This is a genomic window from Nannocystis pusilla (genome assembly GCF_020073745.1).
GTDB lineage: Bacteria > Myxococcota_A > Polyangia > Nannocystales > Nannocystaceae > Nannocystis > Nannocystis radixulma.
The window spans coordinates 114,526-464,062 of the sequence record NZ_JAIRAU010000047.1; the positions used below are offsets into that span (position 1 = coordinate 114,526).

Annotated in this window: 284 protein-coding genes, 3 tRNA genes and 1 pseudogene; 125 read left to right on the top strand and 163 right to left on the bottom strand. The window is 72.1% G+C overall.

The window, feature by feature from the left end:
- The first annotated feature begins 22 nt into the window (after positions 1–22).
- Together K7C98_RS33600 and K7C98_RS33605 are read left to right on the top strand one after the other, a co-directional pair.
- Positions 23–583 carry a hypothetical protein gene (locus K7C98_RS33600; RefSeq protein ID WP_224195929.1) on the top strand — a complete coding sequence of 187 codons (561 nt, stop codon included), beginning with the start codon at positions 23–25 and terminating at the stop codon, positions 581–583.
- Entirely contained in the window at positions 573–1,598 is a 1,026-nt protein-coding gene (locus tag K7C98_RS33605) for an amidohydrolase family protein (protein WP_224195930.1), read from the top strand. The genes K7C98_RS33600 and K7C98_RS33605 overlap by 11 nt, the downstream gene beginning before the upstream one ends.
- A 3-nt stretch (positions 1,599–1,601) precedes the next feature.
- Here K7C98_RS33605 and K7C98_RS33610 read toward each other — a convergent pair whose 3' ends face one another.
- The gene (locus tag K7C98_RS33610; protein WP_224195931.1) at positions 1,602–2,879 is read right to left on the bottom strand and encodes an endonuclease/exonuclease/phosphatase family protein; all 1,278 of its coding nucleotides are present in this window, start codon (positions 2,877–2,879) and stop codon (positions 1,602–1,604) included.
- Positions 2,880–3,034: 155 nt separating this feature from the next.
- On the opposite strand from K7C98_RS33610, the gene K7C98_RS33615 reads away from it, so the two are divergent.
- Positions 3,035–3,949 carry a S1 family peptidase gene (locus K7C98_RS33615; protein WP_224195932.1) on the top strand — a complete coding sequence of 305 codons (915 nt, stop codon included), beginning with the start codon at positions 3,035–3,037 and terminating at the stop codon, positions 3,947–3,949.
- Here K7C98_RS33615 and K7C98_RS33620 read toward each other — a convergent pair.
- Positions 3,906–4,628 carry a hypothetical protein gene (locus tag K7C98_RS33620; RefSeq protein WP_224195933.1) on the bottom strand — a complete coding sequence of 241 codons (723 nt, stop codon included), beginning with the start codon at positions 4,626–4,628 and terminating at the stop codon, positions 3,906–3,908. The two genes, K7C98_RS33615 and K7C98_RS33620, sit on opposite strands and share 44 nt — an antisense overlap.
- A gap of 193 nt (positions 4,629–4,821) precedes the next feature.
- Positions 4,822–6,762, bottom strand: coding sequence for a YgiQ family radical SAM protein (locus tag K7C98_RS33625; RefSeq protein ID WP_224195934.1), 1,941 nt, complete (start codon positions 6,760–6,762; stop codon positions 4,822–4,824).
- A gap of 108 nt (positions 6,763–6,870) precedes the next feature.
- Here K7C98_RS33625 and K7C98_RS33630 point away from each other — a divergent pair, with 108 nt between their 5' ends.
- The 4 genes from K7C98_RS33630 (at position 6,871) to K7C98_RS33645 (ending at position 11,641) form a co-directional block, all read left to right on the top strand.
- Entirely contained in the window at positions 6,871–7,638 is a 768-nt protein-coding gene (locus tag K7C98_RS33630; protein WP_224195935.1) for an ABC transporter ATP-binding protein, read from the top strand.
- 234 nt (positions 7,639–7,872) lie between these two features.
- Positions 7,873–9,759, top strand: a complete 1,887-nt coding sequence (locus tag K7C98_RS33635) for a lysyl oxidase family protein (protein WP_224195936.1) — start codon at positions 7,873–7,875, stop codon at positions 9,757–9,759.
- A 53-nt stretch (positions 9,760–9,812) separates the two neighbouring features.
- Positions 9,813–10,928: a hypothetical protein gene (locus K7C98_RS33640; protein WP_224195937.1), complete on the top strand. Its 1,116-nt coding sequence runs from the start codon at positions 9,813–9,815 to the stop codon at positions 10,926–10,928.
- A gap of 38 nt (positions 10,929–10,966) precedes the next feature.
- Positions 10,967–11,641, top strand: a complete 675-nt coding sequence (locus tag K7C98_RS33645) for a hypothetical protein (RefSeq protein ID WP_224195938.1) — start codon at positions 10,967–10,969, stop codon at positions 11,639–11,641.
- A gap of 195 nt (positions 11,642–11,836) precedes the next feature.
- Here the strand turns inward: K7C98_RS33645 and K7C98_RS33650 are convergent, their stop codons facing one another.
- Both K7C98_RS33650 and mqnB read right to left on the bottom strand, forming a co-directional pair.
- Entirely contained in the window at positions 11,837–12,661 is an 825-nt protein-coding gene (locus K7C98_RS33650; protein ID WP_224195939.1) for a 1,4-dihydroxy-6-naphthoate synthase, read from the bottom strand.
- 1 nt (position 12,662) lies between these two features.
- Positions 12,663–13,289 carry a futalosine hydrolase gene (mqnB, locus tag K7C98_RS33655; protein ID WP_224195940.1) on the bottom strand — a complete coding sequence of 209 codons (627 nt, stop codon included), beginning with the start codon at positions 13,287–13,289 and terminating at the stop codon, positions 12,663–12,665.
- Between the two features lie 315 nt (positions 13,290–13,604).
- Here mqnB and K7C98_RS33660 point away from each other — a divergent pair, with 315 nt between their 5' ends.
- The 11 genes from K7C98_RS33660 (at position 13,605) to K7C98_RS33710 (ending at position 27,387) form a co-directional block, all read left to right on the top strand.
- On the top strand, positions 13,605–14,282 hold the full coding sequence (locus tag K7C98_RS33660) for an HAD family hydrolase (protein ID WP_224195941.1): 678 nt from the start codon (positions 13,605–13,607) through the stop codon (positions 14,280–14,282).
- Between the two features lie 28 nt (positions 14,283–14,310).
- Entirely contained in the window at positions 14,311–15,996 is a 1,686-nt protein-coding gene (locus K7C98_RS33665; protein ID WP_224195942.1) for an SDR family oxidoreductase, read from the top strand.
- Positions 15,997–16,000: 4 nt separating this feature from the next.
- The gene (locus K7C98_RS33670) at positions 16,001–17,146 is read left to right on the top strand and encodes an SDR family oxidoreductase (RefSeq protein ID WP_224195943.1); all 1,146 of its coding nucleotides are present in this window, start codon (positions 16,001–16,003) and stop codon (positions 17,144–17,146) included.
- Positions 17,147–17,156: 10 nt separating this feature from the next.
- Positions 17,157–18,638 (top strand): polysaccharide pyruvyl transferase family protein, encoded by a 1,482-nt coding sequence (locus K7C98_RS33675; protein WP_224195944.1) that lies wholly within the window; start codon positions 17,157–17,159, stop codon positions 18,636–18,638.
- The gene (locus K7C98_RS33680; protein WP_224195945.1) at positions 18,635–20,269 is read left to right on the top strand and encodes an AMP-dependent synthetase/ligase; all 1,635 of its coding nucleotides are present in this window, start codon (positions 18,635–18,637) and stop codon (positions 20,267–20,269) included. The genes K7C98_RS33675 and K7C98_RS33680 overlap by 4 nt, the downstream gene beginning before the upstream one ends.
- Positions 20,266–21,039, top strand: a complete 774-nt coding sequence (locus K7C98_RS33685; RefSeq protein ID WP_224195946.1) for an enoyl-CoA hydratase/isomerase family protein — start codon at positions 20,266–20,268, stop codon at positions 21,037–21,039. The genes K7C98_RS33680 and K7C98_RS33685 overlap by 4 nt, the downstream gene beginning before the upstream one ends.
- Before the next feature lie 1,329 nt (positions 21,040–22,368).
- Complete coding sequence (locus K7C98_RS33690; RefSeq protein ID WP_224195947.1) at positions 22,369–22,602, top strand: acyl carrier protein; 234 nt, start codon at positions 22,369–22,371, stop codon at positions 22,600–22,602.
- Entirely contained in the window at positions 22,602–24,317 is a 1,716-nt protein-coding gene (locus tag K7C98_RS33695; RefSeq protein WP_224195948.1) for an AMP-binding protein, read from the top strand. Before K7C98_RS33690 ends, K7C98_RS33695 begins: the two co-directional genes overlap by 1 nt.
- A 30-nt stretch (positions 24,318–24,347) precedes the next feature.
- Positions 24,348–25,256 carry a diacylglycerol/lipid kinase family protein gene (locus tag K7C98_RS33700; protein WP_224195949.1) on the top strand — a complete coding sequence of 303 codons (909 nt, stop codon included), beginning with the start codon at positions 24,348–24,350 and terminating at the stop codon, positions 25,254–25,256.
- A gap of 5 nt (positions 25,257–25,261) precedes the next feature.
- Entirely contained in the window at positions 25,262–26,056 is a 795-nt protein-coding gene (locus K7C98_RS33705) for a lysophospholipid acyltransferase family protein (protein WP_224195950.1), read from the top strand.
- A gap of 314 nt (positions 26,057–26,370) precedes the next feature.
- Positions 26,371–27,387, top strand: coding sequence for an ADYC domain-containing protein (locus tag K7C98_RS33710; protein ID WP_224195951.1), 1,017 nt, complete (start codon positions 26,371–26,373; stop codon positions 27,385–27,387).
- Here the strand turns inward: K7C98_RS33710 and K7C98_RS33715 are convergent.
- From K7C98_RS33715 to K7C98_RS33725, 3 genes are all read right to left on the bottom strand, one after another.
- Positions 27,384–28,205: an alpha/beta fold hydrolase gene (locus K7C98_RS33715; RefSeq protein ID WP_224195952.1), complete on the bottom strand. Its 822-nt coding sequence runs from the start codon at positions 28,203–28,205 to the stop codon at positions 27,384–27,386. The two genes, K7C98_RS33710 and K7C98_RS33715, sit on opposite strands and share 4 nt — an antisense overlap.
- Positions 28,206–28,403: 198 nt before the next feature.
- Positions 28,404–28,994, bottom strand: coding sequence for a hypothetical protein (locus K7C98_RS33720; RefSeq protein ID WP_224195953.1), 591 nt, complete (start codon positions 28,992–28,994; stop codon positions 28,404–28,406).
- Positions 28,991–29,704, bottom strand: a complete 714-nt coding sequence (locus tag K7C98_RS33725) for a hypothetical protein (RefSeq protein WP_224195954.1) — start codon at positions 29,702–29,704, stop codon at positions 28,991–28,993. The genes K7C98_RS33720 and K7C98_RS33725 overlap by 4 nt, the downstream gene beginning before the upstream one ends.
- 599 nt (positions 29,705–30,303) lie before the next feature.
- Here K7C98_RS33725 and K7C98_RS33730 point away from each other — a divergent pair.
- Positions 30,304–32,748 (top strand): ABC transporter permease, encoded by a 2,445-nt coding sequence (locus tag K7C98_RS33730; protein ID WP_224195955.1) that lies wholly within the window; start codon positions 30,304–30,306, stop codon positions 32,746–32,748.
- A 116-nt stretch (positions 32,749–32,864) separates the two neighbouring features.
- Here the strand turns inward: K7C98_RS33730 and K7C98_RS33735 are convergent, their stop codons facing one another.
- From K7C98_RS33735 to K7C98_RS33760, 6 genes are all read right to left on the bottom strand, one after another.
- Positions 32,865–34,409 carry an RICIN domain-containing protein gene (locus K7C98_RS33735; RefSeq protein ID WP_224196206.1) on the bottom strand — a complete coding sequence of 515 codons (1,545 nt, stop codon included), beginning with the start codon at positions 34,407–34,409 and terminating at the stop codon, positions 32,865–32,867.
- Positions 34,410–34,653: 244 nt separating this feature from the next.
- Complete coding sequence (locus K7C98_RS33740; RefSeq protein ID WP_224195956.1) at positions 34,654–35,946, bottom strand: DUF4388 domain-containing protein; 1,293 nt, start codon at positions 35,944–35,946, stop codon at positions 34,654–34,656.
- Between the two features lie 314 nt (positions 35,947–36,260).
- The gene (locus K7C98_RS33745; RefSeq protein ID WP_224195957.1) at positions 36,261–37,712 is read right to left on the bottom strand and encodes an SGNH/GDSL hydrolase family protein; all 1,452 of its coding nucleotides are present in this window, start codon (positions 37,710–37,712) and stop codon (positions 36,261–36,263) included.
- A gap of 486 nt (positions 37,713–38,198) precedes the next feature.
- Positions 38,199–39,566: a hypothetical protein gene (locus K7C98_RS33750; protein WP_224195958.1), complete on the bottom strand. Its 1,368-nt coding sequence runs from the start codon at positions 39,564–39,566 to the stop codon at positions 38,199–38,201.
- A gap of 7 nt (positions 39,567–39,573) precedes the next feature.
- Positions 39,574–40,554 (bottom strand): hypothetical protein, encoded by a 981-nt coding sequence (locus tag K7C98_RS33755; protein ID WP_224195959.1) that lies wholly within the window; start codon positions 40,552–40,554, stop codon positions 39,574–39,576.
- Positions 40,555–40,605: 51 nt separating this feature from the next.
- Positions 40,606–41,718: a substrate-binding domain-containing protein gene (locus tag K7C98_RS33760; protein WP_224195960.1), complete on the bottom strand. Its 1,113-nt coding sequence runs from the start codon at positions 41,716–41,718 to the stop codon at positions 40,606–40,608.
- A gap of 119 nt (positions 41,719–41,837) precedes the next feature.
- On the opposite strand from K7C98_RS33760, the gene K7C98_RS33765 reads away from it, so the two are divergent.
- On the top strand, positions 41,838–42,584 hold the full coding sequence (locus K7C98_RS33765; RefSeq protein ID WP_224195961.1) for a YqjF family protein: 747 nt from the start codon (positions 41,838–41,840) through the stop codon (positions 42,582–42,584).
- A gap of 43 nt (positions 42,585–42,627) precedes the next feature.
- Here K7C98_RS33765 and K7C98_RS33770 read toward each other — a convergent pair whose 3' ends face one another.
- Complete coding sequence (locus K7C98_RS33770) at positions 42,628–42,915, bottom strand: YciI-like protein (RefSeq protein WP_224195962.1); 288 nt, start codon at positions 42,913–42,915, stop codon at positions 42,628–42,630.
- Between the two features lie 676 nt (positions 42,916–43,591).
- On the opposite strand from K7C98_RS33770, the gene K7C98_RS33775 reads away from it, so the two are divergent.
- Both K7C98_RS33775 and K7C98_RS33780 read left to right on the top strand, forming a co-directional pair.
- Positions 43,592–43,987, top strand: coding sequence for a Rid family hydrolase (locus K7C98_RS33775; RefSeq protein ID WP_224195963.1), 396 nt, complete (start codon positions 43,592–43,594; stop codon positions 43,985–43,987).
- A gap of 274 nt (positions 43,988–44,261) precedes the next feature.
- Positions 44,262–46,367 (top strand): hypothetical protein, encoded by a 2,106-nt coding sequence (locus tag K7C98_RS33780; RefSeq protein ID WP_224195964.1) that lies wholly within the window; start codon positions 44,262–44,264, stop codon positions 46,365–46,367.
- Positions 46,368–46,443: 76 nt separating this feature from the next.
- Here K7C98_RS33780 and K7C98_RS33785 read toward each other — a convergent pair whose 3' ends face one another.
- Positions 46,444–47,955, bottom strand: coding sequence for a hypothetical protein (locus K7C98_RS33785; RefSeq protein WP_224195965.1), 1,512 nt, complete (start codon positions 47,953–47,955; stop codon positions 46,444–46,446).
- A gap of 433 nt (positions 47,956–48,388) precedes the next feature.
- On the opposite strand from K7C98_RS33785, the gene K7C98_RS33790 reads away from it, so the two are divergent.
- Positions 48,389–49,267: a DUF1554 domain-containing protein gene (locus tag K7C98_RS33790; RefSeq protein WP_224195966.1), complete on the top strand. Its 879-nt coding sequence runs from the start codon at positions 48,389–48,391 to the stop codon at positions 49,265–49,267.
- Between the two features lie 57 nt (positions 49,268–49,324).
- Here K7C98_RS33790 and K7C98_RS33795 read toward each other — a convergent pair whose 3' ends face one another.
- On the bottom strand, positions 49,325–50,191 hold the full coding sequence (locus K7C98_RS33795) for an SDR family NAD(P)-dependent oxidoreductase (RefSeq protein ID WP_224195967.1): 867 nt from the start codon (positions 50,189–50,191) through the stop codon (positions 49,325–49,327).
- 94 nt (positions 50,192–50,285) lie between these two features.
- Between K7C98_RS33795 and K7C98_RS33800 the strand changes: the two genes are divergently transcribed.
- From K7C98_RS33800 to K7C98_RS33815, 4 genes are all read left to right on the top strand, one after another.
- Entirely contained in the window at positions 50,286–51,188 is a 903-nt protein-coding gene (locus tag K7C98_RS33800) for a LysR family transcriptional regulator (RefSeq protein ID WP_224195968.1), read from the top strand.
- 336 nt (positions 51,189–51,524) lie between these two features.
- Positions 51,525–51,884 carry an ArsR/SmtB family transcription factor gene (locus K7C98_RS33805; RefSeq protein ID WP_224195969.1) on the top strand — a complete coding sequence of 120 codons (360 nt, stop codon included), beginning with the start codon at positions 51,525–51,527 and terminating at the stop codon, positions 51,882–51,884.
- Positions 51,881–52,513 (top strand): SRPBCC family protein, encoded by a 633-nt coding sequence (locus K7C98_RS33810; protein ID WP_224195970.1) that lies wholly within the window; start codon positions 51,881–51,883, stop codon positions 52,511–52,513. Before K7C98_RS33805 ends, K7C98_RS33810 begins: the two co-directional genes overlap by 4 nt.
- A gap of 79 nt (positions 52,514–52,592) precedes the next feature.
- A complete protein-coding gene (locus K7C98_RS33815) occupies positions 52,593–53,180 on the top strand; it encodes a DUF4291 domain-containing protein (protein WP_224195971.1) in 588 nt (195 codons plus the stop codon).
- 45 nt (positions 53,181–53,225) lie between these two features.
- Here the strand turns inward: K7C98_RS33815 and K7C98_RS33820 are convergent, their stop codons facing one another.
- Together K7C98_RS33820 and K7C98_RS33825 are read right to left on the bottom strand one after the other, a co-directional pair.
- Complete coding sequence (locus K7C98_RS33820) at positions 53,226–53,819, bottom strand: DJ-1 family glyoxalase III (RefSeq protein WP_224195972.1); 594 nt, start codon at positions 53,817–53,819, stop codon at positions 53,226–53,228.
- A gap of 155 nt (positions 53,820–53,974) precedes the next feature.
- Positions 53,975–54,691 (bottom strand): CoA transferase subunit A, encoded by a 717-nt coding sequence (locus K7C98_RS33825; protein ID WP_224195973.1) that lies wholly within the window; start codon positions 54,689–54,691, stop codon positions 53,975–53,977.
- A 138-nt stretch (positions 54,692–54,829) separates the two neighbouring features.
- Here K7C98_RS33825 and K7C98_RS33830 point away from each other — a divergent pair, with 138 nt between their 5' ends.
- Together K7C98_RS33830 and K7C98_RS33835 are read left to right on the top strand one after the other, a co-directional pair.
- On the top strand, positions 54,830–56,275 hold the full coding sequence (locus K7C98_RS33830; RefSeq protein ID WP_224195974.1) for a lipase family alpha/beta hydrolase: 1,446 nt from the start codon (positions 54,830–54,832) through the stop codon (positions 56,273–56,275).
- Between the two features lies 1 nt (position 56,276).
- Positions 56,277–58,106 (top strand): hypothetical protein, encoded by a 1,830-nt coding sequence (locus K7C98_RS33835; protein ID WP_224195975.1) that lies wholly within the window; start codon positions 56,277–56,279, stop codon positions 58,104–58,106.
- Between the two features lie 39 nt (positions 58,107–58,145).
- Here K7C98_RS33835 and K7C98_RS33840 read toward each other — a convergent pair whose 3' ends face one another.
- A complete protein-coding gene (locus tag K7C98_RS33840; RefSeq protein ID WP_224195976.1) occupies positions 58,146–58,406 on the bottom strand; it encodes a GlsB/YeaQ/YmgE family stress response membrane protein in 261 nt (86 codons plus the stop codon).
- A gap of 42 nt (positions 58,407–58,448) precedes the next feature.
- Here K7C98_RS33840 and K7C98_RS33845 point away from each other — a divergent pair, with 42 nt between their 5' ends.
- Positions 58,449–59,408 carry a hypothetical protein gene (locus K7C98_RS33845; protein WP_224195977.1) on the top strand — a complete coding sequence of 320 codons (960 nt, stop codon included), beginning with the start codon at positions 58,449–58,451 and terminating at the stop codon, positions 59,406–59,408.
- Between the two features lie 375 nt (positions 59,409–59,783).
- Positions 59,784–61,616, top strand: a complete 1,833-nt coding sequence (locus tag K7C98_RS33850; RefSeq protein ID WP_224195978.1) for a hypothetical protein — start codon at positions 59,784–59,786, stop codon at positions 61,614–61,616.
- A 231-nt stretch (positions 61,617–61,847) separates the two neighbouring features.
- Here the strand turns inward: K7C98_RS33850 and K7C98_RS33855 are convergent, their stop codons facing one another.
- Complete coding sequence (locus tag K7C98_RS33855; RefSeq protein ID WP_224195979.1) at positions 61,848–63,017, bottom strand: hypothetical protein; 1,170 nt, start codon at positions 63,015–63,017, stop codon at positions 61,848–61,850.
- 460 nt (positions 63,018–63,477) lie between these two features.
- Here K7C98_RS33855 and K7C98_RS33860 point away from each other — a divergent pair, with 460 nt between their 5' ends.
- The 4 genes from K7C98_RS33860 (at position 63,478) to K7C98_RS33875 (ending at position 67,545) form a co-directional block, all read left to right on the top strand.
- The gene (locus K7C98_RS33860) at positions 63,478–64,368 is read left to right on the top strand and encodes a DUF4062 domain-containing protein (protein ID WP_224195980.1); all 891 of its coding nucleotides are present in this window, start codon (positions 63,478–63,480) and stop codon (positions 64,366–64,368) included.
- A gap of 542 nt (positions 64,369–64,910) precedes the next feature.
- A complete protein-coding gene (locus tag K7C98_RS33865; protein ID WP_224195981.1) occupies positions 64,911–65,918 on the top strand; it encodes a hypothetical protein in 1,008 nt (335 codons plus the stop codon).
- Between the two features lie 581 nt (positions 65,919–66,499).
- A complete protein-coding gene (locus K7C98_RS33870; RefSeq protein ID WP_224195982.1) occupies positions 66,500–67,237 on the top strand; it encodes a hypothetical protein in 738 nt (245 codons plus the stop codon).
- A 47-nt stretch (positions 67,238–67,284) separates the two neighbouring features.
- Complete coding sequence (locus K7C98_RS33875; RefSeq protein ID WP_224196213.1) at positions 67,285–67,545, top strand: hypothetical protein; 261 nt, start codon at positions 67,285–67,287, stop codon at positions 67,543–67,545.
- A gap of 152 nt (positions 67,546–67,697) precedes the next feature.
- Here the strand turns inward: K7C98_RS33875 and K7C98_RS33880 are convergent, their stop codons facing one another.
- Together K7C98_RS33880 and K7C98_RS33885 are read right to left on the bottom strand one after the other, a co-directional pair.
- Positions 67,698–69,308, bottom strand: coding sequence for a GMC family oxidoreductase (locus tag K7C98_RS33880; RefSeq protein ID WP_224195983.1), 1,611 nt, complete (start codon positions 69,306–69,308; stop codon positions 67,698–67,700).
- A 92-nt stretch (positions 69,309–69,400) separates the two neighbouring features.
- The gene (locus K7C98_RS33885; protein ID WP_224195984.1) at positions 69,401–69,913 is read right to left on the bottom strand and encodes a DUF1993 domain-containing protein; all 513 of its coding nucleotides are present in this window, start codon (positions 69,911–69,913) and stop codon (positions 69,401–69,403) included.
- 181 nt (positions 69,914–70,094) lie between these two features.
- On the opposite strand from K7C98_RS33885, the gene K7C98_RS33890 reads away from it, so the two are divergent.
- Positions 70,095–70,565, top strand: coding sequence for a hypothetical protein (locus K7C98_RS33890; RefSeq protein ID WP_224195985.1), 471 nt, complete (start codon positions 70,095–70,097; stop codon positions 70,563–70,565).
- Between the two features lie 88 nt (positions 70,566–70,653).
- On the opposite strand, the gene K7C98_RS33895 is transcribed toward K7C98_RS33890, so the two are convergent.
- The gene (locus K7C98_RS33895; RefSeq protein ID WP_224195986.1) at positions 70,654–70,917 is read right to left on the bottom strand and encodes a hypothetical protein; all 264 of its coding nucleotides are present in this window, start codon (positions 70,915–70,917) and stop codon (positions 70,654–70,656) included.
- 706 nt (positions 70,918–71,623) lie between these two features.
- On the opposite strand from K7C98_RS33895, the gene K7C98_RS33900 reads away from it, so the two are divergent.
- Positions 71,624–71,920 carry a hypothetical protein gene (locus tag K7C98_RS33900; protein ID WP_224195987.1) on the top strand — a complete coding sequence of 99 codons (297 nt, stop codon included), beginning with the start codon at positions 71,624–71,626 and terminating at the stop codon, positions 71,918–71,920.
- A gap of 112 nt (positions 71,921–72,032) precedes the next feature.
- Here K7C98_RS33900 and K7C98_RS33905 read toward each other — a convergent pair whose 3' ends face one another.
- Complete coding sequence (locus K7C98_RS33905) at positions 72,033–73,190, bottom strand: serine/threonine-protein kinase (RefSeq protein ID WP_224195988.1); 1,158 nt, start codon at positions 73,188–73,190, stop codon at positions 72,033–72,035.
- Between the two features lie 198 nt (positions 73,191–73,388).
- On the opposite strand from K7C98_RS33905, the gene nth reads away from it, so the two are divergent.
- The 5 genes from nth (at position 73,389) to K7C98_RS33930 (ending at position 78,115) form a co-directional block, all read left to right on the top strand.
- A complete protein-coding gene (nth, locus tag K7C98_RS33910) occupies positions 73,389–74,027 on the top strand; it encodes an endonuclease III (RefSeq protein ID WP_224195989.1) in 639 nt (212 codons plus the stop codon).
- Positions 74,028–74,170: 143 nt separating this feature from the next.
- On the top strand, positions 74,171–76,891 hold the full coding sequence (locus tag K7C98_RS33915) for a hypothetical protein (RefSeq protein WP_224195990.1): 2,721 nt from the start codon (positions 74,171–74,173) through the stop codon (positions 76,889–76,891).
- Positions 76,892–76,970: 79 nt separating this feature from the next.
- Positions 76,971–77,038: transfer RNA gene (locus tag K7C98_RS33920), tRNA-Asp, on the top strand.
- A 301-nt stretch (positions 77,039–77,339) separates the two neighbouring features.
- Positions 77,340–77,783: a hypothetical protein gene (locus K7C98_RS33925; RefSeq protein WP_224195991.1), complete on the top strand. Its 444-nt coding sequence runs from the start codon at positions 77,340–77,342 to the stop codon at positions 77,781–77,783.
- Positions 77,784–77,809: 26 nt separating this feature from the next.
- Positions 77,810–78,115 (top strand): hypothetical protein, encoded by a 306-nt coding sequence (locus K7C98_RS33930; RefSeq protein WP_224195992.1) that lies wholly within the window; start codon positions 77,810–77,812, stop codon positions 78,113–78,115.
- A 9-nt stretch (positions 78,116–78,124) separates the two neighbouring features.
- On the opposite strand, the gene K7C98_RS33935 is transcribed toward K7C98_RS33930, so the two are convergent.
- Positions 78,125–79,210, bottom strand: a complete 1,086-nt coding sequence (locus K7C98_RS33935; RefSeq protein WP_224195993.1) for a fibrinogen-like YCDxxxxGGGW domain-containing protein — start codon at positions 79,208–79,210, stop codon at positions 78,125–78,127.
- 176 nt (positions 79,211–79,386) lie between these two features.
- Here K7C98_RS33935 and K7C98_RS33940 point away from each other — a divergent pair.
- Positions 79,387–79,457: transfer RNA gene (locus tag K7C98_RS33940), tRNA-Phe, on the top strand.
- 56 nt (positions 79,458–79,513) lie between these two features.
- Here the strand turns inward: K7C98_RS33940 and K7C98_RS33945 are convergent.
- The gene (locus K7C98_RS33945; RefSeq protein WP_224195994.1) at positions 79,514–80,650 is read right to left on the bottom strand and encodes a fibrinogen-like YCDxxxxGGGW domain-containing protein; all 1,137 of its coding nucleotides are present in this window, start codon (positions 80,648–80,650) and stop codon (positions 79,514–79,516) included.
- A gap of 194 nt (positions 80,651–80,844) precedes the next feature.
- Here K7C98_RS33945 and K7C98_RS33950 point away from each other — a divergent pair, with 194 nt between their 5' ends.
- The 3 genes from K7C98_RS33950 to K7C98_RS33960 all read left to right on the top strand — a co-directional run bounded on the left by K7C98_RS33950 (position 80,845) and on the right by K7C98_RS33960 (position 85,096).
- Entirely contained in the window at positions 80,845–83,124 is a 2,280-nt protein-coding gene (locus tag K7C98_RS33950; protein WP_224195995.1) for a protein kinase domain-containing protein, read from the top strand.
- 130 nt (positions 83,125–83,254) lie between these two features.
- Positions 83,255–84,256, top strand: a complete 1,002-nt coding sequence (locus K7C98_RS33955; protein ID WP_224195996.1) for a PEGA domain-containing protein — start codon at positions 83,255–83,257, stop codon at positions 84,254–84,256.
- Positions 84,257–84,502: 246 nt separating this feature from the next.
- A complete protein-coding gene (locus tag K7C98_RS33960) occupies positions 84,503–85,096 on the top strand; it encodes a hypothetical protein (protein ID WP_224195997.1) in 594 nt (197 codons plus the stop codon).
- A 90-nt stretch (positions 85,097–85,186) separates the two neighbouring features.
- Here the strand turns inward: K7C98_RS33960 and K7C98_RS33965 are convergent, their stop codons facing one another.
- Positions 85,187–86,479: a hypothetical protein gene (locus K7C98_RS33965; RefSeq protein WP_224195998.1), complete on the bottom strand. Its 1,293-nt coding sequence runs from the start codon at positions 86,477–86,479 to the stop codon at positions 85,187–85,189.
- Positions 86,480–86,885: 406 nt separating this feature from the next.
- On the opposite strand from K7C98_RS33965, the gene K7C98_RS33970 reads away from it, so the two are divergent.
- Entirely contained in the window at positions 86,886–88,007 is a 1,122-nt protein-coding gene (locus K7C98_RS33970; protein WP_224195999.1) for a WD40/YVTN/BNR-like repeat-containing protein, read from the top strand.
- Between the two features lie 214 nt (positions 88,008–88,221).
- Positions 88,222–88,929, top strand: coding sequence for a hypothetical protein (locus K7C98_RS33975; protein ID WP_224196000.1), 708 nt, complete (start codon positions 88,222–88,224; stop codon positions 88,927–88,929).
- 141 nt (positions 88,930–89,070) lie between these two features.
- Here K7C98_RS33975 and K7C98_RS33980 read toward each other — a convergent pair whose 3' ends face one another.
- Positions 89,071–90,558 carry a S1 family peptidase gene (locus K7C98_RS33980; RefSeq protein WP_224196001.1) on the bottom strand — a complete coding sequence of 496 codons (1,488 nt, stop codon included), beginning with the start codon at positions 90,556–90,558 and terminating at the stop codon, positions 89,071–89,073.
- A 230-nt stretch (positions 90,559–90,788) separates the two neighbouring features.
- Here K7C98_RS33980 and K7C98_RS33985 point away from each other — a divergent pair, with 230 nt between their 5' ends.
- Positions 90,789–92,042 (top strand): pectinacetylesterase family protein, encoded by a 1,254-nt coding sequence (locus K7C98_RS33985; protein ID WP_224196002.1) that lies wholly within the window; start codon positions 90,789–90,791, stop codon positions 92,040–92,042.
- A 91-nt stretch (positions 92,043–92,133) separates the two neighbouring features.
- A complete protein-coding gene (locus K7C98_RS33990) occupies positions 92,134–92,466 on the top strand; it encodes a hypothetical protein (RefSeq protein WP_224196003.1) in 333 nt (110 codons plus the stop codon).
- 94 nt (positions 92,467–92,560) lie between these two features.
- On the opposite strand, the gene K7C98_RS33995 is transcribed toward K7C98_RS33990, so the two are convergent.
- Together K7C98_RS33995 and K7C98_RS34000 are read right to left on the bottom strand one after the other, a co-directional pair.
- The gene (locus tag K7C98_RS33995; protein WP_224196004.1) at positions 92,561–94,825 is read right to left on the bottom strand and encodes a DUF4215 domain-containing protein; all 2,265 of its coding nucleotides are present in this window, start codon (positions 94,823–94,825) and stop codon (positions 92,561–92,563) included.
- Positions 94,826–95,408: 583 nt separating this feature from the next.
- On the bottom strand, positions 95,409–97,028 hold the full coding sequence (locus K7C98_RS34000) for a HEAT repeat domain-containing protein (protein WP_224196005.1): 1,620 nt from the start codon (positions 97,026–97,028) through the stop codon (positions 95,409–95,411).
- Between the two features lie 187 nt (positions 97,029–97,215).
- Between K7C98_RS34000 and K7C98_RS34005 the strand changes: the two genes are divergently transcribed.
- Genes K7C98_RS34005 through K7C98_RS34015 form a run of 3 tightly spaced genes read left to right on the top strand, consistent with a single transcriptional unit; the run spans position 97,216 to position 98,416 of the window.
- Positions 97,216–97,878 (top strand): hypothetical protein, encoded by a 663-nt coding sequence (locus tag K7C98_RS34005; protein WP_224196006.1) that lies wholly within the window; start codon positions 97,216–97,218, stop codon positions 97,876–97,878.
- A 39-nt stretch (positions 97,879–97,917) separates the two neighbouring features.
- The gene (locus tag K7C98_RS34010) at positions 97,918–98,079 is read left to right on the top strand and encodes a hypothetical protein (protein ID WP_224196007.1); all 162 of its coding nucleotides are present in this window, start codon (positions 97,918–97,920) and stop codon (positions 98,077–98,079) included.
- The gene (locus K7C98_RS34015) at positions 98,051–98,416 is read left to right on the top strand and encodes a hypothetical protein (protein ID WP_224196008.1); all 366 of its coding nucleotides are present in this window, start codon (positions 98,051–98,053) and stop codon (positions 98,414–98,416) included. The genes K7C98_RS34010 and K7C98_RS34015 overlap by 29 nt, the downstream gene beginning before the upstream one ends.
- A gap of 88 nt (positions 98,417–98,504) precedes the next feature.
- Here K7C98_RS34015 and K7C98_RS34020 read toward each other — a convergent pair whose 3' ends face one another.
- The 8 genes and pseudogenes from K7C98_RS34020 to K7C98_RS34055 form a co-directional block, all read right to left on the bottom strand.
- Positions 98,505–99,485 carry a sensor histidine kinase gene (locus tag K7C98_RS34020; protein WP_224196009.1) on the bottom strand — a complete coding sequence of 327 codons (981 nt, stop codon included), beginning with the start codon at positions 99,483–99,485 and terminating at the stop codon, positions 98,505–98,507.
- Between the two features lie 398 nt (positions 99,486–99,883).
- Positions 99,884–101,113, bottom strand: coding sequence for a T6SS phospholipase effector Tle1-like catalytic domain-containing protein (locus K7C98_RS34025; RefSeq protein WP_224196010.1), 1,230 nt, complete (start codon positions 101,111–101,113; stop codon positions 99,884–99,886).
- A 72-nt stretch (positions 101,114–101,185) separates the two neighbouring features.
- On the bottom strand, positions 101,186–101,590 hold the full coding sequence (locus K7C98_RS34030; RefSeq protein ID WP_224196011.1) for a hypothetical protein: 405 nt from the start codon (positions 101,588–101,590) through the stop codon (positions 101,186–101,188).
- A gap of 6 nt (positions 101,591–101,596) precedes the next feature.
- Positions 101,597–102,502 carry a DUF4123 domain-containing protein gene (locus tag K7C98_RS34035; RefSeq protein WP_224196012.1) on the bottom strand — a complete coding sequence of 302 codons (906 nt, stop codon included), beginning with the start codon at positions 102,500–102,502 and terminating at the stop codon, positions 101,597–101,599.
- A complete protein-coding gene (locus K7C98_RS34040) occupies positions 102,499–103,407 on the bottom strand; it encodes an Imm72 family immunity protein (RefSeq protein WP_224196013.1) in 909 nt (302 codons plus the stop codon). Before K7C98_RS34040 ends, K7C98_RS34035 begins: the two co-directional genes overlap by 4 nt.
- A complete protein-coding gene (locus tag K7C98_RS34045) occupies positions 103,404–104,822 on the bottom strand; it encodes a hypothetical protein (RefSeq protein WP_224196014.1) in 1,419 nt (472 codons plus the stop codon). The genes K7C98_RS34040 and K7C98_RS34045 overlap by 4 nt, the downstream gene beginning before the upstream one ends.
- Before the next feature lie 347 nt (positions 104,823–105,169).
- Positions 105,170–105,439 (bottom strand): annotated as a pseudogene (locus K7C98_RS45175) (PAAR domain-containing protein); the annotation flags it as partial.
- 15 nt (positions 105,440–105,454) lie between these two features.
- Positions 105,455–107,572 (bottom strand): type VI secretion system Vgr family protein, encoded by a 2,118-nt coding sequence (locus K7C98_RS34055; RefSeq protein ID WP_224196016.1) that lies wholly within the window; start codon positions 107,570–107,572, stop codon positions 105,455–105,457.
- Positions 107,573–108,032: 460 nt separating this feature from the next.
- Between K7C98_RS34055 and K7C98_RS45180 the strand changes: the two genes are divergently transcribed.
- Positions 108,033–108,557: an ATP-grasp domain-containing protein gene (locus K7C98_RS45180; protein ID WP_224196017.1), complete on the top strand. Its 525-nt coding sequence runs from the start codon at positions 108,033–108,035 to the stop codon at positions 108,555–108,557.
- Positions 108,558–108,670: 113 nt separating this feature from the next.
- On the opposite strand, the gene K7C98_RS34065 is transcribed toward K7C98_RS45180, so the two are convergent.
- A complete protein-coding gene (locus K7C98_RS34065) occupies positions 108,671–109,180 on the bottom strand; it encodes a hypothetical protein (RefSeq protein WP_224196018.1) in 510 nt (169 codons plus the stop codon).
- A gap of 587 nt (positions 109,181–109,767) precedes the next feature.
- Between K7C98_RS34065 and K7C98_RS34070 the strand changes: the two genes are divergently transcribed.
- Positions 109,768–110,883: a hypothetical protein gene (locus tag K7C98_RS34070; protein ID WP_224196019.1), complete on the top strand. Its 1,116-nt coding sequence runs from the start codon at positions 109,768–109,770 to the stop codon at positions 110,881–110,883.
- Positions 110,884–110,983: 100 nt separating this feature from the next.
- On the opposite strand, the gene K7C98_RS34075 is transcribed toward K7C98_RS34070, so the two are convergent.
- Together K7C98_RS34075 and K7C98_RS34080 are read right to left on the bottom strand one after the other, a co-directional pair.
- Positions 110,984–113,374: a hypothetical protein gene (locus K7C98_RS34075; protein ID WP_224196020.1), complete on the bottom strand. Its 2,391-nt coding sequence runs from the start codon at positions 113,372–113,374 to the stop codon at positions 110,984–110,986.
- Positions 113,375–113,503: 129 nt separating this feature from the next.
- Positions 113,504–115,306 (bottom strand): serine/threonine-protein kinase, encoded by a 1,803-nt coding sequence (locus K7C98_RS34080; protein ID WP_224196021.1) that lies wholly within the window; start codon positions 115,304–115,306, stop codon positions 113,504–113,506.
- Between the two features lie 170 nt (positions 115,307–115,476).
- On the opposite strand from K7C98_RS34080, the gene K7C98_RS34085 reads away from it, so the two are divergent.
- Positions 115,477–115,920, top strand: a complete 444-nt coding sequence (locus K7C98_RS34085) for a GNAT family N-acetyltransferase (protein WP_224196022.1) — start codon at positions 115,477–115,479, stop codon at positions 115,918–115,920.
- Positions 115,921–116,027: 107 nt separating this feature from the next.
- On the opposite strand, the gene K7C98_RS34090 is transcribed toward K7C98_RS34085, so the two are convergent.
- The 6 genes from K7C98_RS34090 to K7C98_RS34115 all read right to left on the bottom strand — a co-directional run bounded on the left by K7C98_RS34090 (position 116,028) and on the right by K7C98_RS34115 (position 122,201).
- On the bottom strand, positions 116,028–117,563 hold the full coding sequence (locus tag K7C98_RS34090; RefSeq protein ID WP_224196023.1) for a hypothetical protein: 1,536 nt from the start codon (positions 117,561–117,563) through the stop codon (positions 116,028–116,030).
- Positions 117,560–117,928 (bottom strand): hypothetical protein, encoded by a 369-nt coding sequence (locus K7C98_RS34095; RefSeq protein ID WP_224196024.1) that lies wholly within the window; start codon positions 117,926–117,928, stop codon positions 117,560–117,562. Before K7C98_RS34095 ends, K7C98_RS34090 begins: the two co-directional genes overlap by 4 nt.
- Positions 117,929–117,971: 43 nt before the next feature.
- Positions 117,972–120,431, bottom strand: a complete 2,460-nt coding sequence (locus K7C98_RS34100) for an Hsp70 family protein (RefSeq protein ID WP_224196025.1) — start codon at positions 120,429–120,431, stop codon at positions 117,972–117,974.
- 25 nt (positions 120,432–120,456) lie between these two features.
- Complete coding sequence (locus K7C98_RS34105; RefSeq protein ID WP_224196026.1) at positions 120,457–120,945, bottom strand: hypothetical protein; 489 nt, start codon at positions 120,943–120,945, stop codon at positions 120,457–120,459.
- A 172-nt stretch (positions 120,946–121,117) separates the two neighbouring features.
- A complete protein-coding gene (locus tag K7C98_RS34110; protein WP_224196027.1) occupies positions 121,118–121,852 on the bottom strand; it encodes a sigma-70 family RNA polymerase sigma factor in 735 nt (244 codons plus the stop codon).
- Positions 121,853–121,880: 28 nt separating this feature from the next.
- On the bottom strand, positions 121,881–122,201 hold the full coding sequence (locus K7C98_RS34115) for a PilZ domain-containing protein (RefSeq protein ID WP_224196028.1): 321 nt from the start codon (positions 122,199–122,201) through the stop codon (positions 121,881–121,883).
- Positions 122,202–122,407: 206 nt separating this feature from the next.
- Here K7C98_RS34115 and K7C98_RS34120 point away from each other — a divergent pair, with 206 nt between their 5' ends.
- The gene (locus K7C98_RS34120) at positions 122,408–122,917 is read left to right on the top strand and encodes a hypothetical protein (RefSeq protein ID WP_224196029.1); all 510 of its coding nucleotides are present in this window, start codon (positions 122,408–122,410) and stop codon (positions 122,915–122,917) included.
- 95 nt (positions 122,918–123,012) lie between these two features.
- Here the strand turns inward: K7C98_RS34120 and K7C98_RS34125 are convergent, their stop codons facing one another.
- The 10 genes from K7C98_RS34125 to K7C98_RS34170 all read right to left on the bottom strand — a co-directional run bounded on the left by K7C98_RS34125 (position 123,013) and on the right by K7C98_RS34170 (position 132,730).
- Entirely contained in the window at positions 123,013–123,582 is a 570-nt protein-coding gene (locus K7C98_RS34125; RefSeq protein ID WP_224196030.1) for a hypothetical protein, read from the bottom strand.
- A gap of 99 nt (positions 123,583–123,681) precedes the next feature.
- Entirely contained in the window at positions 123,682–124,758 is a 1,077-nt protein-coding gene (gene holA / locus K7C98_RS34130; RefSeq protein ID WP_224196031.1) for a DNA polymerase III subunit delta, read from the bottom strand.
- On the bottom strand, positions 124,755–126,122 hold the full coding sequence (locus tag K7C98_RS34135; protein ID WP_224196032.1) for a class I SAM-dependent RNA methyltransferase: 1,368 nt from the start codon (positions 126,120–126,122) through the stop codon (positions 124,755–124,757). Before K7C98_RS34135 ends, holA begins: the two co-directional genes overlap by 4 nt.
- Positions 126,122–126,721 (bottom strand): hypothetical protein, encoded by a 600-nt coding sequence (locus tag K7C98_RS34140; RefSeq protein ID WP_224196033.1) that lies wholly within the window; start codon positions 126,719–126,721, stop codon positions 126,122–126,124. The genes K7C98_RS34135 and K7C98_RS34140 overlap by 1 nt, the downstream gene beginning before the upstream one ends.
- A gap of 68 nt (positions 126,722–126,789) precedes the next feature.
- Positions 126,790–127,953 (bottom strand): acyl-CoA dehydrogenase family protein, encoded by a 1,164-nt coding sequence (locus K7C98_RS34145; protein WP_263430059.1) that lies wholly within the window; start codon positions 127,951–127,953, stop codon positions 126,790–126,792.
- An 81-nt stretch (positions 127,954–128,034) separates the two neighbouring features.
- Positions 128,035–128,580: a hypothetical protein gene (locus K7C98_RS34150; RefSeq protein ID WP_224196034.1), complete on the bottom strand. Its 546-nt coding sequence runs from the start codon at positions 128,578–128,580 to the stop codon at positions 128,035–128,037.
- Between the two features lie 70 nt (positions 128,581–128,650).
- Positions 128,651–129,796 carry an acyl-CoA dehydrogenase family protein gene (locus K7C98_RS34155; protein ID WP_224196035.1) on the bottom strand — a complete coding sequence of 382 codons (1,146 nt, stop codon included), beginning with the start codon at positions 129,794–129,796 and terminating at the stop codon, positions 128,651–128,653.
- Between the two features lie 19 nt (positions 129,797–129,815).
- The gene (locus K7C98_RS34160) at positions 129,816–130,610 is read right to left on the bottom strand and encodes an enoyl-CoA hydratase/isomerase family protein (protein WP_224196036.1); all 795 of its coding nucleotides are present in this window, start codon (positions 130,608–130,610) and stop codon (positions 129,816–129,818) included.
- A gap of 6 nt (positions 130,611–130,616) precedes the next feature.
- Positions 130,617–131,513, bottom strand: coding sequence for a 3-hydroxybutyryl-CoA dehydrogenase (locus K7C98_RS34165; protein WP_224196037.1), 897 nt, complete (start codon positions 131,511–131,513; stop codon positions 130,617–130,619).
- Positions 131,514–131,551: 38 nt separating this feature from the next.
- The gene (locus K7C98_RS34170) at positions 131,552–132,730 is read right to left on the bottom strand and encodes a thiolase family protein (RefSeq protein ID WP_224196038.1); all 1,179 of its coding nucleotides are present in this window, start codon (positions 132,728–132,730) and stop codon (positions 131,552–131,554) included.
- A 278-nt stretch (positions 132,731–133,008) separates the two neighbouring features.
- On the opposite strand from K7C98_RS34170, the gene K7C98_RS34175 reads away from it, so the two are divergent.
- A tRNA-Met gene (locus K7C98_RS34175) sits at positions 133,009–133,085 on the top strand.
- Between the two features lie 211 nt (positions 133,086–133,296).
- Here the strand turns inward: K7C98_RS34175 and K7C98_RS44125 are convergent.
- A complete protein-coding gene (locus tag K7C98_RS44125; RefSeq protein ID WP_263430060.1) occupies positions 133,297–136,956 on the bottom strand; it encodes a serine/threonine-protein kinase in 3,660 nt (1,219 codons plus the stop codon).
- A gap of 294 nt (positions 136,957–137,250) precedes the next feature.
- Between K7C98_RS44125 and K7C98_RS34185 the strand changes: the two genes are divergently transcribed.
- On the top strand, positions 137,251–138,204 hold the full coding sequence (locus K7C98_RS34185; protein WP_224196039.1) for a serine/threonine-protein kinase: 954 nt from the start codon (positions 137,251–137,253) through the stop codon (positions 138,202–138,204).
- Between the two features lie 132 nt (positions 138,205–138,336).
- Positions 138,337–140,292, top strand: a complete 1,956-nt coding sequence (locus tag K7C98_RS34190) for an ATP-binding protein (protein WP_224196040.1) — start codon at positions 138,337–138,339, stop codon at positions 140,290–140,292.
- Between the two features lie 85 nt (positions 140,293–140,377).
- On the opposite strand, the gene K7C98_RS34195 is transcribed toward K7C98_RS34190, so the two are convergent.
- The 3 genes from K7C98_RS34195 to K7C98_RS45185 all read right to left on the bottom strand — a co-directional run bounded on the left by K7C98_RS34195 (position 140,378) and on the right by K7C98_RS45185 (position 146,153).
- Positions 140,378–141,202 (bottom strand): pirin family protein, encoded by an 825-nt coding sequence (locus K7C98_RS34195; protein WP_346660325.1) that lies wholly within the window; start codon positions 141,200–141,202, stop codon positions 140,378–140,380.
- Positions 141,203–141,715: 513 nt separating this feature from the next.
- Complete coding sequence (locus K7C98_RS34200; RefSeq protein WP_224196042.1) at positions 141,716–144,607, bottom strand: AMP-binding protein; 2,892 nt, start codon at positions 144,605–144,607, stop codon at positions 141,716–141,718.
- Between the two features lie 79 nt (positions 144,608–144,686).
- Positions 144,687–146,153, bottom strand: a complete 1,467-nt coding sequence (locus tag K7C98_RS45185; protein ID WP_224196043.1) for an OmpA family protein — start codon at positions 146,151–146,153, stop codon at positions 144,687–144,689.
- A 214-nt stretch (positions 146,154–146,367) separates the two neighbouring features.
- Between K7C98_RS45185 and K7C98_RS34210 the strand changes: the two genes are divergently transcribed.
- Both K7C98_RS34210 and K7C98_RS34215 read left to right on the top strand, forming a co-directional pair.
- On the top strand, positions 146,368–146,724 hold the full coding sequence (locus K7C98_RS34210; RefSeq protein ID WP_224196044.1) for a Spx/MgsR family RNA polymerase-binding regulatory protein: 357 nt from the start codon (positions 146,368–146,370) through the stop codon (positions 146,722–146,724).
- Positions 146,725–146,887: 163 nt separating this feature from the next.
- On the top strand, positions 146,888–147,478 hold the full coding sequence (locus K7C98_RS34215; protein WP_224196045.1) for a hypothetical protein: 591 nt from the start codon (positions 146,888–146,890) through the stop codon (positions 147,476–147,478).
- A 149-nt stretch (positions 147,479–147,627) separates the two neighbouring features.
- Here K7C98_RS34215 and K7C98_RS34220 read toward each other — a convergent pair whose 3' ends face one another.
- The 8 genes from K7C98_RS34220 to K7C98_RS34255 all read right to left on the bottom strand — a co-directional run bounded on the left by K7C98_RS34220 (position 147,628) and on the right by K7C98_RS34255 (position 157,064).
- Positions 147,628–148,878: an aminotransferase class V-fold PLP-dependent enzyme gene (locus tag K7C98_RS34220; protein WP_224196046.1), complete on the bottom strand. Its 1,251-nt coding sequence runs from the start codon at positions 148,876–148,878 to the stop codon at positions 147,628–147,630.
- Between the two features lie 218 nt (positions 148,879–149,096).
- Entirely contained in the window at positions 149,097–149,729 is a 633-nt protein-coding gene (locus tag K7C98_RS34225; protein WP_224196047.1) for a hypothetical protein, read from the bottom strand.
- Positions 149,730–149,965: 236 nt separating this feature from the next.
- A complete protein-coding gene (locus tag K7C98_RS34230) occupies positions 149,966–150,805 on the bottom strand; it encodes a hypothetical protein (RefSeq protein ID WP_224196048.1) in 840 nt (279 codons plus the stop codon).
- Positions 150,806–150,924: 119 nt separating this feature from the next.
- A complete protein-coding gene (locus K7C98_RS34235; protein ID WP_224196049.1) occupies positions 150,925–151,947 on the bottom strand; it encodes a hypothetical protein in 1,023 nt (340 codons plus the stop codon).
- A gap of 25 nt (positions 151,948–151,972) precedes the next feature.
- The gene (locus K7C98_RS34240) at positions 151,973–152,893 is read right to left on the bottom strand and encodes a methyltransferase domain-containing protein (protein WP_224196050.1); all 921 of its coding nucleotides are present in this window, start codon (positions 152,891–152,893) and stop codon (positions 151,973–151,975) included.
- 15 nt (positions 152,894–152,908) lie between these two features.
- Entirely contained in the window at positions 152,909–153,391 is a 483-nt protein-coding gene (locus tag K7C98_RS34245; protein WP_224196051.1) for a PepSY domain-containing protein, read from the bottom strand.
- A 40-nt stretch (positions 153,392–153,431) separates the two neighbouring features.
- Complete coding sequence (locus K7C98_RS34250) at positions 153,432–155,885, bottom strand: TonB-dependent receptor family protein (RefSeq protein WP_224196052.1); 2,454 nt, start codon at positions 155,883–155,885, stop codon at positions 153,432–153,434.
- A 6-nt stretch (positions 155,886–155,891) separates the two neighbouring features.
- Complete coding sequence (locus K7C98_RS34255) at positions 155,892–157,064, bottom strand: hypothetical protein (protein ID WP_224196053.1); 1,173 nt, start codon at positions 157,062–157,064, stop codon at positions 155,892–155,894.
- A gap of 145 nt (positions 157,065–157,209) precedes the next feature.
- Here K7C98_RS34255 and K7C98_RS34260 point away from each other — a divergent pair, with 145 nt between their 5' ends.
- From K7C98_RS34260 to K7C98_RS34280, 5 genes are all read left to right on the top strand, one after another.
- Positions 157,210–158,484 (top strand): hypothetical protein, encoded by a 1,275-nt coding sequence (locus K7C98_RS34260; RefSeq protein WP_224196214.1) that lies wholly within the window; start codon positions 157,210–157,212, stop codon positions 158,482–158,484.
- 27 nt (positions 158,485–158,511) lie between these two features.
- Positions 158,512–158,928: a hypothetical protein gene (locus K7C98_RS34265; protein ID WP_224196054.1), complete on the top strand. Its 417-nt coding sequence runs from the start codon at positions 158,512–158,514 to the stop codon at positions 158,926–158,928.
- Positions 158,929–159,065: 137 nt separating this feature from the next.
- The gene (locus K7C98_RS34270; RefSeq protein ID WP_224196055.1) at positions 159,066–159,380 is read left to right on the top strand and encodes a YfhL family 4Fe-4S dicluster ferredoxin; all 315 of its coding nucleotides are present in this window, start codon (positions 159,066–159,068) and stop codon (positions 159,378–159,380) included.
- 259 nt (positions 159,381–159,639) lie between these two features.
- A complete protein-coding gene (locus tag K7C98_RS34275; RefSeq protein ID WP_224196056.1) occupies positions 159,640–160,686 on the top strand; it encodes a lysylphosphatidylglycerol synthase domain-containing protein in 1,047 nt (348 codons plus the stop codon).
- Between the two features lie 120 nt (positions 160,687–160,806).
- Positions 160,807–161,793 (top strand): lysylphosphatidylglycerol synthase domain-containing protein, encoded by a 987-nt coding sequence (locus K7C98_RS34280; protein WP_224196057.1) that lies wholly within the window; start codon positions 160,807–160,809, stop codon positions 161,791–161,793.
- 43 nt (positions 161,794–161,836) lie between these two features.
- Here K7C98_RS34280 and K7C98_RS34285 read toward each other — a convergent pair whose 3' ends face one another.
- The 3 genes from K7C98_RS34285 to K7C98_RS34295 all read right to left on the bottom strand — a co-directional run bounded on the left by K7C98_RS34285 (position 161,837) and on the right by K7C98_RS34295 (position 167,599).
- Positions 161,837–163,837: an alkyl/aryl-sulfatase gene (locus K7C98_RS34285; protein ID WP_224196058.1), complete on the bottom strand. Its 2,001-nt coding sequence runs from the start codon at positions 163,835–163,837 to the stop codon at positions 161,837–161,839.
- A gap of 274 nt (positions 163,838–164,111) precedes the next feature.
- Positions 164,112–166,148, bottom strand: a complete 2,037-nt coding sequence (locus K7C98_RS34290) for an alpha-amylase family glycosyl hydrolase (RefSeq protein WP_224196059.1) — start codon at positions 166,146–166,148, stop codon at positions 164,112–164,114.
- A 533-nt stretch (positions 166,149–166,681) separates the two neighbouring features.
- The gene (locus K7C98_RS34295) at positions 166,682–167,599 is read right to left on the bottom strand and encodes an NAD-dependent epimerase/dehydratase family protein (protein ID WP_224196060.1); all 918 of its coding nucleotides are present in this window, start codon (positions 167,597–167,599) and stop codon (positions 166,682–166,684) included.
- 92 nt (positions 167,600–167,691) lie between these two features.
- On the opposite strand from K7C98_RS34295, the gene K7C98_RS34300 reads away from it, so the two are divergent.
- Together K7C98_RS34300 and K7C98_RS34305 are read left to right on the top strand one after the other, a co-directional pair.
- The gene (locus K7C98_RS34300) at positions 167,692–168,579 is read left to right on the top strand and encodes a LysR family transcriptional regulator (RefSeq protein WP_224196061.1); all 888 of its coding nucleotides are present in this window, start codon (positions 167,692–167,694) and stop codon (positions 168,577–168,579) included.
- 165 nt (positions 168,580–168,744) lie between these two features.
- A complete protein-coding gene (locus tag K7C98_RS34305; RefSeq protein WP_224196062.1) occupies positions 168,745–169,350 on the top strand; it encodes a hypothetical protein in 606 nt (201 codons plus the stop codon).
- A 36-nt stretch (positions 169,351–169,386) separates the two neighbouring features.
- Here K7C98_RS34305 and K7C98_RS34310 read toward each other — a convergent pair whose 3' ends face one another.
- Together K7C98_RS34310 and K7C98_RS34315 are read right to left on the bottom strand one after the other, a co-directional pair.
- Positions 169,387–169,641 (bottom strand): hypothetical protein, encoded by a 255-nt coding sequence (locus tag K7C98_RS34310; protein ID WP_224196063.1) that lies wholly within the window; start codon positions 169,639–169,641, stop codon positions 169,387–169,389.
- 59 nt (positions 169,642–169,700) lie between these two features.
- Positions 169,701–170,336, bottom strand: coding sequence for a hypothetical protein (locus tag K7C98_RS34315; RefSeq protein WP_224196064.1), 636 nt, complete (start codon positions 170,334–170,336; stop codon positions 169,701–169,703).
- A gap of 77 nt (positions 170,337–170,413) precedes the next feature.
- Here K7C98_RS34315 and K7C98_RS34320 point away from each other — a divergent pair, with 77 nt between their 5' ends.
- Positions 170,414–171,028, top strand: coding sequence for an MYXO-CTERM sorting domain-containing protein (locus K7C98_RS34320; protein ID WP_224196065.1), 615 nt, complete (start codon positions 170,414–170,416; stop codon positions 171,026–171,028).
- Positions 171,029–171,527: 499 nt separating this feature from the next.
- On the opposite strand, the gene K7C98_RS34325 is transcribed toward K7C98_RS34320, so the two are convergent.
- From K7C98_RS34325 to K7C98_RS34335, 3 genes are all read right to left on the bottom strand, one after another.
- Positions 171,528–172,262, bottom strand: a complete 735-nt coding sequence (locus tag K7C98_RS34325) for a TetR/AcrR family transcriptional regulator (RefSeq protein WP_224196066.1) — start codon at positions 172,260–172,262, stop codon at positions 171,528–171,530.
- A 33-nt stretch (positions 172,263–172,295) separates the two neighbouring features.
- On the bottom strand, positions 172,296–173,678 hold the full coding sequence (locus tag K7C98_RS34330) for a cytochrome P450 (RefSeq protein ID WP_224196067.1): 1,383 nt from the start codon (positions 173,676–173,678) through the stop codon (positions 172,296–172,298).
- A gap of 261 nt (positions 173,679–173,939) precedes the next feature.
- Positions 173,940–176,048 (bottom strand): alpha-amylase family glycosyl hydrolase, encoded by a 2,109-nt coding sequence (locus tag K7C98_RS34335; protein ID WP_224196068.1) that lies wholly within the window; start codon positions 176,046–176,048, stop codon positions 173,940–173,942.
- A 126-nt stretch (positions 176,049–176,174) separates the two neighbouring features.
- Here K7C98_RS34335 and K7C98_RS34340 point away from each other — a divergent pair, with 126 nt between their 5' ends.
- The 10 genes from K7C98_RS34340 to K7C98_RS34385 all read left to right on the top strand — a co-directional run bounded on the left by K7C98_RS34340 (position 176,175) and on the right by K7C98_RS34385 (position 190,951).
- The gene (locus tag K7C98_RS34340; protein ID WP_224196069.1) at positions 176,175–176,483 is read left to right on the top strand and encodes a hypothetical protein; all 309 of its coding nucleotides are present in this window, start codon (positions 176,175–176,177) and stop codon (positions 176,481–176,483) included.
- Positions 176,484–176,540: 57 nt separating this feature from the next.
- The gene (locus tag K7C98_RS34345) at positions 176,541–178,184 is read left to right on the top strand and encodes a carbohydrate porin (RefSeq protein ID WP_224196070.1); all 1,644 of its coding nucleotides are present in this window, start codon (positions 176,541–176,543) and stop codon (positions 178,182–178,184) included.
- A gap of 28 nt (positions 178,185–178,212) precedes the next feature.
- Positions 178,213–180,171, top strand: coding sequence for an alpha-amylase family glycosyl hydrolase (locus tag K7C98_RS34350; protein ID WP_224196071.1), 1,959 nt, complete (start codon positions 178,213–178,215; stop codon positions 180,169–180,171).
- Positions 180,172–180,177: 6 nt separating this feature from the next.
- Positions 180,178–181,251: an ABC transporter ATP-binding protein gene (locus K7C98_RS34355; RefSeq protein WP_224196072.1), complete on the top strand. Its 1,074-nt coding sequence runs from the start codon at positions 180,178–180,180 to the stop codon at positions 181,249–181,251.
- Between the two features lie 44 nt (positions 181,252–181,295).
- A complete protein-coding gene (locus K7C98_RS34360; protein ID WP_224196073.1) occupies positions 181,296–183,491 on the top strand; it encodes an extracellular solute-binding protein in 2,196 nt (731 codons plus the stop codon).
- Between the two features lie 136 nt (positions 183,492–183,627).
- On the top strand, positions 183,628–184,506 hold the full coding sequence (locus K7C98_RS34365) for a sugar ABC transporter permease (RefSeq protein WP_224196074.1): 879 nt from the start codon (positions 183,628–183,630) through the stop codon (positions 184,504–184,506).
- Positions 184,507–184,720: 214 nt separating this feature from the next.
- Positions 184,721–186,808: a S9 family peptidase gene (locus K7C98_RS34370; RefSeq protein ID WP_224196075.1), complete on the top strand. Its 2,088-nt coding sequence runs from the start codon at positions 184,721–184,723 to the stop codon at positions 186,806–186,808.
- Between the two features lie 350 nt (positions 186,809–187,158).
- A complete protein-coding gene (locus tag K7C98_RS34375) occupies positions 187,159–189,408 on the top strand; it encodes a chloride channel protein (protein ID WP_224196076.1) in 2,250 nt (749 codons plus the stop codon).
- A 382-nt stretch (positions 189,409–189,790) separates the two neighbouring features.
- Positions 189,791–190,270, top strand: coding sequence for a cupin domain-containing protein (locus K7C98_RS34380; RefSeq protein ID WP_224196077.1), 480 nt, complete (start codon positions 189,791–189,793; stop codon positions 190,268–190,270).
- 168 nt (positions 190,271–190,438) lie between these two features.
- Positions 190,439–190,951 carry a biopolymer transporter ExbD gene (locus tag K7C98_RS34385; RefSeq protein WP_224196078.1) on the top strand — a complete coding sequence of 171 codons (513 nt, stop codon included), beginning with the start codon at positions 190,439–190,441 and terminating at the stop codon, positions 190,949–190,951.
- Positions 190,952–191,322: 371 nt separating this feature from the next.
- Here K7C98_RS34385 and K7C98_RS34390 read toward each other — a convergent pair whose 3' ends face one another.
- On the bottom strand, positions 191,323–191,658 hold the full coding sequence (locus tag K7C98_RS34390; RefSeq protein WP_224196079.1) for a (2Fe-2S) ferredoxin domain-containing protein: 336 nt from the start codon (positions 191,656–191,658) through the stop codon (positions 191,323–191,325).
- Positions 191,659–191,756: 98 nt separating this feature from the next.
- On the opposite strand from K7C98_RS34390, the gene K7C98_RS34395 reads away from it, so the two are divergent.
- The 5 genes from K7C98_RS34395 (at position 191,757) to K7C98_RS34415 (ending at position 199,285) form a co-directional block, all read left to right on the top strand.
- On the top strand, positions 191,757–194,285 hold the full coding sequence (locus K7C98_RS34395; protein ID WP_224196080.1) for an AAA family ATPase: 2,529 nt from the start codon (positions 191,757–191,759) through the stop codon (positions 194,283–194,285).
- Positions 194,286–194,319: 34 nt separating this feature from the next.
- A complete protein-coding gene (locus K7C98_RS34400; protein WP_224196081.1) occupies positions 194,320–194,697 on the top strand; it encodes a response regulator in 378 nt (125 codons plus the stop codon).
- 157 nt (positions 194,698–194,854) lie between these two features.
- A complete protein-coding gene (locus K7C98_RS34405) occupies positions 194,855–196,633 on the top strand; it encodes a response regulator (RefSeq protein ID WP_224196082.1) in 1,779 nt (592 codons plus the stop codon).
- Between the two features lie 34 nt (positions 196,634–196,667).
- On the top strand, positions 196,668–198,410 hold the full coding sequence (gene hflX, locus K7C98_RS34410) for a GTPase HflX (protein WP_224196083.1): 1,743 nt from the start codon (positions 196,668–196,670) through the stop codon (positions 198,408–198,410).
- Entirely contained in the window at positions 198,410–199,285 is an 876-nt protein-coding gene (locus tag K7C98_RS34415; RefSeq protein WP_224196084.1) for an undecaprenyl-diphosphate phosphatase, read from the top strand. Before hflX ends, K7C98_RS34415 begins: the two co-directional genes overlap by 1 nt.
- Positions 199,286–199,709: 424 nt before the next feature.
- Here the strand turns inward: K7C98_RS34415 and queA are convergent, their stop codons facing one another.
- Positions 199,710–200,741 (bottom strand): tRNA preQ1(34) S-adenosylmethionine ribosyltransferase-isomerase QueA, encoded by a 1,032-nt coding sequence (gene queA / locus K7C98_RS34420; RefSeq protein ID WP_224196085.1) that lies wholly within the window; start codon positions 200,739–200,741, stop codon positions 199,710–199,712.
- Positions 200,742–200,821: 80 nt separating this feature from the next.
- Between queA and K7C98_RS34425 the strand changes: the two genes are divergently transcribed.
- Genes K7C98_RS34425 through amrB form a run of 3 tightly spaced genes read left to right on the top strand, consistent with a single transcriptional unit; the run spans position 200,822 to position 205,192 of the window.
- Entirely contained in the window at positions 200,822–202,186 is a 1,365-nt protein-coding gene (locus K7C98_RS34425; RefSeq protein WP_224196086.1) for a hypothetical protein, read from the top strand.
- A gap of 28 nt (positions 202,187–202,214) precedes the next feature.
- Positions 202,215–203,909 carry a hypothetical protein gene (locus K7C98_RS34430; RefSeq protein ID WP_224196087.1) on the top strand — a complete coding sequence of 565 codons (1,695 nt, stop codon included), beginning with the start codon at positions 202,215–202,217 and terminating at the stop codon, positions 203,907–203,909.
- A 2-nt stretch (positions 203,910–203,911) separates the two neighbouring features.
- On the top strand, positions 203,912–205,192 hold the full coding sequence (gene amrB, locus K7C98_RS34435) for an AmmeMemoRadiSam system protein B (RefSeq protein ID WP_224196088.1): 1,281 nt from the start codon (positions 203,912–203,914) through the stop codon (positions 205,190–205,192).
- Here amrB and K7C98_RS34440 read toward each other — a convergent pair.
- Positions 205,164–205,757, bottom strand: coding sequence for a TetR/AcrR family transcriptional regulator (locus K7C98_RS34440; RefSeq protein ID WP_224196089.1), 594 nt, complete (start codon positions 205,755–205,757; stop codon positions 205,164–205,166). The two genes, amrB and K7C98_RS34440, sit on opposite strands and share 29 nt — an antisense overlap.
- A 324-nt stretch (positions 205,758–206,081) precedes the next feature.
- Between K7C98_RS34440 and K7C98_RS34445 the strand changes: the two genes are divergently transcribed.
- The gene (locus K7C98_RS34445) at positions 206,082–206,642 is read left to right on the top strand and encodes a hypothetical protein (RefSeq protein WP_224196090.1); all 561 of its coding nucleotides are present in this window, start codon (positions 206,082–206,084) and stop codon (positions 206,640–206,642) included.
- A gap of 120 nt (positions 206,643–206,762) precedes the next feature.
- On the opposite strand, the gene K7C98_RS34450 is transcribed toward K7C98_RS34445, so the two are convergent.
- The 15 genes from K7C98_RS34450 to K7C98_RS34520 form a co-directional block, all read right to left on the bottom strand.
- Positions 206,763–207,404, bottom strand: coding sequence for an HU family DNA-binding protein (locus tag K7C98_RS34450; protein ID WP_224196091.1), 642 nt, complete (start codon positions 207,402–207,404; stop codon positions 206,763–206,765).
- A gap of 216 nt (positions 207,405–207,620) precedes the next feature.
- Positions 207,621–208,145 (bottom strand): uracil-DNA glycosylase, encoded by a 525-nt coding sequence (locus K7C98_RS34455; RefSeq protein WP_224196208.1) that lies wholly within the window; start codon positions 208,143–208,145, stop codon positions 207,621–207,623.
- 1,121 nt (positions 208,146–209,266) lie between these two features.
- On the bottom strand, positions 209,267–210,556 hold the full coding sequence (gene coaBC / locus K7C98_RS34460) for a bifunctional phosphopantothenoylcysteine decarboxylase/phosphopantothenate--cysteine ligase CoaBC (RefSeq protein ID WP_224196092.1): 1,290 nt from the start codon (positions 210,554–210,556) through the stop codon (positions 209,267–209,269).
- 16 nt (positions 210,557–210,572) lie between these two features.
- Positions 210,573–211,733, bottom strand: a complete 1,161-nt coding sequence (gene ribB, locus K7C98_RS34465; RefSeq protein WP_224196093.1) for a 3,4-dihydroxy-2-butanone-4-phosphate synthase — start codon at positions 211,731–211,733, stop codon at positions 210,573–210,575.
- A gap of 4 nt (positions 211,734–211,737) precedes the next feature.
- Positions 211,738–212,493, bottom strand: coding sequence for a riboflavin synthase (locus K7C98_RS34470; protein WP_224196094.1), 756 nt, complete (start codon positions 212,491–212,493; stop codon positions 211,738–211,740).
- 60 nt (positions 212,494–212,553) lie between these two features.
- A complete protein-coding gene (gene ribD / locus K7C98_RS34475) occupies positions 212,554–213,789 on the bottom strand; it encodes a bifunctional diaminohydroxyphosphoribosylaminopyrimidine deaminase/5-amino-6-(5-phosphoribosylamino)uracil reductase RibD (RefSeq protein ID WP_224196095.1) in 1,236 nt (411 codons plus the stop codon).
- Positions 213,786–214,403, bottom strand: a complete 618-nt coding sequence (gene nrdR, locus K7C98_RS34480; protein ID WP_224196096.1) for a transcriptional regulator NrdR — start codon at positions 214,401–214,403, stop codon at positions 213,786–213,788. The genes ribD and nrdR overlap by 4 nt, the downstream gene beginning before the upstream one ends.
- A 1-nt stretch (position 214,404) precedes the next feature.
- Positions 214,405–214,845: a ribose 5-phosphate isomerase B gene (rpiB, locus tag K7C98_RS34485; protein WP_224196097.1), complete on the bottom strand. Its 441-nt coding sequence runs from the start codon at positions 214,843–214,845 to the stop codon at positions 214,405–214,407.
- Positions 214,846–214,848: 3 nt separating this feature from the next.
- Positions 214,849–216,087, bottom strand: coding sequence for a beta-ketoacyl-ACP synthase II (fabF, locus tag K7C98_RS34490; RefSeq protein ID WP_224196098.1), 1,239 nt, complete (start codon positions 216,085–216,087; stop codon positions 214,849–214,851).
- Between the two features lie 9 nt (positions 216,088–216,096).
- A complete protein-coding gene (gene acpP / locus K7C98_RS34495; RefSeq protein ID WP_224196099.1) occupies positions 216,097–216,342 on the bottom strand; it encodes an acyl carrier protein in 246 nt (81 codons plus the stop codon).
- Positions 216,343–216,396: 54 nt separating this feature from the next.
- Positions 216,397–217,194 (bottom strand): 3-oxoacyl-ACP reductase family protein, encoded by a 798-nt coding sequence (locus K7C98_RS34500; protein ID WP_224196100.1) that lies wholly within the window; start codon positions 217,192–217,194, stop codon positions 216,397–216,399.
- The gene (fabD, locus tag K7C98_RS34505) at positions 217,194–218,177 is read right to left on the bottom strand and encodes an ACP S-malonyltransferase (protein ID WP_224196101.1); all 984 of its coding nucleotides are present in this window, start codon (positions 218,175–218,177) and stop codon (positions 217,194–217,196) included. The genes K7C98_RS34500 and fabD overlap by 1 nt, the downstream gene beginning before the upstream one ends.
- Positions 218,174–219,235: a phosphate acyltransferase PlsX gene (gene plsX, locus K7C98_RS34510; protein WP_224196102.1), complete on the bottom strand. Its 1,062-nt coding sequence runs from the start codon at positions 219,233–219,235 to the stop codon at positions 218,174–218,176. The genes fabD and plsX overlap by 4 nt, the downstream gene beginning before the upstream one ends.
- Positions 219,236–219,242: 7 nt before the next feature.
- Positions 219,243–219,428 (bottom strand): 50S ribosomal protein L32, encoded by a 186-nt coding sequence (rpmF, locus tag K7C98_RS34515; RefSeq protein ID WP_096325866.1) that lies wholly within the window; start codon positions 219,426–219,428, stop codon positions 219,243–219,245.
- A 121-nt stretch (positions 219,429–219,549) separates the two neighbouring features.
- Positions 219,550–220,467 carry a YceD family protein gene (locus K7C98_RS34520; RefSeq protein WP_224196103.1) on the bottom strand — a complete coding sequence of 306 codons (918 nt, stop codon included), beginning with the start codon at positions 220,465–220,467 and terminating at the stop codon, positions 219,550–219,552.
- A gap of 133 nt (positions 220,468–220,600) precedes the next feature.
- On the opposite strand from K7C98_RS34520, the gene K7C98_RS34525 reads away from it, so the two are divergent.
- The gene (locus K7C98_RS34525; protein ID WP_224196104.1) at positions 220,601–224,707 is read left to right on the top strand and encodes a hypothetical protein; all 4,107 of its coding nucleotides are present in this window, start codon (positions 220,601–220,603) and stop codon (positions 224,705–224,707) included.
- Between the two features lie 162 nt (positions 224,708–224,869).
- Here K7C98_RS34525 and K7C98_RS34530 read toward each other — a convergent pair whose 3' ends face one another.
- Together K7C98_RS34530 and K7C98_RS34535 are read right to left on the bottom strand one after the other, a co-directional pair.
- Positions 224,870–226,600 (bottom strand): DUF4215 domain-containing protein, encoded by a 1,731-nt coding sequence (locus K7C98_RS34530; RefSeq protein WP_224196105.1) that lies wholly within the window; start codon positions 226,598–226,600, stop codon positions 224,870–224,872.
- Between the two features lie 204 nt (positions 226,601–226,804).
- On the bottom strand, positions 226,805–228,550 hold the full coding sequence (locus K7C98_RS34535) for a choice-of-anchor L domain-containing protein (protein WP_224196106.1): 1,746 nt from the start codon (positions 228,548–228,550) through the stop codon (positions 226,805–226,807).
- A gap of 78 nt (positions 228,551–228,628) precedes the next feature.
- On the opposite strand from K7C98_RS34535, the gene K7C98_RS34540 reads away from it, so the two are divergent.
- Positions 228,629–228,793 carry a hypothetical protein gene (locus K7C98_RS34540; RefSeq protein ID WP_224196107.1) on the top strand — a complete coding sequence of 55 codons (165 nt, stop codon included), beginning with the start codon at positions 228,629–228,631 and terminating at the stop codon, positions 228,791–228,793.
- Positions 228,794–228,917: 124 nt separating this feature from the next.
- Here K7C98_RS34540 and K7C98_RS34545 read toward each other — a convergent pair whose 3' ends face one another.
- From K7C98_RS34545 to K7C98_RS34565, 5 genes are all read right to left on the bottom strand, one after another.
- A complete protein-coding gene (locus tag K7C98_RS34545; RefSeq protein ID WP_224196108.1) occupies positions 228,918–230,531 on the bottom strand; it encodes a DUF4215 domain-containing protein in 1,614 nt (537 codons plus the stop codon).
- 436 nt (positions 230,532–230,967) lie between these two features.
- Entirely contained in the window at positions 230,968–231,492 is a 525-nt protein-coding gene (locus tag K7C98_RS34550) for a ComEA family DNA-binding protein (protein ID WP_224196109.1), read from the bottom strand.
- Positions 231,493–231,506: 14 nt separating this feature from the next.
- On the bottom strand, positions 231,507–232,802 hold the full coding sequence (locus tag K7C98_RS34555; RefSeq protein WP_224196110.1) for an aspartate kinase: 1,296 nt from the start codon (positions 232,800–232,802) through the stop codon (positions 231,507–231,509).
- Between the two features lie 64 nt (positions 232,803–232,866).
- Positions 232,867–233,112, bottom strand: a complete 246-nt coding sequence (locus K7C98_RS34560; protein ID WP_224196111.1) for a (2Fe-2S)-binding protein — start codon at positions 233,110–233,112, stop codon at positions 232,867–232,869.
- Between the two features lie 118 nt (positions 233,113–233,230).
- Positions 233,231–233,965, bottom strand: coding sequence for a pyridoxine 5'-phosphate synthase (locus tag K7C98_RS34565; RefSeq protein WP_224196112.1), 735 nt, complete (start codon positions 233,963–233,965; stop codon positions 233,231–233,233).
- 484 nt (positions 233,966–234,449) lie between these two features.
- On the opposite strand from K7C98_RS34565, the gene K7C98_RS34570 reads away from it, so the two are divergent.
- Positions 234,450–235,757, top strand: a complete 1,308-nt coding sequence (locus K7C98_RS34570; protein WP_346660326.1) for an IS630 family transposase — start codon at positions 234,450–234,452, stop codon at positions 235,755–235,757.
- Positions 235,758–235,799: 42 nt separating this feature from the next.
- A complete protein-coding gene (locus K7C98_RS34575; RefSeq protein WP_224196113.1) occupies positions 235,800–237,152 on the top strand; it encodes an FAD/NAD(P)-binding protein in 1,353 nt (450 codons plus the stop codon).
- A 226-nt stretch (positions 237,153–237,378) separates the two neighbouring features.
- Here the strand turns inward: K7C98_RS34575 and K7C98_RS34580 are convergent, their stop codons facing one another.
- Positions 237,379–238,665 (bottom strand): replication-associated recombination protein A, encoded by a 1,287-nt coding sequence (locus tag K7C98_RS34580; protein ID WP_263430106.1) that lies wholly within the window; start codon positions 238,663–238,665, stop codon positions 237,379–237,381.
- 100 nt (positions 238,666–238,765) lie between these two features.
- Here K7C98_RS34580 and K7C98_RS34585 point away from each other — a divergent pair, with 100 nt between their 5' ends.
- Together K7C98_RS34585 and K7C98_RS34590 are read left to right on the top strand one after the other, a co-directional pair.
- A complete protein-coding gene (locus K7C98_RS34585; protein WP_224196115.1) occupies positions 238,766–239,314 on the top strand; it encodes a hypothetical protein in 549 nt (182 codons plus the stop codon).
- Complete coding sequence (locus K7C98_RS34590) at positions 239,311–239,706, top strand: DUF423 domain-containing protein (RefSeq protein ID WP_224196116.1); 396 nt, start codon at positions 239,311–239,313, stop codon at positions 239,704–239,706. The genes K7C98_RS34585 and K7C98_RS34590 overlap by 4 nt, the downstream gene beginning before the upstream one ends.
- A gap of 461 nt (positions 239,707–240,167) precedes the next feature.
- Here K7C98_RS34590 and K7C98_RS34595 read toward each other — a convergent pair whose 3' ends face one another.
- Complete coding sequence (locus tag K7C98_RS34595) at positions 240,168–241,169, bottom strand: DUF4215 domain-containing protein (protein WP_224196117.1); 1,002 nt, start codon at positions 241,167–241,169, stop codon at positions 240,168–240,170.
- Positions 241,170–241,360: 191 nt separating this feature from the next.
- On the opposite strand from K7C98_RS34595, the gene K7C98_RS34600 reads away from it, so the two are divergent.
- Complete coding sequence (locus K7C98_RS34600) at positions 241,361–243,493, top strand: DUF1592 domain-containing protein (RefSeq protein ID WP_224196118.1); 2,133 nt, start codon at positions 241,361–241,363, stop codon at positions 243,491–243,493.
- Positions 243,494–243,643: 150 nt separating this feature from the next.
- Positions 243,644–244,882, top strand: coding sequence for a DUF1552 domain-containing protein (locus tag K7C98_RS34605; protein ID WP_224196119.1), 1,239 nt, complete (start codon positions 243,644–243,646; stop codon positions 244,880–244,882).
- A gap of 83 nt (positions 244,883–244,965) precedes the next feature.
- Here K7C98_RS34605 and glmM read toward each other — a convergent pair whose 3' ends face one another.
- The 28 genes from glmM to rimP form a co-directional block, all read right to left on the bottom strand.
- A complete protein-coding gene (glmM, locus tag K7C98_RS34610) occupies positions 244,966–246,321 on the bottom strand; it encodes a phosphoglucosamine mutase (protein WP_224196120.1) in 1,356 nt (451 codons plus the stop codon).
- A gap of 9 nt (positions 246,322–246,330) precedes the next feature.
- Positions 246,331–247,329, bottom strand: a complete 999-nt coding sequence (locus K7C98_RS34615; RefSeq protein WP_224196121.1) for a CdaR family protein — start codon at positions 247,327–247,329, stop codon at positions 246,331–246,333.
- Positions 247,326–248,333 (bottom strand): diadenylate cyclase, encoded by a 1,008-nt coding sequence (locus K7C98_RS34620; protein ID WP_224196122.1) that lies wholly within the window; start codon positions 248,331–248,333, stop codon positions 247,326–247,328. The genes K7C98_RS34615 and K7C98_RS34620 overlap by 4 nt, the downstream gene beginning before the upstream one ends.
- Positions 248,327–249,307, bottom strand: coding sequence for a dihydropteroate synthase (gene folP, locus K7C98_RS34625; protein ID WP_224196123.1), 981 nt, complete (start codon positions 249,305–249,307; stop codon positions 248,327–248,329). The genes K7C98_RS34620 and folP overlap by 7 nt, the downstream gene beginning before the upstream one ends.
- Before the next feature lie 21 nt (positions 249,308–249,328).
- Positions 249,329–250,717, bottom strand: coding sequence for a sigma 54-interacting transcriptional regulator (locus tag K7C98_RS34630; protein ID WP_224196124.1), 1,389 nt, complete (start codon positions 250,715–250,717; stop codon positions 249,329–249,331).
- A gap of 159 nt (positions 250,718–250,876) precedes the next feature.
- A complete protein-coding gene (locus tag K7C98_RS34635; protein ID WP_224196125.1) occupies positions 250,877–251,056 on the bottom strand; it encodes a hypothetical protein in 180 nt (59 codons plus the stop codon).
- Between the two features lie 365 nt (positions 251,057–251,421).
- Positions 251,422–252,060 (bottom strand): hypothetical protein, encoded by a 639-nt coding sequence (locus K7C98_RS34640; RefSeq protein ID WP_224196126.1) that lies wholly within the window; start codon positions 252,058–252,060, stop codon positions 251,422–251,424.
- Positions 252,057–252,515, bottom strand: a complete 459-nt coding sequence (gene fabZ / locus K7C98_RS34645; RefSeq protein WP_224196127.1) for a 3-hydroxyacyl-ACP dehydratase FabZ — start codon at positions 252,513–252,515, stop codon at positions 252,057–252,059. The genes K7C98_RS34640 and fabZ overlap by 4 nt, the downstream gene beginning before the upstream one ends.
- Positions 252,516–252,651: 136 nt before the next feature.
- Positions 252,652–253,215: an OmpH family outer membrane protein gene (locus K7C98_RS34650; protein ID WP_224196128.1), complete on the bottom strand. Its 564-nt coding sequence runs from the start codon at positions 253,213–253,215 to the stop codon at positions 252,652–252,654.
- Between the two features lie 23 nt (positions 253,216–253,238).
- Positions 253,239–253,751: an OmpH family outer membrane protein gene (locus K7C98_RS34655; protein WP_224196129.1), complete on the bottom strand. Its 513-nt coding sequence runs from the start codon at positions 253,749–253,751 to the stop codon at positions 253,239–253,241.
- Positions 253,752–253,961: 210 nt separating this feature from the next.
- Positions 253,962–256,583 carry an outer membrane protein assembly factor BamA gene (gene bamA, locus K7C98_RS34660; protein ID WP_224196130.1) on the bottom strand — a complete coding sequence of 874 codons (2,622 nt, stop codon included), beginning with the start codon at positions 256,581–256,583 and terminating at the stop codon, positions 253,962–253,964.
- A gap of 44 nt (positions 256,584–256,627) precedes the next feature.
- Positions 256,628–257,329 carry an ABC transporter ATP-binding protein gene (locus K7C98_RS34665; RefSeq protein ID WP_224196210.1) on the bottom strand — a complete coding sequence of 234 codons (702 nt, stop codon included), beginning with the start codon at positions 257,327–257,329 and terminating at the stop codon, positions 256,628–256,630.
- Positions 257,330–257,492: 163 nt separating this feature from the next.
- Positions 257,493–259,349, bottom strand: a complete 1,857-nt coding sequence (locus tag K7C98_RS34670) for an ABC transporter permease (protein WP_224196131.1) — start codon at positions 259,347–259,349, stop codon at positions 257,493–257,495.
- The gene (locus K7C98_RS45190; RefSeq protein WP_224196132.1) at positions 259,346–261,400 is read right to left on the bottom strand and encodes an FtsX-like permease family protein; all 2,055 of its coding nucleotides are present in this window, start codon (positions 261,398–261,400) and stop codon (positions 259,346–259,348) included. Before K7C98_RS45190 ends, K7C98_RS34670 begins: the two co-directional genes overlap by 4 nt.
- Positions 261,397–262,546, bottom strand: a protein-coding gene (gene prfB / locus K7C98_RS34680; protein WP_224196133.1) for a peptide chain release factor 2 whose coding sequence is annotated in 2 segments (ribosomal slippage) — positions 261,397–262,458 and positions 262,460–262,546 — 1,149 coding nt in all. Because the reading frame shifts where the segments join, the coding sequence is not laid out codon by codon here. The genes K7C98_RS45190 and prfB overlap by 4 nt, the downstream gene beginning before the upstream one ends.
- 16 nt (positions 262,547–262,562) lie before the next feature.
- Complete coding sequence (purF, locus tag K7C98_RS34685; protein ID WP_224196134.1) at positions 262,563–263,951, bottom strand: amidophosphoribosyltransferase; 1,389 nt, start codon at positions 263,949–263,951, stop codon at positions 262,563–262,565.
- Positions 263,952–264,037: 86 nt separating this feature from the next.
- Complete coding sequence (locus K7C98_RS34690; protein WP_224196135.1) at positions 264,038–264,439, bottom strand: phage holin family protein; 402 nt, start codon at positions 264,437–264,439, stop codon at positions 264,038–264,040.
- 11 nt (positions 264,440–264,450) lie between these two features.
- Positions 264,451–265,443, bottom strand: a complete 993-nt coding sequence (locus tag K7C98_RS34695; protein WP_224196136.1) for a phosphoribosylaminoimidazolesuccinocarboxamide synthase — start codon at positions 265,441–265,443, stop codon at positions 264,451–264,453.
- A gap of 43 nt (positions 265,444–265,486) precedes the next feature.
- Positions 265,487–267,040 carry a protein kinase gene (locus K7C98_RS34700; RefSeq protein WP_224196137.1) on the bottom strand — a complete coding sequence of 518 codons (1,554 nt, stop codon included), beginning with the start codon at positions 267,038–267,040 and terminating at the stop codon, positions 265,487–265,489.
- Between the two features lie 15 nt (positions 267,041–267,055).
- The gene (gene dut, locus K7C98_RS34705; RefSeq protein ID WP_224196138.1) at positions 267,056–267,508 is read right to left on the bottom strand and encodes a dUTP diphosphatase; all 453 of its coding nucleotides are present in this window, start codon (positions 267,506–267,508) and stop codon (positions 267,056–267,058) included.
- 4 nt (positions 267,509–267,512) lie between these two features.
- A complete protein-coding gene (gene pnp / locus K7C98_RS34710) occupies positions 267,513–269,618 on the bottom strand; it encodes a polyribonucleotide nucleotidyltransferase (protein WP_224196139.1) in 2,106 nt (701 codons plus the stop codon).
- 178 nt (positions 269,619–269,796) lie between these two features.
- Positions 269,797–270,066, bottom strand: a complete 270-nt coding sequence (gene rpsO, locus K7C98_RS34715; protein ID WP_096325896.1) for a 30S ribosomal protein S15 — start codon at positions 270,064–270,066, stop codon at positions 269,797–269,799.
- 133 nt (positions 270,067–270,199) lie between these two features.
- Positions 270,200–271,222 carry a tRNA pseudouridine(55) synthase TruB gene (gene truB / locus K7C98_RS34720; protein ID WP_224196140.1) on the bottom strand — a complete coding sequence of 341 codons (1,023 nt, stop codon included), beginning with the start codon at positions 271,220–271,222 and terminating at the stop codon, positions 270,200–270,202.
- Positions 271,206–271,619 carry a 30S ribosome-binding factor RbfA gene (gene rbfA / locus K7C98_RS34725; protein WP_224196141.1) on the bottom strand — a complete coding sequence of 138 codons (414 nt, stop codon included), beginning with the start codon at positions 271,617–271,619 and terminating at the stop codon, positions 271,206–271,208. Before rbfA ends, truB begins: the two co-directional genes overlap by 17 nt.
- A gap of 27 nt (positions 271,620–271,646) precedes the next feature.
- The gene (gene infB, locus K7C98_RS34730) at positions 271,647–275,045 is read right to left on the bottom strand and encodes a translation initiation factor IF-2 (RefSeq protein ID WP_224196142.1); all 3,399 of its coding nucleotides are present in this window, start codon (positions 275,043–275,045) and stop codon (positions 271,647–271,649) included.
- A gap of 3 nt (positions 275,046–275,048) precedes the next feature.
- Complete coding sequence (locus K7C98_RS34735; protein WP_224196143.1) at positions 275,049–275,504, bottom strand: YlxR family protein; 456 nt, start codon at positions 275,502–275,504, stop codon at positions 275,049–275,051.
- Positions 275,476–276,888, bottom strand: coding sequence for a transcription termination factor NusA (nusA, locus tag K7C98_RS34740; RefSeq protein WP_224196144.1), 1,413 nt, complete (start codon positions 276,886–276,888; stop codon positions 275,476–275,478). The genes K7C98_RS34735 and nusA overlap by 29 nt, the downstream gene beginning before the upstream one ends.
- 21 nt (positions 276,889–276,909) lie before the next feature.
- Positions 276,910–277,524 (bottom strand): ribosome maturation factor RimP, encoded by a 615-nt coding sequence (gene rimP, locus K7C98_RS34745; RefSeq protein WP_224196145.1) that lies wholly within the window; start codon positions 277,522–277,524, stop codon positions 276,910–276,912.
- Between the two features lie 259 nt (positions 277,525–277,783).
- On the opposite strand from rimP, the gene K7C98_RS34750 reads away from it, so the two are divergent.
- The 4 genes from K7C98_RS34750 (at position 277,784) to K7C98_RS34765 (ending at position 281,197) form a co-directional block, all read left to right on the top strand.
- Positions 277,784–278,689, top strand: coding sequence for a carbon-nitrogen hydrolase family protein (locus tag K7C98_RS34750; protein WP_224196146.1), 906 nt, complete (start codon positions 277,784–277,786; stop codon positions 278,687–278,689).
- Positions 278,686–279,351: an RNA polymerase sigma factor gene (locus K7C98_RS34755; protein WP_224196147.1), complete on the top strand. Its 666-nt coding sequence runs from the start codon at positions 278,686–278,688 to the stop codon at positions 279,349–279,351. The genes K7C98_RS34750 and K7C98_RS34755 overlap by 4 nt, the downstream gene beginning before the upstream one ends.
- Positions 279,352–279,451: 100 nt before the next feature.
- Positions 279,452–280,090, top strand: a complete 639-nt coding sequence (locus K7C98_RS34760; RefSeq protein ID WP_224196148.1) for a hypothetical protein — start codon at positions 279,452–279,454, stop codon at positions 280,088–280,090.
- Positions 280,091–280,141: 51 nt separating this feature from the next.
- On the top strand, positions 280,142–281,197 hold the full coding sequence (locus K7C98_RS34765; RefSeq protein ID WP_224196149.1) for a hypothetical protein: 1,056 nt from the start codon (positions 280,142–280,144) through the stop codon (positions 281,195–281,197).
- 108 nt (positions 281,198–281,305) lie between these two features.
- Here K7C98_RS34765 and K7C98_RS34770 read toward each other — a convergent pair whose 3' ends face one another.
- From K7C98_RS34770 to K7C98_RS34785, 4 genes are read right to left on the bottom strand one after another with little or no spacing between them, the layout of a single operon-like run.
- Positions 281,306–282,289 carry an NAD-dependent epimerase/dehydratase family protein gene (locus K7C98_RS34770; RefSeq protein WP_224196150.1) on the bottom strand — a complete coding sequence of 328 codons (984 nt, stop codon included), beginning with the start codon at positions 282,287–282,289 and terminating at the stop codon, positions 281,306–281,308.
- Positions 282,290–282,299: 10 nt separating this feature from the next.
- Positions 282,300–282,758, bottom strand: coding sequence for a nucleoside deaminase (locus tag K7C98_RS34775; RefSeq protein WP_224196151.1), 459 nt, complete (start codon positions 282,756–282,758; stop codon positions 282,300–282,302).
- 23 nt (positions 282,759–282,781) lie between these two features.
- Positions 282,782–283,636 carry a PP2C family protein-serine/threonine phosphatase gene (locus tag K7C98_RS34780; RefSeq protein WP_224196152.1) on the bottom strand — a complete coding sequence of 285 codons (855 nt, stop codon included), beginning with the start codon at positions 283,634–283,636 and terminating at the stop codon, positions 282,782–282,784.
- 1 nt (position 283,637) lies between these two features.
- Positions 283,638–284,990 carry an FHA domain-containing protein gene (locus K7C98_RS34785; RefSeq protein WP_346660323.1) on the bottom strand — a complete coding sequence of 451 codons (1,353 nt, stop codon included), beginning with the start codon at positions 284,988–284,990 and terminating at the stop codon, positions 283,638–283,640.
- 413 nt (positions 284,991–285,403) lie between these two features.
- On the opposite strand from K7C98_RS34785, the gene K7C98_RS34790 reads away from it, so the two are divergent.
- The 3 genes from K7C98_RS34790 (at position 285,404) to K7C98_RS34800 (ending at position 290,365) form a co-directional block, all read left to right on the top strand.
- Entirely contained in the window at positions 285,404–286,663 is a 1,260-nt protein-coding gene (locus K7C98_RS34790; protein ID WP_224196153.1) for a carboxypeptidase-like regulatory domain-containing protein, read from the top strand.
- Positions 286,660–288,789, top strand: coding sequence for a hypothetical protein (locus tag K7C98_RS34795; RefSeq protein ID WP_224196154.1), 2,130 nt, complete (start codon positions 286,660–286,662; stop codon positions 288,787–288,789). Before K7C98_RS34790 ends, K7C98_RS34795 begins: the two co-directional genes overlap by 4 nt.
- A 271-nt stretch (positions 288,790–289,060) precedes the next feature.
- Complete coding sequence (locus K7C98_RS34800; RefSeq protein ID WP_224196155.1) at positions 289,061–290,365, top strand: zinc ribbon domain-containing protein; 1,305 nt, start codon at positions 289,061–289,063, stop codon at positions 290,363–290,365.
- A gap of 25 nt (positions 290,366–290,390) precedes the next feature.
- Here the strand turns inward: K7C98_RS34800 and K7C98_RS34805 are convergent, their stop codons facing one another.
- The 5 genes from K7C98_RS34805 to K7C98_RS34825 form a co-directional block, all read right to left on the bottom strand.
- Positions 290,391–291,212, bottom strand: coding sequence for a hypothetical protein (locus tag K7C98_RS34805; RefSeq protein WP_224196156.1), 822 nt, complete (start codon positions 291,210–291,212; stop codon positions 290,391–290,393).
- A 3-nt stretch (positions 291,213–291,215) separates the two neighbouring features.
- Positions 291,216–292,541, bottom strand: a complete 1,326-nt coding sequence (locus K7C98_RS34810; RefSeq protein ID WP_224196157.1) for an AAA family ATPase — start codon at positions 292,539–292,541, stop codon at positions 291,216–291,218.
- A 35-nt stretch (positions 292,542–292,576) separates the two neighbouring features.
- Complete coding sequence (locus K7C98_RS34815) at positions 292,577–293,596, bottom strand: HTTM domain-containing protein (protein WP_224196158.1); 1,020 nt, start codon at positions 293,594–293,596, stop codon at positions 292,577–292,579.
- Positions 293,597–293,675: 79 nt separating this feature from the next.
- Positions 293,676–294,263, bottom strand: a complete 588-nt coding sequence (locus tag K7C98_RS34820) for a hypothetical protein (protein ID WP_224196159.1) — start codon at positions 294,261–294,263, stop codon at positions 293,676–293,678.
- Between the two features lie 4 nt (positions 294,264–294,267).
- Positions 294,268–296,478 (bottom strand): MYXO-CTERM sorting domain-containing protein, encoded by a 2,211-nt coding sequence (locus tag K7C98_RS34825; protein ID WP_224196160.1) that lies wholly within the window; start codon positions 296,476–296,478, stop codon positions 294,268–294,270.
- Positions 296,479–296,631: 153 nt separating this feature from the next.
- Here K7C98_RS34825 and dacB point away from each other — a divergent pair, with 153 nt between their 5' ends.
- The 7 genes from dacB to K7C98_RS34860 all read left to right on the top strand — a co-directional run bounded on the left by dacB (position 296,632) and on the right by K7C98_RS34860 (position 305,903).
- Positions 296,632–298,122: a D-alanyl-D-alanine carboxypeptidase/D-alanyl-D-alanine endopeptidase gene (gene dacB, locus K7C98_RS34830; protein WP_224196161.1), complete on the top strand. Its 1,491-nt coding sequence runs from the start codon at positions 296,632–296,634 to the stop codon at positions 298,120–298,122.
- Between the two features lie 39 nt (positions 298,123–298,161).
- Positions 298,162–299,205, top strand: coding sequence for a DUF2167 domain-containing protein (locus tag K7C98_RS34835; protein WP_224196162.1), 1,044 nt, complete (start codon positions 298,162–298,164; stop codon positions 299,203–299,205).
- 1,005 nt (positions 299,206–300,210) lie between these two features.
- On the top strand, positions 300,211–301,302 hold the full coding sequence (locus K7C98_RS34840; RefSeq protein ID WP_224196163.1) for a diacylglycerol/lipid kinase family protein: 1,092 nt from the start codon (positions 300,211–300,213) through the stop codon (positions 301,300–301,302).
- 261 nt (positions 301,303–301,563) lie between these two features.
- Positions 301,564–302,259, top strand: coding sequence for a response regulator transcription factor (locus K7C98_RS34845; protein ID WP_224196164.1), 696 nt, complete (start codon positions 301,564–301,566; stop codon positions 302,257–302,259).
- Positions 302,256–304,160 carry a sensor histidine kinase gene (locus K7C98_RS34850; RefSeq protein ID WP_224196165.1) on the top strand — a complete coding sequence of 635 codons (1,905 nt, stop codon included), beginning with the start codon at positions 302,256–302,258 and terminating at the stop codon, positions 304,158–304,160. The genes K7C98_RS34845 and K7C98_RS34850 overlap by 4 nt, the downstream gene beginning before the upstream one ends.
- Before the next feature lie 200 nt (positions 304,161–304,360).
- Positions 304,361–305,080, top strand: a complete 720-nt coding sequence (locus K7C98_RS34855) for a hypothetical protein (RefSeq protein WP_224196166.1) — start codon at positions 304,361–304,363, stop codon at positions 305,078–305,080.
- 58 nt (positions 305,081–305,138) lie between these two features.
- On the top strand, positions 305,139–305,903 hold the full coding sequence (locus K7C98_RS34860) for a hypothetical protein (protein WP_224196167.1): 765 nt from the start codon (positions 305,139–305,141) through the stop codon (positions 305,901–305,903).
- Between the two features lie 57 nt (positions 305,904–305,960).
- On the opposite strand, the gene K7C98_RS34865 is transcribed toward K7C98_RS34860, so the two are convergent.
- A complete protein-coding gene (locus tag K7C98_RS34865; RefSeq protein ID WP_224196168.1) occupies positions 305,961–307,049 on the bottom strand; it encodes a PAS domain-containing protein in 1,089 nt (362 codons plus the stop codon).
- A gap of 346 nt (positions 307,050–307,395) precedes the next feature.
- Positions 307,396–308,784, bottom strand: a complete 1,389-nt coding sequence (locus tag K7C98_RS45195; RefSeq protein ID WP_224196169.1) for a BamA/TamA family outer membrane protein — start codon at positions 308,782–308,784, stop codon at positions 307,396–307,398.
- 34 nt (positions 308,785–308,818) lie between these two features.
- Here K7C98_RS45195 and K7C98_RS34875 point away from each other — a divergent pair, with 34 nt between their 5' ends.
- From K7C98_RS34875 to ruvA, 7 genes are all read left to right on the top strand, one after another.
- Positions 308,819–309,778 (top strand): ATP-grasp domain-containing protein, encoded by a 960-nt coding sequence (locus tag K7C98_RS34875; protein ID WP_224196170.1) that lies wholly within the window; start codon positions 308,819–308,821, stop codon positions 309,776–309,778.
- A gap of 40 nt (positions 309,779–309,818) precedes the next feature.
- Positions 309,819–310,838 carry an LLM class flavin-dependent oxidoreductase gene (locus K7C98_RS34880; protein ID WP_224196171.1) on the top strand — a complete coding sequence of 340 codons (1,020 nt, stop codon included), beginning with the start codon at positions 309,819–309,821 and terminating at the stop codon, positions 310,836–310,838.
- Between the two features lie 221 nt (positions 310,839–311,059).
- Positions 311,060–312,718, top strand: a complete 1,659-nt coding sequence (locus tag K7C98_RS34885) for a hypothetical protein (protein ID WP_224196172.1) — start codon at positions 311,060–311,062, stop codon at positions 312,716–312,718.
- A gap of 42 nt (positions 312,719–312,760) precedes the next feature.
- A complete protein-coding gene (gene recD2 / locus K7C98_RS34890) occupies positions 312,761–315,013 on the top strand; it encodes an SF1B family DNA helicase RecD2 (protein ID WP_224196173.1) in 2,253 nt (750 codons plus the stop codon).
- Positions 315,014–315,611: 598 nt separating this feature from the next.
- A complete protein-coding gene (locus tag K7C98_RS34895) occupies positions 315,612–316,358 on the top strand; it encodes a YebC/PmpR family DNA-binding transcriptional regulator (protein WP_224196174.1) in 747 nt (248 codons plus the stop codon).
- Positions 316,359–316,371: 13 nt separating this feature from the next.
- Complete coding sequence (gene ruvC / locus K7C98_RS34900) at positions 316,372–316,875, top strand: crossover junction endodeoxyribonuclease RuvC (protein WP_224196175.1); 504 nt, start codon at positions 316,372–316,374, stop codon at positions 316,873–316,875.
- Entirely contained in the window at positions 316,872–317,498 is a 627-nt protein-coding gene (gene ruvA / locus K7C98_RS34905) for a Holliday junction branch migration protein RuvA (RefSeq protein WP_224196176.1), read from the top strand. Before ruvC ends, ruvA begins: the two co-directional genes overlap by 4 nt.
- Positions 317,499–317,615: 117 nt before the next feature.
- Here the strand turns inward: ruvA and K7C98_RS34910 are convergent, their stop codons facing one another.
- Positions 317,616–319,022: a S1C family serine protease gene (locus K7C98_RS34910; RefSeq protein WP_224196177.1), complete on the bottom strand. Its 1,407-nt coding sequence runs from the start codon at positions 319,020–319,022 to the stop codon at positions 317,616–317,618.
- A 450-nt stretch (positions 319,023–319,472) separates the two neighbouring features.
- Here K7C98_RS34910 and K7C98_RS34915 point away from each other — a divergent pair, with 450 nt between their 5' ends.
- Both K7C98_RS34915 and K7C98_RS34920 read left to right on the top strand, forming a co-directional pair.
- Positions 319,473–320,918 (top strand): MYXO-CTERM sorting domain-containing protein, encoded by a 1,446-nt coding sequence (locus tag K7C98_RS34915; protein WP_224196178.1) that lies wholly within the window; start codon positions 319,473–319,475, stop codon positions 320,916–320,918.
- Positions 320,919–320,927: 9 nt separating this feature from the next.
- Positions 320,928–321,794 (top strand): Smr/MutS family protein, encoded by an 867-nt coding sequence (locus K7C98_RS34920; protein WP_224196179.1) that lies wholly within the window; start codon positions 320,928–320,930, stop codon positions 321,792–321,794.
- A 64-nt stretch (positions 321,795–321,858) separates the two neighbouring features.
- Here K7C98_RS34920 and K7C98_RS34925 read toward each other — a convergent pair whose 3' ends face one another.
- The 13 genes from K7C98_RS34925 to K7C98_RS34985 all read right to left on the bottom strand — a co-directional run bounded on the left by K7C98_RS34925 (position 321,859) and on the right by K7C98_RS34985 (position 335,428).
- On the bottom strand, positions 321,859–323,148 hold the full coding sequence (locus K7C98_RS34925; protein ID WP_224196180.1) for a hemolysin family protein: 1,290 nt from the start codon (positions 323,146–323,148) through the stop codon (positions 321,859–321,861).
- A 52-nt stretch (positions 323,149–323,200) separates the two neighbouring features.
- Positions 323,201–324,415, bottom strand: coding sequence for a M20/M25/M40 family metallo-hydrolase (locus tag K7C98_RS34930; protein ID WP_224196181.1), 1,215 nt, complete (start codon positions 324,413–324,415; stop codon positions 323,201–323,203).
- Positions 324,416–324,435: 20 nt separating this feature from the next.
- On the bottom strand, positions 324,436–325,269 hold the full coding sequence (gene argB / locus K7C98_RS34935) for an acetylglutamate kinase (RefSeq protein ID WP_224196182.1): 834 nt from the start codon (positions 325,267–325,269) through the stop codon (positions 324,436–324,438).
- The gene (gene argC, locus K7C98_RS34940; protein ID WP_346660324.1) at positions 325,266–326,312 is read right to left on the bottom strand and encodes an N-acetyl-gamma-glutamyl-phosphate reductase; all 1,047 of its coding nucleotides are present in this window, start codon (positions 326,310–326,312) and stop codon (positions 325,266–325,268) included. Before argC ends, argB begins: the two co-directional genes overlap by 4 nt.
- Positions 326,313–326,821: 509 nt before the next feature.
- Positions 326,822–327,742, bottom strand: coding sequence for a hypothetical protein (locus K7C98_RS34945; protein WP_224196184.1), 921 nt, complete (start codon positions 327,740–327,742; stop codon positions 326,822–326,824).
- A 9-nt stretch (positions 327,743–327,751) separates the two neighbouring features.
- Positions 327,752–327,997: a hypothetical protein gene (locus tag K7C98_RS34950; RefSeq protein WP_224196185.1), complete on the bottom strand. Its 246-nt coding sequence runs from the start codon at positions 327,995–327,997 to the stop codon at positions 327,752–327,754.
- Between the two features lie 9 nt (positions 327,998–328,006).
- Positions 328,007–328,393, bottom strand: a complete 387-nt coding sequence (locus tag K7C98_RS34955) for an acyl-CoA thioesterase (protein ID WP_224196186.1) — start codon at positions 328,391–328,393, stop codon at positions 328,007–328,009.
- A 32-nt stretch (positions 328,394–328,425) separates the two neighbouring features.
- A complete protein-coding gene (locus K7C98_RS34960) occupies positions 328,426–328,893 on the bottom strand; it encodes a hypothetical protein (protein ID WP_224196187.1) in 468 nt (155 codons plus the stop codon).
- Positions 328,890–331,820, bottom strand: coding sequence for a tetratricopeptide repeat protein (locus tag K7C98_RS34965; RefSeq protein WP_224196188.1), 2,931 nt, complete (start codon positions 331,818–331,820; stop codon positions 328,890–328,892). Before K7C98_RS34965 ends, K7C98_RS34960 begins: the two co-directional genes overlap by 4 nt.
- Positions 331,821–331,950: 130 nt before the next feature.
- A complete protein-coding gene (locus K7C98_RS34970; protein ID WP_224196189.1) occupies positions 331,951–333,654 on the bottom strand; it encodes a sigma-54-dependent transcriptional regulator in 1,704 nt (567 codons plus the stop codon).
- A 3-nt stretch (positions 333,655–333,657) separates the two neighbouring features.
- Positions 333,658–334,089 (bottom strand): hypothetical protein, encoded by a 432-nt coding sequence (locus tag K7C98_RS34975; protein WP_224196190.1) that lies wholly within the window; start codon positions 334,087–334,089, stop codon positions 333,658–333,660.
- A 24-nt stretch (positions 334,090–334,113) separates the two neighbouring features.
- Complete coding sequence (locus K7C98_RS34980) at positions 334,114–334,587, bottom strand: hypothetical protein (protein ID WP_224196191.1); 474 nt, start codon at positions 334,585–334,587, stop codon at positions 334,114–334,116.
- A gap of 112 nt (positions 334,588–334,699) precedes the next feature.
- A complete protein-coding gene (locus K7C98_RS34985; protein WP_224196192.1) occupies positions 334,700–335,428 on the bottom strand; it encodes a hypothetical protein in 729 nt (242 codons plus the stop codon).
- A gap of 196 nt (positions 335,429–335,624) precedes the next feature.
- On the opposite strand from K7C98_RS34985, the gene bioA reads away from it, so the two are divergent.
- Positions 335,625–336,956: an adenosylmethionine--8-amino-7-oxononanoate transaminase gene (gene bioA / locus K7C98_RS34990; protein WP_224196193.1), complete on the top strand. Its 1,332-nt coding sequence runs from the start codon at positions 335,625–335,627 to the stop codon at positions 336,954–336,956.
- Positions 336,957–337,026: 70 nt separating this feature from the next.
- On the top strand, positions 337,027–338,310 hold the full coding sequence (locus K7C98_RS34995; RefSeq protein WP_224196194.1) for a hypothetical protein: 1,284 nt from the start codon (positions 337,027–337,029) through the stop codon (positions 338,308–338,310).
- 35 nt (positions 338,311–338,345) lie between these two features.
- On the opposite strand, the gene K7C98_RS35000 is transcribed toward K7C98_RS34995, so the two are convergent.
- Complete coding sequence (locus tag K7C98_RS35000) at positions 338,346–339,164, bottom strand: hypothetical protein (RefSeq protein WP_224196195.1); 819 nt, start codon at positions 339,162–339,164, stop codon at positions 338,346–338,348.
- Positions 339,165–339,471: 307 nt separating this feature from the next.
- Here K7C98_RS35000 and rseP point away from each other — a divergent pair, with 307 nt between their 5' ends.
- Positions 339,472–341,103: an RIP metalloprotease RseP gene (rseP, locus tag K7C98_RS35005; RefSeq protein WP_224196196.1), complete on the top strand. Its 1,632-nt coding sequence runs from the start codon at positions 339,472–339,474 to the stop codon at positions 341,101–341,103.
- Positions 341,103–341,837: a tRNA (adenosine(37)-N6)-threonylcarbamoyltransferase complex dimerization subunit type 1 TsaB gene (gene tsaB / locus K7C98_RS35010; RefSeq protein WP_224196197.1), complete on the top strand. Its 735-nt coding sequence runs from the start codon at positions 341,103–341,105 to the stop codon at positions 341,835–341,837. Before rseP ends, tsaB begins: the two co-directional genes overlap by 1 nt.
- A gap of 130 nt (positions 341,838–341,967) precedes the next feature.
- On the opposite strand, the gene K7C98_RS35015 is transcribed toward tsaB, so the two are convergent.
- Both K7C98_RS35015 and K7C98_RS35020 read right to left on the bottom strand, forming a co-directional pair.
- The gene (locus tag K7C98_RS35015) at positions 341,968–342,813 is read right to left on the bottom strand and encodes a hypothetical protein (protein WP_224196198.1); all 846 of its coding nucleotides are present in this window, start codon (positions 342,811–342,813) and stop codon (positions 341,968–341,970) included.
- Between the two features lie 409 nt (positions 342,814–343,222).
- Entirely contained in the window at positions 343,223–344,458 is a 1,236-nt protein-coding gene (locus K7C98_RS35020; protein ID WP_224196199.1) for a CCA tRNA nucleotidyltransferase, read from the bottom strand.
- A 64-nt stretch (positions 344,459–344,522) separates the two neighbouring features.
- Here K7C98_RS35020 and K7C98_RS35025 point away from each other — a divergent pair, with 64 nt between their 5' ends.
- Complete coding sequence (locus tag K7C98_RS35025) at positions 344,523–344,912, top strand: hypothetical protein (RefSeq protein ID WP_224196200.1); 390 nt, start codon at positions 344,523–344,525, stop codon at positions 344,910–344,912.
- Between the two features lie 9 nt (positions 344,913–344,921).
- Here the strand turns inward: K7C98_RS35025 and polA are convergent, their stop codons facing one another.
- Both polA and K7C98_RS35035 read right to left on the bottom strand, forming a co-directional pair.
- The gene (gene polA, locus K7C98_RS35030) at positions 344,922–347,702 is read right to left on the bottom strand and encodes a DNA polymerase I (RefSeq protein ID WP_224196201.1); all 2,781 of its coding nucleotides are present in this window, start codon (positions 347,700–347,702) and stop codon (positions 344,922–344,924) included.
- Between the two features lie 191 nt (positions 347,703–347,893).
- Positions 347,894–349,537: SUMF1/EgtB/PvdO family nonheme iron enzyme (locus K7C98_RS35035; protein ID WP_224196202.1), on the bottom strand; the 1,644-nt coding region annotated here is incomplete at its 5' end.

A 349,537-nucleotide genomic window follows, 5' to 3' on the forward strand; every position in this document is an offset into this window, starting at 1 on the left:
GACGCCGCGCTGGACCTGTCTCTTGCGACAGGCCATTGTCGCGCTGTCGATGGCCGCCTGCGACCTCTCGTCCGGCGACGACGACGCCGACACCCGTGAGTCTGTCGCCTGCCCCCTCAACGACCGGTGGGAGCCGAACGACGACCCCGACGATCCGACCGACATCACCTGGGACTCGGCCGACGAGGCGTCGGTCTGGCACGAGGTCGACGGCGCCTACCTGTGCCCCGGCGAGGACGACTGGTACCGCTTCAAGGTCGCCGGCCTCGACTACGACGCGCACTACCTCCTCGTCCGCGCGCTGGTGAAGGACGCCGGCCTGTGCGGCGCCGCCTGCGGGGAGCCGGTGATCGCTGCCGGCCCCGAGCACGCCATGACGATCGAGGTCTACCGCGCCGACACCCGCGAGCCGCTGATCGCCCACACCGCCGACGGCGGCGTGCTCGCGCTCGCCGGCTCCGGCGATGAATACGCCGATGGCTTGCTCCTCCGCGTCCACAGCGACACGCCGACCGCCGAGTACCCGTACCGGCTGAGCGTCTCCGTGCGCAACTACGAAGGCGAGGACGAGTGTGAGTGCTGAGCCCGCACCGTGGCGCGCCGCGATCGTGGCCCTCACCGGCCTCGCGCTGACCTGCGGCGCGCCGACGCCCACCGAGCCGACCGCCACCGTCGACGAGGTCATTCGCGATCGCGTCGACGTCCACGTCCACCTCGTCGGCGGCGCCGTCGACGAGCTGCTCGCCGCGCTCGACCGCCAGGCGATCGCCGCCGCCGTCGTCATCGCCTCGCCGCACCTCGATCCCGCCCTCGGCCTCGATCCGGGCCGCGACGCCCGCCTGCGCGGCTGGCGGGAGGCCAACGAGGCCCTGCTCGCCGCCACCGCCGACCACCGCGATCGCCTGTTCCCCTTCATCACCGTCGAGCCGGCCGAGGTCGGCATCGCCGAGCTCGAGCGCTGGTTTCAGCGCGGCGCTCGGGGGGTCAAGCTCTACGCCGGCCACCAGGAGCTGCACGCGCGCCCGCTCGACGACCCGGCCCACGCCTCGCTGTTCGAGTGGCTCGAGCATCACTCCGTCCCCGTGCTCGCCCACGTCAACACCGTCCGCTACCGCGACGAGCTGGCCCGGCTCCTGCGCGCCCACCCGCGGCTCGAGCTGGTGTGCGCCCACCTGTGCGGCAGCCGGACCGACCTCGATCGCCTGGCCGGCCTCCTGCGCGAGTTCCCGCGGCTGCGCGTCGACACCAGCCACGGCGCCGGCCTGCCCGGCGTCGACGGCTTCACCGCGATCGAGACCGACCGCGATCGCCTGCGCGCCCTCATCGAGGTCCAGCCCGAGCGCTTCCTGTTCGGCTCCGACCTCGTCACCGCCCGGGCGGCGGGCCGCGACGCCGGCGCCGCGCGCGAGTGGGACCTGCAGCTGTCCGCCAACCTCGGGTTACTCGAGCGCGAGCGCTTCGAGTTTTGGCGCCACAGCGCCCGGATCGGCGCGTTCACCCCCGGCGTCTACCACGGCCTCGCGCTCGCCGACCCCGCGGTCTCGCGCGTCCTCGGCGGCAACGCCCGCGCCTGGCTCGGCGCCTACCGCCGCGAGTGACGCCTACTCATCGGACTCTTCGGACATGTCCGATTCGCCATCCGGGCCGAGCTCGAGGTCGATCACGATCGGGTTGTGATCCGACACCAGCTTGCCCTCGGCGACCGGCCGCTCGATGACCTGCGGCGCGCGCGGGCGCAGCCCCTTGCCGGCGAACCAGTCGACGCGCAGCGGCACCCGCCCGCCCCACGGCGCCAGCCGGCGCTCGAGGTACGTCCACATCACCCGGCGCATCGCCTTCGGCATGTAGTCGAGCGCCTTGCGGAAGATCTCGGGGTCGTAGATGTCGTAGTAGATGGTCCCGCGGGTGAAGTCGTTGAAGCCGTCGATCTCGAACCCGCCCTCGCGCATCGCCGCGAACACCGCCCGCTCGAAGTGCTCCTCCGGCTTCATGTACTGGGCCGCCATGCCCTCGATGCCGAAGCGTGTCAGCTTGTAGAAGAAGTTGTAGGCCAGGCCGCGGCCGCTGCTCAGGTCGTACGTGTTGGTGTTGAGGTCGCCGCCGAGGAGCATGCGCTCGCCGCCGAACTCGCGCAGGCGCGCCACGATCTCGCGGATGTGGCGGGCCCGGTCGCGCGGGCCGGCGAACGGGTCGAGGTGGACCAGCGCGACCGTCAGCGGCCCGTCGGGCAGCAGCAGCTCGCACAGCAGCGCGCGCTTGTTGCCGATCCGCTTCTCCGTCGCGTGGAACTTGTCGCGCCGCTCGTGCAGCTCAACCGCCTCGAAGCGCAGCACCGGGAAGCGGGTCAGCAGGGCGCAGCCGTGCATCGCCTTGGTGTTCGGCACCCCGTGGCCACGCTCGCCGCGGTCGCCCTCGACCAGCACGATGTGATAGTTGGCGAACACGTAGCCCATGCCGAGCGCGTGGGCCAGCTCCTTGGGCACGTTGCGGTTGCCCGAGCGGCCCATGCCGATGTCGACCTCGGTCAGCAGCAGCAGATCGGCCGCGCTCAGCTCGGGGTCGGAGGTCAGGAGCGTGTGGAGGCCCTCGAAGCGCTTCCCGCGCTCCACGTTCCAGGCGACCGCGCGGACGGTCCCCGGCCGCCGCGGCGTCAGCGAGTGGCCGAGCGTCGGCTCCAGATCCCACTCGAAGCCGCGGAGGACCCGCTCCAGCTGCGGGCGGATCGTGCGGAACACCGGGTCTCGCTCCAGGCGCCGGCGCGTGCGGATCCGGGCGATGTGGGCCAGCGCGTCGGTGAAGTCGTGGTCGAGCTGCGAGCGGAGCGGGAGGGGACCTGGCTCGGAGACCAGGTTAGGATAGGCGAAGAGATTCGTCGGCACGCGCCTCCCCGGGTCGGACAGATCGGTACCAGATCGCCGGGGCGCTGTCCTGGTCTGCCCCCGCGCGCCTCGGGCAATTTCGATCTCGCTCACGGCCGCGCGGTACGCGGGGCGGAGACCCGTGGATCGCCCGCGACCCGGGTTATTCTTGTCGCATGCTGCAGTTCGGCCTCGTCGCCATCCTCGCCTCGCCGCTCCCCTGGACCGCGCCTGGGCCCGCGCCCAGTCCGATCTACGGCGGCGACCTCGTCGAGCCGGGCTCGTGGCCGAGCGTCGTGGCGATCCTCATGGGCGACGTGCTGTGCACCGGCACCCTCGTCAGCGACACCGTCGTCCTCACCGCCGCGCACTGCCTCGACAGCAACCCCTCGCCGTCGCTCATGCACGTGGTCGTCGGCGAGGACGTGTTTTCCCAGTACGACGAGGTCGTCGGGGTCGTCGAGCACGGCTCGCACCCCGACTTCTGCGGCACCGACCCCGACGTGTGCAAGGTCGACATCTGGGACTACGGCTACGTCGTGCTCGATCGGCCGATCACCAGCGTCGAGCCGACGCGGCCGATCGCCAGCCAGGCCGAGTGGGACGAGTCGATGTACGTCGGCGCCCCGATCACCGTGGTCGGCTTCGGCGACGACGAGAAGGACCTCAAGGGCTTCAAGCGCCAGGTCGACGTCGAGATCGTCCGCTTCAGCACCACCGGCCTCGAGTTCCAGGCCGGCGGCATGGGCTTCGACTCGTGCCAGGGCGACTCGGGCGGCCCCGCGTTCGTCACGCTCGCCTCCGGCGAGCTCGCGCTCGCGGGCGTCGTCTCGCGCGGCTACACCTGCGGCAAGGGCGGCTTCTACGGCATCCCTTACGCCGCGCTGTGCTGGCTGAACCAGGAGACAGGCGTCGACCTGCGCACCGACGCGTGCGAGGCCTGCGACTGCCTCGACATCTCGCCGAAGTCGGACGAAGGCTGCGGCTGCCGCAGCGGCGACGCCGGCGGCTCGTTCGGGCTCGCCGTGTTGCTCGCGCTCGTCGGCCTCAGAAGATCTGGGGCCCGACGACGACGTACGTCTCGGCCTTGAGCACCTCGAGCAGCCCGGCCTCGATCGCCGCCTTGTCGTAGCTGGCGAAGTCGAGGCCGCGGAAGAACGCGTCGTAGGTCTTGGCGACCGTCAGCGCCTTGCCGCCCGGCTCCTTGCCGGTGATCACGAGCGGGCGGCCCTCCACGGAGGTGCTCAGGTCGAGCTCGACGATCGCCGTCTGATTGGTCTTGAAGCCGAAGTTGGCGCCCTCGCTCCCGTTCGCCAGGTCTCGCGCCGTGCCGGCGAGGTAGACCGTGATCCCCTCGATCGGCGCGTGGCCCTTGACCGTGTACGGCGTGTCGAACGCCTGCTCGGCCAGCGACGACTGGTAGCGGCCGTACTCGACGCGCAGCTTGCAATATGACCCTTCGGGCAGGTCGACCATGGCGAAGTCGACGAGGTCCTGATCCTGCGCCAGCTGGTACTCGGGGAACGGACCGTAGGGCAGCTCGAAGTCGAAGCTCTCGCCGGCGCACGACTCGATCTGCGCCGCGGTCATCACGATCACGCCCTCGGCCAACGAGATTTCCCAGCCCTTGTCGTTGACGAACACGCGGGCAGCGTCGGGCTCGCCGAAATCCGGCAGAACCCCGTTCGCGTCGCGCGTACCGTGGTGCGAGATGGCCAGCGAAACCTTCGTCGTCGGGTTCAACAGCGACTCGCAAGCTGCCAGGCTCATCGTCGCCAGGGTCGCCAACACAACGCGTCGCGTGCTCCGCATCATCGTCATAAGTTGGGGCATCTTAGCCATGAACCCCTGTGACCCGGAACTACTCTTTCGCCAAAGCGCGTGCGCTAGCGAGGTCACGCGGGCGAACCTGCTCCGGCGAATCCGGCGCAGGACCCGACGGCGGACCGGCGCGGCCCCCGAGTCACGGTCCCGCGGGCCTGAGCCCGCGCCGCGGCCGCCTGCCGCCTGCGACGTGCGACACGCTCGATGTACGCGACGCTCCTCCCTCCGGCGGCACCAGACAAGAAGGTCCGTGACCGATGAGAGCAGCGCGACCGGCTCGCCGCAGCGCCTCGCGGGCGAGGTGATGCTGCGACTCGTCCCAATAAAGAAGTAGCGACTTCTGCAGCTTCTTCTCGCGCAGCTCTTTCGCCGTGTAGACCGGCGCGCGCGTGAAGGGATCGCGACCCGTGTAGTACATGCAGGTCGCCATGCTCATCGGCGTGGGAATGAAGTCCTGCACCTGTCGCGGCCGGACGCCCCGCGCCTTGAGCCATAGCGCGAGATCGACCATGTCGTCGAGCGTGCTGCCGGGGTGCCCCGAAATGAAGTACGGCACCAAATGCTGATCTTTGCCGGCGGCCTCGCTCGCGCACGCGAACTGCTCGGCGAAGCGCTCGTAGCTGGCGACGCCCGGCTTCTTCATCCGCGCGAGCACCTCGTCCTTCACGTGCTCCGGCGCCACGGACAATTGTCCGCCGGTATGGTGTGTGGCGAGCTCGCGGATGAACGCCGGAGATCGTTCTGCCAGGTCGTAGCGGACACCCGACGCGATGAACACGCGGCGCACGCCCTCGGACTGGCGCACCTTCTTCAGCAGGTCGACCAGCGGCGCGTGGTCGGTGTCGAGGTTCTCGCACACTCCCGGGTGCACGCACGACAGCTTCCGACACGCGCGCTCGATCTCCTCGCTCTTGCAGCGCATGCGATACATGTTGGCCGTCGGCCCGCCGACGTCGGAGATCACCCCGCGGAAGTCGCCCATGCGACGCAGCGCCCGGATCTCGCGCAGCACGCTCTCGGCCGAGCGCGACTGAATGATGCGGCCCTCGTGCTCGGTGATCGAGCAGAACGTGCAGCCGCCGAAGCAGCCGCGCATCGTCACGATCGAGTGCTTGACCGTCTCGAACGCCGGGATCTTGCTGCCCTCGTACGTCCAGTGCGGGCGGCGCACGAACGGCAGGTCGTAGAGCTGATCCATGTCGCGCATGTCGAGCGGCAGCGCCGGCGGGTTGCAGTAGAGCGCCCGGTCGCCGTGCGGCTGGATCAGCGGGCGCCCGTTGCCCGGGTTGGTCTCGTGCTGGAACGCCCGCGACATCTCGAGGAACGCGTCCTTGTCGGCGCTCACCGCCTCGAAGCTCGGCAGGTGCAGCGGCAGCCCGTCGCGCACGTAGCGGCTCTTCGGCAGGTGCTCCCACTGCCCCTTGGGCAGCATCACCGCGGTGCCGCGGACGTCGCGGATCGTGCCGATGTCTTCGCCCGCCTTGAGGCGGCGCGCGAGCTCCCACACCGGCCGCTCGCCCATGCCGAAGATCAGCAGGTCGGCCTTGCTGTCGACCAGCACCGAGCGGCGCACCTGGTCGCTCCAGTAGTCGTAGTGGGCGATTCGCCGCAGGCTCGCCTCGATGCCGCCGAGCACCACCGGCAGCCCCGGGAACGCCTGCCGGGCCAGGTTCGCGTAGACGATGCTGGCGCGGTTCGGCCGCTGCTCGAGCGCGCCGTCGGGCGAGTACTGGTCCTCGCCGCGGACCTTCTTCTGCGCCGTCAGCTTGTTGAGCATCGAGTCGAGGTTGCCCGCCGTGATGCCGACGAACAGCCGCGGCCGGCCCAGGCGTGAGATGTCCTTCGGGTCATCCCAGCGCGGCTGCGCGATCATCCCGACCCGCAGCCCGCGGCCCTCGAGGAACCGGCCGATCAGCGCCCCGCCGAACGCCGGGTGGTCGACGTACGCGTCGCCGTTGATGATGAGGACGTCGAGCTCGTCCCACCCGCGCGCGTCCATCTCCTCGCGGGTCATCGGCAGGAACGCCCGCAGGTCGCGCGGCGGCGCCGTCTTGCTGGCCCTGAGCTGGACGAGCGACATGCGGCGAACACTAGTCGATCCGGCGCCGGCGCGCCCGCGCCCGCGCGTGCGCCACCTCTTGCCGCGGGCTCGCCCGGACCCCCCGGCTTCCTCCTATTAATGCCTCGCATGACCGACGCGCCCGCCCTCGCCGCTCGCGGCCTGTCGCACCGGCTCGCCGATCGGGTCCTCTACGACGGCCTCGACCTCGACCTCCGCCGCGGCCGGATCTGCGTGGTCGCCGGCCCCAACGGCGCCGGCAAGTCGACCCTCCTGCGCGCCCTCGCCGGCCTCGACCGCCCCCAGGCCGGCCGCATCGAGCTGCTCGGCGACTCGCTCGCCGCCCTCTCGCCTGCCGCGCGCGCCCGCCGGCTGGCCTATTTGCCGCAGCACTGCCCGGCCGAGCCCGACCTCCTGGTCCGCGAGGTCGTCCTCCTCGGCCGCCTGCCCAACCTGCCGCGCTTCGGCCCGCCGCGCGACGTCGACGCCGCCGCCGCCGCCGCTGCTCTCGCGCGGCTCGGCCTCGGCGCCTTCGCCGACAGGCCTGTCGGCCAGCTCAGCGGCGGCGAGCGCCAGCGCGTCATGCTCGCGCGCATGCTCGCCGCCGAGGCCGCCGTCGTCATCCTCGACGAGCCGGCGGCCGGCCTCGACATCGGCCACGCGCTCGGCCTCTACCGCCACTTGCGGGCGCTCGCAGGCGAGGGCGTCGCCGTCCTCGTCGCCGAGCACGACCTCGACCTCGCCCGCCGCCACGCCGACGACGCCGTGCTCCTGGCCGCCGGCCGCGCCCGCGTCGGTCCCTGCAGCGCCGTCTTCAGCCCCGAGCACCTCGGCGCCGCGTTCGGCGTGGTCGCCCGCGAGCGAGACGGCCGCCTGTGGTTCGAGGCGTCCACCTAGGGGACGTCGAGCCGCGCCGAACATCGATCCATTCGCACGCGGTGACAGGCCCGCGAGCCGCGACGAAGCGGCGGCGGCCGACATCGTTCGCCGCGACAGGCGAGGGAGGGTCGACATGCCTCGCTCGCGACCCGCTCGTGGGCTCGACCGACGACAGTCGCGCGAACGAAGTCAACCACGCAATTGTTCAGCGTCCCGCTGTCACTTTCTCCTGTCGCCCTCAAGGAGCCGCCGATGTCCGCGCGAACCGAGCCGATTCACGCCCGCTCACTGCTCGTCGACTGCATGACCGTCTCGCTCGCCGCGCTGGTCCTCGCGTGCGAGCCCGCCGACGCCCCCGGCGATCCGGGAGCCCTCATCGACGTCGTCATGACCAGCCGCGTCGGCGTCGTCCTCGACGAGTTCCCCGCGGGCACGCGCGACCGCGCCGCCGAGCTGTTCCTCGCCAAGCCGCTCGCGTTTTGGGAGGCCCGCGCGCGCCGGCAGACGCGCATGACCAACTACCGCCTCGCCTTCCGTCAGTTCTTCCACGACGACAAGTTGCAGCTCCCGCTCCCGCCCGACGCCGGCCTTCACTACGAGTTCGCCGCGGGCGGCGCCCGTCGCGACAGCGTCGACGGCCACGACGTCGTCGTCATCGACTACACCCTCACCGGCACCCTCCTCGGCGACGTCGCCTCGATCCCCGCCTCCGAGCCCGCGCTCGTCGACGTCGGCGGCACCTGGGAGGAGCCCTTCGTCCTCCCGCTCGACCCCGAGTACCTGCGCCAGCGCACCGGCTACGCCTGCGTCGACGAGGAGGACTTCCCGCCCGACTCCTCCGACGAGGAGAACATCGCCGAATTCTTCGATCACGAGTGCGACGTCGAGGTCGCGCCCGACTACGCCTGTCACCTCAGCGAGCCGCGGCCGACCGAGTCGTGCGTCGACGCGCTGCACCACCACGTCGGCGCCGTCGACACCGTCGTCCGCTTCGAGCGGCGCGCCTGGGACCCGCAGCGCGCCGACGAGGTGCGGCTCGGCGAGGTCACCACCCCCGACGCGCCCGACCTCGCCGTCGTCGGCGACGTCATCGGCAGCTCCGCCCGCCTCGTCTACCGCTACATCGCCCCCGACAGCTGCACCATGCGCGAGGGCTGCGTCGGCGGGTCCGGCTGGCGCCGCCTGCTGCAGTTCGACGCCAGCGTGCAGAACGTCGGCGGCGCCGACCTCCACCTCGGCGAGGTCGACTACTACGGCGACGGCCTCGACAGCGAGCTCGCCGCCCGCAACATCTACGAGTACAGCGACTGCCACCGGCACTATCACTTCCGCTTCTACGGCGACTTCATGTACGCCAGCGACGAGCACGCCGAGGGCTTCAAGCAGTCGTTCTGCCTGCAGACCACCTCGCGCGCCGGCAACCACGAGAAGAGCCCGCTCAACACCCCCTACGGCAGCTGCGACTACCAGGGCATCGCCGCCGGCTGGGGCGACGACTACATCGCCGGCCTCGACTGTCAGTGGGTCGACGTCACCGACGTCGCCGTCCCGGGCCCCGCCGTCACCGCGCCCCTGGTCTTCACCTCCAACCCCGATCGTTTCCTCTGCGAGGGCGCGCCCGTGCTCGACGACGCCGGCGCCCTCCGCTACGAGCCCACCGACCTCCGGACCGAGACCGGCGCCGCCATCGAGCGGCCCATGTGCGAGTTCAGCAGCGGCTGGGACGGCAACAACGTCGGCGAGCGCCCGGTCGAGCTCCCCGCCGTCGGCAGCTACGTCACCGCCGCCTGCGACCGCGAGCAGGAGGGCCCGCTGCGCAACTGCGGCTTCGCCGAGCAGACCGCCGCCATCACCTGCAACGCCGGCGAGACCGTCGAGCTCGGGTGCACGATCCCCGCCGGCGCCGCGCCCATGGCCGTGCGCGTGTGCCCCGTCAGCGCCGTCCTCGGCGTCCCGCTCGCGTGCACCTACGTCCACGCGCTCGGCAACGGCGTCGTCGCCGACGGCGCCATGGCCACCGTCCGCTTCACCTGCCCCGCCCCGCTCGCCGCCGACGAGCCCGGCGGCGAGGTCTCCCTGTTCACCGCCCCGCTCCTGCGCAGCGACCCGGGCGTCGAGGTCGCGTGCATGCCGCTGTGACGTATCACTCAGGACATGTTCACAAGACCATGTCTCGAAGGACAGCACATCCCATGCCCCGCCGCGAGCAACTCGCCTCCCCGCCCCTCGCGCCCCTCGCCCTCCTGTTCACGGCCCTGGTCGCCGACCCCGCGCGCGCCGGCAACCCCGTCCGTCCGCGCACCCCCGTCGTCCACCTCGACGAGACCTGCCTCGTCACCCTCGATCGCGCCGTCACGCCCACCGCCGCGCTCGCGTACACGATCCCGCACGAGGACACCTGCGACCTCCCCCACGGCGCGCCGACCCACCAGTTCTTCGCCCTCTGCCGCGCGCTCGCCCCCGGCGAGTCGCTCCCGCAGTGGCTGTCCGAGCTCGACCTGCACGCCGCCCTCGCCACCGGCGTCCTCCTCCCGCCCGTCGGCCCCGCCGACATCGTCGCCCTCGCCCCCGAGTGGTCGGGCTGCATCACCCCGATCGCAGCCCCGCGCCCGATCGACTGCGAGGCCGCGCGCGAGCCCGTCCTCTGGGAGCTTCACGACATGTCCCCCGGGACATACGCGGTCGCGGCCTACACCTTCCACCCGCCCGCCAACCTGTGGACCCCGCGCCGCGGCCTGTTCCGGATCGTCGACAGCGCCGCCGGCGAGCTGCCCCCCGCCGCCGCGTTCGCCAACCGCGAGACCTTCGTGTACGACGGCGAGGCCCTCGACCTCCAGGTCTGCGTCGGCGCCGAGCCGGGCGCCACCGTCGACCTCGCCTACGCCCTGCACGCCGCCCCGGACACCTGGTTCCCGATCGCCGCCGACCTGCCGATCGCCGGCGATCGCCTGCACGTCCCCTGGGACCCGCCCCCCGAGCTCGCGGCCACCGAGCTGCGCCTGCGCGTCGACATCCGCGACCCCTCCGGGCGCACCGCCACCGCCGTCGCCCCGGAGCTCGTCCACGTCCTCGCCGTCCCCGGCGAGAGCGCCGAGCCGACCGTCCCCGACCCCGACCCCGGCATCTGCCACGCCCCCGGCCCGGAGCTGCCCGCCGTCGACTGCGAGGAACGCTCCGGCGCAAAAGGACAGGTCTCTGAAGACATATCCCTCAGGACATCCTGCCATCTCGCCGCGGCCTGCCCGCCCCCGCTGCTGGCCCTGCTCCTGCTCGTCCGCCGCCGGCGCGCCGGCGCGCCACGAAAATAGTTCGACGGCACCCGCCGGTGCCGGGGACTTCACAGGTCATGACCGCCTCGCGCCCCGCATTGCTCGCCCTATCCCTCCTCCTCGTCACCACGGCCCCCGCCTGCGTGCTCACCCCCGAGCTCATCGGCGAGACGCTCACCGAGGGCGGGGACTCCGCCGCGACCATCTCCGCCAGCACCGAGTTGACCGTCACGACCCTCACCGGCGCCACGGACATCGGCGCCACCACGGAATCCATCGCCAACCCGAACCCGCTGCTCTACGGCCAGCCGTGCGAGCTCATCGCCGAGGCGTGGGAGGAGACCGCCGACCCGCCCGACGGGGACGAAGTCCTCCAACCGCAGGCCACCGCGCTCTCCTCGAGCGAGCGATGCGCGTCCGGCATGTGCCTCCTGACCTACGACGACCCGCTGCCGGTCGATTGCGAGACCCACGCCGACTGTGGCAAGCCCGAAGCCGTCTGCTCCGACGCCGGCCAGTGCATGCTCGCGCCCGCGTACGTCGCCGACCACACCCGCTGCACGCAGGCCTGCGAGACCGCGGCCGACTGCCCAGACATCCCGGGTTGCCAGACGGGCGTCTCCTGCGCGATCGCCAGCCGCCTCGGCGAAAATTGCTGCCAACCCGTGTGCGCGTGCAACGACCACCTCAGCGTCAGCCGCAGCGAGGAGCTCGCCGCCATCTGCGCGGCCAATCCGCCCGGGTGCGACTGACGAGCGCCACCCAGCAGGCAGCCGAGGACCGCGTGCCGCCGCCGCTCGACCTGCACTCCCGGACATGTCCCCGACGACATGCCATGCCCTCACGCGGCACGAGCGCGCGACCCACATGCACTCCTGGACATGTCCCCGACGACATGTCCCCTCGCGCCGCTCGCCCGCGAACCCCCCAGCCCCCGGCCCCGCGCCTCAGCGCGGCAGGAGCCCGGCCGCTCGCCCGCGCGCGCGCAGCTCGGCCAGCGCCGCCGCGCCCTCGGCCCCCATGTCGCGGGAGAACTGATTGACGTAGAGGGCGATGTGCTGCCGGCACACCTCGTCGCTCAGCTCCTGCGCGTGCGCCTTGACGAACGGCCACGCCGCGGCCGGGTCGGCCTCCGCCGCCGCGATCGAGCGGGCGATCCCCTCCTCGACCGCGCGCACCTGCCAGGCCGGCAGCGAGCGGTGGGCCGCGATCACCCCGAGCGGCAGCGGCAGCCCGGTGGCCGCCTCCCACACCTCGCCGAGGTCCGCCACCTGCACCAGCCCGTGGTCGCGGAACACGAACCGCGCCTCGTGGATCACCAGCCCCGCGTCGACCTCGCCGGCCGCGACCGCCGGCATGATGCGATCGAAGCGCATCGGCACCACCGTCGCCGACGCCGGGGCGAAGCAGCGCAGCAGCAGGTGCGCGGTCGTGTAGGCGCCCGGGATGGCGATCTTGCGCCCCGCCAGTTCGCCGAGCTCGCCCGCCGCGCGCGCGACCACCAGCGGCCCGCAGCCGCGGCCCAGCGCCGCACCTGTCCGCAAGACCATGTAGTTGTGCTCGACCCAGAACAGCCCGTGCGCGCTCAGCTTCGTCACCGGCAGCGGCTCCTCGCCGGCCAGCGCGCGCTCGTTGAGCGCCTCGATGTCGGCCAGCCACGGCAGCGGTCGCAGCCCCGGCACGAACTCCGGCACGCGCACCAGCGCGTCGAACATCCACGTGTCGTTCGGACACGGCGAGAACCCGATCGCCAGCGGCTCGCTCGCGCTCATCTCACATCCCCCAATTCGCGGCCTCCAGCCGCCTCAGCGCCTCTTGCACCCCGGTCACCGCGCGCGGCAGATCCCAGCCGCCCGCGGCCCGTCGTCCGGTCCGGTTGCTGACGCAGCGCAGCTGGACCCACGGCACGCCCGCGCGCCCGCACGCCCACGCCACCGCCGCGCCCTCCATCGTCTCGACCGTCGCCCCCGTCAGGGTCGCCAGCTCGCGCGAGCGCGGGTCCGTCCCGCTGCACGCGCTGACCGTCGCCCCGCGCACGATCGGCGCCGCGAGCACCCGGGCCGCCGCCGCCGAGCGCTCCGCGTCGGCGTGAAACGGCCCGTTCGACCCCAGCCCCAGCCGCGACAGCGGCAGAAACCCCTCGTCGGTCGCCACCCCTTCGTCGGCGAGCCACTCGTCGCCGACCAGGCACACGTCGCCGACGTCCAGCCTGCTCCCCGGGCCATGTCCCTCGGGATAGGCGCCGCAGACCCCGAACAGCAGCACCCACGCCGGCCGGCGCCTGTGCAGCGCCTCGCTCATGGCCACCGCCGCGGCCACCTTGCCGACGCCGAGGCGCAGCGCCGAGGGCAGCCCGCGGCCCTCGACCTCGGCGGCGCAGACGAGCAGCGGCGGGGTCACGACCACACGATAGCGCACCTCGACGCGCGACCCACCGGTGACGCCCCGACCGCCGCGATTCGGGGAGCAATTTCTTAAACGCACGGTCAAACGTCCGCGGCAACTACTTACTCGCGCGAGTAAACATCTCGGGCCTTCGCGAGCCTCGCCGCCAAAGCCCACCGAAGACCCCCGAGGCCTCGTCGCCGCCGATCCTGCGCACTTCGGTGCACGCGTAAAACGGCGTGCGCAGCGGCCTTCGCAGGCATCTCCGTCAGCTTGGGAATGCTTGTAACGCTGGCCTCGGGTGCGCTAACTAGGCCGCGAGTCTGGTCGATGACACAAACCAACACGGCAGCATTCGTCCGCGTCGAAGGCATCCTGCTCGCCCGCGGCGTGCTCAGCGCGGCGGCCTACCTGGCCGGCAACGCCAAGAAGTTCGGCGAGCGGGCGCTGCGCCTCGGCCTCGTCGGTCTGGCCGCCCCGGTCCACCGCCTGCTCGGCCAGACCGACCGCGCGCTGGCCCACCGTCTGGCCCACCTCGCCATCCGCGGCATGAGCCGCGACCGCGTCGAGGTCCTGTGCGAGGAGTACGCCGAGGATGTCCTGAAGGACACCATCCTCGATCAGGGCCTCGAGCTGCTCAAGCGGCTGCAGGCCGAGGGGCGGCGGGTCGTGCTGCTGTCCGACAGCATCGAGCCGATCATGAAGCCGCTCGCGCGGCACCTCAAGCACTACGACGAGCTCGCCTACAACCACATCGAGTTCGAGGACGACGAGGCCACCGGCAGGCTGCTCGATCCGGTCATCGGCTCCAACGTCGGCGGCCGCTGGCTCGACGACTACGCCGCGGCGCACAAGCTCGAGCTCGCCCGCTGCTCCGCCTACGGCGCCCACGGGCCCGACATGCTGCTGCTCTCGCGCGTCGGCAAGCCGTGCGCCGTCAACCCCGACTTCGTCCTGCGCCGCAGCGCCAAGGACGCCGACTGGCCGATCATCGACTATCGCGACTGACCTTACGGACAGGAACCGGAGGACACCCGTGAACACGCCGCTCTCGATCAAGCACTGCTACGCCGGCCGCCACGTCTTGCTGACCGGCGTCACCGGCTTCCTCGGCAAGGTGTGGCTGGCGATGGTGCTGCAGCACGTGCCCGAGATCGGCAAGATCTACGTGCTCACCCGCAAGAAGGCGCTGCGCCCGGCGGCCGACCGGTTCGAGCGCCAGGTCCAGACCTCGCCGTGCTTCCGCCCGCTGCACGAGAAGTACGGCGCCGACATGAGCCGCTTCGTCAGCGAGCGGGTCGAGGTCGTCTCCGGCGACGTCTCGCTGCCCGACATGGGCGTCGAGGATCCCGAGGTGCTCGCCCGCCTGCGCCGCGACATCGACCTCGTGGTCAACTGCGCCGGCCTCGTCGACTTCGACCCCGACCTGCGCGACGCCATGACGACCAACGTCGACGGCGCCCGCAACGCCGCCAACTTCGTCGCCGCCTGCGACAAGGCCGTCCTCCTCCACATCTCGACCTGCTACGTCACCGGCAAGAAGAACGGCAAGATCGCCGAGGACATCCGCCCCGACCTCGCGCCCAGCGGCGACGCCTTCGACGTCGAGGCCGAGAGCGCCGACATCCAGGCCAGCATCGACGCCATCCTCGCCGACCACGAGTCGGCCGAGATGGAGCGCCGCGCCCACGACGACGCGATCAAGCAGATCCGGGACAAGGGCGGCGACGAGAACAACGCGATGCTGGTGCGCAACACGGCGCGCCGGATCAAGCGCAACCTGCTCAAGGACGCGATGGTCGCCGAGGGCCAGCGCCGCGCCGCCCGCTGGGGCTTCACCAACATCTACACCTTCACCAAGAACATGGCCGAGGCGTGGATCGCCCGCCGCCTCGATCCTGGTCGCTGGGCCATGTTCCGCCCGGCCATCGTCGAGAGCTCGATGAGCTACCCGTTCCCCGGGTGGAACCAGGGCTTCAACACCTGCGGCCCGCTGAGCTACGCGCTCGGCAGCTGGTTCCGCCACCTCCCGTGCAAGAAGGGCAACCCCTTCGACATCATCCCCGTCGACTACGTCTGCCGCGGCATGACCGTCGCCGGCGCCGCCCTCATGCGGGGCGAGCACGCGCCCGTGTACCAGTGCGGCAGCTCCGACCTCAACCTGCTGACCATCGACCGCGCCGTCGAGCTGGTCGCGCTGGCCCACCGCAAGCACCTGCGCACCCGCGGCGACACCACCCTCGACCGCGTCCTCAAGTCGCGCTGGGACGCCATCGCCGTCACGCCCGACCACCCGATGCGGATCGAGAACGTGCGCAAGATGACCGAGTCGGTCGACGAGTGGCTGCGCGACCCGCCGAAGGACTGGCCGGAGTTCATCCGCCGCCGGCTCACCGACTTCGCCGAGCACACCGAGGACGCCCTCGAGGCGATCGACAAGATCGAGCGCATGTGCGAGCTGTACATGCCGTTCATCCACGACAACCACTTCGCGTTCTACACGCGCAACCTGCTGCGCCACCCCGTCGTCGAGCCCGAGTGGGACTGCGACCCGCGCAGCATCGACTGGCGCCACTACTGGATCGACGTGCACATCCCCGGGCTGCGCAAGTGGTGCTTCCCGCTGTTCGAGAACAAGACCCCCGAGAGCTACGCCCCGCGCCACCCCTTCCGCCTGCGCTCGCCCGAGGCCGCGCCCGCGCCCCACGCCGAGGTCGTCTGACACCATGGCCATCTTCCTCACCGGAGCCACCGGATACATCGGCTCGTACGTCGCCGCCGGCCTGCTCGACGAGCACCCGAACGAGCGGCTCGCCCTGCTCGTGCGCGCCAAGGATCCCGCCGAGGCCGAGCAGCGGCTGTGGAAGTCCATGCAGCTGCACATGGACTTCCCGCGCTTCCTCGACCTCGTCCGCACCCGCTGCGACCTCTACCTCGGCGACCTGACCTTCCCCGGCCTCGGCCTCGAGGCCGGCGCGCGCGAGAAGCTGGTCCGCACCATGGACTCGGTCATCCACTGCGCCGCGTCGCTCAACCGCAAGTCGTCGAAGTCCTGCTTCAACGTCAACCTGCGCGGCACCCTGAGCGTCCTCAAGCTCGCGCGCGACGCCCAGGACCAGCACGGCCTGCGCCGCTTCACCGACATCAGCACGGTCGCGGTCTCCGGCGAGCGCAAGAGCGAGGTCGTCACCGAGGACAACACCGTCGACTGGGACAAGTCCGACTACGACCCGTACGCGCGGACCAAGAAGTTCTGCGAGCACATGCTGCACGAGCTCCTGCCCGACGTCCCGGGGCTCGTGCTGCGGCCCTCGATCGTCCTCGGCGACAGCCGCTTCCCCGAGACCACCCAGTTCGACATGGTGCGGGCGTTCGTCATGCTCGCCAAGCTGCCGGTCTTGCCGTTCCACCCCGACTGGCGGCTCGACATCGTCCCGGTCGACTACGTCGCCAAGGCGATCGTCACCCTGCACCAGCGCGACAAGCTGGCGCACGACGCCTACAACCTCAGCTCCGGCACCGCCTCGCTCACCTACCGCCAGGTCGTCGACGCCATGCGGCGCGCCGGCCACCCGGTCAAGCACCGCTTCGTCCCCGGCCTCAACGGCGCGTTCAACCGCGTGGTCGAGACCGCCTCCAACACCCCGCGCAACTGGGGCGTCTCGCTCCCGGCCTCGCTGCTCAAGGTGTTCCTGCCCTACCTCACCTTCGACACCGTGTTCGACAACCGCCGGGTCGTCGACGCCCTCGGCGAGGCGCCCGCCTCGTTCGATCGCTACGCCTACGGGCTCTACCGCTTCGCGGTCGACCACAACTTCAGCTACCCGTACAAGCCCTGGCCCGGCGGCGCGCAGGTGCGGCAGGTGGCCTAGCCCTTCGAACATGTCCAAGAGCGCACCCGTCAAGAAGACCACCAGCAAGATCTGGGACAAGGTCAAGGAGGTCGTCGACCCCGACCGCGCCCTCCAGGCCACCGTCGCCGCCGCGATCGAGGGCGTCGCCGTGCGCCACGTGCTCGGCATGTCGCCGGAGACGTGGGAGCCGGGCAAGCCGCTCAAGCTGCTGCTGGCCGGCTACGTCGGCACGCGCAACACCGGCGCCGACGTCCGCGTCGAGGAGATGATCCGCCAGCTGCGCCACGTCGTCGGCGACGACGACCTCGAGCTGACGATCATGACCGTCGATCCCAAGCTGACGCGCGGCTACTTCCGCGCCGTCCACCAGATCGAGCTGCCGGCGGTGTTCCCCAAGTTCATCGCCCAGGAGTGCCCCAAGCACCACGGCGTCATCGCCTGCGAGGGCTCGATGTTCAAGTCGAAGTTCTCGAGCGCGCTGACCTGCTTCATGGCCGGCTCGCTCGGCCTCGCCAACGCCGAGAACAAGATCAGCGTCGGCTACGGCGCCGAGGCCGGCAGCATGACCCCGGGGCTGCGCGACTTCGTGCGCGACGCCTGCAAGAAGTCGCTGGTCATCTGCCGCAACGAGCCCTCGCGTCAGGTCCTGGGCGAGCTCGGGATCCGCACCACCTCCGGGGCCGACACCGCCTGGACCTTCGACCCGGCGCCGCTGTCGCGCGGCGCTCAGCTGCTGCGCGACGCCGGCTGGGACGGCCGCCAGAAGGTCCTCGTCGTCTGCCCGATCAACCCGTTCTGGTGGCCGGTCAAGCCCGACCTGCTCAAGTACGCCGCCTACAAGCTCGGCGGCCAGTACAAGCACGAGCACTACAGCGCCTTCTACTTCCACCACCACAGCGAGGCGGCGGAGAAGAAGTACAACAACTACATCCAGGCCCTGGCCGACGGCGTCAACGCCTTCGCGCAGGAGCGCGAGTTCTTCACCATCCTCGTCGGCATGGAGCAGCTCGACCGCCACGCCTGCGAGGACCTGCTGCCGCGGCTCGACCGCGGCGGGTCGCTGTTCGTCAGCGACGAGCACGACATGTTCGACCTCGTCAGCGTGCTGCGCAATTGCAGCATGATGATCAGCTCTCGCTTCCACGCGATCGTCACCTCGATGCCGGGCCTCGTGCCCTCGGCCGGCGTCACGATGGACGAGCGGATCCGCAACCTCATGAACGATCGCGGCCACCCGGACATGTTCTTCGAGGTCGACGAGGACGACCTCGGCGAGAAGCTGCTGCACACCCTGCGCCGGCTGTGGCGCGACGCCGACGCCATCAGCGCCGACATCGCCCGCGCCGTCCCGGCCCAGCTCAAGCTCATGGGCCAGATGGGCATCGACTTCATGGACGAGGTCGTGCGCGTCTACCCGCAGTTCCCGCGGCGCGACCTCCCGCGCACCTGGGACGCCCACCTGCCGCCGCTGCCGCCGGGCGTGCAGCGCCTGCTGGAGCGCCACGCATGAGCGACAACTTCCTCGACGTCATCCACGCCGCGGTCCAGAAGACCCGCGAGGAGCACCTGCTCATCGAGCTCCACGGCAAGGAGCGGCGCCCGACCTCGGCCGCGCAGCTGCTGCACCTCGTCGCCCACGCGCGCGGCTCCCTCCGCCGCGCCGGCGTCAAGCCCGGCGACCGCGTCGCCCTGCTCGCCCCCAACTCCGCGCGGTGGGTCGCGGCGGACCTCTCGATCCTGTTCGAAGGTGCGATCGTCGTCCCGCTCTACAGCCGCCAGGACCCGCGCGAGCTGGCCGTCATGGTCAAGGACTGCAGCCCGGTGCTCGTCATCGCCGACGGCCCCGAGCTCGCCGCCGGCCTGCGCGGCGCCTGGCCCGAGCACTGCCCGATCGAGGACCTGCGCGACGTCCTCCGCGGCGACCCGGTGCACGAGCCGCCGCGCCCGGTCGCGCCCGCCGATCCGGTCACCATCATCTACACCTCCGGCACCAGCGGCGAGCCCAAGGGCGTCGTCCTCACCCGCGCCAACGTCGACTACATGCTGCCGCAGACCCGCAGCAGCGTCGACCGGATCACCGGCGGGCAGCGGGCCGACAAGGTGTTCCACTTCCTGCCGTTCTGCTTCGCCGGCTCGCGCGTCATGTTGTGGACGCAGCTGTACCGCGGCAACCCGCTGCTGCTGTCGACCGACCTGCAGAACCTCGTCGCCGAGATGGGCGCCGCCGATCCGCACTATTACCTCAACGTCCCCGCCGTGCTCGAGCGGATCAAGAACGGCGTCGGCAAGAAGATCGCGGAGCGCGGCGGCGTCGCCCTCGCCCTCTACCAGCGCGGCCAGGCCGCCTTCCGCCGCCGGCGCGAGGGCAAAGCTGGCCTTGGGGACAGGCTCACCCTCGCCCTCGCCAAGAAGCTCGTCTTCAGCAAGATCAAGCAGCAGGTCGGCCCCAGCCTCGAGTTCCTGATCTGCGGCTCGGCCGCGCTCGCCGAAGAGACCCAGTGGTGGTTCGAGCTGGTCGGCGTGCAGGTCTACCAGGTCTACGGCCTGACCGAGACCACCGCCATCGTCACCATGGACACCCCGGGCGGCGTGCGCCCCGGCTACGTCGGCCACGCCATCGGCGGCTGCGAGCTCAAGCTCAGCGACGAGGGCGAGCTGCTGGTCCGCGGCCCTGGCATCTTCGCCGGCTACTGGGGGCGCGAGCAGGCCACCGCCGAGGCCATCCGCGACGGCTGGTTCCACACCGGCGACCAGTGCGAGCTCGACCACACCGGCAACCTGCGGATCATCGGCCGCGTCAAGAACATCCTCGTCCCCGAGTCGGGCCACAACATCGCCCCCGAGCCGATCGAGGAGAAGTTCATGACCGCCTGTCCGCGCGCCGAGCAGTGCATGCTCATCGGCCACGCGCGCCCCTTCCTCGGCATCATCGTCCCCGGCGACGTCCCGAAGGAGGACATCGACGCCGCGCTCGAGGTCGTCAACGCCAGCGTCCCGCACTACAAGAAGATCCGCGCCTTCATCCGCGTCGCCGACCCGTTCACCATCGAGAACGGCCTCCTCACCGCCAACCAGAAGCTGCGGCGCCGCGCCGTCGAGCAGCGCTACCGCGCCGAGATCGACAGGGCTTACGCGTCATGATCGACTGGACCTACGACAGCGGCGTCTACGAGCTCACCCTCGCCACGCCGCCCTGCAACGAGATCGGCACGGCGATGCTCGCCGATCTGCGCCGCTTCATCGACCAGATCGATCGCGACGCCCACACCCTCATCCTCCGCAGCGGCCTGCGCCAGGGCTTCTGCGCCGGCGCCGACCTGCGCGAGCTCTACCGCGGCCTGAGCGACGTCCCGGCCGAGCAGCACGCCCCGCTGCTGCGCAAGTTCATCGACGAGATCCACGGCGTCATGGACGACCTCGACATGCTGCCGCTGACCACCGTCGGCGTCGTCCACGGCGTCTGCTTCGGCGGCGGCTTCGAGCTCGCGCTCACCTGCGACGTCCTCATCGCCGAGAAGTCGGCCCGCTTCTGCTTCCCCGAGCTGCGCCTCGGCATCATCCCCGGCTTCGGCGGCATCCCTCGTCTGCGCCGCGACGTCGGCAACGGCCTCATCCGCGACCTCCTGCTCAGCGGCCGCAGCATCAACGCCAAGAAGGCCCAGGCCGCCGGCCTCGTCAGCCAGGTCGTCGCCGGCGGCGAGGGCATCACCGCCGCGCGCGCCCTCGCGGCCCAGACCGCCAAGTTCGATCCGACGGCGCGCAAGGCCGCCAAGGCCTTCATCAAGAAGCTCCCGACCGACGAGCTCCTCGCCGAGCGCGAGCTGTTCGTCCGCCTCGCCCAGGGACCCGCGCTGCTGGCCGCCCTCAAGCGCTTCGTCGAATCCACCGACCTGCGGCCCTACCTGCCATGAGCCTCCTTGTTCCACATCGGCGCGGAGCCTCGAGCTGCGGCTTGTCTCCGCGCAGTCGCGGGGCTTCGAGCTGCGGCTCGTCTCTTGTTCCGCGCCGGCTTGGGGTCTCGAGCTGCTCCTCTCTTGTTCCGCGCGGGCTTGGGGTCGCGAGCTGCAGCTCCTCTCTTGTTCCGCGCCGGCTTGGGGTCTCGAGCTGCGGCTCCTCTCTTGTTCCGCGCCGGCTTGGGGTCTCGAGCTGCTCATCTCTTGTTCCGCGCCGGCTTGGGGTCTCGAGCTGCGGCTCGCCTCTTGTTCCGCGCCAGCGCGGGGCCACGGAGACCCGGGTGGGTCGGCCCGGGCGCGGCGGAGCGGGTCCCTCGCGACGCGAGACCTGCCATGCCAGGTGCTCGCCGGCGATATCTTGCTCTCCGCTTTCCGAAGGTTCTCTCGCCGTCTGCGCGCCAGGCATGGGGCCCCTCGCTGCGTCCCACTCCGCCGCGCCCGGGCCGACCCAGACGATCGTCGAGCGGCCCCGCTCATCACCGCTCGCCTGTCCCTTCGGTCCTGCTTCCAGGAACCTGTCTGAACGAGCAGGAGCGACCATCTCCGCCTCACGACAAGCGGGACCCGCCACGACCTCTGCTCTCTCGCTCGACGCGACCATCTCCGCCTCACGACAAGCGGGGCCCGCCACGCCCTCCGTTCCCTCGCTCGACGCGACCATCTCCGCCTCCCGACAAGCGGGGCCCACCACCGCCTTCGCTCTCTCGTTTGAAGCGACCGCCTCCGCCTCACGACAAGCGGGGCCCACCACCGCCTCCGCTCTCTCGTTTCAAGCGACCACCTCCGCCTCACGACAAGCGGGGCCCCCTACAACCTCCGCTCTCTCGCTCGAAGCGATCATCTCCCCCTCACGACAAGCGGGGCCCACCACAATCTTCTGGGGCGGCCTCGCGGCGGCGGAGTGGGACGCAGCGAGGGGCCCCATGCCTCACGCGCAGACGCGGGATCAATCATCGGACATGCCCCATCGGCCGTCCGCGTCGAGCATGTGGCATGGCAGGTCTCGCGTCGCGAGGGACCCGCTCCGCCGCCGCGAGGCCGCCCCTCCCCGCTCCCCGCGGCCCCGCGTCTCCGCGCACGCGACTCCCGATGCCTCTCGCCCGAGCCGCTCACCACGGCCCCGCGTCCCCGCGCACGCGAGCCGCTCCCCACGGCCCCGCGTCCCCGCGCACGCGATTCCCGATGCCTCTCGCCTGAGCTGCTCCCTACGGCCCCGGGTCTCCCCACACGGCGCCTGATCTCCGCGTCCCGACAGCAGAAGCCCGCAGAACACTGAGAGCACATCCGATGAGCGACACTCTCGACACACTCATCCGTCTCGCCGCCAAGCGCTTCGGCGCCGACCCGGCCAAGCTCCGCGCCGAGGACGACCTGTTCGAGCGCCTGGGCATCGACAGTTTTCAGGCCGTCGAGCTCATCTCGGACGTCGAGGACGAGTTCGACGTCGAGCTGCCCGACTACGAGCTTCAGGCGATCAAGACCTTCGCTGCTCTGGCGCAGAAGATCGACGCGAGGCGCTGATGCTCGACCTGGGAAAGCTGTCCTGCCTGGGCGAGGCGCTGCGTGACGCCACCATCACGTACAAGAGCCGCGTCGCGCTGATCGAGGCCGATCGGCACCGCGAGAATTCGCGCCACACCTTCGCCGAGCTGCGGACGCAGGCCGAGCGGTTCGGGGCTGGTTTGCAGGTCCACGGGTTCGGGCCTGGCGATCGTTGTGCGATCGTCATGCAGAACCAGTCGAAGTGGCTCATCGGCGCCACCGGGGCCTTGTGGGCCGGCGCCGTCCTCGTCCCCATCGACTACAAGTTGACCGCTCCCGAGCAGCACGCCTTGCTCGCGCACTGTCGGCCGCGGGTCGTGCTCGCCGAGTGGCCGGCGTGGGACAAGCTGCAGCGCGAGGATCCCTCGATCTTCGAGCGCACCCTCGTCATCGTCACCGAGGCGCCGGAGGGCGCCAACGTCGGTCGGGCGCTGCGCTGGGAGGACCTGCCCCAGGGGTCAGGTTTCACCTTTCACGCGCGGGCGCGCGAGGACGTCGCCTGCATCGTCTACTCCTCGGGCACCGGCGGGGCGGCCAAGGGCTGTCAGCTGTCGCACCGCAACTATTTGGCGCAGGCCGAGACGCTCGGCAACCTCTACCCGCTGAGCGAGGGTGATCGTTACTTCTCGATCCTCCCGACCAACCACGCCATCGACTTCATGTGCGGCTTTTTGCTCGCGCTGATGATGGGCGGCGCCGTCGTCCACCAGCGGACCTTGAGGCCGGCCTATCTGGCAAGCACCATGAAGAGATACGGCATCACGCACATGGCGCTGGTGCCGACGATCCTCAAGACCCTCGAGAAGAAGATCAAGGACAAGATCGCCGAGCTGCCGAGTTGGCAGCGGCTCGTGCTCGACGGCCTCATGGACATCAACGAGTACGCCACGCGGCAGGCGCCGAACCACGGGCTGAGCAAGACCTTGCTGGCCCCGATCCACGAGTACTTCGGCGGCAAGCTGCGGCTCATGTTCTGCGGCGGCGCCTTCGTCGACCGGCAGAGCGCCGAGTACTTCAACCGGCTCGGGTTGCCGGTCGTCATCGGCTACGGCCTCACCGAGGCCGGCACCGTCCTCACCGTCAACGACCTCAAGCCGTTCCGCGGCGACAGCGTCGGCAAGGCGGTCGAGGGCACCGAGATCGAGCTGCGGGACGTCAACGAGAGCGGCGTCGGCGAGGTGTGGGTGCGCGGCCCCACCGTCATGTTGGGTTATCTGGACGCGCCCGAGCTGACGCGGGAAGCGCTCGTCGATGGTTGGCTGCGGACCGGCGACCTCGGCACGATGGACGCTGCCGGGCACCTCAAGCTGCTCGGTCGCAGCAAGAACATGATCGTCACGGAGGGCGGCAAGAACGTCTATCCGGAGGACATCGAGGCCGCCTTCGGCGACATCGACGACTGCGAGGAGTTCTGCGTGTTCGCGGCCAACTACATCTGGCCGACCGGCAAGATGACCGACGAGCAGCTGATCGTCGTCGTGCGGCCCAAGGCCGGGCTCGACGAGGCCGCGCGGGCCGACGTCATCGACGCCTTCCGCAAGCGCAACCGCCAGCTCGCCGACTACAAGCGGATCTCCGCCTACGTCTTGTGGGAGCGCGAGTTCCCGCGCACTGCCTCGCAGAAGATCAAGCGCGACCCTCTCGCCCGCGAGCTCAAGCCGCTCGGCCGCGCCCTCGCCCTGCGCGACCTGTAATCGGCCTCCGGGGCCTGATAGGCTGCACCCATGCACGATCCGGCCGCACTCCTCGCAGTCGTCAATCCTGCCGCCGGCGGCGGCGTGTGCGGCAAGCGGGCCCCGGCGGCCGTCGAGCGGCTGCGGCAGTCGGGCGTCAAGGTCGACGTCGTCGAGACCAGGGCGCCCGGCCAGGCCACCGACGTCGCGCGCGAGGCGGTCGCCGCCGGGCGGCGCCACTTCATCGCCGTCGGCGGCGACGGCACCAGCTACGAGCTCATCAACGGCATCTTCTCCGGCGCCTTGCCCGCGGGTGAGCGGCCCTCGCTCGGCATGCTGCCTCTCGGGACAGGCAACTCCTTCCTGCGGGACTTCACCGACCAGGGCGCCGAGTACGCGATCGAGGCCATCATCGCCGGCAAGACGCGCCCGTGCGACCTCATCCGCTGCACCCACACGCGCGGCGCCCTGCACTTCATCAACATCTTCAGCATCGGCTTCGTCGCCGACGTCGGGGCCACCCGCAACCGCAGCTTCTCGAGCCTGGGCGAGTTCGGCTACACCCTGAGCACCGTGCTGCGGGTGGCCGCGCTGCGGCCGTACACCTTCCCGATGCAGATCGATGGCCAGCCCGAGGATCGGGAGCCGCTGACCTTCCTCTCGTTCAACAACAGCCGCTTCACCGGCGGCAAGATGATGATGGCGCCCGACGCCAACACGCGCGACGGTCTGCTCGACATCATCCGCGTCGGCCGCCTGGGCCGCGTCGGGCTCCTGCGCACCTTCCCGAAGATCTTCAGCGGCACCCACGTGCAGCACCCGGCCGTGCGCTGCTACCAGGCGCCTGGCCTCGACCTCCGCCTCGCCGGCGACATCGACGTGATGGTCGACGGCGAGATGATCAAGATCAACCCGCGGCGGCTGGAGGTCGTCCCGGCCGCGCTCGATGTCCGGACGTGATCGTCATGGTGTTCAAGTTCATCAAGAAGGCAGCTCAGGTCGTCTACTCCGCCGTCGTCTGGACGGTCTCGTTCGCGTGGATGGGCGCCGTCGCCGTCACGTGGGCCGCCGTGTCCACCGTCGTGCCCTCGCGCAAGACCCACAACTACATCGGCGGCCCCGGCATGGGTGCCGTCCTCAAGATCACGCTGAGCCGCGTCGAGATCATCTACGACCCCGAATTCGACCCCGAGCGACGCGGCGTGTTCATGCAGAATCACGTCAACCTGCTCGACGCGCACGCCGCCTGCGCCTCGATCCCGCACGCCTTCTGCGGGCTGATGAACGCCTGGCAGTTCAAGATCCCGATGTACGGCTGGATCATGAAGCTCGCCGACGGCATCCCGGTGCCGAACGGCTCCAACCGCTACCGTGCGATCGCCGAGGCCGCGCGCGACCGGGCCAAGAAGGGCATCTCGATCCTCGCCTTCCCCGAGGCTCACCGCACGCTCGACGGCAAGGTCGCCGAGTTCAAGCGCGGCGTGTTCTGGATGGCCCGGATCGCCGGCCTGCCGGTCATCCCGCTGGCCACGCACGGCATGTACGATCTGATGCAGAAGGGCTCGTACTTGCTGACGCCGACGAAGATCACGATCTACGTCGGCGCGCCGATCGAGACCCGGGGCCTGTCCGACGCCGAGCTCGCGCAGGTCATGGAGCGGACCCACAAGATCATCGCCGACTTCGCCGAGCGCGGCATCGTGCCCGGGCGCACGGCCCCGATCCCCTCCGACGTGACGCCGATCGCCTCCGGCGCGTGATCGTCAGCGGTCGGCCCCCGTCGTCGATCGGGGTCGGTCGATCCTCCGTCTGCATCTCGCGGCGGCGAGCATGTGGGCTTGGGTGTCATCGCTGCCGCGGCGCTCGTCATTCGCGAGCGACCGCGGCAAGATCGTTGCGAGTTTCTTTGCAGGTGCACGCCGCGTCGATCCTGGTGTGTGTCACGGACGCACGAATGCGAGCGCGTACGTGACCGGACAGTGGTGCGCCGGACACTTGCGTCCGGATCGCGACCTCCTCGCTTGCGCTCCACATTGACCTCGATCATGCAGTTCGGACAGGAGATGATGAGCTCATGACTCGTGGGATCTGCCTTTTGCTCATCGGTTCGGTGGTGGCGTGTGATGTCGTGGGGAGCGCCGACGGAACAGCGATTTCGGCGCGCAACGACGCCGACAACGGCATCGCGTTGAATACCGCGCAGCTCAACGGCTGGAACCTCAACGGCATGCGCGTGAACGGCACCGCCCTCAACGGCATGCGCGTGAACGGGTGGAACCTCAACGGGTGGAACCTCAACGGCATCAGCCTGGTCGGCAGCAGCTTCTCTGCCACGCATGACGTCGACGGCACACCCGTGCCCGTCAGCGGCGACGATCTGATCGGTTCGGTGCTCACGCTCGAGGGCGGCGACACCACCTTCGTCCTGCGCTTCGACGACATCTATCTCGACCCGGCCGACCCGAACGGCGACGTGTGGTTCTACGACATCTCGGTCCAGGACAACGAGACCAGCCAGTGGTCGAGCCTCTGCAACGACCACAACGGTCAGCCGACCCAGGCGATCGCGATCGCCAACTGGTGGAACCCCACCACCGGCGCCCGGGTCGACGATCCCACGGCGGTGACGTTCGCCTGCCGCGACGCCGTGCTGGCCAAGTGTGTCGAGTGGGGCTACCGCCCGTGGGCGACCGTCGGCGGCGTCGGGCTCGCCGATCACCACCAGGCGTGCACGCGACTGGCCCGCGCCGACTACTGCGGCGACGGCACCCCGCACACCTTCACCGGCACGCCGATCGACGTGTTCGACGCGCTCACTCCGGCGATCCAGAGCCCGGCCACCCTCGATCGTCAGAGCTGGGGCATCGAGGCCGAGTGGGGCCCGAACGGCGCCGTGTGCATCGGCGACCAGCTGCGCCTCAAGATGTACGACGACAACGGCGTGCCCTACGACTTCCCGGGCTGCTTCGACGCCCTCGACGACATCAGCGGCTGCGGCGACTTCGACAGCAGCCGCGGCGCCCTCCTCGCCGACCGCTACTGCGACGTGTGGGAGAGCGACCCGGGCGCCTGCGCGGCCGCCACGTACTAACCTCTGGCGAACGCCAGCAGGTCGGCGTTCAGCTGGTGCTGGTGCGTCTGCGCCAGCCCGTGCGACCCGCCGGCGTACACCTTCAGCGTCGCGCCCTTCACCAGCTTGCTCGACAGCGCGGCCGAGCCGGCGAAGGGCACCATCTGGTCGTCGTCGCCGTGGATGATCAGCGTCGGCACCGCGAAGCGCTTGAGGTCCTCGGTGAAGTCGGTCTGCGAGAACGCCTTGATGCAGTCGTACTGGCCCTTCAGCCCGCCCATCATGCCCTGCAGCCAGAAGCTGTCGCGCATGCCCTGCGACACCTGCGAGTCGGGGCGGTTGGCGCCGAAGAACGGTCCCGACAGGTCGCGGTAGAACTGCGAACGGTCGGCGGTCACCCCGCGACGAATGTCGTCGAAGGCCGTCAGCGGCAGGCCGTTCGGGTGCGTCGGCGACTGCACCATCACCGGCGGCACCGCGCCGACCAGCACCGCCTTCGCCACGCGTTCCTGGCCGTGACGGCCGATGAAGCGCGCCACCTCACCGCCGCCGGTCGAGTGCCCGACCAGGATCGCCTGCTTCAGGTCGAGCGCCGCGAACAGCTCGGCGAGGTCGTCGGCGTACTGGTCCATGTCGTTGCCCTGCCACGGCTGACTGGATCGCCCGTGACCACGGCGGTCGTGGGCGATCGCGCGGAAGCCATGGTCGGCCAGGTACATCATCTGGGCGTCCCAGGCGTCCGCCGTCAGCGGCCAGCCGTGACTGAAGACCACCGGCTGCCCCGTGCCCCAGTCCTTGAAGTAGATCGTCGTCCCGTCCCTGGTCGTGATGTGCGGCATCGGCCTCGTCTCCCCGCGCACACTGTAGTGCAGGGTCGCGCCGCGCGAGCCAGGACGCGCGCCCGCGTCACCGCGGACCTGCATCACGACGGGGGTCGTCGACCCACAGCCGGCTCTGCGCGTGCCCCGCGATCGCGTGACGATCGAAACTGACCTGTCCCTTCAGACACATGCGAAGAATGCGAGCGCCGAGCACTCTCACCAGCGGTCGTCGCGATAGGAGCTCAGCCCCAGGTCCTCGATCCTGCGGATCGGCGGCGCCGGCTCTTCGGGCGGAGGCGGCGCATCGAGCCGCGAGAGACGCAGCCCCCTGTAGGTCCACTCGATTCGCCACCCACGCGCGGCGAACACCGCGGCCTCGTCGGCGCTCCGGGCCCCGTCGACGAACCTGCCCGCGACGTACCACGACGGCGTGGGGACGCCCTGCTCCGGAACGACGGCGAACGCGTCCTCCTTGAGCCACCGGCACGCCAGCGCTGCGGGGAGCCAGCGCACCCCCCAGCTCTCCACGGCGAGGATCTCCAGCGCCGCGGCGCACACGATCGGCGCCTCGGCGTCGGGTCCGTTGGCCGGGACCGGCACGATGAACGCCGCCAGCCGAGGATCGCCGCGGACGTGCTCGAGCGCGGACCGGCTCGTCTTGCACGCGTCGGACGAGAACATCGCGATCTTGTCGGGGCCGATCACGCGCCACGGCGACAGGAACCCGCGCAGCACCGGCGCCAGGGCCACCGCGACCATGCAGCCGAGCAGCCAGGCGCCGAGGTGAAACAACCACGCGCGACTCATCGTCGCTGCCCTCGCTGCTGCAACACCGCCAGCAGCCGCGCCTTCCGCTCGCGGAAGAACCTGTGCAGGCGCTGCGCCTCGGCGGGCATCGAGAGGAGGTCCGGCGGATCCGGGGCCGCGAGGAGGTCCGTCAGCTCCGCACGCTCGCGCGCCTCGTCCTCCGCGCTGGGCCGACGCGTCGCGTGCGTCACCTTGTCGGTGATCCGCAGGCCGGACGGGTGCGCGAGAAAGACGTCCCCGGGCACCTCGAGCTGCGCGCTCGCCAGCCCCGGCAGGCGACACTCGACGTACGCCCGACACGGCGATGCCTCGCCCGCGAGCACGAGCGCCTCGATCCCGAGCACCCGCCCGCGTCGATCGGGGTCGAGCCACAGCGAGTACTCGACCCGGCAATTCGCGTCCTCCGGCAGCTCGTGCAAGCGCGAGATGCACGCCCGCTTGTCGGCGGCGAGCAGCTCCGGATCGTGGAGCTGCAGCAGCAGGGGCAGCCATTGCGTCTCGCCGTGGAGCACGTAGCGATCGAGCGGGAAGACCACGTCGGCGGCGCGGAACTCTGGCGCGTCGGTGCCCAGGCTCACCGTCGTCGGCTCGGGGGTCTCGGACGCGGGCGGCGTGCGCGGCTGCGAGTTTGCCACGGCGATCCCCAGCATCAGCCCCGAGGTCAGCGCGGCCCCGGCCAGCCCCGTGAGAACCGGCTGCCACCAGCGCATCAGCGCGCTTCCCTGGCGGCCCGGCTATTCCGCCGCCAGCGGCGCGCCGGTGTCGTCGTCGCGGGCGGGAGGGCGATTGGTGGCACTGTCGGCACGGACCGTCCCCAACGACGGTCGCGCGACGAGACGTGAATTGCAAGGCGAATCTCCCGGGGCGAGGGCGACCCGCCCCGATGGACCCCCTGGTGATGTCCCTGACCACAGGTCGATGTGGCTTTACCGTCCTGTCCCAAGAGACATGTGATGGACAGGTTGGCGCCCGCGAGCTCCGTCGCACAGCAGGCCGATGCGAGCAGTACGACCTCGCCGGCCGCGCAGGCGGGTGTCCGGAAATGGGACGGCCGGTGCCGGAACCGGACACGCCGCCGGGCACGCCCGGGCCAAGGCTACGAGATCATTGACGGCACGGCGATTGCCAGACGATGTCCGGGGGCCGGGCGAGCACGTGTCTGACCTGACTCAAGGGACACACCCGGGCCTGCGCCGGCGCGAACAGCGAGAGGACCGCGAAATGCCCGTCAACATGGAGAGCGCACCGAGCCCCGGCTTCGCCGGCCGCATGCATTCGTTCGTGGGTCGCGTGACGACGGAGGACCGCCATGTCCGCGCTGCTTAGGGACCTGCGCTTCGCGCTGCGCACGCTGGGCAAGAGCCCGGGCTACGCGTGCGTGGCGATCATCACCCTCGCGGTGGCGATCGGCGCCAACACGGCGATCTTCAGCGCCGTCAATCGCGTGCTCCTCAAGCCGCTGCCATTCGCCGACCCCGAGCGGCTGCTGTACATCTACGAGAGCCGCCCGGAGCTCGGCATGGTGACGCCGTCGTACCCCAACTACATCGATTACCGGGACGGCAACGCCTCGTTCGACGCCGTCGGGGCGGTCACCATGTCGAACATGACGGCGACCGGACGCGGCGAGCCCGAGCGGTTGAACGTGGAGTGGTACTCGCAGAACTTGCTGCCGATTCTGGGCGTCGAGCCCGCGCTCGGCCGCAACTTCCTGCCCGAGGAGGACGTGCCGAACGGCAAGAAGGCGGTCCTGCTGTCGCACAGCTTCTGGACGCGGCGCTTCGCCGCCGATCCCGAGGTCATCGGCAGTCCGATCACCCTCGACGGCAGCGACTGGACGATCGTCGGCGTCATGCCGCCCGGGTTCCAGTTCGCCTTCCATGTCGACAAGCACATCATCGCCCCGCTCGGCACGCGGGCCGAGGAGGAGGCCTTCCGCCACCGCGCCGCGGTCCTGGCCCTGTTCACGGTCGCGCGCCTGAAGGACGGCGTGACCCTCGCCCAGGCCACGGAGGACATGAACGCGCTGGGCGACGGCCTGGCGCGCAGATTCCCCGGCGAATACGGGCAGGCGAGGCCGGTTCTCGCCGACCTGCAGGCGGAGGTCACCCAGGAGCACCGCGGCTGGCTGATGATGATGATGTGCGCGGTGGTCTTCGTGCTGCTGATCGCGATCGCCAACGTCGCCAACCTGATGCTCGAGCGGGCGATGCGGCGCCAGAAGGAGATGAGCGTGCGCGCGGCCCTGGGCGCGGGGCGCTGGCGGTTGATCCGCCAATTGCTGGTCGAGAGCTCGCTCGTCGCGCTGCTCAGCGGCGGGCTCGGGCTCCTGCTGGCGCTGTGGGGCGTCGACCTGCTGACCGCGGCGCTGCCGCAGAGGCTCGGGCTTGCGATCTTCGGGCCGATCGCGATCGACCGCACGGTGTTGATATTCACACTGCTGGTGGCGAGCGGCACCGGACTGTTGTTCGGGCTGGTGCCGGCGGTCTACGCCTCGCGCCAGGACCTCGCGCAGGCGATCAAAGAGGGCGACCAGCGCGCGACCTCCGGGTCCCGGCACCTGCGCGCGCGCAGCTTGCTGGTCGTCGGCGAAGTGGCGCTGGCGCTGATGCTGCTGGTCGCCGCCGGGCTGACGATGCGCGGCCTGGCCCGCCTGCAGTCGGTCGACCTCGGCTTCGATGCGACCCATGTGCTGACCGCCGCCGTCCCGGTGACACCCGAGCACAACGCGACGGCGGCCCAGCTGCGCATGTTCGTCGGCGAGCTCCAGCGCCGCGTCGCCGCGCTCCCCGGCGTCACCGCGGTGAGCCTGCAGGCGGGCGCGCCGTTCATCGGCGCCCACCACGACAACTTCCTGCCGCTCGACGATCCGCGCCCGATCCTCAGCGGTCCGGTGTCGGTGGTGTACTTCGTCGACGTCGGCGGCATCGAGATGCTGCGGAACCGGCTGCTGGCGGGCCGCACGTTCGGCGCCGAGGACACGCCCGAGGCGCCGCCGAAGGTCATCATCGACAAGGTGCTCGCCGACAAGTTCTTCCCCGGCCAGGACCCGGTCGGACAGCGGCTGCGCGACCGACTCAGCGAGCAGCCGAGCGTCGAGATCGTCGGCGTCGTCGACCACGTGAAGCACTACTCGCTCGACGACTGGGAGGTCGCGCCGTACCAGATGTACTACCTCTATTCGCAGGTGCCCGACAAGCTGCGGCAGGGGATCTCGGGGTTGACCCTGCTGGTGCGCACGCAGGGCGAGCCGGGCGAGCTCGCCCCGCAGGTCCGCTCGGCCGTCGCCGAGCTCGACCCGAAGCTGGCCGTCCACAGCATCGACACCTACGAGAAGATCATCGGCACGACGCTCGAGTCGCCGCGGTTCGTCCTCCGCCTGCTGACGATCTTCGCCGGGCTCGCGCTGCTGCTGGCCGCGGTCGGACTCTACGCGGTGATGTCGAACGCCGTGGCCCAGCGGACGCACGAGCTCGGCGTGCGCCTGGCCCTGGGCGCGCAGCCGCAGGCGGTGGTCGCCCTCGTCGTCCGCCAGAGCGCGCGGCTGATCGCCATCGGCCTCGTCGTCGGTACCGCCGGCGCGCTGGCGCTGTCACGGGTGCTGGCCTCGACGCTGCCCGACCTCGGCAACGCCGACCCGCTGACCTTCACCGCGGTGGCGCTGATCCTCGTGGTCGTCGGGTTGACGGCGACCTACGTCCCTGCGCGCCGCGCCACCCGCATCGATCCGATGGTGGTGCTGCGCCACGAATGAGCGCGCTCGGGTGAGCGCGAGACCGCGTGATCCGCCGGCCTTGAAGAGCATGTCCTGGACGACATGCTCGATCGGTCCTCGCCGCCGCCGGCTTCGACTCCGGCGCGCCGCCGGGCTCACAGCGAGCTGCAGTGCCAGGCGGGGTAGCCCCGGTTGCCGCGATCGAAGACGTAGAAGTAGCGCAGGAATCCGTCGGCCCCGGTGAAGAACACCTCGCTGTGGTTGCGCGGAGGCGAGAACACCATCGCCACGTCCTTGACCGGGCCGGCGGCGGCGAACGTGACGTCGTCGCGCTTCCACGCGCCGCCGTCGACGTAGGCGTAGACCGGGCGCCCGTCGTCGCGGACGAACACCAGCTCGCTGTGGCGGGCCGGCGAGCAGGTCGCGGCGAGTTGCCCGCGGGTGCTGCCGAAGCTGCTGCTGTCGTGGTGCCACGCGCCGCCCTCGACGTAGAAGTAATGCACCTTGCCGTCGGCGCCCGCGGCGAACACCTCGCTGTGGTTGCGCGCCGTCGAGAACACCGCCGACACTGCGCCGACCTGGCCTGCGGCCGCCAGCGAGTCGGCGTCGTGGTGCCACGCGCCGCCGGTGACGTACGAATAGATCAGGCGGCCGTCGGCGCGGACCCAGAACACCTCGGAGTGGTTACGGGCCGGCGAGAACACCGCCGATACCGCCCCGCCGACCGCGCCGAAGCCCTCGCGGTGGTGATGCCACGCGCCGCCTTCGACGTACGCATAATTGAGCTGGCCGCCGGTGCCGGCGAAGAACACCTCCGTGTGGTTGCGGGCCGGCGAGAACACCGCCGACACCGCGCCCGTCGCCGGGCCGAGCGTGTTGGCGTCGACCGTCCAGCCGCCGCCATGGACGTAGAAGTAGCGCAGGCGACCGTCGCTGCCGCGGGCGATGGCCGCCGCGTGGCCGCGGTTCGGCTCGTAGACCGCGCTCACCGGGCCCGAGAAGGGCGCGCCGTCGCCGAGGTGCGTGGTGTCGAAGCGCCAGGCGCCCCCGTGGACGTAGGCGTAGCGCAGGCGGCCGTTGACGCCGACGTGGAGCCCCTCGGCGTGGCCCCGCGCGCTCGAGTAGACCGCCGCGATCGCGCCGACGTCGCCGACCGTCCTGGGCCGCTCCGGGGCCGTCGCCGGGATGAATTGCCACTTCTGGTTCTCGCCATGGTGTGGGGTCCACAGCTGCACGGCGACCCCGTCCTGGCCGATCGTCTCGGTCGGCGCGTCGAGGCTGCGGCAGGCGATCGCGACCACGAGATCGATCGGGTTGGCGATCTGGTACTTGCGTTCGTCGACGCGGTTGATGTGCCACAGCTGCTGCGCGTTCGGGAACGGCGTGATGATGTTCTTCGGCTGCGCCTCGCGGTCCCACACCAGCACCGGGTAGCCGTTGAGGCCGCGGCGGTTGCCGTCGGCGTCGAGGTAGAGGCCCGTGCGCGCGTGGCGGATCCGGAACACGTTGGGGTGGAGCGGCGTCCGGTCGCACTCGCTCGGCAGGACATCCTCGAGCACCCAGATCTGGTCGATCGAGGCGTCGACCGGGAGCTGCTTGACCTGCGCTCCACTGTCGCCCTCGCCTGGGCTGAGGCTCAGCGCGCGCCCGCTCTGCGCGTTGACGATCCGGTAGGCCCCCACCACGTACTTGTCGCCCACCTTCGGCAAATCGATCGGTTGATCACCCGACATATCCCCGCTGTCTCCTTTGCATCGGACGCGCCGCCGCCTGAGGCGCGGTCTGCGTCGCGGTGCATCGTCCGCCGCGACGCCGACGAACGCCATCCGCGATGGCTCGTAGGACACCTCTGACGATCCTCGTATCCATGGCCGCGCGGCGCGGATCCGTGCTCGATGCGCGACCTACACGCTGCAATCGACGCCGAAGCCCGCGAGCGCGGCCTCAGGTCGGCGTGAGGCGGAACATGCCCGACTGGCTGGCCGGCCGCAGCTTGGCCAGCAGCGGCTCGACCTCGCGGCTCAGCGCCTGCTCGTCGGCCTTGCCGATCGAGGCGCCGCACGACAGCAGCGCGAACGCGACGTAGTCGTACATCATCTCGCGCACCAGCACCTCGGGCTCGCCGCCGAGGGTCCGGCAGGTGTTGGTCGCGTTGCGGTCGATCATCTGCCCGTTGAACCCGCCGTGCTCGAACGGACCTGCCCCGCGGAACAGGTCGTCGTAGGACCCGCGGGCGAACCCCGCCATCGCGTTGCGGAACACGGTGCCGCGGCCGGCCATGTCGGCGCGCTGGTGGATCGCCCGCAGCGCCGTGTTGGCCAGCTCGACCGCCTCGGCCGCCCCGCCGCGCAGCCGCGGCGGCAGGATGATCACGTGCTGCGACTGCGTCAGCTGGAACAGCATCTCGGTGACCTGGAACTCGCCGAGCCCGGTCGAGCGGCCCAGCTGCTCGACGCTCTGCACCCCGTCGAGCGCGTTCCACAGCGGCAGCAGCTCGGTCCCCGGGGCCACCGCGCCGGGCCGCTTCTTCGGGATGTACTGCGACGACGGGATCCACGGGCGGAAGTAGCGGATCCCGTCGAGCCGCACGATCAGGTGCATCAGCAGCGACGTCGCGCTGTGGACCTGGCGGAACGGCAGGCGCGACTCCTCGTAGCCGTCGAGGAACGCGTACAGCCCGTCGTCGGCCATCAGCACCGCGAACACGACCTCCTCGACCTGGCGCCCGAGCAGGCTCAGCACCTGCTCCTCGGTCAGCGCCCCCATCGCCACCGCGGCCACGCCGAAGCGCTCGCCGGTCTTGCGCGCGCGCACCAGCACGTCGCCCAGGACGTCCTCGTGGACCGCGCCGAAGCGGTAGGCGATGTTGCCGAGCAGCTCGTCGCCGGCGTCGGACTGCACGCCGACGATCGACCCGTGCTCGAAGAACAGGCTGCGCGAGTGCTCCGAGTCCTGCACCACCAGCTCGCCGCGCCAGCCGACCTGCGCGAGCAGGGCGATCACGTCGGCCATCGCGCCTGGCCCCGTGATCTCGCCGGCGATCCGGACCACCGCGCCGTCCTCGCGATCGCGGCGACCGTCGGCGCCGACGTAGCGCATGAACACGAGGTGGCGCGGGGACGGCATGATGCGGAACGCGCCCTCACGGGTGCGCATCCGCTGCGTCGCCACCTCGCCCAAAGGATGCGCCGCGCCCGTCCCGTCGATCCAGACCAGCTCGTCCTGCGCGTGCTTCATGCTCGGGGCCGCACTGTAACACCTGTCCGTTCGGTTCTCACCCCGCCGTACGCGGCCCGCGGTCCGCTGACCCCGCCCGATGATGACCGCGAAGCCTGCTCTTTCGGTCAGCCGGTCCGGTCCTGCACTAGCGCATATCCGCCGCATCGGGACGAACCGGCGCGGCGGAAAACAGGCGCGGGAGCTCGAAATGCCGTCGCGGCACGGGTGCCGCGACCGCGTCCTCGCCGGTCCTCCGCGACGGCGTCACACCGCGGCCGCGGGCCACACGAGCGCCCGAAGGGCCCAGCGCGGGCGTTCGGGCGGGATCGCGCTCAGCCCTCGGGCAGCACCACGAACGCGAACTCGCCGGGGGTCGCGGTCCCGAGCGTGTCGACGGACAGGAAGTAGGTGCCCGGCTGCAGCGGCCCCTCGAGCTCGCGGTCGCCCCGTTTCACGCACGTGCCGGCGTCGGTCAGCGTCATCAAGTGGAGGTCGACGTCGACGTTGCCCTGGTCGAACACCAGCGCCCGGATCGTCGTCGGCGCGTCGATCGTCAGCTCGTACACGAACTCGGGCCCGTCCGCGCCCATCGCCATGCACGCGCCCTGGTAGGCGTCGATCGCGTCGCTGGGGCTGTCGGCGGTGCTGCGCATGTCGGCGAACGGCAGGCCCGGGATCACGATCGGCTCCTCGAGCGTGCCGGCGCCCAGCAGCGTCGGCGCGGTCGCGTCGGGCGGCGGACCGCCGTCCACGATCACCGTCTTGCCGCGGGCGAGCGCCTCGAGCGTCACGAGGTTGCGGCGGTTGTAGCCGCTGGTGATGCCGCTGAAGCCGAACGCGCACGGGGTCGGCGTCGCCATGTCGTCCGCGAGCGCGACGCTGAGGTCGATGCCGTCGGCCGCGAGCCCGGCGTTGGGCAGGCCCGCGAGCGCGAGGTTGAGGTCGATCAGCGGGATCTTGCGGCCCTGCGCGAGGGCGCGGATGAACGCGTTGTAGCGCGGCACGTAGACATCGATCCCGGCCGGCATCGTGCGCGCCGGGATGGTCGACAGGATCGGCACCGTGCCGCCGGCGATCAGCGCGTCGACCACGGCGACGAGGTTGTCGGCGAACGTGAACACGCCCTCGGGCGGCGGCACCTCGAGCTCGGTGGTGCCGAGCAGCACGACCGCGAAGCGCGGGCTGATCTCGGTCACCTCGTTGGCCAGCGGCGACGGGGCGCCGGCCAGGATGTCGGCCCCGGTCCAGCCCGGCATCGCCGCCAGGCTGACGCGGCTGAACGACGTCGCCCCCATCCCGGCCGCGCTGGCGTTGAAGAAGTCGACCGCGGGCTGCAGCGCCGGCGGCAGCTCGACGATCTGCACCGCGTCGGCCAGGCAGTTCAAGAAATTGCTGCTGGCGGTGTGCGTCCCGCCGACCTTGGCGAACACGCCGTCGGTCTTGACCCCGTTGGCCGCGATCGCGGTCATCGCCGCCGCCACGTCGGCCGTGATCGGCGAGTGCACCTCGGTGAACGGGTAGTACTCGCCGAGCACCGTCGGCTCGCCCGTCGTCGTCGTCTCGGTCTCACCTGTCTCCGAGGTCAGGTTCTCGCCCGTCGTCGTCGTCGTCGTCGTCTCGCTCGTGTCGGTCGCCGGCTCCGGCCCGGTGGTCGGGTCGGTCGACGTCGGCATCGCCGTCGCCGAGGTCGTGGCGAGCGTCCCGCTGGTCTCGCCGTCGAGCGGCGCTCCCCCTGCGCACCCGACCGCCAGCGCGGCCATCGGTCCGATAATCCATCGCGTCATGGCCCGGCAGGGTACACCATGTCGGCCGCCGCACCGCAGCGCCCGAGAGCGCGCCCGCGACGGCCCGAGGCGCCCGGCGAACGCGGGCCTGCCCCGCCCCGCCGCTCCGCGCGCGCCGGCTTTCACGCCGCACAGCCCGCTTTTTGGGCGTCCGCGCGCGTCTTCGCAACCGTGGCACAACCTGTCCTCGCGGACATCCACCTGCTGAATCGGGGCCGCACGGACGCCGCGCATGCAGGCGGACCTGCGCCCGCGATCTCAGCACCCGAGGCGCGACAATTGGCGCGCCTACCTGGCCTGAGAGACATGTCCACGTCGACCGCGCCCGAGGCGCGACAATTGTCGCGCCTGCCTGACCCGAGAGACATGTCCAGGTCGAGCGCCGAGCGCATGTCCGTCGAGACACCCATGCCCCGCGCCGGAGCCGCGCAGAATGACATGTCCATGAAGACATGTCCATGAAGCCATCTCGGCGATGCCAGGCGCTCAATCGCCGCGGCCGGCGCGGCCGAGGAAGAAGCCGGCGAGCCCGCCGGTCACGCCCCACGACGTCCCGCGCGGGATCTCCGGCACCGCCGTCTCGAGCCGCTGCCAGTTGACGGCCGCGAACACCCGCAGGTGCTGCAGGAGCACCCAGTTGAGGCCCGCGGACGCGGTCGTGACCCCGTTGCCGGCCAGGTCGCGGGCGCCGACGCGGAAGCGCTCGAAGCGGGCCGACAGCTCGACCGCGCTGTCGCGGACCCGCCGGCTCGCCAGCCGCGGCAGCAGCGTCGCCGGGTCCTTCTCCTGCCCCGTCACCACCGCCCCGAGCTGCGCGTAGCCGCCGGCGCCGATGAGCTGCGGCAGCGGATCGCCGGGCGTGAACGGGTCGCCGTCGGTGTCGCGCTCGCGCGAGTCGTACGTGTAGAAGAACTCGCCGCGGGCCGACAGGAAGCGCCAGAACAGCCCGCCGCCGGCCGTGAAGCGCCGCGACGCCCCGCTGCTCGGCAGCCCGTGGAAGAAGTCGAAGCCGAACGCCGTCGTCACCGTCGGCGTGAAGCCGTTGGTCTTGTGGTACGCGAACACCGACGCCACCAGGATCAGCTTCGGCGCGCGCCGCAGCCCCGCCAGCGGGCTCAGTTGCACCTTGCCGGCGAACGCGATCTTCGTGTTGTTGGCCTCGCGGTTCTGGCCGATGCCGGAGAACACCGCCGCCGTCACCTCGGCCCAGCGCCAGAAGTCGTACGCCACCTCGAGCCCGACCTGCCGCCCCGGCGTGGCCGCCAGCAGCGACAGCGGCGCCCGCGGCAGCTCGTCGACCAGGTCGGGCGCGTTGAAGCGGAGCCCGAACGGCGCCTTGAACTGGCCCACGCGCAGCCGCAGCCGCGGCGCCGCCGCCCACGCCACGAACGCGTCGAACAGCTGCGGCCCCTTGGCCTGCGCCGCCTCGATCGTCACGAACGCCGTCACCGGCCCGACGTTCACCCCGCCGCCGATCCGCGCCCCCGCCAGGCTGATGTTGCTGTAGCCCTCGCGCGGCGCCGAGTACCAGGTCGCGTCGGTGCGGATCCACCCGTACGGGAACAGCTCGAAGCGCTCTCGCAGCGGTCGCTTCGCGGATGGCTGATCGGCCATGCTCTTCGGGACATCCGTACCGGACGTGTCTGTTCGGACATGCTCGTCCGGGCCTCCGGCCTCGTCGCCGCCCGGGCTCGACGCATCAATGTCCGTGCGGAGAGGTTCATTGGCACCTGTCTCGGCGGACATGTCTCCACCGCCCTGCCCCGCCGGCCGCTCGGGCACCGGCACGCTGGTCACCTCCTCGGCCGGCGCCGTCGCCAGCGCCGCCCCCATGACGATCGTCGTCGACAGCACGGGGCGCTCAACAGGCCGGCATGACCACGATCTGCTGGGTGTCGCGGGCCGACACGAAGATCCGGCTGACGCCGTCGAACGCGATCCCGCGCGGCTCCCAGTCGCCCTGGGCGACCGTCGTGATCGCGCCCTCGGCGGTCACGCGGTAGACGTGGCCGGCGCTGTTGGCGGTGTCGTACGACAAGACCAGCAGCGCCCCGTCGGGCGTCGTCTCCATCAGGTCGAGCGACTCGAACTCGTCCGACACCAGCGTCAGCGCCGGCGTGGCGGCCGTGAGGTCGACCTTGAACACCTGCCGCTGCGCCTGGTCGCCGACGAACAGCGTGTCGCCGAGCACCGCGATGCCCACCGGCTTGCTGAGCCCTCCGAGCAGCATCGTCTCGACGCCGGCGACCGGGTCGACGCCGGCGATCCAGCCGGTGTACACGTCGTCGGCGTCGCGCGAGTACGTGGACACCCACAGCAGCCCGCGCGCGTCGTCGTAATCGAGCCCGACCCGCCGCCACTCGTCGTTCACGCCCGCGATCGCCTCCGGCGCGCCGCCGGGCGCGACCTGGAAGATCGCCCCGAGCCCCGGCATGCCGAACCCGAAGCGCGGCACGAACAGCGTGCCGTCGGCCGCGAAGTCGAGGTCGCCGAGGCCGTCCGAGCCGGGGTCGTTCGAGGGGTTGGCGATCTCCGCGAACACCGCGATCGTCCCGTCCTCGTCGCGCACCAGCACGCGGTTGTTGTCGTCGTCGGCGATGTACAGCCGCTGCTCGTCGGCGCGGTAGTGGAGCCCGTTGGGCTCGGCCTGCACGTCGATGCGGTACTGCGCGAACGTCTCGCACTGCGCCGGCTCCCCGGTCGTCGGCGCGTCGCCGGTCGTGGCCGTGCCCGGGTCCGTCGCGGCCTCGGTCGTCGCCGTCTCGCTCTCGCTCTCCGTCGCCAGCTCCGGCACACAGCCGGCGGCCAGCGCCAGCAGGGCAAAATTCACGCGTCTCGTCATGGCTGCTCCAAAGGTCAGATCGCCGTCGTCACTCATCGCCTGCCTCGCAGGTCATGCGGCCGCGAGCTCGGCGACGCGGTCGCCGCAGCCGCGCACGTCGTAGCCGAGCGACGACAGCTCGCGCCGGAACGCCGCCGAGGTCATCGCATCGAGGAAGCGCAGCACCCGGGGGTCCGCCAGCAGCGCCCGCGGGATCGCCAGGTCGTAGCGCTCCTCGGCCAGCGGCACGAACTCGAGCCCGAACGCGAGCGCCGCGTCGCGCGTGGCCACCCCGACCTCGCCCGCCCCGCTGGCGATCGCCTGCGCGACCTCGAGGTGCCCGCTCGCCCGCACCGGCGCCGCGTCGGCCAGCGTCGCCGGCAGACCGGCGCGCTGCAGCTCGCGCTCGAGCAGCCGCCGCGCGCCCGAACCGGCCTCGCGCGCGACCAGCCGCAGCCCGCGGCGCCCGAGGTCGCCGGCGCCGCGGACCTTCCGCGGATTGCCCGGCGCGAGCAGGAGCCCCGCCTCCCACCGCGCCAGCGTGATCAGCACCAGCGCCGCGCCGGTGTGCTTGCGGACGTCGGGCACGTTGGCCTCGCCGGTGCGCCCGTCGACCAGGTGCACCCCCGCCACGTGCGTGTGCTCGGCGGCCAGCGCCGCCAGTGCCTGCGTGCTCGAGCGCGGCAGCCACACGCAGCGCCCGGCCCCGGCGGCGCGGATGCTCAGCCGATCGGCGAGCACCCCGAGGGCGGCAGCGCAGCCCATTACCACCAAGTTGCCCTGCGCCTCGACCCGCGGTCGCACCAGCTCGACCTCGACCGGTCCGCGCCGCCCGGGCGCCCGCGCCACGATCGCGTCGGCCGCCAGCCGCATCGCCTCGCCGGTCAGCGGATACGCCACCCAGCGCCCGCCGACGTGGGCCAGGGCCACCCGCCCCGCCGGCACCGCCGACGCCGGCTCGGCCTCGATCCGCAGCTCGCCGGTCGGGACCGCGAACAGATCCTCGACGCGACAGTCCAGCGCCCGCGCCAGCCGCAGCGCCACGTCGACCGCCGGCGTCGCCCGCCCGGCCTCGATCGCCCCCACGCTCTGGCGCGACAGGTTCGCCGCCTCCGCCAGCTCGACCTGCGACATCCCGCAGGCCTCTCGCGCCGCCCGCACCCGGTTGGGCTCGTTTTCGATCATGACGCGCATTCTTTCCCAGATGAAAAGCAAACTTGTCAAGCGGCTTCGCCAAACCTCGCCCTGCGCCCGTTCAGCGGCGCCGGCTGCCCCGGTCCGGCGATGCGCGTAGGCTCGCGCGCATGTCCGACGCCGAGTTCCTCACCGCCGAGTGGCGCGACCTCGTCATGCTGAACTTCGCCGTCGACCCGGCCGTGCTCGCCCCCCACGTCCCGCCCGGCACCGAGCTCGATCTGTTCGACGGCGTCGCCTGCGTCAGCCTGGTCGGCTTCATGTTCCTGCGCACGCGGTTGCTCGGCTGCCCGGTCCCGTGGCACCGCGACTTCGAGGAGCTCAACCTGCGCTTCTACGTCCGCCGGCCCGGGCGGCCCGACGAGCCCCACGTCGGCGCCGACGGCCACAAGCGCGGGGTCGCCTTCTTCAAGGAGATCGTCCCGCGCGCCGCGGTCGCCATGGTCGCGCGCCGGCTCTACGGCGAGCGCTACGAGGCATGGCCGATGAGACATGTTCGAAAGAACACCTCCCAGGGCGCCGGCGAGGTCGCCTACGGGGCCCGCGTCGGCGGGCGCTGGCACGAGCTCGGCCTGGCCTTCCGCGGCGAGCCGGCCGCGCCTGCCCCTGGCAGCGAGGCCGAATTCATCGCCGAGCACTATTGGGGCTACGTCGCCGGCCCCGGCGGTCCGACCACCGAGTACCGCGTCGAGCACCCGCCCTGGCGGGTCTGGACCGGCGTCGATCCGCGGCTGCGCCTCGACGCCGCGGCCCTCTACGGCCCGGACCTCGCCCCCGCGCTCGCCGGCCCGCCGCGCTCGGCGTTCCTCGCCGAGGGCTCCGCGGTCACCGTCTACCGCGGTCGCCGCCTGACCTGAAGGCCAGGTCCCCTCGAGCCGAGGTGTTCACCGTCAACGAGCGCTAGCCCTCGAAGTCGGCGCCGATCACCACCGTCCACTTCCGCACGGTCCAGCGCCGCACCAGCCCCTCGCGGACGTACGGGTCGGCGCGCGCGAACGCCTCCGCCGCGGCGCCGTCGGGGCCGCGGAACACCAGCAGCGCCTCGTCGGCCGGCTCGGCCAGCGCGCCGCCGAGGCGCAGCTCGCCGCGCTCCACGGCGGCGCGGGCCAGGGCCAGGTGTTCCGGCCGCAGCGGCGTGCGGCGCTCGAGGTAGTCGTCGACGAGTTCGTAGCGGAGCACGAAGTACATCGCGCGCGAGCATACGCCGGACGCGGGCGTCCGGGATGTCCGCGAGCCATGTCCCTCGGATCCCCGCTCCACAAACGCGCCGTCTCTTCCCGGCCCCGGACAGATGACCGCAGCGCCGGGGTCGTCGGCCACCGCCGACTGTCACGACCCTCGATCGCCCGGTCCCCAAATGACATTTGCGGCGCCCCGGATCCGTCGGCGAGCATTGTCCACTATATACATTATGAGAGCGCAGCCGCGCCCGATATGCACGCCGCCGCGCCCGCGGACAGGCGGGGCCCGAGAGCGTCGCGCGCGGACGACATCGCCGCACCCGGCCGAGCAATCATCATGGGTTCAATGATCCGAATCGCCGGAACTTGCCCCATGAGATCAACGCGCTCACGGCAACCACCTGTCAGCGGCCGTGGGTGAAGTGAAGCAAGGTGCGCCGCGCTGCGCCAAAGTTGGTGCATCGGCATCGATACTCGTTGACACCCGGTTCGCCGCCCCCGTAACGTGGCAGGGTTGGAGGTGTGGGATGCAGCGGCCTGTTTTCATTTCGACGATTCTCCTCGCGCTCTCGATGTCTATCGCGGTGCCCCAAGTCGTATCGGGTAACGGTAACGGTAAAGGCAATGGTAACGGTAACGGTAACGGTAACGGTAACGGTAACGGCCACTTCAAGAAGATCGCGGTGCCCAACCCAGAGGCGCCCGACTTCGGCGCGATCTTCAATTGGGGCCTGAAGCTGCGCAACATCGACGAGCTGTTCCTGATCGCCGGGCACGGCGCCCACGACTCGACCGGGCAGATCCAGTTCCCCGGCGACGCGATCGGGCAGACGCAGTACATCCTCGACCACTTCGACGAATATCTCGACGACGCCGGCTACGATCGCAAGGACATCGTCCGCATCGAATTCACGATGACCACCGACGTCACCGACGGCGAGTTCAACGCGATCCTCGGCCTGTTCGCCGACTACTTCGCCCCGGTGAACATCAAGCCGGCCGCCGGCACCCTGCGGATCGTCGACGCCCTGGCGATCCCGGGCATGATGGTCGAGTACGAGATCTGGTGCGCCAAGTAGTCCGCCCGCCCTGCCGCGGCCGTGTTCGCGTCCGCGCGGGGCAGCGGTGATTGGCGGGAGCGCCCCCGCGTCCGCGCCGTCGGACGGATCGACGCCGGAGCGCCGCTGCGGGCGCTCCGGTCGCGTTCCCGGTCGTCACGACCCCGGCCGCGCCGGCGCACGGCGTTCGCTACACGGCTCGATTTCGCGGCCCCGGTCCGCCCGCGGTGTAGACAATCGCCAGGCCGCACGATGAGGGCTGTTTGACCCGTCGCGGTCGGCGTATCCTCGCGCGATGCCTCACGCCCTCGCGCGTCCTCGCCTCGGCCTCGGTCTCGCCGCGGTCCTCGCCCTCGCCTGCGGCCGCGGCGGCGCCGGCGGCGGCGCCGACGACCCCTCCGATCCCGCCCTCAAGGCGATCCACGCCCGCATGCCGCCGCTCGCGCGGCCGACCGTGAGCCAGGCGCCCGGGTTCGTCGAGGGCGGCTTCGTCTACATGGCCTTGCGGCCAGGTGCGATCCAGAAGTACCTGCAATCGCTGCCGCTCGACCCCGACACCGCCCGCGACGTCGCCCGCGCCGGCGTCGATCTCGGCTTCGATCCGCGCGTCGACGACATCAGCGCCCGCCTCGGCCTCGATCCCGAGGCCTTCGTCACTGTCACGATCGCCCGCCCGATCGCCGCCACCATGCCCGGCGTGCGCGAGGCCCTGCAGCGGGCCGGGAGCGCGCCCGGCCTGCCGAACCCGTTCCCCGGCGCCGCCACCACGCCGGCCGACGTCGCCCCCTGGCCCGGCCCGCGGCCCAAGCCGCCCCCGCCGCCCGAGCCCCCGCCGCCGAGCCCGCCGCAGCCGTACCAGGACTCGGTGCCGGTCCAGCCGGTGCAGCCGGTCCCGCCGGCCGAGCCGTGGAAGCCGCCGCCGCCGCCCGGTCCGTCACCTGACCAGGAGGCCATGGCCCGAGGGGCAGGTAGTCTGGCGATCCACACCCGCGTCCACGCGCCGGCCGCGGATCCCGCGGCCCTGCCCGGCCTGCTGACTCGCATGGTTCAGAAGGAGCGGCCGCCCGAGATCGCGACCCTGTGCGGCCAGATCGGCCCCAGCGAGTTCTGCTTCGGCGACGCCAGGGCGCTGCTGGTGGTGCGCAAGGAGCAGGCGGCCGTGGTCCTCGACCTGTTCATGTTCCCCGCCGGCACCGGCGCGGCGTGGGACCCCGACCGCGTCCCCGCCATCACCTCGGGCCTCGCCGCCGCCCCGGCGACCCTGCCGGTGCTCTCGACCCTGCGCGGCGACTTCGCGGCCTTCGCCGACGCGGCCGCCGTGCCCGCGCTGGCCGAGGTCGTCGAGATCGCCGACGCCGTCGGCGACCTGCGCTGGTACGAGCCGTCGCAGCGGTCCGAGCGGGTCGCCCGCGCGTTGAACCAGCGCGCCGCGCTCGAGCAGCTGCGCGAGACCCGGCGCTTGTTCGCCGGGGTGCGCCTCGAGGCCTCGGTCGACCCCGAGACTGTCCAGATGACCATGTCCTGGGAGCCAGTCGACGGCGCGGCCGCCGACCTGGCCGAAAAGACATTCTCGCGCGCCCAGGCCGGCGTCGGCGTGCCCACGCTGGCCGGCCTGTGCGACGGCGCCCTGGCGTGCTGGCGCAGCTCCGGCCTGCCCGCGTTCGCCGGGCTCGGCGAGCTCGCCATCGGCCTCTACGGCCGCGACGAGCGGGCCTTCAAGGACGCGATCGACAGCGCCGGCGACTTCGGCCCGGTCGTCCTCATGCTCGAGACCTGGCCGAGCGCGCTCGGCATGGTCGAGCGGTGGGGCCGCGAGCAGAAGGGCATGGAGGCCGGCATCATCCGCACGGTGCTCGACATCGTCGGCCGCGTCGAGGGCACCGCCGGCAGCCTGCGCAGCTTGCAATTCGCCGACCGCAACGTGCGGACCGACTACGTCGCCTACTCGCGGGTGCAGGGCCAGGATCTGGCGCTGTTCCGCTCGCTCGTCGGCCTGTCCTCGCTGCGCTTCTCGCCGGCCACCGTCCCCGGCGTCGACGCCAGGGTCGAATCGGCCGGCCTCCCCGGCGCCGACGCCCCGGCGCAGTTCTTCCTCGTCACCGATCCGGGCACCGTGCGCCTCGCCGACAAGGACGTCGAGTTCGGCTGGATCGTCGTCGCCGACGGCCAGGACCGCCTGAAGTGGATGCTCGCCGACCTCGAGCGCGACAACGAGACGAACCCCGCCTTCTACGGCGAGCTGCCCGACCTGTGGCGCCTGGTCGCGAGCTTCGAGGGCGGACCGCGCGAGGCCGGATTCCTGCAGTCGTGGCTGACCGGCCGCGGCTTCCGCCTGGCCGCCGACGTCGTCGGCGGCCGCGTCCGCCTCGACGCCGAGTTCGCGCGCCGACCCGCGAAATGATGATTTCACCGCATCGACGCGCGAGGGCGCAGCCACGCGGCCGCGCCCTCACGTCATTCACGCGCGCGACACGGGCTCAGCCGCACAGGCCGTAGCACTCGTCGACGCAGGCCGTCTCGCACGTGCAGAAGATCTGCTCGTTGTAGAGGTCGATGACCGCGGCGTCGACGTTCTCGGCGCACATGTAGAAGCACTCCTGCGTGTCGCACCCCTCGATGCAGGTCTCGAGCGCCTTGCAGGCGGCGTTGGCGGCGCAGGCGTCGTTCTGCGGCTTGCAGACGCCGGCCTCGTTGTCCGCCGCGCACGCGTTGCAGGCCTCCACGCCGTTGCAGGTGCCCTCGAGGCACGAGTCCTCGCCGAGGCAGGCCTTGCCGCAGCCGCCGCAATTGGCGGGGTCGTACTGCACGTCGACGCATTCGTCGTCGCACACCGCCTCGCCCGGGTTGCAGCCCTGGAACGAGTGGAACTCCGTCGAGCTGGTGACGATGTGCAGGAAGCCGACCGGCTGCACGGTGACGCCGGTGAGCTGGCCCTTGGTCGTCAGGTCCTTGTACACGTCGACGCGCTGGCGCTGGATCGACACCGTGATGTTCGCCGCCGGGTCGCCGTCGACGGCCGCCGCGAGCGCCGCGCGCGGGATGTCGAAGTTGCCGCTCGAGTCGTCGGCCTTGCAGGTGATCGTGCCAGTGGCGAAGTTGCTGCTGGTGACCGTCGCGGTGATCGTGACCTCGCCGTCGCCCGGGGTCCAGCGCACGGGCAGCGGGCCGGAGCCGAACACCTCGGCGAAGCCGAGCGTGTCGAGCTTCGGGCTGGTCTGGATGAACTGCGTCCCCGTGAATTCCTTCTCGAACGCCTCGAAGCCGGCGTTGCTGGCGCCCGACGCCTGCACCGAGGCGGTCCCGCCGGGGGCGAAGGGCGACGCGCTGTCGTTGCTCATGAACGCGTAGGGCGGGAACAGGGTGATCGGGATCGGCGTATTGAGGAAGGTCAGCGCGCCGGCGTCGAACGACTCGATCTTCTTGCAACCCGGCGTGCCCGGGGCCGGGAAGTAACACACCTCGTCGGGCGCGCACTGGGCGTCGCAGATCGGCTGGCACTTCGCGCTGCACCCGTCGTCGAAGCCGCAGTACTCGTCGACGTCGCAGCCGGAGCCGCAGTCGGGCACCAGCGCCAGCTCGCACCCGGCGACGTTCTCCGTGCAGCCCTTGAACCCGCCGGCGTCGGCGTCGGGGATGAAGCTCGCGTACACCGTCGGCGTGGTCGCGCCCCCGGCCGAGGGGTGGCTCTCGCCGAGGAGGATCGTGCCGAGCGCGTGAGGACCGTCCTGCGGCCCGCCTGTCGGGTCATCGGTGTCGGTCCCACCTTCCGTGGGATCGCCGGTCGGGTCACCGGACGGATCGCCGGACGGGTCGCCGGACGGATCGCCGGACGGGTTGCCGGACGGATTGTTGGTGGTCGGGCCCGCGGTGATCGTCGCGGTCGCCGACAGCAGCGGATCGCTGTCGTCCCCGCACGCGGGGAGCGAGAGGAGACCAAGGCCGGCCACGACGAGCGCGGCCGCGTGAGAGACAGAGAGGGGGTGCTTCAAGGAGTCGTCCATCCTGGGGTCCACCGTCGACACGGCGGGGGCCCGCACGACGCAGCGCCGGAGCGCGTATTGCCGCGAGGTCGCGATTGTTCGCGTGAGCTTCTTCATCAGGGCCCGCCCTTCGTGACGCCCGCTCCAGCTCGACGCCACGGCCCGACGCGCGACGGTGTTGACGAGCGCCTCGCGATCTGTCTGGGCGCGTCGAGTCCGCGCGCGCGGCGGGCTCGCGACGCGCTCGATCAACCTGTCCCGAAGTTCATGTGCTCGGACCACCGATCGCTCGAGTCCGGTGGTTGCCGACGCGCGATGCGCCGCGCCTCTCCGGCGCAGGCCGCTCGTGTCCGAGCGCGACGGAACCCCGGGTGGGCGAGCCCCTGCTGGACTCCCCCGCCGCTCCGCGGCATCGTGCCTGCCCTTACCACCGGAGAGCTCCATGAACACGACTCGCAATCCCGGCATGCATCGTCTCGGCGCCGTCATGGGTCTCGGCCTCTCGCTCGCCATGTTCGCCTGCGGCGGGGGCGGCGGCGGCAGCACCGACACCACGGGCACGGCCGGCACCACGACCGGCAGCACGGGCACCACGACCGCGCCGACGACCGGCACGACCACCGACGACACCACGACCTCGTCGACGCCCCCGACCACCACGACCGGCGACGGCACCACGTCCACCAGCAACACGACCACCGACGCGACGACGACCTCGTCGACCTCCACCGGCGACGAGGCCGAGCCGTCGCTCAGCTTCTTCGTGTCGAGCACCGGGAGCCCCACCGCCAACCTCGGCGGGCTCGAGGGCGCCGACCAGCGCTGCCAGGACCTCGCCGAGGCCGTCGGCGCCGGCGCCAAGACCTGGCACGCCTACCTCAGCGTCGAGAACGGCCCGAACGACCAGCCCGTCCACGCCAGGGACCGGATCGGCGCGGGGCCCTGGTACAACGCCGACCTCGTGATGGTCGCCGCCGACCTGGCCGACCTGCACACCAAGGACGGGGACGCCGCCATCTTCCTCGACGAGAACGGCGACATGGTGCCGGGGCAGTGGGATGGTTCGCCCGCGCCGAACCAGCACGACATCCTCACCGGCACGAACAAGGACGGCACCGTCACCCCCGGGAAGACGTGCGCCGACTGGACCTCGGAGGATCCGGCCCTGTTCGCCCAGGTCGGCCACTCCGACGGCCTCGGGCCGATGGGCAGCGACGCCGAGCAGTACAGGTCGTGGAACTCCGTGCACGAGAGCGGCGGATGCAACGACACCGCCCCGAAGGGCGGCGCCGGCCGGATCTACTGCTTCGCCAGCGATTGATGGCCGCTCCGGATCGATCGACTCGCGCGCGCGCGCGTCGCCACGAGCTGGATCGCCTCACGCCTCGGCGTCGAAGCCGGTCGCGCGCGCCAGCGCCTCGGACCTGTCGACGTCCGCGGCGATGAGCGCCAGCTTGGCGCGTATCTGGTCGACCGCGTCGCCGCCGAGCGGGATCCGCAGCGGGACCTCGGGGCGCGCGACGACATCGGCGATCACACGCGCAGCCCTGGCCGGATCGCCGCCCTGCTCGCCGTTCGTCTGCCGCACCCACGCTCGCATCGCCCCGACCGTCTCGGCGTAGGCGTCGAGCGCGGGCATGTCGCGGAACGCCGCGCCGAACAGGGCCGTGCGGAACGCCCCCGGCTCGACCACCAGCACGCGCACGCCGTGCGGCTTGACCTCCGCCGCCAGGCTCTCGGACAGCGCCTCGAGCGCGTGTTTGGCTGCGCAGTAGGGCCCGAACCCGGGCGCCGTGGTGATGCCGCCGACGCTGGTGATCTGCACGATCGTCCCGCTCCGGCGCGCGCGCATGTGCGGCAGGACCTCGCGGGTGGTCGCGACCGCGGCGAAGAACATCAGCTCCATCGTCGCCCGCAGCGCCGCCTCGTCGGTCTCCTCGACCGCGCCGAGGATGCTAAAGCCGGCGTTGTTGACGAGCACGTCGATGCGGCCGAATCGGGCCAGCGCGGCGGCCATCGCGGCGCGCACCTGCTCGGGGCGGGTGACGTCGAGCTCGGCGAGCTGCACGTGATCGGGGGCCTTCGCGGCGAGGTCGGCGAGGGCCTCGGGCCGGCGCGCGGTGGCCACGACGCAGTCGCCGCGGGCGACGACCTCCTCGACGATCGCGCGGCCGAACCCGGAGGACGAGCCGGTGACGAACCAGACTCTGGACGTTGCAGGGGTGCTGTCGGTGTGGGTGCTCATGGCGGTCTCCTGCGTGCAAAGCTAGGCGGCCGCCCCGCGGCAGAGAAGCCCGCGAAATTGCCGCTCGCTCTTTAGTTCTGCTAATCAATCGCGCGTGCACGACCTCTCGGGCCTGACGGCGCTCCTGGTGGTGGCCGACAAGCGCAGCTTCACGGCCGCAGCGGCGGAGCTGCGCGTCACGCCCTCGGCGGTGAGCCAGACCGTCCGCGCGCTCGAGGAGCGCCTCGGCGTGCGGCTGCTGCAGCGCACCACGCGGAGCGTCGGTCTCACCGAGGCCGGCGCGCGCTTCGTCGCCCAGCTCCGGCCGGCGATGGCGGGCGTCCAGGCGGCCTATGAGGCGCTCGACGAGGTGCGCGGGCGGCCGGCGGGGACGCTGCGCCTCAACGTCCCGCGGGTCGCCAGCCGCTGGGTGCTGGAGCCGATCCTGGCCGCGTTCTTGGCCGCGTACCCCGAGATCCGCCTCGAGATCACGACCGACGACGGCTTCACCGACATCGTCGCGCAGGGTTTCGACGCCGGCATCCGGATCGGCGAGATGCTCGACAAGGACGTCGTCGCGGTACGGCTGTCCGACGACATGCGCAGCGCGGTGGTCGGCTCGCCGGCGTACTTCGCCGCCCGCGGCAAGCCGAAGCACCCGCGCGAGCTGCTCGCGCACGAATGCATCAACTACCGCCGGGTCAGCAGCGGCGCCGTCTATCGCTGGGAGTTCACCAACAAGGGTCGAGACATCAGCCTCGCCGTCGACGGCCGGCTCGTCACCAACGAGTACGACGTCATGGTGCGCGCCGCCCTCGACGGGGTCGGCCTCGCGTACCTGCTCGAGCACTCGGTCACCGAGGCGCTGGCCGACAAGCGCCTCGTCCGCGTCCTCACCCCTTACTGCCCGCCCTTCCCCGGCCTCTTCCTCTACTATCCGAGCCGCACGCAGGTGCCGCCCAAGCTGCGCGCGCTGGTCGAGTTCCTGCGGGCCCGCCGGCGCGCCGCGGCGCGATGAGCACCGCGACCGTCACCAACAACACGGTCAGGGGCCACTGCGAGCCGCCGGTGACGTGCGGCCCGTGCCCCGGCAACGACGACTGCCACTGCGGCGAGGGCTGCATCCCGCGCAATCCGCTGACCGCTGAGGCGCGACCTCGGCGAATGTCACGACTGCGCCGGCGATCGCCGGCGCATTCGTGCGTGCCACGATCGTGCGGGCTGTCGCACTCGTTCGGCGCGAAGTCGCGCCGCTCGATTTCACGCATCGTCATTTTCGCCGTCAATTCTGGCCTCTGAGCCCGATCAAACTTCATCGTTGACTTATATAAGCCGTTCCTGATAGTCCTCCTCCGTGCACGCGTTCGACATCCTGGGCGACCCGGTGCGGCGCCGGATCCTCGAGTTGCTGGCCGACGGCGAGCAATCTTCGGGCGCCCTCACCACGGTGATTCAGGATGAATTCGGGATCTCCCAGCCGGCGGTCTCGCAGCACCTGCGGGTCTTGCGGGACCACGGATTCGCCACGGTGCGGCCCGAGGGCACCCGTCGTCTCTATGCAGTCAGCGCCGAGCGGCTGCAGGAGGTCGACGAGTGGCTCGAGCGGTTCCGTCGCTTCTGGGACCAGCGCCTGGACGCGCTGGCCACCGAGATCGCGCGCGGGAAACGCGAACGACGAATCAAGGCCGACGCCACGGAGAAGGAAGACCCATGATCGACATCATCCGACAGATCAGCGCAATTCATCGCGAAGTCGCCCGTCGCACCGCCGTCACCGGCGGTCCCGGCATCTCGGTGTCGCTCCAGCGCACCTACGACGCCCCGCCGGCCGACGTGTGGGACGCGATCACCAACCCCGAGCGGATCAAGCGGTGGTTCGTGCCGGTCAGCGGTGACCTGCGCCAGGGCGGCAAGTTTCAGCTGCAGGGCAACGCCGGCGGCGACATCCTCCGCTGCGAGCCGCCGCGGCTGTTGCGGCTGACCTTCGGCGGCGAGACCAGCATCGTCGAGATTCGGCTGTTCGCGACCGACGGCGACACCACCCGGCTCGAGCTCGAGCACAACGTCCCCACCGACACCGCAGGCAGCGGCGCCGGCTCGCTGTTCGTCGGCCCCGGCTGGGACGGCGGCTTGCTCGGCCTCGATCTGTTCCTCCGCGGCCAGGCCCCCGAGGATCCGGTCAAGGCCGCCAGCTCGCCGGAGGTGCAGGAGTTCTCACGCCGGTCGGCCCACGCCTGGGCCGAGGCTGTCGCCGCCTCCGGCACCGCCACCGCCGACGAGATCGCCGGGGCGCTGCAGGCCTCGCTCGCACACTTCGCCCCCGACCTGCCCTCGGCCTCCTGATCGGCCACATCACCGGGCCGCGCACACGCGCGCGGCCCGCTGGCTCCGCCGCGTCCGACGTGCGACCCTCGCCGGTCCCATGAACCAGATCCGCGCCGAATTCGACGCGCGCACGATCGTCGTCTACCAGGCGTACGGCCCCGCGATCGCCCGGCCGGCGATCGCCGCGCGCCGGTTCGTGCCGCCGTTTTCGCGGACGCGCATGACGTGGATCAAGCCCTCGTTCCTGTGGCTGATGGAGCGCAGCAATTGGGGCCAGAAGTCGGGCCAGGAGCACGTCCTCGCCGTCCGGATCTCGCGGGCCGGCTGGGAGGAGGCGCTGGCCGCCGCGGTGCTCACGAGCCACGACCCGCGGGTCTATCGCGACCACGACGACTGGCGCGCCCGCTTCGACGCCGCCGCCGTGCACGTGCAATGGGACCCCGAGCGCTCGCTCCGCGGCGCCGGTCTCAATCACAACAGCATCCAGGTCGGCCTGTCGCGCCACGTCATCGAGCGCTACGTCGACACCTGGACCGTCGACATCACCGACCTCACCCCGCTCGTGCGCAAGATCCACGAGCACCTCAAGGCCGGCCGCGAGCCGCGGGCGAAGGCCCTGCTGCCGCCCGAGCGGCCCTACCCGCTGTCGCCCGCGCTCGCCCGCACGATCGGCGCGAGCGCGTGAAGCAGGCCGCGAGCGCGCGCTCGCGGCCGCCAGGCTTCGACCGCGTCAGCGCGGCAGCGTGAGCCCGCGCTCGACGTCGGCCGCGCGCACGTCGCCCATGATCCTGCGGACCAGCGTCAGCCCGAACAGGATCGCCGTCCCGAGGCCCTGGCTGGTCACCAGGTGGCCGTCCTCGACGACTGGCTTTTGGACCAGATTGCCGTACATCGCGATCCGCGAGGCCACGCTGGGGTGGCAGGTCATCGACTTGCCGGCGAACACGTGGTGGGCCTGCAGGGCCAGCGGGGCGGCGCAGAGCGCCCCGACGACGAGGCCGTCGGTGACCGCGTGGCGCAGGCGCTCGCCGACCGCCTCCGAGCTGGCCAGGCGGCGCGCCCCCTCGGCGCCGCCGGGCAGCACGATGGCCTGGAAGTGCCCCGTCACGGCCGACAGCGCGACGTCGGGGACCAGCTTCATCTTCCGGCTGCACAGCACCGGGCCGTCGCCGTTCAGGCCGGCGAACACCACATCGATCCCGCCGCGGCGCAGGATGTCGACCACGATCACGGCCTCGGCCTCTTCTGCCCCTTCGGCCAGGATCACCAGGGCCCGCGGGATGGTCGACTCGACCTCGATGTCCTCGATCATGTCCTCCGTCATGTGCCCTCGCCTATCCTTCCGGCCCGGTGAGGCTAGCCGCGATCCCGCGAAATTGACAAAAACCGGCGAACGCGCGTCGCTGCCCCGCCGGGGCCGGTTTACGCGGCCGTGGAGGCCTCTGGCGCGGTCCTGGGGCCAGCGCCGCGGGCGCCGGGTCAGCCGGCGCGCGGGCGCGTCGTGCGGAACTCGATCACGTTCGCGTGCCGGGGCACGTGGATGACCCGCTGAACGAAGATTCCGGGCAGGTGGACATCGTCCGGGTCGAGCTCGCCGACGTCGACGAGGCGGTCGACCTCGGCGATCGTCACCCGCGCCGCCATCGCCGCCAGCGGGTTGAAGTTGCGGGCCGTGCGGTAGAAGCGGAGGTTGCCGAGCGGGTCGCCGACGGCCGCGCGGACGATGGCGAAGTCGGGCGCGAGCGCCGTCTCGAGCACGCACGGACGGCCGGCGAACTCGCGGACCTCCTTGCCCTCGGCCACCACCGTGCCGGCCCCGGTCGGCGTGAAGAACGCCGGGATCCCGGAGCCGCCGGCCCGCAGCCGTTCGGCCAGCGTCCCCTGCGGGTTGAGCTCGACCTGCACCTGGCCCGCGAGCATCTGCTGCTCCAGATCCGGGTTGCCGCCGACGAAGCTGCAGATCACCCGCGCCACCAGGCGGCGTTGCAGCAGCACGGCCAGGCCCTGGCCCTGATTGCCGCAGTTGTTCGACACGATCACGAGGTCTTTCGCCCCCGAGGCCGCCAGCGCCTGGATGCACGCCTCCGGGTTGCCGCACAGGCCGAACCCGCCGACGGCCACCTGGGCCCCGTCGCGCACGTCGTGGAGCGCCTCCGCGGCGCTGGAGAACAGCTTGGAGCGGCTCGTCGCGTCCATGCGGCGGCTATAGCCCAGGCGCCGCGCCCGGCAAAGCCCCGCAGCAACCCCCGCATGGGCGGGCGCCCGGCCGGGTCCTCGCGCACAATGCGGCCCGTCGCACTCCCGGAGCCGCGGCCGTCGCTGTAAAGTCGCGGCGTGCTGCCCGCTCGCTCGCCCGCGCTCACCGCCGCGCTCGCGGTCTCGCTCGTGACCCTCGCCTGCGGCGACTCGCAGGGCGCCGGCGACGACGCCGGCATGACCGAAGGGACAGGTAGCACCGGCACCGCCGGGGCCGATCCCACGGGCGACGCCCCGGTCGTCCCGACCACCACCGGCGAGGACGACGACGGCGGCACCGGCACCATGGGCCAGGGCGAGACCACCGGCGAGGCCACCGGCGCGCCCGCCTGCGACGCGGCCGACCTCGCCCTGATCGAGCGCGACTACCTCGGCGTCGGCGAGGACGTGCTCGGCGAGGCGCTGCCGGCCTGCAGCGAGCACCGCTGGTACGTCGCCTTCCCCGACGAGAGCTCGTGGCAGATCCGCCTCACCCGCACCGACGGCGCCGGCCCGCTGCGGGCCACCGTCGCCTACCCCGACGAGCCGGCCGCGCTGGTGTGGCAGACCGGGCTGGCGCCCCCGCTGGTCAGCGGCGAGCAGCCGGCCGAGGCGATCTTCGCCGTCCCCCGCTCCGGCGAATTCGCGATCCATGTCCGCTCGGACAGCCCCGACCAGGCCAGCGACTACAACCTCGAATTCGTGTGCTCGATCGGCTGCGGGCGCGAGACCACCCGCTTCCCGATCGTGCTCGTCCACGGCTGGACCGGCTTCCAGGCGATCGGGCCGATCACCTACTTCTACAACGTGTTCGACGAGCTCACCGGGCTCGGCTACCCCGTCGAGGTCGCCGTCCTCGATCCGTACAACAGCAGCACCGTGCGCTCGGGTCAGCTGGCCGAGCAGGTCGACGAGTTCCTGGTCGCCCAGCGCGCGCGCAAGGTCGACCTCCTCGGCCACAGCCAGGGCGGCATCGACTCGCGCGCCGTCGTCGCCACCCACGGCTACGGCGACCGCGTCTCGGCGCTCGTCACCATCGCCAGCCCGCACCGCGGCACCTACATCACCGATCTGGCCCTCGGCCTCGCGCCCGGCTCGGTCGAGGCCGCGCTCGGCTTCCTCCTCAACTTCGTCGGCGCCGTCTCGGCCCAGCAGAAGTCCGACGCCGAGGCCTCGTTCTACTCGCTCAGCGAGCACTACATGCAGGACGAGTTCAACCCCACCAACCCCGACGACCCGCGCGTCAAGTACATCAGCTACACCGGCCGCACCTGCGACGCCGCCGCCTTCCTCATCCCCGGCAACGATTGTCACGACCTGGTCGACCCGCTGATCGGCTGGGGCTACGCGCTGCTGCAGCTGGCGCGCGGCGACAACGACGGCCTGGTCACCGTCGACAGCGCCAGGTGGGGCGAGTACCGCGGCGAGATGATCGCCGACCACATCGACGAGGTCGGCCAGCTGCTCGGCGTCACCGACCTCGACTTCGACCACCTCGTGTTCTACACCGACCTCGTGCGCGACCTCGCCGCGGAGGAGCACTGATTTGGCGGCCGTCCCGGCCCCGCCCGAGCCGCTGACCGCCGACGAGCAGCGCATGCTCGCCCAGGGCAAGCACGAGGCCCTGGCGCAGCTGCTGGCGCAGTCGGGCCGCCACGCCGTGGCCGGCTGGGTGCTCGAGCAGATCTGGGAGTTCGCCGGCGCCTGCGAGCACTACGCCCGCGCCGGCCGCCCGCTCGACGCCCTGCGCGCGGCGATCGAGCTCGGCCGGTCCGACGTCCTCGATCGCATCATCGCCGTGTTCACCGCCGCCGACGCCGACACGCGCCAGCAGGCCGCCGCGCTGCTGCAGCGCAAGGGTCGCCACGCCGACGCCGCCCGCGTCCTGGCCCTCGGCGACCACGACCCCGAGGCCCGCGCGCGCGCCCTCGTGCGCGCCGGCGATCGTCTCGGGGCCGCGCGCGTGCTCGCCGAGGCCGACCGCGTGCGCGAGGCCCTGGCGGTGTTGGAGCCGCTGCCCGAGCGCCACGGCCCGACGCTGCAGCTCGCCGCCGAGCTGTCGTGGGAGCTCGGCGACGCCGAGGCGGCGGTGCGGCGGGCCCAGGCGGCCATCCGCGCCGGCGGGATCGATCGCGCCGCGCTCGGCCGTCTGCTCGCACGCGGGCTCGGGGCATTGGGCCACGACCTCGCGGCCCAGATCGTCCTGCAAGCGCACGGCCCCGCCAACGGCCGCGGCGAGGCTCCTCCGACCGCCCCGGTGCCGGCGCGCTTCCAGGTCCGCGCCTCGCTGCCGGCCAGCTTCTCCGGCGCCGCCTACGAGGGCATCGATCGCGTCACCCTGGCCGAGGTCGAGATCCACCTCCTGCTCGCCGAGCTGCAGGAGGGCGGCGCGGCCGACCCCGCGGTCCAGGACGCGCTCGAGGCGTTCCACCGCCGTGCCCTCGCCGCCGCCGCGCTCGAGCACCCGGCGATCCGCGGCGTCGTCCAGTTCGACGCCCGCGCCGGCATCCTGATCTTGCCGCGCGAGGCCGGCAGCAACCTGCGGGCGCTGATCCGTCCGCCGGGCATGCCGCTGGCCCGCGCCCGCGCCCTGGTCGCGTTCCTGCTCGAGGGCCTGGCCGCCGCCCACCTGCGCGGCCTCGTCCACGGCTCGCTGCTGCCGGCCCAATTGGTGTGCGACGCCGCCGGCCGGCCCCTGCTCGGACCGTTCGGCGCCGACGCGATCGCCGGCCTCATCGCCACCCGCACCGGCGCGCTCGAGGAGCTGCTGACGATCACCGCCCCCGAGGTCCGGGCCGGCGCCGCGCCCACCGCCGCGAGCGACATCTACTCCGTCGCCGCCCTGCTGGTCGCCCTCGTCGCCGGCAACCTCGGCGGCGCCGCGCCCGAGGCCCGCGCGCTGGTCGAGGACGCCCTCGCCGACGACCCCGCCAGCCGCCCCGACGCGGCCGCCCTGCTGGCGCGCATGCGCCGGCGCGTGGCTGACCTTCGAGACCTGTCCATGAGCACAGAGCCCTTACGACAGGACCCGGCGGTCATGTCCGATGATTCAGGCCTGCCCGCGCACGGCGTGGTGGTCGAGGCCGCCCCGGGCTGGGACGACGTCGCCCTCGACGCGCTGCTCGCGGCCGATGTCCCGGCGCTGCAGCCCGTCCTCGACCGACAGGGTCGACGGGTCGCTCTGGCCGCCTGGCCAGAGGGCTGTCGTCGGCTGGCCGACGATGTCCCGTTCGTTCAGCTCGCCCCGATGGCGATCGTCGACGCCCTGCCGGTCGAGGCCGCGGCAGCCGTGCGCGCGCGGCTGACCGCCGGCGCGTGGGTGGTGACGCCCGCCGGCGAGTGGATGCTGGCCCTCGATGAACTACTCACGCGGTGAGGGCCGCGCGTCCGCCCGCCGGCGGCGAAGTCGGGGCCGCTAGGCGCGCATGCTGCGGCCGACGGCCAGGCGGTAGATGCCGAGCAGGATCAACGCGCCGACGATCGAGGCGATGATGCCCGGCCCCTCGTTGACGTGCGAGTACCAGCCCAGCGCGCGGCCGAGGAACGCGGCGACGAACGAACCGGCGACGCCGAGGAGCATGGTGGCGATGATACCGCCCGAATCCTTGCCCGGCATGACCATTTTGGCGAGTGCGCCGGCGATCAGGCCGACGATCAGCGTCCAGATGAACTCCATGGTTTTCTCCTCCGCAGGACAGGCCGAGCGTAGCGCGATCCCTTGCCCCTGCAACGATTGCCCGCGTATTGCGAATCATCGCACCAGGACCGGCGAGAATCGTCGATCGAGGCGGTCGAGTCTGCCACCGTCGCGGCCGAGTTCGTCGCCGCCTGCGGGCCCGCCGCGAGTCCGCCCATTCGCCACAAGGCCTCGATCGCCGGCCCCGCGGCCGCCTTGTCGACCGTCGCGTCCGCCTGCACCCTCGGCGGCATCATGCGGAGGCTGCTCGAGCGGGCGCGCGAGTTCGGGGTGGCCACCGCGGCCGCGGCCGCCCTGCTCGGCCTCGGGACGCTGGTGACGTACCTGTCCGGCTCGCTCCTCGCCGGCGGGTTCACCACGCTCGTGCTCGGCGTCCCGCGGGTCCTCACCGGCGTGTGGGGCTGCGTCGGCCTCGTCGTCGCGGCGACGCTCGCGTTCCTCGGCGGCGTGCCGCTCGGCGAATACGGCGGCGTCGCCCGCGGCGAGCAGGGCGCGCTGTCGTTGCCCGAGGCCGCGCGGCACCCCGAGCTCGTGCGCCTCGCGGTCGGCGACGCCCGCGTCGACGCCTCGCGCCTGGCCAAGGCGTATCACCAGCACGGCAGCGGCAAGTCGTTCTCCTCCCATCAGCCCGCGATCGCGCCGATCGTGCCGTCGTCGTGGCGGCCCGACGATCCGGTCCACGTCTACGCCGCCTGCCACGACCTCTCGTTCGACGACCGCGGCTGCCGCGACGCCTGGGCCGCGGCCACCGACACGCTCGTGCGCGTGCCCGCCGACGACAAGCCGTGCTACCGCGAGCTCGTGCCGCCAGGCGCAAACCTCGACGAGCTCGCGTTCGTCTACTGGGACCGCCCCGAGCGCTACCTCGGCGTGCTGTGGACCGAGTGGGCCACGGCGCTGCGCGTCACCGCGATCGCGTGGCTGGCGATCGGCGCGCTCGCCCTCGTCGGCCAGGCCGTGGCAGCGCGCGGCAAGAGCTGACCTCCTGCGCGGATCGGTCGTGAACTCGGGCCGCTACGCCCCGGGCGCCCCGTCCTCACAATTCGCCGGCCGGTCGTCGGTCTGTCGCCTCTCGGCCGACCGTCCGCGGCCCGCGAGCGCGGCCCGATTGTACGCACACCACCGTTACAAGTGACGAGATCCAGCAGCGAGCTCCCAACGCCACCGCCATCGGTTGCGGCTGTACCGATACGAAGTGAGCGCGTCTCGCAGCACCGCGACGCACTCATTCGTCGCAGCGACCAGACCGCCCGCCGGGCGTCAAGGCCAGAGCCGCATCGCGACGCGAGACGGCCCGCGAGCGCGGCCTGCACGAGCGCCCCCACGAGTGATTCATTTTTTGGCATCCTCGCCAGGATGCTCGCTCGCCCTGGTCGTCTCGCCGCGCTCGCCCTCGTGCTCGCGTGCACGCCTGTCAGTCCACCGACGCCCGAGCCGACGCCGACGCCGGCGGATCGACCGGCACCGGCGGCCATCGTGGCGCCGGGCCACATCGACGGCGGCCTGCTCTACCTCGACCTGCGCGCGCGCGCACTGCCGGCGCTGTGGCGTTCACCGGCGCTGCGCATGGCGGCGGGCGGGTTCATCGGCGAGCTGAGCGCGGCCGTCGGCGTCGACCTGCGCGAGGCGGATCCGGTCACCGCGCTCGGCCTCGATCCGGATGGCACGATCACGGCCACCCTCATGCGGCCGATCGGCCCCCTCGCCGCCGTCCGCACCGGCGTCCAGAAACTCGCCGTGCCCGACCCCGCCGGCGATCTCGATTTCGTCGCCACCCCATTCGGTGGCCCCCCGCCGCCGCCGCTGCCCGACGACCTGGTCCGAGAGGCAGGTTCGCTGTACGTCCACGTCCGCGTCCACTTCCCCGCGCGGGAGCCCGAGAAGCTGCTCCACACGTTCCGCGCCCCGCACGACGCCACCGGCCTGTGCGCCCTGTTACCGCCGCAGGACGTCTGCTCCGCCGCGAACGCCGGCATCGGTCTGCTGCGCCGCCAGGGCGACGGCGTCGTCGCCGACCTGTTCATCTCGGCGTACCCCGAACTCGGCGCACCCACCGACCCGACGCGCGTCGCCGCGATCACCTCCGCCCTTGCGACCACGCCCGCCGAGCTCCCCGGCGACAGCGCGGGTGCAGGCGACCTCGCGCTGTACCTCCACGGGCCGGCCGTGCCGGCGCTCGTCGACTTCGGCATGCACGCATTCCTGGTGAACCGCCTGCGCGAGACTCACCCCGCCGCGCGCCTGCGCCAGATCCAGCACTCGCTCGGCATGCGCGACGCGGCGCTCCGGCTCCGCGACACCCGCCGGCTGTTCTCCGGCCTGCGCGTGACGGTCGCGCTCGAACCGGATGCCCGTATCGACCTGTCCTGGGAGCCAGTCGACGACGAGGCCGCGCGCACGGTCGAGGGGCTGTTCGCCCGCCCGCCCGTCGCAGGTCTGTCGGCGCCGCCCGTGGCCGCCCTGTGCCACGAGGCGCTCGCCTGCGGCCGCCTGGCCCGGCTGCCCGCGCTCGCCGGCTTCGGTCCGCTCGCGGTCGGCGAATACACCGACCAGGGCGCCCTCGACCGCCTCACCGTCGACGCCGGCTATCCACTGGCCGCGCTCGTGTTCGTCCTCGAGACCTGGCCCAACCTGATCGCGTCCCTGTCTCGCTGGCACGAGCGGCCCGACGCGGGGCCCGACGCTGTGGCGATCCACGACTTCCTGGGCCTGGCGGAGCGCATCGACAGCGCAGGGTTCCGCCTGTCTCGCGCAGGCGACCCGAGCCTCGCCTACGCGCGCCTCGGGGCCGACGAGCTCGCGCTCGCCCGCGCGCTCGCGCCGCTCAACGGCCTCGCCCTCGCCGATTCGCCGATCGCCGGGCTGCCGCACGCGGTCTCCGCCGGATCGATCGCGGGTGTCACCGCGTCCCTCGCCAACGACCCCGACGCGCAAACAGGCTGGCTCGTCGTCGCCCCCGACGGCGCACCCGTGCGCTGGCTGCTCGCCGACGTCGCGCACGAGCCCGTCTCCGGGCCGACGCTACACCTCGCCAGCGACGACCTCGGGCAGCTGGCGGGCGCCCTGGGGCTGTCGGGCCTGGAATTCTTGCAGCCCTTGCTGGCGGGGCGCAGCCTTCGTCTCCAGACCGACATCACCGCCGGTCGCCCGCGCCTCGAGCTCTCGCTCGGACCCCGCGTCGGCGATTGAGAAAGCGTCGATCCGGCCGATGAGCTCGCGCGGCTCCGCAACGGATATTCTACGGGACAGGTTGCGATCGCGCCGACGCAGGGCATCGATCTGGTCGGCGAGCTCCTCGGTGAGCCCATGGCACTCGGTCATCACGCGCTCGAGCTCCTCGGCCACCGCCGAGCTCGACCTCAATCATTCCGCTCTCAGCCACCACCTGCCGCGCCCCCGAGCCCGCGCCGCGTCGCCCGCTCAAGGGCCCGCTCGACGCGTTCCTCTGCGGCCGAGCGATGCGGACGCAGCGGAGGTGCCGATCAGCGCCGGGATTTGGAGGCCACCGAAGAAGGCGCGGGGCTGCTTGCCGTGGGAGACCTTGGTTCGGTGGACAATCACGTCGGCGACCCCGCGCATGTCTTCCTTCATCGCTTCGCACCAGGTCGCTACGCGGGGCCAGTCCTCGGCGAGTGCGCGCCACCGGGCGCAGGTGATCCCGTCGCCGCGGGGTCGAAGCTTCGGATCGGCGGCACACTTCGCCTGCACTTCAGGCCAGGTCACGGCGAGCACAGGCATTTCGACGCACCAAGGGTCGGGCCCTCGCATCGGATCCGCGATCCCGCCGTCGCGGATCACCAGAATCACCCTGGCGTCGACGCCGTGGGCTCGAATCTCGGCGTGGCAGCCGTCGGCCCAAGCATAGAAACCAGCGTCGAGGAAGAGATAGTCGCTCACCAACTCGGTGCCCGAACGGGCGATGTTCCGGAGGGCGATCCCGCCGGCGCTGTGGCCCTCGGCGAGGACCCGCGCCGGGAGCTTGGTTGGGTGGACGCCGAGGCGCTCCGTGAGGATCTGGACGACCTCGCTATGGAGGACGGCGAAGTCGTCGGTGAAGGTCGGTGGCGCCGGGTGCATCCACATTCTGTCGTAGACCTTGTTGCTCCACCCCTGCCACTCGGGCTCCATCCGTTTGCCGGCGCTGAAGGGATAGACGAGGGCAACGTTGTCGGCGACCGCGAGCTGGAGCGCCTGGGCGCCATCGAGAGTCTGGGTGAGGCGATCCCAACCGACCCAGGCTTCCTTGGCAGCCCCCGGAGCGCGGCGCTCGATGTGCTGGCTGTTGGTGCCGTGGAAGTGAAAGACGAGGCGGAACGCGGCGTCGTCGTCGGCACCAGGCGGGATGTAGATCAGGACGTCGCGTCCGCCGTTGCCGGCGAGCTGGCCGGCCCAAACGTTGCCCTCGCCGGGGAGCTCACCGACGAACTCGCGGAGCCCGGCCTGGACGTCGGGACTGACTATACTGCGGTGCACCCCCAGATCGGACGAGCCGATGGGGGTCCGTGCCGACACATCGACGTGCGCGCGGGGCCCTCCGCTCGCAGTTGCCACGATCCGCTCGCTCGCCTCGATCACCGGATCGGTCGGCACGTCGGCCTGGCCAGCAGCTGCGGCTGAAAAGGACGCCGGCGGAGCCACGTCCCTTGCTCGCGTGGGCGCGCCTCTACAGGCCGTCGCCAGGCTGAAGGTGACCAACGTCGCTACGCCAAGGACGCCGCAGAGAAGCCCCCGATCGGCGCTCCAAGCTCTCTCGCAGGGTTCTGCACTCTGCACTCGCCTCACGATGCTTCGCTACATCCTCTACACGTCTATCGAGAGACGGGCAAGTGGGCATCACGTGGTCGGCCATCGAGCGCACGATCCCATGGCCGATGCGTCATCCACCCGGAGGCCAAGTCCCCCATGGAGCGCTCGCCTTGCACGGCAGCAAGAACATCGCTCAGTTTCGCTGAGTAACGACGTTCTCTTCGTTGCGCCTCCGAGTCTGGACAACTCCAAGGCGCAACGATAGCCTCACCTCCGCACGGGGATACCCGGCCCGGGGGAGGCAATGGATCAGCGCGTCAAATACCAGATCTTCATCTCGTCGACTTACAGAGACCTTCATGAGGCTCGTCGGGAAGTTTCGTGGACTGTTCTCGGGCTCGATCATATCCCCGCGGGAATGGAAGCTTTTCCAGCCACAGATGATCGGGGATGGGGTATTATCAAACGGACGATCCAGGACTCGGACTTCTATATTCTCCTAATCGCGGGACTCTACGGATCCATAGATCAAGAAACCGGACTGTCCTGGACCGAGAAGGAGTACGATTTTGCAAAATCACTCAACCTTCCCGTGCTCGCCTTCGTTCAGCGGAGGAGCGCAACGCCCGGCGACATGGTCGAGGCGAACGCTAAGCAGAAGAAACTGCTCAACCGTTTCATATCACGAATTCGAGAATCTCACTATTACAAAGAATGGAGCGAAGACAAGGAACTCAGCGGCCTGGTCAGCCTCGCGCTCACCCGTGAGATCCAAATCGCTAACGAGAGCCGCTTCCGCCCCCGAGGCTGGACCCGCGGTCCGGACGCGGCGGCAGCCTACACAAGGACCCTCGCCTTGGCCCAAGATCGCAAGAGCATATTGATAGAACCCCTCACCATTGATGGCCATCAGGCCCTTGCAGTCACCCATTCCTTCGCCCGATTGAGGGACCATGACTATGCCACGCTCACCGTGGAGATGCCTTCAGTGCCTTACGGTCGGATTACGATGGGGTCAGATGGAGTGCCTCAGCATGAGCTTCGCGGTCATACCCCACCAGCGACCACTGCCCAGATTCCCTGGACTGCGGTGACGAGCGCACGCCCGGACGACAGCCTACCACACCTCTTCCATCTACATCTCCGGCAACCGCTCACATTTCGGTCGTCGAGTCGTGTCTGGGAGATTATCTAGCCATGGATGCACTTGTGAGCATCTGCATCTTTATGGGCATCTTCGCTGGTGTTGCGCTGGTCGTACAACGACTAGGGCGTCCCCCGGAACGTGCGCACTTGCTCAGCACGCGGAGAGAGGGCAGCGTCGACGCGAACCGCTACACACCGCCGCTGACCCAGCCGATGCCGCGCACCGTGCCAAGTCCGACAGGAGTGCAAGCCTCGCACGCTCCCGATATTGAGAGCATCTTTCTTAGGTTCGAATCCGTACATGAACAGGCGCTCCTGATGAGTAAGGGACTAGACGGCATCGACGCGCCGGACGCACCGCCGACCCCGCGCACGGCGTTGACCGATCTCATACACTATCTCTGTTGTGTCCGGAGGCTTGTCAAGCCCTTCACGCTCCACATTGGAATCCAACTCCGTCAGCAACCCGGAAGCCCAAGCTTCGCCGAGCCGATCGAATTTCCCGGCCTCCCGGGCAATGGGCGGGCGGACTTGATTCAAGAACAACTGGCCTCCAGTTTCAGAAGGCACCTGGAGAGATTGGGTGCGTAGATGACGGCGACCTCAACGACGCGACGCCGACGCCTCATCGCGCTGCTGGCCCTCCAGGCAGGGACGTTCTTCGTCACCATTCTCGCCTTGATGTTCGCTCACCCCCCCGAGGCATTCGTACCAGCGATCCAGGCCCTCTCGCTCGTGGTGGTACTGCTCGGCGCGCTGACCGGACGGGTCCTCTTCTCCCCACCGAAGCCTTGGCTTGACGCTGTCGCCGAGACAGGCCAGGGACGTGAGACGCCCGAGTGCCGCGTTCTCTTGATCGGTCTCGGCCGCTCGGGCAAGACTAGCCTCATCCGTCAAGTCTTGACGGGAACGACTCGCGCCGAGCAGTCCACAAAAACATTCAACGTCTATCGCGCTCCACGCGTGACCGATCTCGGCGGAGCCCGCTTCGACATCGTCCTCGCGGATTATCAAGGGCAAAAGCTCTCGCAGCTCGTTATTGACCCTCCGATTAGTTTCTTCGGCCCACCCGGCGATCGGCGGATCAACGCGATAATATTCGTGGTGGATTTGTTCAGGGAGCGTCGCGATGCGGTCGGAAACCCAGTATGCGACGCAGTGCTGCTCGAACAGTACTCGCACGACACAGGGGCGCAGATCCAAGAGCGCGTGGATGAGCAGTGCAAATATATCAGCGAGTTTACGATCGAGATCATACTCGAGACGACTTTCAATCGACGACAGGTCTGCTCAATTATCCTGGTCGTCAACAAGATCGACCTGCTCCGGATTCTTGTCGAACGAGGGTGCCTTGAGGGGGTCTCCTCTTCAAATATGGAGCACTACGTGAGCAACCTTTATGCACCGCTCCTAAATCTACTGAGGGAGGCGGCACGAGCAAACGAGGTTGAGGGACTTTTCGGAGCGTACCTCGTCAGCGCAAGGACGGGCGAGAACGTCGCCGTTGCGTTCTCGGAGATCCTTCGGCGGTTTCAGTTGCTGCATTGGAGGGGCTCCACAGATGCACGAGAGTTCGTGCAGGAGATGGCGCATGGATAGACCTCAGGCGCACCAAGGACTCGAGCAAGAGCGACAGGTCCGATCGCTGACGATGTACACAGCGATTGTCGTAATCGCCACGGCGCTCTCACTGGTCGCCCTGCTTCTGCCCCGAATCTCCGAGCCGGGAGAAAACCTGGGCATCGCGCTGGCCGGGGGGGCGCAGGAGGGTAGCGACAGTAGCGGCAATGGGAGTGAAGACAATCGCTACGAATTGAGGCGCAAGCTATCGGAGGTCGAGGCCGCTCGAGATCTCGGTGAGATGTGCTTGGGCAAGTGCAATTGTCTTTGCTACAGCAGGCGTGTCGGTAACACAATCGAGCCGCTCACCGTGTGTAGGCTGAATCAGGACGCGTGCTTAGCGCTCGAAAGCAAGGTGCGGGGCAAGAGCCCAGGCTCATCATCGGGCCGCGCGGTGGGGAATTCTGTCAGCGTCTCCTGTCGCCAAGTCGATCTGAGGGAGATCGACCGAATTAACGGGGTCAATCGACACGAATGGTCTCCTAGCATACGCAATGGCGGAGAACTGTTCGGTATCTTTTATGCCGGGAAATGTCTCCTGGACTAAGGGCAGCAGACGAATGAGCACGATTGACGAGCAGTCGGCAGCAGCCTCGAACACGGAAACACCCACTCGTCGGGAAGAGACAGATTCCTCAACCCGTGTTCCGGGAGGAGAGGAGAACGTGTTCGCGGCGACAGGTAGACGTGGAGACGAAGCCCGCGGCCGAGATGGGCTAGGCCTCGTACCCTATGCGGAATTGGACAACGTGGACTTCAGGGTCAGCGAGAGAGCGGTTTCAAATGCCGTCTCTGCAGGGAGTAAAGAGGCCGTCGACCCCCGCGCTTGGTCGCCACTGGTGTCCGGAACATGGTTACTCGCGGTGTTCACCCTCGTCTCGGTCCTGAGCCTCTCGATCTACGCATTTCGCCTCTCGAACCGCGTCTCGGAGCTCGAGCGGGTGTTCGCCTCGAGTCCTCGCGGTGGCGCTAGCAGCTCGGTCGACAAGGCATACGACATGAACGGACAGCCCGATGTCGAGGAGGCGCCACACGCGAAAACCGAGCGAAAGCGAAGAGACGCTAGATCGGAGAGCGTCGCCCCTGAAGCCCCAGAAGTCGCGGAATCCGCCGCGGTGGTCGGCAGCGAGGCTTCGACCGGAGATGCTGAGCCCTCCGCAGTCCTTCCGGAGACTGACGACAGAGTAGCTCCGCGGGAGCCGAGCGCCCGCGCGCCGAAGGAGAAGAAGGGAACGGCCAAGAAGGGTACCAAGAAGCCGAGTGGGGGCGACGAGGAGTCACAGGGAACACCCAAGTAGGCGACTATGTACGGAAATGCTGCCCATCCTGATCGCCCAAATCGGCCATGGTGCTCGCGGAGCATCCGAAGCACCGGCTTGACGGTACGCCCAGCAAGAAGGCGCAGCGCAACTTCACCGACCCGAGAGCAACTGATGATGACCTGGACGGCTTCGTTTCACTCGGCAAGCGACCCGGAACGAGGGCCTACGCGATACGACTCAGGCTCGCTCGCGCTGGCTTGGGCAGCCGCTATCGCCTGCCCAAGCAAGTCGTCGAACCCGTCACCGGACAGGACAAAGCAGCGCTCGGCTCACACGATTTCTAAGCCGTGAGTGACCAACCGCCGTCGTCGGCTCGGCGTGGAATGCCCTATGGCGAGGGGCCGTGAGCGCCTGCTCGACGGCCAGGGACCGGCCCCCGAACAGACGCTTTCTCGCGTCAATTACGGCGAGTCGATGACGGCATCGCGCCATCCGGTCAGCCGGCCGCCGCGGCGCGCAGCAGGTCGGCCGCGCGCCAGCCGATCATCATGCTCGGGGCGTTGAGCGCCGACACCGGCACCTCGGGGATGACCGACGCGTCGGCGACCCGCAGGTTGTCGATCCCGCGCACGCGCAGCTGCGGGTCGACCACGCTCCCTGGGACCTGTCCCATGCGACATGTCCCGGCGAAGTGGTAGGTCGTCATCGCCATGCGGCGCACGAACGCCGCGATCGCCGCGTCCGAGCGGACGAACGAGCCGGGCAGCACCTCCGGGCCGCCCCACGGCCGCAGCCCCTGGCCGGCGGCGATCTGGCGGGCCAGGCGGACGCCGGCGATCATCACCCGCATGTCCTCGGGGTCGGCGAAGTAGGCCGGGTCGATGGCCGCGTGCGCGCGCGGGTCGGCGGCCGCCAGGCGCACCGTGCCGCGGCTCTTCGGCTTGCCGAGGATGACCACCACCCCGTAGACCCGCTCGACCGCGCGGCGGACGAAACCTGGCCGAAAGGCCATGCCCACCCCGGCCTTGACCACGCGCGGCAGCGAGGTCCGCTGGTACAGCGCCGGCGGCACCGTCAGCGCCGGGACCATGCGCATCGTCGCCTCGCGGAACGACGAGCGCGCCGGGTAGAACACATAGCAGGTGTCGGCCTGGTCGGGCGGAAGGTCGCTGTCGGGCAGCGCGCGGTGGAACCCGTACAGCTGCGGGTAGTTGCAGTCGACCGCGCGCTTGCCGAAGTAGAACAGCTGGACGTTCGGGTGGTCGTGCAGGTTCTCGCCGACGCCCGGCAGGTCGAACAGCGGCTCGACCCCGTGCTGGCGCAGCACGTCGCGCGGGCCGACCCCGGACAGCATCAGCAGCTTCGGCGACTCGAGCGCCCCGGCGCACAGCACCGCCTCGCGCCGGACCCGGGCCGTGCGCCGCTGCCCGCCCTCCTCGTACTCGACCGCGACCACGCGGCGGCGGTCGTCGAGCACCAGCCGGTGCGCGTGCGCACCTGTCCGTACGACCAGGTTGATGCGCTCGAGGTGCGGCTGCACGAACGCCACGTAGGCGCTGCGCCGCTGCTCGCCGCGGTAGTTCATCGCCTCGTAGCCGAGCGCCCCGAGCAGCGCCCCGTTGTCGAGGTCGCGCTCGCGGTGGAAGCCCGCCTCCTCGGCGCTGGCGATGCACCCCTCGGTGAACGCCGTCGGCTCGCGCGGGCGCACGTCGAGCACGCGCTCGAGCTGCTCGTAGACCGGCACGACGTCGGACCAGCCCCAGCCCGGCACGTCCCACGCGCGGAAGTCGGCCTCGGACCCGCGCAGGTACACCATGGCGTTGATCGAGCCGCTGCCGCCCATCCCGCGGCCCGAGCCGAGCCACAGCGGGCGGCCGCCGCAGCCCGGCTGCTTCACGCTGAAGCGGTGGTGCAGCAGCGCGTCGTTGACGAACGCGTCCTTGTAGCCGTCGGCCCGCAGCGTCTCGGGGTGTCGCTCGGCCCGGTCGCCGGTCTCGAGCAGCAGCACCCGCACCGAAGGATCTTCGGTCAGCCGCCCGGCCAGCACGCAGCCGGCCGAGCCGCCGCCGAGGATGACGTAGTCGAACGCGTCGGGATCGAAGGTCATGCGCGCGCGGACTCTATCACGCGCCCACGCCGGCCCTGCAGCGTCCGCGGCGGACGTTGCGCCGCGTCACAGCCCGCAGCGCGCGCGCGATCTCAGAGATCGCGGAACGACAGCGGCGCGATGAAGTCGGGCTTGCCGACCTCGACCCCGTGGTGGCGCAGGATCGAGTACGCCGTGACCGCGTGGAAGTAGAAGTTCGGCAGCGCGAACTGCTGCACGAAGTCGGGCGCCGCCAGGCCCTTGCCCGGCATGAACGGCAGCGGGATCACCCGCTCCGCCGCGTCGGCGAACTCGGACGAGCGCAGCGGGGCCAGCCGCTCGCGCGTCGACTGCACCGCCGCACGGATCGCCGCGACACTCGGCTCGATCTCGGCGATGTCCGGCGGCGCCTGCCCGCGCAGCAGGCTGGCCAGCCGCAGCGGCGTCGCCACGATCTGCTGGACCTGCCGCGTGAAGTGCCACTGGTCGGGCGCCAGGCGGGCCGTGAGCAGCACGCTTACGTCGAACTTGCGCGCGTCGGCGTGCGCCTGGGCCCTGTCGAGCCACACGAGGACCTGCCCCGCGCTGCGGCTCATGTGCGGGATGGAGATGTCGAAGAGGTTCATCCGGGTGCTCCGGCCGCGGATGGTACCCCCGTTCATCGCGCATGGCGACGCGCGGGCCGCTGCACGCTGGACGTCTGCGCGCGCAGCCGCGTCGCCCGCGTCCCCCTGCCCCGATCGAACGGCGCGCTGAGCAGCCCCCGGTGCCCCGGCGCCGGCCCCCGCGTGATAGGCTCGCCGCGCCATGAGCACGGCGATTGCGGGCGCGGTGCCGATCGCCGTCCACGTCCTCGGCGGCGGCGTGTGGATCGGCGCGATGGTCTTCAGCGTGTTCATCCTTCACCCGCGCGCCGAGCGGTTCTTCACCCGCGCCGCCGAGTTCGAGGACTTCATCTTCAGCGTCGTCCACGGCGCCCGCTACAAGGTCCTCGCCGGCATCGCCGCCATCGTCGCCAGCGGCGTCGCCCTCGCCCTCGCCCACCGGGCCACCCCCGCCCCGTGGTCGTGGCTCGTCGCCGTCAAGGTCGCGCTGCTGCTGATCTCGCTGGCCCTGTTCCTCCACGTCAGCTTCACGCTGTGGCCGCGCCGCGTGTTCGCCCGCGAGGACGAGCTGCCCGCCGTGCGCCGGCGGTTCTGGTGGATCGGCGTCGTCATGATCGTCTGCAACGCCGCCAACATGGGCCTCGGCGTGCTCGCCCGCGTCCTGCGCGGCTAGAATCCCACGCCGGAATTGCCGGTGGTCGTCACCCACCACCTCGTCGCCTCACCCGCGACGCCGGACGTGCCGCATGCGCGTCGCGCCCCTATCGTCGCGTCCCCAGCTCGCACCGGAGTCGACGGGCAGTCATCGCGCCGCACATCGTCGCGTCACCAGCGAGCAGGGTGCTCGTCGACCCGCCCATCATCGCCTCCCCAGCGAGCAGGAAGCGCGTCGCCCCGCACATCGCCGCGTCACCAGCGAGCACGGGAGCCGCACCGTCCTCAACAGCGAGCGCGGTGCCCATCGCCCAGCCCATCGCCGCCTCCCCAGCCACCACGGGGTTCACCACCAGGTCGTCGCCCAGCACATCGTCGCCGCACGATCGAGCGCCGGATAGGACCCCCAGAGGTCCGTCCGAGGGATGGCCGGCCCCGGCCGTCCCTCGGGCGGAACGCACCTGCGCGAAGAGACAGCCCGTATCGAAGCCCGCGACCGGCGCTTCGGGCCACCCACGAGTGGGCCGTGCCAGCGGTCGGGGATGCGGTCCTCCGACCATCCGCAGAGAGATGGGCCCGACGAAGGAGGGTCCATCCGCGAGGACTGGGCGGAGGACCGCATCCCCGACCGCTGGCACGGCGCATTCGGCAGTTAGCGAAGCAAGCACGCCATGCCCCCCGCATCGAATCGGCCTCGAGGCCCTGTTCCCGCCGAGCTCTACCGGACGAGCCTACGTATTGATGAGTCCGCCAACTCGCCCACGTGCATTCGACCGCCCGTGCATCGCCCCGCAAACCGCGATTGCCCCATGGGGGCCACCCCGGACCGCCCCTCCTCCATCAGCCATCACACGAGCTCACGGCGACCCCCGTACCTCGATTTCCACGAAATGCGATTCACGGCGGACGACGCGCAGCCCAACTATCAGGGTTTTGCGAAATCAGCGCACATGCGATTCCTGCCCTTCGGCGCTCTCATTGTCGCCCTCGGCCCCCAATCGTCGAATATGCGATGATTTTGCTTTACCTCGAGTCAGAGGAAGGGTTACCTCATTGCAACCTCCCCGAAAGGACAACATGCGCATTTCGAAGCACAACATCGTCGCTGCGATCACGACGCTGATCATGGCCGTCTCGGGATCCTCGCTGATGAGCGGCTGCAACAAGCAGCAGACCGACACCGCCAACCCCGAGCCCGTCGCGGCCGAGCCGTCCGAGCCCGCCCCGGTCGACCCCGTCGCCGAGAACCCGCCCGACGAGCCCGCCGCCGAGACCCCGGCCGATCCGGCCGCGGCCGCTGCCCCGCCGGCCGAGGGCGAGGCGCCGGCCGAAGCTCCGGCCAGCACCACGCCGGCGCCGCCCGCTCCCAACTGAGCGGGCGCGGCGCGAGGGCCTGTCGCTTGCGACATGTCCTTCGCGCCATGCCTACATTCCACCCTGGCTGAATGGACGGATGCAGGGACATGGCCTTCGGGCCATGTCCCTTTTACGTGCGACGATCGCCCTCGGGCAGCGCCGGGCGGTCGCGCGGGTCGGTGTTGGTGGCGATCGCCTGCAGGCGCCGGCGGATCCGCTGCACCGAGCTGAGCGCGTCGGCCTCGCGGGCGCGCAGGCGCTTGAGGCGGTGGGCCTTCTTCTTGTAGCGGCGGCCCGACGCCTGCAGCGCGAACACCGTCGGCACGAACACGAACTCGATCAGGAAGAACAGCCCGGTCGCCATCCACGCCCACAGCCACACGAACACGCGCAGGAACTTCGGCAGGCTGCGCAGCGCCGGGTAGTCGGGCGCCGGCGCCGGCTCGAGCGCCTCCGACGACGATGCCGGCGCAGCCCGCCGCGACGGCTGCGGCGGCGGGCGGACCGACGCGCCCAGGGCCGCGCGCACGGCCGCCGCGCCGGCGAGCCGGCGCGTCGGGTCGGGCTCCAACATGGCCGAAAGGACATCTCGCAGCCGCCCCGGCGCCAGGCTGCGCTCGAGGTCGATCTGCAGGCCCTTGCGCGGCAGTTGGTCGGCCGGCACCCCGGCGGCCAGGGCCGCGATCGTGGCCCCGAGCGCGTAGATGTCGGTGGCCGGGGTCGCCTCGCCGTGCAGCTGCTCCGGCGCCATGTAGCCGAACGTGCCGATCATCGTCGAGCCGCCGTCTGGCCGCAGGGCCAGGCGCACCCCGCCGAAGTCGATCAGGCACAGGCGCCCGTCGGGCCGCAGCATCAGGTTGGACGGCTTGAGGTCGCGGTGGATCACCGGCGGCTGGCGGCCGTGCAGGTACTCGAGGATGTCGAGCGCCGCCGTCAGCCAGCGCAGCAGCTCGGCCGGATCGCCGGGGCGGCCGAGGCGCTGCGACAGGGGTGTCCCTTCGACCAGCTCCATCACCAGGAAGAAGTCGCCCGACGTCTCGCTGGTGAAGCGGTCGATGTAGCGCGGGATGCCCGGGTGCGACAGCGACTCGAGCGCCTGGCACTCGCGCTCGAACAGGTCGAACGGCTTCCAGTCGCCGCCGAGCGAGCGCAGGTGCAGCACCTTGACCGCCACCGCGGCCCCGGTCTCGCGGTCGATCGCGCGGAACGTGCGTCCCTGCGCCCCGGCGCCGAGGGGCTCCATGATCTGGTAGCGCTGCAGCCCCTGGGGCGGTCCGGTCTCGGGCATCGGCGCGCGAGTCTAGTGCTTCGGCCGCGGTATTTCGACCCTGCCGCGCGCCCGCCGGCTGCGAGCCTCGCCGCCATCGCGCTCGCTCTGCGCGCGCCGGGCCCGGCAGCGCCCCGCGTGATCCGGCCCGGACAAGCCGGCGAGCGGGCGCCCGCCGGGCGCGCCCGCGCGGCGCCGTCGCGGCATAATGCTCCCGCCATGCCGCGCCCCGACATCGACGTGCTCCTCGACCGCCTGCGCCAGAGCTACCCCCACGCCCGCTACGAGCTCGACTGGGACACCCCGGTGCACATGTTGGTCGCCACGATCCTCGCCGCCCAGTGCACCGACGAGCGCGTCAACGCGGTCACGAAGACCCTGTTCCCGCGCTACCCCGACGCCCAGGCGTTCGCCGACGCCGACCTCGCCGAGCTCGAGGAGGCGGTGCGTCCGACCGGCACCTTCCGCCAGAAGGCCAAGGCGATCAAGGGCGCCTGTCGCATGCTCGTCGACGAGTACGGCGGCGAGGTCCCGCAGTCGATCGAGGCCCTGGTGCGCCTGCCGGGCGTCGCCCGCAAGACCGCCAACGTGGTCCTTGCGACATGTTTCAACATACCTTCGGGCGTCATCGTCGACACCCACGTGATCCGCCTGTCCGGGCGCATGGGCCTGTCCGAGCAGCGCGACCCCGGCGACATCGAGCGCGATCTGATGCGCCTCGTCCCCCAGGACGACTGGACCTTCTTCGGCCCGGCGATGATCCTGCTCGGCCGCTACGTGTGCACCGCCAAGAAGCCGGACTGCCCCAATTGCGTGATGCGGGACATCTGCCCCAAGATCGGCGTCAAGGCGGCGTGAGCCGGCGTTCGTGACGACCGCGTGAACTCGACCCGCGCGGCCCCGCGCAAGCGGCCTGCGTCCGCGCGCGCGGCCGTCCCCGGGTCCCCGCTTCCCGTCGTCATGCCAGCGGACTATCCTGCCGGCCCTCAGCGAGATCGAAGATGGCCATCGAGAACCGGCAGAAGATCCCAGTCCCGCGTCGCTCCTTTCTGTGGTCGCTCAACGAGACGTCGGGCGAGATCCTCACCCACATCGGCCCGACCGAGTTCACGCCCAGCGCCAACGACAGGATCGTGCGCTCGAACGGGCGCGGCGGCTACGAGCCGGCGCCGATGGAGGCGCGGCCCTTCATCATCGCCCGCGACGGCGAGTACGTCCTGCTCGAGAACCCCGTCGCCGCCGATCACCCCGAGGGCCCGAACGGCTCCTACGTGCCCGGCGGCAACAAGGAGAAGGAGCTGCGGCTCGGGACCAAAAAGATCATCCCGGGCCCCTGCGCCTTCGCCCTGTGGCCCGGTCAGTCGGCCGAGGTCCGGCCGGCGCACAAGCTCAACGCCAATCAATACCTGCTGGTCGAGGTCGTCGGTCCGCTCGACGAGACCGCGCCGTACTTCCGCCTCGTGATCGAGTCGGCCGGCCTCTCGAGCGTCGTCATCGACGGCGCCGACGACGACACCTTCCGGCGCAGCCAGCCCGAGCCGGCCACCAAGGCCCACCCCACGCAGCTGCGAATCGGCCAGCGCATCGTCATCCAGGGCCGCCACACCCAGTTCTTCATCCCGCCGACCGGCATCGAGGTCGTGCCCGCGCTCGAGGAGACCGAGGCGCGCGGCCGCGAGGACGACGGCGTGACGACCCTGCCCGTGGCCGCGCAGGAGGAGCTGGCCAAGCTGCTGTCGCAGGTCGGCGAGGGCATGTCGGTCAAGCAGTTCAGCGTGGTGAAGAACGAGATCCGCCACCGCCAGGACCTCACCAGCGGCGAGCGCGGCGTGATCCTCGCGACCCTCGACGAGGCGTGGAACGACCGCGCCTCGCAGAGGCGCCAGCGCACCGCCGACGGCGGGCGCGGCGTCGCGGCCGACCCGTACGCGCGGCGGGCTGTCGTGCTCGGGCCGAAGAACTTCTGCTTCCTGTTCGACGCCGACGGCAACCCGCGGATCGTCCGCGGCCCCGCGCGCGTGTTCCCCGGCCCGCACGACACCTTCCTGCAGCGCGGCTCGCGGCGGCGGGTCTACGACGCCTACGAGCTCGGCGAGCACCAGGCGCTGTACCTCCGCATCATCACCCCGATCGTGCGCGACGAGCTGGCCAAGCGGCTCCCGCCCGGCACCCCGACAGGCCGCGACCACTACGAGGCCGGCGCCGAGCTGCTGGTGCGCGGCCTGCCGAGCGTGTTCTTCCCGTTCATCGAGGCCGAGGTGTTGAACCCGGTCACGCGCGAGCCGCACGTCGGCAACGACCACGACGCCGTCGTCATCGACGCCATCGGCATCGACCAGAAGTCGGGCGTGTACGTCCGCGACCAGCGGACCGGCATGGTCAAGATGGTCCGCGGCGAGACCTCGTACCTCGTCGATCCGCGCGGCGAGGAGCACGTGCAGCGGCGGATCCCCCACGACAAGTGGAACCTGTGGATCGGCCACGCCGAGCCGCACAAGCTGACCACCGCCGAGGTCGTCACCCCGTGGGCGCTGTCGGTGATCGTGCCCAACAACGAGGCCGTGCTGATCACCTCGCGGCACGGCCGGCGCGTCGTCGTCGGCCCGCGCACCGAGCTGCTCGAGTACGAGGAGCAGCTGACCGCGCTCAAGCTGTCGAAGGGCAAGACCAAGGACGGCCACACCACCGTCACGACCTGCTTCCTGCGGGTGCAGGGCGGGCGCGTCGCCGACAACTTCGAGATCGAGTCGGCCGACTTCGTCCGCTTCAAGGTCAAGCTCGGGCTGGCCGGTCACTTCGAGGGCGAGCCCGAGAAGTGGTTCCACGTCGAGGACCCGGTCAAGCTGCTGGCCGACACCGTGCGCGCGCGCGTGCGCGAGGCGGCGCGCGTGCTGTCGGCCACGCAATTGCTGATCGAGTTCCCCGCGGTCGTGCGCCAGACCCTGCTCGGCGGCGACGACGGCGTGCTGCGCTTCGCCGACAACGGCATGGTCCTGAGCGGCGTCGACGTGCTCGGCTTCCAGGTCGCCGACCCCGCCCTCGCCGAGCTGTTCGCCAACGTCCAGCGCGAGGCCGTGTCCTTGCAGCTGCAAGACCAGCAGTCGCGCCGCCGCCTCGACTCGACCCGCCTGCGCGACGCGCTCGACGCCGACGAGCACGCCCTGCAGCGCGGCGCCAGCCAGCGCATGGCCGAGACCAACAAGCTCGAGGCCCAGGACGAGCACGTGGTCGTCGCGCTCAAGCAGCAGCTGGCCGCCGCCCGCGACGCCGACGCCCTGCGCAGCAAGCAGCAGCTCGATCGCCTCGCCTTCGAGGCCACGCGCGACCGCGAGCGCGAGCAGGGCGAGCTCGGCGCCGCCGCGCGGGTGCTCGCCGCCGAGGCCGAGGCCAAGGCCCGCGCGCTCGTCGACCGCGCCGCCGAGGCCCACGCCCGCGCCCTCGCCGACGTCGAGCAGGCCCGCGCGGCCGCGCTCGCCCAGGCTGACGCCGTCCGCCTCGGCGCGCTGCAGCACGAGCTGGTCGGCGCGCTGCAGGCCGCCGCCGACAGCGAGGTGCTCAAGGCCGCCGCCAGCAACATGAACCTCGTCGCCCTCCTCGGCGGCAAGAGCCCCGCCGAGCTGCTGTCGCAGCTGGTCCGCGGCACCCCGCTCTCGCGCACCACCGACGGCATGCGGGCGCGCGAGACGTCCGGCAAGGACGGCCGCCCCGGCCGGTCCGAATGAGCTGATTCAGCGCTTGACGCCAGCCCCTCGCCCCGGCGATCCTCGCCGGCGAGGGGCTGCCACGTGGGCGGGAACACCAACATTAGTGAAATTGGTCATCACGTCAGTCTGTCACACTGAAGGTCGCGGGTTCGATCCCCGTATGTAACAGGTGCCCGTCGGGCGGCCCCTCGCTTCACGCCCGTCCTCGTCGATCTCCGCCGCCGTCCGCCCGCCCGTGGGGCGAGCGCCGCCGGCGATCCTGCGCGCATTCGCGTGCCTCTCGACAATGGCATCAGGCGCGGCCGGCGAGTGTGACGCGGCGCGCTCACCACCTCGCTACGAGCGCGAATCGCAGCAATGTCGAGTGGCGTGAATCGCCTTGAAATCTCGGCTCGTTCGGCTCGTTGTAACTTCGGCCACTCGGCGCCCATGTGTTCCGCGGTCATGTTGCGACCGAGGTGATGCCATGAACGACCCCAGATCCGCGCGAAATGGCTCGTCCGAGCCCGACGGCGCCGATCGTGCCTGTCGCGTCGAGTTCGTCAACGATTGCCCGCGCGAGCACGAGTACCCGGCCATGATCCACGTCTCCGCCCAATTCTATTACAAGGGCGGCGAGACCTCCGAGGTCGTCGAGGACGTGCGGGTGATCCCCGGCGAGGCTCACACCCTCTACTCGCGGGCGAGCGAGGACCCAGCCGAATGCGTCAAGCGGGTCGACACCGTCATGCAGTGGATGTTCGCCGACGGGCGCACCGGCAAGCGGAGCGCGCGGTTCGACGCCCTGCAGGGCAAGTGCCTCGTGCGCGCCAGGGTCGCGCTGAAGCTCAAGGGGCGCGAGGCCCCGGCGCAATTGCTGATCGGCATGGAGTCCGGCGCCGAGCCGGCCCTGCGCGCCCCGGCGGCGTGAGCACCACGACGAATGAGGTGACCGCCATGCATCCCTGGATCCTCGCGCTCTTCACCGCCTTCGCCGCGCCCGGGCCCGGCCTCGCCGTCGACGATCTCACGGCGCCCCCCGACCTCGCGGCCTTCGCGTGCGACCCCGCGCCCCAGCCGGGCGATCCGCCGTCCTACTGCCTCGCGCTGTGCCACGGCATCCCGGTGCCGCTGCTCGCCTCGCCCGAGCTCAGCGTCGATCACGACGACCTCTGGTGTGCCAGCAATGCCGCGCTGCTGTGTCAGAGCTACGGCACCGAGTACGCCGATCATTGCTGGGGCTGGCCCGAGTACGGCGAATGACCCTCGGCGTCAGCGCAGCATCACCACCCGCACCGCGCCGTCCTGGTGGCAATCGTGGCCCTGCGGCCCGGCGTCGAGCGTGAGCGCGTCGACGGCGAACGTGTCGGCCGACTCGTGGGCCACCGGGACCATGAATTCCCACGGGTACGGCTCCAGCTGGCACAGGTACTGCGTGGTCTCGTCGATGTACCACGCGCCCTCGCAGCCGTCCTCGGCGCCGAGGAAGCCGGTGCACAGCAGCGCGTCGGTCTTCATGTGGCCCTTGAGGCTGGCCTCCTTGTACATGATCGGGGCGGCGTTCTCGCAGGACGGCCCGCCCTGCTCGCCCGTGAAGATCGCCGGCGCAGCGGTCAGCAGATAGTCCGCCCCGCCGCAATCGATGCGCATCTCCGTCGTGTTCTTGAGCATGAGCTCGATCGCCGGCCGGCCCAGGCGGAACGGCGCCTCGCCCGGCTGGTCGAGGTTGACCGGGTGGTCCTTGAACAGCGCGACCCCGATCGGGTCATTCAGCGCGCTGCGCTCGATCACCGCCCAGCCGCCGCCCGTCGTGTTCATGTCGCAGTACACCGCCACCGACGGCGCCGGGTCGGGCCCGTCGAGGTCGAGCACGTACGCGCCCGACGCCGCGTTCGCGTCGAGCGACTGGATCTCCGCGCAGGTCCGCGGCACCTGGCAGGCCACGCAGCCGTCGTCGGACGTCGTGTTGCCGTCGTCGCACGCCTCGCCCGCCTGCAGCAGCCCGTCGCCGCACGCCGGGAACTTGCACGCCGGCGTGCACGCGCCGTCGTCGGCGTTGTCCGCCCCCTCGTCGCACTCCTCGCCGCCTTCGGGGATCCCGTCGCCGCACACCGGCATCACGCCGGTCATGCTCGTCGTCAGCGAGCCCGTCGTGTCGGTCGTCTCGGTGTCGTCCCCGTCGGTGGTCGAACCCGAGGTCGTGGTCGCCGGCGGCGACACGGTGGTGGTCGCGCCGACCATCGTCGTGCCCGCGCCCGACTCGCTCCCCGTCGGCTCCTCGAACCACGGGTTGTCTTCGAGGCACGCCGTCGTCATCACCGCCGCGGACACCGCCACCCGACCCAGGCCCGTACGCATCCTCTCCGGTGTAGACGAGCCCGCGGTCGCCAGCAACGCCGCCGCTCGCGCGGACGCGCCCGCCTGCGCCCGGGCCCGCGCTGGCGCCCTCGACGCGGCTTTGGCGGGGCTTGACGGCGGTCCCGCGCGGCCGTCATCCTCCTCACGAGGGGTCGCCACGTGGGCGCGCGTCATTCATCTTTGGCGAAACTGGTAAACGCGTCGGTCTGAAGAACCGAATATGCGGGTTCGATTCCTGCATGATCCCTGGCACGCGTCGGGCGGCCCCTCACTCGTCGATTCAGCGCAGTCCGCGTCGGCGGCTCAGCGCAGGAGGATCGCCCGGACCGCGCCGTCCTGGTGACACTGGTGCTTGTCCGGATCGCTGATCTGCGGGTCGACGGCGAAGATATCGGCCTGGAACGTGTACGGCTCGTCGTTCCACGGCACCATCGACAGCCCGCAGTTCATCTGCTCGGACTCGTCGACGCGCCACGCGCCGGGGCACTCGCCGTCATTCACGCCGTGGAAGCCGGTGCACAGCTCGACGTCGTCGATCTGCAGCGGCCCCAGCCTGGCCTCCTTGTAATGCACCAGGGCGGTCTCGTAGCACTCGCCCGGCGCGTCCTCGCCGAGGAACAGCGCGGTCGCCGGGTCGGCCCACAGGTGATCGCTCCCGCCGCAGTCGATCCAGATCTCCTCCGAGTGCTGGACCACGCGTTCCATCGCCGCGCGCGGCATGCGATAGCGCTCGTTCTCGGGATCGTCGTAGTTGACCTCCGCGTCGACGTACAGCGCGTGCCCGATCGGGTCGGCCAGCGGGCTGCGCTCGACGCGGGTCCAGCCGCCGCCCTGCAGCTCCATGTCGCAGTACGCCGGCACGAACTCGCCGATCCCCTCCGGGTCGAGCAAATAGAGCCCGCTCGGCAGGTTGGGCGGCCCGAACGCCATGATCTCCTCGCACGCGTGCGGCACGAAGCAGCCGACGCAGCCATCGGCCGGATCGTCGTTGGCGTCGTCGCAGTACTCCGCGTTGGGCATGGCGCCGGGGTACACGAGGCCGTCGCCGCAGAAGGCCAGCTTGCACGTGCCCGTGCACGCCGCCTCGTCGCCGTTGTTCGGGCCGTCGTCGCACTCCTCGGGCGGCTCCACCATCCCGTCGCCGCAGCCGACCGGCGCCCCGGTGGTCGTCGTCAGCGTGTCGCTCGTCGTCAGCGTCGCGCTCGTCGTCGTCGTCACGCCGCCGGAGCCGTCCGAGTCGGTCGTCAGCGGACCGGTGGTCCCCTGCGACGTCGGCGGCGCGTCGGTCGGATCTGCCGCGGTGCTGCTCGCGCCGAGCGAGTCGCTGGCCGTCGGCAGCGTCGGCTCGACGAACTCCGGATTACGGTCGAGACAGCCCGCCGTCGCGAGGGCCGCGACGATCCCCGCACACCTCTCGAGCCCCCGTCTGCAAGTCGCCATCCTCTCCGGTGTAGTCGAGGCGTCCGCCGCCAGCAATCGGGGCCTTCCGCGCGGAATTGCGCCGCCCATCGCTCGTCAGGGCGTACTCGCCACTTTCATGCCCGTGGCGTTCGGGGCTAGCCTTGAGCGATGAGAGGGCCGAGGGCCGCCGGTCGCAGCTTGCCGTGAATCATCAGCCTCCGACCCGTGAAACGTTGCGCGACGCCGACGGCACCGACTCGACCCTCGTCGCCGTCACCCCGGGGCAGATGATCGGTCAGCGCCAGCGCCCGCAAGAGGAGCTGTACGAGACGCTCGAGCGGCCGCTCGAGGACTCGCTCGCGCAGGCGGCCGCCCCTCCCGACACGACGCTCGCGCTCGATCAGACCCAGGCCTCGCGCCCGGGCGCGCTCGTCGGGCCGGGGGTCGCCCCGCCCCGCTTCGGCCGCTTCGCCGTGCTGCGCACCCTCGGCGAGGGCGGCATGGGCGTCGTCTACGCCGCCTACGACGAGGAGCTCGACCGCCGGATCGCCATCAAGGTCCTGCGCGACGCGACGCCCGACCCCAACGCCCGCGATCGCATGGTCCGCGAGGCCCAGGCGATGGCCCGCCTGTCGCACCCCAACGTGGTCCAGGTCCACGAGATCGGCCAGCAGGGCGGCCAGATCTACGTCGCCATGGAGTTCGTCAAGGGCCTGACTCTTCGGACATGGCTCTCCGAGCAGGCCCGACCGTGGCGCGAGATCCGGGACATGTTGGTGCAGGCCGGGCGCGGGCTGGCGGCGGCGCACGCCGAGGGCCTCGTGCACCGCGACTTCAAGCCGGAGAACGTCCTCATCGGCGGCGACGGCCGGGCCCGCGTCGCCGACTTCGGCCTCGCCGGGGCCGCGGGCACGCCGGCCGCGCTCGAGAACGGGCCCGACAGCGTCGCGCTGCGGCTCGGGCGGCACAACGCCTTCAGCACCTCGCTGACGCTCGACGGCACGATCATGGGCACGCCGGCGTACATGTCGCCGGAGCAGCACCGCGGCCTCCCCACCGACGCGGGCACCGACCAGTTCAGCTTCTGCGTCGCGCTGTGGGGCGCGCTGTACCGCCAGCCGCCGTTCGCCGGCAACAACCTGCTCGACCTGGCCGACTCGGTGTGCACCGGCGCGCTCGTCAAGCCGCCGCCGAGCGAGGTGCCGGCGTTCATCCACGACGCCCTGGTGCGCGGCCTCGCGGTCGAGCCGGCCCGGCGCCACGCGTCGATGGACGCGCTGCTCGCGGAGCTCACCCGCGACCTCGCCGTCGCGGCGCCGAGCCGCTGGCGCGCCGTCGGTTTCGCCGTCGCCGCCGCCGCCGTCGCCGCCGTCGCCGTGCTATTCGCCACCCGCGAGCGTCCGCCGACCCCCGAGGAGCTGGCCCACATCGCCCAGCTGGCCGTCGACGCCCGCGCCGCCGGCTCCGCGGCCCACTGGGTGTACCCGCCCGCGGCTGACCCGAAGGACACGTCGATCCTCCGCGTCGTCGCCCTCGACCGCACCGAGGGCCCGGCCGAACGCCCCGCGCGCGACCAGGCCCAGGAGCTGCGCAAGGAGTTCGCCGACGCGCTGGCCGACCTCGGCGACAACTACTGGGACACCGACGCCGGCCGCCCCTTCGCCCGCGACTTCTACTCGCAGGCGCTGGTGTTCCAGCCCGACCACCCGCGGGCCCGCGAGCGCGGGCTGTACACGCCGGGGCAGATGGCCGAGCTGCTGGCCAAGGCCGAGCGCGGCGAGTTCACCGCCCAGGACCTCGCCGCCGCCGAGCTGCTCGAGATCCTCGCCGAGGGCGACCGCGAGCGCCGCGACGCCCGCCTGCGCAAGTTCGTGCGCGAGCGCGGCGCCGCGGTGCAGACCGAATTGCTGGCCGCGCTGCTCGGCCCCGACGCCGTTCTGGATGTCCCCAAGGACATGCCCGAAAAGGCAGCCGAACCGCCCCCCGCCGTCGAGCCTCCGCCGGTGGTCGCCGTGGCCGAGCCCCCACCCGAGCCCGAGCCGGCCGCGCCGACCCGCCCGCGCCCGGGCAAGCCCGAGGCCAAGCAAGCCCCGACGCCCACGCCCGCCCCCGCCGCCGAGCCCGAGGAGCAGCTGGCGCAGGCGGCCCAGGACCGCGCCCGCTCCGACGAGCTGACGAAGCAGGGCGAGGCGGCGCGCCGCAGCGGCGACTTCGCGGGCGCCGAGCGCCTGTTCAACCAGGCGCTGGCCGCCTACAACCGCAACGGCGCGGCGCTGATGGGCCTCTCGGACGTCGAGTTCGACCGCGGCCACTTCGAGCAGGCGGTGGTGTTCGCCGAGCGCGCGGTCAAGGCCGAGCCGAAGAAGGGCGACTTCCGGATCCGCCTCGGCGACGCCTACTTCAAGGTCCTGCGCTACCCCGACGCCAAGGCCCAGTACGACAAGGCGGCCGAGCTCGGCCACGCCAAGGCGGCCGGCCGGCTCGACAAGGTCAAGGAGAAGATCGGTGGCTGACGCCCTGTTCTCGCGGACATGTTCTGAGATGCATGCCCCATCGGACATGTCTCCCACCGACCGGCCGCCGCGCCCGCTCTCGCCCTCCATGCGCTCACGGACATGTCCCGCTATTCATGTACTTTTGGCCATGTCGCTGATCACCGCCCCGGTGTCCGCGCAGCCGGCCGCATCCGCTCCCGCGGCGTCCGCCTCTGCGCCGGCCGCTGACGCGCCGAAGCTGGCGATCGCCCCGATCACCATCAGCGGCGCCGACGATCCGCTGCTCGCCTCGCAGCTCGAGCAGGACCTGCGCGGCGGGCTCGCGCGCGGCAGCCTGCAGCTGCTCGACAGCGAGGCCGTGGCGGGCGTGGCCGGCGGCCCGTGCAGCGACGACGCCTGCCTGGAGCGCCTGCGCGACCAGCTGGGCGCCGCGTTCGTACTCAGGGCCCAGGTGACGGTCAGCGATCGGGACTACACCCTGCGGCTCGAGCTGGTCGCCACCCGCGACCTCGGGCGCGCGGCCGAGAGCGAGCGCGGCTGCGAGCTGTGCGGCCTCGCCGAGCTGCGGGCGCTCACCGCCGATCAGGCCGCGCGCCTGCTGGCCAAGCTCGACGCCCTGGCCAAGCCGCCGCCGGCCTTCGAGGTCGCGACCACGCCGCCGGGCGCGCTGGTGTTCATCGACGATCAGCTGGTCGGCGCCGCGCCGGTCGAGCGCACCGTGCTCGAGGGCAAACATGTCGTTCGGGTCATGTCCGAAGGGTACGTCCCGGAGGAGCGCGAGCTGGTCGCGGTGGCCGGCCTGCGCGAGAGCCTGCAGATCGACCTGCGGCGCACCCCCGAGTCGCTCAAGCTGCGCGGGGCCGGCTGGGGCCTGCTGTTCAGCGGCATCCCGCTGCTGGCCGCCGGCGTGGCCCTGCTGGCGATCGACGGCTACGAGTACCGGGGCCGCTGCAGCGGCCCCGACGTCGACCTCGAGGGCCGCTGCCGCTTCGTGTACAACACCGACTGGGGCGGCGGCGGATTGCTGGCCGCGGGGGCGCTGCTCGGCACCGCGGGGACCATGCTGCTGTTGCGCACCCGCGACCGCGGCAAGACCAAGCTGCGCGCACGTCTCGGGCCCACCTACATCGGCCTCAGCGGCGCATTCTGAGTCGATCGGGCGTAATCGCCGACACTGCCGAATTGTCGCACCCGCGGCGCCGACAGCTGTCCGATCGACGCTTGCGGCCCGACGGCGCGTCGCCGCGGTCGAATCACGGCCGCGTCGCGGCGCGCGAGGTGCCCGTGGCGCACGTCATGGTCGATGCATTGCCGCCACCCTGCATCCGCCCAGACTTGAGGTCGAGTTCAACGACCGCCTGTTCGCACGACATGACGCGCGACGAAAGTACGACCCATGCTGTCCCATTGCCCGCCCCGCCACGCCCGCCTCGCGCTCGTCGCCCCGCTCGCGGTCGCGTGCACCTGCGGCCCGGAGTTCGGCCGGCACACCCGGGCGGTGCGCGAGCTCCCGTACTTGACCAGCGTGACGTTCTACGAGTCGAGCGGCGCGGTCGTCCCGCTGAAATTCGACCCATTCGGCCCCGAGCTCAACGCTCGCCTGCCCGACCCGCTCGGCCCCGGCAACTGTGACGTCGCCTTCGAGCCGATCGGCGAATACTACGACTTCTATTACTCCGACCGCGCCGGCAACTTCGACGCCGGCGGCAGCTACATCACCATCAGCGCCGTCTACCCCGTCGCCGCCCCCGAGCGCGGCGGCCTCAACGTCGCCGAGGTCGAGCTGCGCTACCTCGACCTCGTGTACGAGCGCGCCGACACCCTCGGCAGCTTCGCCGGCCTCGGCGACAACTTCCTGCTGTTCTCGGTCGACAACGCCGTCGACGACGACCTGGCGACCACCACCACCATGGGCAACACCACCGGCGATCCGGGCGAGCGCCTGCGGATCACCGTCGGCTTCGAATCGTCGCTCGACGCGCCCATGTGACGAGTTTGGGAGCCGCCGATGCCGCCGCTGCGTGTGTCGGGCTGACGCGCAGCGGCGCATCGGCGGCGACCAAAATGACCGCAGAGCCGGTCACGCCGGGCGCTGCTGCAAATCGGCGATCGGCTCGAGGCTCAGCGCCGCCGCGCGATAGGCCCGCAATTCGTCGATGCGCGGGTCGTTCGCCAGCCGCTCGAACAGCTGGCGGGCGTGCGTCGCGCTGGCGAAATTGAGGCTGACCACGACCTGCTGCTGCACCTCGGCCGGCATGGTGTCGAACTGGCGACCGAGGCGCTGGGTGTCGATCGCCCCGCGGATCTGGAGCTGCTCGCGCAGCGCCTTGGCCCGGCTCTCGCCGACGTACACGAACATCAGGGCCTGGTCCTGCCAGTCGCAGATCCGCTGCAGATTGAGCGACGAATTGAAGAACAGCCGCGGCGCCGGCACGAACGCCAGCGCGTGCACCGAGCCGATGTTCTCCTCCTGCAGCCGCTGGCTGTCCTCGGCGCCGACGCCCTCGATCACGCGCAGGCCGATCCCCGAGTCGGCGACCTCGATCTCGGCGCCGAGCATCGCCGCCGCGCGGTTCGACACGGCGATGAACGCCCGGTCGCCGAGCAGGCCGACGGCGATGCCCATGGCGATGCTCGCCTGCGCCGACTTCGGGTCGGTGCTCGACACCGTGAGGCACGCCAGCAGCCCGCCGCTCACCACGCACAGGCCGAACGAGCGGGCCGCGTCGGCGAAGGTGCGGGTGGTCGCGTCGTAGCCGGCGATCCGCACCAGGATCCGGCCGACCGACAGCATGAACGAGGTCGTCGCGGTGCTCAGCACCGTCCACGCCACCCACACGTGCCAGGTCGGCGGCGCCTCGCCGATGTTGGGGAACAGCTGCGCCGGCGGCAGGTGGATGCCCAGCACGCAGAACGCCAGCATCGCCGAGGCCAGCAGCCCGAACACGCCGACCTGCGGCAAGAGCCCCGACTCGTAGCGCATCTGCGCCCGCCCGCGCTCGTACGCCCACGTCGCCTCGCAGCGCGCCTTCGTCTCGGCCGAGAGCGGGTGCTCGTGCGGGTCGTCGCGGCACTGCAGGTTGAAGTTCCGGCGCGAGAAGCGGAACAGGATCATGCGCGCGACGATGTGCAGCATCACGTTCGGCAGCGCGACCAGCACCGCCAGCAGCAGCGGCACCGTCTTCAGCGTGACGAACCCGAGCGGCGAGACCGTGCCGTCGCCGATGACCCCGGCGAGCGAGGCGTACGTCGACACCAGCAGCGCGAACCAGGCCATGAACGCCATCAGCCGCGCCCACCCGTACGTCATCGCCACCGAGAGCAGGCGGTAGAACCCGTCGCGCGCCCGATTCTTGTCGTCGGAGGCCGTCACCCCGGCATTGTCCGCCGTTTCTCCGCCCGAGGAAACGCGCACGGCCGCGCAGCCGCGGGCGCGCCCGCGCGCGACGGATCCGCGCAGCGGCCCGCTCGCCGGCAAATCGCAGGTGACCGGCTCGCCCTTCGGCAATCAAATGACATGTCTCAAAGACCATATCATTACATAACCCCGGACCTCGTCGTCGAGCCCACCGTTCGAGGTACATGTCCGCGAGGACATCTCGTCCGTGAGACTCGCGGCGGCACCTGCAGGCGTCTCCGCGGAGCGCTCCCAGCACGACGAAGCGGCTTTCGGTCTCCCGCGTCGGGGCGGCCGCCCCCACGCTCGCTCGCGCCGACGGCTCCGCGCGAGGAAGGCACGATTGACAGGCGCGTGACGATCGACGATTGGAACCGGCATCATGGCTTCCTCGCATAAGTCTTCTCGCCTGCTCCTGGTCTCGACGCTCCTCCTCGCCTGCGGCGGGTCCGGCGGCGACACCGAGGGTTCGTCGTCCTCGTCGTCCTCGTCGTCGACGGCCACGCCCGACCCCACGCTCACCGAGGGCGCGTCGTCCTCGTCGTCGACGACCACGCCCAACCCCACGGTCACCGAGGGCTCGACCCCCGACTGCGAGATGTTCACCTACGATCTGCACGTCACCGCCCTGAGCGCGGCCGAGGCCGTCGATTTCGTGTCCGTCGCCGGCCTCAATTCCCACGCCGCCCTGGCGCTCGCCGCCGACGGCCGGCTGTTTCGCGCCGACGACTCCGGGGTGTTCCACGCGCTGGCCATGCCGGCCGACCCGGCGCTGGGGCGGGTCGAGATGGCCGACGCGGACACGTGGATGGCGATCGGCGCCGGCGGGCTCGCGCAGCGCAGCGTCGACGGCGGCGACAGCTGGTCGCCCGTCGACGTCGGCACCGAGGCGGCCCTGCGCGACGTGGCGTTCTTCAACTTCGCCGATCCGCCGTCGAACCAGCAGACGCTGCACGGCGTCATCGTCGGCGACGGGGTGGTCCTGCGCTCCGACGACGCCGGCGCGACCTGGTCGCCCGTCGCGCTCGCGCCGGAGCTCGCGGGCTCGCTGCGCGCCGTCGACGGCTCGGACCGCCTCATCGCCGTGGGCGACGCGGGTCTGGTGATCCACAGCCTCGACGGCGGCGTGACGTGGGAGCAGGTCGACAGCGGCACCGACGCCGACCTCCTCAAGGTCGCCTTCGTCTACGACGACGCCGCGATCGTCGCCGCGACCGGCGAGGTCCTCGATCGGTCCGGGGACGGGTTCGCCCCCAACACCTTGACCGTCCCGGCCGTCGACGTCGGCCGCGTCGACGACGTGCTCGCGGTGCTCCACGGCGACGGCACGATCTCCGGCTGGCCCGCGAGCGAGATGGTGGCCGAGCCGGTGCTCGTCGGCGCCGGCGCCCGCGTGCTGTCCCGCGGCAACGCCTCGGGCGCGCTGGCGGTCGGCGACGCCGGCCTCGCCGCCTTCGTGATGCGCACGATCAACGAGCCCTGCGAGCTCCCCGACGAGTTCTGAGCGCGCGGAGCTCCGCGCTCGCCGACATGTCCCGAGGGACAGTTCAAACCGTCGCGTCCGGCGGGCAGGCGCAGCGCGTGCCGTTCGTCCGTCCGCTCGCCGGCCGTCGCGCCCGCGGCGGTCCTGCGACCCGGCGCACACCGGAGCGGCGACGAGCGTCCGTCGCTCGCCGCGAGCGGTGGCCGGCGCGGGCGACCGCGTCCACCTTGCGGCGATGTCGCCTGCGGTCGCCCTGCTCGTGTCGCTCGCCGTCGCCCAGCCGTCCGCGCCGCCGCGCGAGCTCCCGCCGGCGCTGCCGCTGTCGGGCGCCGGCCTGCTGGTCGGCGCCGGCGTCACGGGTGCCCTCGGTTTGACCGCGCACATCTGGCGGATCGGCATCCTCCGCAACGGCTGCAACGGCCAGCTCGTGTTCCCCGAGCTGCACGTCACGGTCACCAGCTGCATCGACGACACGTTGCGCTACCTCGGCCTGTCGACCGTGGCCCCGCTGCTCAACTTCGCCGCCGTCGGGCTCGCGGCCGGCGGCGGCACCGTGCGCGGGCGGTTCGCCTCGTGGAACCGCACCCGCCACGATCGCCGCAAGCGGATCGCCCCCGCTTACATGGGCGCCGGCGCCGGCGTGCTCGCGCTCGGCCTCGCCATGTACATCGGCTCGCGCGTGGCCCTCGTGCGCGACGCCTTCGGGGTCGACGCCTGCAGGCGCGAGGCCGACCTGACCATGGACTGCGTGCGCAACACCTGGAGCGCCTGGCTCGTGCTCACCGCCGCCGGTCAGTCCTTGACCGTCGCCGGCGCCGGCCTGCTCGCCTACGGCGTGTCGTACGCGCGCGGCGCCCGGCTCGCCCGCGGCCTCGCCCGCGTGCGCGTGCAGCCGACCATGGCCGGCCGCTTCGTCGGCCTCGCCGTCACCGGGCGGTTCTAGGGACATGGCGAAGAGAGCATGTCCATGAGAACATTGTCGATACGACATGTCCCCGTGAACATGCCCTGAGAGGCACCTTCTCAGGGCGCGAGAAAGCGGCCCGGACCGCCGGTCCGGGCCGCGAAGGTCCGAGCCGACCGCTCAGTACCGGCGCCGGCGCCGGCCGAGCAGGCCCAGGCCGAGCAGCATCAGCGCCCCGCCGGTCGCCTCGCCGCCGCCGGCCGCGCAGGCGCAGCCCTCGTTGTCGTCGTCGAGCCCGCTGGTGACGCCGCCCGTGCCGGTCGCGCTGGTGACGGGGCCGGGGCTGGTGGCGCTGCCGGTGGTCGGGTCCTCGCTGCCGGTGGTCGGCGCCGACCCGGTGGAGTCCTCGCCGGTGCCGGACAGGCTGTCGCCCTCGCTGTCGTCGCCGGTGCTGGTCGTGCCGACGGGAGGCTCCTGATTGATGCACAGCGTCACGGGCTCGGCCTGGCCCTCGTTGCCGACCCAGTCGATCGCCTTGGCCCCGACCTCCCAGCAGCCGGTCGGGAACGCCACGTTGACGAACTCGAACGGGTCGGAGATGTCGACGCCGCCGACCTCGTTGCCGTTGATCAGGAGGTGGACCTCCTTCACGCCGCAGCCGCCGGCGTTGTCGGTCGCGCCGACGGCGATGTTGGTCGACACGTTCGCCACCATGTCGGGGGCCATCAGCACGGTCCCGTCGGTCGGCGTGGTCACGTTGACCGTCGGACCCTGCTTGTCGGCCGCCTCGTCGCAGGCCGCCGCGCCGCAGGTGACGCTCTGGCCGCCGACCGGGCCGCCGTTGCAGCCGCTGCCCCAGTCGCCGTTGCCGGCGCCCGGATCGAGCGGGAAGCCCTTGCACGCCGGCGTCGGGGCCCACGTGCCGTCGACGTTGTGGCACGGCGTCAGGTCGATGCCCGACTCCTTCTCGAACCACTCGATGCCGTTGTGCATCATCGAGTACATGCCGCCGCCACCGCACGCGCCGCCGTACGACGTGATGCCGAAGACGCGCCACGACCCGTCGGCCAGCTGCACGAACACCGGCCCGCCCGAGTCGCCCTGACAGCTGTCCTTGCCGCCGCCGCCGATGTCGGCCTCGCCGTTGCCGGTGATGCCGTTGATCGTCGTGACGACCTCGCGCTTGACCCCGTACGGACCGGTGTCGGCGTTGCCGAACCCGACGATCGTCACCTGCTGTCCCTGCTTCAGGATGTCCGTCTCGCAGCCCATCAGGATCGGCACGATGGGGATGTCGAGCTGCGGCTGCGACAGCTTGCAAAACGCGAAATCCTGGCCGTTCCCGGGCTGGCCGCCGGGGAAGGTTCGGCAGAATTCGGTCGGCACCTGGCGCTTCGGCCCGTTGATCGTCTCGCCGAGCATCACGGCGTTGTAGCCCGAGCCACAGTGCGCCGCGAAGATGACCACCTCCGGGTGGACCAGCGTTCCGGTGCACTGACCGAGCATCGACACCGTCGTCGGCCATCCGCAGGCGACCGTATCCTCGCCGCCGTAGATCTCGGTCGGCTCGACCGGGAACGCGAGCTCGTCGGGCGGCTCGTCGGCGGCGGCCGGGGTGGCGAACGAGAGGGCGACGAAGGCGGCTGAGATGTGCGCTGGGGGCCTCATCGCCCTACCATGGCACTACGGCCAGCGCCCGACCAAGGGGTACGCCCCTGTGGGTGTGATCGGGCGGTTTCGCGCGAGGGGTCCCTACCGGCCGTGGAAACGCACGCATTACGCTGTTTACCCCCGCTCACGGTTTGCAGGTGAGTTTTGCTACCGTGGATGACCCGAGGAGTGGTGGCATGAACTTCGAGCAAGGAATTTTCGGACAGACTCTCGCGTTTGCGGGCGTTTTGGCCCTTTTCGCGGGCTGTGGTGACGACGGCGGCGGCAGCAGCGGGACGGCGGTGATCCCGGACACGGACACCTCGACCGGAGCGACGGGGACGACCGCCGAGCCGACCAGCGGGACCACCGGCGTGAGCACGGACGCGCCGACGTCCACCACCTCCGACGACACCACCGACACGACGAGCGGCGGCCCGATCGAGCCGCCTGCCTACGACCAGTGGCTGACGATCCCGCTCCCAGGGGCGGTGTGCGGCAACAACAGCCAGTACAAGATCTTCGTCAACTTCCACGAGGGCGCGAAGGATCTGATCGTCATGCTCGAGCCGGGCGGCGCGTGTTGGGACTTCGACACCTGCTCCGGCAAGGCCGACCTCGGCGCCGCTCACCCCGACGGCATCCCCGACGACCTCCTCTACGACCCGCTGACGAAGAACCTGTCCCCGCTGATGCGCCGCGACGTCGAGGGCCTCACGAAGGACTGGAACATGGTGTTCATCCCGTACTGCACCGGCGACGTGCACACGGGCAACAACGTGATCACCTACAAAGATCCCGAGGGCGTCGAGCCCGACCTCGAGTTCCACCACAACGGCCACAACAACGTGATCGCCGCGACCGAGTGGATGGCCAACCAGTTCCCGGGCACCGACCGCCTGTTCGTCACCGGCTGCAGCGCGGGCGGGGCCGGCTCGCTCATCAACTACCACTTCTTCCGCTCGCGCATCGACGCCCAGCGCGGCTACCTCATGGACGACTCGGGCCCGATCTTCCCGAGCACCGGCTGGTCCGGCCCGCTGCACGAGAAGATCCGCTCGTCGTGGGACATCGACTCGGTGCTGACCGAGCTGCCGCCCGGCTACGAGGTCGAGGACGACTTCGGCGTGCTCAACACCCACATCGCCGATCTGTACCCCGAGGACCGCCTCAGCACCGTGTTCTTCCAGCGCGACTACAACTACTCGCGCTACTCGTACGAGCGCTTCTACCCCGACATGACGAAGGAGAAGATCCACGAGTACTGGGCCGAGGACACCGACCTGATGACGGCGCTGTACGACCCGTACCCGAACATGGCCTATTACCTGCCCTACTGGCGCGGCCTCAACGACAGCCACTGCGTCTCGATCATCTCCTACCTCGACACGGAGATCGAGGAGCAGGGCATCGACCTCGGCGACTTCATCGCCGACCTCCTCGACGACGACAAGCCGCTCACCAGCTACCGCGAGAGCGTCCAGCCCGACGAAGACAACTAGGCCCACGACGGCCGCCGCGCGCGCTGGCGAACGCGCGGGCGGCCATTGACGGACGCGGGCGGGAGCCCTACGGTCGGGCCTCGGGAGCCGTATGGACCTCAGCGGACGTTGGGAATTCAGCTTCGACCGGACCCTCAACGGGCAGCTCGCCCCCACCACCGTGCCCTCCGAGCTGATCATCATCCAGCTCGACGCCGACCACTTCGTCGGCCGCTACGTGTTCCCGGGCGACGACCCCAGCCGCTTCGAGGGCACGCTCTACACCAGCGAGCGCGGCACCCTGTTCTCGATCCGCCAGACCAACGAGCGCACCGGCTACCACGCGCTCTACGTCGGCAAGGTCGAGAACGCGACCAGCCTGTCCGGCATCTTCACCGATGTCGCCGGGCCGGCCGGCGACGTCCGCCTGCGCAAGATCCCGTGAACGAGCGCCGCTCGCCCGCCGTGACCGGCGAGCGAGCGACGTGTCGCGAACGAGCGCTCCGGCGCGCCGCGCGGGCGGCCGGAGGCGCGGGTGCTCACGGCTTGCGGATCGTGGCGGCCAGTCGGTAGATGAACTGGGAGTTCGGGACGTTCTGGACCGCGTCGGAGGCCTTGACCTGCACGTAGTAGGTGCCGGCGGCGAGGCCGTGCGCGCCGGTGTCGAGCGGCGAGGAGCCGGTGCCGTCGATCAGCGAGCAGAAGCCGCGGCCGTCGTCGTCGTCGTTGGCGATCTCGACGCCCTGGGCGTTGAACAGGGTCAGCTCCGAGTCGATGCCGTTCGACTCGCAGGTCTCGACGGTGCGGTCGCCCTCGATGACCTCGAGGCGCAGCGAGCTGCCGCTGACCGGCACGTCGATCCGGTAGTAGTCCGAGTCGGACCCGGTCGAGTGGTCGCCGAACACGAACACGTCGGAGCCGTCCTGGATGTTGAGGCTCGCGGCGGCGCTGGTCTCGTTCGGCTCGGTCTCCGTGCCGGCGTCGGCGAGGACGACCGACTCGAGCAGGTAGTCGGCGATCGCCGCGTTGTTGCCGGTCTCCCCGAGCTGCACGTAGGTCGTGCCGGCCGGGAGCGGGAACACCACGGCGCTGCAGCTGCCGATGCCGGACGTGGTGTCGGAGATGATCTGCGTGTTGTTGCTGTTGAACAGGGTCAGCGTCGTCGTGACGGCGGCGTTGCAGTCGTACTTCGCGGTGAAGCTCTCGACGCGGACGAACGACGCGGCGGCGAGGTCGACACGGTAGCGATCGAGGTCGCCGTTGGGCGTGATGCTGCCGGTGTAGAGCGAGGTCCCGTTCGACACCAGGCCGGTGGCGTCGGCCTCGGCGTTGGTGTTGTTCGGCTCGATCTCGGCCGTCGCGTCGTCGACCTGGCACGTGGCGCTGCAGCCGTCGCCGTCGGCCGCGTTGCCGTCGTCGCACTGCTCGCCCGGCTCGAGCTCGCCGTCGCCGCAGGCGACCTCGTTGAGCCTGATGTCGAGGAAGTACTTGGCGATCGCGCCGTTGTCCTGCCAGTCGATGACGCGCACGTACAGGGTCTCGCCCGGCGGCACCACGAAGTTGGTGATCAGCGAGCAGCTGTTGATGCCGTCCTGGTCGTCGTCCTCGAGGAGCTGGTTGGCGGCGTTGCGGACCTCGATGACCGTGTCGATGGTCTGGCAGGTCCCCGGGCCCCCGGCCCCGAAGGTCTCGAGCCGCATCACGACGGGGTTGGCCCCGGTGTTCTGGACGGCGTAGATGTCGTCGTCGCCGGCCGGCTGGATGGCGGCCTCGATCAGGGCGTCGCCCGTGAAGGGCCCCTGGGCGTTGACGGTGCTGAAGTCGTTCACCCCGATCGCTACCATCGCGTCGTCGTTGGGCTCCACCTCGTCGATCGCGGTGACGCAGCCCGAGAGGTCGAAGCCGCACTCCGCCGTGCAACCGAGCGTGCCGAAGTCGGCGCCCTGCGTGGCGCAGGTCTGGTCGCCGAGCGCGGCGCCGTCACACTGCTCGTCGCCGCCGAGGACGCCGTCGCCGCAGGTGGCGCACATGCTGGTGTCGAGCGCGGCGCAGTCGGCCGCGCACCCGAGCGTGCCGCTCTCGAAGCCCTCGGACACGCAGTCCTTGCCGGCGAGGTCGGTGCCGTCGCACACCTCGTCGCCCTGGATCGCGTTGTCACCGCAGGCGAAGCAGGCCGACGTGTCGAACACGCAGGAGTCGGGCGTACAGGCCAGCTCGCCGCCGCTGAAGCCCTGCGAGACGCAGTCCTCGCCGCCGAGCTCGGCGCCGTCACACTGCTCGGCGCCCTCGATCGTCTCGTCGCCGCACGTGGCCAGCACACACTGCGAGACGTCGAACTCGCTGCAGTCGGCCGCGCACCCCAGGGTGCCGTCGTCGAAGCCCTGCATCGCGCAGTCCTGCCCGCCGAGCTCGGCCCCGTCGCACACCTCGCCGTCGTCGAGCACGCCGTTGCCGCAGTCGAGCGGCGCGGTGGTGTTCGTCGTGTCGGTGTCGGTGTCGGTATCGGTGTCGGTGGTCGTCTCGGTCGTGGCCGTCGTGTCGGTCGTCGGGTCCGTGGTCGTGGTCGTCGTCTCCGTCGCCGTGACGGGCGTCGTGTCGGTGTCCTCGGTCGTGCCGGTCGTCGTCGTCGTCGACGGGTCGGTCGTCGTGGGCACGCCGGTGGTCGGGTCCGGCGACGTCGTCGAGGCGTCGGTGGTCGTCGACGTGTCGGGCGTCGTGTCCGTGGTGGCGGTGCCGTCGTCGCCGCACGCGCTCAGGGTCGCGATCGCAGCAAAGAGTGAAGTGGATAGAGCATTCCTGCGCATGAACCCGGGATGCTATGCAGTGCCGACCGACGAAGAAAGTGCGGCGAGCGGTGCACACCCCCTCCGCATCGACCTGCATCCGCAGGAACCGCGGAGCGAGCGCCAGGGCTTTGCCTGATGCGCAACCTCCCGCACGCATTGCCCGCGCTCGGCGGAGATGTCCGCGATGACATGCCGCTCACCTGTCGCAGCCAGACCGCACGGGCGCGGCGACGCGGCCCTATCGCGACCCCGCGGGGCAAATTCCAAACATGACTTTCAAGACAGGTGCGAACCGGCCGCCGGCCCGCGCCGAGGATCGATCCCGACATGGCTCTCGGGACACCCAGGAATCCGCGGGGACCCCCGGGCGAGCGACCCGAACATGACCTCGCGACAGCTGCGAATCCGCCGCCGACGCGACCTCGACCTGGCCTTCGAGACACGCCCGAGCCGACCCCCGGCCCGGCGACCTCGACCTGACCTTCGAGACACGTGAGAGTCCCGCCCGCGCGCCAGCCCGCGCAGCCGGCGGCGAGGCCGCCGCCCCGTTGCAACATGGCGCAAAAGACATGTCCCGTGAGACATACCCGGCCCGACCCGCTCAGGCGCTGCCGGCCGCGCGGCCGAGGCGGGCGCGCTGGGCCCGGCCCGTCTCCAGCAGCACCTCGGGCGCGGCGCCGATCAGGTCGATCGCCAGGGCGGTGAAGTCGGTCGGGGTGACGCGGTCCTGGTGGCGGACGATCGCGGCGAGCACCGCATCGAGGCAGCCGTCGTCGACGCGGATCCGCAGGGCGACCTGGTCGTCGGAGTCCTTGCGGCCGACGGCCAGGCGGATGTGCTCCAGCGGCACGCAGGTCCCGAGCGAGCGCGACAGCTCGCGGTCGTAGAGCCAGTAGCCGGCCTCGAGGTTGGCGTGGGCGCCGAAGTAGCGGCCGATCGCCGGCGGCTCGACCCGGGCGACCCCCCGCATCTGTTCATAGAAGGCGAACCACTGCCGGGCCTCGCGCCAATCCTGTCCATCGAGACAGGCGACGAAGCGGCCGATCCGGTCGAGCTCGTCGAGGTCCGGCTCGGGCGCCTCGACGTCGACCCCGTCGTCGTCGCCGTCGTCATCGTCGCCCCCGCCCTCGCCCTCCTCGTCGTCCTCGTCCTCGGCCAGCTCGGCCGCGTCGACGCCCAGCCACCCGGCCAGCGCGGCGCGCTCGGTCAGCGCCGGCGCGAGGCCGATGTCCCGCAGCGCCACGCCGATGTTGGCGTAGCGCCAGGCCGCCGGCGCGCGCACGAGGCTCGCCAGCGTGGCGCGCTGGACGTCGCCCAGACCGGCCGCGGTCGCGTCCGCGGGCACGGCCCCGTCGGCGAACACGAGGCCGAGCAGCGCGGTCGCCAGCCCGAGCGCGTCGCGGCCGCGGACCGCCTCCAGCGCGCGTCCCAGCGCGGGCGCGAGGCGCAGGCGCGCGTCCGCGGGCAGTCGCAGCAGGCCGTCGGCGAGCGGTCCGTAGCTCATGCGGGCGGCGTTGTCGTGCAGCTCGTCGAGCTGGCCGAACAGGTCGACGTCTTCGACCAATTCGGCCAGCGCGTCGAGGTGCGGACCGGTCAGCGGCGCGCCGCCGCGCGCCAGTCCGAGCCCGGCATAGAGGCGCACGGCCGGGTGCTCGCTGCGGTCGACCAGCAGCTCGCGCAGCTCGTCGGCGCGGGCCGGGTCGGCGACGCACGCGAGGGCGAACGCCGCCACGGCGCGCACCGCCGGCTCGCTGTCGTCCTCCACCACCGCGCGCAGCGGCGCCCTGACCTCGTCGACCGCGAACAGCCCGAGCAAGTAGGCCGCCGCCACCCGCACCGCCGGCTCCGGGTGACCCAGCCGCCGCACGTAGACCGGCAGCCCGCGCGCCACCGCCTCGCGCGCGGCCGTGGCGACGTTGCTCGGCGCGTCCTCGTCCTCGTCGGGCGTGCCGGTGGCGAGGTGCGCCAGCAGCTCGAGGATCGCCGGCAGATCCTCCTGCGCGTCGGCCTCGAGCAGCTCGACCAGGAACGGCACCGCGGCCGGGCTCGCCGAGTACACGGTGCCCTGATGCCAGATCGTCGAGAACAGCGCGTCGAGTGCGCCCTCTCGCTTGCCCGGGTGATCGCTGACGAGCGCCCGGATCAGCTTGGGCACGTCGCTCGCCTCGCCGTAGGCGTGCCGCAAGGACTTCCAGTCGATCGCGTCGAGGTTGCCGAGCACCTCGCCGACCATACCCCTGCCCGACCCCCGTTGTCTGCAGCGCGCAGGGGCCGGCACGAGGCTCTGGCGGTCGTTTGAACGCCGTCAACCGCAACCGCGTTCGCCTGCGCTCCCGGCGCTGGAGCCGGCTCCGGCTCCAGCGACACGCGTCGCCCGGCCCGCCACGCGGTGCTACTGTGGCCCCGCCATGCAGCACCGCGCCCGCCCCTCGCTCCTCGCCTGCGGCCTCCTCTCGGCCGCGCTGACCGCAGGCGCCTGCGCCTCGTCGCCCGACATCATCTCGTTCCCGCTGGTCTATTCGCCCAGCGACAAGGCCGACCCGTCCAAGGTCGCCGGGCTCGTGCCGGTCCCGCCCGGCACCCTCATCTTCATCGCCCAGATCGTCGACAAGCGGCAGGTCCAGGACCCGCACCTCCTCGGGATCAGCGAGGACGCCAACCCCGACGTCCCCGTCTACAACGCCGCCGGCGGCCAGGTCCCGACCGAGTACGTGCGCAACGTGTTCGCCAAGGAGCTCGCCGGGCTCGGCTTCCCGGTCACCGCCGACCCGCTGGCCGCGACGCACACGTTGCAGCTGCAACTCGACCAGTTCTGGATCGTCGAGGGCAACACCTACCAGGCCACGCTGATGGCCCAGGGCTGGCTCATCGACCGCAACAGCACCACCCTGTGGCAGGGCCCGATCGCCGGCAAGAGCAGCCGCTGGGGCCGCAGCCAGGAGGAGAGCAACTTCCTGCAGGCCTTCGGCGACGCCACCCTCGACGGCTCGGTCAAGCTGGCCCAGACCCCCGAGTTCCGCAACGCGCTCGCGGCGGGCGGCGCCGCCCCGGCCCCCGTCGCCGGTCCGTGAGCCGGCGGGCTCCGCCGGGCCTGGCAGCTCCACGGCGCCGTGCTCGCGGCGCTCGTGATCTTCTACGTGGCGATCTTCTGGGACTACTACACCGGTCCCCCGCCCGGCGGCCTCGACCTCGAGGGCTTCGGCGCCTCGATCCTCCTCGGCTACGCGTCGACCGCTGCCTCCGGTGCGCGCGCTCCGGGTCCGCGCCGGTGAGCCCCTGAGGGCCGCGATCGAGCTGTACAACGATTGCGAGGCAGCAGTGACGGTCGACGAGATCGGCCTGCTCGGCTTCCCGCCCCGCGGCGAGCGGACCCGCTTCGCCGAGTCGTGGCGCGAGGCGACCACCCTGCGACCGGGCCGCGGGGCCACCTTCGTGGTCGAGCCGGAGCCGCCCGTCGACCCGGTCGAGCCCGACGACCGCTGGGCCTGGCTCGTCCACGCGGCGATCTCCACGCCCGCCCGCGGCTCCCCGTGCTTCGCCCCCCGCGCGCCCCGGGAGCGCCGGCCTGCCGCCCGCTCGACCGGGTCCTCGTGCGCCGCTGAGGCGTGACGAACGCCGCGACGGACACGCTCGAACATCCATGTCCTCTCGACCATATCCTTGAGAACATGCCTGAAAGAGCATGTCCTGAGGCGCATCACGGGGCCGGGCGCCGGCGGCCGCGCAGCTCGACGACCAGGCCGCCGTAGGGTCCGCGGGCCAGCTCGAGCACGAAGCCGTGGATCCCGGCGACGCGGGCGACGATGTAGAGCCCGAGCCCGCGCCCGCCCGGCCGGACCTGCTCGCCGTGGGCGCCGCGGAAGTGGCGCTCGGTGAGGCGCGGCAGCTCGTCCATGCGCACGCCGGGCCCGTCGTCCTCGATGCGCAGGGCGAACCCCTCGCCGCCGCGGCGGATCAGCACCGCCGCCACGTGGCCGCCGCGGTGGTTGTAGGCGACCGCGTTGTCGATCACGTTGGCCAGCGCCTGCTCGACGAGCAGCGCGTCGCCGTCGATCCACACCGTCGTCTCGGGCACCGCCGAGACCAGCTCGACCCCGGCCAGCCGCGCCTGCGCCGACGCGCGGATGACCACCCGCAGCAGCACGGCGTTGAGGTCGAGCGCCGCGCGCACCGGCGCCACCGCGGTCTCGAGCGCCGCCGCGGCCGCGAGGTTGCGCAGGAGCCCGGCGATGTGCTGCACCTCGGCGACGGCCGCGCCGGGCCCGAGCTCGGCGAGGTGCCCGTGCAGCGCGTTCAGCGGCAGCAGCACGTCGTGCGTGGCGTCGACGACGATGTCGCGCAGCGCCGCGTTGCGCCGCTCGCTCTCGGCGACCTGGTCGCGCACAGCCCGGCCGGCGGCGTTGAGGCTGTGCGCCAGGTCGGCGATCTCGTCGTCGCCGCGGACCTCGATCTCGCGGTGATGCCCGTCCTCGGCCGCGCCGCGGGCGGCCTCGGCGAGCCGGCGCACCCGCCCGACCAGCGACCCCGAGACCGCCAGCGCCGCGGCGATCCCGAGGCCGAAGCCGAGGCTCAGCGCCGCCGTGCGACCGAGCAGCGGCTCGGGCAGCGCGCTGACGCCGATCAGCGCCGGCGCGGCGACGACGAACAGCACCGCGGCCGTGCGCGTGCGCAGCTTCATCGCCCGCCCTCCCGCGCGCCGGCGCGGCGATGACCTGTCTCTTCGGCCAGGTCCTCCCTCGCTCGTCCTCCGTCACGCCGGCTGCGCTGGGCGCCGGTTGCATGCGGCCCGGGCGGCGCCGTCCTCGCGCCTGGTGAGGGCGCGTCGCGCCGCCCCGGTCGCGGCGCGGGCTCTCGGGCGCCGTCTCGCGCGGCCGCGGCCCCCCGCGCCGGGGGGCGGTCCCGGTCGTGGGCGGAGGAGAGCGCGCGCTCGGCTGTCGGCCGCGGGTCGGTCACGCCGCGGCAAGCGTAGCGCCGGGTCGCTACGGCGCCGCCGCGCCCCCGGGCCGGACGCCTCGGACCGGCCCCGATTCGTAACTGCGCAGGCGAACGCGCGTCGCCCGGCGGGTGCGAGGCGCGTCACTCCCAGTCGAAGTCGGGCGGCTGGCCCTTGAGCCGGAACCGCCGCGGCGTGAACTTGCGCCGCGCGCCGGTCGAGTCCGGCTTGTGCGGGTTGAGCAGCACGTAGGCCGAGCCGAGGGGCCCGGCAGCGTGCCACCAGTTGCTGCGGCGGACCGCCGACTCGTGCACGTAGCGCTCGAAGAACTCGGCCTGCTCGCCCAGCCACGGGCTGCCGGGCGCGGTGAGGTTCTGCCCGCCGCCGGCGTAGATGTTGGAGCGCCGGCGCAGGTCCTCGACGTCGACGCCGCCGGTGACCTGCGGCTCCCACGGGTCCATCACCACCCCGCAGCGCACGCTGTCGCGGTGCATGTCCTTGAAGGTGACGAACGAGAGGTGGTTGAACTTGCCGTCCTCGTCGGGCTCGCTGCCGGGCGCGCCCTCGTAGCCGCCGCCGACGTCGGAGTGCACGCCGGGGTACTCGACGTCGACCCCGGTGACGACCGTGAGCGGGAAGTTCTGCCGCACCTCGTGGCGCGCGACGAAGTGGCTGATCCCGCGGGCGTCGGTGGCGTCGATGTACATGTTCTGGCCGGGGTCGGAGTCGTCGCCGGCCATGCCGAACGACCCGACGGTGTCGTAGACGCCGACGAAGCGCACGCTGATCGTCGGGATCTGCTGGCGCATCGCCATGTTGACCAGGTTGACGAAGGTGCGGGCCAGCGCCGCCCCGCGCGAGAAGCCGTAGACGTCGACGGTCTTCGTGCCCGGGCCCGGCACCTCGCCGCAGCGGTCCTTGAGCCAGAAGAACGCGCGGTTGAGCCGCTCCTTGCCGCCGAGCCCGCCCATCATGCCGCCGACGTCGTGGCCGAGGTCGCCGATCAGTCGCCCGCCGCTGACCGCCCCCGAGACCACCGCCGACAGCGGGTTCCACCACACCGTCCCGCGCGCCGTCTCGCTCCCGGCCTGCCGCACCCGCGCCCCGACGTCCATCGAGCCGACGCCGTCGACGTACATCTTCTTGAGGAGCGCGTCGGCGCTGCTGCCCTCGCGCCACACCGTCCACAGCCGGACCACGTTGGTGTGCTTGCCCTTGGGCTTGTCGCGGTCGCGGTTGTTGTTGGTGCCGTCGAAGAACACCCCGGCGTGCAGCTTGCGGTGCGGGTTCTGGCACGGGCACGTGGCCCCCGGCGGCTGGGCCGGGAACGCCTGCGCCTCCCCGCGGACTCCGTTGGCGACCGCGCGCGACATCTACTACACACCCTTTCGGACATGCCTGAAAGGACATGTCTGCAAGCTCGAATCAAACAGGTGGGTCATCGCCTAGGCCCTCCCCCGCGCCTGCGCCAGCACGTCGTCCCAGTAGGCCACCTTGTCGGTGATCTCGCCGGCCTCGTCCCACGACGCGTCGTCGACGTCGTCGACGATCCGGTCGAGCCGGTCCTCCTCGCCCGCGCGCGTGTCGGCGAGGATCGCCTGGATCTTCGGCTGCAGGTGGAAGCACGGCCCGACCGCGAGCATGTCGATCACGAAGGTGAACAGCGCCCGCTCGGTGTAAAACCCGTACGAGCGCGCGACCCCGAAGCAGTGCACGATCATCGCCCGCAGGTCCTCCGGCGCGATCGCGGCGACCCGCGCCGGGTGACGCGTGCGCAGCCAGGCCTCGATCCTGCGGATGAGGTCGTCTTCGGCGAGCGCGTCGGCCTGGTCTGGGCGGATCTTGAACATCTCAGGTCATGTCCGAAAGGTCAGGAGTCCTCGAGGACAGGTGATGTGCCAGGCCAGGTCGGCCAGGAGCTCGCGCCGCTCGGCCGGCGTGCAGGTCGGCACGAAGGTCCGCAGCACCCGCGGGTCGTAGAAGCGGAAGTAGACCCTCTCGCGCCCGAGCTCGACCATGAGGAACTTGCGCAGGTGGCGGCGCACGGCCTCGAACTCGCGCCCGTCCGGCGCCGACAGGAAGATCGCCCAGCCGCCGTCGCCGTCGCGCCGCTCGGCCTCGGTGTGCCAGCTTTCGAGCACCAGGTCGTCGACCAGCTCGGGGTGCGGCGCCGCCCCGAGCTCGACCAGGTACGGCGCCCCCTCGGCCAGCGCGTCGCCCTGCCAGCCGTCGAACAGCGAGCGGTGGCGGGCCGGCGACTCGCGCAGGAGCACGCGCGCCCGCTCGTCGCGCGAGGCGTCGACGACGGCGAACAGCCGGCCCGGCTGCCCGCGCAGCGCCGCGATCGCCGGCGCCGCCGCGGCCACGACCTCGGGCGTGGGCGGCGTCTCGGGCGCCGTGTGGCGCTCGATCGCCAGCGCCAGGTCGGACGCGCCGGCCCGGATCCACCCGCCGTGGCCGCTCTGGCCCTCGCGCACCGGCTGTCCGTCGAGACATGTCGGATCGGTCACCGCCGCGCGCAGCGTCGCGACCTCGCCGTCCCACGCCAGCGAGAAGTGGATCGGCGCCAGCGCGTCGTCGTGGGCGAGGCGCAGCCCGGCGCGCTCGCCCGAGCCGACGGTGATCACCCCGCCCGGCTCGAGCACGGCCTTCCTGCCCTGCTCCGGGCCCCACAGCACCTCGACGACGAGCCGGGGCCCGGCCGCCTCGTCGAGGCGCGGCGGCCCGTCCTGCGCGAGCGTGACGCGGTCGGTGGCCATCATGACGGCAGCGGGTGGACCGGGCGCCACGGCGGCAAGGCGTCGTCCTCGTCGAGGAACTCGGACTCGTCGGGCTCGACCCCGGCGCGGTAGCGGATGTCCTCCCAGGCCAGGCGCCAGCTGGTCGGGCGGGTGGCGTACACGTACTCGACGGTGGCCGGGCGCGCCGGCTCCTCGGGGCTGCCCGGCCACGCGGGCGTGTCGACGCGCTGGGCCTCGACCGTCAGCTCTGGCGCGCGGTTGCTGGCGACGAGGAAGTTGGGGCAGCCGTTCTGCACGTCGATCGGCACCCACACCCCGGTGATCGGCACGACCTCGCCGGTCGCGATCGTCGGCCCGTGCGGCGCGGGCAGCGGCTCGAGCTGCGGCGGGAAGCGGCGCGGGCGGAACGCCTCGGGTGGCCCTTCGGACAGGATACGCGTGTAGGTCCACTCGGCCCGCACCGTGAAGCGGATCCGCGTCGCCATGTCGACCGCGCGCTCGGCCCACGCGTAGAGCCCCGTCGACGGCCGCAGCCGGCCGCCGTAGCCGAACTCGAACCACGGGCCGCCGCCCTCGAACGCCGGGCCCTCGATCTCGCACAGGAACGCCGCCCGCTCGAGCGCGTCGTAACCGCGGCTGGCCCGGTCGCCGAGCAGCTCGCCCGGCACCTCCTCGAACGCCGCGAGGTACGCGTACATGGTCTTCAGGACCTGTCTTGCGAAACCTGTCCTCGAGGGCGGCGCCTGGCGGGCCCACGCCTCGAACCCGCCGAGGAAGCCGCGCAGCAGCTCGGCGGCCCGGTTGGCGTAGGCCAGCGACGAGTAGCGGCGCAGGCACCAGAACACCTCGGCGCGCGTGGCGTCGGTGACGATCAGCTCGTCCGGATCGCACGGGCGCACGAGCGGCGCCGGGTAGTTCTCGGTCATTGTCGCGGCTGCTCCTCCTGGCGGTTCGCGCGCGCCGTGGCCGCGGTGACGCGGGTGACGGCGGTGATGCTGCCGGTCTTCTCGGCGCGCTCGGCCTCCTCGAGCAGGATGGCACGGTGCTCGGGCGTCGGCATGTTGACGCCGCGGTGATCGGTCCAGCCGGTCTGTTCGACCGGCGCTCGGCTGGCGTGCGGAGCGACCAGCGCGTTGTGCGGGTGGCGGAAGTCGATGAACAGCTGCTGCGCCCCGCCGTTGAGCACCTGGCCGAAGTCGGACCGCGACGCGTCGCGCTGGACCTGGCTGGCGACCGTGCCCTCCCACGCGCGCAGGGTCATCACGCTGCCGTCGGGGTTGTGCGGGATCGTGAACACGATGATCTCGCCGTTGTCGTTCCACGACTCGAGCACGGCGTAGTCCTCGCGCCACCGGCGGCCGCTGGTCGGCCGCGTGCGCGTCCAGCAGTCGCCGGTCATCGTGAACGGGCGATTGGCGCTGTCGTTGACGACGCGGTAGATCGTGTCGCCCGACTTGAGCTCGACCGGCCGCAGCGCGCCGCTGAAGGTCGAGATCGACTGATAGCGGCCGCCGGCCGTGTGTCGTCCGCGGCGCAGGTCGGGCCAGCCCGCGCGGTGGCGGTAGTCGGCGATCGTCGACGAGCGGTGCGGCAGCTCGTTGTCCAGCGGCAGCCGGCGGACGCTGACCAGCCCCGCCTCGGCCTCGCGCGTGCTGGCCCGCAGGCTCGACGGGATCGCGTTCCAGTCGCCCTGATAGAGGTGGCGCTGGATCAGCTTGAGGCGGTCGTTGAGGTCGCGGACCGCCCGCGGGATCATGCTGTCGGCGATCGCCAGCAGCTCGTTCATCCTGGTCTTGAGCTCGTCGAGGCGCCGCTTCATCGCGTCGGGCATGACCCACCGCGTGCGCTGCTTGACCCGGTCGATGACCGCGCCGACGCGGCGCACGAGCTCGCGGAAGTGGGCCTGCAGGTTCGGGGTGTACTGCAGGAGATCGAGCTCGCGCATGAAGCGGACCGCGTCGCCGGCCCCGACCCGGTTCAGCAGCTGGATCGCCTCGCGGAGGATCCCCGGGTGCTGCGCCGCCTCCCTGCCGACCCGCATCAGCAGCTTGCCGACGCCCTTGATCGCCCCGCCCGCGACCGGGATCAGCGCGAGCAGGCCGATCACCAGCTCGACCCACTGCATCGGGTCCTCGCGCTTCTCGGGCTGGTCGGCCAGGCGGATCGTCACCGCCAGCAGGTCGCGCACGGCGGTGACGTCGCCGACGACCGGGATCATGCCGATGATCGCGTCGACGACGATCTGGCTGACCGTCTGCTGCTCGTTGAAGCCGCCGATCACCAGGCCCCAGATCCAGTCACCGGCGTCGGTGACGAGGCGCATGTACTCGCCGCCGCTCATCGCGTCCCACCCATCACGGCGTCGATCAGCGCGTCGGCGTCCTCGCTCGAGAACGACTCCTTGAACTGCGGGTTGGGCGTCTGCTCCTTGCGCTCCCATTTGCGCGGATCGGGGCCGTAGCGCACGCGGGCGCGCTCGGGCGGCACGCCCTCGATGCGGGCCTTGCCCTCGGCGTCGAGCTTGCCCTTGATGATCGTCCCGTCGCGCAGCTCCACCTCGTACTCGGCGTTCTGCACCGGCTCGTCGTCGTGGTACCTGTGCTCGAGCAGCAGCACGGTGTTGCGGGCCTTCTCGCACTCCTCGCAGAACGGCTTGTCGGTGCGCAGCGCCTCGACCTGGGCCGTCGAGCCGATGAGCACCGTCGGGCAGCCGACGACGATCGTGCCGCCGTGGGTGGTCGGGTCGCCGAGGCGCGCCGCCGGCTTGTTGCCGATGAGCACCGTCGGCTCGCCGCGGGCGACGCTGTCGGGGCCGGTGGCGCACACCAGCTTGTCGCCCTCGCGCGCGGCCGGCATCATGCCGATGATCACGGAGGTCTCGCCGACGGCCACCGGACCGCCGACGTGGGTCGGCACCGGGCACACGTGCATGTCTGTGATGCGGGCTGCGGGCGGCATGACATGTCCCTCGGGTCAGATACCGCCGCTGTCGGCCGGGTCGGGCCTGGTCGGGTCGATCGGCTTGGCCTCGTCGGGGTCCTGCGGGCCGGCCGGGGTGCCGGTGAGCGCCCGCCCGCCGCTGTTGATCTTCACCAGCGTGCCGACGATGTCGATGCCGCCGGCGTGGATCGTGATGAACCCGCCCGGGCCGCGGATGGTCAGGCCCTGCGACGCCTCGACCACGACCTTGGCCGACTTGTAGTGGACCTCCTGCAGCGCCTCGACCGACAGCAGGCCGGTGACCTTGCGGTGGACGTCGCCGAGGACCTGCTCGTGGTGGCCGCCGCCGACCTTGATCTTGAGGTCGCCCTTGATCTCGAGGCTCTGGCTCTGCATCACCAGCTCGCGGCGGTTGCCCTCGATGATGGTGTCGACGTGGCCGACGCCGTCGATGCCGCCGACGCGGACCCGCAGGTCGGCGCCGACGTGCTCGTTGCGGTTGCGATCGATGCGCCAGTGGTGGTCGCGCCAGATGTTCTCGAAGTAGTCGCCGATCTTCGACCCGCCGTCGTTGCTGCCGACGGTCAGGTGGCGGTTGTGCAGCACGCTCTCCATCCGGTCGTGCAGGACGCGGATGTCGAGGTTGCGCTGCGCGTGCATGAAGACCTGCTCGATCCCCTTCTGGTCCTCGAAGCGCAGCTCGTTGTAGCCGGCTCCCTGGTAGGTGTCGGACTTGATGGTGCTCTTGGTCTTCTGCTCCGGCAGCGGGTACGGCGGCAGGTTGAGGCCGTGGTAGATCCGGCCGACGATCACCGGGCGGTCGGGGTCGCCCTCGATGAAGTCGACCAGCACCTCGTGGCCGATCCGCGGGATGAACATCGCCCCCCACGAGTTCCCGGCCCACAGCTGGCTGACGCGGACCCAGCACGACGAGTCCTCGCTGAACTGGTCGCTGCGGTCCCAGTGGAACTGCACCTTCACCCGCGCGTGCTCGTCGACGTAGATCTCCTCGTTCGGCGGCCCGACCACCGTCGCCGTCTGCACGCCCTTCACCGTCGGCCGCGGCGTCACGCGCGGCGGTCGATACGGCGTCTTCGCCTCGATGCACACGAAGCTGTTGTTGTAGAAGAACGCGGAGCTCGCGTCCTGCTCGAGCACCTGCGACTGCTCGCCCCGGTGTTCGACGCGCAGCAGCTTGTAGTCGCCGTCGAGGTCGCCGCGCTGGTGGCCGGCCTGCGTGAACGCGTAGCCGGGCGCGAGGCGCGGGCAGTCGCTCTCGCCGAGGCCGCGCCGGCGATCGTGCTGCATCGCCTCGAGGCGGATCTTCGCCAGCCCGGGGCCCTGGTCCGGGGTGCGGCCGCTGGTGTCCTGATACTCGCCGGGGAAATCGTAGACCTCGAGGTCGGTCGCCAGCGCGGCCGTCTCGGAGGCGTCCATCTGCGCGTCGGGTCTGTGCAGGTTGTGGTCGCGCAGCGAGGACTTGCCGGTGCGCACGCCCTCGACCAGACGAAAGCGGGTGATGTGCTCCTGGTCGCGCACGAACCCGTGCGGCGGCGCCCACCACACCTCCGTCTTGCCGGCGATCTTCGGCGCCGCCGGCTTGTCGCTCATCACCAGCACGTGCTTCTCGGCGGTGTGCTCGAAGTAATAGTAGATGCCGTCCTCCTCGAGCAGCCGGCTGACGAAATCCCAGTCCGACTCGCGGTACTGCACGCAGTAGTCGCGCGGGTTGTACGAGGAGAACAGGTCGAAGCGGAACCAGTCGCGCGGGATCCCGGCCTTCTCGAGCACCTCGCCGATGATCGTCTGCGTCGTCTTGCGCTGGAAGATCCGGCTGTCCTGGCGCCGCGTCAGCCGCCACACCCGCGGCACCAGCGTCACCTCGTACACGTGGTGCTGGCGCAGCTCGCCGTGGTACTCCGCGCCGCACACCAGACCGTGGATGTGCCGCGGCGAATCGATGCCGCCGATCATCAGCATCGCCGGCTTGTCGACCAGCGCCGCCAGATCGAGCTCGCCGCCGGCGAGTTCGATGCGCAGCTCGAACAGCGAGGACACCGCCTCGAAGCCGGCGAAGCGGACCACATCGAGCTCCCCCGCGTCGGCCGTGAACGTGAACAGCGCCGCGTTACCGGTCAGCGCCGAGATCAAGTTGGCGATCAACCCCTACCACCCCCCGGAAGGAGGCATCGTAACAGAGGGTCGAGCGGGCGCTGCCGGCCGATGTCGCGCACGCTCGCGCTGCGAGGGTGCGCAGCGGCGCGCGTGCGCGCTCGCCATGATGTCCGCATGCGCGTCCTCTTCCGCACCGATCCACGCGTCGGGTCGCGTCCCGATCGCGCGTCCGCGCCCGAGGTCGCGGCCGCGGACCCGGTCGGGCTCGCGTGGTCGTGCGTCGATTTCGCAGCGCTTCGTCGAGTTCGGCCCGGCGAGGCCGCGGAGGTCGTCGTGTACCGCGGCTGGCTGTTGCGGGTCGAACACTACGACGCGCGGTACACCGGCCCCCTCGCGCGTAGCCTGCAATTGGTCAACGACCCGGCCGCGTATCGCAGCGCGCACCTGCTGCCGCCGCGCTGCCCTTCCTCGCCGACGACACGCCCGACAGCGTCGTGTGCAGCGCGAGGCCGGCCTCGAGTGGCCGCGCATCGACGCCGCGCTGGTGCGGTCCGGCGGGCGTGCGCTCGTCATCGAGGATTACGGCCAATCGCGCAAGCACGAGGACGACGACGACCACGCCGAGGTGCGGCGCGTGGTCGACGACTTCCTCGAGCGTCAGGGTGGCGAGCTCGTCGGCGGGCTGATCTTCCGCGCCTACGAACCCCTGGTACCGCTCGGGATCCACCCGAGGAGCGGGATGCCGCTCCCTCGCGAGCGGCGGCGCCTCGTCGTCGGTCGCCTGGTCGTCGAGGCGCCCGCGTGGGAGATCGCCGACACGATCGCTGCGCCCGCATTCGCTGAGCTCGCGCGCCGCCTCCCGAGCCGCTTCTTCAGCCTCGATCTAGCCGAGCGCCAGGCCGGCGGCTGGACCGCGATCGAGCTCGGCGAGGGCATCGACGGCCTTCACATCGCCGTCTGTCGGCTACGCCTTCACGAGGCGCCGACCGATCTCCCTCGCCCCCCGGGGGACATGCCCTGAAGGAAATGTCCTATCGAGCATGTCGCTTCGGGCATAAGAAAACGGCCATGTCCTCATGGACATGGCCGTGTGAGCGAGATCGGCGCGCGCCTCGGCGCCGCGCTCGCTCGACCTCATTGCCGGCTCGGCGGGACGGTGCCGGCCCATGTGATCGCCGGCTGCTTCGCCGGCTTCTTCAGCTTCGCCGGCACCTTCCCCGCCCACTCGATCGCGGGCTTCTTCGCCCTCTTCGGCACCTCCCCGACCCATTCGATCGCCGGCTTCTTCACCCTCTTCGGCACCTCCCCGACCCACTCGATCGCCGGCTTCTTCACCCTCTTCGGCACCTCACCGGCCCACTCGATCGCCGGCTGCTTCATCTTCTTCGGCACCTCCCCGGCCCACTCGATCGCCGGCTTCTTCGCCTTCTTCGGCGCCTTCGCCGGCCGCTCGGCGTCGACGCGCCGGGCCGGCTTGCCGAAGCCGTGGCGTGCCGAGTCGCCGCTGAACGACGCCCCGTGGCCCCGGCTGGCCACGAGCGGCGCGGGGCCGTCCGCCCCCCACCCGCGGGACGACGAGAGCGTGAAGCTGCAGCCGGTCACGCCGAAGAGGAGCGCCAACAGGGTCACGATGAGCTTGTGCATTGTTCTTTTAAAACCTCGATGCGCACGGACGCGCGTCGACTCCGCCTATTCAGGCGATCGCCGATCGCCGCAGATCGGCCTCTGCTCACGGCGTCGCGGCCGCCGGCGCGTGGTGCGGTGATTCGCTGCCAATGTCATGACATGACCTGAGAGACATATCTTCCGCGCATCGCGCCAGCGACCTCGACGGGGTGCGACCGCAGGCTGGGGCCTCCGCGACCCCTTGCGCTCGCGCCGGCCTCGGGCTCGTCATGCGCGCCGCATGCACCATCCGCGCACCTCCGCCACCTCACGGCCGTGGTCCTCGCGCGGAGCGCCTGCGGCGACGACGGCGCCTCGCCCCTCGCGGCCGCCGTCACGGCGGCGAGCAGTTCGCCCACCGGGGCCGGCAGGCGCGTCGTCATGGGGCCGGACAGCGTCGCCGTCGGAGGATCTCCGGCGGCGACGTCGTCGTCGCGCTCGAGACGATCGGCGCCGGCGAAGTGCTGGCCGTCGCCGACTCGTCGATGCTCGGCTGCGTGCCGGGCGAGGCCGACAATTCGCGGTTCGTGGAGAACTTCGCCCTGCACTGATATCCTCGCGGCTCCGTGCCTCGCGCCTCGCTCCTCTGCGCGCTCCTGCTCGCCTGCGCGCACCAGGCCGCGCCGGCCGACTCGGCGCCCCCGACCGCGCCCGCGCCCGCGGAGGTCGATCCGTGCGCCGCGGCACCTGTCCCCGGGGACAGCACCAAGGCGCTCGCGCGGGCCGACGTGCTGCTCCGCTGCGGCGACGACGCCGGCGCGCTGGCCGTCCGCTTCGCCCTGCTGCGGCGCGACTACGGCTCGACCGCGCGCGCCTACGCGCTCGCCATGCTGGCCCACGAGTCCGGGCAGGGCCCCGAGTTCGACGCCACCGTCGCCGACCTGCCGCTGACCGCCGCCGCGCGGGCCGTCTACCGCCTGGCCCGCGACGTCTCGAACTACCTCGACGCCGTCGCCAGGCTGTCCGAAGAGGCAGGCAAGCCGGGCGAGGCCGGCGTCGACGGCAGCATCCTGGCGCGCGACGTCGCCGCCGCGCTGGCGGTCGCCGGCGAAGATCCCTACGCGCTGAGCCTCGCGCTGCGCTTCACCGCCGTGCACGACAACGACCCGCGCGAGCGCGCCGCCCCGATCTGCCGCGACCGCGCCGACCCGCTGCTCTCGCGCCTGCGCGACCGCGAGGGCGCCGCCGTGCTGGCCGGGGCCTGCGGCCGGATCGCCTTCCACTCGGGCGAGCCGATCGACGGCCGGCGCCGGTTCGCCCGCGCGCTCGAGCTCTCGCCGCGGGACCACGCCGCCGCGATCGCCTGGGCCGCCGCCGAGCTCGCGGCCGGCAACCTCCGCGAGGCGCTGCGGCTGTACGAGCTGGCCGCCGGGGCCCCGTCGCCGCGGCTGCGCTACGCCGCCTTCCTCGGGCTCGGGGTGACGCACGCCCGCCGCCACGAGCGCGACGCCGCCGAGGCCGCCTACCGCAGCGCCGCCGCCGTCCGCGGCCTCGACACCGCCGCGCCCGACCGGCTGCCGCCCGAGCTGTCGTTCAACCTCGGCGCCCTGCTCGCCGACACCAACGACCCGGCCGCGCGGACCGAGGCGCGCGGGCTGCTGCGGGCCTACGTGGCCGACCCCCGCGCCGACGACCGCCGCCGCCTGCGCGCGCGGATCTTGCTGCGCGAGCTCGGCGACTGACCCACCTCGCCGGGCTCGGCGACATGCTCCTGGAGACATGTTCGATTGGGCATGCCCTCATGGACATGCTCGAGGCGACATGTCGCATCGGACACAGCGCTCAGCGCGACGGCAGCACCGGCACGGCGGTCTGGCTGCGGCCGGTGCCGCCGCCGCCGACGAGGACGCGGCCGTCGACGTCGGGGGCGTACTCGAGCGGCTCCTCGTAGCGACCGACCAGGCGGCCGAGGCCGGCGCGGCACAGGGCGCTCTGGCTGGAGGGGTCGTGGCCCCACGCTGCCACGTGGTCGAGGCAGCGGGCGTACGCGGTGAACACCGCCTCGCGGCGCTGGGCGGCCAGGTCGCGCATCTGCTGGGCCAGGCCGATGTCGCCGGCCTGCTCGACCGCGGCGGCGACCTCGTCGAGCAGCGCCAGGTCGGACTCGTAGACCTGGGCCTTGCGGGTCTCGATCAGCGCCGCGGCCTGGTCGCGCCCGCCGGCCGCGCCCGCGGTGGCCCCCTCGTAGACCGCGCTCATGCGCTCGACCTCGTCCTTGCGCACGTCGAGCCACGCGCGCGAGCGGGTCGGGTCGAGGCTCTTGGGCGGCTGGCTGGTGAGCGCCGACTCGGCCTTGAGGTCGCCGAGCAGCAGCGCGACCTGGCGGCTGGCCGCGCGCGCCTCGTCGACGTCGACCGCGAGCGGCGCCTCGAGCTTGTCGGGCTCGCCGGCGCTGACCTCGGGCAGCAGCTTCTCCGCGCGGTCGAGGTGCTCGCGGGCCTTCGCCAGCGGCTTGGCGAGGCGCGGGACCACGCGGGCCGGCGTGCGGTCGCGGCCGAACTCGACGCACAGGCCCTCGGCGCCGTGGACCGGGCACGACGCCCGCAGATACGCCTCGGCCGCCCGCGCGTACGCGATCGCCAGGCGCCGCGGCCCGCCCTCCTTGCCGAACCGTTCGATGTACTTCTCCGCCGCCTCGGGCGCGACGCCGGGGCGGATCACCGCGCGGAACTGGATCGCCGCCGCCAGCGTGCGCTCCTCCGGGCGGCCGCGGATCAGCGCCTCGAGCTGTCCTTCGGGCAATGTCCCGGCGCGCAGGCTCAAGATCAGCGAGCGGCGCCGGGCCGTGGCCGCCGCGCGGTGTCGCGGCGCGCGGGCGACGAGGTCGAGGTAGCGGTCGCGCGCCTGCTCGTCGTTCAAGATCCGCTCGTGCAGCCGCGCCAGCTGCAGCACCGCGTCGGGCGCCCGCGCGTCCTCGCGGTGGACGTCGGCCATGCGTTCGAGCCAGTCGATCGCCTTCTGCGTCATGCCGGCGCGCTCGTAGCAGCGGCCGGCCCCGTCGGCCGCCTCGGCCGCGGCGTCGACGTCGGCCCCGAGGTCGGCGTACAGCGCCTCGAAGGCGGCGCCGCAGCCCACGTCGTCGCCGGCCGCCTCCGACTCCTCGGCCTGGGCCCACAGCGCCGCCCGCCGCAGCGCCGCGATCTGGGTCGCCTGCGTCGCGCCCGCGGCCTCGACCTCGGCGGCGGCGGTGATCAGCGCCACGCGGGCCGCCGAGCGCTCGCCGGCGCCGGCCGACTCCATCCAGCGCGCCAGCAGCAGGCCGACCAGCAGCACCCGGGCCTGCTCGCGCGCCGACCCGGTGACCGCGCGCAGGCCCGCCTCGGCCTCGTCCCAGCGGCGGTACAGCATCAGCAGCTCGGCCCGCTCGACCGTCACCTGCCCGTGATCGCTCGCGCCCTGCAGGCCCGGTTCGGCCAGGAACGCGTCGTAGGCGGCCAACCACTCGCGGTCGGCCGCCGTCAGCTCGCCCGGCGCGACGCGCGGGACCGGGTCGGTGCAGCGGCCGCGAGGATCCGGGAGACATGTCTGTTCGGACATGACCCATCGGCGCGGCGGGCCGTCGTACACGCGGCGGACCGCGTCGAGCTGCGCGCGCGCCGAGCGGGCCGCCTGATCGGGCGGCAGCCCGCCGGCGAGGGCGGCGCGGTGGTGGGCGTGGGCCTCGCGCAGCGCGTCGTCGGTCAGCGTGCGCTCGCCGATCTCGAGCGTCAGCTTCTCGGCGCGGGCCCACTCGAGCCGGCCCATCGCGTGGTGCATCTGCGGCGTGTCGGCGGCCGCCGGGAAGTGCCGGCGCAGCGCCGCGTAGGCCTGCCGGGCCAGCGTGTGGCTCTGCGCCCCGCCCGACTCGGCCCCCTGCTCGGCCCAGCGCAGCGTCACCGTCGTCAGCGCCTCGCGCGTGGCCTCGGCGCAGGGCTGGCCCGCGCTCGCGCCCGCGGCCTCGTAGGCCCGCACGAGCTTGTCGATCTCCTCCCACAGGTAGCGATCGGCCAGCCGCACCAGCCCGTCCTGGACCGCGCTCGCCTGCTCCTCGCAGCCCGCCAAACTCGGCCCGGCGGACGGCGCGGCGGACGTGTTTAACGGCGCACGCGCCGTCGCCGTCGTCGGCGCCCGCGGGGAGCAGCCGGCCAGCAGCAGCGCCGCGACCGCCCAGCCGAAGCCGCGCCTTCGGGTCACCGCCGCCCCTCCGTACGGGATGTCCGCATGGACATGTCCCTTCGAGCAGCGAACCCCGGCGCGCGACGAGCCGCCGCCGCCACGCATGGCTTCACAGACATGTCCCGAAGTACACGCGCCTCGCCCCGCTCACACGCGGCCATAGCAGTACTTCCGCTTGGCCCGGCCGCGCTTGGCCGCCTCGGCCGCCTCGGCGCCCTCCTCCCACGAGATCGCGTTGTACTCGCAGTCGCGCAGGGTCTTCTCGCACTCGGTCTTCTTGAGGCTGGGGTTGTTGTAGCACCACTCCTTGAACTGCTGCGCCTCGGCGCCGCCGGAGCGCAGCCAGCGGGTGACGCTCTCCTGGGCCTTGAACGGCGCGCGCACCAGCAGGACCCCCAGCGCCGGCGAGGCCAGGGTCGCCTCGACGTCGTCGAGCGCCGCGACCGCGGCCTGCTTGCGGTCGACGCCCTCGAGCCCGACCTCGTACGCGGCCCACAGCCCGTTCGGCGCGCTGACGCGGACCAGCTCGCCGATGCTCCGCCGCTGCGAGTCGATCGCCTGCGCCAGCTGGTCGAGCGGCTCCTTCCACGCGTTCGCGGCCGGCCCGGTCAGGCCGAGGCCCTCCGAGCCGAGCTCGAGCGTGGCCGCCTCGGCCGGGATCACCGGCGCCAGCAGCTCGTGCAGCGCGCCGAGGTCGACGTGCTGCGTGCGCATCAGCGCGACGCCGGCCTGGCCGACGGCGGGCGGGCCCGGCAGCGTCGGCGTCGGCGTCGGCGCGGCCTCGGGCGGATCGGCCTTCACCCCGGCGCCCGGCGGCCGCGGCAGGTCGCCGGGGTCCGGATCGTCGGATGTCATTCCGGACATGTACAAAAGACCAGCCACGAGCGGCGCCGCCAGGCCGACGGCGTAGAGGCCGTAGCGCGGGCGGTCGCCGGCCGCCCGCATCGCCGCCTCGAGCTCGGCGAGCAGCTGCGACAGCGCCGGGTAGCGGGCGTCGGGGTCGGGTTGCAGGCCGCGGCGCAGCGCGTGCCACACCGCCGGCGGCACCGGCGAGCGGCGCGGCGGAGCCACCACGCGGCCGTCGATCACCGCCATCGACAGCTCGCTGTAGCTCTCGCCCTTGAACGGGCGCTGGCCGTAGAGCGCCTCGTAGGTGGCGACGCAGAACGAGAACTGGTCCGAGCGGGCCGAGCTCGGGCGCGCCAGGTGCTGCTCCGGGGCCATGTAGGCCGGCGTCCCGACGGTCATGCCGGTGAGCGTGAGCGACTGCAGCAGCGCCTCGCCGGCCGGCTTGAGCGCCGGCGACGGCGCCGGCGAGGTCGGCAGCGACGCGGCGTCGAGGGCCGGGCGCGCGAGGCCGAAGTCGAGCACGTGCGCGCGGCCCTCGGTGCCGACCAGCACGTTGTCGGGCTTGAAGTCGCGGTGGACCAGCCCGGCCGAGTGCGCGGCCTTCAGGCCCTCGCCGGCCATCAACATGATCGACAGGACCTCGCGCCACGACCGGCCCTGCCGCAACCACGCCTTCAGCGTCGAGCCGGAGATCAGCTCCATGGCGATGAACACGCGGCCGTTGACCTCGCCGGCGTCGAACACCGTGACGACGTTCGGGTGGCGGATCTTGGCCGCCGCCTGGGCCTCGCGCAGCATCCGGCTCCTGCCCTCGGACCCGCCCTCCGCGCCCGCGAGCAGCAGCTTGAGCGCGATCTCGCGGTCGAGCTGCGGATCGTAGGCGCGGTAGACCACCCCCATGCCGCCGGCGCCGATCCGGCCGGTGATCTTGTAGCGACCGACCTCGGCGCCGATCGGCAGCTCGGGCGCGTCCGGCTGCGGCCGCGGCGTCGCGTCGCCGAGCAGCGTCGGGGCGTTGGCGAGCGATGTCCCGGGCCGCGGCGTCCGCTGGCGCGTCGCCGTGTCTTCGAGCGCGCTCGCCTGAATCTCGCGTCCTTCCACGCCCCAGCAATGGTGCCGGCAACGCCGGCCGGCGACAACGCCCGCGCACGCGCCTGCGCGCCGCCGCCCTCCGCGCACGGATCTTCGTGTGTTGGGCCCCGGGGGCCCGCAACGCCGCGAACCCGACCCGAGCGCGCAAGGTCCGCGGTGGGACCTATAGTCCCCCCACGATGCACTTTCGCCCGGCCACGAGCTCCGACGTCCCCGCGATCCTCGACATGATGGAGGACTTCAACCGCCTGGAGCACATCCCGTGGCAGCGCGGCCCGGGCGAGGCGCCCCTGCGCACGCTGATCGGCTCGCCCGGGCTCGGCACCGTCGGCCTCGCCGTCGAGGGCGACGCTGCGCTCGGCTACTACATCCTCACGTGGGGCTTCGACCTCGAGTGGGGCGGCCGCGACGCCTTCCTGACCGAGCTGTACCTCCGCCCCGAATTCCGCGGCGGCGGCCGCGGCCGCCTGGTCCTCGACGCCGCCCTGGCGACCGCCCGGGCCCACGACGCCCGCGCGATCCACCTCATGGTCCGCACCGACAACACCCCCGCCCTCCAGCTCTACCGCAGCGCCGGCTTCTCCGCCCCGCCGCGCGTGCTGATGACCCGCCCGCTCGATTGAGGGCCCACGGCCATGTGCCTCATGCGACATGCTCGATTGCGCATGTCCTCATCACCATGCCCATTCGCGCATGCCCTCTCGAGCATGTGCGAACGAACATGCCCGCCTCACCGCTTCGCGCCGACGTTCTTGCGCTGGAGCTCGATCGCCTCGACGTCGCCGACCGCCTCCGCCTCGGCCAGCAGCCAGCGGAACATCGGGCCCGACAGGCCGTACTCCTTGCGGTCGTTCCACAGCCACACCGCGTAGCCGCACACGTCGCGGTGGACCTGCGGGAACAGCAGGTAGCGCAGCGGCATCCCGCCGAGCAGGACCGCCTCCTCGTAGCGGCGGCGGAACTGGTTCCACGCCCGCGACTCCTCGGCCGGCGGCAGGCGGCGGTCGGCGGCCGTGCGCGCGCGCAGCTCCTCGGAGCCGGTCTCGACCCCGGTCAGCAGCTCGGCGCGCAGCTCCTCGGCCGCCAGCGCGGCCGTCGGCAGCACCTCGACCTCGAACGTGGCCAGCGGCAGCCTGGCCGCGCGCGCCAGCTCGGCCAGCTCGCGCGCGACGGCGCGGCGGATGCCCGCGAGCGCCTCCTCGGCGCGCGTCTGCGTCGTCAGCACGGCGACCCGCTGCCGCATGCGCCGCTCGGCGTGCGGCCACGCCTCCTCCCACGCGCGGCAGAGCTCCTGCATGCGCGTGGCCGACAGCCGCTGCTCGAGCTCCGTGCCGGCCTGCCCGGGCGTCTTCGGCCGCAGCGCCAGCCACGTCGCGTGCAGCGCCTGCGCGTGGGCCACCGGGTCGTCGGCGTGGGCCGCGGGGTCGACCAGCGGCACCGTCATGGCCGGCTGCGGCGGCGGCGGCTTGCGCTGGTGCAGCACCCGCGGGGCCGCGCGCGCCTCGACGAGCAGCGGGCGCATGACCTTTCGGCCAGGTGCCAGCAGCCAGGAGATCCACAGCCCGAAGTCGGTCGGGTTGGGCTCGCCTGGCAGCGCCTCGCCGCGGATCCGCGCGGCGGCACGGGCGAGGAAGCGGGTGTACGCGGTCGCCTGGCCCGGCAGCACGCCGCGGCGGATCACCGTGATCCAGTCGCCGCGGCTGGCCGCGTCGGCCACCAGCCAGTCGTTGGCGGCCCGGCGCGCGGCCGCGGGCGCGAAGTCGGGGTCGAACGCGTCAGCGCCGGCGAGGATGTCGCGCGCCCCGTCGCTATCGCCGCGGCTGGCCGCCAGCAGCCCGGTCGCCACGATCCCCCCGAGCCCGGTCTTCGCGTTCGCGTGGATCTTGCCTTCGAGCCAGGTCGCGAGCGCCGCGTCGTGCGGGCGGTGCAGCAGCGCCAGCGCGGCCGCCACGAGCTTGCCGCCCTCGCGGTCGCGCTCCCAGCTCGCGCGGGCCAGCAGCGACAGCCAGTAGCTGGCGCGCACCAGGCCGGCGGCGATCACCGTGCGGCGCAGCACCGGCCACACGATCCCGCCGATCAGGTCGAGCAGCGCCACCAGCCAGCCGCCGAGCGCGACCAGCAGGATGAGGTAGGCGAGCGCGCTGGCGACCGCGTACGTCGGCTCGACGGCGAGGACGCGCACCGCGAAGGCGGCCGCCACGAGCGCTGCCACCTTCGACAGCGCCCGCCGGGCCAGCACGAGCGCGGCGTCGATCCGCGAACTCACGACCGCCTCCATCCCAGCGCCGCGAACGCCTCGGCCAGCGGCGCCGGCCCGGGACCCCTCGTCTCGGGGGCCGGCGGCGGCTTCGGCGGCGTCGCGGGCGGCGGCAGGCTGGCCCAAAATTCATGGCCCAGGCGCTTCTCGTGGTCGCGCAGGGCCGCCATCGCCGCGCGCACCTTGTCCTCGGTGCGGGCGCGCGGCCCGAGCGGGCTCATATAGGTCGCGGCCGACTTGAGCTTGAGCCCGAGCATGCCGAGCAGCTTCTGGCCCTCGCGCTCGACGTCGACCCGGGTGCAGTCGGGCCGCAGCCCGAGCACGTGGAACGGGTTGTCGCCCAGCGGCTCGAATTCGTCTGACTTTTGCGACATGGCGTTCCCGACAGGTTCTTTACCACATGGTCGAACAGACAGCTCAGCGCACCCCCGACTCGTGGCCCTTGCGCCGGTCCTCCGGCGCGCTCGGCAGCAGCTGCCACAGCTTCTGCGTGACCCGCCGCAGCGCCTCGTTGTCGCCCTTGGCCAGCGCCTCGCGGCCCTCCTTGACCAGCGCCTGGGCGCGGGCGACGTCGGTCGCGTTGCCGACGTCGGCCGCGGCGTCCTCGAAGCGGTGCTTCCACGCCTCCGGGTGGCGGCCGTAGGCCGACGAGCCGAGCCGGCGCAGCAGCCGCAGCTGGCGCTGCAGCTCGAGCGGATCGCGGCCCTGGCGGGCCTTCTCGACCGCCTTCGCCGTCTCCTGGTAGAGCGTCTGCTCGTGTGGCTGGCCGTAGTCCTGGACCCATCCGGTGGTCCAGATCAGGGCCTCGCGGGCCTCGCGGTCGAGCTCGGGCCAGCGGCGGTCGAGCTCGACCCCCTCGATCAGCGCGTCGACCTCGATCAGCGCGCGCCGGGCCTTCTGCGCCGCGTCGGCGTCGCCGCCGCGGGCCGCCGCGATGTCGCGGCCGACGTCGTCGAGCGCGCTCTCCACCTGCGTCAGGCGCTCGATCGAGTCGCGGGCCTGGCGGCGGAACGCGTCGGTGCGCAGCTCGCCGAGGCGCCCGCGCGTGGCCGTCACCGTCGACTCGAGCACCTCGGGGTCGGCCTCGGGCACCAGCAGGTGCGCCACGCTCTCGAACACCTGGCCGATCGCGGGGATCAGCGCGCGCGCCGACATCCGCCCGCCGCGGTCGAGCTCGATCGTCAGCTCGACCTCGGCGCCGGACGCCAGCGTCTGCTTGAGCTCCTTGCCGCCGATCTCGAGCGCGCCGACCAGGCGGCACAGGTGGGCCTGCTCGTACTCGCCCTGCACGATCGGGATCTTGATCACCGCCTTCTCGGCCCCGCGGGCCACGCTGTCGACCGTGTGCAGCGTGAACGTGCGCCGGGCCGGCAGCGGCGCCCCGCGCTCGAAGTAGACCCGGACGTCGTTGCTCGCCAGCGCCACGCCGATGGTCCGCGACAGCGGCGGGTCGCTGATCGTCAGGCCCTGCACGATCGTCAGCGTCGGCGGGTCGAGCGCCACCGCGTTGCCCTGGATGTTCTTGCCGGCCAGGCGGAACACGTTGGGCTTGCGCGGCACCAGCGAGACCGGCAGCACGAACGCCCCCTCCTCGTCGAGCGGCGTCCACGGGCTGTCCCAAAGGCCATCCGAGCGCCCGAGCTGGACCTCGGTCGGCACCGAGTTGACCGGACCTGTCCGTTCGACCAGGCGACCGACCACGTGCGGCGTCAGGTCCGACGACATCGCCGGGTACTGCAGCCACACCTTGGCCCCGCGGACCGGCTCGATCGCGGCCGGCCGCGCCTCGAGCCCCGCGGTCGCGGCGAAGATCGCCGCGCCCTGGGCGACCAGCGTCATCGGGTCGAGGCCCTCCGCCGGCGGCACCGAGAGCTGCTCGCTGACCAGCCGGCGCACCACCGGCATCACCGACGGCCCGCCGACCAGCACCACGCGCGTGAGCCCGCCCTCGGCCACGCCGTGGGCCTGCAGCAGGCGCCGGCACACCGCGATCGAGCGGTCGATCGCCGGCGCGCACAGCCGCTCGAGCGTCTCGCGGTCGAGCGTGACGTCGAGGTCGTAGTCGGTCCCGCCGACGGTGAGGCCCGGCGCCGTGATGCTGGCCGACTCGGCGCGCGAAAGCTCGATCTTCGCCTCCTCGGCCGCGAGCTTGATCTTGCGCACCGCCGCCGCGTGGGCCGGATCGGCGCGGGTGATGACGACGCCGTCGCGGGCCGCCTGGGCGATCGCCCAGTCGACGATCGCCCAGTCGAAGTCGCGCCCGCCGAGGAAGTTGTCGCCGTCGTGACCGACCACGCGCAGCAGGCCGTCGCGGGTCTCGAGCAGCGAGACGTCGAAGGTCCCGCCGCCGAGGTCGTAGACCAGCCACGCGCCGCCCTGGTCCTCGACCGTCCAGCCGGCCGCCAGCGCCGAGGCGATCGGCTCCTGCAGCAGCTCGACGCGCTCGAACCCGGCCAGGCGCGCCGCCTCCGACGTCGCGCTGGTCTGCGGCAGCTCGAACAGCGCCGGCACCGAGATCACCGCGCGCGCCGGCAGCACCCCGATCTGGTCGCGCACGTCGGCCCGCAGCGAGCGCAGCACCTCGGCCGCCAGCTCCTCCGGCCGGCGCTCCACGCCCGCCGCCGCGAACCGGATCGCCTGCGCCGTGCCCATCAGGCGCTTGAACTCGCTGCGCGTGTTGTCGGCGTCGCTGTCGAGGAAGCGGCGCGCGCGGGCGCCGACGGACACGTTGCCGCGGGCGTCGATGCGGACCACCGACGGCGTGATCGGCGAACCCTGGGCGTTGCGGACCAGCGCGACCTTCTCGCCGTCGAACACGGCCGCGGTGGAGTTCGTGGTCCCGAGATCGATCCCGACGTACAGGGGCGCGCTGGTCATGGCGGGCAAGTGTACCCGGGCGCCCTCAGCCACGCAGCGCGGAGCGAGCGCGCCGGCGCAGAAGTCGGTCGATCGTCACCCCGGCCGCGGCGCCCAGGCCGACGAGCGCGCACAACAGCGGCAGATCGCCCGCGCGCTCCGGCGGCCCGGCCGGGGCCGCTGCGCGCCAGGCCACGCGCACCACCCCCGCGCTCCACGGCCCGCACAGCTCGCCGACCAGCGACGCCGCCGCGGCCTCGTCCCACCCGGGCGGCCCCAGCCCCGTCACCACCACCGCGCCCGGGTCGCCCGCGTCCGGCAAGCGCACCTCGACCGCCAGCGCCTCGGCCCCGAGCCCGCGCAGGGCCGCCGCCACCGCGTCCGCCAGGGCCAGCTCGTCGCGCGCGCGCTCGCCCGCGCGCGTCGGCACCAGCGCGGGATCGCCGAACAGCTCGCGCTTGCCGCGGACCCCGCGGGCCTCGGGCGGGCGCGGCCGGTCGCACGCGCCCGCCGCCAGGGCTGTCCCCAGGAACATGCACCATGCGACATGTCCGAAGATCCTCGTGGCCCTCAGGTCATGTCTCATACGCCATGTCCCGAGATATTATTCGGCCGCGCCTCGGCCGCGCCCACGCGCCCACGCGCGCCGCTCCCCGCTCGCGCGCCGGGGGCCCCCGTCGTGCTCGGCGGGCCGCCGCGCCGGGCGTTCACGGCCCGACCTCGGGCGGGCTCGCGCCGCCGCCGAGCAGGTCGGCGAGGCGCCGCAGCAGCCGCTGGTGGCGGCGCGAGATCGTGCTGACGCTGATCGCCAGGTCGGCCGCGACCTCGGTCATCGTCAGCCCGCGCACGTACACCGCGTCGATCAGGGCCCGCTCGTCGGCGTCGCAGCGCTCGACCAGCGCGCGCAGCGACAGCCGGACCTCGGGGCCGAACGCGTCGTCGTCGTCGCTGGCGAACAGGCGCGACAGCACCGCCGCCGCGGTGACCTCGCGGACCAGCTCGGCCGCGTCGCCGAAGCGCTCGCCGATCCGGCGCGGGTCGTCGCCCGGGCGCAGCCGGATCTCCGCCAGCTCCTGCGTCACCTCGAGCGTGTTGAGCAGCCGGCGCGCGCGCTTGTGGTCGGGGAAGGCGTTGCGGGCGGCGTCGATCATCGCCCCGCGCACCCGGTAGAACGCGTAGGCCGCGAACGGCACCCCGGCGGCCGGGTCGTAGCGCAGGGCCGCGCGCGCCAGCGCCTCGTAGCCGGCGCTCTCGCACTCGTCGGGCGCGATCCCGACGACGCGCCGCAGGCTGCGCGCGATGCCCGGCACCCGCGGCGCGAACGCCTCGACGCGCGCGCGCTGCTCCGGCGACAGACCCGGCCCGCGCGCCGGCGCGGGGTCGGGCGCGAAGGAGGCGTCCTCTTCGACGCCGCGGACGACCTCGTCGTGAGGCTGACTCATAGGACATGTCCTCGCAGACAGCAGCGGCTCAGGCGCCCGCGGCCTCCTGGCTGTCGAGGATGTGCTTGCGCAGCGCGCTCTTCTGCTCGTCGGTGATGTGGACGAAGCGGATCGCCATGTCGCTGTCGCCGCCGCGGACGACCGTCCCGGACAGCGGCAGGCTGGCCGACAGGGCCGGGAAGCTGAGCACGAGCGCGACCTGCTGCCCCGCCTCCTCCCACGCCGGGCCGCCGAACTTGCAGCCGCCGAGGCTGAGGTCGTCGAGGGCGCGGGCCAGGACCACCTCGGAGCCGATGATGTCGGCGTGGGCGTGGATCCGCAGGCGAGGATGGAAGCGGGCGTCCGTCACCGCGCGATGATAGCCGCCCGGACGCGTCGACGACCTGTCGTCGCGAAGGGACGCGCTGGCACACCGGCCGTGCCCCCCGTGCCAAATTGGCACGCAGAGCTCCCTGGCCGCGCTCCCAAGCCGTGCGCTAAGTCCTTGTTTCAAGAAGCGACTTTGAAGGCTGGCGCGCCTGGCCGCGTGATTGCACAATCCGCCTCGCTCGACCCATGCCCGGACGCTCTCTCGCCCTCGCACTCGCCACGGTGCTCGCCGCGCCCGCCGCCCTCGGCTGCAAGAACACCACGATCATCCCGGGGACCGAGATCCCCGACACGCCCGACAACCGCGAGATCCTGCAGGTCGTCGAGCGCTTCCGGACCAGCTTCGTGCGCCAGGATCCGGCCGGCATCCTCGCCACCGCTCACCCGACCTACTACGACGAGTCGGGCACCGACGACCCCAGCGACGACATCGTCTACGAGGAGCTCGGCCCGATCCTGCGCCGCCGGATCGCCCAGCTCGAGTCGGTCCGCTTCACCATCGAGTACCTCGACATCTACATGCGCCGCGACCGCGCCACCGTGAACGTGTGGATCGACGCGACCTTCCGCCTCAAGCCGATCCTCGGCGACGACGGCCTGCCCCGCTTCCCGCCGCGCGTGGTGCCCAAGCAGGACTACGCCAAGTTCGAGCTGATCCGCGAGGGCGACTCCTGGCTGATCACCAAGGGCATCTGAGCCGCACCTGAGCGAACGGGCAGGTCCTCCGGAACCTGTCCGTTCGTGCATGTCCGTTCGGGCCTGTCGCCGAGGACATGTCGCTGCGGACAGCGTCAGCCGCTGCAGGCCCCGCCCGAGCAGGTCTTCTTGCACTTCGCGCCGTCGCAGCTGCGCGAGCAGGTCCCGCCCGAGCAGGTCAGGTCGCAGTCGGAGCCGGCCTTGCACGTCTGGCTGCAGGTCCCGCCGCCGCAGGTGAACCTGCAGGTCGCGCCGGCCTCGCAGGTCTGCGTGCACGAGCCGCCGGCGCAGGTGTGCTCGCAGGCGCCGCCGCTGCACGTCTGCACGCAGGCGCCGTCGGGGCAGTCCTTGCCGCTCGCCGGCTTGGCCTCGTCGCCGCCCTCGGCGGGCGCGCCGAGATGCACGACCTCGCCCGGCAGCTTGATCGTGCCGTCGGCCCCGACCTCGACCTCGCCGGCCTTGACGCCCTTCGCGGTGACCGTGACGTCGCCGACCTCGGTGCTGCCGATCTCGACATTGACCTCGCCCGGCTCGACCGGCACCGCCGTCGCCGGCGCGCTCACGGCCGGCGCGGCGGCCTTCTGCTCCGCCTCCGCGGCGGGCTTCGAGCCGCAGGCGATGAACGACGCCGCCGCGATCGCGGCGAGGAACGAGAACGTGCGCATCACGAGCACTCCTTGGTTGCGGCACGACGCTAGCACGCCGGCCGATCGCCCACGGGTCTCGTGCTCCCTGTCCGTGGAGACAGGTTCGAGATCACGCGCTCACGTGCGCGCGTCGACGCCCGGCAGAGCCCGGCAGGTGTCGAGGATCCACCGCTGCAGCGCCATGTACGGCGAGGCGTAGGCGACGTGCGAGCCGCCCTTGAGGTCCTGGTCGAGCCGGACCAGCGCGGCGTAGGCCGAGCGCAGGCGCGGCTCGCTGAACCCGCGCGCCTGGGCCTCGAGCCCGCGCACCAGAAACGGCGGCAGCCGGGTCGCGTCCGCCACCCGGCCCGGGTTGACCTTGGCGGTGAAGATCAGGCGGATCTGCCGCGTGAGCATCGCCAGCACCTGCATCGACACGCCGGCGTCCTTCTCGCCGGCGGCGAACATGCGCGCCAGCACGGCCAGGGCCGCGCTGGCCTCGCCGCGGCCGACGGCGTCGGTGAGGTCGAAGATCCGCGCCTCGCGGGTGTGGGCCACGATCGCCTCGACGTCGGCGAGCCCGACCGGGCCGTCGCCGGCGTGCAGCAGCGCCTGCTCGAGCGCCCCCAGCAATTCGCTGCGCCCGGTGCCCACGGAGGCCACCAGCGCCGCCGCGGCGTCGCGGCTGATCTTGCGGCCCTGCGCCTGCGCCTCGCCGACGACGAACCCCACCGCCTCGTCGTCGCGCTTGTAGGCCTCGAACTTGTGGGCCCACCCGTTCGCCTTGCACGCGCTCACCAGCTTCGAGCGGCCGTCGATGCCGCCGCCGCTGATCACCAGCACCGAGGTCGGGCTCGGCGCCTTGATGTAGGCCGCGAGCGCGTCCATCGCCGCCGCCGCGGTGCTCTCGGCCTCGGGGCCCTTGCCGAGGTCGTCGGGGTTGGCGAGCTCGACCAGCCGCCACTTGCTCATCATCGGGATCTGCGCGCAGGCCGCCAGCACCGGCCCGGCCCCGCTGAGGTCGACGCCGTCGAAGCGCTCGTGGTTGAAGGCCGCCATCGCCTGCGCGGTCGGGTCGTCGGGCGGGACCACGACCTTGCGCAGCGCCGTGATGACCGCCCGGATCGCCGCCGGCTCGTCGCCGTAGAGCACGTACACGGGGTCGAGCTTGCCGGCGGCGATCGCCCGCTCGAGCGCGCGCACGTCGTCGCTCATGACCTGTCCCTCGGGGCATCCAGGGCCACGATCACCTCGACCTCCGGCGTCATCGGCATCATGTCGATCGCCAGCGCCGCGCTGGCGCGGTGGCCCGCCTCCAGCAGCGGCTCGAGGTCGCGCGCCAGCGTGGCCGGGTCGCAGGCGACGAACACCGTGCGCCCGCGGGCCACCTGGGCCAGCGCCCGCGCCCCCTGCAGGCCGAGGCCGGCGCGCGGCGGGTCGAGCACCACGCGGTCGAAGCCGCGGCCCTCGGCGGCGTAGCGGAGCAGCGCCCGCGTGGCGTCGAGCCGGCGCACCTCGACCTTCGCCTGCCGGCCGGCGCCTGCCTTTTTGGCCAGGCGGAGCAGCGCCGCCGCCGAGCCGCGGTCGTCCTCGACCGCGACCACCTCGGCGGCCTCGCGGGCCAGCGCGCGCGTGAAGTTGCCGCCGCCGGCGAACAGCTCGAGCACCTGGCCGCCGCGCGCGTCGGCCAGCGCGACCACCCGCTCGACCAGGGCCCGGTTCTGCGCCGCCTGGGCCTGCGCGAACTCGAAGGGACCTGTCGGAATGGCCATGTCCTCGGGGCCAGCATCTGCCAGCGCCAGGCGCCCGCGCCCGACCACCAGCTCGCGCCGCCCGCCGCGGGCGACCACGCCGACGACCACGTTGTCGAGCGCCTCGCCCAGCGCGGCCCGCAGGCCCGCCTCGCCGGCGTCGCCCTCGCGCGGCGCGAGGCCGGGGATCCCCACCACCACCGCGGCGCCGTCGGACAGCAGGTGCAGCTCGCCGCGCCGCAACGACCGCAGCACCTGCGCGAACGCCCCGCCCGCGCCGGCCAGCGCGTGCAGGCGCGCCAGCGCGTGGTTGAGCGGGGCGTCGAACACGGGGCAGTGCGCGAGGTCGAGGACCTCGTGCGACTGCCGGCGGTGCAGGCCGAGCCGCAGCGCCTCGCCGACGCGCTCGACGTGCAGGCGGGCGCGCCGGCGGTAGCCGAGCGCCCGCGGGCTCGCCAGCGCGTGCGGGACCGCGATCCCGAGCCGGCGCAGCGCGCCCTCGGCGATCTGCCGCTTGAGCTCGGCCTGCGCGGCCGCCCGCGCGTGCTGCAGGCCGCAGCCGCCGCACACGCCCTCGACCGGGCACGGGGGCGCCGCGCGGTCGGGGCTGGCCGTCAGCACCTGCAAGGTGCGCCCGCGGATCATCCGCCGGCGCTCCTCCGACCTGACCGCAAGGACCTGTTCTCCGGGCAATGCCCCTTCGACCAGCCACGTGCGCGTGTCGGCGCCCTCGCCCGCCGCCCGGCCGACGCCCTCGCCGCCGTGGGCGATCCCGCGGACCTCGACGCGCTCGCCGGCCGCGGCCTCCATGGCCTCGGTCGTCTTCATCACTTCTTCTTCTTGGTCTCTTCGGCGTTGACGTCGATGACCCGCTCGCGCGCCGGCCGCTGCTTGCCGTCGCCCATCTGCGCGAACGGGAAGCTGCCGAAGCCCGCCCCGCCGCCGCCCCCGGCCGGCCCGCCGGGGCCGCCGCGGCCCTGCTGCTGGGCCTGTTGCTGGGCCTGCTGCATCGCCTGCATCGCCGCCTGCAGGTTGGCCAGCGGGCCGGTGGCCTTGGGCTTGGGCGCGAACTGGGCCAGCAGCGCGAAGCCGAGGGCCCCGAGCCCGAGGATGTAGACCGTCGGGTCGGACCCGCGCGACACGCCGCAGGCGACCGCGCCGAGCCAGAAGAAGAACAGCACGATGGCGAAGCAGCCGGCCCCGCGGGCCAGGCCGAACAGGCCGAGGATCGCCAGCGCGCCGCCGCCGACCATCACCACCGTGGGCAGGTAGACCGGCGGCCCGTTGAGGAACAGGCCGACGATGACGACCACGGCGCCGACGAGGAACAGCGAGAAGCGCCGCTGCATCTCCTTCTTCATCAGGCTCATCGCGTCGGGCGGGAGCTTGCTGAGGTCGAAGGGCATCTGGGGCGGGACTTGGGCCATGGTGCTCTCGTGGTGCTGCTGCGTCGCGTCGCGTGCGTCCTCAGGCGTGCGTCCTCAGGGTAGCAGCGCTAGCCGGCGACGCGAGCGAAGCGGCGGGCGATCTCGCGACTGATGACGATGCGCTGGATCTCGCTGGTGCCCTCGAAGATGCGGGTCACGCGGACGTCGCGGAGGTAGCGCTCGACCGGGAATTCACGGGTATAGCCGAAGCCGCCGAGGATCTGCACGGCCCGGTCGCAGGCGGCCCAGCCGCGCTCGCTGGCCGCCAGCTTGGCCATCGACGCCTCCTGCGTGAACGTGCGGCCCTGTTCTTTGAGCCAGGCGGCGCGCAGCGTGAGCAAACGGGCCGCCTCGAGCTCGGTGGCGCTGTCGGCGAGCATCCACTGGATCGCCTGGTAGTCGGCGATCGGGCTGCCGAACTGCTGCCGCTCGAGCGCGTAGCCGCGGGCGAATTCGGTGGCGGCCAGGCCGCAGCCGAGCGCCAGCCCGGCGATGCCGATCCGCCCGCCGTCGAGCGCCATCATCGCCACGCGGAAGCCCTTGCCGACCTCGCCGAGCAGCGCCTCGGGCCCGAGCTCGACGTCGTTGAACTCGAGCGGCGTGGTGGTGCTCGCGTGCTGCCCGGTCTTGTGCTCCGGCTTGCCGCGGACCAGGCCCGGGGCGTCGCCGCGGACCAGGAAGGCGCTGATGCCCTGCGAGCCGGGGGCGTCGCTGGTGCGCGCCCACACCACGAACAGCCCGGCGTCCGTGCCGCTCGTGATCCACAGCTTCTGCCCGCTCAGCACCCAGCCGCGGCCGTTCGCGGTCGCCCGCGTGCGCATGCCGGCCGGATCGCTGCCGGCGCCGGCTTCCGACAGGGCGAACCCGCCGACCACGTACTCGCCCGAGCACAGCCGCGGCACGTGCTCCTCTTGCTGCTCCGGCGTGCCGAACTTGGTGACGACCTCGGCCACCATGTTGCTGACCGTCATCGCCACCGTGGTGCCGGCGCACGCGCGCGCCAGCTCCACGACCGCCAGGGCGTAGGCGACCGCCCCGGCCTCGACCCCGCCGAGCCGCTCCGGCACGTTGATGCCGAGCAGCCCGAGCTGCGCCGCCTCGGCCAGGCTCGCGCGCGGGAACCCGCCGGTGACGTCGAGCTCGGCCGCCCGCGGCGCCAGCGTGCGCTGGGCGAACTGCCGCGCGGTGGCGACGATGAGCTCCTGGCTCTCGGTCGGGGTGAAGTCGATCATCGTGGTGTCTCGAAGGGCATGTCCTGGACGACATGCCCGAAAGGGAATGGCCCGAAGGACATGCTCCTTCGGGCAGGCGGCTCAGTAGGCCTCGCCGACCTTGCCGGTGTACGTGTAGACGTACTCGACCTCGGGCGCCGGGTCGAACTCCCACTTGAAGGCCGACTCCTCGACGCAGGAGGCGAACAGCTTGGCCTCGCGCGGCTGGAACTTGTCCTTCGGCACGCCCTTGGGCGGCCGGCGCTCCTTGATGTCCAGGGCCGGGATGTTGACCTTGGTGACCTTGCCGCTGGTGGCGATGGTGACCTCGACCGAGAAGGTGCCGGCGATCCAGCGGTTCTCGTAGGCCTCCATGTCGCGCTGCAGGCAGCGGCCGAAGTCGCGCTCGTACACGCTCTCCATGGTGTCCTGGATCGACGCCAGGGTCTTCGGCGAGACGGAGGCCTGCGTGTTGCGGTCGTACTCGTCGAGGCCCTCCTCGGACTTCACCATGTCCTTGTCGTACTCCGTCTTGGTGTACTCGGCGTACATGGCGTCCTCGTTGTTGTCCATCTTGTTGAGGTGGCGCTTGGCGCACCCCGGGCCGGCGAGGGCGGCGGCGAGCAGGATCACGGTCGTGGTTCGCATGGTGGTTCCTCGAGAGGCTCGTGGGGGAGCCGGGCGATCCGGGGCATGATAGCGCGCCCGAGCCCGGCGGTCACTTGCGGCGAAGGAGGCCGGCGGAGATGACGACGCGCTGGATCTCGCTCGTCCCCTCGTAAATCTCGGTGATCTTGGCGTCCCGGAAGTGGCGCTCGACCGGGTACTCGGTGACGTAGCCGTTGCCGCCGAACACCTGGATCGCGTCCTTGGCGACCTTGTTGGCCGTCTCGGAGGCGAACAGCTTGGCCATCGAGCTCTCGACCGAGTGCCGCTGCTTCCGCGCCTTGAGGCTCGCGGCCCGGTAGGTCAGCAGGCGGGCGGCGTCGATGCCGACCTGCATGTCCGCGAGCATGAACGCGATCGCCTGGTGGTCGATGATCCGGCGGCCGAAGGTCTTGCGGTCGAGCGCGTACTCGGCCGCGGCCTCGAAGGCGGCGCGGGCGATCCCGAGAGCCTGGGCGGCGATGCCGATCCGCCCGCAGTCGAGGGTGGCCATCGCGACTTTGAAGCCGCCGCCGACCTGGCCCAAAATCTGGTCGTCCGACACGCGGTGGTCGGTGAAGAAGATCTGGCACGAGTGGCTGGCCCGGATCCCCAGCTTGTCGTCCTTCGGCCCGCGCGACACGCCCTCGCCGTGCATGTCGACGACGAACGCGGTGATGCCCGAGTTGCCGCGCTCGGGGTCGGTCATGGTGAACAGGATCCCGGTGTCCGCCTGCGGGCCGTTGGTGATCCAGTTCTTGACGCCGTTGATGACCCAGCCGTCGCCGTCGCGCACCGCCGTGGTCTTCTGCGCCGCCGCGTCGCTGCCGGCGTTGGGCTCGCTCAGCATGAAGCAGCCGAGCTTGTCGCCGCGGGCCAGCGGCGCCAGCCACTGCTGCTTCTGCGCCTCGGTCGCGAACTTCAGCAGCGGGTCGCACACGAGCGAGTTGTTGACGCTCATGATGACGCCCGTCGAGGCGCACGCGGCCGAGACCTCCTCCATGGCGATGACGTACGAGATCGGGTCGAGGCCCGAACCGCCGTAGGCCTCGGGGACCTCGATGCCGAGCAGCCCGAGCTCGGCCATGCGCTTCACCAGCTCGCGCGGGAACCGGGCCTCGCGATCGAGCTCGGCCGCCAGCGGCTTGACCTCGCGGGCCGCGAACTCGCGGACCATGTTCTGCAGCGCTTCTTGCTCTTCGGTCAACGACAGGTCCATCGCGCTCTCGCTCCCTCTCTCACCGGCCCTTGAACTCGGGCTTGCGCTTGCCGAGGAAGGCCGCCATGCCCTCCTTCTGATCGGCGGTGTCGAACAGCCCGGCGAACGCCTCGACCTCGAGCGCGTTGGCCTGCGAAAGCGGCAGGCCGGCGCCGGCGTACAGCACCCGCTTGGCCTCGGCGACGGCCACTGGGCCCATCTCGGCGATCTTGCGGGCGGTGGCGATCGTCGCCGGCAGCAGCTCGGCCGCCGGCAGCACGCGGTTGACCAGGCCGATCCGCGCCGCCTCGGCGGCGTCGATGGTGTCGCCGGCGAGGCACAGCTCGATCGCGCGGGCCAGGCCGACGCGGCGGGCCAGCCGCTGGGTCCCGCCGAAGCCGGGGATCACGCCGAGCTTGACCTCGGGCTGGCCGAACTTGGCGTTCTCCGCCGCGTAGATGAAGTCGCAGGCCAGCGCCAGCTCGCAGCCGCCGCCGAGCGCGAAGCCGTTGACGGCGGCGATCGTCGGGATCGGCAGCGAGGCCAGCGCGTCGCCGACGGCGTGGCCGCTGCGGGCGAACTCGCGGGCTGTCCCGACGGACATGTCGGCCATCGCCGCGATGTCGGCCCCGGCGACGAACGCCTTCTCGCCGGCGCCGGTCAGCACCAGCGCGCGCGCCCGGCCGGCGCGGGCGGCCTCGGCCGCCTCGTCGAGCACGTGCTGCAGGCCGGCGATCACCGCCTGGTTGAGGGCGTTCAGCGCCTTGGGCCGGTTGATGGTGACGACGAGGACGCCGGCGTCGTCGTCGACGAGGAGCGTGTCGGTGCCGAGCATGGCCGCCTACTTGCCCCTGTTCGAGTAGTCGTAGAAGCCGCGCCCGGTCTTGCGCCCGTGCCAGCCGGCGGCCACGTGCATGCGCAGGATGTTGGCCGCGCGGTACTTGTCGTCGCCGAGCTCGCGGTGGAGCACGTCGGCGATGGCGAGGCAGGTGTCGAGGCCGATGAGGTCGGCCAGCTCGAGCGGGCCCATGGGGTGGTTGAGGCCGAGCTTGGCGCCGGTGTCGATGTCCTCCGGCGTGCCGAGGCCCTCCTGCAGCGCGAAGCAGGCCTCGTTGATCAGCGGGATGAGCACGCGGTTGACGAGGAAGCCCGGGCAGTCCTTGCTGGTGATCGTCGTCTTGCCGAGCTTCTGCGACAGCGCCACCGTCGCGCCGTAGACGGCGTCGGCGGTCTGCAGGCCGCGGATGATCTCGACCAGCTTCATCAGCGGGACCGGGTTCATGAAGTGCATGCCGACCACGCGGTCGGGCCGCTTGGTCTGGGCCGCCAGCAGGGTGATGCTGATCGAGCTGGTGTTGGTCGCCAGCACCGCGCCGGGGCCGAGCACCGCGTCGAGCTCGCGGAACAGCTTCTTCTTGAGCTCGATGTTCTCGGTGGCCGCCTCGACCGCGAACTCGGCCGGGGCCAGGCCCGCCGCGCCGACCACCGCCGTGATCCGCTCGACGATCGCGGCCCGCTCGCTCTCGGCCAGCTTGCCCTTCTCGACCAGGCGCCCGAGCTGCTTGGCGATCCCGGCCTTGCCGGCGTCGGCGCGGGCCTGGTCGACGTCGGCCAGGAGCACCCGGTAGCCGGCCTGCGCCGCCACCTGGGCGATCCCGGCGCCCATCTGCCCCGCGCCCAGCACGCCGATGGTGCGGACGCTTGCGAGGATCTCGTCTGCGCTAGTCCCTTGGGTCATGTCCGATCTCCGGTGTCCTAGAGGTCATGCTCGAAAGTTCAGGCGCGCTCGACCATCAGCGCCACGGCCTCGCCGCCGCCGAGGCACAGCGACGCGACGCCGCGGCGCTTGCCCTCCTGCTTGAGCGCGTGGACCAGCGTGACGAGCACGCGGGCGCCGGAGCAGCCGATCGGGTGGCCGAGGGCGATCGCGCCGCCGCGCACGTTGAGGCGCTCGTGGGCGATCTTGAGGCGGTCGGCGTTGGCCAGGGCGACCACCGCGAAGGCCTCGTTGATCTCCCACAGGTCGACCTCCTCGACCGTCTTGCCGGTCTTGGCCAGCAGCCGCTCGATCGCGCCGGTCGGGGCCGTGGTGAACCACTCGGGCGCCTGGGCGAAGCCGGCGTCGCCGACGATGGTGGCGAGCGGGGTGATGCCGCGCTTGTCGGCCTCGGCGCGCGACATGACGACCAGCGCGGCTGCGCCGTCGTTGATCGTCGAGGCGTTGCCGGCGGTGATCGTGCCGCTCTTGTCGAACGCGGGGCGCAGGCTCGACAGCTTGTCGATGTCGCCCTTGAACGGCTGCTCGTCGTCGGTGACGGTGGTCGCGCCCTTCTTGCCGGGCACCTCGACCGGCGCGATCTCCTCGCGGAACAGGCCGGCCTTCACGGCCGCCTGGGCCCGACGGAAGCTCTCGGCCGCGTAGCTGTCCTGGCGCTCGCGCGGGATCTGGCACTCGCGGGCGCACAGCTCGCCGGCCATCCCCATGTGGAAGTTCTTGTACGGGTCCCACAGGCCGTCGTGGATCATCCCGTCGACGAGCGTGCCGTTGCCGAGGCGGTAGCCGGCGCGCGCCTGCGGCAGCAGGTACGGCACGTTCGACATGCTCTCGATGCCGCCCGCGACCACGATCTCGGCGTCCCCGGCGCGGATGGCCTGGGCCGCGAGCATCACGGCCTTGAGGCCGGAGCCGCAGACCTTGTTGATGGTGACGGCGCCGACGTGGTCGGGCACGCCGGCGCCGCGGCTGGCCTGGCGAGCGGGCGCCTGGCCCTGCCCGGCCGGCAGCACGCAGCCGAGGATCACGTCCTCGACATCCTTGCCGTCGACGCCGGCCCGCTGGAGCGCGGCGCGGACGGCGATGCTGCCGAGCTGGTGGGCGGCGAGCGGCGCGAGCGCCCCTTGGAACGCGCCGATGGGGGTACGAGCAGCGCTGGCGATCACGACTTCCCGGGCCATCACGAAACTCCTTTTGCGCAGCCTGTTGTGCGGCCGGCGGTGCGCGCGGCGACGCGGCGTCGTCACGGCTGCCGGAAGGCTCGCAAGTTCGCTTAGCACGCGGAGATGCAAGATCTGAAGCCCTGGAGCCGGTCGCGCCCGCGGCGCGACCTTTGCGCTGACTCACTGCGCTGGCGCATCCGCATGACTTCGGGGAAATAACGTCATGCCCACCCGACCCTCGAGCTTTGCGGTTGACGATCGCCGCACAGATCGGGTACGAGCGTGGCCCCTTCTTCGCCGGGGTAGCTCAGATGGTTAGAGCGAGGGATTCATAACCCCTAGGTCGGCGGTTCGATTCCGCCCTTCGGCACCAGCCCGCCCCGTCAGGGAGCGGGCTTTTCTCTTTTCGCGGGCCGACGACGCGTCTCCTCGGGCTGCACTTCGGGACAGGTCGACGCTCCCAGTGCGCCCAGGATCCCCGAGCGACCTGTCGCCTCGGACAGGTTGACGGCGGGATCTCGCCCGTGCGGGAGTCGCTGCCTGCCTGGCGCTTCGGACAGGTCGGCCTCGGTCGATCGCGCCGGTCAGGCCTTCTTGTCGGTCGGATCGCTGCTCGTCGGCTGGGCGGCGTCGTTCGGCTCCGACGCGGGGCGCTTCGCGCCCGGGGGGCGCGGCAGCAGGCCGCCCCCGCCCGGTCCGGGGATGTCGAACAGCGCCGACTTGGCCCGGGGGCGTGGACTGGTACCGATCGGTCCCAGCGGCTCGAAGGTCGGCTTCGGCGCCGGGGCCGGGGCCGGCTCGGCGGCGGCAGCGGGAGGCACCTCCGCAGGAGCCGCCGGGGGCTCGGGCGCCGGAGCGGTCGCGGCTGCCGGGGTCGTCGCGCTCACCGGCGTGGCAGCAGCGGGCGCCGCGGCCGGCCTGGGACCGCCGGTCGCGGCGGCCGCGGGCGTCGCCTTGCTGCCTGCTCCCAAGGACATGCCCGAAAGACCAGGTCCGGAGAGACCCCGGGCGGGCTCGGCCGCCTTTGCGGTCGCACCGCCTGGCGTCGCGCTCGTCGGCGCGGACTTCGTCGCGCCCGGGCCCGCCGCGGTGCTCGTCTTCGCCGGGGTGCTGCCCGGACCTGCTGCGGGCGTCTTCGACGCGCCCGTGCCCGTGGCTGGCGTCTCCGGCTTCGCCGCGCTCGCCGGTCCGCTCAACGCCGGGCGGTTCAGACCCGGGGCCGGCGTCGCCTTCGCGCCCGTCGCTCCGCTGGCAGCGGCCGGCCTCCCTGCCGGCTTCGTGCCGGCGGGCGCACCGGGCCCAGCTGTCCCCGGGGACCTGTCCGTCAGGCCAGCGCCCGGAGCCCTCGCCGGGGCTGTCCCCGCGGCCTTCGCCGGCCCGCTCAGAGACGGAACTCCGACGCCCGCCGCCGTCGTCGGCCCGCTCGCCGAGGGAGGCGCCGAAGCCTGTCCGATCCCCGCGCTCGCAGCCTTCGCCGGCCCGCTCGCGGCCTTCGCCGGCCCGCTCGCCGGACGCGCCGAAGCCTGCCCGATCGAACCGCTCGACGCAGCTCTACTGGGCTCGCTGCGCCCCCGTGCGCTCGCGGCGAGCGGCGCGTCGCCGGCCGCGGGCACCGGCCCCGAGCCGCTGCGCCCGGCCGCGGTCGAGATCGTCGTGCCCGCGCCGAGCGGCGGACGACCTGCAGCGGGGCTGCTCCAGCGGGGCGCCTCACCCGGCTTGCCTGCCCCGCTCGGCTCGGCCGCGGCGCGCGTCGGCAGCGAGCCGCCTGGCGGCAAGAACGTGCGTCCTGTCGCCGGCGTGCCCTGTCCCGCGACCGACCCGCCGCGCGGTGCCGCGGGCGAACCACTCCCAGGCGCGCTCGTGCCCGGTGGGACATGTTCGGAAGTACCTGTCCTACCAGACAGCCCAGGCGTCATCGCCGGTTGCCCGTGCGCCGGCGTCGTCGGCCGCGCGCCTGGCGTGGCTCCGACAGCAGGCTGCCCCTGCGCCGGCGTGGCAGGCCGCGCTCCCGGACCTGGGAGCCCCACGACCGGCTGCCCCTGCGCCGGCGTCGCCGGCCGCGCCGGACCCGGCGCACCCACGACAGGCTGCGCCGGCGCGGCGGGTCGCGCGCCCAGACCCGGGAGCCCCACGGCAGGCTGCCCCTGCGCCGGCGTCGCTGGCCGCGCACCCGGCAGCGGGCCCGAAACGCCCAGGCCCGGCGGCCGGCTGGCCGTGGGGACAGGTCCCGAAAGACCTGTCCCGAGCGGCGGCCGCGGCGCCGTCGGCACGGGCCCGGACGCGCCACGCGCGAGGCCGGGCGTCGCCGTCCCGAGCCCGGCCCGCGGGGCGGGCCCCGAGATCCCGGGCGGCAGCGGGGCCGGTCCGACCACCGTCTGCCCCGCCGGTCGCGCCGCCACCGGGAGCGGCCCCGACGCGGGGGGCGGCGGTCCGGGCCGCATGACCCCCGGGACAGGCCCCAAGGGACCTGCACCGTGCGACATGTCCGTTCCGACATGTCCGGACGTACCTGCCGCTTGCGCCGCCCGCACGCTCTCCGGCACCGGCAGCTCGGCGGGCATCGTCATCTGGACGGTGTCCTCGTTGGGGTCGGGTTCGCCGTCCGCGAGCTCGTCGACCTCGGCCTCGTCGAATTCCTCGACCTCCTCCGCGTACCCGCCCTCGTCGGCCTCGGCCTCGTCGCCCTCACCGGCCTCCATGCCCTCGCCGGGATACGACCCGCTCTCGGCCAGCGGCTCCTCGTCCTCGGCCGCGGCCGCCGCGATCGTCTCCGCGGCGGCGGCGTCCTGATCGATCTCCGGCTCCTCGGGCTCGCTCACCGGCGCCGGCTCCGGCGCGGGCGCAGGCGCGGGCGCGGACGCAGCGACAGCCGCGGCGCGCAGGCGCTCCCACTCGAGCTCCTCGGCGATCTCCTCCTCGGACTTCACCGGCTCGGCGGCCTTGACCGGCTTCGACTCCGGCCGGTCTGCGGGCCGCTCGGGGATCCCGAGCGAGGCGCGGCGCTCCTCGAGGATCTTGCGCAGCTCGGCCCGCCCCTCGCGGGTCAGCAGCGTGCGCGAGCGCCCCTTGGACGACTCGCTGACGCTCGCGCTCGGTCCGCTGCCGGCCGCCAGCGCCTTGTTGCGCAGCGTCTCGTCGACGTTGATCTCGAACTCCTCCCCGCCTGTCCCATCGGCCAGGTTCGCGAACGGCCCGCTCACGCGCGGCGGCGGCTTCGGGGCCGGGGGCGGCGGCGCCGGCAGGCTGCGCGGGCGGAACGAGCCGGCCATGGGGTCGGTCTTGGGCCGCGGGCCGCTCGTCGTCGGCGCCGCGGCCGGCCGCAGCGGCGACGCGCTCGGCTCCTCCCAGTCGTCCTGCTCGCTCAGCTGGTTGAGGACATCCTGGACCACCACGCGCATCACGTTGGCGCTCGGCCAGCGGGCCACCGGCTCGAACGCCAGCGCGCGGTCGACCAGCTCGATGAGCGGCCTGGGCAAGTCGGGTCGCAGCGTCGCCAGCGAGCGCGCCGGCGTGCGGGCCACCGCCAGCAGGCGCTCGATCACCGGGCCCACCGCCGGGAAGACCGTCTCGCCCGACAGCGCGCGGAAGATCGTCGCCGCGATCGACCACAGGTCGCTGCGCGCGTCGAGGTTCTCGTTGTCGGCGCGGGCCTGCTCGGGCGCGATGTACGAGACCGTCCCGAACACGATGCCGTCGCTCTGGTCGAGCGCCTCGGCCGACAGCTCGCGCACGCGGGCGAGCCCGAAGTCCAGCAGCTTCACGCTGCCGTCGCGGCACAGGAAGATGTTGGCCGGCTTGATGTCGCGGTGGAGGATGCCCTTCGAGTGGGCGGCCGCGAGCACCTCGAGCAGCGCGTCCGTCATCTCCAGCACCGCCATCGGCGGCAGCTGGCCGAGCCGCTCCAGGCGCGCCTCGAGCGACTCGCCGTCGAGCAGCTCCATCACCAGGTACACGTCGCCCTCTTCGGTGATGTCGTCGTCGAGGACGTGGACCGCGTTGCGGTGGCCGACGCTGTTGGCGGCGTAGCCCTCGCGCAGGAAGCGGCGGCGCGCCTGCTCGTTGCGCAGGAAGAGCGTGTGCAGCACCTTGAGCGCCGCGCGGTTGCCGTTGCGATGCGTCGCCGCGTACACCGACGCCATGCCGCCGATGGCGATCAGGCCGTCGAGGTGCCACTTGTTGCGCAGCCACCGGCCCACGCGTCCCTGGGCCTCCGACAAGAACCTCGTGCTGCTGCCCCCGACCAAGCGCGCTCAGGATCACGACTGAGGGTGTAGGGTGTCAAGCATGCTGGGGGGCACGCGCCGCAGTCCGTGCGCCGCGCTGCGAGCCGCGTTCGCCGCCGCCGCCAGCGGCCTCATGCGCAAGGGAACGCCGCTCGACCGGCGTGCCGGGCGGTTCCGCCCGAAACCGCGGCGAGCGAGGCGAACATCGCCGTTCCAACATGTCCAGCGCGCCACCCGAACAGCGGCATCGCGGTCACGCGCGCGCTTTCGTCGGTTTTTTGGTCGACCTCGACGACCGGTCTACGCTCTCGAACCGTGGAACTCGCCACCGCGCAGCGCCCCACCCTCTCCGACCTCGGCGACCACTTGCCGGGCGGCGAGGTCATCGAGCTGCCGGTCGAGATCGACAGCCCGCTCGAGCACCTCGAGCGCTACACCGTCCTGCGCCTGATCGGCGCCGGCGGGATGGGCAAGATCTACCAGGCCTACGACAGCCTGCTCGAGCGGAACGTCGCGCTCAAGGTCATGCACACCGACGTGCCGGCGCGCGAGCAGCGACGCTTCCGCCGCGAGGCCATCCTCGGCGCGCGCCTCCTCCACCCCTGCCTGGTGCGCGTCTACGACATGGGCGTCGACGGGCGCGGCCAGACCGAGTGGATGGCGATGGAGTACCTGCCCGGCACCGACATGCTGCGCCTGCTCGACGCCACGCGCGCGCGCGGCCGGACGGTCCCCTGGCCGGCGCTCGTGCGCGGCCTGTCGCAGGTGCTGATGGCCCTGCAGTACCTCCACGACTGCCGGATCGTCCACTGCGATGTGAAGCCGGCCAATATGTTCGTGACCCGCGATCCGAACACGCGCTTCTTGACCACCAAGCTGCTCGACCTCGGCATCGCCTACGACCTCGACGGCCCGCGGCCCGGCCCCACCGACCCGCTCTGTGGCGACCCCAACTACATCGCCCCCGAGCAGACCGTGCACGGCGGCGTCATCGATCCGCGGACCGACGTCTACGCCGTCGGCGTCAGCCTCTACGAGCTGGCCACCGGCGTGCTCCCGTTCGAGGAGCTGACGAGCGCGCCGCTGCACGAGCTGCTGATCGCCCAGCGCGACCTGACGCCGCCGCCGCCGAGCTCGCGCCTGCCGGCCGGCACGCCGCCTGAACTTGCGGACAGGCTCGACTGGATCTTCAGCCGCGCTTGCGCCAAGGACCCCGCGCGTCGCTACCCGAGCGCGCGGGCGATGCAGGCCGCGCTGAACGCCGAGTGACCGCGCGTCCTCGCGTCGACGTGTAAGGCCGTGTCGCCCCCGTGCGCGGCCTTCCGACCCCGAACGGGGACCCGGTGCGGCCTGGGAGCCTCGCTTGCCGACGCCGATCGCCGATGCGTATGATCGCGCAGAGTGCTGAAGACCGTACGGGTGCCGCCGGAGCTCGAGCCGCTGTTCGAGCAGGCGCAAGAGGACGTCGGACGCTTCTTCGCGGAGCGTCGTGACGTCCCCGACAAGGCCACCATCGAGGTCTTCGGCCAGCGCTACATGCTGGTGCGGGCGCGGGCCATGTCGGTCGAGTTCTTCGAGATGGTCCAGCGGCTGTACCGCGACAAGGGCCAGGACGAGGCCCTGGGGGTCGCCCGTAGCCTGTTGTTCGACATCGCTCACGCCATGGGTCTGGCCGACGCCAACGACCTCGCCGATCGCATGCAGTTGCAAGATCCGATCGCGCGGCTGTCGGCCGGTCCGATCCACTTCTCGCACTCGGGTTGGGCCTTCGTCGACATCTCGCCCGAGAGTCGGCCCGTGCCCAACGAGAGCTTCTACCTCATCTACGATCACCCCTACTCGTTCGAGTCGGACTCGTGGATCGACGCCGGCAAGCGCACCGACTTCCCGGTGTGCGTGATGAACGCGGGCTACTCGTCGGGCTGGTGCGAAGCCAGCTTCGGGGTCCCGCTGGTCGCCTCGGAGATCCTCTGCCGGGCCAAGGGTGACGAGCACTGTCGCTTCATCATGGCCCACCCCTCGCGCATCGAGGGCTACATCCACGACTACTTGCACGGCCGGCCGCACCTCGCCGGCCACGTCACGCGCTACGAGATCCCGGGCTTCTTCTCGCGCAAGCAGCAGGAGGACGAGCTGCGCAGCCGCGAGGAGCAGTACCGCGGGATCTTCGAGGCCGGCACCAACGCGCTGCTCATCCTCGACGACCACACCGGCGTGGTCGTCGAGGCCAACCCGGCCGCCTCGCAGCTGTTCCGCTGCTCGCGCGCCGACCTCGGCCGGTGCCGCTTCGCCGAGCTGCTCGAGGCCTCCGGCGGCGCCGACCTGTTCGCCCGCATGCGCGCCGCCGTCCACGAGCTCGGCTACTTCCTGTCCGAGGGCATCGCCACCGCCCGCGACGGCGAGACCTTCGTCGTCGAGCTGCGGGGCGCCCGCTTCCGCCTGCAGAACCGCGACCACCTGCTCGCCGTGCTCACCGACATCACCGAGCAGAAGCGGGCCCAGCTGGCCCTGCGCAAGGCTCACGACGAGCTCGAGCAGCGGGTCCGCGAGCGCACCGCCGAGCTCGAGCGGCTGAACCAGCAGCTGCACCTCCTCAACGGCCAGCTGGTCTCGGCCCGCGACTCGGCGATCGACGCCAGCAAGGCCAAGAGCGCCTTCCTGGCCAACATGAGCCACGAGCTGCGGACCCCGCTCAACGCCATCATCGGCTACAGCGAGCTGCTCGAGGACGAGAGCGTCGAGGACGGCCGGCGGCTCGACCTCGGCGACCTCGGCAAGATCCGCGGCGCCGCCCGCCACCTCCTCGACCTCATCAACGACATCCTCGACGTCTCCAAGATCGAGGCCGGCAAGATGGAGCTGTTCGTCGAGGACTTCGCGGTCGACGAGCTCGTCCAGGAGGTCGTCGCCACCATCGAGCCGCTCGCCCACAAGAACGCCAACCGGCTCGACATCGTCGCCCGCCCCGGCCTCGGCCTCGTCAGCCTCGACCGCACCAAGGTCAAGCAGATCGCCATCAACCTGCTCAGCAACGCCTGCAAGTTCACCCACCGCGGCGTCGTCGGCCTCCGCGTCTCCCGCGAGCTCGGCGCGCACGGCGAACAGCTCGTCATCGCCGTCCAGGACACCGGCATCGGCATCGACCCCGCGCGCCTCGAGGAGCTGTTCCAGCCGTTCCGCCAGGCCGACGAGTCGACCACCCGCAAGTACGGCGGCACCGGCCTCGGCCTGTCGATCAGCCGCCACTACGCCGAGATGATGCACGGCCGCATCGAGGCCCGCAGCTCGCCCGGCCTGGGCTCGACCTTCACCGTCACCCTGCCGATCGCGCTGTCCCGCGTCGAAGCCGCCGAATGAACCGACATGCGCCGAAGGGCATGCCCCTTCGAGCATGCACATCGGGACATGCCCTCGCGGACATGTCCGAAGCGACACCTCGGCCTCAGCCGATCAGCCGGCCCGAGCGGTAGTCGGCGAACGCCTGGCGCAGCTCGTCCTCCGTGTTCATGACGAACGGCCCGCGGCGGGCCACCGGCTCGCGCAGCGGCCGGCCGGCGAGCAGCAGGAGGCGCGCCCCGGCGTCGCTGGACAGCGCCAGCGTGTTGCCCTGGCCGAGCACGCCGACCTGTCCCTTGAGCAATTCGCGGCCCTCGCCGCCGAACCGGGCCGCGCCCTCGAGCACGTACGCGAACGCGGCCAGGTCGCAGGCGATCGGCTGGCGCAGCGCGGCTCCGGGCTCGAGCGTCACGTCCATCAGCAGCGGCCGCACCGTCACCCCGTCGACCGGCCCGCGCTGCCCGGCCAGCTCGCCGGCGACCAGCCGCACCTGCGCGTCGTCGACCGTCAGCGTCGGGATCGTCTCCGGCCCCAGCTCCTGGTAGCGGGGCTTCGTCATCTTCTCCGCCGCCGGCAGGTTGACCCACAGCTGGAAGGCCCACAGCTTGCCGCCGTCCTGCTGGCGCGGCATCTCCTCGTGCACGATCCCGCGGCCGGCCGTCATCCACTGCGTCGCCCCGGCGCCGATCCGCCCGTGGTTGCCGACGCTGTCGCGGTGCTCGAACGCCCCCGCGAGCACGTACGACACGGTCTCGAACCCGCGGTGCGGATGCTCCGGAAACCCCGCCAGGTACTCGTCGGGCCGCTCGCTGCGGATCTCGTCGAGCAGCAGGAACGGGTCGAGGTCCGGCAGGCCGCGGTGACCGAGGGCGCGCCGGATCGTCACGCCTGCCCCGTCGCGCGACGGCTGGAACGGATGCACCGCCGTCACCTCTCGCGGCTTCGCGCTCTTCTTCACCACCGGTGTCGTGATCGACGGCGGCGTGCAACCAGCGAAGATCAGAGCGGGAGCGGCCTTCAAGAGCGCGCGACGCGTCGGTGACACGTCCTGACGCTAGTCCCGCGCGCACACCGTTTCAACCTCCTGGCGATGGGCCTCATGTCACGCGTCGGCGGCCTGACCGATCGGTCATGTGTCCGCCGCGGCCTGCCCGCCGACCGCCGCGAGCAGCGCCCTGGAACCAGCCGACGCGGCCGCGAGCCGGCGCAAACACAGGACTCGAGTGTGACAGCAAGACACGAGCCAGCCGCACATCTCCTGCAACTTTCACTCCTCCGCGCCACCGGCCCGATCCTGCTGGCGCCGCGACACGCAGCCGACGACCCGGGCCCGACCCGAGCTCATCGGCGGGCGCCGGGTGCATTCGTGGCGCCGGCCCGCCGGACATCGGCCGGCGGACGCGGCGTGCGCGACGAGCCGATCACTTCCTCGCGCCCGCCGCGGTCAGCCGCGTTCGCTCGGGTCGAGGCCCTGGATCCCCGCCACCATCACCGCGTGCAGGCGGGGCTCGTCGATGTGCGCCGCGATCGCGTCGGCGGTGAGGTCGCGCAGGCGGACGATGTCGACCAGCGTCTTGCCCTCGGCCGTGATCGGCGGGAGCACCTGGACATCGATCGGGACATGTCGCGGGAGCCAGGTGCCGTCGTGCAGCGCGTTGCGGGTGCCCCGCAGCGCGATCGGCACCACCGGCACCCCGGTCTCCGCGGCCAGGCGGAACGCGCCGAGCTTGAACGGCCGCAGCCCGGCCTCGCGGCTGAACGTGCCCTCCGGGAACACCACCACCGGCGCGCCCGCGCGCAGCACCTCCGCCACCGCCTCGAGCCCGGCCAGCGCGCGCTCCGCCTGCAGCCGCTCGATCAGCACGTGACCGGCCCGGCGGATCAGCGGCCCGAACGCCCGGTTGTCGCGGCACTCGCCCTTGACCACGAAGCGGATCGTGTCGGGCAGCGCCGCCAGCAGCACGAACGGGTCGAGGTAGCTGCAGTGGTTGGGCGCGAGGATGCATGGCCCTTGGGGCATGTTCTCGAGGCCAGTCACGTTCGGGCGCAGGCCGATGGTCGCCATCGTCGCGCGCGCGACCTGGCGCGAGAACCTGCGCAGCGGCGCGCCCGACGGGATGAAGCGCCCGGCCGCGGTCGAGGCCGCGAGCATGCCGCCGAAGGTGCCGAGGGCGAAGCCGCCGTACGCGACCTCGCCGGCGCGCCCGGCCAGCGCCCGGGCGCGTCGCGGCAGCCCGCGCAGGTACAGCCCGGCCGCCTGGCGGGCGAACGAGCCGTGGCCGCGCCCGAGCTCGCCGGCGAGGTAGAGCTTGCGCGTGTCGCCGCGGCGGATCTTGCCGCTCGACGTCTTCGGCACCGCCCCGGGCGCCGTGAGCACCACGCGGTCCGGCGGGATCCCGACCGACGCCGCGATCGCCTCGCCGATCTTCTGCTGCAGCGCCGCGCGGGCGGCCGGCCGCTCCTCCTTCGTCTCCGCGACCACCACGATCGACTCGGTCCCGGCCGCCTCGTCGCGGACGGCGAACGCCGCCACGCAGCCCTGCCGCACCCCCGCGACCGCGCCCGCCGCGGCCTCGAGCTCGTGCGGGTAGTAGTTGCGGCCGCCCTTGATGATCAGGTCCTTGACGCGACCCGAGATGAACAGCTCGCCGTTCACCATGTACCCGAGGTCGCCCGAGTCGACCCAGCCGCCCTCGAGCTGGACCTTCGCCGTCGCCTCCGGGTTGCCGTAGTAGCCCTTGAACGTCGACGGCCCGCGGAACAGGATCCGGCCCTGCTGCCGATCGGGCAGCGCCGCCCCGGCCTCGTCGGCGATCCGCACCTCGTGCTTCGGCACCGCCGCGCCGCAGCCGACGAAGTGCAGCACCTCCCCCTCAGGCGCGTCGGCGGCCGCCGGTCGCGCCTCGCCCGTCGCCTCGAAGGCCGTGCGCTCGACGCGATCGACCAGCGGTCCGCGGCCCGGCGGCGGGAACGTCACCGCCACCATGTTCTCGGCCAGGCCGTAGGCGCAGAACAGCGCCTCGCGGCGGAAGCCCGCCGGCGCCAGGTGCTCGGCGAAGCGGTCGAGGGTGGCCGGCAGGATCGGCTCGGAGCCGTTGAGCAGCGCCCGGATCTGGCCCAGCTGCAGCGGCGCGATCGCCTCGGCCGCGACCCGCTTGACGCACAGGTCGAACGCGAAGTTCGGCGCGCACGCGATCGTGCCGTGGTAGCTCGAGAACGCCTGCAGCCACCGCTCCGGCCGGGCCAGGAAGGTCACCGGCGACAGGATCACCGTGGGTGTCCCGAAGTACAGGTTCATCAGCCACCCGCCGACGAGCCCCATGTCGTGGTAGAGCGGCAGCCAGCTGACCATCACGTCGCCGGCCCGCAGCGCGCAGCCCTCGGCCGCCGCGCGGATGTTGGCGAGCACGTTGGCGTGCGTCAGCTCGACGCCCTTCGGGTCGCCGGTGCTGCCCGACGTGTACTGCAACAGCGCCGTGTCCTCGCCGCGCAGGTCGGCCGCCACCGCGGTGTCGAGGCTGGCGTCGGCCAGCGCCTCGTCGACGTCGAGCACCTGCCCGAGCGCCGGCACCTGGTCGCGGATCAGCTCCGCGACCCGGGCCGCGCGGGCGAACGTGATCAGCACCTCGGCCTCGGCGTTGGCCAGGATCTTCGCCTCGCGCTGGATGTACTCGGCGATCCGGTCGAGGCGGAACGGCGGGTACAGCGGCACCGGCACCCCGCCGGCCAGCAGCGCGCCCATGAACGCCGCGAAGTAGCCGCGCGACGTCGGCAGCATGATCGCCACCTTGCCGCCCGGCCGGAGCCCGCGCCGCCGCAGCCCCGCCGCCACCCGCCCGGCGTCGCGCCGCAGCCCCGCGTAGGTGATCGGCTCCTCGCGCCCGTCCTCGCGCAGCAGCATGACGTGGACCCGCCCCGGGGCGCGCGCGACGTGCCAGTCGAGCGCCTCGATCAGCGTCTGCGCCTCCGCCGGGGCCGGCGGCGGCGCGTCAGTCGGCAGGGACAGGTCCTCTCGGACATGCTCCTTCGCACCTGCGCTCTCGGACATGTCCGAAGCGCCCTCCCCGCGGGCCTTGCGTGCCAGCGCGACGAGCTGGCGCGGGGTGTCGGCCTCGCTCAGCGCCTCCTCGGGGAACACCACGCCGAGGCGGGCCTCGAGGCGGCCGAGCAGCTCGACGCGCTCGAGGCTGCCGAGGCCGAGCTCGCGCTCGAGCGAGGCGTCGAGGCGGAGGTTGCCGAGGCCGCGCCCGTCGCCGACGGCGGAGATGAGCTCACCGACGACGGCGAGGACCGTCGCCTCTTCGATCGGGCCGGGGGCCGGGGGCGTGTCGGGCATGGCGGGGACGATACCCGATCCCCGGCCTCGCGCCGCCCGCCGCGCGGCGGGCCCAGGCGCGCGCGGCCAGTGCCGCGGCTCACTGCAGCTTGAACTCGATGCGGCGGTTCTTCGCCTTGCCGTCCTTGGTGTTGTTGTCGGCGATCGGCTCGTCGGGGCCGGCGCCGCGGGTCGTGATCCGCGCGGAGTCGATCCCCTTGTCGACCAGGTACTTCTTGACCGCGTCGGCGCGCCGCTTCGACAGGTCGACGTTGTGGTCGCGGTCGCCGGAGCTGTCGGTGTGGCCGCTGATCTCGACCTTCACCGACGGGAAGTCCTTCAGCACCTTGACCGCGTTGTCGAGCGTCGACTTCGACGACTTCTTGATCGAGTCCTTGTCGACGTCGAAGAAGATGCCCTTGATGACGCCGGTGAACTTGGTGACCGCGCGCGGGACCTCGTCGGCGCAGCCGTCGTCGTCCTGGTAGTTGTTGCGGGTCTCCGGGATCGCCGGGCACTTGTCGTCGCGGTCGGGGATGCCGTCCTTGTCCTTGTCGGGCAGCGGGCAGCCGTCGGGCGCGATGCCCTTCTCGTCGGGGCACTTGTCCTTGCTGTCGACGAAGCCGTCGCCGTCGCGGTCCTTCTCGGGGCAGCCGTCGGGCGCGATGCCGGGCTCCTGCGGGCAGGCGTCGACCGAGTCGAGGAAGCCGTCGCCGTCGGCGTCGCCCTCGACCGCCACCGGGCAGCCGTCGGGCGCCACGCCCGGCACCGTCGGGCACTTGTCGACCGAGTCCTTGAACCCGTCGCCGTCGCTGTCCGGGTCGTCCTTCTGCTTCTGCTTCTTGCGCAGCACGAACGACAGGCCGAGCAGCACCTCGAGGTGGTGCGTGCGGCCGCCGTCGATCGCGTACTGGGCGGTCGCGTTGTCGCGGACGTCGAGGCGCAGCGCCAGGTAGTCGTTGATGTAGAACTTCACGCCGCCGCCGAAGTGGATCGCCGGGTCGACGTCGCCGCCGAGCCCCGACGTGCCGAGCAGACCGGGGCCGATCAGCACGAACGGCGAGATCCGGTACGGCAGCTGCGCGATCGCGTAGCCGCGGAAGCCGCCGAGCACCGCGCCCTTGTCGTCGTTCTCGGTCTTGGTCGGGACGATCGCGCCCTCGAGCTCGACGCCGAGGAACGACAGCGGATAGAAGCCCGCGCGCAGGCCGATGTCGGCCGCGACCTTCTTGTACGGCTGCCAGTTGTTCGGCTCGCCCGGCAGCGGCGGCAGGTACAGCTCGTGGTCGCGGGCCGGGAAGAACAGGCCGGCGAAGATCCCGAACTCCGCCGACATCGCCGTCGGCCGGTAGCGCTTGATCCACGGCACCCCGCTCTTGTCGCCGCCCCTGGCCTTCTTCTCGCGCTTCTTCTTGCCGGCCTTCGCGTCGCCCGCGGCCGACGCCCCCGCCGGCGACAGCGAGACCGACCCCTCCGCCTTCGCGCCCTCGGGTTCCTGCGCCGCCGCGGGCAGCGAGAGCGACGAGAGGACCACAGCGGCAGCGACGGGGAGCGAGAGCTTGGACATGGTGCGGACCCGTGGGGAAGCGTCGCCTCGTCGTGAGGCGGCAAGACAACTTGTACATGCCTTCGTCTGCGTTGCCTAGGCAGCGGCAGCCCCCGCACGGCCCCTGAGCGGCTCGCCGACAGCCCTGCTCGCGCCTGCTTGTTCGGACAGGCGCGGGCCGGTGTCGCCCGAGACGCGCGCGCCAGCGCCCATGCGTGGTACGGTCCCGCGCGCCATGACGGCCGTCCTCTTCGCCCATCCTCGATGCGACACCTGCCGCAACGCGCGGCGCTGGCTCGACGCCCACCACGTCTCCTACGACGTCGTCGACCTCACCGTCCGCGCGCCGACCTCCGCCGAGCTGCGCGCGGTCCTGCGGAGCTCCGGCTTGCCGGCGCGCAAGCTGTTCAACACCTCCGGCCAGGCCTACCGCGCCGGCGGCTTCGGCGAGCGGCTGAAGACCATGGACGACGACGCCATGATCGCAGCGCTGGCGGCCGACGGCCTGCTCGTCAAGCGCCCGATCTTCACCCGCGACGCGCTCGCGCTGGTCGGCTTCTCCGCAGACGCCTACGCGCGCGCGCTCGCGTAGCGCCACGACCGGGCATGTCGATCCTTCCTCGCGCCGGATCCGACATGCTGGCGGAGGCGCGAGGAGGGCTGTAAGTCGGCCCGCGGCCGCATCGTTGGGGGCGCAGCGGCCCGCAGCGCCCGTGAATTTGGTTCACGGCGCTCCGGGGTCCCCCAGGTATGCCATGACAGCCCTCGCCTATCCCCGCCCCGTCCGCTTGCCGACCACCGTCAAGCTCGCCCTCGTCGCCCTCCTCGCCACCATCGCCGTGATCGCGCCGCGGCCCGCACGCGCGAGCGAGGGCCAGGTCGCGACCGACTTCAAGCGCGGTCCCTTCGCCGAGTTCGCGTGGCGCCCCGCCGTCGTCCCCCTGCGCAACGACGTCATGCCCGCCGCGCGCACGCACATGATGTTCGGCGCCCGCATCTCGCCCGCGGTCACGCTCGGCACCATGGGCCACCTGACGATCTACTTCGACAGGGACCAGAAGGTCGGCGCCGGCCTCGACGCCATGATCCAGGTGAACGTCACGCGCGGCTTCTATCTCCGCGGCGGCGCCGGCGTGATCAGCCACGTCCCCGTCGCCCGCGAGATCACCACGCGCACCCCCGGCTACGGCGGTCAGGTCGGCCTCGGTTACGCGTTCAAGCTCGGCGACAAGGGCAAGGGCAAGGGCATCGCGCTCGCCCTCGGCGCCGACTACGACCTGCGGATCCTCGCCGACAAGCGCCGCCGCGGCGTCTTCGTCCTCGGCCTCTCGTTCATGTTCGGCTGACCTTCACGACCTCGACCTCACCCCGCCGAGTGGGTCGTCCCCCGAGGTCGCCAGGATGATTCGCCGGCGAGCGAACGCCGACAACGTCGTCGCCATGGTCGCTTCGTTCGCGCGACGCGAACAACTTCGCGGCCTGCGGCTTCACATCTTCACACCCGCCCCGCGTGCGGCACCGCGGCGACCAGCGCATCGACGGCGCGACGCACCCGCGCCGTGCTCTCGTAGCAGGGGGCGCCCAGCCGCAGCAGCGGCGTGCGCTTGCCGGCGGCTCTTCGCTCGTGAACGCAGCGCACGTGGATCCCCGCGGGTTGCAGCGACGCGCACACCGCCTCGACGTCGACCGCGGGCAGCGTCACGCTCACCGTCGCCAGCAACCCGTCCGCGGTCGGCGGCGTCTCGCGCTCCTCGCCCGTCACCGGATCGAAGAACTGATGGGCCACGCCGGCCGCCAGCAGTCGCTCGTGGAGCTCGCGCGCCAGCCAGGCCGCCAGCGTGCGGCTCCGCTTCAGCGCGACCTGTCCGAGCGCCGCGTGCAGATCGAGCGCGGCGGCCAGCCCCGCGTAGACCGAGAAGTCGTGCGCCCCTCGCCGCTCGAGCCCCGCGCAGCCGCCCTCCTCGCTCGCATCGCCCGCCGTCAGCAGCGGCAGCTCCGAGCGCGCGCGCGTCGAGGCCCACGCCAGGCCCACCCCCGGCGGCCCGAACAACCACTTGTGCCCGCTCGCGACCACGAAGTCGGCCCCCGTCAGCGCCGGCGGTACCAGCCCCAGCGCCTGCGCCGCGTCGACGATCACGAACACCTCCGGCGCCGCCGCGCGGACCGCCGCCGCGATCTCCCGCACGGGAATCACCTGTCCGATCGTATAGGTCACCTGCGACAGCAGCAGGATCGCCGGCCGCTGCGCCGCCGCGATCGCCCCCGCCGCCGCCGGATCGCGCAGCGCCGCGTCGGGCAGGATCGCCGCGCGGAACCCCGGCTCGAACGCCGCCGTCGCCCCCGGGTGCTCGTGCCCGCTGGTGAGGAGCAGCGGCGACTCGCTCCCGCCCAGCCGCTCGCTCAGCGCCGACGCGATCGTCCGCAGCGCCTCGCTCGTCCCGGCCGTCAGCGCCGGCGGGTCGCCGCCCCACAGCGCGGCCGCCAGCGCCCGGGCCCGCCGCCGCTCGGCCCGCCCGCGCTGCACCTGTCCTTCGGGATAGGCGAACAGCTCGTCGTCCCAGAACCCCTGCATCGCCGCGCGCACCGCCTGCGCCGGCGTGGCGATCGCTCCCGGGTCGAGGTTGATGCGCGCCCCGGGGAATTGGCGCACGCGCAACCTGTCCCAGAGGTCCTGGTCTTCGGGACGCTCGCGCAGCGCGCCGAGCACCGACTCGCCGGCGGGCCGGCGCCCGCTCGCCTCCGTCATCGGCTGCCCTCTGCCATCGGTCCACAGTAGACCGCCGCGCGCCCTCCCGGGGGATCGATCCGCCGCGCTGAACCGCGCTCCCCGAGCGCCGCCGCGCGGCAGCGCGCACGGCCGAGGTCGCGACCGTCGTATCTGTTCCACCATGCCTGTTCGGACATGCCCCAACCGACATGTCCATTCAACCATGGCCGCGAACAGCGTCTCGCACCTCGCCGGCCTCACAGCGAGTTCTGCAGCACACACTCCCCGGCCACGCAGCGGGCCACCTTCGCGGTGCACTGGTCGATGGCGACGCACGGCACCTCGTCGGGCGGCACCGGGCACTGCGCCAGCTGGTCGACGCAGTCGGTGGCGATCGCCATCTCGTGGCCGCCGAGGTCGCACGGGCAGCAGCCCGGGACCACCTTCTGGCAGTCCTCGTCGTCGTTGCAGCCGCAGCGCGGCTCGGTCCGGCAGCGGCAGATCTCGCAGCCGCGCTCGTCGCGTTGGAACCCGAACGGGCACAGGAGGGTGCACGGCACCGGCTCACACACGGCAGCCGCGTCGACGCAGGTCCCGCCGCCGCAGTCGAGGCTGCAGGCCGACTGCCCCGTCGCCGGATCGCAGCTGCACAGCGAGGGCACGCACTCCGGGCCCCGCTGGCATACCTGTCCTTCCGGACACCCGGCCTGCACGCAGCCCGGCTGCCGGAACCCCTCGCACGGGTCCTCCGCGACGTCCGTGTCCTCGCCCGGACTGGGCGGCACGAGCGGCACCTGGGCCGTCCGCACCGGCACGCCGGGCGGCAGGACGTCGCACCCCGGCCCGAGCGCCGCGCCCAGCAACACCACCGCCAATGGCAGAGATCGCATGACCACGCTCCTTCCGGCGAGCGTGGCCCGGGCGCACGCGCGAGCAAGCCGGCGAGCCGGGCGACCGGCACGCGCGAGCCCCCGCCCGCGACGCCTCGGCTCGGACCGCTGCTCGCCCGCCCCGCCGAGGCGCGGCGGCCCGGCCGCAGCGGACCGGACCTTGGTTCATGCCCGAAGGACCATGCTCCTTCGGACATTCCCCTCAGGACATGTCCGTCACGACATGCCCCGGAGGGTCACTGCAGCACGCACTGCCCCTGCGAGCACACCGCCTGGGCGTCGGTGCACAGGTACACCGCCGGGCACACCACCTCGCCGGGCGGGAACGGGCACGGCTCGAGCTGGTCGAGGCAGGCGGCCGCGACCGCCACCTCGGCCCCGCCCATGTTGCACGAGCAGCAGCCGGGGCTGGCCTTGACGCAGTCGGCGTCGGACTCGCAGCCGCAGTCGGGCGCCGGCGGCTCGTTGCAGGCGCAGATCTCGCAGCCCTGCTCGTCCTTCTGGAACCCGAACTCGCAGAACAGGTCGCAGACCACCGGGTCGCACAAGGACGCCACGCAGGTGCCGCCGCCGCAGTCCGGCGTGCAGTTGATCTGCTGCGTGACCGGATCGCAGCTGCAGGCCGACGGCACGCATTCGACCCCCATCTCGCACGTCTGTCCCTCGGGACAGCCCTTCTCGATGCACCCCGGCTGCTCGAAGTCGTCGCACAGGTTGCCGCCGGTGCTGGTCTCCCCGGTCGTGTCCGGACCGGCGGTGCCGCTCGTCGTCTCGGCGGTGGTGCCCGCCGTCGTCTCGCCGCTCGTGCTCGTCGTCGTCGTCTCGCTGCTCGTGCTCGTCGTCGTCGTCTCGCCCGTCGCCGACTCGGTCTGCCCCTCGCTGCCTCCCGTCTCGGTCGGCCCGCCGGAGCCCGTCAGCGTCGCGCTGCCGGAGCTCGTGTCGGCGCTCGTCGCCGTGCTCTCCGAGGTCTGACCGGACTCGCCGCCCTCGCTGGTCCCGCCGCTCTGACCGCAACCCAGCCCGAGCACCAGCGCCGCGCAACTCGCAGCTCGCGCCATCCGACCCTGCGTGTTCATGATCATCATAATTAAGCTCCTTCGTCGCGGGCATAGCCGACAGGCCTCACCGCGACAAGCGACGCCCGCAGCCGCGTGTGGCCAGCGACGCCCCTGCGCGGTCGGGCCCGCTCGTGAAGCTACACGCGGACCTGAGCGCGGGGCGGCGGCGCGCCGGGCAGCTGCAGGCAATAGGCGACGAACGCGGCGAACACCGGGCGCGCGCGCCCCTCGGTCGGCAGCGCGTGCAGGTGCAGCGCAGGCACCACGTTGACCTCGAGCAGCAGCGCCGAGCCCTGCGCCGCCGCGGGCGGCCCCGCGAACGCCGCCAGCGGCCCGCGGAGGTCGACCCCGCCGACATCGACCCCCAGCAGATCGCACGCCGACGCCGCGACCGCCAGCCACTCCGGGTGCACCTCCTCGGTCCGATCGATCACGGCGAGCTCGTCGCCCGTGATCTCGACCTCACGCCCGTCGGGGATCGCCGCCTCGAGGTCGAGCTCATAGACCTCGAGGTGACCGGCGAGGTCCTCGTCCGCCTCGATCTGGTCGATCGGACAGAGGCTCGGCGTCGACCACGTCCCGCGCCGCGCGTCGCGGTTCAGCGCCGCCACCTGCGCCGCCGCGCTGCGCCCCGCCTGCAACGTCGGCCGCACCACCTCGACCGCGGCCAGCGCCTCCCCGGCGATCACCGCCACGCGCAGGTTGGTCCCGGCGATGAACGGCTCGACCAGCACCTCCTCGTCGAGGTCGATCGCGCGGGCCCGCTCGCGCGCGCGCGCCAGGGTCGCCAGGTCGCGCACATCGGTCGCGACCCCGACCCCGCGGTTCCCCCAGTTGGGCTTGACCACCAGCCGCCCGTGACGCGCCAGCAGGGCCCGCACCACCGGCCCGGCGATGTCGCCGGCCTCGTCGACCAGCACCCCCTCGGCGCACGGCAGCGCGCGCGCGCGCAGCAGCTCGCGGCTCAGGTGCTTGTTGTTGGCCAGGCCCTGCGCCACCTGCGTCAGGAACGGCGAGCGCGTCTTGCTGACGATCGCCGAGCGCTCGCCGTGCGACAGGCGCATGAAGTAGTCGGTGTGCTCGCGCCCGAGCGGCTCGGCCCGCGCCCCGAGCTCGGCCGCCGCCGCCGCGATCAGCTGGTTCGTCCTGCTCCAGACCACTGGGACATGTCCTCTCAGACATGGCTCAATCGCCATGTCCTTTATGACCTGTCGTATACGACAGCAGCTCGCCCTCGCCGGTGATCACCTGCCCCGGCTCGGCCAGGCGGCGGCGCAGGATCGGCGGCAGCTCGAGCGCCGCGCGGTGGGCCGTCGGCGTGTACCACTGCAGCTCGCCGAGCGCGGCGATCCGGCGGGCCAGGTCGGGCGGGTCGGCGTCGAGCGGCCGGCGCGACATCAGGGCGAAGCCCCACAGGCAGTGGAACGACGGCACGAAGCCGTGGGCGAAGCGGACGTGGGGGAACACCGCCTCGAGCGTGCTGCGGACGGTGCGGGCCAGCTTGAGGTCGAGCGGGTCGAGCTCGCCGGCCTGCAGCACGCAGATCCCGTCGTCGGCCAGCGCGCGCCGCACCAGCGCGAAGAACCGGGTCGAGAACAGCGCCGCCGAGGGCCCCTCGTCCGTCGGGTCGGTGACGTCGAGGACGATCGCGTCGAAGCTGCCGGGCGCGGCCTGGCGCAGCGTGTCGAAGATGTCCTCGGTGCGCAGCTCGACGCGGGGATCGTCGAGGCTGCCGGCGTGCCACTTCTCGAGGAACCGCCGGCTGAGCTCGACCACCTCGGCGTCGAGGTCGACCGACACGATCTTCTCGACCGAAGCGTGGCGGAGGATCTCCCGCAGGGACGCGCCCTCGCCTGTCCCTCCGACCAGCACCCGGCGCGGCGACCCGTGCAGCACCAGCGCCGGGTGGATCAGCGCCTCGTGGTAGAGCGCCTCGTCGGCCTCGGCCGACTGCACCAGCCCGTCGAGGAACAGCATGCGCCCGTAGGCGCTGGTGTCGGCGACGACCGCGTCCTGGTAGCGCGTCTTCACGTGCGCGACCAGGCGCTCGACGCTGTACAGGATCGACACGCCCTCGATCTCGGGCTCTTGCAGCACCAGGTGCATCGTCTGTCCTTTCGCTCAGCCGCGCGACCGGCGGCGGCTGGCGATCATACCGAGCCCGGTGGCCACCAGCGCCAGCATCCCGAGGCCCGCGAGCAGCGCGGCGGCCTGCCCCGGCAGACCGACGATCTCGCCGGTGTGCAGCTTGAACAGCAGCTGCGTCAGCCCGCCCGCGGTGCGGCGGCGCTCGATCAGCGAGCCGTCGCCGGCCAGGTAGAGCACCGTCTCATCGTCGTCGTCGAGCCAGAACACCCACGGCGCGTCGGGTTCGGTGGCCAGGCCGATGTCGGTGATCACCTCGTCGCCGGCCTCGCGCTGCGCGCGCTCCAGCAGCGCCTCCAGCGCGAGCGGCCGCTCGACCACCGGCGCGGTCGGCGGCGGCACCTTCGTGCAGCCGCGGAACACCAGCATCGCCCCCGTCAACGCGATCACCGCGAACACCGCCGCCAGCCCGGCCCCGACCGTCTGGTGCAGCTTGAACAGCCTCCGGCGCATGCTCATACGGACATGCTCCTTCGTTCATGCCCCTTGCGACATGTCCTCACAGCGTGGCCCCCCAGGTGCGCCAGAACCACCGCTCCATCCGCCGCACCCCGGCCGTCCAGACCCGGCGGTTGACCTTGCCGGACTTCCAGCGCATGCGCGCCTGCTCGCCGGCCTTGCCGCGGATCCACTCGTGGGCGAACCCCAGGTTGAAGTAGAACGTGCGCGGGCGCATCGGCAGGATGCCGCCGTTGATGTCGTCGGAGCGGGTGAACCACACCTCGTCGAGCAAGTTCTTGACGCCGACGGTCGCCTCGAGCCGCCAGCCCTGCGGCAGGGCGGTGCGGTAGCCGAGCCACGCGCCCATCAGCGTGTAGGCCGGCATCGTCCCGACCTCGCCGGTCGCGCGCGGCGCGTCCCAGTTGGCGTAGTCGGTGTACTGCCTGTCGACCCACTCGACCTTGGTGCCGACGCGCAGGCCGAACGGCGCCTCGTAGCTGGCCGAGCCCCACACCTCGTGCGCCGGATACCACGGCATGCGGTTGCCGGTGTAGAGGTCGCGCAGCACCCGGCTGCCGTTGTAGGCGTAGCCGGCGTTGAACTCGAGCCCCTCGACCTTCTCCCACACCTCGCCGGGCAGCCACTCGACGTCGACCTCGGCGCCGTAGGTGTGGGCCGCCGGGATGACGTCGATCGCGTTCTCGCCCTCGTCGCGGAGGTTGTTGAAGTAGCGGTACCAGCCGTCGACGGTCGCGTAGACCCCGCCGAGCTCCATCAGCTTGACGCCCGCCTCGACGGTGTCGGCCAGCTCGGGCTTGATGAAGCGCAGCGCCCGGCCCATCGCCTCGCCGGGGTTGATCGGCTGGATCGCCCCCGACAGGTAGCTCGGCGCGCCGAACGAGCGCCCGTAGCCGAGGTAGAGCCCGACGTAATCGCCGCCGTACCACAGCGACGCCGCCGGCAGCGGCCCGCCGTAGAACGGCCGCGGGTAGCTCACGCCCTCGAGCACGTTGTAAAAGCTCTGCTTGGTCAGCTCGAGCCGCACGCCGGCCGTCAGCACCAGCTTGGTGTCGAGCAGGTAGATCTTGTCCTCGAGGTACAGCGAGTAGCCGCCGATCCGGCCGTCGAAGCAGCGCAGCGCGTTGGGCGAGCCCTCCGGCAGCACCGCGCCGCGCGGGCACACCCGCGCGTCGCCGTCGGCCTGCAGCGGGTCGCCGGGGCGCCCCGGAAACTCGACGCGGAAGCCGCGGATCCGCGCCGCCTCGAACACGCCGCGCGTGCCGATCGAGATGTCGTGGAAGCCGCCGCGGTGGCGCACGCGGAACGCGTAGCGCGGCTCGACGCCGACCACGTCGAACGCGCGCGGCTGCACCAGCAGGAACGTCGGCGCCGCGCCGAGGTTGCGGTCCTCGTTGGTCGCCTGGACCACCCGGCGCAGCGTGTGGCTGTAGAACGCGATCACCTGCAGCTCGTGCTCGGCCTTCGGCGTCCACCGCAGCTTGAGGCTGGTACCCTCGCGGTGGCCGTTGAACGTGTCGAACGGGCGCTTGCTGGCGAACCGGTCGTCTCTGTAGACGTCGGAGTCGAGGCCGCCCGGCAGGTTGGTCTTCTCCCAGAACAGGTGCGTGCTCGACAGCAGCTCGACGCGCTTCGTCACCGGCACTTGGAGCTTGACGATCCCGCCGTGGCTCTGAAACTCGCTGTGCTCGCGGTACGTCTTGCCGAACCGCGGCGCGTACTCGACGTACACGCCGACGCCCCTGTGCGTGCCGCCGTACGAGGCCGCCGCGCCGGCGTCGCCGAAGTGATCCGACTGGGCGAACACCGACACCGTCGGGTTCTTCGGGATCGGGTGCGACACCATGTTGAACACGCCGCCCGACGTCCACGGCCCGAAGCGCACCGACGAGCCGCCGCGCACCGTGTCGACGCGGGCGATCTGGAACAGCGACAGCGGGAACAGCACCATCGACGGCGCGCCGTACGGGGCCGGCGCCACCGGCACCTCGTCGAGCAGGATCGTCGCCTGCTCCGACAGCCGCGGGTCGGCGCCGCGGACCGCCAGGTTGAGCTTCGTCGCCGACGTCCCGAGCCCCGACGCGCCCTCGACCGCGCGCACCCCCGGGACCTTGTCGAGCAGCTCGGCCACCCCGCTGGCGCCCTCGGCCTTCGACTGGTCGACGTCGACCACCGCGCGCCCGCCCGCGTGGCGGTGGGCGTCGACGCGGGTCGAGCGGCCGAGCAGGTCGGTCGTCACCTCGATGTCGCGCGACTCGCCCGGCAGCACCTTGGCGCCGGCGGGCAGCGGCCGCTCCTCGGGCTCGGGCGCCGCCGGGGCGGTGACCGTCGGACTGCCTGTCTCTTCGGGCATGCTCTTCAGAGCAGGCTCTCGAGAGAATGTCCAATCGGGCCTGTCCTCCGGAGCAGGCACGTCCGGGGCCGCGTCCGGCCCGTCGTACGCGCGCGGGTCGACGGCCAGCAGCAGGGCCAGGCTGTACGCGAGCGGCGACACGGCGGTTCAGGGCACGACGACGGCCGTGGCCCCGCGGATCCGCAGGCTGCGATCGGGATCGGTGAACAGCGGCCCGAGCTCGTCGTGGACCTCGAAGCGCCAGGCCGACGGCGCCTCGGCCGTCGGCTCGGTGATCTTGTAGACCGTGCCGCCGATGCCGACGGCGTAGATCGCCCCCTGGACGCGGGCCAGGCCCTCGATCTCGAAGCCGGCCGGGATGTCGTCGATGTACGGCCCGTACGCGCGCGGCTCGGGCATCTCGCCGGAGGCGGCGACTCGCAGCAGCTCGTGGCGGCCCTCGGGGAGCGTCTCCGACATCTCGCCGCGGACCAGCGCGAGCACGTCACCGCCTGGCCCCGGGACCATGTCCCCGGAGACACCCACCTTCTCCTCGAACTGCGCGTGGATCGAGCAGATCGGGTCGCAGGCGTAATAGAGCGGGTCGTGGCTGATGTCGCTCGGTAGCACGCAGTGCTTGGGCTCGGCCAGGAACGCCGGGTCGAGCTCGAACAGCGCCCCGCGGGCGTCGAGGCCGTTGCCGGGCTTGCCGGCCGAGGCGGCGAACAGGGTGTCGCCGACGAACTCGAGGCCGGTCATGCTCTGGCGCCAGTAGCAGGCGTCGGTGGCCGGGTCCTTCACGTCGCCGTACTTGAAGGCGTAGCGGACGCTCTCGATGCGGTTGTCGGCGCGGGTCCAGTCGGGCACGCCGAGGGTCATCAGGCCCCACTCGTCGTTGAGCGGGTCGTAGCTGAGGCCCCACAGCCCCTTCTCGGCGTGCCAGGCCAGGTCGCGCACGGTGAAGCGCAGCAGCGACTGATCGGACATCGAGATCGGGCCCATCTTGTCGTCGAGCCACAGGTTGCCGAGCTTGCTCAGGCAGCCGCCGTCCTTGCACGGCTTCGACGGGTCGTACAGGTAGAGCGCGTTGCCGACGTAGCGGCCCTCGGCGTCGAGCGGGAAGTTGGCGGTGAAGTTGGCGTCGCCGTCGGTCGGCTTGGTGTTGACCAGCAGCATCAGCTCGCCGCGGAGCGGCTGGTCTTCGGGACAGCCCTCGCAGAGGTCGACCTCCGGCGGCAGCCCCTCGCCCTCGTACGTGTCCGGCATCATCGGCTCGTAGCCGACGCAGCCCGACGCGACCGTCGCCACGCCGGCGAGGGCAATATTGAAAATCGTTTTCATTTACCGGTGTTCTCTACACCGCAGTCCGCCGGGGGTCAAGCAGGTAATTCCACCCAAGAAACAGGACGTCAATGACCTTGCAAATGATTTTCCTTTTCATTATGACCCGGCCGCACGCCCCCGCTCGCCCTTTCAGGAGATTTCCATGCACCTGCGCAGCCTTCCCCTACTCGCCCTCTCGCTCGGTCTGGCCGCCTGTCCGGGCAATGAATCCGCGACCGACGGCACCGACACCGAGACCGCCGGGCCCACCACCAACGAGCCGGCGACCGACCCGGGCACCGAGACCGACGGCACCGAGACCGCCGCCCCGACGACCACCGAGGACGAGCCGACGGCCGGGACCACCGGCGAGCCGGGCGGCGACCTGAACCCGCACACCCTCGGCGACCACGCCAGCCAGGCCTGCAAGGACGCCATGACGGGGGCCGCGGCCTTCCTCGCCGCCACCGCCGACGCCGACGCCGCCGCCGCCACCGCCGCCTACGGCGACGCGCTCAAGATCTACGTCCAGACCATCGACACCGGCAACATGCGCGACGACGACAGCGCCATCACGGCCGCGCTCATGCAGAACGACGCCCCCGGGGCCGCGCTCGCCGAGGGCCACCTCTACACCGCCCTCATGTTCCAGCTGCGGGCCAACCTCTCGGCCGTCGAGACCGGCGCCGAGGACAAGTACGCCGCCTGGGACGAGGCCCACTGCGTGTGGGACGGCGGCCTGCGGCTGCTCGCCACCCGGGCCCAGGAGGAGGGCTGGAAGACCGAGGGCGACCCGATCGTCGCCGACATCGACGCCGCCTTCGCCGCCGGCCACGACGGCATCAGCGGCGACGCTCCGGCCACCGCCATCGACGACTGGCGGATCCCCCCGCAGAAGCAGATCATCGAGAAGACCCTGTTCCGCGCCGCCCACCGCGACATCATCGGCAAGGCGATCGCCGCCGCCGACGCGGCCGACGCCACCCAGGCCGCGCGCGCGCTCGGCGTGTTCGGGATCGTGCGCGACCGGCTCGAGGGCCGCAACACCCCCGGCATCGCCGTCATCGAGGGCATGCTGACCGGCGACCCGGCCATGATCAACGGCACGGTGGTCGCCTTCGAGATGGACAAGGCGTTCGCCAAGCGCACCCGCAACTACGCCGACCAGGCGTTCGGCGAGGGCCTCGGGATCCCGCCGAGCTACAAGGGCGCGGTCGAGGGGCGCACCTATGCCAAGCTCATCGTCGCCGGGATGTCCTCGGCGATGTTGAACACCGACGCCTACCTCGCCGACTGGGAGGATTACGCGGAGCTTGTGCGCACGGGTGAGGACGACGCGGCGGCCATGGAGATCAGCCAGCGGATCATCGACACCACCTGCATGTACCAGACCCTGCTCGGAATCGCCGCCTGCACCGGCAGCGATGACGAGACCTAGGCGCGAGCGGCAATATGTCCGGACTGCATGGCCGAGATTTTTCCGGGATACAGCGAGTTCGGCCGCGTGCTCGCCGACTACATCACGCGTGAAGCCGCGGCCCGCGGCGCGGTGCTCAGCGACAACGAGGGCGACACCGTCGACCTCGCTTTCGACGAGGCCCGCACCTCCGCCCTCGAGGTCCAGATCCTCGGCGCCCAGCTCGACCGGGCCGCCGAACGACTGAGCTCGTGGTTCCAAGATCGCGGCCGAGGCCAGTGTGAGATCTTGATTGAGGCAAGTCACGGACGACTCTGCTGCGCGTTCGTCGGCGGCGCCTACGTGCTCGCCGTCCTCTCCGAGCCGGCGGCCGGCGACGACGAAGCCCGCGCCACCGAGGCCGAGCGGGTGCTCGCGGGCTTCCGCGAGCTGCGCCGTGACATCGAGGCCCTGCTGGATACCTGAGCTCCACTTCCTGCCCGGCGTGCGCGATCTTGACGCAAGGTCACATCTCGCCGCTCGCGTCCCGCTGCGCCGCCGCCGTCCAGGCGTGGCACACTGCGGGCGCGTGGCCCCGGCCCGGAAGGAGCCCAGTTTTACCCATGGCGACCCACATCACTGAAGAGTGCATCAACTGCGGCGCGTGTGAGCCGGAGTGCCCCAACGAGGCGATCTCGGAGGGCGACGACCGGTATGTCATCGACCCCAACCTCTGCACCGAGTGCGTCGGGTTCCACGATTACGAGGCGTGCCAGGCCGTGTGCCCGGTCGAGTGCTGCGTCCCCGACCCCGAGCGCCGCGAGACCGAGGACACCCTCCTCGAGCGCGCCCGCAAGCTGCACCCCGAGAAGAGCTTCCCCGCGGTGGCCGACCTGCCCAGCGATCTGAGCCGGTTCCGCAGCGCGAAGAAGAAGTGACCCACCGCGGCGCGACCCGCCGCGATCTTCGATACCTACGGGCGGCGCCAGGGCGCCGCTCTTCGCGTTGGTCGCGACCTGATCACCGGCTGTCGCGCAGGAGATCCCCTCCCCGCGTCCCGAGGATCGGCGCCCGTGCTCGGTCGCGGATCTCCGCTGCGGGCCCGGCGCGCCGGGCCGCGTCGACGGCGATCGCCGCTCGTCGGGTCCGAACGCAGGTCCTGACTTTCGCAGCCGCCCCGGGGACACTCTCGCCAGCGTGTCGTCCTCGCCCGCTCCCGCGCCTCTCGCTGCCGCGCCCGCGCCCGCGCGCGCGTGGCTGCGCGTCGGCCTGTCGATCGGGATCACCGCGCTCGCGCTGTGGCTGGTCCAGCGTCAGCTCGATCCCCTGCCCGACGAGCTCGAGATCGCCGCCTGGGGCCTGCCGGCCTACCTCGCCACCCTGCTGCTCTACGCCTTCCTGCGCTCGGCGCGGTGGTGGTTCCTCGTCAGACCTTTGGGACAGGTTCGCTTCGGCGACGTCATGCTCGTCGGCCTCGCCGGCGCGCTGTGGATCGTCGCGCTCCCGTGGCGGCTCGGCGAGCTGGTGCGTCCGGCCCTGCTCGGCCGACGCAGCGGCATCCCGGCCAGCCAGCTGCTCGGCACCGTCGCCATCGAGCGCGTCGTCGACGGCCTGTGCGTGTGCGCGGCCTTCTTCGTCGCGGCCGCCGGCGCGCCCGACGTCCCGGCGCTGACCGGCCTCTACGCCGCCTGCACCGCCGCCTTCGCCCTGTTCGCCGGCGCCCTCGTCGTGCTCGTCGTGCTCGCCCGCTGGCCGGCCGCGCTCGAGCTGCTGCTGCGGCGCGGCCTCGGCCGGATCGCCGCCCGGCCGGCCGCCATCCTCGCCGACGTCGCCCGCGGCCTCGCCGAGGGCCTGCGGGCCCTGCCCTCGCTGCGCCCGCTGCTGCTGTTCCTGCTCGGCACCGTCGCCTACTGGGGCACCAACGTGTTCGGCATGGCCCTGCTCGCGCGCGCCTGCGGCCTCGACCTCGGCCTGCTCGACGCGCTCGCCGTCCTCGCCGTCCTCAACCTCACCCTGCTCGTGCCCGGCCCGCCGGCCCACGTCGGCACCTTCCAGCTCGGCGTCGCCGCCGGGCTCGGCCTGTTCCTCCCGCCGGACGTCGTCCGCGCCGGCGGCTCGACCTACGCCTTCTTCCTCTACACCTGCCAGCTCGCCATGATCGCCGCGCTCGGCATCGCCGCCAGCCTGCGCCTGCGCCTCGGCTGGCGCGCCGCCCTCGACCTCCGCCCGCCCGACCGGCCCTGATCGCCCCGCGATGCCCGCCGCCCTCACCTGCCCGAATCACCATGCTTCTGGGGCCATGCCCTTTGAGACATATCCATTCGAGCATGCCCTCACGAACATGTCCCCGGGAGCCGGACCCTCGTGAGCCCGCGCCTGCGCACCGCGCTCAAGCTGCTGCTCGGGCTCGGCCTGCTCGCCGGCCTGGTGTGGTGGCTCGTGCCCGGCGGCGACGAGCTGCGGGCCGCGTTCGCGCGCGCCCGGCTGCGGCCGGCGTGGCTCGGCGTGTGCTTGCTGGCGACCTTCGTGGCTACCTTCGTCACCAGCGCGCGCTGGCGGCTGATGGCCGAGTCGATGGGCGGCAACCGCCTGCCGCACATCGCCTACTTCCACAGCCTGGCGCTGACGAAGATCCTCGGCCAGGTCAGCTCGACGTTCGTCATGGACATCGTCGGCCGCGGCGTGGTCTTGCGGGCCGCCGGCTCGCAGCGCGGCCTCGGCCACGCCATCACCCAGGCCGTGCTCGAGCGGGTGTTCGACGTCGTGCTGCCGGCCATGATGCTCGCCTGGGCCGTGGTCGTCTGGCGCGGCGGCTTCGCCGGCGCGGCCGCGATCGGCTCGTTCGCCGGCGTGTGCCTGCTGTTCGCCGCGTTCGCCGCCGTCTTCCTGGCCCCGCTGACGCGCCTGGCCCTGCGCGCCTACGCGGCCGCCCGCGCCCTGCGGGCCCGGCTCCGCCGCGTCGCCGTCGAGGACCCCGAGCTCGCCCCGCCCGTCGTCGACCGCCGCCTCGCCGTGCAGATCGGCGCCTACAGCCTGCTGCGCTACCTCGCGTCCATGCTGATGTCGTGGTCGACCGCCGCCGGGATCGGCGTCGACTTCACCTTCTTCCAGATCGCCGCCGCCACCCCGCTCGGCCAGTTCGCCGGCATGCTCGGCGTCACCCCCGGCTCGCTCGGGATCCAGGAGGTCGGCTGGGCCGGCGGCTTCAAGTGGGTCGGGGCCGACGACGCCGCGATCGTGCTGTTCGTCCTCAGCCTGCGCCTCGTCACGACCGCCTCGTTCGCCGTGCTCGTGCTCGTCAGCTGGCCGCTGCTCCGCCGCAGCCGCCCCGCCGCCCCGCCGCCCGCCTGAACGCCTCTTCGGACATGTCCGTCACGACATGTCCAGGAAAACATCACGGCGTGACGATGTTGAACGCCTGCGGGAACTGATCGAGCAGGCCGAAGAGCTCCTCGACCGCCGCCCGGTTCCCGCGCAGCTTCAGCGCCCCGGCGGCGATCGCCTGGTCGAGCGACGTCTCGCCCGCCTGCAGCGCGATCAGCGTCATCTTCGACAGCGCCAGGCTCGCGTCGGCGTCGGCGACCTCGGCCGAGCGTCGCCCGTAGTTCAGCACCCCGTGCGCGACCGTCAGCTCGTAGCGCTCCTTGGGCTCGGTGAAGTGGATGTCGAGCTTGAGCCGGGTCGCGGCCGCGCGCGCGCCGTTGAGGCGGACGGCCATGAGGTCGAACAGCAGCGCCGGCGTCAGCGCGCGCAGCGTGTCCGGCCCGGCCGTCTGGGCCGCCGAGCCGCTCGGCACGCCCTGGCGCAGCTCGAAGGCGCCTTGCAGGTACACCGCGCGCCACGGCCCCGACTCCGCCTGGTAGCCCAATTGCTCGTAGGCGTCGGCCAGCAGCTCCTTGCCGGCCGCGCTGTCGGGGTTGGCGAACACCACGTGGCGCAGCACCTCGGCGACCCAGCGGTACTCCCCGCGCTCGAAGTCGGCGCGGGCCCGCTCGATCGCCGCCGCCTCGCCGCCCATGTACTCGACGTACTTGCGGGCCGCCGGCTCCTGCGGCAGCACGTCGAGGTCCGACGGGTTGCCGCTGTAGAAGCCCATGTATCGCTGATACACCGCTCGCGCGTTGTGGCGCACCGTCCCGTAGTAGCCGCGGTTCGGCCAGTACTGCGCCAGGTCGGGCGGCAATTGCAGGTACTCCGCGATCTCCGGGCCCACGTAGCCGAAGTTCAGCATGTGCACCGATTGATCGTGGATGTACTTGTACAGGTCGCGCTGCTTCTCGAGGTACGAGCGCACGTTGGCCTTGCCCCACATCGGCCAGTGGTGGGCTTGGAACTTGACCTCGATCGCGTCGCCGTACAGCCCGATCGTCTCGTCGATGTACTTGGCCCACGCCAGCGCGTCGCGCACCTGCGCCCCGCGCAGCGTCAGGACGTTGTGCAGCGTGTGCGTCGTGTTCTCGGCCATCCACATCGCCCTGAACTGCGGGAAGTAGGTGTTCATCTCGGCCGGCGCCTCGGTGTTGGGCGTCAGCTGGAACACCATCTTCACCCCGTCGATCGTCAGCTCCTGGCCCGTCTTCGTGATCGACTGCGTCGGCGCGATCAGCGACACCGTGCCGCTCGCGTTCGCCATGCCGAGCCCGCTGCCCACCGTGCCCTGTGGGTCGCGGGGCAGGAACGTCCCGTACATGTACGCCGCGCGGCGAGTCATCGCCGGGCCCGCGAGCACCATCTCGCTCACCGCGTGGGCGAGGAAGCCCTCCGGCGCGATGATCCGCACCCGTCCCGCGCGCACCGCGGCCTCGTCGACCAGCCCGCGCACGCCCCCGTAATGATCGGGGTGCGAATGGCTGTAGATCACGGCCACGATCGGTCGGTCGCCGAGGTGCTGCTTCACCAGCGCGTGCGCGGCCCTCGCCGTCTCGACGGTGAGCAGCGGGTCCATCACGATCCACCCGCGGTCGCCCTTGATGAACGTGATGTTCGCCAGGTCGAAGCCGCGCACCTGATAGACCCGCTCGGTCACCTTGAACAGGCCGTAGATCAAGTTCAGCTGCGATTGTCGCCACAGGCTCGGATTGACCGTGTCGGGCGCCGGCGCGTCGCGGCGGATGAACTTCTTGAACGGCTCGAGGTCCCACACCACATTACCGTCGCCGTCGGTGATGGTCAGCGTGTGCGGGCGGGCGATGAGCCCGCGCTCGGCGTCCTCGAAGTCGGCGCGGTCCGAGAACGGCAGCGACTGCAGCAGCGCCGCGTTGGCCCGCCGCGTCGCCTCGGTCGCCGGCTTCGGCCCGTTCGGCGCCGCGGCCAGGCCCGCGTACGTCACACCGGCCAGCAGCAATCCGAGGGCGACGAACCAGATCCGCGAGACGTGAGCTCTCCGTGGCTGCATACGCCCACGATGGCCGAGGACCGCGCCCGCGCCAGTGACCGCGCCGCCTGCTCGTCGCGGCCCACGCCGCCGCGGAGGCCGCCGCGCCGGCAATCACCACACATGACCTTGGAGACATCTCGGAAGACCTCCGCCGCGGGCGGACGAGGTCGAGGCGTCGAGCCGCGCGCAGGCGGGCCGAAACGCCCCTCGCGGTCGTCGGCGCCGCGGCCGGCGCCGGTACGGTGAAGGTCCAGGTGCGGCCGTCTGAGCCTGTCCCGACAGACAGGCGTCGTCAGGGCGCGACCAGGATCCGCGCCGAGCGGGCCGGCACCGTCACCATCGGCCCCTCGACCATCTCGCCGGTCAGCTCGTCCTTCAGCGTCATCGCCGGCAGGTTGCCGACCGACTTGTCCGCGTCGCTGCGGTTGACGGCCACCGTCACCGTCTCGCCCTCGCCGGACATCGAGTAGGCGAAGCTGTCGGCGTCGGCGCCGAGGCGCGTGTACGACCCGCGGCGCAGCGCCGGGTGGGCCGCGCGGATCGCCCCCAGATCCTGGATATGACCCAAGAGCCAGGTCTGCCCCGCCGAGTAGCCGTCCCACTGCATGAAGCGGCGGTTGTCGGGGTCGCCGGCGCCGGGCATGCCGACCTCGTCGCCGTAGTACACCAGCGGCGCGCCGAGCGACGTGTAGAGCATCGTGAAGCTCAGCCCCAGGCGCTCGAACGCCGCGGCGCCGCCCGGCAGCCCCGGCTTGTTGTCCCACGCCCGGTCCTTGCCGTCGGCCCACTGGTTGTTCCACAGCGGCGAGTCCTCGGCCAGGTGGATCGCGCGCGGGATGTCGTGGTTGCCGATGAACGTGCTCATCACCGCCGCCCCGCCGTTGTAATAATTATTGTTGGCGTCGTAGAAGTCGGCCAGCTCCGTCATCGAGCCCTGGCGCATCAGCACGTTGTAGGCCATCTGCATGCGCAACGGGAAGTCGAACTGGCCGTCGAGCTTGTCGCAGCCGACGTACTTGTTGATGGTCGGCTTGTCGCCCGTGAACGTCTCGCCGACCATGTAGAAGTGCTGACCCGACATCGGCTCGACGTCGGCCTGGACGCGCGCGCGCAGGTCGGTCAGCCACTCGATCTTGATGTGCTTGACCGCGTCGAGGCGGAACCCGTCGGCGCCGGTGTCCATGATCCACTGGATCGCGTTGTCGATCGAGAATTCGCGGGCCGCCTGGTTGCTGAAGTCGAAGTCGGGCAGGTAGTCGGTGAACCAGCAGCGCTCGCCGTCGGCCCCGTCCCACGAGCAGCCGGCCCCGCACACGCAATCGCCGCCGCTCCCGTTGTCGTTGGGGTTGAACCAGTCGGGGTTGTCGGCGTAGACCGGCGCGCTGATGTGCACGTGGTTCATCGCGTAGTCGAGGATCACCTTGAGGTCGGCCGCGTGGGCCGCCGCCACCAGCGCCTGCAGTTCCGCCAGCGTGCCGAAGTGCTCCTCGGTCTGCGTCAGGTCGGTCGGCCAGTAGCCGTGGTACGCGCTGTACAGGTGCCCGTCGGTGCCGAGGCCGTCGTCCGAGGTGTTGTTCATCGGCACCGTCAGCCACAGCGTGTTGATCCCGAGCTCGGTGAAGTACCCCTCCTCGATCTTCGCCGTCACCCCGGCCCAGTCGCCGCCCTGCCAGTCGGCCGCCGTCTCCACCCCGATCAGCGCGTCGTTGCCCGGATTGCCGTTGTTGAAGCGGTCGACGAACACGAAGTAGATCACCGCGTCGCGCCAGTCGAACTGGCCCTCCTGCGGCGCCCCGCACGAGGCCGCCTCGCAGGTGAACGGGTCGCACGTCTTCGGCTCGAGCACCGAGTTGTAGCCGCCGAACCCGTCGTCGACCTGCTCGGGGTTGTTCGGGTCGGGGATCCAGCTCATCGACCCGTCGATGCGCAGCTTGTACTGCACGGGCGTGTCCCACGGGACAGTCACCGTCACGCGCCAGGTCGTCCCGTCGCTCTTCATCGCCGCGCCCTTCGTCCACCCGTCGGGCGCGAAGCTCCCCATCACGTCGACCGACGTCTCGCCGTTGTCGGGGTGCGTGAATTCGTGGTCGCAACGCTTCAGCGCGTCGTCGCACATCGGCGGCGGCGGCTCGCCCGTGGTCGGCTCGCCGGTCGTCGGCTCGGGCCCTCCCGTGGCGTAGCCCGTCACGTTCCCGCCCTGCGACGGGTCGTACGGCATCGTGCTCGGCGGCATCGTCACCGAGTCCGTCGTCTCCGACATGAGCGGCGGATCGGTGCAGCCGACCCACAAGATCGAAAGGACAGGCAGGATCCGGTGCGAGCGCGACACGCGGCCCCGAGGATGGCGCCTCGCCCGGCTCGCGGTCAAGCGCCCGGCCGCCTCCGACCCACGCCCGCCGACCTCGGGCCGCGGACGACCGGCCCCGACCGGCCCCGCCATTTACATGTCTTTTAAAACATGTCGAATCAGCCAGACCGAGCGCTCCGTTGTCGCCTCCGCTGAGCATTTCTCGGCCCGGCGACGAGCGGGGCCCACGACGCTCGCTGCAGGCGGGCACGGAGCGGCGGATTTGGGACGCCGGTGGGACGGAGACGCGGTTCAGCGCGCGCAGGCGCCCGTCCTCCGCGCGCGCGACGAACATGTCCTCAAGAGCATCTTGTCCCCAGCCAAGGCGCCGAGCACGTGAACCGGTGGGGGCCCGCCGAGCGAGGGGCCCAAATCCGCCGCTCCGTGCCCGCCGTCACCCAGTTCTTCCGGGCCCCGCGCCTTCGCACGCGCCTTCCGGGCCCCCGCGCCTTCGCACGCGCCAAGCCCAGTTCTTCCGGGTTCCGCGCCTTCGCACGCGCCAAGCTCAGCCGCGTTCACCCCGGCCCGAAGTCCTGGCGATAGCTACCGCGCTCGATGTCCTCGACCAGCCCCGGCCGCGACGGACGCCAGCCGAGCGCCCGCGCGTGCGTCGCTCGCACCCGGCTGTTGGACGCCAGGCCCAGGGCCGCAGCCTCCTCGCCGAGCGCCGCGATCGCCTCGGCCAGCGGCCACGACGTCGTGCGGTCGCCGAACCCGAGCAGGTGCGCGATCGCCAGCGCCACCTCGCGCAGCGACGTCTCGCCGTTCTCCGCGAAGAAGAAGCTGCCGGGCTCGGCCTTGTCGATCACCAGCGTGTACAGGTCGACGAGGTCGTCGATGTGCACGTTCGACCAGATGTTGCGACCTTCGCCGATGTACACCCCCGCGCCGCGCTGCTGCGACTCGCGGATCAGCATCGGCACCTGGATCGAGTCGCGCTTGCTGCCGGTGCCGCGGCCGTAGATCATCGTCGGGCACACCACGACGCTGCAGACCCCCTGGTGGGCCGCGTCGCGGACGAAGCGGTCGATGGCCACGCGCGCCGCCTTCGCCGGCACCGGCGTGAACGGCGAGTCGTCGGTGAACACCTGCTCCGACCGCTCGCCCGTGCCGACCTCGGCCACGATCGACGACCCGCTGGTGTGTACCAGCGTCTTGCCGCTCCCGCGCATCCCGGCGACCAGCGCCTCGACCGCCGGGCGGTGGTCCGCGTCCGCCGTGCTGATCACCAGGTCGGCCGCGTCGGCCAGGCGCACCAGGAGGTCCGTATCGTCGAGCCCGCCGATCACCGGCCGCACGCCCGTCGCCTCCACCCGGACCGCGCTCGCCGGATCGCGGACCAGGCCCGTCACCTCGTAGCCGTCCTGCACCAGCCGTCGCGCCACCGAGCCGCCGATATAACCGGAAACACCTGTCACAAATGCACGCTTCATCTCGCTGCTCCTGTGCCGCGAGCATGGTGTGTTCCTGCGCAGCATGGTAGTGTGATTCCTGGCACACCATCTGTGCCTGAAAGGCAAACCTCGTGGACCTGTCGCCGCAACTCCACGCGTTCGTCCGCAGCGTGCGGGCGGGCAGCTTCAGCGCCGCCGCGCGCGAGGCCGGCACCACCCCCTCGGCCTTCAGCAAGCAGGTCGCGCGGCTCGAGCAGAAGCTCGGCGTACCGCTGGTCGTGCGCAGCGGCCAGGGTCTGCAGCCGACCCTTGAGGGCGAGGCCCTGTTCGCGCGGGTGCAGCGGGCCTTCGACGACATCACCGACGCCTGCGAGGAGGCCGCCCGGGCCACCGGCCCGCGCGGGCAGGTCCGCCTGAGCGCCCCGGTCGAGCTCGGCCACGCCTGGCTGGTCCCGCGCCTGCCCGCCCTGCACCGCGCGCACCCGCAGATCGCCGTCGCGCTCGAGCTCGCCGATCGCTTCGTCGACCTGCACGCCGAGCAATTCGACCTCGCCTTGCGCGTCGGCGGCGACGGCGACGGCCGGCTCGTCCAGCGGCGGCTCGGTCGCCTGCGCCGCTGCTTCTGCGCCACCCCGGCCTACCTCAAGGCCCACGGCGTCCCGCGCACCCCCGAGGCCCTCGCGGGTCACCGCCTGCTCGCCATCCTCCGCGCCGGCCGGCGCGTCGTCTGGGAGCTGCCCGGCGGCGGCCGCCTCACCCCGCAGGGCCCCGTCGCCAGCGACAGCAACGAGGCCCTGCGCCAGCTCGTCCTCGCCGGCATGGGCATCGCCTGGCTGCCCGACGTCACGATCGCCGTCGACCTCAAGCGCGGCGCCCTGCGCCAGCTCTTCGCCGACACCCCCGAGGAGCCCGGCCTGCCGATCCAGCTCGTGTTCCCGCAGAGCCGCCTGCTCGCCCCGCGCGTCCGCGCCGTCGTCGACTTCCTCGTCGCCGCCGCCCGCAGCACCATGTCCGCATGAACATGTCCTTGTCGCCATGTTCCTCGGCGCGGCGCGCAGCGAAGCCTGCACGAACCTGTCCCGAGGGCCATATTACACGCACGCCGACAATGCCCTTTTCGTAATTCAGATCACCAAACTTGCAGTTTGGCGGTAACGGCGCCTCCGTGATAGTTTCGGCCGGACATGACCGTCGATCCGGCACGTTTCGGGCGCACGGCCGCCGTCCTGGCCCGCGGCCCGCTCGGCCTGCTCGCGCTGTGCCTCGTGTTCTCGTACGGCGTCGCCAACATGTTCGGCAGCCTCGCCGTCGCCCACCTCACCCCCGGGCAGCGCGACGTCCTGCTCGGATTCGTGGTCGTGTTCCCGTTCGTCGTGTTCGCCGGGCTGTTCCGCCTGATCACCCACCATCACACCAAGCTCTACGCCCCCGCCGACTTCCGCGACGAGCGCCACTTCGTCGCCGTCGGCCGCCCGTCGCCCGGGCGCCTCACCCCCGTCAGCCCGCCGGCGCTCGTCGAGCCGGTCGTCCACGGCGACGACTTCGTCATGATCGACGTCGCCCCGCCGGCCAACACCGCCCCGCGCGCCCTGTCCGGCTTCTGGACCCGCGCCGGCGAGACCTACTACGTCACCCGCCAGGGCCGCGTCTACCTCCTGCGCTCCCCCGCCCAGCAGGCCCAGATCACCCGCGTCGACGCCCTCCCCGACGGCTGCAGCCCGATCGCCAGCCAGCACTGCGACTCCGCCCTGTGCGCCCTCGCGGAGGTCGCCGACTCGCGCGCCGGCTGATTGAAAGTCTCCTCGGCTCGAGTCACCGTCACGGCATCAGTCGGGCCAGGATCCCAATTCACCGCCATCCACGATGGCCTTGATCAACTCGTGCTTCCCCGCGAATCTGATGAAGACTCGCGCGAAGAACTCCAGATCGAAGTCACACGCTGGAGAGACGCCAGCTCGCGTCTCTTGCCAGAGAGCGGCGAACAACGCGCCCACCAGATCCCGCGTCTTCTCGTCGTCAATTTCGTCGATCAGAAGCACGGCCTCTTCCTGGCGGATCAAGACACCCTTCGCGTCGCTCATCTCTCCGTCCTTTCGAGTCATCCACCACGGCGGCGCTCCTCGCGGCCGCGGGGCGAGATTCACCCTCCCGCCGCCCGCTCGCACCGCGCGGCGTAGCTGCGCATCAGCTCGGCGAGCTCTGGCGAGTGCTGCGGTTCGGCCGCCCGGAGCTCGCGCTCGAGCAGCGCGAGGCGCTCGTCGACAGCGAGGCCGCGGAGTTGTTCGGCGAGCTCTGCCAGCGCGCCGCCCTCGACGCCCAGTTCGTCCCGCGCCTCGACCTCGGCCGCGATCGCTCGCGCCTCGCCGGCGATCACCGCCTCGAGCTGCTGCGAGCACGGGACAGCTGGAGCGGGGAAGCGGTCGAGGCCATCGGCCACATGCTCGAGGAGGTGCACGATCCGTGCGATGCTCGCCGGCTCGGGCGCCGATCGATCGAGCACCAGCACGCCTCCGGCGCGCACGCTGCCGAGCTCCCGGCCGCCGAAGCAGATCTTGTAGTCGCGCAGCCCCAGCCCCGCCAGCGCGCGTGCCCCCGAGCGGATGTTCGTCACGCCTTCGAGCAACGTCGCAGCGCGCCTCGGCTCGGCGACAGTCCCTTCGGGGCAGCCCGTCGTCGGGCTCGCGGCCCGATCCGCGCCCGCCATCACCGGCGTGCCGCAGCCCGGCAGCGCCGTCGCCAGGACGAGGCACAGGACGCGATACCGGCGGGCATGCACGCTGCGATGATAACCTGCGAGCGGTCCCCCGCGCGGCCGCCGTTGCTGCCACCGCCGGCGACGTGTAGCATCGAACGATGCTTATCGCGCCTCCTTATCGCTTCGTTGGCCGGTGGTGTGCCGCCGCCCTGCTCGCCCTCCTCGCCGCCACGAGCGGCGTCGCCCGGGCCGACGTCGTCGACGTGCCGCCGGACTGCCCCGACGGCGCCACCCCGAACGGCTGTCACAGCGGCCCGTACTGCAGCCCCCAGGATTGCAGCGACGACACGACCTGTCCCGAAGGCAAGGTGTGCCGGCCCGTCGAGAAGTGCGCCCAGCCCTTCGAGTGCGGCGGCGGCTTCACCACCAGCGCTGGCGGCAACCTCATCGACGACATCGTCGGCGAGTGCGGCGACGGGGGCGCCTGCGCCAAGGGGACGTGCAAGATGTTCAAGCTGTGTGTCTCGGAGAGCGCGACGACCAGCGACACCGCCGGCAGTTCCGTCACGGGCTCCGGCTCCGGCGACTCGACCGCGAGCGGCGGCTCCAGCGGCGCCGGCTCGGGCTCGGGCTCCGGCGACTCCGCCGCGAGCAGCGGCGGCGCCCCGACCAAGCCCCTCGGCTGCGACGGCTGCCGCGCCGGCGAAGACCGCACGCCCGCGCTGATGCTGCTCGCGTCGCTGGCCCTGGCGCTGCGCCGGCGCCGACGATGAACCCCCGAGCGCTCGCGTTCACCCGCGATGCCCGCCCGGCCGCGCGAACTCCTCGGCGCAACGAATTCGCCCCCGCCATCCACATGTCCCAAAGAACATTCTGTCCAAAGAGACAGCGTTGAGCCGATCGAGCGGTAGCGCCCTCGACCCCTGCCGCCCCGCGGCACGGACGCGCGACAATCGTCGTACGCGAACGCTGACGCCCGTGCAACGCAATCCAGCGCACGCCGACCCCGGTCTTCAACGAGGCGCCTGCGCACGTCCCTCCCCGCCCGGCCACGAGCGGGGCCCGCGACGCTCGTCGAGAGGCGGGCACGGAGCGGCGGATTTGGGACGCCGGTGGGACGGAGACGCGGTTCAGCGCGCGCAGGCGCCCGTCCTGTGCCGGATCGACGAACCTGTCCTCAAGGCCATCCTGTCCAAAGAGACAGCGCCGAGCACGTGAACCGGTAGGGGCCCGCCGAGCGAGGGACCCAAGTCCGCCGCTCCGTGCCCGCCGTCACCCAGTTCTTCCGGGCCCCGCGCCTCCGCACGAGCGAAGCTCTCCGGCCCCCGCCCCTCCGCCCGAGCGAAGCTCTCCGGACTCGCCCCCCGCCCCTCCGGACTCGACCCCCGCACTCCCGGACGAGCCAGCCCGCTCGATCGCCCCGTAAAGCAACCGAGCCGCCCGCGCCACCTGCTCCACCACCGTCTCCGGCCCGTGCAGCTCGCCCGTCCAGCCGACCAGGCGGGAGAACCACACGTCCTGCAGGACCGCCAGCATCTCGAGCTCCGTCGCCGTCACCGGTCCCTCGTCGCGGCCGCGGATCGCCCCCACGATCAGCTCCATCAGCGCGCTGTGGAACCTGTGCAGCCGTTCTGCCAGCGCGTTCTCACCCGTCGCCGCCGAGCGGATCACCGCGCGTCCCAGGTGCGGTCGAGCGCACAGCGTCTCGGTCAGCGCGGCGAAGCACTCGATCAGGCGGTCGAGGCGGGTCGCCCCGGGCAGGGGTGCGTCGCCGAAGCGCTCGCGCAGTGCCACCAGCTCGAGCGACAGCACCCCGACCAGCAGGTCTTCCTTGCTGCGGAAGCGCTTGTAGACCGTGCCCAGGGCCACGCCGGACGCCTGGGCCACGTCGCGCAGGCGCACCGCCGAGAACCCGCCGGACTCGGCGAGTCGGACTGCCGCGTCGAGGATTCGGCGGGCGCGGTCGTCGACGAGGGTGAGCTCGCCTGGGATCGGGGCAGCCGTCATGTCTCCTCGGTGTATGCGGCTCGGGGGCACGCGTCAACGCTTCGCTTCGACGCGAACGAGGACCCCGTGGCGGGGCCGCATCGTGATCTGGAATTCTTGCGCGATCCGGGCCTGCGGGCTCAGCGACAGGCGGAAGCGCTGGGCGATCATCGCCAGCACCAGCGTCCCTTCGAGCAGCGTGAAATGATTGCCGATGCACATTCGCGGACCGGCGCTGAACGGGATGTAGGCCAGCTTGTGCCGGCCTTGCGCCTGGCCTGGCAGAAATCGCACGGGTTCGAAGCGCTCGGGTTCGTCCCAGAAGCGCGGGTCGCGGTGCATCAAGAACGGCAAGTACAGCACGCGATCGCCCGGATGGACCCGGTGGCCCGCGAGTTCGGTCTCCGCCACGATGTCGCGGCCTCCGCTCCAGGTCGGCGGGTACAGCCGCAGCGACTCTTGCAGCACCGCCTTCGTGTACACCAGCGTCGTCTGCACGTCCTCCGCGGTCGGCACGCGTCCGCCCAGCGCATCGACCTCCGCGATCACGCGGTCCCACACCTCGGGATGCGTCCCCAGCAGGTAGAACGTCCACGCCAGCGCGATCGCCGTCGTCTCGTGGCCTGCCAGGAAGAACGTCACGATCTCGTCGCGCACCAGCCGTGGGTCGAGCGGTGCCCCCTGTTCGTCGCGCGCGTTCAGGTACGCCGCCAGCAGGTCGTCGCCGTGCGTCCCTGCCGCCCGGCGGCGCGAGATGATCTCGAACGTCACCGCGTCGAGCGTCCGCAGCGCCTTGCGCAGGCGCAGGTTGCCCGGCGTCGGCCAGTGCAACGGCAGCTGCAGCATCTGGTTCCCGCGGCCCGACACCTGCTCGAGCGCCACCGTGAACGCCTCCGCCGACTCGTCCACGCGCGCGCTGAGGTCGAGGCTGAAGAGCGTCTCGCCGATGATCTCCATCGCCAGCGCCAGCAGCTCCTTGTACACGTCGAACTCGTCGCCGACCTCGTAGCGCTGCGTCCACCTCGTCAGCGTCCGCTCCGTCAGCCGCGTCATCTTGCCCGCCAGCGCCGCCACACTGCCCTTATTAAAACTCGGCTGGGCGATCCGGCGCTCGCGCCGCCACAGCTCGCCCTCGCTGGTCAGGATCCCGTCGCCGACCAGCACGCGGATCGAGTCGTACGTGTCGCGCTTCCCGTACGAGTCCTTGTCCGTCAGCAGGATCTGCTCGACCGCGTCGGGGTGCAGCGCCACGAACAGCGAGTGCTTGCCGACGCACAGGCGAAAGAAGTCGCCGTGCTTCTGCCGCGCCGCCTCGACCACCGGCATCAGCCCGTGGCGCGTGAGCATCGGCAGGTGGCCGAACACCGGCCACCGCGACGGCGTGGGGATCGAGTCGATGGGCGGCGGCGAGACGCGGTCGAGCAGGGCTTGCAGCACGGAGATTCATCCTCTTTGAAACGTGTTCTACACACCTAGAACGCGTTTCATTTCCAGGCAAGAGGCCTACCTCGCGCGATGCCGAGCATTCCTGCTCGGACGCCCGTCTCAGCCGCCATCTCGCCCTCTCCGCCGCGGCCGACCGCCGCGATTGTCGCGCGCGAATCCGCCCCGCGCGGGGCCGACCAGGCGAACCGGCGTCGGCATGCCCCGGAGGACATGTCCTTCAGGTCACTATCACATGTCCCGAGAGACAGCCCATCACAGGCACGGGTCGCCGGCCGGCAGCAGCACCCGCAGCGAGCGCGGCGCCATCGCCACCTCCGCGCCCGGCCTCACCTCGAGCGGCTCGCCCGTCAGCGCGTCCACGTACGAGCCTGGCGCGAAGGACATGTCCTCGAGCGCGATCGCCCCCGCCTGCCCCGCGCGCCACGCCAGCACCAGCGCGCGCTGCCCCTCCGGCGTCGCCCGCTCGAACGCGTACGCCTCGCCCTCGGCCACCAGCGCCCGCCGTTCGCCGCGCAGCAGCGCCGGCGAGCAGCGGCGCAGCTGCCCGAGCCGGCGCGTCGTCGCCAGCAACCTCGCTTGCGGCTCCATCAACGCGTCGAGCGCCGGCATCACCCGCCGGCAGTCGGGGTCGTTGCCGCCGGCCAGCCCGACCTCGTCGCCGTAGTAGATCACCGGCAGCCCCGGCAGCGTCAGCACCAGCCCGAGCGCCAGCGCCTGGCGCTCGTACGGCTCCGCCGCGACCGGCTGCGGCTCCGGGCTGGCCCATGGGTCAGGTGCCGTCCCGCCGGCGGCCTCCGACAAAAACCGCGTCGTGTCATGGTTGCCGATCATCCGCGCCAGCGTCCCGCCGCTGCCGGCCGTCTTCGCCTCGACCGCGAGCAGCGACGTCTCGACCGCCTCGAACCCCGCCGACTCGTGAGCCACCGCGTCGCGCAGCGCCCACATCAGCGGGAAGTCGAACACGCTGTCGAGCCCTTCCGGACCCAGGTAGTAGCGGATCACCTCGATCCCGCCCGCCCCCGGCCCCGTGAACACCTCGCCGACGAAGAAGCTCGCCTCGCGCGGCGCCAGCCGCTCGCGCACCTCCGCCGCGATCCGGCGCGTCGCCGCCCGCGGCATCATCGGCACCGCGTCGACCCGCATCCCGTCGACGTCGAATTCTTCCATCCACCACACCGCGTCCTCGTAGGCCCAGCGCAGCGCCTCCGGCCGCTCGAGCCGCAGGTCGGGCAGGTACGGCGTGAACCAGCACGTCTGGATGTAGCGCCCCCAGTCGCAGCTCCCGAGCCCGCACACACATGTCGGATCGGACCTGTTCCACAGGTCATCCGCCGCGTGCGCCACGTAGCGCTCGTTGGCCTCGTACAAGTGGTTGGGCACCAGGTCGAGCAGCACCCGGATCCCGCGTGCGTGCGCCGCCGCCACCAGCGAACGCAGCGCCGCCTCGCCGCCGATCCGCGGATCGACCGCGCGCGACTCGAGCGGCCAGTAGCCGTGATAGCCCTCGTAGAGGTGCCCGTCGCCGCGGCCCTCGCGGGCCTCGGTCGGGTTCACGTACACCGGCGACAGCCACAGCGCCGTCGCCCCGAGGGCCGCGATCGACTCGAGCTCCGCCTCGATCCCGTCGAGCGTCCCGCCCGCGCGCCCGCCCGGGCTCGCCGGCGGCGCCAGCGTCGCCCCGCCCGGCCCGCGGAAGCGATCGATCATCACCTGCACGAGCACGCCCTCCTGCGGCCGGGCCGCCGCCGGCTCGACCCACGCGACCGCCCGCGCCCGCGCCTCGCGACCGGCGCGATCGAGCGCCACCAGCTCGAGCGAGTGCTTGCCGCGAGGCAGCCCCGCGCGCTCGATCGTGATCGACCCGCTCGCCGGATCGATCACCGCCGGCACCACCGTCCCGTCGCTCGCGCGGCCCTCCGCGCGCTGCAGCGGCGAGCCGTCGGCCCCCGCCAGCAGCCGCGCCGACGCCGACCACGTCCCGGCCGGCGTCGCCTCGACCGCGTCGACCACCAGCTCCGGCTGCGCACAATCGGCGATCCGCAGCAGCGACACCTCGAGGTCGTCCTGCTCGCGCCAGAACGTCGTTAGCGGGTTGTGCTCGTCGACGCGATCGACCCCGTCCTCGACGATCAGGTAGCCGTATTCGCCGGGCGGCAGCTCGAGCCGCGCCACCTGCCACTGCGGGTCCTCGGAGCTGGTCCGCAGCGGCACCCCGGGCACGTACCACGCGTTCCACGAGCCCACGATCTCGAGCGACGCCCCGGTCCGCTGCGGCTGAGCCCACACCGTCACCGAGCAATCGCGCCGCGGCGGCGCCGCGTCCTCGCAAGCGGCGAGCCCGACCGCGATCGCCGCGGCCATCACTCGGACCTGCCGACCTCCCCCGCGCATCGGCCTCAGCGTATCACGCCGGGCTCTGCCGCCGGCCGCCGCGTGCAGCCCCGTGCGCGTCTGCCTGGTGGTGCTACGGGTTTCACGGAGCCACCCATGCAGTCACAACAGATGATCCAGGCCCTCGCGCAGATCACCTCGGACTTCCGCCGCGGCGACCTCGACGCCGCCTATCAGGGCTATCGCGACCTGTTCAGCAGCCCCGCCTTCAACCAGGGCAACGCCGACGATCGGCGACATGCCCTGCGGCAACTCGTCTACACCCAGGGCGCCCCGACCCAGTTCACCCGGACCATGCGGGTCGCCCACGACGCCGCGCTCGGGCCGATCCAGGCCCTCATCGCCGAGCAGGACGACCCGGCCGACCGCGAGCTGCTGCGCGTCTGCAAGACTCGCCTGACGTAGCCCGCGATCCACGCTCGACAACCGTCGTCGCTTCGGAGTACCACTTGCGACGACGCCGTGCGCCGCGATCTTCGTCCTGTCCTGTCCCTCGCCGTCGCGTTCCTCGGCGCCGCCGTCTCACCTGCGGCCGCCGCCCAGAGCCCGCCCGCGCCGCCGACCACCTCGCAACCGACCGCCTCGACGCCGCCGGTCACCCCGGAACCGACTGAAGCTGTCCCTGCGGACAGCCCGACCGAGGTCGCCACCGAGCCTGAGCCCGCGCCCGACGGGCCCGACGAGGCCACCCCGCGCGAGGCCCCGCCGCCCGCGCCCGTGCCCGAGCCGGCCGTCAAGCCGGACAAGAAGCCGGCCGCCAGGGGCCCGCACCCGCACGATCCCAACAGCCCCCCGGGCCTCGCCGACGGCTTCCACTTCGGCTCCTACGGCCGCGTCATCGCCGGCGGGGACGCGGCAGGTCGGGCCGGGCGCAACGGCGACATCGTCGCCCGCGGCTCGCGGCTCGACGAGGCCAACTACGCCGAGCTCGAGCTGCGGCGCGAGGACTACTGGAAGTCGACCGGCGCCTACACGCGGATCGTCGCCACGACCGCCTTCGCCAACCCGATCTTCCACTACAACGGCCAGTTCGCCGCCGCGCTGGCGATCCGCAACCTCTACCTCGAGGTCCGCAACGCCGGCCTCAAGGGCCTGTCCTTTTGGGCAGGTGCCCGCATGTACCGCGGCGACGACATCTACCTGCTCGACTTCTGGCCGCTCGACAACCTCAACACCGTCGGCGGCGGCGTCGGTTACACCTTCAAGACCGGCACCGAGCTCAAGTTCCACGCCGGCCTCAATCAGCCGACCGATCCGTACTATCGCCAGACCATCCTGCGCCCGCCCACCTACAATCAATTCGGGCAGGCCGAGGTCGCGATCCTCGATCGCCAGAAGCTGGTCAGCAGCGTCAAGCTCAGCCACGTCTGGCCGATCGGCGCCAGCGGCGGCGTCAAGGGCATCCTCTACGGCGAGCTGCACTACGTGCCCGAGGGCCAGCGCGAGGTCGAGAACAAGGTCTACGAGCAGGTCCCGAAGGACAAGGGCTTCGTCGGCGGCGCCCAGATCAGCGCCTTCACCGGCAAGCGCAGCACCTACGTCAACCTCACCGCGCGCTTCGCCTCCGGCCTGGCCGCCTACGGCGAGCTCAACGCGCCCCGGCAGCTGCGGCCCGATCGCCTGACCACCGGCGCCTACGAGATGCTCGTCACCCTCAGCGGCAACTGGGAGCGCGGCCCGTTCGGCCTGCTCATGGGCTCGTATTATCGCCAGTTCCGCAACGCCAGCCGCACGCTCGACTGGGACGACCTCAACGAGGGCATCGTCATCGTCCGCCCGCAGGTGTGGTTCGCCAAGATCGCCGGCGTCGCGCTCGAGGCCTCGTATCAGGCCCAGCAGCGCGGCGTCGCCACCGAGGCCGAGCCCGACCTGTTCAAGCCCGTGTTCGCCCAGATGGGCCGCTTCGGCTTGATCCCCTTCATCACCCCGGGCGGCCCCGGCGCGTTCCAGCGCCCGCACATCCGCCTGATCTACCTCCTCACCGTGCGCGACGCCGCCGCGCGCTCGTTCTACCCGGCCGACGACAAGTTCGCCCGCCGCGGCGTCGACCATTTCATCGGCGTCGGCGCCGAATGGTGGTTCGGCTCGACCAGTTATTTCCGCTGACGCGGACCTTCGCGAACGGAGGCACCCCATGCAATTCCGACTCCTCGCATTCGCCCCCGCGCTCCTCGCCGCCGCCGGCTGCCTGCACTTCGACACCCTCGAGGAGCCGGTCAAGGTCGCCACCCACGCCAAGGACTGGCGCGAGGCCGTCATCTACCAGGTCCTCATCGACCGCTTCGACGACGGCGACGACGGCAACAACTACTTGCTCGACCGCGAGAACATGGCCCGCTACCACGGCGGCGACTGGATCGGGCTCGAGAACCGGCTCGACTACATCCTGGAGCTCGGCGTCAACACCCTGTGGATCTCGCCGGTCATCAAGAACATCGAGACCGACGCCAACGTCGACGGCTACCACGGCTACTGGGCCGTCGACCTGACCCAGCCGAACGCCCACTTCGGCAACCTCGACGATCTGCGCAGCCTCGTCCAGGCCGCGCACGAGCGCGACATGCTGGTCGTGATCGACATCGTCGCCAATCACATGGGTCAGCTGTTCTTCTACGACATGAACCTCAACGGCGTGCCCGACATCTTGCTGCAGGGCACCGGCACCCGCCCGCAGGGCACCCCGGTGCCGCCCGGCTTCGACCAATCGGGCTTCACCCACATCACCGAGTACGACCCCGACTTCAACCCCGGCGGCGTCCAGGCCTTCACCTCGCTCGGGCCCGCCGGCCCGGCGCCGATCATCTTCCCCTTCGATCCGAAGAGCGGCCACGTCACCCCGATGCCGGCCATCTTCCAGAACCCCGACGTCTACAACCGCAAGGGCCGCACCTTCAATTATGACGACCCGCAGCAGCTCCTCACCGGTGATTTCCCCGGCGGCCTGAAGGACGTCAACACCACCCGCTGCGACGTCAAGCAGGCGTTCGTCGACTCCTACGCGCGGTGGATCGAGCTGACCGACGCCGACGGCTTCCGCATCGACACCGTCAAGCACGTCGAGCGCGAGTTCTGGCGCTACTTCACCCAGCGCGTGCGCCAGCGGCTGGCGGCCCGGGGCAAGCACAAGTTCTTCATGTTCGGCGAGGCCTTCGACGGCCGCGACGAGTTGGTCGGCTCGTTCACCAAGAACGACCTCCCGAGCGACGAGGAGCTCGCGCGCGAGAACTCGTGCGACGACGGCCCCGAGCTCACCGGCGACCAGCTCGACAGCGCCTTCTACTTCCCGCAGCACTACCAGGTGTTCCGCGACGTGTTCCAGGACGCCGCCTCGACCGACCGGATCGCCAATTTGTGGGCCAACAAGACCGTCAATTACGGCACCGTCGCCCCGGCCGACAGCGCCGGCGTCGCGCCCCACAAGGTCCTCGTCAACTTCATCGACAACCACGACGTCGCCCGCTTCCTCTACTTCGCCCGCGCGCGCGTCGACGCCGACCCCGCGTTCGCCGGCAAGTCGCTGCGCGACAAGGAGCTGCGCCTGCGCGCCATGCTGCAGAACGCCCTCCTCATGCTCATGACCGCCGAGGGCATCCCGTGCCTCTATTACGGCACCGAGCTCGAGTACCGCGGCGGCAACGACCCGAGCAACCGCGAGGACATGTGGCGGCCCTACCCCTATTTGGGCGACACCGCCGCGCCGCCCGCGTTCGACACCACCGGCCCGACCTTCGTCTTCACCAAGAAGCTGATCGAGATGCGCAAGAAGCTGGCCGCCCTGCGCCGCGGCGACACCACGGTCGTGTGGTCGACCTCGCGCACCGGCGACGAGTCCGACGCCGGCATCTTCGCGTTCGAGCGGGCCGGCGGCGAGGCCGGCGGCAACTATGCGCTCGTCGTGTTCAACACCAACCAGCACCACGACAGCCGCACCGCCTTCGACGGCACCACCATGACCACCTCCGCACCCGCCGGGGCCGTGCTGGTCGACGTCCTCGACGGCAACAAGCAGTACACCGTCGGGGCCGGCGGCGCGCTCGACCTCACCCTCCCGCCGGTGTCCGGCATGCTCCTGGTCCCGCAGCAAGACGTCTGACGATCCATGGTCGCCGTCACCGCCCGCACGATCGTCAAGCGGTTCGGGGCCACCGAGGTCCTGCGCGGCGTCGACGTCCACGTCCCCGACGGCGGCTTCGCCGTGCTCGTCGGCCCCAGCGGCTGCGGCAAGTCGACCCTGCTGCGCCTGCTCGCCGGCCTCGAGGAGGTCACCTCCGGCGAGATCCGCTTCGGCGAGCGCGACGTCACCCGCCTGCAGCCGCGCGACCGCGACATCGCCATGGTGTTCCAGTCGTACGCCCTCTACCCGCACCTCACGGTGCGCGACAACCTCGCGTTCGGCCTCAACCTGCGCAAGACCGACCCGGCCACCATCGCCAGCCGCGTCGCCGAGGTCAGCGCCATGCTCGGCCTCGATCACCTGCTCGACCGCCTGCCGCGCGCGCTGTCCGGCGGCCAGCGCCAGCGCGTCGCCATGGGCCGCGCGATCGTCCGCCGCCCTCAGCTGTTCCTGTTCGACGAGCCGCTGTCGAACCTCGACGCCGCCCTGCGGGCCCAGGTGCGCGTGGAGATCCGCAAGCTCCACGACCAGCTCGGCGCCACCAGCGTGTACGTCACCCACGACCAGGTCGAGGCCATGACCCTGGCCGACCAGATCTTCGTGCTCAACAAGGGCGTCGTCGAGCAGGTCGGCCCGCCGCGCGAGGTCTACGACCGCCCGCGCACCCGCTTCGTCGCCGCCTTCCTCGGCAGCCCGGCCATGAATTTCCTCGACGGCGCGCAGGTCGGCGCCAGCGGCCTCGCGCTGCCCGGCGGCCAGACCCTGCCGCTGCGCGAGCCGGGCCAGTTCGGCGCCGCCCTGCAACCTGGCCGAACGGTCAGCCTCGGCGTCCGCCCGCACGACTTCGTGGTCCGCGCCGACGCCCCCGACCTGCGCGTCGCCGTCGAGCTCGTCGAGCTGCTCGGCCCCGAGCTGCAGATCCACGCCCGCTTCGGCGACGCCCCGCTGACCGTCTGCCTCGACAGCCAGAGCGGCGTCCGGCGCGGCGACACCCTGCCCCTGGCCGTCCGCGCCCTCCACCTGTTCGACCCCGCCACCGGCCTGAGCCTGCGCGCATGAGCATGTCCTCGAGAGCCTGTCGATACGCGCGTGTCCGTCCGGGCATGTCCCCGCGAACAGGCTCCTTCGCACATGTCCTCTGCCTCATCTTCGCCCTGCTCGCCGCCCTCGCCCCCGCCCGCGCGCGGGCCGACGACCTGCGGCTGTGGCACGCCTACCGCGACGCCGAGGCCGCCGCCCTGGTCGAGGTCGTCGAGCGCTTCAGCGCGGCCACCGGCCACCGCGTCGAGCTGCTGGCCGTCGCCCACGAGAGCTTCGCCAGCAAGCTGGTGGCGACCATCCCGCGCGGCCAGGGGCCCGACGTCTTCATCGACTCGCACGAGCGCCTCGGCGACTACCGCCAGCGCGCCCTCGTCGGCCCGGCGACCGCGGCGCTCGACGACCCCGCCGTCTACTCCGCGCAGTCGCTGGCCGCGGTCACCCGGGACGGCGTCGTCTGGGGCGTGCCGCTGAGCGCCAAGTCGGTCGCCCTGTTCGTCAACACCGGTCTCGTCGGACATGTCCCGAAGACCCTGGAGGAGATCGCCGCGCTGTCGCTGCCCGCCGGCGTCTACCCGCTCGCCTACGAGGCCCAGAGCGCCTACGGTCACATGCCGCTGCTTGCGGCCTTCGGCGGGCGCATGCTCGCCGAGGACGCCTCCTTCGGGTTCGTCGGACCGGCCGCCGAGCGCTCGCTGGCGTTCGCGCGCGAGCTCGCCGAGCGCGGCGCCGTCCCGCGCGACGCCGACGGTGCGCTGGTCGCCGACCTGTTCCGCAGCGGTCGGGCCGCGTTCGCGATCAGCGGTCCGTGGCTGGTCGGCGACCTCGCGCAGGTCCGCTTCGCCTGGCGCGTCATCCCGCTGCCCGTCGTCGCCGAGACCGGCCTGCCGATGCGCCCGCCGCTGACCGTCGAGGCCGCCATGCTGTCGCCGCAGGGCGCCGCCAAGCCGGCCGCGCTGGCCCTGGCCCGCGCTCTCGGCGGCGCCGACGCGGCCGAGCTGCGCCAGCGCCAGGCCGGCACCCTGTCCGTGAGGACAGACGTACCTGTCCCCGAGGACAACCCCGTCCTCGCCGGCTTCCGCGCCCAGGCCGAGCTCGCCGAGCCGATGTCGGCCGACCCGGCGATGCGCTCGACCTGGGAGCCGGCCTTCCGCGCGATCCGCAAGGTCCTGCGCGGCCAGGCCGACCCCGCCGAGGCCCTCGCCGAGGCCGCGCACCGCTTCGCCGACGTGCGCCGCCCCCCGCCGGCCGCCGCCTCGCCGACCCCCGCGCTGTTGCTGCTCGGCCTCGGCCTCCTGCTCGTCGCGTTCCACCTCGTCCGCCGCGCCCGCGACCCCGACGCGCGCCAGGCATTGCGCCGCTCGCTGCCCGCCTACCGCTATGTCGCCCACAGCGTCGTCGTCGTCGGCCTGCTGGTGTTCGTCCCGCTGATCGTCGGCGCCGCCACCTCGCTGTTCGCCGGCCGCCCCGGCGAGGGCTACTACGTCGGCCTCGCCAACTTCGTCGAGATCCTCACCGCCCGCGGCGGCCCCCTGCTCGCCACCGGCTCGTTCTGGTTCGTCCTCCTCGTCACCTTCCTGTGGACGGCCGTCAACGTCGTCCTCCACCTCGGCATCGGCCTCGCGCTCGGCCTCGTGCTGTCGCGCCCGACCCTGCGCCTGCGCGCGCTCTACCGCGTGCTGCTGATCATCCCCTGGGCCGTCCCCAGCTACGTCACCGCCCTGGCGTGGAAGGGCATGTTCCACCAGCAGTACGGCGCCGTCACCGGCCTGATCCACGCCGTCAACGACCTGTTCGGCACCAGCGTCGAGCCGATCGCCTGGTTCTCGCGCTTCGCCACCGCCTTCGCCGCCAACGTCGCCACCAACGTGTGGCTCGGCTTCCCCTTCATGATGGTCGTCACCCTCGGCGCGCTCACGGCCGTGCCCGCCGACGTGCTCGAGGCCGCCGAGGTCGACGGCGCCTCGCGCTGGCAACGCCTCACCCGCGTCACCCTGCCGATGATCCGCCCCGCCCTCGCCCCGGCCGTCACCCTCGGCGCGATCTGGACCTTCAACATGTTCAACGTCGTGTTCCTCGTCTCGGGCGGCGACCCCGACGGCGCGACCGACATCCTCGTCAGCGAGGCCTACCGCTGGGCCTTCACCCGCGAGGCCCAGTACGGCTACGCCGCCGCCTACGCCGTCCTGATCTTCCTGCTCCTGCTCGTCACCACCCGCCTGCCGGCCTGGCTGGCCCGCCGCTCGGAGGCCGCGCGATGACCCACCGCCGACGCCCGTCTCGTCGCCCCCCGCCGACGCGTCCCTTCGAGCATGCCCCTGCGACCATGTCCTTCGGGTCATGCCCCTCACGACATGCCCTGACGACCATCCACCCCGCCATCATCGAGGTCGGCCGATGAGCCCGTCCGGCCAGGGCCGCAGGGTCGGCCTCGTCGAGTCGATCGGCGCCCACCTGCTGCTGATCGTCGCCGTCGCGTTCGCCCTCTACCCTGTCCTTTGGGTCATCTCGCTCGCCTTCTCCGGCGCCGTCGAGCCGACCGCGCGGGTGATCCCGGTCCCGATCGAGCCGACCCTCGAGCACCTGCGCGGCGTCGCCTTCTCGACCCTCGAGGTGCCCGGCGGCCCCGACCGGTGGTTGTTCGGCCTGCAGCTCGCCAACTCGATCGTCATCAGCCTGGCGACCGCGCTGGTCGGCGTCGTCATCGCCGTGCCGACCGCCTACGCTCTGGCCCGCTTCGAGTTCGTCGGCAAGGACTCGGGCGTGCGCGCGCTGCTGGCCACGCAGATGTTCCCTGCGGTCGCCAGCGCGATCCCCCTCTACATCATCCTCGACGGCCTCGGTTTGCTCGGCACCCGCTCGGGCCTGGTCCTCTGCTACGCCACCACCGCCGTCCCGTTCGCCATCTTCCAGCTGCGCGGCGCCTTCGAGACCATCCCGCGCGACCTCGAGGAGGCCGCCATGGTCGACGGCGCGACCCGCTTCGAGGCCTTCCGCAAGGTCGTCCTGCCCGCCGCGCGCCCCGCCATCGCCGTCACCGCGCTGTTCGCCTTCATGAGCGCCTACAACGAGTTCGTGCTGGCCCACACCATGCTCGGCCGCGAGGAGATGTACACCGTCCCGGTGGTGCTGCAGCGCTACATCTCCGAGTTCAGCGCCGACTGGCCCAAGTTCGCCGCCGGCTCGCTGATCGTCTCGATCCCGGTGATGGTCCTCTTCTACATCGCCCAGCGCCACCTCATCGCCGGCCTCACCGCTGGCGGCGTCAAGGGCTGACGGGCGAGCGAGCGCAATGATGGCACTGTGATGTTCGCCCGGAGGCCGCGGCCCCCACGAAACACAATGCACATACCGGGCTTCGGCCCCACGAAACGCATCACGCTCGTTTTCGCCCCAGCATGCGTTCGGCAAATTTCACACCAGGCCGTGAATCCAACCCGCGGTCGCCGCATTCCAAGCCTGGAACTCTCAGCCCACCCTGGAGAATCTCATGCGCCGTCCTCTGCTCCTGACCCTCGGCCTCGTCTTCGCCGGCTGTAGCGGCCAGCCCGCCGAACCCACCCCGGCCAAGCCCGCCGCCGCCAAGCCCACTCCGGAGGCCGCGCCGCCCGCCGCCGCGCCCGAGCTCATCCCGCGCGAGGCGCTGTTCGGCAACCCCGAGCGGGCCAACGTGCAGATCAGCCCCGACGGCAAGTACCTCAGCTGGGTCGCGCCGGTCGACGGCGTGCTCAACGTCCACGTCGCGCCAGCCGACGAGCCCGCCAAGGCGCGCGCCGTCACCAGCGACAAGGCGCGAGGCATCGTCCAGTACTTCTGGGCCTACAAGCCGGACACCCTGCTGTACCTGCGCGACACCGGCGGCGACGAGGACTACCACCTCCACGCCGTCGACCTCACCAGCGGCGAGAGCCGCGACCTCTCGCCCTTTCCGAAGACACGCGCTCAGGTCGACGGCGTCAGCCACCTCCACCCCGAGTCCGTGCTCGTCGGGATGAACGACCGCGATCGCCAGTGGCACGACGTCTACCGCGTCGACCTCGCCACCGGCCAGCGCACGCTGGTCGCCCGCAACGACCACAAGATCGCCGGCTACATCGCCGACGCCGACTTCAAGCTGCGCCTCGCCACGCGCGCCCGCGAAGACGGCGGCATCGACGTCCTCCAGTCCGACGGCAAGAACGGCTGGAAGGACCTCGAGCAGATCCCGTTCGACGACTCGCTGAGCACCGGCTACGGCGGCATCACCGTCGACGGCAAGACCGCCTACCTCCGTGAGTCGCGCGACCGCAACACCGTCGCCCTCTACGCGGTCGACCTCGCCACGCGCGAGCGCAAGCTCGTGTTCGAAGATCCGCGGGCCGACATCAGCGGCGTGCTCGCCGACCCGCAGACCGGCGAGGTGCAGGCGGTCGCCTCCAACTACCTGCGCGAGGAGTGGAAGGCCGTCGACTCCGGCATCGAGGCCGACCTCAAGAAGCTGCAGGCGCTCGGTCCCGGCGTGATCGGCGTCGGCGCCCGCACGCTCGACGACAAGACCTGGATCGTCACCTACTCGGCCGCCGAGGCGCCCGCGATCTACTACCGCTACGACCGCGGCGGCGAGCCGCAGAAGTTGTTCTCGGCCCGACCCGCGCTCGACGGCAAGCCGCTGGTGAAGCAGTGGCCGCAGGAGATCCCGTCGCGCGACGGCCTCAAGCTGGTCAGCTACCTCAGCCTGCCGCTCGTGGCCGACCCCGACCAGGACGGCAAGGCGAACACCGCCGTCCCGCTGGTGCTCTACGTCCACGGCGGCCCGTGGGCGCGCGACACCTACGGCTACGCCGCCTCGCCGCAGTGGCTGGCCAACCGCGGCTACGCGGTGCTGCAGGTCAACTATCGCGGCTCGACCGGCTTCGGCAAGGACTTCGTCAACAAGTCCAACTACGAGTGGTCGGGCAAGATGCACGACGACCTGCTCGACGCCGTCAACTGGGCCGTCAAGCAGGGCGTCACCACCGAGGACCAGGTCGCGATCATGGGCGGCAGCTACGGCGGCTACGCCACCCTGGTCGGCCTGACCTTCACGCCCGACACCTTCAAGTGCGGCGTCGACGTCGTCGGCCCCTCCAACCTCAACACCCTGTTCGCCACCTTCCCGGCCTACTGGGCCAGCTTCATGAACCAGTGGTACATGCGCGTCGGCGACTCGCGCACCGAGGACGGCAAGAAGCAGCTGCTCGAGCGCTCGCCGATCAGCCGCGTCGATCGCATCAAGAAGCCGCTGCTGATCGCCCAGGGCGCCAACGACCCGCGCGTCAGCCAGGCCGAGAGCGACCAGATCGTCGCCGCCATGCAGGCCAAGAAGATCCCGGTCACCTACGTGCTGTTCCCCGACGAGGGCCACGGCTTCGCCCGCGCGGCGAACAGCACCGCCTTCAACGCCGTCGCCGAGGGCTTCCTCGGCGCCTGCCTCGGCGGTCGCGTCGAGCCGATCGGCAAGGACTTCACCGGCTCGAGCATCACCGTCCCGGCCGGCGCCGACGGCGTGCCCGGCCTGACCGAGGCCCTGCAGTCGCACACGCAGCAGATCAAGAAGTGAGCGCCTGACGCTCGACGCCAGCGACACGACCCGGCCGGGCCCGCCCGGCCTGAGCGGGTCGCTGTCGCACACGCAGACCGCACGAAGCGAGCGCCTGTCGATCTTGCAACCTCCTCGCGTCTCCCGACCTGTCGAGCCCGCGACGCGGGATCGACCGGCTCGATCGCAGCGGATCCAGGGCGTTAAGCGACTCCTTGCCGCGGAGCGCCCCGCGGCGAGTCGACCTCGAGCGACCTCTCGCCGCCGCCGCGCGGATGCGACCTGCCCGATGAGCCAGGCCCAAGCTCTGCACCTGTCCCAAAGACCAGCCGTTGCACCGCTCGCGCACGATTTTGCTATCGTCGTCTGCCGTGCCCGAGACGGAGCTCTCAGAGGCCGCGCGAGGTTCGCCCCCCGACCCCGCCGCGGCGACAGGCCGTGCGACCTCGACGCGGCCGACCGGCGCGCACCGGATCGCCAGCGCCGAGGTGACCGGCTTCTTCGACGCGCTGCCGCACGGCACCGTGTTGATGCGGCTGTGGGCCCGCTTCGGCCTGCTCATGGGCCAGCAGCTGGCCCGGGTCGTGCGCGACGACCACGTGTTCCTGATCGTCATGGCCGCGGTCGTCGGCACCACCAGCGGGATCGCGGCCGGCGCGTTGCTGGCGTGGATCGACTACGCCTTCCGCCTGTTCCCGCGGCCCGAGGAGAGCAGCGCGCTGGTCCGCTGGGCCGCGGTCATCGGCGTCCCGGTGCTCGGCGGGCTCGCGGCCGGCGGCCTGCACTTCGTGCTGCGGCGGCTCATCCGGCAGCCGCTGGTCCAGAGCATCCCCGCCGTCATCGAGGCCATCGCCCGCAAGCAGGGCGCGATCGGCGGGCGCCAGGCCGTCATCGCCGGCGTCGGCACCGGCATCACGATCGGCAGCGGCGGCTCGTGCGGGCACGAGGGTCCCAGCGTCGCCATCGGCGCCGCCGTCGGCAGCGTGATGGCCCGCTTCTTCGGCCTGCGCATGCGCTGGCACCTGGCGATGGTCGGGGCCGGCTGCGCCGGCGGCCTCGCGGCGGCCTTCAACGCCCCGCTGGCCGGCGTCGTGTTCACCGTCGAGATCGTGTTCGGCGGCGCCATCGGCGGCAACATCGGCACCATGTCGGTGTTCGTGCCGCTGATCGTCGCCGCGGTCGCCGGCACCTTCACCTCGCACGCGATCCGGGGCGAGCACCTGACCTTCACGACAGTCCAGCACGGCGACGCCATGCTCGCCGAGATGGGCCTATTCGTCGCCCTGGCCGTGCTCGCCGGGGTGCTCGGCACGCTCATGGGCCGGGCCGTCATCGGCATGACGAAGTGGTTCCAGGCGCTGAAGGCCCCCGTCCTGCTCAAGCCGGCGCTCGGGGCCCTCGGCGTCGGTGTGCTCGCCGCCGTCGTCTCCAACGACGTCCTCGGCGGCGGCCTCCCGACCATCAACGAGGCGCTGCAGGGCCACCTCGGCTGGCAGCTCGCGCTCGCGCTGCTCGGCCTCAAGATCGTCGCCACCGCGCTGACCGTCGGCAGCGGCGGCTTCGGCGGCGTGTTCACGCCCTCGCTGTACATCGGCGCCTGCCTCGGCACCGTCGTCGGCGCGCTCGCCAACTTCGCGCTCGGCCCCGCCGCCGAGTCGACCGCCGCCTACGCGCTCGTCGGCATGGGGGCGATCTTCGCCGCCACGATGCAGGCCCCGCTGACGCCGATCGTGATGATCTTCGAGCTCACCCGCGACTACCAGCTCATCCTCCCGCTGATGCTCGGCTGCATCCTCGCGGTGTTCGTGGCCCGCCGCATGTCGCCGCGCAGCCTGTTCCAGGAGGTCCTCCACCAGCAGGGCGTGGTGCTCGGGCACGAGGCCGAGGTCGAGGTCATGAAGCGCGGCCACGTCGCCGACCTCATGCGCCCGCCGCCGCGTACTCTGTCCGAAGGGACAGGTGCCGCCGAGGTCCGGCGCGTCGCCCTCGACGAGGGCCGCTCGCCGTTCGTCGTCGACGACACCGGTGCCGTGGTCGGCTTCATCGACGCCGACCTGCTGGCCAAGCGCGTCCTCCACGGCGACGTCCCGGCCGACGCCGCCGCGCGCGACCTCATGTCCGACGTCCAGCTCGCCCTCCTCTACCCGACCGACACCCTCGCCGGCGCGATGCTGGCCTCGGCGCGCGCCGCCGTCGAGGTCCTGCCGGTCGTCGACCACGAGCACCGGCTCGTCGGCGTCATCCGCCGCGGCGACCTGCTCGCCCACTACAGCGACAAGGTGCTCGGCCAGCAGGAAGAGGCCGTGCACATGCACACCACCGGCGGCGCCGTCCACGGCCACGAGGTCGGCCTCGGCAAGGGCACGATCCTCGACCACATCGTCGTCGGCCGCCGCTGGGCCGGCCGCACCCTCGCCGACCTCGCCCTGCGCTCCCAGACCGGCGCCACCGTGGTCGAGTGGCTGCGCGGCGACGCCCCGCTGGCGCTCGACCCCAACGCCCCGCTGCAGCACAACGACGTCCTGGCGATCGTCGGCACCCGCGAGCAGATCCTCGCCGCCCGGCGCATGGGCCCGACCCACCCCGGCGTGCCTGTCACCCCGCCGCCGATGCGCCCTTGAGGACATGCTCTCCAAAACATGTCCTCCAAAACATTATCGTAAGGACATGTCCTCGACGGCCTCCTGCTCGCCCCTCCTTCGGCGCCCAGCGCTGCGCCGCCGGGCCCCCACTGCGCGGAGCGCCGCCTCGCTCGCCGCGCCGGGAAGGACTGGTCCTGCGCACCGACGCCGGCCGTTTGATGTCCACCATCCTCGTCATTCCCCGCCCGGCTCGAGCCACGCTCTCGCCGCTCGTGACGCCCCGCGACGACCTGTCCCGCCCGGACAGAGCGCCGCTCGCGTCGCTCTCGTGACCCCCGCGGCGCACCTGCTCCCCCGGGTTCGAGTCCCGCTCGCGTCGCCCGTCATGACGCCTCGCGGCAAGACGCGCTACCCTCCGCCCGTGCCACACGACCCCCAGGGCTGGATCGACGCGCTTCACCTCGTCCCGCACCCCGAGGGCGGGCACTACCGCGAGACCTACAGGGCCGGGCTCGCCGTCGAGCGCGACGGCCGGCGGCGCAGCGCCTCGACCGCGATCTACTACCTCCTGCGCCACGGCGAGCGCTCGCGGCTGCACCGGATCCGCAGCGACGAGCTGTGGCACTTCCACGCCGGCGACGGGCTCCAGGTCCACGTGTTCGACGCGCGCGGCCACGCCGTCCTGCGGCTCGGCCTCGACCTCGCGGCCGGCGAGGCCCCGCAGCAGTGGGTGGCCGCCGGCGCGTGGTTCGGCGCCGAGGTCGAGCGGCCGGGCGGCTGGGCGCTCGTCGGCTGCACCGTCGCCCCGGGCTTCGAGTTCGCCGACCTCGAATTCGCCGACCGCGACGCGCTCCTCCGCGCCCACCCGGCCCACGCCGACGTCATCGCCCGCCTCGCCTGAAGATCGCGGTCACGCGCCTGCGGCCCTGAATATTCCCCGGGAACCTCGCCGGGGCGGCGCTGTCTGCCGCTCCCGAGCGACGCGCGTGCGGCCGGTGGCGGCCGACCTGTCCGTCGCGACATGTCCATTTCGCCAGCTGACTCATCGCTGCCATCGGAGGACCCCGCCGTGCCCACCCGCAAGCCGCCCGAGGAAGAGACCGTCCAAGCCGACCTCCTGCCCGTCATGAACATCATGTTCTTGCTGATCCCCGCCTTGCTGCTGGCGATGGAGTTCGCCAGCATGGCCCAGATCTCGGTCGCCGTCCCGCGCACCGTCAGCGACGTGACCGCGCGGCCGAAGGATCCCGGCCAGCCCGAGCTCGGCTTCAAGGTGGCGATCGGCCGCGACGGCTTCCGCACCCGCTCCGGCGGCGCCGACGCCGGCCCGGGCACGATCCCCCTGAGCGGCGGCGCCTACGACTACGCCGCCCTCGCCGCCGCCGCCCGCGACCTCAAGCAGCTGTTCCCCACCGAGTCGACCGTCACAATCACCGCCGAGGGCGACGTGCCGATGGACGTCCTCGTCCGCACCATCGACGTCCTCCGCGGCGACAGCTGCAAGCTCGGCGGCTGGGCCCGCGGCGAGCAGCCCGGCGACGGCTGCCTGTTCTGGACGCCGGTGATCGAGAGCGTCGGCTGAGCCCGCGGCTTCGAGCATCGCCCCCCGCGCCGTTGCCCGGGTGCTTTGGACATGTCTCACAAGACATGTCCATGAGAACATCTCATTGCCGGCCCAAGGTCCGCGCGGCCGCGTGCCCCGCAGGTCGCCTCACCTTGACGAGCAGTCTCCTGACGCCTCCGGGCCGCTGCAAGGCCGCCCACGCCGCCAGGTCGGGGGGCCCCGCAACGGGCGCAGCTTCACGCGACCTCACGCGTGCGCGAAGCGCGGCTCGCCCTTCCGCCCAGGCGCGAGGCGACGCTCGCGCTCGCGCGGCGAGCGGCGGCATTCGCCGCGACGCTGAATGAGGATCGCCGGCGCGCGTTCTCGCGCCCCGCGCGCGCTCGCGCGCCTCAGTACTCCTCGACCCACTCCGCCACGGGCGTGCCCTCACCGGCGTGGCGCTCGAGGATGACCGGCAGCATCTCCTCGGTCACCCCCGGATAGAACCCGCGTCCGCTGACGTCGCGGGGCTCGACGTCCCCGTTCTCGCCGGGGGCCAGCGGCCGCACGAACACGTTGGGCCCCTCGCTGCAGCGGCCGAAGCAGTTGTAGGCGACCACGTGGCAGCGCGGCTTCAGCCCGGGGTCGGCCGCGATCCCCGCCTTGAGCAGCGTCACCAGGCGCTCGCTCTCATGGGTGATGCCGCAGCTCGGCCCGTCGCAGACGAGGATCTGAAACCTTCGCATGGCGCCCGGGCCTTGTAGCGAACAACGCCCAGGCCCCGCAAGTCGCCCGTCTGCCGGTTTTTTGGCGGTCCGCGGTCCGGCGAGTAGCGTCTCGCTCCATGATCGGATCCCCGGAGCCTGGCGTGCGCAGCGGCTCGCGCCGAACCTCGCAAGCCGGGCCGCGGGCCGGCTGCTCGTGCGAGCTGCTGCTCTCGCTGTGCGCCGCCGACTCGGTCCAGGGCGTCCTGGCCGCCCACGGCCTCGACGTCGCCCGCCTGCGCGCCGTCGTCGACGAGCTCCACGCCGAGGTCGAGACCGAGCCGGCCGACTGGCGCCTGCGGATCACCCAGCGCGGCGGTCGCGCCGCCGACCCCGACCTCGACCTCCTGCTCGCCCTCGTCCGCTCCGCCGACTCGCACGCCTACCAGCTGCTCGAGCGGGCCGGCGCCGCCTGCGGCGCCCTGCGCAAGCTGCTGATCGACCGCCTGCGCGCGCTCGAGGCCGCCGCGCTCACCGGGACAGGTCCCTCGCGCCATGTCCCATCCGGCATGTCCTCCGAGACAGCCCTGCCGCGGCGCCCCGTCGTCCAGCGCATGTCGACCATCGGCGCCGCCGGCGAGCGCCCGGTCCGCCGCTCGCTCGCCGACGCGCGCGCGAGTGACATGTCCCCGCGGACAGGTGCCGGCGACGCCCCGCCCCGCCCCGCCCGCGGCGGCGGCGCCCGCACCTGGCCCGAAGGCCAGCCTGCCGCGCGCCCGGCCCGACCGACCGACGTCCGCACCTGGCCCGAAGACCACCCGGCCCGCGCCCGCCTCGACGCCCCCCGCGCCCGGCCCGAAGACCCGCGCGCGCCGACCCGCGCCCAGCCGCGCCTGCCCGCCCGCCCCGAGCCGGGCCGCGCCTCGGCCCTGGCCCTCAAGCCAGGTCCAGGCGCCCAGGTCGCGCCGGCCGGCGAGCCCGAGCCGCGCCCGGCCCCCGCGCCCCAGCCCGAGGCCCGCAGCCAGCGCCTGAGCCCGATCGACCCCTCGGCCCTGCCGCCGCTGCACGGCCGCGAGGGCGAGCTGGCGCGCCTCGCCGACGCCGTCCTGCGCCGCTCGCCGCGCCCGCCGCTGCTCGTCGGCCCGGCCGGCAGCGGCCGCACGCTGGTCGCCAAGCACCTCGCCGGCCTGCTGCACCAGCCGGTCTTCTACCTGTCCGCGACCCGCTACGAGGACGAGGACGGCCTGCGCGCCGACCTCGCCGCCGTCGCCAAGCAGGGCGGCGTCGCCATCCTCGACGACCTCGACCGCCTCGGCGGCGACGGCCCGCCGGCGCTGCTCGGCGCCCTCGCCAAGGCCTGGTCTTCGGGACAGCCGCCGATCGTCGCCGTCGCCTCGCCCGAGGGTCAGGCCCGCCTGTGCGCCTGGGCCCCCGGCCTGGCCGCCGCCCTCGACCTCGTCACCCTCCAGCCGCTCGAGGGCGACGACCTGCGCGCCGCCGTGGCCGCCGCCGCGCCCGCGGTGCTGGCCCAGCACGGCCTGTCTCTCGGGTCAGGTAGTCGCCTCGCCGAGCTCGTGCGCCTGTCCGACCGCTTCCTCGCCGGCCTGGCCCAGCCCGGCCGCAGCCTCGACCTGCTCGACCTCGCCTGCGCCCGCACCGCCCGCGAGGGCCGCGGCGCCGTCCAGCGCGACACCTGGATCGACATCGTCTGCGAGCGCAGCGGCGTCCCGCGCGAGCGCCTCGAGGGCCAGGGCCACCAGGACATGCTCGAGCTCGAGGCCGAGCTCGCGCGCAAGGTCGTCGGCCACGAGCACGCCCTCGCCGCCGTCGCCCAGCTGATCCGCAGGAACCGGGCCGGCTTCGGCTCGCAGCGCCCGATCGCCACCGTCCTCCTGCTCGGGCCCAGCGGCGTCGGCAAGACCGAGATCGCCAAGGCCCTGTGCGGCGCCCTGTTCGACCGCCCCGACGCGTTCGTCCGCCTCGACATGAGCGAGTACGCCGAGGCCCACGCGGTCGCGCGGATCGTCGGCGCCCCGCCCGGCTACGTCGGCCACGAGCAGGGCGGCGCGCTGACCGACCCGCTGCTCAAGCAGCCGCACTGCGTCGTCCTCCTCGACGAGATCGAGAAGGCCCACCGCGACGTCCACCAGCTGCTGCTGCAGGTGTTCGACGAGGGCCGGCTCACCGACGGCCGCGGCCGCACCATCGACTTCCGCCACGCCGCGATCATCATGACCTCGAACCTCGGCGCCACCTGCCTCGACGCCACCGGCGACGCCCGCCTCGACGAGGCCCGCGTGCTCGAGGCCGCCCGCGCCGCCTTCCCGGTCGAGCTGTGGAACCGCATCGAGGCCCCGCTGGTGCTCCACCCGCTCGGCGGCGAGCAGCTGGCCCGGATCTGCGCCCGCCTGGTCCGCGCCTCCTCCGACCGCCTGCTGCGCGAGCGCGGCATCCGCTACCGCCTCACCGAGGCCGCCACCCGCCACGTCGTCTCGCTGTGCGGAAAGGACATGTCCCTTGGGGCACGTCCCTTGCGACATGTCCTTACGCGCAGCGTCGAGGCCCTCCTGGCCGACGCGATCCTGCGCGGCCAGATCCGCGCCGGCATGCAGGTCGAGGTCGATCTCGACCACACCGGCGCGCTGTGCCTGCTGGCCTCGCGCGCCTAGTCGATCGCTGCGCCGCGTGGTACCGTGCGGCGCGGTGGCGTCCGCCCTCATCATCGACGCCGACGCCCGGCTGACGATCCGCCTGGCGACGATCCTCGCCGCCCGCTCGCTGCCGGCCGCGGTGCTCGTCGATCCCGGCGAGGCCGTCGCGTGGGTGCGGGCCCACGCGCCCGCGCTCGTGCTGCTGCGCGTCGAGCTGCCGGGCACCTCCGGCTTCGCGGTGTGCAACCGCCTGCGACGCGACGACGACACCCGGGCGATCCCGCTCATCCTGTACGGCTCCGAGGTCCCACCCGAAGTCTTCGACGGCCACAGCAAGCTGCGCACCCGCGCCACCGCCTACTTGCACGCGCCCTTCGACCCCGCCCGCGTCCACGCCGCCGTCGCCGCGTGCCTCTCCGTGAGCGCGTGAAGCCGGCGCGTGTCTCGCGGTGACCGCGCGACGATCGTCGTCGCAAGAGCCTCGTCGCAGGCGGCGGCGCCGGCCCGTCGAACGTCGTTATGCGGGCCGCCAAGGACCGGCCCGTCGCCCCTGGTGGAAGCGAGCAAGGCCGGATATTTTGGCCCACGTGCACTCAGCGCTGATCATCGACGCGGACGGCAAGACCCCGGCCACCCTCAAGAACATCCTGGCCCCGTACGGCTTCGAGTTCACGATCACGGAGAACGGGCCTGAAGCTGTCAACGTCGCGCGCCAGGCCGCGCCGGACATCATCTTCTTGCGCGCCGAGCTGCCGCTGACCTCCGGCTTCTCGGTGTGCAACCGCCTGCGGCGCCACGAGGACACCAAGCGGATCCCGCTCATCATGTACTCCTCGAACGTCAGCGAAGACGTGTTCGAGCAGCACCGCAACCTCAAGACCCACGCCGACGACTACCTGCGCCTGCCGCTCGACGAGAGCCGCCTGATCTCGGCGATCCGCCCCGTCCTGCCGATCGGCGAGGCCAAGGCCGCCCAGGACGCCCCGCCGGGGCCCGCGCGGCCCGGCGCCGGCGCGAACCCGCCCGCCGCCGCCTCCGCCAGGCCGGCCCGCCCCCTGCGTGCAAAAGAGCGCCTCGAGATCGAGCTGCGCGACCCGCCCGCGCGCGCCGGCGAGAGCCGCCAGCAGTTCGAGCAGGAGTTCGAGGGTGGCTTCAGCGCCCTGCAGGACGAGCCCTCGAGCGCCCTCCCGCGCGAGGGCTCCGGCGCCCTCCCGCCGCCCGACTCCGAGATGTCCGACGCCACCATGGCCGCCGGCGGCTTCAAGGCCCAGCGCGAGGTGCTGCAGCTCAGGAGCCAGCTCAACGCCCGCAGCCGCGAGATCCTGACCCTCAAGGACGAGCTCGAGTCGCGCGAGCGCACCATCCTCGACTCGAAGAAGCTCCAGCGCGAGCTGCAGGCCCAGATCAGCGAGCTCGAGAACCAGGTGCTCGCCGCCCAGGAGCAGATCCTGTCGTCGCGCGAGGCCGTCGAGGCCTCCGTGCGCGACAAGCAGACCGCGCTCAAGCGCGAGGAGGGCGTCAAGACCCGCCTCGAGGTGCTGCAGAAGAAGCTCAAGGACACCGAGACCGAGTTCGCCGCCGTCCGCGCCCAGAACGCCCAGGACCGCGACAAGGCCGCCATCGCCCTCGCCGAGGCCCAGCAGCGCGTCGAGAGCCAGGCCGTGACCATCACCGAGCTCGAGGCCGAGCGCGAGCGCCTGAGCGCGCAGCTGCTCGAGTCCAGCGGTCAGGTCACCAGCCTCGTCGACGGCTTCGAGGGCGCGCGCAAGAGCGTCGCCGAGCTCGAGGCCCAGCTCGAGCAGCACCGCCAGGAGATGGAGCGCGTCCTCGCCGACGCGGAGATCGAGCGGGTCGCCGCGCTCGAGTCGCTGGCCCGCCAGCACCAGGCCGAGATCGACGACCGCGAGCAGGACCACCGCGCCACCGTCAACCAGCTCCACGGCCAGATCGCGACCCTGCGCGATCAGGCCCAGCAAGAGCGCGAGCGCGTGGCGCAGACGATCATGGAGACCGAGGAGAACGCCCGCCTGCAGATCAGCCAGCTGACCCAAACGCTGGCCGCCACCGAGGAGGCGGCGCGGCGGGAGATCCAGCAGCTGCAGCAGACGCTGGCGCAGACCGAGGAGACCGCGCGCGGCGAGATCGGCGCGCTGCAGGCCGCCCTCGCCGACAGCCGCGCCCAGGCCGAGGACGCGGCCGCCGACGCCAACCGGCGGATCGCCGGCCTCGAGCATCAGGTCGACGAGCTCGGCGCTCAGCTCGACCGCTCCGAGACCCTGCTGGCCCGCCGCCGCGACGCCGCCCAGCGCGCCCAGCAGGCCCTCGCCGTCGGCCTCAAGCTGCTCGAGGACGACGACCTGACCTGACCTATCCTGAAGGTCATCTGCGAGGATCGATCGCTTGAGCGCCGACCGCATCCACGGCGACACCGCCAACCTGAAGAGCAGCCAGTCGCGCGCCCTCCAGCGCCTCGGCGAGCGCCGCGTCCCCGCCGACCGCGTCATCTCGGCCGCCCTCGCGCGCGACCTGCTCGACCTCTCGCACCAGCTCGGGCGTCAGCTCGGCCTCTTCATCGACCGCCGCGGCCAGGTCGAGCGCGTCATCCTCGGCGACGCGCACAGCCTCAGCCTGCCGGAGTTCGCCCGCGTCCGCGGCGCCCTCGGCCGCTTGCGCGGCGTCCGCCTGATCGTCACCCACCTCGTGCCCGACCCGCTCACGCGCGAGGAGCTGGCCGACCTCGCCAAGCTGCGCCTCGACCTCGTCGCCGGCGTGCACCGCGGCCCCGCCGGCATCCAGCTCGACCTCGCCAGCCTCACCCCGGCCGCGCCCGGGGCCGCCGAGGTGTTCACGCTGCGGACCTGGCCGAGAGTACCTGTCTCGACGCTCAGCCGCGATCTGTCGACCCGACCCGACGACGAGACGCCCCCGCCAGCCGACGCGCCCGACCTGCCGATCGACTTCACCGGCTTCATCCGCGAGCTCGAGGCCAAGCTCGTCGCCGCGACCACCGACGCGCGGGCCGAGGCGCGCGGCACCAAGGCGACCGCGCTGGTGATCCACGGCGGCGGCCCCGAGGTCCCGGCGCGGATCAGCGAGCTGCGCGAGCTGTGCCGCACCGCCGGCATCCAGCTGATGGACCTCGTGACCCAGCGGCGCCCGCAGCCCGACCCGCGCACCTTCTTCGGCCAGGGCAAGCTGCGCGAGGTCATCGTCCGCGCGCTCGAGCAGGACTGCGAGCTCCTGATCTGCGACCCCGACCTCACGCCCTCGCAGGCGCACGCGATCGCCGACGAGACCGAGCTCAAGGTCATCGATCGCACCACGCTGATCCTCGACATCTTCGCCCAGCACGCCCGCAGCGCCGACGGCAAGCTGCAGGTCGAGCTGGCCCAGCTGCGCTACATGTTGCCGCGCATGGTCGGCAAGGGCACCGCGATGTCGCGGCTCGCCGGCGGGATCGGCGGGCGCGGCCCCGGCGAGACCAAGCTCGAGATCGATCGCCGCCGCGCCAAGGAGCGGATAAGCGCCCTGACGCGCCGCCTCGCCGAGCTGCGCCAGCGTCGCGACCAGCGCCGCGCGCTGCGCCGCAGCACCAACGTCCCGGTGGTCGCGATCGTCGGCTACACCAACGCCGGCAAGTCGAGCCTGCTCAACACCGTGACCCAGAGCGAGGTCCTGGCCGAGAACAAGCTGTTCGCCACCCTCGACCCGACCGTCCGCCGGATCCGCTTCCCCGAGGACCGCGAGGTCGTCCTGCTCGACACCGTCGGCTTCATCCGCGACCTCCCGCCGGCCCTGCTGCAGGCGTTCAGCGCCACCCTCGAGGAGGTCGCCGACGCCGACCTGCTGCTGCTCGTCGTCGACGCCAGCGACCCCGACCGCGACCAGCAGCGCGCCGCCGTCGAGGCGATCCTCGGCGACCTCGGCGCCGGCAAGGTCCCGCGCCTGCTCGTGTTCAACAAGTGCGACCTGCTCGCGCCGGAGGAGCTGGCCGCCCGCCGCGAGGACGCCGGCCCCGACACCTTCTTCATCAGCGCGATCGACCGCCGCAGCACCTTCCCGCTCATGCACGCCATCGAGACGCACCTGTGGGAGCGCGGAATGATCGAGCGCGCGGCCACGTTCACGGGTGACGAGCCCTGATGTCCGCCCCCGAGCTCGACCTCGGCCTCGCCGCCCTCCTCGGCGCCCTCCAGGGCGTGGCCGAGTTCCTGCCGATCTCCTCGTCCGGCCACCTCGCCCTGGCCCAGCGCGTCGCCGGCCTCGACGCCGGCGCCGGCGGCCACTCGTTCAACATCGTCGTCCACGCCGGCACCCTGCTGGCCGTCCTGTTCCACTACCGCGGCGACCTGCTCGCGCTGGCCCGCGCCGTCTTGCGTCCGGGACATGTCCCCCAGCACATGCCCGATGCGCCAGGCTCGGAAGGACATGTCCCCTCGGGCAGCTCACCGAGCGACGCGCGAGCGCTGCTGCTCGCGCTCGTCCTCGGCACCTTGCCGCTGGCCGCCGCCCTCGCCCCGCCGGTCGAGAACCTCGTCATCGCCGCCGAGCACCACCCCCGGGCCATCGGCGCCTGCTTCCTCGTCACCGCGGCGATGCTCGGCCTGGCCGAGTGGCTGACCCGCCGGCGCCGGAGCCCGCAGGAGGTCCCGCGGCCGCTGCAGGCGCTGCTCATCGGCCTCGCGCAGCTCGTCGCCATCCTGCCCGGCATCTCGCGCAGCGGCTCGACGATCGCCGCCGCCATGGGCCTCGGCCTCGGCCGCCTGCCGGCCGCGCGCTTCTCGTTCCTGCTGGCGATCCCCGCCATCCTCGGCGCCGCGCTCAAGGAGGCGCTCGACCTGATGAAGGAGGGCCTGCCCGCCGTCGACCCGCTCGCCTTCGTCGTCGGCTTCTTCGTCAGCTTCGTCGTCGGCGTCGCCACCCTGCGCGTGCTGCTGGTCCTGCTGGTCCGCGTCGGCGTGGTGCCCTTCGTGCCCTACCTCGTCGTCCTCGGCCTCGCCGTCCTCGCCCTCGGCTAGGAGCCTGTCCGGGAAATCGCGGGGCCGGAGGCGCGGGGCCGTGGAGTTCTGGGTGACGGCGGGCACGGAGCGGCGGAGCGGGTCCCTCGCTTCGGCGGGGCCCTCCCAGGCAACGTGCTCGGCGCCCTCGGGCTTCGATATCGATCTGTCGTTGAGGACAGGTTCGTACGTGCCTCACGGACGATGGCGCCTGCGCGCGGTTGCCTGCGGCCCCTCCCGCCGGCGTCCCACTCCGCCGCTCCGTGCCCGCCTGCGAAGAGCGTCGCCGGCCCCGCTTGTCGCCGCGCGGGAGCCTCACGGAGCGGCGGCGAGTGCGGCGCGTCCGGCTTCGTTTCTACCTGTCCTAAAGAACAGGACCGATCCACCATAACCTTGTAGACATGCCCATCACGACATGCCCGTACGAGCATGCCCTACCGACGGCTCAGCCGCCGGCCCGCGTGAGCAGCATGCAGTCGCCGTACGAGTAGAAGCGGTAGCCGGCGGCCACCGCCTCGGCGTAGGCCGCCAGCACCCGCTCGCGCCCGCCGAGGCAGCACACCAGCATCAGCAGCGAGCTGCGCGGCAGGTGGAAGTTGGTGACGATCGCGTCGACCACCTTGAACTCGAAGCCGGGCGCGATCACCAGGTCGGTCGTGCCGGAGAACGGCGCGATCTCGCCGGCGCGGGCGACCGACTCGAGCGCGCGCGTGGCCGTGGTGCCGACGGCCACGACCGGCCGGCCCTCGGCCTTCGCCGCCGCGATCCGGCTCGCCGCCCCCGCGTCGAGCTCGACCCGCTCGGCGCCGACCTTGTGCTCGCGGACATCCTCGGCCTCGAGCGGCAGGAACGTGCCCGGACCGACGTGCAGCGTCACCCGCACGACGTCGAGCTGCGCCAGCACCTCGGGCTCCCAGTGCAGCCCGGCCGTCGGCGCGGCCACCGAGCCCGGCTGGGCCGCGTAGATCGTCTGGTAGCGCGACGCGTCCTCGTCGGTCGGCCCCGCGGGCCGGCGGATGTACGGCGGCAGCGGCACCTCGCCGCGGCTCGTGAGCGCGCCCATCCACTCGCCGGCCTCGACGCAGAACACCCGCGCCCGCGGGTCGACGGCGTCGGGCTCGACGTAGCGGGCCACCCACTCGCCGCAGCGCACCACGTCGCCGGCCCGCAGCCGCTTGGCCCCGCGGACCCACGCGCGGAACGTCTGCCCCGGCGACAGCCCCGGCCGCGGATCGCAGACCAGCAGCTCCAGCTCGCGCCCGTTGTGCAGCACCCGCAGCCGCGCCGGCACCACCCGCGAGTCGTTGACCACGACCAGCGCGCGCGGGTCGAGGAAGCGCGGCAGCTCACGCGCATACGCGTGGACCGGCGCCCCCGCGTCGCGCTGCACCAGCATGCGGGCATCGCCGCGCCGCGCCGCGGGCGTCTGGGCGATCTGCTCGGACGGCAACACGTAGTCGTAGGCTTCGGGACCCATCGCTCGCGCGCGGGTTTTGACACACCCGCGCCGGCGCGCACAAGTGGTCCGCGCCGCGCGACGGTGCCATCCTCGCCGCAGTGTCCGCCCGCACGCTCCTCGCCGCCGCCTCCCTCGCCCTGCTCGCCCTGGCGCCCGCGTCGGTCCGCGGCGGCGAGTCGAGCGCCGAGCGCCTGCACCGCAAGGGCGTGCACTGCATGGAGGAGATCGAGCGCCGCGACTGCGCGATCGAGCACTTCGAGGAGCTGCTCGACGAGCGCACCGATCGCCGCGAGCTCGTCACCGACGGCCTCCTGCGCCTCGTCAAGCTGTACGAGAAAGAGGATCGACCCGAGGACCTCAAGGCCGCGCTGCGCCGCTTCTGGGACGCCGGCAAGACCGACACCCGCCGCGGCCACCTGCCCTACACCGCCCGCTTCCTGCCGAAGGACTTCGACGTCGTCTTCCACGCCCACATGCAGCGCCTCATGGCCGCGCCGCTGGCCAAGCAGCTCGACGAGATCGCCGAGTACGTCATGACCTGCGACCCGCACGTGCGCGCCCAGCTCGACGACGTCCGGATCCTCCGCAAGGCCCAGCGCAAGGCCCGAGAGACAGGTGTGACTGTCCAAAAGGCCATGTCGGACGTCGTCGCCGAGGAGCACAAGCGGACCGAGGCGTACAAGAAGCGGCGCGCCCAGGCCGAGGCCGAGGGGCGGCCGCGCCGGCCCGAGCCGGTGTTCGCCGACGCCACCTGCCAGGTCGCGCGCGCCCTCGGCGACGACACCGCGGCGGTCTGGACCCGCGGCGCGTTCGCCCTCGCGCACGGCGACTTCACCCGCTCCGCCGCGATCATCGAGATCCCCGACCTCCCCGCCAAGCTCGAGGCCGCGGTCGCCGCCGGCCGCCTGCTCCCGCGCGGCGAACGGGCCTATGCGCTCACGCCGCTGCGCTACCAGAACGGCGAGGTGCTGCTGCGCGTGCTCGACGGCGGCGAGCTGGTCGTCGCGCCGCCGGGCGTCATGAACGAGATCGCCGCCAACTACGCCCGCGGCAAGCGCACGCTGCCCCGCGAGGTCGACCGCCTCGTCGTCGGCGTGCCCGTCGACGCCGGCTTCTTCGCCGTCGCCACCGAGGCCGCCGTCCGCGAGCTCGGCTTCGGCGGCATGTCGAAGGGCCGCCGCGGCCTGCTCCAGCTGCTGCTGCCGCGCCCCGAGGGCCTGCAGATGGCCGGCGTGGCCCACGAGTACTTCGGCTTCTTCCTCCGCATGCCGACCGACACCCCGCTCAAGGCCGGCGCGCTCGTCGAGGTCGTCCAGCGGATGATCGCCAACCAGGCCGAGGCCGACTCCGAGAGCGCCGACTTCCTGCGCCTGCTCGACGTGACTCAAGCCACGGACAAGCGCGCGCTCCTCCTGTCGTACGTCATGTCGCGCCGGCAGATCGAGACGATCGTGCTGCGCTGAGCGGCGAGGCGTGGCAGTCTTGTCCCCCGTGGCGACCCCCCTGTCGGCCCTCTCGCTGATCGCCTGGCTCGCGCTCGCCGGCGCGGCGCCTGGCGGTCCGCGCATGTCCCTCGGCGCAGGTCCTGACGGCCAGGTGCGTTCGGGCATGTCCGAAAGTCCAGGCCCTCTGCTGGCCCTCGCGCCGGCCCGCGGCGGCAAGGCCAAGCCCCCCGCGCCCGAGCCCGCGCCGGCCCCCGCGCCGACCTACGGCCCCGAGCAGGCCCGCGCCGACATCGAGCTCGTGCTGACCGGCCGCGGCCAAGACTACCTGCAGGCCCGCGCGCGGCTCGAGCAGCACCCGACCGTCGCCGCGCCGCTGGTCACCGCGCGCATGACCGCCACGCCCGCGCCCACCGCGGTCGAGCAGCGCCGCCTGCTCGCTCTGCTCGGCGGCATCGCCCGCCCCGAAGACGTCCCGCTGTTCGCCGACGCCATGCGCCGCGACGTCGCCGCCGCGGTCAAGCAGTCGCAGGAGCAGGGCATCGAGCTGCCGGCCGCCGAACCGTGGCGCGAGATCTTGCGCGCCCAGGGCCCGGCGGCCGCGCCCGCGCTCACCGGGCTCGTGGCCGAGAAGTCGTTCAGCGAGGAGCTGCGCGGCCTCTTGCTCGCCGACCTCGTCGCCGTCACGCCGGCCGACAAGCTGCCCGAGCTCGTCGCGCTGGTCGGCCTCGGCACGCCGAGCCTGCGCGCCGCGCTGCGCCAGGCGATCGCCCGGCGCGCGCACGCGTCCGCCGGCGAGCGGGCCCAGCTCGTGCAGGTCGTCGACGCCGCGATCGAGGCCGGCGAACCGGCGCGCCTGCCCGGCCTCGTGCTGCTGCGCGCCGCGATCGGCGGCAGCGACGACGCTCCGTTCACCCGGCGCGCGGCCGCCCTCGCCGAGGACGCCGCCGCCGAGTTCGCCGCCCGCGTCGCCGCGCTCCGCGTGCTCGTCGCCCGTCGTAGCGACCCCGCGGCGCAGACGGTGCTCGCGCGCCTCGCCGAGCAGCACCTGCCCGCCGACAAGCGCGTCGAGCTGCGCAGCGAGATCCTCGGCAGCCTCGCCCTCGCCGGGCTCGAGCCCGGCCCTGCCGCCGCCGTCGTCGACCGCCTGCAGCTCACCGGCGCCGACGCGCCGCGGGTCGCCGTCGCGGCCTTCTCCGTCGCCACCCTGCCGGCCGACGGCGCCTGGCTCGACGTCAGCCAGCGCCACGCCTGGCCCGAGGTCCGCGCCGCCGCGCTCGCCCGCGTCGACGGCCCGTGCTCCGCGGGCGTCCTCCGCCGGCTGCGCGACGGCACCAGCACCTCCGGCAACACCTTCGAGGCCGACGCCGCCGTCGCGCGCGAGGTCATCGCCGCGCTCGGCCGCTGCGGCGGTCCCGACGCCTTCGCCGCGCTGCAGGCCGTGGTCGTCAGCGCCGAGCAAAACGTCGACCGGCGGGCCGAGGCCGCGCGCCAGCTCGTCGACCGCCACGGCAGCGCCGGCGCCGACGTCGTCGCCGCCGTGCTGCGCAGCACCGACGACCTCGCGGTCGCGCTCCGCCTCGTGCGCGCCCTGCAGCGCTACGCCGACGACGAGGCGGCCCCCTCCGACGACGTGCGCACGGCCCTGTGCGCCGCGAGCAAGCGCCAGGAGCTGGCCACGATCGCCCAGCGGGCCGTCCGCGGCCTGTTCCCCGACCTCGACGACCCCTGCGCGGGCAACTGACGATGGCCACCGACAAGCCCAGGCTCCGCAAGGTCGAGCGCATGGCGCTGCAGCGCGGCGACGAGGCGCTGATCGTCCTGCGCGACCCGACCGGTCTCAGCGAGCAGGTCGCCTTCCCCCAGGAGGCCTCCGTCATCCTCGACGCGCTCGACGGCCAGCGCACCGTGCCGCAGCTGCGCCAGTCGCTGGCGATGCGCGGCATCATCGACATCCCGCTCGCCGACCTCGAGGCGCTGGTGCGCGACCTCGAGAGCGCCGGCTACCTCGACGACGACGCCTTCCGCGCCCGCTGGGAGGCCATCCACCGCGAGTTCCTCGCCAACCCGGTCAGGCGGCCGCGCTGGGCCGGCCTGCTCTACCCCGACGACCCGGTTGCCCTCGCCGCCGCCCTGGCCGCCGCACTACCTGACCCTTCGGCCAGGCTCGCCGACACCAGCGACACCCTCGGCGTGCTCCTGCCGCACCAGCCGCTGCCGGGCACCGGCGCCGCCCCGCCCGAGGCCGCCGTCCACGCCGCCGCCGGCCTCGGCGACGAGGTCCTGCGCGGCCTGCCGCGCGCCCGCGACATCGACCTCGTCGTCGTCCTCGGCACCGACTACCACCCCGGCCTGCAGCCGTTCGTCATCACCGACAAGCGCTACGCCACCCCGCGCGGCGAGCTGGCCAGCGACCCGGCGCTGGTCCGCGCGCTCGACCGCCGCCTGCCGTGGATCCGGCGCGAGGAGATCCGCCACCGCGAGGCGCTGAGCCTCGAGCTCGCCGCGGCTGTCCTTCAGCACCTGTACGATGGAGCATGTCCTCCGGTACTCCCGGTGCTGTGCGGGCCCGGCGCGATCGAGCTCGACGACGGCGGCCCGGTCGAGGGCTTCCTCGCCACCATGGAGCATGTCCTCGAGGACAGGCGCGTGCTCTGGTGGGTGACCGCCGAGCTCGGCCACGAGGGGCCGGCCTACGGGCGCGCGCCGCTGACGCGGGAGCGGGCCGCCGCCCTCGTGGCCCGCGATCGGGCCTGCCTGGCCGCTCTGGCCGACGCGCGGCCCGAGCAGCTGGAGCGCTGCTGCAAGGGCGTCCCGGGCCTCGACCCGCCGAGCGGCACCGCGGCCCTCGTCACCGCTGCGCGTCTGTTCCCTGTCGGCTACGGGGCCGACCTCGTCGCCTACGCCTCCGGCCGCCCGGTCGGTCCCGACGACGGGTGGGTCGGCCTCGGCGGGGTCCGCTTCACGCGGCCCGTCGACCTCGGCGACGACGACGACTTCAGACCCGCGAGCCTGCGAGCCTCATGATCTGCTCGACGGCCTGCTCGACCGTCAGCGGGATCCGGCCCTGCGGGTCGACCGACGCCTGGGCCGCCAGCCCGTAGATCACGGCGATGATGCCGCGGGCCACCACCTGCGGGTCCCCGGCCAGCACGCCCTGCTCGACGCCGCGGCGCACGATCTCGGCGTAGGCCGTGCGCATCTCGGCGAACGTCTTCTCGAGCTTCTCGCGGTACTCCTGGATCTGGCCCGACATCGTCACCAGCAAGTTGCAGAGCTTGGCCTCGTCGCCGTGCTCCACGAACAGGCGGAGGTGGTTGCTCGCCACCTGCGCGAGCGCCCGGTCGGCCGGCAGGTCCGGCGGGATGTCCGCCGCCCAGCGCTCTTGCAGGGCCAGGAGCTGCGCGTCCAGGATGTCGTGGAACAGCGACTCTTTGGCCTTGTAGTGGAAGTAAACCCCGCCCTTGCTGAGGCCGGCGTCGCGGGCGATGTCCAGGAGCCGCGTCGAGGAGTAGCCGCGGCGCACGAAGCACCGCGTCGCCGCAGCCCTGATCTGCTGCTTGCGCTGGTCGTCGATCTTCTGGCGTGTCATCGCTGCTCCCCACCCTCCCGGCGCCTGGCCAGCGCCCCCGGCCTCCACGCTAACGGAGACCCCCACCGGTCTGTAAAGCCGCCTCGCACCCTCACAGACGACGGGTGATAATGGCCCTCTCGCCGCGAACGGCCGCGTAGAGGTGGCCAGGCCGCCGGATCGGCCCCGCCGCGGCGCGCGGGCGGTATCGGCCCTCGCACGCGTCGATCTCCGTCGCCGTGAGCTCCCTGCTGGCGGGCGATGCCGCCCCGCGCGAGGCTACCCCTTGGCCAGACCCCCTCCTGAATAAGACACTAAGTCGCGCGTCCTGGACGCCGAGGTTTTATGCGCAAGCTCCTTCCGGTCTTCATGGCCCTCGCCTTCTCGCTGCCCGCCTGCTCCTTCTCGTATTCGTCGTCGAGCCGCTCCGGAACGGCGCCCGGCACCACCGACGGGACGAAGAGCGGCAAGGGCAAGCCGGCGCGCCAGGCCGCGGTCGACACGTCGAGCACACCTGCTCCGGCGCCCGCTGCCAAGCCCACCCCCAAGCCCGCCCCCGAGCCCGAGCCCGCCGCCACCACTCCCGAGCCCGCGCCGGAGCCGACCGAAGAGCCCACGCCCGGCCGCGCCACCGATCCCAAGCCGGGCCGCGCCGAGCCCAAGCCGGGCCGCGCCACCGAGCCCGCGTCGGCCCGCCTCGTCGACCCCGCGACCCAGCCCACCCCGCGTGACGACCCGCAGCAGGCCGGCCTCAGCCTCACCGCCGGCGAGTCCAAGCCCAAGCCCAAGACCAGCACCATCTCCAACGGCGGCGCGGCGCCGAAGGGCAAGCCCGGCACCCTGACCGGCACCCCCAAGCCGACCGAGCCGCCCAAGCACGAGGCCAAGCTGGCCGCGCCGCAGTGAGCCGGCGGCCCTTCGTCCGCCCTCCGTGAACCAAGGGCCATGACCGCGAGGTCATGGCCCTTCATTCATGACCTCTGGGACAGGAGCGCGAGCCGGCTGCCATGTCCCGCGGGACAGCTCTCAGGAGCGCGAGCCGGTGCGCGCGTGGGCGCGGCGGCCCGGCACGTCGGCGCGCTGCATCGGCGCCGGCGGCAGCTCGAGCCGCGGGTCGGCGGGCTGGCTGCGGCGCAGCACGTCGAGCGAGACCTCGTCGAACTCGTCGTCGACGTCGTCCTCCTCGAGGTCCTCGCGCGCGGTGAAGCGGCGGCGGAGGATCAGCGCCTCGTCGGCCTCGTCGCCGAGCTCCTCCTCGTCGACCTCGTCGAGCTCGGCCGGATCGGCGCACGGCGGCTCGAGCTCGAGCTGGGCCGGGCCGGCGCGCCGCTTGCGAGCCGCGGGGGCGGACTTGCCGGCCGGGGCGTTGAGGCTCGCACGCAGCTCGACGCCCGGGCGGAAGTCGATCGTGAAGGCCGCGTCGATCGTCATGGGCTCGAGCGTCCGCGGGTTGACGCCCTTGCGAGCCGAGCGCTTCTTCTTGGTGAAGGTGCCGAAGCCGGGGAACGTGAAGCGCGGGCTCTGGGCCCGCGTCACCCTCGCCTTGACGAAGTAGGCGGCCATCTCCCCGAACGCGATCTCGAGGATCTGCTGCACGCACTTCTTCGTGATGTCCGGCGGCAGATCACGGTTGCGTGCGATTTTTTCGATGAGTTCAGCCTTCGTCATCGCGTCGCCACAGAAACGTGACTGTAGAAGTGGCGACGCGAACCGTCAACTGTACTGCCGAACAGCATCCGCAGCGGACGTGACGATCATCGCTGAAAACTGGACTACAGAAATTTCACGACGCGGATCGCAAGCGGCGCGCGCGGCCCACTTCTCCACAGCTCTTCACGCGTGAAAATCCGTCGCGCATCCGGGCATTGCATGTGCATGACGCGATCAACTTCGCAGCACGCGCAGCGCTCGCTCGAGGTCCGACATCACCGTGTCGTCGGCCGGATTTCGCTGCCCCGGAGGGAGTTCACCCTCGCGTCGGATCACGTACGACGGATGATACGTGACGTGAAGTGGGATCTGCAGGCCTGCACCCGGGTCGTCGTAGGTCCAACGACGGTTGCGCATCTGTGCCAACTTCAGATCCTGATCGGTGCCGGTCAGCAACATCCCCGCGTGCCGGCCGAGCGCCACGATCACCGCGGGACGGATCGCCCGGATCTGGGCGCGCAGGAACGGCGAGCACTTCTCGATCTCGTCGGCGGCCGGTTCGCGGTTGCCGGGCGGCCGGCACTTCAGCACGTTGGCGATGTAGACCTGCTCGCGCTTCATGCCCAGGCGCTCGATCCACTGCGTCAGCCGCCGGCCGGCAGCGCCGACGAACGGCTCGCCGCGCCGATCTTCGTCCGCGCCGGGCGCCTCGCCGATGAACATCACCCGCGCGTCGGGGTCGCCGACGCCGAATACAATGTTCGTGCGGGTCTTCGAGAGCTTGCAGCGGGTGCAGTCGCCGACGTTACGGGCCCGCAAGTACTCGAGCTTCTGCGCCGGCGTCCACGCCTGAGCCTGCGCGCGTAGCGAGGCATCGCCGGCCGGGCGCGGCGCGCCCTCGGCCGCACGCGGCGGTGCCCCCTGATCCGCCAGCGGCAGGCTGACCGTCCGGGGCCGCGGCGACGGCTCCGCGGGCTGCTGGTGGACCGTGCGAGCGCGCGGCGGCTCCGCGGGCGCGCGCGAACGCGGTGCATCTTGCGGCGGCGGCTCCCAGTCTGCAGGGCCCCGCTGCGTGCGCCCTCGCGTCGTCTCCTGCGGCGACGACTCGCGGTCTGCATGGCCCCGCTGCGCGCGCCCTCGCGTCGTCTCCTGCGACGACGCCTCCCGGTCTGCAGGGCCCGGCTGCGCGCGCCCTCGCGTCGGCTCGTGCGGCGACGGCTCCCGGTGTGCAGGGCCGGGCTGCGCGCGCCCGCGTGTCGTCTCCTGCTGCGACGACTCCCAGTCTCCGGAGCCCGACTGCGCGCGCCCGCGTGTCGTCTCCTGCGGCGGCCACGGCTCCCAGTCTCCGGGGTCCGGCTGCGCGCGCTCTCGCGTCGTCTCCTGCGGCGACGGCTCCCAGTCATCCGGGCCCGGCTGCGCTCGACCGCGTGGCGTCTCTTGCGGCAGCGACGGCTCCCAGTCCTCGGGGCCCGGCTGCGCGCGCCCTCGCGTCGTCTCCTGCGACGGCTCCCAGTCCGCCGGGCCCGGCTGCGCGCGCCCTCGCTTCGTCTCCTGCGGCGGCGGCCCCGAGGCCGCGCCCGGCTGTGTGCGCGCTCGCGGCTCGGGATCGCGGGCGGATCTGGCCTGGTCTTCGGGCCATGTCGGCGCGCGCGCCCCCGCGGCGGTGCGCTCGGTCGCCTGTCCGGACGGCCAGGTGCTGTCCGGCGCCGGCGATCGCTCCTCGGGCGCGGAGATCGGCGCGCTCGCGCGACGCGGAGAGGCCGCGGCGGACACGTACGCCAGACCGCGGAACTCCCGGAGGTGACGCAGGTGGGCGGCGAACTGAACCGCCAGCCGCCGGGTCGCGTCGCGTCGATCGCCTTCCACCGCGAGATCCTCCGTCAGTTCGTCGCCGCCAGCGCGTCGAGCAGCCAGGCCGCCAGCGCCGCCTTGGCGATCGGCGGGCCCGACGCGCGCACGGCGATCGCGTCGCCGTCGCGCGCCAGCAACAGGCCGGCGTTGGTCGCCGACGCGAAGCCGACCCCGGGCGCGCCGACGCGGTTGACGAAGATCGCGTCGGCGCCCTTGGCCCGCAGCTTGGCCGAGCCGAGCCGGATCAGCTCCTGCTGCAACCTGTCCTCGGGGCCATCCTCGACCGTCTGCGCGGCGAACCCGAGGAAGCGCGAGCGCGGGGCGCCCGGCGCCGCGCCGCGGCCGAAGCGGACCGTGAGCGCGGCGAGGATGTCGGGCGCGGCCCGCCAGGCGAGCGTCGGCAGCGTCGCCAGCAGCTCGGCCTTCTCGAGCTTGCGCGCGGCGCCGCCGTCGATCTCGAGGTCTTGCACCGCCGCGACCATGGCCACCCAGTCACATGGCCCTTGAGACAGCTCGTTCTCCAGCGCCGCCTGCATCTCGGCCGCGGTCTCGACGTCGACGCGGCGCACCCCCGCCGGCGTGGCCAGCTCGACCGGTCCGGCCACCAGCGTCACCGCGGCGCCGGCGCGCTGGGCCGCCTCGGCCAGCGCGAAGCCCATCGCCCCGGTCGACGCGTTGGTGACGAAGCGGACCGGATCGATGTACGTGCGCGTCGGCCCGGCCGACACCAGCACGCGCTTGCCCGCCCACGGCCCGCGGCCGACGCCGAGCCGCGCCAGCGCGGCGGCGACGATCAGCGGCGGGTCGATCATGCGGCCCTCGCCGATCCACCCGCACGCCAGCTGCCCGCGATCGGGCCCGACGAACTCGGCCCCGCGGGCGCGCAGTGTCGCCAGGTTGTCCTGCGTGGCCGGGTGGCGCCACATGTTCGTGTTCATCGCCGGCGCCCACAGCACCGGCGCGCGCGTGGCCAGCAGCACCGTCGCGGCGAGGTCGTTCGCCAGGCCGTGGGTCGCGCGCGCCAGCAGGTCGGCGGTGGCCGGCGCGACGACCACCAGGTCGGGCCAGTCGGCGAGCTCGATGTGGCCGACGTGGCCCTCCTCCTCCGGGTCGAGCAGGCGCGTGCGCACCGGCCGGGTCGACACCGTCGCCAGCGACAGCGCGCTGACGAACGCCTCCGCCGCCGGCGTCATCACCACCTGGACCTCGCAACCGGCGGCGACGAACGCCCGCACCAATTCCGGCGCCTTGTAGGCCGCGATCCCGCCGCTGACGATCAGCAGGACGCGACGGCCCCGCGGACGTGTCCCATGGGACATGTCCGTGGCACCAGCCTCAGTCAACCGGCCCCTCCTGCAGCGGCTCGACGCCGACGGTGTGGATCCCGAAGCCGGACAGGCCGACGATCTTGCGGGGGTTGTTGGTGATCACGCGGATCCGGTGGACGCCGAGGCTGCGCAGCACCTGCGCGCCGAGGCCGAAGTCGCGGAAGCCGGCCTCGGCGGGCTTGAGCGCCGGCGCCGATTCGGCCGCGCGCGGCGTCAGCAGCGGGTCGGACGGCCAGCGGTGGCCGAGGACGTAGAGGAACACCCCGCGGCCGGCGCGATCGATCTGCTTCAGGCTCGCGCGCATGCGGCTCGCCGCGCCGTCGCCCGTCACGCCGAACACGTCCTCGAGCACCTGCGACCGCTGCGCGCGCAGCAGCACCGCGTCGTCGCCGTCCTCGCGCTGGTGCAGGTCGCCCTTGCACAGCGCGACGAAGAAGCTGGCCGGCTCGACCGTCGAGCGGAACGTGTGCATCGTCCAGCCGTCCTCCGCGGAGATGCCGAGGATCGGCGACTCGAGCGGCTGGCGGGCGACCTCCTCGATCAGCGTCTCGCGCTGGAGGCGGTAGCCGATCAGATCGGCGATCGTCAGGATCGGCAGCTCGTGCGTGCGCGCGAACGACTCGAGGTCGTCCATGCGGGCCATCTCGCCGTCGTCGCGCATGATCTCGCAGATCACGCCCGCGGCGCGCAGGCCGGCCAGGCGGGCCAGGTCGACCGAGCCCTCGGTGTGGCCCGAGCGGACCAGCACGCCGCCGGGCTGGGCCCGCAGCGGGAAGATGTGCCCCGGGCTGACGATGTCGGTCGGGCCGAAGCGCTCGTCGCTGGCGACGCGGATCGTCTGCGCCCGGTCGGCCGCCGAGATGCCGGTCGTCACGCCGCTGCGCGCCTCGATCGACACCGTGAACGCGGTGCCCATGTGCCCCGGGTCGGTCGGCACCATCATCGGCAGCCGCAGCTCGCGCACGCGGTCGGCGGTCAGCGCCAGGCAGATCAGCCCGCGACCCCACCGGCACATGAAGTTGACCTGCTCCGCCGTGCAGTGCTCGGCCGCACACACCAGGTCGCCCTCGTTCTCGCGGTCCTTGTCGTCGACGAGGACGATCATCCCGCCGCGGCGGATGACCTCGATGCAGCGCTCCACGTGCTCGTAGTTGGTCGTTTCGCTCATGTCTTTAGCTGTTCTTGGAGACAGGTGCTTCGGGACAGGGCGCTTCGGACCTGTCCCCGGAGTCAGCATTCACGTCGGCCGCGGCGGCGTAGCCGGCCGCGGCGTCGAGGTAGCCGGCGCGGACCAGGGCCTCGCGCGTGACCGCGGGCGCGGCGGCCCGGCCGGCCTCGGCCCCGGCGCCGAGCAGGCGGGCGACGTAGCGCGCCAGCAGGTCGACCTCGAGGTTGAGCGCGTCGCCCACCTTCAGGTCGGCCAGGGTCGTGGCCGCGAGCGTGTGCGGGATCAGGCCCACGGCGAACCCACGCGGGTCGACCGCGTTGACCGTGAGGCTGACGCCGTCGACGCACACGCTGCCCTTGACCGCGATGTAGCGGGCCAGCTCGCCCGGGACGTCGAACCACATCTCGACCGCGTCGCCGCGGGCGACCCGGCTGCGCACGCGCGCCAGGCCGTCGACATGGCCGGACACGAGGTGGCCGCCGAGCGCGTCGCCGAGCCGTAGCGCCGGCTCGAGGTTGACGCGGCTGCCGGGCCGCAGCTCGCCGAGGGTGGTGACCGCGAGCGTCTCGAACGCGGCTTCGACGGTGAAGTCGCCGGCGGTCGAGGCGACCACGGTGAGACACACGCCGGAGATCGCCACGCTGGCGCCGAGGCTGCGATCGCCCTCCGACAGCGCGTAGCGGATCACGAAGGTGCGTCGCTGCGCGCCAGGGATCACGCGCTCGACCGTGCCGACGCCGCGCACGAGGCCGGTGAACATGCGGGGGTTATGGCACAGATCACCGGCCGGTGCGACGGCCCGCAGAGCCCGCCGGATGCGTCAGATCTCGCGTCCTTCGGGATCGTCGGCGGCGTCCGCCGGCGGGCCGAGGACGGTCAGGCCGTCGACCCCGACGTCGGTGCGCAGCAGCGGACGAAGCCGCGTGGCGTCGGCGACCGCCGCGACCTTGAGGCCGGCGGCGGCGGGACGTCCGTCACCCAGCACGATCGGCGCATGGAACCAATAGAACCGCTGCCACGCGGCGGCGGCGACGAAGCTGGCGATCATCCGCCCGCCGCCCTCGACCAACAGCGAACGCAGCGGCAGCTTGCCGAGCGCCTGCAACGCGCCGGCGACGTCGACCCGGCCCTCGGCGTCGCCGTCGAGCTCGATGCGCCGCAGGCCGAGCTCCTCGACCGCCCGCTGCGCCGCGGCGGGAGCGCGGCTGGTGTGCAGCACCACGGTGCCCGGCCGCAGCAACGTCGGCCGGCGCACCGCCCCGGCCACGCGCAGCCCGCTGTCGAAGATCACCGGCAGCGGGTCGACGCCGGTCACCATGCGCACCGACAGCGCGGGATCGTCGCGCAGCACCGTGTCGGCGCCCACGGCGATCGCGTGGTGACGGGCCCGCAACCAGTGTCCGAGGCGCCGCGCCGGCGCGCCGGTGATCCACTTGCTGTCCCCCGAGCCAGCCGCGATCTGGCCGTCGAGCGACGACGCGATCTTCAGCGTGACGAACGGCAGTCGCGTCCTCTCGTGGTGCAGGTAGTGCTCGTGCGCAGACGCGCACGCGCCCGCGAGCACGCCCTCACGCACGCGGATGCCGGCCGCGCGCAGCAGTTCGATCCCGCGACCGCCGGCGTGCACCGCCGGATCGAGGCTGCCGATCACGACCTCGGCCACCCCGGCGGCGATCAGCGACCCGGTGCACGGCGGCGTGCGGCCGAAGTGCGAGCACGGCTCGAGCGTGACGTAGACCGTCGCCCCGCGCGCGGCCTCGCCGGCCTGCTGCAGCGCGGCGACCTCGGCGTGCGGGCCTCCCGTGACCGCGCTGCGCCCGGCGCCGACGACCTTCTCGCCCTGCACGACGATCGCGCCCACGCACGGGTTCGGGTAGGTCGCGCCGGTGCCCGAGCGAGCCAGCGCCACGGCCGCGCCCATCAGTCGGACGTCGCGTGCCGCCCGCGACTCGTCCGCCGCCGGCGCGCTCGCCAGCGCCGCCGCGATCGCAGCCGGGCCGTCGTCCGCGGTCCCGCTCGCGCCGCCGAGCAGGTCAGCGAGCTCCGGGTAAATCAATTCACCTCGCTCTCCGGCGACGCTGCCGGCGCGGACCTGTCCCCAGAGTCAGCCTCGTCCTCGCCCTCGGCGAAGGCCGGCAGCCGGGTCGGCGCGCTGAGCTGGATCTGCCCGCGGGCGTCGATCTCGAACAGCGTGCGCTGGCCCTCGGGGCTGGTGTGCGCGGCCTTCTCCATCTCGTTCAACAGGTGCACGAACTCGTCGACCGCCTGGTACTCGCCGTGGATGGCGACGTAGCGCACGTAGGCGACGGCGTCGAGCGGGCGCAGCAACCGGAGGATCCGGTCGGCGATCTCCTCGGCGCGGATCTCCTTCTCGCCGCGCGTCGCGGCCCACAGCTCGACCACGCCGAGCAGCGCCTCGATCTGCTCGTCATCGACGGGGCGCTTGCGGCAGACCGCCTGCAGCGAGGCGCGGATCTTGTTGCGATCGAACAGCTGCTTGCCTCCGCCGCGCCCCAGCACGATCGGCGGCGTGGTCTCGATGCGCTCGTAGGTGGTGAAGCGGTGGTTGCAGTCGAGGCACGCACGTCGCCGCCGGATCGCACCGCCGTCCCGACTCTCCCTCGAGTCGAGGACCTTGATGCTCCCGCTGCGGCAGACCGGGCAGAGCAACCTACCCCCCGGGCTCCAGCTTCTCGACTCGCCGGGCGTGGCGCCCCCCGGCGAAGCGGGCGTCGAGGAAGGTCCTGAGCAGGACCTTCGCCAGCTCGACGCCGACGACCCGCGCGCCCAGACAGAGCACGTTGGCGTCGTTGTGTTCGCGGGCCATCGCCGCGCTGAACGGATCCATCACCACGGCGGCGCGGATGCCCGCCTGCTTGTTGGCGGCCATGGCCATCCCCTGACCTGTCCCACAGACCAGGAGGCCGAGCGAGCCCGGCTCGGCGCGCACGCGCCGGGCGACCTCGACCGCCACGTCGGGGTAGTCGACCGACTCGCTGGCCGCGGCCGGCCCGGACTCGCTGGCGACCTCGTGGCCGAACGCGGCCACGGCGGCCGCGAGCTCGCGCCGGAGATCGATCGCCGCGTGGTCGCTGCCGAGGTGCACGCGCATGGTCTAGCCCGCCCGCTTGAACACGAGGCACGCGTTGGTGCCGCCGAAGCCGAAGCTGTTGGAGAGGGCGACGTCGACCGCGACGCGGCGCGCCTCGTGCGGCACGTAGTCGAGGTCGCAGTCGGGGTCCGGCTCGTCGAGGTTGATGGTGGGCGGCAGCACGTTGTGGTGCAGCGCGAGGGCGCAGATCGCCGCCTCGAGCCCGCCCGTGGCCCCGAGCAGGTGGCCGTGCATCGATTTGGTCGACGACACCGCCAGCTTGCGCGCGTGCTCGCCGAACACCGCCTTGATCGCGCCGGTCTCGGTCGCGTCGGCGCTGGTCGAGGTGCCGTGCGCGTTGATGTAGCCGACCGTCTCGGGGGCGAGCCCCGCGTCGCGCAGCGCGAGCCGCATGCACCGCTGCGCGCCCTCGCCGTCGGGCGACGGCGCGGTGATATGATGCGCATCGGAAGTGGCCGCGTAGCCGACGATCTCGGCGTAGATCCGGGCTCCGCGGGCCTTCGCGCGCTCCCACTCCTCGAGGATCACGAGGCCGCAGCCCTCGCTGAGGACGAAGCCGTCGCGGCTGACGGTGAACGGCCGCGACGCCTTGGTCGGCTCGTCGTTGCGGGTCGACAGCGCGCGCATCGACGCGAAGCCGCCGACGCACAGCGGCGACACCGTGGCCTCGGTGCCGCCGGCGATCATCACGTCGGCGCCGCCGCGGGCGATCAGGTGGAACGCCTCGCCGATGCTGTGGGCGCCGGTCGAGCAGGCCGACACGTGGCTCATGTTCGGCCCGCGGTAGTTGTGGCGGATCGAGATCTGCCCGGGCGCGAGGTTGACGATGATCGCCGGCACGAAGTACGGGCTGATGCCGAGGCGCGGGCCCTTCTCGCGCAGCGAGTCGTGCGTGGCCTCGAGGACCGGCAGACCGCCGAGGCCGGCGCCGACGTAGACGCCGAAGCGCTCGGGGTCGTCGGGCGCACCGAGCTGCGCGTCCTCGACGGCCATCGCCGCGGCCGCGATCGCGTACTGGATGAAGAGGTCCATCTGTCGGACCTCTTTCTTGGCGATCCAGCGGGTCGGATCGAAGTTTCGGACCTCACCCGCGATCCGCGTCGACAAGATGCTGGCGTCGAACCGCGTGATCGGCCCGATCCCCGACTGCCCCGCGCACAAGCTCCGCCAGTTTTCGTCGTTGCCGACGCCCAGCGGGCTGATGAGCCCCACTCCCGTGATCGCGACCCTGCGCCCCGTCACAACGACCTCTCAGGCCTTGCGGCGCGCGCGGATGTAGCTCACCGCGTCGCCGACGGTCTTGATGTTCTCGACCTCTTCGTCGGGGATCTTGATCTCGAAGTGCTCCTCGAACGCGAGGACGAGCTCGACGATCGCCAGCGAGTCGGCGCCGAGGTCGTCGGTGAAGATCTTGTCCAGCGTGCAGTCCTCGGGCTTCACGTCGAGCTGCTCGCGCACGATTTCGATGACCTGCTTCTCGATGTCGGATGTCGTCATGGTGGTAGTTCCCTCTCAGGACGGGTCACAAGCGGCGCACTAAATACGGAGGCTTCACATGCGCAGGCCGCCGTTGATCGCGAGGACTTGCCCCGTGATGTAGGCGGCGGCCGGCGCGGCCAGGTAGGCCACGGCCTCGGCGACCTCTTCGGGTCGACCGATCCGGCCCAGCGGGATCTGCTTGAGCAGCGCCTCGCGGGCCTCGCCCTGGACGCTGGCGGCCGTCATGTCGGTCTCGAAGAAGCCCGGCGTGACCGCGTTGACGGTGACGCCGCGGCTGGCGAACTCGCGGGCGAGCGAGCGGGTCAGGCCGAGCATGCCGGCCTTGGCGGCGGCGTACATCGCCTGGCCGGCGTTGCCCTGCTCGCCGATCACGCTGCTGATGTTGATGATGCGGCCGTCGGCCTTGGCCTTGAGCAGTTGGCGAGCGGCCGCCTTGGCGCAGAAGAACGCGCCCTTGAGGTTCACGTCGAGGACGCGCTGGAAGTCGGCCGCGGAGGCGCGCATCAGCAGGGCGTCGATCGAGATCCCGGCGTTGTTGACGAGGATGTGCAGCCCGCCGAGCTCGGCGGCGATGCGCTGCACGCCGGCCTCGACCGCGGCCGCGTCGGCGACGTCGAACCCGTACGGCCTGGCCGCGCCGCCCTCGGCGACGATCTCGTCGCACAGCTCGCGGGCGGCGTCCTCGCGGGCGGCGTAGTTGACGGCGACGCTCGCCCCGCGCTGCGCGAGCAGCTTGGCGATCGCCCGCCCGATCCCTCTCGACGCGCCGGTCACGAGCGCGACGCGCCCGGTGAGCGCGAGCGACGGCGGCAGCGCCCGGGGCTGGGTATTGGCTTCGTGGCCCGACACTAGGTGCCGAGCTTTAGCACATCGAGGTCCGCCGGGGAACCGACGGCGGCGAGCGAGAAGCCCTTGTCGATGCGTTTAATCAAGTTGCAGAGCACTTTGCCGTGCCCGAGCTCGAGCCCGCGAGAGATATCCATGCGTATCACCGTTCGCACGGACGCCTCCCAGCGGACGCGGCCGGTGATCTGACGAACGAGTCGATCGCGGACGTCCTGCGGCCCGCCGCTCGTCGGATACGGCTCGGCATCGACGTTCGCGATCACGGGCGCACGCGGCGCGGCGATGTCCATCGTCGCCAGCGCCTCGGCCACCCGCTCGGCCGCGGGCCGCATCAGCGCGCAGTGGAACGGCGCCGACACGTTGAGCTTCATCGCTCGCGCCTTGCTCTCCTTGGCGCGCGCGACCACCCGCTCGACCGCCGCCGCGTGCCCGGCGATCACGATCTGTCCGCCGCCGTTCTCGTTCGCGGGGCTCACGACCTCGCCCCCGGCGCTCGCTTCTTCGCACCACTGCTCGAGCGCGAGCGGGTCGGCGCCGATCACCGCCGCCATCGCGCCCACGCCCGCGGGCACGGCCTCTTGCATGGCGAGCCCGCGCAGGCGCACCAGCTTGACCGCGTCGACGAACGCCAGCGCGCCCGCGGCGACCAGCGCCGAGAACTCGCCGAGGCTGTGACCGAGCAGCGCGGCCGGCTGCAGCCCGAGCTCGCTCGTGACCACCGTCCACGCCGCGATGCTGCAGGTGAGGATCGCCGGCTGGGTGTTGGCGGTCTGCGCCAGCGCCTCGGCCGGGCCCTCGAAGCACAGCCGCGACAGCGGCTCGCCGAGCGCGTCGTCGGCCTCGGCGAACACGCGCCGCGCGGCCGGGAACGCCTCGGCCAGCGCCTTGCCCATCCCGGGCTCCTGGCTGCCCTGACCGGGGAACAGGAACGCGAGCGGCCGGGCGACCCCAGCCGAGGAGCTGTCTGAAGAGACATGTTCGTTCATACAGGTGAATCCTCGCGCTTGGCGGCCGCGAACAGCTCGCGGTGATCGCCGATCGCGGCGCGCAGCGCCGGCGTGAGGTCGCGCGCCGCGTAGTCGGCCGCGATCCGGATCCCGCCGGCGAGCGCCTTCGGCCCGGCGCCGCCGTGACAGATGATCGCCACCCCGTCGACGCCGAGCAGCGGCGCGCCGCCGTAGCTGTCGGGGTCGAGCTGCTCGCCGAGGGCGCGGAAGGCCGGGCGCAGGATCAGCCCGCCGAGGCGGGTGCGCGCGGTCTTCATCACCGCGGCGCGCAGGAACCCGACGATGCCGCCGGCGGTCCCCTCCATCACCTTGAGCGCGACGTTGCCCGTGAACCCGTCGGTGACGATGACGTCGACCGTGTCCTTAAAGAAGTCCTTGCCCTCGACGTAGCCGTGGAACGAAAACGCGGGGCTCGGGTGGGCGGACAGCAGGCGGTGGGCCGCGCGCGTGAGATCGGTGCCCTTGCCCTCCTCGCTGCCGTTCGACAGCACGCCGACGCGCGGCGTGATCCCGTGCACGGTGCGGGAGAAGATCGCCCCCAGCACCGCGAACTGCACGAGGTTGATCGGCTTGCAGTCGACGTTCGCGCCCATGTCGATGAGCACGCACGGGCCGCCCTTCGGCCGCGGGAAGCTCGAGACGATCGCCGGGCGGTCGATGCCCTTGAGCCGGCCGAAGCGGAACAGCCCGCACGCCAGCATCGCCCCGGAGTTGCCGGCCGAGACCACGGCCGCGGCCTGGCCGCGCCGGACCAGGTCGAAGCACACCAGCATCGACGCGTCGGGCTTGGAGCGCACCACCTTGGAGGGCGTGTCCTCCATGGTGATCACCTCCGACGCGTGATGGACCGTGATGCCGTCCTCGCCGTCGTAGCGAGTGACCCCGAGGAGCGCGAGCTGCGGCATGAGCCGTGCCCGATCGCCGACGAGGATCACCTCTTGCCCGGCGCGCGCGGCGAGGACTGCGGCCTCGACCTCGACGAAGGGACAGTGATCACCGCCGAAGGCGTCGAGCGCGATCTTCCTCGTCGCCGCCACCTCTTACTTACTCTTGCGCGATCGTGATCACCTCACGGCCCTTGTAGTGGCCGCAGGCCGGGCACACGTGGTGGCTACGCACGCGCTCCTGGCAGTTCGGGCAGGCGACGAGGGTCGGCGCCGAGCGCTTGTCGTGGTGGGCGCGCCGCATGTCGCGGCGGGACTGGGACTTCTTCTTCTTGGGGACAGCCATGGCACAAAACCGCCTTGGAAGCGGGGGCGGGAGTCTAGCGCTTTTCCCGGCGCCACAATCGGCGCAGGGGGCGGTAGGGTGCCCCGGGGACCTGAGATAACTCAAGCCCTCGAGGCGAAGATCACTGCTTCTTCTTACTGGGGGGCTTCTTGGAGGACCTGCTCGCCGCGTTGCCGGCGGGCGACTTGCCGGCGGACGACCTGGCCGCCGGCTTGCCCGCGGCGGGCTTGCCCGTCGGCTTGGCCGCCGATCTCCCGGCCGGCTTGCCCGATCTGGCGGGCGTCGGGTCGGGCTCCGGCTCGAACCCGGGATCGAAATCGTCGACGCCAGGAATAGGGCCGGCGAACTCCAGGTTGTCGGCCCCGATGTCGTCGTCGCCCTCGCCCACGCCGGAGTCGGCGAGCTGCTTCAGGGCCGCTTGCCACGAGCTCGCGGGCCTGGCCGGCTCCTCGAGGTCGGCGTCGGCGGCGATCGGCACCTGGGCGTCGACCGCCCCGCACGCCGCGCACGGCCCCGGCGGCTGACCGTTCAGCTCGGCGCCGCAGCGCATGCACAGGCCGCGGCACGCCTCCCCGTACGCGCACAGCGCCCGGATCGGATACGACAGCAGCACCTGCTCGGTGATCAGCGGCCGCAGGTCGATGCGCGTGCCGGAGAAGCTGCGCTCGTCGGGCGACTCGGTCTCGGTCTCCTCGTCGTCGGCGTCGCCGACGCGATCGCGGACGAAGTGCACACAAATCTCGCCGCCGGCGGAGACCGCGGCCGGGGCCAGGCAACGGGCGCAGGGGACGCTGTAACCGCCCTGGATCGAGCCGCGGACCAGGTAGCTGCTCCCCTCGCCGATCGGCGTGACCTCGAGCTTGGTGGAACCGGCGCTCGTGACCTCCGCGTCGGTGTGCGCCAGCACCGTCGCCATCCACGGCGCCGGAAGCTCCGCCTGGATGTCGTACGGACCCGGCCCCGAGCGGGCCAGGGCCACGAGATCGAGGTCAAGCTCCGGCGGGAGCTGCGTGCCGTCGTCGCGGGTCGTGGCCTTCATCCGGCCGCATGTAGCGCGTGGCGCCAGGGCTGTCAAACCGCCGCCAGCCCGGATCCATTCCCCGCCAGCCCCGGATCCTTGTGGATCCTTCTGTTGACACGGCAAACGTGGATTGGCTATTGCCTCCCGGCCCTTGGTCGCCTCTGAGCCCACTGCGCGCCTCGGAGGCGCCGACGCGAGTCCCGAGCTCGACGCGCCCGGCGACGTCCGGGTCGACGCGCCGGCGCGTCCGCTCGACGACATCATGATGCGCACGCCCGACGACCTCATGCGCACGCGCGACGACCTCATGCGCACGCGGGTCGTCGCGGTCTCGGCCTGCCTGATCGGCGCCTGTCTGATCGGACTTGTCCCTCGGGACAGCCACGCCGCGCGCCCGGTCCGGCAGCTCGGCATGGTCGCCTCGACCGGCGCGCCGACCTGGCCGGCCCTGCACGCCGCGCCCGGGCTGCGCCCCACCGACCTGGTCGCCGGCCTCGGCGCGCCGCTGCTGCTCGCCCCGCCGCGCACCACCCCGCGGCGCCTGCCCGGCGGCCAGGCCGAGCCGCCCGCCGGCGAGCCGCCCGCCGGCGAGCCGCCCGCGAGCGAGGCGACGCCGGTCGAGCCTGTCCCCGAGGACATGCCCGATCAGCCAGGGCCTTCGGCACCTGGCCCCACGGGCAGCCCGTTGACGCGGCCGACCCCGAACCTCGCGCCGCCGCCGAGCGGCGACGATCTCGAGGCCGGCGACGAGGAGGTCGCGCCGGCGCCGGAGCCGACCAACGACAACGCCCCGCCAGTGACGGTGCTGGTGCCCGAGCCGGAGAAGCCCGACCCGGCCGACGAGGTCCCGCGCTTCCTCAAGGGCAAGAGCGTCCCGCCGTTCTGGATCGACCGCACCTACACGACGCACCGCACGCGCGCGCTGACGCTGCCGCCGCTGTTCTTCGACCGCCGCGGCACCGCGACCCACCCGGAGAAGCTGTTCCACTTCAACCTGTCCTTGACGACAGGTTGGTACAGCCAGCGCACGGCCAAGCGGCGGTGGTTGTCGCCGGCGATCCTGTTCTTCGGCTCGTTCAGCGAGCGCACCAGCGGCTGGGGCGCGGTCGCGCTGCTGATGGGCTACAAGCGGGTCGGCGAGCAGTTCAGCTTCGGCCAGTTCCCGTTCGTGTGGCGGTGGGGCAACAAGTCGGTCAAGAACCTGATCGTCGTCCCCTTCCACTACCACCAGAAGACGCCCGACAGCATGCGCGGCTTCTCGGCGCTGCTGTTCTGGTACGGCCACAAGAACACCACCGACAAGGATCCGCTCAACGACCTGCGCTACTTCGTCGGCGCGCCGCTGTTCTACCGCGTGACCCGCGGCCCGAGCACCGTCAACGTCGGCGTCCCGCTCTACGTGGGCGGGCAGAACAAGGCCCGCGGGGTCAAGTGGCACACGGTGCTGCCGTTCGTGCACTGGCAGTCGAGCGAGTACGGCAACCGCAAGGACCTGTGGACGCTGCTGTACGTGCAGCGCAGCGACAAGGCCCGCAGCCAGCGCACCTGGGCGGTCCCGCCGCTCCTCACGTTCTCGCGCCAGACCCCGACGCGCAAGCTGTTCTCGGCCACGCCGCTGGTGTGGCGCGCCGAGAACCGCGACCGCGGCAGCGTCGCCTGGTCGGCGTTCCCGTGGGTCAGCTACCGCGACCCGGAGCAGCGCAACCGGGTGCTGTTCCCGCTGTTCTGGCAGTTCGGCGACGTCAAGGCCGGCGTCACCAGCAGCGTGTTCGTCCCGCTGCTGTACGCGCGCAAGAGCCCGCAGGACACGCGGGTCTACACCCTGCTCGGAGGCGGTCGCGCCGGCAAGGACGGCCGCTGGGGCTTCGGCATCACCCCGCTGCTGACGTTCGTGCGCAACGAGCCCGGCGGCAACAGCTTCCAGGTCGTCACGCCGCTGTTCGGCCACTCGCACGACCCGAGCGCCTACGACGGCAAGGGCTCGCGCACGCTGTCGGCCGGCGTGCTCGGCTTCTACCGCCGCCGCGGCGAGCGCTGGGACGCCGGCCTCGCCCCGCTCGCGTTCGTCGGCCGCGACGGCACCCGCTCGTACCAGACCATCACCCCGCTGTTCTGGCACCGCCGCGACACCGACCCGGCCAAGCCGAGCGACCTGTGGGTGCTCGGCCCGATCTACGCCAAGAAGGTCAAGTCCGGCGGCCACGGCGGCCTCGCCCCGCTGGTGTTCGCCGGGCGCGACGACAAGTTCCGCTACGGCATCGTCCCGCCCTTGCTCTTCGGACATGTCCACGACGTCGAGGCCCAGCGCGCGCTGACGGTGTCGCCGCTGTTCGCCCGCAGCAAGGGCCCCGACCACCGCACGATCGGGGTGCTCAACCTGTTCTGGGACGTGAAGCGCGCCGGCGACGAGCGCCACACCGCGCTGTTCCCCCTCTTCTACCGGCGGCAGAAGGACGGCAAGGCGCTCACCCTGACCCCGCTGGGCGGCGCCTATCGCACGCCGGAGCAGCGGACCTGGTCGGCCGCGGCGCTCCTGTACGGCTTCCGCGGCTACAAGGATCCGGTCCGCCGCGGCTTCGGCCTGATCCCGCTGGTGTTCTACGACCGGCGCAAGGTCGAGGGCGGCGTCGCCAGCAACCTCGTCGTCGCGCCGCTGTTCGCCCGCCACCGCGCGCCGAGCGAGGACCTCGACATGTGGTCGCCGCTGGTCTGGCGCACCGCCACGCGCGGCGAGAAGCCGCGCAAGAACCTCGCGGTCGTCCCGTTCTACTTCCGCCAGCGCCAGCCCGAGGGCATCGACGTCGACGCCGGCCTGCTGCTGCCGTTCTTCTACAGCCGCGACAAGATCCGGCGCACGCACACGCTCATCGCCGGCCCGGCGTTCCACCGCCTCACCCGCACCTCGCTCCACGCCGGCGTGGTCCCGGTCTACTGGTGGATGGACTCGGCCGAGAAGCGGCGCCTGATCTCGCTGCCGCTCATCTTCCACCAGGCCGACAAGGCGAAGAACGAGCACACCACCATCGCCGTGCCGTTCTGGTTCGACCGTCAGCGGGCCAACGGTCGCCGCTCGTGGGTCGCGTTCCCGTTCGTCGTCGGCGTCAAGGGTCAGTTCAACTTCACGCGCTTCAGCCTGGCCCCGCCGATCTACTTCGACTTCTTCCGCCTGCACAAGAACTACCGCTTCACCGGCGTGGTCCCGTTCGCGTTCCGCTACCAGAAGTGCGGCTTCCGCGAGGAGGACGACGATCGTTGCCGCTACACGGTGTGGGGCTCGTGGCCGTTCTTCCTCTACGGCAAGGACGGCAAGGGCCGCACCAGCCACGGCGCGCTGATGCTCTACTACTTCGACAAGGACCCGGGCGGCCGCCGGTTCCTCACCTTGCTGGGCGGCGCCAACGTGCGGCCCGGCGAGCGCCTCACCTGGTACGCGCTCAACTTCGGCCACACGACCACGCGGCAGTTCAAGACCACCGTCTTCTTCCCGCTGTTCTTCCGCAAGGCCTACCGCACCAAGGATCGCAGCACCACCGTCGTGCTGCCGCCGCTGTTCGTCGGCGCCCGTCGCGAGGACTACCGGTGGTTCCAGGCCGGGCTGATGGTCTGGAACTTCCGCCGGCCGCACAAGGTGACCACCGTGGTCGCGCCGCCGCTCTTCTACACCGCGCACAGCTACGCCGAGCGGCGCATGACCTGGCTCTTGCCGCTGTTCCTGCGCGACAACAACTGGGCCAAGGACACCAGCTTCACCAGCGTCTTCCCGGCCCTGGTGTTCCAGCGCCGCCGCGGCCAGGACAACGACTGGGTCCAGTTCCCGCTGATCTGGCACATCGAGCGCGGCGAGAACTCGGGCACCTTCGGCGCCTTCTTGTGGTGGGACATCCGCCGCAAGGGCCGCGTCACGCAGGTCGTGCCGGCCATCTGGGCCCGCCAGCGCGGGCGCGGCCGCGAGACCCAGGTCATCGGCCCCGGCCTCGGCTGGTGGTGGCGCACCGAGCAGACGATCAGCGACGCCAAGGGCGACGGCATCGGCGTCAAGAAGGGCCTCCACTGGCGCGCCCTGTTCGGTCTCATCGGCGGCGGCAACGACGGCGCGCAGCGCTACTTCTCGCTGTTCGGCGGCCGGATCCCCCTGCGGCCCAAGGCCGTGTGGGAGCCGCGACGCAAGCGCCTCAAGGCCCAGACCCCCGCGGCGCCCAAGGCCCTGCCCCCGGCCGCGCCGAAGGCCCCGGTCGAGCCCGCGCAGCCCAAGCCCTGATCGGCGGCAGTTGTCCTCCTTGCGAATGCAAGGACGATGACGACGCACGGATGACGCCGATGGGCGCGATGCGGTGCACCCGCGTCGCGCCCACACATCATGCTTGCCTGCGGCCACGAGGGCCCCGGGCGCGGACCCGGAGCCCACGTCGCGCCGTGGTGATCACATCGGCTGGACGCCGCAGTCGTCGACCTCGCTGGGGATGCAGCCCTCGCAGTCCCAGCGGAAGTTGTCGATCAGCGCCGCGGTCGACAGGTACTGGTCGGACATGTCGGCGAGGAAGAAGCCGACCGTGATCTCGGCGCCCGGCTGCACGCCGCCCTTGGCGGTGAACCAGTCGGAGCACGCGTGGGTCTCGAAGCCCGTGCCGGCCAGCTGCGGCTCGTTGTAGGTGTAGCCCTGCTGGATGAAGTACGGGTCGAGCGCCGTGATGGTGATCGGCAGGCCCTTGGTCGGGTCGTTCGGGTCGGGGATGAAGGTGACGTTGCCGCTGTACGGGTCGACCGGCGGGTTGGCGTTCGGGTTGTCGGGCGTCGGGTCGACCTGGTAGGCGATCAGCAGGTCGTTGTACGACGAGTCGACCCAATTGGGCCACTCGGCCGAGCAGAACGCGAACTCGAAGGTGTAGCCGAAGGTCCCGGCCGGCACGACGGTCTTGAAGCTGAAGTAGATGCGGTCGTTGCCGTCGGCGTCCGTCATCTCCCACTGCGCCTGGATGGTGTCGGAGCAGTCGTTGTCGCCGGCCCCGTTGTCGCAGTTCTTGAAGGGCGTGCCGCCGGCGCCGTTGTTGCTGCCGTTGACGGCCTTGAACGGCAGGGGCAGCGGCATCTCGTCGGGGTTGCCGTTGTCGGTGGTGCCCTGGTTGTTGGGCGCCTCGATCACGACGCCCTCGGCGTTCGGCGGCGCGATCTCGCCGTTCGAGATGATGAGGAAGCTGCTGCCCTCGCGCGGGCTGTAGAGGCGCTGCGGCGGCGTGTTCGCGTCGTTGTCGTGATCGTACGTGTAGGTGCCGTAGCCCTTCGTCACCTGCCAGCTGACGTCGACGGGGTTCGAGTGCTCGAAGCTGGTCGTGACGATCGAGTTGGCGAGCGTATCGTTGCAGATGCCGATCGCCTTCAGCATGTTGTTCTTGTCGGCCTTGTTGCTGATCACGTCGGGCGCGTCGTCGCACACGATGTAGTTGGCCGGGGCCTGGCAATTGGCCGGGAAGAACGAGGTGCAGTTGTTGAGGCAGAAGTCGCCGGGGCCGCCGTCGACCTGGTTGCCGTCGTCGCACTCCTCGCCGCGCTCCTTCTTGCCGTTGCCGCACATCGGCGGCGTGAGCGAGCAGTCGGGCTCGCAGCCGTCGTTCGGCACGTCGTTGCCGTCGTCGCACGCCTCGGGCTCCTCGACGTTGGCGTTGCCGCACTCCTGCGTCGGCGTCGCGGTGAGGCAGTCGGCGCTGCACTCGTCGCCGTCGTCGGTGTTGCCGTCGTCGCACGCCTCGCCCTGCTCGACGTTCATGTTGCCGCACACCGCCGTGACGTTGCAGGTCGGCTCGCAGCCGTCCCCGGGCACGTCGTTGCCGTCGTCGCACTCCTCGGTGCCCTCTTGCACGCCGTTGCCGCACTCCGGCGTCACGGCGGTCTCGCCCTCCGTGTCCGTCGCGGCCGTCGTGCCGTCGGTCGTGCCCTGGGTCTCGCCCATGCTCATGCCCGTCGTCGGCGTCGTCGTCGTCGGTCCGGTCTCGCTGTCCGAGTTGCCGCCGGGCGTCGGGTTGTTGGTGGTGATGTTCGTCGAGGCGTCACCTTCGGTCTGGTTGACGCCGGTGACGTTGTCGACGCTGTCGCCGCAAGCGACCAGCGCGGTGGCACAAAGGCCGGTGGAGAGCAGTCGTACGATCGGAGTCTTCATGGTCATGGTCCTCGGGTCTAAGATTCGCGGGCCGCCCACGCACGCATGGGCGAACCAGCGGAGTCGACGTAGCGTTTCGGATCGCGAGCGATCGATCAAGCGTGCAAGTCCGCGACGCGCGTCGTCGTGCCAACGAATTTCACCCGCGAAAACACCGACGCGGGCCGCCCCGGCCGGAGCGACCCGCGCGTCATGCCACATCACTCACATCGGCTGGATGCCGCAATCGTCGACCTCGTTCGGAATGCAACCCTCGCAATCCCACCGGAAGTTGTCGAGCAGCGCGACCGTGGTCAGGTATTGATCGGACATGTCGGCCAAGAAGAAGCCGATCGTGATCTCGGCACCCGGCTGCACACCGCCCTTGGCGGTGAACCAGTCGGTGCAGGCGTGCTGCTCGAAGCCCGTGCCCTGCAGCTGCGGCTCGGCGAAGGTGTAGCCGGGGCCGTCGTAGTACGGGTCGAGCGCCGTGATCGTCAGCGGCAGGCCGCTGGCCGGATTGTTCGGGTCGGGGATGAAGGTGACGTTGCCGCTGTACGGGTCGACCGGGGGCATCGCGTTCGGGTTGTCGGGCGTCGGATCGACCTGATAGGCGATCAGCAGGTCGTTGTACGAAGAACCGACCCACGTCGGCCACTCCGCCGAGCAGAACACGAAGTCGAAGGTGTAGCCGAACGTGCCCGCCGGCACCTTCGTATTGAAGGTGAAGTAGATGCGGTCGTTGGCGTTGCCGTTGGTCATCGCCCACTGGGCCTGGAGCGTGTCCGAGCAGTCGCGGTCGCCGTTCGGCACGCCGTTGTCGCAGTTCTTGAAGGGCGTGCCGCCGGCGCCGTTGTTGCTGCCGTTCTGGTTGTTGAACGGCGCCGGCAGGACGCCGCCGTCGGGGTTGAAGTTGTCGTCGTGCGTCTGCGAATTCGCCGGCTCGACGACGACGCCCTGGCCGTTCGGCGGGGTGATCGTGCCCGTCGACAGCATCAGGAAGGCCGCGCCCTCGCGCGGGCTGTAGAGCAGCTGCGGCGGCGTATTCGCGTCCATGTCGTGGTCGTAGGTGTACGTGCCGAAGCCCTTCGCCACCTGCCACGAATTGTCGACCGCCTGCGAGAACTGGAAGTTGCTCGTCATGATCGAGTCGGCCGGGGTGCTGTTGCAGATGCCGATCGCCTTGAGCGCGTTGTTCTTGTCGGCCTTGTTGCTGATCACGTCGGGCGCGTCGTCGCACACGACATAGTTGGCCGGGGCCTGACAGCTGGCCGGGAAGTAGGTGGTGCAATTGTTGAGGCAGAAGTCGCCGGGGCCGCCGTCGACCGTGTTGCCGTCGTCGCACTCCTCGCCGGCCTCCTTGATGCCGTTGCCGCAATCGGCCGGCGAGAACGTGCAGTCGGGCTCGCAGCCGTCGCCGGGGACCACGTTGCCGTCGTCACACTGCTCGGGGCGCTCGACCGTGCCGTTGCCGCAGTCCTGCAGCGGCGTGGCCGTCTGGCAGTCGGCGCTGCACTCGTCGCCGTCCTCGGTGTTGCCGTCGTCACACGCCTCGCCGGCCTCGACGTTGTTGTTGCCGCAAACGGCCGTGATCGTGCACGTCGGCTCACAGCCGTCGCCCGCGACGTCGTTGCCGTCGTCGCACTCCTCGCTGCCCTCCTGAACGCCGTTCCCGCAGTCCGGCACGCCCTCCGTCACGCCCTCCGTCTCGGCCGCCGTGGCCGTCCCCTCCGTCGTGCCCTGCGTGGCGCTGTCGCTCACGCCCGTGGTCGGCGTGCCCGTCGTCGGCTGCGAGGTCTCGGTCGCCGAGTCGCCGCCCGCGGTCGCGTCGACCGTGGCTTGTGAGGCGGTGTCGCCCTCGGTCTGACCGTCGGACGCGCTCGAAAGTTTGCCGCCGTCGTCGCCGCACGCGGCGAGCGCCGAGGCGAGAAAGCCGGCCGTAAGGATTCGAAAAGTCGGTCGAGTCATCATGGTCGTGTCCTGTATGCGAAGCATGTGGGCCGTCCTCGAATGCATGGCGGTCCCGCCTTGATTCCTCATGATTCATGAGTGATCAAGGCCGGTGCCTCGCGCAGCGGTCCGCAGGCCTCATTGGTGAATCTGCAGCCTCGACCGCGCGAGACCGTCGTTCCGGCGCAGGAAGCACGCGATTCGTCGTCGCTGCCGATGGTGATCCACCGCAAGCTGTCGAGCTCGCTGGAAGACCACGGGTAGACGTCACATTTGTTCGACTCGCGCGATTCGACGCAACATCACACCATCGATTCCGCCCGCTCGAGACGCGACGAGGCGCGCACGTCGCCGTGCGCGCCGCGTCACTCGTACCTCGAGCCGTCGATCACATCGGCTGGACGCCGCAGTCGTCGACCTCGCTCGGGACGCAACCCTCGCAGTCCCAGCGGAAGTTGTCGAGCAGCGCCACCGTCGCGAGGATGTTGTCCTGCATGTCGGCGAGGAAGAAGCCGATCGTCACCTGGGCGCCGGGCTGCACGCCGCCCTTGGCGGTGAACCAGTCGGAGCAGGCGTGCTCCTCGAAGCCCGTGCCCTGCAGCTGCGGCTCGGCGTAGGTGTAGCCGGGGCCGAGGTAGTACGGGTGGAGCGCCGTGATCGTCAGCGGCAAACCGCTCGCCGGGTTGTTCGGGTCGGGGATGAAGGTGACGTTGCCGCTGTACGGATCGACCGGCGGGTCCGCGTTCGGATTGTCGGGCGTCGGATCGACCTGGTAGGCGATCAACATGTCGTTGAACGCGGTGTTGACGAAGCTCGGCCACTCCGCCGAGCAGAACACGAAGTCGAAGCTGTACCCGTAGGTCCCCTGCGGCACCGTGGTCTTGAACGTGAAGTAGATGCGGTCGTTCGGGTTGCCCTGACCCAGCATCCACTGCGCCTGCAGCGTGTCGGAGCAGTCCCTGTCGCCGTTCGGGACGCCGTTGTCACAACCGATGAACGGCGTGCCGCCGGCGCCGTTGTTGCTGCCGAACTGGACCTTGAACGGAGGCGGCAGCGCGTTGTCGTCGGAGTTGCTGTTCTCGCCGTTGCCGACCTGCGAATTGACGCCGTGGATGACGACGCCCTGGCCGTTCGGCGCGTTGATCGTACCGCTCGACAGCATGAGGAAGGCGCCGCCCTCGCGCGGGCTGTAGAGCAGCTGCGGCGGCGTGTTCGCGTCGTTGTCGTGATCGTACGTGTACGAGCCGAAGCCCTTGGCCACCTGCCAGGTGTTGGGCTGGGCCGCCGGGTCGAACACGAAGTCGGTCACCTGGATCGAGTTGTTCGGCTGATCGTTGCAGATGCCGATCGCCTTGAGCGCGTTGGTCTTGTCGTTCTTGTCGCTCAGGTTGATGTCCTGGTCGCAGTTGATGTAGTTGGCCGGCGCCTGGCACTGCGGCGGGAAGTACGTGGTGCAGTTGTTGAGGCAGTAGTCGTCGGGCCCGCCGTCGACCATGTTGCCGTCGTCGCACTCCTCGCCCTGCTCCTTGGTGCCGTTGCCGCACACCGCCGGCGTGAAGCTGCAATCGGGCTCGCAGCCGTCGTTCGGCTCCAAGTTGCCGTCGTCGCACGCCTCCGGCGCCTGGACCGCGCCGTCGCCACACACCTGCGTCGGCGTGGCCATGGTGCAGTCCGCGCTGCACTCGTCGCCGTCCTCGGTGTTGCCGTCGTCGCACGCCTCGCCGGCCTCGACGGTCATGTTGCCGCACACCGCCGACGCCACGCAGCCCGGCTCACAACCGTCGCCCGGGACGTCGTTGCCGTCGTCACACTCCTCGGCGCCCTCCTGCACGCCGTTGCCGCACTCCGGCGCCCCCTCGGTCACGCCCTGCGTGCCGTCCGAGGCCGTCGTCCCCGCCCCGGTCGTGGCCTGCGTGTCGCTCATGCCCATGCCGGTGGTCGGATGGTCGACGGTCGTCCCCGCCTCGCCCTCCGACCCAGGCCCGCCGGGCGTGGCGGTCACGCTCGAGCCCTCGGTATTGCCTTCCGAGGCCCCGGTGAGCTGACCGCCGTCGTCTCCGCAAGCGGTGAGAGAGGCAGCGCAGAACCCTGCAGTGAGGAGGCGAATGATCGGTCGAGTCATGGCGAAGGTATCCTTGAACGTGGTGGCGCGCCCTTCCAGGACGGGCACGCCGCTGCCGCAGCGGCGCGCGCGCGGAATGACGTGAATCAACCGGGCCACGATTTCGGACTTCGCCGCAGGATCAAGCGTCCACCGACCTGGTGCCTTCAAACCATGCCTGACGACGATCGTGGCAAATCTGCGCCCGCAGAGGCGCTGCCGCCGCGCGCCGCTCGTTCGCTACTCCAGCGACCGCGAACCTTCGATCCGGACAACAGAGGCGCAGACTCCGCCGCAGCTGCAGAGACTGCCATGAATCAACTTCATCGCCTGTCCTTCAGAACCTGTCCGAAGGGACCTGTCCACTTGTTGTCGTCACGCGCCCCCGCTGGCGAACGGCGGTCAGCCGCGCCGGACCGATCCCGCGCACACGCCTCAAGTCATCGACCGTGGAGTACGGTCTCCCTTCGATGATTCGCCGCGCGAGCTCGGGACCGATCCCGGGCATACTCTCGAGCTCGCTGGCCGACGCTCGATTGAGGTCGACAGGGACCGCGAGCGCCTCGAGATCGTCTCCTCGCATTCGCCCCCAGCCGAGCTCGCCAGGTCGCGGAGATCCGCCTGCGCACAATGATGCACGCACGATCGCGTCGCCGTGGTTCAGCACCCCGCTCGCCGTGGCGTCGCCGCACACGCTCGCGACGTCGCGCGGCGCCTCGTCGTCGCAGCGCAGCACGCCGTCGACCTCGACGGCGAATTCGCAGGCGACCCGCACCAGCAGCTCCGGCGCCGCCGGCCTCAGCCATGCCGCCAGCGCCACCGCGAGCGCGGCGATCAGCGCGAGCCCTGCCCCGACGCGCATCACCGCGACCGGCCTCAGGCGGCGCTGCTCGCCGGCCCCTCGTGCAGCCCGAACCCGGCGTGCAGCGCCCGCAGGGCCAGCTCGCCGTAGCGCTCGTGCACGATCACCGAGACCTTGATCTCCGAGGTCGAGACCATCTGGATGTTGATGTTCTCGCGCCCGAGGATCTCGAACGCCTTGGACGCCACGCCCGCGTGGGTGCGCATGCCGACGCCGACGATCGAGATCTTGCAGATGTCGGGGTCGCTGAGGATCTCCATCGGCCCGGCGCCCGGGAGGTCGAGGCTTCGCAGCCCGGCGACCGCCTTCTTGAGGTCGTTCTCCGGCACCGTGAAGGTGACGTCGGTCGACCCGCCGCGGCTCGCGTTCTGGATGATCATGTCGACGATGATGTCGGCCCCGGCGAGCACGCCGAAGATCGACGCGATCGTGCCCGGGACGTCCGGCACGTTGGTGAGGGTGACCTTGGCCTCGTTGCGGTCGAGGGCGACGCCGGTCACGACCGCGGACTCCAGACTCTTCTGCTCAGACACGATCCACGTCCCTTCGCTCTCGTTCAGGCTCGATCGCACGTGCACCGGCACGCCGAACTTCATGGCGAACTCGACGCTGCGGATCTGCAGCACCTTGGCGCCGAGGCTCGCCAGCTCGAGCATCTCCTCGTAGGTGATGCGGTGGATCTTGCGCGCGCGCGGCTCGATGCGCGGGTCGGTGGTGTAGACCCCGTCGACGTCGGTCAAGATCTCGCAGACATCGGCCTTCAGCGCCGCCGCCAGCGCGACCGCCGACGTGTCGGAGCCGCCGCGGCCGAGCGTGGTGATGTTGCCGGCCGCGTTCAACCCCTGAAAGCCGGCGCACACCACCACGTTGCCGGCGCTCAGCTCCTGGCGGATGCGCCCGTGGGAAAACCCGAGGATCCGCGCGTTGGTGTAGGTGGCGTCGGTCTGCAGGCCGATCTGGTGGCCGACCAGCGAGATGGACCGACCCCCCGCGTTCTGGATCGCCATCGCCAGCAGCGCGGCGCTGACGTTCTCGCCGGTGCTGACCAGCTGGTCGAGCTCGCGCTCGTGGGCCCGGTCGCCGGCCCGCTCGCTCGCCACGTACGGCCCCTTGCTGGTCAGCGTGACGTCGCCCTCGCTGGCGAGCTGGTTGGACAGACCGATCAGGCGATTGGTCTCGCCCGCCATCGCCGAGACGACGACCACGACGTCCTGACCCGTGCGCTGGGTCGCGAGGACCCGCTGCGCGACGTTGCGGATCCGCTCGAGCGTGGCGACCGACGAGCCGCCGAATTTCTGCACGATGAGCATGGCTTTCGATCGGGACGCGCGGTCCCGTGCGCGCATGCTGTACCTCAATTGCGGTGCAAGGGCACTAGTCTTTTCGCGACTTGAACAGCGGCAGCTGAAACAGCGCCTCGGGCGCCCCGCCGTCACGCCCGCTGCGGCGGCGCTGCGCCTCTTCCTCGAGGATCGTCTTGATCGCCCCGCGACAGCTGCCGCACCCGGTGCCCGCCTCGCAGGCGTCGCCAACATCTTCGACGCTGCGGGCCCCCTGGCGCACGCAGGCGACCACCTCGTGCTCGAAGACCGTGTTGCACTGGCACAGCAGCACCCGCACCCCTCCGGGATACCGCAGCGACCGCCGCCCGTCGACGCCCCGCCGCGAGCGCGGGCGCACGCGCGCACCGCCGCGCGCGCCGCAAGCTGACTATTCGGACATGTCTCTCAAGACATGGCTATTCGGCCAGCGCGGCGAGGTAGTCGGCGACGGCCCGCGCGAGCCCGACGAACAGCGCGTGGCTGATGAGCGCGTGGCCGATCGAGGCCTCGTCGAGGTGCGGCAGGCGGCTGAACAGCGGCAGGTTGTCGAGGTCGAGGTCGTGACCGGCGTTGACGCCGAGCCCGAGCGAGTGCGCCAGCTCGGCCGCGGCGGCGAACTGCGCCAGCGAGGCCGCGCCCGCGCCGGCCGCGAAGGCCCGCGCGTACGGCTCGGTGTACAGCTCGATGCGCTGCGCGCCGACGTCGGCGGCCCAGCGCACCGCGGCGGGGTCGGCCTCGATGAACAGCGAGACCCGCACCCCGAGCTTGTGCAGCCGGGCCACGACCGCCCCGAGCTCGGCGCGCGAGGTGTCGGGCGGCCACCCGGCCTGGCTCGTGATCTCGCCCGGCCGCACCGGCACGAGGGTGCACTGGTGCGGCCGCAGCTCCTCGACCATCGCCAGCAGGTCGGGCCGCGGGTCGCCCTCGATGTTGAACTCGACGCGATCGCGCAGCGGCGCCAGCTCGGCCGCGATCGCCCGCGCGTCGGCGGCCCGGATGTGGCGCTCGTCGGCCCGCGGGTGCACGGTGATGCCCGGCGCGCCGGCCGCGACGATCGTCCGCACCGCCTCGATCACGCTCGGGACGTCGCCGCCGCGGGCGTTGCGGAGGGTGGCGACCTTGTTGACGTTGACGCTGAGGCGGGCGGCCATGCCGCGCGGATAGCATCGGCGCCCGCGCTTGTCACCTGGCGAGTGTCGCGGGCGCGATGTTCGATCTCTCGCCTCGCGCCGGATCCGCCCACCGCCGGGCGCGAGGCAGGCGCCGGCACACGGAAGGCTCGCCGAACTCGCCGTCCCTGGCTCATGCGGGCCCGACGGGGCGCAAAACGAGGCGACGAGCGCCCGGAAGTCCGCGCGCCCTGGCCGGACCCGTTGAAGCCGCCGGCGCCGGGCACTAGTACAGCCGACCCGAAGTTCTCCATGGGTTCCTGCGAGCTGCTCCGTCCTGGATCTAACTGGATCCATCGCGAAGGCGATACAGGCGGCGGAATAGACGAGGCGCGAAAACGATCTCGTCGATGTGTCGGGCCCGCGAGCGCAACGGCTTCGTGTGGCGCCTTCGGTCCGTGAGGAGTTGAAGGTGCTCGCTCGGAGTGGGCGCGCCGAGGCACGCCTCGTCCTTCGGGCGAAGCTCGTGCTGCTCGCCGCCGAGGGGCACTCAAACCAGGATATTGCGCGCAGCTTGGGTTGCCACGTGGATACGGTGAGAGTGTGGCGTGGGCGGTTCGCGCGTGATGGGCGGGTCGTGACGCTCGAGGATCGCCCTCGAAGTGGGCGACCTGCTCGGATATCGCCGGCGGCACGCTGCGAGCTCATCAAGCTCGCCTGTGACAAGCCTGCCAACCACGGCCTGCAGACGCGTACGACGTGGACGTACGCGACGTTGGCGAGGCGCCTGCTTCATGAGACAGGTATTGGCCTCAGCGTATCTGAGGTGGGGCGAATCCTCCGCAACGAGGACTTCCGGCCGCACAAGATGAGGCTCTGGCTACACAGCCCCGATCCCGACTTCTGCCGCAAAGTTCAGCGCATCTGCGACCTCTACCATCATCCTCCCGACGGAGCTCACGTGCTCTGCGTGGACGAGAAGACCGGCATGCAGGCGCTCGGACGGAGATTCCCCAGCAAGCTCCCCGCACCCGGTCGCGCGGGCCGTTTCGAGTTCGAATACGTCCGCCGCGGCACGTCGTCGCTGATCGCAGCCTTCGACGTCCGCACCGGCCGGGTTCTGGGTGAGTGCAAGCCGCAGCGGCGGGCCGAGGATCTCGTGGGCTTCATGGAAGCCCTCGCCCGCAACTATCCCACCGGCCAGGTCTACATCGTCTGGGACAACCTCAACATCCACTATGACGGCTCGGACAACCGTTGGGTCCGCTTCAACCAGCGCCACGGCGACCGCTTCCACTTCGTGTACACGCCGATTCACGCCTCGTGGATCAACCAGATAGAGATCTGGTTCTCGCTGCTGCAGCGCCGTGTCCTTCGCTGCCGACTTTCCCTGCGCCGGTGCCTTGCCCCGCGCCGTGATGGCCTTCATCCGCCGCTGGAACCGCGACGAAGCCCACCCGTTCAACTGGACCTTTCGTGGCCACTTCGTCCAAACTCAGCGGCATCACGCCGCATGAGCCGCCCACGCACCAGCCGCAACACCGCTGCGAAAACGGACGATGATGCTCGCGCTGTCGAGCAGTTCCTGCGCCAATACCAGGGCCTCGCACACATCCGCGTCCGGCATCGCGCCCCTCTCATCACCCTCGAGTCCGGCCCCGCCGACGATCCGGTCCTGCACGCGCGCCTGCGCCGCCTCGCTGCCAACTTGTGGCAACTCGAGATGGCTACCCACACCGGGCGCTGGGAACCAACCCCCTTCCGCGCCTCCCGCGACGAGCTGCTCGAGCTGCTCCTCGGTAACTTCGGCTGGACCCTCTCTGAGAGGGCCTAGCAACCCCTGGAGAACTTCGGGCCGGGTGTACTAGGCTGAGGCGTGCCGTCTGCGTCCGCGCCCGCCATCGCCGTCGTCGGCGCGGGCTTCTGCGGCGTCGCCCTCGCCTACCACCTCGCGCGCTCGCCCGTCCGCCCGCGCGTGACCGTGATCGACGCGCGCGGCGAGTTCGGTCCCGGCCTGGCCTATCGGACAGCCGACCCACGCCACCTGCTCAACACCCCCGCGGGGCGGATGAGCGCCCTCCCCGACGACCCGGAGCACTTCGTCCGCTGGGCCCGCGCCGGCGACCCCGGCGTGAGCGGGGGCAGCTTCCTGCCGCGCGGCCGATACGGCGATTACCTGCGCGCGCTGCTGGCCGCCGGCGGCGAGGCCATCACATGTCTCACGGGGCAGGTCGTCGACGCCCGCCCCCCCGCGGTCGACCGACCCGCCGCGCTCGCCCTGGCCGACGGCACCCGCGTCACCGCCGACCACGTCGTCCTCGCCCTCGGCAACTTCGCGCCGCGCCTGCCCGCGGGCCTCGGCGAGCCGGTGCGCGCCGAGCCGCGCTACGTCCACGACCCGTGGTCGGCCCCGGCCCTGGCGCCCGCGCCCGACGCGAGTGTGCTGGTCTTCGGGACAGGTCTGTCCGCGCTCGACCTCGCGCTCGGCCTGGACGGCGCCGGCCACCGCGGCCCGATCCACCTGCTGTCGCGCCACGGCCTGCTGCCGCACGCCCACCGCGCCCCGGGGCGGCCGCCCGAGCCGCACCCGCCGGCGATCGAGCGCTGGCCGGCGACCGCGCGCGGGGCCCTGCACGCGCTGCGGGCCGCGGTGCGCGAGGAGGCGGCCCGCGGCGGCGACTGGCGCGACGTCGTCGCCGACCTGCGCCCGGTGACGCAGGCGATCTGGCGCCGCTGGCCCGCTGGCGAGCGCGAGCGCTTCGTCCGCCACCTGCGCGTGTACTGGGAGATCCACCGCCACCGCGCCGCCCCGGCCACCGCCGCCGCGATCGCCGCCCTGCGCGCGTCGGGCCGCCTGCAGGTCCACGCCGGCCGGCTCGAAGATCTGTCTCTCGGGACAGACTCGATCCTGGCGACGATCCGGCCGCGCGGCGGCGGACCCTGCCGCCACCTGCGCATCGACGCCATGCTCAACGCGACCGGTCCGGCGACCGATCCCCGCGCCGCCGGCGATCCCTTGCTCGACCGCCTGATGGCGCGCGGCCTGCTGGTGCCCGACCCGCTCGGCGCCGCGGTCGACGACGACGGCGCCCTGCTCGACGCCGAGGGTCGCGCCTCGACCTGGCTGCACGCCCTCGGCAGCCTGCGCCGGCCGCAGCTGTGGGAGACGACCGCCGTGCTCGAGCTGGCCCCGCAGTGCCAGGCCCTGGCCGGCCGCCTGCTGGCGTAGCACCGCGGGCCGGGAGCTTCGCAGGATCTCTCGATACAAAAGTGTCCCTTCAGACAGCTCAATCGACCTGTCTCTCGGGTCCGATAAACCTGTCTCTCCGGGCATCTGTCCCTTCGGGCAGCTCACTCGACATGTCCCTCGGGCCCGATGACATGTCTCTCCGCACACCTGTCCATTCGGACAGATTAATCGAACTTCCCCCGGGACACGTCTCTCCGCGCCGGCCTCACTCGCCCGGCTCGGGCTCCTCCGCCGCGGCCGTCCCGGCGCGCAGCTGCTGCAGGCGCGCCCACGCGGTCGCCTCCCACCCGCGCGGCCCCGGGTGGGCGTAGCGCTGGCCGCGGAGCGCCTCGGGCAGGTAGCTCTCGTTGCCCGGGACCACCCCGCCCGCGAAGTCGTGCGGGTACTTGTAGCCGACCCCGTACTGGGCCTCGCGCATCAGCGGCGTCACGGCGTTGCGGACCGCCAGCGGCACCTCGAGGCTCCCCGCGCGCAGCACGTCCTTGCGCGCGTTCGCGTAGGCCGTCAGCGCGGTGTTGCTCTTCGGCGCCAGGGCCAGGAACAGGGCGGCCTGCGTCAGCGGCAGCACGGCCTCGGGCATGCCGATCTGGTGGGCGGCCTGCGCGGCGGCCACGGCCACCTGCAGCGCCTGCGGTTCGGCGTTGCCGACGTCTTCGGCGGCGAAGATCACGATCCGCCGGGCCACGAAGTCGACGTCCTCGCCCGCCTCGAGCATGCGCGCCAGCCAGTACACCGCGGCGTCGGCGTCGCTGGCCCGCATGCTCTTGATGAAGGCCGAGACGACGTTGTAGTGCTCCTCGCCGGCCTTGTCGTAGCGCAGGGAACGGCCGCCGACGGCCTGCTGCGCGACCTCGCGGGTCAGCCGCGTCTCGCCCTCGGGCACCAGGTCGACCGCCAGCTCGAGCGCCCCGAGCGCCCGCCGGGCGTCGCCCTGCGCGGTGTGGGCGATCGCCGCCAGCAGCCCGTCCTCGGCCTCGAGCTTGCGCGCGCCCAGGCCGCGCTCCTCGTCGGTGAGCGCGCGGCGCAGCAGCGCCACCAGGTCGCGGACCTCGATCGGCCGCAGCTGCAGCACCCGCACCCGGCTCAGCAGCGCCGCGTTGACCTCGAAGCTCGGGTTCTCCGTGGTCGCCCCGACCAGCGCGCACGCCCCCGCCTCGAGGTGCGGCAGGAGAATGTCCTGCTGCGCCTTGTTGAAGCGGTGGATCTCGTCGACGAACAGCAGCGTCCCGCGACCCTCGTGCGACCTCCGCCGGCGCGCGGCCTCGACCACCTCGCGCAGCTCGCGGGCCCCCGCCGAGGTGGCCGACAGCACGCAGAACGCGCTCTTGGTGTGCTCGGCCAACAGCCGCGCCAGCGTCGTCTTGCCCGTGCCCGGCGGCCCCCACAAGATCAGGCTCGGCACCCGCCCGGTGTCGGCGATCCGCCGCAGGATCTTCCCCGGCCCGAGCAGGTGCGTCTGCCCGACCACCTCGTCGAGGCGGCGCGGCCGCATGCGCTCGGCCAGCGGCACCAGCGAGGGGTCGCGCTGCCAGGCGCGCTCGAAGAGGTCGTCGCTCGCGTGGGACTGCACGGTGCGTGGTAGCCTACCAGGCGTGACGCGCCGCGCCGCTCCTTCTGCGCCCGCCAGCGACCGCCCGCGGCCGGGCTCGCTCGCCGCCTCGCGCCGCGGGCTGCTCCTCGCCGTCGCCGTCGCCGCCGCCGCCGGGCCGGCCTGCGACGAGAAGTTCCAGTCGTTCCTGCGCAACGCCTCCGACCGCCACGTCGAGCGCGAGAAGAAGAAGGAAGCCGACGCCGTCCGCCTGGCCACCGAGGAGGCCGTGATCTCGCCGCCGGTGCGCGCCGCGATCGCCCTCGTCCGCGCCAGCGACTACGACTTCGTGTCGGTCACTTCCGACGGCACGCGCAAGCGCTACAGCGGCTTCGACTTCGCCGGCATGCTCGAGACCAAGACGCGCTGGCTCGGCCGCGGCCTCGAAGGCCTGTCGACCTGGCTCGACCAGATCGGCGGCCGCACCTTCTTCGGCGGCCGCTCTTACCTCGTCCGCCTGCCCGACGGCCGCGAGCTCAACTTCCGCAGCTGGCTCGAGGCCGAGATCGCGGCCCTCCCGACCGCACTGCCCGCCACTGAACCACCGCCATGACCGCAAAGACAGGAATCATCCTCGCCGGCCTGCTCGGCTTCCTCGGCGTCGCCGCCGGAGCGTTCGGCGCCCACGGCCTGCGCGACCGCGTCAGCCCCCGCGACCTCGAGATCTGGCACACGGGCGCGCACTACCAGCAACTGCACGCCGTCGTCCTCCTGGCCGTCGCGCTGTGGGCCCTGTCGCTGCAGGCCCGCGGCGAGGCGACCGGCCTCCACGGCGTGGCGATGTCGCTGTTCGTCGCCGGCATCGCGGTGTTCTCCGGCACGCTCTACGCGATCACGCTCGGCGGCCCGCGGGTGCTCGGCGCGGTCACGCCGCTGGGCGGGCTGTGCCTGCTCGCGGGCTGGCTGACGATCATCGTGCTCGGGCTGCGCCAGGTCGCTCCCTGAGGGCCGCGAGGTCCTCTGTGCGATCGAAGGCGCGCGAAGTCTGGCGTTCGAGGGCGCGGGACCCGGAAGACCTGGGTGACGGCGGGCGAGCTCTCGCGTTCGCAGGCGCGGGGCCCGGAAGACCTGGGTGACGGCGGACACGGAGCGGCGGAACGGGTCCCTCGCGGACGGCGGGCCCCTCCCAGTTCACGTGCTCGGCGCCCTTGCCTGCGAACGGCGTCCGGCTGAGCTCGACGACTGTCGCGTGCACCACGGACGATGGCGCCTGCGCGCGGTGAACTGCGGCTCCGTCCCGCCTGCGTCCCATTCCGCCGCTCCGTGCCCGCCTGCGACGAGCGTCGCCGGCCCCGCTCGTCGCCGCGCGGGGAATCAATCCACCTGCGGCGAGCGGCAGGCATCGGATGTCTCTCTGGACATATTTTTCGGGACATGCCCGGAGAGACACGAGTCGCGGCGAGGGCTCAATCGACCCCGCAGTAGCGCAGCGCGCAGCTCGGTGGGGTCGGCAGACGGTACATGACGAACGGCCCGCAGTTCTGCACGGCGATCGGGGCCTTGAAGTGACAGGTCTCGCCTTCCCAGTGGAAGCAGACCTCGCGGGCGACCACCCCGTCGGCCTCCGAGGGCTCCTGTCCGTTGAGCCAGCCGGGCGCGTGGGTCCCGCACGAGAACATCGGCGGCGCGGTGGTCGGCATGCGCGAGCCCGCCGAGCCGACGAAGCGCGACCACTTGCCCTCCGGCGGCAGAGCGAGGTCGCACTCGACCTCCTCGATCTGCGACGCCACGTTGCGGCCCGGCTGCGGCAGCGCCACCGCCTGACTGCACTCGCCGGGCAGGTCCTCGGTCAGGCAGGCGTTGCAGCCGTCGCCCGCGGTCTGGTTGCCGTCGTCGCACAGCTCGCCCTCGGCCGCCTGCAGCACGCTGTCGCCGCAGCGGGGCGCGAGCGCCGAGCAGCCGGGCGCGCAGCCCTCGTAGCTGTTGTCGTTGATCTTGTCGTCGCACACCTCGGCGCCGGCGCGCACGAACCCGTCGCCGCAGAACGCCTGCTTGCACGTCGACGGGCAGTCGTCGGTGTCGCTCGAGTTGCCGTCGTCGCACTCCTCGCCGTCCTCGACCACCCCGTTGCCGCAGTCGCTCGGCGGCGAGGTCGTCACGGTGATGGTCGTCACCGTGAAGGTCTCGGTCGGGAAGGTCGTGAAGGTCGGGTCCGTGAAAGTCGGGTCCGTGATGGTGACGGTCGGCTCGATCGTGTCGGTCGGCTCGATCGTCGTCGGTGGGTCGATCGTCGTCGACGGATCGATCGTCGTCGGCGGCAGCGTGTCGGTGACCGTCGTCGGCAGCGTGTCGGTGACCGTGTCGGTAAGCGTATCGGTGATGGAGGTGGAGAGCGTGTCCGTGGTGTCGATCTTGATCGCGAAGCAGCCCGCGGCGAGGTGCGCAAAAACAATCACCCACGTCTCCAACCGCCATCGTCTACAAGCGAGTAACATAGGCTTTCAAAGTTACTCGCGCGCCCCGTACCCGTGCAAGGCCGACCCGTCGCTCAGGCGCGCCCGGGGTCTTCGTCACGCGATCGCGCGCGATCGGTGGCGACACCGCTGCGGCTTTTCGGAGTCAGTTGACAGCCGGCGGGCCGTGGCGCATCGAGGCCTGAATGACGAGGCACACGCACCGCCCATGGTTCGGGGTCGCGCTCGGGCTCGTGTGGTTGGCCGGCTGTCCGAGCAGTCCGACGGCCAACGACACCGACTCCGACGCGGTCACGACTGGTAACACGATGTCGTCGCCGACCGGCGTGCCCACCGAGGGCACCGGAGACACCGACGAGCCGACCGCCGGCGACCCGACCGAGGGCGACGCGGTCGACCCCGGGCGTGTCACCGTCCACCGCCTCAACCGCACCGAGTACAACAACACGGTCAAGGACCTCCTCGGCACCGCGCAGCGGCCCGCCGACAGCTTCCCGGCCGACGACTTCGGGCTCGGGTTCGACAACATCTCCGACGTCCTCAGCACCTCGCCGCTGCAGGCCGAGCTCTATGAGCGGGCCGCCGAAGGTCTGATCCTCGAGGCGATGAAGATCCCGATCACCGACCCCGGCACCTGGCAGATCGAGGCCGAGGACGCGCTCGCCTCGGTCGGCGGCGCCACCAGCGGGGGCTGGAACCTCTACAGCAACGGCGAGGTGTACCAGACCATCGAGCTGCCCTACGACGGCCAGTACAAGTTCAGCGCCCGCGTCTGGGGCCAGCAGGCCGGCCCCGACCTGCCGCACATGAACCTCACCGTCGATCAGGCCCCGGTGGCGATGTTCGACGTCGAGGCGGTGCAGAACGGCGCCCAGGTCTACGAGATCACGATCGACGCCACCGCCGGCGTGCACAAGTTCGCGGTCGAGTTCACCAACGACTACTACGACGAGCCGAACATGGCCGACCGCAACCTGATCGTCGACTGGTTCAAGGTCGAGGGTCCGATCGACCTGGTGCAGGGCGACAACCCGCTGCGCACGCGGATCATGATCTGCGACCCGGACACCGACGGCGAGGAGGTCTGTCTGCGCCAGATCTTGAGCGCCTTCACCGAGCGCGCGTGGCGACGCCCGGTCACCGGCGCCGAGCTCGACGCGCTGATGCAGTTCGTCGCCGACGCCAAGGCGGCGGGCGACACCTGGGAGGCCGGCCTCCGCGTCGCCCTGCAGGCCGTGATGGTCTCGCCGTACTTCGTCTACCGCGTCGAGCTCGACCCGGCGCCGACCGACCTGACGCCGCACCCGCTCACCGACTTCGAGCTGGCCTCGCGCCTGTCCTACTTCCTGTGGAGCAGCATGCCCGACGACGAGCTGTTCGCGGCGGCCAGGGCCGGCGCGCTGCAGGACCCCGTCGAGCTCGAGGCCCAGGCCCGGCGCATGCTCGCCGACGACCGCGCCCGCGCGCTGATCGACAACTTCGCCGGGCAGTGGTGGCTCATCCGCAACATCGCCGTCGCGTTCAAGGACGTCGCCATGTACCCGCAGTGGAACGACGCCATGCGCGAGTCGATGCGCACCGAGATGAAGCTGTTCGCCGAGACCTTCTTCTCCGCCGACCGCGACTTCCTCGACATGCTGACCGCCACCGACACCCACGTCGACGCCACCCTCGCCGCCCACTACGGCATCGAGGGCCAGTTCGGGCCCGAGTTCGCCGAGGTCGACTTCGGCGAGCTGCCGTTCCAGGGCATCCTCAACAAGGCCGGCCTGATGACGGTGCTCTCGCACGCCGACCACACCTCGCCGGTCAAGCGCGGCAAGTGGGTGCTCGAGAGCCTGCTGTGTCAATCGCCGCCGCCGCCGCCGCCGGGCGTCGACACCAAGCTGAACCCGATCGAGGGCAAGACGCAGCGCGAGATCCTCGAGGCCCACCGCGACAAGCCCGAGTGCATCGGCTGCCACGTCACCATGGACCCGCTCGGCTTCGCCCTCGAGCACTACGACCCGCTGGGCGCCTGGCGCGACCTCGACAACGGCCTCCCGATCGACGCCACCGGCACCCTGCCCAACGGCACGCCGTTCGCAGACGGCCTCGAGATGCAGGCGTTGATCGCCGCCGAGCCCGACTTCCTGGCCTGCGTCGCCCGCAAGACCTTCATCTACGCCCTCGGGCGCGCCGTCGGGATCAAGGACACTCCGTACCTCGACGACATCACGACCGACTTCTCGGCCGAGGACCGTCGCTTCTCCGACCTCGTCGTCTCGCTCGTCACGAGCGACGTGTTCCGCATGCGCCGCGGCGACCCCGCGATGTGACCACCACCCCAACTTCCCGGAGACATCACGATGCCGCGTCGTTTTTCACTCTCGCGCCGTACCCTCCTGGGCGGGGCCGGTGCCCTGATCGCCCTGCCCTGGCTCGAGGCCATGGCGCCCGCCGGACGGCGGGCTCGCGCGGAGGAGCCCATGGGCCCGCCGCTGCGCGCCCTCTTCTACTACCTCCCCAACGGGATCCACATGCAGTCGTACACGCCCGCGACCGAGGGCCCGGGCTTCGAGATCACGCCGATCCTCTCGCCGCTCGTCGACCCGCAGGCGATGGTCGACCTCAAGGGCGACATCCTGGTCCTGACCGGCCTGCAGAACCTGCCCGCAAAGCCAGAAGGCCCGGGCGACCACGCCGGCGGCACGTCGGCGTTCCTCACCTGCACGCACGTCACCAAGTCCGAGACCGACATCAACAACGACATCTCGATCGACCAGGTGATCGCCAACGCGATCGGCGACGCCACGCCGCACCGCTCGCTGCAGTTCGGCACCGCCAACGGCGCGACCATGGGCAACTGCGACAGCGGCTACAGCTGCGCCTACACCAGCAACATCTCGTGGGCCGACGCCAAGACCCCGCTGCCCAAGCTGTACGACCCGCAGGTCATCTTCGACCTGCTGTTCTCCGGCTTCGACCCCGAGGCGACCGCCGAGGAGCAGGCCAAGCGGCGCGCCAACCGGATCAGCGTCATCGACTACGCCACCGGCCAGGTCGAGTCGCTGCAGACCAAGCTCGGCAAGACCGACCGCGACAAGCTCGACCAGTACCTCACCGGCCTGCGCGACCTCGAGAAGCGCCTCACCGCCGAGAACACCGAGGCGGTGTGCTCGCTGCCGGCGATGTTCTCGGGCGCCTACCCCGACTTCACCACCCACGTCGACCTCATGACCGAGCTGATGGTGCTGGCCTTCCAGTGCGACCAGACCCGCATCATCACGTTCATGCTCGAGAACGCCGGCAGCTACCGCGACTACTCGTTCATCGGCGCCCAGGGGGCGCACCACGAGATCTCGCACCACATGGACAACCCGGACAACTTCGCCAAGCTCGAGATCATCGATCGCTGGGAGATGGTCCAGTTCGCCAAGCTGCTGCAGAAGCTCAAGACCTCCCCCGAGGGCGACGGCACGCTGCTCGACAACTGCGTGGTGTTCCTGTCGTCCGAGATCAGCGACGGCAACGCCCACAACCACACCAACCTGCCGGTGCTGCTGGCGGGCCGCGCCCAGGGCCAGCTGACGCCCGGACGCCACGTGAAGTACGGCGACAACCCGCCCCTCGCCAACCTGTTCGTCTCGATCGCCGAGATGTTCGACGTGCCCATGGCCGGCTTCGGCGACGACGGCACCGGCGCGCTGCCGAACCTCAAGGTGTGAGCGCTCCGAGCGTGTACTTTTGAACATGCTCGAAGGAGCATGCCCTCGTGGGCATGCTCCTTTGAACATGCCCCCGCAGACAGCTACGGCTCGGCGAGCTCGCGCCGCGCGACGTTGCCGATCTGTCCGGCCAGCTCCTCGAGGCGGGCGTGGTCGGGGCCCTCGAGCATGACGCGCAGGCTGGCCTCGGTGCCGGAGTAGCGGACCAGCACGCGGCCGTCGTCGCCGAGCTCGGCCTCGGCCGCGCGCACGGCGGCGCCGAGCTGCGGCAGGAGGTCGAGCGGGACCTTGCGCGCGACCGGGATCGCGCGCAGCAGCTGCGGGTAGCGCGTCATCACCGACGCGAGGTCGGCCAGCGCGCGGCCGCTGCGCCGCATGATCGCCAGCACCTGCAGCGCGGCCACCATGCCGTCGCCGGTGGTCCCGTGATCGAGGAAGACGACGTGGCCCGACTGCTCGCCGCCGAGGTTGTAGGCGCCCTGGACCATCGCCTCGACCACGTAGCGATCGCCGACCGGGGTGCGCACGACGCCGATCCCGTGGCCGGCGAGGCAGCGCGCCAGGCCCATGTTCGACATCACCGTCGCCACCACCGCGGCCCCGCGCAGGGCCTGGCGCGCGTGCATGTCGAGCGCGCAGATCGCCAGGATCGCGTCGCCGTCGACGACCGCGCCGCGCGCGTCGCTGAAGACCACGCGGTCGGCGTCGCCGTCGAGCGCGATGCCGAGGTCGGCCCCGTGCTCGACCACCGCGCGGCACATCGCCTGCGGGTGCACCGCGCCGCAGGCGTCGTTGATGTTGACGCCGTCGGGGCCGGCGCCGATCGCGATCACCGTCGCGCCGAGCTCGCGCAGGACCGTGGGCGCGACCTTGTAGGCGGCCCCGTGGGCGCAGTCGACGACGATCTTGAGACCGTCGAGCTCGAGCGACGACGGGAAGCTGTGCTTGAGGTGCGTCAGGTAGCGGCCGGCCGCGTCGTCGATGCGCGCCGCCTTGCCGATGTCGCGCCCGCGCGCGACCCGTTCGTCGAGCGCGCCCGGCTGCATCAGCTGCTCGAGGTGCGCCTCGACGTCGTCGGGCAGCTTGAAGCCGTCGGCCGCGAACAGCTTGATGCCGTTGTCGGCGAACGGGTTGTGACTGGCGGAGATCACGACGCCGGCGTCGGCGCGCATCGAGCGGGTGATGTAGGCGATGCCCGGGGTCGGCAGCGGCCCGACGAGCAGCACCTCGGCCCCCATCGCGCACACGCCGGCCGCCAGCGCCGTCTCGAACATGTAGCCGGACAGCCGCGTGTCCTTGCCGATGACGACGCTGCCGCGTCGACCGAAGTGCGCCGCGACGGCCATGCCCAGCCGCAACGCGACATCAGGGGTCATCGGCGGGACACCCGCGGGTCCGCGGATCCCGTCGGTGCCGAACAACCGACGCTCGTTCGCCATGCGCCCTTATTAGTGGCCGCGACTGGCGCCGTCCAGCGGCTTTTCGGCGGGCGGCGGCGGCAGGATGATGCGCTCCTGAGCTGGCTCCAAGGTCAGGTTGGCCCGCAGCGCCGGCGGGACGGCCTCGGACAGGCTCAGATCGACCTGCACCGCCCCGGACGGCGCGTCCTCCTGCGGCTTTTGCAGCTGCACGGTCGAGACCACCGCGCTCGGGATCGCGTCGATCTGGCGCAGCGACGGCACCGGCCCGCGCACCACCGCCGCGACCTTGAGCGGCGCGCCGTACGGCGGTTCCTGGTCGACGGGCCAGGTCAGCGGGACCTCGTAGCGGCGCTCGCTGACCTTGGGCCGGATCGCCACCGACACGGTGACCTTCGGCACCTCGCCCGGGGCCACGCCCGTGTACTCCGCGCCCTCGCGCAGCTGGCCGAGCCCGACCACCATCTCGACGTCCGCCGTGGCGCCGCTGACATCGATCGGATCGGTGTTGAGGTTGGCCAGCTCGCCGACGATCTTGCTGCCGCCGTGGACGCGCCAGCGCGGCGGGTCGACGCGCGTCCCGGTGTGCTCGTAGTCGGGGTGGACCAGCCCGCGCACCGCGGCGCTGATCAGCACCGCGCGCTCGATCACCGGGTCGAAGCGGAGGTCGACCTTCTCGTAGTCCATGCCGCGGAAGATCACCCCGGGCGGCATCACGATGGTCGCCGGGTCGAGCTCGAGCGGCCCCGGCCGCGCGCCCGCGAGGTCGAGCTGGGCGCTGCCGAGGTCGTGGCCCGACAGGCGGTTCATCCGCGCCCACGAGCCGTGCAGCTCGACCGTCACCGTCTCCGGCAGCTTCGTCATCAGCACGCGCCGCGGGTCGGTGTTGACCTTGAGCGGGATCGTGAAGCGCCGCGTGACGTCGTCGCGGGTGAAGATGAAGAACCCGCTGGCGATGAGCAGCGCCGTCAGCTTGGTGAGCAGGTGGTTGAACAGCGCCCCGTAGAGCCACCGCAGCGCGCGCGTCACCCCTCACCTCCCTTGCGCGACAGCGGCGTGAAGTCGGTGACCGACGGCGAGTGGAGGAAGTCGTTGTCGTTCCACTTCTCGTCGGCCGGCGCCGCCCCCTCCTTGCCGCGCCGCCGCACCGCCGTCATGTCGGACGCGCTCTCGCTGGCCTTGCGCAGGTCCATGTAGCTGCGCGCCGCGCCCTTGGCGACCGCGAGGCTCTCGCTCGGCGGCGCCTGGCGCGACGCCTCGGCCCGCGGTTGCTCGAGCCAGCGGGAGATCCGGGCCTCGAGCTGCTCGGGCGTCAGCGGGTCGGAGATGGCGCCGCGGTGGACCATGCGGATCTCGCCGCGCTCCTCGCTGAGCACGATGACCAGCGCGTCGCTCTCCTCGCTGACGCCGATGGCGCCGCGGTGACGGGTGCCGAACGCCGGGTCGAGCCGGTCGCGCTGGGTGAGCGGGCAGATCACGCCGGCGCGGGCGATCCGCAGGTTCTGGATCAGCACGGCGCCGTCGTGCGTGAGGTTGATCGAGTACGGGATGAGGAGCGCGACCAGGGTGTCCGCGTGCAACGAGGCGTCGATCTCGCGGCCGCGGTCGCTGACGACGTCGAGCACGTCGATCTCGCCCTGCAGGATGAACAGCGCGCCGAGGCGGGCGCGGCTGAGCCGCTCGACCGCCACCACCAGCTCGCTGACGGCGCTGCGGGCCGCGTCGCGGTGGCCCTGCGGCAGGAGGCGCTGGCCCATGTGCAGCAGGATCCGCCGCAGCTCCTGGTGGAACACGACGATGAGGATGATGATGACGTACTCGAGGAAGTAGCGGACCAGCGCCGCGACCGCGACCATGTCGAGCGCGCTCGCGGCCGCCGCGACGCCGCCGAACACCGCGACCGACAGCAGCACCGGCACCGCCCGCGTGCCCTGGAGCAGGCGCAGCGCGGCGTAGACCAGGATCAGCAGGATCCCGAAGTCGAGCCCGTCGCGCCACGTGAGCGCCTCGATGAAGTCCCGCGGCGTCACCATCGCGCTCGCTCGACCTCCTCCGCCTCGCGGCGGGCCGCGGTCGACGCCCGGCGGATCGCCCACGCGACCCGCAGCGCCTCGGCCGTGGGCGCCACGTCGTGCACGCGCACGATCGCCGCGCCGCCGAGCGCCGCCATCACCGCCGCGGTGACGCTACCGATCAGGCGCTCCTCGACGGGCCGCGGCTTGCCGCCGAGGACGCCGAGGAACGCCTTGCGACTGGCGCCGATGACCACGGGGCAACCTGTCTCTCGCATCAGGTAGTCGGCCGCGCCGACGAGCGCCGCGCTGTGCTCGGCCGTCTTGCCGAAGCCGATGCCGGGGTCGACGGCGATCCGATCGGCGGCCACGCCGGCGCGCAGCGCCAGCTCGACCGCGCGGCCGAGCTCCGCCGCGATCTCGGGCAGCACCCGCTCGAAGCGGATGTCGTGCATCATCGTCGCCGGCTCGCCGCGGAGGTGGCCGATCACGAGGCCCGCGCCGGTGTCGGCGGCGACGCGCGCCATCTCGGGATCGGCGAGCCCGCTGACGTCGTTGATGATCGCCGCGCCGGCCGCCATCGCTGCGGCAGCGACTGTCGCGCGGCGCGTGTCGACGCTGATCGGCGCGCCCGCCAGCTCCGGATCGGCGACGAGGCCGCGGATCACCGGCAGCACGCGGCGCAGCTCGACGTCGGGCGCCACCGCGGTCGCGCCCGGTCGCGTCGACTCGCCGCCGACGTCGAGGACATCGGCGCCCTGCTGGCGATACGTGCGACAAAGCCTGGCGGCCACGCTGACGCTCGCGTCGTCGGTCTCGGGCGCGAGCAGGTTGCCGCCGTCGAAGAAGCTGTCCGGCGTGACGTTGACGATCGCCATCACCCGCGGTGCATTCACGTCGAGCGCACCGCGGGCGTGCACCCACGCGGGCGCCGGCGCGGGCTCGGGCCGCGCGCCGTCGTCACGGGCGAAGGCGCGGTCGGCGGCGAAGGACATCGCCGCCATGGTAGCGCGCCATCACGCCAATGACACGCCCGGGTCGCTGTTGTCGCTGTGCCCGCCAGCCGCCCCGCTGCGCCCGGCCGCGAATTGCTTGGCGTCGATCCCGTAGCGGCGCAGCAGCTTGTGCAGGTACTTGCGGTCCATATCGGCCTCGCGGGCGGCCCGCGAGATGTTGCCCTCGGCCCGCTGGAGCAGCCAGTTCAGGTACGTCTCCTCGAACAGCTCGACCGCGCGTTCCTTCTGCTCGCGGAACGTCAGCGTCGGGTCGAACGCGACCTGCTGCTCGCGCCCGGCGCGCCCGAGGTTGCCCGTGGTGATGAGGTCGATGACGCCGTCGGGCGAGAGGTAGGCCGAGCGCTCGACGACGTTGCGGAGCTCGCGGACGTTGCCGGGCCAGTCGTAGCCGACCAGGCGAGCCATGGCCTCGGGGCCAGGCGCGCGCCACATGCCCGGCGGCAGGCGGCGCGAGAACTGGTCGATGAGCATCGGGATGTCCTCGCGACGGTCGCGCAGCGCCGGCACTTCGATGTGGACGACGGCGAGCAGGAAGTACAGATCCTCGCGGAACTCGCCCGACTTGACCTGCTCCCGCAGCCCGCGGCTCGCGGTCGCCAGCACGCGGATGTCGACCTCGAGCTCCTCGGTCACCCCGTGGCGCCGCACCTTCCCGTTCTCGAGGGCGCGGGTGAGCTTCGGCTGGAGGTCGGCGGGCAGCTCGCCGATGTCGTCGAACACCAGCGTGCCGCCGTGGGCGAGCTCGAACGCGCCGCGTCGGTCCTCGTGGCCGAACAGCTCGACCTCCAGCTGTGCCGCGGCCGTGCCACCGCAGTCGACGACCACGAAGGGGCCATCGCGCCGCGGGGAGATATCGTGGATAGCCCGAGCCAGCAGAGCCTTGCCGGTGCCGGTCTCGCCGTCGAGGAGAATGGTCGCCTCGGCGCCTGCGACGCGTTCGAGGACGCCGAAGATCTTGCGCATCGCAAGGCTGCGTCCGCAGACCGGACCGAAGCTGTCGGCCTCGCTAGGGAGAAGCTCGACACGCGAGTCACGCGGCATGAATCGGACCTGGACCTTGCCGAGTCCGAGGACATCGCCCGGTCGCAGGAACCCGTCGCTGACCCGCACACCACCGATGAACATGCCGTTCGTCGACTGTTGATCCAGGACGCGATAGCTGTCGCCCTGTCGCCGGATCTCGGCGTGGATCCGGCTCACCGACTCGTCGGGGAGGACCACGTCGCACTGGCGTGACTTGCCGAGCTGGACGACATCCTGGGTGACATCAATCTCACGGCCGCGGAGCTCGCCGTTCAGGACGACCAGCCGAAAACCGGAGTGCCGCATGGGCTCGGCATCGTCCTGGACCACCGTCGAATCCACCGCTGCTTCGATCTCGTGCGCCATGTCCTCCACGCTACCAGGGGCCTCCTCCTGCGGGAAGCACACAACGGCCGGTACAGAGCGTTTGGCGAAGATTGACAGCGTTGAGGTCGCTCGGCCGCAGACAAAAAAAATCGGGGTGCCTCGGCCCCGAAGCACCCCGAACCTCGCGCGAAAAACTCCTCAGACGTAGAAGTCGACGATGGCCACCCCGCGCTCCGAGGGCTCGGGCAGCGGAGCCCGCTCGTCGAGCTCGTCCGCGGGCACGCGCGGCAGTTCGAGCTCGATCTGCAGCGTCGGAGTCCGCTTGCCCGGGATCTTCTTGCTCGGGACCTGCTTCTGCTTCTCGAGGGCTGGTCGCATGAACACCTGCCTTTTTCGCCAGAATTCGGGACGCGCTACCGGGCGGTCTGTCTCAAAGCTCACGAGATCGGCGCTTGCACCGCCACCCTGCGGGGAGTACCTATCCTCCCCACGAGTGACGTGGTTCGCTCGACTCGCAGCTCCGACCCTGATGTGCCCACCATCCGGTTCGGAGCGCCTGAATTCTTGGTTGGCCACCTTACGTTTGAGACTAACGCGGCCACGGTTGTTGGCAAGAATTGTCTTCGCGCCGTTTGGCGCCGGGACAGTGTGCGCGAGGCGTACACCGGCGCCCGGCATACGACGGGCGAATTGAGCCCAGGCGGCGCGCACGACCTTGCCGGTCCGCGCCTCCGGCGACAAACTCAGAAGTCGACCACGACCCAGCGAGAGCCTTCTCGCTCGAGTCGGGCGACCTCGGCGTTTCCCAGGTCGAGCACGGCCTCGTGGGCGTCCGCGACGATGGGATCGCCCAGCCGGGCCGCGAGGCGATCGCGGGCCGTCTGCAAGGCGTCGGCATGCTCGCCCTCGGTCCAGGCGGCGCGGAGATCGTCCTCCGACAGACCGAGGCGGTAGCGCTCGGGGGCGAGGCCGAGGAGCACGTCCCAGCGGCGCTGGAGGCTCGCCCGCACCAGGCTCCGCAACGCCGCGCGCGGCGTCGACTGGTCGTACACGAGAGTGGGATCCTCGCCGAACACCCAGCCGCGTGGCGTCCAGCGGACGTCGATCGGCGAGTCGGCCGCGAGGAAGACGACCGCACGCGGGCGGATCTCCGCCGGCTTCTTCAGCGTCCTGGCCCAGCGCTGGCGCGTCGCCTTGTCGCCGAGGATCGCCGCATAGTCGACGCGAGCGCGCGCGCCGACGAGCACGTGACTCGACAGCGCCTTCGCATCGCCGCGACGAACCGCACCGGCGGCGGTCTCGCTGGCGCGCGCGAGGCCGCGGACGTCTCGCTGTGCGCAGGACGCGAGCAGCAGCGCCATGCACACCGCGTGGATCTTCACGCAGCGCCTCCGGCGTCGCTGCGCTTGGCCTCGATGATCGCGGTGAACACGCCCGAGCTCTTCACTTGCTCGCCGACGCGGGTCTCGCCGGAGAATTTGCCGATCCGGCCCAGTCGTTGCGCCTTGACCTCGATCGTCAGCACGTCGCCGGGCACCACGGGCGCGCGGAACTTGGCCTCCTGGATGCCCATGAAGAAGCAGTTGTGCAGCGCCGGGTCGAACACGCCGGACAGGTTGGCGAGCAGCACCGCGGCCTGCGCCATCGCCTCGACCTGAACCACGCCCGGGAGGATCGGGAAGCCGGGGAAGTGACCTTGCAGGATCGGGTCGCCGACCGACACCAGCTTCTGCGCGACGATCGACTCGTTCGGCGTCGCCGCGAGCACGCGGTCGATGAACAGGAAGGGGTACCGGTGCGGGAGGATCTTCTGGATCTGGACGGCGTCGAGGAGCATCGGTCGGCGCGTAGCTTATCAGACTGCCCGGCTCCGGGCCGGGGCGAGCGCGACGCCGGTCGGACACGCGAACGTCCCAGAGCCGCGCAGGGTGGTGCGCGAGTCCGGGACGTGCGAGCGGCCGGGGCGGCCGGGCCTAGGACGGGTACTTGGCGTTGTAGCGCTTGACGAGCTCGGTCGTGATGTCGAGGCCGGGCTCGACGAACAGCACGGTCGAGTCGTCGCGGATCAGCACCAGGTCGACGTTCTTCTCGGCGGCCAGCTTGTCGATGAGCGTCTGGCAGTTCTTGTAGATGTCCTCGAGGACACGCGACTCCTGCTGCGAGAGCTCCTGCTGCATGGTCATGTAGATCTGCTGCATCTCCATGTACTCCTTCTGCAGCGCCTCCTCCGCGGCGGCGAGCTTGTCGCCTTGCAGGTTCTTCAGCTTGCCGGTGTCGGCCTCGAGCTTCTTGCGCTTCTGCTCGAGCTTCTCCTGCTTGGCCTTGGAGCTGTCCTCGAGCTTCTTGCGCGCGGCCTGGCCCTGCTTGGTGTCGGCGAGGACCTTTTGCATGTCGACGACGGCGACGCCGCGGACCTGCGGGATGGTGGCCTGGGCGGGCGTGACGAAGCTGGGGGCGAGGCCGGCGCCGCCCGCGAAGGCGAGCGCGACGGCGGCGGCGGAGAGCAGACGACCGAGACGACGCTGGGGGGTAGGCATGGCGGAACGATCCTTCACGTGAGTCACTTGTGCTTCTTGTCGTAGGCGACGATCACGCGATTGGTGATGTCGAGCTTGGGGTTGGCGTACAGGACCGTCGCCGGGGAACGGACCAGGACGATCTGCAGACTCTCCTCGGCTGCGATGTCTTTCACGATGGCCGCGACGTTCTTGTAGATCTTCTCGGTCAGCTGCGCCTCTTTCGTCGCCACGTCCTCCTGGAGCTGGGCGTACAGCTGCTGCAGCTCCTGGTCCTTGACGACGAGCTCTTGCTGGCGCTTGGCGATCTCTGCGTCGGAGAGCAGCGTCCGCTTCGCCATCAGGTCCTCGTACTTCTTCTTGAGGTCCTCGGTCTTCTTGTCGAGCTGCGACTGGCCCTTCGCGAACGTCGACTCGAGGTCCTTCTTGCCCTTGGTGCCCTGCGTGGTCTCCAGCAGGCAGCGCTGCAGGTCGACGAGGGCGACCTGCTTGAGGGCGTTGACGGTGGCAGCCGGCGCGGCGGCGACCGTGGAGGCGCCGAGAACGCCGGCTGTCATGGCCGCTACGAGGAGGAGGACACGCGAGGTAGAGGGCATAATGGGCGGGACCTTAGCCGGGGCCGCGCAGGGGGGCAACCGGGCTGGCCTCGGACGCGCGGCCTCACAGGCGCATTCATACGGTCTGCGGACCTAGCCGGGCGGCCGAGGTGTGGTCTAGCTCACCCCTTTCGCCGCTGTAAGCGCCGAAAACGGGCCCGGCGGCGGCTTTCAGAAGCTGTTGCCGACGTTGAACTCGAACACCACCGGCTCGTCGCCGTAATAGAACTCGGTCGGAGGCAGACGGTCGAGCGGGAAGCCCCACTCGAACCGCAGCGGACCGATCGGCGACTGCCAGCGGAAGCCGAAGCCGATCGAGCGGCGCAGCGACTTGAGGAAGCCGGGCGCGCCGGGGCGCAGCAGCGTGCACGGGTCGCTCTTCGGCTGCTCGACCGGGTTCGCCTCGACGCAGTACAGCGGCTCGGTGTTGTAGGCGTTGCCGATGTCCATGAAGACCACGCCCTTGATGTTGGCGGGCGGGACCATCATGAACTCGAGCTCGAGGTTGAGCGCGGTGAGCAGGTTGCCGCCGATCGTGTACGGGATCAGCGTGGCCGTCGGGTCGGAGCTGCCGAGCACCTTGATCGCCGGGCCGAGGCTGCGCAGGCGGTAGCCGCGGATACCGCCGTCGCCGAAGATACCGCCGGGGAAGTAGCGCTCGAACACCGGCACGCCCTTGTCCTGCGGGCTGTGGATGAAGCCGACCTGCAGGCGGGTCTTGAACACCAGCCAGGCGCGGAACGCCTGCTTGCTGCGGATGATCGGGAAGTAGAAGCGGAAGTTCGCGTCGTAGCGGTTGAAGCGGTTCTGCGAGCCCCAGTACTTGTTGGCGAATTCGGCGCGGATCTCGTGCCGCATGCCCTCGGTCGGGAACAGGTAGTTGTCGGTCGTGTCGTAGCGGAGGCTGGCCGTGATCGCCGAGGTGATGCCGTTGTTGAACAGGTTCGAGATCAGCGCCGAGCCGCTGTAGAGCGTCGAGTAGGCGCCGCCGCCGAACAGGCCGGCGCCGCCGATGCCGCCGACGCCGCCGAACGAGCCGAAGTTGCCGAAGCCGACCTTGATGTACTCGAACGAGTAGCCGGCGAAGAGGATCAGGTTGGGCACGCGCGGGATCGGGTAACCCCACGACAGGCGCACGCCGGTGCTCTCGCGCGAGAACCCGGGGAACACGTTGCGCGAGTTGAAGATGTTGAACGAGAAGTTCCAGCGCGAGTCGAGGAAGTAGCGCGTGATGTAGGCCAGGTTGAACAGGCGCCGCAGGCTCGACATCTGGGCCACGAGGGTCACCGTGGTGCCGCGGCCGAGGAAGTTGTCGTACTGGATCTGCGCCTGCAGCACGAAGTTCTCGATCGTGCTGAAGCCGGCGCCGACCTGGAACGTGCCGGTCAGGCGCTCGGTCACCTCGACGTTGAGGACGATCTTGTCCTCGGCGCTGCCCTTGCTGGTCGAGATCGTGACCTGGTTGAAGTAGCCGAGCCGCATCGCGTTGAACTCGGACTGCTCCTTGGCGCTCTCGGAGTAGAGGTCGCCCTCGCGCAGCGCCATCTCGCGGCGGATGACCTTGTCGGCGGTCTTGTCGTTGCCGCTGATGTTGATGCGCTCGATGTAGACGAGCGGGCCCTTGCCGACCTCGAGCGTCATGTAGAGCTTGAGGTTCTCGCGGTCCTGGCGGCCGTCGGGGATGACGTTGACGTAGGCGTGGCCGGCGTCCTTGTAGCGGCGCTCGATGTCCTGGATGATCGTCTGGATCTTCCCCATCGAGGCGACGTCGCCCTCCTTGATGACGGGGGTGATCGAGTCGGCCAGGATGTTCTCGTTGTAGAGCGCCTTCTCGCCGCGCCCGAGGACCTCCTTCGCGCGGATCTTGCCGACGCGGTACTGCGGCCCCTCGTCGACCGGGACGGTGACGTAGACGAACCGACGGTCGGGGCTGAGGCTCAGCTCCGGGTCCTTGACGTTGGCGTCGAGGTAGCCGTTGTCGGTGTAGAACTGCTTCAACATCTGGAAGTCGCCGGCGAACGCCTCCTTGTTGAAGACGCCGCCGGCCTTCTTCGTGACGACGCTGAGGTAGCCGCCGACGCGCGTGATCATGTGCTTGCGCAGCTCGTCGTCGGTGAACGCTTGGTTGCCGATGAAGGTGATCTTGCGGACGATCGTCTCGGCCGCCTCGCTGATCACGATCTGGATGTCGACCTTGCCGATCTCGTCCTCGACCGGGCGCAGGCCGTAGGTGACCTCGGCCAGGAAGAAGCCCTTCTCGACGTAGAGCTGCTTGACCTTCTCGACGTTGGCCCGCACCGCGCCGACGTCGAGGATGGCGTTGAGCTTGAGGTCGAGCTGCTCGTTGATGTCGTCGAGCTTGATCTTGCTGTTGCCCTCGACGACGATCTTCCGGATCGTCGGCCGCTCCTTGACGATGTAGGTCAGGACGACGCCCGAGGGGGTCAGCTCGCCCTCGATGCGGATGTCGTCGAACTTGCCGAGGCCCCACAGCCGCTTGATGTCGGTCGCCAGGTTGCGCGGGTTGACGACCGCGTCGATGTGGCTCTCGAGCTCGAGCATCATCGCCTCGCTCTCGACGCGACGGTTGCCCTCGAAGCGGATGTCGACGATCGGCTGACCGTACAGCTCCTGCGGCACGCCGGCGGCGGCGGAGCGGAAGAACATGTCCATGCCGATCTCGGCCATGCTCGGGCGGGCGCCGGCGACCTGTCCGAACAGACAGACCAGCGCGCAGGCCAGCGACGCCAGGGCGCGCACCAGCGGCGAGACGTCGCGGCGGGCGAGGGGCACGGGGAGGACGACTCCGCGGGCGGAGCTGTGAGGACGACGCTCCGTCACTGGACCTTCGCGGCGCTCCGCTCGTCGCCGGCGCGGCCCGGGCCGCGCTGATCGTCGACGAGACGTCCGTCTTCCATGCGGATCCGGCGCGGGACCTTCCACGCCAGCTCCATGTTGTGGGTGACGATCAGCAGCGTCATCTTCCGCTCCTCGTTGAGGCGGAAGAGCAGGTCGTGCACCTCTTCGCTGGTCCGCGTGTCGAGGTTGCCTGTCGGCTCGTCGGCCAGCAGCAGGGCCGGCTGCATCACCAGCGCGCGGGCGATGGCGACGCGCTGCTGCTCGCCGCCCGACAGCTCGCCCGGCCGGTGATTGAGGCGGTGGGACAGGCCGACGGCCGCGAGCATCTCCCCTGCCCGCTCGCGCGCCTCCTTGACCGCCACCCGCCCGATCAGCGCCGGCATCATCGCGTTCTCCAGCGCGGTGAACTCGGCCAGCAGGTGGTGGAACTGGAACACGAAGCCGATCGTCTGGTTGCGGAACGCCGCCAGCTCGGGCGGCGACAGCCGCGTGATGTCGGTCGACCCGAAGAAGATGCTCCCCCGCGTCGGCAGGTCGAGCGTGCCGAGGCAGTGCAACAGCGTCGACTTGCCCGCACCCGAGGCGCCGATGATCGTGACCATCTCGCCCGGCTCGAGCGTGAGGTCGACGCCACGCAGCACCTGCAGCACCTGGGCGCCGTGCGTGAATTCCTTGACCATGTTGACGACGCGCACGAGCGCCGTCCCGCCGGACGACACAGGTCCAGAACCCGTGCTCCCGCCCGTTTCAGGCCGTACAGCTCGATCAGCGCTCGCACTCATGGGGGCCGTTGCCGGCGCAACCCTAGACGCGCTGAAATCCCCTGTCAATGCGGCTTGCGGGTCACTCGCCGCGCCGCAGGCCGTCGACAGGACGCAGCGCCGCCGCGGCACGCGCGGGGAGCACGCTGGCCAGGCCCACGAGCACGAGCGCGGCGGCAGCGACGACCACGACCTCCCACGGATCGACGCGCAGCGGCAGCGCTTCGAGGGTGAACGCACTGCTGCGCAGGGGGATGCCGTGCTCGCCGAACCACACGCACAGGGCCAGACCCGCGGCGATCCCACCGACACAACCGACGCCGCCGACGATTATTCCCTCGAGCGCGAAGATCCCGGCGATCAGGCGATCACGGGCCCCCATGGCCTTCAGGATGGCGATCTCGGCCGACCGCTCCATGACGCTCATCATGTTGGTGGCGAGGATCCCGAACGCAGCGACGAGGATCACGAACAGCAGCGCGACGAACATAGCGACCTTCTCGAGGAACATCGCCGAGAACAGACCGCGGTGGATCTGGCGCCAGTCCTCGACCACGAGCTCCGGGCCGGCCACGGCGACGACGGCGGCCTTGGCGGCGGCGAGCGCCTCGGGATCGCCGAGGCGGACGGCGATCGAAGTGACCGCGCCCGGCGCCCGCAAGAACGCCTGGGCGTCGGTCAGCGGGACGTAGGCGAAGTCGCGATCGTCGTCGTAGACGCCGGTGGCGTAGACGCCGGCGACCCGGGCCTGCAGGACGCCGGGCACGAGCCCCGCGGGGGTCATGCGGCCTTCCGGGGTAATGAGCTGCACCGGGTCGCCGGCGCTGACGCTGAGCTCGGCCGCCAGCTCGATGCCCAGCAGCACCGGCACCGTCCGCGGCTCGTCCGCCGTCGGACTCTCGAGCTCGGCCGCCGGACTCTCGGGCTCGGCCGCCTCCGCGGGCCCTTCGGCCGGCGGCTCGTCCTCGACGATCACGGGCGGCCGGGCGGCGGGGATCTTGCCCTCGGCGCGCAGCCGCGGGATCTCCTGCTCCGGATCCTCCCAGCCGCCGCCGTCGTCCTCGTCGTCGGCGACCGGCGGCGGCGGCACCACCGGGGCGCGCGCGGGCGGGATGCTCCCCTCGGCGCGCAACCGCGGGATCTCCTGCTCCGGATCCTCCCAGCCGCCGTCGTCCTCGCCGTCGTCGCCGGGCGGCGAATCGACATGGTCTTCCGGACCTGTCTCTTCGGCCCTGCCCGTGGAGACATTTGCTTCGCCGGGCTCGGGCTCGGGCTCGATCGCGTCGGGCAGCGTGGGGAACGGGCGCTGCGGCAGCAGCGACGGGTCGAGGAAGGCGGTGTAGTCGCCCTCGACGACCTCGCCGGGCAGGCCCGAGGCGCGCGCGTGCAGGACGGGGTCGACGCCGACGAGGTTGACGCCGGCGCGGCCGAAGCCGCTGCGGATCATGATCGGGCCGGCGAGCTCGGGGCTGACGCCGACGACCTCGGGCACCGCCTCCACGCGAGCCACCAGCGGCTCGGGGGTCACGATCTCGGAGCCCGGCGGCGGCGAGATCCGCAGGTGCGCGCGGTGGCCGAGCAGGCGCCGCTGCAGGTCGCCCTCGAGGCCGCCGAGCAGGCTCAGGACCAACACCAGCGCGGCGCAGCCCTGGGCCACCGAGTAGCCGGTGATCGCCACGAGGAGCGTGAAGCCGCGGATCGTCGCGGCGAAGCTGAGCACGAGCAGGCCGATGAACAGGCCGAAGCTGCCGAGCACGTAAGCGAGCGTCGGCAGCGGCATCTCGTCGTCGATGACGGAGGCCGGCTGGCCGCGCGACCACAGCACCGCGGCCGCGCCGGCGATCACGAGGACGAGCGCGCAGGCGCCGAGCGGGCGAGCCCAGCGCGCCGGCCGGCGCGCCCGCAGGTGCCGCCAGGCGACCCGCAGCGACAGGCTCATCGCTCCGCCTGCCGGAGGGCATCGACCGGACGCATGCGCGAGGCGATCCGCGCCGGGTAGAGGCTCGACAGCCAGACGATGACGAGCGACGACACGCCGACCAGGACGACCTCGAACGCGTCGATGAAGACGGGCAGCTGCTCGAAGCTCTGCAGCGTGCCGCCGAGCGGCAGGCCGAAGCGGTCGAGGAGGCCGCACAGACCGATGCCGGTGGCGATGCCGAGGATCCCGCCGAGGATGCCGAGGCACAGGCCCTCGGAGATGAAGATCCGCTGGATGAGCGCGTCGGTGCAGCCCATCGTCTTGAGGATCGCGATCTCCTTCGACTTCTCGAGCACGCTCATGAGGTTGGAGCCGAGGATCCCGAACGAGGCGACCAGGATCACGCACAGCAGCGCGACGAACACGGCGATCTTCTCGAGCGCCATCGCCGAGAACAGGCTGCGGTTCAGCTCCTGCCAGTCCTGGACGATGAGGTCGCTGCGCCCTGCGGCGTCGACCGCGTCCTGGACCGCCTGCTTGCGCACGTCGAGCTGCTCGATGTCGTCGACCTTGATCTCGAGGCCGGTGACGCGGTCGCCGGCGCGCAGGAACGCCTGGGCCACCGGCAGCGAGGCGTACACGAGCCAGCGGTCGTAGTCGTAGTGGTCGGCGTCGAACACCCCGGCGACGCGCACGGCCATGACGCCGGGGATCCGGCCGGCGGGGGTCATGCGCCCGATCGGGGTGATCAGCTGGACCTGGTCGCCGGTGCGGGCCGCCAGCTCCTTGGCCTTCTCGCTGCCGATCAAGAGGCCGTCGACCAGCGCGCCGCTCGAGCCCGGCTCCTCGGCGTCGACGTCGACCGCGGGCTCGGGCGGCGGCGGCGGCGTCTCCTCGCTCGACGTCGCCGCCGGCGGCAGCTTGCCGGACGCGCGCAGCTTGCCGATCTCGACCTCCGGGTCCTCCCAGCCCTCGTCCTCGTCACCGCCGGCGGCGACGCCGAACGGGCTGCGCGGGATCGTCGGGATCGCCGCGGCCGGCGAGGTCGGGACGGTGATCGGCTTGTCCTCGGCCGCCGGCTTGGCGGCAGGGATCACGCCCTTCTTGCGCAGCGCGGGGATCTCGACCTCGGGATCCTCCCAGCCGCCGTCCGGGTCGTCGTCGACGGCCTGGCTCGGGGTGTCCTCGGGGACATGGTCTTCAGAACCTGTCGGAAAAGGCAGGCCCGTGGCGCCGCCGCCCTTGTCGTCGGGGGCCGCGTCCGGCTCGTCGCTCTTCGGCGGCTCGACCGGCGTGATGTCGAAGCCGAACTCCGACTCGGGGATCCGCTCGGGGTGCGAGAGGAACTCGTAGTCGCCCTCGCGCATGATCTCGGGCAGGTTCGACACGCCGCGGTGCAGCTCGGGGTCGATGCCGAGGAGGATCCCGCCCTGGCGCTGGAAGCCGCTGCGGACCATCACCTCGCCCTGCAGGTAGGGGCTGGCGCCGAGGATCCCGGGCTTGTCGGCGATCGCGTGGGCGAGGTCGCGGTAGTCGGCGAACGGGCGCCCGTCGGCCGCGCTGACGCGGATGTGCGCGCGCTGGCCGAGGATCTTGTCGCGCAGCTCGAGCTCGAGGCCGGTCATCAGGCTGAGCACGACGACCAGCGCCATGCAGCCGAGCATGACGCTGACGGTGATGACGGTGGCCAGCAGCGTGAACACCAGCGACAGCACGGCGCCGAGCAAGAGGCCCGCGCCGAGCAGCAGGGTGATCGCGCCGAGGACCCCGAAGTACGCCTGCGCCGGCGGCGGCAGGTGCAGCGTCGGGTCGAAGCCGAGGCCGACGAGGCTCGAGTCGAGCGCGACGCGCTCGGGCAGGCCGGGGTCGACCGGGGCGAAGCCGTAGAGGGCGTACAGCACGAAGCCGCCGCCGACGATCAGGAGATAGACGGCGAGGCCGACGGCCGGCCAGGCCCAGCTCGGCGGGCGATCGCCGGCCCGCAGGTGCCGCCACGCGATCTGCCAGTGGAGGCTCGGGGGAGCCTCCGCTCTCGGCGGCGCGGCGGGGCGGGCGGCGTTGCGACTCACGACGGCGCTTCCGTGGACGACTGCGACTGTTGCAGGAGGTAAGCCTCGATGAACTCGTCGAGGTCGCCGTCGAGGACGGAGTGCACGGCCGAGCTCTTGAGCTCGGTGCGGTGGTCGTTGACCTGCTGGTACGGCTGCAGCACGTACGAGCGGATCTGGCTGCCCCACTCGATCTTCTTGCGCTCGCCCTGCAGGCTCTCGCGCTCGGCCTCGCGGCGCTGCTGCTCGAGGTCCCACAGCTTGGCCTTCAGCATGCGCATCGCCGTGGCCTTGTTCTTGTGCTGCGAGCGCTCGACCTGGCAGGCGACGACGATGCCGCTCGGCAAGTGGCGCAGGCGCACCGCCGAGTCGGTCTTGTTGACGTGCTGACCGCCGGCGCCGCTCGAGCGGAACGTGTCGACCTCGAGGTCGGCCTCGTTGATCTCGATGTCGAAGTCCTCGTCGCCGAGGTCGGGCAGCGCCATGACGCTGGCGAAGCTGGTCTGACGGCGCGCGTTGGCGTCGAACGGCGAGATCCGGACCAGCCGGTGCACGCCGATCTCCGAGCGCAGGTAGCCGTAGGCGAACTCGCCGGTGATGGCCAGTTCGGCGCTGCGGATGCCGGCCTGCTCGGCGTCCTGGACGTCGAGCACCTCGACCTTGAAGCCGTGGCGCTCGGCCCAGCGCATGTACATGCGCATCAGCATCTGCGCCCAGTCCTGGCTGTCGACCCCGCCGGCGCCGGCGTTGATGCTGAGCAGCACGCCCTTCTCGTCGTGCTGCCCCGACAGCATGCGGCGGAACTCCATCTTGCCGACGCGCGCGTCGAGCGACTCGAGCGCCGACCAGGCGTCGCGGATGGTGGCGTCGTCGCCCTCCTCGCGCCCGAGCTCGTACAGCGTCTGCGCGTCGTCGTAGCGGGTCTTGGCCTCGTCGAGGTCGGCGACGACCTTCTTCAGCGTCGACTGCTCGCGCAGCACGTCCTGCGCGCGATCGGCGTTGGCCCAGAACGCCGGGTCGGCGGTCTGCGCGTCGAGCTCCTCCAACTTCTCACGCTTGCCGTCGTAGTCAAAGATGCCTCCGCAGCTCGTTCAGGCGGTGCGCCAGGCGGGCGAGCTGCTCGGTGACCTTGTTGTGCTCGGGGAGGATGCTCGTTGCGTCGTTCATGATGCGGCACCAGTGCTCAGGCTTCGATCAGGCGGAGCTGACGGCGCCCGGGCGGAGGGATGAAACGGAGGGGGTAGCGGCCGGTGAAGCACGCGTCGCAGTAAGTTGTACCAGAATCGCCGCGCACCGCCTTCATCAGGCCCTCGGCCGTGAGGTACGCCAGCGAGTCGGCCGTGAGGTAGCGGGCGATCTCGTCGGGCGTGTGGCTCGCGGCGATCAGCTCGGAGCGCGTCGGGGTGTCGATCCCGTAGTAGCAAGGGCTGATGACCGGCGGCGACGAGATCCGCAGGTGCACCTCGCTCGCGCCGGCGGCCCGGATCATCTTCACGATCTTGCGCGAGGTGGTGCCGCGCACCAGCGAGTCGTCGACCACCACCACCCGCTTGCCGCGCAAGACCTGCGGCACGGGGTTCAGCTTGAGCTTGACGCCGAAGTGGCGGATCGAGTCCTTGGGCTCGATGAAGGTGCGGCCGACGTAGTGGTTGCGGATGAGCCCCATCTCGAACGGGATCTTGCTGGCCTTGGCGAACCCGAGCGCCGCGACCACGCCGCTGTCGGGCACGGGCACGACCACGTCGGCCTCGACCGGGGCCTCGCGCGCCAGATGCTCGCCCATGGCGATGCGCGCCTCGTAGACCGCGAGGTCGTCGAGCACGCTGTCGGGGCGGGCGAAATAGACGTGCTCGAACACGCAGAAGCGGCGGTTGTCGCGGCGCAGCTGGACGCTGCGCAGGCCGCTGTGATCGATGACGAGGATCTCGCCGGGGGCGATGTCGCGGACCTTGTCGGCCTCGATCAGATCGAAAGCGCAGGTCTCGGACGCGACGACGTAGCACTCGGGGTGGTTGCGCAGGCGGCCGAGCACCAGCGGGCGGAAGCCGTGCGGGTCGCGGACGGCCAGCAGCTTGTCCTCGGTGACGAGCACGAGGCTGTAGGCGCCCTGGACCCGGCCGAGCGCGTCGCACAGGCGCTCGACGAAGGTCGCCTCGCGGCTGCGCGCGAGCAGCTGCAAGATGACCTCGGTGTCGCTCTGGCTCGAGAAGATGGCGCCGTCCTGCTCGAGCTCCTCGCGCAGCTGCTCGGCGTTGACGAGGTTGCCGTTGTGGGCCAAGGCGACCGAACCGTGGCGGTACTCGGCGGTGAGCGGCTGGATGTTCTTCGGCAGCGAGCCGCCCGAGGTGGTGTAGCGGACGTGCCCGACGGCGATGCGCCCGGGCAGCTGGGCGAAGGCGCCGTTGACGAACACGTCGGCGACGTGCCCCATCTTGCGCACCGCGTGCAGCGTGCCCTCCTGGCTGGTGACGATGCCCGCCGACTCCTGCCCGCGGTGTTGCAGCGCGTGCAGGCCCAGATAGGTGAGGTTCGCAGCCTCGGAGTGATTGAAGATGCCGAACACGCCGCACATGGCGCGCGAAGCGTAGCAGCACGCAACCAGCGAGGCCGGGCGCCGGCGCCGCCGAAGCCGTGAGCCGACGCGCGGACAGCTGCTCGCTAACCGGCGACCGCGCGCGTGACCAACATCTGCAGCAACGTCAGGCCGATCGCCGCCCACAGCGCCGTGCGCCAGCCGACGAAGCGGACGCCGTCGACCAGGTTCTCGGTGATGACGAGCAAGATCGTGTTGACGAAGGCCTGGACCAAAAAGGCGCCCAGCGGGCCGCTTATCAGGATCGGGAAGAAGAACACCAGCGACAGCAGGAAGAACAGCACCTTGCCGAGCACGGCGCTGAGGAGCCCGCAGATCACGGCGGCTTTGAAGGCGCTCCACAGGTCACGCACCATCATCCCCGGCAGGAGCGCCGAGCAGACGATCAGGCCGAAGGTGAACGCGAGGCAGGAAGCGACGAGCGACGTCATCGCCGCCAGCGTGAACCGCCCGCCTCCGGTTTGCAAGGCTCGCCGCTTCAGCGCGACGACAGGCCGAGGTTCCGCCGCAGGCGCGCGACCGGCGGTTCGACGTCCGGCTCGAAGGTCCGCCCGGTGATGAGCTCGTGGACCTCGATGTAGCGCCGCGCCGCCTCCGCGCGGATCTCGTCGGGCAACACCGGCGGCGGGCCCTCGCCGCGGAAGCCCTGCGAGACCAGCCAGCGCCGCAGGTACTCCTTGTCGAGGCTGCGCGGATCCTCGCCGCGGGCCATCGCCTGCGGGTAGCTGTCGGCGTACCAGTAGCGCGAGCTGTCGGGGGTGTGGATCTCGTCGATGAGCACGATCTCGCCGTCGGGTCGGACGCCGAGCTCGTACTTGGTGTCGACGAGGATGAGCCCGCGCTCGGCGGCGATCTTCTGCCCGGCGGCGAACAGCGCCAGGCAGCGGCGCTCGAGCACGTCGTAGCGCTCGCGGTCGATGAGGCCGCGCTCGACCAGCCAGTCGCGGCTGACGCTGATGTCGTGCTGACCCTTGGGCGCCTTGGTCGAGGGCGTCAGCAGGCTCTCCGGCAGCTTGTCGTGGCGGCGCAGGCCGTCGGGCAAGGCGTGGCCGCAGAAGGTCCGCTCGCCGCGCTCGTAGGCGCGGGCGATGCTGGTGTCGCTGACGCCGGTGAGGTAACCGCGGACCACGAACTCGACCGGGATCGGCGTGCACTCGACCGCCCGCATGGCCTGAGGGTCAGGTACGCCGAGCATGTGATTGGGGAAGATCGCGGCGGTGGCGTCGAACCAGAAGCGCGCGAGGCCGTTGAGCACCTGGCCCTTGAACGGGATGGTGCCGAGCACGACGTCGAAGGCGCTGACGCGGTCGGTGACGAGGATCAGGCGCTCGCCGCCGCGCGTGAAGTTCTCGCGGACCTTGCCGCTGTAGCGCGCGCCGAGGACGTCGAACTCGTCCGGCAGCGCGTCGAGGGTGCCGCCCGGCGCCAGCGCGCGCCGCATCTCGGGGGACGTGGAGTCGGTGACCGCCATGCGGCGCGGACCATACCCGGACCACGCCGCGCGGGGGGCGCGCTCAGGTGAACGCCCACGCCAGGACCACGGCGAGCAGCAGCGCGGCGATCACCAGCCAGAAGCCGCTGTCGGTCCGCTTCGGCGCGGGAAGCTCCGGCGGCTTGGGCACCGGCGGACCCGACTCGGCGGCCGGCGACGGCGGCGACACGAGCGGCGCGACCGGGGGCTCGGGCGCCGCAGCTGCCGGCGCCTCCACCTTCTTCTCTTCACGCTCGCGCACGTCGGAGCGGCTCGCCGCCGGGACGCTCTCGCTGACGCTGGGCTCGACGATGATGTCGGGCCGCGACGGCGAGCCGCGACGGACGATGCTGTCCTCGGTGAGGACGTGCACGCGGCGCAGCCCGCTGTTGGAGCGCCCCGACGGGTCCTGCGGGTTGGCGAAGCCGCCGGCGCTGACGGCCGCGAACGTGCCGGACGGGATCGAGCTCGAGCGCAGCGCCGCCACGCTGTTGGGCCGGATCGAGCCCTCGCCGAACAGCAAGTCCTCGAGGCCCATGACCGGCTGCTCGACCGGCGCCGAGGCGGTGACCTTCGGCGGCTCTCTGACCGAAACGCCAGGTGCCGAAGGACCTGTTGGAACGGACAGGGTCTCGAGGACAGGCGGTACCGCGACCGGCGGCGGCGCCGACGGCAGCGGCGCCGAGTGCGACACCGGCGGCTTGGTGTTGGGCCGCGGCGGCGGAGGCGGCGGCGTCGGCGGGGTGAGATCGATGATCGGCTCGGGCGCGGCCTCGGCGGTGCCGGCGAGCGCGAGCGACTCGAGTCGACGCACCAGCTCGGCGCCGTCCTGCGGACGTGCCGACGGATCGGCGGACAGGCTGGCGCCGATCAGCGCCCACAGTCCGGCCTGCAACCCCGGCGGCTCGGCGGCGCGGAGAGCCGCGGCGCCGCGCAGGCCGGTGGCGAACTCCATGAGCGCGACGCCCCACGCGTAGGTGTCGGACAGCGGCGTGAAGTCGCCGCCGGCCAGCACCTCGGGCGCGAGCAACGACCGGTCGACGGTGCTCCACCGCCGCTCGAGCTCGGCGCGGGCGCACAGCGGAGCGAACCCGTGCTGGAACGCCGCCGGGCCGCGCGGGCCGACGAACACCGCCTCGCCCGCGAGCATGCCGTGGACGCGGCCGCGGGCGTGCAAGGTCGCGAGGGCCCGCGCGAGCTGACGCGCGAGCCGTTGCAGCTCGTTGGCGAGGTCCGACGAGCGCGGGCCGTCGTCCATGTCGCGCAGCGCGAACGCCCCCTGCAGCGGGTCGTAACAGACGACCACGCGCTCGCCGTCTTGACCGACGAACACCTGGGGCACGAGCGAGGAGTCCTGCAGCTCGCCGAGCTCGCCGAGCTCGCGCACGAAGGCGGCGCGCGCCTCGGGCGTGGGCAACAGCGCGGCGTCGAGGACACAGGCGCGAGCCGGCTCGCCGCTCTGGGTGTCGAGGACCGCGAGCGTGGGGCCGAAGAGCTGCACGCCGGTGTTGGCGGGCTCCTCGCGCATCAGCTCGAAGCGCCCGCACAACATGGTGTGGGCCTCGTCCGAGTTCGAAGTGCCCGGGCTCAACTCCATGAGACGCTCCCGCGGCTAGACGCCGGTGCTGCCGAAGCCACCTTCACCCCGCTCGGCCGTCGGCAGGTCGGAGACCTCGACGACCGCGGGAAAGACGACAGGGGCGACCACGAGCTGAGCGATCCGCTCGCCGTGCGCGACGACGAACGGCGCGGCCCCGAGATTGACCAGGATGACCTTGAGCTCCCCACGGTAGTCGGCGTCGATTGTACCTGGTGCGTTCACGATCGAGAGCCCGTGCTGCAACGCCAACCCCGATCGCGGACGCACCTGACCCTCGTGGCCGGCCGGGATAGCGACGGCGACGCCCGTGGGAATTAAACGGCGTTCCCCCGGCGCCAGCTCGATTGGGCCCGTGGGCAGACAGGCCGCCAGGTCCATTCCGGCCGCGTCCGCGCTCATTCGCCGCGGCAGCTGGGCGTCAGGATGGACCTTGCGGACCAGCAGCGTCGGCGCGACGTGCGACATTCGCTCACCCTCGCAGGTTCTGGACCTCGGAGGGGTCGACCCCGAAGGCGGCGCGGCGGCTGAGGCGGATCTTGCCGGTGGGATCGACATTGATGACCTTCACCACGACCTCGTCGCCCTCCTGGACCACGTCGGTCACGCGGTCGACGCGCTTGTCCTCGAGCTCCGAGATGTGGACGAGCCCGTCGGTGCCCGGGAGGATCTCGACGAAGGCGCCGAAGTCGACGATCCGCTTGACCACCCCGTGGTAGGTCGCGCCCACCTCGGGCTCGGCGATCAGACCCTCGATGAGCCGCTTGGCCCGCTCGATCTGGGCGATGTCGTTGCTGGCGATCGCCACCCGGCCCGAGTCCTCGATGTTGATGACGCAGCCGGTCTGCTCGATGATCGCGCGGATCGTCTTGCCGCCGGGGCCGATGACCTCGCGGATCTTGTCGACCTTGACCTGCATCGTGACGATGCGCGGCGCGTGCTTGCTGATGTCGGCCCGCGGCTCGGCGAGCACCTCGAGCATCTTGCCGAGGATGTGCAGCCGGGACTCGCGCGCCTGGTCGAGCGCGGCCTCGAGGATCTGGCGGGTCAGGCCCTCGATCTTGATGTCCATCTGCAGCGCGGTGATGCCGGTCTTGGTGCCGGTCACCTTGAAGTCCATGTCGCCGAGGTGATCCTCGTCGCCGAGGATGTCGGAGAGGATGGCGATCTCGCCGCCCTCCTGCATCAGGCCCATGGCGACGCCGGCGACCGGCGCCTTGATCGGCACGCCGGCGTCCATCATCGCCAGGCAGCCGCCACACACCGCCGCCATCGACGACGAGCCGTTCGACTCGAGCGTCTCGCTGACGATCCGGATGGTGTACGGGAACTTCTCGTGCGCCGGCAGGACGTACTTCAGCGCCCGCTCGGCCAGCGCGCCGTGGCCGACCTCGCGCCGCGACTGGCCGCGGATCGGCTTGGCCTCGCCGGTGCAGAACGGGAGGAAGTTGTAGTGCAGCATGAAGCTGCGCGTGACGTCGCCGCGGATCGTGTCGAGCCGCTGCGCGTCGCTCTCGGTGCCGAGAGTGACGGTCGCCAGCGCCTGCGTCTCGCCGCGCTGGAACAGCGCCGAGCCGTGCGGCCGCGGGAACGGGTGGGCCTCGATGTAGATCGGGCGCACGTCGCGGGTGCCGCGGCCGTCGAGCCGGCGGCCCTCCTTGATCACGCGGCTGCGCACGACCTTCTTCTCGAGCTTGCCGAGCGCCGCGAGCACCTCGGAGGTGCGCTCGGGGTGGCTGGCGGCGAAGCGCTCGATCACCTTCTTGTTGGCGGCCGCGAGCGCGTCGCGGCGCTCGTGCTTGCCGGTGATCGAGAACGCGGCCCGCACGTCGGCGTCGGCCGCGGCCATGACCTCGGCGCGGAACGCCTCGTCGACGGCCGGCTCGACGTGCACGCGCTTGGGCTTGCCGGCGTGCTCGCGCAGGCGCTCCTGCGCCTCGAGCAGCGGCTGCGCCGACTCGTGCGCGAACATGAGGGCGTCGATCATGTCCTTCTCGGCGACCTGATCGCCGCCGCCCTCGACCATCACGATCGCGTCGCGGCTGGCCGCCACGACCAGCAGGATGTCGGCGACCTTCATCTGGTCCCACGAGGGGAACGCGACGAACTTGCCCTGCACGCGAGCGACGCGGACGCCGGCGATCGGGCCGGCCCACGGCGCGTCGCTGATGTGCAGCGCCGCCGAGGCGCCGGTGATCGCGAGGATGTCGGGCTCGTGCACCTTGTCGTGCGAGAGCACGGTGGCGATGATCTGCGTGTCGCTGCGATAGCTCTTGGGGAAGAGCGGCCGGATCGGCCGGTCGATGAAGCGACAGGTCAGCGTCTCCCACTCGGTGGGGCGACCTTCACGCTTGAAATAACCGCCGGGGATCTTGCCGGCGGCGGCGGGGTACTCGCGGTACTCGCAGGTGAGCGGGAGGAACGGAAGATCCTTCGGCTCCTTGCTGCTGACCGCCGTGACGAGCACGGCTGTCTCGCCGCAGCGCACGACAACCGCGCTGGACTGCTTGGCGAGCTTGCCGGTCTCGATGCTGATCTGGACCTCGCCGACGGCGCAGGTCTCGGTAATGACGTTCATTGGGGGAAACTTTCCGCCGTGGACTCGAAATCTTTGCCCCGCCCGTCGGGGCGTCGGACGTGTCGCGCCCGCGCCGGCGTTCCGGCGCGTTCCCACGGCCGATCAGCGCGGCTGACCTGCGCGGGCGCCAGCGGCACAAAAGCGAAAAGGGGGACGTGCCCCCCTTCCTGCTCTCGGCCTACTTGCGGATGTTGAGCGCCCCGATCAGGGTCCGATAGCGGTCGACGCTGCGGTTGCGCAGATAGTCGAGCAGGCGACGACGTTGACCGACGAGCTTCAGCAGACCCCGGCGCGAGTGGAAGTCCTTGGCGTGGCCGCGGAAGTGCTCGGTGAGGTAGTTGATCCGCGACGTGAGGAGGGCGATCTGCACCTCCGGGGACGCGGTGTCGTTCGGGTGGGTCTGGAACTTGCTGACGATCTCGGCCGTGCGGTCAGGAGAGAGAGACATTTTCGCATTCTCGGTGCGGGCGGCCCGTGCCCCCGCAGAAGGTGTTGTGCTTTTTGTGTAGGCGGAAAATCCAGGCAAAACCCCGGCGTGTCAAGGCCGCTCACGCACGCGTCGACGCTTTTCTGCATGGCGGTCACGACGGGGTGACGGAGGCGGCGACCGCGGCATGGATCACTTTCTCCGGGCGCCACAGCGGCCCGTCGAGACGAACCACGACCAGCGCGTCGCGGAACCACAGCGCTTGCCTCGCCGCCGGATCTCGACCCTCGGCCAGGGTCGGCGCGACCTCCGGCAGCGCAGCGGCGTCGACGCCTCGACCGTGCAGGAGGCCCCGGAACGCCTCGGCCTCGCCCTCGTCGAGGCGGCGGACCGGAAACGGCAACACCTCCGCGGGCGCCAGCAAGGCCGCCTCGAGCCGCGCCCGCATGGCGTCGCGACTTTCGCCGCCCGCGAGGCCCAGGCGGTACTTGGGCGGCGCTCCGGCCAGATCCGGCAAGCGCGCGGACACGCCCACGGGCACGGTGCGAGGGTCGACGAGCGCGAGGCTCCCGCAGGCGGTGCGCCGCAACGCCGCCAGATGCGCCGGCAACCCGAGGCGCCGACCGAGCTCCTCGGCGAGGCTGCGAACATAGGTGCCCTTGCTCACGGCACACGTGGCGTCGATCGCGTCCTCGCCGACCTCGATCTCGGTCGCGGACCGCAGCTCCATCGGCCGCGGCGGCAGCGCCAGGACCTCGCCGCGACGGGCGCGTGCGTGGGCCGGACGACCCTCGAGCTTGACCGCCGAGTACACGGGCGGCGGCAGCTCGAGCGCGCCGCACATGTCCTTCAGGACATCCGCGGCCGCGGCCGCCTGCGCCGGCGCGACCGCGATCTCGGCGATCGTCTCGCCCTCGCGATCGGCCGTGGTCGTCGCCCGCCCGAGGCCGAAGCGCGCGCGGTAGACCTTGTCGACGGCGCTCAGGTACGGCACGAGCCGCGTCGCCCCGCCGACACACACGACGAGCAGGCCCGAGGCGAGCGGGTCGAGGGTGCCGCAGTGGCCGACCTGCTTCTCGTTCAGGACCCAGCGGACGAAGCCGACCACGTCGTGCGAGGTCGGCCCCTCCGGCTTGTCGACCAGCAGGACGCCGCAGCGCTCAGCCTGCGTCGTCACCCTGGCCACCGTCGCCCTCGCCCTCGTCGCCGGCCTTGGCCGCCGGCGGCGGCGCGATCTCGGACAGGATCGTCTCGATCCGCAGGCCGCGCTGGATGCTCTCGTCGAACTCGAAGCGCAGCTCCGGGATCCGGCGCAGGTGCACCCGCCCCTGCAGCTCGCGCCGCACTGCCCCCGCGGCCGAGCGCAGCCCGGCGAGCACCGCGGCGCGGTCGCGGTCCGGCGACAGCAGGTCGACGAACACGCGGGCCAGCGTCAGCTCGGTGTCGACCTTGACGCCGGTGACGCTGAAGTTTACGCCCTGCAGCCGCGGGTCGTTGATCGAGCCGAACAGGAGCGCGTCGGCGATCCCGCGGCGCAGGGTCTCCTCGACCCGTTGCATCCGGTTACTCGCCATACGCGCTCCCGTCGCCGACCCGCCGCCTCACAGCGTCGGGGCGATCGTCTCGATCTCGAACGCCTGCAGGATGTCGCCCGGCTCCACCTCGGGGAACGAGTCGATCACGATGCCGCACTCGAAGCCCTCGCGGACCTCCTTCACGTCCTCCTTGACGACGCGAAGGCTCGAGATCCTGCCCTTGTGGATGACCGTGCCGCCACGGACCACGCGGACGTGGCTCGTGCGCTGGATGAGGCCCCGCATGACGCGGCAACCCGCGACCACACCGACCTTCGGGATCGGGAACAGCGCCCGCACCTCGGCCTCGCCCTGATCGCGCTCGCGGTACTCGGGCTCGAGCAGGCCGACCATCAACTCGCGCGTCTTGTCGAGCGCGTTGTAGATGACGTTGAAGGTGTGGACCGGCACCTTCTCGGCGTCGGCGATCTGACCGGCCTTGCCGACCGGCTTGGTGTTGAAGCCGATGATCACGGCCTCGCCCGCCGAGGCGGTCTTCACGTCGGTCTGGGTGATCGCACCGACGCCGGACGAGATGACCTCGACCTTGACCTTGTCGGTCGACAGCTCGAGCAGCGCCTGCTTGAGCGCCTCGGCCGAGCCCTGCACGTCGGCCCGCAGGACGATCTTGAGGGTCGGCGTCTTCTTGCGCTGGATGAAGTCGGCGATGCTGGGCCCCGAGCGCGCGCTCTCCTTGCGGCGGCGGACCTCGCGGCGGTGCGTCACGAGCTGGCGCGCGGCCTTCTCGCTCTCGACCACGTTGAAGCGGTCGCCGGCCGACGGCACGCCGTCGAGACCGAGGACCTCGACCGGGGTCGACGGACCGACCTCCTCGAGCGCGCGGCCGCGGTCGTCGAGCATGCCGCGGACCTTGCCGCTGAACTCGTTGGCGACCACGATGTCGCCCTTGCGCAGCGTGCCGGCCTCGACGAGGACGGTGGCGATCGGACCGCGGCCCTTGTCGACGCGCGCCTCGAGCACGACGCCGATCGCCCGGCCCTCCGTGGTGGCCCGGAGATCGAGGATCTCCGACTGGATGGCCAGCATCTCGAGCAGGTGCTCGATGCCCTTGCCGGTCTTCGCCGACACCTCGCAGATGATGGTGTCGCCGCCGTACTCCTCGCCGACCAGGCTGTGCTCCATCAGCATCTGCTTGACGCGGCCGGGGTTGGCGTCGGGCTTGTCGATCTTGTTGAGCGCCACCACGAGCGGGACGTTGGCCTCCCGCGCGTGCTTGATGGCCTCGACCGTGGTCGGCATGATGCCGTCGTCGGCGGCGACCACCAGCACGACGACGTCGGTGACCTGGGCCCCGCGGGCGCGCATCGCCGAGAACGCCTCGTGACCGGGCGTGTCGAGGAACACCACGTCGCCCTTGGCCGTGCTGACCTTGTAGGCGCCGATGTGCTGGGTGATGCCGCCGGCCTCGCCCTCCGCGACCGTGGCCTTGCGGATCCGGTCGAGCAGCGAGGTCTTGCCGTGGTCGACGTGGCCCATGATGGTGACCACGGGCGCGCGCGTCTCGCCGGCCCCCTCCTCGGACTCCTCGAAGTACTGGTCCTCCTGGAAGGCCACGTTCTCGACGGTGTAGCCGTACTCGGCCGCGACCAGCTCGGCCGTCTCGGCGTCGATCGAGCTGTTGATCGTGACGCCGCGGAGGCCCATGCCCCACAGCGTCTTGAGCAGCATCGTCGCCTTCTTGCCCATCTGGTGCGCGAGGTCGGCGACCGGGATCGCCTCGTCGACGCGGATGCGCTTCTTCGACTCCGACATCTCCTGTGTGGAGGGTCGGGCTCCGGGCGCACCGGGGCGGCCGCGGACGTTGCGGACCATCGTCTTGCGCTTACGGCCCTGCTGCTGCGCCCGCTCCTCGCGCTCCTTGCGGATGGTCGCGCGGCCGCGCTGCTGGCTGTCGCTGGCGTCGGTGATGATCACCTGCTGCGGCCGCGGGCGGTTCGCCAGCTGGACGAACCCGACGATGCGCGGCTCGGCCCGTTGCGGGGCGGCGCCGACGATCACGCCGGACTCGTCGCGCACGACGCGACGACTGGCGGGATCGTCGACCACGACCTGCGAGGCCGGCTGCGCCTGCTGCGGCGCCGGTTGCTGCTGCTGCGCCTGCGGGGCCGCCGGCGTGACCGGACGACCCGAGGGGCCGCCGACCGGGCGCTCGCCCGGACGGGCCGCCACCGGCGCCGGCTGCACGACCTGTCCTCGAGGACCGGTCTGGCCCAACTGCGGCCCGCTGCCCAGCGGACGCGTGCCGGTCTGGGTCGGCGCACCCGGCTTGCCGGGGCCCGGACGGGTCTGGACGCCCGGACGGAGCGGCGTGCCGACGGGACCGACCTGGCCCTGCGGCGGCGTGCCGCGAGGACCGTCCGGCGAGCGGCGGTGCGGCTCCACACGCGCTTCACGCGGGTGGTCTTCCATGCGCGACGCGACGCCGCCCGGAAGGCGCTTGGTGCCCGGCGGGAGTTGGATCCGCGTGCCCACCTCGGGCGCGGGCGCCCGCGGAGCGGCCTGCTGCGGCTGCGGCCGCGAGGGCTCCGGACGGCGGACCTCCGGACGCGACTCCACCGGTCGCGAGCCCTGCACCGGACGCTGCACCGGCGCCTGCGGCTGCTGCACCACGGGCCGCTGCGGCGGGGCCGGCTGGACCGGCGCCTGGACCACGGGGGCCGGCGGCGCGACGGGCTCGGGCGCAGCCACCGGGGGTGCGGCCACGACCGGCTCGGCCGGCGCTTGCACCGGCTCCGGACGGACCGGCTCGGCTGGCACCTGCACCGGCTCGCTCGGCGTCGTCGCCACGGGCCGCGCCTCGGCCGGCGGCGCCGGCTCGGCTTGCGCCGGCGCCTGCACCGGCTGGCTCGGACGCGTCTCGACCGGCTCGCTCACCCGCTCACGCACCTCGACCGACTCGGCCACGCTCCTCACCTCACGCTGCGGCTCCCGCGGCTGCGTCACCGCGGGGGTGGCCCACGGCGTCTCGGGCGGCCGCGTCGGCTCGCTCGGCCGCACCGGGGCGCTGGGGCGCACGACCGGCTGGGCCGCGGCGGGCGGCGGCACCGGACGCCGGATCACCGGCGCGGGCTGCTGCGGCTGCGGGGGCTGCTGTACCGGCGACGGGCGCACGAGCGGCGGCGCCGGACGGGCGACCTCCGACTCCTCCTCGACCTCGTCGGTCGGACGCGGGCCGCGGCCGGGACGACGAATGACCGCCGGACCGCCGGCGCGCGCCGTGTCGGTGCGCTCGGGCTCGCGGCGACCGCCGCCTTGAATGTGGCGACGGACGAGCTCGGCCTGATCGTCGTCGAGCGTGCTCATGACGCCCTTGATCTCGACCCCGAGGCCGCGGATCAGGTTCTCCATCACCTTGTTGTCCTTGCCCAGCTCTTTGGCGAGCTCGTAGACGCGAATCTTGGCCATAACTCAGGAAACCCTCCCCACCGCGGCGCGCATGGCGGTCGCCAGGGCAGCGAGACGTTGGACGCGCGGCGCAGCGGCGGTGCCGCCGCTGCGATTCAGGAGATCGATCATGCCCGCGAGCACCTCGCCGTGCGCGCTCCACAGCGCGGCGGGGTCCACTGGGGGCGTCTTGCGGGCGAACGCGCGGGCGAAGCCGCCGCGGCGGGCTGCGCGCTCCATGCAGGCGCGCGCCGGGCACACGTAAGCCGAGCGCCCGGAACTGGCCCGAAGACCATGGCGCTTTGCACATGTCCGAACAGACTGGTCCGGCAGGACCTGCTCCTTGTCGGCCGACTCGTCGGTACCGACGTGAAAAAGCTTCGAACGCAGGAGCTCCGCCTGGGGGCGGACGGCGCGGCAGCCCACGCAAGTGCGCATCGGCGCGTGCATGTTACTCGCCACCTCCGTCGCCGTCGTCACTGTAGTGATCCTCGCCGGTCTCTTCCGGCGGGGGCTCTGGGTACTTGACATTGAGCTCGAGCTTGCCCGAGGCGGCGTCGTCCGCGACCTCGATGATCTGCTCGGCGCGCTCGACCGAGCCGACGCCGGGCACCTGAGCCAGCTCCTCGGCGTCGGCGATCGCCACGTCGCGGAGGTTGCGCCAGCCCATCTGGAACATCGCCTGGGCCACGGTCTCGCCGACGCCCGGGATCGCCGCCATCTCGGCCAGCGAGCGCCGCTCCATCTGCTTGAGCTTCGACTCGGAGTAGATGTCGATGCGCCAGCCGGTCAGGCGCGAGGCCAGGCGCACGTTCTGGCCCTTCTTGCCGATCGCCAGCGACAGCTTGTCGTCCGGGACCACCAGCTCCATCGTGTGGCGCTCGGCGTCGATCAGCACGCGGGACACGGTGGCCGGCTGGATCGCGTTACACACGAAGCGGGCCGGGTCGTCGTTGTAGGGGACGATGTCGATCTTCTCGCCGCGCAGCTCCTGCACGACGGCCTGGACCCGGCTGCCGCGGATGCCGACGCAGGCGCCGACCGGGTCGACGTCGCGGTCGCGCGACGACACGGCGATCTTGCTGCGGGCCCCCGGCTCGCGGGCGCACGCCTCGATGCGGACGATGCCCTCGTAGATCTCGGGCACCTCGTGCTCGAACAGCTTCTCGACCAGGCCGCGGTGGGTCCGCGACAGGATGATCTGCGGGCCGCGGGCCGACTTGTCGACGTCCTTGACGAACGCGACCACGCGGTCGCCGGGGCGCAGCGACTCGCGCGGCACCTGCTCGCGCGCCGGCAGGATCGCCTCGGCCTTGCCGTTGTCGACCTCGACCACGATCGACCCGCGCTCGAAGCGGCGGACGATGCCGGTCATGAGCTCGGCCTTCTTGTCCTTGTAGGCGTCGAACAGGTTGTCGCGCTCGGCCTCGCGGACGCGCTGGATGATCACCTGCTTGGCGGTCTGCGCGGCGATGCGGCCGAAGCCGTGCTGGCCGAACTGCAGCGCCTCGATCTCGGCGTAGTCCTTGGCCTGCTGCTCGGCGCGCTTCTTGTCGGACTCGAGATAGAAGATCTGGAACAGGAGCTCGTCGCCGATCTCGGCCTCGAGGCCGGCGCGGTGCGCTTGCTCGAGGCTGATCTCGCGGTGCGGCGCGGTCACCTTGTCGACGACGTAGAGCACCTGGAACAGGTTCACGTGCCCGGTCTCGGGGTCGAAACTGGCCTCGATCTCCTTGTCTTCGAAGACCTTCTTCGCGGCGGTGGCGACCGCCTGCTCGACCGTCTCGATCAGGACCTCGCGCGAGATCTTCTTCTCGTCGCAGACCTGGTCGAGCACCGCACTGAGGTTGAGCTGTTCTTCCATAGACCGATGACCTCTGCTGTCCTAGCCGTGCCCCCCCGTAACCGGGGGCGAGTACACCAGGTTGGCCCGCCGGATGTCGGCGAGCGAGATCTTGTAGATGGTATCACTGTCGAGCGATCGCAAGAGCACCGTGCCGCGGCGATCGTCGCCAGGATCGGCGGCGTCGACCTCGGTGCCGACGATCCGCCCGTGAAAGGTCCGCTGATCGGCGCTGCCCTGACCCGGCAGCGGGTGGAACGTGCGGACCACCGCGCGCCCGCCGACGAAGCGGGCGAAGTGACTGAGGCGCACCAGCGGGCGATCGACGCCGGGCGAGCTCACCTCGAGCGTGTACGGCTGCGACAGCAACGCGGCCAGCTCCGGGGTCTCCGGATCGGCCTCGGCGGCGTCGAGCGCGTTGCTCAGGACCCCGCTCATGCGCGAGCAGTCGTCGAGCGAGACCCCGTTGGGATGGTCGAGGTACACCCGCGCCACCCGGCCGCCGCGCCCGCCGGCCCACTCGATCAGCACCACCTCGAAGCCCATCGCCCGCGCGACCGGCTCGACCGCCGCCTCGAGCAGGCGCACCGCCCCCTCGTGCACGTCGTGGCCCGCGCCGTCGTGCTCGGACTCGGTGCCGGCGACGTCGTCGACCACCGCGGGCTGCGGTGGGACCTTCGAGCGGGAGTTGTGTGTCGGGCGCCTTGTGGCCATGCGCGTGGGATTCGAGACAAACAAAAAAGCGAGCTGGGCCAGTTGCCTGCTCGCTTCCGAAAGGCAATTTGCTGGCCGGGCCTGTAGCACGGCGCTTGAAGGCGAGCAACCCCCTTCCCGGACCGTGAGGTCTGGAGACCCCATGTTGGGGCGGGACTGGAGTCCGGCTTGGCGGCGGGCGGTTTCTCGCTACCATCGCCCCGTGCGAGACCTCTGCGCCGCCCTGATCCAGCTCGGCAGCGGGGCCGACCCCGTGCCGAGCCTCGCCCGCGCCGCCGAACTCACGCGCGAGGCGCTCGCGCACGGCGCCGAGCTGGTCGTGTTGCCCGAAAACTTCTGGGCCGTGGCCCCGCCCGGCCTGGACCGCCGCCCCTGGGCGGTCGATCTCGGCACCCTGGGGCCAGGCGGCGATCTCCGCGGCGATCCGCCGCCGGTGCTGCGTCCCTTCCTCGCTCTCTCGCACGAGCACCCGGCGGCGGTGATCATCCTCGGCGGCCTGCCCGAGCTGCCGCCCTCGGGCGAGCCGGGCAAGTTCTACAACACCCTGGTCGCCCTGTTCGGCGGCCGGGTGGTCGCGGTCTACCGCAAGATCCACCGCTTCGACGCCACCTTGCCGGACGGCTCGCGCGCCTCCGAGTCCGACGTGATCCTCGCGGGCGAGACTCCGCACGTGCTCGCGGCGCCGTTCGGCAAGATCGGCCTCAGCATCTGTTACGACCTCCGCTTCCCCGAGCTGTATCGCGCGCTCTCCGCCGCCGGCGCGGAGATCCTCGTCGTCCCCTCGGCCTTCACCCTGCTGACCGGCATCGACCACTGGGAGCCGCTCCTGCGCGCCCGCGCGATCGAGAACCAGGCCTACGTGCTCGCGCCGGCCCAGTACGGCCCGCACGGCCACGGCCGCCACAGCTTCGGCCACAGCCTCGCCGTCGACCCCTGGGGCGCCGTGATCGCCCAGGTCTCCCGCGGCGAGGGCATGGCCCTCACCTGGCTGCGCGCCGACCTGCTGCAACGCGTCCGCAGCGACCTGCCCGCGCTCACGCACCGCCGGCTCCACGGCGTAACTCCGGCCGAGGTCGTCACGTTGTCGGCCGACGAGACCTCCGCGTGACCGGCCGCGCGACCCAGGAGGGCCGCAGCGCACCGGCGGGCCTCCACGCGCTGATGGACCGCTACCTCGACGGCGACGCGCGGGCCTTCGCCGCGCTGCACGCCGCCCTCGCCCCTCGCCTCACCGCCTTCCTCGTGCACCTCGTCCGCGACACCGCCGCCGCCGAAGACCTGGTCCAGGCGACCTGGCTCAAGGCGCACCTGGCCCGCGCCCGCTTCCACGTCCAGGGCGCCAGCCCTGACGGCGCCGTCCAGGCCTGGTACTTCACGATCGCTCGCAACCTCGCCGTCGACCACCTGCGAGCGGGGGTCCGCGACCGCCGCCGGCGCGATCTCGGCGACGACGGCGGCGAGCGCGACCGCCTGGCGGAGATCCCCTCCGACCTGCCCACCGCCGAGGACCTGGAGATCGGCGAGGCCGAGGCGCAGGAGATCACCTCTCGCGTGCGCGACGCCCTCGCCCAGCTGCCCGCCGGCCAGCGCGAGATCGTCGAGCTCCACAAGTTCCAGGGCCTGAGCATGGCCGAGATCGCCGCTCGCCTGCGGATCCGCGAGGGCGCCGTGCGCGTCCGGGCCCACCGCGCCTACAAGGCTCTGGCCCGCTGGCTCACGCCGACGCTCCGCGCCCTGCTCCTGCTGCTCGCGCGAGGGGGCGGCGCATGACCGAGCTGGACGCCTTCGACCGCTTCGCGCCGCCTCACGCCGCGCCCGACGTCGGCGCCTCCCTTCCTTTTATCCACGCCGCCGCGGGAGGGGCTCGCGCATGACCGAGATCGACGCCAGGGCGCTCATCGCCGGCGATCTCGCCGAGCGCCGGCGCGAGCGCCTGCAGCACTTCCGGCCGGCCTGGCTGCTCACCGCCGCGATCCCGATCGTCGGCCTCGTCCTCACCGGCGCGCGCGACGACCTCTGGGCCCAGCCGGCGTGGATGCTCGGCCTGCAGGCGCTGGTGTGGGGCCTCGCGCTGTTCGCCCTGCCGGCGCTCGGGCTCGGCCTGTGGTTCCCCGGCCGGGCCGCGCGGGTCGTCCTCGGCCTGCTCGCCGCCGCGGTCGCCTTCGTGGTCGCCGCCGGGCCTGCGCTTTTCGACATGTCCTATCCGACAGGTATGGAAGACCATCCGATCTACCAGGTCGGCTGCGCCTCCCTGACCCTCGGGGCAGGCGCCCTGGTCCTGGCCGTGTGCGCCCTGAGCGGCGCGTTCGTCCAGCGCCGGCGCTCCGCGGGCGCGCTGTGGCTGGCCGCGGCGATCGCCCTGCTCGGCGTCCTGACCACCACCTGGCACTGCGTCATCACCGGCCTCGATCACACCTTGCCGTCGCACCTCGGCGCCGGCGTCCTCATGCTGCTGGTCGCCGGCCTCGTCGGCGCCGGCCTGCACCGGCGCCAGCGCGACCGGGCCTGAGTCCGCCGGAAGCAGGCGCGGCCGCGGCTTTCTGCGCTAGGCTGCGCCCGCGTGGCCACCGAACACCTCCTCACCCGCGGGCGCGACACCATCCGGATCGTCCATGACGACTGCGACCTCGTCACCGGCGAGGGCGAGCACGCCGTCACCCAGACCTTCGACGACGCCGACGACGCCCGCGCGCACCTCGAGTACGTCCTGAAGCGGATGCGCCGCGACGGCTACGGCCTCACCTCGCGCCCGATCAGCCTCGAAGACAGCCAGCGCGACATCGCCGACGGCCTGTTCGAGTGGGACCCCGAGCGCCGCCGCCTCAAGTGCGTGTTCGTCGAGGACGACGGCGTCCGCGTCCGCTGCGAGCTGCTGGCCGACGTCGCCGACGCGCGCGAGGCCTCCAGCCTGCAATTCGTGTGCGACCACGCGATCCCCGGCCCCGCCCTGTCGGCCGCGCTGGCCGGGCGGCCGCTGCCGCGGATCCGCAGCTTCATCTTCGACACCCCGTTCCAGACGATCACCCGCCAGCACGCCAACACCCCCGGCCGGCTCGACCTCGTCTTCCACGGCCTGCCCGCCCTCGAGTCCGCCTACGTCACCGGCGCGCCCGAGCTGCGCCGCTGCGGCCACCCGCGCCTGAAGCACCTGCACCTGCTCGGCGACCCGCTGCCGCCGGCCACGCTCGCCGGCCTCGGCGACAGCGACTTCCCCGCGCTCGATCGCCTGGTGCTGTGCCTCAGCCGCGACGCCGAGCCCGCGCCCGCGGCCGCCGTCGTGCGGGCGCTGCGAGGCCTGCGCGCCCCGGCGCTGCGCCACGTCTACCTGTCCGGCAGCGACGACCTCGTGGCCCTGATCGACGCGCTGTGCGATCGCCCCCTGCCCGCCTCGTGGACCGTCCTCTCGCTCGAAGGCGTCCTGCGCGACGAAGACGACCTGCTCGCCGTCCTCGAGGCCCGCGCCCCCGTCCTCGGCCGGCTCCAGCGCCTCGCCCTCCCGCTCGCCGACGACCTGTCCGACGACGCCGCCGACCGCGTCCTCGCCCTCCTGCCCGCCGTCGTGGACCGCGACGAGCTGCCCGAGCAGCTGCTGCCCAGCGTCTACGAGGACTGGTGATCCGCCTGTCCTCCAGGGCATTCTCGAAAGGACATGCCGCGAAGAGCATGTCCTCTTGAACATCTCCCTCTGGACATGTCCTGAAAGACAGCGTCCCCGCGTCCGACCTCAGCCCTGCCCCGCGAGCCAGGCCGCCGTCCGCCGCAGCCCCTCCTCGAGCTCGACCTCCGCGCGGAACCCCAGCAGCTCCGCCGCCGTCTCCGTCACCGCCGCCGAGCGCGCGATCTCCCCCGGGCGGGCCGCCGCGAACGCGATCGGCTGGTCCTCGCCGCACACCCGCTGCACGGCGGCCGCCAGCTCGAGGATCGACGTCTCGCGCCCGGAGCCGACGTTGATCCCCGCCGGCTCCGGCGGCGTGTCCTGTCTCAATGAAGGAACATGTCCTGCGGGACCTGGCCCCGCGGCCAGCGCGATCGCCCGCGCCACGTCGCCGACGTACACCAGGTCGCGCGTCTGCGTGCCGTCGCCGAAGATCGTCAGCGACTCGCCGCGGCGCGCCCGCGCCAGGAACGCCGCCACCACCCCCGAGTACGGGCTGTGTGGGTCCTGCCGCGGCCCGTAGACGTTGAACAGGCGCAGGCACACCGTCGCCACCCCGTACAGCGGGCCGAGGCAGCCGAGGTACAGCTCGGCCGCCCGCTTGGCCGCCCCGTAGGGCGACAGCGGCGCGGTCGGGTCGCTCTCGGCCACCGGCACCTGCCGCGGCTCGCCGTAGACCGCCGCCGACGACGCGAACACGAACCGCGGCGCCCCCGCCGAGGCCGCCCACAGCAGCAGCCGCGCCGTCGCGCGCAGGTTGAGGTCGAGGTCGTCGATCGGCGCGGCGATCGATCGCACCACCGACGTCTGGGCCGCCAGGTGGACCACCGCCGCGAACGGCCCGCGGCCGGCCAGCAGCGCCGCCACGTCGCCGCGCACGTCGCCCGCGATCACCTCGACCTGCGAATCGCCTGTCCATTCGGCCAGGTTGTCGCGCCGCCCCGTGCTGAAGTCGTCGAGCACGACCACGCGCCGGCCGGCCGCGCGCAGGGCCGCGACCGCGTGCGAGCCGATGAACCCGGCCCCGCCGGTCACGAGCACCGCGTCGTCCACGGCCACCAGCCTAGCAGCGCCGCGACGCCAGCGCGAACGGGTTCTCCGGGCCCACCGACGCGTCGCCCTGCACGATCTGCAGCTGCTGCTCGGACAGCGGCAGCGCCATCTGCCGGTACAGCGCCGCCGTCGAGAACCCGTACGGCTCGCCGTCGGCGTTGCTGTACGCGAACACCACCCGCGGCACCCCGGCCAGGTGCAGCGCCGCCAGGCACATCGGGCACGGCTGCCCGCTCGCGTACACCGTGCAGTCGTCGAGCCGCGTGCGCCCCAGCGCCGCCGCCGCCGCGCGCAGCGCCAGCATCTCCGCGTGCGCCGATGGGTCGGGCCGCAGGTGCAGCTCGTTCACTCCCTCGGCCGCGATCGTCTCGCCCCGCACCACCACCGCCCCGTACGGCCGGCCGCCGCTGCGCACGTTGGCGCAGGCCAGCTCGATCGCGCGGCGGAGGAACACGTCGTCGGTACTCACGACTAGAACCATGCACGCCGCGGTCAGACCGCCAGCTGGGTGCGGCTCACGGCCACTTCTTCGCGCCCGTGGGGCAGCTCGAGGCCCTCGCCGGAGAACCGCGCGATCGCCACCGTCACGTTGTCGGGTCCGCCGGCGGCACAGGCGGCCTCGGTCAGGGCCCGACAGCAGCGCAGTGGGTCTTCGTAGCGCAGCATCAGCCCGAGGATCTGCTCGTCGGTGACCGGCCCGGTGAGGCCGTCGCTGCACAGCAGCAGCACGTCGCCGGCGCGCAGCTGGACCACGTCGAACTCGGGCCCGACCCGCGGCTGCACGCCGAGCGCCTGCAGCAGCACGTTGCGGTGCTCGTAGTCGCGGGCCTGCTCGGGGCGCAGGCGGCCGGCCGCGATCAGCTGCCCGACCACGCTGTGATCGGTCGTGACCTGCGTCAGCGAGCGGCCACGGCGGATGTACGCCCGCGAGTCGCCGACGTGTCCGATCATCAATTCTGGCCCGAAGGCCAGGGCCGCCGTCAGCGTCGTGCCCATCCCGTGGCGGGCCGGATCTTCGACCGCGGCCGCGCGGATCTTGTCGTTCACCGCCGTGATCGCCTCGTGCATCACGTCCTGAGCCATGGCCGTGCTGGCGAACGGCGCCTTGGCGTGGACCACCGCCGACAGCACGTCGACCGCGATCCCCGAGGCCACGTCGCCGGCCGCCGCGCCGCCCATCCCGTCGCACACCGCGATCAGCGTCCCGCGCGACGTCAGCTGTTGCACGCGCTGGTGCGGCAGCAGCCCGCGCTCCCCCGTCTGGAGGTTTTGGACCACGAAGTGGTCCTCGTTGCGCTTGCGGACGCAACCGACCTCGGTCCTCGCGAACACCTCGAGCTGCGCCACCTCAGTGCATCCTCACGCGGAAGATCTGGTCCCCGACCCGGAACATGTCGCCCGGTTGAAGGATGACATCCCCGCGGATCCGGAGGTAGGTCCCGTTGGCCGAGCGGAGGTCGGTGAGGAGGACGGTCATCGCGTCTCCGCGCAGCTCCATCGCCAGCTGCGCGTGTTGCCAGCTGACGAAGGGGTCGGTCGGGAAGATGATGTCGCCGAGTTCGCGGCCGAACACGATCTGCGGCGCGCGCAGGCAGTGGACCTCGGCCTCGGCCCCGCCGACCCCGATCAGCGTCAGGCGGCCCCACGCCGGCTGCATCGGCGTGCCGAACAGGCGCGTCGCCTCGGCGTCGAGCTCCTGCTCGCGTCCGCCCGACGGGAGGTTCTCCAGCCGCAGCAAATGGTGACCCACGAGGAAGAGATCGCCCGGAAACACCGGTTCCGGCCGCGAGATCCGGACATAGACCCCGTTGCGCGATCCCAGATCGCCCAGGCGGACCCCGCCGCCGGGCGCCGGCTCGAGGCGGGCGTGGGCCGGGCTGAGGAACTCGTCGCTCGGGAACATCAGGTCGCCCTGCTTGCGGCCCACCACCAGCGTCCCGCGCAGCGCCACCGACTCGCCCTCCGAGCCGTCGCGCTTCACCAGCACGATCCGCAGCGGCGCCGCCCCGGCCGAGCGACGCGACGACTCGACGGCCAGCCTCGCCATCGGCGCCGACCACGACGGCCCGCCCGGCGAGCCCGTCACCGACACCTGCGCCTGCTCCGACGGCAGCGCCTGACCCATCCGCGCCGTGTCGCCGGGCCCTGGCCCCTCGCGCGGCACCGGCACCCCGTCGGCCGGCGGTCGCAGCCCGACCACCCGCGCCACCCCCCACGAGCCCTGGCCCGGCTCGCTCGCCTCCGGGCCGTTGCCGGCGTTGCCGCCGCTGTCGGCGGCGACGAGCGGGGGCTCGGCCTCGCTGGCGTTCGGGACAGGTGCGGTCGGCGGCGCCGGGGTCGCCGGCGAGACGATCCCGGCCTCGGGCGCCGGGGTCGGTTCACCCGCGGAAGAACGCGGCGCCGGATCGGGTACGGGGGGTCGTGCCGGCTCCACCTCGCCCGTGCCCTCGAGCAGGCGTCGCGGGATCAACTTCATGCTCTGGGTGCTCGGGCGCGGCAGCCGGGAGTGCACGCGCAGGCCGCAGATCTGGCAGAACTCGAAGCCGTCGCCGAGCGGCTGCCCGCAGCGCGCGCACTTCGGGAGCGCGCTCACTGGCGCCGGTGGCGACAGGCGATAACCGCAGATCTCGCACGCAGCAGCCTCTGGGGCGTGTTCGGTGCCACAGGCGGGACAGGGGATCCACTCCGTCATCGGCCTCATGCCTGGAGAAGGCTTGCCAGGGTCGCGCGCGTGGGATAGACCCGCGCTCGCCCGCGATTCGCCCCGTCAGGGTACCCGTCCGGCTCGGACCGCGTCAATTGAGCGTCGCCATTGCACAGTCAGGCTCGTCGCCGCCGCCCTCCGCGCCCGAGCAGTCATCCGCGGGCGGGTCTGCCGGGCCCACCGGCGCCCCGTGGCCGTCGCCCGTGGGCGATCCCTCCCGGCCCTCGGGGGTGGGCGCCTCGTCCACGCGGTCCGACCGCGACGGATCGCAGTGGCTGCTCCGCCCCGACTCCTCCTCACGGAGCCGCGGCGCCGGATCGCCTCCCTCGCCCGCGCGGCGGCTCGCGCGAGCCGTCTTCGCCGCCCTCGCCGCGCTGGGCCTGCCCGCGCTCGTGGCCTGCGCCCCGATCGTGCGTCCGCCGGCCTTCGTCGGCGCGCGCGACCTCGTCACCGACGCCTCGCTGCTCGGCCCCTTCGACGGCCAGGTCGTCGACGTCGCCACCAGCGAGCCGATCGCCGAGGCCACCGTCGTCGCCGTCTGGTCGTACGACCGCGGCGACGGCTTCATCGGCCCCTGGGGCGCGGAAACGTCCAGCGTCACCACCGACGCCGCCGGCCGCTACCGGATCCCTCCGGCCAGGCTCAGCGTGCGCGGCTCGACCACGCGGCTCGTCGACGCCTACCTCATCGTCTACAAGCGCGGCTACGCCGGCTACCGCTCCGACGCCGTCCCCACCGGCGGCCCCCGCTCCGACTTCACCGTGCGACACAACCGCGTCGAGCTGCGCAAGTGGCAGAACAGCGACTCGCACGCCGATCATCTGTTGTTCCTGGCGCCGCCGCGGCCGCTGCACAAGGCCGTGCGGTGGGAGGCCGACCTCGCCAACCTCGACCTGTTCCGCGCTCTCGGCGGCGCCGGAGGTCCGGTGGTCGCGGTCGAAGAGGAGGAGGGCGGCAAGCCGGCCGGGCCGGTCGTCGCCGAGGTGCTCGACGCCACCGCCCTGCTCACCCCCGACGAGGTCCGCCAGCGCACCGGCTACACCGAGGCCTTCGAGGTCAAGGACCTCACCGACCTCAAGCGCACCGGCTTCTACCACGGCGTCCACCTGCAGGCGATCAGCAGCGACGAGCGCCACGACCTCGCCTTGCGGGTGTGGAGCGCCCCGCCCGGCGGCATGGACCCGGTCGCGGCGACGATCCAGGAGACCTTCGGCAAGGTCAAGCCGGCCGGCGACATCACCCCCGAGACGTGGAGCACCACCGCCGACGGCGTGCACGCGATCGGCTTCGTCGACCGCGAGCAGAAGGTCGGCGTGCTGCTGACCTGCGGCGACCAGCAGTGCCACGACCTCGACACCGCGCTGATCCTCGCCAAGCACGTCCACCGCAACCTCGACCGCCTCGAGCAGGTGCCCGACCCGGCCGCGGGCGCGCCCGCCGGGACCGCGCCCGCCGCCTCCGGCGTCCCGGGCGGCGCCGTCCCGGGCAAGTCCGCCGCCCCGGGCGGCAGCGGCGGCGCGACCAACCCCGCCGGCGTCGCCAGTCCCAAGGGCCAGGGCGCTTCGACCATGTCCCCAGAGTCAGGTCAAACCACCAGTCCCAAGGGCCAGGGCGCTTCGACCATGTCCCCAGAGTCAGGCCAGCCGGCCGGGAAGGGCCGGCGCCCGTGACCCGCGCGCGCTCGTGGCTCCGCCGGGTCGGCCGCGCCCTCGGCCTCGGACTCGCCCTGTCGCTCGCGCTCCCGGCCGCGCCCGCGGCCGCGTGGGACGCCCGCGCCACCCACCTCGGCATGGTCGACCGCGCCCTGCTGGAGAGCGCGCTGCACCTGCGCTGGATGGCCCAGAGCGAGCTCCAGCGCGGCCTCTTCACCGCCCTGCGCGTCGACCCCAGGCGGCTCAGCGCGCCCGAGCGGCGCATGCTCACCGCCGCCCTGCAGCACGGCGGCCTCCAGGCGCTCGGCGGCCCCGGTTCCTGCCCCGGCCTCGGCGCCCCGATCGAGACCCAGAAGTACTGCGTCGAGGGCGACGTGTGGGAGCTGCCGGCGCTGCAGTGGCTGCAGGTCGGCGTGCTCGCCGAATTGGTCCCCTCGGCCCGCGCCGTCCACCACTTCGTCGACCGCGACGACCCGCTCGCGCCCGCCTTCGCCGATCCGCAGCAGCGCCCCGGCCTGGTGCGCCTGCGCCAGGTCCGCCACAACGGCGGCTCGGCCGCGGCCCTGGCCACACAGACAGGTTTCTCGGGACAGGGCCCTTCGGTCATCTCGTTCCTGCGCGACGACACCGACCCGCTGGCCCCGCCGAACATGTGGCGCCACCTCGAGCTCGCCTCGACCTTGCCCGAGGCGGACGCGCGGGCGCACCACCTCGCGCTGGCGCTGGTCGGCCTCGGCGCGCTGCTGCACGTCGTCCAGGACCTCGCCGTCCCCGCCCACGCGCGCGGCGACGTCAGCGGTTTCTTCAGCCCGCTGTCGCCGAGCCCCGGCGATCGCGGCCTGCCGTTTGCGGAACTGGCGCGTCTGGCGTTCGGTCGCAGCGCCCTGCCCGGCCGCCCCGCCCAGGACGAGGTCGCCCGCGCCCGCGGGATCCCCGTCGCCGGCTCGCTCGCCGAGCACCTGTTCGGCGGCGCCCCGGCCAGCAAGGATCCTGGCGCATTGGTCATGCCCGAAGGGACAGGTTACGAGGGCCTGGCGGTGTTCACCGCGCGCCGGTTCCTGTCCGAGGCCAGCGTCCCCGCGCCGCGCCACCTCGACGACGACCTCACGCCCGAGGCCGCCGCCGCCGAGCTGCTGCAGGCCAGCCGCCTCGACCCGGTCGAGCTCCAGGGCGCCCGCATGCACCCGTGGCCGGCCGCGCGCGGCTACATCCAGAGCGGCAGCGGCCGGCCGCTGGCCGCCTTCGACACCGACGACGACGGCCGCGTCCGCCCGTACATCGACGAGGCCGTCTACCGCGAGCAGTTCGTCCACCTGGCGCCCCGCGCGGTCGAGGTCACGCGCTCGCTGCTCGACTGGCTGTGGCCGACCTGGCCCGAGCTCACCTTCGACGCCACCGCCGGCAACCTCGACTTCGTGGTCCCGCCCGGCCTCGTCGACGCCGTCGTCCTCGTGCTGCGTCAGGACTCCGCCGGTGCGCGCACGATCGTCCGCAAGGTCACCCTCCGCCCCGGCGAGCGCAACCGCGTCGCCGGGATCCCCACCGGCCTCGGCGAGGGCGAGCGCGCCGTCGTCGTGCTCCGCGCCCGCCGACCCACCGGCGAGCCGCTCCTGCTCGAGCACGTGCTCGGCAGCGAGAGCAAGGTCTTCCCCGTCGTCCCCGCGCCCTACGTCGCGCCCGAGCCCGAGCTGGCCGAGCCCGAGCCCGAGCCCGAGCTCCAGCCAGAGCCCGAGCCGGAGCCCGAGCCGGAGCCCGAGCTGGCGCCGTCGACCAGTCCCAAGGGACAGCCCGCCAGGCCCCAGCAAGGCCAGCCCGTCGAGCCCGTCACAAGTCCCAAGGGACAGCCCGCCGCCAAGGGCGACGCGGCGTCCACCAGTCCCAAGGGACAGCAAGCCGCCAAGCCCCAGCAGGGCCAGCCCCCGGCCGGCACCACTCCCACGACCAGTCCCAAGGGACAGCCAGCCGCCAAGCCCCAGCAGGGCCAGCCCACGACCAGTCCCAAGGGACAGCCCGGCGATGCCACGCCCGCCCCTGGTCCCGACGGACAGCCCGCCGCCAAGCCCCAGCAGGGCCAGCCCCCTGCCGGCACGAACCCCGTCAGCAGTCCCAAGGGACCGCCCCCGAGCGGCAAGAACCGGGGCTGAGCGGCGTCGTTCGCTCGTCCCGACGCCTCCGACCGCACGCCGGAGCTGAACGCCGACGCCCTCGCCGAGGCGACCTGCCCCCGAAGACAGCCTGTCCTCCTCGCCTCCTTGCTCTCGGACGCGCCGGCGGCTCGCCCTCCATATCTTCCGCCCCGCGCGACGCCCGGCCGACCTCGCGCTGGTGACAGCCGCCACCCCGCGCGGACCGTCCACATCAGCCCGCCCGCGGTCCGCGTCAGGCGTCCAGGCGGCTGTGCTACACCTCCACGCCGTGTCGACCGAGCGCGATGACGACGGCCTGATGTTGCCGCCCCTGGACGAGCGTCGCACCCTGCTCGACCAGCTCGTCGCGCTCGTCAAGGCGCGTGGTCCGGCGCCGCTGCTCGTCGCGCCGCTGCTCGAGCCCAGCCCGCGTTTCTTCCCCGATCGCTGGCAGGGCGGCGACGGCAGCCTGCGCCGGCTCGTGCGGCGCCTGCTCGGTTATGCCGGCCTCGGTCAGCTGCGCGTCGAGGTCGCCATCTACGACGCCGACCCGGCGCGACGCGGCGAGGTCCTCGGCAAGCCCAGCTCCACGCGCGGCCAGGACCTCGTCGTCTGGCTCGCCGGCATCGAGCGCGACCTCGTCAAGATCGGCGCCGAGGGTTCGGCCATGGTCGACCCGCACACCATCGTCGCCGCCGCCGCCCGCGTCGTCGCCCACGTCTACCGCCGGCACTTCGGCCTCGCCACCGGCGACGCCTTCGACCCGCGCATCGACCTCACCGGCGTCTACCTCGGCTTCGGTGTCCTCACGGCCGACGCCGCCCTGCGCTACACCGTCCGCACCGCCGCCGGCCCGATGCAGACCCGGCGCACCCCCGCGCGGCTCGGCGTCCTCTCGCCGCAGTCGCTGTGCTTTCTCCTGGCCGCGCAGCTGCACGCGCGCGCCCTCCCGCGGGCCGAGCGGCAGCGGATCGGCAAGCTCCTGCAGGCCAACCAGGCCGCCTTCCTGCGCCACGCCTACGCCGCCCTCGACCGCGCCGAGCCGCCCGTCGCCCAGCAGCTCGGCGTCCCGCCGCAGGAGCAGTGGCCGCCCGCGCCCGACCTCGCCGCGCTCACCGTCCCGTTCACCGACGACCCCGATGCTGTCCTCGAGGCCAGGCGCGACGAGGACCCGGGCATCGCCGGCGTCAACGCCGGCAAGCCCGTCTTCCGCGTCGAGCGCAGCATGGCCGCGCGGCTCGGTCGCACCCTCGGCATGGGCGCGCTCATGCTCGGCGGCGTGGTCGCCGGCATGAAGGGCGGCCTCCAGCTCGACGCCGGCACGATCCCCATGATCGCGCTCGGCCTCGGCGTCACCGGCCTCGTCCTCGGCCGCTTCCTCCGCGAGTCGCGCTGCTCCGAGCCGCGCTGCGGCGCCCCGCTGGCCCCCGGCGACCGCGTCTGCCCGCGCTGCCGCGGCGAGGTCGTCGGCGTCATCCGCCACCCGCGCGAGCGCCTGGCCGCCGAGGAGGCCTGGCGCCGCGCCCACCCCGAGGCCGGCGAGCCCGACCCCTCCGAGTCGACCCCGACCGTCGCCGCGCCACCTGTCTCTTGAGACAGATGAATGCGCAGCACAAGACTCAGTCGACCGCACCGTGAGGTCGCGGCGCCCAGGCAAGCGCCTCCGGCGCCTGCACGAACAACCTGTGGAGCCCTGGGTGGTTTATCTGTTGGCGTCGGATCTCGTTCCACACCATGGGATGTCCCATCCGGCAGATGTCCTCAACGTCCGCGTCTAGATCGGCAAGCTCGTCTTCGTCGCGCATACGGATGTATCTCGCCAGCCGGGCAATATAGTTCCTGTGTTCTCGCATCCGAGCTCGCATCAAGCCGGGCCGATTCAGCCGCAGCACCTCGATCGTCTGTTCAGCTCTCTGTCTTTGTAGTGGGTCCAGTGATCGACGCGGCAAGATGAACCCCGTCGACAGATCCAGCATCAGCACCTCTGCGGGCTCATCCACCCTCGGATCGAGCAACAGGTCAACCCCCTGCGGTGGCTCGACGATCGGGTCTTTGGGTCCGCGTGCCACGTTGCGAACGACCCCGCCCACTAGCCGAGGAAAGTTATCGCGCTTGATTCCGTTGCAAGGACCGCACGCGTAAATGTAGTTGCGCCACGCGAACACCTCTTCAGGGAAGAGCGCCTTGGGCCGCACGTGTTCGATCTCGTCGGCGCAGGAATCCTCGCAATACGCGCATCGCCGCTCGCCACAGCACATCGCGGCGAGCTGCCCTCTCACAGCGCGGAACACTGGATTGCCGGTCTTGTTTCGGGCCGAGAATTGCTCTCGCGCCTGCGCCACCCGCTCCTGGTACGTGGGCAACGCTGTAATCGCTTGCTGCCAGGCCGCGAGCTGGTTCGAGGCTACCTCCGGAAGTTCGAGCGCGACCAGCCGGATCACAGCTCAACCTTCCTCTTCAGTCAGATCATCCTGATGTACCGGTAGTGTCCGGCGCAGTGCGGCACGTTCCTTCTCTTCATCGGCGTCCAGCCCTTCGTCCAGCCGCTTGACGTTGAGCTCGGCGAGGCGCCGCAGCTTCGCCTCGCCTTCTTCCGAGCGAGTCTCCAAGACCCCGAAACTCTCGGTCTCATAGGCGTCGAGGATGTCGCCATACAGCAGCCGATTCAGCTCGTCGCCGATGACCATGCGGCCCTCCTCGTCGCTCCCCGGCCGCGGCAGCCTGTACACTGACCCCTTGACCGCCGCCTGGCACACCAGGGGACTGTGTGTCGTCACCAGGAACTGCATGTTCGGGAACGACTCGACGAACCACTTGCCGACGCGTACCTGCCACGACGGGTGCAGATGGGCATCGATCTCGTCGATCAGCACGACTCCGGGGGCGATGATCTTCGTCGGGTCATGCGGCGCAAAGATGATGTCCGGGTCGTACGCAATCGAGAGCTGACGGATGAGCTCGAACGTCAGACTGAGGATCGATCGGTAGCCGTCGCTGAGCTCGCCGACTTCGATCTCATGACCATTGCCGTCCTTGAACGTCACACGCTTCTGGCTAACATCCACCAGTTGAGCCCCGTGGGGCAAGAAACCCTTCTGATTTACGAAGGCGATGAGGCGTTGCAGTAGACGACCGCTCGGTCCACCATCGCGCTGTCCAGCCCGTTCAGCTTCAAGCTGGGCAAACCGAAGTCCCTGCATCCACGCCAAACACTCAGACAGGGCGATGTCCTCACCGAAGACCGTCAGGTGGCGAGCTAGCCTTGGGTGCGAATAGTACAGTTTCTCGGCTTCCTTGTCTCCCCCCCGGAGGCGCCTGAACGGCCCGTACGAGGCCGAGAACCATCCCGAACCGCTCCCCCAAACATTCGCAACCGGCGTGTGCTTCTTGTACTTCGTCGTTCCGAACCCATCCAGTTCGACCAAGCCACTCTCCAAACGCTCCAGCGTCAGTACGATCCAAGGGTAGGTCTGGCCTGGGCGCGGACCTCGACCAACAAGAGGATCCCATCGCTCGCCGTCATCGCTGTAGATTAGCGTGCAGGTTCCGTCATTCTTACCGGAGCTAAGCCAGTCGCGCCAGTCTTGGCGCAGAGCAGCAGCGTCCTTTGGTCCGACCAACGCAAGCGCGATGGTCCGAAGCAGCGTGCTCTTTCCTGCACCATTCGGCCCCAGAAACACATGCCACCCCTGACGCACTCCGGGCTCAACTCTCCACTTCAGCGCTCCGATGACGCGGATGTTCGAGATCTCGAAGCTGACGAGGTGCATGATGGCGAGACCCTAGCACGGCGCTCGCGGCGCCCTCAACTTCGCTGGCGCACCACCCACCGCACCACCCGCCGCGCCTCCTCGGGCCTGAGGAACGCCAGGTAGCTGGCCAGCGTCAGCGGCGTGAACCACTCGACGTACATCATCAGCTGGATGCCGACGTGCATCGCCACGCCGAAGCCGAGGAACAGCCAGCGGAGGTCGGGGATCCGGCGCCAGCGCTGGCGCAGCCAGTGGGCCGCGACGAACCCGGAGAACGCCACCTCCCACACCAGCACCAGCCACGTGATCGGCCGCAGCACGAACGGCTGCAGCGACGCCAGCGCGCGCGTCAGGTCGAAGTGGCGGTTGTAGGGGCTGACCAGCGAGAAGTAGATCGCCGTGCCATCGGACTTCCAGGTCGCCCCGTGCTTGGCCAGCCCGGTCGTCGTGTACAGCACCGCCAGCTGCAGCTGCACGATCCGGCGGCACCACACCGGCACCGGCCCGCCCTTGCCGCGCCAGCGCGCGTCGAGGCTGAGCCCGCGGCCGCTCGGCATCAGCGCCAGCCACACGATCATCGCCGTGTGCAGCTGGTCGGGCATCGCGTAGAGCAGCGGGTTGCGGCCGACCAGGCTGACCCACACCAGCGCGCTCACCAGCGCCGCCGGCCGCGTGAACAGCCCGACCAGCCACAGCACGTGCGCCACCACCCCGGCGGCGAAGATCGCCTGCACCGCCAGCGGGTCGTCGATCGAGAAGAACAGCGACCAGCGCGACGGGAACGCCTGGCGGGCGAATTCCCCGCTCAGCGGCGCCGCGCTCGAGAAGTACTCCGCCACCGCCCCGACGTGCGACAGCAGGCTGGCGGTGAACACCGCGACCAGCCCGATCCGCAGCAGCCCCAGCGCCGTCGGGTCCTCCTCCCCGGTCAGCAGCGCGTCGCGCAGGCGGGCCAGGCGTCCGTGGCTGTCCTTCACGCCCTGTCCGTTCGGACCTGTCGCTTCGACCAGCTCGTGATCATCCGCCGCCCCCGTCGTCCGGACCTGTCCGTTCAGACCTGTCGCTTCGACCACGTCACGTTCACCCGCCCCGCGGGCTCGCGCGTCCGCCGGCCGGCTGTCCTCCGCGCCCTGTCCCTCGGATCCTGTCACATCAACCTTGTCGAGCCAGCGCCGCGGCCACCATGTCGCGGACCGGCCAGCTCTTGCAGTCGACGGTGGCCAGCGGCTTGCGTTCGACCTGGCCGAGCCCGGGCTTGCCGGCGCGCACCTTGTCCGGCGGCGTGAAGCGGCGCCGCACCCGTTCGGCGACGATCTTGCGCGGCGGCTCCGGGCGGGCCAGCGCCTCGCGCACGCACACCGAGCGCAGGTACCACAGCCGGTTGTTGTTGGGCTTGTCGGGGTTCAGCACCGCGTAGAAGCGCCAGATGTCGTTGCGCGTCTTGTCCCACGCCCACGTCGTGTCCCAGCCGCTCCTGGCCTGCTCGGCCTCGGCCAGCGCCTCGCGGCGGCCGTCCGCGAACTCGGCGTAGACCGCGATGTACGTGTGCGCGCGCGTCGGATCGGGCGCGTACATGTTCCACGTCTGGATCACGCTGATCTTCTTCAACCACTGCGCCAGCTTCGACGGCGCCCCCGCCAGCGCCGCGTTCGGCAGCACCGGCCCGACGATCAGCAGCACCAGCGCCAGCGGCAGCAGCGTGTTGTAGGCCGTCGACAACCTGTCCCAAAGACCAGCCATGGGCTCAACGCCGCCTCCGCCGGCGCGACAGCCCCAGCAGCGCCAGCGCGCCCAGCGGCGCCGCCGACCCGCCCTCGCTGCGACAGGCGCAGCTGGCCTCCGGCTCGGACGTGTGGACCTCCGGCGCGTCCGCCCCCTGCCCGGCCGTCTCCGCCGGCCCGACGTCGACCGTCACCGTGCCCTCGTCGAGGAACTCCGGCGGCACGCTGACGACCGACGTCGCGCTCGCCACCTGCTCGCCCGACGTCAGGTTGGCCAGCGCCACGTGGACCACCTCGCCGGGCCGGAACCCGCGCAGCACCAGCTGATTGTCCGACTCGCCGAGGCGGCTGGCGACCAGCTGATGGTCCCAGTCGCCCGTCACCTGGATCACCTCGCGCACCGAGCCCTTGTTCGAGCCGTCGGGGTTCTTGTCGACCGCCGTCAGCGTGTACTCGAACTGGATCGGCGCGTCGGCCCGCTTGAGCAGCACCGCCACGCCGGCCGGGTTGCCCGCCGGCCCCGCCGTGCCGCCGAGGCGGAAGCGCACGATCACGTTGTCGGAGCCCTGGGGCACCTCGTGGCGCAGCTGCATCGGCCCCGGGAAGAACGGCGTGACCGCGGTCGACTTGCCGCGCAGGTACAGCGACGCGCCCGCCGCCACCTTGTCGGGGTCGGTGTGGACGCGCGGGCAGTCGTACAGCCCGCGCGCGTCGAAGGCCCGGACCAGCACGTCGATGTCGCTCTCGGTCCACTCGCCGCGGGCCAGCCCCTCCTCCGCGATCTCGAGCACCGTCAGGCTCGCCGTCTCGAGGTCCGCGTCGCTCGGCAGGCGCGGCAGCAGCTCGAAGATCACCGGGTCCATCTTCTCGCGCCCGATCCGCTTGCGCGCCGCCCACATCGCGCCCATGAACGGCTCGCCGTCGTTGTGCACCTGGCCGACGATGTTGTCGGGGCAGCGCTTGGTGTTCTCCGCGTTGCGGATCGCGTTGCCGTAGCCGGGCCAGAAGCGGGCCACGTAGTCGCCGAGCAGCGGCTCGTTGGCGAGGATCACCGAGAAGTAGTCGGCGATCGCCTCGTTGAGCCCGCCGGCGTCGTTGAGCACGCCCTCGGCGCGCAGCGTGCGGTCGCCGAGCCCGTCCGGCGTCAGCAGCGAGACCATCCCGTGCCCGAGCTCGTGGTAGACCACGTCGCCGTCGTAGCCGAAGTCGACCGCCGCGCCCTGGCCGAAGATCATCGTCGGCCCCTTCTCCGGGTCGCAGGTGTTGGTCCAGTAGGCGTTGTTGAGCGGCGTGTAGTCGAGGTCGGGGTACGCGGTCGACAGCTCGGTCGTGCGGTAGTTGGCGAGCATCGTCGACAGCTCGCACTTGAACGCGTCGACGCCGAAGCGCTTCATCTCGTCGATGAAGCGCTCCGCGTTGTAGTACATCGACAGCTCGGCGTAGAGGTCGTCGTCGTCGGCGTTGTCCGCGGGGAAGATGACGTCGGGCAGCGGCAGGAAGAAGTCGCCGTTCTCGTCCGACTCCGCGCGGTGGACCGCGTAGCACTTGCCCTCGGCCCACCACGGCTGGATCTGGTCGTCCGGCGGCGCCTCGAGCGTGCAGTTGAACGAGCGGATCCTGTCGCCCTCGAGCGGCTGCCCCGGGCCCGTGGCGTGGATGCCCGCCAGCTCGACCTCGACGGGCACCGGCGTCGACGCCGGGTTGGTCTTGAACACCCGCGCCCTGGACGACCGCACGTGCTCCCACTCGTCGAGCACCACGCCCGAGCTGGCCGACACCCAGATCGTCTTCTTGCTCGGCTCCGGGTCCCACTGCAGCGGCAGCTCGACCTCGTAGGCCAGCACCGGCTCGCCGAGGATCAGCTTGTAGACCAGCGTGCCCGGCTCGTCCGGCCCCTCCGCGTTCGCGTGGGCCGCCGCGATGTCCTCCGCCTCCGCCGCGTCGATCCGCGCCTCCGCGGGCATCAGCTGCGGGCCGACGCGCGGCCGCTGGAAGGCGGCCTCGCGCTCGCCTGTCCCTTCGGACAGCACCGTGGCGAACGCCCCGCGCACCGGCAGCCCGTGCAGCGTGTACGACTTGTGCGCGATCGTCAGCGAGCCGCCGCGCAGCGCCATCGGCAGCGCGCGGTCCTGGGCGGCCGCCAGCTCCGGCGGCGCCGCGGCGGCCGTGTGCGGCCACGCGAGCACCAGCCCGAACCCGAACCCGAACCACCGCAAGCTCCGCGCGATCGTCATGAGCGCTCCTGCCGAGGCCATCAGCATACATGGGATCGCCGTCCGCGCGGCGAGGAAGACATCACCCGCTCACCCCAGGTCGCAAAGCTTGCTGGAGCCGCAACGAGCGCCGCAAATTGGACCTTCGGCCGGCAATTCTCGTAGCCTGCCCGGGTGCGCCCCTCGATCGGTCCGCGCCTCGCCATCGCCGCCGCGCTCGGCGTGTGCTGCCTCGCTCCGCCCACCTCCGCGGCGGGACCTGCCGCCGATCCCGCGCCGGCCGCCGCCCCTGCCGACCTCGCGTCGCAGATCGACCTCCTGCTGCAGGCCAAATTCCTGGCGCGCGCGCGCGTCGGCCTGCTCGTCGTCGACATGGCCACCGGCGCTCGCCTCTACGAGAAGAACCCCGACCTCGGCCTCAACCCGGCCAGCAACATCAAGCTCGTCACCACCGCCGCCGCGCTGTCGCTCCTGGGGCCCGAGCACCGCTACGTCACCCGCGTCTACGCCAAGAAGGGCGCGCTCAAGGGTCACACCGTCGACGGCGACCTCTTTCTCAAGGGCGGCGGCGACCCCTCGCTCGTCACCGCCGACCTCTATCAGCTGGCCAGCGACCTGCGCGCCCTCGGCGTCACCAAGGTCACCGGCGGCCTCGTGCTCGACAGCACCGCCTACGACCGCGACGAGCTGCCGCCGCTGTTCGATCAGAAGGACGAGCTGGCCTCGTTCCGCGCCCCCGGCGGGGCCACGGCCGTCAACTTCGGCACCTACGTCGTCCTCGCCCGCCCCGGCCCCGGCGAGGGCGACCCGGCGATCGTCGCCATCGACCCGCCGGTCCCCTCGCTCAAGCTCAAGGCCAACACCGCCACCACCGCCTCCGGCGCGCGCAACCAGCTCAAGCTCGCCATCGGCACCAACAAGGACGGCGTCGTCGAGATCGCGGTCGACGGCACGATCGGCAAGGACGCCGCGCCGGCCGAGTACCGCTACCCCGTGGCGAAGCCGGCCGAGTACGCGGGCGAGGTGTTCCGCCTGGTCCTCAAGCAGCGCGGCGTCAGCCTCGGCCGCAGCGCGGTCAAGTTCGAAGCTGTCCCCGAGGACAGCGAGCGCCTGGCCCTGGTCCGCTCCGAGCCGCTCAGCGTGCTGGTGCGCAGCGTCAACAAGCTGTCCAACAACTACGTCGCCGAGCACATCCTCAAGAGCCTCGACGACCACGCGCCCGCCACCTTCGCCGGCGGCCTCGCGCGCGTGCGCACCTGGCTCGAGGGCCTCGGCGTCGGCGTCGACGGCTTCGTCTACAAGAACGGCTCCGGCCTCTACGACGCCAACCGGATCAGCGCCGCGCAATTGGTGCAGCTCCTGATCGCCGTGCACCGCGACTTCCGCTTCGGCGCCGACTTCCTCGCCTCGCTGCCGATCGCCGGCGTCGACGGCACCCTGCGCTCGCGCATGCAGGAGGGGCGGGCCGCCCGGTTCGTGCGCGCCAAGACCGGCTCGCTCGACGGCGTCTCCACCCTCTCGGGCTACGCCGGCGCGGTCGGCCGCCCCCCGCTCGCCTTCGCCATCCTCTTCAACGACCTCGACGTGTTCGCCGCCCCGCAAGCGCGCGATCTCCAGAACCAGATCGCCGAGCTGCTCGCCGGCGCCGTCGCGGCCCGGCCCTGACCACTATCGCCTGCCTGAGCCCGGTGTTAGCCTGGCGCGATGAAGCACGCCGCCCTCGTCCTCGGAGCGCTCCTCGCCGGCGCCCCGCTCACCGCTCGTGCCACCGTGTTCGAGGACGGCAACAGCGCCGCAGCCCCGCAGGACGCTCCTCCGCCCGGCTGGGACGCGCTCAGCCCGCAGCAGCAGGAGAAGCTGGCCCAGCTCGACGAGGCCGGCCTGCAGGCCCTGGGCGGCAAGATCGACCGCGGCGAGGCCCTCAGCGACGACGAGAAGATGATCGCCGAGGGGCTGGCGATCCTCATGACCGCCGAGTTCGACGGCAAGCTGAACTATCAGACAGGTGACATCCCGCTCGGCTCCGGCCTGGCGACCCTCCACCTCGGCACCCAGTACCGCTTCCTCGGCCCTGCCGACGCCCGCCGCGTCATCGAGGAGGCCTGGCACAACCCGCCCGGCGAGCAGCCGCTCGGCATGATCGTCTCGGCCGACCTCAGCCCGGCCCACCCGCGCGGCTGGGGCGTCATCGTGTCCTACGTCGAGGAGGGCCACGTCGACGACGCCGACGCCGCCAGCATCGACTACGACGAGCTCCTGGCGCAGATGAAGGAGGCCACCGAGGCCGAGAACGAGTCGCGCAAGGCGATGGGCTTCCCGGCCATGCACCTGGTCGGCTGGGCCGAGCCGCCGCACTACGACCAGGCCCGCCACAGCCTCTACTGGGCCAAGGAGCTCGGCGGCGACGAGGGCGGCGAGAACTCGCTCAACTACGCCGTACGCGTGCTCGGCCGCAAGGGCGTGCTCGAGCTCAACGCGGTGTCCGGCATGACCCAGCTGGCCGACATCAAGCCCGAGATGGAGAAGATCTACGGCCTCGTCGAGTTCGACAGCGGCAACCGCTACGGCGACTTCAACCCCGACCTCGACACCGTCGCCGCCTACGGCATCGGCGGCCTCATCGCCGGCAAGGTCGCCGCCAAGGCCGGCCTGTTCGCCCTCCTCGCCAAGGGCGGCAAGTTCATCGTCCTCGCCATCGTCGGCCTGTTCGCCGGCATCCGCGCCTGGTTCACGCGCAAGAAGGAGTAGCCCTCTCGGGCATGTCTCTGCGGACATGCCCCCTGGGCCATGCGCCATCAGACATGTCCTTGTAGACATGTCCTTCGACGCCGCGGATTCAACCACGGAGAGCGGCTCCGGTCGCTTCGCTGATTGCCGGATGCGCCTCGCGAGGGATCTGGGGCTGCCTCGGCCGCGAGTTCAGCGTGCCGATGACCCCGACTTCGTCGTGGTCATCTTGCCCTCGTATTCGCGGCCGAGGCAGCCCCGGACCCCATGCACGGCTCACCCGTGAGAAGCCGACCCGCCGGCGGCGCTTCGATGATGGATGTCCTTCGGGGCAGCTCGCCGGCGCCTGGTCGACGGCCTGGCGGCCGCCGACCAGACGCTTTCTCGCGTCACAAACGGCGGGTCCTCTTCTGCGGCAAGGCAACAACACTCGCGTCCGGCGAGTCGGCAGAGATCGTGAACGGCCGCCGGCGAGCCAACGGCGCTCGCGTCCGGCGAGTCGGCGGAGCTCGAGGTCGTCGCTGTCTGGCGTCACGGACGGTCACTCTGCTTCCGCAGCGGGGCGATGCGTCGCCGCGCGACCCGGTGGCCATCGTCGTCGTCGGCCTCCGCCGATCTCTCGGGACAGGTCTCTCGCGACATGCCCGCGAGAGCAGATCTGCTCCTCTGCGGCCCCAGGCGCCGTCCCCGCCGACCTACGCACCTGACTCAAGGGACACCTGCTCCTGTCGCTCGTCGGCGCGCGTCACTGCGCAGCGCTCGCTCAGGGGGATCGGCCAGGCCCGGCGGCCTGCGACGACGACGGCGCCGGACTTTCACTCACGAGCGCAGCGATCGCCGTGCGCATCTGCCTGCGCAGCGTCGCGGCAGCGCCGGCGAGCCCTCCACGAGACCGATGTTCCGCCGCCGCTGCGCCGCGCTGTCGAGGTGAGGCACTGCGCATTCGATTGCACACCGACTGTGCAGCGGTACGCGGCGTGCTGAGCAGCGTCGCGACAGAATTTGTCGCCCTCGATTCGGCCGCGTATGGTCTTCCCTCGCCACTTCGGGGTCGCAATGGACGTCGGCATCATCACCAACCCCAACTCGAAGAAGAACTACCGCCGGCCGCAGCGTCGGCGGGCCCTCGAGCAGGCAGTCGGTCGCTACGGCGCGGTCGTCGAGACCCGCCGCCTCGACGAGCTGCCGAAGGCGATCCGCAGCCTCCGCGAGGCCGGCTGCCGCTACTTCGTGTGTGACGGCGGCGACGGCACCCTGCACTGGGTCCTCAACACCCTCCACGCCGACGCCCGGCAGACCGGCGCCGCCCGCCTCCCGATCGTCGTCCCGACCAACGGCGGCACCGTCGACTTCGTCGCCCGCAAGGCCGGCCTCAAGGGCGACGCCGACTCGATCGTCCGCCGCCTCGTCGGCCGGCTCGAGCGCGGCGAGACCATCCCGACCGTCACCATCGACACCTGCAAGATCGTCGGCACGCCGATCGGACATGGACTTTCGGACAGCCCGGCGCCGCCGGCCTTCGAGCGCGTCGGCCTGGCCGCCGCGCTCGGCGGCGTCGCCCAGGCGTTCTTCGACCGCTTCTACGCCCTGCCCAAGGAGCGCGGCGCCCTCGCCATCGCCGGGGTCATCGGCGCCGCGGCCGGCGGCGCGATCGTCAGCACCCTCGCCAGCAACCTCGCCCCGCCGCTGCAGCGCTTCATCCCCGACGAGATGCGCAGCTACGCCACCGACTTCTTCCGGCCCACCCGCGCCCGCGTCGAGGTCGACGGCCGCGAGCTGCCGTTCGCCAGCTTCGCCTCGATGCAGGTCGGCGCGATCGACATCAACCTCGCCGGCGTCGTCCGCTGCTTCCGCCACGCCCGCGAGGGCGGCGTGCTGCACTTCCAGGCCCTCGACACCTCCCCGATCGGCGTCGTCGCCAACGTCCCCAACATCGTGCTCGGCACCCCGATCCTCGGCCGCAAGGTCTACGACGACAAGGCGCGCTGCGTCCGGATCTCCGCCGAGGACGGCGAGGCCCTCAACCCGGTCATCGACGGCGAGCAGTTCCACGGCCTCGCCCGCGTCGAGCTCACCCTTGGCCCCCGCGTCGAGCTGCCGACCTTCGCCAGCAACTGAGCCGGCCCTGACCTCCGAGCCCCGGTCGCGCCCCGCCGCGCACCGGGGTTCGTCGCGACCTCGCGCGAGCGCACCGCGGGACATGTCGAAACAGACATGTCTCTTCCAGCAGTATCCCGGACAGCGCGCCCCGGCACCTGTTCCCGTCCGGGCAGGTCCGCTCGCGCCCCGAGCGGGCGCCCATCCCCCTCCCCGACCCCTTCCACGAGGTTTTACCGACCTCTTACCGTCGCCGCGCCGATCTGTGTCACGATCGTCCGCGTGACCGAGCCTGCCCCGCGGATCTTGATCGTCGAGGACGAGCCGGCGATCCGTCACGGCCTCGTCGAGCTGTTCCGCTCCCAGGGCTACGCGCTCGAGGTCGCCGAGGACGGCCACGCCGCGCTCGCCCGCCTGGCCTGCGCCGAGTTCGACCTCGTCCTCCTCGACATCATGTTGCCGGGCATCGACGGTCTCGGCGTCCTGCGGCAGACGCGGGCCCGCGGCGACCTCGTGCCCGTCCTCGTCCTGACCGCGCGGGGGTCCGAGGCCGACATCGTGGCCGGGCTCGACGCCGGCGCCGACGACTACGTCACCAAGCCGTTCGGCATCCGCGAGCTCCTCGCGCGCGCCCGCGGCCTCCTGCGCCGCGCCAGGCCGGCCCCCGCCAGCCAGTCCTTCCGCGTCGGCGACGCCGCCGTCGACCTCGCCCGCCTCACGATCACCTGGTCCGGAGGACAGGTCGATCTCACCGCCCGCGAGGGCCTGATCCTCGACTTCTTGCGCACCCGGCCCGGGGTCGGCGTCACCCGCGAGGAGCTGCTCACCCAGGTCTGGGGCTACCACGACGGCACCGTCCGCACCCGCACCGTCGACGTCCACATCCTGCAGCTGCGCGGCAAGCTGCGCCAGATCCCCGGCGGCGACGACTGGATCGGCACCGTCCGCGGCCGGGGCTACCGCTGGGACGCGCGATGAGCCCCGCCCGCCGCCGCACCCTCGCGCTCGGCCTCGGCGTCGCCGCGCCGACCCTCGCCCTCGCCCTCGGCTGGCTGCTGTCCGGCCTGCGCGAGCGCGACATGCTGGCCGAGCAGCGGCAGGGCGAGCTCGTGCAGGCCGCCGAGCTGCTGCGCGCCGCCGTGCGCGAGGGCCTCGAGGAGCTGCGCCGCCGCGAGGACGCGCGGCCGTTCGAGCACTACGGCCGGTTCTACCGCCCGCCCGAGGTGCTCGCGCTCGGCGAGGCCGTCGCCCTCTCGCCGCTGGCCGGTGAGCCCGACGACCCGCGGATCTCCGCCTACTTCCAGATCGATCCCGACGGCCGCGTGCGCACCCCCTACGCCCTCGAGCCGGGCGGCTCGCCGCGCGCCGTCGCCGTCGAGGCCCTCGTCGCCGCCGCCGAGTTCGCCCCGCTGCGCGCCCTCAGCTTCGGCGACGGGCGCGCGAGCGACGGTCACGCCCTCACCGCCACCCTCAACCAGCTCGGCAACGCCGCCTACCTCGACATCGCCGAAGCCCGCCGCGGCGACGCCGGCGCGGCCGAGCGGGCCCAGACCGCCCGCCTGCCGCAGACCTCGCGCAACGTCGTCAGCTGGGACGCGATCCAGAGCCAGCAGGCCCAGAGCGCCCCGCCGCGGCAGCAGGCCAGCGCCGGCCCGGTGTTCGACGCCATCCAGCAGCAGAAGGTGACCTATCCCGAAGGACAGGCTCAATCAGGCATAGCCCAAGGGACATATCTCTCCAAACCTGCCCTCTCGGACATTCCCCAGGAGGCAGGTCCGAGCCTCGACTACTCGCCGATGGCCTACCTGCGGCTCGGCGACGCGGTCGTCCTCCAGCGGGTCGTCAGCCACGCCGGCGCCGGCTCGGTCCAGGGCGCGGTGCTCGACCGCGGCCAGCTCGAGGGCGCCTGGCTGGCCGCGCTGGTCGCCCGCCACGCCCTGCCCGAGACCACCCCGACGATCGCCCCTGCGAGCGACGTCGCCGGCTGCGCGCTGGCGCGGCCGGTCCACGACGAGGTCCTGCCGGGCCTCGCGTTCTGCTTCCCCGCCGGCCCGCCCGCGCCGGCCGGCTCGCTCGCCCTGCAGCTCGGCGTCCTGCTCGGGCTCGGCGGCGTGGTCGCGGCGGCGATCGCCGCGATCGCCCGGGCCGCGCGGCGGGCCGACGAGCTGTCGGCGCAGAAGACCGCCTTCGTCTCGGCCGTGTCGCACGAGCTGCGGACCCCGCTGACCACGCTGCGCATGCACGCCGAGATGCTGCAGGAGGGCCTCGTCACGCCGGAGCGGCTGCCCGTCTTCTACGACGACCTCGCGCACGAGAGCGTCCGGCTCAGCCGTCTGGTCGAGAACGTCCTCGCCGTCGCCCAGCTCGAGGAGGGCCGGCGCGTCCTGCAGCTGCGGCCCGGCGACCTCGCGGCGCAGATCCGCGACATCGTCGACGAGCAGGCGCGCCACGTCGAGCGGCGCGGCTTCCCGCCGGTCGAGCTCGTCCTGCCGGACGAGCCGGTGGTCGTCCGCAGCGATCCCCAGGCCGTCGAGCAGATCCTCGTCAACCTCCTCGACAACGCCCTCAAGTACGCCGCCGACGCGCGCGCGGCCGGCCTGCGGGTCGCCCTCGCCGTCGAGGGCGCCGAGGCCGTGCTGCGCGTCCAGGACCGCGGCCCCGGGATCCCCGAGGCCGACCGCGACCGCGTGTTCGACCGCTTCTACCGCGTCGCCCGTGAGCGCGACGCCCACACCCCCGGCACCGGCCTCGGCCTCGCGCTCGTGCGCGAGCTGGCCCGCGGACACGGCGGCGAGGCCACGGCCCACGCGCGTGCGGGCGGCGGGGCCGAACTCCAGGTCCGCCTCCCGCTCGCACCCGCTCCCGCCCGGCCCACGTGATCGCCGCGTCGTGGCCGGTCGCGACGGCGCGGCAACTCGCAACACCACGGCCGCCCGTCGCCGCCGTGCAGCCGTCCGGCATCGAACAATATCGCTGACTTGCGCCCGCCCCCCGCGGCCCGGGCGGAAGTATGCGTCTTGCTGAGGCCAGGTGCCGGGGGCAGACTAATGCACGCTCGCCCCCATTGAGGAGCCCAGCAATGATCCGCCGCGCCGCCCCGCTCGCCGCCGCTCTCGCCGTCACGCTCGCCTGCCCCGAGGTCTTCGCCAGTCCGTGGGGACATGTCCCTTCGAACATGGCCTTTCGTTCCGACGCGCAGCAGCCCACCGAGACGACCGTCGTCGTCGAGACCGGCCCCGCCCCGGCCGCTCCGCCGCCCGTCGCCCCCGCGCCCGCCCAGCCCTACGCCGACCCCGCGGCCCCCGTCGTCGCCGAGGGTCCGCAGCCGTACGCCGACCCCGGCAGCCAGCCCACGGCCGTCGCCTACGGCCCGCCGCCGCCGATGCCCCGCAAGCGCCGCAAGGGCCTGATGGTCGGCGGGTGGGTCATGTTCGGCTCGTCGTACCTGGCCACCGCCTTCGTCGCCGCCATCGTCCACGACACCTGCAACCTGACCCGCAACCCCAACTGCAAGAACGCCGCCGCCCTCTCGCTGATCCCGGCGATCGGCCCGTTCATGGCGATCCCGTACATGGAGACCGACGCGATCACGCCCAAGGCCCTGATGGCCTTCCCGGCGCTGGTCCAGATCGCCGGCCTCACCATGGGCATCATCGGCACCGTGCAGTTCGTCCGCGACGGCCGCGAGCCGCGCTACGTCGGCGTCGACGGCCTCAAGCTCGGCAACAAGCTGCGCCTCGGCGTCGCCCCCACCCGCTACCTCGACGGCGGCACCCTCACCCTCGGCGCCCGCTTCTGAGCCCGCCACGACCTCCGCGTCCCTCTCGTCGGCCACCTGAACTCAAGGACCTGTCCTCATGTTCACGTCACGCATCGTCGCCCTCGCCACCGCCGTCGGCCTCGCGCTCCCGCTGGTCCCCGGCACGGCGGCCGCCAGCCCTTACCTGGTCAAGCTCCACTCCGACGCGGAGGTCCCGGCCGGCTACGCCCCGGCCGGCACGCACGAGGTGATCGTCGAGGCGGTCCCGGTCCCCGAGGCGCCGCCGACCCCGCCCGAGCCGGCCCCGGTGGCCGAGGCCGTGATCGTCACGGCGCCGGTGGCCCCGGCGCCGGTCGTCGAGCCCTACGCCGACCCGTCGCTGCGGGGCCCCACCACCACCACGGTGATCGTCGCCGCCCCGCCGGCCCCGCCGGCCGCGCCGCGGCGCCCGCCCCCGCCGCCCAAGCGCGGCCTCGGCCTGATGATCGCCGGCTTCTCGATGTTCGGCACCAGCTACCTGCTCACCGCCTGGGCCGGCGCGATGAGCCACGACGGCCACGGCGGCTGCAACCGCACCAAGTACGAGTGCCGCGAGATGGGCAAGGCGCTGATGGTCCCGTTCATCGGCCCGATGATCGCCGCGCAGGACACCGACAGCGCGCGCGAGACCCTCGGCCTGTTCATGCTCTCCGGCATCCAGATCGCCACCTTCGTGATGGGCGTCGTCGGTGCCGTCCGTTACTCGCGCTACAAGCGGTGGGAGCGCGGCATGGCCGGCCTCCCGCTCGGCAAGTCCGGCCTCGCCGTCGCGCCGATGCCCCGCTTCGACGGCGGCGGCCTCGGCCTCAACTACCGCTTCTGAGCCGCTCCTCCGGCGACACTCGGCCCGCGGCGCGCTCGCTCCGCGGGCCGGATCAATTCAGGCCATGCCGATGCAGTGCTTGAGCGCCTCGCGCAGCGTGGCGAACACGGAGATCCCGCGCAGATCGACGCCGAGCGTGACGATCGTCTGGGCGATGCCGGGGTTGATGCCGGTGATGACGCCCTCGGCGCCGAGCAGACGGACCGCCCGGATCATGCTGATGAGGTGGTTCGCGGTCGACGTGTCGACGACCTCGATCCCCGTCATGTCGAGGATCGCATGGCGCGCGCGCATGCGGCCGACGTGCTGCAGCAGGCTGTCCATGATCTCCGCCGTGCGCACGCTGTCGACCAGGCCGATAATCGGCAGCGCCAGCACGCCCTCCCACACCTCGATGATCGGCGTCGACAGCTCGCGGATGAGCCCCTGCTGGCGCTCGATCAGCTCGATCTTCTCGAGCAGCTCCCGCTCGCGCTGGCGCGCCGCCGTGACCTCGAGCGTGATCGTCACCAACCCGGCGTCGGTGCCCTCCGGCACCGGGATGTTCCAGTTCTCCCAGATCTTCCCATACTCCTCGAGCACGGTCATCGGCCTCGCCTCGCCGGCGAGCCCGCTGCGGATGAACTGCGCCGTCTTCGAGTCGCCGTACAGCGCGAACGCGTTCTGACCGACGAACTGGCCCGGCGAGGCCCCGGCCGCCTCGAGGCCCTTGCCCTCGAGCAGCATGTACGTGCCGTCGCGGTCGAACACGCTGACCACCGTCGGCAGGTGGCTGAGGAACGCCCGCAGCGCCACCTGCTCGATCCGCGCCTGCTTCTCCGCGGCGGCCCGCTGCGTCACCTCGCTGCCGTAGCAGACCACCCCCACGCGCGCGCCCGCCTCGTCGCGCACCGTCGCCGGCGACCACTCGATCACGCGCCCGTCGGCCAGCGTCAATCGCCGTGGCCCGCCGTCCCTGTCCTCGAGGACAGCTCGCCACTCGCCGCCATGGACCGGCACCAGCTCGCCGACCTCGCGCCCGAGCGCGTCCGCCTGCGCGACGCCCAGCAGCCGCTCGGCCCCGTCGTTCCAGTCCGTCACCCGCAACTCGAGGTCGAACCCGACCACCGCGAAGGGGACGCTGTGGCCCCCGCTACGTCGTTCCATGGCGGGATTTGACCACAAGGCCGGCGCCGCTCCGCCGCGAAATCGCGGGCCATCCGCGGCACCGGACCACTTTCATGCGGCCCCGGACCACCGCGCGCCAGCCCGACGCAGATGGTGCGACACGCGGCTTAGAACGCGTTTCACGGAACATGTCCCGAAGAACATGTCTCCGAGCGCGCGCTCGCGCGGCCGGACGGCGCCCGTCGCGCCGGGGACCGCGTTCCACTGTACGTGTCCCGAAGGACATGTCCTCGGAGCGCGAGCGCGCCGCGAGCGCGGCTCCTCCGCCGCCGCCCGACCTGCGGCTCCCCAAGACATGTCCCGAAGGACATCTCGCGTCCCGGCCTCAAAACGCGTGCTCGCTCTGCAGGTACAGCGCCCCGCCCTCGCGGCCGAAGGCGCCCTCGACACGGAACACCACGAAGCGGTCCCAGATCAGCAGCAGGCCGGGTCCGCCGGAGATGTAGAAGTGCTTGAACAGGTCGGCCATCTTCTGCGCGACCAGGCCGGCCTCGACGAACAGCTCGAGGCCGACCCCGAGCGTGTGGCGGCGGATCTTGAGCTCGACCGGGGCGAAGCGCAGCTCGAACCCGGCCGTCGCCTTGTGCTTGCCGATGAAGCGGCGGCGGCCGAAGCCGCGGCCGACGTAGGCGCCGCCGTAGGCCTCCATCGGGAACAGCCCGCCGAAGTCCCCGAGCGCCATCAACGAGGGCTCGCCCCACAGCGTGTCGAGGGTCAACCGGTGGGCCAGCACCACTTGCGAGGCGCCGAGCGACCAGTAGTTGCGGATCGAGCCGTGGAAGCGGCCCCAGCTCGTGGACGAGCCGGTGTACGGTCCGGACGCGTCGAACGTGACGTCGATCAGGCTGCCCTCGCGCGGGCTCCAGTCGTTGTCGCGGCTGTCCCAGGTCAGGCCGAGTCGCAGCACGCCGCGGCGCCAGCTGCCCTCGGCGGCCGGCAGCTCCTCGAGCAACCGGCTGCCCGGGTAACCGCGGACGACGTCGAGGTAGAAGAAGTAGCCCGAGTAGTGACGGAGCGTCCCGACGGCCCGTCCCGGCCGCTCGAGCACCCACAGCGGGTGCTCGAAGGTGAACCACCCGCCCCAGTTGTCCATGCGGATGTGGTTGTACGGCGACTGCACGTCCGCCGCGTCGAGCCGCTCGTGGTTGTTGATCCCGTAGAACGAGAACACCGGGTCGAGCGAGATGAACAGGCCGAAGTTGAAGATCTCGTTGCGGCCGAGCATGTTGCGCATGCGGGCGCTGAGGATGTGGTCCTGCACCAACTTCGTCGACACGCGCGACCACGCGAGCCCGTACACGCGGTTGAAGTTGTCGCCGGGCAGGCGGTACGCGTAGTTGAGCGAGCCGCCGAGCGTCAGGCCGGTGGCCGGCTGCGAGCTGAGGTGGGGCAGCGGCAGCAGGCGGTGGCGATTGTCGCGGGGGCGACGTTGCCGCTTGCGGAACCGCCGACCTGCCGGCGGCGTCACCGGCACGGTCGCCTCGGGCAACGTCGGCGGCGGCGGGCCGCTCTCCTCGTCGTGCGTCGCCAGCGGGATCACCGGCGGCAACTTCGGCCCCTCGGGCGGGACGCCCGGAGGCGTCGCCGGCGTCGCGCCGGGGACGGGCGACGGCGCGAGCGCGAGGGCGATGGCGCAAGCGGCGAACAAGGATTCGAAGCCCGGGGCAGTGTCGACCGCGCGCGCCAGCGATGCAAGGACCCGCTTGCCGCCCACGCGCTGTGCGCGCTAACTTGCGTCCACTGCGAAGATGCCCGCCCCGATCGCCATCTTCTACGAGCACCCCGACTGGTTCCGCCCTCTGTTCAGCGAGCTCGAGCGGCGGGGCCTCCCGTTCGTCCGCCTCGCCGCCGAGCGGAGCTGCTTCGACCCTGGCGAGCGAGACCCGCCCTACGGCCTCGTGTTCAACCGCGCCAGCCCCTCGGCGTACCTCCGCGGCCGCGGTCAGACCACCCATTACACGCTCGCAATCCTGCGGCACTGGGAGCGGCGCAAGATCCCCGTCGTCAACGGCAGCGCCGTCTATCGCTACGAGGTCTCCAAGGCCGATCAGCTGGGCCTCCTCGACGACCTCGGCCTCGGCTACCCGCGCGCGCGCGTCATCAACCACGCCAGCCAGGCGCTGGCTGCCGCCGAGGGGTTGCGCTGGCCGCTCCTCGTCAAGGCCAACGTCGGCGGCAGCGGGGCCGGCATCCGCCGCTTCGACGACGGCGACGAGCTCGCGCGGGCTGCCGACGCCGGCGAGCTCGACCTCGGCCTCGACCAGACTGCGCTCGTGCAGGAGCTGTGTCCGTTGCGCGGCGGGCGGATCGTGCGGGTCGAGGTCGTCGGTCGCAAGTTCCTCTACGCCATCGAGGTCTTCCCCCCGCCCTCGTCCTTCAACCTGTGCCCGGCCGACGCCTGCCAGACGGCCGACGGACGCGACCTCGTGCGCTCGGCCTGTGCCCTCGATGCCCCAAGGACGGGCATGCGCGTCCAGGGCTACACGCCCCCGCCCGAGGTCATCCGCGCCGTCGAGGCGATCGCCGAGGCGGCCGCGCTCGACGTCGGCGGCGTCGAGTATCTCGTCGACGACCGCGACGGCGAGATCTACTACTACGACATCAACGCCCTCTCGAACTTCGTCGCCGACGCCCCCAACGTCGTCGGCCTCGACGCCTTCGCCCGCTGCGTCGACTACCTGCAGGCCCGCTGGGAGGCCGGCACCTGACCTTTCGACCACCTGACTCATCGACCATGTAGGAACGGACATGCGCTTCGGATATTGGCTCCCCGTGTTCGGCGGCTGGCTGCGCAACGTCCCCGACGAGGGCATGGCGGCCACCTGGGACTACGCGCGCCGGCTCGCCGTGCGCAGCGAGGAGCTCGGCTGGGACCTCACCCTCGTCGCCGAGCTGTTCCTCAACGACATCAAGGGCCCGGCCGCGCCCGCGCTCGACGCCTGGACCACCGCCGCCGCGCTGGCCGCCGTCACCACCCGGCTCGAGCTCATGGTCGCCGTGCGGCCCACCTTCCACAGCCCCGCGATCTTCGCCAAGCAGGCCGCCAACCTCGACCGGATCAGCAACGGCCGGCTCGCGCTCAACGTCGTCTCCTCGTGGTGGTCCGACGAGGCCCGCCGCTACGGCGTCCGCTTCGAGCGCCACGACGACCGCTACGCCCGCACCGACGAGTGGCTGCGCGTCGTCACCGGCGCCTGGCGAGCGCCCGAGTTCACGTTCCACGGCGAGCACTACCGCGTCGACGACTGCGTGCTCGAACCCAAGCCGGTGCGCCGCCCCGTGATCTACGCCGGCGGCGAGTCCGAGGCCGCCAAGTCCCTGATCGCCCGCGCCTGCGACGCCTACGTCATGCACGGCGACCCGCCCGAGCGCGTCGCTCCCAAGATCGCCGACATGCGGCGCCGCCGCGAGGCCCTGGAGCTGCCGCCGATGCGCCACGGCATGGCCGCCTACGTCATCGTCCGTTCGACCGAGGCCGAGGCCGAACGCGAGCGCGCGCGGATCACCGACGTGTCCGAAGGGTCACCCGGCTACGCCAACTACCGCGACTACCTCGCCAACACCCAGCTCGAGCAGCAGGTCAGCCGCGAGGACTACTCGGTCTCGAACCGCGGCCTGCGAGCCGGCCTCGTCGGCACCCCCGAGCAGGTCGCCGACCAGATCCGCCGCTTCGCCGCCGCCGGCGTCGACCTGCTGCTGCTGCAGTGCAGCCCCCAGCTCGAGGAGATGGAGCGGATCGCCGCCGAGGTCATGCCGCTGGTCCGCTGAAACATGTCCCGATCGACATGTTTTAAATACAATGTCCTCATCGACATGCCCCTTCGGACACCCCGGACGACTGCGCCGGGCCCGGTGACCTCGACCTCTGCTCGGTAGTCACGCGAGCGCCGCGGGGATGCACCGCCACCGGGGCTGCCCCAAGCGGGGTTGGCGAGCGGGCTCACGTCCCGCGCCTGCAAAACCTCGCCGGCTCCGCGCGACCTCTCGGTGTGAGACTCCGGCTGCTCCTCGCCCTCGCCTTCGCCCCCTCCTGCATCGACTTCGTCCTCGACGCCGACCTCGACGGCCCGCGGATCGTCGCCACCGACCTGCCCGGTCCGCGCGCCGTCGAGGTCCCCGTGGCGGGCCCGTGGCGGCTCGAATTCAGCGAGCCGCTCGCCCCCCGGCACCTGCGCGTCGCCCTGCTCGAGTGGCCGACCGCCGGCGCCTGCGAGCTCACGCCCGAGTGCGACAAGGGCAGCTGCGAGCGCGGCCGCTGCCAGACCGACCCGATCGCCGCCGCCGACCTGCGCGCGCTCGAGCGCGGCGACCCGCTCGACGGCGCCGTCGCCCTCTCCGTCACGCTCGAAGACATGCCCGATGGGACAGGCTCGAAAGTACAGCTCGTCCCGCAGCGCCCGCTCGCCGCGCACGCCCGCCACAGCCTGCTCGTGTTCGCCCGCGACCGCCGCGGCGCCCCCCTGGTCGACGACGACGGCGAGGCCGCGGTGTGGCGGCGCGACCTCGTCACGGCCGGCCCCGCGAGCTCGGGCCCCGCGCCGCGCCTGGTCTCGCCGCCGCCGGGCGCCGACCTCGTGCCCACCGACCTCGCCCGCGTCGACACCGCCTTCGCCCGCCCCGTCGTCCTCGCCGCCGGCGCCACCCTGCAGCTGCGCGGCGCCGACGACAGCCTGCGCGAGCTCCTCGACCCCGAACCGTGCCCCGGCTGGGTGCCCGGCCTGTGCCTGTCCTGGAGGACAGCCGCGCCGCTGGCCCCGGGCGTCGTCTACGAGCTCGGCGGCGGCACCCTGCGCGACCGCGCCGGCCGCCCCGCGATCGCCCCGCGCGAGTTCGCCGGCTTCCGCACCGGCCCCGGCCCCGACGCCGCCCCGCCCGACCTCGACGGCCTGGCGTTCGCGCTCGTCGGGCGCTGCCTGCACGCCCGCCTGAACGCCCGCGAGCCGCTGCGCCTGCGCCTCGAGGTCGGCGCCGCCGCGCGCGAGTTCGTCGCTCCCGCCGGCCCGGTCGACGTCGGCCTGCGCCTGGACGGCTCCGCCGGCGCCGAGGTCACCGCCATGCTGGAGGCCTGGGACCTCGCGGGCCGCCGCGCCGAGCGCTCCGCAACACATGTCCTCGGGGACAGCTTCGATCGGACCGCCCCGCCGCTGGCCCTCGTCGAGGTGCTGGCCAACCCGCGCGGCCGCGAGCCGGCGCAGGAGTTCGTCGAGCTGGCCGACCTGCGCACCACCGGCGAGCCGCTGCAGGTCGCCGGCCTGCGCCTCGTCGACGGCTCCCCGGGCGCCGTCGACCCCGCCGGCGGCGATCCGCTGCCCCCCTTCACCTCCGCGCCCGGCCAGCGCCACGTCGTCGTGCCCGCCGCCTACGACCCGGCCGCCGGCGACGATCCCGGCCCGCCGCCGGGCACCTCGCTGCTCCGCGTCGACGCCTCCCTGGCCTCCGGCGGCCTCAAGAACAGCCCCGGCGAGGTCGTCGCCCTGGTCTTCGAGACAGGTGCGAACGGACCTGTCGTCCTGGACAGCTATGGCGGCTGGCACGACCCCGGCGACCTGCCGGGGCGCTCGCTCGCCCGCGACCCGGGCGGCTGCGACACCCCCGCCGCCTGGGCCCCGCACCCGGGCGGGCGCGCGAACCCGGGCCTCGGGCCGTGAACATTGCCGAGAGGCGCCCGATCGGCGATGCTCCGCCGCCGCATGGCGACCCCCGAGACCCCCGAGACCGAGGCCGCCGGCGAGCGGATCGAGGGGGCCGTGCTCCGCGTCGTCCACCACAACCCGCAGACCCGCTACACCGTGCTGCGGGTCGTGCGCCCCGGCGAGGTCGCGCCGCAGACGTGGGTCGGCCGCTCGACCGGCATCGAGGAGGGCATGCAGGTCACCGCCGCGGGCGAGTGGACGCACCACCCGAACTACGGCAAGCAGTTCAACTTCGCCAGGATCGCCGCCAAGGCCCCGACCACCCTGCCGGGCATCCAGCGCCGCCTCGAGCGCTACCCCGGCCTCGGCGCCGAGAAGGCCGAGCGGATCGTCCAGCGCTTCGGCCTCGACACCCTCTCGATCCTCGACAAGTCGCCGCGCCGCCTGCTCGAGGTCGAGGGCATCGGCCCCAAGACGCTCGAGCGGATCATCGCCCACCACACCGCGCGCGGCGGCCCGACGGCGGAGATCGAGAACCAGCTGCTCGAGCTCGGCCTGCCGACCCACTTCGCCGACGCGATCAGCCAGCGCTTCGGCGAGACCGCCCTCACCGTCCTGCGCCAGCACCCCTACCGCCTGGCCCGCGAGGTCCGCGGGATCGGCTTCATCACCGCCGACAAGATCGCCCGCGCCCTCGGCGTCGACCTCGAGAGCGACGAGCGCATCGAGGCGGGCCTCTTCCACACCCTCGAGCAGTCGGAGCAGAACGGCCACTGCGCCCTGCCCATGCCGATCCTCGTGCAGAACGCCGAGCGCCTGCTCGAGCTGCCGCCGGCCCGCATCGAGCCGGCCGCCATGGCGCTCGTCCGCTCCGGCGCGCTCGTGCTCGAGGAGCGCGAGGGCGAGGACGGCGAGCCGCTGCCCGCCCTGTGCTACCCGCCGCGCTTCTACGACGCCGAGCGCAACGTCGCCGAGATCCTCACCGACATCGCCCTCGGGGCCGGCAAGGGCCGCCAGCGCTGGACCGCCGTCGATCCGCCGCCCGGCCTGTCCGCCGGCCAGCAGGCCGCGATCGCGGCGATCCGCGACGCCGGCCTGGTCGTCCTGACCGGAGGGCCAGGTACGGGCAAGAGCACCGTCACCCGCGCGATCATCGACACCGCGCTGGCCAACGAGTCGCCGGTGCTGCTGGCCGCCCCGACCGGCCGGGCCGCCAAGCGCCTCGCCGAGGCCACCGGCCAGCGCGCCACTACCATCCACCGCCTCCTCGAGATCGAGGGCGGCACCGGCGAGTTCTTCCACAACGCCCACAACCCGCTGCCCGAGGGCCTGGTCGTGATCGACGAGGCGTCGATGCTCGACCTCCCGCTGGCCGAGGCGCTGCTGCTCGCGCTCACGCCGCATCACCGCCTCCTGCTCGTCGGCGACGCCGACCAGCTGCCCTCGGTCGGCCCCGGCAACGTCCTCCGCGACGTCCTCGCCGCCGCCGACCGCCCCGACTCGCCGATCCCGGTGGTGCGGCTGACCCAGATCTTCCGCCAGGCCGAGGGCTCGTCGATCGTCACCTCGGCCCACGCGATCCTGCGCGGCAAGGTCCCCGAGTCCGACCGCAGCGAGGGCGGCCAGTTCTACGTCGTCCAGGCCCGCGACAGCGAGCGCGCCCACGAGCTGGTGCTCAAGGCGATCACCGAGCGGATCCCCAAGGCCTACGGCCTCGACCCGCGCACCGAGGTCCAGGTGCTGTGCCCGATGCACAAGGGCAAGGCCGGCACCGAGGCGCTCAACGCCGCGCTCCAGGCCCACCACACCGCCGGCGCGCCCGAGCTGGTGCTGCCCGGCCGCCCCCCGCGGGTCTTCCGCGTCGGCGACCGCGTGATGCAGACCAAGAACGACCACGAGCGCGGCGTCTTCAACGGCGACATCGGCCTCGTCACCGCCGTCGATCCCGAGCGCCAGATCCTCACCGTCGAGGTCGACGGCGACCCTGTCCCTTACGACAGCAAGCAGCTCAACGCGCTGCAGCTCGCCTACGCCGTCTCGATCCACAAGAGCCAGGGCAGCGAGTTCCCCGCGGTGGTCGTGCCCCTGCTCGGCGAGCACCACGTCATGCTGCGCCGCAACCTCCTCTACACCGCCGTCACCCGCGCGCGCCAGCTGTGCGTCCTGGTCGCCGACCCGCGCGCCCTGACCCAGGCCGTCCACCGCAGCGACGCCGCCCGCCGCTTCACCGGCCTGCGCGAGCGCCTGCTCACCGCCCTGCGCGAGCGCCTCGGCGAGCGCCGGACCGTGCGCCACATCGACAGCGCCTGAGCGAAAGGACATGCCCTCGTGGACATGTCCTCATGAACATTTTTTAAAGGGCATGTCGGAAAGGACAGCCTCGCCTAGCCACTGCACCGCAGAGACACCGCGCAGAAGCGCAGCGGCCCCGACCGGCCCGCACTCGCTGCCGACCTGCCCCGCCGAGCAGCACGTGCCTCCCCCGACAGCGACCACGCGCCTCTCTCCAGGCCCGCGCCTCGGCGCCCGCACCACCTGTCTCTCGAGACATGCACCCGGCCCGGCCCGACACGTGGAGCGACCGCCTCCCCGTGCATCCGAGCCCGCGCTCGGGGCGGCCGCTCCGCCGGCGGGCCGATCCGTCGTGCGCCGACCCACGCGGACCGCGAACCCCTGGTCGCACAGCCCAGCGCGAGCTCGTCGAGCGCCGTTCGCCGCGGCCGGGCGCCTCGCAGGGAGGGGTCCGCCCCGTCCACCGCGGTCCCCGCCCCGTCGGGCCCGCCTGCGACGATCCGGAGCAGCGTCCACGCCCCGCCTGGCCCGCGAAGGCGCCCGCGGCCAGGGGTCACCGCGCTCCGGTGGGGGTGCTTTTTTCCGCCAGGCGCGTGTGGTACTGACCTCGGTCAGGATGTCCGGCCACAGCAAATGGTCCACGATTAAGCGCAAGAAGGGGGCGCTCGACGCCCAGCGCGGCAAGATCTTCACCAAGATCGCGCGCGAGATCATGGTCGCCGCGAAGGACGGCGGCGGCGACCCGGCCGGCAATCCGCGCCTGCGCACCGCGCTGCTGGCGGCCAAGGCCGCCAACATGCCCAAGGAGAACCAGGAGCGGGCGATCAAGAAGGGCACCGGCGAGCTCGCCGGCGTCACCTTCGAGGACGTGGTCTACGAGGGCCGCGGGCCCGGTGGTTCGTGCTTCATCGTCGAGGTGCTGACCGACAACAAGAACCGCACGGTCGCGGAGATCCGGAGCTACTTCGGCAAGTCGGGCGGCGAGATGGTGTCGAGCGGTGCGGTCGCCTGGATGTTCGACCACAAGGGCGTGCTCGAGGTGCCCAAGGCGAAGATCAGCGAGGAGGCGCTGATGGAGCGCGCGCTCGGGGCGGGCGGCGAGGACATCCAGGACTGGGGCGAGACGTGGGCGATCATGTCGTCGCCGACCGACCTCGCCGGCCTGCAGTCGGAGCTCGCCGACCTCGAGCCGACCGGCGGCGTGCAGTACATCGTCAAGCCCGAGAACGAGAAGGCGTTCGAGGGCGACCTCGCGGTCTCGGTCGCCAAGCTGTGGGCCAAGCTCGACGAGCACGACGACGTGCAGAGCTGCTACACCAACGCGACCCTGCCCGACGACGTCATGGAGGAGCACGGCCCCTAGGCCGGCAACCCCGTTGACGGGCGCCACGCGGATCCTCGGCGTCGATCCCGGTACGCGGATCGTCGGCTACGGCCTCCTCGACCACCGGCACGGGGCTCGCCCCGCCTACGTCGAGTGCGGCGTCATCCGCCTGCGCGAGCAAGACCCGATGCCCGTGCGCCTGTCCGTCCTCGCCCGCACGATCGCCGAGCTCATCGGCGAGTTCGGCCCGCGCGTCCTCTCGCTCGAGGCCGCCTTCCACGGCGTCAACGCCAGCTCGGCGCTCAAGCTCGGCCAGGCCCGCGGCGCCGTCATGGCGGTCGCCGCCGAGCGCGGCCTCGAGGTCGCCGAGTACCCGCCGGCCTACGTCAAGCGCGCCGTCGTCGGCCACGGCCGGGCCAGCAAGCAGGACGTCATGGCCCGCGTGCAGCTCCTGTTCGGCCTGGCGCGCGCCCCCACGGCCGACGCCGCCGACGCCCTCGCCATCGCGCTGTGCCACGCGCACGCGCCCAAGCTGCCCCGGAGGACAGGTCCATGATCGGCTGGTTGTCGGGCATCGTCGTCCACCGCGACGCCAGGCAGGGCGTCGTCATCCTCAACGTCGGCGGCGTCGGCTACGAGCTGCGCGTGTCGCTCCAGACGCTCGCCGCCGTCGGCGACCCCGACGAGCACTGCGCGCTGTGGGTCCACACGCACGCGCGCGAGGACGCGTTGCTGCTGTTCGGCTTCGCCACCCAGGCCGAGAAGCAGCTGTTTTTGCTGCTCACCGGCGTGCCCAAGGTCGGGCCCAAGCACGCCATGGCGGTGCTCGGCGGCTTCCCGCCGGCCGAGCTCGTCGACCACCTGACGCAGGGCCGCGAGGTCATGCTGACGAAGATTCCCGGGATCGGCAAGAAGACCGCCGAGCAGATCCTGCTGTCGCTCGGCGACAAGGTCGCCGGCTTCGCCGACGAGCTCGCCGGCCCGCGCGCCCCGACCCCGGCCAGCGCCGAGCCCGAGCCGCCCGCGATCGTCGAGGAGGCCAAGCAGGTCCTCGTCGACCTCGGCTGGCGCGTCAAGGAGGTCGAGCTCGCCCTCGCCAAGCTCACCGCCGGCGGCCCCGTCACCGCCTCCCTCGACGACCTCGTCCGCCGCACCCTGGCCCAGCTGATGGAGCGCTGAGCCTCTTCGAGGAGCATGTTCTCGGGGACATGCTCGTCCAGACATGGCGCCTGGGCCATGCTCTTCGCGGCATGTCCGATGCACCAGGCCTGCTGCCGCGCGACGCGGCGCCCGCCCTCAGCCGCCGGCGGTCTGCAGCTCGGCGACGTACCAGTCGCCCCACTCGAGCCGCATCTGCATCACCAGGGAGGTCGGCTGGCGGCCCTCGGCGTCGCCGTTGCGCAGGGTGACGACCGCGTGCGGCGCGTAGGCGCCGGGCACGATCTCCAGCCGCTCCACCACCAGTCGGTCGCCCCGCTTGAAGCGGCCGGTGGCCTCGGCGAACGCGAAGGTGCGGGCGGCGTCGACGGTCTGCAGGCGCATCATCGCCGCGTTCATGGCGTCGTCGGGGTCGCTCTCGGCGAAGTAGCGGGCGCCGACGTAGGCCTGGGCGAACTCGAAGAAGAAGCTGATGACCTGCTCCTTGGACAGCGCGCCCTCGACCCCGAGCGCCTCCATGAAGCCGCGCGTGCCGGTGCGCAGGACGACGTCCTGGACCTTGGAGAACGGCAGCTCCTCGGCGCCTTCCGGCTCGGAGTCGACGATGTCCTCGAGCGCGGCGACGAACTGCTGCACCGCCGCGCGGCCGTCGCCCGGCAGCTGCTCGGCGATGGTGGTCATGGTGCGCTGGCGGATCTTGCGGCTGTAGGTCGGCGACATCATGCGCCGGGCGATCTCGAGGTCGCCGCCGTCGAGCGCCTTGAGGAAGCCGCGGGCCCGCTCGGCCGCGCGGACGCTCTGCTCGGCGGGCGTGGTCATCGACGGCAGCTCGCTCAGCATCTGCGCCGCCTCGGCGATCGGGATCGCGTAGCCGCCGACGCGGTGCTTCCACGTCCAGCTGACCACCCCGACCACGCGGCCGTAGCGGTCCAGCACCGGCCCGCCGCTCTGGCCGCGCCGCACCGCCTGCGACAGCCCGAAGAACGCCCCCGGCCCGACCGCGGGGTTGTAGACCGCGAGCTCGCGGACGCTGCCGGTGCGGGCCACGAAGCCCGGCTGCTCCTTGCTCTCGCCCTCGCCTTCGCCCGGGCGCGCCAGCAACAGCACGTGGTCCTGGGCCTTGAGGTAGTCCTCGATCGGCGCCGAGCCGACTGTCGCAAGGGACAGGGACGGCAGCGGCGCGTCGACGTCGAGCTTGATCAGCGCCAGGTCGCGGCTCGGGTCGATGTAGACGATGCGCACCGCGGCGAAGCTGCGCTGGGGCCGGAGCGCCGGGAACGTGACGTCCTCGATGTGGTCGGCGTCCTCGATCACGTGGCGGTTGGTGATCAGGTAGCCGTCGGGATCGACGACGAACGCCAGCCCGCGACCGACGTCGGTCGAGATCACGGCGACCGCCGCGGCCCCCTTCTGCGCCACCGCGAGGTCGTTCAGCGCCCGCCCGGCGGAGCCGCGCTCGAGCGTCACGTCGCCGATCGGACGGCTCGCGCAGCCCAGGGCGACGAGGGCGGCGCAGAGCGACAGGATCCGGAGCGCAACAGGCACAACCTCCAGGCTACGGCACGCGCCGACCACGGGCCACCCCGAAGCCAATTCCGTTGTGGTGGCGCCCACGGACGCTCTTCGCGGCCCGGGCGCGCCGCCGCGCGAGCCCTCGCGTCGACGGGGGCGCTCACCGGCCGAGCCCGCACCCGAGCCGGGCCACCGACATGTCGACGCGAGTTCGACGACATGTCCCAAGAGACAGCATGACGACTGTCCGCGGATGGCGCGCGGCGAAGGCGGCGAGGGTGAAGCGGCGGACGCGTCCGCGATCTCTCGACCAGCCAACATGAGCGCGGGCTCATCGAACGGCGCCGCTGCCCGCAATCGCGGGAAAGAGCCCACCCCTGTCGCCGCTGAGCCTCGCCGCGGCCATGCCCTGCCGCACGCGCGGGTCCCTGCTGCCGCCGAGATCGCCGCGACACCGCTGTGATAGCGTGCGGTCGGACCCCTATGACTCGCCCCATCGCCTACATCTCGATCCCCTGCGCGCTCGCTCTCGCACCGCTGGTCGCGGCGGCCGAACCCGCCCCGCGGACGCTCTTCGGTCAGCCGCTGCCCGAGGTGGCTGAGCCCACCGACGAGGAGATCGCGGCCCGTCGCGCCGCATTCGAGAAGTACCTCGAAGACAACGACCTGATCCGCTCCGGCGGCGTGGTGATGCCGCGGGCGGCGGCGGAGGGCGACCGCAGCGCCGCGCCCGACCCGAACTACGCCTGGAACACCCCGCCGAAGCGCCACACCGTGTTCCTCAACTTCTTCGGCGGGCCGCTGACGGGCGGCACCAACTCGGCGCTGATGCAGTCGCCGTGCATTCAGGGCGGCTCGGTCCAGTACAAGCCGTTCCAGCGCAGCGAGCAGGAGGCGCTGGCGATCATCCAGGTGTTCGAGGACGCGATGAAGCCGTTCGGCGTGCGGATCGCCTACGAGAAGGCGCCGCCGAACCACCTGCCCTACAGCATGGTGATGATGGGCGGCAAACCGCAGGACATCGGCCTGCCCAACGGCGTGCTCGGCGTGGCCTGCAACCTCGACTGCGGCGACACCTGGTGGCGCGACACGACCTTCGCCTTCACCGAGGTCGCCGGCGACATCCAGGTCCTCGGCACCACCGCGCTGCAGGAGGCCGCGCACGCCTGGGGCCTCGACCACATCGACGGCCAGGACAACATCATGTACCCGTACGCGACCTTCGGGAAGAAGGTGTGGGCCGACACGTGCACCCCGTACAACGACGCCACGGGGGGCATCGGCTGCACGTACGTGCACGACGAGTTCTGCGGCGAGAACGGCGGCGCGCAGAACGACGTCGCCGAGCTGATGGCGTACTTCGGCGCCAACTCGGTCGACGACGTGCCGCCGACGGTCAAGCTGCTGACCCCCACCGACGGCCAGGTGTTCGACGCCGGCGCCGACGTGGTCGTCGAGGCCGAGGTCACCGACAACTTCGAGGGCTTCGGCTGGCGCCTGATGATCCCCGAGGCGGACCTCGAGCAGCCGGCCTACAAGAACGAGAAGCAGTGGTCGCTCAAGCCGCCCAAGGGCACCTACACCGTCCGCGTCGAGGCCCTCGACCACGACGGCAACATCGGCTTCGCCGAGGCGGTGATCCACGTCGGCGTCGAGCCGCCGCCCGATCCGACCACCGGCACCCCGACCACCAGCGACACCGAGGGCGACAGCACCGGCACCGACCCGACCGGCGACAGCGAGACCGACGGCGACTCCGACGCCAGCGGCGCCTCCAACGTCACCTCCGCCTCGGACACCCAGGGACCCGGGTCGCCCAACTCCGACGAGAGCGGCTGCAACTGCGCGAGCGCGCCTGTCTCTCGGGACATGTCCGTGTGGATGATCGCGCTCGCCGGCCTCGGCCTCGTCCGCCGGCGCCGTCGCTGACCCGCGGCCATGCCGCGCCGCCGCCGCCCCGGCAAGAAGTCGCCCCCGGGCCGGGCCGCGCCGCCCGAACCCGAGGGCCGCTTGCGCGCGCCGCTCGTGGCTTTGTTCCCCGAGGGCCTGCCGTCCCGTCCGCCCCCGCCGCCTCCGCCCCCGCCTGAGCCGCGGCTGGTCAGCGAGCACGAGCTGATGGCCCGCGCCTTCGCGGCGCTCGCCGGCGGCGCCGCGCTCGACTTCGACGCCATCCGCGTCGTCACCCGCCTGCCCGCTGCGTCAGGTCCGAAGAGACATGTCCTTTCAGACATACCCGCGACCGACTCGAGCCGCGCGCCCGCTCGAGCCGACGCCCCGGCGCGCACGAGCACCCGCGACGCCGCCCCACCCGACGCCGACGCCGGCTCCCCGGCCGCTCTCGCCCACCCGCCGGCCTCGCCCGCCGTGACAGGCGGAGCGGACCCGGCCGGCGACGCGACCGGACCCGAGCGCGACCTCGCGGTCCTGCAGGCCCGCGCGTGGGCCGGCACCGGCTGGCGCGACGAACCCGGCCGCACCCACGAGCACGCCCGCGCCGCCGCCGAGCTGGTCGCCCGCGCCCGCCGCGGCCGGCTGCCGACCCTGCGCCTCCGCGGTCTGCGGCGCGAGCCGGCGCTCGCGGCTCTGGCCGCGTTCGTCGCCCGCGAGCGAGCCGCCCGCAGCCGCTACGTCCGGGTCGTCACCGGCAAGGGCCTCGGCAGCCCCGGCGACCCGGTCCTCAAGGAGGCGCTGGCCGAGTGGTGCGCGTCCGCGGCCGGCGAGGCCGAGGTCGCGGCCTGGGCCCCGGAGCTCGACGTGCGCGGCGAGTACGGCTCGGTGATCCTCCAGCTGCGCCCCTGGGGATGACCCATGGGGCATGTCGCCGCGGACATGCTCCTCGCGACATGCCCATTGCGACATGTCCACTCGCTCAATCGTCGTCGTCGTCCGACTCGTCGCCGCCGGAGGGCTCGACGCGGATCCGGATCACGTGGCGCGCGTCGGCCTCGAGCACGACGAAGCGCAGGCCCTCCCACACGAACACCGAGCCGGCGATCGGGATCTGGCCGGCCAGGTAGGTCAGCAGGTCGCCGACGCTGATGACGCCTTCGAGGTCGGGCAGCTCGACGTGCAGGCGCTCCTCGACCCGCGTCAGGCTGTCCTGACCGTCGACGATCACCGCGCCGCTCACGTCGGGCACCGGGGTGAGCGGCGCCCGGTCGCTCTCGTCGAAGATCTGGCCGACGATCTGCTCGAGCACGTCCTCCAGGCTGACGATCCCGACGGCGTCGCCGGCGTCGTCGACCACGATCGCCAGGTGGACCCGCTGCTCCTTGAACCGCTGCAGGAGGTCGTGCAGGCGCATCGTCAGGCTGACGAACACCGGCTGGCGCACCACCCGCGCCACCCGCTCGCCCTCGGCCAGGTCGACCAGCTGCTTGATGTGCAGGACGCCCTTGATGTTGCTCGGCTGCCCCTCGTACACCGGCAGCCGGCTGTGCCCCGAGCGCAGCGCCACCTCGCGCACCTGCGCGACCGTCCAGCCGAGGTTGACCGCGGTGATCCGGTTGGCCGGGATCATGATGTCGCGGACGATCTTCGCCTCGAAGCGGACGATCCCGGCCAGCAGCATCGCCTGCCCGGGGTCGATCGAGCCCTCGCGCTGACCGACCTGCACCAGGTAGCCGATGTCGTCCGACGTCACCTTGCTGCCGCTCGCCGCGCCGGCCTGGCGCTCGAGGCTGCGCACGATGGCGCCGGTGAACGCGGTGAGCAGCCACAGCGCCGGCGCCATGATCTTGCTGAGGCCGCGCAACACCCACAAGGCCGGCAGCGCCAGCCGCTCGGAGTAGATCTTGCCGAGCGCCTTGGGCGTGATCTCGCCGAGGATCAGTAGCACGACGGTAGTCACGAACACCGCGCCGCCGACGGCGTAGCCGCCCCACGGCCCGCCCTCGAGGTGACGGATCGCCAGCGCCGTGACGACCGCGCCCATCAGCGTGTTGGCGATGTTGTTGCCGACCAGGATGGTCGACAGCACCCGCACCGGCTCGCGCACCCAGAACGCCGCGAGGCGGCCCTGGCGCCCGCCGTCCTCGACCAGCCGCTTGGCCCTGTGCGCGTCGAGGCTGGTGATCGCGGTCTCCGAGCCGGAGAAGAACATGCTCGCGGCCAGGCACAGGACGACGATCAACAGGCCCAGGACGTCAGCATCGCTCATCGGCGCGTCCCGACGAATTTCTCACGAGACACGAGCGAGGTGCAAGCGGGCGTCACCGGAAGCACGTACCGGCCTCTTCCGCGAGGAAGCACGCCAGGGCTGCGGTGCGGCGGCGCAGGCTGTCGAGGCTGCACCACTCTTCCGTCTCGTGAAAGTGTTGCCCGTACGGGCCGAGGCCGTCGACGCAGGGGACGCCGTCGGCCGCGAGCAAGTTGGCGTCGGAGCCGCCACCCTGCAGCGGGCACTCGCCGACGTGTAGACCGCATGCCGCGGCGTAGGGCTCATAGACCCCGCGCAGCCGCTGGCTCGCGGCCGTCGCTTCCATCGGCGGCCGCGTGATGCCGCCGCTGACCTCGACGGTGACCTCGCGCAGCCGCTCCGGCACGTCGGCGAGGCCCGCGAACGGCTCGCGCGCGAGCTGGTGCAGATACGCGGCCACGCGCTCGGCGTCGGCGACGGCCTCGAAGCGCGCGTCGATCTGGCACTTCGCGCTCGCGGGCACCGTGTTCTTGGCGGTGCCGCCCTCGATCAGCCCGACGTTGACGGTGACGCCGCGCGCGTAGTCGGTGAGCCGCTCGACGCGGTCGACCAGCAGCGCCAGGGCGTGGATCGCGTTGACGCCCTTGTGATGGTTGTTGCCGGCGTGCGCCGCTCGCCCGCGCACGGTGACCGTGAACAGGCCGCCGCCCTTGCGCCGGGTGACGATGGTGTCGCCCTCGCGGCCCGACTCGAACACCAGCGCGCCGGTGAGGCGCGGCGCGAGCTCGCGGTACATCGCCGCGCTGCTCGGCGAGCCGACCTCCTCGTCGCTGACGACGATGAAGCGCACCGGCAGGCTCGCGCGCGCCGGCGCGACCGCCCGCAGGGCCCGCAGCGCGAAGATCACCGACGTGAGGCCCGACTTCATGTCGAGCACCCCGGGCCCGCGGGCGACGTCGCCGTCGCGGCGGAACGCCAGGAACCCGAGCGAGCGCGGGAACACGGTGTCGATGTGCCCGACCAGCGCCAGCGACGGGCCGTCGCCGACGCTCGGGTCGGCGTAGATCCGGTGGTCCGTGAACCTGCCCGAAGGGTCAGGTACTTTGGTACATACGAGTCCGACCGCCGCGGCCGCCTCGTCGAGGGCGGCGGCGGCGATCTCGACGTCGTCGCGGGCGTAGGTGTGGCTCGGGAGGTCGACGAGCCGCTGCAGCAGCGGCACCTGCTCGGTCTCGAAGGCGGCGTCGACGGCCGCGCGCAGGGCGGCGCCGAGGAGTGGGTCGCGCATGGGCGACGAGTTTAGCAGCCTCAGGCGACCAGCACGGTGCCGACGCTGCCGGGCCCGGCCGCTTCGGCCTGCAGCGCGCCGGCGTTGGCGCCGAGGATGTGCACTGCGCCGATCCCGAGGGCCAGGTTGGCCAGCGCCTCCTCGACCTTCGGGATCATGCCGCCGACGATCACCTTCTTCTCGATCGCCCCGCGGGCCTCGGCGGCGCTGAGCCGCGCGATGCGGGTGCTCGGGTCGTCCTTGTCGCGCAGCACGCCCGGCACGCCTGTCATGAGGAACAGGTGGTCGACCTTGAGCGCGCCGGCGATCGCCGACGACACCGTGTCGGCGTTGATGTTGTAGACCGGGCAGGCCAGGCCCGCGGTCGCGAGGCCGACGCCGAGGGTATTGATGACCGGCGTGTACCCTCCGGCCCACAGGTGCTCGATCAGCGCGGTGCGGATCTCGACGACGTCGCCGACGAGGCCGAAGTCGACCAGCTCCTCGCCGCCGCCGCTGACCCGCGCGGGCGGCCGTCGCCGCGCCGACACCAGCCCGGCGCTCACGCCGGAGATCCCGAGCGCGCCGCCGACCCCGGCCGCGAGCGCGGCGGCGACGACGTCGACCGAGAGCTCGCCGGCGAGGACGTACTTCATCACCTGCAGGGTCGCCTCGTCGGTGACCCGCCGGCCGCCGACCTTGACCGGCTGCAGCCCGAGCCGCTCCTGCAGCGCGTTGGCCTGCGGGCCGCCGCCGTGGCAGATGGCGAACTTCCAGCCGGCCGCGGAGAGGCGGGCGACGTCGGCGAGCACCGCCGCCAGCGCGGGCGCGTCGGCGATCACCTCGCCGCCGAATTTGAGGACCGCCGTCGTCATGGCCACAGCCCCGGGGCGTCGATGCCGAGCGTCTCCGCGAGCCCGAGCATCAGGTTCATCGACTGCACCGCCTGCCCCGCCCCGCCCTTGACGAGGTTGTCGAGCGCGGTGACCACCGCCAGCTGGCGCTGCCCGGTCGCCGGATCGACCTGTCCCAAAGTCCAGGACAAGTCGACGTACATGCTGCCCTTGATGGCGACGACCTCGGCCCCGACCTTGCTGCCGAGCACGCGCACGAACGGCGCGTCGCGGTAGAACTCGCCGTAGAGCGCCTTGACGTCGACGCTCTCGGGCACCGGCACGATGCTGGTCGCCAGGATCCCGCGCACCAGCGGCGCCGACACCGGCACGAACGCGAGCGAGAATTCGGGCGCCTGGCTGCCGCGGCCGGCCGCGTCGCGCAGCGTCTGCTCGATCTCCGGCGTGTGCTGGTGGTTCAGCACCTTGTACGTCTTGAGGTTGCCGGCGCGCAGCGGGTGGTGCGTGCCGATCTGCGCGTAGGCCCCGGAGCCGGACGAGCCGGTCATGGCGACGGTGTGGATCGCCCCGCGGAGCAGCCCCGCCTGGGCCAGCGGCAGCAGCCCGAGCGCGATCGCGGTCGCGAAGCAGCCCGGCGACGCGACCCGGCGAGCGCCGCGGATCGCCTCCTTGTGCAGCTCCGGCAGCCCGTAGACCCACGTCCCCAGGTGCTCGGGGTGCGGATGCACGTCCCCGTAGTAGACGCGGTAGGCCTCCTTGTCGCGCAGGCGGAAGTCCCCCGACAGGTCGATCACCCGCGCCGACACACCCGCGAGCTCGGCCGCCATGGTCGCGCTGACCTTGTGCGGCAGGGCCAGGAACACGACGTCGACGTCCCGGGCGGCCTCGGCGGCCGGGATGTTCTCGAACACCAGGCCGGTCTTCGGCAGGTTGCGATGCACCGCCTCGAGCGGCTCGCCGACCTGGTCGATGCTCGTCACCCGGACCAGCTCGACGCCGGGGTGCCAACGAAGTAACCGGATCAGCTCGGCGCCGCCGTAGCCGGTCCCACCGATAATCGTCACGCGTGGCCGCGAATTCGTGGTCATGGAGCCCTCTTTGCGGGACTTCCTAGCAGATGACCGCCCTGCGCGCGATGTCCGGCCCCGCACGCGCACGACATCGATGTCATGCCCTGTCGGGGCACCTGGCGGGCCAGGCCTGACAGCGATGTCATACCCCGCTCGAGCGCGACCGCCCCTGCCAACCTGTCACCAAGGATTTCAACTACTTGTCACTCTGGCTCGGGCCCTGCAACCTAGGGCGGTGTCCACGGCGACCCCGGCGACCCTACCTTAGCCCTTCACTTCCTTAGCCTCTTCCTTAGCTTGGTTTGCCGCTTCCTTCTTGACTTGGCTTCTTCTGGCTTGAACCTTCGCGCTTAAAACTACTTCTCGCCTAGCTTATCGAGTCGTTTGAGCTTGTCGCGCTTCGCTTGGTCGGTGCAGTAGCAACATCTTAGATCTGGGGGGGGACCCGGGGTGCTTTGGTCGGCATCTCGGGTTCTCGATTTTAACCGGGGCGCGCGGCCGGCTCAGTGCAGGTGATCGTCCGGCTCGACCACGTGGTCGGCCAGGCGCTCGACCTGATCCGGCGCGAGCAACCCCTGCAGCGCGGCCTCGAGCTCCGCGCGGCCCGGCTCACCTGGCCCGAGAGCCAGGTGCGAGGCCGCCACCGCGAAGTGCCCGCGCAACCCGCAGCGCTCGCCGAACGGCATGGCGTGGACCGCGGGGGCCCAGCCGTCGCGCGCGAGGCGCTCGTGGTCGGCGCGGATCGGCCCGCCGCAACGCGGACACATCAGCTCGCCCTGGGCCTCGCCGCGCCACAGCGTGACGAGCGGATCGCGCCCGCCGGACCGCACGCTCGACCACCAGCGCGAGTCGAACGGCAGCACGCCCGCCTGCTCGCGCGGCAGCAGACCCTCGGCGCGGAACCACGCCGCGCTGAGGTAGTACGCCGGGGCCTGCCGCTGCTCCTGCTCGCGCGCCTCGACGAACAGCGGCGGCCTGTCGAAGTGCGGATCGACCGACCACGCCGCCTCGAGCCGCTCGCGCATGGGCCCGGCGAAGCGGGTGAAGCGGTGACCGACGACCACGCGCGTGAGGCGATCGGCGAACACCCACAGCACGTTGCCGAGCTTGTGCCACGGGTCGATCGTCAGATCGCAGACCTTGAGCTTGTCGCAGGCGAGCCCGTCGCGCGCGCGCCAGACCGACACCAGCTTGAGCTCGATGCGGTCCTCCCAGTCGAGGCGATCGAGGCCGTCGTGCGGCTCGAGCCCGAAGTGCCACTGCAGGGCGCTGCCGAACCGGCCGCGCGAGCCGCGGGGCGTGACCAGATCGGCAGCTGGCCCGAGAGCCAGGCCACGGGCGTGCTCGGCCAGCGCCTCGAGATAGGCGCAGCGCCGCAGCGACGCGTCGCGCTCGTGCGGCGGGTGACGAAGCGGCAGCCGCATCGCCGGGCGTTACTTCGCCTCGGGCGCAGGCGCGGGCGCGGCGTCGGCGGGCTTCGCGTCGGCGGGCGCGGCCTCGGCAGGCTTCGCGTCGGCGGGCTTGGCGTCGGCGGGCTTGGCGTCGGCGGGCTTCGCGTCGGTCTTCTTGCCGTCGACCGTCTTCGCCTCCCCCTCTTCCTTCTTCTTGCCCGGCTGCTCGGCGCAGGCGGCGGTGAGACCGAGAGACACGGCGAACAGGGCGCAGATGAAACGCTTCATGCCGGCAAGCTAGCACTCCGCGTCGCGCGGCGGAAGTGTGCGCTGGATCGGCACCGGACGGCCGCGGTCGTCGACCTGCACGTAGACCAACTCGGCGGTGGTGACCTCGACGCTGCGCCCGCCGATCGGCTCGTGCGCCTCGACCCGCACGCGGATCGTCAGCGAGGTCGTGCCCACCTGCGTGACCTCGGCGTAGAGGCTGACGATGTCGCCGACGTGCACCGGCTCCTTGAACACGACCTCGCGGATCGCCACCGTCACGACCTTGCGCGCGCCGATGGCGTGCGCCGCGACGGCTCCCGCCTGATCGAGCAGGCTCAGGATGTGACCGCCGAAGATCGTGCCGTGCGCGTTGGTGTCGCGCGGCATCATCAGGACGCGAATCGCGGGCTGCATGGGCCGGACGATGCGCCAAACGGCGCCGCTTGTCACGCGACCGTGCGCCCGACGGCGCGCTGGATCGCGGCGTGGATCGTGTCGGCGTCGGCGTAGTCGGGGCAGTAGCTGAGCGCCGGGTCGCGCTCCGACAGCGCGCGGAAGCGCCGCTCCTCCGCGCCGAAGTCGTACGAGAGGATCACCGGCCCGCGGAAGCCGGCGTCGCGCAGCGCTCGCAGGACGAACAGGCCCTGGTTGTCCTGCTGGAAGGCGCGCGCGCGGGCGACGTCGCCGTTGAAGCGGGCCGTCAGGGCCACGAGGTCGCCGAGCAGCGCCTCGTTCGGCGTGCGGTCGAAGCGCATGTCGAGGTACACGAGATCCGGCTGCAGCGACGACAGCAGCGCGCAGGCCTGCTCGCCGCTCTTGGCCTGCGTGTAGCGGATCCCCCGCGACACGAAGGTCGACAGGTTGGTGAGGTACTCGTCCCCGTCCTCGACGACGAGGACCTTGATCTCGCTCATGGCCCCTCCTCCACGGTGAAGAAGCGCAGCACGACCGCCTTCTGCCAGCCGCGCTCGGGTTCGACGGCGATCGAGCCGTCGTAGCGCGACAAGAGGTCGGCGGTGATGCCCATGCCGCGCTCGACGTAACGGCCGCGCAACATCTCGTTGCTGAGCTGCTCGGTCGACTTGTCCTTGATCCGGATCGCCAGCGTCGACAGGCCGGTGATCTCGTCCATCTCGGTGACGAGGTCGATGCCGAGCTCGATCGGCTTGGGCCCGTAGAGGACGCTCGACTGCAGCGAGTTGCGCAGCACGTTGGTGACGATGTCCTCGAGGTCGGTGTGGAACACCCGGATCTTGGCGCCGTCGCCGGCGATCTGCGGCTCGGCGATCTGGACCCTGGCGAACTGCGGCTCGGCGACGACCCCGGCGAAGATCTCCTTGATGGTGGCCGGGTCGACGGTGACGATGCACAGCGAGCGGATGACGCCGCTCAGCTCCTCGAAGGCCTTGCGCCCGAGGACGTGACCGCTGCGGCTGAGCCTCCGCGCCCACTCGAGCTTGAGCGCGTGGCGCTCGCGGCCCGGAGCGCGCTGCAGCACCTCGAGGCCGCGCAGATCCTCGAACGCGGCGATCATGGCGCTGAAGATCGGGTCCTTGCGGTAGAGGTTGAGGTTGATGTTGTGGCTGCGGCCGACCTTCTGCAGCTCGTCGACGTAGCCGAGGAAGCGGCCGTGGATCCCGCGCTCGCGCAGGGACACGCGGCCGGGGGTCGGCGAGGCCTCGCCGCGGTCGCGCGGGGCGCCGAACAGCCGCGCGGCGACGACGGCGGCCCGCGCCTCGGCGTCGGGCTCGTCCATCTCGAGCGCGCGGCCGACGTCGGACACGAAGGCGGTGTTGTGCTTGAGGATCTCGTGGCGGATGAGGCTCAAGATCCGCGCGACCTCGGGGAAGCTCTTCGGCGCCCGCTCGAGCAGCTGCGCCAGCGAGGCGCCGCGCAGGCGCCGGTAGACCTGCCACGCCGGGATCGCCACCAGCAGCAGCGCGAGCGCGCCGGCGCCGAGGTAGATCCGCAGGAAGATCGCGTCCATGCGATCGCGCAGGCGGTGCGCGGCGTCCCAGTGCAGGTTGTACTCGTCGGCCTCGCGCAGGAACTGGTCGAGCTGCTCGGAGGCCTCGATCAGGTGGAAGTCGTCCCACAACCGCTTGGCCAGGCGAAACCGTGCGGTGGCCGAGCCGAGCTCGGCGGCGCGGCGCAGGTGCAGCGTCGACTGGGCCGGCAGGTCGCGCTCGAGCAGGATGCCGAGGCGCTCGTGGACCTCCATCTGCTCCTCGGCGAGCTGGAGGCTCTGCTCCCAGAACTGGCGCGCGTCGCCGGTGCGGCCCTGGGCGTACACGACCTTGGCGAGCTCGTTGTAGACGACCGGCTCGCTGCGGAACCGCTCGCGCGCGCGCTGGAGGATCTTCTCGGCCTGGTTGAGGTCGCCTTCCTCGGAGACGCGCAGGTAGGCCTCGTTGATCATGCGCTGCAGCACCGGATCGAGGCGCTGCAGGTTGTCGGGCGGCTCGTTGAGGTAGAGCGGCTCCTCGGGGCTGACCTCCTGCGTGAGGTCCTTGAGCGCGCGCTCCGCCTGCGGGCGATCGGGGTCGTCGTCGGGCGCGACCCGCAGGAACCGCTCGTAGTGGCGACGCGCGGCGTCGCGGTTGGTGCGGGCGTTGAGCTCGCCGAGCAGGATGTGCAGGTGGTGCAGGTCGGGCCGCAGCAGCAGCGCCTTCTCGAGGTGCTCGATGGCCCGCCCGTCCTCGGCGCCGGCGAACTGCTTCTTGTAGACGAGGCCGAGGGCCATGTGCGCCTCGTAGTCGAAGCGATCCATGCGCACGGCCAGCTTGAGCTGATCGACGGCCTTGGGGATCCGGCCCTTGCGGGCGTAGATGACGCCGAGGGTGTAGTGCGCCTTGGGGTACCACGGCGAGTTCTCGATCGCGGCCAGCAGGTCGCGCTCGGCGGCGTCGAGGTCGCCGGCCCGGACCGAGGCGAGCCCGCGGCGGTAGCTCTGCTCCGCCATCTCGCTCGGCCGCCCGCCCTGCTCCTTCTCGAGCTTGTTGAGCTCGACCTGGAGGCGCAGGTCGTCGACCTGCTCCTTGGCCCGCTTGGCCAGCGGCGTGCCCGGGTAGGCGGCGCTGAGCTCCTCGTTGACGGCGATCGCGGCCTCGAGGTCGTAGTTCTCGAGCAGCAGGTCGGCCTGCAGCCGCAGCGCGTCGGCCCCCGGCTTGCGCCCGGCGGTGACGCACTCGCGGCGGTAGAGCTCGAGCTGCTTGAGCGCCGCCTCGCGCTGGCTGTCGCGCTCGCGGGTCGACGTCGCCTCGCCGGCCTGACGGTTGAGCAAGGAGGCGACGGTGTAGCGGATCTCCGGCGGCCGGCCCTCGGTGCGCGGGTCCTGCTCGGCCAGCTCGAGCGCGAGGCTCAGGCGCTCGTCGTCGTAGCGCTCCTCGCAGCGGCCCATCCAGTCGACCAGCGTGCGCCGCTCGGCCAGCCACAGGCCGCGCGGATCGTAGGTGCGCAGCAGCTTGAGGTCGTCGATCGCGCGCCGCGGGCAGGTGTTCTCCTTGGCCCGGCGCGCCCGCAGGTAAGCCCGCCCGCGCAGCGCCCCGGGGTCGCCGGGCTGGAGCTTGAGGGCGTTGTTGTACTCGCGCAGCGCGTCGTCGAGCCGGTTCTCGCGCTCGAACCGGGCGGCCCGGCTCATACTGACGTCGAACTGCTCCATCCGCTGCTCGGGCGTGAGCCCCCCGGGCTCCTCGAACGTGTCGTCCTCCGGCGGCAGCGGCAGCTCGCCCAGCGGATCGATGACCGGCTTGACGCCGCCCTCGTCGGCCTTGCCCGACTTCTTGCCGCCCTTGGCCGCGCTCGGGCCTGCCGCGGCCCCGGCCGGCAGTGGGTTGGCCAAAAGGACATGTGCGAACAGCCATGTCCCAATAAACCTTGCCCATTGGGCATGTCCTCTTCGCCAGGTCACCGGGACCTCGGACGGAGCAGCAGGACGCAGGTGGAGCGGGGCATGGCGGGGTCCGGGGCGCTCAGCCGTCGGCGCGGCGCTTGAGGCGGCGCAGCTTGATGCCGAGCTGGTTCATGCGCAGCTGGATCTTGCGCCCGGCGCCGGCGTCGTTCAGCAGGATCTCGCCCATTTTCCCGAGGTCGCCGAGGCAGCGCTCGTAGAGGTGCTCGAGGTACTGGCGCTCGACCGCGCACGAGACGGCGTTGAGCGACTCGGCCGGGCTGAGGGCGATCGTCAGACGCGCGAGATCGCCGCTCTCGGGCGCGACGGCCTCGGTCGGCGCCTCGGCCGCCGGGGCGGTCATCGGTCGCAGCAGGTCGCTGACGGTGCGGGGCAAGATCGGGATGATGTCAGGACGCCCGGCCTCGCCCAGGTCTTCCGGCTCGATGCGCTCCGGTCGATCGACGAGGTCGACGAGCGTGAAGGTGAGCAGGTTCGACAGGGTCATCTCGAACTGGCGGAAGTTGCCCGGCCAGTCGAACTCCTGCAGCAGCTTGAAGCTGCTGGGGTGGAGGAGGACGTGCATGCGGCGGGCGTCGCCGCGCGGCGGGATCGAGCGGCCGACGGTGACGGCGAGGTTGTCGTTCGGCCCCGGCGCCGGCAAGCCGCGCTGGAGCGCGTACTGGGCCAGGAGGTCGCGGTTGTACGCCTCGGCGGTGACGCGGCGCATGAACCACTCGAGCAGCTCCTGGAAGTCGTCACGGCGCTCGCGCAAGCCCGGCAGCGTGACCGCGGTGGCGGGGTTGAGGCGCATGTAGAGATCCTCGCGGAAGCGGCCGGCGCGGACCATGGCGGCGAGGTTCTCGTTGGTGGCGACGACCAGCTTGATGTCGGTCTGCAGCTCCTTGGTGGCGCCGATCGGGCGGTAGGCGCCCTCCTGCAGGACCAGCAGCAGCGACTTCTGCAGCTCGAGGCCGAGGTTGCCGATCTCGTCGAGGAACAGGGTGCCGCCGTGGGCCCGCGCGAGCACGCCCTCGCGCGAGCTGGTGGCGCCGGTGTAGGCGCCCTTGACCACGCCGAACAGGTGCGCGGCCATGAGGTCGTTCGGCAGGGTCGAGAGGTCGACGGCGACGAACGGACCGCCGCGCTCGGAGCGAGGGTGGATGAACTCGCGGGCGACGAGGCTCTTGCCGGTGCCGGTGGCGCCCTGAATGATGACGGGCAGCCGCCCGCGCGCGAGGATCCCGAGGCGGCGGCGCAGGCCGATCATGGCGGCGCTGTTGCCCCAATAAAATGGTTCGCCGGCGGCGGCGACGTGGCGCTCGCGCTGGGCGAGGATGCCGTCGATCTGCAGCTTGAGCGCCCGCGCGTCGAGGTAGTCGTCGGCGAGGAGGTAGGTGTAGTCCTCGGCCCGCAGGCGCTCGGCGTCGGCCTCGAGCGGGAGGTCGTCGCGCGAGGTCATGACGATGACCGGCAGGTCGGGGTGGCTCTGCCGGATCTGGTCGAGGATGTAGAGGCCCTGGCTGCGACGCAGCCGCTCGATCAGCTTGACCGGATCGCCGCCGCGGGCGAGCAGCGGCTGCTTGTCGTGCGGCAGCAGCTCGGCCTCGGGGATGTTGAAGTGGACGTCGAGCAGGACGAGGTCGACCTGGCCGGCGTAGCGCCGCAGCGCCGCCGCGGTCTCGCGGTAGTTGCGGGCCGGCGGGAGGAAGCTGTGCTCGGGCATGTAGCGCCGGCACAGCTCGAGGTAGTTGTCCTCGTCGTCGATGATGAGGATCGACGGCACGACTCACCCGCGTGAGAGGCTTTGAGACTGCAGGCGGCGGTGCAGCTGTTGCAGCGCGGCGCGGATCGTCCGCTGCGCGGCGCGGATCTGCGGGCGCGCGCCGGCGATGGCGTCGCGGTCGCCGCGGACGAGCGCGGGGCCGTGCGCGCGCAGGACGTCGACGGCCGCCTCGACGTCGACGAGCTCCGGCGCGGGCAGCGGCCGCGGCCACCCGGCGGCGAACCGCGACCACAGGTCCCAGGCGGTCTCGACGGTGCCGTCGGCGCCGCTGCGGGTGCGCAGGATGTCCCGGCGCAGCGCCTCGACCAACTCGTCGCGCACGGGACCGTGCCAGTGGTCGTCGCCGAGGTTGGCGGACATCCAGGCGACGTACTTGCCGAGGTCGTGCTTGAGCGCGGCGACCTGTTCGGGGAAGTCGGCGACCGCGAATGCCATGGCGTGCCGGCGCCCTCCCGGGGGTCAGGTCCCCGCGGGCTTGTGGTAGCGGGTGGCGCGGGCGCGCCCGCTGCTGTCGATCTTGCCCATCTTCTTCATCCACGCGAGGTAGCCGCGCAGCTCGGCGATGTCGCAGTCGATGCGCTTGGCGAGCTGGCCGATGGTGAGCGGCTCGTCCTCGATGGCGGTGAGGATCTGCTTGTAGACCTGGACCTCGCGCGCCTCACCGGCGCCGTTGGCCGCGCCCTCGCCCTCGCTCGCCGGTGCCGCCGCGCTCGCCGCCGGGCGGGCGGCCCGCGCGGGGACCAGCGCGCCGAGAGCCTCGCGCAGCTCGCTGATGCTGAGCTGGCGGATCGAGGCGCCGGCCTCGCTGCTGAGGAGCTCACTGAGCTTGGTGGTGGCCGGCATCCGCGCCACCGTGTTGATCGCGGCCTTGCGCAGCAGCGTGGCCCGATTCTGTCGGAGCGCAGATTCGAAGAGCTGAGCGATCTCTGTCATGGAAGTCCACCACGTCCCGCGGGGCCACAGCGACACACACGTGACGGGGGAGACGTAGCGGCAATCAGGCGCAAAAGCAAGGGGCCGGCGCACCCCGCGGGCTCGCCGGCCTTCAGCCCTCGCAGGTGAGGAACCCGAGATCCAGCAGATCCTGGGAGCCGCAGGCGGCACAGCAGTTCTCGCATTCGCCGGTGCCGTCGAGGTTGAAGCCCCAGGTGACGTCACCGGACGCGCCGGCGAAGCAGATCCATTCGCCCTCGAAGCACTGAATGATCTGGTAGACGTCGACGCCGCGGCCGGCGGTGCGGAACGTGGAATCGATGCTGGGCCAGGTCCAGTCGCGGTCCTGCGCGAACAGCCGCCACTCGATGTCGAGGCCGTCGTCGCAGTCGTCGGTCAGCAGCCACTCCTGGAAGACGGGCGGCGAGCAGACCGCGAGGGCCTCGTCGGCGGCGTTGGGACAGTCGTTGGCCTTGTCGCACAGCCGCTCGGTCGGCATGCAGCCGGCGTTCTCGCCGCAGACGTATACGTGGTCGAGCTCGCAGTAGCACTCGCCCTCGGAGCAGTAGGCGTTCTGCCCGCAGTCCTTGGCGCACTCCTCGTCGACGGCGGGCGTGGCGTCCTGACAGCCGGTGTACGGGTTACCCTCGTAGCCCGGGTCGCAGAAGCACTTGCCGTCGCCGCAGCTGGCATGGTTGCCGCACGCGACCTCCTGGCAGGTCTTGTAGTCGTCGGGCTCGCCGTAGAGCACGCACCCGCCGGCGACGGCTGCGGTGAACAGCCCGGCGAACAGGGGGAGCGAACGAAGGGCGGTGCGGAGGGACGAGAGCGTGCGCTGCATGGCGATGACCCGAGCCGGCGCCGCGTGAGCCGCGAGCCGCGCCTACCGCAAGGTTGCGCGAGCGGCAGGGTCGACGCAATGGGGACCGCACCGACGCGGCCGGGCGGGCGCGAACACCGGCGCGCAAAGCGATGAGCGGGGGCCCCGGACGTCACGGGCTTGACGGCCGCGCGCGCCCGAGGTCAGCCTCGCCGGCGTGGCGAGGCTCATCGACCGCGATCGCGCGCACGTCTGGCACCCGGCGACCCACTTCGCCGATCTCGACCGCCTGCCGCCGATCGCGGTCGAGCGGGCGCGCGGATGCTGGCTCTACGACACCGAGGGGCGGGCGATCCTCGATGCCATCGCCTCCTGGTGGACCTGCGTGCACGGACACGGCCACCCGGCGATCGTCGCCGCGGTCCGCGAACAGGTCGAGCGCCTCGACCACGTGATGTTCGCCGGCTTCACCCACGAGCCCGCGGTCGCCCTGGCCGAGGCGCTCGTGGCCGCGGCGCCGCCCGGCTACGAGCGGGTGTTCTACGCCGACTGCGGCTCGGCGGCCGTCGAGGTCGCGCTCAAGCTCAGCTTCCAGGCCCGACAACAGCGCGGCGAGCCCAACCGCCGCCGGTTCGCCACCCTGCGCAACGGCTATCATGGCGAGACCCTCGGAGCGCTGGCCCTGTGCGGCGCCAGCGCCTACCGCGACACGTTCGCGCCGCTGCTGTTCTCGCCGCTCGAGCTGCCGGCGCCGAGCTTCCGCCACCACGAGCACGCCGACCTGGCGTCCGACCTCGGCAGCGACGCGCCGGAGACCGCGGCCGCGATCGCGCTGCTCGAGGCCCACGCGCACGAGCTGACGGCGGTGGTGATCGAGCCGCTGGTGCAGTGCGCCGGGCGGATGACGATGACCGGGGCGGGCTTCTACCGCGAGCTGGCGCGCGCGGCCCAGCGGCTCGGGATCCACGTCATCGCCGACGAGATCGCGGTCGGCTTCGGGCGCACCGGTCACATGTTCGCAAGTACATGGTCCGAAGTTCAGCCCGACCTGCTGTGCCTCAGCAAGGGCTTGGCGGGCGTCCTGCCGCTGGCGGCGGTGCTGCTGCGCGCGGGCTTCGACGTCGACTTCCGCGGCGCGCCGACCCGCAGCTTCCTGCACAGCCACACGTTCACGGCCAACCCGATCGCCTGCGCGGCGGCGATCGCCGGGCTCGAGCTGTTCCGCGCGACCGACCTGCTGGCGCGCCTGCCGGGGCGCATCGAGGCGATCGCGGCGCGGCGGCGGGCGGTCGCCGAAGCGTGCCCGGCGGTGGTGGCTCACCGCCAGGCCGGGATGATCGCGGCGCTCGAGGTGGTCCCCGGCGGCGGCAGCACGGCGGCCCGCGACGGCCGGATCGGGCTGCTGCTGCGCGAGGCCGCGCTGGCCCACGGCGTGCTCCTGCGGCCGCTGCACGACACGATCTACTGGCTCCCGCCGCTGGTGATCGACGACGACGAGCTCGACCGCCTGGCCGACGCGACCATCGCGGCCATCCGCGCGGTGCTGTAGTGCCGCTGGCGTGAGTCGAAGTGCCGCGGTCGCGGCGCTGATGACCGCGGTTGCAGGTATGCTCGCGACGATGCGTGCTCGCGCACTCGTCGGCGCGGCGCTGCTCGCCGCCTGCAGCTCGGTGACCCCACCCGGGCTCGTGCTCGACGTCGGCCGCACGTGCGAGGACATCGCCCTGGCGATCGCCGACCCCGACGTGCTGCCGGGCTGGAAGATCCACGCCGCGGCGCTGGCGCGCAGCGACGAGGATCCGGCCTGGTACCTGGCGAGCGACAACCCCGACGAGCTGGCGCTGCGACGTGTCCCCGAGGACATGCCCGGCGTCGACCTGTCGGCGCTCGGCGGGCCGCACGAGTTCACGCTCACGCGCGGGCCGATCGAGGGCCAGGTGTGGCTGACGCTCGACCGCGAGGACGAGGCGCGGCTGTGGCGAGTCGACGAGGCGGGCGAGACGATGCTCGCGGGGCCGCAGCTCACGGGCTTCCCCGCGGACACGTCGACGGGGTGGATCCGCCGCCTGGTGTTCCTCGGCCAGAGCCCGCACCTGATCGCGCTGCCGCGGACGACGCGGGTCGGCGAGGTGCCGGTGCACATGGCGGCGGTGAGCCCGGAGCTCGCGCTCGGCGAGCGCTGGACGTTGACGGCGGAGGTCAGCTGCGCGCCGCTGAGCGAGCTGAACTGCCCGCTGCTCTGGGAGGACCTGCGGACGCTGACCGTGCTCGACGTCGCCGAGCCCGGCAGCGTCGCCGGGGCGGCGCTGCTGGTGTCGATCGCCTCGCTCGGCGAGCAGCCGGATCCGCAGATGCCGCCGATGTTCCAGACGCACATCATCAGCTTGACCGTCCAGCGCGATCCCTCGGCCGAGCGCCCGCTGCTGACGCGCCGCGATCACGTCGCGTGGTCGACCGACGGCCCGGTGCTGCCGTCGCCGGCCCAGATCGCCGCCGACCCGCTCGGGATCTACGTGCTCGCGGGCCTCGTCCCCGCCCCCGACAGCTCGGGCGCCAACGCGACCACGGCCGACTACCTGTTCCGCGCCGACGTGCTCGGAGCCGGCACGTCCGGGGACAGCGGCGTGATCGCGCTGCTGGGCAAGGACCTGCGCTCGCACCTGCTGCAGCTCGGCAGCCGGGTGGCGATCGGTCAGCGGACGGGCGACTGGTGGCACGTCGCGCCGATCGAGGGCGTGACGATCGAGGAGGGCATCGTCGGCAGCCTCGAGGTCGGCGACCGCGTGACGCTGCTCCGCGCCGGGCGCGGGCAGGTCGTCGTGGTCGGCGACGCGAAGCCGAGCCGGCGCGTCCGGATCGCCTGCGCGGACCCCGACGACGGCTCAGAGACCGGAGGTCTTTGAGGACATGTCGTCGGGGACCTGTGCGAAGAGACAGCCTACTTGCGGGCCTTGACGCGGGCGTCCGCGTCCTCGGGCTTGAACAGGCTCTTGATCGGGATGGCCACCGGCGTGCCGTCCTTGCCCTCGGCCCAGCTCAGGCGCACGGCGATCGGGGCGGCCGTGTGGAACGAGCGCAGCTCGAGCGTGTACTCGCCGGGGTCGAGGCTGACGGTCTCGCAGACCTCGGCGGCCTCGGTCTTGACGCCGTCGGCGTCGACGATCAGCGTGTCCTCGATGTAGAGCTGCGAGCCGTCGTCGGTGGCGGTGCACAGCTTGTACTCGCCGGCGGTGAGCACGTTGACCGAGCCGGTGAAGCGGAGGGCGATCGGCGCGGCGGTGCCCTTCGGCAGGCCGGCGAGCGGCGCGGCGGCCGAGGAGTCGAGGTTCGGGGCGATGAACACCGACTTGGCGGTGAGGCCGGCGAAGTCGGGCAGCCGCTCGGTGTCGGCGGGGATCGTGAACACCTCGGCGAGGAGGCCGTTCGGGGTGGTGGCGCGACCCGGCTTCGGCTTGGTGGCCGGCGTCTCCGGCTCTTCGGGCTTCGGCGGCTTGGTGGCGGCGATCCGCTTGACGACCTTGGGACCGACCGTGGCGCCGCGCGTGGTGGTGGAGTCGCGGGGCTTGACCGCGGGCTCGGCCCCGCCGTCGCTGTTGCTGTCGGTCGGCGTACCGCCGGCACCGCTGCTGGGCGCCCCGACGTCGTAGTCCACCTTGCCGGCGTCGGGAGATTGGGTGTTCGGCGAGTTCGCCGAAGAAGATGCACAACCAGCGAGCAGCCCGAAGCTCGCAACCAGGATCACGGACGTGCGAAGCATGAAAATCCTCTGGAGGTCAGAACGTGGCGGCTGTGACGACGCCCTCGGCGCAGGGATTCAGGCGGGCACGGGCCCGCAGGAACGGGGAGTCTGCGCCGTGCGAGTGTACGGCGACGAATTGATTCGAGGTGGCGAAAACGGCCGGGTCCGTGCGACCCCAGCGCCCCACGCGACCTGTGAGACGCATCACTCCCCTCGCGCTCGGCCGGGGGCCCCGGGTCGAGTATCCACAGACAGCCATGTCGGGGCCTGAGCCAGCCGGGCGCGACCGCGCCGAGAACCGCGACCTCCGCCGCGGAGGCGGTCGATGACGCAGTTCCTGGCGTTCATCCTCCTGATCGGCCCGCTGATCTTCGTACATGAGCTCGGCCACCTGCTGGCGGCCAAGCTCGTCGACGTCAAGGTGGTGCGCTTCTCGCTCGGCTTCGGGCCGGCGCTCGCGAAGATCAGGCTCGGCGAGACCGAGTACCGGATCGCTCCGATCCCGCTCGGCGGCTACGTGACGCTGCTCGGCCAGTCGCCCGACGAACCACTCGCACCGCACGAGGCCCACCGCGCGCTGCGCAATCGGCCGCTGTGGGCCCGTTACCTGGTTCTCGGCGCCGGTCCGCTGTTCAACCTGCTGCTGCCGCTGCTGCTCTACTTCACGTTCTACCTCGGGCACACGGTGATCCCGCCGCCGGTGATCGGCACGGTGCTCGACGACTCGGCCGCGGCCACCAGCGAGCTGCAGTCCGGCGACCGCATCGTCGCCATCGACGGCACCGACATCCACTCGTGGGGCGAGATGCAGGACCACGTGCGGGCGGCGCCCGACCGCGAGGTGAAGCTGCAGATCGAGCGCGACGGGGTCCGCTTCGACCGCTTCGTCACGCCGCGCCGCAGCGTGGTCAAGAACGCGGTCGACGAGCCCGAGGCGCGCGGGATGCTGGGCGTGTTCCCGTGGGTCTACGCGCCGCAGATCGGCATCGTCGACACCGACTCGCCGGCTTACGAGCAAGGGCTCATGACCGGCGACATCATCACGTCGATCAACGGCGAGCCGATCGAGACGGTCGAGGACCTCGAGCGCGAGTTGACCCGCCAGGGCACCGCGCTGCTGCGCCTCACGTACCTGCGCGCGGTGCCGGTGCGCGGCGAGCTCGGCACGTACTGGTGGTACGCGTCGCATCACGCGCGCCTGCTACCGCGCCACGAAGCGGGCGCGAGCACCGGGCTCCTGCCGGCCAACACGTTCGTCCGCACGGTCGCGTCCGGCTCGCCGGCAGCGAAGGCGGGCATCCGCCCGGGCGACCGCGTGCTCGCGGTCGACGAGCGCCCGGTCACCCGCTGGGAGACGGTCGCCGTCATGCTCGATCGCCAGGGCACCAAGCCGATCGACATGCGCGTGCAGTCGCCCGGCGAGGCGCCGCGCACCGTCCGCGTCGAGCAGGAGATCCGCACCCACCGCGGGATCTACAAGCAAGAGCGCAGCTACCTGTTCTTCGGGGCAGATCCATACGCCAAGCGCGAAGCGCCGCCGCCGGAGCCGATCCGCGGGCGCGTCACCTACGCCGTCCGCTCGGCGGTGAGCGAGACGCTGTCGATGCTCGGCATGATGTGGACGAGCCTGCGGCAGATGGTGACGCTCGAGCGCGGCGTCGACGAGCTCAGCTCGGTGGTCGGGATCTTCAACGTGGCCGGCACGGCGGCGGAGCAGGGCCCGGGGCAGTTCCTGCTGCTGATGGCGCTGCTCAGCATCAACCTCGGTTTCGTCAACCTGCTGCCGATCCCGATCCTCGACGGCGGGCACCTGATGTTCTTCACGCTCGAGGCGCTGCGCCGGCGGCCGCTGGGCCAGCGCGCCCGCGAGGTCGCCAGCGCCGTCGGCCTGGTGATCATCCTGGTGCTGCTGCTGATCGCGCTGCGCAACGACATCACCCGCTTCTGGATGGACTAGTGGCGACCTGGCTCCTCGCGCTCGACACGTCCACGCCGCGGACCGCCCTGGCCGTCGGCCGCATCGACGGCGACGCGGCCGAGCTCGTGGCTCACGCCACGCACGACGATCGCGGCAAGCCGGCCTCCGCCGAGCTGTCGCCGCGGATCTCCGCCCTGCTCGCCGAGGCCGGCGTCCCGGCGCGCGCGCTGGGAGCGGTGGCCTGCGGGCTCGGCCCCGGCATGTTCACGGGCAGCCGGGTCGCCCTCGCCACCGCCAAGGGGCTGGCGCTCGGCCTGGGCTGCCCGCTGTTCGGGCTCAGCACGCTGGCCGTCGTCGCCGGCGCCGAAGCCACGCGCGGGCCGGTGCTGGCGCTGCTCGACGCCCGGCGCGGCGACGTCTACGCCGCGCCGTTCGTGGTCGGTGACGACGGCCCGGAGCGGCTGGCCGAGGATCGCTGCTGTCCTCTGGCACATGTCCTCGCGGACCTGCCCGCCGGGTTCGCGGCCCAGGCCCGCGCCGTCGGGCCGGGCGTGAACGTGGTGGCCGACGCCCTGCCCGCAGACCTGCGCGCGCGCTCGCTCGCCCTGCCCGGCGCCGACGCCCCCGGGCTGTGGGCCGCCGCCGCCCGCGCCGCCCGGCGCGAGGCCCCCGCCGACGTCGCCACCGTCGACGCGGTCTACCTGCGCGCCAGCTACGCCGAACTCGGGCTCAACACGCCCAAGCGACCGCCGTACCGCTCGCCGTTCGTGTAGTGTCCGTCAGGACATGCTCTCGGCGACATGCTTGAAGTGACATGTCCGACACGGCATGTCCTCCGGTTCGCGCCCGAGAGCTGCCCCTGCCCCGCGCGCGCCACCAGGTCCGATCCTCGGGCCTGCGGCGCTAGAACGACACCGACAGCCCGCGGCCGCCGAGCGCCAGGGCGGCGGCGCGGCGGCGCTTGTCGCCGATGATGAGCATCGGCATGCCGGCCGTGAACGCGGTGGTGCCGGCGACGATGCTGAGGGCGGCCGAGGCGTCGCGCTCGCGGCCGGCGAGGCCGACCCCGAGGCCGACGACGAGCAGGCCTCCGGCCATCAAGGCGACGCCGAGGTTGGTCCACAGCTTGCCGCGCCGGCCCGAGCGCGGCGGGACCGGGGGCTGGTCGGACGCGTCGAGCGGGGCGGCGCGGGCCAGTGCACCCGGCTCGATGAGCCTGTCGTAGAGGACATGTCCTGTGGGATGGCTGGCGATCGCGCTGAGGGCGATCGACGGCGGGGCCGCGACCGCGGGCCCGGGACACAGCGCCGAGGCCGCGCGCAGCCGGGCGTCGATGCGCGCCCGGGTCCCCCGCAGCAGCGCGACGGCGGCCGGCGTGAGCGCGTCGGCCGACTCGAGCAGGCGAGCGTGGCGGACCAGCCGGAGGTCGGCGTCGCACAGCACGTCGGTGCGCGCCGGATCGAGCGCCTGCGCCTCGCCGGCCGCGTTGACGCCCTTCTCGAGCGGCTCGTGGGTGCGGCCGAGGAACCGGCGGGGCGCGGCGCCGGCGGTCAGCCGGTCGTGGGCGCGGAAGTAGAACTCGGCCGCGGCGGCGAAGGACTTCTCCTCGGCCAGCCGGTCGGCATGGCCGACGAGGTTCTCGCTCCACGACCCGCTCTCGGGCGCGGGGCCCTCCGCCGGCTGCGCCGCCACCGAATTGGCGCTCAGCGCCACCACGAGCCCACAGGCGACCGCCCGGACACCGCGCATGACTCCAGCCTACTCCCGGCGCTCGCCAGGCGCCAGCGCGCACGCACGGCACGCCAGGGCCCGGGCGCGGGGCGCCGGAGCGAGGACCTCGCGGCCGGACATCGCCCGGCCCGAGCGCGGGCGACGACGTCGCCCGGCTCTGAACACCCGGAGGCCCGGCGGCGGACCGCGTCGCGCCGACGAGGGCGCGTTCATCACAACGGTCACCTCGTGCCCAGCCGGATGCTCGCTCCCGGCACGAACGAGCGTGCGCGAACGACATGTCCTTCCAGACATCTCACCGCGTCAGGCGTGCGCGAGTTACATGTCCTTCAAGACATCTCACCGCGCCAGGCGTGCGCGAACGACATGTCCTTCAAGACATCTCACCGCACCAGGCGTGCACGAGTTACATGTCCCTCAGGACAGCTCACCCGCGCAGGTGCGCGAGCAGCTGCTCGGGGGTGTTGCGGCGCGGATCCTCGAGCACCCACTCGAGCAGCTCCGCCAGCGTCTTGCCGAGCTGCGGGCCGGGGGTGGCCAGCCCGGCGGCGAGGAGCGTGTCGCCGCCGATCGCCAGCTCGCCCACGGCCAGGGGCGCGCCGCGGATGGCCTCCTCGATCGTGACCGCCTGGGCCCACTCGCCGGCGTGCAGGGCGGCGGCATCGGCCGCGTACTTGCGGCCGACCCTGGCCAGGATCCGGCGGATCTGCGCCGGGTCGCGCGCCTGCCCGAGGGCCGCGAGCGCGGGGTTCGTGAGCGCGAGGACGCGGGCGCGCTCGTCGCGGCTCGGCTTCAGGCCGTCGACGATCTTCTCGATCTTGCCCTTGTCGCCGCGCAGCGGCCAGAGCAGGCGCGCCAGGCGGATCACCGGGTCGCGCGGCAGCCGTTCGACGTGCTGGATCGCCGCGTCCAGCTCTTCCTGGGCCAGCGGGGCGAGGACGCGCGCCCAGATGCCGGTCTCGGCCATCGGCAACAGGCCGAGGATCGGCCGCGCGGCCGCCAGCAGCTTGAACAGCTCGACGTGCACGCGCTCGCGGCTGACCTTGTCGAGGACGTCGAGCGCGCCGCGGATGGCCGCGGCGGTGTCGAGGTCGAGCCTGTACTCGAGGACAGCACAGAGCCGGACCGCGCGCATGGCCCGGAGGCCGTCCTCCTGGAAGCGCTGGGTCGGGTCGCCGACGGCGCGCACGACCCCCCGCGCGAGATCGCCGAGCCCGTCGAAGCAGTCGGTGAAGACCTCGCGGATGGGGTTCCAGGCGAACGCGTTGATCGTGAAGTCGCGGCGCGCGAGGTCCTCGCGGAGGTCGCGGAGGAAGCGGACCTCGGCGGGCCGGCGCCCGTCGTCGTAGCGGCCCTCGCCGCGGAACGTCGTCACCTCGGCGTGGACGCGGGCAGCGCCGCGGCCGTGGACGACGGTCACCGTGCCGTGCGCGATGCCGGTCGGGATCGTCTTCTTGAACAGCTCCTGCACCTCGTCGGGCGTGGCGCTGCTGGCGAGATCCCAGTCGCCGTGCGGCCGCCCCAGGAGGACGTCGCGGACAGCCCCGCCGACCAGCACCGCCTCGTGTCCGGCGTCGTGGAGGATCTGGGCGATCTCGCGGAGCGCGGCGGGGATCGGCGCGGCGCGCAGCAGCGCCGCCGCCTGCGAGGGCGTGGGAGTCATGCTCACCACGGTATCACTCGCGAGGACGGGTTCGCACGCCGGGTGCTATGGTTGACCCTGGCCCATGGACTTCCCCATCCGCATCACGCCCATTCTCCGCCCCCTGCTCTTTCCGCTCCGGGCCTCGGGCGAGCGGGCGGTGGTGCGGGTCGGCGGGGGGCGCGTCGAGGTCGAGTTCGGGGTGCTGTTCCACGGCAGCTTCGCGCTCGAGCAGATCGAGCACGTGAGCCGCTCGGGCTGGTCGTGGTGGGGCGGCCTCGGCCTGCGGATCGGCGCCCGCGGTCGCGTCGGCCTCATCGGCTCGCTCGACGGCGTCGTCTGCGTCCACTTCAACCGGGCGCAGCGCGTTCGCGCGCCCTTCCCGTGGCGATGTCGCGAGCTGTACATCTCGCTCCACGACCCCGAGGGCTTCATCGCCACGGTGGAGGCCGAGGCCCACATGGCTGCGGCCTGAACGACGCACTCAGCCCTTGCAGGCGGCCCAGCTGGGGCCCTTCCCTGCCTCGACTTGCAGCGGCACCTGCAGCTTGTCGCCGGCGGCGCCCTCCATCAGCGGACGCGCCAGCGCGATGAGCTCCTCGGCGCGACCGGCCTCGCACTCGAAGATGAGTTCGTCGTGGACGGTCAGCAGCATCTGCGCCCACGGCCTGTCGGCGAGCGCGGCGTCGACGGCGATCATCGCCCGCTTCATGATGTCGGCGGCGCTGCCCTGGATCGGCGTGTTGCGGGCGATCCGCTCGCCGTAGGACCGCTGGGCCCCCTTGCGCGCGAGCTCGGGGATCCTGCGCCTGCGCCCGAAGATGGTCTCGGCGTAGCCGCGCGCGCTGGCGGTGTCGATCAGCTCCTCCATGTAGCGCGTCACGCCGGGGATCTTCTCGAAGTAGACCTTGATGTAGCTGCCGGCCTTGCCGCGCGGGATGCCGAGCTGGCGCGCGAGACCGAACGCCGACTGGCCGTAGATGACGCCGAAGTTGACGGCCTTGGCGACGCGCCGCTGCTCGGCCGTGACGTCCTGCTCGGGCACGCCGAACACCTCCGCGGCGGTGCGGCGGTGGACGTCGACGCCGTCGCGGAACGACGACACCAGGTTCTTGTCGCCCGAGAGGTGGGCGAGGATCCGCAGCTCGATCTGCGAGTAGTCGAGCGTGACGAGCAGCTTGCCCGGACCGGCGACGAAGGCCTCGCGGATCTGCCGCCCGACCTCGCTGCGGATCGGGATGTTCTGCAGGTTGGGGTCCTTGCTCGACAGACGCCCGGTCTGCGCCACGGCCTGGCGGAAGTTGGTGTGCAGGCGGCCGGTGGTCGGGTTGATCTCGTTCGGCAGGGTGTCGAGGTAGGTGCCCTTGAGCTTGGTGAGGCCGCGGTACTCGAGGATCAGGCCGACGACCGGGTGATAGGCGGCGAGCTCCTCGAGCACGGTGGCGTCGGTGGAGAAGCCGGTCTTGGTCTTGCGCGAGGCCTCGAGCCCGAGGTCCTCGAACAACAACTTCTGCAGCTGGTTGGGCGAGTCGGGGTTGAGGTCGTAGCCGGCGTGCTCGGCGATATGGGCCCGCAGGCCGGCGATCTCGGCGCCCATGACCTCGCCCTGGCGGGCCAGCACCGCGGCGTCGACGCGCACGCCGGTCTCCTCGATGCGCTGCAGCACGCGCGCGAGCGGCATCTCGAGCTCGTCGAACAGCGCGCGCAGGGCGGTGCTCTCGTCGAGCTGCGGGCGCAGGTGCTGACCTGTCTTCAAGGCCAGCTCGGCGCGCTCGCAGGCGTACAGCGTGGTGCGGTCGACCGCCGCGCGGGCGAAGGTGACGGCCTTCTTGCCCTTGCCGAGCACGTCCTCCTGGACGCCGGCGGTGTAGGCGAACAGGTCCTTGGCCAGCTCGGCGAGGTTGTGGGACGAGCGCGCCGGGTCGAGGGTGTAGGAGGCGAGCTTGGGGTCCATCGTCAGCGGGCCGAGCTCGACGCCGTGGCGGCGCAGGACGATGGCCTGGAACTTGGAGCCCTGGGCGACCAGCGGCAGGGCGCCGCCGGTCAGCCGCCGCAGCTGGGCGGCGATGATGTCCTTCGGGACAGGTTTCACGAGCAGGGCGTCGCCCTCGTGCGCGACCGGGACGTAGGCCGGCGCCGGCGCGCTCTCACCCCCCGGCGCGAGCGCGACGCCGACCAGCGCGGCGCGCATCGAGTCGGCGACGTCGACGACGATCTGCAGGGCGAGGCGGTCGCCCTTCGCCAGCACGGCGTCGACGTAGGCGGTGAGCTCGGCCTCGCCGGTGAGCGCCGTGTAGCGCGACTTGTCGAGCGTGAGCGGGGCGCCGGGGCGCAGCTCGAGCGGGCCCTCGGGCGGCTTGGTGTCGACGACCTTGCCCCTGAGGCCGAGCAGGCTCTTGAAGCCGAGCGGGGCGAAGAACGCCTCCATGGTGGCCTGGTCGCTGCCGTTGTCGACGAGCTCCTCGAGCGGGCGCGGCAGCGGGATGTCGCAGCGCAGCTCGACCAGCTGGCGGCTGAGCCGGGCGTTGGCGGCGTGCTCCTGCAGGGCCTCGCGGCGCTTGACCTGCTTGATGCCGGCGGCGCCGCTGAGCAGGCCCTCGAGGTCGCCGAACTCCTCGAGCAGCTGCGCGGCGGTCTTGGGGCCGATGCCGGGCACGCCGGGCACGTTGTCGGAGCTGTCGCCGGTGAGCGCGAGCAGGTCGACGAGCTTGGTCGGCGGCACGCCCCACTTCTCGACGACCTCGGGCGGGCCGATGAGCTTCGACTTCATCGAGTCCCACATGAGGATCGGCTTGCGGTCGGGGCCGCCGGCGTCGATCAGCTGCATGAGGTCCTTGTCGGTCGAGAGGATGTAGACCGAGCGCCCGGCCTTCTGCGCGGCGAGGGCGTAGCAGGCGATGATGTCGTCGGCCTCGACGCCGGGCACCTCGATCACCGGCAGGCCGAGCGCCGCGGTCGCCGCCCGGACCAGCGGGATCTGCGGCACCAGGTCCTCGGGCATCGGCGGGCGGTGCGCCTTGTAGGCCGGGTAGAGCTTGTTGCGGAACGTCTCCTCGCTGTGGTCGAACACGGCGATGAAGACCTCGGGCTGGAACTCCTTCCGCATGGCCTGGATCATGCGGACGAACCCGTGCACGGCGTTGATCGGCACGCCGCCCGGCGCGCTCAGGCTCGGCATGGCATGGAAGGCGCGGAAGATGAAGTTGTTGCCGTCGATGAGGAAGACGCTGCCGGGGCCGCCGGTGGGACGCGCGTTTGTGCTCACGCTGCGGGTTCTACCACAGGCGGGCGGCCGATCGACCCGGCCGACCGGCGCCCGGCGCGACCCGGCGCACGCACGGTGAGAGCGAACGGACCTGGCCCGGAGGACAGGTCAGCCGGGCGCGGCGGGGCCGCATGACCTGTCCCGAGCGACAGGTCATGCGGCCTGTCCCGCGGGACATGTGAGACGGACGCTCAGCGCGGATCGGCGGCGCAGCGGAAGCCGATCCCGTGGGTGTGCGCGTCGGCGTCGTTGGGGAAGCGCAGGGCCGGGTCGGTGTGCTCGGGCTCGGAGCTGTTGAAGGCGCCGCCGCGGATGACGCGGTTGTTGCCGGGCATCGGCGGGGGCGGCTCGCCCTCGGTGGTCGGGTAGCGCTCGAAGCGGTCGGCGGTCCACTCGAACACGTTGCCGACGAGGTCGAACAGGCCGTTCTCGGTCTTGCCGCCGGGGAAGCTGCCGACCGGCGCGGTGCCGACGAACTTGTCGTCGGCGGCGTACATCGGCTCGACCGGCGGCAGGCCCTTCTGCTTGCGCCACGCGACGCACTCGGTGCCGCAGGCGTTGAGGTGCTCGGGGCTGGGGGCGCCGTCGCCCCACGGGTACACGCGGCCGTCGGAGCCGCGGGCGGCGAACTCGAACTCGGCCTCGCTCGGCAGGCGCTTGCCGTGGACGCGGCAGTACTCGTCGGCCTGGGCCCAGGTGACGCAGTTGATCGGGTGCTGCTTGCGCTCGGCCACGCCCGCGTTGCAAAGCGTCGAGTAGGCGGTCTTGGCCTTCTCCCAGTCGGCCCGCTTGCTCGCGCCCTGCGGCCAGAAGCTGTCGCGGTAGGCCCGCTTGCAGTCGCCCTTGTCCGAGCAGGCCTCGTACTTCTCGGTGGTGACCTCGTAGATGTCGATGCAAAACGGCCGGATCTCGACCTTGTGCTGCGGCCGCGCCAGCGCCAGCACCGGCTTCTCCGACTCGGAGCCCATGAAGAAGTTCTTGCCGGTGACGAAGGCCATGCCCTCGGGGCACGAGGTCGGCGGCTTGGGCGGCTCGACCTTGGTCTCGGGCTTGGGCGCCTCGACCGCCTTGGCCTCGGTCGGCGGCGGCTGCGGCGGCGGCTTCTCGGGCTCGCCCCCGCCGCGGGTGGCCACGAACACGGCGGCGCCGGCGGCCACGAGGGCGCCGACGATCGCGGCCATCGCCCCGACGGCCATCGGCTTGACCGCGGGCGCGGGCGGAGTGACGACGGTCGACGGGACCGGCGGCGAGGCCGGGGTCGGCGCGGCCGGGGTCGACATCGTCATCACCGGCGCCTGCGCCAGCAGCTCGCCGGAGCGGCGGGTCTTGAGCCCGCCGCTCCCGTCGGGCACGACGGTCTGACCGATCGCGGTCTCGGCGGCCTGGATCGCCGGGTACTCCTTGAGCTCGAGCGCGGCGGCGAGGTTGGTCCAGAACTCGCCCATGTTGGGGTAGCGGTCGACGACCCGGACCGCGAGCGCCTTCTGGAACACCGCCTCGACGGCGTCGGAGGTGGCGACCCCGAAGGTCCGCGGGGTCGGCCGCCGCTGGGTGTTTTGGGTCGCGAACGCGAACTGGATGAACTGCTCGCCCTCGAGGGCCGGCAGGCCGCCGCGCATGATCTCGACCAGCACGAGCGCCATTTGATAGACGTCGGTCCACGGCCCGGTGGCGCCGTAGCTGCGGTCGAACTGCTCGGGCGCGCCGTAGGTCGGGGTGAAGCTCGAGATCTGCGTGCCGGTGGCCTGCATCGCCGTGCGGGCCTGGCTCTGCATGACCTTGGCGATGCCGAAGTCGAGGACCTTGATGACGACGCCGGGCACCAGCTCGTCGCC

What these genes read in the sequence shown, in the direction of transcription:
- K7C98_RS33615 (WP_224195932.1), top strand. Translation starts at nt 3,035, where the DNA reads ATGCTGCAGTTCGGCCTCGTCGCCATCCTCGCCTCGCCGCTCCCCTGG.
- K7C98_RS33620 (WP_224195933.1), bottom strand. Translation starts at nt 4,628, where the DNA reads ATGAGCCTGGCAGCTTGCGAGTCGCTGTTGAACCCGACGACGAAGGTT.
- K7C98_RS33625 (WP_224195934.1), bottom strand. Translation starts at nt 6,762, where the DNA reads ATGTCGCTCGTCCAGCTCAGGGCCAGCAAGACGGCGCCGCCGCGCGAC.
- K7C98_RS33630 (WP_224195935.1), top strand. Translation starts at nt 6,871, where the DNA reads ATGACCGACGCGCCCGCCCTCGCCGCTCGCGGCCTGTCGCACCGGCTC.
- K7C98_RS33635 (WP_224195936.1), top strand. Translation starts at nt 7,873, where the DNA reads ATGTCCGCGCGAACCGAGCCGATTCACGCCCGCTCACTGCTCGTCGAC.
- K7C98_RS33640 (WP_224195937.1), top strand. Translation starts at nt 9,813, where the DNA reads ATGCCCCGCCGCGAGCAACTCGCCTCCCCGCCCCTCGCGCCCCTCGCC.
- K7C98_RS33645 (WP_224195938.1), top strand. Translation starts at nt 10,967, where the DNA reads ATGACCGCCTCGCGCCCCGCATTGCTCGCCCTATCCCTCCTCCTCGTC.
- K7C98_RS33650 (WP_224195939.1), bottom strand. Translation starts at nt 12,661, where the DNA reads ATGAGCGCGAGCGAGCCGCTGGCGATCGGGTTCTCGCCGTGTCCGAAC.
- K7C98_RS33660 (WP_224195941.1), top strand. Translation starts at nt 13,605, where the DNA reads ATGACACAAACCAACACGGCAGCATTCGTCCGCGTCGAAGGCATCCTG.
- K7C98_RS33670 (WP_224195943.1), top strand. Translation starts at nt 16,001, where the DNA reads ATGGCCATCTTCCTCACCGGAGCCACCGGATACATCGGCTCGTACGTC.
- K7C98_RS33675 (WP_224195944.1), top strand. Translation starts at nt 17,157, where the DNA reads ATGTCCAAGAGCGCACCCGTCAAGAAGACCACCAGCAAGATCTGGGAC.
- K7C98_RS33680 (WP_224195945.1), top strand. Translation starts at nt 18,635, where the DNA reads ATGAGCGACAACTTCCTCGACGTCATCCACGCCGCGGTCCAGAAGACC.
- K7C98_RS33685 (WP_224195946.1), top strand. Translation starts at nt 20,266, where the DNA reads ATGATCGACTGGACCTACGACAGCGGCGTCTACGAGCTCACCCTCGCC.
- K7C98_RS33690 (WP_224195947.1), top strand. Translation starts at nt 22,369, where the DNA reads ATGAGCGACACTCTCGACACACTCATCCGTCTCGCCGCCAAGCGCTTC.
- K7C98_RS33695 (WP_224195948.1), top strand. Translation starts at nt 22,602, where the DNA reads ATGCTCGACCTGGGAAAGCTGTCCTGCCTGGGCGAGGCGCTGCGTGAC.
- K7C98_RS33700 (WP_224195949.1), top strand. Translation starts at nt 24,348, where the DNA reads ATGCACGATCCGGCCGCACTCCTCGCAGTCGTCAATCCTGCCGCCGGC.
- K7C98_RS33705 (WP_224195950.1), top strand. Translation starts at nt 25,262, where the DNA reads ATGGTGTTCAAGTTCATCAAGAAGGCAGCTCAGGTCGTCTACTCCGCC.
- K7C98_RS33710 (WP_224195951.1), top strand. Translation starts at nt 26,371, where the DNA reads ATGACTCGTGGGATCTGCCTTTTGCTCATCGGTTCGGTGGTGGCGTGT.
- K7C98_RS33715 (WP_224195952.1), bottom strand. Translation starts at nt 28,205, where the DNA reads ATGCCGCACATCACGACCAGGGACGGGACGACGATCTACTTCAAGGAC.
- K7C98_RS33720 (WP_224195953.1), bottom strand. Translation starts at nt 28,994, where the DNA reads ATGAGTCGCGCGTGGTTGTTTCACCTCGGCGCCTGGCTGCTCGGCTGC.
- K7C98_RS33725 (WP_224195954.1), bottom strand. Translation starts at nt 29,704, where the DNA reads ATGCGCTGGTGGCAGCCGGTTCTCACGGGGCTGGCCGGGGCCGCGCTG.
- K7C98_RS33730 (WP_224195955.1), top strand. Translation starts at nt 30,304, where the DNA reads ATGTCCGCGCTGCTTAGGGACCTGCGCTTCGCGCTGCGCACGCTGGGC.
- K7C98_RS33740 (WP_224195956.1), bottom strand. Translation starts at nt 35,946, where the DNA reads ATGAAGCACGCGCAGGACGAGCTGGTCTGGATCGACGGGACGGGCGCG.
- K7C98_RS33745 (WP_224195957.1), bottom strand. Translation starts at nt 37,712, where the DNA reads ATGACGCGATGGATTATCGGACCGATGGCCGCGCTGGCGGTCGGGTGC.
- K7C98_RS33755 (WP_224195959.1), bottom strand. Translation starts at nt 40,554, where the DNA reads ATGACGAGACGCGTGAATTTTGCCCTGCTGGCGCTGGCCGCCGGCTGT.
- K7C98_RS33760 (WP_224195960.1), bottom strand. Translation starts at nt 41,718, where the DNA reads ATGATCGAAAACGAGCCCAACCGGGTGCGGGCGGCGCGAGAGGCCTGC.
- K7C98_RS33765 (WP_224195961.1), top strand. Translation starts at nt 41,838, where the DNA reads ATGTCCGACGCCGAGTTCCTCACCGCCGAGTGGCGCGACCTCGTCATG.
- K7C98_RS33770 (WP_224195962.1), bottom strand. Translation starts at nt 42,915, where the DNA reads ATGTACTTCGTGCTCCGCTACGAACTCGTCGACGACTACCTCGAGCGC.
- K7C98_RS33780 (WP_224195964.1), top strand. Translation starts at nt 44,262, where the DNA reads ATGCCTCACGCCCTCGCGCGTCCTCGCCTCGGCCTCGGTCTCGCCGCG.
- K7C98_RS33790 (WP_224195966.1), top strand. Translation starts at nt 48,389, where the DNA reads ATGAACACGACTCGCAATCCCGGCATGCATCGTCTCGGCGCCGTCATG.
- K7C98_RS33795 (WP_224195967.1), bottom strand. Translation starts at nt 50,191, where the DNA reads ATGAGCACCCACACCGACAGCACCCCTGCAACGTCCAGAGTCTGGTTC.
- K7C98_RS33810 (WP_224195970.1), top strand. Translation starts at nt 51,881, where the DNA reads ATGATCGACATCATCCGACAGATCAGCGCAATTCATCGCGAAGTCGCC.
- K7C98_RS33815 (WP_224195971.1), top strand. Translation starts at nt 52,593, where the DNA reads ATGAACCAGATCCGCGCCGAATTCGACGCGCGCACGATCGTCGTCTAC.
- K7C98_RS33820 (WP_224195972.1), bottom strand. Translation starts at nt 53,819, where the DNA reads ATGACGGAGGACATGATCGAGGACATCGAGGTCGAGTCGACCATCCCG.
- K7C98_RS33825 (WP_224195973.1), bottom strand. Translation starts at nt 54,691, where the DNA reads ATGGACGCGACGAGCCGCTCCAAGCTGTTCTCCAGCGCCGCGGAGGCG.
- K7C98_RS33840 (WP_224195976.1), bottom strand. Translation starts at nt 58,406, where the DNA reads ATGGAGTTCATCTGGACGCTGATCGTCGGCCTGATCGCCGGCGCACTC.
- K7C98_RS33850 (WP_224195978.1), top strand. Translation starts at nt 59,784, where the DNA reads ATGCTCGCTCGCCCTGGTCGTCTCGCCGCGCTCGCCCTCGTGCTCGCG.
- K7C98_RS33860 (WP_224195980.1), top strand. Translation starts at nt 63,478, where the DNA reads ATGGATCAGCGCGTCAAATACCAGATCTTCATCTCGTCGACTTACAGA.
- K7C98_RS33865 (WP_224195981.1), top strand. Translation starts at nt 64,911, where the DNA reads ATGACGGCGACCTCAACGACGCGACGCCGACGCCTCATCGCGCTGCTG.
- K7C98_RS33870 (WP_224195982.1), top strand. Translation starts at nt 66,500, where the DNA reads ATGAGCACGATTGACGAGCAGTCGGCAGCAGCCTCGAACACGGAAACA.
- K7C98_RS33875 (WP_224196213.1), top strand. Translation starts at nt 67,285, where the DNA reads ATGGTGCTCGCGGAGCATCCGAAGCACCGGCTTGACGGTACGCCCAGC.
- K7C98_RS33880 (WP_224195983.1), bottom strand. Translation starts at nt 69,308, where the DNA reads ATGACCTTCGATCCCGACGCGTTCGACTACGTCATCCTCGGCGGCGGC.
- K7C98_RS33885 (WP_224195984.1), bottom strand. Translation starts at nt 69,913, where the DNA reads ATGAACCTCTTCGACATCTCCATCCCGCACATGAGCCGCAGCGCGGGG.
- K7C98_RS33890 (WP_224195985.1), top strand. Translation starts at nt 70,095, where the DNA reads ATGAGCACGGCGATTGCGGGCGCGGTGCCGATCGCCGTCCACGTCCTC.
- K7C98_RS33900 (WP_224195987.1), top strand. Translation starts at nt 71,624, where the DNA reads ATGCGCATTTCGAAGCACAACATCGTCGCTGCGATCACGACGCTGATC.
- K7C98_RS33905 (WP_224195988.1), bottom strand. Translation starts at nt 73,190, where the DNA reads ATGCCCGAGACCGGACCGCCCCAGGGGCTGCAGCGCTACCAGATCATG.
- nth (WP_224195989.1), top strand. Translation starts at nt 73,389, where the DNA reads ATGCCGCGCCCCGACATCGACGTGCTCCTCGACCGCCTGCGCCAGAGC.
- K7C98_RS33915 (WP_224195990.1), top strand. Translation starts at nt 74,171, where the DNA reads ATGGCCATCGAGAACCGGCAGAAGATCCCAGTCCCGCGTCGCTCCTTT.
- K7C98_RS33925 (WP_224195991.1), top strand. Translation starts at nt 77,340, where the DNA reads ATGAACGACCCCAGATCCGCGCGAAATGGCTCGTCCGAGCCCGACGGC.
- K7C98_RS33930 (WP_224195992.1), top strand. Translation starts at nt 77,810, where the DNA reads ATGCATCCCTGGATCCTCGCGCTCTTCACCGCCTTCGCCGCGCCCGGG.
- K7C98_RS33935 (WP_224195993.1), bottom strand. Translation starts at nt 79,210, where the DNA reads ATGCGTACGGGCCTGGGTCGGGTGGCGGTGTCCGCGGCGGTGATGACG.
- K7C98_RS33945 (WP_224195994.1), bottom strand. Translation starts at nt 80,650, where the DNA reads ATGGCGACTTGCAGACGGGGGCTCGAGAGGTGTGCGGGGATCGTCGCG.
- K7C98_RS33955 (WP_224195996.1), top strand. Translation starts at nt 83,255, where the DNA reads ATGTCGCTGATCACCGCCCCGGTGTCCGCGCAGCCGGCCGCATCCGCT.
- K7C98_RS33960 (WP_224195997.1), top strand. Translation starts at nt 84,503, where the DNA reads ATGCTGTCCCATTGCCCGCCCCGCCACGCCCGCCTCGCGCTCGTCGCC.
- K7C98_RS33970 (WP_224195999.1), top strand. Translation starts at nt 86,886, where the DNA reads ATGGCTTCCTCGCATAAGTCTTCTCGCCTGCTCCTGGTCTCGACGCTC.
- K7C98_RS33975 (WP_224196000.1), top strand. Translation starts at nt 88,222, where the DNA reads ATGTCGCCTGCGGTCGCCCTGCTCGTGTCGCTCGCCGTCGCCCAGCCG.
- K7C98_RS33980 (WP_224196001.1), bottom strand. Translation starts at nt 90,558, where the DNA reads ATGAGGCCCCCAGCGCACATCTCAGCCGCCTTCGTCGCCCTCTCGTTC.
- K7C98_RS33990 (WP_224196003.1), top strand. Translation starts at nt 92,134, where the DNA reads ATGGACCTCAGCGGACGTTGGGAATTCAGCTTCGACCGGACCCTCAAC.
- K7C98_RS33995 (WP_224196004.1), bottom strand. Translation starts at nt 94,825, where the DNA reads ATGCGCAGGAATGCTCTATCCACTTCACTCTTTGCTGCGATCGCGACC.
- K7C98_RS34005 (WP_224196006.1), top strand. Translation starts at nt 97,216, where the DNA reads ATGCAGCACCGCGCCCGCCCCTCGCTCCTCGCCTGCGGCCTCCTCTCG.
- K7C98_RS34020 (WP_224196009.1), bottom strand. Translation starts at nt 99,485, where the DNA reads ATGAAGCTGCGCACGCGCACGGCCGCGGTGCTGTTCGTCGTCGCCGCG.
- K7C98_RS34025 (WP_224196010.1), bottom strand. Translation starts at nt 101,113, where the DNA reads ATGTCGCGCGCGGTCGCCAACGGAGTCCGCGGGGAGGCGCAGGCGTTC.
- K7C98_RS34030 (WP_224196011.1), bottom strand. Translation starts at nt 101,590, where the DNA reads ATGTTCAAGATCCGCCCAGACCAGGCCGACGCGCTCGCCGAAGACGAC.
- K7C98_RS34035 (WP_224196012.1), bottom strand. Translation starts at nt 102,502, where the DNA reads ATGATGGCCACCGACCGCGTCACGCTCGCGCAGGACGGGCCGCCGCGC.
- K7C98_RS34040 (WP_224196013.1), bottom strand. Translation starts at nt 103,407, where the DNA reads ATGACCGAGAACTACCCGGCGCCGCTCGTGCGCCCGTGCGATCCGGAC.
- K7C98_RS34045 (WP_224196014.1), bottom strand. Translation starts at nt 104,822, where the DNA reads ATGAGCGGCGGCGAGTACATGCGCCTCGTCACCGACGCCGGTGACTGG.
- K7C98_RS34065 (WP_224196018.1), bottom strand. Translation starts at nt 109,180, where the DNA reads ATGCACAAGCTCATCGTGACCCTGTTGGCGCTCCTCTTCGGCGTGACC.
- K7C98_RS34085 (WP_224196022.1), top strand. Translation starts at nt 115,477, where the DNA reads ATGCACTTTCGCCCGGCCACGAGCTCCGACGTCCCCGCGATCCTCGAC.
- K7C98_RS34095 (WP_224196024.1), bottom strand. Translation starts at nt 117,928, where the DNA reads ATGTCGCAAAAGTCAGACGAATTCGAGCCGCTGGGCGACAACCCGTTC.
- K7C98_RS34100 (WP_224196025.1), bottom strand. Translation starts at nt 120,431, where the DNA reads ATGACCAGCGCGCCCCTGTACGTCGGGATCGATCTCGGGACCACGAAC.
- K7C98_RS34105 (WP_224196026.1), bottom strand. Translation starts at nt 120,945, where the DNA reads ATGTTCCTGGGGACAGCCCTGGCGGCGGGCGCGTGCGACCGGCCGCGC.
- K7C98_RS34110 (WP_224196027.1), bottom strand. Translation starts at nt 121,852, where the DNA reads ATGAGTCAGCCTCACGACGAGGTCGTCCGCGGCGTCGAAGAGGACGCC.
- K7C98_RS34120 (WP_224196029.1), top strand. Translation starts at nt 122,408, where the DNA reads ATGCCCGGACGCTCTCTCGCCCTCGCACTCGCCACGGTGCTCGCCGCG.
- K7C98_RS34125 (WP_224196030.1), bottom strand. Translation starts at nt 123,582, where the DNA reads ATGCGCACGTTCTCGTTCCTCGCCGCGATCGCGGCGGCGTCGTTCATC.
- holA (WP_224196031.1), bottom strand. Translation starts at nt 124,758, where the DNA reads ATGAGCGACGACGTGCGCGCGCTCGAGCGGGCGATCGCCGCCGGCAAG.
- K7C98_RS34135 (WP_224196032.1), bottom strand. Translation starts at nt 126,122, where the DNA reads ATGAAGACGACCGAGGCCATGGAGGCCGCGGCCGGCGAGCGCGTCGAG.
- K7C98_RS34140 (WP_224196033.1), bottom strand. Translation starts at nt 126,721, where the DNA reads ATGGCCCAAGTCCCGCCCCAGATGCCCTTCGACCTCAGCAAGCTCCCG.
- K7C98_RS34145 (WP_263430059.1), bottom strand. Translation starts at nt 127,953, where the DNA reads ATGATCGACTTCACCCCGACCGAGAGCCAGGAGCTCATCGTCGCCACC.
- K7C98_RS34150 (WP_224196034.1), bottom strand. Translation starts at nt 128,580, where the DNA reads ATGCGAACCACGACCGTGATCCTGCTCGCCGCCGCCCTCGCCGGCCCG.
- K7C98_RS34155 (WP_224196035.1), bottom strand. Translation starts at nt 129,796, where the DNA reads ATGGACCTGTCGTTGACCGAAGAGCAAGAAGCGCTGCAGAACATGGTC.
- K7C98_RS34160 (WP_224196036.1), bottom strand. Translation starts at nt 130,610, where the DNA reads ATGCTCGGCACCGACACGCTCCTCGTCGACGACGACGCCGGCGTCCTC.
- K7C98_RS34165 (WP_224196037.1), bottom strand. Translation starts at nt 131,513, where the DNA reads ATGACCCAAGGGACTAGCGCAGACGAGATCCTCGCAAGCGTCCGCACC.
- K7C98_RS34170 (WP_224196038.1), bottom strand. Translation starts at nt 132,730, where the DNA reads ATGGCCCGGGAAGTCGTGATCGCCAGCGCTGCTCGTACCCCCATCGGC.
- K7C98_RS34200 (WP_224196042.1), bottom strand. Translation starts at nt 144,607, where the DNA reads ATGCCCGACACGCCCCCGGCCCCCGGCCCGATCGAAGAGGCGACGGTC.
- K7C98_RS45185 (WP_224196043.1), bottom strand. Translation starts at nt 146,153, where the DNA reads ATGTCCAAGCTCTCGCTCCCCGTCGCTGCCGCTGTGGTCCTCTCGTCG.
- K7C98_RS34210 (WP_224196044.1), top strand. Translation starts at nt 146,368, where the DNA reads ATGACGGCCGTCCTCTTCGCCCATCCTCGATGCGACACCTGCCGCAAC.
- K7C98_RS34215 (WP_224196045.1), top strand. Translation starts at nt 146,888, where the DNA reads ATGACAGCCCTCGCCTATCCCCGCCCCGTCCGCTTGCCGACCACCGTC.
- K7C98_RS34220 (WP_224196046.1), bottom strand. Translation starts at nt 148,878, where the DNA reads ATGACGGAGGCGAGCGGGCGCCGGCCCGCCGGCGAGTCGGTGCTCGGC.
- K7C98_RS34225 (WP_224196047.1), bottom strand. Translation starts at nt 149,729, where the DNA reads ATGCGATCTCTGCCATTGGCGGTGGTGTTGCTGGGCGCGGCGCTCGGG.
- K7C98_RS34230 (WP_224196048.1), bottom strand. Translation starts at nt 150,805, where the DNA reads ATGAACACGCAGGGTCGGATGGCGCGAGCTGCGAGTTGCGCGGCGCTG.
- K7C98_RS34240 (WP_224196050.1), bottom strand. Translation starts at nt 152,893, where the DNA reads ATGCACCTGGTGCTGCAAGAGCCCGAGATCGAGGGCGTGTCGATCCTG.
- K7C98_RS34245 (WP_224196051.1), bottom strand. Translation starts at nt 153,391, where the DNA reads ATGAGCATGCGCCGGAGGCTGTTCAAGCTGCACCAGACGGTCGGGGCC.
- K7C98_RS34255 (WP_224196053.1), bottom strand. Translation starts at nt 157,064, where the DNA reads ATGAAAACGATTTTCAATATTGCCCTCGCCGGCGTGGCGACGGTCGCG.
- K7C98_RS34260 (WP_224196214.1), top strand. Translation starts at nt 157,210, where the DNA reads ATGCACCTGCGCAGCCTTCCCCTACTCGCCCTCTCGCTCGGTCTGGCC.
- K7C98_RS34265 (WP_224196054.1), top strand. Translation starts at nt 158,512, where the DNA reads ATGGCCGAGATTTTTCCGGGATACAGCGAGTTCGGCCGCGTGCTCGCC.
- K7C98_RS34270 (WP_224196055.1), top strand. Translation starts at nt 159,066, where the DNA reads ATGGCGACCCACATCACTGAAGAGTGCATCAACTGCGGCGCGTGTGAG.
- K7C98_RS34285 (WP_224196058.1), bottom strand. Translation starts at nt 163,837, where the DNA reads ATGCAGCCACGGAGAGCTCACGTCTCGCGGATCTGGTTCGTCGCCCTC.
- K7C98_RS34295 (WP_224196060.1), bottom strand. Translation starts at nt 167,599, where the DNA reads ATGAAGCGTGCATTTGTGACAGGTGTTTCCGGTTATATCGGCGGCTCG.
- K7C98_RS34305 (WP_224196062.1), top strand. Translation starts at nt 168,745, where the DNA reads ATGACCGTCGATCCGGCACGTTTCGGGCGCACGGCCGCCGTCCTGGCC.
- K7C98_RS34310 (WP_224196063.1), bottom strand. Translation starts at nt 169,641, where the DNA reads ATGAGCGACGCGAAGGGTGTCTTGATCCGCCAGGAAGAGGCCGTGCTT.
- K7C98_RS34320 (WP_224196065.1), top strand. Translation starts at nt 170,414, where the DNA reads ATGCTTATCGCGCCTCCTTATCGCTTCGTTGGCCGGTGGTGTGCCGCC.
- K7C98_RS34325 (WP_224196066.1), bottom strand. Translation starts at nt 172,262, where the DNA reads ATGACGGCTGCCCCGATCCCAGGCGAGCTCACCCTCGTCGACGACCGC.
- K7C98_RS34335 (WP_224196068.1), bottom strand. Translation starts at nt 176,048, where the DNA reads ATGGCCGCGGCGATCGCGGTCGGGCTCGCCGCTTGCGAGGACGCGGCG.
- K7C98_RS34340 (WP_224196069.1), top strand. Translation starts at nt 176,175, where the DNA reads ATGCAGTCACAACAGATGATCCAGGCCCTCGCGCAGATCACCTCGGAC.
- K7C98_RS34350 (WP_224196071.1), top strand. Translation starts at nt 178,213, where the DNA reads ATGCAATTCCGACTCCTCGCATTCGCCCCCGCGCTCCTCGCCGCCGCC.
- K7C98_RS34355 (WP_224196072.1), top strand. Translation starts at nt 180,178, where the DNA reads ATGGTCGCCGTCACCGCCCGCACGATCGTCAAGCGGTTCGGGGCCACC.
- K7C98_RS34360 (WP_224196073.1), top strand. Translation starts at nt 181,296, where the DNA reads ATGTCCCCGCGAACAGGCTCCTTCGCACATGTCCTCTGCCTCATCTTC.
- K7C98_RS34365 (WP_224196074.1), top strand. Translation starts at nt 183,628, where the DNA reads ATGAGCCCGTCCGGCCAGGGCCGCAGGGTCGGCCTCGTCGAGTCGATC.
- K7C98_RS34370 (WP_224196075.1), top strand. Translation starts at nt 184,721, where the DNA reads ATGCGCCGTCCTCTGCTCCTGACCCTCGGCCTCGTCTTCGCCGGCTGT.
- K7C98_RS34390 (WP_224196079.1), bottom strand. Translation starts at nt 191,658, where the DNA reads ATGCGAAGGTTTCAGATCCTCGTCTGCGACGGGCCGAGCTGCGGCATC.
- K7C98_RS34395 (WP_224196080.1), top strand. Translation starts at nt 191,757, where the DNA reads ATGATCGGATCCCCGGAGCCTGGCGTGCGCAGCGGCTCGCGCCGAACC.
- K7C98_RS34415 (WP_224196084.1), top strand. Translation starts at nt 198,410, where the DNA reads ATGTCCGCCCCCGAGCTCGACCTCGGCCTCGCCGCCCTCCTCGGCGCC.
- queA (WP_224196085.1), bottom strand. Translation starts at nt 200,741, where the DNA reads ATGGGTCCCGAAGCCTACGACTACGTGTTGCCGTCCGAGCAGATCGCC.
- amrB (WP_224196088.1), top strand. Translation starts at nt 203,912, where the DNA reads ATGGCCACCGACAAGCCCAGGCTCCGCAAGGTCGAGCGCATGGCGCTG.
- K7C98_RS34440 (WP_224196089.1), bottom strand. Translation starts at nt 205,757, where the DNA reads ATGACACGCCAGAAGATCGACGACCAGCGCAAGCAGCAGATCAGGGCT.
- K7C98_RS34445 (WP_224196090.1), top strand. Translation starts at nt 206,082, where the DNA reads ATGCGCAAGCTCCTTCCGGTCTTCATGGCCCTCGCCTTCTCGCTGCCC.
- K7C98_RS34450 (WP_224196091.1), bottom strand. Translation starts at nt 207,404, where the DNA reads ATGACGAAGGCTGAACTCATCGAAAAAATCGCACGCAACCGTGATCTG.
- coaBC (WP_224196092.1), bottom strand. Translation starts at nt 210,556, where the DNA reads ATGTCCCATGGGACACGTCCGCGGGGCCGTCGCGTCCTGCTGATCGTC.
- ribB (WP_224196093.1), bottom strand. Translation starts at nt 211,733, where the DNA reads ATGAGCGAAACGACCAACTACGAGCACGTGGAGCGCTGCATCGAGGTC.
- K7C98_RS34470 (WP_224196094.1), bottom strand. Translation starts at nt 212,493, where the DNA reads ATGTTCACCGGCCTCGTGCGCGGCGTCGGCACGGTCGAGCGCGTGATC.
- rpiB (WP_224196097.1), bottom strand. Translation starts at nt 214,845, where the DNA reads ATGCGCGTGCACCTCGGCAGCGACCACGCGGCGATCGATCTCCGGCGC.
- acpP (WP_224196099.1), bottom strand. Translation starts at nt 216,342, where the DNA reads ATGACGACATCCGACATCGAGAAGCAGGTCATCGAAATCGTGCGCGAG.
- fabD (WP_224196101.1), bottom strand. Translation starts at nt 218,177, where the DNA reads ATGAACGAACATGTCTCTTCAGACAGCTCCTCGGCTGGGGTCGCCCGG.
- rpmF (WP_096325866.1), bottom strand. Translation starts at nt 219,428, where the DNA reads ATGGCTGTCCCCAAGAAGAAGAAGTCCCAGTCCCGCCGCGACATGCGG.
- K7C98_RS34520 (WP_224196103.1), bottom strand. Translation starts at nt 220,467, where the DNA reads ATGAAGGCCACGACCCGCGACGACGGCACGCAGCTCCCGCCGGAGCTT.
- K7C98_RS34530 (WP_224196105.1), bottom strand. Translation starts at nt 226,600, where the DNA reads ATGAAGACTCCGATCGTACGACTGCTCTCCACCGGCCTTTGTGCCACC.
- K7C98_RS34535 (WP_224196106.1), bottom strand. Translation starts at nt 228,550, where the DNA reads ATGATGACTCGACCGACTTTTCGAATCCTTACGGCCGGCTTTCTCGCC.
- K7C98_RS34550 (WP_224196109.1), bottom strand. Translation starts at nt 231,492, where the DNA reads ATGCGCGTCGGGGCAGGGCTCGCGCTGATCGCCGCGCTCGCGGTGGCG.
- K7C98_RS34555 (WP_224196110.1), bottom strand. Translation starts at nt 232,802, where the DNA reads ATGCTCATCGTGCAGAAATTCGGCGGCTCGTCGGTCGCCACGCTCGAG.
- K7C98_RS34565 (WP_224196112.1), bottom strand. Translation starts at nt 233,965, where the DNA reads ATGGCCGCCCGCCTCAGCGTCAACGTCAACAAGGTCGCCACCCTCCGC.
- K7C98_RS34580 (WP_263430106.1), bottom strand. Translation starts at nt 238,665, where the DNA reads ATGCGGCCGCGCCGCCTCGACGAGGTGGTCGGGCAGACGCACCTGCTC.
- K7C98_RS34590 (WP_224196116.1), top strand. Translation starts at nt 239,311, where the DNA reads ATGACCGCAAAGACAGGAATCATCCTCGCCGGCCTGCTCGGCTTCCTC.
- K7C98_RS34600 (WP_224196118.1), top strand. Translation starts at nt 241,361, where the DNA reads ATGACGAGGCACACGCACCGCCCATGGTTCGGGGTCGCGCTCGGGCTC.
- K7C98_RS34605 (WP_224196119.1), top strand. Translation starts at nt 243,644, where the DNA reads ATGGGCCCGCCGCTGCGCGCCCTCTTCTACTACCTCCCCAACGGGATC.
- glmM (WP_224196120.1), bottom strand. Translation starts at nt 246,321, where the DNA reads ATGGCGAACGAGCGTCGGTTGTTCGGCACCGACGGGATCCGCGGACCC.
- K7C98_RS34620 (WP_224196122.1), bottom strand. Translation starts at nt 248,333, where the DNA reads ATGGTGACGCCGCGGGACTTCATCGAGGCGCTCACGTGGCGCGACGGG.
- folP (WP_224196123.1), bottom strand. Translation starts at nt 249,307, where the DNA reads ATGTCCTTCGCCGCCGACCGCGCCTTCGCCCGTGACGACGGCGCGCGG.
- K7C98_RS34630 (WP_224196124.1), bottom strand. Translation starts at nt 250,717, where the DNA reads ATGGCGCACGAGATCGAAGCAGCGGTGGATTCGACGGTGGTCCAGGAC.
- K7C98_RS34635 (WP_224196125.1), bottom strand. Translation starts at nt 251,056, where the DNA reads ATGCGACCAGCCCTCGAGAAGCAGAAGCAGGTCCCGAGCAAGAAGATC.
- fabZ (WP_224196127.1), bottom strand. Translation starts at nt 252,515, where the DNA reads ATGCTCCTCGACGCCGTCCAGATCCAGAAGATCCTCCCGCACCGGTAC.
- K7C98_RS34650 (WP_224196128.1), bottom strand. Translation starts at nt 253,215, where the DNA reads ATGCCTACCCCCCAGCGTCGTCTCGGTCGTCTGCTCTCCGCCGCCGCC.
- K7C98_RS34655 (WP_224196129.1), bottom strand. Translation starts at nt 253,751, where the DNA reads ATGACAGCCGGCGTTCTCGGCGCCTCCACGGTCGCCGCCGCGCCGGCT.
- K7C98_RS34665 (WP_224196210.1), bottom strand. Translation starts at nt 257,329, where the DNA reads ATGGTCAAGGAATTCACGCACGGCGCCCAGGTGCTGCAGGTGCTGCGT.
- K7C98_RS34670 (WP_224196131.1), bottom strand. Translation starts at nt 259,349, where the DNA reads ATGAGCCTGTCGCTGCGGGTCGCCTGGCGGCACCTGCGGGCGCGCCGG.
- purF (WP_224196134.1), bottom strand. Translation starts at nt 263,951, where the DNA reads ATGTGCGGCGTGTTCGGCATCTTCAATCACTCCGAGGCTGCGAACCTC.
- K7C98_RS34695 (WP_224196136.1), bottom strand. Translation starts at nt 265,443, where the DNA reads ATGGCGGTCACCGACTCCACGTCCCCCGAGATGCGGCGCGCGCTGGCG.
- K7C98_RS34700 (WP_224196137.1), bottom strand. Translation starts at nt 267,040, where the DNA reads ATGGAGTTGAGCCCGGGCACTTCGAACTCGGACGAGGCCCACACCATG.
- dut (WP_224196138.1), bottom strand. Translation starts at nt 267,508, where the DNA reads ATGTCGCACGTCGCGCCGACGCTGCTGGTCCGCAAGGTCCATCCTGAC.
- pnp (WP_224196139.1), bottom strand. Translation starts at nt 269,618, where the DNA reads ATGAACGTCATTACCGAGACCTGCGCCGTCGGCGAGGTCCAGATCAGC.
- rpsO (WP_096325896.1), bottom strand. Translation starts at nt 270,066, where the DNA reads ATGTCTCTCTCTCCTGACCGCACGGCCGAGATCGTCAGCAAGTTCCAG.
- rbfA (WP_224196141.1), bottom strand. Translation starts at nt 271,619, where the DNA reads ATGGCGAGTAACCGGATGCAACGGGTCGAGGAGACCCTGCGCCGCGGG.
- infB (WP_224196142.1), bottom strand. Translation starts at nt 275,045, where the DNA reads ATGGCCAAGATTCGCGTCTACGAGCTCGCCAAAGAGCTGGGCAAGGAC.
- nusA (WP_224196144.1), bottom strand. Translation starts at nt 276,888, where the DNA reads ATGGAAGAACAGCTCAACCTCAGTGCGGTGCTCGACCAGGTCTGCGAC.
- K7C98_RS34760 (WP_224196148.1), top strand. Translation starts at nt 279,452, where the DNA reads ATGACCGAGATCGACGCCAGGGCGCTCATCGCCGGCGATCTCGCCGAG.
- K7C98_RS34785 (WP_346660323.1), bottom strand. Translation starts at nt 284,990, where the DNA reads ATGAGGCCGATGACGGAGTGGATCCCCTGTCCCGCCTGTGGCACCGAA.
- K7C98_RS34810 (WP_224196157.1), bottom strand. Translation starts at nt 292,541, where the DNA reads ATGCACCTCGTCAGCTTCGAGATCTCGAACATCCGCGTCATCGGAGCG.
- K7C98_RS34820 (WP_224196159.1), bottom strand. Translation starts at nt 294,263, where the DNA reads ATGGCTGGTCTTTGGGACAGGTTGTCGACGGCCTACAACACGCTGCTG.
- K7C98_RS34825 (WP_224196160.1), bottom strand. Translation starts at nt 296,478, where the DNA reads ATGACGATCGCGCGGAGCTTGCGGTGGTTCGGGTTCGGGTTCGGGCTG.
- K7C98_RS34835 (WP_224196162.1), top strand. Translation starts at nt 298,162, where the DNA reads ATGAAGCACGCCGCCCTCGTCCTCGGAGCGCTCCTCGCCGGCGCCCCG.
- K7C98_RS34840 (WP_224196163.1), top strand. Translation starts at nt 300,211, where the DNA reads ATGGTCTTCCCTCGCCACTTCGGGGTCGCAATGGACGTCGGCATCATC.
- K7C98_RS34850 (WP_224196165.1), top strand. Translation starts at nt 302,256, where the DNA reads ATGAGCCCCGCCCGCCGCCGCACCCTCGCGCTCGGCCTCGGCGTCGCC.
- K7C98_RS34855 (WP_224196166.1), top strand. Translation starts at nt 304,361, where the DNA reads ATGATCCGCCGCGCCGCCCCGCTCGCCGCCGCTCTCGCCGTCACGCTC.
- K7C98_RS34860 (WP_224196167.1), top strand. Translation starts at nt 305,139, where the DNA reads ATGTTCACGTCACGCATCGTCGCCCTCGCCACCGCCGTCGGCCTCGCG.
- K7C98_RS34865 (WP_224196168.1), bottom strand. Translation starts at nt 307,049, where the DNA reads ATGGAACGACGTAGCGGGGGCCACAGCGTCCCCTTCGCGGTGGTCGGG.
- K7C98_RS34875 (WP_224196170.1), top strand. Translation starts at nt 308,819, where the DNA reads ATGCCCGCCCCGATCGCCATCTTCTACGAGCACCCCGACTGGTTCCGC.
- K7C98_RS34880 (WP_224196171.1), top strand. Translation starts at nt 309,819, where the DNA reads ATGCGCTTCGGATATTGGCTCCCCGTGTTCGGCGGCTGGCTGCGCAAC.
- recD2 (WP_224196173.1), top strand. Translation starts at nt 312,761, where the DNA reads ATGGCGACCCCCGAGACCCCCGAGACCGAGGCCGCCGGCGAGCGGATC.
- K7C98_RS34895 (WP_224196174.1), top strand. Translation starts at nt 315,612, where the DNA reads ATGTCCGGCCACAGCAAATGGTCCACGATTAAGCGCAAGAAGGGGGCG.
- ruvA (WP_224196176.1), top strand. Translation starts at nt 316,872, where the DNA reads ATGATCGGCTGGTTGTCGGGCATCGTCGTCCACCGCGACGCCAGGCAG.
- K7C98_RS34915 (WP_224196178.1), top strand. Translation starts at nt 319,473, where the DNA reads ATGACTCGCCCCATCGCCTACATCTCGATCCCCTGCGCGCTCGCTCTC.
- K7C98_RS34920 (WP_224196179.1), top strand. Translation starts at nt 320,928, where the DNA reads ATGCCGCGCCGCCGCCGCCCCGGCAAGAAGTCGCCCCCGGGCCGGGCC.
- K7C98_RS34925 (WP_224196180.1), bottom strand. Translation starts at nt 323,148, where the DNA reads ATGAGCGATGCTGACGTCCTGGGCCTGTTGATCGTCGTCCTGTGCCTG.
- K7C98_RS34930 (WP_224196181.1), bottom strand. Translation starts at nt 324,415, where the DNA reads ATGCGCGACCCACTCCTCGGCGCCGCCCTGCGCGCGGCCGTCGACGCC.
- argB (WP_224196182.1), bottom strand. Translation starts at nt 325,269, where the DNA reads ATGACGACGGCGGTCCTCAAATTCGGCGGCGAGGTGATCGCCGACGCG.
- K7C98_RS34945 (WP_224196184.1), bottom strand. Translation starts at nt 327,742, where the DNA reads ATGCGGCTGCCGCTTCGTCACCCGCCGCACGAGCGCGACGCGTCGCTG.
- K7C98_RS34950 (WP_224196185.1), bottom strand. Translation starts at nt 327,997, where the DNA reads ATGAAGCGTTTCATCTGCGCCCTGTTCGCCGTGTCTCTCGGTCTCACC.
- K7C98_RS34955 (WP_224196186.1), bottom strand. Translation starts at nt 328,393, where the DNA reads ATGCAGCCCGCGATTCGCGTCCTGATGATGCCGCGCGACACCAACGCG.
- K7C98_RS34960 (WP_224196187.1), bottom strand. Translation starts at nt 328,893, where the DNA reads ATGAGCGAGATCAAGGTCCTCGTCGTCGAGGACGGGGACGAGTACCTC.
- K7C98_RS34975 (WP_224196190.1), bottom strand. Translation starts at nt 334,089, where the DNA reads ATGGCATTCGCGGTCGCCGACTTCCCCGAACAGGTCGCCGCGCTCAAG.
- K7C98_RS34980 (WP_224196191.1), bottom strand. Translation starts at nt 334,587, where the DNA reads ATGACAGAGATCGCTCAGCTCTTCGAATCTGCGCTCCGACAGAATCGG.
- K7C98_RS34985 (WP_224196192.1), bottom strand. Translation starts at nt 335,428, where the DNA reads ATGCAGCGCACGCTCTCGTCCCTCCGCACCGCCCTTCGTTCGCTCCCC.
- K7C98_RS34995 (WP_224196194.1), top strand. Translation starts at nt 337,027, where the DNA reads ATGCGTGCTCGCGCACTCGTCGGCGCGGCGCTGCTCGCCGCCTGCAGC.
- K7C98_RS35000 (WP_224196195.1), bottom strand. Translation starts at nt 339,164, where the DNA reads ATGCTTCGCACGTCCGTGATCCTGGTTGCGAGCTTCGGGCTGCTCGCT.
- rseP (WP_224196196.1), top strand. Translation starts at nt 339,472, where the DNA reads ATGACGCAGTTCCTGGCGTTCATCCTCCTGATCGGCCCGCTGATCTTC.
- K7C98_RS35015 (WP_224196198.1), bottom strand. Translation starts at nt 342,813, where the DNA reads ATGCGCGGTGTCCGGGCGGTCGCCTGTGGGCTCGTGGTGGCGCTGAGC.
- K7C98_RS35020 (WP_224196199.1), bottom strand. Translation starts at nt 344,458, where the DNA reads ATGACTCCCACGCCCTCGCAGGCGGCGGCGCTGCTGCGCGCCGCGCCG.
- K7C98_RS35025 (WP_224196200.1), top strand. Translation starts at nt 344,523, where the DNA reads ATGGACTTCCCCATCCGCATCACGCCCATTCTCCGCCCCCTGCTCTTT.